This is a genomic window from Leeia speluncae (genome assembly GCF_020564625.1).
In the GTDB taxonomy this organism is placed as follows: Bacteria; Pseudomonadota; Gammaproteobacteria; order Burkholderiales; family Leeiaceae; genus Leeia; species Leeia speluncae.
Genome location: NZ_JAJBZT010000002.1, coordinates 115,343 through 576,715, shown reverse-complemented (window position 1 = coordinate 576,715; position 461,373 = coordinate 115,343). Strand labels below are relative to the sequence as shown.

General features: G+C 46.9%; 460 protein-coding genes, 3 tRNA genes, 1 other RNA gene, 3 pseudogenes and 2 riboswitches (2 of these 469 only partly in view). Of the genes and pseudogenes, 237 read left to right on the top strand and 230 right to left on the bottom strand.

What is annotated here, in order from left to right; translation table 11 throughout:
* The 3 genes in view from LIN78_RS05790 to LIN78_RS05780 are tightly spaced (at most 38 nt apart) and all read left to right on the top strand, a layout consistent with a single transcriptional unit that may run on beyond the window.
* On the top strand, positions 1 to 344 hold the 3' end of the coding sequence (locus tag LIN78_RS05790; protein WP_227179432.1) for an SDR family NAD(P)-dependent oxidoreductase. Its footprint begins 454 nt before the window's first position; the window shows 344 of its 798 coding nt (coding positions 455-798); the start codon falls outside the window, past its left edge; it ends in the stop codon at positions 342 to 344.
* Between the two features lie 38 nt (positions 345 to 382).
* Positions 383 to 1,213, top strand: coding sequence for a MoaF C-terminal domain-containing protein (locus tag LIN78_RS05785; protein WP_227179430.1), 831 nt, complete (start codon positions 383 to 385; stop codon positions 1,211 to 1,213).
* Positions 1,214 to 1,223: 10 nt separating this feature from the next.
* A complete protein-coding gene (locus LIN78_RS05780; protein WP_227179429.1) occupies positions 1,224 to 1,994 on the top strand; it encodes an SDR family oxidoreductase in 771 nt (256 codons plus the stop codon).
* 13 nt (positions 1,995 to 2,007) lie between these two features.
* Here the strand turns inward: LIN78_RS05780 and LIN78_RS05775 are convergent, their stop codons facing one another.
* Positions 2,008 to 2,673: a response regulator transcription factor gene (locus LIN78_RS05775; RefSeq protein WP_227179427.1), complete on the bottom strand. Its 666-nt coding sequence runs from the start codon at positions 2,671 to 2,673 to the stop codon at positions 2,008 to 2,010.
* A gap of 106 nt (positions 2,674 to 2,779) precedes the next feature.
* On the opposite strand from LIN78_RS05775, the gene dsdA reads away from it, so the two are divergent.
* The 5 genes from dsdA to LIN78_RS05750 all read left to right on the top strand — a co-directional run bounded on the left by dsdA (position 2,780) and on the right by LIN78_RS05750 (position 6,877).
* On the top strand, positions 2,780 to 4,114 hold the full coding sequence (gene dsdA, locus LIN78_RS05770) for a D-serine ammonia-lyase (RefSeq protein ID WP_227179425.1): 1,335 nt from the start codon (positions 2,780 to 2,782) through the stop codon (positions 4,112 to 4,114).
* A gap of 58 nt (positions 4,115 to 4,172) precedes the next feature.
* Positions 4,173 to 4,574 carry a MerR family transcriptional regulator gene (locus tag LIN78_RS05765; protein WP_227179423.1) on the top strand — a complete coding sequence of 134 codons (402 nt, stop codon included), beginning with the start codon at positions 4,173 to 4,175 and terminating at the stop codon, positions 4,572 to 4,574.
* A complete protein-coding gene (locus tag LIN78_RS05760) occupies positions 4,571 to 4,978 on the top strand; it encodes a carboxymuconolactone decarboxylase family protein (protein ID WP_227179421.1) in 408 nt (135 codons plus the stop codon). Before LIN78_RS05765 ends, LIN78_RS05760 begins: the two co-directional genes overlap by 4 nt.
* A 517-nt stretch (positions 4,979 to 5,495) precedes the next feature.
* Positions 5,496 to 5,897 (top strand): hypothetical protein, encoded by a 402-nt coding sequence (locus LIN78_RS05755; protein ID WP_227179420.1) that lies wholly within the window; start codon positions 5,496 to 5,498, stop codon positions 5,895 to 5,897.
* Positions 5,898 to 6,124: 227 nt separating this feature from the next.
* A complete protein-coding gene (locus LIN78_RS05750) occupies positions 6,125 to 6,877 on the top strand; it encodes an HNH endonuclease signature motif containing protein (protein WP_227179418.1) in 753 nt (250 codons plus the stop codon).
* Here the strand turns inward: LIN78_RS05750 and LIN78_RS05745 are convergent.
* The 5 genes from LIN78_RS05745 to LIN78_RS05725 all read right to left on the bottom strand — a co-directional run bounded on the left by LIN78_RS05745 (position 6,874) and on the right by LIN78_RS05725 (position 9,600).
* Complete coding sequence (locus tag LIN78_RS05745) at positions 6,874 to 7,686, bottom strand: helix-turn-helix transcriptional regulator (protein WP_227179416.1); 813 nt, start codon at positions 7,684 to 7,686, stop codon at positions 6,874 to 6,876. The genes LIN78_RS05750 and LIN78_RS05745 overlap by 4 nt on opposite strands.
* Position 7,687: 1 nt before the next feature.
* Positions 7,688 to 8,323 (bottom strand): YbhB/YbcL family Raf kinase inhibitor-like protein, encoded by a 636-nt coding sequence (locus LIN78_RS05740; RefSeq protein ID WP_227179414.1) that lies wholly within the window; start codon positions 8,321 to 8,323, stop codon positions 7,688 to 7,690.
* Positions 8,324 to 8,521: 198 nt separating this feature from the next.
* Positions 8,522 to 8,824: a DUF1330 domain-containing protein gene (locus LIN78_RS05735; protein ID WP_227179412.1), complete on the bottom strand. Its 303-nt coding sequence runs from the start codon at positions 8,822 to 8,824 to the stop codon at positions 8,522 to 8,524.
* Complete coding sequence (locus LIN78_RS05730; RefSeq protein ID WP_227179410.1) at positions 8,821 to 8,997, bottom strand: hypothetical protein; 177 nt, start codon at positions 8,995 to 8,997, stop codon at positions 8,821 to 8,823. Before LIN78_RS05730 ends, LIN78_RS05735 begins: the two co-directional genes overlap by 4 nt.
* Positions 8,998 to 9,045: 48 nt before the next feature.
* A complete protein-coding gene (locus LIN78_RS05725; RefSeq protein ID WP_227179408.1) occupies positions 9,046 to 9,600 on the bottom strand; it encodes a flavodoxin family protein in 555 nt (184 codons plus the stop codon).
* A gap of 120 nt (positions 9,601 to 9,720) precedes the next feature.
* Here LIN78_RS05725 and LIN78_RS05720 point away from each other — a divergent pair, with 120 nt between their 5' ends.
* The 3 genes from LIN78_RS05720 to LIN78_RS05710 all read left to right on the top strand — a co-directional run bounded on the left by LIN78_RS05720 (position 9,721) and on the right by LIN78_RS05710 (position 12,985).
* On the top strand, positions 9,721 to 10,677 hold the full coding sequence (locus tag LIN78_RS05720; protein ID WP_227179406.1) for a LysR family transcriptional regulator: 957 nt from the start codon (positions 9,721 to 9,723) through the stop codon (positions 10,675 to 10,677).
* A gap of 283 nt (positions 10,678 to 10,960) precedes the next feature.
* Entirely contained in the window at positions 10,961 to 11,665 is a 705-nt protein-coding gene (locus tag LIN78_RS05715) for a cyclic nucleotide-binding domain-containing protein (RefSeq protein ID WP_227179404.1), read from the top strand.
* 183 nt (positions 11,666 to 11,848) lie between these two features.
* The gene (locus LIN78_RS05710) at positions 11,849 to 12,985 is read left to right on the top strand and encodes a tetratricopeptide repeat protein (protein WP_227179402.1); all 1,137 of its coding nucleotides are present in this window, start codon (positions 11,849 to 11,851) and stop codon (positions 12,983 to 12,985) included.
* Between the two features lie 74 nt (positions 12,986 to 13,059).
* On the opposite strand, the gene LIN78_RS05705 is transcribed toward LIN78_RS05710, so the two are convergent.
* The gene (locus tag LIN78_RS05705; RefSeq protein WP_227179400.1) at positions 13,060 to 14,094 is read right to left on the bottom strand and encodes an ABC transporter substrate-binding protein; all 1,035 of its coding nucleotides are present in this window, start codon (positions 14,092 to 14,094) and stop codon (positions 13,060 to 13,062) included.
* A gap of 39 nt (positions 14,095 to 14,133) precedes the next feature.
* Here LIN78_RS05705 and LIN78_RS05700 point away from each other — a divergent pair, with 39 nt between their 5' ends.
* Positions 14,134 to 14,373, top strand: a complete 240-nt coding sequence (locus tag LIN78_RS05700) for a hypothetical protein (RefSeq protein WP_227179398.1) — start codon at positions 14,134 to 14,136, stop codon at positions 14,371 to 14,373.
* A 25-nt stretch (positions 14,374 to 14,398) separates the two neighbouring features.
* On the opposite strand, the gene hisD is transcribed toward LIN78_RS05700, so the two are convergent.
* A complete protein-coding gene (hisD, locus tag LIN78_RS05695) occupies positions 14,399 to 15,679 on the bottom strand; it encodes a histidinol dehydrogenase (RefSeq protein ID WP_227179396.1) in 1,281 nt (426 codons plus the stop codon).
* A gap of 240 nt (positions 15,680 to 15,919) precedes the next feature.
* Here hisD and LIN78_RS05690 point away from each other — a divergent pair, with 240 nt between their 5' ends.
* Complete coding sequence (locus tag LIN78_RS05690; protein WP_227179394.1) at positions 15,920 to 16,468, top strand: helix-turn-helix domain-containing protein; 549 nt, start codon at positions 15,920 to 15,922, stop codon at positions 16,466 to 16,468.
* On the opposite strand, the gene LIN78_RS05685 is transcribed toward LIN78_RS05690, so the two are convergent.
* Positions 16,465 to 17,361 (bottom strand): LysR family transcriptional regulator, encoded by an 897-nt coding sequence (locus tag LIN78_RS05685; protein ID WP_227179392.1) that lies wholly within the window; start codon positions 17,359 to 17,361, stop codon positions 16,465 to 16,467. The genes LIN78_RS05690 and LIN78_RS05685 overlap by 4 nt on opposite strands.
* 39 nt (positions 17,362 to 17,400) lie before the next feature.
* On the opposite strand from LIN78_RS05685, the gene LIN78_RS05680 reads away from it, so the two are divergent.
* The 5 genes from LIN78_RS05680 to LIN78_RS05660 all read left to right on the top strand — a co-directional run bounded on the left by LIN78_RS05680 (position 17,401) and on the right by LIN78_RS05660 (position 22,103).
* On the top strand, positions 17,401 to 18,477 hold the full coding sequence (locus LIN78_RS05680) for a zinc-binding alcohol dehydrogenase family protein (protein ID WP_308443950.1): 1,077 nt from the start codon (positions 17,401 to 17,403) through the stop codon (positions 18,475 to 18,477).
* Between the two features lie 10 nt (positions 18,478 to 18,487).
* On the top strand, positions 18,488 to 18,922 hold the full coding sequence (locus LIN78_RS05675; protein WP_227179390.1) for a GlcG/HbpS family heme-binding protein: 435 nt from the start codon (positions 18,488 to 18,490) through the stop codon (positions 18,920 to 18,922).
* Positions 18,923 to 19,175: 253 nt separating this feature from the next.
* Complete coding sequence (locus tag LIN78_RS05670; protein ID WP_227179388.1) at positions 19,176 to 19,934, top strand: transporter substrate-binding domain-containing protein; 759 nt, start codon at positions 19,176 to 19,178, stop codon at positions 19,932 to 19,934.
* Between the two features lie 189 nt (positions 19,935 to 20,123).
* Positions 20,124 to 20,888, top strand: a complete 765-nt coding sequence (locus LIN78_RS05665) for a transporter substrate-binding domain-containing protein (RefSeq protein WP_227179386.1) — start codon at positions 20,124 to 20,126, stop codon at positions 20,886 to 20,888.
* 123 nt (positions 20,889 to 21,011) lie between these two features.
* Positions 21,012 to 22,103: an NAD(P)H-dependent flavin oxidoreductase gene (locus tag LIN78_RS05660; RefSeq protein WP_227179384.1), complete on the top strand. Its 1,092-nt coding sequence runs from the start codon at positions 21,012 to 21,014 to the stop codon at positions 22,101 to 22,103.
* Here the strand turns inward: LIN78_RS05660 and LIN78_RS05655 are convergent.
* Complete coding sequence (locus tag LIN78_RS05655) at positions 22,100 to 22,477, bottom strand: carboxymuconolactone decarboxylase family protein (RefSeq protein WP_227179382.1); 378 nt, start codon at positions 22,475 to 22,477, stop codon at positions 22,100 to 22,102. The genes LIN78_RS05660 and LIN78_RS05655 overlap by 4 nt on opposite strands.
* A 187-nt stretch (positions 22,478 to 22,664) precedes the next feature.
* Here LIN78_RS05655 and LIN78_RS05650 point away from each other — a divergent pair, with 187 nt between their 5' ends.
* From LIN78_RS05650 to LIN78_RS05600, 11 genes are all read left to right on the top strand, one after another.
* Complete coding sequence (locus LIN78_RS05650; RefSeq protein ID WP_227179380.1) at positions 22,665 to 23,255, top strand: amino acid synthesis family protein; 591 nt, start codon at positions 22,665 to 22,667, stop codon at positions 23,253 to 23,255.
* Positions 23,248 to 24,066 carry an alpha/beta fold hydrolase gene (locus LIN78_RS05645; RefSeq protein ID WP_227179378.1) on the top strand — a complete coding sequence of 273 codons (819 nt, stop codon included), beginning with the start codon at positions 23,248 to 23,250 and terminating at the stop codon, positions 24,064 to 24,066. Before LIN78_RS05650 ends, LIN78_RS05645 begins: the two co-directional genes overlap by 8 nt.
* Before the next feature lie 50 nt (positions 24,067 to 24,116).
* Positions 24,117 to 25,052, top strand: a complete 936-nt coding sequence (locus LIN78_RS05640; RefSeq protein ID WP_227179377.1) for a flavin reductase family protein — start codon at positions 24,117 to 24,119, stop codon at positions 25,050 to 25,052.
* 62 nt (positions 25,053 to 25,114) lie between these two features.
* Entirely contained in the window at positions 25,115 to 26,152 is a 1,038-nt protein-coding gene (locus LIN78_RS05635) for an LLM class flavin-dependent oxidoreductase (RefSeq protein ID WP_227179375.1), read from the top strand.
* A gap of 26 nt (positions 26,153 to 26,178) precedes the next feature.
* Positions 26,179 to 27,648, top strand: coding sequence for an aldehyde dehydrogenase (locus LIN78_RS05630; RefSeq protein WP_227179373.1), 1,470 nt, complete (start codon positions 26,179 to 26,181; stop codon positions 27,646 to 27,648).
* A 10-nt stretch (positions 27,649 to 27,658) separates the two neighbouring features.
* Positions 27,659 to 27,973, top strand: coding sequence for an NIPSNAP family protein (locus tag LIN78_RS05625; RefSeq protein WP_227179371.1), 315 nt, complete (start codon positions 27,659 to 27,661; stop codon positions 27,971 to 27,973).
* Between the two features lie 74 nt (positions 27,974 to 28,047).
* On the top strand, positions 28,048 to 29,070 hold the full coding sequence (locus LIN78_RS05620) for an ABC transporter substrate-binding protein (RefSeq protein ID WP_227179369.1): 1,023 nt from the start codon (positions 28,048 to 28,050) through the stop codon (positions 29,068 to 29,070).
* Positions 29,071 to 29,168: 98 nt separating this feature from the next.
* Positions 29,169 to 30,047, top strand: coding sequence for an ABC transporter permease (locus tag LIN78_RS05615; RefSeq protein ID WP_227179366.1), 879 nt, complete (start codon positions 29,169 to 29,171; stop codon positions 30,045 to 30,047).
* 11 nt (positions 30,048 to 30,058) lie between these two features.
* Complete coding sequence (locus tag LIN78_RS05610; RefSeq protein ID WP_227179365.1) at positions 30,059 to 30,853, top strand: ABC transporter permease; 795 nt, start codon at positions 30,059 to 30,061, stop codon at positions 30,851 to 30,853.
* A gap of 2 nt (positions 30,854 to 30,855) precedes the next feature.
* Positions 30,856 to 31,947: an ABC transporter ATP-binding protein gene (locus tag LIN78_RS05605; RefSeq protein WP_227179363.1), complete on the top strand. Its 1,092-nt coding sequence runs from the start codon at positions 30,856 to 30,858 to the stop codon at positions 31,945 to 31,947.
* Between the two features lie 111 nt (positions 31,948 to 32,058).
* Entirely contained in the window at positions 32,059 to 32,727 is a 669-nt protein-coding gene (locus LIN78_RS05600) for a GntR family transcriptional regulator (protein WP_227179361.1), read from the top strand.
* Between the two features lie 75 nt (positions 32,728 to 32,802).
* Here LIN78_RS05600 and LIN78_RS05595 read toward each other — a convergent pair whose 3' ends face one another.
* The gene (locus LIN78_RS05595; protein ID WP_227179359.1) at positions 32,803 to 33,270 is read right to left on the bottom strand and encodes an OsmC family protein; all 468 of its coding nucleotides are present in this window, start codon (positions 33,268 to 33,270) and stop codon (positions 32,803 to 32,805) included.
* A 9-nt stretch (positions 33,271 to 33,279) separates the two neighbouring features.
* Positions 33,280 to 33,762 (bottom strand): DinB family protein, encoded by a 483-nt coding sequence (locus LIN78_RS05590; protein WP_227179357.1) that lies wholly within the window; start codon positions 33,760 to 33,762, stop codon positions 33,280 to 33,282.
* Between the two features lie 99 nt (positions 33,763 to 33,861).
* Here LIN78_RS05590 and LIN78_RS05585 point away from each other — a divergent pair, with 99 nt between their 5' ends.
* From LIN78_RS05585 to infA, 3 genes are all read left to right on the top strand, one after another.
* Positions 33,862 to 34,815 (top strand): LysR family transcriptional regulator, encoded by a 954-nt coding sequence (locus LIN78_RS05585; protein WP_227179355.1) that lies wholly within the window; start codon positions 33,862 to 33,864, stop codon positions 34,813 to 34,815.
* 221 nt (positions 34,816 to 35,036) lie between these two features.
* A complete protein-coding gene (locus LIN78_RS05580) occupies positions 35,037 to 35,240 on the top strand; it encodes a cold-shock protein (protein ID WP_227179353.1) in 204 nt (67 codons plus the stop codon).
* A 198-nt stretch (positions 35,241 to 35,438) separates the two neighbouring features.
* Positions 35,439 to 35,696, top strand: a complete 258-nt coding sequence (infA, locus tag LIN78_RS05575) for a translation initiation factor IF-1 (RefSeq protein WP_227179351.1) — start codon at positions 35,439 to 35,441, stop codon at positions 35,694 to 35,696.
* 46 nt (positions 35,697 to 35,742) lie between these two features.
* Here the strand turns inward: infA and LIN78_RS05570 are convergent, their stop codons facing one another.
* On the bottom strand, positions 35,743 to 36,660 hold the full coding sequence (locus LIN78_RS05570) for an AEC family transporter (RefSeq protein ID WP_227179349.1): 918 nt from the start codon (positions 36,658 to 36,660) through the stop codon (positions 35,743 to 35,745).
* 102 nt (positions 36,661 to 36,762) lie between these two features.
* On the opposite strand from LIN78_RS05570, the gene LIN78_RS05565 reads away from it, so the two are divergent.
* Complete coding sequence (locus LIN78_RS05565) at positions 36,763 to 37,647, top strand: LysR family transcriptional regulator (RefSeq protein WP_227179347.1); 885 nt, start codon at positions 36,763 to 36,765, stop codon at positions 37,645 to 37,647.
* A gap of 64 nt (positions 37,648 to 37,711) precedes the next feature.
* Here LIN78_RS05565 and LIN78_RS05560 read toward each other — a convergent pair whose 3' ends face one another.
* Positions 37,712 to 37,891, bottom strand: a complete 180-nt coding sequence (locus tag LIN78_RS05560; RefSeq protein WP_227179345.1) for a hypothetical protein — start codon at positions 37,889 to 37,891, stop codon at positions 37,712 to 37,714.
* 71 nt (positions 37,892 to 37,962) lie between these two features.
* Between LIN78_RS05560 and LIN78_RS18145 the strand changes: the two genes are divergently transcribed.
* The gene (locus LIN78_RS18145; protein WP_264474495.1) at positions 37,963 to 38,085 is read left to right on the top strand and encodes a hypothetical protein; all 123 of its coding nucleotides are present in this window, start codon (positions 37,963 to 37,965) and stop codon (positions 38,083 to 38,085) included.
* Between the two features lie 266 nt (positions 38,086 to 38,351).
* Here the strand turns inward: LIN78_RS18145 and LIN78_RS05555 are convergent, their stop codons facing one another.
* Positions 38,352 to 39,944, bottom strand: coding sequence for a DNA cytosine methyltransferase (locus LIN78_RS05555; RefSeq protein ID WP_227179343.1), 1,593 nt, complete (start codon positions 39,942 to 39,944; stop codon positions 38,352 to 38,354).
* A gap of 288 nt (positions 39,945 to 40,232) precedes the next feature.
* On the opposite strand from LIN78_RS05555, the gene LIN78_RS05550 reads away from it, so the two are divergent.
* Positions 40,233 to 41,669, top strand: a complete 1,437-nt coding sequence (locus LIN78_RS05550) for an MvaI/BcnI family restriction endonuclease (protein ID WP_227179341.1) — start codon at positions 40,233 to 40,235, stop codon at positions 41,667 to 41,669.
* Between the two features lie 483 nt (positions 41,670 to 42,152).
* On the opposite strand, the gene LIN78_RS05545 is transcribed toward LIN78_RS05550, so the two are convergent.
* The 3 genes from LIN78_RS05545 to LIN78_RS05535 all read right to left on the bottom strand — a co-directional run bounded on the left by LIN78_RS05545 (position 42,153) and on the right by LIN78_RS05535 (position 43,361).
* A tRNA-Met gene (locus tag LIN78_RS05545) sits at positions 42,153 to 42,229 on the bottom strand.
* Between the two features lie 62 nt (positions 42,230 to 42,291).
* Positions 42,292 to 42,762, bottom strand: a complete 471-nt coding sequence (locus tag LIN78_RS05540) for a GNAT family N-acetyltransferase (RefSeq protein WP_227179339.1) — start codon at positions 42,760 to 42,762, stop codon at positions 42,292 to 42,294.
* Positions 42,763 to 42,863: 101 nt separating this feature from the next.
* Positions 42,864 to 43,361, bottom strand: coding sequence for a TlpA disulfide reductase family protein (locus LIN78_RS05535; protein ID WP_227179337.1), 498 nt, complete (start codon positions 43,359 to 43,361; stop codon positions 42,864 to 42,866).
* 222 nt (positions 43,362 to 43,583) lie between these two features.
* Between LIN78_RS05535 and LIN78_RS05530 the strand changes: the two genes are divergently transcribed.
* From LIN78_RS05530 to xth, 5 genes are all read left to right on the top strand, one after another.
* Positions 43,584 to 45,662 carry a methyl-accepting chemotaxis protein gene (locus LIN78_RS05530; protein ID WP_227179335.1) on the top strand — a complete coding sequence of 693 codons (2,079 nt, stop codon included), beginning with the start codon at positions 43,584 to 43,586 and terminating at the stop codon, positions 45,660 to 45,662.
* 145 nt (positions 45,663 to 45,807) lie between these two features.
* Positions 45,808 to 47,655 carry a sensor histidine kinase gene (locus LIN78_RS05525; protein ID WP_227179334.1) on the top strand — a complete coding sequence of 616 codons (1,848 nt, stop codon included), beginning with the start codon at positions 45,808 to 45,810 and terminating at the stop codon, positions 47,653 to 47,655.
* Between the two features lie 6 nt (positions 47,656 to 47,661).
* On the top strand, positions 47,662 to 49,008 hold the full coding sequence (locus LIN78_RS05520; RefSeq protein ID WP_227179331.1) for a sigma-54-dependent transcriptional regulator: 1,347 nt from the start codon (positions 47,662 to 47,664) through the stop codon (positions 49,006 to 49,008).
* A gap of 221 nt (positions 49,009 to 49,229) precedes the next feature.
* Positions 49,230 to 50,480, top strand: a complete 1,251-nt coding sequence (locus LIN78_RS05515) for a dicarboxylate/amino acid:cation symporter (RefSeq protein ID WP_227179329.1) — start codon at positions 49,230 to 49,232, stop codon at positions 50,478 to 50,480.
* 158 nt (positions 50,481 to 50,638) lie between these two features.
* A complete protein-coding gene (xth, locus tag LIN78_RS05510) occupies positions 50,639 to 51,403 on the top strand; it encodes an exodeoxyribonuclease III (RefSeq protein ID WP_227179326.1) in 765 nt (254 codons plus the stop codon).
* 10 nt (positions 51,404 to 51,413) lie between these two features.
* On the opposite strand, the gene LIN78_RS05505 is transcribed toward xth, so the two are convergent.
* The 3 genes from LIN78_RS05505 to LIN78_RS05495 all read right to left on the bottom strand — a co-directional run bounded on the left by LIN78_RS05505 (position 51,414) and on the right by LIN78_RS05495 (position 54,505).
* Positions 51,414 to 52,100, bottom strand: coding sequence for a helix-turn-helix transcriptional regulator (locus tag LIN78_RS05505; RefSeq protein ID WP_227179324.1), 687 nt, complete (start codon positions 52,098 to 52,100; stop codon positions 51,414 to 51,416).
* Between the two features lie 65 nt (positions 52,101 to 52,165).
* Entirely contained in the window at positions 52,166 to 53,302 is a 1,137-nt protein-coding gene (locus LIN78_RS05500) for a PilT/PilU family type 4a pilus ATPase (protein WP_227179323.1), read from the bottom strand.
* A 162-nt stretch (positions 53,303 to 53,464) separates the two neighbouring features.
* Positions 53,465 to 54,505, bottom strand: a complete 1,041-nt coding sequence (locus LIN78_RS05495; RefSeq protein ID WP_227179321.1) for a type IV pilus twitching motility protein PilT — start codon at positions 54,503 to 54,505, stop codon at positions 53,465 to 53,467.
* Between the two features lie 76 nt (positions 54,506 to 54,581).
* On the opposite strand from LIN78_RS05495, the gene LIN78_RS05490 reads away from it, so the two are divergent.
* The 6 genes from LIN78_RS05490 (at position 54,582) to LIN78_RS05465 (ending at position 58,430) form a co-directional block, all read left to right on the top strand.
* A complete protein-coding gene (locus tag LIN78_RS05490) occupies positions 54,582 to 55,271 on the top strand; it encodes a YggS family pyridoxal phosphate-dependent enzyme (protein ID WP_227179319.1) in 690 nt (229 codons plus the stop codon).
* A gap of 14 nt (positions 55,272 to 55,285) precedes the next feature.
* Complete coding sequence (locus tag LIN78_RS05485) at positions 55,286 to 55,786, top strand: hypothetical protein (RefSeq protein ID WP_227179317.1); 501 nt, start codon at positions 55,286 to 55,288, stop codon at positions 55,784 to 55,786.
* 100 nt (positions 55,787 to 55,886) lie between these two features.
* Positions 55,887 to 56,702 carry a pyrroline-5-carboxylate reductase gene (gene proC / locus LIN78_RS05480; RefSeq protein WP_227179315.1) on the top strand — a complete coding sequence of 272 codons (816 nt, stop codon included), beginning with the start codon at positions 55,887 to 55,889 and terminating at the stop codon, positions 56,700 to 56,702.
* A gap of 13 nt (positions 56,703 to 56,715) precedes the next feature.
* Positions 56,716 to 57,507: a serine O-acetyltransferase gene (cysE, locus tag LIN78_RS05475; RefSeq protein ID WP_227179313.1), complete on the top strand. Its 792-nt coding sequence runs from the start codon at positions 56,716 to 56,718 to the stop codon at positions 57,505 to 57,507.
* A gap of 24 nt (positions 57,508 to 57,531) precedes the next feature.
* The gene (locus tag LIN78_RS18325) at positions 57,532 to 58,128 is read left to right on the top strand and encodes a YggT family protein (protein ID WP_227179311.1); all 597 of its coding nucleotides are present in this window, start codon (positions 57,532 to 57,534) and stop codon (positions 58,126 to 58,128) included.
* A complete protein-coding gene (locus LIN78_RS05465; RefSeq protein ID WP_227179309.1) occupies positions 58,128 to 58,430 on the top strand; it encodes a DUF167 domain-containing protein in 303 nt (100 codons plus the stop codon). The genes LIN78_RS18325 and LIN78_RS05465 overlap by 1 nt, the downstream gene beginning before the upstream one ends.
* Positions 58,431 to 58,439: 9 nt before the next feature.
* Here LIN78_RS05465 and LIN78_RS05460 read toward each other — a convergent pair whose 3' ends face one another.
* Positions 58,440 to 58,907: an FxsA family protein gene (locus LIN78_RS05460; protein WP_227179307.1), complete on the bottom strand. Its 468-nt coding sequence runs from the start codon at positions 58,905 to 58,907 to the stop codon at positions 58,440 to 58,442.
* Here LIN78_RS05460 and cutA point away from each other — a divergent pair.
* From cutA to yedA, 7 genes are all read left to right on the top strand, one after another.
* Entirely contained in the window at positions 58,906 to 59,238 is a 333-nt protein-coding gene (gene cutA, locus LIN78_RS05455; RefSeq protein ID WP_227179305.1) for a divalent-cation tolerance protein CutA, read from the top strand. The two genes, LIN78_RS05460 and cutA, sit on opposite strands and share 2 nt — an antisense overlap.
* A gap of 31 nt (positions 59,239 to 59,269) precedes the next feature.
* Complete coding sequence (gene dsbD, locus LIN78_RS05450; RefSeq protein ID WP_227179303.1) at positions 59,270 to 61,063, top strand: protein-disulfide reductase DsbD; 1,794 nt, start codon at positions 59,270 to 59,272, stop codon at positions 61,061 to 61,063.
* Positions 61,063 to 61,617 (top strand): TlpA disulfide reductase family protein, encoded by a 555-nt coding sequence (locus tag LIN78_RS05445; protein ID WP_227179302.1) that lies wholly within the window; start codon positions 61,063 to 61,065, stop codon positions 61,615 to 61,617. Before dsbD ends, LIN78_RS05445 begins: the two co-directional genes overlap by 1 nt.
* Positions 61,618 to 61,753: 136 nt before the next feature.
* Entirely contained in the window at positions 61,754 to 62,206 is a 453-nt protein-coding gene (aroQ, locus tag LIN78_RS05440; protein WP_227179300.1) for a type II 3-dehydroquinate dehydratase, read from the top strand.
* Positions 62,207 to 62,230: 24 nt separating this feature from the next.
* Entirely contained in the window at positions 62,231 to 62,686 is a 456-nt protein-coding gene (accB, locus tag LIN78_RS05435) for an acetyl-CoA carboxylase biotin carboxyl carrier protein (protein WP_227179298.1), read from the top strand.
* 71 nt (positions 62,687 to 62,757) lie between these two features.
* Positions 62,758 to 64,113, top strand: coding sequence for an acetyl-CoA carboxylase biotin carboxylase subunit (gene accC, locus LIN78_RS05430; RefSeq protein WP_227179297.1), 1,356 nt, complete (start codon positions 62,758 to 62,760; stop codon positions 64,111 to 64,113).
* A gap of 238 nt (positions 64,114 to 64,351) precedes the next feature.
* On the top strand, positions 64,352 to 65,266 hold the full coding sequence (gene yedA, locus LIN78_RS05425) for a drug/metabolite exporter YedA (protein WP_227179296.1): 915 nt from the start codon (positions 64,352 to 64,354) through the stop codon (positions 65,264 to 65,266).
* Here the strand turns inward: yedA and LIN78_RS05420 are convergent.
* Together LIN78_RS05420 and LIN78_RS05415 are read right to left on the bottom strand one after the other, a co-directional pair.
* A complete protein-coding gene (locus LIN78_RS05420; protein ID WP_227179295.1) occupies positions 65,254 to 65,913 on the bottom strand; it encodes a sensor histidine kinase in 660 nt (219 codons plus the stop codon). The two genes, yedA and LIN78_RS05420, sit on opposite strands and share 13 nt — an antisense overlap.
* Positions 65,901 to 67,559 (bottom strand): response regulator, encoded by a 1,659-nt coding sequence (locus tag LIN78_RS05415; RefSeq protein WP_227179294.1) that lies wholly within the window; start codon positions 67,557 to 67,559, stop codon positions 65,901 to 65,903. Before LIN78_RS05415 ends, LIN78_RS05420 begins: the two co-directional genes overlap by 13 nt.
* 196 nt (positions 67,560 to 67,755) lie before the next feature.
* Here LIN78_RS05415 and LIN78_RS05410 point away from each other — a divergent pair, with 196 nt between their 5' ends.
* The 5 genes from LIN78_RS05410 to LIN78_RS05390 all read left to right on the top strand — a co-directional run bounded on the left by LIN78_RS05410 (position 67,756) and on the right by LIN78_RS05390 (position 73,004).
* The gene (locus tag LIN78_RS05410) at positions 67,756 to 68,517 is read left to right on the top strand and encodes a TSUP family transporter (RefSeq protein ID WP_227179292.1); all 762 of its coding nucleotides are present in this window, start codon (positions 67,756 to 67,758) and stop codon (positions 68,515 to 68,517) included.
* A 208-nt stretch (positions 68,518 to 68,725) separates the two neighbouring features.
* A complete protein-coding gene (mnmG, locus tag LIN78_RS05405; protein WP_505744253.1) occupies positions 68,726 to 70,633 on the top strand; it encodes a tRNA uridine-5-carboxymethylaminomethyl(34) synthesis enzyme MnmG in 1,908 nt (635 codons plus the stop codon).
* 51 nt (positions 70,634 to 70,684) lie between these two features.
* Positions 70,685 to 71,323 carry a 16S rRNA (guanine(527)-N(7))-methyltransferase RsmG gene (rsmG, locus tag LIN78_RS05400; RefSeq protein WP_227179512.1) on the top strand — a complete coding sequence of 213 codons (639 nt, stop codon included), beginning with the start codon at positions 70,685 to 70,687 and terminating at the stop codon, positions 71,321 to 71,323.
* Positions 71,324 to 71,342: 19 nt separating this feature from the next.
* Positions 71,343 to 72,137, top strand: coding sequence for a ParA family protein (locus LIN78_RS05395; protein WP_227179288.1), 795 nt, complete (start codon positions 71,343 to 71,345; stop codon positions 72,135 to 72,137).
* Between the two features lie 24 nt (positions 72,138 to 72,161).
* The gene (locus LIN78_RS05390; protein ID WP_227179286.1) at positions 72,162 to 73,004 is read left to right on the top strand and encodes a ParB/RepB/Spo0J family partition protein; all 843 of its coding nucleotides are present in this window, start codon (positions 72,162 to 72,164) and stop codon (positions 73,002 to 73,004) included.
* Between the two features lie 99 nt (positions 73,005 to 73,103).
* Here the strand turns inward: LIN78_RS05390 and LIN78_RS18125 are convergent, their stop codons facing one another.
* The 8 genes from LIN78_RS18125 to LIN78_RS18095 all read right to left on the bottom strand — a co-directional run bounded on the left by LIN78_RS18125 (position 73,104) and on the right by LIN78_RS18095 (position 75,024).
* Entirely contained in the window at positions 73,104 to 73,229 is a 126-nt protein-coding gene (locus LIN78_RS18125) for a hypothetical protein (RefSeq protein WP_264474493.1), read from the bottom strand.
* Between the two features lie 53 nt (positions 73,230 to 73,282).
* Entirely contained in the window at positions 73,283 to 73,408 is a 126-nt protein-coding gene (locus tag LIN78_RS18120; RefSeq protein ID WP_264474491.1) for a hypothetical protein, read from the bottom strand.
* Between the two features lie 53 nt (positions 73,409 to 73,461).
* Positions 73,462 to 73,587 carry a hypothetical protein gene (locus tag LIN78_RS18115; RefSeq protein ID WP_264474491.1) on the bottom strand — a complete coding sequence of 42 codons (126 nt, stop codon included), beginning with the start codon at positions 73,585 to 73,587 and terminating at the stop codon, positions 73,462 to 73,464.
* 53 nt (positions 73,588 to 73,640) lie between these two features.
* Positions 73,641 to 73,766, bottom strand: coding sequence for a hypothetical protein (locus LIN78_RS18110; RefSeq protein WP_264474492.1), 126 nt, complete (start codon positions 73,764 to 73,766; stop codon positions 73,641 to 73,643).
* 197 nt (positions 73,767 to 73,963) lie between these two features.
* The gene (locus LIN78_RS05385; protein WP_308443951.1) at positions 73,964 to 74,191 is read right to left on the bottom strand and encodes a helix-turn-helix domain-containing protein; all 228 of its coding nucleotides are present in this window, start codon (positions 74,189 to 74,191) and stop codon (positions 73,964 to 73,966) included.
* Between the two features lie 349 nt (positions 74,192 to 74,540).
* A complete protein-coding gene (locus LIN78_RS18105; protein WP_264474491.1) occupies positions 74,541 to 74,666 on the bottom strand; it encodes a hypothetical protein in 126 nt (41 codons plus the stop codon).
* Between the two features lie 53 nt (positions 74,667 to 74,719).
* Positions 74,720 to 74,845, bottom strand: coding sequence for a hypothetical protein (locus LIN78_RS18100; protein ID WP_264474490.1), 126 nt, complete (start codon positions 74,843 to 74,845; stop codon positions 74,720 to 74,722).
* Positions 74,846 to 74,898: 53 nt separating this feature from the next.
* The gene (locus LIN78_RS18095) at positions 74,899 to 75,024 is read right to left on the bottom strand and encodes a hypothetical protein (RefSeq protein WP_264474490.1); all 126 of its coding nucleotides are present in this window, start codon (positions 75,022 to 75,024) and stop codon (positions 74,899 to 74,901) included.
* Between the two features lie 374 nt (positions 75,025 to 75,398).
* On the opposite strand from LIN78_RS18095, the gene leuA reads away from it, so the two are divergent.
* Positions 75,399 to 77,069: a 2-isopropylmalate synthase gene (gene leuA / locus LIN78_RS05380; protein WP_227179284.1), complete on the top strand. Its 1,671-nt coding sequence runs from the start codon at positions 75,399 to 75,401 to the stop codon at positions 77,067 to 77,069.
* Positions 77,070 to 77,199: 130 nt separating this feature from the next.
* Positions 77,200 to 78,999 (top strand): 2-isopropylmalate synthase, encoded by a 1,800-nt coding sequence (locus LIN78_RS05375; protein ID WP_227179282.1) that lies wholly within the window; start codon positions 77,200 to 77,202, stop codon positions 78,997 to 78,999.
* 310 nt (positions 79,000 to 79,309) lie between these two features.
* Here the strand turns inward: LIN78_RS05375 and LIN78_RS05370 are convergent, their stop codons facing one another.
* The 15 genes from LIN78_RS05370 to rpmH all read right to left on the bottom strand — a co-directional run bounded on the left by LIN78_RS05370 (position 79,310) and on the right by rpmH (position 91,742).
* Positions 79,310 to 79,891, bottom strand: coding sequence for an HD domain-containing protein (locus LIN78_RS05370; RefSeq protein WP_227179280.1), 582 nt, complete (start codon positions 79,889 to 79,891; stop codon positions 79,310 to 79,312).
* Between the two features lie 845 nt (positions 79,892 to 80,736).
* On the bottom strand, positions 80,737 to 81,132 hold the full coding sequence (locus LIN78_RS05365) for a hypothetical protein (RefSeq protein WP_227179278.1): 396 nt from the start codon (positions 81,130 to 81,132) through the stop codon (positions 80,737 to 80,739).
* A complete protein-coding gene (locus LIN78_RS05360) occupies positions 81,129 to 82,769 on the bottom strand; it encodes a DUF3631 domain-containing protein (protein ID WP_227179276.1) in 1,641 nt (546 codons plus the stop codon). The genes LIN78_RS05365 and LIN78_RS05360 overlap by 4 nt, the downstream gene beginning before the upstream one ends.
* Complete coding sequence (locus LIN78_RS05355) at positions 82,769 to 83,800, bottom strand: DUF7146 domain-containing protein (RefSeq protein ID WP_227179274.1); 1,032 nt, start codon at positions 83,798 to 83,800, stop codon at positions 82,769 to 82,771. Before LIN78_RS05355 ends, LIN78_RS05360 begins: the two co-directional genes overlap by 1 nt.
* Positions 83,793 to 84,170, bottom strand: a complete 378-nt coding sequence (locus LIN78_RS05350) for a hypothetical protein (RefSeq protein ID WP_227179272.1) — start codon at positions 84,168 to 84,170, stop codon at positions 83,793 to 83,795. Before LIN78_RS05350 ends, LIN78_RS05355 begins: the two co-directional genes overlap by 8 nt.
* Before the next feature lie 3 nt (positions 84,171 to 84,173).
* Entirely contained in the window at positions 84,174 to 84,422 is a 249-nt protein-coding gene (locus LIN78_RS05345) for a hypothetical protein (RefSeq protein ID WP_227179270.1), read from the bottom strand.
* Positions 84,423 to 85,073, bottom strand: a complete 651-nt coding sequence (locus LIN78_RS05340) for a helix-turn-helix domain-containing protein (RefSeq protein ID WP_227179268.1) — start codon at positions 85,071 to 85,073, stop codon at positions 84,423 to 84,425.
* Positions 85,074 to 85,083: 10 nt separating this feature from the next.
* Positions 85,084 to 85,305: a helix-turn-helix transcriptional regulator gene (locus LIN78_RS05335; RefSeq protein WP_227179266.1), complete on the bottom strand. Its 222-nt coding sequence runs from the start codon at positions 85,303 to 85,305 to the stop codon at positions 85,084 to 85,086.
* A 209-nt stretch (positions 85,306 to 85,514) separates the two neighbouring features.
* Positions 85,515 to 86,303 (bottom strand): hypothetical protein, encoded by a 789-nt coding sequence (locus LIN78_RS05330; RefSeq protein ID WP_227179263.1) that lies wholly within the window; start codon positions 86,301 to 86,303, stop codon positions 85,515 to 85,517.
* A 255-nt stretch (positions 86,304 to 86,558) separates the two neighbouring features.
* Positions 86,559 to 87,764 carry a tyrosine-type recombinase/integrase gene (locus tag LIN78_RS05325; RefSeq protein WP_227179261.1) on the bottom strand — a complete coding sequence of 402 codons (1,206 nt, stop codon included), beginning with the start codon at positions 87,762 to 87,764 and terminating at the stop codon, positions 86,559 to 86,561.
* A gap of 183 nt (positions 87,765 to 87,947) precedes the next feature.
* Positions 87,948 to 89,282: a tRNA uridine-5-carboxymethylaminomethyl(34) synthesis GTPase MnmE gene (gene mnmE, locus LIN78_RS05320; RefSeq protein ID WP_227179259.1), complete on the bottom strand. Its 1,335-nt coding sequence runs from the start codon at positions 89,280 to 89,282 to the stop codon at positions 87,948 to 87,950.
* A 97-nt stretch (positions 89,283 to 89,379) separates the two neighbouring features.
* Positions 89,380 to 91,020: a membrane protein insertase YidC gene (gene yidC, locus LIN78_RS05315; protein WP_227179257.1), complete on the bottom strand. Its 1,641-nt coding sequence runs from the start codon at positions 91,018 to 91,020 to the stop codon at positions 89,380 to 89,382.
* 26 nt (positions 91,021 to 91,046) lie between these two features.
* Positions 91,047 to 91,256: a membrane protein insertion efficiency factor YidD gene (yidD, locus tag LIN78_RS05310; protein ID WP_227179255.1), complete on the bottom strand. Its 210-nt coding sequence runs from the start codon at positions 91,254 to 91,256 to the stop codon at positions 91,047 to 91,049.
* On the bottom strand, positions 91,253 to 91,615 hold the full coding sequence (gene rnpA, locus LIN78_RS18380; RefSeq protein WP_227179253.1) for a ribonuclease P protein component: 363 nt from the start codon (positions 91,613 to 91,615) through the stop codon (positions 91,253 to 91,255). Before rnpA ends, yidD begins: the two co-directional genes overlap by 4 nt.
* Positions 91,608 to 91,742 (bottom strand): 50S ribosomal protein L34, encoded by a 135-nt coding sequence (gene rpmH, locus LIN78_RS05300; protein WP_227179251.1) that lies wholly within the window; start codon positions 91,740 to 91,742, stop codon positions 91,608 to 91,610. Before rpmH ends, rnpA begins: the two co-directional genes overlap by 8 nt.
* Before the next feature lie 294 nt (positions 91,743 to 92,036).
* On the opposite strand from rpmH, the gene dnaA reads away from it, so the two are divergent.
* From dnaA to LIN78_RS05280, 4 genes are all read left to right on the top strand, one after another.
* Complete coding sequence (dnaA, locus tag LIN78_RS05295) at positions 92,037 to 93,452, top strand: chromosomal replication initiator protein DnaA (RefSeq protein WP_227179249.1); 1,416 nt, start codon at positions 92,037 to 92,039, stop codon at positions 93,450 to 93,452.
* A gap of 434 nt (positions 93,453 to 93,886) precedes the next feature.
* The gene (dnaN, locus tag LIN78_RS05290) at positions 93,887 to 94,993 is read left to right on the top strand and encodes a DNA polymerase III subunit beta (RefSeq protein WP_227179248.1); all 1,107 of its coding nucleotides are present in this window, start codon (positions 93,887 to 93,889) and stop codon (positions 94,991 to 94,993) included.
* A gap of 169 nt (positions 94,994 to 95,162) precedes the next feature.
* The gene (gene gyrB, locus LIN78_RS05285) at positions 95,163 to 97,622 is read left to right on the top strand and encodes a DNA topoisomerase (ATP-hydrolyzing) subunit B (RefSeq protein WP_227179246.1); all 2,460 of its coding nucleotides are present in this window, start codon (positions 95,163 to 95,165) and stop codon (positions 97,620 to 97,622) included.
* Between the two features lie 228 nt (positions 97,623 to 97,850).
* On the top strand, positions 97,851 to 97,997 hold the full coding sequence (locus tag LIN78_RS05280) for a hypothetical protein (protein ID WP_227179244.1): 147 nt from the start codon (positions 97,851 to 97,853) through the stop codon (positions 97,995 to 97,997).
* A 115-nt stretch (positions 97,998 to 98,112) separates the two neighbouring features.
* On the opposite strand, the gene LIN78_RS05275 is transcribed toward LIN78_RS05280, so the two are convergent.
* A complete protein-coding gene (locus tag LIN78_RS05275) occupies positions 98,113 to 98,547 on the bottom strand; it encodes a hypothetical protein (protein ID WP_227179242.1) in 435 nt (144 codons plus the stop codon).
* Between the two features lie 343 nt (positions 98,548 to 98,890).
* Entirely contained in the window at positions 98,891 to 100,093 is a 1,203-nt protein-coding gene (locus tag LIN78_RS05270; protein WP_227179240.1) for an MFS transporter, read from the bottom strand.
* A 66-nt stretch (positions 100,094 to 100,159) separates the two neighbouring features.
* On the opposite strand from LIN78_RS05270, the gene LIN78_RS05265 reads away from it, so the two are divergent.
* Together LIN78_RS05265 and LIN78_RS05260 are read left to right on the top strand one after the other, a co-directional pair.
* On the top strand, positions 100,160 to 100,585 hold the full coding sequence (locus LIN78_RS05265) for a helix-turn-helix domain-containing protein (RefSeq protein WP_227179238.1): 426 nt from the start codon (positions 100,160 to 100,162) through the stop codon (positions 100,583 to 100,585).
* Between the two features lie 117 nt (positions 100,586 to 100,702).
* Positions 100,703 to 101,842, top strand: a complete 1,140-nt coding sequence (locus tag LIN78_RS05260; protein ID WP_227179236.1) for a Fic family protein — start codon at positions 100,703 to 100,705, stop codon at positions 101,840 to 101,842.
* A gap of 18 nt (positions 101,843 to 101,860) precedes the next feature.
* Here LIN78_RS05260 and LIN78_RS05255 read toward each other — a convergent pair whose 3' ends face one another.
* Positions 101,861 to 102,787 carry a LysR family transcriptional regulator gene (locus tag LIN78_RS05255; protein ID WP_227179234.1) on the bottom strand — a complete coding sequence of 309 codons (927 nt, stop codon included), beginning with the start codon at positions 102,785 to 102,787 and terminating at the stop codon, positions 101,861 to 101,863.
* A 60-nt stretch (positions 102,788 to 102,847) separates the two neighbouring features.
* On the opposite strand from LIN78_RS05255, the gene LIN78_RS05250 reads away from it, so the two are divergent.
* Complete coding sequence (locus tag LIN78_RS05250; RefSeq protein ID WP_227179231.1) at positions 102,848 to 103,528, top strand: LysE family transporter; 681 nt, start codon at positions 102,848 to 102,850, stop codon at positions 103,526 to 103,528.
* Positions 103,529 to 103,615: 87 nt separating this feature from the next.
* On the opposite strand, the gene LIN78_RS05245 is transcribed toward LIN78_RS05250, so the two are convergent.
* The gene (locus tag LIN78_RS05245) at positions 103,616 to 104,329 is read right to left on the bottom strand and encodes an NUDIX hydrolase (protein ID WP_227179210.1); all 714 of its coding nucleotides are present in this window, start codon (positions 104,327 to 104,329) and stop codon (positions 103,616 to 103,618) included.
* A gap of 114 nt (positions 104,330 to 104,443) precedes the next feature.
* Here LIN78_RS05245 and LIN78_RS05240 point away from each other — a divergent pair, with 114 nt between their 5' ends.
* Positions 104,444 to 105,256: a ribose-phosphate pyrophosphokinase-like domain-containing protein gene (locus tag LIN78_RS05240; protein WP_227179208.1), complete on the top strand. Its 813-nt coding sequence runs from the start codon at positions 104,444 to 104,446 to the stop codon at positions 105,254 to 105,256.
* A gap of 51 nt (positions 105,257 to 105,307) precedes the next feature.
* A complete protein-coding gene (locus tag LIN78_RS05235; protein WP_227179206.1) occupies positions 105,308 to 106,996 on the top strand; it encodes a nicotinate phosphoribosyltransferase in 1,689 nt (562 codons plus the stop codon).
* Positions 106,997 to 107,114: 118 nt separating this feature from the next.
* Here the strand turns inward: LIN78_RS05235 and LIN78_RS05230 are convergent, their stop codons facing one another.
* The 9 genes from LIN78_RS05230 to LIN78_RS05190 form a co-directional block, all read right to left on the bottom strand.
* On the bottom strand, positions 107,115 to 108,614 hold the full coding sequence (locus tag LIN78_RS05230; protein ID WP_227179204.1) for a methyl-accepting chemotaxis protein: 1,500 nt from the start codon (positions 108,612 to 108,614) through the stop codon (positions 107,115 to 107,117).
* A 74-nt stretch (positions 108,615 to 108,688) separates the two neighbouring features.
* Complete coding sequence (locus LIN78_RS05225) at positions 108,689 to 108,835, bottom strand: hypothetical protein (RefSeq protein ID WP_227179202.1); 147 nt, start codon at positions 108,833 to 108,835, stop codon at positions 108,689 to 108,691.
* Between the two features lie 188 nt (positions 108,836 to 109,023).
* On the bottom strand, positions 109,024 to 110,010 hold the full coding sequence (locus LIN78_RS05220) for a response regulator (protein ID WP_227179200.1): 987 nt from the start codon (positions 110,008 to 110,010) through the stop codon (positions 109,024 to 109,026).
* A gap of 25 nt (positions 110,011 to 110,035) precedes the next feature.
* Positions 110,036 to 113,314 (bottom strand): MHYT domain-containing protein, encoded by a 3,279-nt coding sequence (locus tag LIN78_RS05215; RefSeq protein ID WP_227179198.1) that lies wholly within the window; start codon positions 113,312 to 113,314, stop codon positions 110,036 to 110,038.
* A 235-nt stretch (positions 113,315 to 113,549) separates the two neighbouring features.
* Positions 113,550 to 114,701: an L-threonine dehydrogenase gene (gene yiaY, locus LIN78_RS05210; protein WP_227179196.1), complete on the bottom strand. Its 1,152-nt coding sequence runs from the start codon at positions 114,699 to 114,701 to the stop codon at positions 113,550 to 113,552.
* Positions 114,702 to 114,846: 145 nt separating this feature from the next.
* Positions 114,847 to 115,137, bottom strand: a complete 291-nt coding sequence (locus tag LIN78_RS05205; protein WP_227179193.1) for a hypothetical protein — start codon at positions 115,135 to 115,137, stop codon at positions 114,847 to 114,849.
* A 102-nt stretch (positions 115,138 to 115,239) separates the two neighbouring features.
* Positions 115,240 to 115,587, bottom strand: coding sequence for a cupin domain-containing protein (locus tag LIN78_RS05200; RefSeq protein WP_227179191.1), 348 nt, complete (start codon positions 115,585 to 115,587; stop codon positions 115,240 to 115,242).
* 98 nt (positions 115,588 to 115,685) lie between these two features.
* Complete coding sequence (locus tag LIN78_RS05195; protein ID WP_227179189.1) at positions 115,686 to 117,086, bottom strand: NAD(P)/FAD-dependent oxidoreductase; 1,401 nt, start codon at positions 117,084 to 117,086, stop codon at positions 115,686 to 115,688.
* 51 nt (positions 117,087 to 117,137) lie between these two features.
* Complete coding sequence (locus LIN78_RS05190) at positions 117,138 to 117,965, bottom strand: AraC family transcriptional regulator (protein ID WP_227179187.1); 828 nt, start codon at positions 117,963 to 117,965, stop codon at positions 117,138 to 117,140.
* A 112-nt stretch (positions 117,966 to 118,077) separates the two neighbouring features.
* Here LIN78_RS05190 and LIN78_RS05185 point away from each other — a divergent pair, with 112 nt between their 5' ends.
* The 6 genes from LIN78_RS05185 (at position 118,078) to LIN78_RS05160 (ending at position 122,222) form a co-directional block, all read left to right on the top strand.
* The gene (locus LIN78_RS05185) at positions 118,078 to 118,632 is read left to right on the top strand and encodes a GbsR/MarR family transcriptional regulator (RefSeq protein ID WP_227179185.1); all 555 of its coding nucleotides are present in this window, start codon (positions 118,078 to 118,080) and stop codon (positions 118,630 to 118,632) included.
* 41 nt (positions 118,633 to 118,673) lie between these two features.
* Positions 118,674 to 119,114, top strand: coding sequence for a thiol-disulfide oxidoreductase DCC family protein (locus LIN78_RS05180; protein WP_227179182.1), 441 nt, complete (start codon positions 118,674 to 118,676; stop codon positions 119,112 to 119,114).
* A 53-nt stretch (positions 119,115 to 119,167) separates the two neighbouring features.
* A complete protein-coding gene (locus LIN78_RS05175) occupies positions 119,168 to 120,433 on the top strand; it encodes an SDR family oxidoreductase (RefSeq protein ID WP_227179181.1) in 1,266 nt (421 codons plus the stop codon).
* 109 nt (positions 120,434 to 120,542) lie between these two features.
* Complete coding sequence (locus LIN78_RS05170; RefSeq protein ID WP_227179178.1) at positions 120,543 to 121,010, top strand: DUF2269 family protein; 468 nt, start codon at positions 120,543 to 120,545, stop codon at positions 121,008 to 121,010.
* Positions 121,011 to 121,172: 162 nt separating this feature from the next.
* A complete protein-coding gene (locus tag LIN78_RS05165) occupies positions 121,173 to 121,499 on the top strand; it encodes a DUF2834 domain-containing protein (RefSeq protein ID WP_227179176.1) in 327 nt (108 codons plus the stop codon).
* Between the two features lie 27 nt (positions 121,500 to 121,526).
* On the top strand, positions 121,527 to 122,222 hold the full coding sequence (locus tag LIN78_RS05160) for a hypothetical protein (RefSeq protein WP_227179174.1): 696 nt from the start codon (positions 121,527 to 121,529) through the stop codon (positions 122,220 to 122,222).
* Positions 122,223 to 122,371: 149 nt separating this feature from the next.
* Here LIN78_RS05160 and LIN78_RS05155 read toward each other — a convergent pair whose 3' ends face one another.
* The 5 genes from LIN78_RS05155 to LIN78_RS05135 all read right to left on the bottom strand — a co-directional run bounded on the left by LIN78_RS05155 (position 122,372) and on the right by LIN78_RS05135 (position 125,786).
* The gene (locus tag LIN78_RS05155) at positions 122,372 to 122,842 is read right to left on the bottom strand and encodes a DUF6911 family protein (RefSeq protein WP_227179171.1); all 471 of its coding nucleotides are present in this window, start codon (positions 122,840 to 122,842) and stop codon (positions 122,372 to 122,374) included.
* 136 nt (positions 122,843 to 122,978) lie between these two features.
* Positions 122,979 to 123,833 (bottom strand): hypothetical protein, encoded by an 855-nt coding sequence (locus LIN78_RS05150; RefSeq protein WP_227179169.1) that lies wholly within the window; start codon positions 123,831 to 123,833, stop codon positions 122,979 to 122,981.
* A gap of 245 nt (positions 123,834 to 124,078) precedes the next feature.
* Complete coding sequence (locus tag LIN78_RS05145) at positions 124,079 to 124,585, bottom strand: hypothetical protein (RefSeq protein ID WP_227179167.1); 507 nt, start codon at positions 124,583 to 124,585, stop codon at positions 124,079 to 124,081.
* 303 nt (positions 124,586 to 124,888) lie between these two features.
* Positions 124,889 to 125,254 carry a hypothetical protein gene (locus LIN78_RS05140; RefSeq protein ID WP_227179165.1) on the bottom strand — a complete coding sequence of 122 codons (366 nt, stop codon included), beginning with the start codon at positions 125,252 to 125,254 and terminating at the stop codon, positions 124,889 to 124,891.
* A 136-nt stretch (positions 125,255 to 125,390) separates the two neighbouring features.
* Positions 125,391 to 125,786, bottom strand: coding sequence for a hypothetical protein (locus tag LIN78_RS05135; RefSeq protein WP_227179162.1), 396 nt, complete (start codon positions 125,784 to 125,786; stop codon positions 125,391 to 125,393).
* A 145-nt stretch (positions 125,787 to 125,931) separates the two neighbouring features.
* Here LIN78_RS05135 and LIN78_RS05130 point away from each other — a divergent pair.
* Positions 125,932 to 126,474, top strand: a pseudogene (locus LIN78_RS05130) (RNA 2'-phosphotransferase).
* Here the strand turns inward: LIN78_RS05130 and LIN78_RS05125 are convergent.
* The 11 genes and pseudogenes from LIN78_RS05125 to LIN78_RS05075 all read right to left on the bottom strand — a co-directional run.
* On the bottom strand, positions 126,471 to 126,902 hold the full coding sequence (locus tag LIN78_RS05125) for a hypothetical protein (RefSeq protein WP_227179160.1): 432 nt from the start codon (positions 126,900 to 126,902) through the stop codon (positions 126,471 to 126,473). The pseudogene LIN78_RS05130 and the gene LIN78_RS05125 overlap by 4 nt on opposite strands.
* Before the next feature lie 136 nt (positions 126,903 to 127,038).
* Positions 127,039 to 127,467 carry a hypothetical protein gene (locus LIN78_RS05120; RefSeq protein WP_227179158.1) on the bottom strand — a complete coding sequence of 143 codons (429 nt, stop codon included), beginning with the start codon at positions 127,465 to 127,467 and terminating at the stop codon, positions 127,039 to 127,041.
* A gap of 58 nt (positions 127,468 to 127,525) precedes the next feature.
* Positions 127,526 to 127,918, bottom strand: a complete 393-nt coding sequence (locus LIN78_RS05115) for a hypothetical protein (protein ID WP_227179156.1) — start codon at positions 127,916 to 127,918, stop codon at positions 127,526 to 127,528.
* A gap of 17 nt (positions 127,919 to 127,935) precedes the next feature.
* Complete coding sequence (locus LIN78_RS05110; RefSeq protein WP_227179153.1) at positions 127,936 to 128,784, bottom strand: PoNe immunity protein domain-containing protein; 849 nt, start codon at positions 128,782 to 128,784, stop codon at positions 127,936 to 127,938.
* A 193-nt stretch (positions 128,785 to 128,977) separates the two neighbouring features.
* Positions 128,978 to 129,151, bottom strand: coding sequence for a hypothetical protein (locus LIN78_RS05105; protein WP_227179151.1), 174 nt, complete (start codon positions 129,149 to 129,151; stop codon positions 128,978 to 128,980).
* Between the two features lie 299 nt (positions 129,152 to 129,450).
* Positions 129,451 to 129,660, bottom strand: coding sequence for a DUF4926 domain-containing protein (locus LIN78_RS05100; RefSeq protein ID WP_227179149.1), 210 nt, complete (start codon positions 129,658 to 129,660; stop codon positions 129,451 to 129,453).
* Positions 129,661 to 129,996: 336 nt separating this feature from the next.
* Positions 129,997 to 130,365: a hypothetical protein gene (locus tag LIN78_RS05095; RefSeq protein WP_227179148.1), complete on the bottom strand. Its 369-nt coding sequence runs from the start codon at positions 130,363 to 130,365 to the stop codon at positions 129,997 to 129,999.
* 269 nt (positions 130,366 to 130,634) lie between these two features.
* Positions 130,635 to 130,874: a hypothetical protein gene (locus LIN78_RS05090; protein WP_227179147.1), complete on the bottom strand. Its 240-nt coding sequence runs from the start codon at positions 130,872 to 130,874 to the stop codon at positions 130,635 to 130,637.
* 121 nt (positions 130,875 to 130,995) lie between these two features.
* A complete protein-coding gene (locus LIN78_RS05085) occupies positions 130,996 to 131,196 on the bottom strand; it encodes an immunity 49 family protein (RefSeq protein ID WP_227179146.1) in 201 nt (66 codons plus the stop codon).
* 84 nt (positions 131,197 to 131,280) lie between these two features.
* Complete coding sequence (locus LIN78_RS05080; RefSeq protein ID WP_227179145.1) at positions 131,281 to 131,724, bottom strand: hypothetical protein; 444 nt, start codon at positions 131,722 to 131,724, stop codon at positions 131,281 to 131,283.
* Positions 131,725 to 131,802: 78 nt separating this feature from the next.
* Positions 131,803 to 132,318, bottom strand: a pseudogene (locus LIN78_RS05075) (IS3 family transposase); the annotation flags it as partial.
* A gap of 147 nt (positions 132,319 to 132,465) precedes the next feature.
* Here LIN78_RS05075 and LIN78_RS05070 point away from each other — a divergent pair.
* The gene (locus LIN78_RS05070) at positions 132,466 to 132,837 is read left to right on the top strand and encodes a hypothetical protein (RefSeq protein WP_227179144.1); all 372 of its coding nucleotides are present in this window, start codon (positions 132,466 to 132,468) and stop codon (positions 132,835 to 132,837) included.
* Positions 132,838 to 132,913: 76 nt separating this feature from the next.
* Positions 132,914 to 135,406: an SEL1-like repeat protein gene (locus tag LIN78_RS05065; RefSeq protein WP_227179141.1), complete on the top strand. Its 2,493-nt coding sequence runs from the start codon at positions 132,914 to 132,916 to the stop codon at positions 135,404 to 135,406.
* Positions 135,407 to 135,415: 9 nt separating this feature from the next.
* Here the strand turns inward: LIN78_RS05065 and LIN78_RS05060 are convergent, their stop codons facing one another.
* The 3 genes from LIN78_RS05060 to LIN78_RS05050 form a co-directional block, all read right to left on the bottom strand.
* Positions 135,416 to 136,540 (bottom strand): HD-GYP domain-containing protein, encoded by a 1,125-nt coding sequence (locus LIN78_RS05060; protein WP_227179138.1) that lies wholly within the window; start codon positions 136,538 to 136,540, stop codon positions 135,416 to 135,418.
* A 216-nt stretch (positions 136,541 to 136,756) separates the two neighbouring features.
* The gene (locus LIN78_RS05055; protein ID WP_227179136.1) at positions 136,757 to 137,749 is read right to left on the bottom strand and encodes a chorismate transformation FkbO/Hyg5 family protein; all 993 of its coding nucleotides are present in this window, start codon (positions 137,747 to 137,749) and stop codon (positions 136,757 to 136,759) included.
* Positions 137,750 to 137,816: 67 nt separating this feature from the next.
* A complete protein-coding gene (locus tag LIN78_RS05050; RefSeq protein ID WP_227179134.1) occupies positions 137,817 to 138,389 on the bottom strand; it encodes a phosphatase PAP2 family protein in 573 nt (190 codons plus the stop codon).
* A 308-nt stretch (positions 138,390 to 138,697) separates the two neighbouring features.
* On the opposite strand from LIN78_RS05050, the gene LIN78_RS05045 reads away from it, so the two are divergent.
* The 13 genes from LIN78_RS05045 to fabG are packed head-to-tail and all read left to right on the top strand — an operon-like array spanning position 138,698 to position 149,811.
* The gene (locus tag LIN78_RS05045) at positions 138,698 to 138,964 is read left to right on the top strand and encodes a phosphopantetheine-binding protein (RefSeq protein WP_227179132.1); all 267 of its coding nucleotides are present in this window, start codon (positions 138,698 to 138,700) and stop codon (positions 138,962 to 138,964) included.
* The gene (locus LIN78_RS05040) at positions 138,961 to 139,620 is read left to right on the top strand and encodes a COG4648 family protein (protein WP_227179130.1); all 660 of its coding nucleotides are present in this window, start codon (positions 138,961 to 138,963) and stop codon (positions 139,618 to 139,620) included. Before LIN78_RS05045 ends, LIN78_RS05040 begins: the two co-directional genes overlap by 4 nt.
* 55 nt (positions 139,621 to 139,675) lie before the next feature.
* Entirely contained in the window at positions 139,676 to 141,025 is a 1,350-nt protein-coding gene (locus LIN78_RS05035) for an AMP-binding protein (RefSeq protein ID WP_227179124.1), read from the top strand.
* Entirely contained in the window at positions 141,018 to 141,320 is a 303-nt protein-coding gene (locus LIN78_RS05030) for a 3-hydroxyacyl-ACP dehydratase FabZ family protein (RefSeq protein WP_227179122.1), read from the top strand. Before LIN78_RS05035 ends, LIN78_RS05030 begins: the two co-directional genes overlap by 8 nt.
* Complete coding sequence (locus tag LIN78_RS05025; RefSeq protein WP_227179119.1) at positions 141,320 to 142,240, top strand: lysophospholipid acyltransferase family protein; 921 nt, start codon at positions 141,320 to 141,322, stop codon at positions 142,238 to 142,240. Before LIN78_RS05030 ends, LIN78_RS05025 begins: the two co-directional genes overlap by 1 nt.
* The gene (locus LIN78_RS05020) at positions 142,224 to 142,823 is read left to right on the top strand and encodes a LolA-related protein (protein ID WP_227179117.1); all 600 of its coding nucleotides are present in this window, start codon (positions 142,224 to 142,226) and stop codon (positions 142,821 to 142,823) included. Before LIN78_RS05025 ends, LIN78_RS05020 begins: the two co-directional genes overlap by 17 nt.
* Positions 142,823 to 145,156 carry an MMPL family transporter gene (locus LIN78_RS05015; RefSeq protein ID WP_227179115.1) on the top strand — a complete coding sequence of 778 codons (2,334 nt, stop codon included), beginning with the start codon at positions 142,823 to 142,825 and terminating at the stop codon, positions 145,154 to 145,156. The genes LIN78_RS05020 and LIN78_RS05015 overlap by 1 nt, the downstream gene beginning before the upstream one ends.
* Positions 145,153 to 145,791 carry an alpha/beta fold hydrolase gene (locus tag LIN78_RS05010; RefSeq protein ID WP_227179112.1) on the top strand — a complete coding sequence of 213 codons (639 nt, stop codon included), beginning with the start codon at positions 145,153 to 145,155 and terminating at the stop codon, positions 145,789 to 145,791. The genes LIN78_RS05015 and LIN78_RS05010 overlap by 4 nt, the downstream gene beginning before the upstream one ends.
* The gene (locus tag LIN78_RS05005) at positions 145,788 to 146,612 is read left to right on the top strand and encodes a polysaccharide deacetylase family protein (RefSeq protein ID WP_227179110.1); all 825 of its coding nucleotides are present in this window, start codon (positions 145,788 to 145,790) and stop codon (positions 146,610 to 146,612) included. The genes LIN78_RS05010 and LIN78_RS05005 overlap by 4 nt, the downstream gene beginning before the upstream one ends.
* A 28-nt stretch (positions 146,613 to 146,640) precedes the next feature.
* Positions 146,641 to 147,831, top strand: coding sequence for a beta-ketoacyl-[acyl-carrier-protein] synthase family protein (locus tag LIN78_RS05000; protein WP_227179108.1), 1,191 nt, complete (start codon positions 146,641 to 146,643; stop codon positions 147,829 to 147,831).
* Positions 147,832 to 147,835: 4 nt separating this feature from the next.
* Positions 147,836 to 148,627 carry a beta-ketoacyl synthase chain length factor gene (locus tag LIN78_RS04995; protein WP_227179106.1) on the top strand — a complete coding sequence of 264 codons (792 nt, stop codon included), beginning with the start codon at positions 147,836 to 147,838 and terminating at the stop codon, positions 148,625 to 148,627.
* Entirely contained in the window at positions 148,624 to 149,079 is a 456-nt protein-coding gene (locus LIN78_RS04990) for a hotdog family protein (RefSeq protein ID WP_227179103.1), read from the top strand. Before LIN78_RS04995 ends, LIN78_RS04990 begins: the two co-directional genes overlap by 4 nt.
* 12 nt (positions 149,080 to 149,091) lie before the next feature.
* The gene (gene fabG, locus LIN78_RS04985; RefSeq protein WP_227179100.1) at positions 149,092 to 149,811 is read left to right on the top strand and encodes a 3-oxoacyl-ACP reductase FabG; all 720 of its coding nucleotides are present in this window, start codon (positions 149,092 to 149,094) and stop codon (positions 149,809 to 149,811) included.
* Positions 149,812 to 149,873: 62 nt separating this feature from the next.
* Here the strand turns inward: fabG and LIN78_RS04980 are convergent, their stop codons facing one another.
* Genes LIN78_RS04980 through LIN78_RS04970 form a run of 3 tightly spaced genes read right to left on the bottom strand, consistent with a single transcriptional unit; the run spans position 149,874 to position 151,881 of the window.
* Positions 149,874 to 150,359 (bottom strand): 3-hydroxyacyl-ACP dehydratase FabZ family protein, encoded by a 486-nt coding sequence (locus LIN78_RS04980; RefSeq protein ID WP_227179098.1) that lies wholly within the window; start codon positions 150,357 to 150,359, stop codon positions 149,874 to 149,876.
* Positions 150,356 to 151,600 carry a beta-ketoacyl-[acyl-carrier-protein] synthase family protein gene (locus LIN78_RS04975; RefSeq protein WP_227179096.1) on the bottom strand — a complete coding sequence of 415 codons (1,245 nt, stop codon included), beginning with the start codon at positions 151,598 to 151,600 and terminating at the stop codon, positions 150,356 to 150,358. The genes LIN78_RS04980 and LIN78_RS04975 overlap by 4 nt, the downstream gene beginning before the upstream one ends.
* A 20-nt stretch (positions 151,601 to 151,620) precedes the next feature.
* A complete protein-coding gene (locus LIN78_RS04970; RefSeq protein ID WP_227179094.1) occupies positions 151,621 to 151,881 on the bottom strand; it encodes an acyl carrier protein in 261 nt (86 codons plus the stop codon).
* A gap of 232 nt (positions 151,882 to 152,113) precedes the next feature.
* Here LIN78_RS04970 and LIN78_RS04965 point away from each other — a divergent pair, with 232 nt between their 5' ends.
* The 3 genes from LIN78_RS04965 to LIN78_RS04955 are packed head-to-tail and all read left to right on the top strand — an operon-like array spanning position 152,114 to position 154,782.
* On the top strand, positions 152,114 to 152,815 hold the full coding sequence (locus tag LIN78_RS04965; protein ID WP_227179091.1) for a lysophospholipid acyltransferase family protein: 702 nt from the start codon (positions 152,114 to 152,116) through the stop codon (positions 152,813 to 152,815).
* A 14-nt stretch (positions 152,816 to 152,829) separates the two neighbouring features.
* Positions 152,830 to 153,612 carry a glycosyltransferase family 2 protein gene (locus tag LIN78_RS04960; RefSeq protein WP_227179089.1) on the top strand — a complete coding sequence of 261 codons (783 nt, stop codon included), beginning with the start codon at positions 152,830 to 152,832 and terminating at the stop codon, positions 153,610 to 153,612.
* A 36-nt stretch (positions 153,613 to 153,648) separates the two neighbouring features.
* Entirely contained in the window at positions 153,649 to 154,782 is a 1,134-nt protein-coding gene (locus LIN78_RS04955; RefSeq protein ID WP_227179087.1) for a GNAT family N-acetyltransferase, read from the top strand.
* Here LIN78_RS04955 and rtcR read toward each other — a convergent pair.
* A complete protein-coding gene (gene rtcR, locus LIN78_RS04950) occupies positions 154,779 to 156,371 on the bottom strand; it encodes an RNA repair transcriptional activator RtcR (protein WP_227179085.1) in 1,593 nt (530 codons plus the stop codon). The two genes, LIN78_RS04955 and rtcR, sit on opposite strands and share 4 nt — an antisense overlap.
* A gap of 330 nt (positions 156,372 to 156,701) precedes the next feature.
* Here rtcR and LIN78_RS04945 point away from each other — a divergent pair.
* The 9 genes from LIN78_RS04945 (at position 156,702) to LIN78_RS04895 (ending at position 171,534) form a co-directional block, all read left to right on the top strand.
* A tRNA-Ile gene (locus LIN78_RS04945) sits at positions 156,702 to 156,766 on the top strand.
* A gap of 236 nt (positions 156,767 to 157,002) precedes the next feature.
* Entirely contained in the window at positions 157,003 to 158,148 is a 1,146-nt protein-coding gene (locus tag LIN78_RS04940; RefSeq protein ID WP_227179083.1) for a slipin family protein, read from the top strand.
* 44 nt (positions 158,149 to 158,192) lie between these two features.
* Positions 158,193 to 159,404 carry an RtcB family protein gene (locus tag LIN78_RS04935; RefSeq protein WP_227179081.1) on the top strand — a complete coding sequence of 404 codons (1,212 nt, stop codon included), beginning with the start codon at positions 158,193 to 158,195 and terminating at the stop codon, positions 159,402 to 159,404.
* A 77-nt stretch (positions 159,405 to 159,481) separates the two neighbouring features.
* Entirely contained in the window at positions 159,482 to 160,369 is an 888-nt protein-coding gene (locus tag LIN78_RS04930; RefSeq protein ID WP_227179078.1) for a glucosamine kinase nucleotide-binding domain-containing protein, read from the top strand.
* Positions 160,366 to 161,460 carry an N-acetylglucosamine-6-phosphate deacetylase gene (gene nagA / locus LIN78_RS04925; RefSeq protein ID WP_227179076.1) on the top strand — a complete coding sequence of 365 codons (1,095 nt, stop codon included), beginning with the start codon at positions 160,366 to 160,368 and terminating at the stop codon, positions 161,458 to 161,460. Before LIN78_RS04930 ends, nagA begins: the two co-directional genes overlap by 4 nt.
* A gap of 140 nt (positions 161,461 to 161,600) precedes the next feature.
* The gene (locus LIN78_RS04920) at positions 161,601 to 163,352 is read left to right on the top strand and encodes an NlpC/P60 family protein (RefSeq protein WP_227179074.1); all 1,752 of its coding nucleotides are present in this window, start codon (positions 161,601 to 161,603) and stop codon (positions 163,350 to 163,352) included.
* Between the two features lie 84 nt (positions 163,353 to 163,436).
* Entirely contained in the window at positions 163,437 to 165,110 is a 1,674-nt protein-coding gene (locus LIN78_RS04915; protein WP_227179071.1) for a type IV secretory system conjugative DNA transfer family protein, read from the top strand.
* 180 nt (positions 165,111 to 165,290) lie between these two features.
* Complete coding sequence (locus LIN78_RS04910; protein WP_284700244.1) at positions 165,291 to 170,597, top strand: PAS domain S-box protein; 5,307 nt, start codon at positions 165,291 to 165,293, stop codon at positions 170,595 to 170,597.
* Positions 170,578 to 171,534 (top strand): GGDEF domain-containing response regulator, encoded by a 957-nt coding sequence (locus LIN78_RS04895; protein WP_227179069.1) that lies wholly within the window; start codon positions 170,578 to 170,580, stop codon positions 171,532 to 171,534. Before LIN78_RS04910 ends, LIN78_RS04895 begins: the two co-directional genes overlap by 20 nt.
* A gap of 77 nt (positions 171,535 to 171,611) precedes the next feature.
* Here LIN78_RS04895 and LIN78_RS04890 read toward each other — a convergent pair whose 3' ends face one another.
* The 6 genes from LIN78_RS04890 to LIN78_RS04865 form a co-directional block, all read right to left on the bottom strand.
* Positions 171,612 to 172,199, bottom strand: coding sequence for a malonic semialdehyde reductase (locus LIN78_RS04890; RefSeq protein ID WP_227179067.1), 588 nt, complete (start codon positions 172,197 to 172,199; stop codon positions 171,612 to 171,614).
* Positions 172,200 to 172,334: 135 nt separating this feature from the next.
* Positions 172,335 to 173,294 carry a LysR family transcriptional regulator gene (locus LIN78_RS04885; RefSeq protein WP_227179065.1) on the bottom strand — a complete coding sequence of 320 codons (960 nt, stop codon included), beginning with the start codon at positions 173,292 to 173,294 and terminating at the stop codon, positions 172,335 to 172,337.
* A gap of 142 nt (positions 173,295 to 173,436) precedes the next feature.
* Positions 173,437 to 174,882 carry a M81 family metallopeptidase gene (locus LIN78_RS04880; RefSeq protein WP_227179063.1) on the bottom strand — a complete coding sequence of 482 codons (1,446 nt, stop codon included), beginning with the start codon at positions 174,880 to 174,882 and terminating at the stop codon, positions 173,437 to 173,439.
* Positions 174,883 to 174,963: 81 nt separating this feature from the next.
* The gene (locus LIN78_RS04875; protein WP_227179061.1) at positions 174,964 to 176,136 is read right to left on the bottom strand and encodes an iron-containing alcohol dehydrogenase; all 1,173 of its coding nucleotides are present in this window, start codon (positions 176,134 to 176,136) and stop codon (positions 174,964 to 174,966) included.
* 16 nt (positions 176,137 to 176,152) lie between these two features.
* A complete protein-coding gene (locus LIN78_RS04870) occupies positions 176,153 to 177,541 on the bottom strand; it encodes an aldehyde dehydrogenase family protein (protein ID WP_227179059.1) in 1,389 nt (462 codons plus the stop codon).
* A gap of 38 nt (positions 177,542 to 177,579) precedes the next feature.
* On the bottom strand, positions 177,580 to 178,962 hold the full coding sequence (locus LIN78_RS04865; RefSeq protein WP_227179057.1) for a glutamine synthetase family protein: 1,383 nt from the start codon (positions 178,960 to 178,962) through the stop codon (positions 177,580 to 177,582).
* Between the two features lie 290 nt (positions 178,963 to 179,252).
* Between LIN78_RS04865 and LIN78_RS04860 the strand changes: the two genes are divergently transcribed.
* The 4 genes from LIN78_RS04860 to LIN78_RS04845 all read left to right on the top strand — a co-directional run bounded on the left by LIN78_RS04860 (position 179,253) and on the right by LIN78_RS04845 (position 185,056).
* Complete coding sequence (locus LIN78_RS04860) at positions 179,253 to 180,659, top strand: NAD(P)/FAD-dependent oxidoreductase (protein ID WP_227179055.1); 1,407 nt, start codon at positions 179,253 to 179,255, stop codon at positions 180,657 to 180,659.
* Complete coding sequence (locus LIN78_RS04855; protein WP_227179053.1) at positions 180,656 to 181,882, top strand: NAD(P)/FAD-dependent oxidoreductase; 1,227 nt, start codon at positions 180,656 to 180,658, stop codon at positions 181,880 to 181,882. Before LIN78_RS04860 ends, LIN78_RS04855 begins: the two co-directional genes overlap by 4 nt.
* Positions 181,879 to 183,336 carry an FGGY family carbohydrate kinase gene (locus tag LIN78_RS04850; RefSeq protein WP_227179051.1) on the top strand — a complete coding sequence of 486 codons (1,458 nt, stop codon included), beginning with the start codon at positions 181,879 to 181,881 and terminating at the stop codon, positions 183,334 to 183,336. The genes LIN78_RS04855 and LIN78_RS04850 overlap by 4 nt, the downstream gene beginning before the upstream one ends.
* A 172-nt stretch (positions 183,337 to 183,508) precedes the next feature.
* A complete protein-coding gene (locus LIN78_RS04845; protein ID WP_227179049.1) occupies positions 183,509 to 185,056 on the top strand; it encodes an amino acid permease in 1,548 nt (515 codons plus the stop codon).
* Positions 185,057 to 185,135: 79 nt separating this feature from the next.
* Here the strand turns inward: LIN78_RS04845 and LIN78_RS04840 are convergent, their stop codons facing one another.
* Positions 185,136 to 186,017 carry an HD-GYP domain-containing protein gene (locus tag LIN78_RS04840; RefSeq protein WP_227179046.1) on the bottom strand — a complete coding sequence of 294 codons (882 nt, stop codon included), beginning with the start codon at positions 186,015 to 186,017 and terminating at the stop codon, positions 185,136 to 185,138.
* A 143-nt stretch (positions 186,018 to 186,160) separates the two neighbouring features.
* On the opposite strand from LIN78_RS04840, the gene LIN78_RS04835 reads away from it, so the two are divergent.
* Together LIN78_RS04835 and LIN78_RS04830 are read left to right on the top strand one after the other, a co-directional pair.
* Entirely contained in the window at positions 186,161 to 186,814 is a 654-nt protein-coding gene (locus LIN78_RS04835; protein WP_227179045.1) for a LysE family translocator, read from the top strand.
* Positions 186,815 to 186,890: 76 nt separating this feature from the next.
* Positions 186,891 to 187,403: a hypothetical protein gene (locus LIN78_RS04830; protein WP_227179043.1), complete on the top strand. Its 513-nt coding sequence runs from the start codon at positions 186,891 to 186,893 to the stop codon at positions 187,401 to 187,403.
* A 404-nt stretch (positions 187,404 to 187,807) separates the two neighbouring features.
* On the opposite strand, the gene LIN78_RS04825 is transcribed toward LIN78_RS04830, so the two are convergent.
* The 3 genes from LIN78_RS04825 to fba all read right to left on the bottom strand — a co-directional run bounded on the left by LIN78_RS04825 (position 187,808) and on the right by fba (position 190,446).
* Complete coding sequence (locus LIN78_RS04825) at positions 187,808 to 188,323, bottom strand: GNAT family N-acetyltransferase (protein WP_227179041.1); 516 nt, start codon at positions 188,321 to 188,323, stop codon at positions 187,808 to 187,810.
* Between the two features lie 112 nt (positions 188,324 to 188,435).
* The gene (locus LIN78_RS04820) at positions 188,436 to 189,242 is read right to left on the bottom strand and encodes an AraC family transcriptional regulator (protein ID WP_227179039.1); all 807 of its coding nucleotides are present in this window, start codon (positions 189,240 to 189,242) and stop codon (positions 188,436 to 188,438) included.
* Positions 189,243 to 189,381: 139 nt separating this feature from the next.
* Positions 189,382 to 190,446 carry a class II fructose-bisphosphate aldolase gene (gene fba / locus LIN78_RS04815; RefSeq protein WP_227179037.1) on the bottom strand — a complete coding sequence of 355 codons (1,065 nt, stop codon included), beginning with the start codon at positions 190,444 to 190,446 and terminating at the stop codon, positions 189,382 to 189,384.
* A gap of 362 nt (positions 190,447 to 190,808) precedes the next feature.
* On the opposite strand from fba, the gene ahpC reads away from it, so the two are divergent.
* Positions 190,809 to 191,372, top strand: coding sequence for an alkyl hydroperoxide reductase subunit C (ahpC, locus tag LIN78_RS04810; RefSeq protein WP_227179035.1), 564 nt, complete (start codon positions 190,809 to 190,811; stop codon positions 191,370 to 191,372).
* A gap of 110 nt (positions 191,373 to 191,482) precedes the next feature.
* Positions 191,483 to 193,042, top strand: a complete 1,560-nt coding sequence (ahpF, locus tag LIN78_RS04805) for an alkyl hydroperoxide reductase subunit F (RefSeq protein WP_227179033.1) — start codon at positions 191,483 to 191,485, stop codon at positions 193,040 to 193,042.
* 98 nt (positions 193,043 to 193,140) lie between these two features.
* Here the strand turns inward: ahpF and LIN78_RS04800 are convergent, their stop codons facing one another.
* Positions 193,141 to 193,479: a zinc ribbon domain-containing protein YjdM gene (locus tag LIN78_RS04800; RefSeq protein ID WP_227179031.1), complete on the bottom strand. Its 339-nt coding sequence runs from the start codon at positions 193,477 to 193,479 to the stop codon at positions 193,141 to 193,143.
* Positions 193,480 to 193,742: 263 nt separating this feature from the next.
* On the opposite strand from LIN78_RS04800, the gene LIN78_RS04795 reads away from it, so the two are divergent.
* Positions 193,743 to 194,762, top strand: coding sequence for a substrate-binding domain-containing protein (locus LIN78_RS04795; RefSeq protein WP_227179029.1), 1,020 nt, complete (start codon positions 193,743 to 193,745; stop codon positions 194,760 to 194,762).
* Between the two features lie 27 nt (positions 194,763 to 194,789).
* On the opposite strand, the gene LIN78_RS04790 is transcribed toward LIN78_RS04795, so the two are convergent.
* From LIN78_RS04790 to glnK, 9 genes are all read right to left on the bottom strand, one after another.
* Positions 194,790 to 195,983, bottom strand: a complete 1,194-nt coding sequence (locus LIN78_RS04790) for an MFS transporter (RefSeq protein ID WP_227179027.1) — start codon at positions 195,981 to 195,983, stop codon at positions 194,790 to 194,792.
* 96 nt (positions 195,984 to 196,079) lie between these two features.
* Positions 196,080 to 196,421: a hypothetical protein gene (locus tag LIN78_RS04785; RefSeq protein ID WP_227179025.1), complete on the bottom strand. Its 342-nt coding sequence runs from the start codon at positions 196,419 to 196,421 to the stop codon at positions 196,080 to 196,082.
* Between the two features lie 82 nt (positions 196,422 to 196,503).
* Positions 196,504 to 197,097, bottom strand: coding sequence for a cold shock and DUF1294 domain-containing protein (locus LIN78_RS04780; RefSeq protein ID WP_227179023.1), 594 nt, complete (start codon positions 197,095 to 197,097; stop codon positions 196,504 to 196,506).
* A 76-nt stretch (positions 197,098 to 197,173) separates the two neighbouring features.
* Positions 197,174 to 198,349: a phosphoglycerate kinase gene (locus LIN78_RS04775; RefSeq protein ID WP_227179020.1), complete on the bottom strand. Its 1,176-nt coding sequence runs from the start codon at positions 198,347 to 198,349 to the stop codon at positions 197,174 to 197,176.
* A 157-nt stretch (positions 198,350 to 198,506) separates the two neighbouring features.
* Positions 198,507 to 199,520, bottom strand: coding sequence for a type I glyceraldehyde-3-phosphate dehydrogenase (gene gap, locus LIN78_RS04770; protein ID WP_227179018.1), 1,014 nt, complete (start codon positions 199,518 to 199,520; stop codon positions 198,507 to 198,509).
* Positions 199,521 to 199,698: 178 nt separating this feature from the next.
* Positions 199,699 to 201,693, bottom strand: coding sequence for a transketolase (tkt, locus tag LIN78_RS04765; protein WP_227179016.1), 1,995 nt, complete (start codon positions 201,691 to 201,693; stop codon positions 199,699 to 199,701).
* Between the two features lie 301 nt (positions 201,694 to 201,994).
* Positions 201,995 to 202,276, bottom strand: a complete 282-nt coding sequence (locus tag LIN78_RS04760; RefSeq protein ID WP_227179013.1) for a hypothetical protein — start codon at positions 202,274 to 202,276, stop codon at positions 201,995 to 201,997.
* A gap of 91 nt (positions 202,277 to 202,367) precedes the next feature.
* Positions 202,368 to 203,777 (bottom strand): ammonium transporter, encoded by a 1,410-nt coding sequence (locus LIN78_RS04755; protein ID WP_284700243.1) that lies wholly within the window; start codon positions 203,775 to 203,777, stop codon positions 202,368 to 202,370.
* Between the two features lie 22 nt (positions 203,778 to 203,799).
* Entirely contained in the window at positions 203,800 to 204,138 is a 339-nt protein-coding gene (gene glnK, locus LIN78_RS04750; protein ID WP_227179011.1) for a P-II family nitrogen regulator, read from the bottom strand.
* 409 nt (positions 204,139 to 204,547) lie between these two features.
* Between glnK and LIN78_RS04745 the strand changes: the two genes are divergently transcribed.
* Genes LIN78_RS04745 through LIN78_RS04730 form a run of 4 tightly spaced genes read left to right on the top strand, consistent with a single transcriptional unit; the run spans position 204,548 to position 206,793 of the window.
* A complete protein-coding gene (locus LIN78_RS04745; RefSeq protein ID WP_227179009.1) occupies positions 204,548 to 204,829 on the top strand; it encodes an accessory factor UbiK family protein in 282 nt (93 codons plus the stop codon).
* Between the two features lie 6 nt (positions 204,830 to 204,835).
* Positions 204,836 to 206,071 carry a multifunctional CCA addition/repair protein gene (locus LIN78_RS04740; RefSeq protein ID WP_227179007.1) on the top strand — a complete coding sequence of 412 codons (1,236 nt, stop codon included), beginning with the start codon at positions 204,836 to 204,838 and terminating at the stop codon, positions 206,069 to 206,071.
* Positions 206,072 to 206,101: 30 nt separating this feature from the next.
* Positions 206,102 to 206,428: a YciI family protein gene (locus LIN78_RS04735; RefSeq protein WP_227179004.1), complete on the top strand. Its 327-nt coding sequence runs from the start codon at positions 206,102 to 206,104 to the stop codon at positions 206,426 to 206,428.
* A 17-nt stretch (positions 206,429 to 206,445) separates the two neighbouring features.
* Positions 206,446 to 206,793: a VHL beta domain-containing protein gene (locus tag LIN78_RS04730; RefSeq protein ID WP_227179002.1), complete on the top strand. Its 348-nt coding sequence runs from the start codon at positions 206,446 to 206,448 to the stop codon at positions 206,791 to 206,793.
* A gap of 26 nt (positions 206,794 to 206,819) precedes the next feature.
* Here the strand turns inward: LIN78_RS04730 and murB are convergent, their stop codons facing one another.
* Both murB and LIN78_RS04720 read right to left on the bottom strand, forming a co-directional pair.
* Positions 206,820 to 207,842 carry a UDP-N-acetylmuramate dehydrogenase gene (gene murB, locus LIN78_RS04725; RefSeq protein ID WP_227178999.1) on the bottom strand — a complete coding sequence of 341 codons (1,023 nt, stop codon included), beginning with the start codon at positions 207,840 to 207,842 and terminating at the stop codon, positions 206,820 to 206,822.
* Between the two features lie 82 nt (positions 207,843 to 207,924).
* Positions 207,925 to 209,319: an MATE family efflux transporter gene (locus LIN78_RS04720; RefSeq protein WP_227178996.1), complete on the bottom strand. Its 1,395-nt coding sequence runs from the start codon at positions 209,317 to 209,319 to the stop codon at positions 207,925 to 207,927.
* Between the two features lie 352 nt (positions 209,320 to 209,671).
* Between LIN78_RS04720 and LIN78_RS04715 the strand changes: the two genes are divergently transcribed.
* From LIN78_RS04715 to LIN78_RS04680, 8 genes are all read left to right on the top strand, one after another.
* A complete protein-coding gene (locus LIN78_RS04715) occupies positions 209,672 to 210,805 on the top strand; it encodes a branched-chain amino acid ABC transporter substrate-binding protein (protein ID WP_227178994.1) in 1,134 nt (377 codons plus the stop codon).
* Between the two features lie 390 nt (positions 210,806 to 211,195).
* Positions 211,196 to 212,326 (top strand): branched-chain amino acid ABC transporter substrate-binding protein, encoded by a 1,131-nt coding sequence (locus LIN78_RS04710; protein WP_227178991.1) that lies wholly within the window; start codon positions 211,196 to 211,198, stop codon positions 212,324 to 212,326.
* 145 nt (positions 212,327 to 212,471) lie between these two features.
* Positions 212,472 to 213,383 (top strand): LysR family transcriptional regulator, encoded by a 912-nt coding sequence (locus tag LIN78_RS04705; RefSeq protein ID WP_227178989.1) that lies wholly within the window; start codon positions 212,472 to 212,474, stop codon positions 213,381 to 213,383.
* A gap of 155 nt (positions 213,384 to 213,538) precedes the next feature.
* Entirely contained in the window at positions 213,539 to 214,711 is a 1,173-nt protein-coding gene (locus LIN78_RS04700; RefSeq protein ID WP_227178986.1) for an ABC transporter substrate-binding protein, read from the top strand.
* 99 nt (positions 214,712 to 214,810) lie between these two features.
* Positions 214,811 to 215,836, top strand: a complete 1,026-nt coding sequence (locus tag LIN78_RS04695) for an ABC transporter ATP-binding protein (RefSeq protein WP_227178984.1) — start codon at positions 214,811 to 214,813, stop codon at positions 215,834 to 215,836.
* A gap of 4 nt (positions 215,837 to 215,840) precedes the next feature.
* Positions 215,841 to 216,782 (top strand): ABC transporter permease, encoded by a 942-nt coding sequence (locus tag LIN78_RS04690; RefSeq protein WP_227178982.1) that lies wholly within the window; start codon positions 215,841 to 215,843, stop codon positions 216,780 to 216,782.
* Positions 216,772 to 217,599, top strand: coding sequence for an ABC transporter permease (locus tag LIN78_RS04685; protein ID WP_227178979.1), 828 nt, complete (start codon positions 216,772 to 216,774; stop codon positions 217,597 to 217,599). The genes LIN78_RS04690 and LIN78_RS04685 overlap by 11 nt, the downstream gene beginning before the upstream one ends.
* Before the next feature lie 47 nt (positions 217,600 to 217,646).
* The gene (locus tag LIN78_RS04680; RefSeq protein ID WP_227178978.1) at positions 217,647 to 219,086 is read left to right on the top strand and encodes a gamma-aminobutyraldehyde dehydrogenase; all 1,440 of its coding nucleotides are present in this window, start codon (positions 217,647 to 217,649) and stop codon (positions 219,084 to 219,086) included.
* 65 nt (positions 219,087 to 219,151) lie between these two features.
* Here the strand turns inward: LIN78_RS04680 and LIN78_RS04675 are convergent, their stop codons facing one another.
* The 5 genes from LIN78_RS04675 to LIN78_RS04655 form a co-directional block, all read right to left on the bottom strand.
* Complete coding sequence (locus LIN78_RS04675; protein ID WP_227178975.1) at positions 219,152 to 219,952, bottom strand: hypothetical protein; 801 nt, start codon at positions 219,950 to 219,952, stop codon at positions 219,152 to 219,154.
* 274 nt (positions 219,953 to 220,226) lie between these two features.
* Positions 220,227 to 221,783 carry a DHA2 family efflux MFS transporter permease subunit gene (locus tag LIN78_RS04670; RefSeq protein ID WP_227178973.1) on the bottom strand — a complete coding sequence of 519 codons (1,557 nt, stop codon included), beginning with the start codon at positions 221,781 to 221,783 and terminating at the stop codon, positions 220,227 to 220,229.
* 6 nt (positions 221,784 to 221,789) lie between these two features.
* Positions 221,790 to 222,968 carry an HlyD family secretion protein gene (locus LIN78_RS04665; RefSeq protein WP_227178971.1) on the bottom strand — a complete coding sequence of 393 codons (1,179 nt, stop codon included), beginning with the start codon at positions 222,966 to 222,968 and terminating at the stop codon, positions 221,790 to 221,792.
* Positions 222,965 to 224,407: an efflux transporter outer membrane subunit gene (locus tag LIN78_RS04660; protein ID WP_227178969.1), complete on the bottom strand. Its 1,443-nt coding sequence runs from the start codon at positions 224,405 to 224,407 to the stop codon at positions 222,965 to 222,967. Before LIN78_RS04660 ends, LIN78_RS04665 begins: the two co-directional genes overlap by 4 nt.
* A gap of 65 nt (positions 224,408 to 224,472) precedes the next feature.
* A complete protein-coding gene (locus LIN78_RS04655; RefSeq protein ID WP_227178967.1) occupies positions 224,473 to 224,940 on the bottom strand; it encodes a MarR family winged helix-turn-helix transcriptional regulator in 468 nt (155 codons plus the stop codon).
* Between the two features lie 218 nt (positions 224,941 to 225,158).
* Between LIN78_RS04655 and LIN78_RS18320 the strand changes: the two genes are divergently transcribed.
* Positions 225,159 to 227,876 carry a response regulator gene (locus LIN78_RS18320; RefSeq protein WP_227178965.1) on the top strand — a complete coding sequence of 906 codons (2,718 nt, stop codon included), beginning with the start codon at positions 225,159 to 225,161 and terminating at the stop codon, positions 227,874 to 227,876.
* Positions 227,877 to 227,950: 74 nt separating this feature from the next.
* On the opposite strand, the gene LIN78_RS04645 is transcribed toward LIN78_RS18320, so the two are convergent.
* Complete coding sequence (locus LIN78_RS04645) at positions 227,951 to 228,307, bottom strand: DUF2069 domain-containing protein (protein WP_227178963.1); 357 nt, start codon at positions 228,305 to 228,307, stop codon at positions 227,951 to 227,953.
* A complete protein-coding gene (wrbA, locus tag LIN78_RS04640; RefSeq protein WP_227178961.1) occupies positions 228,304 to 228,906 on the bottom strand; it encodes an NAD(P)H:quinone oxidoreductase in 603 nt (200 codons plus the stop codon). Before wrbA ends, LIN78_RS04645 begins: the two co-directional genes overlap by 4 nt.
* Before the next feature lie 66 nt (positions 228,907 to 228,972).
* On the opposite strand from wrbA, the gene LIN78_RS04635 reads away from it, so the two are divergent.
* Complete coding sequence (locus LIN78_RS04635; protein ID WP_227178959.1) at positions 228,973 to 230,310, top strand: YihY family inner membrane protein; 1,338 nt, start codon at positions 228,973 to 228,975, stop codon at positions 230,308 to 230,310.
* 100 nt (positions 230,311 to 230,410) lie between these two features.
* Here LIN78_RS04635 and LIN78_RS04630 read toward each other — a convergent pair whose 3' ends face one another.
* From LIN78_RS04630 to LIN78_RS04610, 5 genes are all read right to left on the bottom strand, one after another.
* Positions 230,411 to 232,084: a cyclic-di-GMP receptor FimW-related protein gene (locus LIN78_RS04630; protein WP_227178957.1), complete on the bottom strand. Its 1,674-nt coding sequence runs from the start codon at positions 232,082 to 232,084 to the stop codon at positions 230,411 to 230,413.
* A 326-nt stretch (positions 232,085 to 232,410) separates the two neighbouring features.
* Positions 232,411 to 234,483 carry a polyphosphate kinase 1 gene (gene ppk1, locus LIN78_RS04625; RefSeq protein WP_227178955.1) on the bottom strand — a complete coding sequence of 691 codons (2,073 nt, stop codon included), beginning with the start codon at positions 234,481 to 234,483 and terminating at the stop codon, positions 232,411 to 232,413.
* A gap of 71 nt (positions 234,484 to 234,554) precedes the next feature.
* A complete protein-coding gene (locus LIN78_RS04620; protein WP_227178953.1) occupies positions 234,555 to 234,827 on the bottom strand; it encodes an oxidative damage protection protein in 273 nt (90 codons plus the stop codon).
* Positions 234,828 to 234,917: 90 nt separating this feature from the next.
* A complete protein-coding gene (gene argA / locus LIN78_RS04615) occupies positions 234,918 to 236,249 on the bottom strand; it encodes an amino-acid N-acetyltransferase (RefSeq protein ID WP_227178951.1) in 1,332 nt (443 codons plus the stop codon).
* A gap of 143 nt (positions 236,250 to 236,392) precedes the next feature.
* A complete protein-coding gene (locus tag LIN78_RS04610; protein ID WP_227178949.1) occupies positions 236,393 to 237,118 on the bottom strand; it encodes a 16S rRNA (uracil(1498)-N(3))-methyltransferase in 726 nt (241 codons plus the stop codon).
* A gap of 283 nt (positions 237,119 to 237,401) precedes the next feature.
* Between LIN78_RS04610 and LIN78_RS04605 the strand changes: the two genes are divergently transcribed.
* Positions 237,402 to 238,202, top strand: coding sequence for an inositol monophosphatase family protein (locus tag LIN78_RS04605; protein WP_227178947.1), 801 nt, complete (start codon positions 237,402 to 237,404; stop codon positions 238,200 to 238,202).
* 76 nt (positions 238,203 to 238,278) lie between these two features.
* Here the strand turns inward: LIN78_RS04605 and LIN78_RS04600 are convergent, their stop codons facing one another.
* From LIN78_RS04600 to LIN78_RS04580, 5 genes are all read right to left on the bottom strand, one after another.
* The gene (locus LIN78_RS04600; protein ID WP_227178945.1) at positions 238,279 to 238,905 is read right to left on the bottom strand and encodes a thiol:disulfide interchange protein DsbA/DsbL; all 627 of its coding nucleotides are present in this window, start codon (positions 238,903 to 238,905) and stop codon (positions 238,279 to 238,281) included.
* A gap of 86 nt (positions 238,906 to 238,991) precedes the next feature.
* Complete coding sequence (locus LIN78_RS04595) at positions 238,992 to 239,732, bottom strand: SPOR domain-containing protein (protein WP_227178943.1); 741 nt, start codon at positions 239,730 to 239,732, stop codon at positions 238,992 to 238,994.
* A 130-nt stretch (positions 239,733 to 239,862) separates the two neighbouring features.
* Positions 239,863 to 241,230, bottom strand: a complete 1,368-nt coding sequence (gene bioA, locus LIN78_RS04590) for an adenosylmethionine--8-amino-7-oxononanoate transaminase (RefSeq protein ID WP_227179506.1) — start codon at positions 241,228 to 241,230, stop codon at positions 239,863 to 239,865.
* Positions 241,231 to 241,246: 16 nt separating this feature from the next.
* A complete protein-coding gene (locus LIN78_RS04585; RefSeq protein ID WP_227178941.1) occupies positions 241,247 to 241,600 on the bottom strand; it encodes a hypothetical protein in 354 nt (117 codons plus the stop codon).
* 39 nt (positions 241,601 to 241,639) lie between these two features.
* The gene (locus LIN78_RS04580) at positions 241,640 to 242,572 is read right to left on the bottom strand and encodes an RluA family pseudouridine synthase (protein ID WP_227178939.1); all 933 of its coding nucleotides are present in this window, start codon (positions 242,570 to 242,572) and stop codon (positions 241,640 to 241,642) included.
* Positions 242,573 to 242,770: 198 nt separating this feature from the next.
* Between LIN78_RS04580 and LIN78_RS04575 the strand changes: the two genes are divergently transcribed.
* Positions 242,771 to 243,061 carry a co-chaperone GroES gene (locus LIN78_RS04575; protein WP_227178937.1) on the top strand — a complete coding sequence of 97 codons (291 nt, stop codon included), beginning with the start codon at positions 242,771 to 242,773 and terminating at the stop codon, positions 243,059 to 243,061.
* 80 nt (positions 243,062 to 243,141) lie between these two features.
* Positions 243,142 to 244,779 (top strand): chaperonin GroEL, encoded by a 1,638-nt coding sequence (gene groL / locus LIN78_RS04570; protein WP_227178934.1) that lies wholly within the window; start codon positions 243,142 to 243,144, stop codon positions 244,777 to 244,779.
* Between the two features lie 157 nt (positions 244,780 to 244,936).
* Here groL and ribB read toward each other — a convergent pair whose 3' ends face one another.
* The 3 genes from ribB to LIN78_RS04555 form a co-directional block, all read right to left on the bottom strand.
* The gene (gene ribB / locus LIN78_RS04565; RefSeq protein ID WP_227178932.1) at positions 244,937 to 245,587 is read right to left on the bottom strand and encodes a 3,4-dihydroxy-2-butanone-4-phosphate synthase; all 651 of its coding nucleotides are present in this window, start codon (positions 245,585 to 245,587) and stop codon (positions 244,937 to 244,939) included.
* Between the two features lie 103 nt (positions 245,588 to 245,690).
* A riboswitch (FMN riboswitch) is annotated at positions 245,691 to 245,830 on the bottom strand.
* A gap of 111 nt (positions 245,831 to 245,941) precedes the next feature.
* Positions 245,942 to 246,628, bottom strand: coding sequence for a Bax inhibitor-1/YccA family protein (locus tag LIN78_RS04560; RefSeq protein ID WP_227178931.1), 687 nt, complete (start codon positions 246,626 to 246,628; stop codon positions 245,942 to 245,944).
* Between the two features lie 94 nt (positions 246,629 to 246,722).
* Complete coding sequence (locus tag LIN78_RS04555) at positions 246,723 to 248,147, bottom strand: sensor domain-containing diguanylate cyclase (RefSeq protein WP_227178930.1); 1,425 nt, start codon at positions 248,145 to 248,147, stop codon at positions 246,723 to 246,725.
* 166 nt (positions 248,148 to 248,313) lie between these two features.
* On the opposite strand from LIN78_RS04555, the gene LIN78_RS04550 reads away from it, so the two are divergent.
* Positions 248,314 to 248,404, top strand: a tRNA-Ser gene (locus LIN78_RS04550).
* Between the two features lie 241 nt (positions 248,405 to 248,645).
* Here LIN78_RS04550 and LIN78_RS04545 read toward each other — a convergent pair.
* The 13 genes from LIN78_RS04545 to LIN78_RS04485 form a co-directional block, all read right to left on the bottom strand.
* Complete coding sequence (locus tag LIN78_RS04545) at positions 248,646 to 249,221, bottom strand: hypothetical protein (protein ID WP_227178929.1); 576 nt, start codon at positions 249,219 to 249,221, stop codon at positions 248,646 to 248,648.
* A 32-nt stretch (positions 249,222 to 249,253) separates the two neighbouring features.
* Positions 249,254 to 249,850: a hypothetical protein gene (locus tag LIN78_RS04540; protein ID WP_227178928.1), complete on the bottom strand. Its 597-nt coding sequence runs from the start codon at positions 249,848 to 249,850 to the stop codon at positions 249,254 to 249,256.
* 392 nt (positions 249,851 to 250,242) lie between these two features.
* On the bottom strand, positions 250,243 to 250,827 hold the full coding sequence (locus LIN78_RS04535; protein ID WP_227178927.1) for a hypothetical protein: 585 nt from the start codon (positions 250,825 to 250,827) through the stop codon (positions 250,243 to 250,245).
* 191 nt (positions 250,828 to 251,018) lie between these two features.
* Positions 251,019 to 251,216 (bottom strand): DUF4189 domain-containing protein, encoded by a 198-nt coding sequence (locus LIN78_RS18375; protein ID WP_227178926.1) that lies wholly within the window; start codon positions 251,214 to 251,216, stop codon positions 251,019 to 251,021.
* Positions 251,217 to 251,237: 21 nt separating this feature from the next.
* Complete coding sequence (locus LIN78_RS04525) at positions 251,238 to 251,528, bottom strand: hypothetical protein (protein WP_227178924.1); 291 nt, start codon at positions 251,526 to 251,528, stop codon at positions 251,238 to 251,240.
* A 9-nt stretch (positions 251,529 to 251,537) separates the two neighbouring features.
* Positions 251,538 to 252,038: a DUF4189 domain-containing protein gene (locus tag LIN78_RS04520; RefSeq protein ID WP_227178922.1), complete on the bottom strand. Its 501-nt coding sequence runs from the start codon at positions 252,036 to 252,038 to the stop codon at positions 251,538 to 251,540.
* Positions 252,039 to 252,047: 9 nt separating this feature from the next.
* On the bottom strand, positions 252,048 to 252,542 hold the full coding sequence (locus LIN78_RS04515) for a DUF4189 domain-containing protein (RefSeq protein WP_227178920.1): 495 nt from the start codon (positions 252,540 to 252,542) through the stop codon (positions 252,048 to 252,050).
* A gap of 8 nt (positions 252,543 to 252,550) precedes the next feature.
* Entirely contained in the window at positions 252,551 to 253,456 is a 906-nt protein-coding gene (locus LIN78_RS04510) for a type IV secretion system protein (RefSeq protein ID WP_227178918.1), read from the bottom strand.
* A gap of 78 nt (positions 253,457 to 253,534) precedes the next feature.
* On the bottom strand, positions 253,535 to 254,044 hold the full coding sequence (locus tag LIN78_RS04505; protein WP_227178916.1) for a DUF4189 domain-containing protein: 510 nt from the start codon (positions 254,042 to 254,044) through the stop codon (positions 253,535 to 253,537).
* Between the two features lie 9 nt (positions 254,045 to 254,053).
* Entirely contained in the window at positions 254,054 to 254,560 is a 507-nt protein-coding gene (locus LIN78_RS04500) for a DUF4189 domain-containing protein (RefSeq protein ID WP_227178914.1), read from the bottom strand.
* 9 nt (positions 254,561 to 254,569) lie between these two features.
* Positions 254,570 to 255,064 carry a DUF4189 domain-containing protein gene (locus tag LIN78_RS04495; protein ID WP_227178912.1) on the bottom strand — a complete coding sequence of 165 codons (495 nt, stop codon included), beginning with the start codon at positions 255,062 to 255,064 and terminating at the stop codon, positions 254,570 to 254,572.
* Between the two features lie 9 nt (positions 255,065 to 255,073).
* Positions 255,074 to 255,574 (bottom strand): DUF4189 domain-containing protein, encoded by a 501-nt coding sequence (locus tag LIN78_RS04490; RefSeq protein WP_227178910.1) that lies wholly within the window; start codon positions 255,572 to 255,574, stop codon positions 255,074 to 255,076.
* Between the two features lie 9 nt (positions 255,575 to 255,583).
* A complete protein-coding gene (locus LIN78_RS04485) occupies positions 255,584 to 256,075 on the bottom strand; it encodes a DUF4189 domain-containing protein (RefSeq protein ID WP_227178908.1) in 492 nt (163 codons plus the stop codon).
* A 233-nt stretch (positions 256,076 to 256,308) separates the two neighbouring features.
* Between LIN78_RS04485 and LIN78_RS04480 the strand changes: the two genes are divergently transcribed.
* The gene (locus LIN78_RS04480; RefSeq protein WP_227178906.1) at positions 256,309 to 257,028 is read left to right on the top strand and encodes a TraX family protein; all 720 of its coding nucleotides are present in this window, start codon (positions 256,309 to 256,311) and stop codon (positions 257,026 to 257,028) included.
* Positions 257,029 to 257,040: 12 nt separating this feature from the next.
* Here LIN78_RS04480 and LIN78_RS04475 read toward each other — a convergent pair whose 3' ends face one another.
* Both LIN78_RS04475 and pyrE read right to left on the bottom strand, forming a co-directional pair.
* Positions 257,041 to 257,682 carry a DUF4124 domain-containing protein gene (locus tag LIN78_RS04475; protein ID WP_227178903.1) on the bottom strand — a complete coding sequence of 214 codons (642 nt, stop codon included), beginning with the start codon at positions 257,680 to 257,682 and terminating at the stop codon, positions 257,041 to 257,043.
* A gap of 7 nt (positions 257,683 to 257,689) precedes the next feature.
* On the bottom strand, positions 257,690 to 258,328 hold the full coding sequence (gene pyrE / locus LIN78_RS04470) for an orotate phosphoribosyltransferase (RefSeq protein WP_227178901.1): 639 nt from the start codon (positions 258,326 to 258,328) through the stop codon (positions 257,690 to 257,692).
* A 119-nt stretch (positions 258,329 to 258,447) separates the two neighbouring features.
* Here pyrE and LIN78_RS04465 point away from each other — a divergent pair, with 119 nt between their 5' ends.
* Genes LIN78_RS04465 through LIN78_RS04455 form a run of 3 tightly spaced genes read left to right on the top strand, consistent with a single transcriptional unit; the run spans position 258,448 to position 261,944 of the window.
* Complete coding sequence (locus LIN78_RS04465; protein ID WP_227178899.1) at positions 258,448 to 259,221, top strand: exodeoxyribonuclease III; 774 nt, start codon at positions 258,448 to 258,450, stop codon at positions 259,219 to 259,221.
* A gap of 28 nt (positions 259,222 to 259,249) precedes the next feature.
* Entirely contained in the window at positions 259,250 to 260,965 is a 1,716-nt protein-coding gene (locus LIN78_RS04460) for an AmpG family muropeptide MFS transporter (RefSeq protein ID WP_227178897.1), read from the top strand.
* A gap of 1 nt (position 260,966) precedes the next feature.
* Positions 260,967 to 261,944, top strand: coding sequence for an asparaginase (locus LIN78_RS04455; RefSeq protein WP_264474488.1), 978 nt, complete (start codon positions 260,967 to 260,969; stop codon positions 261,942 to 261,944).
* A gap of 62 nt (positions 261,945 to 262,006) precedes the next feature.
* Here the strand turns inward: LIN78_RS04455 and LIN78_RS04450 are convergent, their stop codons facing one another.
* Genes LIN78_RS04450 through LIN78_RS04430 form a run of 5 tightly spaced genes read right to left on the bottom strand, consistent with a single transcriptional unit; the run spans position 262,007 to position 265,227 of the window.
* Entirely contained in the window at positions 262,007 to 262,903 is an 897-nt protein-coding gene (locus LIN78_RS04450) for a metal ABC transporter substrate-binding protein (protein ID WP_227178893.1), read from the bottom strand.
* Between the two features lie 29 nt (positions 262,904 to 262,932).
* Positions 262,933 to 263,805 (bottom strand): metal ABC transporter permease, encoded by an 873-nt coding sequence (locus LIN78_RS04445; protein ID WP_227178891.1) that lies wholly within the window; start codon positions 263,803 to 263,805, stop codon positions 262,933 to 262,935.
* The gene (locus LIN78_RS04440) at positions 263,805 to 264,569 is read right to left on the bottom strand and encodes a metal ABC transporter ATP-binding protein (protein ID WP_227178889.1); all 765 of its coding nucleotides are present in this window, start codon (positions 264,567 to 264,569) and stop codon (positions 263,805 to 263,807) included. Before LIN78_RS04440 ends, LIN78_RS04445 begins: the two co-directional genes overlap by 1 nt.
* Positions 264,566 to 264,769 carry a hypothetical protein gene (locus LIN78_RS04435; protein ID WP_227178886.1) on the bottom strand — a complete coding sequence of 68 codons (204 nt, stop codon included), beginning with the start codon at positions 264,767 to 264,769 and terminating at the stop codon, positions 264,566 to 264,568. The genes LIN78_RS04440 and LIN78_RS04435 overlap by 4 nt, the downstream gene beginning before the upstream one ends.
* Positions 264,766 to 265,227: a Fur family transcriptional regulator gene (locus tag LIN78_RS04430; RefSeq protein ID WP_227178884.1), complete on the bottom strand. Its 462-nt coding sequence runs from the start codon at positions 265,225 to 265,227 to the stop codon at positions 264,766 to 264,768. Before LIN78_RS04430 ends, LIN78_RS04435 begins: the two co-directional genes overlap by 4 nt.
* Positions 265,228 to 265,415: 188 nt before the next feature.
* Here LIN78_RS04430 and LIN78_RS04425 point away from each other — a divergent pair.
* Positions 265,416 to 265,533 (top strand): annotated as a pseudogene (locus tag LIN78_RS04425) (NAD-dependent epimerase/dehydratase family protein); the annotation flags it as partial.
* Positions 265,534 to 265,812: 279 nt separating this feature from the next.
* On the opposite strand, the gene LIN78_RS04420 reads toward LIN78_RS04425, so the two are convergent.
* A complete protein-coding gene (locus tag LIN78_RS04420; protein ID WP_227178882.1) occupies positions 265,813 to 266,973 on the bottom strand; it encodes a glycosyltransferase family 4 protein in 1,161 nt (386 codons plus the stop codon).
* 87 nt (positions 266,974 to 267,060) lie between these two features.
* On the opposite strand from LIN78_RS04420, the gene LIN78_RS04415 reads away from it, so the two are divergent.
* The 9 genes from LIN78_RS04415 (at position 267,061) to LIN78_RS04375 (ending at position 276,154) form a co-directional block, all read left to right on the top strand.
* Positions 267,061 to 267,807, top strand: coding sequence for a glycosyltransferase family A protein (locus tag LIN78_RS04415; RefSeq protein ID WP_227178880.1), 747 nt, complete (start codon positions 267,061 to 267,063; stop codon positions 267,805 to 267,807).
* 1 nt (position 267,808) lies between these two features.
* Positions 267,809 to 268,612, top strand: a complete 804-nt coding sequence (locus LIN78_RS04410) for a class I SAM-dependent methyltransferase (RefSeq protein ID WP_227178878.1) — start codon at positions 267,809 to 267,811, stop codon at positions 268,610 to 268,612.
* Between the two features lie 21 nt (positions 268,613 to 268,633).
* Positions 268,634 to 270,109 carry an AAA family ATPase gene (locus LIN78_RS04405; RefSeq protein WP_227178876.1) on the top strand — a complete coding sequence of 492 codons (1,476 nt, stop codon included), beginning with the start codon at positions 268,634 to 268,636 and terminating at the stop codon, positions 270,107 to 270,109.
* 19 nt (positions 270,110 to 270,128) lie between these two features.
* Positions 270,129 to 271,181, top strand: coding sequence for a hypothetical protein (locus LIN78_RS04400; RefSeq protein ID WP_227178874.1), 1,053 nt, complete (start codon positions 270,129 to 270,131; stop codon positions 271,179 to 271,181).
* Positions 271,178 to 271,960, top strand: coding sequence for a 2OG-Fe(II) oxygenase (locus LIN78_RS04395; RefSeq protein WP_227178872.1), 783 nt, complete (start codon positions 271,178 to 271,180; stop codon positions 271,958 to 271,960). Before LIN78_RS04400 ends, LIN78_RS04395 begins: the two co-directional genes overlap by 4 nt.
* 20 nt (positions 271,961 to 271,980) lie before the next feature.
* Positions 271,981 to 272,853 (top strand): dTDP-4-dehydrorhamnose reductase family protein, encoded by an 873-nt coding sequence (locus LIN78_RS04390; RefSeq protein ID WP_227178870.1) that lies wholly within the window; start codon positions 271,981 to 271,983, stop codon positions 272,851 to 272,853.
* Positions 272,846 to 273,859: a polysaccharide biosynthesis protein gene (locus LIN78_RS04385; protein WP_227178868.1), complete on the top strand. Its 1,014-nt coding sequence runs from the start codon at positions 272,846 to 272,848 to the stop codon at positions 273,857 to 273,859. Before LIN78_RS04390 ends, LIN78_RS04385 begins: the two co-directional genes overlap by 8 nt.
* Positions 273,852 to 274,973 (top strand): non-hydrolyzing UDP-N-acetylglucosamine 2-epimerase, encoded by a 1,122-nt coding sequence (gene wecB, locus LIN78_RS04380; RefSeq protein WP_227178866.1) that lies wholly within the window; start codon positions 273,852 to 273,854, stop codon positions 274,971 to 274,973. The genes LIN78_RS04385 and wecB overlap by 8 nt, the downstream gene beginning before the upstream one ends.
* Positions 274,974 to 275,041: 68 nt before the next feature.
* A complete protein-coding gene (locus LIN78_RS04375) occupies positions 275,042 to 276,154 on the top strand; it encodes an MraY family glycosyltransferase (RefSeq protein ID WP_227178864.1) in 1,113 nt (370 codons plus the stop codon).
* A gap of 29 nt (positions 276,155 to 276,183) precedes the next feature.
* Here LIN78_RS04375 and LIN78_RS04370 read toward each other — a convergent pair whose 3' ends face one another.
* The 4 genes from LIN78_RS04370 to LIN78_RS04355 all read right to left on the bottom strand — a co-directional run bounded on the left by LIN78_RS04370 (position 276,184) and on the right by LIN78_RS04355 (position 282,815).
* Complete coding sequence (locus tag LIN78_RS04370; protein WP_227178862.1) at positions 276,184 to 276,606, bottom strand: DUF7793 family protein; 423 nt, start codon at positions 276,604 to 276,606, stop codon at positions 276,184 to 276,186.
* 107 nt (positions 276,607 to 276,713) lie between these two features.
* The gene (locus LIN78_RS04365) at positions 276,714 to 278,384 is read right to left on the bottom strand and encodes a response regulator (RefSeq protein WP_227178860.1); all 1,671 of its coding nucleotides are present in this window, start codon (positions 278,382 to 278,384) and stop codon (positions 276,714 to 276,716) included.
* A 163-nt stretch (positions 278,385 to 278,547) separates the two neighbouring features.
* Positions 278,548 to 281,631: an efflux RND transporter permease subunit gene (locus tag LIN78_RS04360; protein WP_227178859.1), complete on the bottom strand. Its 3,084-nt coding sequence runs from the start codon at positions 281,629 to 281,631 to the stop codon at positions 278,548 to 278,550.
* A complete protein-coding gene (locus tag LIN78_RS04355; RefSeq protein WP_227178857.1) occupies positions 281,628 to 282,815 on the bottom strand; it encodes an efflux RND transporter periplasmic adaptor subunit in 1,188 nt (395 codons plus the stop codon). The genes LIN78_RS04360 and LIN78_RS04355 overlap by 4 nt, the downstream gene beginning before the upstream one ends.
* 115 nt (positions 282,816 to 282,930) lie before the next feature.
* On the opposite strand from LIN78_RS04355, the gene LIN78_RS04350 reads away from it, so the two are divergent.
* The 3 genes from LIN78_RS04350 to LIN78_RS04340 all read left to right on the top strand — a co-directional run bounded on the left by LIN78_RS04350 (position 282,931) and on the right by LIN78_RS04340 (position 286,144).
* The gene (locus LIN78_RS04350; RefSeq protein ID WP_227178855.1) at positions 282,931 to 283,650 is read left to right on the top strand and encodes a substrate-binding periplasmic protein; all 720 of its coding nucleotides are present in this window, start codon (positions 282,931 to 282,933) and stop codon (positions 283,648 to 283,650) included.
* A gap of 45 nt (positions 283,651 to 283,695) precedes the next feature.
* On the top strand, positions 283,696 to 284,607 hold the full coding sequence (locus tag LIN78_RS04345) for a LysR family transcriptional regulator (RefSeq protein WP_227179504.1): 912 nt from the start codon (positions 283,696 to 283,698) through the stop codon (positions 284,605 to 284,607).
* Positions 284,608 to 284,668: 61 nt separating this feature from the next.
* Positions 284,669 to 286,144, top strand: a complete 1,476-nt coding sequence (locus LIN78_RS04340) for a protein adenylyltransferase SelO (protein ID WP_227178853.1) — start codon at positions 284,669 to 284,671, stop codon at positions 286,142 to 286,144.
* Positions 286,145 to 286,154: 10 nt separating this feature from the next.
* On the opposite strand, the gene LIN78_RS04335 is transcribed toward LIN78_RS04340, so the two are convergent.
* Positions 286,155 to 286,952 (bottom strand): sulfite exporter TauE/SafE family protein, encoded by a 798-nt coding sequence (locus LIN78_RS04335; RefSeq protein ID WP_227178851.1) that lies wholly within the window; start codon positions 286,950 to 286,952, stop codon positions 286,155 to 286,157.
* A 164-nt stretch (positions 286,953 to 287,116) separates the two neighbouring features.
* Between LIN78_RS04335 and LIN78_RS04330 the strand changes: the two genes are divergently transcribed.
* Entirely contained in the window at positions 287,117 to 287,572 is a 456-nt protein-coding gene (locus LIN78_RS04330) for an Lrp/AsnC family transcriptional regulator (RefSeq protein ID WP_227178849.1), read from the top strand.
* Between the two features lie 10 nt (positions 287,573 to 287,582).
* Here the strand turns inward: LIN78_RS04330 and LIN78_RS04325 are convergent, their stop codons facing one another.
* From LIN78_RS04325 to hemC, 3 genes are read right to left on the bottom strand one after another with little or no spacing between them, the layout of a single operon-like run.
* The gene (locus LIN78_RS04325; RefSeq protein ID WP_227178847.1) at positions 287,583 to 288,800 is read right to left on the bottom strand and encodes a heme biosynthesis HemY N-terminal domain-containing protein; all 1,218 of its coding nucleotides are present in this window, start codon (positions 288,798 to 288,800) and stop codon (positions 287,583 to 287,585) included.
* Positions 288,797 to 290,668, bottom strand: coding sequence for a uroporphyrinogen-III C-methyltransferase (locus LIN78_RS04320; protein WP_227178845.1), 1,872 nt, complete (start codon positions 290,666 to 290,668; stop codon positions 288,797 to 288,799). The genes LIN78_RS04325 and LIN78_RS04320 overlap by 4 nt, the downstream gene beginning before the upstream one ends.
* Positions 290,669 to 290,696: 28 nt before the next feature.
* Positions 290,697 to 291,638, bottom strand: coding sequence for a hydroxymethylbilane synthase (gene hemC / locus LIN78_RS04315; protein ID WP_227178843.1), 942 nt, complete (start codon positions 291,636 to 291,638; stop codon positions 290,697 to 290,699).
* Between the two features lie 622 nt (positions 291,639 to 292,260).
* On the opposite strand from hemC, the gene ppc reads away from it, so the two are divergent.
* From ppc to LIN78_RS04300, 3 genes are all read left to right on the top strand, one after another.
* On the top strand, positions 292,261 to 295,017 hold the full coding sequence (gene ppc / locus LIN78_RS04310; protein ID WP_227178841.1) for a phosphoenolpyruvate carboxylase: 2,757 nt from the start codon (positions 292,261 to 292,263) through the stop codon (positions 295,015 to 295,017).
* 243 nt (positions 295,018 to 295,260) lie between these two features.
* Positions 295,261 to 296,334 carry a 3-deoxy-7-phosphoheptulonate synthase gene (locus LIN78_RS04305; RefSeq protein WP_227178839.1) on the top strand — a complete coding sequence of 358 codons (1,074 nt, stop codon included), beginning with the start codon at positions 295,261 to 295,263 and terminating at the stop codon, positions 296,332 to 296,334.
* Positions 296,335 to 296,389: 55 nt separating this feature from the next.
* Positions 296,390 to 297,769, top strand: a complete 1,380-nt coding sequence (locus LIN78_RS04300; RefSeq protein WP_227178837.1) for an MFS transporter — start codon at positions 296,390 to 296,392, stop codon at positions 297,767 to 297,769.
* Here LIN78_RS04300 and miaA read toward each other — a convergent pair.
* A complete protein-coding gene (gene miaA, locus LIN78_RS04295) occupies positions 297,766 to 298,722 on the bottom strand; it encodes a tRNA (adenosine(37)-N6)-dimethylallyltransferase MiaA (RefSeq protein WP_227178835.1) in 957 nt (318 codons plus the stop codon). The two genes, LIN78_RS04300 and miaA, sit on opposite strands and share 4 nt — an antisense overlap.
* The gene (mutL, locus tag LIN78_RS04290) at positions 298,722 to 300,578 is read right to left on the bottom strand and encodes a DNA mismatch repair endonuclease MutL (RefSeq protein ID WP_227178833.1); all 1,857 of its coding nucleotides are present in this window, start codon (positions 300,576 to 300,578) and stop codon (positions 298,722 to 298,724) included. The genes miaA and mutL overlap by 1 nt, the downstream gene beginning before the upstream one ends.
* Before the next feature lie 402 nt (positions 300,579 to 300,980).
* On the opposite strand from mutL, the gene LIN78_RS04285 reads away from it, so the two are divergent.
* The 17 genes from LIN78_RS04285 to LIN78_RS04195 all read left to right on the top strand — a co-directional run bounded on the left by LIN78_RS04285 (position 300,981) and on the right by LIN78_RS04195 (position 320,946).
* Positions 300,981 to 302,222, top strand: coding sequence for a methyl-accepting chemotaxis protein (locus LIN78_RS04285; RefSeq protein WP_227178831.1), 1,242 nt, complete (start codon positions 300,981 to 300,983; stop codon positions 302,220 to 302,222).
* A 46-nt stretch (positions 302,223 to 302,268) separates the two neighbouring features.
* Complete coding sequence (locus LIN78_RS04280) at positions 302,269 to 302,634, top strand: response regulator (RefSeq protein WP_227178829.1); 366 nt, start codon at positions 302,269 to 302,271, stop codon at positions 302,632 to 302,634.
* Positions 302,635 to 302,725: 91 nt separating this feature from the next.
* Positions 302,726 to 304,987 (top strand): chemotaxis protein CheW, encoded by a 2,262-nt coding sequence (locus tag LIN78_RS04275; protein ID WP_227178827.1) that lies wholly within the window; start codon positions 302,726 to 302,728, stop codon positions 304,985 to 304,987.
* A 33-nt stretch (positions 304,988 to 305,020) separates the two neighbouring features.
* Positions 305,021 to 306,877 carry a methyl-accepting chemotaxis protein gene (locus tag LIN78_RS18260; RefSeq protein WP_284700242.1) on the top strand — a complete coding sequence of 619 codons (1,857 nt, stop codon included), beginning with the start codon at positions 305,021 to 305,023 and terminating at the stop codon, positions 306,875 to 306,877.
* 55 nt (positions 306,878 to 306,932) lie between these two features.
* Positions 306,933 to 307,418, top strand: coding sequence for a chemotaxis protein CheW (locus LIN78_RS04260; RefSeq protein ID WP_227178825.1), 486 nt, complete (start codon positions 306,933 to 306,935; stop codon positions 307,416 to 307,418).
* Positions 307,419 to 307,469: 51 nt separating this feature from the next.
* A complete protein-coding gene (locus tag LIN78_RS18255; protein ID WP_284700241.1) occupies positions 307,470 to 309,695 on the top strand; it encodes a methyl-accepting chemotaxis protein in 2,226 nt (741 codons plus the stop codon).
* A gap of 130 nt (positions 309,696 to 309,825) precedes the next feature.
* Positions 309,826 to 312,171: a methyl-accepting chemotaxis protein gene (locus tag LIN78_RS18315; RefSeq protein ID WP_308443947.1), complete on the top strand. Its 2,346-nt coding sequence runs from the start codon at positions 309,826 to 309,828 to the stop codon at positions 312,169 to 312,171.
* A 172-nt stretch (positions 312,172 to 312,343) separates the two neighbouring features.
* Positions 312,344 to 314,671, top strand: a complete 2,328-nt coding sequence (locus tag LIN78_RS18310) for a methyl-accepting chemotaxis protein (RefSeq protein WP_308443946.1) — start codon at positions 312,344 to 312,346, stop codon at positions 314,669 to 314,671.
* 70 nt (positions 314,672 to 314,741) lie between these two features.
* Positions 314,742 to 315,581: a CheR family methyltransferase gene (locus LIN78_RS04235; RefSeq protein WP_227178823.1), complete on the top strand. Its 840-nt coding sequence runs from the start codon at positions 314,742 to 314,744 to the stop codon at positions 315,579 to 315,581.
* Between the two features lie 3 nt (positions 315,582 to 315,584).
* On the top strand, positions 315,585 to 316,193 hold the full coding sequence (cheD, locus tag LIN78_RS04230) for a chemoreceptor glutamine deamidase CheD (RefSeq protein ID WP_227178821.1): 609 nt from the start codon (positions 315,585 to 315,587) through the stop codon (positions 316,191 to 316,193).
* Between the two features lie 63 nt (positions 316,194 to 316,256).
* Positions 316,257 to 317,330 (top strand): protein-glutamate methylesterase/protein-glutamine glutaminase, encoded by a 1,074-nt coding sequence (locus LIN78_RS04225; protein ID WP_227178819.1) that lies wholly within the window; start codon positions 316,257 to 316,259, stop codon positions 317,328 to 317,330.
* A 96-nt stretch (positions 317,331 to 317,426) separates the two neighbouring features.
* On the top strand, positions 317,427 to 317,732 hold the full coding sequence (locus LIN78_RS04220; RefSeq protein ID WP_227178817.1) for an STAS domain-containing protein: 306 nt from the start codon (positions 317,427 to 317,429) through the stop codon (positions 317,730 to 317,732).
* Between the two features lie 11 nt (positions 317,733 to 317,743).
* A complete protein-coding gene (locus LIN78_RS04215) occupies positions 317,744 to 319,468 on the top strand; it encodes a SpoIIE family protein phosphatase (RefSeq protein ID WP_227178815.1) in 1,725 nt (574 codons plus the stop codon).
* A 116-nt stretch (positions 319,469 to 319,584) separates the two neighbouring features.
* Complete coding sequence (locus tag LIN78_RS04210) at positions 319,585 to 319,782, top strand: hypothetical protein (protein WP_227178813.1); 198 nt, start codon at positions 319,585 to 319,587, stop codon at positions 319,780 to 319,782.
* Positions 319,782 to 320,093 (top strand): cell division protein ZapA, encoded by a 312-nt coding sequence (locus LIN78_RS04205; protein ID WP_227178811.1) that lies wholly within the window; start codon positions 319,782 to 319,784, stop codon positions 320,091 to 320,093. Before LIN78_RS04210 ends, LIN78_RS04205 begins: the two co-directional genes overlap by 1 nt.
* Positions 320,094 to 320,105: 12 nt before the next feature.
* Positions 320,106 to 320,279: non-coding RNA, 6S RNA (gene ssrS, locus LIN78_RS04200), on the top strand.
* Positions 320,280 to 320,358: 79 nt separating this feature from the next.
* Positions 320,359 to 320,946, top strand: a complete 588-nt coding sequence (locus LIN78_RS04195; RefSeq protein WP_227178810.1) for a 5-formyltetrahydrofolate cyclo-ligase — start codon at positions 320,359 to 320,361, stop codon at positions 320,944 to 320,946.
* Here the strand turns inward: LIN78_RS04195 and LIN78_RS04190 are convergent.
* Positions 320,943 to 322,439: a sensor domain-containing diguanylate cyclase gene (locus LIN78_RS04190; RefSeq protein ID WP_227178807.1), complete on the bottom strand. Its 1,497-nt coding sequence runs from the start codon at positions 322,437 to 322,439 to the stop codon at positions 320,943 to 320,945. The two genes, LIN78_RS04195 and LIN78_RS04190, sit on opposite strands and share 4 nt — an antisense overlap.
* A gap of 216 nt (positions 322,440 to 322,655) precedes the next feature.
* Here LIN78_RS04190 and LIN78_RS04185 point away from each other — a divergent pair, with 216 nt between their 5' ends.
* Positions 322,656 to 323,009, top strand: a complete 354-nt coding sequence (locus LIN78_RS04185; RefSeq protein WP_227178805.1) for an Hpt domain-containing protein — start codon at positions 322,656 to 322,658, stop codon at positions 323,007 to 323,009.
* 65 nt (positions 323,010 to 323,074) lie between these two features.
* On the opposite strand, the gene argH is transcribed toward LIN78_RS04185, so the two are convergent.
* The gene (gene argH / locus LIN78_RS04180) at positions 323,075 to 324,466 is read right to left on the bottom strand and encodes an argininosuccinate lyase (RefSeq protein WP_227178803.1); all 1,392 of its coding nucleotides are present in this window, start codon (positions 324,464 to 324,466) and stop codon (positions 323,075 to 323,077) included.
* Positions 324,467 to 324,596: 130 nt separating this feature from the next.
* Between argH and LIN78_RS04175 the strand changes: the two genes are divergently transcribed.
* From LIN78_RS04175 to LIN78_RS04145, 7 genes are all read left to right on the top strand, one after another.
* Complete coding sequence (locus LIN78_RS04175) at positions 324,597 to 325,601, top strand: sensor histidine kinase (RefSeq protein ID WP_227178801.1); 1,005 nt, start codon at positions 324,597 to 324,599, stop codon at positions 325,599 to 325,601.
* Positions 325,598 to 326,332, top strand: a complete 735-nt coding sequence (locus LIN78_RS04170) for a LytR/AlgR family response regulator transcription factor (RefSeq protein WP_227178799.1) — start codon at positions 325,598 to 325,600, stop codon at positions 326,330 to 326,332. The genes LIN78_RS04175 and LIN78_RS04170 overlap by 4 nt, the downstream gene beginning before the upstream one ends.
* Positions 326,333 to 326,515: 183 nt before the next feature.
* Positions 326,516 to 326,947 (top strand): response regulator, encoded by a 432-nt coding sequence (locus tag LIN78_RS04165; protein WP_284700240.1) that lies wholly within the window; start codon positions 326,516 to 326,518, stop codon positions 326,945 to 326,947.
* A gap of 29 nt (positions 326,948 to 326,976) precedes the next feature.
* The gene (locus tag LIN78_RS04160) at positions 326,977 to 327,342 is read left to right on the top strand and encodes a response regulator (RefSeq protein ID WP_264474487.1); all 366 of its coding nucleotides are present in this window, start codon (positions 326,977 to 326,979) and stop codon (positions 327,340 to 327,342) included.
* Positions 327,343 to 327,867: a chemotaxis protein CheW gene (locus tag LIN78_RS04155; RefSeq protein ID WP_227178797.1), complete on the top strand. Its 525-nt coding sequence runs from the start codon at positions 327,343 to 327,345 to the stop codon at positions 327,865 to 327,867. It abuts the gene before it with no gap.
* A 108-nt stretch (positions 327,868 to 327,975) separates the two neighbouring features.
* Positions 327,976 to 330,156: a methyl-accepting chemotaxis protein gene (locus LIN78_RS04150; RefSeq protein WP_227178795.1), complete on the top strand. Its 2,181-nt coding sequence runs from the start codon at positions 327,976 to 327,978 to the stop codon at positions 330,154 to 330,156.
* Positions 330,157 to 330,245: 89 nt separating this feature from the next.
* A complete protein-coding gene (locus LIN78_RS04145; protein WP_227178792.1) occupies positions 330,246 to 336,116 on the top strand; it encodes a hybrid sensor histidine kinase/response regulator in 5,871 nt (1,956 codons plus the stop codon).
* 41 nt (positions 336,117 to 336,157) lie between these two features.
* Here the strand turns inward: LIN78_RS04145 and LIN78_RS04140 are convergent, their stop codons facing one another.
* Positions 336,158 to 336,424 carry a YkgJ family cysteine cluster protein gene (locus tag LIN78_RS04140; RefSeq protein ID WP_227178790.1) on the bottom strand — a complete coding sequence of 89 codons (267 nt, stop codon included), beginning with the start codon at positions 336,422 to 336,424 and terminating at the stop codon, positions 336,158 to 336,160.
* A complete protein-coding gene (locus LIN78_RS04135; RefSeq protein WP_227178788.1) occupies positions 336,417 to 337,172 on the bottom strand; it encodes an energy transducer TonB in 756 nt (251 codons plus the stop codon). Before LIN78_RS04135 ends, LIN78_RS04140 begins: the two co-directional genes overlap by 8 nt.
* Before the next feature lie 126 nt (positions 337,173 to 337,298).
* On the opposite strand from LIN78_RS04135, the gene LIN78_RS04130 reads away from it, so the two are divergent.
* The 4 genes from LIN78_RS04130 to LIN78_RS04115 all read left to right on the top strand — a co-directional run bounded on the left by LIN78_RS04130 (position 337,299) and on the right by LIN78_RS04115 (position 340,818).
* Positions 337,299 to 338,600, top strand: a complete 1,302-nt coding sequence (locus LIN78_RS04130) for an ATP-binding protein (RefSeq protein ID WP_227178785.1) — start codon at positions 337,299 to 337,301, stop codon at positions 338,598 to 338,600.
* On the top strand, positions 338,593 to 339,132 hold the full coding sequence (locus tag LIN78_RS04125) for a response regulator transcription factor (RefSeq protein ID WP_227178783.1): 540 nt from the start codon (positions 338,593 to 338,595) through the stop codon (positions 339,130 to 339,132). Before LIN78_RS04130 ends, LIN78_RS04125 begins: the two co-directional genes overlap by 8 nt.
* 82 nt (positions 339,133 to 339,214) lie before the next feature.
* Positions 339,215 to 339,646, top strand: coding sequence for a carboxymuconolactone decarboxylase family protein (locus LIN78_RS04120; protein WP_227178780.1), 432 nt, complete (start codon positions 339,215 to 339,217; stop codon positions 339,644 to 339,646).
* A 32-nt stretch (positions 339,647 to 339,678) separates the two neighbouring features.
* Positions 339,679 to 340,818 (top strand): M14 family metallopeptidase, encoded by a 1,140-nt coding sequence (locus LIN78_RS04115; protein WP_227178778.1) that lies wholly within the window; start codon positions 339,679 to 339,681, stop codon positions 340,816 to 340,818.
* A gap of 70 nt (positions 340,819 to 340,888) precedes the next feature.
* On the opposite strand, the gene LIN78_RS04110 is transcribed toward LIN78_RS04115, so the two are convergent.
* The 9 genes from LIN78_RS04110 to LIN78_RS04070 all read right to left on the bottom strand — a co-directional run bounded on the left by LIN78_RS04110 (position 340,889) and on the right by LIN78_RS04070 (position 347,328).
* Positions 340,889 to 341,377 carry a DUF456 domain-containing protein gene (locus LIN78_RS04110; RefSeq protein WP_227178776.1) on the bottom strand — a complete coding sequence of 163 codons (489 nt, stop codon included), beginning with the start codon at positions 341,375 to 341,377 and terminating at the stop codon, positions 340,889 to 340,891.
* Between the two features lie 165 nt (positions 341,378 to 341,542).
* On the bottom strand, positions 341,543 to 342,337 hold the full coding sequence (locus LIN78_RS04105; protein ID WP_227178774.1) for a hypothetical protein: 795 nt from the start codon (positions 342,335 to 342,337) through the stop codon (positions 341,543 to 341,545).
* 79 nt (positions 342,338 to 342,416) lie between these two features.
* The gene (gene hemL, locus LIN78_RS04100) at positions 342,417 to 343,694 is read right to left on the bottom strand and encodes a glutamate-1-semialdehyde 2,1-aminomutase (RefSeq protein ID WP_227178772.1); all 1,278 of its coding nucleotides are present in this window, start codon (positions 343,692 to 343,694) and stop codon (positions 342,417 to 342,419) included.
* Between the two features lie 215 nt (positions 343,695 to 343,909).
* A complete protein-coding gene (locus LIN78_RS04095; protein ID WP_227178770.1) occupies positions 343,910 to 344,422 on the bottom strand; it encodes a metal-dependent hydrolase in 513 nt (170 codons plus the stop codon).
* A 100-nt stretch (positions 344,423 to 344,522) separates the two neighbouring features.
* Positions 344,523 to 345,335, bottom strand: a complete 813-nt coding sequence (locus LIN78_RS04090; RefSeq protein WP_227178769.1) for a hypothetical protein — start codon at positions 345,333 to 345,335, stop codon at positions 344,523 to 344,525.
* Positions 345,336 to 345,406: 71 nt separating this feature from the next.
* Positions 345,407 to 345,883 (bottom strand): CYTH domain-containing protein, encoded by a 477-nt coding sequence (locus LIN78_RS04085; protein ID WP_227178767.1) that lies wholly within the window; start codon positions 345,881 to 345,883, stop codon positions 345,407 to 345,409.
* A 28-nt stretch (positions 345,884 to 345,911) separates the two neighbouring features.
* Complete coding sequence (locus tag LIN78_RS04080; protein WP_227178765.1) at positions 345,912 to 346,328, bottom strand: CopD family protein; 417 nt, start codon at positions 346,326 to 346,328, stop codon at positions 345,912 to 345,914.
* A gap of 9 nt (positions 346,329 to 346,337) precedes the next feature.
* Positions 346,338 to 347,174 (bottom strand): M48 family metallopeptidase, encoded by an 837-nt coding sequence (locus LIN78_RS04075; protein ID WP_227178763.1) that lies wholly within the window; start codon positions 347,172 to 347,174, stop codon positions 346,338 to 346,340.
* Position 347,175: 1 nt separating this feature from the next.
* The gene (locus tag LIN78_RS04070; RefSeq protein WP_444543516.1) at positions 347,176 to 347,328 is read right to left on the bottom strand and encodes a rubredoxin; all 153 of its coding nucleotides are present in this window, start codon (positions 347,326 to 347,328) and stop codon (positions 347,176 to 347,178) included.
* Between the two features lie 111 nt (positions 347,329 to 347,439).
* On the opposite strand from LIN78_RS04070, the gene thiD reads away from it, so the two are divergent.
* On the top strand, positions 347,440 to 348,348 hold the full coding sequence (thiD, locus tag LIN78_RS04065; protein WP_227178759.1) for a bifunctional hydroxymethylpyrimidine kinase/phosphomethylpyrimidine kinase: 909 nt from the start codon (positions 347,440 to 347,442) through the stop codon (positions 348,346 to 348,348).
* 62 nt (positions 348,349 to 348,410) lie between these two features.
* The gene (locus LIN78_RS04060; protein WP_227178757.1) at positions 348,411 to 348,878 is read left to right on the top strand and encodes a hypothetical protein; all 468 of its coding nucleotides are present in this window, start codon (positions 348,411 to 348,413) and stop codon (positions 348,876 to 348,878) included.
* 5 nt (positions 348,879 to 348,883) lie between these two features.
* On the opposite strand, the gene LIN78_RS04055 is transcribed toward LIN78_RS04060, so the two are convergent.
* Positions 348,884 to 349,309 (bottom strand): tetratricopeptide repeat protein, encoded by a 426-nt coding sequence (locus tag LIN78_RS04055; protein ID WP_227178755.1) that lies wholly within the window; start codon positions 349,307 to 349,309, stop codon positions 348,884 to 348,886.
* A gap of 96 nt (positions 349,310 to 349,405) precedes the next feature.
* Here LIN78_RS04055 and LIN78_RS04050 point away from each other — a divergent pair, with 96 nt between their 5' ends.
* The 7 genes from LIN78_RS04050 to LIN78_RS04020 all read left to right on the top strand — a co-directional run bounded on the left by LIN78_RS04050 (position 349,406) and on the right by LIN78_RS04020 (position 357,821).
* A complete protein-coding gene (locus LIN78_RS04050; RefSeq protein WP_227178753.1) occupies positions 349,406 to 350,164 on the top strand; it encodes a prolipoprotein diacylglyceryl transferase in 759 nt (252 codons plus the stop codon).
* Positions 350,157 to 351,593, top strand: a complete 1,437-nt coding sequence (locus tag LIN78_RS04045; RefSeq protein ID WP_227178751.1) for a radical SAM protein — start codon at positions 350,157 to 350,159, stop codon at positions 351,591 to 351,593. The genes LIN78_RS04050 and LIN78_RS04045 overlap by 8 nt, the downstream gene beginning before the upstream one ends.
* Positions 351,565 to 352,929 (top strand): chromate efflux transporter, encoded by a 1,365-nt coding sequence (gene chrA, locus LIN78_RS04040; RefSeq protein ID WP_227178749.1) that lies wholly within the window; start codon positions 351,565 to 351,567, stop codon positions 352,927 to 352,929. Before LIN78_RS04045 ends, chrA begins: the two co-directional genes overlap by 29 nt.
* Positions 352,930 to 353,180: 251 nt before the next feature.
* Positions 353,181 to 354,698, top strand: coding sequence for an ABC transporter substrate-binding protein (locus LIN78_RS04035; RefSeq protein WP_227178747.1), 1,518 nt, complete (start codon positions 353,181 to 353,183; stop codon positions 354,696 to 354,698).
* Positions 354,686 to 355,645: an ABC transporter permease gene (locus tag LIN78_RS04030; RefSeq protein ID WP_227178745.1), complete on the top strand. Its 960-nt coding sequence runs from the start codon at positions 354,686 to 354,688 to the stop codon at positions 355,643 to 355,645. Before LIN78_RS04035 ends, LIN78_RS04030 begins: the two co-directional genes overlap by 13 nt.
* Positions 355,645 to 356,442: an ABC transporter permease gene (locus LIN78_RS04025; protein ID WP_227178743.1), complete on the top strand. Its 798-nt coding sequence runs from the start codon at positions 355,645 to 355,647 to the stop codon at positions 356,440 to 356,442. The genes LIN78_RS04030 and LIN78_RS04025 overlap by 1 nt, the downstream gene beginning before the upstream one ends.
* Positions 356,439 to 357,821: an ABC transporter ATP-binding protein gene (locus LIN78_RS04020; RefSeq protein ID WP_227178741.1), complete on the top strand. Its 1,383-nt coding sequence runs from the start codon at positions 356,439 to 356,441 to the stop codon at positions 357,819 to 357,821. The genes LIN78_RS04025 and LIN78_RS04020 overlap by 4 nt, the downstream gene beginning before the upstream one ends.
* A gap of 10 nt (positions 357,822 to 357,831) precedes the next feature.
* On the opposite strand, the gene LIN78_RS04015 is transcribed toward LIN78_RS04020, so the two are convergent.
* The 5 genes from LIN78_RS04015 to LIN78_RS03995 form a co-directional block, all read right to left on the bottom strand.
* Positions 357,832 to 358,722, bottom strand: a complete 891-nt coding sequence (locus LIN78_RS04015) for an aldose 1-epimerase (RefSeq protein WP_227178739.1) — start codon at positions 358,720 to 358,722, stop codon at positions 357,832 to 357,834.
* 5 nt (positions 358,723 to 358,727) lie between these two features.
* Positions 358,728 to 359,603 carry an SMP-30/gluconolactonase/LRE family protein gene (locus LIN78_RS04010; protein ID WP_227178737.1) on the bottom strand — a complete coding sequence of 292 codons (876 nt, stop codon included), beginning with the start codon at positions 359,601 to 359,603 and terminating at the stop codon, positions 358,728 to 358,730.
* Entirely contained in the window at positions 359,603 to 360,367 is a 765-nt protein-coding gene (locus tag LIN78_RS04005; RefSeq protein WP_227178735.1) for an SDR family NAD(P)-dependent oxidoreductase, read from the bottom strand. Before LIN78_RS04005 ends, LIN78_RS04010 begins: the two co-directional genes overlap by 1 nt.
* A gap of 74 nt (positions 360,368 to 360,441) precedes the next feature.
* Entirely contained in the window at positions 360,442 to 362,163 is a 1,722-nt protein-coding gene (locus LIN78_RS04000) for an IlvD/Edd family dehydratase (protein ID WP_227178733.1), read from the bottom strand.
* A gap of 130 nt (positions 362,164 to 362,293) precedes the next feature.
* Entirely contained in the window at positions 362,294 to 363,247 is a 954-nt protein-coding gene (locus tag LIN78_RS03995; RefSeq protein WP_227178731.1) for a LysR family transcriptional regulator, read from the bottom strand.
* Positions 363,248 to 363,365: 118 nt separating this feature from the next.
* On the opposite strand from LIN78_RS03995, the gene araD1 reads away from it, so the two are divergent.
* The 7 genes from araD1 to LIN78_RS03960 all read left to right on the top strand — a co-directional run bounded on the left by araD1 (position 363,366) and on the right by LIN78_RS03960 (position 371,595).
* Complete coding sequence (gene araD1, locus LIN78_RS03990; protein ID WP_227178729.1) at positions 363,366 to 364,367, top strand: AraD1 family protein; 1,002 nt, start codon at positions 363,366 to 363,368, stop codon at positions 364,365 to 364,367.
* Positions 364,364 to 365,806, top strand: a complete 1,443-nt coding sequence (locus LIN78_RS03985) for an aldehyde dehydrogenase family protein (protein WP_227178727.1) — start codon at positions 364,364 to 364,366, stop codon at positions 365,804 to 365,806. The genes araD1 and LIN78_RS03985 overlap by 4 nt, the downstream gene beginning before the upstream one ends.
* Positions 365,807 to 365,968: 162 nt before the next feature.
* Positions 365,969 to 367,027, top strand: a complete 1,059-nt coding sequence (gene chvE, locus LIN78_RS03980) for a multiple monosaccharide ABC transporter substrate-binding protein (RefSeq protein ID WP_227178725.1) — start codon at positions 365,969 to 365,971, stop codon at positions 367,025 to 367,027.
* 117 nt (positions 367,028 to 367,144) lie between these two features.
* The gene (mmsA, locus tag LIN78_RS03975; RefSeq protein ID WP_308443944.1) at positions 367,145 to 368,680 is read left to right on the top strand and encodes a multiple monosaccharide ABC transporter ATP-binding protein; all 1,536 of its coding nucleotides are present in this window, start codon (positions 367,145 to 367,147) and stop codon (positions 368,678 to 368,680) included.
* Positions 368,677 to 369,873: a multiple monosaccharide ABC transporter permease gene (gene mmsB / locus LIN78_RS03970; RefSeq protein ID WP_227178723.1), complete on the top strand. Its 1,197-nt coding sequence runs from the start codon at positions 368,677 to 368,679 to the stop codon at positions 369,871 to 369,873. The genes mmsA and mmsB overlap by 4 nt, the downstream gene beginning before the upstream one ends.
* A 94-nt stretch (positions 369,874 to 369,967) precedes the next feature.
* Positions 369,968 to 370,930, top strand: coding sequence for a 2-dehydro-3-deoxygalactonokinase (locus LIN78_RS03965; protein ID WP_227178721.1), 963 nt, complete (start codon positions 369,968 to 369,970; stop codon positions 370,928 to 370,930).
* A gap of 11 nt (positions 370,931 to 370,941) precedes the next feature.
* Positions 370,942 to 371,595, top strand: a complete 654-nt coding sequence (locus tag LIN78_RS03960) for a 2-dehydro-3-deoxy-6-phosphogalactonate aldolase (RefSeq protein ID WP_227178719.1) — start codon at positions 370,942 to 370,944, stop codon at positions 371,593 to 371,595.
* Positions 371,596 to 371,643: 48 nt separating this feature from the next.
* Here LIN78_RS03960 and LIN78_RS03955 read toward each other — a convergent pair whose 3' ends face one another.
* The 4 genes from LIN78_RS03955 to LIN78_RS03940 form a co-directional block, all read right to left on the bottom strand.
* Positions 371,644 to 372,747, bottom strand: coding sequence for an ABC transporter substrate-binding protein (locus tag LIN78_RS03955; RefSeq protein ID WP_227178716.1), 1,104 nt, complete (start codon positions 372,745 to 372,747; stop codon positions 371,644 to 371,646).
* A gap of 121 nt (positions 372,748 to 372,868) precedes the next feature.
* Positions 372,869 to 374,086, bottom strand: coding sequence for an MFS transporter (locus LIN78_RS03950; RefSeq protein ID WP_227178714.1), 1,218 nt, complete (start codon positions 374,084 to 374,086; stop codon positions 372,869 to 372,871).
* Positions 374,087 to 374,110: 24 nt separating this feature from the next.
* Complete coding sequence (locus LIN78_RS03945) at positions 374,111 to 374,905, bottom strand: ABC transporter ATP-binding protein (protein WP_227178712.1); 795 nt, start codon at positions 374,903 to 374,905, stop codon at positions 374,111 to 374,113.
* A complete protein-coding gene (locus tag LIN78_RS03940; RefSeq protein WP_227178710.1) occupies positions 374,898 to 375,950 on the bottom strand; it encodes a FecCD family ABC transporter permease in 1,053 nt (350 codons plus the stop codon). Before LIN78_RS03940 ends, LIN78_RS03945 begins: the two co-directional genes overlap by 8 nt.
* A gap of 300 nt (positions 375,951 to 376,250) precedes the next feature.
* Here LIN78_RS03940 and LIN78_RS03935 point away from each other — a divergent pair, with 300 nt between their 5' ends.
* The 3 genes from LIN78_RS03935 to LIN78_RS03925 are packed head-to-tail and all read left to right on the top strand — an operon-like array spanning position 376,251 to position 379,949.
* Positions 376,251 to 377,237 (top strand): extracellular solute-binding protein, encoded by a 987-nt coding sequence (locus LIN78_RS03935; protein WP_227178708.1) that lies wholly within the window; start codon positions 376,251 to 376,253, stop codon positions 377,235 to 377,237.
* Positions 377,238 to 377,292: 55 nt separating this feature from the next.
* A complete protein-coding gene (locus LIN78_RS03930) occupies positions 377,293 to 378,906 on the top strand; it encodes an ABC transporter permease (RefSeq protein WP_227178706.1) in 1,614 nt (537 codons plus the stop codon).
* Positions 378,903 to 379,949, top strand: a complete 1,047-nt coding sequence (locus LIN78_RS03925; protein WP_227178705.1) for an ABC transporter ATP-binding protein — start codon at positions 378,903 to 378,905, stop codon at positions 379,947 to 379,949. Before LIN78_RS03930 ends, LIN78_RS03925 begins: the two co-directional genes overlap by 4 nt.
* Here the strand turns inward: LIN78_RS03925 and LIN78_RS03920 are convergent.
* The 12 genes from LIN78_RS03920 to LIN78_RS03865 form a co-directional block, all read right to left on the bottom strand.
* Positions 379,946 to 380,338, bottom strand: a complete 393-nt coding sequence (locus LIN78_RS03920) for a VOC family protein (RefSeq protein WP_227178703.1) — start codon at positions 380,336 to 380,338, stop codon at positions 379,946 to 379,948. The genes LIN78_RS03925 and LIN78_RS03920 overlap by 4 nt on opposite strands.
* 47 nt (positions 380,339 to 380,385) lie before the next feature.
* Positions 380,386 to 380,649 (bottom strand): hypothetical protein, encoded by a 264-nt coding sequence (locus LIN78_RS03915; protein ID WP_227178701.1) that lies wholly within the window; start codon positions 380,647 to 380,649, stop codon positions 380,386 to 380,388.
* A 110-nt stretch (positions 380,650 to 380,759) separates the two neighbouring features.
* Positions 380,760 to 380,984, bottom strand: coding sequence for a hypothetical protein (locus LIN78_RS03910; protein ID WP_227178699.1), 225 nt, complete (start codon positions 380,982 to 380,984; stop codon positions 380,760 to 380,762).
* Positions 380,985 to 381,157: 173 nt separating this feature from the next.
* Positions 381,158 to 381,553 carry a DUF1987 domain-containing protein gene (locus LIN78_RS03905; RefSeq protein ID WP_227178697.1) on the bottom strand — a complete coding sequence of 132 codons (396 nt, stop codon included), beginning with the start codon at positions 381,551 to 381,553 and terminating at the stop codon, positions 381,158 to 381,160.
* Between the two features lie 58 nt (positions 381,554 to 381,611).
* Positions 381,612 to 382,166 (bottom strand): SiaB family protein kinase, encoded by a 555-nt coding sequence (locus tag LIN78_RS03900; protein ID WP_227178695.1) that lies wholly within the window; start codon positions 382,164 to 382,166, stop codon positions 381,612 to 381,614.
* Positions 382,167 to 382,185: 19 nt separating this feature from the next.
* Positions 382,186 to 383,454, bottom strand: coding sequence for a SpoIIE family protein phosphatase (locus LIN78_RS03895; protein ID WP_227178693.1), 1,269 nt, complete (start codon positions 383,452 to 383,454; stop codon positions 382,186 to 382,188).
* A 281-nt stretch (positions 383,455 to 383,735) separates the two neighbouring features.
* Positions 383,736 to 384,518: a hypothetical protein gene (locus LIN78_RS03890; protein WP_227178691.1), complete on the bottom strand. Its 783-nt coding sequence runs from the start codon at positions 384,516 to 384,518 to the stop codon at positions 383,736 to 383,738.
* 145 nt (positions 384,519 to 384,663) lie between these two features.
* On the bottom strand, positions 384,664 to 385,449 hold the full coding sequence (locus LIN78_RS03885; protein WP_227178689.1) for a hypothetical protein: 786 nt from the start codon (positions 385,447 to 385,449) through the stop codon (positions 384,664 to 384,666).
* 67 nt (positions 385,450 to 385,516) lie between these two features.
* Positions 385,517 to 386,161 carry a maleylacetoacetate isomerase gene (gene maiA, locus LIN78_RS03880; protein WP_227178687.1) on the bottom strand — a complete coding sequence of 215 codons (645 nt, stop codon included), beginning with the start codon at positions 386,159 to 386,161 and terminating at the stop codon, positions 385,517 to 385,519.
* A 100-nt stretch (positions 386,162 to 386,261) separates the two neighbouring features.
* The gene (locus tag LIN78_RS03875) at positions 386,262 to 386,813 is read right to left on the bottom strand and encodes a VOC family protein (RefSeq protein WP_227178685.1); all 552 of its coding nucleotides are present in this window, start codon (positions 386,811 to 386,813) and stop codon (positions 386,262 to 386,264) included.
* A 12-nt stretch (positions 386,814 to 386,825) separates the two neighbouring features.
* The gene (gene hppD / locus LIN78_RS03870) at positions 386,826 to 387,902 is read right to left on the bottom strand and encodes a 4-hydroxyphenylpyruvate dioxygenase (protein WP_227178683.1); all 1,077 of its coding nucleotides are present in this window, start codon (positions 387,900 to 387,902) and stop codon (positions 386,826 to 386,828) included.
* Between the two features lie 222 nt (positions 387,903 to 388,124).
* Positions 388,125 to 389,114 carry a fumarylacetoacetate hydrolase family protein gene (locus LIN78_RS03865; RefSeq protein WP_227178681.1) on the bottom strand — a complete coding sequence of 330 codons (990 nt, stop codon included), beginning with the start codon at positions 389,112 to 389,114 and terminating at the stop codon, positions 388,125 to 388,127.
* 241 nt (positions 389,115 to 389,355) lie between these two features.
* On the opposite strand from LIN78_RS03865, the gene LIN78_RS03860 reads away from it, so the two are divergent.
* Positions 389,356 to 389,643 carry a hypothetical protein gene (locus tag LIN78_RS03860; RefSeq protein ID WP_227178678.1) on the top strand — a complete coding sequence of 96 codons (288 nt, stop codon included), beginning with the start codon at positions 389,356 to 389,358 and terminating at the stop codon, positions 389,641 to 389,643.
* 99 nt (positions 389,644 to 389,742) lie between these two features.
* Positions 389,743 to 391,440: a response regulator gene (locus LIN78_RS03855; RefSeq protein ID WP_227178676.1), complete on the top strand. Its 1,698-nt coding sequence runs from the start codon at positions 389,743 to 389,745 to the stop codon at positions 391,438 to 391,440.
* Here the strand turns inward: LIN78_RS03855 and LIN78_RS03850 are convergent.
* Positions 391,437 to 393,398, bottom strand: coding sequence for an acetoacetate--CoA ligase (locus tag LIN78_RS03850; RefSeq protein ID WP_227178674.1), 1,962 nt, complete (start codon positions 393,396 to 393,398; stop codon positions 391,437 to 391,439). The genes LIN78_RS03855 and LIN78_RS03850 overlap by 4 nt on opposite strands.
* A 218-nt stretch (positions 393,399 to 393,616) precedes the next feature.
* A complete protein-coding gene (locus LIN78_RS03845; RefSeq protein ID WP_227178671.1) occupies positions 393,617 to 394,435 on the bottom strand; it encodes a hypothetical protein in 819 nt (272 codons plus the stop codon).
* Positions 394,436 to 394,711: 276 nt separating this feature from the next.
* Here LIN78_RS03845 and LIN78_RS03840 point away from each other — a divergent pair, with 276 nt between their 5' ends.
* Positions 394,712 to 396,319 carry a peptide ABC transporter substrate-binding protein gene (locus LIN78_RS03840; protein ID WP_227178669.1) on the top strand — a complete coding sequence of 536 codons (1,608 nt, stop codon included), beginning with the start codon at positions 394,712 to 394,714 and terminating at the stop codon, positions 396,317 to 396,319.
* Here LIN78_RS03840 and LIN78_RS03835 read toward each other — a convergent pair.
* The gene (locus tag LIN78_RS03835) at positions 396,306 to 396,467 is read right to left on the bottom strand and encodes a hypothetical protein (RefSeq protein WP_227178667.1); all 162 of its coding nucleotides are present in this window, start codon (positions 396,465 to 396,467) and stop codon (positions 396,306 to 396,308) included. The genes LIN78_RS03840 and LIN78_RS03835 overlap by 14 nt on opposite strands.
* An 18-nt stretch (positions 396,468 to 396,485) precedes the next feature.
* Between LIN78_RS03835 and oppB the strand changes: the two genes are divergently transcribed.
* From oppB to oppF, 4 genes are read left to right on the top strand one after another with little or no spacing between them, the layout of a single operon-like run.
* Positions 396,486 to 397,406, top strand: coding sequence for an oligopeptide ABC transporter permease OppB (gene oppB, locus LIN78_RS03830; RefSeq protein ID WP_227178665.1), 921 nt, complete (start codon positions 396,486 to 396,488; stop codon positions 397,404 to 397,406).
* 11 nt (positions 397,407 to 397,417) lie between these two features.
* Positions 397,418 to 398,326 (top strand): ABC transporter permease subunit, encoded by a 909-nt coding sequence (locus LIN78_RS03825; RefSeq protein WP_227178663.1) that lies wholly within the window; start codon positions 397,418 to 397,420, stop codon positions 398,324 to 398,326.
* An 11-nt stretch (positions 398,327 to 398,337) separates the two neighbouring features.
* Positions 398,338 to 399,351: an oligopeptide/dipeptide ABC transporter ATP-binding protein gene (locus tag LIN78_RS03820; protein WP_227178661.1), complete on the top strand. Its 1,014-nt coding sequence runs from the start codon at positions 398,338 to 398,340 to the stop codon at positions 399,349 to 399,351.
* Positions 399,344 to 400,336, top strand: a complete 993-nt coding sequence (gene oppF / locus LIN78_RS03815) for a murein tripeptide/oligopeptide ABC transporter ATP binding protein OppF (protein ID WP_227178659.1) — start codon at positions 399,344 to 399,346, stop codon at positions 400,334 to 400,336. Before LIN78_RS03820 ends, oppF begins: the two co-directional genes overlap by 8 nt.
* 113 nt (positions 400,337 to 400,449) lie before the next feature.
* On the opposite strand, the gene LIN78_RS03810 is transcribed toward oppF, so the two are convergent.
* Positions 400,450 to 400,923: an Lrp/AsnC family transcriptional regulator gene (locus LIN78_RS03810; protein ID WP_227178656.1), complete on the bottom strand. Its 474-nt coding sequence runs from the start codon at positions 400,921 to 400,923 to the stop codon at positions 400,450 to 400,452.
* A 186-nt stretch (positions 400,924 to 401,109) separates the two neighbouring features.
* Between LIN78_RS03810 and phhA the strand changes: the two genes are divergently transcribed.
* The 3 genes from phhA to LIN78_RS03795 are packed head-to-tail and all read left to right on the top strand — an operon-like array spanning position 401,110 to position 403,023.
* Entirely contained in the window at positions 401,110 to 402,006 is an 897-nt protein-coding gene (gene phhA, locus LIN78_RS03805; RefSeq protein WP_227178654.1) for a phenylalanine 4-monooxygenase, read from the top strand.
* An 11-nt stretch (positions 402,007 to 402,017) separates the two neighbouring features.
* Positions 402,018 to 402,323 (top strand): 4a-hydroxytetrahydrobiopterin dehydratase, encoded by a 306-nt coding sequence (locus LIN78_RS03800; RefSeq protein ID WP_227178652.1) that lies wholly within the window; start codon positions 402,018 to 402,020, stop codon positions 402,321 to 402,323.
* A 4-nt stretch (positions 402,324 to 402,327) separates the two neighbouring features.
* Positions 402,328 to 403,023 (top strand): SDR family NAD(P)-dependent oxidoreductase, encoded by a 696-nt coding sequence (locus LIN78_RS03795; RefSeq protein ID WP_227178649.1) that lies wholly within the window; start codon positions 402,328 to 402,330, stop codon positions 403,021 to 403,023.
* A 45-nt stretch (positions 403,024 to 403,068) separates the two neighbouring features.
* On the opposite strand, the gene LIN78_RS03790 is transcribed toward LIN78_RS03795, so the two are convergent.
* The 7 genes from LIN78_RS03790 to LIN78_RS03760 all read right to left on the bottom strand — a co-directional run bounded on the left by LIN78_RS03790 (position 403,069) and on the right by LIN78_RS03760 (position 408,807).
* Positions 403,069 to 403,944: a tyrosine recombinase XerC gene (locus tag LIN78_RS03790; protein ID WP_227178647.1), complete on the bottom strand. Its 876-nt coding sequence runs from the start codon at positions 403,942 to 403,944 to the stop codon at positions 403,069 to 403,071.
* Between the two features lie 6 nt (positions 403,945 to 403,950).
* Entirely contained in the window at positions 403,951 to 404,640 is a 690-nt protein-coding gene (locus LIN78_RS03785; RefSeq protein ID WP_227178645.1) for a DUF484 family protein, read from the bottom strand.
* 51 nt (positions 404,641 to 404,691) lie between these two features.
* The gene (gene dapF / locus LIN78_RS03780) at positions 404,692 to 405,543 is read right to left on the bottom strand and encodes a diaminopimelate epimerase (protein WP_227178643.1); all 852 of its coding nucleotides are present in this window, start codon (positions 405,541 to 405,543) and stop codon (positions 404,692 to 404,694) included.
* A 145-nt stretch (positions 405,544 to 405,688) separates the two neighbouring features.
* Positions 405,689 to 406,102, bottom strand: a complete 414-nt coding sequence (locus LIN78_RS03775) for a CoA-binding protein (protein WP_227178640.1) — start codon at positions 406,100 to 406,102, stop codon at positions 405,689 to 405,691.
* Positions 406,103 to 406,137: 35 nt separating this feature from the next.
* Complete coding sequence (locus LIN78_RS03770; protein ID WP_227178638.1) at positions 406,138 to 406,995, bottom strand: lysophospholipid acyltransferase family protein; 858 nt, start codon at positions 406,993 to 406,995, stop codon at positions 406,138 to 406,140.
* 7 nt (positions 406,996 to 407,002) lie between these two features.
* On the bottom strand, positions 407,003 to 407,965 hold the full coding sequence (locus LIN78_RS03765; RefSeq protein ID WP_227178636.1) for a lysophospholipid acyltransferase family protein: 963 nt from the start codon (positions 407,963 to 407,965) through the stop codon (positions 407,003 to 407,005).
* Positions 407,890 to 408,807 carry a lysophospholipid acyltransferase family protein gene (locus tag LIN78_RS03760; protein ID WP_227178634.1) on the bottom strand — a complete coding sequence of 306 codons (918 nt, stop codon included), beginning with the start codon at positions 408,805 to 408,807 and terminating at the stop codon, positions 407,890 to 407,892. The genes LIN78_RS03765 and LIN78_RS03760 overlap by 76 nt, the downstream gene beginning before the upstream one ends.
* Before the next feature lie 160 nt (positions 408,808 to 408,967).
* Here LIN78_RS03760 and metK point away from each other — a divergent pair, with 160 nt between their 5' ends.
* The 13 genes from metK (at position 408,968) to LIN78_RS03695 (ending at position 422,148) form a co-directional block, all read left to right on the top strand.
* The gene (gene metK / locus LIN78_RS03755; protein ID WP_227178632.1) at positions 408,968 to 410,137 is read left to right on the top strand and encodes a methionine adenosyltransferase; all 1,170 of its coding nucleotides are present in this window, start codon (positions 408,968 to 408,970) and stop codon (positions 410,135 to 410,137) included.
* A gap of 141 nt (positions 410,138 to 410,278) precedes the next feature.
* Positions 410,279 to 411,052: a substrate-binding periplasmic protein gene (locus tag LIN78_RS03750; protein WP_227178630.1), complete on the top strand. Its 774-nt coding sequence runs from the start codon at positions 410,279 to 410,281 to the stop codon at positions 411,050 to 411,052.
* A 67-nt stretch (positions 411,053 to 411,119) separates the two neighbouring features.
* On the top strand, positions 411,120 to 411,884 hold the full coding sequence (deoC, locus tag LIN78_RS03745) for a deoxyribose-phosphate aldolase (protein WP_227178628.1): 765 nt from the start codon (positions 411,120 to 411,122) through the stop codon (positions 411,882 to 411,884).
* A 3-nt stretch (positions 411,885 to 411,887) separates the two neighbouring features.
* Entirely contained in the window at positions 411,888 to 413,210 is a 1,323-nt protein-coding gene (deoA, locus tag LIN78_RS03740) for a thymidine phosphorylase (protein WP_227178626.1), read from the top strand.
* Between the two features lie 47 nt (positions 413,211 to 413,257).
* Positions 413,258 to 414,487 carry a phosphopentomutase gene (locus tag LIN78_RS03735; RefSeq protein WP_227178624.1) on the top strand — a complete coding sequence of 410 codons (1,230 nt, stop codon included), beginning with the start codon at positions 413,258 to 413,260 and terminating at the stop codon, positions 414,485 to 414,487.
* A 19-nt stretch (positions 414,488 to 414,506) separates the two neighbouring features.
* Positions 414,507 to 414,929, top strand: a complete 423-nt coding sequence (gene cdd / locus LIN78_RS03730; RefSeq protein WP_227178621.1) for a cytidine deaminase — start codon at positions 414,507 to 414,509, stop codon at positions 414,927 to 414,929.
* Positions 414,926 to 415,699, top strand: a complete 774-nt coding sequence (gene udp, locus LIN78_RS03725) for a uridine phosphorylase (RefSeq protein ID WP_227178619.1) — start codon at positions 414,926 to 414,928, stop codon at positions 415,697 to 415,699. The genes cdd and udp overlap by 4 nt, the downstream gene beginning before the upstream one ends.
* 101 nt (positions 415,700 to 415,800) lie before the next feature.
* A complete protein-coding gene (locus LIN78_RS03720) occupies positions 415,801 to 416,805 on the top strand; it encodes a BMP family lipoprotein (RefSeq protein WP_227178617.1) in 1,005 nt (334 codons plus the stop codon).
* 159 nt (positions 416,806 to 416,964) lie between these two features.
* Positions 416,965 to 418,491, top strand: a complete 1,527-nt coding sequence (locus LIN78_RS03715) for an ABC transporter ATP-binding protein (protein ID WP_227178615.1) — start codon at positions 416,965 to 416,967, stop codon at positions 418,489 to 418,491.
* Positions 418,488 to 419,588 carry an ABC transporter permease gene (locus tag LIN78_RS03710; protein ID WP_227178613.1) on the top strand — a complete coding sequence of 367 codons (1,101 nt, stop codon included), beginning with the start codon at positions 418,488 to 418,490 and terminating at the stop codon, positions 419,586 to 419,588. Before LIN78_RS03715 ends, LIN78_RS03710 begins: the two co-directional genes overlap by 4 nt.
* A gap of 2 nt (positions 419,589 to 419,590) precedes the next feature.
* Entirely contained in the window at positions 419,591 to 420,553 is a 963-nt protein-coding gene (locus tag LIN78_RS03705; RefSeq protein WP_227178611.1) for an ABC transporter permease, read from the top strand.
* 148 nt (positions 420,554 to 420,701) lie between these two features.
* Positions 420,702 to 421,298 carry a LysE family translocator gene (locus tag LIN78_RS03700; RefSeq protein ID WP_227178608.1) on the top strand — a complete coding sequence of 199 codons (597 nt, stop codon included), beginning with the start codon at positions 420,702 to 420,704 and terminating at the stop codon, positions 421,296 to 421,298.
* Positions 421,299 to 421,317: 19 nt separating this feature from the next.
* Positions 421,318 to 422,148, top strand: coding sequence for an AraC family transcriptional regulator (locus LIN78_RS03695; RefSeq protein WP_227178606.1), 831 nt, complete (start codon positions 421,318 to 421,320; stop codon positions 422,146 to 422,148).
* On the opposite strand, the gene LIN78_RS03690 is transcribed toward LIN78_RS03695, so the two are convergent.
* The 5 genes from LIN78_RS03690 to LIN78_RS03670 all read right to left on the bottom strand — a co-directional run bounded on the left by LIN78_RS03690 (position 422,149) and on the right by LIN78_RS03670 (position 426,149).
* Entirely contained in the window at positions 422,149 to 422,535 is a 387-nt protein-coding gene (locus tag LIN78_RS03690) for a VOC family protein (RefSeq protein WP_227178604.1), read from the bottom strand.
* Between the two features lie 65 nt (positions 422,536 to 422,600).
* A complete protein-coding gene (locus LIN78_RS03685; RefSeq protein ID WP_227178602.1) occupies positions 422,601 to 423,434 on the bottom strand; it encodes an SIR2 family NAD-dependent protein deacylase in 834 nt (277 codons plus the stop codon).
* A gap of 2 nt (positions 423,435 to 423,436) precedes the next feature.
* Positions 423,437 to 424,387 (bottom strand): hypothetical protein, encoded by a 951-nt coding sequence (locus LIN78_RS03680; RefSeq protein ID WP_227178600.1) that lies wholly within the window; start codon positions 424,385 to 424,387, stop codon positions 423,437 to 423,439.
* Between the two features lie 23 nt (positions 424,388 to 424,410).
* Complete coding sequence (locus LIN78_RS03675) at positions 424,411 to 425,082, bottom strand: hypothetical protein (RefSeq protein WP_227178598.1); 672 nt, start codon at positions 425,080 to 425,082, stop codon at positions 424,411 to 424,413.
* Between the two features lie 2 nt (positions 425,083 to 425,084).
* Entirely contained in the window at positions 425,085 to 426,149 is a 1,065-nt protein-coding gene (locus LIN78_RS03670) for a helix-turn-helix transcriptional regulator (RefSeq protein WP_227178597.1), read from the bottom strand.
* A gap of 121 nt (positions 426,150 to 426,270) precedes the next feature.
* Between LIN78_RS03670 and LIN78_RS03665 the strand changes: the two genes are divergently transcribed.
* Both LIN78_RS03665 and LIN78_RS03660 read left to right on the top strand, forming a co-directional pair.
* Positions 426,271 to 426,651, top strand: coding sequence for a hypothetical protein (locus LIN78_RS03665; RefSeq protein ID WP_227178595.1), 381 nt, complete (start codon positions 426,271 to 426,273; stop codon positions 426,649 to 426,651).
* A gap of 25 nt (positions 426,652 to 426,676) precedes the next feature.
* Positions 426,677 to 427,879: a phospholipase D family protein gene (locus LIN78_RS03660; RefSeq protein ID WP_227178593.1), complete on the top strand. Its 1,203-nt coding sequence runs from the start codon at positions 426,677 to 426,679 to the stop codon at positions 427,877 to 427,879.
* On the opposite strand, the gene LIN78_RS03655 is transcribed toward LIN78_RS03660, so the two are convergent.
* The 8 genes from LIN78_RS03655 to LIN78_RS03620 all read right to left on the bottom strand — a co-directional run bounded on the left by LIN78_RS03655 (position 427,839) and on the right by LIN78_RS03620 (position 434,531).
* On the bottom strand, positions 427,839 to 428,282 hold the full coding sequence (locus tag LIN78_RS03655; RefSeq protein ID WP_227178591.1) for a hypothetical protein: 444 nt from the start codon (positions 428,280 to 428,282) through the stop codon (positions 427,839 to 427,841). The genes LIN78_RS03660 and LIN78_RS03655 overlap by 41 nt on opposite strands.
* A gap of 28 nt (positions 428,283 to 428,310) precedes the next feature.
* Positions 428,311 to 428,736 carry a hypothetical protein gene (locus LIN78_RS03650; RefSeq protein ID WP_227178590.1) on the bottom strand — a complete coding sequence of 142 codons (426 nt, stop codon included), beginning with the start codon at positions 428,734 to 428,736 and terminating at the stop codon, positions 428,311 to 428,313.
* An 82-nt stretch (positions 428,737 to 428,818) separates the two neighbouring features.
* On the bottom strand, positions 428,819 to 429,430 hold the full coding sequence (locus tag LIN78_RS03645; RefSeq protein WP_227178589.1) for a TetR/AcrR family transcriptional regulator: 612 nt from the start codon (positions 429,428 to 429,430) through the stop codon (positions 428,819 to 428,821).
* Between the two features lie 76 nt (positions 429,431 to 429,506).
* On the bottom strand, positions 429,507 to 430,139 hold the full coding sequence (gene upp / locus LIN78_RS03640) for a uracil phosphoribosyltransferase (RefSeq protein ID WP_227178588.1): 633 nt from the start codon (positions 430,137 to 430,139) through the stop codon (positions 429,507 to 429,509).
* Positions 430,140 to 430,301: 162 nt separating this feature from the next.
* Positions 430,302 to 431,633 (bottom strand): TRAP transporter large permease, encoded by a 1,332-nt coding sequence (locus tag LIN78_RS03635; RefSeq protein ID WP_227178587.1) that lies wholly within the window; start codon positions 431,631 to 431,633, stop codon positions 430,302 to 430,304.
* Positions 431,630 to 432,163 carry a TRAP transporter small permease gene (locus LIN78_RS03630; RefSeq protein WP_227178586.1) on the bottom strand — a complete coding sequence of 178 codons (534 nt, stop codon included), beginning with the start codon at positions 432,161 to 432,163 and terminating at the stop codon, positions 431,630 to 431,632. The genes LIN78_RS03635 and LIN78_RS03630 overlap by 4 nt, the downstream gene beginning before the upstream one ends.
* 79 nt (positions 432,164 to 432,242) lie before the next feature.
* Positions 432,243 to 433,265, bottom strand: coding sequence for a TRAP transporter substrate-binding protein (locus LIN78_RS03625; RefSeq protein ID WP_227178584.1), 1,023 nt, complete (start codon positions 433,263 to 433,265; stop codon positions 432,243 to 432,245).
* A gap of 411 nt (positions 433,266 to 433,676) precedes the next feature.
* Positions 433,677 to 434,531 carry an SDR family oxidoreductase gene (locus LIN78_RS03620; protein ID WP_227178582.1) on the bottom strand — a complete coding sequence of 285 codons (855 nt, stop codon included), beginning with the start codon at positions 434,529 to 434,531 and terminating at the stop codon, positions 433,677 to 433,679.
* A gap of 108 nt (positions 434,532 to 434,639) precedes the next feature.
* On the opposite strand from LIN78_RS03620, the gene LIN78_RS03615 reads away from it, so the two are divergent.
* The gene (locus tag LIN78_RS03615; protein ID WP_227178580.1) at positions 434,640 to 435,539 is read left to right on the top strand and encodes a LysR family transcriptional regulator; all 900 of its coding nucleotides are present in this window, start codon (positions 434,640 to 434,642) and stop codon (positions 435,537 to 435,539) included.
* A gap of 2 nt (positions 435,540 to 435,541) precedes the next feature.
* Here the strand turns inward: LIN78_RS03615 and pdxR are convergent, their stop codons facing one another.
* Entirely contained in the window at positions 435,542 to 437,008 is a 1,467-nt protein-coding gene (pdxR, locus tag LIN78_RS03610) for a MocR-like pyridoxine biosynthesis transcription factor PdxR (RefSeq protein ID WP_227179494.1), read from the bottom strand.
* Between the two features lie 121 nt (positions 437,009 to 437,129).
* Between pdxR and LIN78_RS03605 the strand changes: the two genes are divergently transcribed.
* The 6 genes from LIN78_RS03605 to LIN78_RS03580 all read left to right on the top strand — a co-directional run bounded on the left by LIN78_RS03605 (position 437,130) and on the right by LIN78_RS03580 (position 441,922).
* Positions 437,130 to 437,585: a rhodanese-like domain-containing protein gene (locus tag LIN78_RS03605; protein WP_227178577.1), complete on the top strand. Its 456-nt coding sequence runs from the start codon at positions 437,130 to 437,132 to the stop codon at positions 437,583 to 437,585.
* 14 nt (positions 437,586 to 437,599) lie between these two features.
* A complete protein-coding gene (locus tag LIN78_RS03600) occupies positions 437,600 to 438,046 on the top strand; it encodes a GNAT family N-acetyltransferase (protein WP_227178575.1) in 447 nt (148 codons plus the stop codon).
* Between the two features lie 74 nt (positions 438,047 to 438,120).
* On the top strand, positions 438,121 to 438,561 hold the full coding sequence (locus LIN78_RS03595) for a hypothetical protein (protein ID WP_227178573.1): 441 nt from the start codon (positions 438,121 to 438,123) through the stop codon (positions 438,559 to 438,561).
* Between the two features lie 96 nt (positions 438,562 to 438,657).
* A riboswitch (S-adenosyl-L-homocysteine riboswitch) is annotated at positions 438,658 to 438,722 on the top strand.
* Positions 438,723 to 438,798: 76 nt separating this feature from the next.
* Positions 438,799 to 440,199: an adenosylhomocysteinase gene (ahcY, locus tag LIN78_RS03590; RefSeq protein WP_227178570.1), complete on the top strand. Its 1,401-nt coding sequence runs from the start codon at positions 438,799 to 438,801 to the stop codon at positions 440,197 to 440,199.
* Between the two features lie 84 nt (positions 440,200 to 440,283).
* Complete coding sequence (metF, locus tag LIN78_RS03585) at positions 440,284 to 441,117, top strand: methylenetetrahydrofolate reductase [NAD(P)H] (RefSeq protein WP_373307742.1); 834 nt, start codon at positions 440,284 to 440,286, stop codon at positions 441,115 to 441,117.
* 115 nt (positions 441,118 to 441,232) lie between these two features.
* Positions 441,233 to 441,922 carry a glutathione S-transferase N-terminal domain-containing protein gene (locus LIN78_RS03580; RefSeq protein ID WP_227178567.1) on the top strand — a complete coding sequence of 230 codons (690 nt, stop codon included), beginning with the start codon at positions 441,233 to 441,235 and terminating at the stop codon, positions 441,920 to 441,922.
* Positions 441,923 to 441,974: 52 nt separating this feature from the next.
* Here LIN78_RS03580 and LIN78_RS03575 read toward each other — a convergent pair whose 3' ends face one another.
* From LIN78_RS03575 to LIN78_RS03565, 3 genes are all read right to left on the bottom strand, one after another.
* Positions 441,975 to 443,960 carry a peptidase U32 family protein gene (locus LIN78_RS03575; RefSeq protein WP_227178564.1) on the bottom strand — a complete coding sequence of 662 codons (1,986 nt, stop codon included), beginning with the start codon at positions 443,958 to 443,960 and terminating at the stop codon, positions 441,975 to 441,977.
* Between the two features lie 135 nt (positions 443,961 to 444,095).
* The gene (locus LIN78_RS03570) at positions 444,096 to 444,713 is read right to left on the bottom strand and encodes a class I SAM-dependent methyltransferase (protein WP_227178561.1); all 618 of its coding nucleotides are present in this window, start codon (positions 444,711 to 444,713) and stop codon (positions 444,096 to 444,098) included.
* Positions 444,710 to 445,117, bottom strand: coding sequence for a hypothetical protein (locus LIN78_RS03565; RefSeq protein ID WP_227178558.1), 408 nt, complete (start codon positions 445,115 to 445,117; stop codon positions 444,710 to 444,712). The genes LIN78_RS03570 and LIN78_RS03565 overlap by 4 nt, the downstream gene beginning before the upstream one ends.
* A 106-nt stretch (positions 445,118 to 445,223) precedes the next feature.
* On the opposite strand from LIN78_RS03565, the gene LIN78_RS03560 reads away from it, so the two are divergent.
* Complete coding sequence (locus LIN78_RS03560; RefSeq protein WP_227178556.1) at positions 445,224 to 445,571, top strand: winged helix-turn-helix transcriptional regulator; 348 nt, start codon at positions 445,224 to 445,226, stop codon at positions 445,569 to 445,571.
* Positions 445,572 to 445,634: 63 nt separating this feature from the next.
* Here the strand turns inward: LIN78_RS03560 and lysA are convergent, their stop codons facing one another.
* Positions 445,635 to 446,873, bottom strand: coding sequence for a diaminopimelate decarboxylase (lysA, locus tag LIN78_RS03555; protein WP_227178553.1), 1,239 nt, complete (start codon positions 446,871 to 446,873; stop codon positions 445,635 to 445,637).
* 102 nt (positions 446,874 to 446,975) lie between these two features.
* Between lysA and LIN78_RS03550 the strand changes: the two genes are divergently transcribed.
* Both LIN78_RS03550 and LIN78_RS03545 read left to right on the top strand, forming a co-directional pair.
* The gene (locus tag LIN78_RS03550) at positions 446,976 to 447,887 is read left to right on the top strand and encodes a LysR family transcriptional regulator (protein ID WP_227178551.1); all 912 of its coding nucleotides are present in this window, start codon (positions 446,976 to 446,978) and stop codon (positions 447,885 to 447,887) included.
* 31 nt (positions 447,888 to 447,918) lie between these two features.
* A complete protein-coding gene (locus LIN78_RS03545) occupies positions 447,919 to 448,311 on the top strand; it encodes a VOC family protein (protein ID WP_227178548.1) in 393 nt (130 codons plus the stop codon).
* A 31-nt stretch (positions 448,312 to 448,342) separates the two neighbouring features.
* Here LIN78_RS03545 and LIN78_RS03540 read toward each other — a convergent pair whose 3' ends face one another.
* The 5 genes from LIN78_RS03540 to LIN78_RS03520 form a co-directional block, all read right to left on the bottom strand.
* Entirely contained in the window at positions 448,343 to 448,807 is a 465-nt protein-coding gene (locus LIN78_RS03540; RefSeq protein WP_227178546.1) for a RidA family protein, read from the bottom strand.
* Positions 448,808 to 448,837: 30 nt separating this feature from the next.
* A complete protein-coding gene (locus tag LIN78_RS03535) occupies positions 448,838 to 449,434 on the bottom strand; it encodes a BON domain-containing protein (RefSeq protein WP_227178543.1) in 597 nt (198 codons plus the stop codon).
* Complete coding sequence (locus LIN78_RS03530) at positions 449,434 to 450,024, bottom strand: SIS domain-containing protein (RefSeq protein ID WP_227178539.1); 591 nt, start codon at positions 450,022 to 450,024, stop codon at positions 449,434 to 449,436. Before LIN78_RS03530 ends, LIN78_RS03535 begins: the two co-directional genes overlap by 1 nt.
* Before the next feature lie 139 nt (positions 450,025 to 450,163).
* Entirely contained in the window at positions 450,164 to 450,520 is a 357-nt protein-coding gene (locus LIN78_RS03525; protein ID WP_227178537.1) for a YraN family protein, read from the bottom strand.
* Positions 450,517 to 451,593, bottom strand: coding sequence for a penicillin-binding protein activator (locus LIN78_RS03520; RefSeq protein WP_227178534.1), 1,077 nt, complete (start codon positions 451,591 to 451,593; stop codon positions 450,517 to 450,519). Before LIN78_RS03520 ends, LIN78_RS03525 begins: the two co-directional genes overlap by 4 nt.
* Here LIN78_RS03520 and rsmI point away from each other — a divergent pair.
* Both rsmI and LIN78_RS03510 read left to right on the top strand, forming a co-directional pair.
* Positions 451,582 to 452,472, top strand: a complete 891-nt coding sequence (gene rsmI, locus LIN78_RS03515) for a 16S rRNA (cytidine(1402)-2'-O)-methyltransferase (protein WP_227178531.1) — start codon at positions 451,582 to 451,584, stop codon at positions 452,470 to 452,472. The two genes, LIN78_RS03520 and rsmI, sit on opposite strands and share 12 nt — an antisense overlap.
* A gap of 68 nt (positions 452,473 to 452,540) precedes the next feature.
* Positions 452,541 to 454,031 (top strand): YifB family Mg chelatase-like AAA ATPase, encoded by a 1,491-nt coding sequence (locus tag LIN78_RS03510; RefSeq protein ID WP_227178529.1) that lies wholly within the window; start codon positions 452,541 to 452,543, stop codon positions 454,029 to 454,031.
* A gap of 75 nt (positions 454,032 to 454,106) precedes the next feature.
* On the opposite strand, the gene LIN78_RS03505 is transcribed toward LIN78_RS03510, so the two are convergent.
* The 3 genes from LIN78_RS03505 to LIN78_RS03495 all read right to left on the bottom strand — a co-directional run bounded on the left by LIN78_RS03505 (position 454,107) and on the right by LIN78_RS03495 (position 458,648).
* Entirely contained in the window at positions 454,107 to 455,570 is a 1,464-nt protein-coding gene (locus LIN78_RS03505) for a DegQ family serine endoprotease (RefSeq protein WP_227178526.1), read from the bottom strand.
* A gap of 105 nt (positions 455,571 to 455,675) precedes the next feature.
* Entirely contained in the window at positions 455,676 to 456,284 is a 609-nt protein-coding gene (locus LIN78_RS03500) for a response regulator transcription factor (protein WP_227178523.1), read from the bottom strand.
* A gap of 57 nt (positions 456,285 to 456,341) precedes the next feature.
* On the bottom strand, positions 456,342 to 458,648 hold the full coding sequence (locus tag LIN78_RS03495) for a PAS domain-containing sensor histidine kinase (RefSeq protein ID WP_227178520.1): 2,307 nt from the start codon (positions 458,646 to 458,648) through the stop codon (positions 456,342 to 456,344).
* A gap of 280 nt (positions 458,649 to 458,928) precedes the next feature.
* On the opposite strand from LIN78_RS03495, the gene LIN78_RS03490 reads away from it, so the two are divergent.
* Entirely contained in the window at positions 458,929 to 459,939 is a 1,011-nt protein-coding gene (locus tag LIN78_RS03490) for a TRAP transporter substrate-binding protein (RefSeq protein ID WP_227178518.1), read from the top strand.
* A 75-nt stretch (positions 459,940 to 460,014) separates the two neighbouring features.
* On the opposite strand, the gene LIN78_RS03485 is transcribed toward LIN78_RS03490, so the two are convergent.
* Both LIN78_RS03485 and LIN78_RS03480 read right to left on the bottom strand, forming a co-directional pair.
* Entirely contained in the window at positions 460,015 to 461,178 is a 1,164-nt protein-coding gene (locus tag LIN78_RS03485) for a hypothetical protein (protein ID WP_227178516.1), read from the bottom strand.
* Between the two features lie 25 nt (positions 461,179 to 461,203).
* Positions 461,204 to 461,373: the 3' end of an ATP-binding protein gene (locus LIN78_RS03480; RefSeq protein WP_227178513.1), read on the bottom strand. The gene runs 2,764 nt beyond the window's last position; the window shows 170 of its 2,934 coding nt (coding positions 2,765-2,934); its start codon lies beyond the right edge, outside the window; it ends in the stop codon at positions 461,204 to 461,206.

Here is a 461,373-nt window from a genome sequence, read left to right as displayed (position 1 = left end):
AGCACGCCGTGATAGGGCTAATGCGCTCTGTCGCCAAAGACTTTGGCCCGTATGGAGTAAGAGCCAACGCCATTTGCCCTGGCTGGGTAAAGACGCCAATGGCAGACGAAGAAATGCAACCCATCATGCAGCATTTTGGTTACTCGCTAGACGAAGCTTACCAATATGTCACCAAAGACACTCCGCTCAAACGGCCTGCCACCCCTGCAGAAATTGCAGCCATCAGCGGGTTCCTTAGCTCGCCAGCAGCGTCGATCATCACAGGCGCCACGATTGTGGCAGATGGCGGATCGACCATTGTCGATGTACCCACCATTGCCTTTGACCAACTCCCTAGCGTGTAACACCTAGTTACCAATTTACCCATTCACGGAGCACCAAGATGAGCACACAAGATCCTATTTTTATTCAAGTCGGCGATTTAGCAGATGGCTTTGCACCAGATAGCAATATCTTAATGAATACCGCCGCCCTGATTGGCCAGCAATTTACCCTGCATTTTGCAGATGGCACTAGCCAGCATATCCAAATTGAAAATACCCAGACGCTAAGCTGGCAAGCAAGCCAAACTACCGCACCCGTCAGCACACCTTACCGCGCCACCACGTTGCGGGATGGGATTTATTTTCTCGACTTTATTTCGCCTATTCAAGCAGCCAGCACCATCACGCTAGTCATCAACCAGCACCAGCAAAGTGCCGTGATGGTAGTAGGCCAACTGCCAACAGAAGCAGAAACTCGCATCGATATGTTTAGCCGTGTCGAAAAGAACCTCCCCCTCACCCCTGTGACCACCCAGATTTCGTTTGCGACCTTTAACCGCCCATTTACCAACGATGATCAATTACCGACTTTTACCCAAGAGTTAATTGGCCAGCGTGTGATGTATACCTACAGCAAAACCGAACGCTATGAGCACGTCTATCTGAATGATCACTTCTATGCATGGCAATGTTTAGATGGCGTGGAAAAAGGCTTGGCAGATGTCGATCGCTGCCATTACATCAAGGTTAGCGATTTACTCTATCTATTTGTCTGGCAAGAAAAGATCGTACCGACCCTTGGTGTGGTGATGGTAGATCTGCAGCGCCTTAAAACCGATGGAAAAATTGTTGGCTATCGCGGGAATGATTTTGGTGAGTTATCCAATTTCCCAGTGGGTGCCATTGCCCAACCCCTAAATAAAACCATTCACCCCGCCATTGCCAGCTAAGGAGCCGATCATGTCAGCCAATGCAAATAGGGTGGTGATTGTCACCGGCGGCGCACAAGGAATTGGCGAAGGTATCGTTCGCCGTTTTGCTAGTCATCGAGAGACCGTCATCATTGCAGACCGGCAAATGGCAACGGCCGAAGCACTTGCCCGCACCTTGTGTGATCAAGGGCATGAGGTGATTGCTATGCCGATTGATCTGGCCAGCCCCGCGGCGTGCAAGGCGTTGGTTACTAGCGTCATCAACGCTTATGGAAAATTAGATGTACTGATCCATAACGCAGGTTATTTTCCGCTTACCCCATTGGCTGACATTAGCGAGGCAATCCTTGCCCAAACATTGGCAGTGAATTTAGCCGCACCGTTTTGGCTAAGCCAAGCGGCCATCCCCTGCATGCAAGCACAAGGAAAAGGGCGGATTCTCATTACTTCTTCGGTCACTGGGCCAAGAGTGGCGTATCCGGGCTTAACCCACTACGCGGCTTCCAAAGCAGGGGTAAATGGGTTTATCCGCTCTGCCGCACTAGAGCTAGCCCACGCGGGCATTACCGTCAACGGCGTAGAACCGGGGATGATCCGCACCCCCGCGATGGAAAACTTGGGCGACACCGAACACAACGCCAAAATAGAAGCGCTCATTCCATTAGGTAGACTCGGAATGCCTGCCGATATTGCAGGGGCAATGTTCTTTCTCGCCTCTGATGAAGCCGCGTATATCACAGGCCAAACCATCGTAGTAGATGGTGGCGCGACCTTGCCAGAAAGCACAGCGGCGTTATAAATATGGGCAATGCCTAGTGCGCCACCAAACTCGGATACAACCGGTGCGCCAGTGCGGTACGGTTATTGACCCCCAGCTTGTCAAACAAATGCTGCAAATGGGTTTTCACGGTAGGGAGACTCATTTGCAGTGTATTAGCAACCACCTTGTTACTAGCCCCGCCCGCAATCAGTTTGGCAACGGCGAGTTCTCTTGGCGTGAGTAAATCTAGTACGTTCGTTGTGCCAGCGGGGATTAAAGGCTTTGTCACCACCGACAGCAGCGGCAATAAGCGGTGCAACAAGGCTAAGTCATCTGCTTGAAAGCACCCTTGCCCCATTTGGCGCAGTAAAGACACGCCAAAACAAGCCGTTGGCGTGGGTTGGATAAATACCTCCACCACATCGGCAATATCAAACGGCTGCAAAAAAGCCTGCCGATAATTCGCAACCGCTTGGGGTGGCTGGCAGCAACTCTCTTCCAAAGTCAGCACCGCATGCTGCACAGCATCCTCAGATGGCAACAGTGGATCTATCTGCTGAAATTGCGCCTCGTACACTTGATGCATATCTTGCCGCATATGGCGCAATACATAATCTGATGGCTGAAAATGCGCAGACACCCGATAAAATGCCGCGGCCTGATAAGGCAATAGGGGCTCTATTGCCGCCAGACAATCTTGTGCAATTTCTGCATACATTGCTCGCCCCATCAAATCATTAATATATTAACAATATAACCGAACTATTTTCCTGCGACAACGCCGCAAAAGCAGTACCATTTTATTTTTATCCCCACACACCACCATGACCCTCTTAAACGGTAAACCGCTAGCAGACTGGCAACAAAGTCATCCTCTACTTACCCCGCTAATCGCCTGCGAAGAAACCCATTGGTTTCGGTCAGATGTGGTGCCGAGTAAAGAAGCACTACCCGCGGTTGGTCTGACCTTAGCCGATGTCATCGACGCGAGTGATCGTCTTCAGCGTTTTGCCCCGTATTTGATGACCGTCTTCCCAGAGACCAGCACCAGCCAAGGCATCATCGAATCCCCCCTCTTACGCTTAGCCACGCTGCAGGCCACAATTGGCGCCCCAGATGGCCAGCTGTGGCTAAAGGCAGACCATGCACTACCCATAGCGGGCTCCATCAAAGCACGCGGCGGGATTTACGAAGTGCTCAAACACGCCGAGACACTGGCGATTCAGCACGGTTTATTGACGCTAAATGGGGATTACCGCGTATTGGCAGAGCCAACGGCCAAAGCGCTGTTCTCGCAATACGAAGTGGCGGTGGGCTCTACGGGGAATCTGGGATTATCCATTGGCATCATGAGTGCCAAACTAGGCTTTAAGACCACGGTGCATATGTCGGCAGATGCCCGGCAATGGAAGAAAGACAAACTACGCGCCAATGGCGTCACGGTAGTGGAATACGAATCCGACTACAGCTTGGCGGTGGCAGAAGGCCGCAAACAAGCGGCGGGCAACCCGCATTGCCATTTTGTAGATGACGAACACTCCAAAGACTTGTTCCTTGGCTATGCCGTCGCCGCGCTGCGGCTACAACGGCAGTTTGAGAACGAAGGCATCGTTGTCGATCAAAACCATCCGCTATTTGTTTACCTGCCCTGCGGCGTGGGTGGTGCACCGGGCGGTGTCGCGTTTGGCCTTAAGCTCATCTTTGGCGACCATGTGCATTGCCTATTTGCCGAACCCACCCATTCGCCGTGCATGCTGCTGGGTGTCTACACCGGTTTGCATGACGAGATTGCGGTACAAGATATCGGCATCGACAACCTCACCGCGGCCGATGGCCTCGCCGTTGGTCGCCCCTCCGGCTTTGTCGGCCGCGCCATGGAAAAGCTGATTGATGGCTACTACACCGTGAGCGATGAGCACCTATTTGATCTACTCGGCCAACTCTACCAATCGGAAAATCTATTAGTAGAACCCTCTGCCACCGCCGGGCTGCCGGGTATTCAGTTGGTGAACGCTGCCAGTGGCTACCACCAACAATATGGCTTTAGCCCAGCCCAACTCGCCAACGCTACTCATCTAGCGTGGTCAACCGGCGGTAGCATGGTGCCGAAAGAAGAGCAGGAAAAGTATCTAGCAAAAGCCGGCATCAAAGCAGCCTAAATATGCCCTCAACAACCCGCTTGACTTAGAGTGCACTCGAACTTCTAACATGACAGACATGACCAACATTTTTATCTCTATTGGTGAGTTATCTCGCTTAAGTGGCGTGTCTGCCTACACCTTACGTTTCTATGAAGCAGAGGGGGTTTTAAAGCCAGCGGAAAGAGGATCAAACGGGCATCGACGCTATCTCAAAGCAGATCTGCTCTGGCTAGAATTTGTCTTACGCCTAAAGCAAACCGGCATGCCGCTATCAGAGATAAAGCAATATGCCGTCCTCCGCGCAGCAGGAGACGACACCTTGCAACCACGGTTAACGATGCTAGAGCTCCATCGCGAACAGTTGGTCAGGAAAATCGCAGAGCTTTCTACCTGTGCCCAGGTCTTGGAACAGAAGATTCAAACCTATCAAGACTTGCTGGCTAAGCCAACGGCACGTAAAAGGAAGAGCAGCAAATGAAACCAGCACCAGCAGAAACCACACACAGCAGTAGATACGATCGCGGCCTCGCCAAACTAAAAGAAATTGATGGGCAAGCAGGGGAACGGGTGATTCAATCCCTCGCCGATATTGCACCAGACTTTGCAAAATACCTGATTGAATTTCCGTTTGGCGATATCTACTCCCGCCCGCAATTAGACCTAAAATCCAGAGAAATTGGCGTTGTCGCCGCCCTCACCGCACTAGGCAATGCCACGCCGCAATTAAAAGTGCATATTCATGGCGCGCTGAATGTGGGTTGCACGCAAGAAGAAGTCGTCGAAATCATCATGCAAATGGCGGTGTATGCAGGGTTTCCTGCCGCATTAAATGGCTTATTTGCGGCGAAGGAAGTGTTTAAGGAGAGGGAAGCAGGTCATTGATTTAATGTCAAGGGAATATTCAATCATCTTTCTTGCTTGCATTATTCGTAGCGCTCAGTATTGAGATGCGTCGCAACCTGATCTGTAAGATCAAAACGGGAACAGAAGTTGTTCATGATGGACAACATTTTGAAGCAGTACTTCATCTTGGCAATACATGCCGTGAAATCTATGCAGACAAAGGTTATCCAAGCAAGGGGCGGAATAGAGCAAACTTTGTATTTACAATGCAGGCATTTTTTACAAACAAAAGCGAAATAGTTGACTACTAGAGCGTAAGAATGATGCCTTCTGATGTCCAAAGTACGTCTAAATTGCGACGATAGGGTTCTAAAATTTAACTCTCAATAAGTTGCCTTGAGATTAGAACTCATAGATATATGGCATGATTTTAGGATTACTAAATTAGTAAAATACTTTCTTACCAAGAATCTAAAAAACTTTGAAAATTTAAAATAATTGTCTATTTTAAAATAATTGTCTATTATTATAATTTTAAGATTTTACTGGACAACTTATGAAAAAAATTCTATTTTTTATTTTAATGCTATCCTCATTTAAAATATTTGCTGAAGACAAATACATGGAGTTAGATTATTTGCTAAAGAGTGATAAATCACTTGCCTTTAAATTAAAAAAAGAAATTGATAGCGTAAGCAGCAAAGGAAACTTCTCAAAATTGCTAACCGGTCCATCGGCAGACACTAAAAAATTTACATTTAATAATTTAACCTTCTATAAATATAGCATTTGCCAAATTCATTTCTGTGGACCAAATAGATCAGCATTTTTTATTTCACCATCCACAAAAGAAATAGCAGGAATAGTTGTTCAAGATGAATCTGTACATGTCTTTGGAAATTTAAACCATGAAATGAAGCAAATACTTTCTGAAGATGAAATGGTCAATTTCAATTAGCATTGATTCTTCGTCTTAGTAGCAAAATTTTTCTAAAGTAAGTAGTTATTTGAGCAGTTGTTACTTACTTTGGAAACACTTTCTTTCATTCAAAAAACCTTCCCTAACCAATGCTAGATTTAAATAAAGCACATTATTCTAAAACGGATTGGATCATGAAATGATGGAACGAATTTTGCTGCTTAAGAAGCTATATATTTATATTTCATTTAAAAACAGGTGGCTACATGTTCAAAAACTATATCCGCATAAATTGGAGACATGCTACAGAGTATGTGCCGATAGACCTTAGTAAGTTTTCTGTAGATACTCAAGTAACTTCAACAATCGAAGAATGGTTTGGAGAGGAAGTATCGAATGGCGACTTACCAAGTTTTGTTCGATACAATACCGAGAGTAAAATTAAAAAACTCGAAGATAATACCATTGAAATACAAATTACTTATAAACAAAGTGCAAATGCTGAAATGGACTACGAGCATATGCAATGGGGAATTTCTACAATTATCATCCCTCTAGGGGCCCATGAAGGCGAGGCTTCTTGGAATGGCTTTGAATCATCAGATTACGATGGCACTGTAAATTGGACGTACTATGAACAAATTAATAATGACCGCCCACGTAGCTCCAAGAATGTCACAAATAGAAACCAGGGTCCTTTTCGAAAGGCATTAATTTGTCTTGATAAATGCTGTGCATTAACAGGGGAATCAACTTCCAGTGCTTTAGAGGCCGCCCATATTATCCCAGTTTCAGAAGGTGGCTATGAAAATATTGACAATGGAATTCTGTTAAGAGCCGATCTTCATCGATTGTATGATGATAATAAGTTCATTTTTCTCAGTAACGGAACAGTCAAAATAAACAGCAATTTATCTAGCACTTATCAAACACTGCTTCAATCAGCGACGTTACCCGTATCCGTCTTGAAACGTGTAAAAGACTCTTTAGCGTTTATAGAAGCGACTGACCTAATTTAAACAACCGCCCCAAACCGCTCCTGAAACCGTTCATTAAATCGCACGGTAGAGCGATAGCCGCACGCTTCAGCGATACGGGAGAGGTGCCAGTTGGTGGTTTGGAAGAGCATCATGGCGTGATGCATGCGTATATCCACTAGCAAATGTTCGAAGCGTGTATTTTCTTCAGCTAGTCTTCTGCGTAAAGTGGCAGGGCTCATCGCGAGGGCTTTGCCTGCGGATTGAGCGGTCCAGTGTTTGCTAGGTTCTTCGCTAATCATTGCACGTAGTTTTGCGGTGGTAGTCTCTGGGTTACCGTTGTGAAAGGTATTGCCTTTTTCTGCAAGTGCCATCAGTAAATCTTGTAGCCGCAGCCTTAAACGAGCTTCACTCATCTGGCTATCTTCAATCGCGCTAATTACATACTGCAAGGCGCTAGATAGATCGGCATCTAACGCTAATGTCGAAAATGGAGAGTCAGATTTCGATATCGATTGGGTTGTTTGGGTATTGGCGAAGCCTCTTGGCAATGTCTCTACCACCGAATGGGAAATGCTTAAAAAGATAGATCGAAAATTGCCAATGTCTGCACAAGTATGTGGCTGAATAAACAATAGCGCATCCGACGCTGGCATTGTTATGTGGTGATGAACAGTGCTTAGATCTAGCTGACCAGAGACAATGAGCTGAATGGTTGGCTCGGCAAACACAAAGCGGCTAGCGCGTTGTGTTTGCGAAACCAATGGCTGAGCAAGGCTACACAGCCCACGCCTTAACAGCGGGGCGGTGCTTGCCAACTGCCAATCTGTGTTTGCCACAGAGTGAATCATTTTATCCCGCGATCACACGTGGGTTTAGGCTATACAAGCCAGTAATCTTCGCTTGGCCAAGCACCGGCGCATTTGCCAACGCAGCCAGCACCGTTGCGCCGGTTAGTGTGCCCTCTACCGCAAGGGCAGAAACGCCTAGCGCGTACACGGTAAACACGTAGTGGTGCACAATCGAATCATTCCACGGTGGGCAAGGGCCATCGTAACCAAAGTAGTCGCCCTTCATTTGCTCGTCGCCTGCAAACCAACCGGTGTAATCGTTAATCCCGTGGCGTAAGCCATTGCCAACTGCGGGGCCTGCTTTGCCGCGTGGTGTGACCGTATTGGAATACTCGCCAGCGGCAATTTCTGTTGTCGTCGCAGGGATGTCTAATAGTAGCCAGTGGAAGAAATCCACGCGTGGTAAATCAGCCGGCACTTCACGGTCTGCTTGGTTAACGTCATCCCCACGGCTAGGTACGTCTGGGTCGTGACACACCACCACAAACGATTGTGTCCCTGCAGGGACATCTGACCATGCTAGGTGTGGGTTACGGTTATTCGATAAGGCAACATGGCTAACCGGATCCGGAATGCAAAAGGCAAATTCGCCCGGAATCCATTGGCCATCTTGAAAACTTTGGCTGGTGAGTTTCATTTCTGCTTATCCTATGGGGTAAGGGTGGATAAAGGCTGCACAAAGGTGCGACCCCATTAGTATAGGATGATCAGGGGGAGGAAGGATGACACAAGCAATCAAATTATTCGCCAAACCAATCAATTTGATTGCTTGTGTCAGTTTGAATGCGCGATTAGACCACGCACAGGGGAAGTATCCATCCCCCCTTCAGACGTCTTAAGCAACACCTTCCAGCAAACTAGCGTGGCACGTAGCTGCCGCGAAGCGGTGTTGGATAATTGCTTGATACTCTGGTGAGTGGTACCACGTTTTTGCTGCGGCTTTCGATGCAAAGCGCAGCAAATACACCTTGCCTACAAATGGCGTGCCTTCAACGCCTTCTCTCTCGCCATCTGCCACCACAATTTGGCCGTGGTACTGCAAAATGGTTGAAACCACTTTTTCTTGGTAAGGAACAAACGCGATGGGGTCATGCACATCGGTCACGTTAAACAAAAAATACGCTGGCTGGGTGCTCATGCTGATTTTCCTTTCGCTTTGCTTGGCTTCGCCAATGCACGTCCCGCGGGTTGGCGCTTTTTTAATTCACTGTTAATTAAGATGGCGGTTTCTTCTTCGCTAAATCCTAACGATAAAAACAGTTGCTTATCGAGCGGGTTACCTTTTGTTGTGGGGGTATTGCTTACTTGCATAGCCAAACCAATCTAATCTGTACAAACCAATTTCAATCACAATCTTATTTACACACCAGCTTTAAACTGGCGGGTGAGTTCTGCCACCCGTTTGCCTAGGTAGCTAGCCGTTTGACGATCACTCTCGATAGGGGTGACTTCTGGCGGTGCATCGTCTGATTGCGCCATTACCCCTAGCCAACCACCCACTCGGTTCATCTCTGTACTAGAGCGGCCAGGGAATAAATCTAGCCCTACCCAGACCATGCCGTGTTGGGCAGCAAATAAGGTCATGGTGATCAGCGTGCCCATTTTGTCGCCATGCATTGCACCAGAGTTGGTAATGCCGGCAGCCACTTTGTTTTTCCACGCTTGTTTCATCCAGACAGGGCCGGTGGAGTCTTCCATAAACTGTTTAAACTTGGCGCTGACTGATCCGTTATAGGTAGGCGAAGCGAAGATAATCGCATCACTCGCTGCCAAGGTTTCCCAAGGGATATTGCCATCGGCCACCGCGACTAAAGACACCTCTGCACCAGCTACTTCTTTGACACCGTCTGCAGCCGACTCAACTAATTTACGGGTATGGCCATATCCACTATCAAACACAATCGACACTAACATTGCGAAGTCCTTTTCCATGAGGGAGGTAATGGCGCTATTGTGACGAGCTAGATTCATGACTAGAAGTAGGTAGACAGTTATGTCACTATTAACTTTAAGTTATGAATATGGTTAGGTAAGATGGATACCACGCAACGAGTCAGGGCGATTTTGTCTTTTGTGCAAGCGGCAGATAAAGGCAGCTTTGCCAATGCCGCTCGCGCTTTAGGCATTAGTGCGGCAGCGGTAAGTAAAAATATTGCCGGGCTAGAAACGGCACTAGGCGTGCGGCTAATGAACCGCACCACCCGCACACTTAGCCTAACGGAAGAAGGGCGCGCCTTTTTGCAGCAAGCACGCATTGCACTAAATGCACTTGATGATGCAACCGATGCCGCCATTGCCCAACGTGCCAACCCGCAAGGGCGTGTGCGCTTATCTACTAGCATTGGCTTTGGGCGAGAATACCTAGCCCCGGCCTTGCCGGGCTTGCTGGCAACTTATCCTGGCTTATCCGTCGAAGTGGATTTTGATGATCGCTTAATCGACTTTGTGCAAGATCGCTTTGATATGGTGATTCGGGGTGGCTTAATTACCGAATCCTCCTTCATCTCTCGCCCTATCTGCCAATTACAGATGGTGATTGCAGCCGCCCCTAGCTATTTGGCCGCGCATGGCATCCCGAAAAATGCAGCCGAACTTAGCCAGCACACCTTGCTCACCCGCCGGTTCTTAGGCGGTAAAGTCGCCCCGTGGCAGTTTTATGGCGGGGACGGTAGCAAAATTGCCTTAAATACCGATCACGCATCGCTATTATTATCGTCCCCCGAAACCCTCACCGAGATGACGGTTGCAGGTGCTGGCATCGCGCAAATTGGCATCATGTCTGCCTTAAAATTTATCCGTACAGGGCAACTAAAAGTGCTGCTCTTAGATAGCCATTACCCGGGAGATTTTGAAATGACTTTGCAATACCCACACCGGGCGCACATCGCCCCACGGGTACGGGTAACGGTGGATTATCTATTAGCGGCCTTTGCCGCCAGAGAAGAGCTTCACACCACGGCGGCATCGCTGAGGGCATACGAGGCAAAATAGGCGGGAGGATTGTCTGTTTTCAGTAAAAATAATAGAACTTTTTAATTTCCTCTTTATTCTAATGATTACCCACAGGCAAACCCTTGATATGAAACGAATAAATATGCTGATTTAATCTCTTTACATTCCCGCAAACCCGCATGGATACTTGCTTTTAGCAATAACCATATTAAGCTAGTGGTTGTTATTTGGGTATTTTAGTTTAGTATTGAATAATTATCTTTAGAAGCATCCTGATTGATTATTTAATCATCAGCGAAGTAGCCCCACCTGGAGTAATACTTTGAAGTGCTCAGATTGCAAATGGCGCAAGTACTGTTTGCCTAGCGACCTTAGCGGACCTTCGCTTAGCGAGTTTGAGCACATCGTCCACCTAGGCAAAAAATTCGAGAAAGAGCAACGAATCTATAGCCAAGGATCGTCGTTTCGCTCCCTGTTTGCCATTCAATCTGGTAGCGTCAAAACCCAATACACCCTCACCTCTGGTTACACACAAGTCACCGCTTTTTATTACCCCGGTGAAGTCATTGGCCTAGATGCGATAGATACCGACAAATACCCCGGTACAGCCATCGCCTTAGAAGATTCGATCATCTGTGAAATCCCTTTTGCACACCTAGAGCAAATCGCCCAACAACAGCCGATTCTGAATCAATCTTTATTTAAGCTAATGGGCAGAGAGTTTGTACGAGATCAATCGCTACTCTTTTTATTAGGTAGCCGCGCCGCCGAAGAACGCGTACTGAGTTTTCTAAGTAGTATCGCTAAACGCCACACCATCATGAACCCGGAAAGCCAGCAACTGCAACTCAGCATGTCTCGTACCGATATTGCGAGCTTTTTAGGGATTTCGCTAGAAACTGTTAGCCGAGAACTGACCAAACTAAAGAAAAATGGCTGGCTGGAATTAAGCGGCAGAAATGTACTTATTCACCAACCTGCCAATTTCAAAGAGTACGTGTTCCAGTTGGCAGATAAGACTATTTAACCTTCCCTTGCTACACGCTTACCCGTTGCTGGAAAAGAGCAAGCACCAAGGGAATGGCCACCACGTAAATATCATTTCACCTTCCCCGTGAATGAAAAGATTATTTTCCCGTTCTTTTCTATAATCGAAACGCATAAAATTATGTCATAATCATGCATTAATTTTTCTACCTGCTAATCCATTATGCGCAAAATTGCCCAACGCCTTTTACTTGCCCCATTTTTCTGCTTGATGGCTGTCTCTTACGTTCACGCTCAGCCAGCAGCGCCGGCAGCAGAAACAGCACAATCAGCGACTTCTGCTGAAGAGCTCGCAACACTAAGACAGTTTATTAAGACAAACCAGTCAGATAAATCGCCTGAAATGCGCGCTAATGAGGCACAAGCCATGGTGTCATTGGCGGTTGGTTTAGAAAAAAATCAAAAGTTCGATGATGCAAATAAGGTCTATAAAGACCTCATCAGCAAATACGCCTCAGATACCTCAACAGAGGTAAAAATTCGCGTGGCAATGGGCATGCGCTATTTGGGCGATAACTTATCGGATCAAAAGAAGGTAAAAGAATCTAACGCCCTATACCGCCAATTGGCAGATAAATTTGCGAAAGAAACCGATCCAAGTATTCGCTTCGAAGTAGCAACCGGGCTTTTTGGACTAGCGTTGGCGTTAGAAGATGGGCAAATGAAGGTAGCAAACAATACCTACCGTGAACTAGTCCGCAACTTTGTGAACGATCAAACCCCAAGCATTCGGATTAAAGTCGCTACAGCGCTGCATTATTTGGTAGACAACTTGTATGCCGAAAAACAAGTGGATGAAACCATCCAATTGGTCAATCAACTACATACAAACTATGGCGCAGATACCGCACCAGAAATACGTAGTCTGCTTGCGTCTAGTTTAGTTACCCTTGGCGTCGCGTTAGAAGACAAAGAACAACTAAATGATGCGGTGAAAAACTACCAACAGCTAATCAGCCAATTTGGCAATGAACCTTCAGAAGACATTCGTAACTATGTATCAATGGGTCTACGCTATATGGCCGATGATTTGGATGATCTGAAACAGTCTGACGCAGCCATAAAAGCTTACCAGCAACTGATTGCGACTTATGGCAAAGACACAGACGATAAAGTTCGTCTTACCGTGGCCAAAGGGATGCATAGCTTAGGGGTTGTTTATGCCACGCAAGATAACAAAAACAAAGCGATTGAAACTTACCAACAGTTGATTAGCACCTACGGCAGCGACACTGAAGCGGAAGTACAGAATCAAGTGGAGCAAGCAAAATCAGCCATTGAGGCATTAAAGAGTAACTAAGAAATGTGTAGTCACAAAAAAACCGCTAGTTAGATAGCGGTTTTTTTGTGACTTTTGCATGCAGGCTTTTGATGTTACTTTGCAGCCCATGCATTAAAGCGTTGCTCTAAAGATTCACCATAATCTGCCCAGAAGACGGTATCCATACCAACTGAGTTTTTCAGGTTATTTGGTGCGGTTGGCAAGTTAGCTAAGTCTGCTTTTGGAATAAGTGGCAATGTTTTCTTGTTGGTTGGACCATAAGAAATTTGTCCAGAAAAGATTTTTTGATTTTCAGGTTTGCTAGCAAACGCAATGTATTTTAGAGACTCTTGTGGCGCAGGATGTCCTTTTGGAATCGCCCAGAAATCCATGTCGTAAATACTGCCATTCCAAACCATTTTCAGGTTCTTACCTTCTTTTTGCGCATTGGCAATTCGGCCGTTATAAGCCACGCTCATCACCACATCGCCAGCGGCTAAGTACTGCGCTGGTTGTGCGCCAGCTTCCCACCATTGAATATATGGTTTTAATTGATCTAGCTTTTTAAAGGCACGATCAACACCCTTTGGTGTTGCCAACATTTTGTAAACATCTTTCGGTGCAACGCCATCAGCCATCAATGCAAACTCAAGCGAGTATTTTGGCCCTTTACGCATACCGCGTTTACCAGGGAATTTCTTCACATCCCAAAAGTCTGCCCATGATTTAGGACCGACCTTTAGTTTATCCCCATCGTATGCAAACCCCGTTGTCCAGACGAAAGTAGCTACACCACATTGTTGAACTGCACCCGGGACAAAGTCTGCTTTATTACCAATCTTGGTGATATCAATTTTCTCAAATAGGCCTTCTTCACAACCACGAGTCAGTTCTGGTGATTCTACTTCTACCACATCCCAAGAGATTGTCTTGGTATCTACCATGGATTTAATTTTGGCCATTTCGCCATTGTATTCAGATCCAAGTACTTGTGTACCTGTGGCTGCTTTGTAAGGGCCATAATAGGCTTTTACTTGGGCGTCTTTTACCGCACCACCAAAGGAAACCACCGTTAGGTCTTTTGCGGTTGCCATTTGGCTCATCGCAAGCACCGTGCATGCAAGTAATAATTTTGTTTGTTGTTTCATTTGCAAGATCCTCTCTCTAAAAGGGTGATAACAAATCTGGTGACGACCGACGAATCATCTGAAGACTTGAAAGTTGTTTGCCTAGCGATTGAAAACAAGCGCTCTCTCAACACTGCTTTTCCACTAATTGGCGTCTCTAGCATGCGCAAAGTTGTTGATGAACTCAAGCTAGCAATCACTACATGGCAAGTATTCTTTACAATTAAAGAACCCACCTTCATTCAATCTGGTTTGTTGTTTGAAACCTTACTTCTAGAGCGAAGAGCCAAACCAGATTGAAGAAGATGGATAACGCGTAGAAAGATTAATAACGGCCTAGTCGTACTTCCGCTGCACGTTGGTGACCTTCCATTCCTTCTGTTTTACTTTGGCGAGCAGCTGGTGGCGCAACGGCCGCAACACCTCTTGCATCTAGCCACTGGTGTGTACAAACCTTCACATAAGAACCCACCCAGAGCCCGCCGGTATAACGTCCCGCCCCCATGGTCGGTAGTGTATGGTTGGTTCCGCAGCACTTGTCTGAGAACACCACCGAAGCCTCTTCTCCAATAAACAAAGAACCATAGTTATGCAGTTTCTTTGCTGTTGCTTGTGCGTCTTTGGTGTGCACTTGCAAATGTTCTGCTGCAATAAAATCAGAGTACGCAATCATGGATGCTTCATCTTCACACACTACAATTTCGCCATAATCACGCCAGGCTTGTGCGGCCACATTCGCGGTAGACAAGGTTTCTAACTGTAAGGCCACTTCTTTTAGCGTTGCTTCCGCCACTGCTTTGCTAGTAGTAATTAAGCCGACACGCGTACGAATATCGTGTTCTGCTTGGGCTAGCATATCGGTCGCTAAAATCGCTGGGTTGGCTGTTTCATCTGCCACAATAAAAATTTCACTTGGTCCAGCCAGCTGATCAATCCCCACTGGGCCAAACACTTGGCGTTTTGCTTCATTTACATAGGCATTACCCGGGCCAACGATCTTATCTACCGCAGGGACAGACTCAGTGCCAAATGCCATTGCCGCAATCGCTTGTGCACCGCCAATTTTGAAAATGCGATCTGCACCAGAAAGATGGCAACCCGCAATCATCGCTGGATGTGCAGTTGGCGGCAGGCAAGCAATCACTTCCTCACAGCCAGCTACTTTTGCAGGCACAATCGTCATTACTGGTGCAGATAAGATGGGGTAGCGTCCGCCAGGTACATACGCACCAATTTTCTTGATCGGCAAAACACGGTGGCCTAAATGTAAGCCTGGCAGGGTTTCTACTTCGAGTGGCAAAATGGTTGCCAATTGTGCTTGGGCAAAGGCGCGAACACGCTCAATGGCAAACTCTGTATCTTTGCGGGTTTGCGGATCTAGCGAAGCCAAAGATGCTTGAATTTCTTCTGGCGTTACTTCTAGAACATCTACATCACTTTTATCAAACTTTAGGCTGTATTCTTTTACCGCTGCATCACCATTCGCAGCGACATTGGCCAGCACCTCTTTCACAAGTGTTTCAATTTGTGCGTTATCGTCTGCGGCTGCTTTTTCTGGCGATTTCACAAATTGAATCGATTTTGGTTGAGTAAATTGGATGGCCATTGTTATTTTCCTTTCTAGATTGCAACTTGCTTGAATCAGTACGTGTTGTCTGGGTGGAGCTATCTTCTGATGAGATCCAATCACTGACAATGGCTCTAACCCATGGTGGAAACTATACTTTCCATTTTTATCTATTACTGGGTATGATGATCTTAGGCTGTATTTAGCCTAGCCGCGGGGATCACCTGCTAAAGCTTTACAGCAAGTGGAAAGTGCAATTCGAGAGGTAAAAGAAGCAAAATGGCCAAAATTGGAAATGAAATTAAAGTACTGAGAGAACGAAGAGGGCTTTCGATGCGCGAACTCGCCGCGAGAGCAGGTATTTCGCACACAGCCATTTCGATGATTGAGAAAAATGAAATCAGCCCATCGGTTGATACATTAGCCGCCATTTTGGATGTATTAGGCAGTACGTTAGTAAGCTTTTTTGCAGAATTAAAAGGGCTGTATTCCGTTTCGCCTTTTTACCGCGCAGATGACTTACCGGAAATTGGTGAACGGAAAAAAATCTCTTACAAGGCGGTAGGACAAAACCACCCCAATCGCTCTATTTTGTTATTACACGAAACCTATCAAGCCGGCGCAGATTCGGGCAAAGCCATTAGCCATGATGCGCAAGAGACTGGCATTGTCATTTCAGGGGCGGTAGAAGTCACCGTAGGAACAGAAACGAGCATCCTCTATCCGGGGGATGCCTACTACTTTGATAGTAGGCTGCCGCATACCTTCAAAAATGTCCATGAAGGCGAAAGCGTGATTGTTAGTGCGGTTTCTCCCCCTTCTTTTTAAGCAATCAATGCCTGACATTTCTCTTGTAGCCATGCCTTTAGTGCTTGCACTGCTGGCGTGGCTTGTAGTCGATGCGCGGCAACTAAGTGGAGTGATGTTGGCTCCCCCCATGTTGGCGGAAAGACTTCTACCAACCTTCCCGCCTGAATATCTGGTAATAGATCGAGCCTAGATTTGTAAACGAGGCCTTGGCCATTCACCGCCCAGCGGCGAACAATATCGGCATCATCACTAAAGCGGTTACCCCTGATATTCACCACACATTCTTCCTCTGGCAAAGTAAAGCGCCAACGTTGAAATGTCTGGTCTCCCCATACAAAGCCTAAGCAATTGTGATGAACAAGTTCTGTCGGGTGCGTTGGTGTACCGAACTTCGCAAGGTACGCAGGCGCAGCACAGAGCGAGCGCCTTAATCCATTCACTAGCGGCCATGCAATTAATGAAGAATCTGGCAATTGCCCATATCGAATTGCGGCATCTACCGGTTCGCCCACTAAATCTACCGCCCGGTCACTAATGCGCAGTTGAATGGCTAACTGTGGGTGCAAGGTTTGAAAATCATCAAGCCACGGCACCAGCAAGTTTCGGCCAATATCTGAGGGGGCAGATAGGCGTAGTGTGCCTTTTAGCGCCTCACTCTGTTCACTCAGCACTTGCGCCCCTTGTTGCAATTGGTCTACCACGCCACGTGCAAAGGGCAGATACCGTAAACCTTCTTCAGATAACCTTAGGTTACGGGTATTGCGCACAAACAATCGTGTACCTAGATGTTTCTCTAGCCGCATGATGGCCCCACTCACAAACGCGGGGGTGATATTTAGCTGCCGAGCAACCAGCGAAAAGCTCCCTTGATCTGCCGCTAATACAAATAATTCCAAATCATCTAAGCGCATGATTTTCGTCATTTTGATGAAAGTGTTTGCTAGTTTATCGTGTTTTTCCCATGTAAAGAAACAGGCAAGCTAGCGACATTCTTCACTTCATTTGGACACATCATCATGAAAGCATTTGGTTTTTATCAGGCCTTACCACTTAGCCATGCAGAGGCGCTTGTCGAGATTACCCTCCCTACGCCAGTAGCAACCGGTCACGATGTATTAGTCGATGTTCGCGCTATTTCTATTAACCCAGTCGATGTAAAAGTACGCGCCAATTCACAGCCTGCAGCAGGGGAATTTCGCATTCCTGGCTGGGATGCAGCCGGGGTGGTGTTGGCAGTGGGCGAGAAAGTAAGCCACTTTAAAGTGGGCGATCGTGTATGGTACGCGGGGGCAATGCGCCGCCACGGCAGCTATTGCGAGCAACAGCTAGTGGACGAGCGCTTAGTAGGAAAGATACCTGATAATCTAGACTTTGCCCATGCCGCCTCTTTACCGCTAACGGCGATTACCGCTTGGGAATTACTGTTTGATAGATTAGCCGTTCACGAGGCAGATCCATCGCATGCTGGCACCTTGCTGATTTTAGGTGCCGCAGGTGGGGTTGGCAGTATTCTGACCCAGCTAGCGAGTACGCTAACAGGGCTCACCGTCATCGGCACCGCCTCTCGGCCAGATTCGCAAGCTTGGGTAATGCACCACGGTGCCCATCATGTGATTAATCATGCCGAACCACTTCGTCCACAGCTAGAAGCACTGGGCATTGCGGAGGTCTCCTATGTAATTGGGCTGAATCAGAGTGAATCGTATTTATCGCAAATCGTGGATATTTTGCGCCCAGAGGGGAAGTTTGCGCTGATTGATGACCCCAAAGTGCTCGATATCGCGCCATTTAAGTTAAAGTCGATCTCTGTGCATTGGGAGCTAATGTTCACCCGGTCGATCTTCCAAACCGAGACTCAAATTAAGCAGCATCACTTGCTTAACCGCGTAGCAAAACTCGTAGAGGAAGAACGACTACATCCAACGGTCAGTACCAAACTAGAAGGCATCAATCTAGACACCTTACGTCATGCGCATGCGATGGTAGAGCGCGGCAATATGCTTGGCAAAGTGGTATTGGAAAAATAAGGAGAACCGTATGAATCCAATCACCTTACAAAATAAAGCAACGATTAGCCAAGCAACCGCACAACAACTCATTCAACTAGCGACTGAAAGTGCAAAGCAACAGGGCATTGCCGTCACCATTGCCATTACCGATATTGGCGGGCATCAAGTGGCATTGTACCGAGACGATAACGCGCACTTCCTAACGATAGAAGTAGCAATCAAAAAAGCCTGGACAGCTTCTGCCTACGGCTTACCCACCCATATTTGGAACGACATTGTGAATCAGCCCAAAACGGCGCAGTTAAACAATGTTTCGCAACTGATGCCGATTGGCGGTGGCTACCCTTTGCGGGTGAATGGACAATTGGTGGGCGGTATTGGTATTTCTGGCGGGCTTGCCCAACAGGATATTGATGCCTGTGGTGCCGCACTCACGGCGCTTGGGTTTGAGTTTACCGGCTAATTAAAAGAGGGCATTGCCCTCTCTTTGTACAGTTAATTATTTGTCATTAATTTTCTTGGCAAATAGGGTGGGGACATGACAAAATTACGTTTGTCGATTGTATCCAATTTGAATGGGTGAATCGGATGTATCGGCATTGGTTTTTTCCACAGGCGATGCGGTCAGTCACATAACGCATTTCATAGCGTTAGGCTAGACCACATAAAGAAGATGACTTCTCCGCATCGGTCTGTTTATTTAACAGGACCCCAATATGCGTAAGAAAGTACTGTCCGCACTGCTATGTGCGTTTGCCGCTTTGCCTGCCACTGCTGAAACCTTAAAAATTGCCATTCAAGGTGGTTTACCCCCGTTTGATTACACTGAAGCGGGAAAAGTAAAAGGGTTTAACGTCGATATTACCCATGCTTTATGTGCAGACATGAAAGTAACATGCGTGGTTGTAAAAACCCCTTGGGAGAATCTCATCCCAGATGTGGCTAGTGGCAAAGTCGATGCTGCTATCTCTAGCGTTGCGATCACCGAAGAACGTAAAAAGAAGGTGCTATTTTCGGATAAATACACGCAAAGCCCAGGTAGTTTTGTTGGGAAAAAGGGCAAGTATGTATCGACATTCATTACCGAACTCGACCTAAAAGGCAAGAAGGTGGGGTATCAGTCGAACACTATCTTTGAAAACCTAGTCAAAGGTCGCTTCCCAAACATCCCGCAAACGGGATATCACACCACTGCTGAAATGTATCGCGCACTCTCGTCCGGTGAAATTGATATTGCCCTAGATGACATGGTCTCTGCTTACTATGGTTTTTTACAGTCGCCAGAGGGTAAAGGTTACGAACTCGTTGGTTCAGCCATCCGCGATCGTAAATACATGGGGGTTGGCGAAGGCGTTGTTCTAAAACTTGGTAATCAAGCGTTGGCCAAGCGATTTAACCAATCGATCTCCCATATCCGAGAAACCGGCATTTACCAACAAATCATGAATAAATACTTCATGTTTAACGTTTACTAACAAATCTTTTCCCATTCACATTGCCCGTGTAACGCTACAACTTACATGGGCTTTTCCATACCGTTTGTCGCCCATATTTTCTGAGTAATTACTTCGTCAAAAATTTATGGTATACCATAATATACAGATATAAAGATCCGTTAACAGCCTTCGTGTTGGCGGTTAATTCATACTCAGGAGAGCATTTTCATGACAAAACAACGGCGGCTTCTCGGCATCGGACTATGCGGACTAATTAGCACGTTCACACAGGCTGAAACATTAAAAATCGCCATTCAAGGAGCACTTCCCCCTTTTGACTATATGGAGGGAGGCCAAGTCAAAGGGTTTAATGTAGAGATAACCCATGCACTCTGTGCTGACATGAAAGTGACCTGTGTCGTAGTCAAAACCCCATGGGAAGAATTGATTCCCTCTGTTTCTAGCGGAAAGGTGGATGCGGTTATTTCCAGCATGTCTATTACTGCCGAACGTCAAAAAATTGTCTCTTTTAGTGAGCGATATACGCGCAGCCCAGCCAGTTTTGTTGCAAAGAAAAAGAAGTATCTGACAACTTATATTACTGCGCTTGATCTAAAAGGAAAAACCGCTGGCGCACAAGCAGGGACAATTTATGAAAACCTGATGCGGGGACGTTATCCAGAAGTACCGTTAAAGACTTTCTCTACCACTGCCGACATGTACAAATCACTGCAGGCGGGAGAAATTGACATCGCATTAGATGATATGGTCTCTGCTTATTATGGCTATGTTCAAACACCTGCCGGCAAAGGGCTAGAACTCGTTGGCTCTCCCATTAGAGATAGCAAATACATGGGGATTGGCGAAGGGGTGGTGGTTAAACTTAACAATAAAGCCTTGGCCAATCGGTTTAGCACAGCGATTACAAATATCCGAAAATCTGGTGTTTACCAACAAATCATGAATAAATACTTCATGTTTAACGTGTATTAAACCAAAACAATTTCAATGCCTAAGCATGACTTAGGCATTGATCCCTTGCGTTTTCATTGTTCGCCCTCATCTCTTTCTACGCATACAAGCTGTTTTGCCCAACCTTAGCCAGAAGGATGAGAGATGCCGAATCAATCCACCATTGCCATTCCAACGTTCTTAGCTAAACTGGGCATCACACATCCTATCCTTCAAGCACCCATGGCAGGTGTTAGCACGCCAGCCATGGCGGCAGCGGTATCAAATGCGGGTGGTTTAGGGGCACTAGGGCTGGGCGCCATGAATGCGCAGGCGGCAAAAGAAGTAATAGCGGCGACTCGCGCACTAACCGACAAACCGTTTAACGTGAATGTGTTTTGCCATGCACCCGCAAAAATAGATGTTGCCGTTAGCCAAGCATGGCTAGCTTATCTAGCGCCCACATTCCAAGAGTTTGATGTCCCCGTCCCATCTACCTTAAGGGAAATCTATCAATCGTTTTTAGTCGATACCGCTATGTTTGAGATGCTATTGGCTGAAAAGCCAGCGGTGATCAGCTTTCATTTTGGATTGCCATCAAGCGAACAGATTGCAGCATTCAAAACCGCGGGTATTACCTTACTAGCAACGGCAACCTCTATCACAGAAGCAACAGCCATTACCGAAGCTGGGTTAGACGCCATTGTTGCGCAAGGCATTGAAGCGGGCGGACACCGAGGGATGTTTGATCCAAGCGCAGCAGATAGTGAACTTCCTACCTTAGATTTGGTACGCGAGCTTAAACAAGTAAGCCATTTACCGATTATTGCTGCGGGTGGATTAATGAATGGAGCAGACATTGCACAAGCATTCGCTGTGGGTGCCGACGCTGTGCAATTAGGCACCGCATTTGTCACCACGCCAGAGTCCGCGGCCGATGCCGCCTACCGAGCCGCTTTTTTTCAGCAGCCTGTTCTGCCAACTACATTAACCAAATCCATTTCCGGCCGACCAGCAAGAGGATTTTGCAACCAGCTAACGGCGTTGGGCGAACAGCCAAATGCACCGACGATTCCAGATTACCCGCTTACATATGATGCGGGTAAAGCCCTCCATGCGGCAGCAAAAGGAAAAGGCAACGTTGCTTACGCCGCGCAATGGGCAGGCATGAGCGCAGCTAAGGCGCGCAATCTATCTGCGGCGACCTTAATCAACACCTTAGTCGAAGAGCTGATTGCAGCCCAAGCGGGCAATTAAGCTTCTGGGTTTTGCGCAAACACTTCTCTGGCAATTCGCATGCTATCGACAGCGGCAGGGACGCCACAATAAATCGCAATTTGTAAAATTGCCTCGACAATCTCTTCTTTTGTTAGCCCATTATTTAACGCGCCTTGCACATGCAATTTGAATTCATGTGGGCGGTTTAAAGCAGCAATCATTCCTAAATTTAACAGGCTGCGATCTCGCTTGGCCAAGCCTTCACGCGCCCAAACGGTTCCCCAACAATATTCTGTCACTAAGGTTTGTAATTCCATCGCCAATGCATCTGCATTTTGGATAGATTGATTTACATACGCTTCGCCAAGTACAGATTTACGAATGGCCAACCCGGCATCAAATTTATCACTCATCGTATTTTTTCCTTACATATCAATCAGATAGAAACAAGCAAGCCACTAAAAAGTCCTCTACAAGGTTATTATAGTCGCTTTGGTATACCATAATACAAAAAGTTGTTGCAGTCTGTTTATATTATGGTATACCATGATTTCACTGAGCCGGTAATCAACCACATAACGGACTGTTGAGGATCGAAAAATGACTGTAGAAATTCGTAAGGTAGTAACCTACGTAGAGGACACCCTGATTGAGGGTGGCAAAGCAGCAGCAAAACCATTAACACTCATTGGCATTGCCGCAGTAGTAAAAAACCCTTGGCACGGAAAAGGCTTTGTAGAAGATCTTAAGCCAGAGATTCATGCATGCGCCCCTGTTCTAGGCGAGCTACTAACCAAAAAGATTCTGGAAATTACAGGTTCAGGTGAGGCAGTAGAAGGCTACGGTAAAGCAGCCATTGTCGGCACCTCTGGCGAAGTGGAACACGCTTCTGCCCTTATCCACACCCTTCGTTTTGGTAATCACTACCGTAAAGCGGTAGGTGCAAAAAGTTACCTAAGTTTTACCAATGTGCGTGGCGGCCCAAACTGCCCAGTGGTGATTCCACTAATGCACAAAGACGATGAAGGCATGCGCTCTCATTACCTCACTGTGCAATTCTCAATTAATGATGCCCCAGCGCATGATGAAATCGTGATTGCATTAGGCGCATCCATTGGTGGTCGTCCACATCATCGTATTGGCGATCGCTACCAAGATCTTAAAGACCTTGGCAGTAACGAGAATGCCTGAGGTGACCATGGGAACGACTCGTGACGCGCAACTCAGCAATGGCACATCCTATGTGTCAGCTGGCCAAGGCGAATGCATTATCTTTATTCATGGTGTTGGGATGGGTAAAGAAGTATGGCAACCGCAAATCGAGTTTTTCTCACGTCACTATCGTGTCGTTTGTTACGACATGTTAGGGCATGGCGGAAGTGAACTGCCACCAGATGAGGCCATTCTGGAAGATTACGCAGTGCAGTTAGCAAGGCTGATGGATGATCTAGGCATTAAAAAAGCCAATATTGTCGGGCATTCGATGGGGGCATTGGTGTCGCTAGAGTTTGCACTGACTTGGCCAGAGCGCGTCATACGCTTAGTACCGATGAATGCGGTCTATTGCCGAAGTGTAGCGCAAAGACAAGCGGTAGAAAATCGGGCAAAGGAATTAGCGGACCCAGGTTCGCCAGCTAGCCTCACGGCCACTATCGCACGCTGGTTTGGGGACCCCGTTCCAGCGCATCTAAAGCATGAAGAAGCTTTGGTTCGGCATTTTCTAACCACGGTGAATCCGGTTGGCTATGCCAGAACCTACCAATTATTTGCGACATCTGATCGGACGCATGAAGGCAAGTTTGAGAAATTGACCATGCCTACTCTTTTCTTGACCGGAGAGTTCGATCCAAATTCTTCGCCAGAAATGTCGCAAAACATGGCAAATGCCAGCCCAAACGGGGTTTGCCACGTAATAAAGAACGCAAAACACATGATGGGAATCACTTCACCATCAGAAACCAATACGGCACTGAACGATTTTTTAGAAAAAGCACTGAATTAACATTCGTTCGCGGTTAGTTTGCATCTGGAAGTGCCAAAGGAGAGAAGCACATGTCAGAAAAAACAATTGATCCAATGGAATTTCGTAAAGCACTCGGTTCATTTGTCACCGGTGTGACCGTGGTCTGTACTCGTCAACCAGACGGCACGCCACGCGGCTTTACCGCCAATTCATTTACATCTGTTTCGCTATCACCAGCACTTTTACTGGTATGCATTGGCAAAACAGCCTCTAGTTACCCTATTTTCTCTGAGGCAGATATTTTCTCTGTCAGCATTTTGGCGGAAAACCAGAAAAACGTTTCCAGCATTTTCGCCTCGAAAGCACCGGATAAGTTTGCCCAAGCTGCTTGGCACGAAGCAACCACCGGCGCACCCATTGTTTCTGATTCAGCCGCATGGTTTGACTGTAAAACTCACCAAGTAGTCGATGCGGGTGACCATATAATTTTAATTGGCGAAGTAGTCGATTTTGATCACCAGCCCGTCAATCCACTTGGTTACTGCAAAGGTGCCTACGTTTCATTTAGTTTGTCACAAGATGCATTAGCGTCAGCCAGCGCAAGAGTAGGGGCTATTCTTGAGCAACATCATTCAATTGTAATGATTAAAAATGACGATGGTAACTTGACCCTGCCTGCTGGCAACAAATTACAGCCAGAAACAGAAAAATCTAGCCTGTTAGGGTTACTGAAATCGCTCAACTTGACCTCTCAATTAGATTTTCTGTTTGCGGTATTTGATGACGCACGGGCAAATGGGGCTAGCAATATTTACTACCGTGGTCGCCTGATTTCTGACCTACCGTCAGATGGCAACTTAGTACTCATCCCATTCCAAGCAATTGATTGGTCTCTGATCAAGGATGAAGCAGTTGCCATGATGCTAAAACGCTATGTGAAAGAGCGAAGCGAAGATGCGTTTGGTGTTTATGTGGGTGATGCCAGCCAAGGCACTGTGCAACAACTAGCGCGCACCCCTATTTAATTCAATTTGGTCATACCCCCATTGCCTAGTTGGCAATTGCTTACCCATGAAGGATTAGAAAGATGAAATTTTCATTGTTCTTGCATATGGAGCGTTACGACAACGAGATCAGCGATACCCAGTTGTTTAACGAAATGACTGAGTTGGTACAAATGGCAGAAGCAGGCGGTTTCGAAACCGCATGGATTGGTGAACACCATGCAATGGGCTTTACCATTGCGCCGAACCCATTAGTGAATATTGCTTACCTAGCTAATAAAACCAGCACCATTCGCTTAGGTACAGGCACGTTAATTGCCCCATTCTGGCACCCAATTAAAGCGGCTGGCGAAGCTGGGTTGGTCGATGTCATGACAAACGGCCGTTTAGATCTTGGACTAGCCCGTGGCGCCTATGGCTTTGAATATGAACGTCTTTTCCCTGGCCTAGATGCGATGAGTGCGGGCGCAAGATTGCGCGAAATGATCCCTGCTCTGCAAGGTTTGTTTGCAGGTGACTATGCACACGATGGCGAATTCTGGCAGTTCCCGACCTCTACCGCGGTGCCACGTCCAATTCAGCAGCCATACCCACCAATTTGGGTAGCGGCGCGTGACCCTAACTCTCACCAATATGCGGTAAGCAATGGCTGTAATGTACAAGTGACTTCGCTCGCCAGTGGTGATGAAGAAGTAAAAAGCTTAATGGAGAAATTCCGTACCGCTTGCGAAATGAACCCTGATGTACCTCGTCCACAAATCATGATGTTGATGCATACCTTTGTGGGCGAAACAGAAGAAGAAATCCAAGAAGGGGCACTGAACGTCAGTAAGTTCTATTGCTACTTTGCGAAATGGTTCAAGAATGTGCAGCCAATTGAACAAGGTGTTATTCAGGCATTAACGGATGAAGAAATGGCTGAGTATCCACAATACGCGCCAGAATTAATGCGCAAAAACACGGTGATTGGCACGCCAGCTGAAGTCATTGCACGTCTGAAGTCTTATGAAGCAATGGGTTATGACCAGTACAGCTACTGGATTGATTGCCACATGACCTTTGAGCAGAAAAAGCAATCCCTACAACGCTTCATTGATCAGGTTGTGCCAGCATTTGCCTAATCGGCAAGCTAGCTAGGAGGTGTACTTTGCAAGTATTCCAGCAGTATATAAATGGCGTGTTTGAAGATGGTAGCAAAACTTTTGAAAGTTTTGATCCATCTACCAGCCAGTCTTGGGCACGGATGCCTGCGGCAACAGCAGCAGATGTTAATCGGGCAGTTGAAGCCGCGCATAACGCCTTTTTAGACCCGACTTGGGCCAATATGAGTGCCACCCAACGAGGCAAGTTGTTGGTTCGCCTCGCTGAATTAATCACAGCGAACACACCTTGGTTGGCTGAATTAGAAACCCGAGATACCGGCAAGATTATTCGGGAAACTAGTAGCCAGATTGGTTATGTTGCAGAGTACTACCGTTATTTTGGTGGCCTTGCAGACAAACTGCATGGTGCACACTTACCCATCGACAAACCCGATATGGACGTCACCCTTCGCCGTGAACCCATCGGCGTTGTCGCGGCGATTGTGCCTTGGAATTCTCAGCTGTTTCTATCGGCAGTGAAACTAGGCCCAGCAATAGCAGCGGGTTGTACGGTGGTCCTAAAAGCATCTGAAGAAGGCCCGGCCCCATTATTAGCCTTTGCTAAATTAGTGCATGAAGCCGGCTTTCCTGCAGGTGTAGTGAATGTGATAACCGGGTTTGGAGATGACTGCGGTAAAACGCTAACCAGCCATCCACTCGTATCACGGATTGCGTTTACCGGTGGCCCAGAAACGGCACAACACATTGTGCGTAATTCGGCGAACAACCTAGCAGCAACCTCCCTAGAGCTCGGTGGTAAGTCACCTGTTGTGGTGTTTGATGACGTAAATGTAGATAGCGTCGCCAACAGTATTGTCGCGGGTATTTTTGCGGCATCCGGCCAAAGCTGTGTGGCAGGTTCTCGGTTAATTGTTCAGCGCGCAATCAAGGATGAACTGCTTCGCAAGCTAGCTGAAAAAGCCACCCAAATCCAAATTGGCAACCCTCACGACATGCAAACAGAAATGGGGCCATTGGCAACCACTCGTCAATTGGCGCATATCCAGCAAGTGGTGGAAGAAAGCATTTCGCAAGGGGCAACGCTAGTGTGCGGTGGCAAACGCCATCCTACCTTAGTCGATGGTAACTATTACCTACCAACCATCTTAGATTGCCCACATAAAGACATCGCCAGTATTCGGAAAGAACTATTTGGCCCTGTACTGAGCGTCATCGCCTTTGATACCGAAGCAGAAGCCATTGCGCTAGCAAACGATAGTGCTTACGGCCTAGCGTCTGGTGTTTTTACCGCCAACCTTACCCGTGGCCACCGCATGACGCGGGCGATTCGGGCAGGGATTGTTTGGGTGAATACGTACCGTGCTGTTTCACCGATTGTCCCTTTCGGTGGTTATGGCATGAGTGGGCTTGGCAGAGAAGGTGGCAGTGAATCTATCTTAGATTACACCCGCACCAAATCGGTCTGGATTCGTACCTCTGACGATCCAATCCCTGATCCATTTGTAATGCGATAAGGAGTCATTCATGTTTTATGAAATGCGTACTTATCGCTTAAAAACCGGCACATTGCCGCAGTACCTACAGTTAGTAGGCGAAGAAGGTATTCGCCTACAAAAACAGTATTTGGGTAATTTGGTGGGCTATTTTTATTCTGAAATTGGTCCGTTAAACCAGATTGTTCATATTTGGGCGTATGAAAGTTTGGATGATCGTGAGCGTCGCAGAAATGCGTTAGCGGCAGACCCGGCATGGATTGCCTTTGCTCCGAAAATTCAGGCGCTCTTGGAGGAAATGGAATCCAAGATCATGAAACCCACTGCATTTTCACCTTTGTCATGAAGTAATTCCCTGGTTGTAAATTGGTAGTAATAAAACAGCGGCCAAAGTGCTGCTATCTAAAGAGGACAGACACCATGAAACAAAACCAAAAGGTAATGAACATCTCAGCCGCTATTCTTGTGGCATTTACTGGTCACATGGCAACGGCCGATAGTATGGTCTTCACCAGTTGGGGCGGTACCACACAGGACGCACAAAAGAAAGCTTGGGCAGAACCATTTGCAGCGGCTAGCGGCGTTAGCGTGCAAATGGATGGCCCGACCGATTACGGCAAATTCAAAGCCATGGTCGATAGCGGCAATGTCGCTTGGGACGTGGTAGATGTAGAGTATGACTTCGCGTTCAAAGCTGCAAAAGATGGCTTGCTAGAACCGTTAGATTTTAAAGTCATCAATAAAAACAGCATTGATAAGCGCTTCTTGACCTCTCACGCCGTGGGTAGCTTCTACTACTCTTTTGTATTGGGTTACAACAAAGCCAACTTCAAAGGCACACAACCGACTACTTGGGCAGATTTATTTGATCTGAAAAAATACCCCGGTAAACGTACTTTCTACAAATGGTCTGCGCCTGGCGTATTGGAAATTGCGTTGCTAGCAGATGGCGTACCAGCAAACAAACTTTACCCGCTTGATTTAGATCGTGCCTTTAAAAAGCTAGATACCATCAAGAGCCAAATCGTGTGGTGGTCGGGTGGTGCACAGTCTCAGCAATTGTTAGCTTCTGGCGAAGCGCCAATTGGTATGTTCTGGAATGGCCGTATCCACGCATTGCAAAAATCTGGCACTAGCGTAGGTGTATCTTGGGATAAAAACCTGACCGGTGCAGACATGCTGGTGGTACCAAAGGGAACCAAGAATAAAGCAGCTGCGATGAAATTCTTGGCTTATGCAACAGGCGCAGATGCACAAGCAAAATTCGCCACCGAAACCGCCTACGCACCCGTCAATCCAGCGGCAAAAGCCAAGTTGCCTGCTGACATGATGAAGCTAATGCCAGACCAGTACACCAAGTCTCAGATAAATATGAACATGAACTACTGGTCAGAAAACCGCGACATCATTGCAAAACGCTGGTACGCATGGCAGGCCCAGTAAGCCTCGTTTAGTTAGCTATCTCCATTTATATAAAAGAACGGCTAGCAGTGTGGACAACCACACTGCTAGAGAGAACGTCATCGAATTGAGGATCAACCATGTCTGCTGATTCATTGCTCGCATCAGCAACGGCGCCGGTACCGAAGCCGAAATCAACCCGCTGGAAAGGGTTTCATTATTTGATCCCTATCTTGCTATTACTCGGGTTGTTTTTTGTGATTCCGGTATTAGGCTTGTTGTTACGTAGCGTACTAGAGCCATCGCTTGGGCTTGAAAACTACAAAGAACTTTTTGGTTCACTGACCTATGCCAAGGTGTTTTACAACACTTTCTTAGTGGCAACCGTCGTTACCCTTGTAACCATCTTGTTTGGTTTTCCAGTTGCCTGGTTGATGAGCATGATGCCTGCTCGCTGGAGTGCCTTGGTATTTGGTATTTTGATCCTCTCGATGTGGACCAACTTACTCGCGAGAACATACGCTTGGATGGTGCTGTTGCAGCAGACAGGTTTTATTAACCGTATTTTGATGTCGATTGGCATCATTGATGAGCCATTGCAGTTGGTAAACAACTTGATCGGCGTAACGATTGGCATGACCTACATCATGCTACCGTTTCTGATTATGCCCTTACATTCCACCTTTAAAAGCATTGATCCATCTGTTCTACGGGCAGCCGCCGTCTGTGGGGCAAGTCGCTGGCAAGCTTTCTGGAAAATCTTGCTGCCATTGGCCTTGCCGGGGTTAGCGTCTGGTGGATTAATGGTCTTTGTGATGTCACTTGGTTACTTTGTCACGCCATCCCTCCTTGGCGGAACATCTAACATGATGCTGGCAGAGTTAATTGCTCAATTAGTTCAGTCGTTACTGAATTGGGGCTTAGCCGGTGCCGCAGCCATGGTACTACTCGTCATTACTCTCGGTTTGTATGCGGTCCAGTTGCATTATTTTGGCCGCGACAAGCATGGTCATAACTAAGGAGACACCGCATGTTATTAGATTATGACCGACTTGGATTATTGAAATGGCCACTGGTTGTTATCTGTGTGCTAGTTAGCCTATTTCTATTATTGCCCATTGTGTTCATTGCCGCACTCTCGTTTGGCGACTCACAATGGTTACAGTTTCCTCCGCCTGGATGGACCCTACGTTGGTACGATGAATTATTTCACGACAGCGGCTGGGTGGAGGCATTTTTAACCAGTACCAAAATTGCCCTGATTGTGACCGTTCTATCGGTTGTACTGGGGTTAATGGCGTCACTTGCCCTACATAAGGGTAAGTTTCCTGGTAAAAAATTGCTGCAAGCACTGTTTTTAACACCGATGGTCTTGCCCGTGGTGGTATTAGCCGTTGCGCTTTATGCCTTATTCCTCAAATTTAACCTAACCGGTTCAATGTTGGGATATGTGATTGGCCATTTAATCATCGCGCTACCATTCTCCATCATCACGATTTCTAACTCATTAGAAACGTTTGAGTTTGCGTTAGAAGATGCCGCGATGATTTGTGGTGCCACCCCCTTGCAGGTCAAACTCAAGGTCACCATTCCCGCTATCAAGTTAGGGATTTTTGCCGCCGCCATTTTCTCCTTCCTCATCTCTTGGGATGAAGTGGTGTTATCGATTTTCATGGCAACCCCTGGCATGCAAACCCTACCTGTTCGTATCTGGGGAGCAATGCGGCAAGATTTAAGCCCTGTGATTGCAGCGGCATCGACCTTGTTGATTGGATTTACGATCATTCTTATGTTGCTGGCAAAAATGGTCAGAAAAGGAAAGTAACCATGTCTAATACCTTTCTAAGTATTCGTGGCTTAAATAAGCAATACGGTAATGTAGTAGCGATTGACCATGTCTCGCTGGAAGTGAAAAAAGGCGAGTTCATGACTTTCCTTGGCCCATCTGGTTCTGGCAAAAGTACCACGCTCTATATTGTGGCGGGCTTCCAAGACCCCACCGAAGGGCAAGTTTTACTGGGTGGCGAATCACTACTAAAAGTACAACCCAACCGCCGTAATATTGGCATGGTTTTCCAGCGTTACACCTTATTCCCTCACCTAACCGTGGGTGAAAACGTGGCATTTCCGCTGCGGGTTCGTGGCAAATCAGAAGCAGAGATTGCCAATAAAGTAGATGAAATGCTGAAACTGGTGCACCTAAAAGGCTACCAAAACCGCATGCCTTCACAATTGTCTGGGGGGCAGCAACAACGTGTCGCCATTGCCCGTGCGCTGGCCTATGATCCACCACTGTTGCTAATGGATGAGCCACTATCCGCACTAGATAAAAAACTGCGTGAAGAACTGCAGTTCGAATTACGTCGTATTCACCAAGAAACCGGCGTCACTATTTTGTATGTGACACACGATCAGGAAGAAGCCCTTCGCTTATCCGACCGTATTGCCGTCTTTAATGAAGGACGAATTGAGCAATGTGGAACAGGCGAAGACCTTTACGAGCGTCCTGAAACCAAGTTTGTCGCGGGGTTTATTGGTAACTCGAATTTCCTACCGGTAAAAGTAAGCCAAGTAGCGGCTGGTTCAGCCGAAATTAGCTTCCCGGATGGTTCGAGAGGCAGTACGGCATCGACGGTAATGGATCTAAAAACTGGCGGGGAGGCTAGTTTAATGATTCGTCCAGATCGCTTAACACTCGCCAAAGAAGCGGGCGCTAGCGCAGACCAAGTTGCTTTACCGGTGACAATTAAAGACACAACATTCCTTGGTGACAGTTTATACTTTGCAGCAGTGACGCCATGGAACCAAGAAATTACCGTCCGTACACCGATGATCTCTGCAAACCCGCATGAGTTTTCCATTGGGGATCAGGTATTTGCAAAGTGGCATGCAGAAAAGAGTCAGATTTTTAGCGCTTGATTATGCAGCGGGTGTTTGCCTTGGCAGAGGATAACGACAAACACCCGTGCACGATCTACATAAGTGCATCAGCCAGCCATCCGCTAGGCTTTAGACGAATTGGGGAAAACATTGTCTTTAAAGATAGATCGGAATACAAAAACACTGCGAGAGCTGACACTGGAAAAAATGCGTGACGCCATTTTAGGTGCTTATTTTCATCCGGGTGATCGCTTAGTAGAACGTACCCTATGCGAAGAGCTAGGCGTTAGCCGAACGGTAGTGAGGGAAGTCTTACGCCATCTGGAAACAGAAGGCTTAGTCGAGTCATTACCGCAGCAAGGACCAATCGTCGCAAGAGTAGATAAAGCCAAAGCCAGCCAGATTTATGAATTGCGCGCTTTATTAGAAGGACACGCAGCGGCTGCGTTTGCCCAACAAGCGTCCGAAGAAGCGGTGCAAGCATTATCAGAAGCACTGGCGCATATCTATGAAGCGTTTGAACAGCATGACTTTAAACAGATTCTAAAACAGACGACCAGTTTTTATGAGGTACTGTTTTTAGGGGCGAATCAAACGGTTGCTTGGGAAATGGTGCAACAACTCAATGCACGGATTAACCGATTACGTGGCATGACCGTAGGTTCAAAAGACCGCTCCAAAGAGTCCATGCAAGAAATGCAGGCACTCTTTGATGCAGTCAAAGCAAGAGACGCGCAGAAAGCCACCGAAGCAGCGGTGTATCACGTTCGCAAAGCAGGTTCGATCGCGATATCCTTATTGGTAGATACGCCAGAATAGTGCTGATGCAATCAATCTTGGTGCTGAATATAAGATGCAGCATCAAGGTTGATTTCACGGACCACCACCTATTTTCTACCCCAGCACCGGTTCGCATCTCACTTCTGTTTTCACCGAGTTCGCAATAAAACACGCCGAATGCGCTTGGTGATGTAAGGCATGCAGTTCGTCTACAGTTGGTTGCTGATCGCCGCTAAACGTCGTGGTAGGGCGTAGGGTGACTTTGGTCATCGCGACTTTACCTTCTTCGTTTTTTCCCATTCTTCCTAGCGCAGCATCGTGGTAAGTATCGACACAAAACCCTGCCCGCGAAGCAAAGTCTAAAAACCACAGCATATGGCAACTAGAGAGCGATGCCACAAACGCCTCTTCTGGGTCGACTGCGTGTTCGTCAGACATCGGCAACGGCACCACATGGGGCGAAGAAGAGGCAGCGATTTCAATCCCCCCATCAAACTTCCACCAGTGACGACGCGAATATTTTTTCCCTAAAAAGTCCGCCTCACCACGCTCCCACCGCACATCCACTGTATATAAAGCCATGATTTCCCCTTACTGAGTTGTGTTATTTGGATGAAGAAACAAGGTCAGCACATCTTTGGGTGGTAATCGCCCAGCACCAGCCAATAGACGGCCAATCATCCCTCGGTGGTAAGCCCCGTGAATAATCAAATGCATCAGCATCCCCTGCCGCGTCATCTCCCCAGGCGTCCCATCGACAAACCGGAACGGCACACGCTCCATCAATACCTCCGGCGCAAGCGTTTCCACATAAACCAACAAACGAAGCACACTCTCTTCTAGCCGCTCCGCCATCACACTCATGCTAGGCGTGTCAGGCAAATTCAGCGCAGTATAGCCATGCGGAATTTGCAGTAAATTTCCCCAGAATATCTCTTCCACCACCCAAATATGCTGCAACAAACGTGCAGCTAACTTGCTATCTTCTACCGATAAATGGGGTTCATTTTCCTCTAACGTGCGAATTAGCGCTTTATTCGCCCATTGGTGATACTGAAATAGATTGACTAACACACACAGTCCCTTCTCCCACCCAAAACCCAAGTGTATTCAGAATCACAAAGAAGATAATTAGGCTAAAATGAAATCTATTCATGAATTAAAGTCATTAATATGGTCAGCACGCAAACCAATGAACTCCTCGCCGTCTTGCAATTACACGCCAGTGGTAGCTTTATCCGTGCGGCAGATCAGCTAGGCATTACTGCATCTGCTTTATCAAAGACGATCGATCGTCTAGAAAAACGGCTAGGCACCAAACTATTTGCCCGTAGCACCCGCAAAGTCGTTACCACCGCAGAAGGCGACCGCTTTCTCGCCCATGCCCAGCGGATTATTGATGACCTTGCCGGTGCTGAAGCCGATATGCGGCACGGGCAAAACATCCCCCGTGGCACATTGCGCATTACCGTTGGCACAGCCTTTGGCAACCAACAACTGCTCCCTGCGTTACCTGCCTTTATGGCGCAATATCCCGATGTGCAACTCGCTATTTCGATTACCGATCATCTAGTGGATATTGCCGCAGACGGGTTTGATCTTGGCCTACGTCTTGGCCCAATCGGGCATGCAGATCACTTAGTCGCCCGCCCGATTGCCACCCTACCCAGAAAAGTCTGCGCTTCACCCGCCTATTTAGCCCAATATGGCGAGCCAACCCACCCAACAGAGCTAACGCACCATCAATGCCTTACCGTTGCAGACATAGAAAGTGCAGACCAATGGCCGTTCTTCATTGAAGGGGAAACGCAACAGATAGATGTCAGCGCCAACATTAGCGTAGATAGTGCCGAATCTTTATTAAGCCTTGCGCTCGCTGGCGGCGGCATCATTCGCCAATCGGCCTTTTTATTACAATCTGCATTAAGCGATGGCAGATTGGTTGAAGTTTTAGCCCCTTTCCGGGTGGACGAAGCCATGCCACTCACCGCACTTTACCCACCTGGCCGGCAACATCAGGCCAAATTGATCGTCATGCTAGCGTTCTTAAAAGACCGGTTTAGCAGTGCTGCCCCCCCCCTAAAACAGGCTAGAAATGAAAAATATCTAAACTTCTTGCGCAATTAACTGTTGTTTTCGTGTGACACCCCGCACAAACACTGATTATTACTTGCTTTACCGGCTCGGTCTGCGTACAGTCAGTCCCCAGCGATGTTAAGTCTTGTTGTTGTGCGTTTGGCCTCACGATCCGCAGATGCGGCAGTTGTACCTATGTCTACCTCGGCTACTTGATCTCGTTACACTTGGGCATTGCCCTTATTTTTATATCAGTCTCGGAGCATCAAGCGATGGCAAACGGTACAGTAAAATGGTTCAACGAAACTAAAGGTTTCGGTTTCATCAAACAAGACGACGGTGGCGAAGACCTATTTGCACACTTCTCTGCTATTCAGAGCAAAGGTTTCAAAACCTTAGCTGAAGGCCAGAAAGTAACTTACGAAGTAGTTAAAGGCGCTAAAGGCCTTCAAGCTGCTAACATCAACGTACTATAATTCGTTGATCATCCTTCTTCTATCTCCTGTGTAGATGAAGGAATAAAAAAGGGAAGCCAATGCTTCCCTTTTTAGTACCAGCCTCTCATACACTGCCTACATGCAGTGCCTCAATATCGTTTCTATTCAACCAATCAATAGAACGTTGGAGATATCGCCACTAGCGATTATCCCCGCCTACCCCGAAAGGGAATCAACATGGCAAAAGAAGAACTACTGGAAATGCAAGGTGCTGTCACCGAAGTATTGCCAGACTCACGTTACCTAGTCACCCTAGAAAATGGCCACTCGCTCATTGCGTATGCTGCCGGAAAAATGCGTAAAAACCATATCCGCATTATTGCTGGTGATAAAGTCACCCTAGAACTTTCTCCATATGACCTAAACAAAGGTCGTATTATTTTCCGCTTTATCGAAGGCGCAAGAAGCGCAGCGCGCCCACCGGTTAGACGCTAAGCAAATCGTCGGGCAAATCAGGTTACCCATCTGCTTTGCCCCTGCCTCACCACAAAAGCCACATCACCATTGGCAAGGCAATTGCCGCCAGTAACGTCTGCACCGCAATAATCCCCGCCATTAATGGCGCATCGCCACCTAAGTTTCTCGCCAAAATGTAAGCAGAAGACGCCGTTGGCAGTGCCTGAAATAAAATCGCCGTTTGCAAAGACACTCCAGTTAGCCCCATGTACTTGCCTAGCCCAAGTGTCATCAGCGGCATCATCACAAACTTCACCAGCGAAGCAATACTCACCGGCATTACCCACTGTTTAGCCGCAGAAAAATCTAACGCGGCGCCCACACAGAGCAAGCCAAGCGGCAAAGAGGCCTGACCCAAGGTTTTAAATAATGGCGTCAACACCCACGGCAAACCAATATGGGTGACCTGCAACACAATGCCAATCACACAAGCAACTAATAGCGGGTTGGTAAATAATTGCTTACACACCCCGCGAACCGAAAAAGTTAACTGCTGGCTAAACCGAGAAAACACCAATACACACAAGATATTCACCGTTGGAACGGTGGCTGCATTCACCAAAGCAGATAGCGCCATGCCACTACTTCCAAATAACCCAACCGCAGCAGAGACCCCCACATAATTATTAAACCGAACCCCGCCTTGAAACACAGAGGTAAATGCCGCGCCATCCACCGGCATCCAAGGCCGTAAAACAACCAGCACCACGGCAGCCAATAGGGTGCTTAGTATCAATACAGAGGCCATGCTCGCAATGGGTAACGCAGATAAATTAGCCGTTGCCAAACCATGGATAAACAGCGCGGGTAGTAAAACGTAATACCCCAATTTTTCAGCTGGCGCCCAAAATGCATCGGCCAGCACCCCAAAATGCTTTAAGCACTTACCCAAGATAATCAGCAAGGCAATTGGCACAATCGCCAGCATGAGTTCACTTATCATTCCATTCCCCAAGGTACGCATCGGTAGCGCTACATTTGCACACCATACCGCTCATGTATTCTCATAGTAAAATGAGTAAATACTCATGTCAGGCAGGCAATAATGACCTTTACCCAACTGGCTATCTTTGCCAAAGTAGCCGCCCTAGGCAGCTTTACAACTGCCGCAGATCAGCTAGGTATTAGCCAATCGGCGGTATCGCACGCTATCCGGCAATTAGAAAAAGAATGGGACGTGAAATTATTTATCCGCACCCAGCAAAGTATTAGCCTATCTAGTACCGGTAAGCAATTATTGGTGCGGACGAATGAGCTACTTACCCTTGCAGAAGGGCTAACGCAAGAAGTAGCAGACTTACGCGGCGTAAAGAGCGGTACGCTTCGGATTGGATCAATGGGGATCTCCACCTCTATCCAAGTACTACCCAAAATCTTAGAGAAATTTAAAGCCCGCTACCCCGGTATTGAAGTGATCGTAGAAGAAGGCAAAGATCACGAAGTAGCAGAATGGATTCGCGACAGAAAAGTAGACATTGGCTTTGTGGTATTGCCAAACGAGCAATTTCATACCACCAAGTTAATAGAAGATGCCCTAATTGCCCTTATCCCCGCCCAGCACCCTTTAGCCAAACAAACCACCATTCAACTAGCAGACTTATGCAAAGATCCATTCATTTTAACCCTAGCGGGCAGCGGTAAATTTGTAGAGCAAATTTTTGAAGACGCCAAACTACGGCCAGATATAAAACACAAATACGCCCAAATTATTACCATCATCAAAATGGTCGAAATGGGGAGTGGGGTATCCATTGTGGCAGACTTAGCTGTGCCAGATGAAATCATGCAGCTATTTCCTGGTGTCATCAAAAAACCACTCTCGGTAAATTATTTCCGCACCATTGGCCTAGCGATTCCACACCCTAGCCACGCCAGCCCGGCCACCACCGCTTTTCTACAATTATCCAAACAGCTATTTGCCAAAAAATAGGCAGGTACGCAAACGCTAGACGAAAAAAAACGGGGTAAACACCCCGTTTTTTCTTATTTGCTAATTAAGCAATTAGCACACATGCATTGCCTTGGTAACACGTACTACCTACGCCCAAAATAGAGCGGAAGGTAACATTAAAACGTCGACCAATTTGTTGAATAGATAGCACTTCAAAAGACACTTTAGTGTTGTTTACTTCTTGGGTGATATGGTCACCCTGTTTTAGTTCTTTAACTTTCAATTTTTTTCCTTAGGCACCGAATCTGGGTGCCATTGCTACCACATGCCAACATAGGCTTGTGGGTACTACATATGTTTTTCATCACACCAGGCAATGCACTGTTCCGTTATGCATTCATCCACCCGGTAAATATCGCTAGCGTAGCGCCTGCAACCGGCCAACTACCCACTAGCATTTGGGTTAACTCTATCTGATCGCTAAACGCAAGGCAGCACACACTGCGCCCCTACGCATCGCGTAACAGATCAACTTCTAAACTTGTACTGAAATTCGGCTAAGAAACCACAGATGTTCAAGCAGGGTGTTACACACAACACCCAAAAAGATCGTCTAGAAAGACAAACCCCAAAAAGCTAACACAATAGGGGTTAATAATTGATTGAGTTCGCGCACTATAACACAAAGTTTCTGATGGTGGGAAGTATATTGCTCAATCAATTAAATTCGAACTTCCACTTGATCAGAGTCTCCGAAGCAAATTGTTAAGAACCTGCCCCAATGCCTTTGCAAGCAACGGAGGTACCGCATTCCCAACCTGCGTGTATTGTGGTACTTCATATTGACGCTGATCACCACCTGTTGTGACTTTTGATCTAAACTCAAATGCGTCCGGGAAAGATTGTATCCTAGCCATTTCACGTACCGTGAGGGTACGTAGTTCGTCGTGATGATAGTGGCAAGCATCATCTGGAATTGATAGTGCAGCAGGTGCAGGTTGATCTATAAGGAGAGCTTTTTGGGTTTGCTTTTTCGTAGGATGCTGTTTCAGAAATAAAACAAACTCATGTATGTTATCAAAGCGAACAAAATTACCTGCTTCATTTAAATAATCAAAATCTGCTAATAGACGCCAACTTCGTTCAGTAAGATGATTTGATGTTCCTTTCAAGATTTCCTGCACCTCTTTCTTTGCAATACCATCAACTTGCGACAAGACCTGATAGATTCTGAACCTGCGCCGAACCAAATCACTATTTCTTCGTAGCTCATGATTTTGTATCTCACCTAGGGTAGGGAGCGGTACATCTCTAAATTCTTGATCTAGACTCAAGGAAAATTCCCCTCTCTCCACGGGTCTATTACGAAGATCGTCAATAGCATTTTCCACAGATACAAAAGGATAATTACGTGCAACTAGCGGTATTAAAAATGAATTATGGAACAGTTCCAAATCCTCCGCTTTTGTAACATCTCTATAGCGCATCAGTTCGTCACCGACATCTACATCCTGTCCAGCCTGAATAAGTTCGAAGAACTTGAAAGGGTCTGAAAACAACTGATTCTCAGCATCGTTGAAAGTTGGGTTTAATTCTTGAAATACGTCATCGCGAACACCAATCATAATAAAGCGTGGGCGATTTTGAGGGACACCAGCAAGTTTTGCATTGGTATGCAGACAAAGTGGTATATAACCAATACCAGCAAATGCTTTCGCCAATTCGTACCACGCATAGTAACGATTTCCTAGATCATCTTTAAATGGACGTAAAATTCCTGAAACATTTTCAAGTAAAACGAGTCTGGGCCTAACCATGTTGGCAAACTTAGCAAACTCCCATGGTAATGTATTCTTCTCACAATTTTGACGACGAAGGCCTGCCATACTAAAACTCTGACATGGTGGCCCACCTGAAACTACATCAAGACCATTTTCACCAAATCCTGTTCTTAATAACTCCACTACTTGCGGTCTTGTTTCTAACCAATTGTTCAGCTCAACTATGCTACCAACGATTAAACTACCTCTTAAGTCTTCTGGATTTACATTGGTTACTTCTGAAATACCATCTCCAATTGATGGATAATTATTTGGATTTTCTCGTAATCTGGCCTCAAAGTTATCGAATCCATATCTGCTACTTAACCAACGTGTATTGGTGATTTGCTGTTCCTGAGCTAACAACGGTTCCTGTAAGTTTTCATTAAAAAAGTTAAAGGCATAAGTCTCTGCCGCCATTGGTGAAAGTTCATTTGCCAAAAGCAAATTTCCACCTTCTGACTTCAATCCAAGTGATAAGCCACCACAGCCAGCAAAAAGCTCAATGAAGTTCACTTATTTCTACCTATCTATCAAATCGTGATTGCTATTTTAGAGGCATACGCAGTTAAAGTCCAGGGCTTGCGCCACTTTATGTCATCGAAGTAATAGAAATATATCGTGGCCCACTTCTCTTTATTTATACCTTATGCTAACTTACATGCACTAAAGGCCTTTGAGAAGGCCTACAGCCCACGCTAGTAAAGGCTTCATGGCCATCTCTTGTACATACTCACCATTTCTGAAATGAGTGTTTGAATTTATTTGTGGGCAGTAAATTCAACACAAGTTTTAGGAAATGTCATGAGTGACCTCAAGAAAAGTGCTAGTAGCCTACGCAAAGAAGCCACAAAACTCAAAAAACGCACAGGGATTTCACAACACGAAGCCCTTGACGTTATCGCAAAAAAATATCAACAACCAAACTGGAAAGCTGTTTTAAAAGCAGAAGCAGAATCACTTGCTAAGACGCGGCCTGCAAAAAAACAATCTCGAAACTTCATGGATGACGATGATGTTGCTGCTACAGACAGCGATCATCAGCTAGAACGAAATGAAGACTTACCATCCGATTTAAAATTTAATATCGCAAAAAATCAAGCTTATTTTGTATCAAAAGGGCTTGAGTTCTCAATGTTTGAACCAACGATTACCGGTCTAAACAAATCTATACTTGATGCAACGATCCCTGTAAGAACCCATTTTGATGCAGCAGACTTTCATTGTTTTTCCCAACAAAAACAAGGGCCGGAGCACAAAGTAGTTAAACGAGCTTTCTTTGTTACACCTGAATCTACTACAGAAACTACAGTCCGTTTATATCGCCCCATTACCAAGCATGGTGACCCTCGTATGTGGTTCCCTAAGCTAGGTGGATTTGCGAATGCAACAGAGCAAATAGCAATTGTTATTCTTAATGATTCTTTATATCTGTTTAATTTTAGCCGTATCAATTTTGCTCAAATATCAAATGATGATCATATTGGCAGTTTCATCAATGAATACCAGAGATCTCAAAGTAGTATTGCAGAAGAATTATTAGCCAAGCTAAGAGATCTTTCAAAATCACCTATTCCATCAACAGTCGATGCCGATACTGCAATTGGCCGTGCGATCGAGACGGCACTAGGAATTGAGATTAATAGCAGTAAACAACCAGACTATAAAGGCATTGAAATAAAGTCAGGCAGAGCAAAAAGAAAAAATCGCTCGAATTTATTTGCCCAAGTTGCAGATTGGACTATCAGCCCCCTATCCAGCAGCGAAGCTATTTTAGATAAATATGGTTATCAACGTGGTGAAGATTTCAAGCTGTATTGCACAACCAGTGCACTTAAGCCAAATAGTCAAGGACTTCAATTTTTTTATAATGTTCACAATGATCTGCTAATCGAAAAACACAAAGATGGCGAAGCAGTAGCTATATGGCCCGGCAAGCTTTTGCGCGACCGACTTCTCGAAAAGCATGCTGAGACATTTTGGATTAGTGCAAAAAGTGTTTTCATAAATAGTGTTGAACACTTTCAGCTGACCTCAGTCATTCACACAAAAAAACCAATTCAAACGCAGCTTTTACCTCTAATTGAGTCTGGTGTAATCACAATGGATCACTTAATTAAAAGAAAGGTTACTTCAGCAGGTAAAACACAAGTCTCTGAAAAAGGTCCATTATTCAAAATCAATAAACGCGACTTAAACCTATTATTTCCTGCACCAATTACATACAAGCTAATTGATTAATTAAATAAATATTATTATCAAAAATATTATGTTTTTTTATCACTTCAGCGAAATAAAGATGATAATCACTGTGAAATTTCTAAATTTCATACAGCTTTCATTGTCGGCGTTTCAAATCAAGCTCAGGTAAATAAATATGCTAAAGTAGCCAAACAAGGAGATGTAGACGGGTCAAATGAAAAGAAAATAAAGATGGATTGCCTTAATATTTTAGGTTCTGACGTTACAAAACCTGATGATGCAATTAAAAATTGGAAATGCAACTAAACAGTTTAATTTTTAAATAATAGACAATCAGACAATTCACAATGTGCCATATAAATACGCATCATGTATATATAATAAGCAACTAACCTCGGGCATACCCGAGGTTTTTCATCAGATAACTAATTGCTAGAAATCGCAGTGAGTGCCCCTTTTTCAAAAGGGAAGCTAAAAAAGACAAAACCCCTGATTAACTTTCGCTAATCAGGGGTTGACATCTGGTTGCGGGGACAGGATTCGAACCTGTGACCTTCGGGTTATGAGCCCGACGAGCTGCCAGACTGCTCCACCCCGCGTCTGGAGAAATGAGATATTACAGAAGTCGTACACCTTTGGCAAGTGTTTTGTGAAAAAAACTTTAATAAGCTAATTTTCTTCTCATATGCAGGTGGGGGATGCCGTCTTCTAGATAGCCGTCTCCTTCTTGTTCAAAGCCAAAAGAGGCATAGAATTTTTGCAGGTAGGTTTGTGCGCCAATTTCTACATCTACGGTTGGCCATAGGGCGTAGAGTTCTTCCAATCCTCTGGCAAGTAGCCGCTTGGCTAGGCCATCTCCTCTGTAGTCTGCGCCCACCACCACGCGGCCAAGGCTAGCCGATGGGTAGGTGGTACCAGGGGCAAGTACGCGCAGGTAGGCGGCGACTTTGCCATCTACTGTTGCAAACAGGTGTCTGGTTTCTGGGTGGGCATCGTATTGATCTGGGTCTTGGTACACACAATTTTGTTCCACCACAAAAATTTGGCTACGTAAGACCATGATGTCTAGTAGCTGTTGGCTGCTAAGCTGGGCAATTGTCAGGCATTGCCAGTGTTCTTTTTCTATTGGCATGGTGTTTGTGTCCGTTTCATGTGAAACGCCCCTTACGGGGCGTTTGTGTTGTTCTGTTTACCTTTCTGCCTTGTTTGCACATTAGGCAGAAAACCGTTGGCTTAGCTTTGCAGTGCTTTTTCGATTTCTTGTCTTAGCTCGGTAAAGTTAGGCGATCCCACATACGTCTTGATCAGTTTGCCATCTTTTCCGATTAAAAAGGTAGTTGGTACAGCCACAATCTCGGTAAATTTCTCGCCAAACGCTTTTTGCAGGCTGCCGTCACTATCCATCGTGACACTAAAAGGTAATTTGCGGGTTGCCACAAAATTTCGCACGTATTCTGGCGGGTCGTAACTCATCGCGACGGCCACCATCTCGTAACCACGCGGATTAAATTGTTGGTAGGTTTTCGTCATTTCGGCCATTTCTTCTACACAACCGGTACAGCTAGTTGCCCAAAAATCTACCAATACTACTTTGCCTTGCAAGTTTTTGAAGGATTGGGTTTGGTTGGTGAGCGTGGTGTAGTTCACATCTGGCGCAGTAGGTTGGTTACTACAGCCTGCCATTAAGATAAGGGCGGCAGAGGCAAGCACTAGGCGCTTTAAAGATTTCATGACGTGCATTTCCAAAATTTCATTGCTAGATAGTTTAACCGATTCGGTTCACAAAAATTGACAAATAAAAGGGCAGCTAGTTCGTTTGTGGAACACTTTATTGCCTGAATTGGCAGTCAGTTGTTTGTTAAAAGGCGTAAACTGATCGCATAAGTATAAATACCGAGCAAGAGAGTATCACTTTTGCCGTCTATTCCCCTGTGAGCATATAAGGCGAGAAGCATGAGTATGAAAAATTGGAGTCTACGAAGCAAAGTATTAATTGCGGCAAGTGTGGCCATTGCGGCGGGCTTTGCCGGCACGTTAACCCTAATTGGCTCTTCCGTGTATGAGTCGGCCCGAGAATCTGGCCTGCAGCGCGCAAAAGATCAGGCAGATGCATATACCCACCAAGTAGAAGGGGTGTTACAGAGCGGCTTTTTAGTAGCAAAAGATTTAGTCAGTACGGCGCAAGGCTTGCAAGCTAACCAAATGGCCGACCGTAAAACCATGGATCACATCATTATCCAAAAACTAAATAATTTTACCGATGGCGTGGGGATGTGGATGCTATGGGAGCCAAATGCATTTGATGCCAAAGACGATGAGTTTCGTCTAGATTGGCCAATTCACGACCCGACCGGCCGTTACATGCCTTACATGACCAAAGGCGGGGCAGATGGTAAAGCCAAGCAAGATACAATGAATGATCCTGCCCACCAAAAGGCATTTGAATCCTTCCGTGATCACCCGCAAGATTTTGTACCGGCTTACGAGACAGAAGCCGGTTGGGGGGATTTTTACATCGTCCCGAAAAAACGCAATAAAGACACGATTACTGATCCCTATCCTTACGATGTACAAGGCAAACAGGTCATCGAATCTTCTTTCGCGGTGCCGATTCATGACAAAGATGGCAAGTTCCAAGGGGTGGGGGCGGTGGATATGTCTCTAGACACCTTGCAGTCGCTCGTTGGTAGTTATCATCCAATGGGGACTGGCTTTGTTAGCCTGATTTCTCAGGGTGGGATTATTGCGGTATCCAATAATCCGAAAGAACGCGGTCAGCAGGTGAAGAAAGCATCGTTGCCAGCGGGGACGCTAGAGGCCATTGCCGCTGGCAAGGGGTTAGATGTAGAAATGGATAATCAGCTACAAGTGTGGCGCGCAGTGAAGGTGGGGGATAGCGGGCAAAATTGGGCATTAGGGGTGCATATCCCGATGGATACCATTTTAGAAAATGCGCGCAAAACCCGTAATGCGGCAATCTTAGTTGGTAGTTTGGCGGGTATTGGCATTATTGTGATGTTGGCAATTTTACTTAGCCGATTAACCCAGCCACTTTCGGTGCTAGCCAAAGCCATGGAAGGCCTCACCGATGGACACGGGGACCTGACTCGCCGTTTAGAGATTAGCTCGAATGATGAAATTGGCCGTACCGCCAAGGCGTTTAACCGCTTAATGGATAGCCTGCGTCAGATGTTTATCGATGTGCGGGAGCAAAGTCATGCAGTGGGAGAGGCGGCGGTGCGCTTGCATCATTCTGCCCAACAAGTAAAACACGGTTCTGCCCAACAGGCAGAGGCGGCAACGTCAACGGCTGCCAGTGTCGAAGAAGTAACGGTCAGTATTCAGTACATTGCAGACACAACAAGAGACTTTGAAAACAGCGCAGCCGAAACCGGTAAAGCTACCTCTGCTGGCGAGCAACTGGTGCGTGAAGTAGCGGCGGAAATCGGGCAGATTAATCAAAGCATTAATATCATGGCCGATACCATGTCGAAACTTGGGGTGCAGTCTCAGCAAGTAGATACCATTGTGCAGGTGATTAAAGACATTGCCGAACAAACTAACTTGCTGGCCTTAAACGCTGCGATTGAGGCTGCCCGCGCAGGGGAGATGGGTAGAGGCTTCGCGGTTGTGGCAGACGAAGTACGCAAACTAGCCGCCAGAACCTCTCAGGCGACTATTGAGATTGGCACCATTGTGTCTGGCATTAGAGGCGAAATTCAGAATGCCAGCACCAGCATGCAAAGTACGCGTGAACAGGTAGACCAAGGGGTGGCGTTATCTGATAAAGCAGCAGCGGCCATTAGTACCGTCCATGGTGAAACCAGCAAACTCATTCATGGCGTATCGGATATTGCCAATGCGACCAAAGAACAGGCCGCCGCAAGTACTGATATTGCTCAGAATATCGAGCAAATTAGCAGCATGGTGCAGCAAAATAGTAATGCAGTTGATGAAGTGGCAGATTCCGTCGCACAACTCGAAGCACTATCTAGTTCACTACAATCTATTATCAGCCGCTTTAAGCTATAAGTAGTCGATGGCGCTTTATTAAGCGACGCATGCGGGGGCTGAAATCGCCCCCGTTGTGGTTTGGTGTAGCGGAAAATCTGAGTAGCTAATCGGCTATCGCCTATAATATGGCCACTTTGTCCTTGTTTAATGGCTTTCCTTGCTTATGCCTTCTTCCCCATCTGCTAGCGCATTTCCCCTTACCTTGGTGAGGGTGCGTTTATTGTTGCTACTTGTCGCAGTTGGGGTGGTATCTGCCTTTGCGTACTTACTGATCTCTCAACAAAAAGCAGATGACGCGCGGCACTATGCGAGTTTGCAATTACGCTTTTATCGGCAAAGTCTTAGCACCCTACTCTCTCGTTTAGATCAGTTTCCCCAATTATTGGCGCGTGATCCTAGTTTAAAACTAGCCCTGCAGACACCAACCCAAAGCGGCCTCATTCAATCGGCCAACCAATCGTTAAAAGGGTTTCGCCAGATTACCGGTTTATCCGATGCGTATTTACTCGATACCCGAGGGATGACCATTGCCGCGAGTAATGCAGGCGAAGCGGCTAGCTTTGTAGGCCGCCGGTTTGATTATCGTCCGTATTATCAAGAAGCATTGGCTGGCAAGTTATCGCGTTTTTATGGCATGGGCACCACTAGCCATATTCCGGGTTATTACTTGGCCTACCCAGTTAAAGACAATGGCCAAATTATTGGCGTGGCGGTGGTAAAAACCATCTTAGATAGCTTTGAGACGCAACTGCGAGAATCCGGGCAATCGTTATTTGTGGTCGATCGGAATGGGGTGATTTGCTTAACCTCGATCGATAGTTGGTCTTATGCGGCGCTGCATCCGCTGACCCAATCACAGCAGGCAGAGGCGAACCGCGCCAAACAATACCCAAGCGACCATCTACCCGCTTGGGCCAACCGCACCTTGGTGGAAACAGATTGGCAATCTGGCTCATTAGCGTTACAGCCCAAAGGGTTAAAAGAGGGCAACTATCAGCTGTTAGCCGAGCCTGTCGGCGTACTGGGCTGGAAAATGCTGTGGGTGAGTAATCTAAAAACCGCGTCAGATGCCGCAATCCAGCAAGCGGCACTCCTTGGGCTGGGGCTATTTTTAATTGGCTTTGCCATTATTTACCGGCTAGAACGTTTGCAGACCATGCGCTACCGTAAAAATGAAGCGGCACGATTAAACGAAGCCATTGCCACCCAAACTCATCAATTAGCAAGCACCAACCAAGAGTTACAAGAAAAAGTGGCCGATTTAGAAACCACTCGCAAACAGTGGCAAGATGCCCAAGAAAAATCGGTTCAGATGGCGAAGATGGCGCTCTTAGGCCAATTATCTAGCGGGCTGGCTCATGAAATTAATCAGCCATTGGCCGCGTTAATGGCTTTGGCAGACAATGCCAATACCTTTCTTGCGAGAAATCAGCCCGATATGGCGCAACAAAACCTAGAACTGATTTCAATTACCGCAGAAAGAATGAGCGATCTCACCAAGCAACTAAAGCTATTTGCAAGACAAGCCCCGCTTACCGCCCAACCCGTGTTGGTTGGCGAGAGCCTACGCCACGCGGTGAATATTCTGAATCCTCGCCTGCAGCAAGCATCCATTACTCTGACGTGGCCTGCCTTATTAGATGAAGAATGGGTAATGGCCGAAGTCACACCGCTATCGCAGGTATGGGTAAACCTGATGGTTAATGCGCTAGACGCCATGCAAGCAGAAGCCACACCAATGATCGAGATCACGGCCAGCAAAGTAGCAAACACACTACAAATCACGTTAAGAGATACGGGAAGTGGGCTAGATAGTCGCGTACAAGCCCGTTTATTCGAACCCTTCTTTACCACCAAGCCAAGTGGCGAAGGCTTAGGGCTAGGACTAGTGATTACGCAAGCGATTATTGCGGGTTTCAATGGCCAGTTTGCGCTATATAATCACCCAGAAAAAGGCACCATCGCGATGGTGGTCTTGCCTTTAGCCTCCCCCAGCGCAACAGAGATTTAAGACCATATGCCGACAGCCAGCAACGATTCTGCCCTCATTTATTTAATTGAAGACGATGCCATGCTGGCCACCGCCTGCCAGCAAGCCTTGATGCTAGCAGGGATTCGTACCCAACATTTTACCGATGCAGAAGCCGCATTCGCCGCATGCGAATCCGCCCCACTTCCACAAGCGGTGATTACAGATTTGCGCCTGCCAGGTAAAGATGGCATGTGGCTACTTCAGTCCCTGCAAAACGCTTACCCTGATCTACCCATCATCCTGATTACCGGCCATGGCGATGTCACCACCGCGGTAGAGGCCATGCGAAGCGGCGCATTCGACTTTATCGAAAAGCCCTTTCATTCTGCCTTACTGGTTGCCCAAGCCCAAAAAGCGATTGCCCAACAAGCATTACTGTCTGCGCATCGCCAATTACAAGCCAGAGTGGCAGAGCAAACCTCTCCCATTACGGGGGATTCTCCAGCCATTGCCCAAGTAAGAACGCTAATTAGCCAATTGGCCACCGCCCCGATTGATATTCTGATTTGGGGTGAAACCGGCACGGGGAAAGAATTAGTCGCACAAGAATTACACCGTCAAAGTGGTCGCAAAGGCGCATTTGTCTCGATTAACTGTGCGGCCATTCCCGATAGCATTTTTGAAAGTGAAATGTTTGGAAATGAAGCGGGCGCCTTTACCGGTGCGCAAAAACGCCGGATTGGTAAATTAGAACACGCACATCAAGGCACGCTATTTTTAGATGAAATCGAAAGCATGCCGCTGGCACAGCAAGCCAAACTGCTGCGCGTCTTGCAAATGCACGAGCTAGAACGGTTAGGCAGCAACCTAGCCGTGCAAATTGATTTACGCGTTGTTGCCGCCACCAAGACTGATCTCAAACTAGCGGCAGACCAAGGGCAATTCCGGGCGGATTTGTATTATCGGCTCAATGTCGCCACGATTCGCCTACCCGCCTTACGCGATCGTAAGAACGACATTTCTTTGCTCGCTACACAGTTTGTCAAAGAAGCAGCTAACCGTTTTGGTAAACCAGCACCTGCCATTAGTGGCCAGCAATATGAAACGTGGGAAGCACACGATTGGCCTGGCAATGTCAGAGAACTCAAACACGCGGCCGAGCGTTTTTGTTTAGGCTTGGCTAGTGCGCCGATGCAAACCCAGCAAGCAGATTATGCCGCATCGCAAAGCCTGCCCGAGCAAGTCGCACAATTCGAGAAAAGCCGAATTATCGATAGCCTGAAAGCAGCAAATGGGCAAGTAACGGAAGCGGCACAAGCCCTCCAAATCCCCCGGAAAACGTTTTACGACAAACTCGCAAAATATCAAATCGACCCAGACACCTTCAGATAACACCAACTTCATCTGTCACGATTTCCGCACACCAACATCACACAATTGGCGGAAATCGTGACAAAAACCACCTACAACCACCACCACCAACCTCGCTAAGTAATTGAAAAGTAAACAGTAGTTCACTTTTTATTAGGGTTGGCACGCCATTTGCAATCTATCCGGCTTCAAATCTTAAAAAACAGTCCGCCATTCCCCCAAGGCGGCCATGAGGAGCCCAAATGAAAAAGCCTTTCTATAAGGTCTTGTATCTACAAGTCCTGTTCGCCATCGTCTGTGGTATTTTGCTCGGACACTTCTATCCTGAAATCGGTGCCAAATTAAAACCATTGGGCGATGCCTTTATTCGCCTAGTGAAAATGGTGATTGCACCCGTGATCTTTGTGACCGTGGTGCATGGCATTGCCGGCATGGGCGACATGAAAAAAGTCGGCCGTATTGGTGGTAAAGCGATTCTGTACTTCGAAATCGTTTCTACTCTAGCGTTGGTAATCGGTTTACTGGTTTCTCATCTGATCACCCCAGGTGCAGGCTTTAATGCAGATCTGGCTCACCTAGATACCAAAGCAGTAGCCGAATACGCAGAAAAAGCGCAACACATGAGCACCATCGATTTTCTGATAAATATCATCCCGAAAACGATGGTAGGTGCGTTCTCTGAAGGCGAAATTCTACAAGTACTGTTACTCGCGATCCTGACAGGTACAGTGTTGTCTCACATGGGTAGCAAAGGAAAAGTGCTATTAGACTTTAACGAGCAACTCTCTAGCCTACTGTTTGGCATTGTGAACCTAGTGATGAAAGTCGCGCCAATTGGTGCATTCGGCGCCATGGCATTTACGATTGGTAAATACGGTGTTCACTCGCTGATCCCAATGGCAAAACTGATGGGCGCATTCTATCTAACATGTATTCTGTTTATCTTGATGGTACTCGGTAGCATCGCCAAAGCATGTGGCTTCTCTGTGGTTCGCCTCATTGTCTACATCAAAGAAGAATTGCTCATTGTATTAGGGACTAGCTCATCAGAAAGTGCCCTGCCAGGGTTGATGAACAAACTAGAAAAACTAGGTTGTGGTAAGTCTGTGGTAGGGTTGGTTGTCCCTACTGGTTATTCATTTAACCTAGATGGCACCAACATCTATATGACCATGGCGGCCCTCTTTATCGCCCAAGCCACCAATACCGAACTTACCTTAACGCAGCAATTAGTGATTCTTGGTGTAGCGATGCTGACATCTAAAGGCGCTAGCGGTGTGACGGGTGCCGGCTTTATTACCTTAGCCTCCACCTTAGCTGTCGTTCCGGCGATCCCAGTGGCTGGCATGGCGCTCATTTTAGGTATCGACCGCTTTATGAGTGAAGCACGTGCGCTAACCAACCTAATTGGCAACGCCGTCGCCACCGTCGTGGTTTCTCGTTGGGAAAACGAACTAGACACCGACACCATGAAGCGAGAACTCAGCAAATAACACAGCGACTATCGCTGTAGTCAGTCCCCCTTCCCCCCAGGTTGCCCGCCATACATGAGAGGTGTATGGCGGGCTTTTCTTTGGTGTAGATTCAGCGCAGCCAAAGTGGATGTGGCAAAATACGCCCACCGTGATCAAACGTGACTTTTGGAAATAGAATGAAAATCGCCACCTGGAATGTAAACTCATTAAACGTCCGTCTTCCGCATGTACTAGACTGGTTAGCCAGTGCAGCACCGGATGTATTGTGCTTACAAGAATTAAAATTGGAAGATAAAAAGTTCCCAAAAGAAGCCATTGAAGCAGCCGGTTACCAAGTGGCATTTATGGGGCAAAAAACCTATAACGGCGTCGCGATTATTTCCAAACACCCAATTGAAGACGTGGTGTATAACCTGCCGAATTTTGAAGATGAGCAAAAGCGTCTAATTGCCGCCACCATTAATGGCGTACGAATTGTGGGCGGCTATTTCCCAAATGGGCAAAGTTTAGATTCTGAAAAATACCCGTACAAACTCGCTTGGCTTACCGCCCTCACAGAATGGTTGGCTGGCGAAATGGAAAAACATCCTTCATTAGCGTTAATGGGCGACTTTAACATTGCCCCGTATGATATTGATGTGCACGATCCCAAAGCGTGGGAAGGCCAAAACCTAGTCAGCCCGCCAGAACGCGAAGCATTTTTTAAGCTCATTGGTTTAGGCCTAACGGATGCCTACCGCGTGAAATATCCAGATGCAGAAAAAATGTTTAGTTGGTGGGATTACCGTATGCAAGGTTTCCGTCGTAATTTAGGTATGCGTATTGATCATATTCTGCTCAGCGCACCGCTACTGGCTAGCTTAACAGCATGTGAAATCGATAAAGAACCCCGTAAATGGGAACGCCCAAGCGACCATGCGCCAGTGTGGGCAACGGTTTAATCATTACGGATTATACACCGGGAAGGCGAACACCTTCTCGGTGAAAAAAATCTTGTAAGGTTTGACCTTCAGACAACTGAAAAACCTCGGACTGAACAGCAAAAGACTGCATTCGGTCGAGTCTAAAATGTCGAAAATCATCCCTCTCTTCACACCAAGCGATCAGCGTCCAACGATCCCCCCAAAAGAATAAGCCCAGCGGCCAGACGATTCGTTCGCTCGCGGTGCCATCTTCCTTTTGGTAAGCAATAAATAGTTTCTGTGAAGCGGCAATTGCTTCCCGAATCGGTTGTAAGCGTTCAACCGGATACGGATGAATACTAGGCACATATACGGGATGCTCAGCGATCTGTTGTTTTAATTCAGTCGGTAGTACGGCATCTAACTTCGTTATCGCTGCCCGCGCCGATTGCCGAATCCCCGTATCTGCCCAAGCCGAGACCATCCTTGCGCCTAATAACAATGCTTTGATTTCATCCGGATTAAAAAGTAGCGGCGGAATATCACCCGTTTTCTTAAGGCGATAGCCAATCCCCGCCTCACCATCAATTGGCGAGCCAGACGCCTGTAAATCTTGAATATCGCGGTAAATCGTCCGCTCAGAGACTTCCAGCCACTCAGCCAATTGCACTGCGGTTGTACAACGCCTTGCGCGCAGTAGTAAAAGTATTTGCAGTAGCCTGTCTGCTCGCTTCATCTTATCCCCAGAAAACACAAAGCCTGCCAACCGGCAGGCTTTGATGATCAACTCACTTGGCTTACTTACACAATATCCAAATGATCCAAGCCAGAGAGCACATCGCGTGTTTTGGCTTCTTGGCCATGCAGTTTAATCCGTAGACGCAAATCGTTTACCGAATCCGCATTTCGTAGCGCATCTTCATAGGTAATCATACCGGCTTCGTAAAGATTAAACAGCGCTTGGTCAAATGTCTGCATCCCTAGTTCATTACTCTTCGCCATCAATTCTTTAATCTGATGCACTTCGCCCTTGAAGATCAAATCGGCAATCAGCGGAGAGTTCAGCATAATCTCCACCGCAGGGACGCGACCTTTTGCGCCTTTTACCGGTAACAATCGCTGGGAGACGAACGCTTTTAAGTTCAAAGACAAGTCCATCAGTAATTGATGACGACGCTCTTCTGGGAAGAAGTTAATAATACGATCGAGCGCTTGGTTGGCCGAGTTCGCATGTAATGTCGCCATGCAAAGGTGGCCAGTTTCCGCAAATGAGATGGCGTAATCCATGGTTTCCCGGTCACGAATCTCACCAATCAGAATCACATCAGGAGCCTGACGCAGCGTATTTTTCAGAGCGGCCCCCCAATCGGCCGTATCTACGCCTACTTCTCGTTGCGTCACAATACTATTGCGATGCTCATGCACAAATTCAATCGGATCTTCAATCGTAATAATGTGGCCGTATGAGTTTTCATTTCTAAAGCCAATCATTGCTGCTAAAGAGGTCGATTTACCAGAGCCAGTACCGCCACAGAACACGACCAAGCCACGTTTGGTTAGCGCCACATCTTTTAGCACTGGCGGCAAGGTGAGGGATTCAAAAGAAGGGATTTCGGTATTAATCACCCGAAAAACCAAACCGACACGCCCTTGTTGCACAAAGGCATTCACCCGGAAACGCCCAATCTGCGGCGGGCTAATCGCAAAGTTACATTCACTTGTCGATTCAAACTGTTCAGCTTGGCGGTCATTCATCACCGCACGCGCCAACTCTTTGGTGTGCTGCTGAGAGAGGGCTTGGTTGGAAACCGGTGTCAGTTTGCCGTCTAGCTTAATCGCAGGCGGAAAATCTGCCGTAATAAACAAGTCAGATGCATTCTTTGCCACCATCAGGCGCAATAAGTCATGCATAAATTTCGTTGCCTGATCGCGTTCCATGCTCACTCCTTGCCAACCCTCTGCCCAACTAGTAAATGGCAAATAGGGGAAATAATCTTTTCATTGAAAAGCAACTACTCACTAGCGCTTTCCTCAACAAGTAATACAGCGTTAGCACTGGATGCTATTTCGCCATATTACTCGTCCTATCGTCGAATAGGTTTAGTTAAACATATCTTTGTTCATTGCTCTGATTCGCGCTTCTGCAGAGGTAATTTGATTGCGACGAACCAAATCTTGCAAACACTGATCCAGCGTCTGCATACCTAAACCCTGACCGGTCTGAATGGCCGAATACATCTGCGCGACTTTGTTTTCACGAATCAAGTTACGAATCGCAGGCGTACCAATCATGATTTCATGCGCTGCAACGCGCCCCGTACCATCTTTGGTTTTTAGTAGCGTTTGCGAAATCACCGCCCGGATCGACTCAGACAACATCGAACGCACCATTTCTTTTTCCGCCGCAGGGAACACGTCCACAATACGGTCAATCGTTTTCGCGGCAGAGCTCGTGTGAAGGGTACCAAACACCAAGTGACCAGTTTCTGCGGCGGTTAGCGCTAAACGGATGGTCTCCAAGTCTCGCATCTCACCCACCAGAATCACATCCGGATCTTCACGAAGAGCCGATTTCAACGCATTACTAAACGAAAGGGTATGCGGACCCACTTCACGTTGGTTAATCAGACATTTTTTCGATTCATGCACAAATTCGATCGGGTCTTCTACCGTCAGAATATGGCCATAGTCATTTTCGTTAATGTAGTTAACCATCGCCGCCAAGGTAGTCGATTTACCCGAGCCCGTTGGCCCCGTTACTAAGACAATACCGCGCGGCTGGTTAGAGATATCTTGGAAAATTTTTGGACAGTTCAATTCTTCTAAGGTCAACACCTTAGACGGAATGGTACGAAATACCGCACCCGCGCCACGGTTTTGCACAAAGGCATTCACACGGAAGCGCGCTAAGTTTGGGATCTCGAAGGAGAAATCACACTCTAGGTTTTCTTCATAAATCTTGCGCTGACCATCGTTCATGATGTCATACACCATGTTATGCACATCTTTGTGGTCTAGCGGAGGAAGGTTGATTCGGCGTACATCACCATGTACACGAATCATCGGTGGCAAACCGGCCGACAAGTGCAAATCCGATGCCTTGTTTTTTACCGAAAACGCCAATAGTTCAGCGATTTCCATTTATAATCCCCTTTAAACGTTGGTTTATAGTGATAAACAAGGCATCATGCGCCTTACACCGCGATAAATATCCATTATGAATGCAATCCACGAAGCCTTGCAAGGCGTAAAAAAGCAGATTTCTCAGGTAGCTGATCAATGTGGCAGAAGTAGCCACGATATCTTGCTCTTGGCCGTCAGTAAAACCTTTCCAGTCGAAGCTGTAGAAGCCGCATTTGATGCTGGCCAGCGTGCGTTTGGAGAAAACTATGTACAAGAACTGGCGACCAAAAGTACGGCGTTAGCCCACCTACCGATAGAGTGGCACTTTATCGGCCCATTGCAAAGTAATAAAACCAAAATTGTGGCTGAACATGCACACTGGATGCATAGCGTAGATAGGTTAAAAATTGCCGAGCGATTATCCGATCAACGCCCAGCCCATCTCCCACCGCTCAACATTTGTTTGCAAGTAAATATTAGCGGTGAAGCATCAAAAAGTGGTATAACGCCATCTGAAGTCATGACATTGGCAAGTGAAATCACTAAATTACCCAATCTAATCCTGCGTGGATTAATGTGTATTCCTGCACCAGCAGCTACGCATGACGCGCAAAGAGCGCCCTTTGCCGCATTAAGGGAACTCTTGCAACAAATGCAGTCTGAAGGATTAGCGGTAGATACGTTGTCGATGGGCATGTCTTCCGATATGGCGGCCGCGATTGAAGAAGGGGCCACCATTGTTCGTGTTGGCACCGCCATTTTTGGTAGCCGCAATTATTCATAACCACATGTAATCAGATGAGTTATTCAAAACTATTTAAATTGACCGCCACGTTAGTCGCTGGGGCGATCATACTGACGGGATGTAATGCTATTAAGCAGAACAATGCCCCCGTCGAAAATACTCCCCCGTCACAGCCGGTAGATACGACAGCAACGCAAACGACGCAGACCAAACCAATCAATGGAGAGGTCTCGGCAGCGTTTAGTAAGGTTTCTGTTAAAACGATTTTTGATCGACTTGCAGCCGTTCGAGCAAAAAAGAACATGAAGCTGAAAACCAGAAATAAAACGCAACTGACGATGGCACTTGCGTTACCAAAACAATCTGGCAAACCAAAAGAAGAAGTACGTATCACCTATACGGCACAAACAAAAGGCAGCGATACCTTAATTGTGGCCAAAGCTTACCGTGTCACCAATCCAGATTCTTTTGATGAGAAGACGGAAGACCTCACCAAGCAACTCTCTGTAAAACTGCAAGAAGAACTAAGCGACGTTCAATCCCAATTAAGATAGAACTACAGGGTATAATCCGTTTATCAAGGGTTGAAATAAACCATTCAACCCTGATTTAGCGGATATCCCCCCTTTCTATCCAACTACAGGATGTAACGTCATGCGTATCACATTTATTGGTGGTGGCAATATGGCTGGTGCCATTATTGCTGGTTTGGCAACCTTAGGTCGTAGTGATCTAAGTATTCATGTTGTCGATCGCAACCCTGAAAAATGTGAACGCATGAAGGCCGAATACGGCATTACGTATAGTAATTTGCTGTGTGAAGCGGATGTCGCCTCTGATATCGTGGTATTGGCCATTAAGCCACAACAGCTAAAAGCGCTGGCCACCCAACTATCTCCATGGATTCAACAACAACTGATTGTGTCCGTTGCTGCGGGTATTCGTACCGATTCGCTAGCCACTTGGCTTGGCAATTACAATCGTATCGTCCGCGTCATGCCAAATACCCCATCTCAAGTCTTACAAGGCATGAGCGGCTTATTTGCGACAGATAGCGTGTCATCTGATGAAAAGAATGTCGTCGATACCTTATTTGCTGCCGTCGGTAAAACGGTATGGGTAAATAGCGAAGAGGGCATCGATAAGATCACCGCTATTTCTGGTAGCGGCCCTGCATACGTGTTCTATATGGTAGAAGCGCTGGCAAGTGCAGCGCGTGAGCTTGGCTTTGATGCAGACATGGCAGATGTACTAGCGGCGCAAACCTTTAAAGGCGCCATTGCCCTATTAGACGCCAGTGGTGAAGCGCCTGCCACACTCAGGGCAAACGTCACGTCCAAAAAAGGGACCACCGAGCAAGGCATTCTTAGCCTCACCGAAGATAATTTAGCGGCCATTGTAACCAAAGCAGCGCGACGTGCAGAGGCACGTGCCATTGAGCTTGGTAACGAATTAGCCGCAGCTGAATAGAAATCGAGCAATCATGACAAATAGCCCAGATGTTTTATGGCAAGCGATCCGTGACGAAGTCACCGCTTCTGCTGCTAGCGAACCGATGCTGGCTTCTTTTTTGCACATGACTGTGTTGCGTCACAAATCATTTGATGATGTGTTGGCGTTTCATTTGTCTAGCAAACTAGCCAGCCAAACCATGGATGCACGCGCATTAATGGAACTGATCAACGATGCATTACACGCGGATCCCCAAATTGCCATTTCGGCAAGAGCAGATATCCAAGCGGTCAGAGATCGTGATCCGGCTTGCAAAGCATATTCTACGCCGCTGCTATACTTCAAAGGCTATCAGGCCATTCAATGCTACCGAGTCGCAAATTGGTTATGGAGAGAAGGGCGCGAAGCACTCGCACTGCACCTACAAAACCGCATTTCAGAAGTGTTTGCTGTGGATATTCACCCCGCCGCCAATATTGGTAAAGGGATCTTGTTAGATCATGGCACTGGCTTTGTGGTGGGTGAAACCGTCGTGATTGACGATGATGTCTCCATTTTACAAGAAGTTACCCTAGGCGGTACCGGTAAAGAAACTGGCGACCGCCATCCCAAAATCCGTAGCGGGGTGCTCATCGGCGCAGGCGCAAAAATTTTAGGCAACATCGAAATTGGTGCGGGTGCAAAAGTGGGCGCGGGTAGTGTGGTTCTCGAACCCGTCCCTTCGCACGTCACGGTGGTCGGCGTACCCGCCCGTATTGTTGGTGTGTGTGAACAAACCCAGCCTGCGCAAGCGATGGATCATCGGATCTTGAAAGAAGACTAACCCGGCGACACAAGGAGTGCCACGGTGGCAAATGCAATTAACTTTATTTTAGATGCAATTGGTGGATTCTTTTTACTCACCCTACTGACTCGCTTTATCTTGCAGGTAGTGAGAGCGCCGTTTAGTAATCCATTGGCGCAGTTCACCATCAAGTTCACGAATTGGGCTGTGATTCCTGCTCGCAAAATCATTCCTGGCATCAAAGGCTATGATATTGCGACGCTTCTTCTGGTGTTTTTAGGTAGTTGGCTACTAAAAGCCTTGGAGTTATTCATTGCGCTGACTTTGCATGGTGGCTTGGGTTGGCTATCCCCACAAATCATCCCCGTCTCGTTTTTGGCGGGCTTAGTGTTTTCTTTACAGTTACTATTGTATTTGTGGATTGGCTCCACCTTTATGATTGCGATCTTGTCTTGGACACAGCCAGGGCACCCGCTATCTAGTGTGTTGTATGCGATTGTTCGTCCACTTTTGGCGCCGATTCAACGCATCATTCCACCGGTTAGCGGTTTTGATTTAGCGCCGCTAGTCTTAATTCTGATCTTGCAGGTCGTACTGTACTTTGTGATTCCCTCTTTAGAGGTATCACTTCATCAATTACTATTACCTGGCGTGTGGTAATGGCGGCTTGGTGCCAGCAAAAGGGCGATCAAACGATCGTGTTGACGCTCTATATACAACCCGGTGCCAAATCTTCAGAGATTAGTGGGGAGCACGGCGAAGCATTAAAAATCCGCTTAGCCGCCCCACCTGTAGAAGGGAAAGCGAATCAGGCATTGATTCGCTTTTTGTCTGAGAAACTAGCGATTCCTAAACAAGCCATTACGTTACTGAGTGGCGAGACAAACCGAAATAAACGCGTTCAAATCATCGGTCTATCTGTAGAAGCCATCGAAAACGTGCTGCTAACGCCACCCGATTAAGTATTCTGCTTAGCGTTGATGACGGCCATCTTGCGAATCACGCGGCAAATGAATCACCTCTTCATTTACTCTAGTAAACTCACCATCCATCACGTTTTGCTCTTCTGGCGCGTGATGAAAACCTTGCCCAGATGTATGCATTGCTGCCGCTTTAGGAAACCAAGACGCAGGCCAAGGCAACAGTAGCAATACAGCTAAAATATCTGTAAACACACCAGGAATCAGAAACAGGACACCGGCAATCGCTTGTCTCGCTGTGTAAAACAACGCGCCCATCGGTGATTGACCGCTTTTCGCAGACTGCAACATGCCAACCATCACCGTCAAACGTAGACTCTTTAGTAAGACGACCCCAATTGCGGTGGTGCATAATAAGTAAAGCCACGTCCACATGCCTATTTCATGCGCTAGCCAAAACAAACTGGCCAGTTCAAGCAAGGGAATCGACAGCATCAACAACAAGAGGAATCGCATCATGACAAACTCTAATCAAATCTATATGGTGTGGACCAACTGGCCGGAAGACTATGATCTTACCAGCCTCGCTCATACCCTGCTAAAAGAAAAACTGGTGGCCTGCATCAACTGCTTTGCCCCCGTCACTTCGTATTATGAGTGGGAAGGTAGACTAGAATCTGCAAAAGAAATTCCCGTTCTCATGAAAACATCGATGGATCGTTACCCCGCATTACAAGCAAAGATCATCGAACTTCACCCCTATGAACTTCCTGAAATATTAGCGGTCTCTACGAGTGATGGCTTGCCAGCCTATTGTCAGTGGGTAGAAAATAGCGTGGCTAATACGTAGTTAGCGCTCACGCTTAATTTGAATGTTCATCATGAATCGCTTGTTACGATCTTTTTTTGTCTTTGTACTGCTGTTAATCAGTACCGCTAGCTTTGCAGAATCACTGATTCGCGCAAGAGAAGCCTTTGTACCAACCGCCAGAACCGGTGCGCCAGGCAATATTATTGTTCGCTATGAAGTCACCAGCGGATATTACCTTTACAAAGATCGTTTCAAATTTTTGCTTGATGGCCAAGCGATTGCCAATGTCCAAGTACCCAATGGTGATCTAAAAAATGATCCAGTATTTGGCAATGTACTGGTCTTCCATAAGGGATTTGATATTCAACTCCCGATCCCAAAGCCAAATAAAATAGCTTCACTCAGCATTCAATCTCAAGGTTGCTCGGAAAAGTTTAAAGTCTGTTTTCCGCCCGAAACACATGTCTTTAAGTTAAAGCCAGATGGCACCATCGAAAACCCATCGCCCCCTAAGTCCAGCAATTCCTCTAGTTGGAAAAACCTATTTTCACAAACAAACGCCGCAGACTCCGCGGCGTTTTCTGCATTTTCTCAGCCCATTGCCTTCACCCTAGGCGGCTTCTTCCTTGCAGGCTTATTAATGGCCGGTACGATGTGCATGTACCCGCTCATCCCGATTATTTCAGCCTTAATTGCCGGCGACCCAAAAGCACAAGCAGGGCACCGGGCTAGAAGCTTTTTACTTAGCCTAAGTTATGTCCAAGGTTTAGCACTCAGCTATACCGTCGCAGGACTTATTGCCGCATCACTTGGTTTACAACTTACGCTATGGCTGCAAAACCCTTGGGTAATTGGTAGTTTTGCCGGGCTGATGGTGATTTTTGCCGTGGCGATGTTTGGGCTATTTGAAATTCAACTACCAAGCGGCTTCCAAACCCGGTTTACCAATCTTGCCAACAAACTACCCGGCGGGCACATGACCAGTGTCTTTGTCATGGGTTTACTTTCCGCGCTCATCATCGGCCCTTGTGCAACACCAGCATTAGCTGCTGCACTGTTGTTTATCGCTAAAACCGGCAATCTATGGACAGGTGGTTTGTCTCTTTACGTGATGGCATTAGGCGTTGGTTTCCCCCTCTTACTGATTGGCTTACTCGGTCAACATGCCATTCCCAAAGCGGGTCCATGGATGAAGCAAGTACGCCAAGTGTTTGGCGTACTACTACTATTTGTGTCCCTCTGGATGGCGCGCCCCTTGTTATCTACCGCTTGGTTAATGGGGCTGCTAGGCGCTTTACTCATCTTAAGTGCGGTGTTCTTATCTGCTTTAGATACATTACCGAGCAAAACCAGCATGGTTCGCAAAGTCTGGAAGGGCGTCGGCGTCATTTTGCTGATTGCAGGGGCGGCCTATTTGGTTGGTGCCTTTGCTGGCAGCAACAACTTTAGTAAACCATTGGCAGGCCTCGCGGGAACCACTGACTCAGTAAACTCGTCAGTGAATGACAAATTAAACTTCCAACCAGTTCGATCGGTAGCGGAATTAAAGGCCGCAATTACGAATGCAAAAGGGAAAACTGTCTTGCTCGATTTCTATGCAGATTGGTGTGTGAGCTGCATCGAGATGGAAAGAGAGGTTTTTTCACAGGTGAAAGTGAAACAAGGCTTAGCCAATACGGTTTTACTTCGAGCAGATGTCACCAACAATACCGAAGGAGATCGGGCGCTATTAGCGGCATTTGATCTCTTTGGCCCGCCGGGCATTATTCTGTTTAACAAGGCAGGAATGCCATCGACAACCCCGATCATTGGCTATATTGAGGCAGAAGGTTTGCTTAACGCCGTGGCAGAGGCTAATCGCTAATGGCATCGAGAAATAGGTCATTCATTGCGACCGCCATTCTCGCCATCCTGTTATTAGCAGGTGGAGCAGGCTATTTTCTACTTTCTTCTCATTCGCCTACAGCGAAAACACCGAAGGGCGTTCCTGCAGAAGTCTTGTGGCAGCAACAATTACCCGATCTTGATGGAAAATTAAGAAAACTCTCTGACTGGCGAGGCAACAAAGTGGTTGTTGTGAACTTCTGGGCCAGTTGGTGCCCACCTTGCCAGCAAGAATTACCGGGATTCGTCCACCTCCAGCAGCAGTTTGCCGATAAAGATGTGCAGTTTATTGGCATTGCGCTCGATAACGCCAACAATGTAAACCTCTTTATGCAGCATACCCCGATCAATTTCCCTGTATTACTCGCAGAAGCGCAAGGTGCATCGATGATGGCAAGCTTAGGCAATGAAGCCGGCGCACTGCCGTATACCTTGGTACTAAATTCCGCAGGGAATATTCAGCACTTACAGCTAGGAATGCTGTCAGAAGACAAATTGTTACCGATACTACAACAAATGGTAGGTGACCAATGATTCAGATAACATCAGTCTTTCCAGTCATTTTACGACCATGTATCAGAATTTTGCGTGAAAAACTGGACAATTTCGTGCATTTTGCGGCAAACTTGCGCCCATGCAAAATCTAAACCGTCCCGCAGAAGGTAGTGAAATGACTACCCCAACACCAAAAATCTTGGTGCTGCACGGCCCAAACCTGAATCTGCTTGGTACTCGGGAGCCCGAACATTACGGGAGTCTGACCCTCGCCGATATCAACGCTCGTCTGCAAGCAATTGCGGCTGAGCGGGGTGCCTCGCTCGATTATCTGCAAAGCAATGCTGAGCATGTGCTTATTGACAGAATTCATGCAGCGAGAACGGACGGTACGGATTACATCATTATCAATCCGGCTGCATTTACTCATACCAGCGTCGCACTTCGTGATGCGCTGTCTGCAGTCGAGATCCCTTTCATTGAAGTTCATCTGTCCAATGTTCATGCCAGAGAGCCTTTCCGTCATCATTCTTATTTTTCGGATAAGGCGGTTGGGGTAATTTGTGGTTTGGGCGCGGATGGCTACCTTTACGCGCTAGAACACGCCCTTGCCAAGCTGGCAGGCTAACTCTTCGCATTCAAGGAGACCTACATGGATTTGCGTAAGCTAAAGAAGCTAATTGATCTAGTTCAAGAATCTGGTATTGCCGAGCTAGAAGTCACCGAAGGTGAAGAAAAAGTTCGTATCACCAGCACCGTTGCACATGCACCAACCTATGCTGCACCAATGCAGCAAATTATCCCTGCAGCAGCACCAGTGGCTGCAGCAGCACCAGCAGCGGCTGAACCTGCAGCAGCACCAGGCTATGCAGATGCAAGCCTAGTAAAATCACCAATGGTAGGTACTTTCTACCGTGCAGGTGCACCAGGTGCAAAAGCATTTGTTGACGTTGGCCAGTCTGTTAGCGTTGGCGATCGCCTCTGTATTATCGAAGCGATGAAACTAATGAATGAAATCGAAGCTGACCGCGCCGGCGTGGTGAAAGCTGTCTTGATCGAAAATGGCCAGCCAGTTGAATACGGCGAGCCACTATTCGTCATCGAGTAATTCCTGAGAAAGACAAGGCAGGTTGATTAACACCTGCCTCATTCTGGTTTCTTCCTCACGGAGAATCTAACATGTTTGAAAAAATTCTGATTGCCAACCGTGGCGAAATCGCACTACGCATTCAACGTGCATGCCGTGAAATGGGCATTAAAACCGTTGTTGTTCACTCTGACGTGGACCGCGAAGCGAAATACGTGAAGTTGGCAGATGAGTCTGTTTGTATTGGTCCAGCACCAAGCAATCAAAGTTACTTAAATGTGCCAGCGATTATTTCTGCGGCAGAAGTGACAGACGCACAAGCGATTCACCCAGGCTACGGCTTCTTGTCTGAAAACGCAGACTTTGCTGAGCGCGTAGAAAAAAGTGGCTTTGTCTTTATCGGCCCACGCCCTGACACCATTCGCAAAATGGGTGACAAGGTGTCTGCTAAGCAAGCCATGATTGAAGCAGGTGTACCTTGTGTACCTGGTTCTGGTGGTGCACTACCGGATGATCCGAAAGAGATCATGAAAATAGCTAAGGAAATTGGCTATCCAGTCATCATTAAAGCGGCTGGCGGTGGTGGTGGTCGTGGGATGCGTGTCGTGCATTCTGAAGGTTCATTGATCAATTCTGTTCAAATGACCCGAACAGAAGCCGGTGCCGCATTCGGTAACCCAACTGTCTACATGGAAAAATTCCTAGAAAATCCACGTCACGTGGAAATTCAGGTATTGGCTGATGAGCATGGCAATGCGGTTTACTTAGGTGAACGTGATTGCTCGATGCAGCGTCGTCACCAAAAGGTGATTGAAGAAGCACCAGCACCAGGTATTACAGCGGCGCAACGCCAAAAAGTAGGCGAGGCATGTGCAGAAGCATGTCGTCGCATTGGCTATCGTGGCGCAGGTACATTTGAGTTCTTGTTTGAAAACGGCGAGTTCTACTTCATTGAAATGAACACCCGCGTTCAGGTAGAGCACCCTGTGACCGAAATGATTACCGGCATTGATATTGTTCAAGAACAGATTAAAATTGCTGCGGGTCAGAAGCTATCGTTTAGCCAGAAAGACGTTCACCTGACAGGTCATGCATTTGAATGCCGTATTAATGCGGAAGATCCATTCAATTTCATCCCATCGCCAGGTGTGGTCACTACTTATCATGCGCCTGGTGGTCCTGGTATTCGTGTAGATTCACATATTTACCAAGGTTATCGTGTTCCATCGAACTATGATTCGATGGTAGCGAAGCTGATTGCTTATGGAAAAACCCGTGAGCAAGCGATGGCAAAAATGCGTATTGCACTTTCTGAGATGATGGTTGGCGGTATTAAAACCAATATCCCACTACATCAGGAATTAATGCTTGATGCAGCATTTATAAAAGGTGGTACTAGTATTCACTACCTAGAGCATCGCTTAGAAGCACTGAAAAAAGGCGAATAAGCCGGTTGTCTGCATACAATAATGCCCGCCTTGTGCGGGCATTATTGTTTTCAAAGCCAAAACACTGTTTGGCCTTTTAAACAAAAGTGTTATTTCATTTTTTCCACTTAACCCCACTGCATTTATTACCGCAATCTGATTAGAATAAATCTCATTCCAACCTTCATAAATGCCCTTTTACTGGCCTTCATGAATAGGAAGACAGGCAACCGCCTAACGACTCTTTAGGATTTATATCATGTCAGCCACTGCGATCTCTCCTCCCGCTCGTCCAACGATGTTTAGTCCAACAGTGATCATCGCTTTGCTGTCCGTCTATATCGTATGGGGATCCACGTACCTTGGGATTGCATGGGCCATTGAGAGCATTCCGCCGTTGCTGATGGCCGGGACACGGTTTTTATTAGCAGGAACCGCGATGTTTCTATGGTGCTTGTCACGAGGCGAAACAATGCCTACCCGCCAGCAATGGCGTGCCGCAGCATTAATGGGCCTATTGATGATGGCTGGTGGCAATGGTTTAGTGACGATTGCCGAACAATGGATGCCAAGTGGCGTCGCCGCCATTATGATTGCTACGGTGCCTTTATTTGCGCTGATTTTTGGCCACCTAGTGAATCGGCAACCAGCCCACTGGCTAGAGTGGTCGGGGATTGTGACTGGCTTTGCAGGAATCGTCTTACTCAATAGTGAAAAAACACTACTCGCACAGCCCTTAGGTATCTTTTTGCTACTCTCTGCGGCGGCTTGCTGGGCATTAGGCACGGTTATTGGTAAACGCTTACCACTCGCCAACGGTATGATGGGCAGTGCTACCCAAATGCTAATGGGGGGCGCATTGATGCTAATCTTTGGCTTTACAAGGGGAGAGCGCTTACATGCAATACCAACTACGCATTCCATCTTAGCCATGCTTTATTTAGCCGTGTTTGGCTCGATTTTGGCGTATTCAGCCTACTCGTACTTAATGAGAAATGTAAGACCGGCATTGGCGACAAGCTATGCTTATGTGAATCCAATGGTGGCGGTGACTTTAGGAGTAGTACTTAATAATGAGCATGTTTCCCCCAAAATGGGGTTTGCTATGCTCATCATTTTAGGCGCAGTGGGCATGGTGATGCTTGCCCAACGCCTACATCATCAAGGCAAATAGCAGCGAAGCGCGGCGCCAGATAATCTGGTGCTGCGCTCAAATTTAACTTCCCCTTTTCTGCCGGTTTTCTGATCTTCATGGGCGGCTAATAGCTGGTTAGCCAGCATAATCCCTACGCCAGATGCACTTGGCCGATGAATAGGGACGCTATCGGAATCATATTCACCGTCATCTTCTATACTGATGCATAAACGGCTATCTTCAGAGTAGCAAACGACCTCAATACGGTGTTGTGCAAAATCTAGGGCATTTTGAATGCCCACCTTAATCGCTAATCGCACCATATCTGCATCAAAAATCCACACCGATGGTAACTCATCGTCTAACAGCACTTCCATTTCTAGCCCTTTCTGGGCCACACTGTCAGTCGACTCATCCAAGATCTCTTGCAGGAAGTCCGCTAAAGTCACCGTGTTGTAGTTCAACTGCAGCGACTCTTTATCCATATTGCGCTGATAAAGCGATAAAACGCTGAGCGAGCCATCCACAAGATGTTTCAACTTTTGTCGAAGTTGTTCGATGTCTGATTTAATGGGCTCTGCTCGCTCATCCGCAGCAATCGCATCAATTCGCAGCAACACTTCATGCATGAGGTTTTTATTGTCATGCACCACAGCAGCCAGTAGGGTAGGGATTAATTGCGCCATGATTTCCCCTGACGACTTAGAATTTGAATGAGTTTTTGTTTCACCACTTGCACTTGTTGGCGAATTTGATTGTCTTTTACCGAGCTGATATTTAGAACAATATTTTCTACCTGTGTCGCGTAGTCTTGGTCATAGCCATTTTTCTCAAGTGCTGCAATCAGGATCTTAGATAAGTTAATCGCCACCCGCGTATTGGCAGGCATTCGATTGTACGCATCGGTCATCAGCTTAATCGCCGTTTTAAAGTCACCACGGCTAGCCGCTTGCACACCATCATTATTGATTTTGGTCACCACTTCCACAGCACCTTGAGAGGCCTTGTTGAAGAAGTCGGACTTACCATTGCGCATGAACAAGTTTTCAATATTTTTGCGCAGTTTCTCGTCTGAATGCTGTTCTAGTACCGACTGCGCCAACTCCAACGTTTCAGGGTGATCAAGCAGCAAACAGGCTTTGATCACTTCCGGCGCCAGTTCACTACTAATCCCGACGCCATCTCGTTTCATCAACGCTAATGCTTGATCAAGCATTTTCCTGGCGTGCTCATGATTGCCTTTTTCTGCATAGATACGCGCCTCTACCACTGATGCGGTGATATTCATCTCGGTGCTATGCATCGAGCGCTTACCTTGCGATAGCACAGATAATGCATCATCGTGCTTACCGAGTTCACTTTTGACAGCCGCTAAGCCCAATACATGATCTGGCTTAATTAACTCAGAAATACCCGCCCGACTTACCGCCTTACCAAACATAATTTCAGCAGTTTGTAAGTCGCCATTCTCTTTGGCTAACTCGCCAATTTCTAACACACGGGCAATACTAAGCGATCTATCAACCGCTTTTTGCAAAGTGGCTTGCGCCCCTTCTGGGTCGCCACTTTCTCTTTGGACTTGTGCTAGCGTGTCATACGCCCTTAGAAAATGCGGATTATCCGCGACCAACTCTTTTAAAGCCTCTCCCGCCAGTTCTAGCTGACTGGTGGCTTGGAAAATCTGAGCCATGCCGTATTTAGCCCAAGGTACTGCCTTATGGCTAAGAATATCGTCGTAGAGCTTTTGTGCTTCTTCATGACGATCTTGCTGAAGCAACAACTCTGCTTTCAAGCGCAGAAAATCCACCACAAAACGCGGGGCTTTTTTTAGCCCAGTATCACAGGCCAAAATGGCATTATCTAAATCCCGCTTTTCTATGAGTTGATACACTTCACCTAATGCGGTTTTTCGTTCAATCGCCCGATTTAATCTGGAAAACAATACATCATGTGAGAAGGGTTTTAAGATGTAATCATCCGGACCATATTCCGCAGCGGCCACGACCTTTTCGTAGATCCGCTCCGCAGTGGTCATGATAAAGATAGTTTCAGCTGTAATTTGCTTAGAAATACGAAGCTCTTCCAGCAGCTCCTGACCATTCATTCCTTCGGGGTCGAGCATGTAATCACACAAGACAATATCGAATTGTTTGCCGGAGAATTTTTTCCTTGCTTCTGCCGCACGCTGGGCAATATCGATACGTGTGATGCCAATCGCATTCATCATCGATTTCATGCTTTCGCGCATCGCTTGGTTGTCTTCCACGATTAAAACCGAGAACCGTTCAAAGCTGATGATCGGTTTGCTGGGCTTTATGGATTGTAAAGACACTCGATTCTCCGCAGTCAGAAGTGCAAAGGATTAGCATAACACTAGATGCAGCCAACGTTTCAATGTCTTTTCCATCTTCCCCTATTATTTATAGGGTTATTTGTCTCATCGCTCAAGCATTCAACTATTTAATGGAATGAATTTATCCCTTTTTCTACATTCGGGTAGAATGCCCTTTTAAGGGGAGCCAATAAAAATGGATTGGATATGGGTTGTTGCGGGTATCGCCGCCTTTACTGCTGGACTAATGGATGCAGCAGTCGGAGGAGGGGGCCTCATTCAAATACCCGCTTTATTCGGCATTTTTCCTAAAGAAATTCCCGCTAGTCTACTTGGCACCAATAAAGTCTCTTCGGCATTTGGGGTCAGTATGGCCTCCTACCGATTTGCCAGAAAAGTGACCATGCCATGGGCCATCACCTTCACCACCATGGCAGCCTCTTTTACTTTTTCGATGATAGGTACCAGCTTTGCACAAGCGCTACCCGCAGAGTATATGCGCCCGATTGTCGTTACCTTGTTGCTCATTGTAGCGATTCAAACCCTGCTGCAACCCAAGTTAGGCACTAGTCATGAACCGAAGCAAACGGGCAAGAAAGCCCTGTGGCTTGCCGCAGGCATCGGTGCCTTGATTGGTGGTTATGATGGATTCTTTGGACCGGGGACAGGAACTTTCTTCATTTTTGCGTTTGTGCGCATTTTTGGGTTTGATTTTCTGCATGCCTCTGCAAACGCAAAACTGGCCAACCTGGCATCTAACATTGGTTCGATTATCTTATTTGGTCTGACGGGCCACGTGCTTTGGCTCATTGCGCTACCAATGGCGGTCTGCAATTTAATCGGTGCTTATGTTGGAAGCCACCTCGCCATTCGCTATGGCAGCAAGCTCATTCGTAAGCTATTTTTGGTCTTAGTCTTCTTGCTCATCGGTAAGATGATCTTTGATATGCTGAAATAAACACTCATTTTCTACTAAATGAACAAATTTGATGGCGCCTATGAAATAACTGCATAGACGCCATCTTCTTGATTTATATAGGCTATTTTTCGTTGCGTTTCACGTGAAACCAAACCGGTTTGGCTGAAAATCGTACAAGATCGCCTATTATCCGACATACAAATCACGTAAAATACGCTGTTCGATTGAAGATTTCCGGATGGTTCTGATGCTGTATCCAAAGCGCTTTGATGTGATTGTCGTCGGTGGTGGCCATGCAGGCACCGAGGCTGCGCTTGCGGCCGCCCGTATGGGTTGCCAAACTTTATTGTTAACACACAATATTGAAACCCTTGGTCAAATGTCTTGTAACCCATCTATTGGTGGGATCGGCAAAGGCCACTTGGTGAAAGAAGTGGATGCCTTGGGCGGTGCGATGGCACTAGCAACAGACGAAGGTGGCATTCAGTTCAGAACTCTCAACTCTTCAAAAGGCCCCGCTGTTCGCGCCACGCGTGCGCAAGCAGACCGCATTCTTTATAAAGCAGCGATCCGTCGCATGCTGGAAAACCAACCCAACTTAACCTTGTTCCAACAAGCGGTTGACGACATTACCTTGCACGGCGACAAAGTCACCGGCGTATTAACGCAAGTGGGTATTCGCTTTGAGGCAGACTCGGTGGTTTTAACGGCCGGTACGTTCTTAAATGGTTTGGTACACGTCGGCATGTCGAACTACACCGCCGGTCGGGCAGGGGACCCTGCGTCCATTACCTTGTCTCAGCGTTTACGTGGCATGCAACTGCCAGTTGGCCGCCTAAAAACAGGCACGCCACCACGTATTGATGGTAAAACCATCGATTTTTCCAGACTACAAGTACAACCAGGCGATGATCCTGCTCCAGTGTTTTCTTACATGGGTAGCCGTGACATGCATCCGCAACAATTGCCTTGCTGGATCACTCATACCAATGAAAAAACACATGACATCATTCGTGCCAACTTAGATCGTAGCCCGATGTATGCCGGCGTGATTGAAGGGATCGGCCCTCGTTATTGCCCGTCAATTGAAGACAAAATCACCCGCTTTGCCGATAAAGATAGCCATCAAGTCTTCCTAGAACCAGAAGGCCTAACCACGCATGAGATTTATCCAAACGGCGTATCGACCAGCTTGCCGTTTGATGTTCAGCTCGCAGTGATTCATAGTTTGCCAGGCCTTGAAGCCGCACACATTTTGCGTCCAGGCTATGCCATCGAATACGATTACTTTGATCCACGCGGGTTAAAAAATACGCTAGAAACAAAAGCGATTAACGGTCTTTTCTTTGCGGGTCAAATTAACGGCACCACCGGTTATGAAGAAGCTGCCGCACAAGGCTTGTTGGCAGGGATTAACGCGGCGCGCCAATCAAAAGAACAAGAAGGATGGTGTCCACGTCGTGACGAAGCCTACCTTGGCGTCTTGGTAGATGACCTGATTACCCGTGGCGTCACCGAACCGTACCGTATGTTTACCAGCCGCGCCGAGTACCGCTTGCAACTACGTGAAGATAACGCCGATTTACGTCTAACTGAAATTGGCCGAGAAATGGGCTTAGTAGATGACGCAAGGTGGGATGCATTTAGCCGTAAGCGGGATGCCGTGGCAGCTGACATCGAACGCCTAAAATCTACTTGGGTAAATCCCCGCATTCTTAGTACCGAAGCAGCCATGCCAGTATTAGGGATGGGGATTGAACGCGAGTACTCATTAGCAGATTTGCTACGTCGCCCGAACGTCACTTACGACCAACTACATACTTTGGAAGTAAGCGGCTGGGATCCACTGAGTGATAAAGCCATGACAGACCCTGCTATTCGTGAGCAGGTAGAAATTCAGATTAAATACCAAGGCTATATTGAGCGACAACAAGCCGATGTTGCCCGTGTGGGTGAATTGGAAGACGTCGCGCTATCAGTAGACATGGATTACAACGACGTACGCGGACTATCAAAAGAAGTTCAGCAAAAATTGAATCAACACAAACCCCAGACCTTGGGACAGGCATCTCGTATTTCCGGCATTACCCCGGCGGCAATTTCGATCCTGTTGGTTCATTTAAAAAAACAACAACAGGCAAATAAGGCTAACTAATTAGCCATTCCCCATCGACTACCAATTGGGTATTTACCCGGAAAATGCATGATGAATCTGGAAGAATTGAAAGAACAACTCGCACGCGGTATTGATGCACTAGGCTTATCTTTAGATAAAACGCGTCAACTCTTATTGCTTGAATACCTACAGCTATTAGTAAAGTGGAATAAAATCCATAATCTGACGGCGGTTCGTGACCCTGAACAAATGGTGACCCATCATTTGTTAGACGCACTAGCGGTTATTCCTCATCTAAGCAGTAGCAAACGTATTTTAGATGTAGGTAGCGGTGGTGGTATTCCTGGCCTTATTTTGGCGATTTCTCGCCCAGACTGGGAAATCCACTTAATCGATAGCAACCATAAAAAGACGGCCTTCTTGCAACAAGCGGCGATCGAATTACAACTGCCGAACGTCACCGTACACACCGGTCGTATCGAAGCATTGGATATTCCACCGTTTGATACTGTTATTTCTCGTGCATTCTCTGAGCTTGCTGACTTTGTGAAGCTAGCGCATAAAATGCTTGCGGCTGACGGTGCATTCCAAGCCATGAAGGGTGTTTATCCGTTTGAAGAAGTGGCGCAACTACCGGCAGGATTCAAAGTAGAATCGATCACCCCGTTAGTGGTGCCTGAACTCAATGCGGAACGTCACTTGGTGACCATCCGTAAAGTCGCTGCTTAATCAGCAAAAGGACGTCCAGATGGCGATAACGCTTGCGATTACCAACCAGAAAGGTGGGGTGGGAAAAACCACCACCGCCGTCAACTTGTCTGCCGGTTTGGCCGCAAAGGGCCTCCGCGTGTTGCTCGTCGATCTGGACCCGCAAGCCAATGCCACCATGGGATGCGGCATCGATAAATTGCATGTACCGCTAACCGTTTACCACCTGCTACTAGAAACCGCTGAGCTGACTGACATTCGGAAAAAGGCGGATGCAGGGTTTGATGTCATTCCTGCCAACCGCGATTTGGCCGGCGCAGAAGTGGAAATGGTTAGCCTACTAGCACGTGAACAACGGTTAAAAGGTGCGCTGGAAGACATCCAGGATCAATATGATTTGATCTTGTTAGATTGCCCGCCCGCACTGAATCTGCTCACGCTGAATGGATTAGTCGCAGCCGATGCCGTACTCATCCCGATGCAATGCGAATACTACGCGCTGGAAGGGTTGTCTGACCTAGTGAACACGATTCGCATGGTGAAAAAGCACCTGAATAATCGCATTGATATTTTGGGCTTACTTCGCACCATGGTCGATGCGCGTAGCACCCTTAGCCAGCAAGTATCAGAACAGTTGCAAAAGCATTTTGGTGACAAAGTGTTTGAAACCGTCATTCCTCGTAATGTAAGGCTCGCCGAAGCACCAAGTCATGGTATTCCGGGCGTGCTTTACGATAAATCTTCTCGTGGTGCGCAAGCTTACGCCGCCTTTACAGATGAACTCATTAGTCGTTGTCAGTTATCGCTTCCCGAAACTGCCGATTCTGCTGCCTAAATATCGTCGGAGATCTTTTTCAAGATGGCAAAACTCAAAGGTTTGGGACGCGGGTTAGATGCATTATTAGCTGATAGCCTAAGTACCAGTGATGACACGCTTTCTACCTTACCGGTTAGCTTTTTACAGCCAGGTAAGTACCAGCCTCGTAGCCATATGGATAGCGAAGCGCTATCCGAACTTGCTAGCTCGATTCAATCTCAAGGGTTGATTCAGCCGATCTTGGTACGAGCACTGCCACTACCAGACCGCTATGAAATTATTGCCGGTGAACGCCGCTGGAGAGCTTCTCAGCTAGCCGGGCTGACTGATGTGCCAGTGATTATCCGCAATGTGGCCGATGAAGCTGCATTAGCAATTGCCTTGATTGAAAACATTCAGCGCCAAGAACTCAATGCGCTGGAAGAAGCACAAGGTTTACAGCGTCTGATTGACGAATTTGGCATGACTCATGAAACGGCTGCCAATGCAGTTGGCCGTTCTCGTAGTGCAGTCAGTAACTTACTTCGCTTGTTGCAACTGCCGAAAGCGATCCAAACCTTTTTGAATGAAAAGAAAATGGAAATGGGTCATGCACGCGCCTTGCTTGCATTGCCAGCCAATCTACAACTTTCTGCCGCACAAAATGTAGTTGATAAATCACTAAATGTTCGCCAAACGGAAGCATTAGTGAAAGATTGGTTAAACCCAAAACCACCGACCAAGGCAAAACCGGTGAATCCAGACGTGGCAAAACTATCAGAAAATCTGTCTGATCGACTAGGCACAAAAGTGGAAATTAAAGGCAACACCAAAGGTAAAGGCAAGATTGTGATCGACTATGACAGTCTTGATCAGTTAGATGGATTATTAAAGCGTTTTCAGTGATGTAGCTTGAAGGGCGAATGAAATATTCGCTACTACCGATCGATATAAAAAACCCAAGGTTGACTATTTACCTTGGGTTTTTTATTGTGGCCCGCATGCTTATTTACCAAATGCTTGTTGTTTCTGAGCTAGGTAGTCTTCGTGGTTATGGTTGTCTGCTGCTGAAGCGGTCATTGCTGCGCCAAGAGCCAATACTGAAGCGACAATTGCGATAATTTTTTTCATGATCTTTGTCCTTTAATTCGTTTGTTCTTTATTTAACCAAGCGTATGCCTAGCTTATTTACCGAAAGCTTGCTGTTTCTGAGCTAGGTAGTCATCGTGGTTATGGTTGTCTGCTGCTGAAGCGGTCATTGCTGCGCCAAGAGCCAATACTGAAGCGACGATTGCGATTACTTTTTTCATGATCTTTGTTCTTTAATTCGTTTGTTCTTTATTCAACCAAGCGTTGGCTTGGCTTATTTACCGAAAGCTTGTTGTTTCTGAGCTAGGTAGTCATCGTGGTTATGGTTGTCTGCTGCTGAAGCGGTCATTGCTGCACCAAGAGCCAATACTGAAGCGACGATTGCGATTACTTTTTTCATGATCTTTGTCCTTTAATTCGTTTGTTCTTTATTCAACCAAGCGTTGGCTTGGTTTATTTACCGAAAGCTTGTTTTTTCTGAGCTAGGTAGTCATCGTGGTTATGGTTGTCTGCTGCTGAAGCGGTCATTGCTGCGCCAAGAGCCAATACTGAAGCGACGATTGCGATTACTTTTTTCATGATTCATTTCCTTTACATTCAGTGATCTGTCTTTTCGACAGAGAAGTTAGCTAGCTATTAATACGTTTGCTAACTAAGTGAATGCATTATTTCATCTTTATTTTCGATATAAAAGCGCAATAAATAGCATTATTAAATCGAATTTTTAGATGTGTTTAAAAAAAGGAAATACAAGGAAGGAGGGGAGGAGCGTTAAATTACAAGCTAGTTCGATCTGCACGCGGGCTTTGACCAAATCGCTGCCGATACGCTCGTGCAAAATAGGTAGACGACTCAAAGCCACAAGCCACACAAACCTCCATTACACCAAGGCCGGTTTGTTTAAGCAGTTGCCTAGCCCGTTCTAATCGTAGATTTAAATAAAACAAACTTGGTGTAGTTTTCAGCAATGCTTTAAATAATCGTTCTAATTGCCGCCTTGTGATGCTCTACTCCTCAAAGTAAATTGCATCCAGATGCTACAAATTTTCAATCACTAACAAAAGGATCGGAATGACTTCTATTGCAAAAGCGCTTTAGTTCAATTGCAGAAGTTAGGCACACTTTAAAGGAGAGAAGGGGAAGGTTCGGCAACTTGCAGCGACACAGTTACAACCTATAGCGACGTTTTTACTTTTTCGTATTTTAGATTGGCAATTTTAAAAATCACCATTCATTGCCACTCAAAAAGCAAAAGGCCGAGATCGTGATCGATTCTCAGCCTAATATCTGTGGATTACTCCACGTTGACCTATTTCAGGTCGAATGCCTCTTTAGCGAAGCAAAGTGCAACCATTACTTACCGAAAGCTTGTTGTTTCTGAGCTAGGTAGTCATCGTGGTTATGGTTGTCTGCTGCGGAAGCAGTCATTGCAGCACCAAGGGCCAATACTGAAGCGACGATTGCGATTACTTTTTTCATGATCTTTGTCCTTTAATTCGTTTGTTCTTTATTCAACTAAGCGTTGGCTTGGCTTATTTACCGAAAGCTTGTTGTTTCTGAGCTAGGTAGTCATCGTGGTTATGGTTGTCTGCTGCTGAAGCGGTCATTGCTGCGCCAAGAGCCAATACTGAAGCGACGATTGCGATAATTTTTTTCATGATCTTTGTCCTTTAATTCATTTGTTCTTTATTCAATCAAGCGTTGGCTTGGCTTATTTACCGAAAGCTTGTTGTTTCTGAGCTAGGTAGTCATCGTGGTTATGGTTGTCTGCTGCTGAAGCGGTCATTGCAGCACCAAGGGCCAATACTGAAGCGACGATTGCGATAATTTTTTTCATGATTCATTTCCTTTACATTCAGTGATCTGTCTTTTCGACAGAGAAGTTAGCCAGCTAGTAATCAGTTCGCTAACTAAGTGACTGCATTATTTCATCTTCAATTTCGATTAAAAAGCGGATAATTTAACTTATTTAAATCAATATTTTCGATATGTTTCCTTGTACGCTTCTTTCATTTTCTAAAAGATGCTAAGGCCCCGCATCCAAGATCTTTGCTACAGAAGCCGACAAATGTCCAATTTATTAGACATAATTATTATCTACACTTTAGAATTTGTACTTTACCTGCCTAGTTTTCTAATATAAATTCTACATTAAGTAGATATTCATTAATGCACCGTTTATATATTAGACATTTAGTCAGAAAGATTAGAATGAACGCAGATAAATACGCAAAATTCCAAGCCATGCCATTTACCGATAGAAACTGGCCAAATCAACAGATTTATCAAGCACCCATTTGGTGTAGTACAGACTTAAGAGATGGCAATCAGGCGCTAGCAAACCCCATGTCGGTTGCTACCAAGCATGCTTTTTTCAATTTATTAGTGAAAATTGGCTTCAAAGAGATTGAGGTTGCCTTTCCTAGCGCCTCAGAAATCGACTTTCAGTTTGTTCGTGAACTCATTGAAGAAGATCGCATACCTTCAGATGTCACCATCGGCGCCATCACGCAAGCAAGATCGCATTTAATTGAGAAAACTTTTGAGGCATTCAAAGGGGCAAAAAGGGTAATTATTCATCTATACAATCCGACCGCACCAAGATGGCGAGAGGTGGTTTATCAGAAAACCAAGGCCGAAATGATCGATATGGCGGTTTCAGCTACCGCCCAAATTAAAGCGTTAGCATTGGCAAACCCAGAGACAGAATGGGTGTTTCAATATTCGCCAGAAACATTTTCTGCGACGGAAATCGACTTCTCATTAGCAATTTGTGAAGCCGTCGTTGCTTGCTGGCAGCCCACGCCAGCACAGCCCATGATCTTAAATTTGCCAGCAACGGTAGAGTTAAGCACCCCAAACCATTACGCCGATCAAATCGAGTGGATGCATCGGCACCTTGCAAACCGCGATGCCATTTACCTTTCTGTTCACCCTCACAATGACAGAGGCACAGGGGTTGCCGCGGCAGAATTAGCTGTTACAGCTGGCGCAGAACGGATTGAAGGCTGCCTATTTGGCAATGGTGAACGTACAGGGAATGTAGATTTAGTCACACTGGCCATGAATCTTTATTCACAAGGGATAGACCCTAAACTAGATTTCTCTCAGATAGATGAAATCAAGACAGCGGTAGAAACCTTTACCAATTTACCGGTTCACCCACGTCACCCCTATGCTGGCGACTTGGTTTACACCGCCTTTTCAGGATCTCACCAAGATGCGATCAAAAAAGGATTTGCGGCACAAGCGCCAGATCAACCCTGGTCAGTTCCGTATCTACCGATCGATCCAAAAGACGTTGGCAGAAATTACGAAGCGGTCATTGTCGTTAATAGCCAATCTGGCAAAGGAGGAATTGCCTGGGTGCTAGAGCAGCAATTTCATTATCGCTTGCCTCGTGCGTTTCAAGCTGCATTTGCGCAGTTTGTACAACAAGAAAGCGACCGGACAGGCATTGCCCAAACGCCAGCACAAATTCATCAGCTATTTGAGCAATATTTTCGACCAACATCGCCTTTGTTGGCACTCAACCCAGACAGCGCTTATCAATTTAAAGCACATCAACTTGAAATATGCTTAATTCATCAATCCAACATCGTGGAATTGAGCAGCCAGGGGAGTGGGCCATTACATGCGCTACTAAACGCACTGAATCAATATTTCAGTAAAGACGCTGAGATTATTCAATATGAAGAACATGCGATTGAACGTGGCGCATCTGCCAATGCCGTTTGTTATGTCGAACTTAGTCACCCAGATGGTAAGCTGTCACAAGGAATTGGACAACATGAAGACATTGTTGCCGCCTCGTTTTATGCGCTTTTAAATGCCTTTGCCGCACTGATTGATGTTAAAAATGAGGAAAAATCTAAATATTAGACATTTTGGGAAATAAATAGGCGGCATATTTGCTATTTATCGATAAAAACCCTAAATTTTAGACAAATATCGTTTGACCATCTGTCCAAATCTCGATATGATTTGTCTAACAGTATTTGAAGGAACTTCCATGCAATTGGACATCGAACGTCTAATCCGTGACTTCGGCGGCCCTAGCGCCCTGGCAGAAGCGTTTATCCAAGCCTTCCCAGATGATCCAGTCACTCGTTCAGCCATCTACAAATGGCGTGAACGTGGCAGCATACCGCTTGCACATGTCAATAAGCTTGGCATGTTGGCAAACCGCATGGGAAAAGCATTTAACATTCATCACTATTTTATCGGTGAAACCACTAATAGCAGTGAAACTCAACAGAAAGTCCAGCATATGAGCAACCGTTTGTATATCTTCGATACCACTTTGCGTGATGGCGAACAAAGCCCTGGCGCTTCTATGACCAAAGAAGAGAAAATCCGCATTGCGCGTCAGCTGGAAAAACTAGGTGTTGATATCATTGAAGCGGGTTTTGCAGCGGCTAGCCCAGGCGATTTCGATGCCATCAAATCCATCGCTGAAGTAGTGAAGAATTCTACTGTCTGTTCATTGGCTCGCGCCAATGAAAAAGATGTACGCACCGCCGGCGAAGCAATTAAACCTGCTGCCCGTGGCCGTATCCATACCTTTATCGCAACTAGCCCGATTCATATGGAGAAAAAACTTCGTATGACACCAGATCAGGTGGTGGAAGCAGCGGTAAAAGCAGTCAAAATTGCACGCGAATACACAGATGACGTCGAGTTTTCTGCAGAAGATGCATTGCGTTCAGATATCGATTTCTTGGCGCGTGTATTTAGCGCAGTGATCGAAGCAGGCGCGACAACATTAAACGTACCAGATACCGTCGGTTACGCTGTACCACAACGCACCGAAGCCTTCTTCCGTGAATTGATCGCAAAAACCAAAGGTGGCGATAAAGTCATTTGGTCTGCACACTGCCATAACGATTTGGGCATGGCCGTTGCCAACTCTTTGGCCGCCGTAATGGGTGGTGCTCGCCAAGTAGAATGTACCATTAACGGCTTGGGTGAGCGTGCAGGTAATGCTAGCTTGGAAGAAATCGTGATGGCAGTACGCACTCGCCACGATATTTTCGGCGTAGAAACCCAAGTAGATGCGACACAAATTGTGCCAAGCTCTAAATTGGTTTCTACCATTACTGGATATCCAGTACAGCCAAACAAAGCCATTGTGGGCGCCAATGCATTTGCGCATGAGTCTGGCATTCACCAAGATGGCGTGTTGAAACACCGTGAAACCTACGAAATCATGTCGGCAGAATCAGTGGGTTGGACAGCGAACCGCCTAACATTGGGTAAATTGTCTGGTCGCAATGCATTCAAAACCAAATTGAATTCATTAGGCATCGTGTTGGAAAGCGAAGAAGCATTAAACGCTGCGTTTGCCCGCTTTAAAGAATTGGCCGACAAAAAACGTGAGATTTTCGATGAAGACTTGCAAGCCTTGATGTCTAACGAATCTCACCAGCAAGAAGTGGAAGCATTTAAATTAGTTTCATTGCGCGTACATAGTGAAACCGGTGAAATTCCACAAGCCTCTATCGTTATTAGTTCACCTGATGGTGAGAAGCACGCAGAAAGCAATGGCTCTGGCCCTGTGGATGCATCGTTCAAAGCAATTGAAGCGATTGTGCAATCCGGTAGCGAATTACAACTTTACTCGGTCAATGCCATCACTAGTGGTACAGATAGCCAAGGCGAAGTAACTGTCCGTCTGAATAAAGATGGCCGTGTCGTCAACGGGCAGGGCGCGGATACCGATATCGTTGTCGCCAGTGCAAAAGCCTACTTAGCCGCACTTTCACGCCTAAGCCATGCGGGCAAGTTGAACGCACAAACTGCTGAAATCTGATTTATTGCTAAGTAAACTTAGCTAAAAAGTCGCGAACCGTCTGCTGGCCAAAAGCCAGTTGCGGACCAGAAGCCACCGGTTACCCCCGGTGGCTTCAACTTTTTAAGCCTTCTCACCACATATACCGTTTAGACTTCTCCATTGGTTTTCTCATTCACCAATCGCTGTTTCACGTGAAACAGCAAAAACCACAGAAAAAAACGGCCTCTCAAAACACGCTAGAATTCATCTTTAATCGATGATCCATATCATTTCATTTACCAATAAAAAAATCGCCCTAAGGCGATTTTTAAGCGTTTTAGCCAGCTCACTAGACTGAACCCATTTGAACCTGTTGAATTAATTCATCGACAACCCTAGCCAACTCGTCAGAAACAGGGGATGGATAATATTGTCTTAACGCCGAAGCAATCGATTGCTGATACCATAGCGTAGCATCCATACCCGCATTAAACCGATCAAACACCGAAAAACCAATCTGATAAAAATCAGAAAGGAGTGATCGTGCATTATGCAATTTATCGCACGCGGTAACTAATAATGCAGAAGGTGATTTGTTGGGAAGGTTAGTCAAATACAATTCTTTTCGTTGCCGCCAACTAGCAGCACCTCTGTCCAATCCTTCAATAGAGTCTGAACATGCAGAGACAATCTCTAGTACCGCCGTACCAAATTGCGCTTCGATATCAGTAGCTAGCTCTTCCCCAACGTCTTCTAATACGTCATGCAACAAGCCCGCAATCGCTTCGTCTTCCGAGCCACCATGCTCTAGCACCAAACCCGCAACAGCAAGTAGATGAGACACATAGGGAATATTGCCACCTTTGCGGCACTGATCACCGTGTGCAGTTACCGCAAAAGAAACCGCCGCAGAAAAACGAGGAGTTAGCATCCTTACTTCCCAATACAAAACGTAGAAAATCCTCTGAGATAGCTAAATAGCTTGATCTACAGACATACAATACACAGCTTGGACATAAACTTGGACATATAAACGTAAAGTACCCCCTCGCGCGTGCGCGCGTACTGCTGTAAAAACGCTTCCTTTTTTATGGACTCCAAAAACTCATTCAGGGGCATCTTCCCCTATTGGGGGTTGAGCTTCTTTGGGGTTGGGCGATACAGCACCAGCAGCATTCAACCATGCAATGCAAGGGTTTGTCGCCTCTCGCGTGCGCGCATGCGCGTATTGCTTGGAGAATGCACTCCAAATAATGATGGATGGGTGTAATAGATAGGGGCGGTTCGCTGGTCAGGGACGACGCAATCCATCCTTACTTCAGATTATTAGCCTGACGAGGGTGCTATTTCCCTCAACCGGCCAGCGAACCATTGAACTTATAAAGCTGTTTAAAGCATAGCACACATGCATTTGTGTAACGCTCCGATATTATCTACTTTTTTATGGACTCCGAAAACCCTTAGCCCCTGTGCTGTGCATGGTGTTGAACACTAACATTTACTAACATCTACGCAGATTCGTTGGGTTGAGTAAATGTGATTACACAGCAATTTGAAAAATGCTCATAACTCAGCTATGTTTCAGAGGAGTCGAGACCTATAGCTTCGGAAGGGTGCTCCGCATTTGTGTGGCGTTCCACGTATGCAGCCACCCCCGGTTTTGAGGGGTCTCGATTCTGAACGCCAATCACTCCCCCCTTTTTTATGGACTCTAAAAACCCCAACAGACAATAAAAAACCCGCCTGATTTGGCGGGTCTGTGTGGTCGTTTGGCTTTTACTGGTTATAGAACGGTTGTCCCATGTCCTCCCATCTGATGGCCTGATCCCAAATAAACTCGATGGCGGCTTGTGGCTCTCTGGTAAACCAGTCTGTCAGCAATCGTAAATCATCCTCCGGCCATCCGTATGTAACCGACAATATCCGCAAACCACGGGCAAGGGCTTTTACTTGAGCATGTGGGTATCTTCCGACTAGCAATTGCTCGTTGGCGGCTGTGCTATCTCCAAGCAAGGATAGCAACTCTGCCTTGTGCTGGATGATGGCAGGGGTCAGCCTTGTTAGAGTTTCCTTTGCTTGACCGGATAAAGCACGGCATTTGATACGGTCGCCGTTTGGTTCCAGTATTAAGCCATGCAAGGTTGCATCTTCGATGATCTGTACGGCGTTCATAGATCCACCTCTATGCCATCTGTTCCGGTTGCTTGTAACGTCATTTGTGGGGCGTTTGCTGGTGCTGTGTTAGCGTAACTTTTCCCCATTTCGCTATTTTGTGATGTTCTATGTGTAACATCGTAACAACCCGTATGGATACTAGCTTCCAGCCGTTTTTCATGTGTAACATGGTTTTTTGATGTTACGTGTGCAAAATCGCTGCAACCCGCATGGTTACTGGGTTGTAACAATGTTACGTTTGGAAGTGTTACATCAGGCAAATAACGCTTAAATGCATCTTCAAAATCATCTTTTCGGTAGCCTCTCGCAGTAGAAAAACCTATCCGTAACACACTTGAGCCAATCCCAAATGACTTGAGCCTGTTCACCAATTGCTTGGGCGTCATCTCACGGCCACGGTTATAGGTGCGCCACATCTTTTCATCATCACTAACCAAAGCATCAATCAAATCTTTGCTGCTAATCTTGTCCGCATCCTTGTCTGCAAAAATATCTCGAATATCGGCTAGCAACTCTTGATCAACACTTGGGGCATCTTCCACCCCTGAAAGTTTGAGCGCCGCTTTCCTTGCCTTGTCTGACCATCCAGCACCAGCCGCATCAGCAATCGCTAGTAGTGGCTCCCAGTTGTCAGCAGTTCGATTGTTTAAACCATTGGGTATGCTTGGTAGGACATTGGTGATTTGTTCGGCGTTATCCTCTGTCCATCGTGCAATGCGGCTTTTCAGGTCTAGGAAAAACGCCTCCGCCTGTTTGCTGCGTCTGCGCTCAGTAGTTTCATGGGGTAGTTTCCGGCGCATGGCAAGGGGTATAGATCGGCTTTCTATCGTGCCTGCACGTTTTCCAATGCCTGCAATGGCCTTTGCACCCCATGTGCTGAATCGCCGTGGCTCTAGTTCATCACCTACCACGCGCAACACGTATGCACTGTCTCTGGTGTGTCCACTGTTAAGCAGGCCGCGCAAGTCCTCGTTGTTGTCTGCGCTAGCGTCTGCCTCGTCAATCAATAGGGTTGGCCGCCATTTCTCTACCGCACGATATAGCGCGGCGGGTGAGATATTGGAAACGGTCATTGCTCGTCTGGATAGCTTGCCTAGCATGGCCAGCATTTCAGACTTTCCGCAATTGCGCTCAGGGGCGGTGATGTTGGCAATTGGCGCAATGCTCACATGATCAATTAACCAAGTCATGCAAACCCATAGGCTAGCGGCAATCGCCGTTTCCTGATCGCAAATGATGTAGCGGCGGATTGTCTGGCAAACATCAGTTAGTAGCTCGTCACCATCAACAGGCAATAAGCAGGGCATAGGGTCGTCAAACTCTACCGCTTGCCCTTTGTCTGTACTGTTTGCCGCCTCATGCTCTTTACGCTTTGCCCTGACTAGCTTATCCAGAATGGTAGGGCGGATAGCAATTTTAGCTGCCGCCGCCTCTCTTACCCGCTCATACTGCAATTCGGATAATGAGGCCAGCCGCTCGATGGTTTGATCATCACTTTCCACGTCCAGGGCATTCACGGGTGGGGTAGCGGCTACATCCAGCATTGGCAAACTTGGCAGGGCTGGTGCTGCATCTGCTTGGGCTGGTGTATCATCACCAAACAGGCTTAGGGTTTTGTCGTCTACGTACTCCATTAAGCCGCCCTCCCTTGTAGTTGCTGCAAGTGGTCGTTCCAGTCCTGCCCCTGTTCGGTAGGGGTAAGGATGCGAACGGTTAGCCCTTTGGTCATTAAGCGCATAGCCAGCATATTGGCGGCATGTGCTCCCGCCTTGTCATGGTCGGCAAATATCACTACCTCTTTCACAACATACGGTAAAACAATGTTTTCCATCCCCCATGCACTGATACCCGCCCATACTGGCATTTGCGCCATCAGATAAGCCGCTAGCGCGGTTTCTATGCCCTCTGCTATACCCAAGGTGCTATTTGCATGAAAAAGCCGTATAGCGGCGTTTTGCAGGTCTGTCCCGTGGGTAATCTTCTTTGGCTTGGGTACGTCTGCTTTTCTGCCGTGTGGCGTTAGATAGGTGATATGCAAGCCCACTAGCTCACCCGCGGGGTTCTCGATACGGGCAATCATGGCAGGGTAATTGCCTAGCTTCTCCGGCTTACCATCTGCCCCCACTTGCCAGTAATCCAAGCTTGTATGAAAGCGTAGCGAATCAGGGTAAGCATCCAGCATCAGCCCACGGCTTTTGAGGTACAGGCCGACAGGTGAGCCGCTGGTTATCGGGTGGCCTTGCTGCCATATCCCTTGGGCTTTCTCTGCCGCCTTTTTAGCCTGCTGGTGGCGTTGTTCTGCTGTGGTGGTATCGTTAGCCGCCTTGCATGGGATAAACGCTTTACGGGGCGATTCTGACGGGCTAGGGGTAATCAAACGGAATGCACGGGCAACATATAGGAACGCCCCCTTAATATCGCAATCCAGTACCCTAGCCAGTAGCTGAAAGCCATCTCCGTTCTCTGGCTGGCATTGGCTACAAATCCATGTGCCTAACTTGCCCGAATCAATGAAGCGGAAACGGTCTTTACCCCCGCAAAACGGGCAGGGTGTATGCCTACCTGTCAGATAGGCTTGATGCAATCCCGCATCCGTTAATATTTGCTTCCAGTTGCCGCATGCGATGGCGCGGATCCGCTGAAAATCTATTTGGGGGTTACTCATGATTGCCCCCAATCTTGCCGCGATTACGCGCACATTCCATCGCATCTAGTTGAAATTGCGCGGCAAGTGATACATCCAATAGGGTTTTGCCTGCTTCCATGGTTTGGGCAATGCTGAAAAGCAAGCTAGAAACGCTTTGCTTATCCTGAAACGATCCGGTGTTGTGGTCATCAGCCACCAAGCAGGCCAAGCCCTCTATGGTGCTCATTTGGTTGGCAAATAGTCGTTCTGCCTCGTATACGGCATTAGAAAACCATTTGGTTTCCTCGTAGCTTAGGCTTGATTTGCTCTTGTCCCATAGCATGTTCATCACGTTGGCTAGGGTCATGCAAGGTAGATTGTCGATGGCTGTGATTGTGTTGCTAGACATGGCTTACGCCTCCTTGTGTTTGAGAGATTTTTCCGCTGCAATAAAGCGGGTGGGGGTGCTCTCACTGCACAAGACAGTCGGGGCGTTACCGCGTACCGACACCCCCATAGATGGCAGACCGCCTGCGACAATACGCAAGCCGCCCATAATCTGACGGGGTAGTGTGCCAAGCTGTAAAATCACGGCCTTGGCGTGCCGCTTGTGTTTGAGAGAGCCGCCATTATCAAGCAAGGCTTGCATAGGTTCAAGCATTTATGCAGCCTCCTTTGGCATTGGTTGGAGCCATTCAGGGCTATCAAGCGTATATAGGGCTACGTGATGTCTTACTTTTCCACGGAAAATAACGCTAGATTGCAGGTTTGTTCTGATTTGAAAACCCATATCCCGTAACTCACACACACGGGCGCATGCCTGAGGTATAGATTGGTTAGCCGTTAGCTCTAACGAGAGAATGCCCCCTTTAGCCTTACGAATTGCCTCTAGTACATCTGCTTGCTGACCTGTGACATTAGGCTTTTTCCTTGGTGATTGATCGCCATGATAGGCGTGCATGATCTGCTCTATCCGTGCATCGGTAATCGACCATGCCCATTCAAAGTGCTGAATGGTTTGTAGGGCATGGGGCAAGGTCGCCTCACATTCCAAGAGTACAGAAAGCATCTCTCCGCCTGGTTCCACCACTTCAAAGAACATCAGTTCATCACCTTGGCGGAAATAGCGGGTTAGCGTGCCATCTTTGTTGATATAGCTCTGACACAAGGCAAACCCATCCCCTTGCATTTGCTCGTCTGTAACAGGCCTAACCTTGCTGTGAAAAGGGGCTGAATGGATGGGATGATCGGTTTGCAGTAGCGCACCATCAGCAATGTAAAACGATAGATTGAGATAGGTTCTGTTTTGCATGATCTACCTCTTACGCTGCTTTACGGCTTTGTTCTACACGGGCAAGAATCCATGCCTCTACCTCGTGCTTTAGCCAGCCCACGGCATCAGCACCAAGATTGATTTGCTTGGGAAACGATGGGTCGTGCCGTGGTGACTTGGTGTTTAGCTTGTCGTAGATCGTGGCACGGGAAAGCCCTGTCATGGTTTCAACAGCAGGGCGGCGGATGATTTGGATTGGTGTGTTGCTCATAATTACCCCTTGATAAGAAAGCCTCGGTTCGTTGAGGCATGGGGCAATGATGGCGATTCTGTGAGGGTGGAATAAGACGGGAAGTTATCGAAAACTAACCCATAGAATTTCATGGAACCTAGGGGGAGGTAACAGGCTAATATTTCGCTAAGCAGTTACCTCTTATAGGATAAACCTAGCATCCATGCGGGTTGTAACTAGGGGGTAGGTTAGCTACTAGATGGTGCTCCGCCTTTGGTATCCCAGTTGGCTACCGTGCTACATTCTTCCATTGCCTTAGGGGTTGGCAGGCCGGTTTCATCGTCTGTAAGCTCAAATTCATTCGCATGCCTTTTTAGCCATGCATCTAACGTTTGCTTTGCTGATCGTTTGAGGGGATTGCCAGCCTCAATACTGGCAGTTACCGCAAGCCATGCTTGCACAGCGGCTGCCAGCTTTCTTGAGTATCTTGGATTATCTGGATCGAGATAGCCTGGCACACTATCTATCGCACTTTCATCTGGGAAGAAAAAGCCGGATTTCATCCCCTTTTCTTTTAGCCATTTTCGCAAGTTATCAATTTCGACAGTGGTTTTGCTCCAGTCGGGGCTTTTGCAAAACAAAATTCGCGGCGAAAATTGCATATTTTCATCGAGTACCCTTTCGTCCTCATTAATAGAAGGGTATTCGTCCCAGTCTGCTTGTCTAGCATTATGCCTAATAGTTGCTGCTAGTTTGCCTGCATTTATTGCATTTACAAGCGCGGTATAAGCTGTCTGAACCCATCCTACTCCATCACTATCCCTATACCCGTCACGCTCGAACCATATATCATCACTGACGTTAAAAATCACAATGTTCGGATCAAAGCCTGCAATTAATGAGGCGGCTTGCCTAACACTCAGCGGATCAACTAACCGCCAAAGTGGGTTAATAGCTTTCCAGCTTTCTGCTTCAAGTCTTTCGATTTTGGCAGTTTGTATTTCATCAACTTCGTCGTCTGTCAGGATTCTATTCATCTAACGCACCCTTTGCGTATCCCTGTATGTGGATACCGCGCCAGCGGGTCAGGGTAAACCCGTTTTCGATTGGCCTATCTAGGCGCGGCAAACTCAGTTATATCTGGTTCAAAACTAAAGTTTTCTGAAGTTCAATCTCAAATTTTATCAGGTTCAGCCATTGGCTAAAGTGAATCAAATCTCAACATTTTTCAACATGCATTGTTACGGCAAGGGCGAGATTAGGGCAAGGTTATGCGCGCTTGCTGGTGCTGCTTAGGCTTGCCGGAATGAGAGTACAGCCGCCCCATGTGTTCGTAATGAGTCGAGAAAATCAGCCCAATATTGCAACATTTCTATGCGTTGGCTTGCGTACTCAGCACGGTTATAAATGCCCCTTATACCTGGCAGTGTGTGATTTAAAGATTTCTCCACAACATCAGAAGAATAGCCTTGTTCGTTTAGCATAGTGGCTGCTGTTCTTCTCAGATCATGGACAGTAAAGGAAGGTATATCCACCCCGCGCATGGATACCTTTAGCGCATTGTTGATCGCATTGTGGGCAAATGGTTTGGTTAGACTGCCTCGCCCAGGCAATACAAGCTCACTATCATCTGCCAGCATTTTTAGTTCTTGAAACAGGCTGATTGTCTGCTTGGAAAGATAAACGATGTGTGGCTTACCTGTTTTGGATTGCTCAGCGGGAATATGCCACTCTGCTATGTCCAAGTGTACGTTCTCCCACCTAGCAAGAAGCAACTCAGACTTACGAACAAGGGTAAGTAAGCAGATATGCAAGGCCAGCTTGAATTGACGCCTGATATTGGAGTTATAAACCGCGTTCAAGAAGGCTTTTATCTCTTGACTAGTCAGTGCACGGTCTCTTGATACTTGCTTGTGTACATGCCGTGCAGGTAACGCGCTAATAGGATTGGCAGCCATAACGCCCTTGGCGATTGCTTTATCACATATCCGCTTTAGTAGGCCATGAACATTGGCAGCGGCGGCATCAAAACCTTGATCCTTTTTCCGCCAAATGACTTTTCTAGCATCCTCAGGTGTTAGCTCGCTGATTCGCTTATGTCCAAGAAACGGCAATAAGTCTTTGTCCAACACTCTGCGCGGTATCGTGCAATCTTTCCGCTCTTTCATCTGGAAGTTTACAAAGTAATATTCCGCAAACTCGGCAAAGGTTGTTTCTTTGCTGCTTCCTTCCTTTATGGCCTGCTTTTCTTTAGCTGGCGACTGCCCTTGGGCGACCATTGCGGCGGCTTCATCACGTTTGATACGGGCGTTTTTTAAGGACAGGGCAGGATATTTGCCAAGGGTTAGCTTTTCGTACTTCCCATTTAGCCGATAGCGGTAGCGCCAGACAATACCACCAGTAGGGAAAACCTCTACATACAAGCCACGGTCATCGGTGACGGTATAAACCTTCTCCTGTGGCTTTAGTGCCTTGATAGCTGTATCTGACAGCGCCATTTCTTGCCCCTATGTCCAAGTTAGTCACTTTTTCCATGTCCAAGTTTACTTGTACATAAACTTGGACATAAGAATCGTTGGCTCTAGCTAGTATCGTTTGGACATTATAAGAACGTCAGAACAAGTAAACAAGCGGCTTTAATGGGTGATATTAGATTTCGTTGGAACGGCTTAGAATTGGAGTTACTTTCCAATACAGAAGCGACTAAAAATTTCGCCTAACAAATCATCCGCAGTAAATTCCCCCGTAATGGAAGATAGCTGATGCTGGGCTAAGCGGAGTTCTTCTGCAATAAATTCGATTTGATGGCCCGCCGCCGCTGCAAGAGAAAGATGCTCTGCCGCCATTTGAATCGCAATTAGGTGGCGTTCACGTGCCATAAACACCCCTTCACCCGCCTGCCAACCAGCCTGATGCAACAATCGTTGACGCAATAAATCTACACCTTGGCCTTGTCTTGCAGATAACCAAACATGCCACTCACCATCGCGTACTTCTTCACTTAACCCATGTTCAGAAAGATCAATCTTGTTATGAACGGTTAATCGAGGAACGGCTGGCAATTTTGCCAGAATTTCTTCATCTTCTGCCGTTACACCGTTTCGTGCATCAACTAACAACAGGACTAAATCTGCTTTGTTTACCGCCGCCCAAGTACGCTCAATCCCAATTTTCTCCACCGTATCGACCGTATCTCGCAGGCCCGCTGTATCAATTAAATGCAGCGGAATCCCTTCTAGGTGAATTAACTCACGCAAAGTGTCTCGTGTTGTCCCGGCAATATCGGTCACAATCGCCACTTCATCACCCGCCAACTGGTTCATCAAACTCGATTTACCCACATTCGGCTGACCTACCAACACCACATTCATGCCATCACGCAGTAATCTACCTTGCCCAGCAGAACGTTGAAGTCGTGAAAGATGCTCACGCAACGCCGTTAATTTGCCTGCCGCATCTGCCGCTTCCAAGAAATCGATATCTTCTTCCGGAAAATCTAAGGTCGCTTCCACCAACATCCTAAGGTTAATCAAGCCTTCTACCAAGGTATTTACTTGGCTAGAAAACTCACCAGAAAGTGATCGCATTGCACTTTTCGCCGCTTCTTCAGAACTCGCTTCAATTAGATCCGCCACGCTTTCAGCTTGGGCTAAATCTAGTTTATCGTTCATAAAAGCACGTTTGGTAAATTCACCAGGTTCAGCTAATCTGGCCCCCAATTCTACGCAGCGTTTAAGTAATCTCTGCAAAACCGCAGGCCCGCCATGCCCTTGCAGTTCGATCACATCTTCACCGGTAAATGAATGAGGGGCAGGGAAATAAAGCACCAAACCACTGTCAATTAAGCTGGCATCCTCATCACGAAACCCTGCTAACGTCGCCATTCTTGGTTCTGGTTGCTTACCGGAAATTGCCTGAGCAAACGGTAATAAATCTTTACCGGAAATGCGTATAACCCCTACGCCACCGCGGCCAGGTGCGGTAGCAATTGCTGCGATCGTATCCGTTTGCAACATGCAAACTCCATCCTAATTGAACTAGTGAATAATGAATTTTACCGCCTAGAAACGACAACGGCCACTTTCGTGGCCGTTTTTCATCTAACGATGCAAATTACTTTTTACTACCCATCGTTTTGTAGATCACTTTTTGCTGAATGATCGACAAGATATTGTTCACCAACCAGTACAACACCAAACCGCTTGGAGAGAAGAAGAAGAACACGCTAAACATAAGCGGCATAATCTTCATCATTTTTGCCTGCATTGGATCTGCAGGTGGTGGGTTCAAGGTGGTTTGGTACCACATAGAAACCGCCATAATCAACGGCAAGATGTAGTATGGATCCGCATGAGACAAATCTTGAATCCAGAACATCCAAGGTGCATGACGTAATTCCACCGCACCCAACAAGCACCAGTACAAGCCCATAAACACAGGAATCTGAATCAACATTGGCAAACAACCGCCTAATGGATTGATCTTCTCTGTTTTATACAGTTCCATCATTGCTTGGTGTTGTTTCTGACGATCATCACCAAACTTCTCGCGAATGCTTTGTAGGCGAGGTGCGATATCACGCATTTTTGCCATTGAGCGGTAACTTGCAGCAGACGGGTAATAGAACACCGCTTTAATTAGCACGGTCAGCAGAATAATTGCCCAACCCCAGTTGCCAACCAATGCATGCAATTTCACCAATAACCAGAATAGTGGATCAGCAAAAATGCGGAAAATACCATAGTCTTTAGTCAGTGTTAGGCTAGGTGAAACCTTATCCATTGCCGCACTGTCTTCAGGGCCAGAGTACAATTGCACGGTGTAATCTTGTGTTTTACCTGCAGCAACTGCTGGTAAATTCACAATCGTACCCATCGAGTACAAACCGTTAGATTGCTTTTTCAGCTCGAAAGTACGGTCAGCATTTTTAGCACAATCGTCAGAAGCAGCATCTTTAGCAGCTGGTGGTAACCAAACACTAATGAAGTAGTGTTGAACCATACCTACCCAACCGGTGCTACAACGAGTAACAAAGTTTTCTTTGTTTTTGTCGATGTCGCTAAAGCTAACTTTTTGGTATTTCTTCTGTTCGGTATATACCGCTGCGCCATGGAAAGCAGAAGAAAACATCATGTTTGAAGCTGGGTCTGCACCATCACGCAAAATGCGATAGTAAGCATTTGGTGTAATTGGTTTACCAGAATCATTTTTGATCTGATAAGTCACATCAATTGCATAATTGCCACGATGGAAAGTCATTAACTTACTCACCGTAATACCATTTTCAGCTGGCGCATCTAGCTTCACAACCAGTTTATCTTGGCCTTCTGCCAATGCATAATTCGTTGCAGCTGCTGTGAAATGCGTTTTGTGATTTGGAAAACCTGCATTAGTAAATCCACTTTGTGCAACGTAAGTTGCCTCTTTAGTCGATTGCATTAATACAAATGGCTGTTTGCTACCATTGTCTGCCAAATGCTTGAACAACTCTAGGTGACGGATATCACCGCCAACGGTGTCAATTTCAGCTGAAATCAAATCGGTTTTAACCTTGATTCGGCTTCCATTTTCTAGTGTTGTTGCTTCTGGTTGCACCACTGGGGCGCTAGATGTAGCTGGCGCAGAGCTTGTTTTTTCTGCAGAAGCAGGCTGTTCAGCAAACAACGCTGGGTTTGTTTTCACCTGATACTCTTGCCACAAAAATAGCGTAGCAATCGAAATGGCGATAAACAGAATGAGACGTTTGAATTCCATGGTCTAACCTATTGGTTGGCGACAGATCAAGGGACAGGATCGTGACCACCCGCAGAAAACGGATGGCATCGAAGGATGCGTTTGAGCGTAAGCCAGCTGCCTTTGATCGCACCATGTTTGATCAGGGCGTGCTGGGCATACGAAGAGCAGGAAGGATAAAAACGACAAGTTGCTGGTCGCCATGAGCTGACCAGCAACTGATATGCACGAATCAAAAGCAGCAGCAAACGTGTCATACGCGTTTTAGCCTTCGCGACAGGTTCATTAATTCTTGCCTTGCTTGCAAACTATCAGATCTTTCGATCTGCTTTTTGACACGCAAGATAATATCAAAGCCTGCAAATTGTGGCCGGTTTAGTCGAAAAAACTCCCGGCACAAACGTTTTGCATAATTTCTTTTGTTCGCCGCTTTCGACACTTTTTTACTTACCACTACGCCTAGCCTTGGTTCACTTAACGTGGACGATTTGTAGAGTAACTGAAAAAAATGACCATGGTGTGACCGCCTTAAACCAAAAACGGATGAAAATTCATCCGTTTTGGTTAACCGGTAGCACCGCGGAAAGCGGTAATGCTGGCCTGTAGGCTTAAACACCCAGGCGAGCGCGGCCTTTAGCGCGACGAGCAGCGATCACTGCGCGGCCACCTTTGGTACGCATGCGAACCAAGAAACCGTGCGTACGCTTACGACGAACAACCGACGGTTGATAGGTACGTTTCATTGCGGTATTCCTTACGTTTCTTTACTAAGCAAATATTCGATTTTCCTCTGTAATGACTTGTTCTGTCAAGGTCTATTTTTGACTTAAACGGTGGATAACACTAGCTAAACGGGCTACAATGATAAGTTGCACATATAGTTTCTATACAATTGGCATGTGCCAATGGGTTAACGCCGGATAAAGCAAGGCTTGCAGCGGAATTCGGTCGGTATCATACACAAGTGTGATGATATGTTGCACAGCAAGTACACATTGAATAACTAATGATAACTACCTTGTCCATTTTTTGCATACATGTCTGAATCTGCTGTTTTCTGGTCTTCTTGTCTGGCGGTGTTCGAGTCAGAATTGACCCCCCAACAATTCAATACATGGATCAAGCCGCTTTCTATTGAAGACGCGGAGGACGGGTTTCGTCTATTGGTTCCTAACCGCTTTGTGCTCAATTGGGTAAAGGATAAATTCCTTGGCCGCATTGCTAGCCTAGCGCAAGAATATTTTGAAGCGCCTCGTGAAATTGAGCTCGTAGTTGCCGTTGCTAAAAAAACGGCAGCCAAACCAGAGGCGACTGAAAGCAATGGTAAAAAGCCCTCAGCACCTGCCATTGTGGGAAGTAATAAAGGTGGGCCGCCATTAGAACCGGCCACCGGAAGTAGTACACCAACCAAAGGAAGACCTTTAGTTGATGAATACTCCAGACTGAATCCGAACTTCACATTCGAAACGTTTGTGAATGGTAAAGCCAACCAACTAGCCCGTGCTGCGGCCATGCAGGTAGCAGATAACCCAGGCGTTGCGTATAACCCGCTGTTTGTTTACGGTGGTGTTGGTTTAGGCAAGACGCATTTAGCACAAGCAATTGGTAACTTTGTTCAACAACATAACAAACAAGCCAAGATTCGCTACATCCATGCCGAAAAATACGTGGGTGATGTGGTAAAAGCTTATCAACATAAAGCATTTGATGAGTTTAAGCGTTACTACCATTCGTTAGATGTGTTGTTAATCGATGATATTCAGTTCTTTTCTGGTAAAAACCGGACGCAAGAAGAATTTTTCTATGCCTTCAATGCATTAATTGAAGCGCATAAACAAGTCATTATTACCTGCGATACGTTCCCGCGTGAGATCGAGAACATGGAAGATCGCTTAATCTCCCGTTTTGGATGGGGATTAACGGTTGCCATCGAACCACCGGAATTAGAAATGCGGGTCGCTATTTTGCTGAAGAAGGCAGAAAGCGAACGTGTACTGTTGGATGAAAATACAGCTTTCTTTATCGCAAAGCATATTCGTTCTAACGTGCGTGAATTAGAAGGCGCACTCAAACGCGTATTAGCTTATTCCCGTTTCACTGGTCAGAAAGTGACCTTGGAACTAGCAAAAGAAGCATTAAAAGATTTGTTAGCGGTACAAAACCGCCAAATCAGTATTGATAACATCCAAAAGACCGTTGCTGACTTTTACAAGATTAAAGTCGCTGACATGCATTCGAGCAGACGAACACGTAATGTGGCACGTCCAAGGCAAGTGGCAATGGCATTGGCTAAAGAATTAACCCAATTGTCTCTACCCGATATTGGGGAAGCATTTGGCGGACGAGATCACACCACGGTGTTACATGCTTGCCGCAAGATTGCAGAACTAAGAGGCAGTGAACCAGAATTAGCACACGAATTTAACGTGTTGCTTCAAATTCTGAAGAATTAATACAGATCTTTATCAAACAAGTGGGTAAACCATTTGTTTGGTGAAGGTTTAGTGATGATGGATTATGTTCGTCACAATCGTTGTCACATGCATCATGTAGCTTAATTGAGTTATCCAATGGAAAACGCTATTAAGCGACAGCGGAACGGCCACGCTGCTAACCAGATGGCCATAGCAATTATATAAATACTTGATTTTTAAGTGAAAAAATTGCTAACAGGCTACGTGCATAATTTTTTGCATAGTTTGTGAATAACCCGGGATAAAAAATTGGCGAAAAAAAGAGCCACAAATTATCCACAGGTTTGAAACAAGATGCAGGCAATGTTTGAAGTATCAGCAAGTAGTTGAAATACAAGCGAAAAAGTGGGTTATCCACAGCAGGGCATTACCCTTATTAATCATTATCAAATCTTTTAAAAAGGTTATTTGATATGGCAATTATCGAGGCAAGCAAAGACGCTTTCATCAAACCGTTAGCAACCGTTACCGGTATTGTCGAAAAACGGCACACTATGCCGATTCTTTCTAACGTCTTGATTGAAAAGCAGGGCAACAACTTGCGTATGTTAGGAACGGATCTGGAAATTCAGATTCAGACAACTGACACACTAGAGAACCAAACAGACGATATGCGCTTTACAACCAGCGCAAAGAAGCTGTTAGACATTTTGAAAGCTTTACCTGATAGCCAGTCTGTTCGTTTAGAAACCGAAGCAAACAAACTGACCATCAGAAGTGGTAAAAGTCGTTTTAATCTGCACACCTTACCTGCAGAAGATTTGCCACAAGTTCAACTGAACAGCGAAGTACTGACTTGCATTGAAATTCCGCAAAGCCAATTAAAGGCATTGCTGCAAAAAGTACAATACGCCATGGCTAACCAAGATATTCGCTATTACCTGAATGGCCTGTATCTGGTAAGTGAAAACAAAAGCATGAAACTAGTGGCAACAGATGGTCATCGTCTTGCTTTTGTAGAAACTGAAACAAGTAATGAAGGCCCACGTGCTGAAGCCATCATTCCACGCAAAACCGTGTTGGAATTGGTAAAGCAATTGGCAGAAGTAGATGATCCTGTAAAGATTGAAATCTGCAGTAACCAGATTCGCTTTACGTTTGGCAAAATTGAATTGTTATCAAAAGTGATTGAAGGAAAATTCCCGGACTACAACCGAGTGATTCCTTTGCATAACAACAAGATTTTCAGAATTGAACGCTTGCAGTTGCTACAAGCATTACAACGTGTCGCGATTCTTTCGAATGAAAAATTCCGTGGCGTACGTGTCATGTTGGCTAACAACAGTCTGCGTATTCAGTCTGCCAACAACGAACAAGAAGAAGCCCAAGAAGAGTTGGATATCGAATATGGTTTCGATCCACTAGATATTGGCTTTAACATCAACTACCTGTTGGACGCGTTAAACCACAGTAGTTGTGAAGTAATGCAGATTGCGCTTTCTGACAGCAATGGTAGTGCACTGGTGACAGAACCAGAAAATCAGCAGTTCCGTTATGTTGTGATGCCAATGCGTATCTAGCAAAACCACAAACTAGTCACTAGTAAACCGTTTTTTGCTAGTGACTAGTAGCATAAGTAATTGATTAATAACAAGTTTTAATGGTTTTAATACCCTAAAAACCTGTTTAGCAGAATTAATTGAGCATTAACCATTGGTTTCACGTGAAACCGGAGTTGAATACATCCCCATGAGTGATCAAAAACCACAAAACGACAATAATGGCTACGATGAAGACAGCATTCAGCAGCTAGAAGGTCTAGAAGCGGTTCGTAAACGTCCTGGTATGTACATTGGTGATACTTCTGATGGTACTGGTCTACACCATATGGTTTTTGAGGTGGTAGATAATGCCATTGACGAAGCCTTGGCTGGCCATTGTGATGACATTAAGGTCATCATTCACCCAGATAACTCGATTTCGGTTTCAGATAACGGCCGTGGTATCCCTACTGGGATTAAGTTTGACGATAAACACGAACCTAAACGTTCTGCCGCTGAAATTGTGATGGTGGTATTGCACGCTGGTGGCAAATTTAACCAAAACAGCTACAAAGTTTCTGGTGGCCTTCATGGTGTGGGTGTTTCATGTGTTAACGCGCTATCCAAATGGTTAAAGCTAACGATCCGTCGTGATGGCAAAAAGCATCAGCTAGAATTCAGCCGCGGTAAGGTGATTGATCGCAATATTGAAGTGGTGAATGGTGTAGAAACCTCGCCATTGAAAGTGGTGGGCGAAACCAAAAACCGTGGTACAGAAGTACATTTCCGTGCAGACGAAGAGATTTTTGGCAAAGTAGAGTTCCATTACGAAGTGCTAGCAAAGCGCTTACGTGAACTTTCTTTCCTGAATAACGGTGTGAAAATCGAGTTGATTGATCAACGCGATGGTCGCAGTGAGAACTTTGCTCACTCTGGCGGGGTAAAAGGCTTTGTGGAATACATGAACCGCAGTAAATCGGTTCTTCATCCACGCATTTTCCATTCTAGTGGCGAAAAAGACGGCATTACCGTTGAAGTAGCGATGCAATGGAACGATAGCTATAGCGAAATGGTGCAGTGTTTTACCAACAATATTCCGCAACGGGATGGTGGTACACACTTAACTGGTTTGCGTACCGCGATGACACGTATTCTGAACAAGTACATTGAAGAAAACGAGATCGCTAAAAAAGCAAAAATTGAGACTTCTGGCGATGATATGCGTGAAGGCTTATGCTGCGTATTGTCGGTAAAAGTGCCTGAACCAAAATTCTCTAGCCAGACCAAAGACAAATTGGTGTCTAGTGAAGTACAGCCAGTGGTACAAGAAGTGGTTGCCGCTAAACTGGGTGAATTCTTGCTAGAAAACCCAATTGATGCAAAAACTATTACCAGCAAGATTGTAGAAGCTGCTAGAGCGCGCGATGCTGCACGTAAAGCACGTGAACTTACCCGCCGTAAAGGTGTGCTAGATGGTGTTGGCTTGCCGGGTAAATTGGCAGATTGCCAAGAAAAAGACCCTTCACTTTGCGAATTGTACCTAGTCGAGGGTGATTCTGCGGGTGGATCGGCCAAACAAGGCCGTGATCGTAAATTCCAAGCCATCTTGCCGCTTAAAGGTAAGATTCTGAACGTTGAAAAAGCGCGTTTTGATAAGCTAATTGCCTCGCAAGAAATTGCGACGCTGATTACAGCGCTTGGTTGTGGTATTGGTAAAGACGAATACAACCCAGAAAAACTACGTTACCACCGCATCATCATCATGACGGATGCGGACGTGGACGGTGCGCACATTCGTACCCTGTTACTGACCTTGTTCTATCGCCAAATGCCAGAATTGGTAGAGCGTGGTCACATCTACATTGCCCAGCCACCACTTTACAAAGTGAAGCAGGGTAAAGAAGAGCGTTATTTGAAGGATGAACAAGAGCGTAAACGCTTCTTGCTGTCTAACTGCTTACGCGATGCAAGCCTGATTGTGACCAAAGATGCGGATCCAATTGCAGGCGATGCACTAGAAAGCATTGCGAACGATTACTTGCTAGCAGAAGCAGTGATTGATCGTCAAAGCCGCATCATTGACAGCAGCGTATTGCATAGCTTGCTAAACCACGTTGAGCTAAGTTTGGCGAACGAAGCAAGTGCAGCAGCTTCTGCAGATGCACTAAATGCAATTGTGAACGACAAAGAAGTGAAGATTGAAGCAGATCTAGATGCTAGCGATAACAACTGGTATCTGAAGATTACTCGCCATGTTCATGGCAACTATAATATCACTTACTTGGGCCAAGACTTCATTGATAGTGGCGATTACCAACAGCTGAAGAAAACTAGCCTAGTATTGGCTGGTTTGCTAAAAGAAGATGCCGTTATTCGCCGGGGCGAAAATGAACGCAAAATCCGCAGTTTTGGTGATGCACTAGAGTGGCTACAAGCCGAAGCGAGCAAAGGCATGTACTTCCAGCGCTACAAAGGGCTAGGCGAGATGAACCCGGAACAGCTGTGGGAAACCACCATGGACGTAACGGTGCGCCGCTTGCTGAAAGTACAGATCGAAGACGCGATGGGTGCCGATGAGATCTTCACCAAGCTAATGGGCGACGATGTCGAGCCACGCCGTGCGTTTATCGAAAGCAATGCGCTGCGTGCGGGGAATATTGACGTTTAAGTTTGTAGTGATCCTCTGATGAGGTACATTTAAAAAATTTGCTTAGTCCTTGCTCTTGGCTTGTTGGCGATGGCGGTATTGGGCTTGGCACTGACAGGAGAAAGAGCAACAGCCGCGCTATTCGATTTCTGGAAATTTAGCGAGAACAAGGGTGGGCATGGGATCGACCTTGGTGCGAATTCCAGCTTTCGGTTCCTGACGCTCTGCGTCATGGCTACCGGAGCTTGTATGGCACTGGCACCACTTGCGAAGGAGTGGAATAACAAGCTGCTATACCGATTAGCGACGGTGGCTGGTACCGTTTATTTCATCAATGACTCACTAATGCTCTTATTGGTTTCGAGCGGTTTGGCGTACTTGATCTGTGGCCGCTAGCCCAAATATTTTTGGATATGTGGGTGGGAATCCGGTAAATACAATAGACTCATTCGGACTTGAGACTCAATATTCTAGAAAATTGAGAAATCTGTAGCTTGAATGTCTCATTTTTTTAGTAAGAATCCGCATAGCTGTCGCAAAAACATGCGAGCTCATCTTCATTTCTTATGTTGGCGTAGAAAATGCAGCCAACCCTGTTCGGGTCTTCTAGATTGCAACTAAGTCGGGTTTCTTTTTCGCCCCTAAATTTGACATCGAGATTCAGTACTGAATTGCCAGAAGCCTTAAAGCGAAGTTCCAGCTTCTTTCCAATATCGCTTCCTTGTTCCTTTTGTTTCTTGGGCTTCAAGAGAACGTTATTTGCGCCCATGGGTTTTCCGTTGAGGAGAGTCTGTGTGATTACCACATCGCCACTTGAGCGATTCATGATGTACAGACTGTGCCTGTTCGGAATGAGATAAATAATTCCAGCCAAAGTGGCAATCATGACAGTCAATACTGTCATGATGATCGTGATGATGCGCCCCATTTTTGTTAATGAAATCATCACATCTCCTCCTTCACAAAACTCATGTGCATGGCATGCTGCCCCATATTCACCACTTCATCCACCAGCAAGTCCTTTACGCCCAGAACTGGTTAACACCGGATCTAGGCTGGCAAGGTTGCAGAGCTACATGGCTAGCGAAGAGGGTGTTCTACCTAAGAGTGGTGCAATCTTTTTGATAGTGGAATTACCTTTGGTGAATTGCACGAAGGGCAGTTGGCAATAAAGATTAATCGCTATCAGCAACTCGTTTCTTGTCCAGTTTTTACTAGCCATATTGATTGATGCCTCATAGATGAGTGAATCAGTTTACCTTTTACGTTATGTGATTTGAACAAGCTAACTAGCCCTTCGTGTGTTTTATCACCCCCAACCCCACCAACATCCCGCAACACACTAAAAACGTCAAAACCATTCCCTGACTAATTGCCGCTGCGCTGGCGGTGGTGAGTACACTGCTGCCGCTTGCCACACTAAACAGTTTTCCCATCAGGCTGGTGCCAAGGATCAGGCCCACGTTACGCGAGAGCGTCAGATAGCCAGACACAGTCCCGCGCTGGTTGGCGGGGATGTCGGTAAGCACGTGGGTATTGTTGGCGGCTTGAAATAGCTGGTAGCCAGGGGTAAGAACGGCGATGGCGATCAGGTAGCCGCTAATGCCGAGCAGGGCGGGCAGGCTGGCGACTAGCAAGCTGCCGAGGATCAGCAAGCCATGTCCCCAACGGGCGACACGGGTACTGCCAAAGCGGTCGACCAGTTGGCCGGCAGGGATGCCGCTGATAATCGAGAGGATCGGGCCAATGGCCATGATCATGCCAATCTTTGCGGGTGGGTAGCCAAGGGCAATGGCATGGTAAAAAGGGCCGACGATCAGGGTGGTCATCATTACCATGGCGACGATTAGGTTGGCGAGTAGAGGGTGGCGGAGCGGGCGCAGGTTGGGTCGCTCGGTGGCGAAAGTAGTGGTTTGCACCGAGCTAGTGGGCAGATAGTAAATACCCAATACAAATGCGATGACGGCCAAGGGGATCTGGACCAGAAAAATACCGGGCCAGCCTTGCCAGACAATCATCCAGCCGCCGATAGAGGGCCCCAGCGCGGTGCCGAGGGCGGAGAGTGTGCCGAGTAGCCCCATGGCTTTGCCAACTTGATCCGGGGCGGCGTGTTGGCGCATGAGCGCCATGGATAGGGTGAGCAGGATGGTGGCGCCGATGCCTTGCAGGGTGCGGGCGGCGATCAGCCAGTAAATGTGGCTGGCCATACAGCACAAGGCACTGGCCAGCGCAAACAGTGCTAGTCCACTTAATTGCAGTGGTCGCAGGCCATAGCGATCCCCTAGTTTACCGACGAGGACGGTGGCGAGCGTCATGCTGGCAAGGTAGGCAATGATGACCAGTTGGACTTCGGTAAATCGGGCATGGAATGCCGCGATCAAGGTGGGTTGGGCGATATTGACAATGCTGGTGCCGAGCGAGGCCAACAGCATAGACAGCCCAAGCGCCAATCGAATCCCGCCGATGCGGGCGTGAGGGGATGGGGTGGACATGATTTTTCCTTGTTGGGAGTGGCAGACAGGATTAAGATAAAAGTTCAAGTCAACTTGAAGTCAAGCATGAAAATTCTGGATATTGGCGAGGTATCCCAACTGAGCGGGGTACCGGCATCGGCACTGCGGTATTACGAGGAAGTCGGGCTGATTGCGGCAGTGGGCCGCCATGGGCTGCGGCGGCAATATCACGAGGATGTGTTGTTGCGGTTAAAGCTGATCGGGTTGGGGAAAACCGCGGGGTTTTCGCTGGAAGAAATCGCGGGGATGTTTGGCAGTGATCAGGCGTTGGCGCTATCTCGCCCGTTTTTGCATCAGCGGGCGGATGAGCTGGATCGGCAAATCCAGCAGTTGATGGTGCTGCGCGATACGCTACGCCATGTTGCCGATTGTCCTGCCCCCTCGCATCTGGAATGCCCGACTTTTCGGCGCATTGTGAATCTGGCGGGCAAGCAGTCGGTCAGGCGGCGTAAACGGGCAGCTACCGATTAAGTGGGCCGCCGCGTTTCACGTGGAACGCCCGCGAGTGCATCGAATACATCGACTAATCGTTGCATTTTATGCATCGATTAGCTTGCGTCGTGGCAGACATATGCCTAGTATCTCTATATGGAAAAATATTTACCTATCTATATTTGGCAAACTGACGCGTGGCCCAATTGGCAGTTTGAGATGGCTGATTTGGCATTGCCGTTAGCAGATGCTGCTCGTGCACAAGGCATGCTATACGGACGGTTGGCGGACATTGGCTTTGCACTGCGTGAAGAAGCCAATTTATTAGCGATAACCGAGGATGTGATCAAGACCAGCGAGATTGAAGGGGAAACCCTGAATGCGCAGTCGGTGAGATCATCGGTGGCGAGGCATTTAGGGGTAGACATAGGCGCTTTATTGCCAGCGGATCGTGCGGTCGACGGTGTGGTAGAAATGGTGCTGGATGCCACGCTGAATGTGAATAAACCGCTGACAAGCGATCGTTTGTTTGGTTGGCATGCGGCATTATTCCCGACAGGCTATTCTGGCTTATCCAAAATATCAGTAGGGGCGTGGCGGGATGATCGTACCGGGCCCATGCAGGTGGTGTCTGGCGGGTATGGGCGACAGCGCGTGCATTATGAGGCACCACCCGCCACGCGACTAAGCCATGCAATGCAGCAGCTATTGGATTGGATGGCATCCGATAGCGGTTTACATCCATTTATTCGGGCAGGTATCGGGCATTTGTGGTTTGTGACGTTACATCCGTTTGATGATGGAAATGGGCGAATTGCCAGAGCGATTGGGGATTGGTTGTTGGCAAGCGGAGACGCCAACCCGCAACGCTTTTATAGTGTATCGGCACAAATTCAGCGAGAACGAAATGCTTATTATGAAGTGCTAGAGCGTACTCAAAAGGGATCGATGGAGATTACGCCATGGCTGACGTGGTTTCTGGGGATTCTCGCACGGGCGATGACCCAAGCGTTGCAAGTACTTGACTCCGTGTTATTCAAGTCACGCTTTTGGCAGCAATGGGCAAGTGTGCCAATGACCGAGCGGCAGAAAAAGGTGCTGAACCGCTGGCTAGATGGATTTGAGGGCAATATGACCAGCCGGAAATGGGCAGCGATTGGTCACTGTTCGAAAGATTCTGCGGTGCGGGATATAAATGAGTTGATCGAGCTTGGCGTGCTGGCTAAAACCGAAGAGGGTGGGCGCAGTAGTCGCTATGTGCTTTGCCTAGGGGCTGGCGAGAAGAGAACTGACTGAATTGTCTTTCGCTACACTTCATTTTCCTTCTATCCCGATCACGCCTGCCCGCCAAGCATCGGTTTGGTAGAGGATGGATTTGTCTTTTAGATACCGAATGGTGGTTTGAACAAGGTCTGATCGGTAGTTAGGGCTGGTGCAGGTGATAAAGAGCGGGCGGGATATGCGGAATGGTAGTGGGGCTTGCCGGACGCCGACAGGGGTAGGGAAGGTGGCTAGGTTAGACATAATGCTAAAGCCTAAACCTTGGCGGATGAGGGCGAGCAGTCCGCTGTCGCTATTCATTTGCCGTGAAACGGTGAGGGGAAATCCTGCCGCTTGGCAGGCATCACGGATGATCGGGGCGGCGGCATTTGCGGATTCGATATAAGGCTGTTGCTTTAGCAATGGCCAATCTTTTGGCAATTGATAGTGCCAACTACTAGGCAGCACCAGCCGAAAGTGATCTTGCAGATAAGGGATGCTGTGCCACTCGGTGGGGATGTGATAGCTGCTAATACCCAGATCTGCCTCGCCACTTTCTATGCGTTCGTTCACCGCAATGGAATCTTTGCAGCTATCGTCTACTTCTATTTGCAAACCGGGGTGATCTATTGCGAGAGCTTCTAATACGCTGGGAAGTAAGTGCGTGCTGACACTTCGAAAACAGGCAATTTTTACTAAACCAGTTTGGCCTACTTGGTTGGCCATACCGGATTCGATCCCTTGTACTAAACGTTGAATTTGCCTTGCTTGCTGTGAAACCTGTAAGCCTGCCGGTGTTGGCGTGCAGCCATTGCGATGGCGATTTAGTAAGCGAACCCCTAGATGGGTTTCTAGTTCTTGGATGGCATGGCTAATGCGGGATTGTGTACAACCGAGTTCGGTCGAGGCTGCACTAAACCCGCCGCAATCGATGACGGTAACGAGCATGTCTAATTGCTGCAGCTTGATTGTTGACGCCATTTTTTTATCCATCGAAATAGATAATAGATACTAGCAAAGTATTACTAATTTCGGTAATCCATGATCGATGCTTTTGCCAAACTGTTTATCAGGATAAAGCCAAAGACAGAAGGTAAAAAAATGGGTGGGATCATTTTGCATGTGGGGTTGATCTACTTACCGTTAGCAATTAGCCCGGGGCCAAACTTTTTGGCGGTGTCACGGATGGCCTTAACGGGATACCGTTTGCAGGCCATGCTTACTGCACTGGGTATTTCTACAGGGTCGATTATTTGGGCAACTTTAGCGGCGAATGGGCTTGGTTTGATTGTGACACCACAAACGATAGGGGTGATTAGTTTGCTGGGTGGTTTGTATCTTTGTTGGACGGGGGGGAAGATCCTCTGGCAATTGAGGCGTCAAAACCGGCTGCAATCGACAAATGAGGTTGTCCAAGGAGTACGGCCTAGGGTGGCGTATTTAACGGGCGTGGTGACGTGTTTAACCAATCCGCAAGCCTTGGTATTTTTTACGAGTGTGTTTGCTGGGGTGTTTGCGACAGATATGTCTGCCAATGTACGGTGGTGGTGCGTACTGACGGTCGCGCTAATTTCTTTACCGATTTATCAGTGCCAAGCGACCGTATTGTCGCATCCACAATTGCAAGTGCGGTATCTCAAAGTGAAAACTGGGGTGGATTTGGTTTGTGCGGGTTTATTTTTGTGGGCGGGATTAAGACTATTAGCCAAAATCGTTAGTTGATTGCCCCTATCTTTTTTCTTTTCATGGCGAGTGAACTACTCGCCATTTTTTATGCCTATTTCCATTTGTCATAGGAAACATTGCCAACTAAGACCAGCAAGCGCGTTTAAACAGTTTGAGATGATTGACTTTGAATAAGCGAGCGGGACGTTGGTTACCGCCTTTGAATTGATCGGTCGCGATCAAAATTTCTGCTTCATCGGCACTTTCGCCTGGAATGGCGTCGCCGACTTTGATGCCTAAGCGGGAACGAAATGTCCCACGAGAAACGCTTTCTCCAAAGATTTTTTCATAAGTTTGTTGGAGCTGGGTCAAGGTAAACAGTTCTGGCAGTAGCCAACAGGGCAGGGTGGAGTAGCTCGATTTATTTCTTACCCGTTCTACCGCATCTTGGATTTGAAGCTGATGATCAAATGCCATCGTTGGTAGGTTGTCTACGTCAAAGAATTGGAACACCTCTTTCTCTGCTTGTTTGAGCGCCGACATGGGGATTAATGCCACATGAGAAATAGACACAGACCAGCCCCGTGGATCCCGGGAAGTGTTGGCATAGGTTTTAAGTTGTTCTAAGTAGCGGGGTATTAGACCCGTTTTTTGATTAAGCACCCGAAAAGCAGCTTTTTCTGCGGATTCATCTTCATTGGTATGGATATATCCGCCCGGTAATGCGAGCTGATGTTCATAGGGTGATTGCTTGCGCTGATGCAAGGCCACTTGCAAACCGTTGTCCGATAGCGTGAGTAATACGACATCAATTGTCACAATCGGCGATTGGTAATTCTGGTTTGTTTGGGCTTCCATGATGGGCCTTTGAAGAAGAATAAGTAAATTTTAGCATTACTTAGTTGTAATATCCAACTAAGTGGCGTTATACTGAATTTAGTTAGTTGATATTTACGACTAAGTGAGGCGAATATGATCCAGGTTTCTGCAGTGTTAAATGATGAAAGCGTTGTGAATGTGCCGATGCAATCGATGGTTTTTCCGGGCGGCGAGGTGCACGTCAGTGTAGAGACGGTACGTTTTGCAAAAGAAATAGTAACGACTGCGTTGTTAACGGATTCACAGCAAGTGATGCAACTGCTGATGGTAAAAGATGCAATTAATCGCTTGTATCCATTGTTGCCTAAACGATTGGTGATGCCATACGTGCCTTATGCCAGACAGGATAGAGTGGCGAATCCAGGCGAGGCGTTGGGTGCAAAGGTGTTCTGCCAACTGGTGAATCAACTGGATTTTTCTGTGGTGGAAGTAGAAGACCCACACAGTGATGTGGTGACGGCGCTATTAGATAACGTGGTGGTTAAAGATCCGCTTCCTAGTCTAACGCGTTTACAGCAGCGCTTAGGTGCCGTGGCATTGGTTGCGCCGGATGCTGGCGCTAGCAAACGCGTTTTCAAACTAGCAAAAGGGCTAGGCGTACCGATGTTGCAAGCAGAAAAGGTAAGAGATACCCAAACCGGACAAATTACCGGCAGCCGCATGCAAGGTGAGTTACCAAACCTGCCTTTGTTGCTGGTAGACGATATTTGCGATGGTGGCAAAACGTTTACTGCATTAGCACATGAAATTCGACGTGACATGCAAGTGAAGGGGTATCAGCAGCCACTCTATTTATTTGTGACGCATGGCATTTTCAGTAAAGGGTTAGATGAGTTGTGCCATTACTTTGATGGTGTATTTGCAAGACATAGTTGGATAAGTGATCCACGTTGTCAGTTAGTGTAGTGGGCTAGTCGATCTTATCAAAAGAACAGAACAATGAAAGCGAGTCAGATCATGAGTACGCAAGAAAAAAACCGCCAGCAACCGTTTAATTTGGCCGACTTTTACAAGACTGGCCACCCAGCGATGTACCCAAAAGAGACCACAAGATTGGTGGCTAACTTTACACCACGTTCAGCGAAATACGCGCCGGTATTGAAATCGTTATTTGATAATAAAGTGGTGTGGTTTGGGTTGCAGGGGTTCATTAAAGAATATTTATTAGACTTGTTTAATCGCGAATTTTTTGCCCAGCCAAAAGCAAGTGCAGTACGTAAGTATCAACGTCGGATGGATACGGCATTGGGGGCTGGTGCGGTAGATGGTGGTCGCTTGGCGGCCTTGCACGATTTAGGCTATTTGCCATTAGAGATTCGTAGTTTGCCAGAAGGCGCTCGGGTAGATATTAAAGTGCCACCGATCATCTTTATGAATACCCACCCCGATTTTCCATGGGTAGCAACCTACTTTGAAACACTATTTAGTTGCGAGACATGGAAGCCATGTACCGTTGCGACCATGGCGTTTGAGTTCAGAAAATTATTAGATTACTTTGCCGCCATGACCGGTACGCCGGCTGCTTTTGTCGATTGGCAAGGACACGATTTTTCGATGCGGGGAATGAGTGGCGTGCATGATGCGATGCGCTGTGGTTCTGCTCACTTATTATCGTTCACCGGCACCGATACCATCCCTGCCTTGGATTACTTAGAAGATTATTATGGGGTGAATGCCGAAGATACGCTAATTGGTGGATCGATTCCTGCCTCTGAACACAGTGTTATGGCGTTGCGCATTTTGCTGACCTTGCAACGTTTGAAAAAAGCAGCACCAGCAGGGGCTGATGAGTTTGCGATTCGTCGGCAAGCAGAATATGAAGTGGTTAGAGAGTTCGTGACCAAAGACTACCCAAGCGGGATGGTCTCGATTGTGAGTGATACATTTGATTTCTGGAATGTGATTACGGTGATCGCCAAAGCGCTTAAACCAGAAATTTTGGCGAGAACGCCAGATGCGCTAGGAAACGCCAAAGTGGTGTTCCGGCCAGATTCCGGGGACCCTGTTCGCATAGTGGCTGGGTATAGGGATGCTGAACTGGTGTGCAATGCAGGCAAACCCGTATTAGACGAGAACGACCTTTATACCGTCGCGGAAACGGGGCTAAAGCTAACAGAAGCGGAGCGCAAAGGGGCGATTGATTGTTTGTGGGAGATATTTGGCGGCACTACAACAGAGAAGGGGTTTCGCCAATTAGATTCGCATGTCGGGTTAATTTACGGTGATTCCATCACGCTAAAACGCGCGAGCGAAATCATGACACGCTTGGCCGAAAAAGGCTTTGCCTCTGGTAACGTGGTATTTGGGGTGGGCAGTTTTGTTTATGGTATGCACTCTCGCGATACCTTTGGTTTTGCCTTGAAAGCGATTTATGCGGAAGTGGCGGATGAATGTGTCGATATTTATAAAGACCCTGCTACAGACGACGGCACCAAAAAATCGGCGCGCGGCATGATTCGTGTAGAAGAAGAAAATGGCAAGTTTGTGCTGTATGAACAGCAAACGATGGAAGAAGCCAAAGGGGGCGCATTAGTGCCGGTGTATCGCGATGGTCAGTTATTAGTAGAAACCACTCTAACTGAAATTCGCCAACGGCTGAAAGCTTCTTGGACGATTCCTGCTGCTGGTAGTTTGACGTTTGAATAGCCTGTAAGAGTAAAGAGAGGATCGTTTCACGTGAAACGCCCCATGTAGTTTGAGGCTACACGGGGCGTTTTTTCGGCTGCCATTTGGTCAATTAGTCAATTAGCAATTTGGCCAATCATTACACTTTAAAACGAGAAACCGCTTCGGACAAATGAGTCGAGACGCGTTCTAGTTCCATTCCGAGTGCGAGGTTGCTATTCACTGCCGCATTACTTTGGTTGGCCATTGAGGCGACGGTTTCTACCTGATGGGCAATTTGCTGGGTGACCTGATTTTGGTCTCTTAAGGTAGTAGAAATGCCGGCGATGATATTGCCTACTTCTTGTGCAGAGGTGGTAATGGCATCGATAGATTGCCCGGCTTGGGTAGCGAGTTCTACGCCTCTGTCTACCCGGTTGACCGCTTCATCAATGGAGCTAAGTGTCGCGGTTTTACTATCTAGAATTTCCTTCATCATGCCGCCGATGTCTTGGGTGGCTTGCCCGGTACGTTCGGCTAGTTTACGCACTTCATCTGCAACCACCGCGAAACCTCTGCCTTGTTCACCGGCCCGGGCGGCTTCGATGGCTGCATTGAGTGCAAGCAAATTGGTTTGATCGGCAATTTCTTTAATTAGCCCAACCACTTGTACCACGCGATCGGATTGTGCACCGAGGCGCTCGACGTTTTGCGCTGAGTTACGAATGGTTTCCGCAATGCTGCCCATTTCATTGACCGCTGCCTTGACCACATTTGCACCTTCTACGGCGGCTTGGCCAGAATGTTGTGCGCGTGTGCTGGCGTTAGCTGCTTCATCGGCCAGATGGCTGACGGTATCGGTGAGGGTATGAATGCTCATGTGCATATTGTTTGCGGCATGGGTTTGTTTTTCCATGTTTTGGCTAACAATTTGCGAATGACTGCTGAGTTCGGTCATGGTGTGGTTGACGGTAACCGATTGATGCTTAATGGCTGCAAACGTGGTACTAAGTTGCTTCTGCATATCCAGAATCGATTGCAACAGCGGATATTGTTCTGCAGACACATTACTACTGATGCGTAGGTTTCCTGCGGCCACTTCTTTGGCAATACTACCGACGAGCGCTGCTTCGATGGCTTCATTACGTTGGCGAACCGCCATGTAGACCAGCACGGCCGTTTCAAACACCACGAACAATGCATGTAGAAGCACAATATGGAAACTACTTCCTGCATTAAAAACAATGATCCCGGTGTTAGCGGCTTGCAGCTGATTAAAGGCCAAATGATGCACAGCAATCACTGCCGCTGCAGCGACGATGGGTTTCCAATCGCGGAAGTAGAGTAAGAAAGCCAATAGTACAAAGATGATGAAGTGCGCTTCACTCATCCCTTGGCTTTGCTGAATAAACTGCCCAGAGAAAATCATAAACGCCGCAGCAATCGCTAACCGAGAAGCGAGGCTACCCGGGTTTAGTTTGCTGATGAGGAGCGGAATAAGTAATGCAGGTAAGCCAATCCCAAAAGCAATGGCCCACGAATTGGTGACACCACCGACAATTAATCCACAGAGGAATAAAACCCCTAGGGTAATGTGCATGATGCGTTCGGCCTGTTGTCGGACGGGGGCTAATATGGCTTCTTCGTTTTGGTTGCTCATTACGTACTCACTCTACGGCGGTTAGTTAATTAAATAGCACGGTATATAAGAGAGGGAGATATACCGTACCAAGGTTACTCATTCGTGAATGCACGACAAATTGCCCCAAACACAGGGTTTTGTCGATGAAACCAATATAAGGCGACCATCGAATACATGAGCCAAATGGCCAACAATAGCCACGTCAGTTTGTTGGTTGATAGGGTTCTTTTTGATTTCATGGTCGTACATCCAGTTGCAACACGATTGGACTCGATAGACCGTATGGCGCAAAATATGAGGGGGTAGCTAGCGTTGAAGGTTAGCAACCATTACCGCTTGCAGGGCTATGTGATCCTATTTTCAGCATAGCAGCAGTTTTGCAGGTTGCTAACCAAGTCTTAACATTTCTTAGCAAACAATTGTTAAATTAGTCTGCCCATTTCGCTCGAATGGCGATGAGCTTTGGTTTTAGCTCAATAAAGAGGCTAACTAGTGCCGGGTCAAAGTGCTTACCGGCTTCTGTTTGAATGTGGCTTAGTGCTTCATCTACTGTCCAAGCACCTTTATAGGGGCGCACGCTGGTCAGTGCATCAAATACATCGGCAATGGCAACGATTCTGGCAGATAAGGGGATGTCTTCCCCTTTCAATTGATGCGGGTAGCCGTTGCCATCCCAACGTTCATGGTGATATTTAGCAATGGTGCTGGCGGTTTGTAGCAGTGAAGACGTGTCATCCCCTAAAATCGTGGCGCCAATATCCACGTGGGTTTGCATAATCTGCCATTCTGTAGGATCAAGCTTGCCTGGTTTTTGCAAAATGGCATCGGGGATCCCGATTTTGCCAATATCGTGCATTGGGGCGGCATCGAGTAATTCATCAGCGTATTGTTGGCTACAGCCTGCCGCAAGGGCTAATTCTTTGGCAAAGTAACTCATCCGGATGACGTGCATACCGGTTTCGTTATCTTTAAACTCGGCCGCTCGGCCTAGGCGCTGAATAATTTGTAAGCGCGTTTCTTTTAGGGTTTCGATGTGTACGAGCGATAGGTGGTTTTTGACCCGTGCTTGCACAATCGGTGGGCTGACGGGTTTGGTGATGTAGTCTACCGCGCCACTTTCAAAGCCTTGCGCTTCGTTGGCGGTATCGGTGAGCGCTGTCACAAAAATAATGGGAATATGGGCAGTACGTAGATTCGATTTGAGCGTTTTACATACTTCTAGCCCGGTCATTCCTGGCATCATGACGTCTAACAAAATGAGATCGGGTAAATCATTGGTGGCGATGGCAATGGCTTTTTCACCATCCCGCGCAAACTTTAGTTGATACTGATCTTGCAAGATGTGTCGCAACACTTGCAAGTTGGCGGGCTCATCATCGACCAGTAACAAGGTGGGTTGGACGGTTTCATTCATCGTATTACTTTCTGCAAATTGGGGGCTACTGGATTGCTTTTAGACAAGTAGCGAGCAGTTTGTCGATCTCTGCTTCTGCCTCGTCAAACTCAAAGCAATCTAAAAATTCGGTGACTGTGCGTAAGGCACTTTCTGGTAATTGGCTTTGCAATTGGCTGAGTGCGGCATCGTCAATGGTGGCTTTTTTGCAGGCCGCTTTCAACGCAAGTAGGCTTTCTTGACATGCTTTTACATCGATCTGCGGCGTAATGGCGCTGGTGTTTTCCATTTCTGGCGCGGGCACAATGTTTTGCACCATTTGTATGGCCTCTTCTAGTTGTAGCACACCATCTGCCACCTTGAGTTTGCCGTGCTCTATTTCGCCAGCGATATTGCCAACTACTTGTAAACCAAGATTGGTCGCGACGCCTTTAATTTTGTGCGCCAAGGCGGGTTGGTCTTCTGGTGCTGCCGACAATATTTTTTGTGAGTAACCGCTGTAATCGGCCAAAAACTTGTGAATCATTTTGATCAGCAATTGACGATCCCCCCAGCGTGCCGTGGCACTATCCCAATCAATCACTTGAATCGTGTTGCTTGCAGAAGGAGAAAGTACTGTGCTATCTGCCGATTTATCATTCGGGAGTAGAGACAACACTTTTGCCATTTCTTTTTGCAGTAATGGGAAATCGATAGGCTTGGTCGCAAAACCATTCATCCCCGCATTAATCGCATCTTGCCTATCTTTGGGTAACACACTCGCCGTCAGCGCAATAATCGGAATGCCTTCTCTTCCAATAGACGTTTCCCATTTTCGGATGTACTGGGTAGCGGTAAGGCCATCCATCTCTGGCATCTGAACATCCATTAAAATGATGTCGAAGTTGCCTTTTTGGTACTGGGCAATCGCTTCTTTCCCATTCCTTGCTTTGGTCACTTGGTGACCATCTTTGCTTAATAGCAGGCTTAGTAATTCTAGATTTTCCGGCACATCGTCTACAGCCAAAATACCTAAACAAGGCAGGTGGGTTTTTTCAACCTGATGCCAACTCGCACCTTGTTTTGCCACTGGTAGAGGCAAGCGGATGGTAAAGCAACTACCTTTGCCCATCTCACTGGTGACGTCAATGGTACCGTTCATTAGCGTAATCAGCTGATGGGCAATGGTTGTGCCTAAGCCCGTACCACCAAAGCGTCTGGCCATGGAGGCATCTGCTTGGGTAAATGGGCTAAAAATTCGTTCTAACCGTTCTTCTGGAATACCAATCCCGGTATCAGTAATGGCAAATTCAAAGTATTCTGGTTGGTGTTTTACCGATAAGGTCACACTGCCTTTTTCTGTGAATTTAATCGCATTTCCAAGCAAGTTGGTGATGATTTGCCGAATTCTGAGCGCATCACCATGAATCGAGGGGGGCGTTGCATCGTCATACTGAAGGTGCAAGGCGATTCCTTTGTTATTCGCTTGTAAGGCATAGGTGCTGATTAAATTGTTACACATGTCGTATAACGAGAAATCATCCGGGTCTAGTTCGACTGCGCCACGTTCTAGTTTGGCGGTGTCTAAAATATCATTGAGTAGGCCGAGTAAGGATTTTGCGGCGTGGCTAACGGTATTTAGCTGACTTCGCTGGGTGTTAGATAGTTCACTCTGTAGTAAGACATCAGTAAACCCAATAATGGCATTCATTGGGGTACGGATTTCATGGCTCATGTTGGCCAAGAACATGCCTTTTGCGGCGGATGCTTGTTCGGCCCGGTCTCTGGCATCAATCAGATCTCTTTCCATTTCTTTGCGAAGAGATAGATCAATTGCCAATTTCACCACTTTCCATGGCTTGCCGTCGCTATTCAAAATTGGGTTGTAAGCAGCCTGAATCCAGACCTCGCGCGCATCTTTTGCTAAGCGACAAAACTCACGGCTTTGGAAATGTCCATCGTTTAAGGCTTGCCAAAAATCGAGATACCCTTGGCTTTCTGCTTCGCCTGGGTGGCAAAGCATACGGTGATGCCGGTGACGAAGCTCTTCTAGGGTGTAACCCATCATGGTTAAGAAGTTTTCGTTGGCATCTAGTAAATAGCCATTCATATCAAACTCGGCCACTGCTAGGGCTTGCCGCATGGCGAACACAATCCCTTCGTGTTCAGCTGCGCGAAGTTTGCTCTCGGTAATATCAATCATGACGCCATCAATCCAAATGGGTTGGTGTTTTTCGTTATATACCCCACTTGCACTTTCCGAGATCCAGCGTTCACCGCCATTGGCGTGAATAATGCGATATTCCACTACGTAAGATCGATGAGCGGCTAAGGCGTCGTTGACGGTTTGGCGAACTCTTTGAATATCATCCGGGTGGATAATCGAGATGATGGATAGATCGCGTCTAATAAAACGGCGCTTATCGTGACCGGTGACTTGGGTAATGGCATCGCTGGCAAAGATCATGAACCAGTCGCCGACCGCTTCACAGCGATAAGCAACTCCCGGGATATTAGCAATTAGGGTACGGTACTGTTGTTCTCTATCACTTAATTCTTGCTTCATTAGGCGTGAGCGATAGAGCGCAATGCCTGAAAGTATCACAATCCCAACAATTAGGGCAGCGCACGCGATAATTAAAGCGAGTTCTAAGTGATGTTCGATGGTGTGATAATCGATATTACTGGGTTTTCCGATAAACCTTGCCCCATACATGCTGGCATAGTGCATGCCAGAAATGGCCAGTCCAAGGGTGATTCCACTTACCCAAATAGATTGTTTAGCAGAGATACGTCCCTTATTGACGAGATCAAACCGCACCCAGACGGCTAACACTGCCAGCGAAACGGCAATCACCAGCGATAAAAAAAACCAAGTAGGATCGTAGCGGAGAAGCGGGGCGGTTTGAATGGCAGACATCCCCACATAGTGCATGGTGCCAATACCGGCACCGATCAATACGCCCCCAATCACCAACTGCGTAAGGGTTGGGTTTTTCTTCGCGAGTAAATGCAGCGCAATGGTAGAAGCGAAAAAGGCGGGAAGCACAGACAATAGTGTTGTATCGAGTTGATAACTCACCTCTGCACAAAAATCCATCGATAATAAGCCGATGAAGTGCATCGCCCAAATGCCAACCCCCAGTGAACAAGAACCACCAAAAATGGCTATCTGCTGGGTCAGCAAAGAGGAACGGTTGTGCTGGCTAATCCCTACGGTATACATGCCCAAGACGGCACTGCAAATCGCCACTGCCACAGAGATCAATACAATCAATAGATTGTAGCTAATCGGCAGAACCAGAATACTTGGCGTCGGGGATGTAACAAAAAACTGATCTAACATGGCGTTTTCCTATCACCATGGGTGGGTCTAAATGGTTGGCAGAAAAAGAGACTATTTCAGACGCAACCAGGTGGGATGCAACAGGTGGGACGTTGAGGTAGCTGAACGGACCTACTTCATCATAGCAAACGTATGTTGTCAGTAGATGGAGATCAAAAGAAAAATGCCCCTCGATTGGGAGGGGCAAAGCGGGTGAATGGGCTTCACCCGGCGGGGAAGGTTATTTGCAAACTGCTTACATCGCGGTTTGGAAAATCGCCTCAATATCTGCTTGCGTTGCACGACGTGGATTGGTTAAACCGCAGGCGTCTTTTAGTGCGTTTGTGGCTAGTACAGGGATATCTTCCACTTTTACATTCAGCGCAGTTAAACCAGCAGGGATACCGACATCTGCCGCTAATTGGCGAATTGCTGCAATGGCAGCTTGTGCACCGGCTTCCGCCGTGAGCCCATCAACATTCACCCCCAATGCTTTGCCGACACGCGCTAAACGTGGGGCTGACGTTTCTGCATTAAATGCTTGTACATGCGGTAATAGCACGGCATTACATACACCGTGTGGTAGATCATAGAATCCACCCAATTGGTGAGCCATGGCATGTACGAAGCCAAGGGATGCATTGTTAAACGCCATCCCTGCCAAGAACTGTGCGTAAGCCATTTGCTCACGCGCTTCCATATCGTCGCCTTGTTTCACCGCACGACGTAGAAAACCACTAATCAGTTCGATGGCCTGTAGCGCACACGCATCTGTAATCGGGGTCGCGGCTGTCGACACATAAGCTTCTACGGCGTGGGTTAGCGCATCCATCCCGGTCGCTGCGGTTAAACCAGCAGGCATGCCTACCATAAGTGCTGGGTCATTTACAGACAAAATCGGGGTGGTGTTACGATCGACAATGGCCATTTTTACGTGGCGTACTTCATCCGTAATAATGCAGAAGCGGGTCATTTCACTCGCGGTACCGGCGGTGGTGTTAATCGCGACGAGTGGTAATTGTGGTTTGGTAGAACGATCTACCCCTTCGTAATCAGCAATGGCGCCGCCGTTGGTTGCGCACAGGGCAATGCCTTTGGCGCAATCATGAGGAGAGCCTCCACCCAAAGAAATCACGAAATCACATTGGTTGGCTTTTAGCACCGCCAAACCAGCTTCTACGTTACCCACGGTTGGGTTTGGTTTTGCACCATCAAAAATCACAGAATTCACGCCGGCTTTGTCTAGTAAGCCGCTAACGTGTGCTGCCACGCCAATTTTATTGAGTACCGCATCGGTAACGATCAGCGCGTGTTTGAAACCTAAAGATTGGATAGATTTAATTGCTTCTTCTAGACAGCCTGCGCCCATTAGGTTTACCGCAGGGATGAAGAATGTAGTTGCAGCCATTATTGTTCTCCTTATTTGTATGAGGGGCTTGTGACACAAATCCACTCTACGCCTAGTAATTCGATGTCATATCGATCTAGATCAAAGAATAATTACTTAGTGTGTTAAATAAAGTGAAGAAACGGGAATGGCTAAACGGGTTAGATCAGCGAAATAACCAATAGAGGAGGGGTAGACCTAGGGTGGCAACGCCAGTAAAGACTTGTAGGATTAAGTTTTGGGTGAAGCTACGAATAAAAACAAGCGCAGCAATAAACCCCAGCATCAAAAAAATGAAGGAAACTAAAAAGACTGATGGGCCTTCAATCACAATGATGGAGTGACAACGGCTAATGCAATGCTGTAGTTGTCCTGCCCACAAAAAGTACCAGCCACTCGCAGTCCAAAAGACGGACATTGCTAAAAACGCGACTCTGGCAAAAATAGAGGTTGGCATGTTTGGCAAACTATTTTCAAGAGTGCCGAGGGTAAAACGGATTGACTAACGGGTCAATCCCGTTAGCCAAATACTGACAATTTGTGGTGTTTATCAGGAAAATTACTTAAAGATAAGCACATAGCTTTTGCGAACAGGGGTGTGAATATCCCACACGCCTTTGCAATTGGCAGGGAACATGAGTGCGTCTCCGGCTTTAATTTCAATTGGTTCGCCGCCTTCAGGGGTAAAGGTGCAGCTACCTTCAATAAAGTGGCAAAACTCTTGCTGCATGATCTGACGCACCCAGCGGCCTGGCGTGCAAGACCAAACGCCAGTTTCTACGCCATCAGACCTTTCTACCGATTGGGTGGCTACTGTAGAAACAACCTCACCCAATGGTACTGCTACTTGCGCCGTTTCTGGTAAATCTAGAGTGGCTGTTGCTTTGAAATGGGTAATTTGGCTCATACATGTTTTCCTAAATTCAGTTTTTCAATTGGTTTTTCAATTAGTTTTTCAATGCACATCATCAAATAGTGGTTGCATCTAGTGCTGGCCAACTTGCCTTAACACATTAGGCTTTCCATTTTTCCGGCAATGGCCAAGGCCAATTTGCGTCGCCAAGCAGGTGCATGTGGGTTAGCGAGGGTTTGATCTTCATGCACAAAGCTACGAATAATGCTGTTGTAGCCCAGCCAGCGCAGGGGTTCTGGTTCCCAACGCGATAGTCGATACACGCTACCTTCTTTTCTCACCCACGGTTGGCGAGTTAAGTTGGTTTGTTTGCCTAAAATCAGATCGGCCAAGGTGCGGCCACCCAAGTTGGTCGCCGCCACGCCTTCACCACCATATCCACCAGACAAGGCCAGCTGGTGCTGTCTATCTAACAACATGTGCGGCATAAAGCGGCGGGCCATGCCTAAATTTCCGCCCCAACGGTGGGTGATATTGGCTTTTTTCAGTACAGGGAACATTTCGCCCATCAGGTATTGGCGAAGCTCAGTTTCTGCGGTGGTTAGATGAAAATCGGTGCGCAATTTTCCGCCAAACTGATACCCGCCGCGCGCACCAAAAATCATCCGGTCGTCTGCCGAGCGTTGGCCATAGGTTACTTGTCGGCTACTTTCCGAAAAAGCCTGCCCACGGTTTAAACCAATCTGATCCCACACGCTGGCAGAGAGTGGCTCGGTTGCAATCATTAAGCTTTGTACCGGTAATTGGTAACGATCAAACGGTGCAAGGGTAGCGGCATAGCCTTCAATGGCAGGCACAACCCAATCGGCGGTCACTTTGGCTTGCGGTGTGGTCACCACGCCCGGTTGCCAATCGGTGACGGGGGATTTTTCATAAATCGGTACCCCCAGTGCTTCCACGACACGGGCGAGTGCACGCACTAGCTTTGCAGGTTGGATGGTCGCCAAATTGGGGGAGAAAACCGCGCCATATGCTCGGTCGACGATTAATTGTTCGGCGAGTTCGGAAGGGTTTAGCCAGTAATAATCGGCTTCGGTATAACCGAGGGAATGCAGGTTGGCTAACCAACTGCGCATGCGTTTCTCTTGTTCTGGATAACGAGCCGCCGCATAAATCACACCGCCTTTACGGAAATCACAGGCGATGTTTTCCTTTTGAATCACACGGCCCACTTCATCGGGCAGACCTTGCAGAATATGGTGCATATCGGCGCGGGCATCTGCGCCTAGTTTGGCCAAAATGCGTTCTTCACCCAGTAAGCCGCCAATCACCCAGCCACCATTTCGTCCAGAAGCACCAAAGCCAGCGACTTCAGCTTCAACCATCACCACTTTTAAATCCGGAGATTGCTGCTTTAGGTAGTACGCTGTCCACAAGCCGGTGTAACCCGCGCCAATAATCACGACATCAGCCGTGATGTCGCTCGTGAGCGTTGCGCGTGGGGTTAGTGGCTCATCTAATTGGGTCATCCAAAAGCTGATCTGTGATTTCATCGGCGTATCCTGCGTGTTCATCATTGATCGGCATCTTAGAGTTAACGCGGCTTACTTGTCCTCCTTGCGTGTCCGCACGGAATACTGCTGCATCCATGCCGTTGGCGTCTGGCCGGTATGCTTACGAAAACAAGTATAAAAAACCGATAAAGAACGAAAGCCCGCATCAAATGCAAGGCGATCGATACTGGCGGTTGGTAGCGTGGCAAGTAAATCAAGCACATGGCGAAGCCTCGCTTGATTGACGTATTGGTAGAACGTTTGGCCGAAGACTTGGTTTAGCAAATAAGACAGCTGGTTTCGGGTATAACCCGTTGCATCTGCCAAGGTCTGCAACCGAAATTCCGGGTCGAGATAGGGTTGCTGCTTGCTAAGATAATCTTCCACCGTTTGCGCCATAAAGGCTAACAAGCGCGGGTTTAAACCAAGGCGAGCTAAGGGTTGGCGCGTTTGTTGGTCTGCCGTTTGTGGTGGATGGTTTTCGTGCACTAGGGTGGCGTATTCCCGCACTCGCCAGATCTTCTCCGCTTTTACGGTAATGGCTTCGCTACTTCTTAATGCAAATAACCCTTTATCTCCCGCCACACAAATGCGGTACTGAATAAACGCCGTATCGCCATCTACCCGAATACGATCATCGTGAACTAAAGACGTGCCAGGCACAGAAGGCATTAGCTGCAATGCGTACTCTCGCAAATCGGGCAAATGCAAGATGCGGTTCTGGTAATAATCTTCGTAAGTAACGTCTGGATGATACAGCGCCATCACCGCCTCAATGTCGCGCGCTTTCCACGCCAAGTGGTAACGCAGCACAGTCGTGCGGGTAGATTCGGTTTGCGCCAGATCCTCTGGCGGAAATAGGTAAGGGGAAATATCCATTTAAATAATATGCCGGAAAGCCGTTTATCCGGTCAACGAAATGAAAGTCTTGACAGAAAATAGATGTTAATTCTATTATTTCTGTAACGACAGAAATAACGGAAATACAATCATGAAACTCTCTCCCACCATGCAAAAATATGTTCTCCATTGGGGTGAGATGGGCACGCGCTGGGGGGTCAACCGCACGGTTGCTCAACTACATGCCTTGTTATATCTCAGTAATCAGCCTTTGCATGCTGAAGAGCTGCAAGAAACACTGGGTGTGGCTCGTTCCAATATTAGTAACAGCCTAAAAGAATTGCAAAGCTGGGGGCTAGTGAAAGTGGTGCATGTAATTGGGGATAGGAGAGACCACTTTGTCGCCTTGCAAGATGTATGGGAAATTTTCCGGGTCATTATGGAAGAGCGCAAAAAACGCGAAATTGACCCGACGCTAACCATCATGCGCGAATGCGTCATGGACGCAGAAAAAGATGAAGACCTTGGCGCTGAAACTCGGCAGAAAATGGAAAACGTCCTGCAATTCTTAGAAATGCTGACGAACGCCTATGAAGATTTTCGCCATATACCGCCGTCTCGCCTACAACGGCTGATCCAAATGGGCGGCAAGGTAGTGCGCTTTCTGGGCGGTGGCAAAGCCAGTAAAACATCCGTTACCGATTAAACCGATTTGATTGAATACCTAGCGAACAGGGAGTATCCGCCATGCGCACCCCACAACTGACGCTTTATTATGATTCGAACTGCCCACTGTGTGATCTGGAAATTCAACGTCTATCTAAATGGGACAAACAGCAATGTCTCGCCTATATTGACATTATGGCCCCAGATTTTAAGAACGATCTGCCGGGTGTAAGCTTTGCTGATTTAGATGCCGCCATTCATAGCCGCACTGCCGATGGAAAAGTATTGGTCGGGATAGATACCTTTATTCTGGCCTATACCTTGGTTGGCAAGCGCTGGTTGGTATCGCCTCTCACGGTGCAATGGCTACGCCCATTTTGGCTGGCGGCTTATCGCTGGTTTGCAAAAAATCGCAACCCACTGTCTAGATTACTAGGATATCGACAAGTGCCCGTTTGTGACGGCAACGTCTGCGAAAAGAAAACGATTTGGGGATGGTCTACTCGCGGTAATCCACACTAATAATCGCGATAGCACCTATCCACCACAGCTAAGCAGGAAAAAGGGAGAAGCACATGCATGTATTGATTTTGGGCGCATCCGGCATGATTGGCCGCGAGATCACTACACAATTGGCCAGAGAAGGCTGCGAGATTACCGGCGTGGGAAGACGCAAGCCAAATCAAACCGATGCAAGCCACTGGCAAACGATCGATTTTCACCAAATGGCAGACTCCGCCAATTGGCTACCGCTTTTAAAAGGGGTGGATGCGGTAGTGAACTGTGTCGGGATTATCCGGGAAAATGAACCCGGCGAATTTGATTTGCTTCACCGCGCCGTGCCTGTTGCCTTATTTTCTGCATGCGAGCAAGCCGGGGTGAAACGTGTGATTCAAGTCTCTGCCCAAGGCAGCCATGAAAAAGCAATTACCCCCTATTGGCGCACCAAAGGGCAAACCGAAGCCGACCTGAAATCCCGCCAACTTCACGCGACAATTTTGCGGCCCTCACTCGTCTACGGGCGGGAAGGGGCGAGTAGTGTGATTTTCCGCACCATGGCAACCTTGCCCATTGCCGCCATGCCGTTAGCAAACCGTTCATTAGTTCAGCCAATTCATGTAGAAGATTTGGCCCGAGTAGTCGTGCGTCTACTCGTCTATAAAGTGAATGCCCCAGAAACCCTTGCGACGGTCGGCCCACGGCAAATGACCATGGCCGAGTATTTGGCAGATTTACGCGCCGGCATGAAAGCATTACCCGCATGGATAATGGATTTACCCGATGGCATTGCCCAAATGATGGCAAAAGTTGGCGAAATGATTCCCGGTAATGCATTTACACCAGACGCACTCGCCATGCTGACGATCTGCCAAAAAGACCCCAAAATGGACACCCAATCGGTCAGCAAAGTATTGGGCTATTCGCCAAGAGACCCCAAACGGTTTGCCGAACCAACCGATAAGCCCGCTGCCATGATGGCATGGGCAGCACCAGCGCTAACTATCCTCATTGCGCTGTTGTGGATTTGGACGGGCATGACTTCTCTTTGGTTTTGGCCGCAATCAGAGAGTTTGGCGTGGTTAGCCGCATGCGGCATTTCGCAGCCCCTCCAACCATACGCCTTATTAGGTGCGGGGTTGTTAGATATAGGGATTGGGGTGGCCTTACTGGCCAAACCGAACAAAACGCTTTGGTTAGTGCAAATATTGCTAGTGCTGCTCTACACCCTATTACTTAGCATTTGTTTGCCGCAATTTTGGTTACACCCCTTTGGACCATTAAGTAAGAACCTACCTATCTTACTCATGATGTTCTTCCTATGGCGTAACGCCAAACCATAACACAACCCCGAGCTTTGGCTTTCCTCCTCCGCTAGCAAAACCTAGCGGCAGGGGAGAACATTGCCCATCCAAACACATCGCATCCCACCCCATCAAAAAGAAGAACACCATGGATTATCTAACCACCAAATGGCTGCATATTCTCTCTGCTACCTTTATGTTCGGTACTGGCTTTGGCACCGCGTTTTATCTCTTTTTTGCCGGGCGAAGCAAAAACGTGCAAGCCATCGCCGTGGTCGCCAAATGGGTGGTTAAAGCCGATACATGGTTCACCACGCCTAGCGTCATCATCCAACCACTTTCCGGCTTTTGGATGATTCATCTAGCGGGTTATCCGCTTACCTCTGGTTGGATAATCTGGAGTCTAGGCTTATATGCGATGGCCGGCATATGTTGGCTGCCTGTATTGTGGTTGCAACTAAAAATGCGTGATATGGCCATCGCCGCCGCCCATCAGCAAGCGATAACATTACCAGACCGTTACTGGCAGTTTGAAAGGTACTGGACCTTACTAGGCATCCCCGCTTTTGGTGGTTTAGTGGTGGTGTATTGGTTAATGGTAAATAAACCATTCTAAGGTTTGAAAATGCCCATGACATTATCTACAATCCATGCGAGATGGCGGACTTTAGCAAACCACTGACGAACTGTTCCACGTGAAACGCAAACGGTTGAGCAAATTGTTTTAATGATCGTGAAAACCGCTTTATGCTTCTTTCATTTATAAAGAATTCACTCAATGCGAATCAAACTCTACGCATTTCTCTGTGTCCTCGGCGCATTGCTACCCTTGTGCTCATTTGTTCCATGGGTGTTAGTGCATGGATTCGATTTTTTCTTATTGATACAAGCGGCATTTAATACGCCAATCTCTGCTTTTGCTTGGATAGATGTACTGGCTTCTGCTGCCACGCTAATCCTGTTTATTTTTTGGGAAAGCAAACGGATTGGTCTGCCTAGACCATGGATTGCCTTATGTGGATTGGCAATTGGCGTCTCTCTTGCCCTGCCACTCTTTTTGCTGCTAAGAGAAAAGCACCTTATTCAATTATCAAACAAAGGCTAAGCCTTCTTTTTGACCATTAGGATGTTCATGAAATTCAACTTCAAAAAATCACAGTTTCTTTTTCTTGCTGCTGGCCTCGTCGCACAAATGGCGTATGCCATTGGGCCAGGGACGTATGTTACAGAAAGGGGCTGGGGGCTACTCACTGTATCGAATAAACAAACCTTTGAAATTAGTGCAATAGGTGCAAATGGACACTCTTGCAATCTAGGTGGCAAAGTAAAGGGCAGTAAAGGCATCGTTGACGCAGAGACGCCTGATGAACGTTGCGAAGTGAGTTTTACCCCAAAAGGAAAAGGCTTTGCGGTGGATTCAACGGTAGATAGTTGCCGAGAATACTGCGGCATGCGCGCAGGCTTTGAAGGGGACTACTTTCCACAGCCAACCGAATGCGCGGGTGCTGCAACCAAGGCCGCCAAAAATGGCTTTATTCAACAATACAAAGCCAAGCAATACGCAGGTGCCTACCAGCAGCTAAGCAAGTATCAACAAAATTGCGGCAAATATATGGATTGGTTAGAAACAGATCAGGTAGCCAATGACTTAGCCATTACCGCCTACCACCAAGGCGATAAGGCGCTATGCTTGAAACACCTCAAAACGACGATGGGGTGGGGGATTGCCAACCTAGCGGCGCTAGAAGAAGAGCTACCGCCAACAGATTTTATTTCCTACAAAGGCATTGCCAAGGCCACATGGTATAACCGCAAGCTGTGTGAGTAGTAAAGGAAGTAGGGGCTGCAAAAACGGCCGAGTGCGATTGGGTTTGAAGGCTAATCAGGAAAGTAAGTCCTGATTAGCCACTGACCATGTTCACCAAAATCTGTGTCCATTCTCTATGTATTGACGTGTGGATTCATTACACAGGGTCACTACCTTGGCATTGGATTCCACTGTGTTCGAAAATGCGAGAACAGTTCCTCGGTGAGTTTGCCCTGTTCGAATAACGCACGAGGATACTGCTTGATCACCGCCAGATCAGTACATACCATTCGTGTATCGGTCTCATCATCACGGATGAGGGTTATTCCCGTGAATTCCCCTGCTTGTGGATTCCACCACTCTAAAAGTTCATTCTTTGGGTCTTCATCTCTAGTAATGGCAAGTATCCTGCATTTACCCACTTCAAAGTCTATACTGATCTTTTTAATGTAGGCGTCTTCTGGGCTCAACACCTCTAGCCAAGCAAAGCCGCCGTATTGGTAGGCTTCATTTATGGCGAGCTCAATGTCTTCCCAAAATGGCATTCTCCATCTCACGAAACTAGACGGTTTCCCCGATTCGTTATCTGAAGTAAGTTTTAAAAGATGAGCTTCTTCTTCGTTCATTTCATCAAATAGCATGTAAATATCCCAAAATCGGTCATGTAATTGCGCTAATTAAAGTGATGCATAGAGTGAGACGCTGGCAGCCAAGAGATTCATGGCGTTTAAACCTTCACCTACAGACAGGCCGCTATTTCTTGTTATACCGATCAACCTACAACAACTCGCTAAAGGGTAAGAAGTCAAATCGTGTGGGATTTCCCTCTAGCGTATGGGCACAATAGGCATCCATCGCAGGGCCGACCGCATCCGCAGGGATGTACCGGATATTGCCGGTATCTCCATCATGCAAGTGATAAACCACCTTGTCTGTGCGAGCATCGTTAAAGAAGAATTGATCCCCATCACGGCCATTTATCCCAAAGGGACGGGTATCTAGAAAGCATCTCAAACTGCACCATTTATAGGGTGTTTGCTGCGCTACCGATGTCATCGTATAAACATCGGGGATTTTTGCCTGAATACGGCGTATATCAGACTCATATATGGATTTTTCTGTGGTGAAGCTTCCCAAAATATATTCAACCGAGCAGCAGCTACTTTCAGGGTGACCAATGAGCTGACGGAAATCTGACCCAGGTCGAAGTTGAGTAATACTCCATCCAAAGCCGGCACGCAGCCAAGCATTAAATAAAACATCCGGAAAATTGAATGAATTATCGTTCAAGTTATTCTTGAATGTTAGTTTTGGCCATAGGCTAATGGTTTGGTTGTTTATTACAAAAAACAAACAACAGTCAAAATCATCTTTTTCGGCCCAAGGAGTTGGAATAGCCGAATACCATTGCACACCTAAATACAGCTTTGGTTTTTGTGCTTTAATTAGCGCATAGCTTTTTGGTTGCAAATCTTTTAAATAATTAAATGCTATTTCAAAGTTACTTCCTAAGAAATCGACGATAGAATGCAATCCTAGCTTTCCAAGCTCCCCCAGGGTTTGAGTATCAATTTGCTCTTTTTCATCATATATGAAATCCATATTTTCTTTTTTTATTTCACGAATATTCATTATTTCAACTTAGTTTAAGTATTGCCAATACTTGTGCAGACCAATATCTAGAAACAGGTGGTCAATAACAATTTCAATTAAATTCACTCAATTTTTTTGTTTTTGATGTGTCCAATCTAATGCCAATTCATCAGTAACCACTTTTGTTGCATACAACCAGACATACTGACCGCGAATCATTGTTGTCGATCTTGTTGGCTATCTCAGTCTCAGCCGACTGCAAATTTCCTATTCATTACAACCCCTTATCCCTTCGCACAACGTGCCCAAAAGGGCTCACCTTCTAACAAGTCATATTCCTCAACTGGCCGGGATTCTTCCACCATAAACCAAGCTGATTCTGTCCGCGTAATTTTCACTGGCTGGTAAATATTCCAAGATTTTAAAAAGAGTTTTGCAGACTCAACACAATGCGCAAAGTGCTGAAAGTAGGTTTGAAATACCTCTCCCAAATTCGATTGAGTTGGATCAAGCCAGGTTCTACGCCTGTCTCCGACCAAGTCCATGTTCCAGTTCACCTCGGAACTTGGACGCGCCAGAAATTTGCTTTTTACTTCCATCATCAAGACCATCGCTTCATCTAAGTCTTCAAAGCGGAGGTATCGACGATAGAGCCGATCCAACAAAAGTGCCCAGTTTTTTTCAGGGTCTTTTTTAGCTACAAAAAAGTCTACGCATTCAAAAAATAGTTTTACGTCTGAGATGCTTCCCAGCTCGCAAATTGAACCGCCCCCACAAAATCCAATGTTCATGATGCTCACCGCTTGAATGAAATTAAAGTTGGACTTATCGCACCGTTTGTCCAGCGTCTTTGGACAGCCTTATCCCTGTACCTCCTATCACCCATTTCGGCGCGAATCATGGTGAGTATCCTTGCTTGTTGATGCGCAATTCATCGATTAGTACAAAGGCATAATTGTAACGGGTTTAGCGTTGCGTAGGTGAATTTAGGAAGAGGTAGGCGACGCTGGGGATTGTTGACGTGAATTCGAGATCGATGAGGGGCTACTTGGCCGTTCAAATACTCAACCGAAGGAACGAGTGTGAGTTATCTGTTACTCTAATTGATATTGTTGAATCAATTGTTCTATATGTGTCGCAGCTTCTGGATGCAACCGGGCATACTTTCGCATGGCTTTTAAGACATAGCGTTTCACAGTGGCCTCATCGTACTCCCCATACTGAGTTTCAACACCGGTAATAAAGGTTTCGTACTCGGCCGAATACATCGTACGGCCAGCATCATCGGTAAAACGGCTGATGTGCCAAGCAGGATCACCACCGGCACCTCCAAAATTAAAAACACTATCTATATAATAGTCAATTTGGGCTCTATCTGTTGCAGGAAAAGCAAATACGATACAGTAGATTAAAGGATAATGTGATTCAGACTCGGCATCTTCAAAGGATAAATACGACATATTATTATTCCGAAGGAAAAGCTGTGGGCACGTATATCGTACCTTTGAAAGTACTAATGGGAACTTTAAATTTAATACCATTTACCTACTGTGGTAGGCGTTTCCCTTTCGCGGATACATCTGAGCCAACTATTCACTAAAAATAATTGTTATAGTCGTACATATACGTATCAAATTCATCTAGACTCCAAATGTGTCCATCTAATCTATCAACCATAATGACTCCACCCGTTTTCTCTTCATTTATAGAGAATGCGGAAAATTTCCAAACAATGGGATTGCTATTGTCGACGAGGTTTGAATCCAAATTAACGACTAAGCCATTCTCTTTGGCGTGCATTTTTGCAATATCAAAAGCATTTTCTTTTGATAAATAATGATCAGTTTTGTAATTAACAGGAACACTATAGACTGATACCCCCTGTTTTTTAAGTAGATTAATCATAGGAATTAACTTTACTCTATTAACAGAAATCCCTACGTAGCCATGATATTCAAGATCATTTCTATAAGAAAAACTATTATCTAACAAACTAAGAAATCTAAGACTATTCGATTTCGTGGGGGTTACCAAAAAAATGTCACAAAAGCTGTCCATCGACAATCTCACTTTACTTTGATAATAACGGCCTTGCCAGTTATTGAGTTACTAAAATTATTCACAGGAACAGAATAAGATGAACCAGTCTCTGGTTGAAACAAGTAAATTATTAAGTTTCATTCTTCGCCACAAGCCAGAAGCCTTTGGTATTACGCTAGATAAGGAAGGATGGGCATAAATTGAATCACTGATTGCAGCGACAGCCAATACAGATCAATCCCTTGACCATGAACTGATCAATAAAGTGGTGATCACAAGTGATAAGAAGCGGTTTGCAATTTCCGAAGACGGTTTAAGAATACGTGCTCTACAAGGCCACTCTACAGATCAGGTGGACATTGCTTATACGGAAAAGGTGCCCCCATCTGTGTTGTATCATGGTACTGCCACGCGTTTTCTGGATGCCATCCATCGTGATGGATTATTACCGGGCTCGCGCCAATATGTACATTTATCAAATGACAGAACAACTGCGCTTGCGGTTGGTCGGCGGCATGGGCAGCCTGTCGTGATAGAAGTAGACGCCCTAGCGATGTATCAGCAGGGCTTCAAGTTTTTTCAGGCGGATAACGGTGTTTGGTTAGTCGAGCACGTTCCTTTTCGCTTCATCAACATTTAGTCTGCTTCGTCTTCAATTTCTCTTAGATAAAGTAAATGCTGATCGGACTCTTTTTTTGCGTCAGCGAGCCAAGCTAAAAAATTGGGGTAACTCAGGTTGTCCCAAGGTGTATCTTTGGGGCTGCCATAATCATAGATTCGGACGATAGGATCGCCTGATAGGTCAGACCCGTCAAAGCAAGCTAAAACAACATATCCATCATTACAGAAGCCTGTTTCATCACAAATCATTGCGAATGGGATGAGCGGCGCATTTTTAAACTTTAACAGCATTGAACTATAATACATTAATGAGTTTGGCATATCTAACGCAAGTGGCGCCCAAGGGTCCAGTTTTGGCCATGCATCATTAAGTAACATGTGCTCGTAAGCCTCAGGAAAACGAAATTCAGTTGGAATAATTGGGGTGTTGAAAAAAAATGGTTTCATTTGTGTGCTTGTAATGATGTGGATATGAGCGCTTTTAGCATGAGTTTACTCTTCTGAACCCTGCATACTTTTTCGTCTGAATCTATAAAGTAAAACGCCTGCATGGTTTGTAAAGCAGAACACTGAAAGATAGTACTTAAACAAACTTGAGAATTTTTAGATCATGTTTGAAAGTTTGAGCCTCCTCTTTCGGTACTTCGGCCAGAAGCGCATCCAGCCCATGCTCTTCTATGCAATCAAAAATAATCTGCCTTTGTTGGATCACCCATTCCGCGTGCCACCCACCAGACAAAACCAAGAGAATGACTTGCCACATCAAGTTTTCAATTGGGCGCTCAAATCCATCTTCAAACTGATAAATCACGTAGCCCATGATTTGCTCATGAGGCCAGCCATTCATCACCGCATGGTCTCTACATCCATCAAAGTAATTCTCCAGAGCCCATGATTTTAGGGTCTCATAGGTTTTTCTCTCTTCATGCAACATAATCAAAGCATTTTCTTGGTTGGTAAGACTAACGGTAGATTTACCTAATATACCGAATGGCAAGATAAGTAAGTTCAATAATCACAGTCAGTGCTCGTTAGAAAACTTAAAATAAGCTGGTTTAGAGACTTATTTTTTATTTAAAATAATAGTAATTATTACCGCCATCATCCCATTCATCAGGAAAAGGAGATGTATTTATCTTGCCACCTTCTATTTTATAAAAAGAATCATTAGGCAATCCCGGAATATAGCAATCTATTTTTTTCAACAAAGCGGCGGTAATCAGTTGATTTGTCATCATCTCTTTTTCTAATTCATACCTGTATAGCTTTACTAATTGCTCAACATTTCCCGATACATCAACAACAACACAAAGACATTTTTTATCGGGTATAGAATTTTTGTATTTATAAAATTCATCTTCATTAAAAATGTCAATATCTAATATGTCACAAGATAATGCATTCGATAAAAAATATTGTATATCGGTATTAGATAGCTTATGAATAAGGAAAAAATCTATCATATAAGTACATTTGTTTATTATTTATTCCGTTTGTAAAAACTTACCAGCCACTTTTTTATACCGGATGGCGGGGAGGGTAGGGCGTTTGGTCGTAACAAATCCCCGGGATAATGCGCGTGCCCAAAGCAAAGGCTGTCATCTATCTGAAATACCTTCGCAACAACCGCGGCCTCTACACACCAACGGCCAAAGTAACTACCCATTTCCAATGGGTTTGTCTCTGGGTTGCCAAATTCATACCACCAGATTTCGTCTCGACCTTTTCGCTTTAGCTCCGCATACCAATGTGTGACAAAGTCGTGAAGCTGCGCGGCTTGCTGATCAGGCGCTGCTTGTAACGCCTTTAATAGTCGCGCATAAGGCTTCTTATGCAACATCTTTGTACCTATTGTTCTGCCGGATTCTCGCGTGGCAATTACGCGATCAAGCAACTCATCCTCTCCTTCATCTCCAACCAATGCGAGTAAACGCCGCCATTGATCATCGGGAATCTCCAGTATCAGTGCCAAACCAACCAAACAAAAACACCAGTTGTAATGTTCAAGATTAGCAAGCTCAAAAGTCCAGTCCCTGCACTTGTCCAGACCATGTTCACGACAGATTTTCTCTGCTTCTTGGTTGGACAATTCCCATGCATCCAACACACTGGGAAATGGATTGTAAAGCTCACTTACCACATCTCCTCTTGAATATTGAGTTAGCGTCAGGCGAGGAAACTGGTGGGCATAATTCCAAACATACTGTGGTCGATATGTTGGATTTCCTGATGGCAAAGGGATCAGCTCTTCAGCGCTATTAATCGCTGTCCAGCGTCTTTGGACAGCCTTTTCCCAGTACCTCCTATCACCCATTTCGGCGCGAATCATGGTGAGTATCCTTGCTTGTTGATGCGCAATTTATCGATTAGTACAAAGGCATAATTGTAACGGGTTTAGCGTTGCGTAGGTGAATTTAGGAAGGGATAGGTAACGCTGGAGATTGTTGACGTGAATTCGAGATCGATGAGGGGCTACTTGGCCGTTCAAATACTCAACCGAAGGAACGGGTGTGAGTTATCTGTTACTCTAATTGATATTGTTGAATCCATTGCGCTATCTGTGTCGCAGCTTCTGGATGAACACGTGCGTACTCCCGCATGGTTCTGAGAACATAGCGTTTCACCGTGGCTTCATCGTATTCTCCATATGGCGGTTCTACACCGGTAAGATAGGTTTCGTACTCTGCCGAATACATGGTACGGCCTGAGTCATCCGTAAAACGGCTGATGTGCCAAACCGGATCGCCACCAGCACCTCCAAAATTAAAGATACTATCTATATGATAGTCAATTTGTCCGCTATCTCTTGCGGGGAAAACAGGCAGGATTTACGCCGCAAGCACGCATCCGCGTGCGCGTCATGAATGGGGGCCTGGTCATCACGACCGAGTAAAAACCGCCGACAAACGAAGGGCCGCAAACGCGGCCCTTCTCTTAACAGCTACCCGCCGCAGGCGGGTGGGTGAGGTTTTCTTCTGAAGTAAGCATGTCAGCATCAACCAGAACGCTGCACAAGTTCTAAATCCTCCTCTTTCACTGTTAATACGGCTAGTGATTCGCCTTCGCTGTCAACAAACTCAACTTCATACTGGGGATGTTCTGATGCAAACACCATCAAAATGGCTCCGGTTGTCCCACTCGGTACGCCATCCCCGAGAGAGCGAGTTGATCTCACTACGTCATACTCAAAGAATTTTGTATTCATTTTTTGGTCGGAATAGCTGTTGTTAATCTGACTATGCCGTCATTATTTCGAATCCATCCAAATGTCACGTCAATAACTTTGCCATTTGCTCCGGTGACAGGAATGACTTGATTAAATTTAATGCCGTGTTCAGTAACTGCCGTTTGAATTGCTGAGGCTTCATTAAAGACTACTTGTTTTGCAAGCTGGTGGCATTGCCAGGATTAAATCCAAGAGCAGAATCAAACCATTTCGCTTCTGGACCACCAACTGGATGTTCTGCATTCAACAAATAGCGCGCCAATTTGTCATCGACACTTGCTCGGGTAGCAGCAAGCTCTACGCTATTTGCCCCAACTAATTATCGACTTGCATATCTCCTTTTGATAAATCTAATGCAATAGCAAGCATCAACTTACCCATTTTTCCTGTTAACAGTCTTTCATATTCCTTTAATGAGTATGTGGTTATGTTAAATGCCTCAAATTGCCCTGCTTCATCTTGCAAATCAAAACCAAAAATTCTTTCACCGTTCACTAGGACTCTAAAAATATCCTCGCCTTGCTCAGGAGTATGAGAAAGTGCATAAATAGTTTTAATATCTCCACAGATTTTTCTTGCATGCTTAAGTACGTGCTGCCCTTTTTCAGATTCCATTAGATATTTTTTGGAATCAATTAAATCAGCGCGACATTCCTTCTCGGTATCTGAATTTGTTAACTTCATTTAATTTTCCCTGGAGTTGTCGTAACGAGGTTGCCATACCTACCAGTCAGAATGGTAATTGTTGAAGTTGGCTGGAAATTGCTAAATTTATCAACACCTATGTTCCTACCCAAATCAATCTCTCGCACGTAGCGAGGACCATTAGCACTCTCAAGAACTCGGGTAACCGGCGCTTGATCGACCATTTTCTGCTGCTCGGCAACAGCCCACGGTTTCGATCCGTTTGCTCTACTGGGGTTACGAATTGATGTCGCCCAATCATCCACTTATTAAATATCTTCATTTTCAAGCGCTTTGGGTAGAAATTCTCGCGCTCTCTTTAAGATCTCTTCCCATTGATCCGTGGTAAGCACTACATTTCTTTCGTTGGTATAAACAGTCAATTCAAGCATACTCGAATCATTAACAGCTATTTCCATAAAAGGGTTGTTATCCCCCTGAATATAGACACATAAATATGGGTAAGTGCTATTTACGTCCCCAACTTTCTCAAAAACTAGTTCCTTCATTTTTTCAGCATTCCTCGAAATCCAATAAATTCGCCTGACGTAGTCCAACTCGCAGCTCTCCCGTCTGGTAAAGCATAGGTTACCCAACCATTCGGATATCTACCTCCCGAATCACTTGTTGCTACTCCGTTCTGTACAAGCGCACTGGTGTCCAAGGGGCGTAATCTCCTTGAAAGGGCTGGTAGATATCAAAAGACTGCATAAACGGCCACGGGTCTTCGTATTTCTCTAGCGGGGAAATCGGTAACCAGTCTTTGGGGACCCAAGGGGAGTCGACTTCTACTTGATAGCCATTTCGCCATGCGAGCTTGGCAAACAACATGGCATAAGAAACGATGAAATTATGTGTTAGTCCAGATTCTTGATCGTGCCTAGTCTTGCGGCCTTTTATGCATGCTTTTCACATCTACTGCTGCACCTTATTCGCGTTCTGCTGATGGTTGTCGAAGACCGTGCGAATAAATTTCCCCGTGCGCCTATCCACAGACGCTGTAACCAATGTTAACGGGCAAATCTGCGTTCTTTGACCTGCCATTCCCGTTAGTTGTGGCAAACAATAGAAGACATTTTTCTTGTCGTTAAAATCGATTATCCATTTCCCTCCAAAGTACTTACGGAACACTTGTCCGACGTATCGAGCCATGCCATCTACCGCTTTTGCTTCGCTCTGCTTTTTGATGTCATTGATCGTCGGATAATTCGCCAAGGCAAATTCCTCGATCAAGCTCAACGACTCTGGCGAAAAATCCAAACGTGCTGCCATATCCACGGGGATGAACTGGCGAAACCGTTCTATGGCATCGCTCATGTCCATCAACCAGACCTGAAATTGATCATCTTCCTTAGTCATCATTGCTTCCCAAATTTGAACTTGATGCCTGCATTGGTGAGGGCTGACCTGTCCTGACAATAGTAGACACACCATCTCTTAAGCGTGTTGCTGCTTTTTGCTGAATTCCAGTGCGTAAACAGAGGGCGCAACGAAACCCAGTCGTGAATGTCTTCGCTGTCGGTTGTAGAATATTTCAATGTATTCTTGGATAGATGCCTCTGCTTCTGCTCGCGTTTCATAACAATGCTGATAGATCAGTTCATTTTTCAAACTACCCCAGAAGCTTTCCATAGGCGCATTATCATAGCAATTACCTTTACGTGACATTGAGGTCCTCATGCCAAACTGCTTCACCAACTTTTGGTAGTGATGTGCACAATATTGACTTCCTCTATCCGAATGCAGAATTAGGCCTAACGGAGGTCGCTTCCACTTCACTGCTTTCCACCGTGCCTGACAGACCAAATCCTTTGTCATCCGCGAGCTCATGGCATAACCGACAATTTCACAAGTAAATATATCTTTGATGCCAGCAAGGTATAACCAACCTTCCTTGGTCGAGATATAGGTAATATCGCTCACCCACGCTTCATTAGGCCATGTTGGCGTAAATTGTTTTTTTTCAGGCTACCTCACCGCAAACTCTGCGAAAAGTAATAGTCTCTGCGGGTATTACGCAAACATAGCGCACACTATCATTTGCATGCAAATGGCATTGCGGATAAAATTCATGCTTTTTGCATACTAAGGATAATGATTATGCGTTTACGCCAGCCACTTCGCTCCCTATTGATGATTAGCTTATTGGCCGTCAGTGCGGTCAGCCATGCCTTTGAGCCGGGCAAATATCAAACTAAAGGCAATTGGGGGGAGCTGATCCTTAGCAATAAAGGGACATTTCAGCTAGAAACGGTCGGAGGCCAAAGTTCATGTAGTCTGGAGGGGAAAGTGGTGGGTAATAAGGGCTTCACCGGCGGGGCGAGCGCAGAAGAAAAGTGCGAGCTCAGTTTTGTGCCAAAAGGGAAAAGCATTGAAGTGGCCGCCGAAAATTCTGCTTGCCGTTCCTACTGCGGCGCGAGCGCCGAAATCGATGGGCTTTATTCGCCTGTTCCTCCTAAAAAGAAAAAATAACCGGGCTTCTGCCTTCCCTATTGGATGAGGGCAGCGAGGCGAGTCGCAATCGTTGATTGGAGTAGAAAGTCTACGCATGGGGAATCGAATTTATTTGTATGCCGAACGCCAAGGCGAGTACGAGATGCTGAGCGAGGCAAAGTATGAGGTTCCCCCTGTATGGTGTTTGTTGCTGGGGGATGTGATCGCTGATGAGGGGGGGTTAACCCTGCGGACTCGGCAAAAGGCTAGTTGGGCCGCGCTGAATGGTTTGTTAGGCGTGCTAGAAGCAGACGCTTCGTTTTCTAAAGATAATCATTTTTTGCAGGCATTGGATGCAGTTAGATCATATTTGGCCGCATATCCAACCAAATTAACGGTTGAGCTAGCTGAGCTATTTATGATGGAAGCGGATATATCGGAGGCAGATTTTTTAAGCCAAACGATTGATGAGCTACGGTCGTTTCGGTCGAGTTGTGATCCATTCATCGCCAATAAAGAGGTGGCGGGGTTAAACCAGCTATTTGGTGTAGAAACGGCGGCGGATTGGTTGTCTCAAACGGGCCTCACGTGGTGGGAGGACGCATATTTCTGGGAGAGCCGTTGGGAGAAACAGAGCTGGGCGGATTATCAGTCCGAGAAAGCGACTGCACCGGTTCCATTAGGCGATGGCCTGACTGCATTTTACGCGGATGGGCAATGGGGATTGAGGGATGAGGACGGGGCCGTTCTTGCATCCCCTTTTGCGGATGAACTCTTGCCCTTTGATGATGAGGTAGCCGTTACGGGGTATCGGCAAGGCTTACATTGGGGATTGCTGCACCGCTCTGGCCGCGTGGTTACCCCTGCTGAATTTGATGTTTATGAAGGGATACATGGTGGCATTGCCATTGTTCAGGTTGCAGGCCGGTTTGGTCTTCTTGAGCTAGATGGCCAGTGGTTGGCGACCCCACAATTTGATGATGCATATGGTTTTGATGAGGGATTGGCCCCTGTCTCTTTGAATGGTAAATGGGGGATGCTGGGGCGCGATGGCAAAGTGGTGATCCCGATTGAGTTGGACGATCTGCATAGTGCTAGTTTACTGAAAGATGAACAAGCTAGTGGGGTTCGATTGCTTGCCAAGCAAGGTGGCTGGGGATTGATGGATGAAGGTGGGCGCTGGGTGCTTCCGCCTGTGTATGACGCAATAGAATGGAAAACAGGCCATGCAGCCGGTTGGCAAACCAGTAAAGATAATCTGCTTGGCCGGCTTTCACCGCTAGGCGAGACGTGGTTGGCTGGCGAATGGCATGCAATCGAGGCGTTACCGCTGGATGATCAAGGTAAACAGCTGGCGTGGCTTGTTGAAAAAGCAGGTCTGAAAGGGGTTGTTGGCAACGATGGACATGTTTGGTTACCGTGTCAGTTCGATAAACTCAAACCACTAGAAGCCGTCGAAGCGACCGTTCGTCCCGGTTGTCATCGTTTTTGGGAAGTGGCCGAAAAAAGAAAATCATTTGTGTGGGACATGGAAGCCGGTCAGTCTGTGTTGTCGATGAATGGCTTAAAAAAAGTATTACCGCTAATTGGTGATTCGGCGGTGTATTTGCTGGGGGTCGATAAAGAGCAAGGTGAAATGCGCTTTTATTCGGCAACCGGTAAGTTGATGTTTCCGTATCAATTTCAATGGTTGCATGATGATGCGGCGAATCCCAAAGGGGGCTGGCATTGGAAAGGCGTGCTCTACCTGCATTGTTTAGTACCATGGGCAACAGGCGAGCCAGTAGAAGCCATGATCGGCAAGCCGCTTAGCCAATCTGCGACATTCATGGGGTCGGTGTGGTTGTTTGCCGATGGTCAGATGGTCTCTGACGTGGATTGGCAATTGCCCAAGGCCAATGCCGGGGAGGCAGAGGCGTGCTATCGGATGGCGGGGCATGTCGAAAACACGGATCTAGTCGCTGCTCGCGCATGGTTACAAAAAGCGGCAGCGCAAGGGCATGAGGCGGCTATCGCTGAATATGCCTATAGTTTGACAAACGAACTAGCCGGTCCTGTCGATTTAGTCCGCGCACGCCAATTGTATGAGTCTGTACTTCATCGTTTTCCGTGGGCGCAAAATAATTTTGCGAGCATGCTACAAAATGGAGAGGGCGGGCCAAAAGACGAAAAACGAGCGTTTGAATTATTTCGTTGGCCAGCGGAGAGAGGCATTGTGGTGGCGATGCGAAATCTGGGAGAAGCATTTTGCTATGGCTATGGGACCAGTATTCATCTTCCTTCTGCGATTAGTTGGCTAGAAAAGGCGGCCGAATGTGGCGATAGCATTGCTGCTAGGCAGGCTGCTGCTTTGTTAATCTCGAATCATCAAGCCACTGATACGCCGCTGCAAAAGCAAAAGCGTCAGGAAAGAGCGTATCGATGGGCGTATATGGCGGTTGGTGATGAGCAACTCGCCTCTTTGCTGGTGTTAGCGGATGTGCTGTTTGCAAGCGGGACCCCCGAAGATCGGGAAGAGGCGAAGCGATTGTTATTGGCTAGACAAGCCGAACAGCCAGACCCGGCGATACAAGCGGTGCTCGACGCCAATGGTTGGGGTCGCAATTAACGATTCAAACTAATCAGGGAAGTTGTGGCGGATGTGAGAGAACTCGGTAGGGCTATTTAGAATAGCATCTACACAAACTGGGTCTAGTTTGCCGGAGGCTGCTTCCTCTTTTAGCTCGGCCAAAATGGCGACTTCCGTCCATGGTTGCTTGTAGGGGCGGCGATGAGCGAGGGAATCATACACATCCGCGACGGCAATAATTTTGGCTTCGATGGGGATTTGATGGTCTGTTAAGCCCCTAGGATAGCCAGAACCATCACAGCGTTCATGGTGATATGCCACCACATTGCGCATCATACTTGTGGCGATGCCTTCTTCTAAGCCAAGCTCATCAATTAATTGGGCAATCAGTTTTTCGCCTAACTCGACATGCTGACGCATGATGACCCATTCATCGTCTAATAATCGCCCCGGTTTCAACAATATATCGTCGGGCATGCCGACTTTGCCAATATCGTGCAGTGGAGCAAAGAGATGTAGGTATTCGATAAACTCATCATCCAATTCGAAGTGATTGGCGATTTTTTTAGCAATTAGCCGTGCGTAATTGGCAATGCGTTGTAAGTGATTGCCGGTTTCTAAATCTCGAATCTTGGCGAGGCCACTCGCAACTTGTACCGTGCCAATTAGACTCCGCATGGCACGTAATTCCAGCAAATATAGTTCAGACGTGAGTTCGGCAAAAACATCTAAAAAAGAGGTCGTTTCTGCGGTAAATACATTTGCAGAGCGCGAATCAAAAAACATGAAGCCAGATAAATGCTCGCCTTGGAATAGGGGTTGGGTGTAGCTACTTTGGTAATGGTGCGCTTTTAGCCAGGTGGTATGTTCTTTTTCTGAATTAAATAAGCCATTGATGTCATTGACGACACGGCTTTTGCGCTCGTCCGCAAGGCTTTTTAGGCTGGGTACATCGCCTAGTTTTGCTTCGTATCCGACTAAGCGCTCGCCATCTGAATTACTGCTAATAAAGGTTTTTAGCAAATCGGTTTCAGGATCATATAGCGCCATGGCTAAACGATGCACAAATGGGTAGCGAATAGAAATGATGTCGTGCAGCTGGCTTAGGCGTTCGGTTAACGATGCCCGTTTCTTTTGAAGATTGGTAATAAATTGCTGCGGAAGCGTGTTCAAGCGTACCCCAATATAATATGAATATGTCAATTCAATGAATTAACCAGAAAAATTATAGTTGCTTGAAAGGAAATAAAAAGAAAAATTAAGTAAAAGACTGCGCAAAATGGGAAAAATAACTGGCTTAGTCGACTAATAGAAGCGTGATAATGAAGATTTGTCGGAAAGCAGCCCATTGATTGCGCTGCTTTCCCTGTATGGATGTGTTAACTCGGCTTAATTGATTTGGCTGCGATTAATGCCGTGCGCTTCAATTTCTACCAATAAATCCTGACGACAAATATCTGCTTGTACGTATTGTACGGCGGCATTACCAACCGTTTTTTCTACAATCTCTTTCACCAATGCAAAATGCTGTGGATGACGAATATAGACTTTGTAATACAGTTGGTTCATTGCAAAAGCAGGATGCCGAATGAGCGTATTTGCTTCATTCACCAGCGTGTGAATATTGGTAAACGTTTCTTGGGTTTGCCCGACAATATCGCCAATATGGACGGTGTGGTGATTCACAATACTCGCCGTACCAGAAATGAATAAAATATGTTTGCCATTTAGGGCTGCAAGGGCTGCTCGGGTGAAGGTAGGGCTTTTGGGACCGTATTCACTCGGGTAATTAAAGGCACTTACTTGGCGCGGGTTTTCAATGCGTTTTGTCGGGGTTTTGGCTGCCAAAAACGCAATACTCAGCGGGCCATTGTGCGAGCCTAATGCACAGGCTGCCGGGCTAAAAGAGACTTCCCGCTGTGTCTTATTAAATGCTTCATGACGGCCAATATTAAACCAGCGATAGCGCTCTACGCCATTTTCCTGCTGGTTGATGGCTGGCATGTAATTCCACACCCGCCAAATATGCGGAAAGCCGGTTTGGTCTAGTAACTCGAAAATCTGTAAATAGGCTTTTTCTGCCAATACTTGCAGGGGATGCGTGTCTGTTGCGTGGATGCTGTGTTCATCTAGTTCGACCACGCCAAATAGGAAATCTTCATTCCATTGGTAGCGAATATCACCAAATTGTGCTGCTTGGCAGGCTTTCTCTACTAACCAAAACTCGCCAGCTTCTTGCGCCGATTGACCTAATACAGGCATGTGTAAGGTCTGAAACGGGGTACTTTGTGTGGCGGATGGTGAGACGTCTTGAGTACTAGCCGCCCCTAATAGATGGCGGTTAGCAATGTCTTTGGCTGAATGTGTAAACAACAACGGCATGGGTGTATTCCGGTACGCTAGATGCAGATTTGCTTTTGGCTGGGCGGATTGTGCGCGATGCGCATCGTCATGTCAAACGCATGGCATGAGATTTTAGCCTGGTGAGGTAAGCTGTTGTTAAAGCGAGTAAAATCCCTGCTAGCACATCAATAAAAAAATGTTGGCGTATGGCCATGGTGGACCAAATAATCCCGATGCACCACGCCCAATTGATCACATTTACCCATTTAGCAGCGCGGATTCTAGCTAGGCGCCAGTGCATCCAAAGGCAAGAATAGAGCGCCATGGCGACGTGTAAAGAGGGGCAGGCATTACCGGCTGCATCTACTTTTTTTAGAAACTCGATACTTTCTATTCCGTGCCAATCGGCGGGGTTAGGGGTGATCATGGTGGGATAGAAATAGAAAATGGCGAGTCCAAGCACGCAAGGGGTTGCCACGCGCCAACCATAATCTGCTAACTCTGCGAACGTATGAATCAAAAAATTGGGTAAAGAGACGTACAGCCATAGGGAAAGATAGACAGGTAGACCATACATGCTAAACGGAACTATCTGATCCACAATGGTGGTGGGAATGCGGGTGATGTTGCCGCTCGGGTGGTGTAGCAAATATAAGTAGCCGACAAAGAATAATGTCATAAATGCAGTGTTGCCGACTGTCTTAAGCAAAAAATTAGAAAATGCTGTTTTTTTTAGATACGCTAGTGGCGAAATTGAGCCAAACGTGGGTAACAAAGACTTCTTCCAAAACGACCAATCTTAGCTGATTGGCATATATGTTAATAGCTGTTAAAATTGCAAGATTTTTCACCTCGATTTGATCGGGGAAATACCTGGCGAAAAACGGGGTAAAAGACTGAAAAATGATAATAACATGATCATTTTCAGAATGGCGATGTTGGCGACAAAAATAGGTCGGGCATCTCAAATTATAGGAATCAACTATCGTGTCTCATGATCAAGCATTAGAGCTAGAAATTGCCGGACAAATTGTGTCCGCACTCAATCTGGAAATGACACCAGAAGAAATCGATCCAGAAGCGCCTATTTATGGTGATGGCTTGGGAGTCGATTCTATCGATATTTTAGAAATTGCCTTGGTACTGTCTAAAAAATACGGCGTACAAATTAAAGCTGATAGCGCAGACAACACCAAAATTTTTGCGTCTCTGCGTGCGTTGACTGCATTTGTGGCGGAAAACCGTACTAAATGAACCCCATTTGGCGATGGCTAAAACTAGCCGGCATTGCTGGCTTAGTAATCGGCTATATGTCGCTTGCCTACTTGGCATCGGCGTCTGATCGGCCACCGCTCATCGCTTTTTTTGTGGGCGTTACGCCGTTTGCACTCGGCGTATTGGGATTTAGTTGGAAAACCAAACTGCGTTACCCTGTGCTGATGGCTTTTGGTGCCTTAGCAGTGTGGTTTTGGCAAGAAACCGATTGGTTTTTAAAGCATTCGGTTTGGTTGTATTTGGCGCAGTATTTATTTGCGATGTTCTCTTTGGCGTTGATGTTTGGTTCTACGCTAGGCAGCCCCGCCAACGCGCTATGTTCCAAAATAGCGGCACTGGCAAAATCGGAGCCCTTAACCGAGCGCTACTTACGCTATACGTGGAAAGTCACCTTGGTGTGGACGGTGTATTTTGTGGTGGCGGGATGTAGCTCTTTGCTACTTTTTCTGACTGTGCCGGCACCCAAGTGGGCAATCTTTGATGCCATTGCCGCACCGGTTTCGCTAGGGTTGATGTTTGCTGGCGAATATTGGATTCGCCTGCGAACCTTTCCAGATGAGTCGCATATTAGTATTCAGCGGACTGTCGAACTTTACCGCGAGTTTAGCCAATCTCATAAACGGGGTTCTTCTTAACCCGGTGTTTGGTGGGCGAGCGAAGCAACCTTAACCTTTTCTCATTGATATCACGATGACGCAATTACCGCTGGTTCCTCATCCGTTGGCCGATGTGCCATTTGCCTTGTTGGCAGATCGCACCATTAGTCGCCAACAGTTTCTCTCTCATGTGATGTCATTTTCTGATGCGTTGCCAAACCATGGGGTGTTGATGAACCTATGCGGGGATCGCTACTCCTTTTTGGTGTCGTTGTTTGCCGCAACGCGTAAAGGGTTGTTGTCTGTCTTGCCAAATTCGTTGGCGCCAGAGCATTTAAAAGCGATTGTTGAGCAATATCCCGATATTGTGGTGGTTCGTACCGATGAGAACCCGTTGCCTTCACAAGCTTCTGTGTCGGTAGATATAGATGCCTTGTCTTCGGATTGGGTGGGTGATTCACCGCTAATCCCATTTGATCAGACCATTGCTTGCTTGTTTACCTCTGGTTCTACAGGCGTGCCGACGGTCCACTTCAAACAGTTTGGTCGGTTAGTGTATAGCATGGAAGGCAGTGCAGAACGCTTATGGGCGGCAGCCGGTGGTGTGTGTTCGGTTGTCGGGACTGCGCCATTTCGCCATATGTATGGGTTTGAGTCCAGCGCGTTATTGTCGGTCTTTGGTGGCGGTGTGTTGGTGGATGAAATGCCGTTTTTCCCGGCGGATATTGCGGCGTGCTTAGCCAAGATGCCTGCGCCGCGATTACTGGTGACTACGCCATACCACTTACGCAATTTACTAGAGTCTGGCACCGCGTTACCGGAAGTGGCGTTAATTTTGTCTGCGACTGCACCACTTAGTCTGGAGTTGGCAGAAGCCGTGGAGGCGCGTTTTCAGGTACCGGTGTGGGAAATTTATGGCTCGACCGAAACCGGACAAATTGCAACGCGCCGGGCAACCGAAAATGCGTTGTGGACGTGTTTACCGCATATTCGTGTCTTACAGAATGATGAAGATACTTGGGCAGAGGGTCTGCTGATTGAACGCCCGCAAGTCATTAACGATGTGGTGGAGTTGGTGGGCGAAGATAAATTCCGCTTTATTGATCGTAAAGGTAATTTGGTGAGTGTGGCAGGAAAACGCAGCTCATTAAGTTTCCTCAATACCATTTTGCTGCGAGTAGATGGGGTAAAAGATGGCGTTTTCTTTGTGCCCCCCAAAAAAGAACACGATGAAATCGAGCGACTAGCGGCTTTTGTGGTACTTGCGCCCAATGCAAATAAAGCTGACGTCTTGATGGGGTTGCGCCAATATATCGACCCTGTGTTTTTACCAAGACCTTTTATTGTGGTGGATGATATTCCTAGAGATGTAAATGGCAAGGTGTTGGCAAAGTCGTTGCAAGCGATGATCACTACCCATTTTGCAGGAGCGCGTCATGAGTGAAGTCTTGTTTAGCGACATCGTGGTGCCGATGGATCACGCCGCGTTTCCGGGGCATTTCCCGGGGCAGCCTGTATTACCCGGTGTGGTGTTGCTGGATTTTGTCGTGCTTGCTGTAGAAAAGCAGATCGCGAGAGCGGTCGCAGGGGTATCGGTCGCTAAGTTTCACCGGCCAGTGTTACCGGGGGATCAATTAGCGATTGAGTTAACGCCAGACGCAAGTGGCGTTAAGTTTTTGATTCGCCATGCCGAAGGGAAAGTGGCAGATGGCAAATTGGCTTGGGCAGATGCCGCATAATGAGTGAGGTTGAAAACACGTCTCCAGAATGGATGCAGCAAAAAGAGCGTGGCTCTATGTTTTGGCTGCGCATCATGCTGGGGTTGTCTAATTTTTTAGGGCGTAATGGCTCGCGCCTCATTTTGCATTTGATCGCGGTGTATTTTTTTGTGTTTTCTGCGAAGGCAAGAAAACACTCGGCTACTTATTTGGCTAGGGCATTAAAGCGAAAACCACGGTTAAGTGATCGTTACCGGCACTTCTTGGTGTTTGCAACGACCATTCATGATCGTTTGTATCTCTTGCAAGATAAGTATTCGCTGTTCGATATTGGATTTTCTGGCGCGGAAGCAGTGAATTCGCAACTCGGCCAACAGGGAATGCTGCTATTTGGTGCGCACATGGGTAGTTTTGAGGTGCTCAGAGCGGTGGCTAGAAAACATCCGGACGTGCGGATGAATATGGCGATGTATAGCGAAAATGCGCAGCAGATTAATGCACTACTCAAGATGGTGAACCCCGAATGCTTGGGCGATATTATTGAATTAGGGTCGCTAGAGGCGATGCTAACCGTCCATCAGCGACTTAAAGAAAACCGCCTTGTCGGGATTTTGGCCGATAGAGCATCGGGGCCAGACGAATATGTGGCAGTCGAGTTTTTAGGTAAAACGGCTAGATTTCCAACGGGGCCATTTCGCATGGCGGTGATGCTGGGTTTTCCGCTTTATTTTATGGCCGGGCTGTACGCGGGGGGGAATCGGTACGAGGTTGTATTTGAGGAAATTACTTCCTTTGCGGAAGGCAAACCAAAAGACCGAGCAGCCGCAGTGGAAAAGTTGGTCAAACAGTATGCGGAAACCTTAGAAAGGTTCTGTGAGTCTTACCCGTATAACTGGTTTAATTATTATGATTTTTGGGAAGAGCATGCAACAAATGCGTAAATTGTCTGTAGTGACGCGTGCCTGTGTAGGCATTTCTCTATTGGTGGCCGCAGCGACGAGCATGGCTGCCGAATGGGGCGTGAATGATCTGATGCAGTCCCTCAGCCAGAAAAAAGCGGGCACGGCGACCTTTGTCGAGAAGAAATTTATTAGTACCTTGAACCAGCCATTAGAGTCGACAGGCCAATTGGCGTTTACCGCGCCAGACCGTTTGGAAAAACGTACCCTCAGCCCGGCCGCCGAAAGCATGATTCTGCAAGGCGATAAACTGATGGTTGAGCGGGCGGATGGCAAAAAACTGAACGTCTCATTGTCTGATCGCCCAGAGGTATCTGCTTTTGTAGAAAGTATCCGTGCGACGTTGGCGGGTGATAAGGCTGGTTTAGAAAAATATTACGCGATAGTCCTTAATGGTAAGCCAGAACAATGGCAAATTTCGCTTACCCCGACACAAAGCAAAATGCAGAAAGTGATTTCGCAGATTCGTATTCAGGGGACGAAAACCCAAATCAAGATGATTACCTTTTTGCAGGCAGATGGTGACCGTTCTGAAATGACGATTACGGAAACGAGCAGCAAATAATGGTGAAGCGTTCCACCCGTTATATTCTGCTGGCTTGGTTGTTGTTCATTGCGGCAGCGGTCGCGGTGGTTTTCCGTACGCACTTCGTGGCAGATCTATCGGCCTTTTTGCCGAAGTCTCCCAATGTGAAGCAGCAAATATTGGTGGAGCAATTAAAAGAAGGGGCGATTGCCCGCTTGGTGCTGATTGGGATTGAAGGGGGCGATGCCACGCAACGTGCAGATGCCTCTCGCCAGTTACAAGCAGAATTAAGCAAGCGCCCATTATTCTCGGTGGTGCAGAACGGTGATCCAGCCGCGATGCAGGCCGATCAGGCGTACTACTTTAAGAACCGATATTTACTCAGCCCTGCGGTAGAGAAAGACCATTTTTCTGAAGCAGGCATCAAAGCCTCTATTCAGCAATTACTGATTGCCATGTCTGGCGATAGCGGCTTGCTGATCAAAAAGCTATTGCCGAGTGATCCAACCGGCGAAACGTTACAAATCCTAGAACAATTTATGTCTTCTGGCGGCCCACGGACGGAAGACGATGTGTGGGTGTCTAAAGATGGCCAACGTGCGGTATTAATGGCGCAATTGGCTAGCTCGGGCCTGAATACCGATGAGCAAGCCTTGGCGCTAGACGACATCCGTGCGGCGTTTACGAAGGCTAGCCAACATACGCCACAACTGAAACTCGTGATGACGGGAACCGCGGTGTTCTCTGTGTATTCTCGAGACACCATTAAGTCTGAAGTAGAGCGATTGGCGACATTAGGCACTGTACTTGTGATTGTGCTGTTGTTGCTGGTGTACCGTTCTTTCCGATTATTACTGTTGGGTGTGTTACCCGTTGCTTCTGGCGCGTTGGCAGGCATTGCCGCAGTGAGTATTGGCTTTGGCTATGTGCATGGTTTGACGTTAGGCTTTGGTACTACCTTGATTGGTGAAGCGGTAGATTATTCGATTTACCTGTTTATCCAATCTGGACAAGAGAAAAAAGCCTACTTTTGGCGCACGATTCGCCTAGGCGTGTTGGCGTCTATCGCCGGGTTTGCTGTCTTAATGGTGTCTAGCTTCCCGGGCTTATCGCAACTAGGTGTGTACTCTATCGCCGGGTTGTTGGTAGCGGTATTGGTGACGCGCTTTGTGTTACCTGTCTTGATGCCTACCCAGTTAAAAATGCCTGCTTTAACCGGTACAGCAACGATACTTGACCATGTGTTTGAAGGTCTGCGACATATTCGCTGGGTTCCGATTGTCTTATTGGTGGTTTCATTTACGTATCTACTGATGAATCATCAGCGGCTATGGAGTAGACAGTTAAGTAGCCTAAGCACTATTTCTGCTGCGCAAAGCCAGTTAGATGCCAAATTGCGCGGGGATTTTGGCAATACCGATATGCGGTATATCGTGAGTTTCCATGCGCCTACTCAAGAAGCTGCGCTTCAAAAAGCAGAAACAGTGAGCGGGGTGCTCAACCAACTGGTAGCGGCAAATCAGATTCAAGGTTTTCAGTCGCCTTCTAATATCTTGCCAAGTGTGGCGACCCAACAAAAACGCTTAGCAGCGATCCCAGACCAAGCCACATTGGTGAAAAACTTAAACGCCGCCTTAGTTGGCATGCCGGTGAGTGCGGATAAGCTCACAGGGTTTGTTACTGCGGTCACTGCGGCGAAACAACAAGGCGTGATTACCAAGGCGGGTTTGGCCAAAACGGCTTCTGGCGTGTTGCTGGATTCGATGCTGATTCGTCGTGCGAATGACTATTTGGTGATGATGCCCTTGGTACCATTAGCAAATGGTTTGGTGACCAATACCTTCCAACAATCGTTAGACCGTGCAGGTTTAGCAGGCGTGAGTGTTCTAGATGTAGTGGAAGAAACTTCGGGTGTGTTTGGCCGTTACACCGAAGAAGCGATGACCTTATCGTTAGTCGGTAGTGCGGCAATTGTGGCCTTGTTTGTGTTTAGCAAAGGCTGGCGGACTGCTTGGCGAATTAGCTTCCCATTGCTTTGTGCCGTGGTCGTGGTGATGGCGATTTTTGCGTGGCTCCATATTCAAATGACGATTCTGCATTTGGTTGGTTTGCTGCTATTGGTGGCGATTGGATCGAATTACGTTTTATTCTTTGCCGAAGACGAAACCGATAGAGATTTGGCCTCTCGCCAAAAAATGGAAGTGTCCTTGGTGGTAGCCAACCTAGCCACCGTCTGTAGTTTTGGCTTGTTGGGTACTTCTTCTGTGCCGGTATTATCCTTTATGGGGTCTACCGTTGGGATTGGGACATTCTTGGCGTTGATCTTTGCTGCCATGTTAGTGCGCCAACGTTATGTGAAGGCGAGTGAATGACCAACCACCTTGCCGATCCACTGATTCGACTGATCCTGTTACCGCCTGCGATGGCAACGAGTCAGGATTATGTCGAAAAAGGGTTTCTGACGCTGGTGGCTTCTTTATCGTTGCCTATTGAGGTGTCGTGCATTGATATTGGCTATGAACAAGTAATGTCTGGCACGGCAGCAAACTATTTGCACGAACAGATTGCCCCAAAGGAGAACGAGCGAATCTGGCTGGGTGGCATATCGCTAGGGGCATTCAATGCGCTGCAATTTGCGGCGAGCTACCCAACTGTAGTGGAGCGATTGGTGTTATTTGCCCCCTATGCGGGGACGTCAGATGTGCTGAGTGCCATAACAGATAACCAAGGTATCCCTGCAGAATGGCAAACCGATACCACGCTCACAGATGAGCGCCGTTGGTGGGGATGGTTGGGCAATCCCTTATTGGCAAAGCCAACAATCGATTTATGGCTAAGTGAGAAAGACCGTTTTCTTGCTGGGCAACAGTTGCTTGAAAAGTATTTACCCAACACGAAGGCCCAATGGTTGCCGGGTAAACATGAGTGGCCTGTTTGGCAGCAAATGTGGCTAGCATGGGTAAACACCGTACTCACACCTCCATTCACACAAGCGAGTCATCCATGAAATGGCAGCCAAGTAAATTTATCGTGATGGTAGCTGGTCTGCATGTGCTAGCGATTACTTGGCTATTGCTTCAGCCAGAAAATTGGTTAGTGGTGCTTCTCTTTTTGCTGGTGCTGCATGTATTGGTGGGCTTGTTAGGCATGTTGCCAAGGTCTCAGGCACTAGGCGACAACCTGACTCAATTTGAGCCAGAGGAATTGCCCGGCCGAATTTGTCTAACCTTAGACGATGGGCCAGATCCTAGGCTAACGCCGCAGATTTTGCAGATTTTGGCAAAGTACCAAGTAAAAGTGACGTTCTTTTGTATTGGCCGGCGAGTAGAGCAGTATCCGGAAGTGGTGCGGCAAATTCAATCGGAAGGACATCAAGTAGAAAATCATGGCTACGCGCATCGGGTGAGTAATCCGTGCTCGGGGCTCGCAGGTTGGAAGGCTGAAATTCAGCAAGGCGCAGACGCAATTTTTCGTCAGACCGCGATTCGACCGACGCTTTATCGCCCAATGGCTGGTTTAAGAAACCCTTTTTTAGACCCGGTGCTACAACGTTTATCGGTGAAACAAGTTACTTGGTCGCGCCGTGCGTATGATACCCGTGAAAAAAATCCTACCGTGGTACTAGATAAATTAACCCGTGATTTGGTCTCTGGCGAAATCCTGCTTATGCACGATGGCCATGCAGCAAATGATGCGAATGGCTCGCCGGTGATCTTGAGCGTGTTACCATCCCTGATTGAATCGGTTCATGCGAAAGGGTTTACCTTTTGCACCTTAGCAGAGGCGTTTGAAATCGCCGCTAAGGCAGATGAACAACTGTCTTCCTAAATCCAAGTTTTAACTGAGTGCTGACACCATGAAACCTTTGTTGATGTCTTCTTATACCGCAACTTCTGCACTGGGGGTCGGTTTAGCTGAACAGATCGCCGCGTTAAAAGCCAAGCAAAGTGGCATTGTGAAGAAATCATGGGAAACCGTTTCTTTCGAGTTCTGCACAGGTGAAGTAGCGGGTGTTGATGAGGTGGTGCTACCAGACGCCGTGAAGCATTTTGATTGCCGCAATAATCAATTGGCTTACTTAGCCTTACAGCAAGATGGCTTTGAAACGGCGGTGCTTCACGCGATTACCAAATACGGCCCCAACCGTGTTGCGGTCTTACTCGGTACGAGTACTTCCGGAATTTTAAGCACCGAAGTAGCTTATCGTGAGCGAGATCCGGAAACAGGGGCGTTACCCGTTGGGCATCGTTATCGCCAAACACAAAATACCTACTCCTTGGCTGATTTTGTGCGTACCTATTTTGGCCTAACCGGGATTGCGAACGTTGTCTCTACCGCGTGCTCTTCTAGTGCAAAAGTATTTGCCGCCGCTGAACGACTCATTGAATGTGGATTAGCAGATGCCGCCATTGTGGGTGGCGTGGATAGTTTGTGTCTAACGACGATTTATGGTTTTTCATCGCTGCAATTGGTATCAGTCGCCCCGTGTAAACCCTATGACGTTGCCAGAAATGGCATTTCCATTGGGGAAGGCGCAGCGTTTGCCTTATTAGAGCAACCTGAGCGGGCGGACGTGAAACAGGGGATTTATCTAACTGGCTATGGGGAAACTAGCGACGCGCATCATATGTCGTCCCCGCACCCGGAAGGATTAGGCGCTCAGCAGGCAATGCGTGCGGCACTCAGCATGGCAGGCTTAACGCCTGCAGAGATTGGCTACATTAACCTACATGGTACGGCCACCCCAAGTAATGATGCTGCCGAAGGTAAAGCTGTGACGGCGTTGTTTGGCAAGAATACACCGTGTAGTTCGACCAAAGGCCATACCGGACACACTCTGGGTGCGGCCGGTGGCTTAGAGGCCATTTTTAGTGCGATTGCGCTTACCGAGGGTTTTCTACCGGCTGGCGTTGGCACAACGGAATTAGATCCAGACATTGCTTGCCATTATTTGCTCGATAATCAGGTAGCGAATATCCAGCATGTACTGACCAATTCATTTGGTTTTGGTGGTAGTAACTGTAGTTTGATTTTCTCTAAGGGATAAACCGATGCGCCAAGTGTTTTTAGAAAGTGTTAGCGTGATTGGCCCTGGTTTACCTAACTGGGAAACGGCGACTAGCGTGTTACGCGGGGAAACGCCTCTTGTGTTAGCCGATGTTGCCTTACCGCCTGCTGCCTTGCTGCCGCCAACAGAACGTCGTCGAACCGGCACGGCAACTCGCTTATCCATGGCGCTAGGCGTCGAAGCGGCAGAAAAAGCAGGTATCGCGCTAGCCGCGTTGCCATCGGTGTTTGTTTCTACTGGTGGCGATTGTGAAAATTGTCACCAAATTTTAGAAACCCTAGCGTCAGATGATCGCTCGATTTCACCGACCCGCTTTCATAATTCGGTGCACAATGCCGCCGCTGGCTATTGGTCGATTGGGGCTAAGAGCATGGAAACGTCGACAAGCTTGTGTGCGTATGATGCGACCTTCGGGGCGGGGCTATTAGAAGCATTGCCTTTGGTGGTGTCTTTAGACAAACCAGTCCTCTTAATTGCGTTTGATTCTGCCTATCCAGACCCATTAAATGCGATTCGTCCGATTCCTTATCCGTTTGGGGTGGGAATGGTATTTAGTCCGGTACAAACCGCCCAATCTTTAGCATCTGTGCGTTTTGCATTAACCGATGAGGCGAGCGCCCAGATGGAAGATGCGGCGTTAGAAGCGTTACGCCTAATGGTGCCGGCAGCGCGAGCTTTACCGATGTTAGCTTTATTAGCAAATCAGACTGCTGGGCGAGTAGTGGTGGATTATCTAGCGCCATCGCAATTAGCCATTGAGGTGACTTGCCTATGAGCCTCCCAACGCAGCTAAGCCATGAAGAGATTCAGCAACGGATTCCTCATAAAGGCACTATGTGTTTGCTGGATAAGGTGGAAGCGTGGAGTGCAGATGAGATTGTCTGTTCGGCAACCTCGCATTTAACGAGTGATCATCCGTTAACAGCGGAAGGCCGGTTGGGTGTATCGGCGATTATTGAATATGCAGCGCAAGCGATGGCCGTACATGGTGGATTGCTGGCGGCGGGAGCGTCTGCACCGGCGGCGGGGTATCTCACCAGTATTCGGCAAGTGAAATGGTATTGCGACCGACTAGATACGCTAGGCGTGTCGATGCAAATTCGTGCGACCCGCTTATCGGGCGATCAATCGATGGTGATGTATGAATTTACCGCCCATGCAAATGAAGTGTTATTGGCGGAAGGCCGCCTAAGTGCGGTCTTGGATATTCGCTCGTTAGCGATGTAAAAGGGTTTGGAATTGAAAAAAGCGTTAGTCACGGGTGGTAGTGGGGCAATTGGCGCGGCGGTTTGCCAAAAGTTAGCCAGTATGGGGTTTCACGTGGTGATTCATGCGAATCGCCAGCGAGACCGGGCGGATGCATTAGCCGCTGACATTACCGCCGCGGGTGGTGCAGCAGACGTTATCCAGTTTGATATTGCCAATGAAGCCGCTACACGCACCGCACTAGAGGCTTTGCTAGAAAATGGCCCGATTCAGGTTGTCGTGAATAATGCGGGTATTCATGACGATGCGGTGTTCCCCGGTTTATCTAGCGAGCAATGGCACAAGGTGATTAATGTCTCACTCAATGGCTTTTTCCATGTGACCCAACCCTTAATGATGCCGATGATTCGCACCCGTTGGGGTCGCATTATCAATATTTCTTCTGTGGCGGCGATTGCGGGGAACCGTGGTCAGACCAACTACGCGGCAGCTAAAGCGGGGCTACATGGTGCGACCAAATCGCTAGCAATGGAAGTGGCTAGCCGAGGCATTACGGTGAATGCCGTTGCACCGGGGATTATTGAATCGGACATGACGAAAGATGTGTTTGATAAAGACATGATCAAACAAATGGTGCCGGTACAGCGAGCCGGCCGCCCAGAAGAAGTGGCTAGTTTGGTCGGTTTTCTGGCTTCTGAAGAAGCCGCTTATATTACTGGTCAGGTGATTTCTGTGAATGGTGGGATGATTTAATCATCAACCTTCTGCTGCCCCATGCCCACGCAAATGTCGGCATTGGGGAGTGGTGTTTTGGTTTATGCGAGCGCAGGGGTTTCCGCATATGCTATCGAAATCTCTAGCTTTGCGACTTCTACGTCGCCCACTTTGACTGTTGCTGCTGCGAGTGTGATTCGTTCGGCAAACTGCCTACATTGAATATGAAAGACGACTTCCTCTTCTGGCCTGACAGGTGCTTTAAACCAGCAGTTTCGTGTACCGGCCAACATCCCTAATTGGTCTTTAGGTAGGCTTCGTACATAAGGGTCGCCCGCCAATAAACCTGCGCCAGCAAGCTGGGCGAGTGCTTCAATGAGCATGACACCCGGCACAATCGGAAGCGTTGGGAAGTGGCCTTCAATAATTGGATTCTGACGATCCCATCTGGCTTTTCCAACAAAGGTATGCGGCCCTTCAATGGTCAAACTATCATACGCCACAATACAACCACGATGAGGCAACAACTCGCGAATCGCTTCTGCATTCAGTGAGAATGGATACTGCAAGTCGTTGTTTTCACTCATGCGGAGTATTTCCGTGCAATCAGGGACGCATTACTTCCGCCAAACGCAAACGAGTTCGACATGACTGCCGATAATGCCCCGGTATTCCTTGCTGTGTTGGGAATAAAGTCGAGATCACAGGCTGCATCAGGCTCGGAGAGGTGAGCCGTTGGGGGCAAGATGCCTTGGTTCATCGCCATCACACTAATTAGAAACTCGACAATACCACTTGCTCCAATTAAGTGACCATGTAGCGCTTTGGTCGAACTAACCGGCAGATTGGCAGTGTGCGCGCCAAAGGTGGCTTTGATCGAATCCGTTTCGGTAATGTCGCCAGCTTGGGTCGCGGTGCCATGCGCATTCAAGTACTGAATGTCCGATGCGTGAAGACCTGCCTCAGCAAGTGCCATTTCCATCGCGACAATTTGTTCTTCGGAAGAAGGCGCGGTGAGGTGGGCCGCATCACTGCTATAGCCATAACCAGCGACCTCCGCAATCACGTTAGCACCTCTCGTGATTGCGCGATGCTCCGCTTCTAAGACGATCGCACCGGCACCTTCCCCCATCACAAACCCACAGCGATTGGCTGAAAAAGGTTTGCAACTGGTGGCAGGGTCTGTTGCGTCTGGCTTCGCCATCACACGTAGTGCGTTCCAAGCAAGCATGGCACCCGGGGTCAGCATGGCTTCTGCGCCCACCACAATCGCAGCATCTAGATAACCGTGTTTGATGGCTCGGAAGGCTTCACCAAGCGCAATTGCCGAAGAGGCACAGGCAACCGAGTAGGTATTGCTGGGCCCTTTAAGACCAAAGTGCATCGATAACGCTGCGGCTGGCGCATTGGCCATCATGCGGGGGACAGAGAGTGGATGTAGGACAGGCAAGGGTTTGCTGGCGCTCGCGGCGGCAATCAGTCTATCGTATACGCCATCCACCGTTTGCGCACCGCCAAAGCCAATCCCAACAAATACCCCAAACCGACGAGCATCTGCGGTTGGGGTTTCTATGTTGGCTTGTTGCATGGCTTCTAACGCGGCAACCAGGCCAAATTGGGCGGCGCGGTCTAGCCCTGCAAACGCGGGGGGAAGTAAAGACTGTGGGTTTTCGGATGGCGCTACCACTAAATTCGGTAGCCACTCATGCATTTTGCCATCCGGCTGTTTGATGCCGCTTTTTCCTGCAATGGCAGATGCAAAGGTGGAATTTGCATCATTACCAATGGGGGTGATGGCTCCGATGCCGGTGATCAGTACTTTCGCCACGTTGAGCCAGCCTTAACGAATTAAAGGGAAATCATTTCGCCATTATTATTGGCGCGAATTTGTTTCTCGATGTCGTCTAACATGCCTTGGTAAGACATCTTCAAATAACGCATTGGGTCATCTAATTGGAACCCACATTTGTCTTCAATTTCAAACAGCATTTCGACCATGTCTAATGAATCTAACGCTAAGTCTGCAATCTGCAAATCAGGCTTATCGAATAAGGCCGCATCTTTTTGTTTGATGTTGATCAGATAGTTTTTAACCAAAGAATTTAACATGTTCTGTGCTGAATTTAACATTTTGGAGAGGGGTGCATTATATAGTAAAATGGCATAACACGCTGCTACGCGGCGGGCTTCATCTTGTTGTTTTTGCTCAAATTAGTTTCTGATTAATAGCAGATCTGGGTTACACGGCAAAGACAACTTTACCCCCAACGAAAATTCTTACACCGTGCGCCGACTTTTACAAATTGTTCTCTTTTATCTGATGCTGTTCTGGCTTGGGAGCATGTTGTTAATAGGAAATGCACTTGTATTGCCTTTACTACCTTTCCCTAATTCGTTTCATGCCCGATTAGTACAGTTTGCGATTAGCCGCATTTGCCGGATATTTTTTGCTGGTTGTCGGTTCTTTGGTTTGTTGTATTGCGATTTGTCCGCGCTAGATGAAATCAATCGCCGGAAAGGGTTAGTGGTGGTGCCCAACCACCCTGCAATGATTGATGCGTTTTTAGTGTTGTCCAGAGTGAATCGGATGATCTGTATCATGAAAGGCAGATTAGAAACGAACCTTTTCTTAGGTGCAGGTGCCAAACTAGCGGGCTATGTGTCGAATCGCTATACCGAGCGGATGCTTAGAGAGGCGATTGCCAAGGTAAAAGCAGGTGATCATTTACTTCTGTTTCCAGAAGGGACGCGGACGACGGAAACCCCGGTGAATACCTTTCATGGTACGGCGGCGTTAATCGCCAAAAAAGCCAAAGTGAATTTATTGCCAGTGTTTATTTATACCAATTCACCTTACCTGACCAAGTCTTGGCCGATTTGGAAACCACCGCAATTTCCCGTGTGTTACCAAGTGAAACTTGGTGAGGAAATTGAAGCCAGTGGTGTGGTGGCAGAAACGACAAAGCGGCTACAAGATTTGTACCAAGACCAACAATTTATCGATTTGCGGTATACGCTAGATCGCCAACTTCGTTCTAAATAAAAAGAAAGCGCATTATGTCGTCTTTGCCATCTGCAACCCATTTGGTGCTGATCCCTAGTTACAACCCTGGTAAGAAAATTTTGGAGACGATTCGCGCCGCACGCGAGGTATGGTCGCCGGTATGGGTTGTCGTGGATGGTAGTACCGATGGCAGTACTGAATGGTTACGCGAGCTGGCCAAAAACGATGATGGCTTAACCATTTTAGAACTGCCCCAGAATGCCGGCAAAGGTTCTGCAGTATTGTTTGGATTAGATGAAGCAGCCAAACAAGGTTTTACTCATGCACTCTGTATGGATGCCGATGGCCAACATCCGGCGGATCTGATTCCTGCTTTTATGCAGGCATCGCAAACCCATCCAGAAGCCATGGTGCTAGGCAAACCTGTATTTGATGCGAGCGCGCCCGCTTTACGGGTAAATGGTCGGAAAGTGTCTAATTGGTGGGCCAATTTAGAAACCATGGGGATGGGTGTTGGGGATTCCTTATTTGGCTTCCGAATTTATCCAGTGGCAGCCCTGCGAGACATTATGCATCGCCAAAAGTGGATGCGCCGGTTTGATTTTGACCCAGAAGCGGTAGTGAGGCTCTGCTGGTATGGCGTACCGCCAATTAATTTCCCTGCGCCAGTCAAATATTTTGAAGCTTCTGAGGGCGGGGTATCGCACTTTAATTACTGGCGAGACAATAAATTATTAACGTGGATGCACTTCCGTTTAATGGTTGAGTTTATGATTCGCTTACCAGTACTTGCTGTGAAGCGAATGGGGTATCAGCGAATTCCTTTTTCTCGTTAATTTGCCGCTGGCTGTGATGTCTAAGAGGAGGGTGTGATGCAACTAGAAATGGTGTCTTCAATTGCTTCCGTATCTGAAGAGAAATGGAATGCACTGGCAGAAGATCAACCCTTTTTGCAGCACGCTTTTCTCCATGCTTTAGAGACCTCACAAAGTGTGGGGCAAGCTGCCGGTTGGCAAGTGGCGCATGTCACGCTGAGTGAGCAAGGTGCCTTAAAGGCAGCGATGCCGCTCTATCTTAAGAGCCATTCTTATGGCGAATATGTATTTGATTGGGCGTGGGCGAATGCCTGCCAGCAAGCCGGTATTCCTTATTACCCAAAACTACTCTCTGCGATTCCTTTTACGCCGGTGACCGGACACCGGATAATGGCTGAAGACCAATCACACCAATGCTTACTAATTGATGGCGTGATGCAATTTGCCGAAGAGAATGAGCTCTCTGGCTGGCATTTGCTGTTTGCTGATGATGCGCCCGAAGCGGATTTGCTCGAACGCGGGTGGTTGACCCGTAAAGGGGTGCAGTTTCATTGGGTGAATCGTGGGTACAGGGATTATGAAGACTTTCTTTCTACCCTACGAAGTGAAAAGCGGAAGAAGCTAAAACAGGAACGCAAAAAAGCGCAATTTGATGGGGTCGAGATTATCCGAAAAACGGGTGCGGCGATTACGCCCGAAGATTGGCAATTTTTCTATCGTTGCTATCAAGAAACCTACTTAGCCCATCGATCTACACCGTACTTAACACCTGAATTCTTCCTGTTATTGGGAGAGAAAATGGCAGATAATTGTTTGCTGGTGCTGGCGTACCATCAAGGGAAACCCGTTGCGGCGGCGCTGAATTTATATGATCGTACTCGCTTATATGGGCGCTATTGGGGATCGGTTGCTTGGTTGCCTTCTTTGCATTTTGAACTGTGTTATCACCAAGGCATTGAGTTTGCGATTGAGCGCGGCCTACAGGTCTTTGAAGGTGGCGCACAAGGGGAGCATAAACTCGCCAGAGGGTTTGAAGCAGTAGAAACTAGCAGCTGGCATTGGTTACGCCATGAGGGCTTATCTAATGCAGTTAGCCGATTCCTCAACCACGAGCGGCAAGGTATTGGGCACTATTTAGATGAGCTCGCTGAGCGAGCGCCATTTCATAGTGATGGCACCGTTTCTCCTTAAATGCTTGGGTGAATTCGTTCCCAGTCTAAGCCAAATTTGGCGAGGTATTTTTTTAGCCGATCAGCATCGTTGGCTTGCTTTTTTTGTGTACGAGAGACCGCAAATAATTGGCGCCCCGCGTCGGATAAACTGCCAGCCGACTCACATACACGTAATACGCCATTGAGTTGAATACGATCAAACTCATCTAATGCTTCCGCTGCGTCTTTCAAGTAGATGCTCGCTAAATCTGTCGTCGGGCGATGCCACTGCTTTTGCATCCGCGTGACTTCCGTTTCTACAATACGCTCTGTGATTCGTCCTTGTTCGGCGAGTGTCGCCATTCTGGTGATGGATGCTCCGAATTCTCGAAAATTACCTAGCCACTTGGCACTGGGGTGAGTAGCAAAGGCAAGGTAACGTTGTTTTGCCTCGGTATGAAAACGAACTTGCTCGCCCAACTCTTGGCTGACGCGGGCTAATTCAAAGGCAAGGTTTGGTGCAATGTCTTCTTTGCGTTGTGCTAAACCGGGGAGTTCGTATGACCAAAGGTTTATCCGTGCGAGTAAGTCTTCTCTAAAGCGGCCTGCTGCTACTTCACTGAGTAAATCGCGATTTGTCCCCGCGATCAGTTGAAAATCACTTGTCGTTTCATGGTCACTACCAAAGGGGTAAAAGCGCTTTTCTTCAATTGCTTTTAGCAACATCGCTTGTTCATCTAATCCTAGTTCGCCAATTTCATCTAAAAATAAAACGCCGCCATCTGCCGCTTTTAATAAACCCGGGCGGTTTTGCAGTGCACCGGTAAAAGAACCTTTAATGTGCCCAAATAGTGCAGGCATGGCGCTATCGCCACGCAAGGTCGCGCAGTTGACTGCTATTAACTTGCCAGACAGTCGCTGGCGTTGTTGTTTGAGTTGAAAAATTTGCTTGGCAAGAAATGACTTCCCTGCACCGGTCGGGCCAGTTAGCAAGATGGGGGCGCGAGATTTTCCAGCAATTTGTTCAATTTGCTCGATCATCTGGTTAAACACCGGGTTTTGTGTGGCGATTCCCGCTTTTAATTGCGCAAAGGTTTGTGCTTGTTCCTCTTTAAATCGATGCGCAATTTTGGCATAGCGGGTTAGATCGAGATCGATGATTTCATATTTCCCCATGGCGGCTGGTTGATCATCTTGCTTTGCAGGCGATGTTTGGATTAGCCGGCCGGGGATGTGACGACTTTCGGTGAGTAGATACCAGCAAATCTGAGCGACATGGGTGCCTGTAGTGATATGGACTAAATACTCTTCATTGACCGGGTCAAATGGATATTGACGTACAAAGTCATGTAATGAGGTATAGACCTCTTCAAAATCCCATGGATTTTTCAATGGATTAAAGTGTGCTCTTACTTCTGTATTAGGGGAAAGAAGGTGGAGGTCATCCCTTGTGCGTTCAACAAGCCTCTTACTATGCATATCATGCAATAACTCTAGTCGATCGATTGTCAGCGAGGGTTGGTGGCAAAGCGAAATGGTTGGCCGCCAACGATCCCAGCGTTTACTGCCCTTGCCAACAAAATCTAATGTACTACCAATAAATCCAATCACCACCAAACGTTTTTTCATGATTATCAATTTTTATAAATAACTATAAATAAATATATATAAATTCTATTGTCATGACAAGGAGGTCTTTTTGGTAAATATATTTTATTCAATAAAAACAATGAATTAAAAATATTTAATGCAAATTTTAAGGGGCTGGCACGCCTATCGCATAAAGAAGGTTGCCAAGAGAAACAATGGCTCACTAGCGGTGGCGGGTCTGTATCCCGCGCTGGCAGTTAGTTCCCTTTGTAAAAGGTCGTGAGCTTGCTGTGCCGTGAACCATTGCTTGGCAAAGTCGGGATACCTAGGTAGGTGAAATGTAGGTTCGATTCCTACTTATCCACACATGGAAAGCTCAACTGGTAGAGCAACGATCTTATCAATCGTTTGTCGCGGGTTCGATTCCCGCTCCACTATGAAATGAAGTAGTAACCGGCAGCACGTAAAGGGTTGGATTACTTTACCGTTCTCGCGCCGAGGGTTCGGATGGGTAATGAGCAAGTCTTTGTGCCGTCAATGCAGAAGCAAGCCGTGTGAGCAGTCATCACAAATAAATGGTTCTGTGTGGCTAAACAAAGATTCCCTCATCGCTCCTCCTGACGCTTCGCAACAGATCGATGCTGCCGGCTCGTAAAAAAGGATTGAAAAAATGAAATGGAAATTTACCAAAAAAATGTGGCATGTAAAAAAACATGAGCGGGGCATCTTGTTCAAAGACGGGGATTTTGATTCGATTTTATTACCTGGTGAACATACACGTTGGGATTTGAAAAATCGCTATACCGTGCAGATTGTGGATATCCATTCTGCTAAGTTTGTCCATCCATTAGCCGATTACTTACGTCGATATGAACCGCAGGTTGTGGAAACGCATTTTGACGCGCTGACGACAGATATCCAAGCTGTCGGCTTACGATACGAAGACGATGCATTGGTTGAAATCATTCCTCCTTCTGCCAAGCGCTTATATTGGAAAGGGTTAAAGTCTCAGCGTTTTGCCTACGTGGCGTTAACTGAGCTAAAAGTATCGGCTGATGTATTAACGATACTAACCAAGCCCTCTCTGCGTGCGCATGCGATTGAAGGGTTGGGCGGAATTTTGCAGGTGACTGTACCAGCCTATGCGCAAGGGGTGTTGCGGGTAAACGGAAAAGTGGTCGAGTTATTATCGGCTGGTTTGCATGGATTTTGGCAATTTAACCGCGATATTACCGTAGATATGGTTGATACCCGGATGCAGGCACTAGAAATCAATGGGCAAGAAATTTTAACCAAAGACAAAGTAAACCTACGGATCAATTTGACTGCCATCTGGCAACTGACGGATCTTCTGTTGGCCTATGAAAAAAATGCGAAGCCAGCCGATTACTTGTATCGTGAATTGCAGTTTATTTTGCGTGAATTAGTGGCGACACGAACCCTTGATCAGTTGTTAGAGGACAAACAAGCGCTAGATCAACTGATTGCAGCCCGGTTTAATACCTTACCGGGGGAAATGGGGATTGAGCTATCGCGCGTCGGTATCAAAGATATTATCTTGCCGGGAGAAATGAAGACCTTGATGGCACAAGTGGTGGAGGCGGAAAAAGCGGCAGAAGCCAATGTGATCCGTCGACGGGAAGAAGCGGCAAATACGCGAACCATGCTAAATACCGCCAAATTAATGGAAGAAAACCCCGTCACGATGCGGTTAAAAGAATTGGAAACCTTGGAGCGAATTGCCAATCGGATTGATAAATTTGCGGTGTATGGTGGTTTGGATCAGGTACTCAACGGTTTAGTAAAGATTGGTTAGTAAGCAAATACAGTTAATAACAAGAAGAAATGAAAGAATTAAAAATGACATATCAAGTATTACAGTCTGAAAAAGGGAAGGCCATCAAAATGTGGACGGATGGTGTACCGGTTGAACTCGATGCACAAAAGCAATTGATGGATACCGCAAAAATGCCATTTATTTTTAAACACATGGCGGTGATGCCAGATGTGCACTTGGGAAAAGGTTCTACGATTGGTAGCGTGATTCCAACCAAGGGAGCCATTATCCCCGCTGCAGTTGGTGTGGATATTGGTTGTGGAATGATGGCGGCGTGCACCACCTTAACCGCCAGTGATTTACCCGATCATTTGTATCAGATTCGGTCTGCCATAGAAACAGCCGTACCGCATGGAAGAACGCCGGGCGGGCGGGATAAAGGGGCGTGGTCTGATCCGGGATCAGAAGTCGATGCCATGTGGGCCGCTTTGCTACCTGGATTTAAAGCCATTACGCAAAAGTATCCGCATTTAGAAAAGACCAACCACTATAAGCATTTGGGTACCTTAGGAACGGGGAACCACTTTATTGAACTGTGCCTAGATGAGCAAAACCGGGTGTGGATTATGCTCCATAGCGGATCGAGAGGCGTGGGGAATGCCATCGGTAACCACTTTATCGAACTTGCCCAAGCGGATATGCGACAACATATCGCCAATTTACCCAATCGGGATTTGGCCTATTTTGAAGAAGGTAGCCAACACTACAACGACTATGTAGAAGCCGTAGGGTGGGCGCAAGATTATGCCCGGCGAAACCGGATGGTGATGATGCAAAACGTGATTGCCGCGTTAAAGCAGGTAATTAAAAAACCATTTGATGCGACAGTGGAAGCCGTGAATTGCCACCATAACTATGTGCAAAAAGAAACGCATTTTGGACAAGAGGTATTGGTGACAAGAAAAGGGGCTGTTTCTGCGCAAAAAGGGCAATTGGGAATTATACCGGGGTCGATGGGGGCGAAAAGCTTTATTGTGAGAGGGTTAGGAAACGAAGAAGCATTTTGTTCCTGTAGCCACGGCGCTGGTCGGGTAATGAGCCGTACGCAAGCGAAAAAGAAATTCACCGTCGAAGATCAAATTGCCGCCACGAAGCATGTGGAATGTCGGAAAGATGCAGATGTAATTGATGAAATTCCGATGGCGTATAAGGATATTGACGCGGTGATGCATGCCCAACGAGATTTAGTAGAAATTGTGCATACATTAAGGCAAGTGGTTTGTGTGAAAGGCTAGACGTATAGCGTGGGTATTGGGCGTTGGCGATGGATAGCGTATGCTGGCGCCCATCTCTGAAATAAAGACGAATTAGCATGTCGATAAATTATTTGGTAGCAGTAGATGGGGGTGGTTCATCTACGAGGCTTGCCCTCTATCAACTAGATGGCACCTTACTTGCGCGCGTAGTGGGTGGCCCCTCTGCTTTAGGGCAGGGGGTAGACCAAGCTTGGCATACGATCTTAACGCTGTTAACCGATGCAGCCGCAGAAGCAGGTATTGCCGAGGCAAAATGGTCCACGTTTGCCTTAGGATTAGGGTTATCTGGCGTACATCACCAACCATGGGCAAAAGCATTCTTGGCGCATCAGCCAGGGTTTGGTTTCATTACGCTAACGAATGATGTGCACAGTGCCTTACTAGGGGCGCATGATGGTGAGCCCGGTGTATTAATGATTGCTGGTACCGGTAGTGCTGGTGAAGTATGGGATCAGCAAGGCCAAGTGCGAGAAGTGGGTGGCTGGGGATTTCCAAGTGGCGATGAAGCAAGCGGTGCTTGGATTGGATTGCAAGCCGCGCAGTTACTACAGAAGGTGATGGATGGTCGACTTCCTCCTTCGCCGTTATCGAATGCCATCATGGCATTTTGTGGTGATCATCGTGCCGTGTTTCAAACTTGGTTAGCTAGTGCTGGTCAACACCAGTTTGGCCAACTAGCCCCCATTGTGGTTAGCCAAGCCCATCTGGACCCGCAGGCAGATGCAATTTTAAATGCAGCGGCAAAAGAGATAGAACGCCACTTAGTGGCGCTAGACCCTAGCGGTTCATTGCCCATTTGCTTAGCCGGCGGTCTGGCTGAAAGTTTGGTTACGCGTTTATCACCTAGTTATCAGGCAAAAATTGTTGCTGCAAAAGCAGATGCGGTCGTTGGGTCATATATCTATTTGCAGCAACAGCTAGCAAAAACGCAGGTTAAGCAATGAGTTTTCTACAGGGAAATATTCTTACGCCGGCTGGTTGGGTGGTTGGGCAAATCGAAATTGCTAGCCGAATACTATCGATAGACGCAACGCCAACGGATCCCACAACCAATGCCTTACCGTATATCCTGCCTGGCTTCATCGACCTGCATGTACATGGGGGTGGAGGCCGGGATGTGATGGAGGGCGGGGATGCGATTCAGACCATCACCACTACCCATGCACGTTATGGTACGACGTCCCTATTAGCGACGACGATGACGGCGCCTGCCAGTGATATTGAGCGAGCGTTAAGCGGTATTGCGGAACAAATGCCCGTATCTGGTGGTGGTGCAAAAGTATTAGGTGTGCACTTGGAAGGGCCATTTATTAGCCCTGCCAAACTTGGTGCGCAACCAGATTACGCGAGTAGTGCCACCCTTGCCGATGTGGCGAATTATGATGCAATTGCCGCGATTAAAGTACTGACCATGGCCCCAGAGTTGACTGGGCATTTAGCCTTAATCAGGCAGTTGGCAGATAAAGGGATTCGTGTTCAGTTAGGCCATAGCAATGCATCTTATGAAGAGGCGTTGGCTGCGCTTAATGAAGGAGCTTCGGGCTTTACTCATTTGTTTAATGCGATGACTGCGTTGCATCATCGTGCACCGGGCCAAGTAGGTGCAGCCTTAGCACATGCGCAATTTGCAGAAATTATCCCTGATTTAATTCATGTACACCCCGGCGCGATTTTATCTGCCTTAAGAGCGATTCCTCAGCTGTATGCCGTGACTGATGCAACGGCCGCCACCGGTATGCCAGATGGCGATTACCAATTAGGGCGTCAAACGGTGCATAAGTGCTTAGGTGCAGTGCGGTTAGCCGATGGCACGCTAGCAGGAAGTACGCTAACAATGGATCAAGCGCTGCGTAACTTGGTCAGTATTGGTTTGCCACTCGCGGAAGCCTCGAAACGACTGTCTAAAAACCCTGCAGAGTATTTGGGTATGGCGGATAGAGGGCAATTGGTGCTCGGGGCATTTTCTGATCTTGTCGTGATGAATAGATCGCTAGCAATCGAACAAGTTTGGATAGAGGGATTACGATTTCTCTAGTCAGATTGTGTAAACAGAACCACCGAGATAAACCCGCACTAGCGGGTTTTTTTACGTATAAAATCTTCATATGTATATTGCATATTTAAATGCTAATGGTATTATTCGCGTTTTATGACAATGTGATGAATGGTGAATAAATGAGTTATGAGTCTGCTCGGTATGCTGCACTTAAGCAGATGGAAGATGTGGTTGGATATGTTTATCTAGATACAAAAGGGTATCCAACGATTGGTGCTGGCATCAATTTATGTAATGGAAAAAACGGTGCCTTTAATGAAGAGAGATGGGCAAAGGTAGAAGAGGCGATTGGATATCCTTTACCAAAATTAAAAGCTGATTTGCAGCAAGTTGGGCATGTCCTACAACATACACCAGATGGTTCTCATCCAAAATTCAAAGATTTTGAAGCTTCTTCACGAGGTAAAGCAATCGGTGAAATAACCTCTTTAAAATTAGATAAGTCAGGTCATTCGTATGTGTTTGCTTCTCCGGAATGGCAAAAACAACTGACATTAACAGATGCTCAAAGTAAAGCGTTGGTTGATCAATTTGCACCTGAATATGAAGCAAAATTAAATAAAAACCTAGCCAAGGCAGGCGTAGAGGTTTCAGCACTTAGCGATGCTCAAAAAGCTGTCATGTTTTCTATGGTGTGGCATAACCCATCCGCTTCTGAAAAATTAGCGCATGCAGTAAAGCAGTACCAAACAAACCATTCAGAAAAAGAATTAAAACAAGCGTTCGATGCAATTGGTCATAAAGCAGGTAGTGGCTTCGATAAGCGATACCATGATAGTGCAGAGATTTTCTTAGGTCATAAACATCTATCTTCTGTAGAAGAGATAGCAGGACAGTCTAAACAACCAAGTCAGCTTGCTGACCCTGTTTTACATCATCAACGTTCCATTTTGGATTATGCAACCCGTAATTTCTCTAGCAAAACCCATGAATATGGCCGTGAGGATATGGCTGGGGAGTTAGTGAAAAATGGTCAGGGAAATAAATTTGATGGTACGCGTTATAACCAAGATCGGGATGGTGACGGGCGTAAAGGCGTTGATTGTTCTGCGCTTGTTTATTACGCGATGAAAGGGGCGGGATACAACATCGAAGAAAAATTTCCAACTCATAAAGATGGTTCGTTTGGATTTACGACACACGCCCTATTTGAAGGGAAGCACCTGACCTCTTATGCCGAAAAGCACTTCGACCGTGTGGGGAGTAAAGAGGATCTTCAACCCGGCGACTTGGTGATGTTTAAAACAGGAAAGACATCACAGCATATTGGTATTTATGCAGGAAAAGATGCGAATGGGCACCCACAGTTTTTTGGGTCGCAATCGTCTACTGGTCCTGCATTAGCACGCTTGGATGCAGATCCTTGGAACAAAGAATACCTTGGCGCTATTCGACCGAAAGATGAATTCCGTCAACCTGGGCTTAGAGAAATTGTAGAAATTAAACCGTCTCTAGACCCTCGTGCGGCTGCAGAAAAAACACCGAATGACCGTGCTTTTGCTGCGTCTCCATTCCTGCCAGAGCGTCAGTATAGTCTGCCTGATTATCTAAAAGGGTTATACGACCAAGTCGCAAAATATACGTCTGACTATCTGCATGGCATGACAGATGATCAGAAACGGAATGTGATGACTTGCATGGCGACGCAAGCCAACGAAATGAAGGCAAGTAAGCTAGATTATGTCCATCAGGCGAAAGATGGACAGTTGTATCACCAATGGGATGAATTCAAAGATGCAAGGGTTGATCCGCATCAGGTTAAAGAAATTCCCGCCGCATCTCAGGTGGCTACCTTGCAGCAAAGTGAGCAAGCAAGGACGCTTCAAGAGAGCCAACAAAAGCAACAGGGTCATCGCGTCATGGAGGTCTAACCCTTCGCTTCACGATGGCTACTAAAAAAGAGACGGCATGCTCGTATAGATGCCGTTTTGTTGTTTGAGTAGGAATGAATTGAGATGTTTGTGGAAAAGAAAAAAGTTATCTCGCTAGCGGCCGTACCGGTAGCGGTGCTTGTTGCGCTATACCTAAGTGGATATTTGTTTTTATTGATGACAAAGTTGCCGACAAGTATTTTGGGGCCAACGACGTTTTATCAGTATTTTGCTCGATACCATGAAGTACCTGCAGTTGCTTGGAAATTGAAGCTGTCTTTAGCGATTGGTGCTGGCGTACCGTTCATCTTGTTGGGCTTTTTACTTTATAAACTGCTCACTAACAGAGACTCGCTGTATGGCGATGCGCGCTTTGCGAGCGTGGCGGACTTGAGCAAAAAAGGGTTTTTTGAACAACAACCGACTAGCGTGGTAGTTGGCAAGGCAAATGGCCGGTTTTTGTATTTCTCTGGGCAACAGTTTCCGTTATTAGCGGCACCTACGCGTTCTGGTAAGGGGGTCGGGATTGTGATTCCTAACCTATTGTCTTATCAAGAGTCGATGGTGGTGTTAGATATTAAACAAGAAAACTTTGAACTAACCAGTGGGTTTCGCCAAAAGTATGGCCAAGAGGTTTACCTGTTTAACCCATTTGCAGAAGATCGTAAAACGCACCGTTGGAATCCACTGACCTATGTCTCTGATGATCCGGATTTTAGGGTGTCCGATCTAATGAGTATTGCGGCGATGCTTTACCCGGTTGGAGAAGATGGGAAAGATCGTTTTTGGATGAATCAAGCGCAAAATATGTTTTTAGCACTCGCGCTTTTTTTGTTCGAGCGACGCGAGCAAAAACGAAAAGACGGCGTGCCTGCCGAGTTACTTCCTGTATGTTCCATTGGTGCGCTATACCGCTTATCTAGTGGAGATGGAACGGATTTACGCGCCTACTTCACCAAGTTATCTGAAATGCCGTTTGTGAGTAGTCGCTGTAAAACAGCATTTGCAGGGATGTTATCGCAAGCAGAGGAAACCTTTTCGAGTATCTTGGGGACGTTTAAAGAACCATTATTGCCTTGGTTAAACCCGATTACCGATGCGGCAACCGCAGCAGATGATTTTTTGCTCACCGATGTTCGTAAGCGAAAAATGACGATTTATATTGGTATTCAGCCTAATAAATTGGCAGAAGCCAGATTAATTATTAATCTATTTTTCTCGCAATTGATTAACATTAATACCAAGGAATTACCGCAGAACAACCCAGAGTTGAAATACCAATGTTTACTATTAATGGATGAGTTTACCTCAATTGGGCGAGTAGACATTATTGCAAAAGCAGTGAGCTATATGGCGGGCTATAACATTCGATTGTTGCCAATTATTCAGTCTATTTCGCAATTAGATGGGACATATGGGCAAGAGCAAAGCCGGACGTTGATGACAAACCATGCCTTACAAATTTTGTACACGCCAAGAGAGCAAAAAGATGCCAATGAGTATTCGGAAATGCTGGGTTACCGCAGTGTACGCAAAGAAAGCGTCTCGCGCGGGCGTGATGTCAGCAAAACCGAGTCGGATGAAAAACGTGCGTTAATGTTGCCGCAAGAACTAAAAGCAATGAGCCAAGATAAAGAGATTTTCTTGTGCGAAGCGTTAAGTAGCCCGGTCATGTGCGAGAAGATTCGTTATTACCAAGAACCGGTGTTTAAAGAGCGTTTAATTCCTAAAGCAGATATTCCTCTGCTGACCTTGTAATTGGTACTGTTCATTTATCGAGGCAGATTGTGTCTGCCTCGTTTCACGTGAAACGCTTTATTTTGGCGTTACCTAAAATATCCTTCGTAAAAAGTCATTAATCCTTCGATCTGCCTTTGACTTGTACGGTACGAGATCTATTATTCATAGAGAACACGATGAAATATAAAGGTTTTGTACATGCTACCGGGCAAGGAAAAAAATCAGGCCAACCTTCCGTTGTACGTCTTATTGGCGGGTATTTTGGTCACTGCACTCGTTACTTTTTTGGCAGACTACCAAAATAAGCGACGCGTAAACAGCCAGCTAATGGCAGATGTGGATCACGTTGCCGATACCATTGAGTCCCGTATCCAAGCCTATGAGCATGGATTACGTGGGGCGAGGGGTAGCTATATTACAGCCGAAACCTTAGTGATGAGTCGTGAACAGTTCTACCATTACATGCAAACACGTGACATTGCAAAAGAGTTTCCGGGCATTCGGGGCTTTGGCATTATTAACCGGGTACGGCCTGAAGAGTTAAATGGCTTCTTAAAAGATGCTAAAACAGAAATTGATGCGAGTTTTAAAATTCACGGGTTTACCCAGCATGTGGGTGACCAATATGTGATTACCTTGGTGGAACCGCTGGCGAAAAATAAAGCAGCGGTGGGTTTAGATATTGCCTCTGAAGCGGGACGGTATGAGGCCGCTCACAAGGCAATGTTAACAGGAACTTCTCAGCTAACCGCGCCAATTACCCTTGTACAAGCTTCAAAAGTGAAGCAACAGTCTTTTCTATTCTTACTCCCGATTTACAAGGGAATAGTCGACCCTGGCAACCCAAAAGATAGGGAAAAACTACTCACCGCTTGGGCTTATGCGCCACTTAGTATGTCTGATTTATTGGGGGATTTACTCAGTAAGGGGCGGCTATCGAAAGCACATATTACGGTGTCGGATATATCGGATAAGCATCGTCCGATTCAATTCTTTGCTAAAGGGGAGGACGAGGAAGACAAACATCTTAGCAAAGACGCGGTGCAGTCCTATGAGAAAACTTTTTTTGGCCGCAAGTGGCAGTTCCAGATAGACCCGCATGCGGATTACATCGACACCATTTATCATTTCCCCTTAGGTATTCTCTTTTTCACCGGTGTGGTGGGTTCTGTCTTAATGGCGTGGGTGGTACTACTTTATGCAAGAAACCGCCAGCGGGACAAAGACTACGCCAAAGTACAAGCCAATTTAGCTGCCATTATTACGAATTCGGTTGATGCCATTATCGGGAAAGATTTAACCAGCCGTGTCACTAGTTGGAACCCTGCTGCTGAAAAACTGTTTGGGTATTCTGCTGCTGAAGTGATCGGACAATCGGTGGTTGGGCTGATTGTGCCGGAAGAATTATCTGGCGAAGAGCTGAAATGTATTCACCGAGTCGGCAGTGGTGAGCAGCTAAGCAGTTTTGAAACTAAACGTTTACACAAAAGTGGCCGCCCATTTGATGTCACGGTATCGATGTCGCCTATTCGCAATGAAGTAGGTGAAGTGGTGGGGGTCGCCTCGATGATTGCAGACATTACGGCGAAAAAAGTGGCGGAAGAGGAAATTCGCCGTTTAAATCAATCGCTCGCCGAAGAAGTGGCGAAGCAATCTGACGAACTCAATAAAACCACGAAGAGTTTACGCACCATCATGGATGTGATGCCATCGATGATTGGTTATTGGGATAACAATGAAATCAATGTGGTTGCCAATGCAGCGTACCACGAGTGGTATAGCATCCCGTTTGGGGATATGCCTGGTATGAGTGTTGAGCAAGTCTTAGGGGCTGACTTATACCGAATTAGCCGTTCTAAAGTGAAAGCCGTTTTGTTAGGAGAGGCGCAACGCTTTGAGCGCGTATCAAAAGGACCTGATGGCAGCGTTCATACCTTTATGGTGAATTACTTGCCAGATTTTCAAGAGAAGAAGGTAATTGGTTTTTATGTGATCTATCACGATGTAACGGATGTGGTAGAGAGCAAAGAACAATTGGCGTTGGCATTAGAAGAGAATGATCAGTTACTAAAAAATATTAATGAACAACTGTTGTATTCAGAAACAGATGCTGCCGGCAACATCATTGATGTAAACGAAAAGTTCTGCAAAGTGCATGGTTATACCAAAGAAGAGATCATTGGTAAAAATCATCGTATCTTGCAATCTGGGTTCCAATTACCCGATTTCTGGGAAAATTTCTGGATGCATTTGGTCGCCGGCAATACCTGGCATGGTGAAATTGCCAACCGGACGAAATCTGGCGAAATACGTTGGTTTGATAGCCTGATTACCCCGATCATGGGGGCAGATGCGATGCCAGAAAAGTATATCGCACTGCGCATTGATATTACGGAACGTAAACAAGTTGAGGAAGAAGTAGAGAAGGTTAACCTCGAACTGAAAAACTTACTCAATGCAGCATCTGAAGTGGCGATTATTGCCGTAGATAAGCAAGGCACGATTACGCTCTTTAACAAAGGCGCGGAAAAAATGTTGGGCTATACCGCGGAAGAGTTGGTGAGAAAAAGTACGCCAGCCAGATTCCATGTGATGGAAGAGGTGCATCATGCCGGTGAAATGCTCTCTGCTAAATATGGCATGCCAATCGCAGGCTTCCGTATTTTTGTGCATGAGCCGGAAATCTTTGAAGTACAAACCACCGAATGGACGTTTGTCCGTAAAGACGACAGCAAACTAACGGCTGCTCTCACGATTACGCCTGCTAGAAACGCGAGCGGTGAAATTATTGGCTATTTGGGCATTGCGCGGGATGTGACCAAAGAGAAAGAGCAACAGCGTGAGATTGTTCGTACCTCTGAGCAGCTAGGGCTTGCGGCAGAAACCGCCCACTTAGGCATTTGGACGTGGGTACCAGGTTCGGAAATGGTTCAAGTCAACGAAGAATGTCTTCGTATGTATAACTTGCCCATGGAAAATCTAGACACCGGCGTCGCATTTAGCCATTGGCGAACATTAGTACACCCGGATGATTTAGGGGATATTGAGCACCATCTTAAAGAGCTGATGGATGGCACCGGCGATTATGATGTGGAATTCCGGATTGTGATTCCAGAGTTGGGAACGCGATATATCAAGGCGGGTGCTTATGTAGAGCGAAATACCGCGGGATTACCCGTTTTAGTGATTGGTACTAACCAAGATATCACCGTACAAAAGCAGTTTGAAAACACCTTGGTAGAAGCCAAAACACAAGCCGAACAAGCCAGTGAAACCAAGAGCCGATTTATGGCGAACGTTAGCCATGAAATTCGTACACCAATGAATGCGGTACTAGGGATGCTACAACTATTGCAGCAAACCGACTTAACCCAACGCCAATTTGATTATTCTGAAAAAGCGCGACAAGCCGCTAGATCGTTATTAGAGCTATTAAACGATATTCTCGATTTTTCTAAGATTGAGGCAGAAAAACTGACGCTAGATGATTTGCCATTCCACTTAGATGAGATTCTAGACGATGTAGTACCGGTGATCTCCGGTAATTTGAATAATAAACCGGTTGAATTGTTGTTTGATATTGATCCAGACATCCCGAGTGGATTGATGGGCGATCCGCTACGCCTAAAACAAGTGATTCTGAACTTGATGGGGAACGCGATTAAATTTACGGCACACGGGTTTGTGTCTTTATCTATCCGCTGTTTATCAAAAGAGAACTATGCCGCCAAGATTCGCTTTGAGATTCAAGACTCGGGCATTGGGATTAGTAAAGAAAGCCAAGAAAAGATTTTTGAAGGCTTTACGCAGGCAGAGACCTCTACTACCCGCCGATTTGGTGGTACAGGGCTTGGCTTAGCAATTAGCCAGCATTTAATTCATTTAATGGGCGGCCACATTACGCTAGAGAGCGAGCTTGAAAAAGGCAGCTTATTCTGGTTTGAATTAGATATACCGTTTATGAGAGAAGACTCTACGGTATTGGATGTGCCGGGGCTAGACAAACTACCAGATCAGCCACGCGTGCTGATTGTGGATGATAACCCTGTGACTCGTATCATGATGGAGCGCTGTATTGGATTCCTCGGTTGGCCATTTGATAGTGCGACAGATGGCTTTAGTGCATTAGACAAATACAAAATTTCGGTGAATGAACGGACACCTTACGATGTGGTACTGATGGACTGGTACATGCCGGGAGAAGATGGATTAGAAACGGCTAATAAAATCCGGCAAGTGTCACTGAGTGCGGATCATCCGTTTATTTTAATGGTGACAGGTGTCGGCCATGACATGATGCACCTAGAGCAAGAGCAAGGCCCTGTGCCGTTTAATGGGCTAATGCCAAAACCCTTTACCCCTGTGCACTTAACCACCAAATTAGTGAAAGGGCTGACTGGCCATGCCGAGATATTTGAAGGGATGGTGGTGCATGATAAAGATGAAAAACCGCTGAAAGGGATTCATTTACTGGTGGTAGAAGATAATGCTCTAAACCGGATGATTGCGCATGAGCTACTGATCGCAGCTGGTGCATCGGTGGTATTGGCTGAAAATGGGCAAGAGGGTGTAGAGAAGGTATTGGCGGGGGATGAAAAATTTGATGCGGTGCTAATGGATCTGCAAATGCCGGTGATGGATGGATTTGAGGCAACTCGTCAATTACGTTTGCACCCAGAACTCCAAAAACTGCCAATCTTGGCAATGACCGCGAACGTATCTATTACCGACCGTGCAAATTGTTTAACGGCAGGGATGAATGGCCACATTAGTAAGCCAATTGAGATGCGGGTGGTGATCCGTACTATCTTGGATGAACTGAAACGCCATGTGCCAGATGAGTATCAAGTGGATGTTCAGCCAACCATCGTGCCAGAACAAGCGACGGGCTTAGTGGATGATAAATCTTTAATTTTGATGCGATTTAGCCAGAACGAGCAAATCTTCCACGCCTCTGTTTTAGCGTTTCCTGATGAAGCCAGTAAGTTATTAGATGAGCTGGAAAGCTACGTGGCGGAGAGCCGAATTAAAGAGGCGAGAATTTCGATCCACTCTTTGAAAGGAATGTCTTCTACCGTTGGCGCAAGAGAGCTATCTGAACGGGCGAAATCATTAGAAGCTGCGTTTAAATCGACCGATAACCCGACCACGATGAAAGACAATCTGAAAGCCGAATTACCAAGACTGCGTCGCTTACTGCAAGAGAGTGTGAATCTCTTGATGCAATATTTGCCTGAAGATCAGCACCGTAAAGAAGAGAATACAAATCGCCTTGTTTCTAAAGCGGAATGTATGAAAAAGCTAGAAGCGGTAGAGCAGCAATTGGCTTCTTTTAATTTACAAATTCTCGATGACATCGTATTGTTGACCGATACCTTACCGGTTATTGTGGATCATCTTACTGCACAGTTAGTCAGGTTAATTCAAAATCTGGATTTTGCTGCTGCCCAGCAAGTGCTGAAAGAAATACAAAAAGGAATTATCAGTGCTGACCTACCTGAATGAATTTTTAAAGACCCACGGCATTCGCCCGAAACTACTGATTGTGGATGATCAGGTAATGAACATTCAGGTGATTCGCGAGATTTTCAAAGCGGATTACGATGTGTTTTTTGCGATGAATGGTCAGCAAGGGATTGAACAAGTCAGAAACCTGATGCCCGATCTGATTTTATTGGACGTGGTGATGCCAGATATGGATGGCTACAGCGTCTGTACGTTGTTAAAGGATGATCCCGCTACGGCAAATATCCCTATTATTTTTATTACGGGTAAGCAAAGCCAAGATGACGAGTTAGAAGGTTTTCAACGCGGCGGTTCGGATTTTATTACCAAGCCAATTAACCCATTGTTGGTGCAAGCTCGGGTAGCCGCGCATTTGGCCGGTAAATTGCAAGCCGATCTGCTAAAAGCGCTGACCAGTATGGATGGGTTAACTGGCGTAGCAAATCGAAGCCGCTTTAATGAAGCTTATGAAGCGAATTGGACAAGCTGCATTCGTCAACAATTGCCTTTGAGTTTAGTGTTTGTCGATATTGATTTCTTTAAGCAACTCAATGATGCAGAAGGCCACAGCAAAGGCGATGAGTGCCTAAAGCAAGTGGCTCAGATCATGAAGCAAGTCTGCCGCCGTCCGATGGATTTGGCTGCGCGTTATGCCGCAGAAGAGTTTGCGCTGGTTTTACCGGGGACTTCGTTAGAAGGCGCAACGCTGATTGCAGAGGAAATCCAAAAGACCCTTGCGACTGCCGCCATCCCTCACCCTGATAGCAAAGTGTCAAAACAGGTGACCTTGAGTATTGGGGTGGCAACCGTGACACCGAATGAAAAAGCGCAAAAAGAAATCTTGATTCAGTCGGTCGATTTGCAGTTGTATCTTGCAAAAGAAATGGGCAAAAACCAGATTAGTGTGATTGATTTGGACGAGCACCAGGCAGGCTAATCTATGCGCTGTGTTTGAACAAAAAGCCCAAGGTAATTCACCTTGGGCTTTTTCATTTTTATGCAGCGAAAAACGAATTACAGAATTTCTGCTACTTCTTCAAAAGACAAACGTGGGCCGCGTGGGTAGTTACCGCTAGCGTCACCATAGCCTAGGTTCAGTAGGAAGTTCACTTTGTATTTGCCATCAGCAAAGAACGCTTCGTTGACTTTGGCTGGGTCAAAACCACTCATCGCGCCAGAGTCTAAGCCAAGCAGGCGAGCTGCAATAATCAGGTAAGCACCTTGCAAGCTGCTGTTACGGAAAGCGGTTGCATCTGCTAAAGCGGCATTCGCTTCAAACATTGGTTTGGCATCGTAAGCGGGGAATTGGGTTGGTAGGTGATCAAAAAAGCGGTTGTCTTGTGCAATGATCACGGTGACTGGGGCGGCTAGCGTTTTGTCTAAGTTACCTGGAGACAATGCGGGTGCCAATTTCTGTTTTGCTTCTGCGCTAGTTAGAAATACCAAGCGTGCTGGTTGGCTATTCATTGACGTTGGTGCCCATTTGAATAGGTCGTACAACTCACGTAGTGTGGCTTCGCTAACTGGCTGATCGGTAAATTTATTGAAGGTACGGGCTTCGGTAAACGCTTGTTTTAAAACTTCAGTAGAAACAGCTGACATGTTGTGTTGTCCTTGTGCGGCAATAGTGGGTGTAATGACACCCGGCAGAGTATCTAATTAACATGTTAAAGATATCGTATTTAGCAGAATTGCATATTCAAATTTTTTGATTAGACCGTTCGAAAGATTGAATCACTAATTGCCTAGTTGAATACCGCTAGCCAGCCATGGGGCGCTGTTTTGTAAAATCGGTAAATAGCGATTTTTTAGAATATTGACGGTATCGCTCGCGAGCTGCTCGGGCAGGCTACCCAACTCTTTGGCTTGGGCGACGAGGGTAAGTTCGCGGTAGAAGTTACCTTCTTTAATAGGCAAACATTCGACTTCACCACTTAATAAACCGGCTTGTAATAAGCAAAGCGGGGTGGTGATTGCCCAACCCACACCGGCTTTGACCATCGATAGAATCGCGAAAGAATTATCTAGCTGTAAGCGATGTGGTGGGTTGATTCCCCATGCTTGTAATTGCTGTTCGATGTTGCGCCCTATGACGGTACCTTGGCTATATCGAATAAAGTCTAGACTAGTGGATAACTGTTGCAAGGTGTGTGGTGGGGCGCTGTTGGTGCCTTTGGGTAGTACCAACACGAAGGGCTCTCGGATGAGTTGCCTTCTGTAAAGCTCTGGGTGGTTTGCAATGGCATCGTCTGAAATGATGATGTCCACTTTACGCGATAGCAGCGCATCGGCATGAGAATGCGATTGTCCGGTGGTGAGCGACCAATGGGCGGTGCGTTGCTTGACGACCTCTAGGAGTTCTCTGCCCACACTGGTGGCGAGAGAATCGACCAAGGCAATGCGTACGTGCTTTAACGGGGTTTGTTCTTTGCGGCGAAACTCTAGGCTAACTTGTCTGGCACGGTTTAATAATTGGGCGCTTTGTTCGTAAAACTGCCGTCCAAGTGGCGTGAGTAGCGGCGGACGGTGCGAACGATCCATTAGTTGAATACGCAGGTTTTGTTCTAGGTTGGCTAAGCCTTGTGAGACAGAGGATTGCGTTAAACCGAGTTTTTGTGCGGCGGCAGTCATGCCACCACATTCGACAATACTGATAAAAATTTCCAATAACTTCAGGTCAAAACCAATCTCTGACATGGGATTTCCAGCGTAAATAGGAAGGATAGGCCGGCTGAGCATAGCACCAGTTTGCCTATCCTTCGAGCGTACTTCATCAAATTGTGTATTGCAGAAGGTTGCCGTTGAAGCAAGCTTTGCTTTGTTTGTGTGAGTTGCCTATTTAGGCGGGTGGGCGTTTGGCGAATTGGTAAGTTAGTTCATGTAGATCTGCCGTATTAGGGCCACTTGCTGCCACCACGAGAATCTCGGATGCCATCTCGCCAAAGTCTGCCCGGAAGTGGACCGAACTTTTGAGCACCAATAAGGGTTGTGCAGCAGGTTCTACGCCTAGATGGCGGAACATGGCTTGGTCTGCCGCTTGTTGTTTGCGGCTAGAGACAATGACGGTTACGCCTTCGTATTGCAGTGCGACCATGGGGCCTAGATCCATCTTACACCCTTCATAAAATGGGCCGGTGCCGATGAATTGCCCATTGCCTAATTGGGTGATGGTCCAAGGGCGTTGGGTCGCTGGGTCGTTGCAGAGGGCGGTAGATAGTGTGTCGCCAACGGTGTGTTGATGAGCAAGCAGGGCGGTGTTTGGATCACACAATAAGCCCACGCAGCCGCTGACGGATTGGTTAAGTAGTTCGGCAATCAGGTCGGTGCTATTACTGTCAGCGCCGCCACCGGGGTTATCTTGTGTATCGGCCAAGATAAGTGGTTTGTTCGTCTCTGCGGGCCTAGTTTTGGCATAAGCTACCGCATCGGCTGCACCCCATAGTTTGCCAGCAAAGGCAGAGCGTGCTTGGCTGACGGCGGTCACCAATGCTTCGGCGATGGATGCGCCCATTTCTGCTGATTGGCTATAAACCAAAATGGAGGGTGCGCAATCGGGCACATCGGCCAATGGAAAGCCCGGTGCAAAACGCACTAATGGCACCGAATTAGATTCATATTGGTCGGCTTGTTCGATGAGCGATTTTACCGGGTCGGACAAGGTACATTGCCATGGCATCGGGATGAGGAAAGGCAATTGTCGGAACGTTTTGTGCCAACGTTCTCCATAAAGAAGGCGTGGCAATAAGGCCGCGGCGCGGTGACCTGCATCACTCATATCTACATGCGGGTAGGTTCGGTACACGATCAAGGCATCGGTGTATTCCACCATTGCAGGCGTAATGTTGGCGTGAAAATCTAAGGTGGCAATGATGGGACAATCTTTCCCGACTTGCTGGCGAATGCGGCGCAAGAGTTCGCCTTCGCCATCTTGTAGATGTTCGGTGGCCATTGCGCCATGCAAATCTAAAAAGAGGGCGTCTATTTGCCCTGCTTCTGAGAGGCTATGTTGCAACATCCACGTAATGGATTCGAAAGCATCTTCCGTTACCGGACCGCTAGGGTTGGCTGAAGCCCAGACCAATGGCACTAGCGTATGCGTGCTGTCTGCTAGCGCATCGACAAAGCCGGTGACGGGAATGTTGACGCCACGAATGGCCTCGAACATTTTTTCACCCCATTGTAGCCCCGGCCAAGCATCGGCCTCGGCAAAGGTCACAAACTTTGCGCGGCTATTTGCAAAGGTATTGGTCTCATGTAAAAAACCGGCGATACCGATTCTTGCCATTTAGCGTCTCCTGCTGGTGCAGTCGTGAATGCATTTCAATTCTGACAGAGGCGAGTGTCACCACTCACCTCTGTGCGTTTACTACAGTAGACCGACCACTGCACGGCGGAAAATGTCACTATATTGTTCCGCGGTAAAGTTGATCGGGTTGGTGCCGTGAGAAGGGTCTGCTACCGCCATTTCTCCCACTTTTACAGCTTCTTCATCGGTAATCCCGATAGAAGACAGCGCATGTGGAATGCCGACTTCTTCACGAAGCGCCAATACCCAATTCAGGAAGGCCTCGAACGATGGATTCGGCAGGTTGAGGTAACGAGCCAAAGCGGTAATGCGCTCTTCAATCACCGACTGGTTGGCTTTGAGTACATACGGCATCAAGATGGCATTTAGCATGCCATGGTGTGCGTCGTATAACGCGCCAAGTGGATGGGCAAGGGCGTGCATGGCGCCGAGACCACGCTGGAAGGCGGTGGCGCCCATGGTACTAGCGACTAACATCTGCATGCGGGCTTCTAGGTCTGCACCATTTTTCACTGCTTTGGGCAGGTAATCTTTGACCAAGCGGATGCCTTCTAATGCCACACCGGTCGCCATTGGGTGGTAAAACGGCGAACAGTAGGCTTCTAAGTTATGGCTTAATGCGTCCATCCCGGTTGCGGCGGTGAGTTTGGCAGGCAAACCAACGGTGACTTCTGGGTCTAGAATCACGACGGCTGGCACCATGCGTGCATGGAAAATCAGACGTTTGATATGTGCGACTTCATCGGTAATCACGGAGACTCGGCCAACTTCAGAGCCAGTGCCTGCGGTGGTAGGAACCGCGACGACTGGTGCCATCGCTTCTACGTTGACGCGCAGATAGTTATCGCCCACGTCTTCGTAATCCCATAGGTCGCCAGTTTGGCCAACCATTAACGCCACGGCTTTGGCCGCATCGAGACCTGAACCACCACCAAAGGCGATCACACCATCATGTTTACCGGCTTTAAATGCGGCGACGCCATCCATCACGTTTTGGCCAGTAGGGTTACCTTTGATTTGGCTAAACACCGCACAGGCTAACCCCGCCGCTTGGCAGCTAGCCACGGCATCGGTCACCACTGGCAGGTTAGCTAAGCCTGGGTCGGTAATCAGCAGCGGGTTGGTCATCCCTAATGATTTGCAATGATCTGGCAGTTCTTTAATGCGGCCAGCACCGGCTTTAATAGCGGTTGGGTAGTTCCAATTCGCTCGGTAGGCGTTCATATCGCTCATGTGGTTCTCCGCAGAATTACAGTTTTTTTAGATGGAAAGATTTTGGACGGGTCAGGTGCTCGTACCCTACAGATGACAATGTCGCGCCGCGACCGGTGTTTTTCACTCCAGTCCATGCTAGTGCCGGGTCTAGGTAATCGCAGCGGTTCATAAAGACCGTACCGGTTTCTAATTGGTCGCCAATGGCGAGTGCTGCGGTTTCATCTTTCGTGAAGATAGAGGCGGTGAGGCCGTATGGACTATCGTTCATTAGTTGAACCGCTTCGGCATCGTCTTTCACCGGCATAATGCCAACCACAGGGCCAAAGCATTCTTCATTCATAATTGCCATGCTGTGATTCACGTTGACCAAAATCTGCGGCGCAACAAACGCACTGCCTGGCTGATCAGCCGGGAAGTCTGCCGCATTAATCAGGGTTTTTGCCCCTTTGGTAATCGCGTCTGTCACGACTGCACGGATACTATCCGCTGCAGAAGTACGCACCACTGGTCCCAGCGTGGTTTCTGGGTCCATTGGGTCGCCCAATTTGTATTGGTTGGTTAGGCGAACGGCTTTTTCGATGAACTGATCGAATAACGAAGCATGTACGTAAATGCGCTGGATACCGCAGCAGCTTTGGCCAGAATTAAAGAACGCCCCATCAATTAGCGTATCAACCGCCTGATCAACATCCGCGTCGGCACGTACATAGCCAGGGTCATTACCCCCTAGTTCTAGCCCAACCGGGATAAACCGGCCTGCGGCGGCTTGTTCTACCGCTTCGCCCCCTTTAACCGAACCGGTAAAGCAGACGGCATTCACCATCGGCGATTGGATTAAGCCTTGTGTACCTTCATGATCAGTATGAATGAACTGGAACAACCCTTCTGGTAAACCAATATTGCTAAAGGCTTCGACCATGCGCTCTGCTGCTAATGGGGTTTGTGCCGAGTGTTTCAAAATCACCGCATTGCCTGCCATTAGCGCGGGGACAACCGCATTTACTGCTGTCAGCAGCGGATAGTTCCAAGGCGCAACGACGAGCACGACGCCGACTGGCTCACGGCGGATAAAGCGGTTGAAGCCTTCGATCGCGGCGGGGACAACATCATGCAAGGCTTCATTTGCGATAGAAATCATGTGGCGCGCACGCGCTTCAAAACCACCCACCTCACCAGGTGTATAGCGAATCGGGCGTCCCATTTGGCGCGTTAACTCTAAGGCGATCTGCTCTTTATTCGCCACAAAGTTGTCTACGCCCTTGCTTAAGATGGCTGCGCGATCGGCAATGCTCGCGGTTTTCCATGTTTTTTGGGCAGACACAGCAGCAGTCAGTGCCGCCTCAATCGCGGCGGGCGTGTGATAAACACGGCTGACCACCACGCTACCATCGACTGGGCTTCGGGTGAGTAGTTCTGATGACATAAGATCCTCGTCAGTAGTCGGTTAAATCAAATCGTTAACTAAATAATTTCAAAATAGCGTTTGAGTTCCCAATCCGTTACATGACGGCGGAACTCACGCTCTTCCCATTCGCGGGTGGCGGCAAAGTGTTCTACAAAGGCATCGCCAAATAAAATGCGCGCGGCTTCGCTGCCTTTAAATCGTTGTGCGGCTTCCCATAGGGTGTTTGGTAGCTTGAGATGCGCAGGGAAACTTTGGGTATACGCGTTGCCAACCACCATTTCATCGGGTTCTAATTCTTGCTCGATTCCCATTAGCCCTGAGCCTAATGCAGCGGCGAGTGCAACGTACGGGTTGGCATCAGCAGAGCCAATACGCACTTCCATGCGCTGTGATTTAGATGATCCCGGAATCAAACGTAGTGCGGTGGTACGGTTTTCTAGCCCCCAAGTTGCATCTAACGGTGCCCAGTAGCCCGGCACTAAGCGCGAGTAACTATTCACCGTTTGCGCGTACATCGACATAAATTCTGGCAAATACTTTTGTACACCCGCCATAAAGTGGCGCTGGGTTTTACTCATATTGTGCTTTTGGCTTGGGTCATAAAATGCCGATTGCCCTGTTGCTTTGTCTTTTAGCGATAAATGGATATGACCACTTTGGCCTGGGTAATCGTGTGACCATTTCGCCATAAAGGTCGCCATCAGGTTATTGCGTTGGGCCAGTACTTTGGTAAAGGTTTTAAACAAAAAGGCTTTGTCTGCCGCTGCTTCGGCGCTATCTACCCCGATCGCCGCTTCTAGTACGCCAGGACCTGTTTCGGTATGTAAGCCTTCAATGCCCATGTCCATTTGTTCGCATAGGCCAAGTAATTGGTGGTAAAAATCGTTTTCAACCGTGCTACGCAGTACCGAATAACCAAAATAACCGGGTGTCCAAGGCGTGAGGTTGTGATAATTTTTTTCTCGTACAGATTCTGGTGATTCTTTAAACATAAAGAATTCGTATTCCAGCGCTGCACTTGCGGCAAAGCCTAGGTTATCTGCACGTTTCAGGACGCGATGTAACAAGTTGCGTGGACAGATGGCAGCTGCATCTTCGATAAATTCACACAAGAAAAACAGCATGTCTTGCCCGTTTACTTTCTCAAACGGTAAATCGCGGCAAGTGGCGGGCAAAATTCGCACCCACGCATCTGGGTAGGCTGTGTGCCAGCCGGTGTATTGCACGTTATCGTATAGCTGGTCATTCAAATCCCAACCTAACACGACGTTACAAAAGCCAAAACCACTGGTGAGTGCCGAAATAAATTTGTCTTTCGACAAGTATTTACCGCGCATGATGCCATCAATATCAGACATGCCGACTTTCACGTGGCTAAGTCCTCTGGCTTCTACGAGTGCAATGGCGTCTTCTACGGTTTTTACATCACGAGCTTGCATGGGTGTTCTCTCTCTCCGATAACACTGCATTACGTTGCTAGGTGTATACCGCTATCGATTTTCCCGATAACAGGTATCCGAATTTCGTTCTGGTTAAATCAAACCGATGGTTACTACACTTGCTAAAAATCAGAATTCGCGAACTATCGTAACAACTCTCAAAACATCTGCAATCAATATCGTTATGACTAATGAATCAGCATTAGTACAACTGATGATTGTTGAGGGTTGTCATTTTTTTACGCAAACTGCATCAAAAATCGCTTGTACTATCAGGGAGATAGGCAGACATGCAAGCAGTAGATCAACCGGGCAATCATCCTATATATCGCTATGACGCTATCGTGATTGGTGGCGGCGTGGTGGGATGCGCCATGCTAAGGGCATTGGCGGGGGCGGGTATTTCTGCTGCGTTATTAGAAAAAGGCGCAGATATTTTATCTGGTGCCTCAAAAGCCAATAGTGCGATTTTGCATACTGGGTTTGATGCCCCAGCCAATAGCCTAGAGCTAGCCTGCATGCAGTCGGGTTACCAAGAATATCTGTCTATTCACCAAGCACTGAATCTGCCCGTTTTAAAAACCGGCGCGCTACTGGTGGCTTGGACGCCAGAAGAATTAGCCAAGCTACCTACCTTATTAGCCAAAGCGCATCAAAATGGGGTGCGTGATGTTGTAGAAATCGACCGGGACACCTTGCTGCGTGAGGAGCCCGCGCTTTCATCTGCTGCGCTGGGGGCGCTGAAAGTCCCCGGGGAATATCTGATCGACCCTTGGTCTTCTCCATTAGCCTATGTGCTTCAAGCCATTCATGCCGGTGCTAAGGTGCATCGTGATACCGAGGTAATCAGCGGTGTGCGCATCGCCGAAGGCTGGCAACTTCATACTAGCCAAGGGCTTTTTCAAACCAAACTGGTGATTAATTGCGCGGGCAATCAGGGGGATATTGTTGAAGCGATTTGCCGACCTAGCCCGTTTCACATCACCCCGCGTAAGGGGCAGTTTGTGGTGTTTGATAAAACCGCTGCCTCATTAGCCAAGCATATTCTTTTGCCGGTCCCGAATGATCGTACCAAGGGCATTGTGATTACCCGTACCGTCTTTGGTAATTTACTGGTTGGCCCAACGGCAGAAGACCAAACCAACCGTACCCATGCTGAACTAACCACTGACGCGCTTCAGCAGTTGGCTACGGCAGGCGAACGCATGCTACCTGCGTTGGCTGATGAACCGATTACCGCTACTTATGCTGGCTTGCGACCAGCTAGCCAGTTTAAGGATTACCAAATCGAAGCATTGCCTAGTGAGCAATGGATTTCTGTTGCGGGGATTCGCTCAACCGGGCTCTCTGCTGCATTAGGGATTGCTAAGCATGTGCTGGGCTTAGTTGAACAACACTTTTTCACTGTCAAACCAACCCACTTTCCCGTGTGGCCACAGATGCCCATGTTAAGTGACTATCACCCACGAGATTATCAAACCCCAGAGAGTGGGAAGATACTTTGCCATTGCGAGCTAGTCACCCAACGGGAAGTAGAAAATGCACTGAGTGGGGTATTCCCAGCTGGCGATTTAGGGGGGCTAAAACGCCGGACGCGTGCTTGTATGGGGCGTTGCCAGGGCTTCTACTGTCAAGCCAATCTGGTTGAGCTTGCTCAAAAAACAGGGTTGCCAATGGGACAGGAGGCGCACGTATGAGCCAGCGCCCCATCGTGATTGTTGGCGGAGGCCCAGCCGGATTAACGGCTGCATATACCTTATGGCAATACGGTGTCACCAATCTACTGGTACTGGAACGTGAGTCTTCCGCAGGTGGGTTGCCTCGTCACTGTGGGCATAGTGGTTTTGGCGTATTCGATTTTCATTGGCCGATGAAAGGCCCTGCGTATGCAAACGCGCTACGCCATCGCATCCCGGCTGAAATCCTGAAGTGCGATACAACGGTCCTCGCGTTAAAAGCAAATGGTGAATTGCTGATTCGTGATGCGAGTGGCGTGCAGACCTTGCATGCCGAGCGCGTCTTACTCACTACAGGCATTCGGGAAACCACTCGCGCAGCTAGTTTAGTTGGGGGCATGCGGCCATTTGGCGTCATGAATACCGGCGCGTTACAGCGTTGGGTGTACGAAAAGCAGCAATTGCCGATGCGTCACCCCATTGTAGTGGGTTCTGAATGGGTTAGCTTTTCTAGTTTACTGACGCTGAAACACATGGGTGTTAAACCGCAGATGCTGATTGAAGCAGGGGAAGAAGTGCTTGCGCCTGGTCCTGCCGCCTTAATTAGCGATACGGTGTTTGGCGTACCTGTGCATACCGACACACAATTGGTTGCGATTCATGGCCTAGATAAAGTAGATGGCGTTACTTTGCGGTCAAACCACACTACTTGGGAACAAGCCTGTGACGGCGTGATTCTGAGCGGAAAGTTTGTGCCAGAAACCGGCATTATTCGTAGCAGCCACCTAATGGTAGACCCACGAACCAAAGGCCCCGCGATTGATAGCGAATTGCGCTGTAGTGACCCAAGCTATTTTGCCGCGGGTAATGTGTTACGACCGGTCGAGCATAGTGGTGTTGCCGCTGCAGAAGGTAGAGCCGCGGCTTTCGCGATCTTACGAGACTTAAACAACGCACTGCCGCCAACAGAACTCAGTACCCAACTTCAGTTAGACCCCGCGCTCCCACTGCAATACCTCTACCCGCAACGGCTCCATTTTGCTAAACCAGATCACGCGGCATTATTAATGCGAGCAAGAGTCAGCCAACCGGTTAGCGATTTGCGTTTACGCTGGTTTGCAGATGGTGTGCCGCTCGGGAGAGAAATGATTTCCGCCAAACCCACCAGACGTGTGCAGCTAAGCTGGCCAAAAGGGGATTGGCAAGGTGCAACACAGCTCACCTTACGGGCGGAAGATCAATGAGAAAAATCCTCGCTATCGATCAAGGTACTACTTTAACCAAAGCCTATTTATTAGACGAAGCCGGTGGGTTTACCGAAGTAGGGCGGCTGCCGCACCAAACCATGCACCCACAAGCGGGCTGGGTAGAGCAAGACGCGGAAGCGCTATTACACAATATACAAACCTTAATTCGAATGGCCGGCAAGTTTGATGCGCTCGCGTTAGCGCACCAAGGCGAAACGGTGGTGGCTTCTGATGCAGAGACCGGTTTGCCCTTGTACCCAGCCATTGTTTGGCAAGATCAACGCACCCAAGCATGGCTAGAAGAAGAGCGGTTGAAAGGGTTAGAACAAGAAACCCTCTCCAGAGCCGGTTTGCCATTAGATGCCTACTTCTCTGCATCTAAACTACGTTGGTTGTTTCATGAAGTACCGGCGGTAAAAGCAGCTTATCAAGCAAACCGATTACGGCTATCGACCAGTGATGCTTTCTTTGTCAGCCGATTAACTGGGCATTACTCAACCGATACCAGTTCGGCCTCACGTACTAGTCTGGCCAACCTGCACACAGCCAATTGGGATGATCATCTCTGTGATCGCTTTGGTGTTCCAACTGCAACATTGCCGACGATTCGCCCAACGGTGGCGGATTTTGGTCGGCTTTCTATTGGCTCAGAATCGGATGGCGCACCACTTGTGGCAGTGGTGGTAGACCAGCAAGCCGCGTTGTTTGGGCATCAATGTCAGCAAGCGGGGGACATGAAAATCACCTTTGGCACAGGTGCTTTTGCCTTGGCATTGACGGGTGAAAAGCCTCATCTCCATGCGGGTGATGGGCTGCTGCCTACGCTTGCTTGGACATTACCGAGCAGGGCGGGTGGGGTCGTAAACACCACGTATGCGGTCGATGGTGGCATGTATACCGCAGGGGCGGCCATCGAGTGGTTAAAAGGCTTAGGTTTATTTTCAGACTACGCCGAGTTATCGACCTACCAAGGTCCAAGCGCGCTAGCGCGCGGCTTAGTGTTTGTGCCGGCATTGGCCGGGCTTGCCTGCCCATACTGGGATCGCCACGCAGCAGGGCAATGGATGGGCATGCGGCAAGACACCACGAAAGCAGATCTGTGCCGTGCGGTAGTAGAAGGGATTGCCTTACGTGCGGCAGAAATTGTCGATACCTTGTCGGCTATTCAGCCACATCTAGGGCAATTGTCGATCGATGGCGGTATTACCAAGAATCCGTACTTCTGCCAGTTTTTTACCGACTTACTTCAACGGCCTGTCACGGTCTTTTCGCATGCAGATATCACTAGTTTGGGGACTGCGCGCTTAGGCAGTCTTGCATTGGATTCAGCCGCATTTCAACCTGCTGAACTACTTCAGCAGGTCTATCAACCGGGGGCGCCTACATTGGCTGCTTTGCGTCCTCGATTTCATCAAGCCCTGAACATGTGTCGGGGATGGTTTTCATCGTGAGCCAATTGGCCCGTTCGAATGAGGAAAGGAGGACGGTTTTACTGCTTCATGCCCAATGGTAAGGCGCTACTAGGATAGCGGCTTTGCCGGGTAGAGATAACCAGTGCGTAGGTACTGGCGTCGTGTCTAGCTGTAAACGCAAGTTGTCATTTTAGATATAAAGAGGGTAGAGATGAGTGATATTCAGCAAACCGGAAAGCATCATGTACCAGATGATGATGAAAAACTCCTGCACAGCATGGGCTATGCCCAAGAGCTAGCAAGGCGAATGAGTGGATTCTCCAACTTCGCCATTTCGTTCTCGATTATTTGTATTTTAGCAGGTGGTATTACGGCATTCCCAGCGGGCTTGGGTGCTGGTGGTGGCGCGGCCATTGGGATTGGCTGGCCAATTGGTGCGATGTTTGCGCTAGTGGTGGCGGCAGCAATGTCTCAAATTGCTTCTAGTTACCCGACGGCAGGTGGTCTCTATCACTGGGGTTCTATTCTTGGTGGCAAAGGGTTTGGCTGGGCAACGGCTTGGTTTAACCTATTAGGGTTAATTTTTGTGATCGCGTCAGTTAACTTTGGCGTTTACGATCCTTTCTTCAAAACCCTGATTGCCCCACTCTTGGGCATTGATCCTGCCAAACTTACTTGGACACATCAAACCCTATTTATTGCAGGGGTAACGATTAGCCAAGCCTATCTAAACCACATGGGTATCAAACTCACTAGTAAGCTGACCGACATTTCAGGCTATCTGATCTTTATTGTTGCGATTGTGCTGACCGTTAGTTTGCTGATCTACTCACCAACCAAACTAGACTTCTCTCGCCTATATACCTTCACCAACTTTACCGGCGAAGAAGGCAGCTGGTGGCCAAAAACAGATCACCTAGGTATGGTGTTCTTGTCTGGTTTATTGCTAACTGTGTATACCATCACTGGTTTTGATGCTTCTGCCCATACTTCAGAAGAAACCCACAACGCGACAGAAAACGTGCCAAAAGGCATTATGCGCGCGGTGTTCTATTCGGCTGTGTTCGGTTTTATCATGATTTCTACTTTTGTATTGGTGATGCCAGACTTAAAAGAAGGGGTGAAGCAAGGCTTAGGCTTCTTCGAAGCGCTACTTAGCCCGTTGCCGTATGGCCTAAAGGTGGCACTAGGTATTGGTATCTTTGTTGTTAACTACCTATGTGCGCTAGCGGGTTTAACTTCTACTTCTCGCATGATGTACGCGTTTGCGCGTGATGGCGGTTTACCTTTCTCTCACCAATTGAAACAAGTGAACCATACACACCGCACACCAGGTTTGGCGATTTGGGTATGTGCAACACTATCGTTCATCGCGACTTTATACGGTGATGCTTTCATTGTGTTGTCTACCGCGTGTGCCGTGTTCTTGTACATTTCTTATGTAATGCCAGTTGCTGCAGGCATCTTTGCAGAAGGAAAAACATGGACACACAAAGGCCCATTTAACCTAGGAAAATGGTCTAAACCAATTGCTGTGCTAGCAACCATTGGTGGTTCTTTACTTGTGTACGTGGGTATCCAACCGCCAAACGAGAAAGTGCTTTACCTAACACTGGGTCTATCGGGCGTCATGTTGGTGTTCTGGTGGGTACTGGGTGAACGTAACCGCTTCCAAGGCCCTCCATTGGGTGATCGTATCAACAAGCGTCAAGATCGCATTCAAGACATTGAAGATACCTATGAAGATGCCGCTGTGTAAGTGCTTCGCATTTCGCCAATAGAAAGCAAAACACCCCGTCCAATGTGGCGGGGTGTTTGTTGATGAGGTGAGTAATCGATTAAGAGAACATGCGAGACAGCCAATTGCCCGTGCGTTGTTCGATAAACACGTAAGGTGATACTTCGGACAGTAGCTCTCCAATCAAATCAATATCTACTTCATGTTTTAACGCCGCTGCCCGTACTTGCTTACCGGTTGGTGTGAGAGATAACTCACTACCGGTGCGATTCACCGAATATTCTGAGGTACAAGAAGGGCAATACACCGCATCCCCCTGTTTAGATCGTCTACGCACAGGAATAATCGGCCCGCACATATTGCAAGATTGCAGCGGAATACCCGGTTCGCTATGGCCAACAATATGCGTGAGCGCGTCAGTTTCGGCTAGCTGAATAAACACCCGTCCCAAATCTGCATCAAACTGTGTGCCTAAATTCTCTCCAATAATCTGCATCGCGCGTGTAATCGGCATCCCTTGGCGATAAGGGCGCGAACTAGTCATCGCATCAAATGCATCTGTAATCCCCACAATTTTCGCGACAGTGGGAATCGCCTCTTTGCTTAAGCCTTGCGGGTAGCCTTTGCCATCTGGCGTTTCATGGTGCATAAACACCGCATCCATCGCCAAATTCGCAAGTGGGTGATTCGTTAATAAATCTGCCCCAATTTGTGGGTGGTTTTTAATCACCGCATACTCTTCGTCCGTCAGCTTATCTCTTTTATTTAAGATCGCATCGGGCACGCCTACTTTGCCTAGGTCATGCAAAAAACCACCCAGAGCAATTAAGGCAGACTCTTTATCCGATAAGCCAGCTGTCTTTGCCAACAAATGGCTAAACCGAGACACCCGCCACAAATGGCCGCCTGTGTAGGCATCTCTCGCCTCAACAACCATCGCTAACGAATATAAAGAAAGCAATAAATCCCGAGACTGTTTCATCCATCGGCTCCAAAGTTAGTGGCTATGATTTGGTCGATCATACGCCGAATATCTTACAAAAACAGTGACAGCCATCTGCAATTTCTTCCAAGCCAAGCCAAACAAAAACCATTAAGCTAGCCGCAAGTTTGAAGGAGTCATCCATGTTTAGCACTGCCAGCAATGGTTTTTTACTTTCGCTTTCTCTTTGCCTAGATATCGGCATCGTGAATATCGCTATCCTCACACTTGCCATGCAACGTGGCTACTGGTCTGGCGTCTGGCTAGGCTTTGGCTCTTGTATTGGCGATTTAACATACGCCATTTTGGCACTCGTTGGGATGAGTTCTCTGTTGCAATTTGAAGCAGTGCGCTGGGTGATGTGGATTCTCGGCACGATAGTCATGCTCTACTTAGCTGCCAAAATGCTCTGGCTAGCGATTAAGCCGGGTGAAACACTACCTCGCGGCGAAAAAGTAGATGCTACTGATCACCGCAAACAATTCTTCAAAGGGATTGCACTCGCACTGTCATCTCCTTCGGCGATTATTTGGTTTGCCGTTGTCGGTGGCGCTTTGATTGCCCGCTCCGGCCACCAAGACCTCACCCACCAAGCCATCTTCTTGGGCGGGTTTGTTTTGGCCGGCATGGTGTGGACAATGGGCTTAGCTGCGGTAGCACACAAAGGTGGCGAAATCATGGGCCCCAAACTACTACAGATCTTCCATGTACTTTCCGCTATCCTATTTGCGTGGTTTGCTTGGCAGGTGAGTACAGATGGCTATGTGCAGCTGATATTGAAGCAGGCAGTTAGGTGAGATGTAAGTGCTTGCTGCCATAAGCTTTTGTCATGTTATGATCGCTAGAGTGTTTGGATCAAGAAAGCTACCATAAATGAGTTTAAGTAAAGAGCAACTGTTGAAATTATACGGTATAAAACTTAAGCCAGTAGAAGCGGATTGCGATGTGCTTTCTAGAAGGCCACAATTAGTTTTCCGCCTTCAGTGGTGTTTAAGAAACTCTGCGTATTTTCATTTAGTTATTGCTATAGTTTCTTTTCTGCTTATCCTACTACCATCTATATCAAAAGATGCCTACAGTATGATAGGGCAGAGCGCTTTCCTATTAATGATCCACTCGGCTTTTCTTTTTAACAAGTCTCTTTATCTTTTGATCTTTATTTTTGTAGGGCTGATTGGAGTAATTGGGAGAGCATCAGAATTGCATCGTACTTATGAAAGTGGGTCTACGGCGATTGATTACAAACAGATGATGGAGATGGAGTTATATCCAAGAACAAAATTAGAAGAGCGTTGGTTTTATATTAGTTTATTTGTGTACATGAGCTTTCCAGCTATCTGGCCATTAATATTTTGTGTCATTTCTTTTCTGCTGCGAACAAAATGAATGTCGTTGGTCGTTTGAATAGCGTCACAGATAAGCCCGTGCCCCTCCTCTAGCGATTAATCAATTGTCCATATCCACCGTAATTTTCGGTATATCTCACGTACCGTTAAAAATGTAGAAGCTCCCGCAATGCAGCCAACAAAAAAGAAGAAAATCCGCGCCATATCATGCAAGCCCGGTGCATCAGATGCTTTGATGCAGTTTGGCCGTTGAGGTGGGCAGGTATTCATATCTTGAAAAGCCATTTTCATCATTGCTAAGCAAATCAATGCAGAGACAATCATTATGAAGAAGCTTTTCATAAAGCTAATGGTGTGATCAGGTGGTGGTGTAGGGGTTGGCCTCAGGTAATCAGGTCTATTTTTAACTGTACTGGCTCTATCTTGCTCATCAACAGGCTTATCTTAGATAAACCGGACATAGATAAAACTATCTATTAACTGCCCATCTTTGCTAATACTTTTTTGTAAACAGGCTTCCCGTGCGTATCCTGCTTTTTCTAAGAGATGCATAGAGGCTTCATTCCAAGCAAAAACGGTGGCTTGCAGTCGCACGAATGTTTGCTGAGTAATTAGGTAGTCCGTCAACGCGGTAAGCGCTTGGCTAGCAAATCCTTTACCCCAGAAATCTTCTCCTAACCAATAGCCAATTTCTACGGTTGCAGCAAAAACACCTTCGCCAGCCACGGCGCCGATACCGCCAATCACCTTCCCTTGATATTCAATCGCAAGATGTATGCTTTTGGTGTCAGCATTTGCAATCATGATCCAATTGTCGGCATCTTCACGGGTGTACGGATGAGGAAAAAGATGGCTAAGGTTTCTCCAAACGTTTTTGTTATTCGCCTGTGCGATTAAGCCGGGTTGATCTCCTTCTGCCCATTGACGAAGGGTGATATCGGTAAGAGAAATGGGGTGCATGCTGATGAACTGGTATTCATACTGGAAAAGCAAAGTATAAATGCTAAATGAATATCGACGGGTGGTTTTTTTTAGAGTGAATGGCTGACACGACTTCCGCTGGATTAGTTGATCATGTGCTATGTGCGACCACTGCATACTGCGCCGGTGTAATCCCCGTTACTTTCTTAAATAAATTAGTGAGATGGCTTTGGTCGAAGAAGCCAAGTGAAAGGGCCGTATCGAGGATAGATTCTCCTCTGCGAAGTTGCTGCTTTGCTGCATTAATGCGAAGTAACTGATGGAATTTGATTGGGCTAACGCCGGTGTGGCGGTTAAACGCGCGGGTCAGCTGATATTTGTCGATACCGCTGATCAGTGCAATTTCATCGAGGGTGAGCGTGCGGTGTTTTTGCTGTTGCATCCAGTCGATGACCCCTGCTAAATGATGTATCGGGGTTTCGTGGCTTTCTTTTAGATTGTCAGGTTGAAATAACTCAGAAAGGAGGCGGTGGGTGGCGAGTGCAGTATTGGCTTCATCTGCGTCTCGCAATGCGGTTTCTAGCATCAATATGCTCTGAAATAGCGTCTTACTATCGCTAACGGGTGTCCTTAGTAGCGGCAGACCATGTCGTGAGCCAATTGCGGCCTGGTTGATAAAGTCAGCAACTAAGGTTTTTGGTAGGTACACCGAGACAAACTGGGCGATTTCGCCGGTGTAGAGCGAAGCTTCCATTTCGTCTGGGTTATAACAGGTAACTTGCCCGGGTAAAACCTCTAATTGCGCTCCTTCTAACCAAACCGTTTCATAACCCATGCAACTTGCGCTAATCACATACTCATCATGGCTATGCTTAGGAAACGCATCCCCTTGCCGAGCAGTTAACCGCGCGACTTCTAGGCTTTCGTTGTGATACCAAGCGGCAGAGTGGATGGACATGGGTGAACAACAGAGGAAATATGGTTAGCGGAAGAATGCCGTGTCGCCTATTCATCGTCAATGGTGATGTCGCACAAACAAAAACAGCGATACCAAAGGCATCGCTGTTTCCGTGTTCACGACTGGGTACTACTTGTGTTTAGCGAACCACTTGGCTCAATTCGCCTTTGCTATAGCGGGTCGCCATTGCATCTAGTGAAATCGCTTTGATCTTGCTGGCTTGGCCTGCTGCACCAAATGCTTCGTAACGGGCAATACAAATGTCACGCATTGCAGTCACGGTTTCTTTCAGATATTTGCGAGGGTCAAATTCTGATGGATGGGCAGCCAAGAAGCGACGAATTGCGCCGGTAGACGCTAGACGCAAGTCGGTATCGATGTTTACTTTACGGACACCGTGTTTGATACCTTCAACGATTTCTTCAACTGGCACACCATAAGTTTCAGGGATTTCGCCACCGAACTCATTAATGATCTTTAGCCAATCTTGCGGCACGCTAGAGCTACCATGCATCACCAAGTGGGTGTTTGGAATACGTGCGTGGATTTCTTTAATGCGGTTAATCGCCAAGATGTCGCCGGTAGGTGGGCGAGAGAACTTGTACGCGCCGTGGCTGGTACCAATCGCAATCGCTAATGCATCTACACCGGTATCACGTACAAATTGTGCTGCTTCTTCTGGGTCGGTCAGTAGTTGGCTGTGGTCTAGAATGCCTTCTGCACCCACGCCATCTTCTTCACCGGCTTGTCCGGTTTCTAATGAACCCAAGCAACCAATTTCACCTTCTACCGAGACGCCACAAGCGTGTGCAAGTGCAACCACGTTACGAGTCACGCTGACGTTGTAGTCGTAGTCAGTTGGGGTTTTGCCGTCTTCAGCCAAAGAACCATCCATCATCACAGATGAAAAGCCCAATTGAATCGAGCGTTGGCAAATTGCTGGGCTAGTACCATGGTCTTGGTGCATTACCACTGGGATATGTGGGAATTCTTCGATGGCAGCCAGAATCAGGTGGCGCAGGAAGGGGGCACCTGCATATTTACGAGCACCTGCAGAAGCTTGAACAATCACTGGGCTGTCGGTTTTATCCGCCGCTTCCATGATGGCACGCATCTGTTCTAGGTTGTTGACGTTGAAGGCCGGCAGACCGTAGCTGAATTCAGCTGCATGATCAAGCAATTGGCGCATCGAAACTAAAGCCATGGCTTACTCCGAGGTAGGGTTCAATCTAGATTAGTAAGTCGCTGTTACAGCGAAAGGGGATAAATACCGCTGTAACGATTGAAACAATTGTAACATTTTCTCCGAGGATACTGCATGAAGGTATTGTTTTTATTACGTTTGATATCACACAGACTGTGGTTTTGTTGTTCCATGTATGTGATTGATAGTGCTGATAGGTACTAATCCTACCAATAGATTTTATCAATCTATCAATTTGTAACAATCAATTGGAAAAAGCTATTGATGAGGTGCATAGTTACGCCATCGACAACGATTTGAAGTAAGCCCAAACAGCAATCACTGCTTAGGGCTAGATGGATAACTTAACCAAGGAGCGCATCATGTCTATCATCAATAGCGAAATCAAACCTTTCAAAACGACCGCTTTCCACAACGGTAACTTTGTTGAAGTGACAAATGAAACCCTAAAAGGTAAATGGGCGGTGGTGTTCTTCTACCCAGCTGACTTCACCTTTGTTTGCCCAACCGAATTGGGTGACATGGCGGATCTTTACCCAGAATTCCAAAAGTTAGGTGTAGAAATTTACTCTGTTTCAACAGACACCCATTTCACCCACAAGGCATGGCACGACACATCTGACACCATTGGCAAGATCAAATACCCAATGCTAGGTGACCCAACCCAACAGATCTCTCGCAACTTTGGCGTGTTGATTGAAGAAGCAGGTTTGGCTGATCGCGGTACATTCGTGATTGATCCAGAAGGCCGTATTCAGATCGTTGAAATTAACGCGGGTGGGGTTGGTCGTGATGCATCTGAACTACTTCGTAAAGTGAAAGCAGCACAGTATGTAGCGGCTCACCCAGGTGAAGTTTGCCCAGCTAAATGGAAAGAAGGCGATGCAACACTTGCGCCATCACTAGACCTAGTCGGCAAGATCTAATCGATCCGCTCGCTAATTTGTAAGACAAGACACCCGATTTTCGGGTGTCTTGAAAAGCTGAACCAATCGTGGGCAACCGCCAGCTTTTCAAGACGCCCAAGGAGAACATCATGTTAGATAACGCCATCAAACAACAATTAACTGCCTACATGGCGAACTTAGTGTTTCACGTGGAACTGGTTGCCTCGCTAGACGATAGCGCAAAGTCGCAAGAAGTCCGCCAATTGCTAGATGATATCGCTAGTATTAGTAACAAAGTTTCCGTTCGTTTAGACGGCACAGATAACCGCAAGCCATCCTTCTCGGTAGCTCGCCAAGGTAACCCCGCCAGAATTACGTTTGCGGGTGTACCGATGGGACATGAGTTTACTTCTTTGGTATTGGCGCTATTACATAGCGGTGGTCATCCATCGAAGGCCAGCACAAGCCTCATTGAGCAGATTCAAGGCTTGGACGGTGATTATGCGTTCGAAACTTATGTTTCGCTGAGCTGCCAAAACTGCCCAGACGTTGTACAAGCACTTAACTTAATGGCGACGCTCAACCCTCGTATTCGTCACACGATGATTGACGGTGCGTTGTTCCAAGCAGAAGTAGAAGCCAAGCAAATTATGTCTGTGCCGACCGTTTACTTAAATGGTGCAAGTTTTGGCCAAGGACGTATGTCGGCAGAAGAAATTGTGGCCAAACTCGATACCGGTTTGGTGGCAAGAGAGTCCGCCAAGATTAATGAAAAAGCACCATTTGATGTACTAGTAGTAGGTGGCGGGCCAGCTGGCGCATCTGCAGCTATCTATGCCGCACGGAAAGGGATTCGTACCGGTGTTGTGGCTGAGCGTTTTGGTGGTCAGGTGCTCGATACAGTCGGGATTGAGAACTTCATTTCTGTGAAAGAAACAGAAGGACCAAAACTCGCCACCGCGCTTGAGCAGCATGTGACTTCATACAATGTCGATATTATGAACTTGCAACGTGCTGCAGGCATGTCTGAAAAAGATGGGCTGATTGAAGTCAGATTAGAAAGCGGTGCCACCTTGCGTAGTAAATCGGTTGTGGTGGCGACGGGTGCACGCTGGCGTGAACTGAATGTGCCGGGTGAGCAAGCATACCGTGGCAAAGGCGTTGCCTACTGCCCACATTGTGATGGCCCATTATTTAAAGGTAAGCGCGTAGCAGTAGTGGGGGGCGGTAACTCTGGTGTGGAAGCGGCAATTGACTTAGCTGGTATTGTAGAGCACGTTACCTTGCTAGAGTTTGGTGATAGCTTAAGAGCTGACGCGGTATTGCAAGACAAACTACGTAGCTTAAGCAACGCGACCATCATCACCCGTGCACAAACGACCGAGGTATTGGGTGATGGCCAGAAAATGACAGGCATGACGTATACCGACCGTACAAGTGGTGAGTCGCAGACATTAGATGTCGCAGGGGTGTTTGTACAAATTGGCTTGCTGCCAAATACCGATTGGCTAAAAGGTAGTGTAGAGCTAAATGGTAGAGGAGAAGTGGTGACCGGTTCGCATCAACAAACCTCGCTAAGTGGTGTATTTGCAGCGGGTGATGTGACCGATGTACCGTATAAGCAGATTATTGTGGCCATGGGCGAAGGTGCAAAAGCAGCGCTTGGCGCGTTTGATCACCTTATCCGCCAAACGCCAGTTGCTGCATAAGTCGATCTTACTAGTAGTAAATACTAAAAAGTGGGCGACTCATTTTCAGGGAGTCGCCCATTTTTCATGCGTCTGTGAACGGCAAACAGCGCTATAAATTAAGCTTTCTTCACAAATTCAGATTTCAACTGCATGGCACCGATGCCATCAATCTTACAGTCGATGTCGTGATCGCCATCTACTAAACGAATGCTTTTCACTTTGGTTCCTTGTTTAACCACCAAAGAAGACCCTTTTACTTTCAGATCTTTAATCACTGTCACCGCATCGCCATCTTTTAATTCATTGCCAAATGCGTCTTTAATTACTTTGGCGGCTTCTGTCGCGTCACCGGCATCTTTAGACCACTCGTGCGCGCACTCTGGGCACACCAGCATGTCGCCGTCTTCATAAGTGTATTCAGAATCACATTGTGGGCAAGGAGGTAGGGTGCTCATAATTACCTTATAAACTTTAGGGGTATTAAAAGGCGATTATAAGCGATTTGATCATTTTCGTCTTTGCGAGAAAGCAAAGCCGTTAGCTGACTAAGCAATATGAAAAGATCATTTTTTCTTGTGTGCGAGCATTTCCTTCTGTAGGATCGGTTTTCCCCACCTGATTCTTTCTGCGCCTCTCCTCATTCCGAGGATGTCTCGTCACGCGCTTTCCGTTTCCATAAAAAAATATACCCAGACAAAGCGGTACGGAGAACACTTCAATGAAAAAGCTATGTTGTCTTATCTTATGTTTGTTAATTGCACCGTGGGCCAGTGCAACAAGGTTGGTCATGATTAGCCATGCGCCCAACTCAGACAAATGGTGGAGTGTGATTAAGCAGTCTATCCAAGATGCAAGCCAAGATTTAGGGATTCAAATCGAATACTGGAACCCACCAGATGGGGACCTTAAGAAAATGGCCGCCTTACTAGAAAAGGCGAGACAAGAGCACGTAGATGGCGTGATGACGACCATTGCCGACTTCAATACCTTAGCGCCAGCGATTCAGGCATTGGGCAAAGACCATATCCCTGTCGTTACGTTTAACTCGGGACTCAACTCTCAAAGTAATGTACTAGGGGCGCTCATGCATATTGGGCAACCGGAGTACCAAGCTGCGTATGAGGCTGGAGAGCGGGCCCGAAAGGAGGGGGCGAAACGTGTGGTCTGCTTAAATAATTTTGCCAACAACAGTGTATCGAATGACCGTTGTCGGGGATTTGCCGAAGGAACGGGCAATGGCGCCGAAAATGCGATGTTGGTGATTGATGGCAATGAGAACGATAGCCGGACGAAAATCTTTAACTATCTATCTGCGCATCCAGAGATTGATTCTGTCATGGCGCTAGGGCCGATGTCGGCACACCCCTTGCTAGATGTAATGAAGAAACTACCTAATCGCCAGTTAAAAGTTTATACCTTTGATTTGAGTGATCGGATTGTGCAAGCGATTAAAACGGGAGACATCCGTTTTGCAATTGATCAGCAACCGTACCTACAAGGGTATATTTCTGCGATGGTTTTAAACTATTGGTTAACCATGCCGCACCCTGATAATAATGTGCTGGCGGATATCGATAAAATTAACAAGAAAGTAAAAAATAATCCAAAGCTACTAGAGCGGCTAAAAGAGTATGGACTTAGCCCGGTCTACAAAGCCAGAAATATCCAATCTGGCCCCGGATTCGTGACCAAAGAAAATGCTTCAAATGTCGAAAAATACGCGGGGAAATATCGTTAGTCCAGATGGCGTGTGTTGATTCATCCATCAGCGGGTGGGGTGGCTGGTTTTTCGCCACCACCACCTAGCCCATAAGGTGAATAATGCTAGTACACAGCAAATTGCACCTGCATAAAAGGTAGATGCAGCGCCTAGGGTGTCCCACAGTAAACCTGCTCCGGCACTCGCTAGTAATAAGCAAATCCCGCTAACTAGATTAAACAAGCCAAATGCCGTACCACGTAAATCGCTCGGTGCGGTATCGGCAACGAGAGCCGATAATAAACCTTGGGTCATGCCCATATGGACACCCCAAAGCATGACGCCAAGGCCAATCACCCACCATGTACCGCCACTCGCTAATAAGCCATCGGCGATGATTAACACCACTAGCCCAGCGGTAAGTAAAACCTCTGCAGGCAGTCGATCAGATAGTTTCCCAAACGGGTAAGCAGTGATGGCATAAATCACATTCATCCCAACCATCACCAAGGGGACATAGGCTTCGCGAATCCCGCTTTTCTGCGCGACTAGCACTAAGAAGGCTTCGCTAAATCTGGCCAGTGTAAATACACCACCTATTGCAACCACCCACCAAAATGGCGCACCAAGCTTTTTTAGTGACGAAAGACTTAATGGAGAAGGGGTGGCCGTGGTGAGATTATCGGGTTCGGTAACGCCATAGTGCAGTAGCAGCACGGCAAGTAGACCTGGAATCGCCGCTACCCAAAAAATGGTGCGGTAATCATTTTGCCAAGCAATCATTAGCCCAACGGCTAATAAAGGTCCAATCACTGCGCCAATAGTATCTAGTGATTGCCGTAATCCAAAGGCTGCGCCACGATGCGCTGCGGGGACAATATCAGAAATGAGCGCGTCTCTTGGTGCGCTGCGCACACCCTTGCCAACACGGTCGATTAAGCGTGCGGTGAGGATCGTACCAATACCACCTGCAATCGCAAATAAGGGTTTGGTAAAAGCGCCCAGGGCATAGCCTGCCAGCACAATACCTTTACGTTTTCCTAAGTAATCACTCAGCGAACCAGAGAATATCTTGACGAGTAGCGCTGTCGATTCTCCTAGCCCTTCTACTAAACCAACCATCCAGACACTTGCCCCTAACGTGCCCACCATAAACATGGGTAGCAGGCTGTGAATCATTTCGGAGGAAATATCCATCAGCATACTAACAAAACCGAGCATCCAAATGCTGGTAGGAAGTAGAGGTTTGGCGTGAGACAAGTTGATATTCCTATAAAGGGACTATCAACTTATCTTAGCGGTAAGCTGCGTAGCTTGGGTAGGGGAATGGCGGCTAATTGCGTTAGCGCAAATACCTTAGCACTTTTTCGCTGCTTTTAAGAGTTCGTTGCAAGAACCAGTGGTGGCTTTTTCCGTTAGCTTGCTGCCGGTATTACACATGGCATCAGATACCACTCGGCCAACAATGCCAACAGAGCCAGTCACGTAGCAGCTATAAATTTTGCCGCTTTTGGTTTTCGCCTGATAGGTGGTTTTAATTCCGCTATCTTGGCGGTTTAAGATGGTCAGCGAATCTTTAGAAACACCCAATGTCATTGCTGTGTTTTCTTTGATGGCGTCATCAGACACGGCAACAGAGGCGCACGCCGTTAAAAAGGCGACTGGAAGCGAAAGAAGAAGAAAGGTAGATAAGCGCATAATTATGAAAAATACATATTATTTCATTGGCATAATGCACTTGTCAAAACCTTCCTTCTTTTTGTGTGGCTTCTAGCGAATGCTACTTAGCCAAAAGAGGGATGCCACTAATGAAAAACACGTTCAATGCCACGGTAATCCAGAAGGTACGGCGGAAAGCATTTTTCTCTGACTTATGGCGCAAGAAATGTTGCGCCAGTGCGGCACCGGGCCAACCACAAAAGAGGGCTAGCAAATGCAGGCCGATTTCTGGCGTGCGTTTTAATTGATGGGTGGCGGCGTATTTATCCATCGCGTAACGGATAAAGGTAAAGCTACTTAAGATTAGTGTCATGACCAAAATGGAGACGGGCAACACGCTAAACCAAACAAGGGCAATCACTGCAATCATGAAGACCGCAGCCAAAATAAGCCCTAATCTAGTAGGGTTAGCCGCTGTACTCGTTTGTGCTGCTTCTTGTGTTAAGTTACTCGCATGAATGGCAATCGGACGTTTTTGACGATCTCTTCCAATTTGAAAAGAAACCCGATCCCCCACAGATGGCCGTTTTACATTTCCAGTAAACGCCTTTGCATGAATAAATATTGTTTGCTTGTTACCCTCTGGCAAGACAAAGCCAAAGCCTCTGTCATCGTTCCATTTGGTAATGTGTCCTTCTAGGCGGCGGGGTGCCATGGTGTTTCCTTCGGGTAAATCATAAAAAAATGCCGTGCATCACAAAATGCACGGCATTTGTATCAGAAGCGAGAGATTAAGCGCGCTGGCTTAAAATTTCAACTGCTGGTAGTACTTTACCTTCCAAGAATTCAAGGAAAGCGCCACCGCCAGTAGAGATGTAAGAAACATCGTCAGTAATGCCATATTTAGAAACGGCAGCTAAGGTATCACCACCACCGGCAATCGAGAATGCATTGCTAGCGGCAATTGCTTTTGCCAACGTATGTGTGCCGTTACCAAATTGGTCGAATTCAAACACACCGACTGGGCCATTCCATACCACGGTGCCTGCTTTCGCTACGATTTCAGCTAGTTCGTTTGCTGATTGTGGGCCAATGTCCAAAATCATGTCGTCAGCGGTGACTTCAGACAAAGACTTGGTGGTTGCAGTAGCGGTTGGGCTAAATTCACTGGCGACAACAACGTCTTTTGGCAGAGGTACATTACCACCACGCGCGCGTAGCTTTTCAATCACTTTCTTCGCGTCGCCAACTAAATCTGCTTCCGCTAGCGATTTACCAATCGCTTGGCCTTCTGCTAACAAGAAGGTATTGGCAATACCGCCGCCAACGATCAGTTGGTCTACTTTATCGGCTAGCGACTCAAGAATAGTCAGTTTGGTAGAGACTTTAGAACCAGCAACAATCGCCACCAATGGGCGGGCTGGTTGTGCCAATGCTTTACCAAGCGCATCTAGTTCGCCAGCCATCAATACGCCAGCACATGCGATCGGTGCAAATTTAGCCACCGCATGGGTCGATGCTTCTGCACGGTGAGCGGTACCAAATGCATCATTTACAAACACATCACATAGCGCAGCATACGCTTGGCCAAGTTCATCGGTATTCTTTTTCTCGCCTTTATTGCAGCGAACATTCTCTAGCATGGCGACTTCGCCTGCAGCCAAAGTCAAACCATTTGCTTGCCAATCCGCGACAAGGCGAACTGGCTTGCCTAGTAGTTCTGCCAAACGGGCAACCACAGGGGCTAAGGTATCTTCGGCTTTGATTTCGCCTTCCGTTGGACGGCCAAGGTGAGTCATCAAAATAACAGAAGCACCTTGAGACAATGCGTGCTCGATAGAAGGTAAAGAAGCACGGATACGGGTGTCATCACCAATCACGCCTTCTTTAACAGGCACGTTCATATCAACGCGAATCAGCACGCGTTTGCCGTTCAGCGATTGCTCGGTCAGTTTCTTGAATTGCATGTAAAACTCCTGTGAATGGACATGCCGCTGCTGCAGTGGAGAGAGGCATTCATAGCATTGAGCCATCAGCGCCAGCAAAAGGGCTGACGTGCGATGCTGTAAACAGGGGGGATAGCGATCGTGGCAGTGATTCCACTGCCACGTGACTTACTAGATATTATACAGAAGCTAATGCTTTGGCGGCATCTAGCATGCGGCAAGAATAGCCCCATTCGTTGTCATACCAAGCAGAAACTTTTAATAAGTTGCCATCGACTACCTTGGTCAGGGTGCCATCAAAGGTAGAAGAAGCTGGGGTGTGGTTAAAGTCGATCGACACTAGTGGTAGATCGGTGTAATCCAAAATCCCTTTTAGTGGACCGTTAGCGGCATCTGCCATCAACTGGTTCACTTCTTCTTTGGTGGTATCACGTGACAGAATCACAGACAGGTCAACCATTGACACGTTAATGGTTGGCACGCGTACTGCAAAACCATCTAGGCGACCATTTAGTTCTGGCAATACCAAACCAACTGCAGCAGCTGCGCCGGTTTTAGTTGGGATCATGCTCATGGTAGCAGAACGGGCACGGCGCAAGTCTTTGTGACGTACGTCAGTTAGCACTTGGTCATTGGTGTAAGCATGAATCGTCGTCATCACACCTTTTTGAATACCAATCCCTTCGTGAAGGATTTTTGCCACGGGTGCTAAGCAGTTAGTGGTACAAGAAGCATTCGATACCACGGTATGCTCTGGGCGAAGGATATGGTCGTTTACACCCATCACGATGGTCGCATCGACGTCTTTATCGCCAGGGGCAGAGATCAACACTTTTTTCGCGCCAGCTTCCAAGTGTGCTTTCGCTTTGGCTTTGCTGGTAAACGCGCCGGTACATTCCAACACAACGTCTACACCTAGTTCGCCCCATGGCAATTCTGCTGGGTTGCGGGTGCTGAAGAAACGAATGTTTTCGTCGTTAATGCGCATCCAGTTGCCATCGGCATCGGCTTTTACATCAAACGGGAAACGACCGTGTACGGTATCGAATTTGGTCAGGTGGGCGTTAGTAGCCAAATCGCCAGAGGCGTTAATAGCAACTAGCTTGAATTCGCTGCGGCGGTTGGTTTCGTATAGGGCGCGCAAGACATTGCGGCCAATGCGGCCATAGCCGTTGATGGCGATGCGAATCATGGGGGACGACTCCTTGTTACAAATGTTCACGAGTAGGGGCAAGCCAATCTTTTTTACACATCGGTGTAGCTAACAACTGGCTTAATCAATGCGGCATCTATTGGGGGAGATGCCGCATTGTAGGTACTGCCACGATTGGGGTTGTTCAAGTCCCAATCGCTTTGCTTATTGCAGGTGTTCAGGCTGCAGTAAGTACACCTTTGACGGTGTTCACAACATTTTCTACGGTAAAGCCAAATTGCTTGAATAGTTCACCTGCTGGTGCAGATTCACCAAATGTAGTCATGCCTACCACTGCGCCTTCTAGACCAACATACTTGTACCAGTAGTCTGCAATACCTGCTTCTACTGCCACGCGCGGTGTGCCTTTTGGTAGAACGCTGTTTTTGTAGTCAGCGTCTTGGCGATCAAACATGTAAGTTGATGGCATAGATACCACGCGAACATGAACGCCTTCAGCCGCCAGTGCTGCTTGTGCTTTCATCGCTAGCTCTACTTCAGAGCCGGTCGCAATTAGCACGGCTTTCAATTCGCCTGCTTCTTTGCTAATCACATAGCCACCTTTACGGATGTTAGCTAGTTGCTCTGCGTCCTTTTTCAGGTAAGCCAAGTTTTGACGGCTAAATACCAAGCTAGTAGGGGTGTTGGTATGTTCGACAGCCACTTGCCAAGCCACGAATGATTCTGCGGTATCAGCAGGACGCCATACGTCATGGTTAGGGATTAGACGTAGGGTAGCGGTTTGCTCAACTGGCTGGTGAGTTGGGCCATCTTCACCCAGACCAATCGAATCATGGGTAAATACAAAGATTGGATTGATCTTCATTAAAGATGCCATACGCAATGCGTTACGTGCATACTCAGAGAACATCAAGAAAGTACCGCCGAATGGACGATAGCCACCGTACAAGGTGATACCGTTCATCATGGCTGCCATACCGAATTCGCGTACACCGTAGTGTAGGTAGTTACCAGATTGGTCTACCTTCACGCTCTGGCAACCTTTCCAGTTAGTAAGGTTGGAGCCTGCCAAGTCAGCAGAGCCACCGAGTAGTTCTGGTAATTTCGCAGTCAGTGCCTGAATGGCATTTTGGCTAGCTTTACGAGTCGCGATGGTTTCTGCTTTTTCGTCGATTAGTTTTAGCTGTTCTGCTGCATAAGCAGAGAAGTCAGCAGGCAATTCACCTGCAACACGGCGTTTGAATTCTGCTGCTAATTCTGGGTGAGCTGCAGCGTAAGCGGCGAACAAGTTGTTCCATTCACCTTCTTGTGCAGCACCTTTTTCTTTGGCGCTCCACTCTGCGTAGATATCTGCAGGGATTTCAAATGGGGCATGTTCCCAACCAATCGCTGCGCGGGTTGCAGTGATTTCGTCTTTACCCAATGGTGCACCGTGGCTGTCGTGCGTACCTTGTTTGTTTGGAGAACCTTTACCAATCACCGTTTTGCAACAAATGATGGTTGGTTTGTCGCTAGCTTTTGCAGAAGCAATCGCTGCCAATACAGCGTCTGCATTATGACCATCAACTGCTGGGATGACGTTCCAGCCATAAGACTCGAAACGTTTTGGTGTGTCGTCTGTAAACCAGCCTTCTACATGGCCATCAATAGAGATGCCGTTATCGTCATAGAACACGACTAGTTTATTTAGGTTTAGCGTGCCAGCTAATGAACACACTTCGTGAGAGATACCCTCCATCAAACAACCATCACCTAAAAATACATAGGTGTGGTGATCAACAACAGGGAAACCATCACGGTTAAATTCAGCGGCTAGTAGTTTTTCCGCTAATGCCATACCCACGGCGTTCGCAATCCCTTGGCCTAGTGGGCCAGTCGTGGTTTCTACACCTGCGGTGTAACCATACTCTGGGTGACCTGGGGTTTTGCTATGAAGTTGGCGGAAGTTTTTCAGATCGTCAATCGATACATCATAACCAGACAAATGCAGTAATGAGTAGATCAGCATAGAGCCGTGACCATTACTCAATACAAAACGGTCACGATTTGGCCATTCTGGATTGGCTGGGTTGTGACGTAAATTATCGTGCCATAGAGCAACAGCGATATCAGCCATCCCCATTGGGGCACCTGGGTGACCGGAGTTAGCTTGCTGGACAGCATCCATAGAAAGGGCACGAATTGCATTGGCGAGGGAGCTACGATTTACCATGAAACACATTCCTTATAACGGCATCAGCCATGCCGCAGGGTGGGGGGCACAAAAAAAATTTCCCAATTATCGCGTATGGAGGGGGATTACGGCAAGCCGCACGATAGGTGAACCGATTGAATTTTCTATGTTTTTTCGGTACTGCGTTGTGAATTGTTACTACTTTTCTGGTACGAATGTCGTATTCCTACTGAGCGTGTAGGCAGACTACTGTATTAGATAGAAAAAAACCGACCCTGGAGTACAGGGTCGGTCTAAAACGCCGCGAGCGCGACGTGGAGAACACCGGTGATGCTGAAAATTAACGTAAAGAGCCTGTATATCTGGCTTCTGGGGCACTTCTTTTTTCTCTCGCCTCGTTAATGGCGGTTACGTTGTTTTCTGTTTTAGGGAAACAGATCGCTTCAATCTCCGCAGCTAGTTTTTGTAGGTCTTCGTCTTCTGCGCTAAGTGCTTCTTTTAAAACATACGCTAAATAATTTTTATCTTGGCTTAGATACTGAACATCGATGCTACGGGTTAAGACTCTTCTCATTAACACGTATAACTTGCTGTACATTCCAAATGCTTCATTCTCAGACATGGCACTACTTCCTTCCTTTTAACAACTTGGCTCGTTCAAGTGGGTAAAAGAAGTCGGGGGACGATGCTGCTGTCCCCCTCGATCTTAAGAATTACTCTACGTGTTCGCCATGTAGAACAATGTCTAGGCCTTCACGCTCTTCATCTGGTTCTACGCGTAGACCGATAACTAGATCGATCAACTTCAACAAGATGAAGGTAACAACTAAGGTGTATGCAGCTGTTGCTACAGTCGCTTCAAGCTGAATCCACACTTGTTCGCCTACTGATGGTAGTTTTGTACCGGTGATTTCGCTTGATGCAAACACACCTGTTAGGATCGCACCTAAGATACCGCCAACGCCGTGAACGCCGAATGCATCTAGAGAATCATCGTAACCAATCATGTGTTTCAAGCTAGTTGCGCCCCAGTAGCAAACCACACCAGCAATCAGACCTAGCGCCAATGCTGCACCTGGGCCAACGAAACCAGACGCTGGAGTAATTGCAACTAGACCGGCTACTGCACCAGAAGCGATACCTAGTACAGAAGGCTTACCTTTAGCTAGCCATTCAGCAAAGATCCAAGCTAGTGCGGCACCTGCAGCTGCCACTTGTGTAGCAACCATTGCCATTGCGGCACGGCCGTCAGCCGCTAGTTCGCTACCTGCGTTGAAACCGAACCAACCTACCCATAGCATTGAAGCGCCGATTAGGGTCAATACTAGGTTGTGTGGAGGCATTGCTTCTTTACCGAAGCCAACACGTTTGCCAAGTACTAGTGCAGCTACTAAGCCTGCAACACCTGCGTTGATGTGAACAACGGTACCACCAGCGAAGTCTAGTGCGCCTTTAGCGAACAACCAGCCGCCTGATTCCCATACCCAGTGACAAATTGGTGAGTAAACAACAATTGACCAAAGTACAGAGAACAGTAGCATTGCAGAGAACTTCATACGTTCAGCAAACGCGCCAGTAATCAATGCTGGAGTGATGATCGCGAAAGTCATCTGGAAAACCATGAACAGCATCTCTGGGATAGTGCCCCACAAGGTGTCTACTTTCACGCCAGATAGCATCACTTTGCTTAGTCCACCCACAAAGCCATTGCCTGGAGCGAAAGCTAGCGAGTAGCCAATCACAATCCACACAACCGTCACTGCGCAGCAGATGGCGAAGCTTTGCATTAAGGTTGCTAAAACGTTTTTCTTACGAACCATACCGCCGTAGAACAATGCTAGGCCAGGGATCGTCATGAATAAAACAAGTGCAGTCGCAACTAACATCCAAGCGGTGTTACCTGCATCTAACTTTGGTGCTGCTGGTGCTGCGGCTTCAGAAGCGGCTGCTTCTGGCGCTGCGGCAGATGCCGTTGCTTCTGGTGCGGCAACAGATGCTGTCGCTTCTGTGGTTGCTACTGCAGAGGCTGGCGCTTCTGCTGCAGAAGCGGTGTCTTCTGCGAAAACGGGCGCGGTAAACATTAACGCACCGCACAACATGAGTTTGCTTAACAGCTTATGCATTCTTAATCTCCCCTGCATTCTGTTAGATGGCATCTGAACCGGTTTCACCGGTACGGATACGAACGATTTGCTGTAAATCGAATACGAAAATCTTACCGTCGCCGATTTTTCCTGTTCTAGCAGCGGTTTCAATCGCTTCTACCACTTGGTCTAGTTGGCTATCGTCAACCGCTAGTTCAACTTTTACCTTCGGTAAAAAATCCACTACATACTCTGCACCACGGTACAGTTCGGTATGACCCTTCTGACGACCAAAACCTTTTACTTCAGTAACGGTCAGGCCCTGCACACCAATCGCAGACAATGCTTCACGCACTTCGTCTAGCTTGAATGGCTTGATAATCGCTGTTACAAACTTCATGGCGTTTCCTTATCAAGTGGTAATTTATTGATTGAACTTTTACCCAAGTGGTAAGCGTTCCCTCGTCTCTCTTCCTGCGGGTCTTTATTGGTAGTCAGCGGGGGGGCTTTTCTACCGGACGTACATTTACTAGCAGAAAGCGTGCCAGCTCTAAAACGACCCATTTCTAGGTATTTTTACCTGTGTTATTCCGTTATAGATGAAGATTGCACAAAAATGGTGCATCCATTTGGCGTGCACCAAAAAAACCATGCACAAAAATAGGGCGGGAATTTTTTGTTTAAACAGATGACTAAACAAATGAAGGTAAAACCCTGTTTTCATGAGGGATTTACGCCGTTTTTTATGTAGATCACGTACAATATGTGCATTCAAATGATCAGATTGATCCTTAAACAGGAGTGGAAAAATGCTAGGCGATAAAATTAAAGATGAAATTGGCGCTAAATTTTCTGAATTGCTGGCCAACAGCCCTGCAAAGGATCTAGAGAAAAATGCAAAAGCGATGTTAGCGGGCACTTTCTCAAAGTTAGATTTAGTCACCAGAGAAGAATTTGATGTGCAAGCCCAAGTATTGGCAAGAACCCGTGAGCAACTAGCCGCACTAGAAGCAAGACTCGCTGCGCTAGAAGCGCCAGCTACAGCGCAAGTTGAAGTGGCACCAAGCAATGAAGAAAACGGCGCGGCCTAAGTTCAGATGATGAACGATCCACTCTTACATGGTTTATCGGTTTATATCGTCGGCGGTGCCGTACGAGACCGCTTACTAGGGTTGCCGATTAAAGACCGTGATTATGTAGTGGTAGGTACGACAGCTGAAGAGATGCAAAAACGCGGGTTTAAATCCGTCGGAAAAGATTTCCCCGTATTTTTGCATCCAAAAACCAAAGCAGAATATGCGTTAGCAAGAACAGAGAGAAAAGCCGGGCGTGGTTACACCGGTTTTGAAGTCTATGCGTCTCCTGAAGTGTCTTTGGAAGAAGACCTTGCGCGTAGAGATCTTACGATTAATGCGATTGCCGAAGACGCAAACGGCCAATTAATCGATCCATTCAATGGTCAGGCAGATTTAGTTGCTAAGCAATTAAAGCATGTTAGCCCCGCCTTTATCGAAGACCCTGTCCGTATCCTTCGATTAGCCCGCTTTGCAGGTCGATTTAACTTTCACGTGGCGCCAGAAACCATGCGGTTGATGCAGCAAATGGTGTCAGAAGGTGAGGTCGACTATTTGGTTGCCGAACGCGTCTGGCAAGAATGGGCAAAAGGGTTAATGAGTGACTATCCTAGCAAAATGGTGGAGATACTCCGCGATTGCGGTGCATTGGCCAGATTGCTACCGGAGCTAGATGCGTTATTTGGGGTACCACAGACAGCAGTACATCATCCTGAAATTGATACGGGCAAACATACGATGATGTGTTTGCAAATGGCTGTCAGGTTAAAGGCAAGTTTGGCTGAACGCTGGGCGGTGCTCATGCATGATGTAGGCAAAGGGTTAACACCTCGTGCGGACTGGCCTCGGCATATTGGGCATGAACAGGCTGGCATCGCGCTAGTTACGCAAATTGCCGAGCGCTTGCGCGTGCCATCTGAATGCCGTGATTTAGCGGTGATGGCGTGTAGAGAGCACTTAAACATTCATCGGTTTGATGAACTCAAACATACAACACGCCTAGATTTGCTCTCCCAATGTGATGCCTTCAGAAAACCTGATCGGTTCAAGAGTTTGCTAAAAGTCTGTGAAGCCGATGCGAGAGGGCGCTTAGGTTTTGAAGAGCAGACTTATCCGCAAACAGAAAAATGGCTAAGCGTGTTGGCCGCCGCGCAATCGGTGAATAGTGGGCAAATTGCAAAAGCTTGCGCAACACCAGATAAAATCCCGGATGCTATTCGCATGGCAAGACTAGATGCCATCAAACAATTAGGCATATGATAGAGGAATTCATTTTGCTTGGAGTGGACGATGCTGTATTTGGTGATTTTGGATTATCAGTCACCTTTATCTGTGATTGACCAATATATTCCCGACCATCTGAAATATCTCGAAAAGCATTATCAAGCAGGCCACTTTTTACTATCTGGCCGGCAAGAACCTCGCACTGGTGGCGTGATCATGGCTCAGGCTAGTCATCAAGATGAGTTAATGGCTTGGCTTGCCGAAGATCCGTTTATCATTCATGAAGTCGCGAAGGCGAGAGTGATTGCGTGGGTGCCGGCAATGAAGGCAAGTAAAATTCCTTCGTTCATTGCGCCAAGCGCGAAGTCCATCTCAAACATCATTTCTGAATAACGCTAAGTGACCAGCGCATGAAAAATCTAACTGTAGTACTGACCTTCCTTTTTGGCTTGGTTTTGTCGGCAAATGCATTGGCAAAATGCCCGAATGAATCGCGTTTTCACTCCGTTGAAGGGAAAGTGCAAACCAGCATACGGTTTGTGAACGATTCTGAAGAGACAGTGAATGTGTATTGGTTAGACTATCAAGGCAAACGAGTGTTTTATCAGACGCTCGCGGCGGGGATGTCTTATGAGCAGCCCACTTATGTGTCGCACCCTTGGGTGGTGGAAGGGTATAGCTGCAAAGGTATCTTCTTTCCAGATGCGCAGGCTCGCCAAGTGGTGATTGAAGACACCAAGGGTGATGGGGTAAATTAAGTAGGCTAAATCTCGGCGCTAGGCGCTTACAAGATAATCGGTTCCGGCTCTAAGGTGACGCCAAACGTGTCTTGAACCGATTTAATAATCGCGTTGGATAACGCCAAAACCTCTTCACCAGTTGCACCACCTCGATTGACGAGCACCAAGGCCTGTTGCTCGTAAACGCCGGCATTCCCCAGCGATTTCCCTTTCCATCCGCACTGATCAATTAACCAGCCTGCTGCCAGTTTGGTCAGACCGTCCCCTGCAGGGTAGCGAACGACATTCGGAAAACGAGTGGCAATTTCATCGGCAATATCAGTAGCGATAACCGGGTTTTTAAAGAAGCTACCGGCATTGCCGATTTGAGTGGGGTCTGGCAGCTTGCGCTGGCGAATGGCAATGACCGCATCGGCAACATGGCGCGGCGTCGGTTCGGAAATGTGTTGATTGGCTAATTCTTTGGCAATTTCACCATACGCCGTTTTTAGCGATGGCTGTTTGTTTAGGCGAAAGGTGACTGACAAGATAATCGCTTTATCTTTCAGTGCTTGTTTAAAGATACTGTCGCGATACCCAAATTGGCAGTCGGCATTAGAGAGTGTAATGACCGTATCATCTGCCTTATGCCAAGCCGTTAGCGACTCAAAGCAGTCTTTTACCTCAACCCCATAGGCGCCGATATTTTGGATGGGGGAGGCACCAACCGTGCCAGGAATTAAGGATAGGTTTTCTAATCCATACCACTGGTTTGCGAGTGTCCACTGCACAAAATCATGCCAGTTTTCACCTGCTTCGGCTTTAATCCAAACGTGATCATCGTCTTCTTTGATGATCCGCTTGCCTTTTGCGGTCATCCGTAGCACTAGCCCTGCATAATCCTTGGTGGGTAAGAGGTTGCTACCTCCGCCCAACACTAACCAAGGTTGGCTTGAGAGGGTTGGATGGGCTTTTAATTCAGACAGCGTTTCCACCGCATCCACTTCAACCAACCACTTTGCTTCGCAAGGAATACCAAAGGTGTGGAAAGGGAGAAGAGAAACATTTTCCTGAATATGAAGCGCCATGTTTAAAACCTGTTATCTAACAAAATCAGCAAAGGGCAAAGTTAGCGGATTGTAGCCTTATTTAGCAAAGGATGCAGTGGCATCATGGATTCGCAGCATCTGCGATGGTGTTCTTACTTACTTTATTTAAGGCAATGAGCAAAATGGTGGCTGCAATGCCAAGCCCCAATACTAAGGATATCCATAACCCTTTCACACCCAGTGGTGCCCAGTCGCTAGAAAAATTCAACCAATCGGGGTGTAAGCCAATCCAGCAACCAAATGGTAAGGCGAAGCACCAAAAGGCAATGACCATGGCAATTAACGGCAAGCTACTGATTTTATAGCCGCGAAGTGCCGATGCCGCACAGACTTGGATCGCATCAAACACTTGGAAACTAGCTGCAAACACTAGTAAGGTAGACGCCACCATTTGCACGGTCTGATCCGGGCTATAAAGCGCAATGATCGACTTGCCCATGGTCAGCATCAATGTACAAGAGCACAAACCGCAGAAAATACCCATGAGTAAACCGACTTTACTACTGTAACGAGCAGCTTTCGGTTGCCCGGCGCCTAATTGCTGACCAATCCGGACACTCATGGCAAGGCCGACTCCCATCGGGAGCATAAAGGTTAATGCGCTCAGGTTGAGCATAATTTGGTGTCCGCCAATGCTAGCTGCACCTAACGGCGCCACCAACAAGGTCGTCCCAGAAAAAGCAGATACTTCCACTAAATACGCGCCGCCAGTTGGCAAACCTAGTTTGCACATTTGCCCAAAAATGGACCAATTGACATGCCAATGCGAGGCAAAAGGGCGGAACTGTGCATATTTCTTGGATTTCAGCGTATAGAGAGACATCACCAGCGCAGAAATAATCATGATGAGACCACTGGCCCAACCACAACCCGCACCACCCATAGCTGGTACACCAAAGTAACCGTAGATAAACACAAGGTTAAGCGGAATATTCAGTAGCAGTCCCAAAATGCCCAGCACCATGACCGGACGCGTTTGAGAGACAGAAGAAGAGTAAAAACCCAACGAACGAAACATCAGTCCAAAAGGCGTGCCAATGGCAATGCCCTTCATGAATAAATCGGTAATTGCTACTGTTTCAGGGGCCGCGCCCGTCCATGTCAGAATGGGGTGACCAAAGAAGAGAATCAGCGCGACTGGAATCCCTAAGCAAAAAGAAAGAAAAATGCCGTGATGAGAGAGGTTGGTTACCTCTTTATATTCTTTGGCACCAAAGGCGTGTGCCACCATCGGGCCAACCGCGCTCACGACACCAAGGGAGGAGAAAAATAAAATAACCCACACACCCGTACCAAGAGAGACGGCCGCTAAATCATTCGCGCTAACTTGTCCTGCCATGACGGTATCAATCACCCCCATTAGCATGCCAGCTACTTGGGCAATAATGATCGGCCATGCCAATTTACTGAGCGATTTGGCCTCGGAATAGAATTTGGTTTGCGCAATATTTTTCACAACAAAGTTATACCGTATAACACGCCGACCCGCAATATTCGTCAAAAATTTACAATATTTATCCGTTAAATTACGTAGGCTGGAAATGTAGAAATTGATTAAAATTTAGTCTAAAAGTGACTTATCTATTTGTTTTTGTTGAATAATTTGCAAAATTGCTGCGTTGCGCAAGGACAAATCAAGACAATACAAAACGCTTGAAAGTGTTGGGAAATCGGCGTAATAATTTTCCTGTTGGCTGCAAACACGCAAATGCAGTAGTTGCAAACAACCCCCATCAACATTTGAAAAACCAACCGGTAACTATACACCGCTTACAAAGTGGTGTCGTTCCCGAGTTTGAGGAGAGAGTATGTTCACCAAATCTAAACTAGTAATTGCTGTTGCTTCAGCTTGCGCATTCGCAGGCGTTGCTCACGCTGACGTAGTGGTTAAACTAGGTCAAGTGAGCCCAATGAGCGGTCAAATCGCTCACTTGGGTAAAGACAACGAAGCAGGTGCGATTCTAGCTATTGAAGACGCAAACGCTAAAAAAATTAAGATTGGTGGTCAAGTAGTCAAATTCGAATTGGTTTCTGAAGATGACGCTGCAGATCCAAAAACAGCTACTGTGGTTGCTCAGAAGCTAGTAGATGCTGGTGTGAAAGGTGTTGTAGGTCACTTGAACTCTGGTACTTCTATCCCTGCATCTAAAATCTACAACGACGCAGGCATCCCACAGATTTCTCCATCTGCTACCAACCCTAAATACACCTTGCAAGGTTTCAAAACTACCTTCCGCGTAGTAGCGAACGACGTTCAACAAGGTGGCGCGATGGGTAAATTCGCTATTCAAGAATTGAAAGCGAAAAACGTAGCGATTATCGATGACCGCACCGCTTACGGCCAAGGTTTGGCTGACGAAGTGGAAAAAGCAGTGAAAGCTGCTGGTGGTAAAGTGGTTGCTCGTGAATACGGTACCGACAAAACGACCGACTGGATGGCGATTCTGACTTCAGTTAAAGCGAAAAAACCAGACGTAGTATTGTACGGCGGTATGGACGCAACTGCTGGTCCATTATTGCAACAGATGAAACGTCTAGGTATCAACGCTGGTTTCGTGGTGGGTGATGGCGCATGTACACCTGCAATGATCCAACTAGCTGGCGACGGCATGAGCAAAAATGCTTATTGTACAGAAGCTGGTGTTCCTCGTTCTATGATGCCACAAGGCAAAAACTTCGAGAAACGCTTCAAAGCTAAATTCGGTAAAGAAATCCAGATCTACGCTCCGTACGAATACGATGCGATGACTGCAATCATTACCGCTATGCAACAAGCTAACTCTACCGATCCAAAAGCTTACTTGCCTAAACTAGCGGCAATCAAACTGAGCGGTGTAACTGGCCCAATCGCTTTCGATAAGAACGGCGACATCAAAGGTGGCGCAGTGACTGTTAAACAGTTCGACGGCAAAGAGTGGAAAGACGTTAAAGTTGTTCGCTAAGCTTTAATGCAACAATAGATATTTACCGTATCTATGCCCAAAAACCCCGCTATATGCGGGGTTTTTGCTTTTCTAGATTGATCTATTCGTATTGATGATCGTTATTGTATGGTCAATGTGCGTGTTGCTGTCATATCTGATGGAGAACAATCGGGTAGATTACGGATGTACTATTGACAGCTTGCGTTATTGCCCGACTATCGCCTATTGCCCCCCTTCTTTAAAATTTTGCCTGCTAACCAAAGTCCCCTGATTGTCAGTCTTTTGGCAACGTGTTGATCCACTTGGAGAGGATACTTGGATAGCCCATCTGGTTTGCATACCCGCAAGCGCAGAGGAAATCTGCTAAGTAGAGAACAAAGCAGATCATAATAATCAAAAGGATAGAGAATGTTGGCGAACAATAAATTTGCATTAGCAGTAATCGCTGCCGCCGTTGCTGGTGTAGCACACGCAGATGTAGTGGTGAAACTTGGTCAGGCTAGCCCATTGAGCGGCCAGATTGCGCACATCGGTAAAGATGACGAAGCTGGTGCATTGCTTGCGATTGAAGATGCAAACAAGAAAAAGATCAAAATTGGTGGTCAGGTTGTTAAGTTTGAACTCGTTTCAGAAGATGACGCTGCTGATCCACGTACCGCAACGGTGGTTGCTCAGAAGCTAGTCGACGCGGGTGTAAAAGGCGTGGTGGGTCACCAAGGCTCTGGTACTTCTATCCCTGCTTCTCGTATTTATAGCGATGCGGGTATTCCTCAGATTTCTCCATCTGCAACTAACCCTAAGTACACCATGCAAGGTTTCAAAACCACCTTCCGCGTGGTAGCGAACGATGTTCAACAAGGTACGGCAATGGGTAAGTTTGCAACACAAACCCTAAAAGCAAAAAACGTTGCGATTATTGATGACCGCACTGCTTATGGCCAGGGCTTGGCAGACGAAATTGAAAAAGCGGTAAAAGCAGCAGGCGGTAAAGTGGTTGCCCGCGAATACGGTACCGACAAAACGACCGACTGGATGGCGGTGTTGACCTCTGTGAAAGCGAAAAAGGCGGACGCAGTACTTTACGGCGGTATGGATGCAACTGCAGGCCCTATGCTTCAGCAAATGCGTCGTTTAGGTATGATGATGCCGTACATCACGGGTGATGGCGCTTGTGGCCCTACCATGATCAAACTATCTGGCAGCGGGATGACCAAAGATACTTACTGTACCGAAGCGGGTTTGCCACGTAGCCAAATGCCAAAAGGTAAGGATTTTGAAGCGCGCTTTAAAGCTCGTTTCAAAATGGACATCCAGAATTACTCTCCGTACGCTTATGATGCGATGACCGCGATCATTACTGCGATGCAAGAAGCAAATTCTACCGATGCGAAAGTGTTCTTGCCTAAACTAGCGGCAATCAAAATGAGTGGTGTAACTGGCCAGATTCAATTTGATCCAAAAGGCGACATTAAAGGTGGTGCAGTGACCGTTAAGCAGTTTGAAAACGGCAACTGGAAAGACTTGAAAGTAGTTCGCTAATCGCGGCAGTACTACAAGTAGCAATTGGCTGTTTTAAGCAAATAGCGAATTGAACATGAGAAAACCCCGATTCCTTATCAAAGGTTTACGGGGTTTTCTTTTACATAACCTTTACAGGTTTGATCAAATCCCCCTATAGTGAGTCATGGCGATCTCACTTAAAAATATCCGATACTTCATTGCGGTAGCAGAAGCAGAGTCGATTACTGGTGCTACGCAGTCTTTGAATATTTCCCAATCGGTGGTGACCGAAGCAATCAAAACCCTAGAAGACGATCTAGGTGCGACGCTCTTTCAGCGTCACGCCCGTGGCATGGTACTGACCCATGCGGGGCATCAGTTCCTCCGCCATGCGCATCAAATTATGGCGTCTGTCCGTAATGCTCAGCAGGCGCTATCCGCACGGCCTGATACCATGTCTGGCATCTTGAACGTGGGGGTGACGAGCCTGGTGACGGGCTATTATTTGCCTTATCTGTTAGATCGATATCGCCGCGTTTTTCCGCAAGTGGAAGTAAAAGTGATTGAAGATCAGCGAGATTATCTAGAGCATCTGTTGGTCAATGGTGAGTTAGACGTGGCGGTGCTGATGGTGTCTCAGCTAGAAAACCGGCAGGCGTTAGAGTCTGAAGCGTTGGTGACGTCGCCTTGGCGTTTGTGGCTTTCGGTGAATCATCCGCTAACTTCTGCAAAATCGATTTCTATCAGTGATTTGGCCGATGAGCGCTTTATTATGCTCAAACTCGATGAGTTAGAAAATACTAGCCATGCTTATTGGCGTGCTGCGGGCATTCGACCGCGTACCGGTACGCGCACGGCTTCAGTAGAAGCAGTGCGGAGTTTGGTGGCCACAGGGGCCGGGGTATCTGTTTTACCGGATATTCTTTACCGCCCGTGGACACTAGAAGGTGACCGTCTAGAAGTCCGTCCGATTGAAGAATCTTTACCGACTTTGGGTCTCGGCGTGGCTTGGCGCCGTGGTTCTGTGCTGTCTGAGGCGACTCAAAACTTCCTGATCGTGGCGCGTGAACATAGCCGTGCGCACGGCAGGACTTAACCCACACATCTAGCTATCGGTTTTTCCGATTACTTATATCTGAATTACGTTCTGGTACTCCGACGACAGCATCCCTACAATGATTTCATTCACACGGGATAGTGATATTGCATCCGTGACCGTATTTCTTCATGTCAAAGTCGGAGGGAGTTAGCATGAATCAGAACGGAGTAGCGCTAAGTAGCAAGAAGCGTATCGCCTTGGTAGTGTTGGCTGCGTTAGCAGGTTCTCAATTATCTGCTGCAGGGATAACAAAGGTAGGTGCCGGAGAAGGGCGCCTAGATATCATCGCTTGGGCTGGCTATATCGAGCGTGGCGAAACCGATAAGAATTATGACTGGGTCACAGGTTTCGAGAAAGCCTCTGGTTGTAAGGTAAATGTGAAAACCGCTGGTACATCAGATGAAATGGTCGCGTTGATGAACCAAGGTGGTTATGACTTGGTGACTGCTTCTGGCGATGCGAGCTTACGTTTAATCTTTGGTAAAAAAGTTCAAGAGATTAACCCTGCGCTGATTCCTTCTTGGAAGAATGTAGACCCTCGCTTGCAAAATGCGCCTTGGCATACTGTCGCAGGCAAGCATTATGGTGTGCCATACCAATGGGGTCCAAACGTGCTGATGTACAGCACCAAAGTCTTTAAAACCCCACCAAAATCATGGTCTGTGGTGTTCGAACCGCAAAATCTACCGGATGGCAAATCCAACAAAGGCCGTGTGCAGGCTTATGATGGCGCGATCTATATTGCCGATGCCGCACTGTACCTGATGAAGAAAAACCCAAAACTGGGCATCAAAGATCCGTATGAACTAAACGAAACACAGTACGCTGAAGTTTTAAAGCTACTGCGCCAACAAAAAACGCTGACACATCGCTACTGGCATGATGTCACCGTTCAGATGAATGATTTTAAAAACGAAGGTGTGGCGGCCTCTAGTTCTTGGCCGTATCAGGTCAATGCCTTAAAAGGCGAAAAACAAGCGATTGATTCGGTAATTCCATCTGAGGGCGTCACCGGTTGGGCTGATACCACCATGATGCATGCTGATGCAAAACATCCAAACTGTGCATACAAGTGGATGGATTACTCGCTAAACAACAAGCTGCAATCGGCACTTGCTGAGTGGTTTGGATCATTGCCAGCTGCACCTGCTGCGTGTAATGAAAAAGCACCTGGTGGATCGGCTTTCTGCAAAGACAATGGATTTGATCGCTTTAGCCAAATTCATTTCTGGAAAACGCCACAAATCAAATGCAGCACCCAAGGCAGTTGTGTTCCTTATAGCCGCTGGACACAAGACTATATCGCCATTATGGGTGGTCGCTAAGTTAAACCTGTTTCAGCAGGTACCCGGCAGCGTTCCGCTGTCGGGGCATTCCATCAAAACATGATTAGCGCTTGCTAATATAGAAGAAGGATTCGACGCATGACCGTTGCAGTCGAGTTTACCGGTGTGTCACGCCTATTTGGGCAGACAGCGGCGGTAGATAATGTATCGCTTACCGTCGAAGAGGGTGAGTTTTTCTCAATGCTGGGCCCAAGTGGCTCGGGCAAAACCACCTCTTTACGATTAATTGCGGGTTTCGAGCAGCCCACTTCGGGCAGTATTCGCATCTTTGGACAAGAAGCCGCTGGCGTGCCGCCGTTCGAGCGCGATGTAAACACCGTGTTCCAAGATTACGCGCTGTTCCCGCACATGAATATCCGCGATAACGTTGCCTATGGGCTTATGGTAAAAGGCATCGGAAAAACCGAACGCCTGAAAAAAGCCGAAGAAGCCTTGGCCATGGTGGCGCTGCCAGACTATGGCGATCGCAAACCGGGGCAATTGTCTGGTGGCCAACGTCAGCGGGTGGCTTTGGCGCGTGCGCTAGTCAACCAGCCTCGGGTGTTGTTACTAGATGAACCATTAGGCGCGCTAGATTTAAAGCTGCGCGAGCAAATGCAGGTGGAACTAAAAACCTTGCATCGCAAATTGGGCATCACCTTTATTTACGTGACGCATGATCAAGGCGAAGCGCTCTCGATGTCAGATCGGGTCGCTGTGTTTAACAAAGGCAAGATCGAACAAGTCGATGCGCCAAAAGTACTCTACACCCGCCCAAAAACCATGTTTGTGGCAGATTTTGTTGGTACGGCCAACGTGGTGAAAGGGGCATTGGCCCAAACGCTAACTAGTTCTAGCACGCCATTCTCTATTCGCCCAGAACATATTCGGATGGTGGCAGATACCACACTGGCTGACCATATCCATGCCAAAGGCGAGGTGATCGATGTGCAATATCACGGCGCAACTAGCCGGATTGAGGTCTCCGTTGGTGGGCAGCTATTTGCTGTCATGATGGCTAATCTGCAGTTTGGTGCAGATGATGAAGCGCATTTACCCGTGATTGGCTCCTCCGTGCAACTCGCTTGGCCGGTGTCTGCCATGGTGCCTTTAGCAGAAGGATGAGGTAATGATGTCTACTTCTCTACCCATTGCGAACAAGGGCATCCGCCACTGGTGTGCGAATTTTCTGTATCGCAAACCGACGTTCTTCTTGTTGCTGATGCTGGTCCCGCCGCTGATTTGGTTTGGCACGGTGTACTTAGGGTCTTTATTTGCTTTGCTTTGGCAAAGTCTCTACACCTTTGATGATTTCACCATGAGTGTGCTGCCAGAGTTCACGTTGGCAAATTATCGCAATCTGTTTGAGTTAGCCAATGCAGATATTGTGATTCGCACGTTTAGCATGGCCTTAGCCGTCACGATTGCATCCGTCATCTTGGCGTTTCCGATGGCGTATTACATGGCGAGATACGCAACTGGTGCTGAAAAAGGCTTCTTCTATGTCGCGGTGATGCTGCCAATGTGGGCGAGTTACATTGTAAAAGCCTATGGTTGGACTGTGATCTTAGCCAAAGGTGGCATTATTTATTGGTTGATCGATCGTCTTGGCTTGACCAGTGCATTAGAAGCCTTTCTCGCATTACCGTATGTGGGGGGCAATACCTTGTCTACCTCCCATGTGGGCCGCTTCTTTGTCTTTACCTACATTTGGCTACCGTTCATGATTTTGCCGATCCAGGCGGCGCTAGAGCGAGTCCCTGCGAATTTACTGCAAGCTTCTGCAGATTTGGGCGCAAAACCTAGCCAATCTTTCCGCCATGTGTTGCTACCGTTAGCGATTCCAGGCGTAGTGGCGGGCTCTATCTTCACCTTTTCACTCACTTTGGGTGATTACATCATCCCTCAGCTAGTCGGCCCATCTGGTCTCTTTATCGGCACCATGGTTTACACCATGCAAGGATCGATCGGAAATATTCCAATGGCAGCGGCGTTTACCGTGGTTCCGATTGTGTTAATTGGTATTTATTTGAGTTTGGCAAAAAGATGGGGGGCTTTCGATGCGCTCTAAGACCAAAGTAAGTAATGATCAGCGCGCACCGCGTTGGCTCAAAGCCTTGGCCTACGGTGGCTTGGTGTTCCTGCATTTTCCGATTTTGATGATCGCCATCTATGCCTTTAATACCGAAGAAAGCGCCTTTAGTTTTCCGATTAAAGGCTGGACGCTACGCTGGTTTGCCGAAGCTGCCGCGCGTGAAGACATCATGGACGCGGTGTGGTTATCGGTAAAAGTCGCTGCCTTTGCAACGGCGATTGCCATGGTGTTAGGCACAATGGCTGCGGCAGCCTTGTATCGTCGGGTGTTCTTTGGCAAAGATGCGATCACCATGATGCTGATCATCCCGATTTCCTTGCCCGGGATCATCACCGGTATCGCGCTACTGGCAGCCTTCAAAATGATGGGTTTAGAGCCTAGTTTCTGGACGATTGTGATCGGGCATGCCACGTTTTGTGTGGTGATGGTCTACAACAACGTGGTGGCGCGCTTCCGCCGCATGCCGCATAGCTTGGTCGAAGCTTCGATGGACTTAGGCGCCGATGGCTTTGTCACCTTCCGCCGGATTGTATTGCCACAAATTGCCACCGCGTTGTTGGCTGGCGGCATCTTGGCCTTTGCGCTCTCGTTTGATGAACTGATTGTCACCACTTTTACCGCAGGGCACGAAAAAACCTTGCCGATTTGGTTGCTGAACCAACTAACTCGCCCAAGAGATGCGCCGATTACCAACGTCGTTGCTTTAATGATTATGTTGATCACCATGATTCCGATCTTGCTGGCGTACCACCTGACCAAAGGAACGGAATCTGTTGCAGGTAGTAGCAAATAACTTAGCCGTTTTTCACCAACCGTTTTTACTCCTTAGGAGCGAGTCACATGAATGGTGTGCAATTTCCAACTGCCTTACTGATTAACGGCCAACTAGTTGCCGGTGAGGGTGATAAAGAAGACGTACTTAACCCTGCTACTGGCGAAGTCTTGTGCCAAGTGCCGGAGGCCTCACTAGAGCAAGTGCAGGCTGCTGTTGCCGCCGCCGAAGCCGCGTTTATCGGCTGGGCGCGTACCTCGCCAAAAGACCGCAGTAACTTGCTGCTAAAGCTGGCAGACGCTATCGAATCGCGTGGCGAAGAGTTTGCCCGTCTGGAATCTTTAAACTGTGGCAAGCCTTACCTAGCTGCGTTAAATGATGAAATCCCGGCAGTGGCAGATGTATTCCGCTTCTTTGCTGGTGCTGTGCGTAACCTGACTGGCCCAGTGGCTGGCGAATACCTAAGTGGCCATACCAGCATAATCCGCCGCGATCCACTGGGGGTGATTGCTTCTATCGCCCCATGGAACTACCCATTGATGATGGCGGCGTGGAAAATCGGCCCAGCCATCGCTACCGGTAACACCGTGGTGATCAAACCATCCGAGCAAACCCCACTCACGACATTGCGCTTGGGTCAGTTGATGGGCGAAATTTTCCCGCAAGGCGTGGTCAATGTGGTGACTGGCCGTGGCGAAACCGTAGGTTCTCCTCTCATTAGCCAGCCGCAAGTGCGCATGGTTTCTCTCACTGGTGATGTGTCTACCGGCCAAAAAATCTTGGAAACCGCGTCGAAGAGCCTAAAGCGTACCCATCTAGAACTAGGTGGCAAAGCCCCTGTGATTGTGTTTGACGATGCTGATCTATCCGAAGTAGTTGCTGGTATCCGTACCTTTGGCTATTACAATGCTGGCCAAGATTGCACCGCCGCCTGCCGTATGTACGTGCAATCTGGCATTTACGATAAATTAGTGGCCGATCTATCCAGCGCCGTGTCATCGATCAAATATGGTGAGCAAGAAGACGAAGGCGTGGAAATGGGCCCGCTGATTTCTGATCGCCAGCGTAATCGCGTTGCGAGCTTCGTGGAACGCGCCGCCCAGCAGCCACATATCGAGATCACCGCCGGTGGCAAAGTAGGCGACTCTCGTGGCTTCTTCTACCAGCCAACCGTGGTAGCGGGCGCTCTGCAAACCGACGAAATCGTCCGCCGCGAAGTATTCGGCCCCGTTGTTTCCATCACCCGTTTTGACGACACCGAACAAGTGATTGGCTGGGCAAATGATTCCGACTATGGCTTGGCTAGTTCTGTCTGGAGCAAAGACGTGAGCAAAGCCATGCAAGTCGCTGCCCACCTGCAGTACGGCTGCACTTGGGTCAATACCCACTTCATGCTCACCAGCGAAATGCCTCACGGCGGTATGAAAAAATCCGGCTACGGCAAAGATATGTCCATCTACGCGCTGGAAGACTACACCTGCGTAAGGCATGTGATGATCAAGCTGTAAGGCTTGTAGTGGTTAGAGAGTAAAGCCCCTTGATTTACTTAGAGGGGTTTTACTGTTGCAGACTCTTAGGATGATTTCAACCATTCTTTTGTAGGAATATCACCACCAAATAAAGAAGGATCTAAATTCATTTTAGATGCTTTGGGGTTAAATTTTTTGTGAATATTTCGGAATACATGCTCCCCAAAGCTTTGTATAGCCGAAAGGTGTCGACTTGTTGTATAAGCAAAGAGATCCGCAATTTCTAGCATTGGTTCTAGTTCTCTAGGTGGATTAACTTCACCTTTTACTCCAATGTGGCGATTAATATTATGAGGCTGTTTTTTTCCTTCAAACCATTCTATTTTGGTTTTGTCTTGGTCGCACCAAATTTTAAATCTTGTACCGTATCTTTGGATGAAATGAATCTCTGCAGCAGAATAGGCGAACTGTTGTGCTTGCTTAACTTTAAAATCAAATGAAAACTCTTTACCATTTTCTGTTGAAAATTTCCCAGCCATTTTTTCTGGCTTTGGATTGTTTAATACTTCACGCATATCAATGTAGCCATATGACCAGAGTAAACCAACTGGTAATAATGCTTCACTCAGATTTCTGAAGAACTCTAAAACCTGTTTGTCAGTAAGCTTTCCCCAAGATGTTTTTTCTCGCTGATGCTTGGAAAAAATTACTCGACAATGCAATTTCTCTTGAGAATCAATACCATATTTCATTTTATACTCTTGTAAAATTAAGAGCGTTTTCCGAATGGTTTGTTGTGAACCACCGATCATCGAATAAATTGCAAATCTGTCATTTGAGGCAGTTGATTCATCTCCAAAAACGTAGCAGGCCATATCTTCGGGAAATAGGTTCTTAATTGTCATTTCAAATCTCTCAGAAGACTTATTCTTACAATATAAGGGGATATGAAGTATTACAGATATCTACAAATTGATGTAAATGATGCGTGCTTAGTTCTATAGAATTTTTTGAAATATAGCTTAGATAAGTTAATGCATATTTAAATATTTCTTGAAAATTGAAATGTCTAATAGCTTAGCTGAGTATTTTTTATAGAGAAATGAAGAAGCACTCAAAATAAAAAAATGCCCCGGCCAAAGCCGGGGCATTTCATCTATTCAACTCATTTCAACGTACTTAGTGGCCACCACCACCGCCGCCGCCAAATCCTTTAATCGGTTTGGTTAGCCAGATCACACCGATCAATACTAAAAATAGAATTCCAAAGCTGTGGAACACATCAATGGTGGCCATCATTAGTGCTTGTTGGCTAATCATTTGGTCGATTTGTTTATACGCACCTTGTAGCGGCATGCCAACGCTTTGTAGGGTGTCTAAAAAGCGGTTGGTTTCCAAACTACCCGCTGTAATATGCTCGGTTAGCGTGGCATGGTGGAAAGTGGAGCGGTGGTCCCACAATGTCACGGCAATCGCGGTGGCAAAACTACCCGATAGCGTACGGAAGAAGTTAGATAAACCTGCCGCACTCGCCATTCTTTCTGGGGGTAGGCCAGACATCACAATCGTATTGATTGGAATGAAGAAGCAGGCAATCCCAATCCCTTGCAGTAAGCGTGGCAAGAACATGTGGTTAAAGTCTGTTTCTAGGTTAAAGCTAGCCACCCACAGCATGGTGGCAGAGAACACAATAAACGCGAACGTGGCCACTAATCTTAGGTTTAAGCGGGCAATGTTTTTACCAATAATGGGCGATAACACAAACGCGAGTAAACCAACCGGTGCCGTCGCCAGCCCCGCCCAAGTAGACGTATAGCCCATTACCGTTTGCAGGTAGAGAGGGAAGAGTACCGTCGAACCAAAGAAGCAGAACATCCCAAGTGAAAGCGCCAATACCCCGTAACGGAAGTTGTGACTCTTAAAGAGGGTTAGGTCTACCACTGGGTGTTTATCGGTTAATTCCCACACCACAAAGAAACACAGCGCAATCACGGCAATCACGGCGAGCGCCAGAATAAAGCTAGATTCAAACCAGTCGTTATCGCTACCGTTATCTAGCATTAGCTGTAGGCTACCTACACCAATAAACAATAGTGCCAAGCCAACTACATCAATTGGTTTTTTCGCGGTTGGTGTTTCGTGTTTCTTCAATAAGCCCCATGCCACAATGCCAGAGAATATCCCGACGGGCACGTTAATAAAGAAAATCCACGGCCATGCAAAGTTATCGGTTAACCATCCGCCGAGTAGCGGGCCAAAAATCGGCGCGACAATCACCGTCATCGACCAGAGCGCCAAGGCGACGCCTTTTTTCTCGGGCGGATAGTTCGATAACAGCAGGGTTTGCGAGAGCGGCACCATCGGGCCAGATACCAAACCTTGCATAAAGCGGAAAACCACCAACATCGGCAAGGAAGTCGCTAGACCACATAGCATCGAGGTAATGGTAAAGAGTAAGACCGAAATCACGAACATTTTGACTTGGCCGAATCGCTGTGCCAACCATCCGGTTAGGGGCACGGCCATCGCACTGGCTAAGCCATAAGAACTAATTACCCACGTACCTTGGGTACTACTGACGGCCAAATTACCGGCAATATGGGGAATCGCAACGTTCGTGATGGTGGTGTCAAGCACCTCCATAAAGGTGCCTAACGCCACCGCTAGCGTCATTAACGCCAGCGGTAAGCCATGCAACCGTTGTGGTGCTGGCTGGGCGGTTTGAGCGGCAGACATGCTGAATTAACCTTTCACGCCAGCATTAGTGGCAACAAGTTGATCTGCTTCTTTGCTCGCAGCTTGGTACTCGGCATCGTAGACTTGGGTTTGGTAAACCGCTTGGCCATTGCCAACCGGTGCCAGCACCTGTCCATTACGTTCGTGCGTATCTACTTTCACTAAGGTAGATAAACCAATGCGCAGCGGGTGGGCTTGAAGTTCTTTCGGGTCTAGCGCAATACGCACTGGTACACGTTGCACCACTTTAATCCAGTTACCGGTGGCGTTTTGTGCGGGTAGTAGCGAGAACGCTGCACCCGTTCCTGCAGAGAAACCCAAGATTTTGCCGTGGTAAGTCACGTCACTGCCGTAGATATCGGTGGTGATTTCTACTGGTTGATTAATACGCAAGTTGCGCAACTGCTTTTCTTTGAAGTTAGCGTCAATCCACAAGTTGTCTAACGGTACAATCGACATCAGGTTGGTCCCTGGTGCAATGCGTTGGCCAACTTGTACACTACGCTTAGACACTACGCCGTTAATTGGCGCTACTAAGCCATTACGCTTGTCTGCTAACCATGCCTGAATAAACGTTGCACGGGCACGCAACACGCTAGGGTGGGTGGCCAGTGTGGTGCCATCAATCGCGGCGTGGGCAACCACGGCTTGTTTTTTCACGATCTGCAATTGGCTTTCTAGTTGCTTCACGCTGTCTTGTGCGTGGGCAACTTCTTCACCGGTAATCGCTTGATCTTTTAATAGTGGCAAGCGACGGGCCAAATCATCTTTCGCCTTTTTCAGATCTGTTTCTGTACGGTCGATCTGCGCATCGGCTGCGGCTGCGTTGGCAGACTGCTGGCGAATTTGACGAACCGCTTCACCCAATTTGGCGCGGGCATCTTCTAGCGCCACTTTGCTGTCAGATGGGTCCATTTGTACTAACAACTGGCCTGCTTTGACGGGCTGGGTTTCATCAGCATGAATACTAACTACCGTACCTGCTACTTGTGGCGTCAGGGTAATCAAGTTACCGCCCACGTATGCATCATCGGTTTCTTCTTCTTTACTACCAACCAATGTATACCAAGTGGCGTAACCAATACCTGCAAGCACAAATAAGGTGGTTAGAAGGGTTAGGGCTTTTTTACGCTTGCCATTTTCTGCTGGTGCTGGGGTAGTAGCGTTTTGTTGTTGGTCAGTCATTTAACTTCTCCGGCAGTATTCGTGTTGGCTGATTGGTATCCACCACCCAGCGCTTTTATTAAGTTAATTTGTGCAGCAATTTGTTGTTGTTTTAGGTTCAGCAACGTCATGTTTTCTGTCATCACACCAAGTTCGGCCTGAATTACTTGGCGTTTATCTGCTAGCTGCTGCTTTAGCCTTGCTTCTACCAAGCTTTGCTGAGCTTGTGCAGCTTGCTTCGCACGTAATGAAGCCGCTTGTTGGCGTTCTACCCCTTGCAGGTTATTCACCGAGTCGCTTACTTCTTTTAGGGCGTTAATCACGCTCTCGTTGTATTGATTAATTAATACAGCGGTTTGTGCGCGGTTGCCTTCAAGGTTTGCTTTTAAGCGACCAGAGTCAAAGATTGGCAAGTGAATTGATGGGCCAATGCTGCTAATTTGGCTGGCAGAGTTAAACAGTTTGTCTAAATCAATCGTTGAAAAACCAACCAGTGCATTGATCGTAAAGCTAGGGTAGAACCGCGCTTTCGCCACTTCTTCTTGCGATAACGCGCTTTCCACTCTCCAACGGGCGGCATCAATTTCAGGGCGGCGAGCAATCAGCTCTACACCTAGTTGGTCTGGCACGCCGGTTTTTACGTCAGGCAGTGGTTTAGCAGTCAGTGCTGGCAAGCTATCTGAAGCCGTTAAGGCGCGTAATGCAATACGTGCTTGTTGCTTCAAGGTCGTTAGTAGTTCTGCTTGCTGTTGCAAGTTCGCACGGCGTTGATCTTGTTGGCGCAAGATATCCGTCGTTTCTAATCCTTGTTTCAATCTTGCTGCTTGCAAGCGGTTCAGTTGGTCTTGCTTTTCAATTTGCTGATTTACCAGCGCTAATTGTGCGCTAGCAGATTGGAAAGCAAAGTATTGCTGCGTAATGGCGGTGCTTAGCATCAATTCGGCACTCGCCGCTTCGGCGCGGCTTGCCGCTACTTGGCCAGCGGCAGCGCGGATGCTGGCACTTTGTTTGCCCCACCAGTCTAGCTCGTAGCTAAAGTCCAAGGTTGCGCGGCCTTGGTTAATGTAGTTTCCTGCATACGGTACGGGAATCAAACCAGTCGCGGTTTCTTTGTCCCGCGTTACGGATGCATTCGCAGATACGGTCGGCAGTTTTTCTGCTTGGTTAGCAGAAAGCGTTGCATTGGCTTGTCGGATACGTGACGCAGCGGTGGCAAGCGTCGGTGAGTTAGCGCGACCTTGTTCAATCAACTGATTCAGTTGATCATCACCATAGAGTTTCCACCAATCTGCTGCTGGCCAATTGGCTTGGCGATAAGAAAGTTCGCTAGTTAGCGTTAGTTTAGACGCATCTAGTTTTTGGACTGGATGCTCATTTTCCGGTATGGCTACGCAACCGGTTAGTACACTACTGACCAAAATAACAATCAGTGTGAAACGATTGAATGTTCTTCTATTCATCAATTGATAATCCATTTTTCAAATAAATGGCTAAAAACTTAGCAGTTAAACTGCCTCATTGCGGATTAATCGAGCATCGAGGCAAGTTGTTTTTTTAGCAATGCAATGAGGAGCTTCTTTTCTTCTTCAGTTAAAGCCGAGTGAACTGGCTCTAAATGTTTTCTAAGGTCTGGTGCCGTTTTACGAATCATCTCTGCGCCGGCTTCAGACATTTTTAAATCAATACGGCGGCGATCATCTTGGCTAGGAAAACGGGTGATAAATCCGCGAGCAACCAATTCATCGCAAATACGCGTCATATTGGTTCTGGATTCACCAGTAATCGTAGCTAGATCAGATGGGTTGAGTGGTTCACCTTCTGCTTTGAAAAACATCATTAATGTTTTCCAGCTAGTTGGGTTCAGATCCACTTCTTTTAGCGCCGGAGCCATCTGTTCTTGATACACGCGTGCCATCAGTTCGGTTAACCGTTGGGCGGTGACGTTTGTCACGTTTTCCAAAGGTAAACCTAGACGTTGAATGACTTTACTCACACCTTCTTCAATTTGATAGACGGTGTCAGAGCGACATATTAAAGACTGTAATTTACTGTTCATAATTTAATAGTACAGATTTCAATTATATTTTGCAATCACTAAATTTACATCTTTTTTAGAATGTGAAATTTCGCAACAAGTAGATCACTGGCTAGTCTAGAAGAGTTGCCTGTACTACAATCAATTCATCAGCGAACACTTTTACAAGGAACGCCGTGCAGCAACGATCAAAATTTTGGTTGATGATTGGCGTAGGGCTAATACTGCTCAATGGAGCGGTGTGGCTTGCTGCAGAACATTTTCAAGAAAAAGAATCCCTCCTTGCTCGTGAAAAACTGATCCATGATCAAAAGCAACAGCGCCTTTATCCCAAAGCGGCGGAAATAGAATCCAGCCTGCACGCGATTTACACCAATATCCGGACCATTTCTCTTCTACCAAGTGTGCGCGCATTAGAAGGGAGCAACCCGGTTAGCAATCGTCCAGAAACAGGGAAATCTCAGCTGTCTAATACAGACAAGCAAACTATCCAGCAACTCTTTAATAATTTAAGAGATGCAGCGCAGGTACATGAAATCTATGGCGTATTAAAAGGGATTGATGTGAAAAGCGGGCAAGAGCCTGTTTTTATGTTCGATCATCCGGACTTGGGCTATCACTCTTTGGCGACACCCGCTTCAGAAACAGAGGATAAAAATGCACCTAAGCCTTATGAACTAGCTGAATACGGTTATTTTCCTATTCAAATTCAGCAATTAGAAAAAATTGCCCCCGTTTTTCTATTTTCGAATGTGAATCAGATCCCTGCGATTTTTTCTCCATCCGTCAGAACGTGTGACAACACTCAGTATTACTCTAAGACGGAGTGCAGTGTAAAAGACACAGAAGGAATTCTGTACTCGGTACCTTTTTACTCTCAAAAAACCAACCGCTTAACCGGGGTGATTAGCGCGATATTTCGCACTAACATGCTAGAAGCCATGTTAGTGGGCACGCCAAGACTATTGGTGACGCCAAGAGATAAGACGTGGGCAAAAGAACAGCATGTGAATACGCCAGCGGTAAGTAACTTCTTACTAGAAAATAAACGCTATCAACTACATATTTTTGATCGTCGTAATCAATTAATCAGCAACTATATTAAGCAGCCCGAAAAATCGGTGGGTGAATGGCAAACCCTCCCGCTCAAAATCGAGGGAGATAGCGATTGGACGTTGTCTCTTCTCGTGCCTGAAACTACGCTAGCTAAAGTAGCTGATGATGCAGCTGAAGATGTGGTGAGAGATTGGTTAGTCATTTTCTTATTAGTTGAAATGAGTGCGGTCATTGCATGGCTAGGATACCGGGCGAAAACCCATGGCAATGAGATTAATCGCCGCTTAGAGCAAGATAGAAACGCAGCAGAAAATGCCAACCGAACAAAGAGTGCATTTTTAGCCAATATGAGCCATGAAATTCGCACGCCGATGAATGCGGTGATTGGCTTCTCTAACCTCCTGAAAACTACGCCGTTAAATGAGCAGCAAAGAGGGTATCTGGATGCTGTATTAACATCTGGCGATGCGTTGCTGGGGCTAATTAACGATATTCTCGATTATTCCAAAATTGAGGCAGGGCATCTTGAATTAGAAAGAATCAGTTTTAATCTTCGGCAAGTGCTAGAAGATTCGATTGAAATTATGTCAGAACGTGCCGCGCAAAAGCAGGTTGAATTAATCGGCATGTTCCCAACGGATCTTCCTGACAAAGTACTCGGGGACCCTGGGCGATTGCGTCAAGTCGTCATCAACCTACTAAGTAATGCCATTAAGTTCACCGAGTCTGGCCATGTTGCTTGCAAAGTAGACGTCGTCGAAAAAGCGAATCATCTTTATGTTTGTCGATTTGAGGTGAAAGACACTGGCATTGGCATGTCGCCAGAAGTAGTGGCGAAACTTTTCCAACCCTTCACCCAAGCGGATGCCTCTACGACGCGCCGCTTTGGTGGCACAGGGTTAGGGTTATCTATCAGCCAGCGCTTAATCAGTGCAATGGGCGGCAAAATTAGTGCGACCAGCCAGCAGGGAAGCGGTTCTGCATTTTCCTTTGAGCTTGCGTTTGAAGCGCAAGAAGATCATGCCGCACCAATGAAAGAAGTCTCTCTCATCGGCAAGCGAGTCGTGGTGGTGGATGACAACACCTTAAACCTCAAGCTGATGCAAGAAATCTTGCCGCGTTGGGGGATGGAGGTGATTTGCTTCCACTCTGGTGAAGCTGCTTTGCAAGATCTTCACCACTTAGCACCGGTAGATTTGGCCATCTTGGATATGGAAATGCCAAATATGGATGGAGTGATGCTACAAGAAGCATTACGCCACCAATTACCCTACACTATGCCAGTTATCTTACTCACCTCATCAGGGGTGAGTGGTCAGAAAAAACAAGCCGAGTTGTCTGGCTTTGCCGGATTCCTCAGTAAGCCATTCCGTCATCAGCAATTACTGAGTATGTTGCAAGCGGTACTAGAGATGGCCGAGACGCCTGAAGCGCAAATGGTGACCGAATATGATGTGCCCGTGCGGCCAGAGAGTACGCACCGAATCTTGGTGGCAGAAGATAACCCAATCAACCAAAAGCTCACGCGGATTATGGTGGAAAAGGCGGGCTATACGGTAGTGATTGCAGAAAATGGGCAAGAAGCGCTCGATTACGCGCTGAGTTCTTCGTTTGACTTAATCCTGATGGATTGCCAAATGCCGGTGATGGATGGCCTAGAAGCTACCCGGCATATTCGTGCGATGGGAGTTAATCTGCCAATTATTGCGCTCACAGCAAACGCATTTGATGAAGATCGTACCGCCTGCTTAGAAGCGGGGATGAACGATTTCCTCACTAAACCAATCAGCCAACAAACCTTAGTCGATATGTTAGATAAGTGGCATCGACAATCATAAGGATTGCTTGAAGCAAACGATGATCAAAGTAAAAAGGGGCAATTCGCCCCTTTTTTGCATCGTGTTCACCTAGTTTAAGCGGCTAATTGCTGCTTTCTTGCTTCTCTTACTTTGCGGATAAACATAATCGATGCGATATAGACCAAGACGCAAAGGAAAACCTCAATGCCTGCCAAAATTTGCGATAAGCCCTTGTCAGACCATGCACGCATCACGCCTTCAGTGAAATACATCAAGATAAACATCGTCATCCATTTGTGCGTATAAAGGCTACCTTTTAATAATCCACGTAATGGAAATAACAACGGCAATGCTTTTAAAACAAGTAATGATCCACCCGGCTTAATCGGTGCTAACCATAGCTCCCAGAGTAAACACAGAAGAATCAGGCCAAATAGGCCGGCATTAGTAAGGTAATAAGCGATTCTCATAAAGACTGACCAGATAGTTGTTTTGCGGTTTCTGCTACGCGTTTGCCTAATGCAAATGCCAGTTGTTGTTCGTGCTCGGATAATGCGGTTTGTTGTTGGCTACCGCTCACATGGCTAGCACCATACGGCGTACCGCCAGTTGCGGTAGAGGATAACGCCGGTTCGGAGAACGGCAAGCCAACGATTAACATCCCATGATGTAAAAGTGGCAACATCATACTCAGTAAGGTGCTTTCTTGACCACCATGTTGGCTGCTACTACTGGTGAATACGGCACCAGGTTTACCAATGAGCGCCCCATTCATCCATGCACCACTGGTGCTATCTAGAAAATACTTCATGGGTGCCGCCATATTACCAAAACGGGTGGGGCTGCCTAAAATCATTCCCGCGCATTCCGTTAAATCTTGCGTGGTGACATAAGGGGCGCCTTGATCGGGTACGGCGGGTTCTGTGGCTTCACAAACCGTAGAGACGCGTGGTACGGTACGGATACGCGCGCTCATGCCGGATACACTATCGACCCCTCGGGCGACTTGCTGTGCCAACGCTTTCACCGAGCCATGTACACTGTAATACAGAATCAGTATTTCCTGCATGGTTGCTTGCCTTATCCGATAAAATGAAGCGTATTATAGCGAACCTTTGAATCAGAACGAGCCATCATGTCCGAAAACCTAAAAGATAGACTTGTTAATCTGCTCGCCTTTACGCGATTTATCGGTCGCCGCATGGGGGAAAACCGCTGTTTGCAGGTCGCAGGTAGCTTAAGTTTTACCACGCTACTCGCCTTAGTGCCATTCATTACCATTGCATTAGCCGTGTTGGCACCGTTCGATGTGTTTAATAGCGTGGCCAACCAATTTAAATCGTTTCTGATTTCAAACTTGGTACCAGATACCGCCAGCCGTGTAATTACCGTCTACATGCGACAGTTTACCGATAATGCAGAAAGGCTGACGGCGGTTGGGATTATTGTGTTGGCAGTGACGGCCATTATGATGATTTCGACAGTAGATAAGGCGTTCTCTGCCATTTGGCAAATTCGTCACCAGCGTCCTATTTGGCAAAAATTAATGCTGTATTGGACGATTCTCACCATCTTGCCTGTGGTGATTGGTTTGGTGATGACCGGGGTGAATGATCTCTTTGCCCTAATGCCCGACTTTAAGCGCTCACTCAATTGGCTAGAAAGCCTTATTACTTGGGTATTAAGGACAATCCTCGCGATAGCCTCGTTTTCGCTACTATTTCATTTTGCGCCGAATCGCCAATTACCGTTTAAACACAGCCTCATTGGTGGTGCATTTACGGGCGTTGCCTTTGAATTAATGCGGTTGGGTTTCCACTTTTATGTGAAAAAAATGGCTAGCTACAAACTGGTGTATGGTGCGTTTGCTAGCTTACCTATTTTCCTTGCATGGCTATATCTCCTGTGGAGCCTCTTACTCGTTGGTGCAACAATCACGGCTAGCTTATCTTACTGGCGTGGCCAATCTTGGCGTCTACGGCAGAGTCCCGGGCGAGATTTATATGAGTCCCTACGCGTGCTAGATAAACTTCATGAAGCGCACCAACACGCTAAGGCATTAACCACCGAAACGCTACATCGGAATCTGTACTTAGGACTGGGAGATCTAATGGATCTCTTGGCAAAAATGGAGGCGCAAGGCTGGGTTCGACGCGTATCAAATAGCCGTGAGTGGATGCTCGGTCAAGATCTTGACCAACTCACCTTACTGGATTTATACCGTGCGCTAATCTGGGATACGCGAATGCTCGATCCAGTTTTACAACGGCATGATGCCTTGGCAGAGGCATTGCGTCTTCCTGTTGCTAGGCTAGAAGCAGAACTAGGTATGCCTGTCAGTGGCATTCTGCAAGATCCTCACTTCCTTAAACGTGCGGCACAAGCGGCAGCGGCAGTGGCTGCAGTAGAAGAAGCTAAAGCGGCCGAAGAAGAAGCCGCCGCTGAAGCAGAAACCAAAGAACAGCAAGGATAAGTAAAAACGGCAGTCAATTTACATTGACTGCTGTTTTTGTGTACCCACCATTGTGATTTAATGGCGTGCTAATTTGGAGCAGTTGCTCTCGATAGTCACATTACGCCACCTTATTGTCACTACTGCCTTCTTTGTTATCAAATAGTGGCATTTCTAATAAGGCTTCTACTTCCGCTGGCGTAATAAATTCAAACTGGTCCACACCTAGCCCTTGTGTCATCCTTCGGATAGAACGGGCAGTTAGGGTATGTGGGCCTCTTAAAATCTCAAACTCTCTGAGTGGTGCAAAGAACCCGGCTGGTGCCACAATACTGGCTGGCTGACGAAGCTCTTGTACGGCAGGGAGCAATAATCCGGTTTCAAAAATTGCCCCAGCCGAGTGAATCACCGGGCGAATCAAAATCGGTTCGGCATCTGGCGCTAATAGCTGCAAGCCAATTTCAATATGCGCATTTTGTTTTACCCAACGCACCGCAGCCACATTCCAACGATCTCCACTGTCAGACTTCAGAATTACAATGCGGCCAACCGCAATATGGTTAATTTCGTCCGACTCTAAACCCAGCGCATAGCCCCCTGCGCTGACGTTGATCACTTTCCACTGGCTAATGTGCTCTTCTTGCTGGTGCACAAATGGTAAGTTCATTTCTAAATGAGATGGGCTTTCTAAATTATCTAGAGTTGCTTCTTGGTTTTCCTCTGGATTCTCTTCCTTCGTTAAACGAAGGTTTTTGGATTTGGCGAGAATACGATGAACCGTGGATAGTTCCGACACCAACTCTACTTTTGCATTATTACGCATACGGTTAAATACACGTTGCGGCGCAATGCCCCAACTGCGAATTAACCTTCTCAATAAATCAATATGTTGCGTGGCTCGGTAATAAGTAGATGCAGAAGCGGCTACTTTTTCTAGTGGCGGTAGTTCACGATAAATCCGACGAACTACATCAAAGCAGTTTAACAACAACTGATGATAACCATTGAGATCAACCGGGCGGTGCCCCATAAATTGTGGTGGGTTATCTTCATCTAATTTAATCAGGAAATAGCCAGAAGGGTCGCTTAAATTGGAAACAGACTGAAGTGCCGCGTATCCCCCTAACTTTTGTAGCCAATTCTTCACCTGTAATATTTCGCCATTAAGCAGCGAGTACGGGTCGCACAAGCCTAATAAAAGACTTTCTTTATACAATGGAACAATTTGAAGTTCGTCTTCTTTCGGCGCTTCGTCTAATAATTTGTGCTGAAGGGCATAATAAAATAGCGTATGGCAATCTTGCCAAGTATGTTCAGGTACAGGGTGATAGTTCTGAAAGCTGGTTAACAGTAAGCGTTGGTTTAGGTCTAAACAAAGGGCAATTAACCTGGCCACTTGCTTATCGCTCATGCCAAAACGACGATTGACTTCTTCTGTCAACGATCGCTTAAAGGCAATTCCTAACTCAATGTATAAATCCTTGGCAAAATTCCACGCACTTTTTGCTTTTGGCTGTGTAGAAATAGTGTTGGACTCATACAGAATCTGCAATGCAGGTAGGTGAATCTCAAAGTTGTGTAGAAAACCTAAATTCAGCTGATGACGCAACTCACGCTCTACCTCCATCCGGTTGAGCGTATACAGCGCATCATACATATTGCGCGCAAAGTCGAGTGGCTGAGCATGTGGCTGGGCTAAAAACCAGTCTTGTAATTTTTCTTTGCTCGTAAAGTGGTCCGTTACGTGGGTAACTGGATCGGTTGCCGGTAAATATAGTTTTTCTAATGTGGTCATGTTCCGCTGCAATTTCCCTAGAATGCATCAATGAGCTGCATGCATTATTCATAGACCTACCTGCGTGGAATTTCAAGCTAATTCCATCATCTTTTATGCATTGCAACTAGCTTTAATCTAACACACAACACGAGTATGGAATATGACAAATTCGTGTGAGTCGCACTTTTCAAAATTTAGTGGCAATTTGTCTAGAAACGTCCATTAAACATTGGCGATCTGACTAGTGTTTATGGAGTAAGAAGTGTGCACCGTTCCGTTCATTTCGATTTGAAATTCAGACAAACGGTGCATTTAGATTTACAAAAGGTTACAGCGGAAAGGGATTAGTTAGTTGACTCGGCCAATTCAGACAGCAATATACGTTGTGCCAAGCGTTCGTGCCCTTTGCGAGCAGGTCGTTGACGGTAAAAACCATCTTTCTGCATTTCCCAGGTTTGGCGGTTGTCATTTAGATAAACCATCAGCCCTTCACGGATCACGCGACGTTTTAATTTTGCATCCAAAATAGGGAAGGCAACTTCAATTCGGCGGAACAAGTTACGGTGCATCCAGTCCGCAGACGACAGCATCAGCGTTTCTTGCTTGTCATTATGGAAGTAGAAAATGCGGGTATGTTCTAGAAAACGACCAACAATTGATCTGACACGGATATTGTCAGATAGGCCTTCTACGCCTGGGCGTAACGCACACACGCCACGAATAATGAGATCCACTTCCACACCCGCCTGAGAGGCTTGGTAAAGCGCTTCAATCACTTGTGGTTCTAACAGCGCATTCATTTTTGCAATGATGCGGCCTTTACGTCCTGCTTTAGCAATGCGAATTTCGTTCTCAATCGACTTGATCAATTGCGGTTGCAAACTAAATGGCGACTGCCAAAGCGCGCGTAATTTACCCGCTTTGCCTAAGCCGGTTAGCTGAGTAAATACATCAGCCACATCGGCACCAATTTCTTCGTTCGCCGTTAATAAGCCAAAGTCGGTATAAAATTTAGTGGTACGTGGATGGTAGTTACCGGTGCCTAAATGCACATAACGGCGTAAACCTTTGCTTTCGCGACGAACCACCATCAACATCTTGGCGTGGGTTTTATAGCCCACTACGCCGTATACCACATGCGCACCAGCATCTTCTAGGCGATCCGCCCAATTAATGTTCGCTTCTTCATCAAAACGCGCCATCAGTTCGACGACAACGGTCACTTCTTTACCGCGTTTTGCGGCTTCTATCAGTGCTTCCATCAGTACGGAATCTGTTCCGGTACGATACACCGTCATCTTGATCGCGACGACTTGCGGATCTGATGCTGCCTGCTGCAAAAAGCTAATCACGGGAGAGAAAGATTGGAACGGGTGATGCAGTAAAATATCCCCCTTCGCAATGGCTTCAAAGCTATCAGGACGCTTTTGCAAAATGGTCGGGTAACCCGCACGGAATGGCGCAAATTTTAAGTCTGGGCGGTCGACCAAGTCTGGCACTTGCATCATACGCACCAAGTTCACCGGCCCATCTACTCGGTAAATGTCTTTCTGAGAAAGCTTAAACTGTTCTAGTAAGAACTGTTCAATATGTTCTGGGCAGTTATCAGCAATTTCTAGACGAACCGCTTCACCGAATTGGCGATGAGACAATTCATCTTGCAATGCTTCACGTAAGTCGGTTAGGTCTTCTTCGTCAACAGCCAAGTCGGCATCGCGTGTCGCACGGAACTGGAAGCAACCTAGCACGCTCATGCCAGAGAAGAGTTCGTTTACATGCGCATGCAAAATAGAAGACAAGAAGACAAAACCATTTGGCACACCAGAAATTTCTGATGGCACAGGAATAATACGTGGTAGTGCGCGTGGTGCTTGCACAATGGCAATGCCAGAGTTACGGCCAAATGCGTCGCGGCCTTCTAATTCCACCGCAAAGTTCAAACTCTTGTTTAAAACGCGAGGAAACGGATGAGAAGGGTCCAACCCAATTGGGGTGAGTACAGGCATTACTTCACGGAAGAAATAATCTTTTACCCAAGCTTGTTGTGCTTCATTCCACGTTGGGCGGCGCAAAAACTGTACGCCTTCTGCAGACAGGGCTGGGAGCACTTCTTCACGCAATACTTTGTACTGATGCGCAATTAGGTTGTGAAGGCGCTCGCTCAGTACATCTAATAATTCGGTGGCACGATAACCATCTTGCCCCGCCACATCATTTGCTAAACGTGCACGTTGCTTTAGCCCTGCAACCCGTACTTCGAATAGTTCGTCTAAGTTACTGCTAACAATACACAGAAACTTCAGGCGCTCTAGTAGAGGGTTATCTACGTCTTCGGCTTGGGCTAATACGCGGCGGTTGAACTCAATAAGACCAAGTTCACGATTAAGCAGGTGTTCTGAGCGGGAATGAGAGGTCATGTTTGCTAAATTTTCCAGTCACCTCTATGACTAGGCTAGCAGTCAAACTAGCCTAGACGGTAAGCAGGTGGTTATGCGCTTGGTGGGACATATCCGGCAGGGGCTTCTGCGCCACTACCAAAAAAGTATGCTTCTAGTTGTGCGGTTAGGTATTGACGCGCACGGCTATCCGCCAAGTTCAGGCGGTTTTCGTTAATCAACATGGTCTGGTGGCGAACCCATGCCTGCCATGCTTCTTTAGAAACGTTTTCAAATACACGTTTACCTAGTGCGCCAGGAATTGGTGGGAAATCTAGCCCATCAGCTTCTTTTCCTAATTTGACGCAGAAAACGGTTCTTGCCATGTTGATATCCTTTGTTTCAATGTACCTGAAGTTTGTTACGGTTTTTTGACAAATGTCATAAAGCTAATATTTGCGTCATTTTTCGCTTTTTCAAGCGCGTGTTAACGTCTTAAAGAATACTTTTGACCGACGCTGGTAATTATACAGTTGCTGCTTTTTCGCCGGTAAATCAGAAATAGGCGATGGTGAAAATCCCCGCTCGCAAAACCAGTGTGCCGTGCGCGTGGTCAGTACAAACAGCTTTTCTAGCCCAAGTTCTTTCGCCCGTTTTTCTACCATATTGAGTAATAAATCCCCATAACCGCTAGCACGGTAGGTTTGGTCTACAACTAAACAAGCGAGTTCCCCCACGTTTTCCTCCGGGAAAGTATATAGGGCAACGCAGCCAACAATATGGCCATCATGCTCTAATACACCAAAGCGTTCAATCTCTTGTTCTAGTAGTTCTCGGCTACGCTTTACCAGTACGCCTTCTTCTTCCAACGGTTGAATTAGCTGCATAATACCGCCAACATCATCAATGGATGCATCACGCAGTTTTTCTAAGCGCTGGCGTGTAATCAGTGTGCCCACCCCTTCACGGGTGAAGAGTTCCATTAGCAAGGCGCCATCGACAAAACGGCCAAGCAAATGGACGCGATCAATGCCTTTTTCACACGCCTTGATCGCCGCTGGCAAATAGCAGCCAATATCATCGAATGCCGCGGTACGGGTACGCATGTATTTTTTTGCTTCTTGCGAAGTGACTTCTAAGCGAATTTCCCCGTTTTCATCCTTCAATCCGGGTTCATCCATAAAGAAAATCAGCTTGTCTGCTTTTAAGGCAATCGCGACAGAATGGGCTGCATCTTCTACTGTCAGGTTAAAGATTTCACCCGTTGGTGAGTAACCAATCGGGGAGATTAATACGATTTCGCCTTCTGATAAGCGGCGATTGATGGTCTCGGTTTGTACTTTACGTACTTCACCGCTATGCATCATATCAATGCCATCGCGCACACCCAATGGTTGGGCGATCAAGAAATTACCCCCTGCTACCTGAATAGAGGCGTTCGCCATTGGCGTTGCAGCTACCGCCATCGATAGTGTCGCTTCAATTTCAGCCCGCACTACGCCAATCGACTCTTGTACGCAGTTCATGGTGGCTGGATCGGTAATACGAATCCCTTGGTGGTACTGTACCGGTAATTCACGGCTCGCTAGTCGCTCGTTTACCTGCGGTCTAACCCCATGTACCAACACCAAACGGACGCCTAAACTCGCTAACAGGTTTAGATCATGCGTCATGGTCGCAAATTGGCCACCCGCAACAACGTCGCCGCCAAAAGCTACTACGAATGTTCGGCCTCGGAATGCACGAATATAGGGTGCAGCTTCTCTAAACCAAGGAACAAACGGAGCAGGGCTATCCGGCTTTGTCATATGCGTAGGCCTCCAATCGGGCGGTAGGGTCGTAGGGTGAAGACTCAAATAAAAATGAACAGAATATTGTATATCATCCCATCAAAACGATGGCATGCATTTCCAACGCCATCGATGCGAAAAAGGATGACCTCAATAACAAATTAAAAGTCACCCCATAAGGTTTGTAATGTCGCCAACGCGGCTAATGCGGCGGTTTCTGTGCGTAAGACTCTGGGGCCAAGTGTCAGGCTATGCCACTTTTTGGCAAGTGCTTGTTGGTGCTCATCGTCCGTTAGCCCGCCTTCTGGCCCAGCGAGCAGCCATGCACCGGCGTGTTTTTGATAGGATTGAATACGTGTCTCACCACCAGGCATTAAGACAAATCCCGGTGTATTTTCAGTCATCGCTACTTTGGCTAACCAATCTGTGAGCGAGAGCGCATCATGAACGGTAGGAATCGTGTTTCGGCCACATTGCTCACAAGCGGCAATCACCACTTGCCTCCAATGCTCATGCTTTTTCGCCCAGCGATCAGCGGGTAGCTTCACAATACTACGACGAGTCATGAGAGGCTGAATTTCACTTACCCCCAGCTCCACCGCTTTTTGCAGGGTAAAATCCATACGGTCGCCACTAGAAATACCTTGTGCTAAACCTAGCCAAATCGGCGATTCTCGGCTAACTAACGTTTGTTGATTGATGCGAACCACGCTCGATTTGTTACCAACAGAAATTACTTCGGCTTGGTATTCCTGCCCATCGCCATTAAAGAGCGTAATCGAATCGCCAGCATTGAGTCGAAGCACTTGTACGTGGCGGTGCACTGCATCGGGCAATTTGAATTCATCATCAATTTGAAGGGCTAAATCACAATAAAAACGCGGCATAATCAGTCGGCTAGAAAGAGATGGTCAAGATGGATAAGAGTATAAGCTACCGACGCCCCAAATTTGTGCAAAGCGCAATAATTTTAGCTTGTCCTTCGAAAAAAGGATGGAAATAAGATACTATTGCGAATACTGCAAAATTCAACTAGATCAAGCTAAGCAGGTAGTGCAAACAAGCACATCAAAAAAGGCCTATCGATTGCGCCAGTTGTCTAGTTGAGAAAAAAACAAATATCCCCCCTGATATCACCGGATCCATCAAGATTTTGAGGAAATATTAGGCATGATTGCCCCAGAGCGTTATTTACCCGCTGTATGTCAATTGGTGCGCGAAGTCGCCCACCGTGAAATCATGCCCCGATTCCTGAACACAGACTACGCCAAAAAAATAGATGGTAGTTTGTTGACCGAGGCAGATGTCGCCACCCAGAATGCCCTGATTGAAGGGCTGAGTCGTATCATTCCTTTTCCTGTTTTAGGCGAGGAAATGACCAAGGAAGAACAACAGCGCTTGTGGCAAGCAGGCGGTTCTGGGCTTTGGTGTATTGATCCAATTGATGGGACAACAAACTTCATCCATGGGTTGCCCTATTTTGCGACGTCTATTGCGCTTATGCAAAATGGCCGAACCGTATTAGGGGTGATATATAACCCTGTGACAAATGAGTTGTTTGCCGCAGTAAAAGGGAAGGGCGCTACCTTAAATGATAAGCCGCTCCCCCTAAAAACGCATATTCCAAGGATGTGCGATGCGATTGCAGGGGTTGAAATCAAATGGTTGGCAGGTAAATTGCCTGCTCGTCTCATGAGTATTTCGCCTTACGGTAGCCAGCGTAATATGGGCGCATCTACCCTAGATTGGTGCTATACCGCAGCAGGGCGTTTTGATCTGTACTTGCATGGCGGTCAGAAGCTGTGGGATTACGCCGCGGGTAGCCTCATTTTAGAAGAAGCGGGCGGCGCGATGTCGACACTGAATATGGAAAACTTCTGGGAAGACCAAGTTTGGACGCGTTCAGTGGTGGCGGCCTTACAGCCAACCTTGTTTGAACCATGGAAAAAATGGGTCTGGAACAACAAGTAATCTAGTTCGCGCTAGATGGACAACAAAAAAGGTCGCTGAATGCGACCTTTTTTGTTGAGCCCGGCATATGCTGAGATTATTTTTTCTCGCTACGTACTTTCTGGATCAATTGATTCAGGTTCTTGTAGAACTGTGCTTCGTTTCCGTTTGCATCCGCAACCGAAGTCATATACTTGCCACCTACCACAAAAGTTGGCACAGCATTAATTCCGTAGTCTTTGGTTTTTTGTGGTGCTAGCTTTGCATAGGTTTGAGCAGAGAAGCTGTTGTAGGTTTTCATGAATACATCTTTATTCACGCCAGCTTGCTTGCCAATCCAGTCAGTTAATACGTCTGTATCACGTAGTTCTACATTGTCCTTATGAATTGCATTAAAGATAGGCATGTTTAGCTTATCTTCTAGCTTCAAGGTTTGTACGGTGAAGTACAGTTGTGCATGTACTTGCATGCCAGTGTTCCACGCAGCATGAATGCGACGGAAATCGACATCAGCAGGTTGGGTTTTTGCCCATTTTTCGAGTGATGGCTCTAGGTGATAACAGTGCGGGCAGCCATACCAGAAGAACTCTACTACTTCAATTTTCTTCGGGTTGTTCACTGGCATTGGTTTTGGAAGTGCTTGCCAAGGTTCTGCGTTTGCAGCGCTAATGCCTAAAATCATGGCTGCGCCGACGATTAATTTTTTTAACCAGCTTTGTTTCATGTTCTTCTGCCCCGTTTGCTAATAGGTAATTGCAAGTTAAGACTATCTGCTTTTCTGACAAGTTCCAATCGTCTATCAATTCTTTTTTATTTAATATTGATCAACGATGGATTCATTCCATTTTGCTGTAGCAATGCTTTTACCTTATTTGCTTCATCAGCATTGTATGGCCCCGCCATGACACGATGCCAAATCCCTTTGCCTGGAATGTCTTTTTCACGAATAGATGCTTCTACCCCAATAATTGCTAGTTTGGCTTTTAGATTGTCTGCATCCGCTTCATTCTGGAATGAACCAATTTGTAGCACTGCACGAGAAGCAGCCGGTTTCTCTTCGGTCTTTTTTGCGGCCGCTGTAGCCGTTGCATCGGTGTTGCTCGCCGAATCTTGTCTTAGGTCCGTCTTATTTTGCGATGGCTTATTGCTGTTAGCAGTCGTTGTATTGCTTGGCGTGTTTGCTGCTGGTGGCGGTGTCTCTGTAGCGGTTGCATCAGGTACTGGCTGGCTAGGCGGCTCCGTGCCTGGTAACACGTCAAAAAAGTCATATTTACTTTTGGTGGATACTTCACTTGCAGGTGCTTCCCCTGTGGTGACGCCATTCGCAGATGGTTTTGGGAGGCTGGTCACCTGAGGTTCTGCAGGTTTTAAAGCGGGTGTTGGGCTATTCATCATCTTTTTATTCACAAAAAAGACAACCCCAACAGAAATGACCACGCCTAAAATTAGACCAATCACGATCCCGGTAAATAGTCCGCCGCCAGACTGGCTGCTATTGCTTGCGCTAGCGGCAGGTTTTACACGCGGAGTGTTTTTATGGTCACGACTCATGAGTTCTCCAATTGGCCAACCACCTGTTCAATTGGTGGTGAGTGCTGGCCACAATCAATTACAAAAACAGCTTTCCAGCTACAACAAAATGACTACTTACATCTCTGCGATAATGGCATGGCCCCTTTGACTATGCCATTTTAATATCAGGTTGCGATCTTACACCACATGCCTGCCCCATGACATCTTGTAATGCACGGAAAGTCGCATTCACAAGATGAGTGGCCTCATCGTCTGTTAGGTTAAATGCTGGCATCCAGTAGACGGTATTACCCATTGGGCGCAGCAGTAATTCATGTTTTAACGCAGCCGCAAACAATTGCTGCGCAAATCCCGTTGGTGCATCGTTGACTTCAAACGCCCAAATCATGCCGGCGCCTGTGGTGCCTGCTTGGCGGAAGTGTTGCACATAAGGCAATTTACGAATCGGCTCAGCTAGTGCATTAATCCGGCTCGCAATTAAACGGTTTTGCGCGAGTACATCGGTATGTTCAAACAGCTCTAAGGTGGCTAGTGCTGCACTACAGGCTAATGGGTTGCCGGTGTAAGAATGCGAGTGCAGAAAACCTTTTCGGATATCTTCATCATAAAACGCGCCATATAAGGTATCGGTGCACATGACGACAGACAATGGCAGTACACCGCCGGTAATCCCTTTCGATAAGCAAATTAAATCTGGCCAAATGCCAGCTTGTTCACTCGCAAAAAAACTACCAGTGCGTCCAAAGCCCACAGCAATTTCATCGCAAATCAAATGCACATCGTATTGATTACACAAGGCACGTGCACGCTTCAAATAGTAAGGGGAGTACATCGACATTCCCGCCGCCCCTTGAACCAACGGTTCTACAATCAGCGCCGCCGTTGTTTCGTGATGTTCTTTCAGCCAGTTTTCTAAATGTTCCGCTGCATCGGCCGCAATTTGTTCGCTGCTAAGTTGTGCGTTTGCGCGATTATCCGGTGCAGGGACTTCATGAGAGGTTTTCACGAGTGCTGCATAGGTGTCTTTGAAAATTTCTACATCGGTAACAGACAATGCACCAATGGTTTCTCCATGATAACTGTTGGCTAAGTGAATGAACTGCGTTTTGTTGGGTTTGCCGACATTACGCCAATAATGAAAGCTCATTTTTAGTGCCACTTCCACTGCGGATGCGCCATCAGAACCAAAAAAAGCATGGCCAAGTGCACCGCCCGTTTTCGCAGAGAGCTTTTCTGCTAATTCGACAGCCGGTGCATGCGTGAAGCCTGCGAGCATGACATGGTCTAGCGACTCTAACTGCGCATTAATACGCGCCTTGATATGCGGATGTCCGTGTCCAAATAGATTCACCCACCAGCTAGACACGCCATCTAGATAACGTTTGCCTTCAAAGTCATACAACCAAACGCCTTTAGCGCGATCAATTGGGACAAGTGGAAAGGTTTCATGGCGTTTCATTTGGGTACAAGGATGCCAAACGGCATTCAGGCTTCGTTTAATCCATTCGCTATTCATTTGCACGCTCGTACCCTTAAAATTTATTTTCTTTTTTGTCGATGGTCGAAAGAATATCCTCGGTTAATTTTATTCTCAAACCTTCAGGCATCTCAAAAGTATTTCTGTCCCAGCCTTCTAACGTTAGTACCGTATCTAAACACGCTTCCATTTCTGCGTGTGCCTTGCGGACTGATGCGGCTATTTCACTGTGAACCCGTACTTCGTTTTCTGTTTTTGAGGTATCAGATAGACAATTTTGTTGGTATTCATAAAGGCCGCGCAGGGAGGCAATCGAGACACAAACTTGAGCGGGGCAAGCACATTGGTAAAATAATGCCTCACTTCGAATTTTTTCTATTTGTTCATTCGAAAAGCGAATTGCTAGCATGATGTTATCCCTCCTTCAGTATTACTTGACTAAGTTGAATCATAAACCTTCCATGCCGTTGAGATGTCGTTTACTGACGAAATGCCTAGTCATATGGGTAATGGGGTCAATAAATTCAATAGATCTTGCGAGTAACTGTAGTGGCTTAGAAAAATCATCGCCTTTATCGGGCAACATAATTGGGTAGAACGGGTCGTGCAAAATAGGAATTCCCAAGCTAGCTAAGTGCACGCGTAATTGATGCTTTCTTCCTGTGTGTGGTTTTAGTTGGTAAAGTGCCCAATCGCCAAATCTTGCCAAAACAGACATTTCCGTTTCACTGTTTGGTTCTCCAGGCACTTCTTTCATCGTAACAAAGTGATCTCCATCCACCATTTTGCTTTGGTGTACGCGTGGAAAAGAGAGCCCATCTTTCCATGGCGCAATCGCTTCATACGTTTTCTGCACTTCTCTCGCTTCAAATAGGCGTTGGTACTTTCCTCTTAACTCTGGCGTTAAGCAAAACATCACCACCCCAGCTGTTTCTCTATCTAGACGATGAATCGGCGTAATGTCTTGGTTATTTAACGCTGCACGTAATCGGATCAGCAGTGTTTCTTTTAAGTAATTTCCGGCTGGAGACATCGGCAGAAAGTGCGGTTTATCGACGACAAGCAGATGCGCATCTTGAAATAAAATCTCCGCTTCAAAAGGAATGCGAGGCTCTGCTTCCACTTCACGGTAATACCAAATTCGCTTACCTGCCTTGTAAGGGGTAAGTAAATCAATTGGCAAGCCAACTTCATCGACAATTTCACCATTAGCTAATCGCTTGCTGAGAATAGATTCGCCAATGACCGCAAAGCGATCGAGCAAAAAAGCATAAATAGTGGGCCAGTTGCCTTCAGGAAGCCAAGCGTAGCTAGGCGCAATGCCATCTCTGACAGGAAGCGGGGAAGGTAAGTCGCACAGACGAACAGCAGGTTTTTTCATACATCAAATTGTAAATCAAAGCCGTTACGCTAGGGGAAATGCAAAAACACAAAAAAGTTTTCATTTTCCCTCTTGAAAAGGAATAAACCCGCCCATATCATTAGCACTCGCAGGGGTCGAGTGCTAAATAAAACCGATGCCCGTAGAATACTTACCGCATACGAGCGTGTTTTCTCGTTAATTATCAAGGAGTTAGTTATGAAGATTCGTCCGTTGCACGACCGTGTAATCGTAAAACGTCTAGAAGCAGAAGAAAAAACTTCATCTGGTATCGTACTACCAGGTAGCGCGACCGAAAAACCAGACATGGGCGAAGTGATCGCTGTTGGCGCTGGCAAAATCCAAGAAAACGGCGCTGTACGTGCGATGAGCCTAAGCGTTGGCGACAAAGTGATTTTCGGTAAATACAGTGGCCAGACCGTTAAAGTTGACGGCGAAGAGCTACTAGTGATGCGCGAAGAAGATGTAATGGGCGTGGTTGAAGGCTAATTGGTGGCGTTGCCCCAGTCTTCCCCGTTAATTGATCTTTCGGTTAATCGAATTAAATAATATATTGGAGTTAAGTAAACATGGCTGCTAAACAAGTCAAGTTTCACGATGATGCACGTTCTAAAATGGTTATTGGCGTTAACGTTTTAGCTGACGCTGTTAAAGTAACATTGGGACCTAAAGGCCGTAACGTTGTGTTGGATCGTGCTTTCGGCGCGCCTACCATCACTAAAGACGGTGTTTCTGTTGCTAAAGAAATCGAACTAAAAGACAAGTTCGAAAACATGGGCGCACAGCTAGTGAAAGAAGTTGCTTCTAAGACTTCTGACGTAGCGGGTGACGGTACTACTACTGCTACCGTATTGGCTCAAGCTATCTTGCAAGAAGGCATGAAATACGTTGCTGCAGGTTTCAACCCTACAGACCTAAAACGTGGTATCGACAAAGCAGTTGTTGCTTTGGTTGAAGAACTACGCAAAATCGCTAAACCAACTACAACTTCTAAAGAAATTGCACAAGTTGGTTCTATCTCTGCTAACTCTGACACTGACGTAGGCGAAATCATCGCTAACGCAATGGACAAAGTAGGTAAAGAAGGCGTGATCACCGTTGAAGATGGCAAATCTTTGAACAACGAACTAGAAGTTGTTGAAGGTATGCAGTTTGACCGTGGCTACTTGTCTCCATACTTCATCAACAACCCAGAAAAGCAAATCGCTGCTTTGGATAACCCATTTGTGTTGTTGTTCGACAAGAAAATCAGCAACATCCGTGATTTGCTACCAGTACTAGAGCAAGTTGCTAAAGCTGGCCGTCCACTATTGATCATCGCTGAAGACGTAGAAGGCGAAGCACTAGCAACGCTAGTTGTGAACACCATGCGCGGTATCTTGAAAGTAGTTGCTGTTAAGGCGCCTGGTTTCGGTGATCGTCGTAAAGCAATGCTAGAAGATATCGCTATCCTTACTGGCGGTACCGTGATTGCTGAAGAAGTTGGCCTAACCCTAGACAAAGCTGGTCTAGAGCACCTAGGTCAAGCAAAACGTATCGAAGTAGGTAAAGAACTAACTACGATCATCGATGGTATCGGCCAAGCTGACGCTATCCAAGCACGTGTTGGTCAGATCGATCGTCAAATCGAAGAATCTACTAGCGATTACGACCGTGAAAAACTACAAGAACGCAAAGCTAAATTGGCTGGCGGTGTTGCAGTGATCAAGGTTGGTGCTGCTACTGAAGTAGAAATGAAAGAGAAAAAAGCACGCGTTGAAGATGCATTGCACGCAACTCGCGCAGCAGTTGAAGAAGGTATTGTTGCTGGTGGTGGCGTTGCGCTACTACGTGCACGTGCTAACTTAGGTGCAGTTGCTACTAGCAACACAGACCAAGAGCAAGGCGTAAAGATCGTTCTAAAAGCGATCGAAGCTCCTCTACGTCAGATCGTTGCTAACGCAGGTGACGAGCCATCAGTTGTTATCGCTAAAGTATTGGCAGGCGAAGGTAACTTCGGTTACAACGCAGCAACTGGCGAATACGGCGACATGGTTGCTAGCGGTGTGCTAGATCCAGCTAAAGTAACTCGTTCTGCATTGCAGTACGCAGCTTCTGTTGCTGGTCTAATGTTGACTACTGACTGCATGATTGCTGAATTGCCAGAAGACAAGCCAGCAATGCCAGCAGGCATGGGCGGAATGGGCGGCATGGACGGCATGATGTAATCTGCCGTATCTACCCGATACGCTCGGTCAGCCATGTTGCTGACCAACACAAAAAACCCGCTAAGCAATTAGCGGGTTTTTTGTTGTCTATTGGTGTTGATTTACGTGTAACTAATACGAAAAGCAAAACAAATAGAACGGTCGCCATTCGCCCCTGTTAATGGGTTAGTGCAATGGCTTGAGTCGCATTTGTCTGCTGTTTCCACTCCACCAAGTCAGCAATCGATAACATCGGTAACTGGTTATCCTCGCTATAACGATGCAATTGTTCGCCACGCATCATCGTGCCATCTGGGTTCATTAATTCGCACAGCACGCCCGCCGGACTAAAACCTGCAAGCGTAGCAAGCTCAATAGACGCCTCTGTATGGCCTCTACGTGCCAATACGCCACCAGCGTTCGCAATCAGCGGAAAAACGTGTCCTGGCCTTGCTAAATCGCTTGCTTGCGCATTGGTTGCTACTGCCGTGCGAATCGTCTGCGTTCTATCAGCAGCAGACACGCCAGTCGTAATCCCTTCTTTGGCTTCAATAGTGACAGTAAATGCGGTGCCATATTGGCTTTCGTTGTTGCTCACCATGGGGGCTAGTTGTAAGGCGCGAGCTTTTTCTTCCGTTAGGCAAAGGCAAACAATACCGCTGCCATCACGAATCATCCTTGCCATTTCGGGGATGCTAATCGCATCTGCAGCCAAAATGAGATCGGCTTCATCTTCGCGATCATTATCGTCAGTCACAATCACAGGGCGACCCGCTTGCAACGCCAGAATAGCCGCAGAAATACGTTGGGAAAGTAGAGAAGAATGCATGTTGACGGTCCTCGTATAAAAAGAGAAACACGCCTAAAGGGGCTTGTAAAACAAGTAAACGCAGACGAGCATACGCCAAACGCGTAGGCGCACCCGTTTCCGTTCTCATCTTCTTTCATCCGGACTATAACCGTCGGCTCTGGAGTTGCACCAGATCTGCTGACCCTCTATCAGAGGCGCTCGCGGGCTTAGCAAGTATGCTTTACCGCCGGTGGGGAGTTTCGCCCCGCCCTGAAGACGCAAAAAAATCATTCATATATGAATGATTCATTACATTATACAGATTGCGAGGCAACAAAAAAGGCCGGAGACCGGCCTTGTTTTGTCAGGAGACGAAGTCTCTAGAACGTTTGCTTAGTCACGGCTGTTGCCAGTCAAAGACAAAATCAGGAATAGCAAGTTTTGGAACAAATTGTAGATATCCAAGTAAATCGCTAAAGCCGCAGAAATATAGTTTGTCTCTCCACCATTGACCACACGGCTTACATCGTAAAGCATGTATAAGCTAGAGATCACCACCATGGCTGCTGATAGTGTCAACGCCAACGCTGGTAGTTGTAGCCAAATGTTCGCAATACCTGCGACCAACGCCACAATCAAACCAATAAACAGAAACTTACCTAAAGAGCTGAAATCGCGTTTGCTAACTGTTGCAATGGTAGACATCGCCAAGAAGGTAACACCTGTACCACCCGCTGCTAGCGCAATACTCTGTGCGCCATTCGGGAAGCGTAAGGCCACTTGTAGTAGCTGAGACAACCACAAGCCCATAAAGAAGGTAAAACCAAGCAGTAAGACCACGCCCATGCTGTTGTTCTTGTTTTTCTCAATCAAGAACATGCTACCAAAGGCAACGCCCATAAATACCAATAACCCCATCATTGGTGACATATGGAACTGCAAAGAAATGCCTAGCATAGCGCCAATGGCTGTTGGGATCATCGAAAGACCCAACAACCCATAAGTATTACGAAGTACCTTGTTGCGACTGACAGAATCCAGCGTGCCAGCGCGACCAGCCGGGATACCATACGGTTGCATAATGTTTCTCCTCAAAAAACGAAACGTCAGTGTAATCACTGCTTAATGTCTAAGAGTAACCGGAAAGCCAATAAGTTTCCAATACTTCACAAGATTATTGCAAGAAATTGGTGGGCGAGGCCGGTTGAGTCAGAGGGGGGGAGGGTAAATAAAGTTTTGAGCAATTTCTACCTTGGTTCTTTGCCTCATAGAGCGCGGTATCGGCCCGAGATAAGAGTTGGTCTAGCGTACCGCACCCCGTACTAAATGCCGCCACGCCGATTGATAGTGTCGGCTTCGCTTGCAAATGAGGTTGCTGATCATAAAAGCGCGTCAAACCTGCTTGTAACTGCTGCGCAAAAGCTAATGCCGTCTCGCCATCGGTTTCTGGCAATAAATAGGCAAATTCTTCCCCGCCCATCCGCGCCAACACATCTTGTTCTCGTTGGCATTCGGTAAAGTATTTTCCTAGCGCAATCAGCGTGTCATCCCCCGCTTTGTGTCCAAACATATCATTAATGAGCTTAAAGAAATCCACATCAATGAACAGTAATGCGATCGGCTGTTTGGCTGCCGCATGTTGCTGCAAGATGGTTTCTGCATGTTCCTGAAAATATCGGCGGTTGCCGATATTAGTTAGCAAATCCGTTTTCGCTTGGCGTTCTAAAGATAATCGTGCGGCGTGGTATTCAATTGCTAAAGAAGTAATGCTAGCCGCTTGCTCAATCGAGGTGAGGTCTTCCAAGGTCGGATGGGTGATTTCTCGATGATAAATCGCAAAACTACCCAATACCTTACCGCTAGAAGAAAAAATGGGCTGAGACCAACAGGCGGCTAGGCCTGCTTGGCTAACTAATGCTTTAAAGGGGGCCCAATAAGGATGGGTCAGAATATCTTCAACAATCACCCGCTTGCCAGAGGCAACAGCGGTTCCGCAAGAGCCAACGCCAATGCCTGGCGATAAACCATGCACTGCTTGGTTGTAAAAGTCAGGCAGGCTAGGGGCAGATCCGCAAAGTAGATGCTCACCATCATCGCTTAGCAGTAGGATCGAGCAAAGCCGTCCGGATACCTCGGCTTCTAAGCCTTTCACAATGGCATCCAAAATTTCTTGTAACGGGGCTTGGCTAGCTGTTAGCGCAAGGGCTAACTGTCTGGTTTCATCTCTTTGTTTGATGCGCCAATGGTTGGTGATGTCTCTCCCTACACCAATGACGCCACAGAGTTGATTGGCATCATCATAAAAAGGGGACTTCACAATTTCATATAAACGCTGCCCCATGGTTTGATGAATTAACCAGTCTTCTGTAATCAGCGGGGCAAGGGTCGCCATTACCTGAATATCTCTGGTCTGAAAGAGTTCTGGGTTAGACAGCATGGGTAAGTCGGTATCTTTTTTACCTACTATCTCGGCAATAGATAGCCCAGCATATCTAGCAAACGCTTGGTTGCAACCCACATAGGTACTCTGCTGATCTTTAAAATAGATCAGATCAGCAATAGAGTCGATTACATGTTGCAAAGGAAGATGCTTGTCCACGCGGCATTTTTTCGCAAAGTTTATGCCCTCAGTCTAGGCGATTTCACTGGCTTAGCAAGAAAAATGGACAAATTTTATAAAAATCACAAAATAGGGCTAGCTTTTTCAAAAAAACGTGTGTATTATTCGGCCTTCGTTACCGCATGTCGGTAGCGATAATCTGAATGGAAGCGTGGCAGAGCTGGTTTAATGCACCGGTCTTGAAAACCGACGGGGATTAACGTCCCCCGTGAGTTCGAATCTCACCGCTTCCGCCAAATTCAAACAAAAAGCCCTGATTATTCAGGGCTTTTTGTTTTTCTACGTTCTCAATGTATATAAGTAATCATCTGAAATATTGCAAATACAGCCTTACTGGCACTTTTGTGTATAAGCAGCCCACCGCCGAATGATGTGAAATATATTCTGCAGCGGAGGCCGCTAAGCCAGATGCCTTTCTTTTTCACCAAACTCAATTCTTAAAACTAGGCGGCATCTCTCCTCGATGGCGCACGCAAATCAATTAGTCGTTTCATCTTTGCATGTAGGTTGAAGCCGAGAGTCTATCGGTCGAGTAAGTGCCATTTCAAAAAAATCACCATTTTCCGTGGTCTTATCTTTCATCGATGCAACGCCATCAAGCAAATGGGTCAGGTACACCGTCTTGCCACTCGGTAGCTTGATTTCTGTCCAGACTTTCGGTGTAACGGAGTGATCTGCATGAACGCAGCGATCCGCCATTATCCGGAATTTTGCACCCGGAAGATTCTTCTTGAGCAGCGGGGTAACCCTGTATTGCGCTATATCGTTGCTGGCAAAGAATAAGCGAGCAGGGGCTTGCCCAGAGGCGGGTATTTGTACCCGCATTTGAATGTCTTTGGTGTTAACATCAAAAGACCCAATCCAATTCTGTTTGTCCCCAGTGTGGCTTAACCACTGAATACCGGTCATTTTCTGGTAACTGGCAATTTCCCCTCCATTGGCAAACTGTTCCGCTATCGTCAATAGCGTCGGTTTATCTTTGGCTTCTGCATGGGCGATTAGGCAACTGCCTAGAAAAAGGGTGGTTAGCGTGTTGACTATAAGTTGTTTCATGGTGGGATGACTCATCGGTTATGGTGCGTTATTTAACGCAGCCATGTTTGTTCACTAAGAGAGGCGATTGGTTGGATGTACTGGTTTTCAATGTCCTCCAGACAGTCTTTGCCGAGGATCAACGGGCGAATCAAAGCAAACTTTCCTTTTACCTGAGGTAACTTTCGTGTGGCGGTAGACGCATTCAAGGTGCTTGTCTGATCTTTCACCACTCCCTTGTCAAAGTGGATGGCTCTTTCGATGAATTCATCCGCTAGAACACCTGTCATCACTTTTTGGGATAGTTGCCACTGACGTTGCCGATTCAACTTGAAAACGGCACTTTCATGCCCTCTTAAAAATTGAATGCCTAATTCGAGCTGCTTTGACGAAGCAACAATAAAGGGATGCTCATCATCATGAGGTTGTTCCCCTTTTGCATCCGAACCCAGCAATTGGCTATCCTCCGCCCATAGTGAATAGCCTTTTTGCTGCCCTTTTAGCAATAAAAACCAGCGATGAAAGTTTTCGGTATTTGGTACTTGCCGGTCACCATCAGCGACGAGGGTAGGCCAAGGGCTGGTGGATTCAATAATCAGTGCCACATCCTTGATGTGATCACCATTCAGGTCCGCCACCTTTTTTGCCACCACTTTCCAGCCAGCGGGTACGAATTGTTCTGGCTGTTTGGCAAAGGCAGGGATGGAGGGTAGTTCGGTTGTATTGGCGCAAAAACGCTTGTCTGCTGCCTGCGTAAAAAAGGGAAAAAGGGAAAAAGGGAAATGCCCGTGGCAACCCAGATGCAGATTGTTAATGGAGTAAATTTCATCAAGTGTGACCCGGAAGAGTGGTTTGGTGGCAACTGTGGATTCTCGGCAGATTCTTTAGATGGACAATACTGCATGGAGAGACCCTATGAGGCCTCTCCTGTGATTACATGCTTCGACTTGCGGTGCTGAATGTCCGAGGGCGTTAGTTGGGTTGGTAGGTTGTTCTGGTGAAATAGCGTTTGCTACCGGTTGAGCTTTCTGGCTCATTTCACTCATGATTTCACCCGCTTACATTCTTCGTTTTCAATTTCTTGCGCAGGTCGGGTACGGCTAAAATCTAAACTGTGCTCGCTAAAATCCCCATGTGCAGAAGCGAAGCTATAATCGAGGTCTTGCAAGAACAGTTTTTTGCCTGTAGGTAGTGTTAACTCTAGGAACACGGTGGGGCTCCCCCGCTCATACATATTTTCGCATTTATCCGCAATCACTCGATATTTGACGGAAGGAAGCTGCTGTTTTAGAAATGTAGCCAGAGGCACACCAGTATCGTCCAAGATGATTGAAAATTTGCTAGGGCGATTGGTTTCTTCTCCAATCCTGAGTCGGAGTTTTTGTTTGAAACCTGGCAGTTTCAACTTGGACTTCAGTACCAGACCTTTACCGTTTTCTAATTTCTCCGTTTTCTTATTTTCCGTGCTCAAGGCAGGTAGCTTCGTAAAAGCAGGCCAGTCAGCACTCTCGCTAAGCAGTGTCGCAAACTGCTCGACGGGAGTAGGTGCTTCAGCAGCAAAAACGCTATGAGAAGATAAACCAATCAACAGACTGGTAATTAGGCTAATGCGAAAAGATGTTTTCATTTTGCAATTTGTTATTTTATGGAAATTGCATTTTACTTGCCAATGTCATTTATGACAATGACAAATGCATGAAAGGGCTTGCGAAAACTACATACGGACCAAGCTGCGTCTGGAGGCAGTGCCAGACACCCTCCCCTGTGAAGGGGAGAGATGGAGAGGGGTATTCGGTCAGATCAGAGAATGTCCCTACCTCATTCGTAGTAAGAGCATTCAGCGGTAGCCCAGATTAGGCATTGAACCCCTGAGTTTAGTTGTTCGCATTTATTCATAGCGTTTGACTCAGCCTCTTCCGGGCTATCACCAATGCCGCCAACTACGTGGTTAGGACTACCAATAGGGGTTCTCGCTGCAGCTGTTGCTCCACAACCATTTTTGTAGGCGATGATCACCTTGCGGCCCGGTAAACCGCGCTACTGAACAGCAGCAGATTTAGCGGCAGCAGCGGAGGTGTAATTGTTAGAGCTATATGATGCTTGGCCAGTGACAACATCAGCGGCAATCGCGCCGAAGTAGTCGCGGGGCGTGTGTTGTGTCGGTGTTGAAGATCGCTGTGTACCGGGAAGCCAATATCCACCTGCATAGCCTTGGCACTGTCCAATAACTGCGCTGTAGTAACTCTTATCACCGCACATATCATCTGCCTGCGCCATCAGACCCATGGTCAAGAGCATCGCAGCAAGTAGAAAAGCGCTTTTCTTCATAAAATGAGGTTACTGATAATAAGAGCACGAACCACGTGACCAGATATGGCAATTGCTACCCGATTTGGTTTGTTCACATTTATCCATCGCATTGTCTTCGGCCTCTTCTGGTGAGTCGCCAATACCGCCGACTACATGATTGAGTGTTGAAGAAGCAGTTGCCCCACATCCGTTTTTGTAAGCAATGATCAGTTTGCAGGTGCTTAGAGCACAACCTTTTAAAGCAGCTTGTTTTGCAGCACTGGCAGATGTGTAATTGTTTGATTCGTGTGCCTGCTCGCCATTCACTACATCTGCTGCGATTGCGCCGTAGTAGTCGCGGGGTGTGTTTTGTTGGGTGTTTGATGATCCTCTGGAACCTGCACTCCAAATCCCCCCGTTATACCCTTGGCACGCATTGATTGCGCCAACAAAATAGCCATCATCCCCGCAAAGATTATCTGCCTGCGTCATCAAACTGATGGTACAGGCAATCGAGGAAAGTAATAGCGTACGTAAACAGCGTTTCATCGTATTAGGTTATTCGTAGTAGGAGCAGGAGGCCTTAGACCAGATATCACATGTACCGCCCGATTTGGTTTGCTCACACTTGTCTAACGCATTTTGTTCCGCCTCTTCTGGCGAATCTCCCAGACCACCAACAACATGATTGGTGGCCGATGTGGCGGTAGCTGCGCAGCCATTTTTATAAGCAATGATGACTTTACAACTGGATAGCCCACATCCTTTTAAAGCTGCATTTTTAGCTGCGGCAGCCGATTGATAGTTGGTTACCTTGTAACTGTTTTGACCATTGACCACATCTGCAGCAATAGCGCCGAAGTAGTCGCGGGGCGTGTGTTGCTGTACATCTTTTCGGGGGGGGAATACACCACCTGGATGAGGGGGGTATGACCCATCGGGATAAAAACAGACGCCTTGTTGAGGATCGTAATTACCTGATTCATAACAAAGGTTGTTAGCATTTCCTGCTACAGCAGGTGCTGCGAGCCAAAGTAGCATTATAACTGTCATTCTCATCTTCATACCTCTGTGGTTTTTACCTGTGCATTAGCCCGTAACCCTGAAATCCGTTGTTGAGTATCTGACGTATTTTGAAACGGCGCTATGATTGAACCAGAAATTTTGTCTCCTAAATTTCGGAGGCCAGACTGCTGTGCTTGGTTGTATGTGTTGGAACTTTCAGAGCTTGTTTTGGGGCTTGAACTATCTGTCATTCCGTGCGTGTCTTTGCCTCCACCATTTGCAGCAGATCGGTTTCCAAACAAGCTAAACGCATTCTGACTAGAGAACGTAGCCCCCAGCGAAGATCTAAAGAACGTCATGGTCATTGGTGGTACGGTGATGATCAATGTCGTCATCAATAAGCCGATCCCGCCTTGCATCATGGCGGTTTGGGTCATGGAAGTGTAGCCGCCGCTGCCTTTGCCAAAGACATTGATTGCGTAATTGGCGATGTCGGCGGCAATAATAGCTTCGGCATATCTTTCGGTAAGGTCTAATGCCCAGCCGGTCACTACAGCGAGGATGCCCATGGTGAACATGATGCCAATCAAGTATTGAATCCATCCCCAGAAAATCGACTTTGTGCTTTCAAACAGTAGAGAGAGGATACAGATCGGGCCAAAGACAATGGCGAGTGAGAGGGCAATCTGGTTGAGCAGGCTAAACGCGCCACCGACCATGGCCGGAGATGCGCCACCGATGCCACTCGCGAGTAGAGCGGTGGTCAGCGAGCTAGTAGAGGCCGAGCCGCTGGGGTTAGCTTCCAGAAACCCTTGCAAGCTGTTAATGCCAGACAAAATCATATCGGTGTTTTTAAGGTTGTTGTCGACCAAGTCATAGACATTGGTGTGGGTTCCGGTGACCAACGACGTTACATCATCACGCAGGTTATTAACGTGACCGAGGATATCGGCCGCATTCATGTGCAGTCCATCAAAGTTGCTGGAGGTGTATTTTATAGGTCAATGTCATTAATGACAAATGCAAGATTTTGGGTCGGGTTATTCGTAGTAGGAGCAGGAGGCTTTGACCCAAGTGAGACATTCAACGTCTGGGTTCAATTGCTCACATTTGTTCAAAGCATTTTCTTCCGCCTCTTCCGGGCTATCGCCAATGCCACCGACTACGTGGTTAGGGCTACCAATAGGGGTTCTTGCCGCTGCAGTCGACCCACAACCATTTTTGTAAGCGATGATGACCTTGCAGCCAGATAAACCGCATTGCTGAAGAGCAGTCTGTTTGGCTGCCGAAGCAGAGGGACTGTCTTTTGCGATTCCCCCTTGTTTACCAGTGACAACATCCGCAGCAATAGCGCCGAAGTAGTCGCGGGGCGTGTGTACTTGTGAGTCATTACCACCGGGGGTATAAATACCTCTACCTCCAGCACCACGGCAGAGCCTTAAGTCCGGGTCCCAATAGCCATCGCCGCAGAGTGCTGCAGATGCAATTGCTGGAAGCAATAAAGACAATGCGGATAGGCTACTAATTAGTGGAAAATGACGTAATCTCATGGTGTTGGATTATTGGTAGTAAGAACAAGTTTTGTAATGTCCCCAAATCTGGCATTGACCGCCATTTTTGGTTTGCTCGCATTTATCTAACGCATCTTGTTCGGCTTCTTCGGGAGAGTCGCCAATGCCACCCACCACATGGGTATCACTAGAATAGGCGGCCGTACCACAGCCGTTCTTGTAAGCAATAATGACTTTGCAACCCGGCAGCCCACACCCTTTTAAGGCTGCTTGTTTGGCTTCACTAGCAGAACGGTAGTTATTACTGTTAAACGAACGGTCTCCACCTTGTAGATCAACGGCTACCGCGCCGAAGTAGTCACGGGGCATATTTTGATTGCGGTTAATAATATTTCCACCAGGGTGGGGGGCACGGGAACCATCAGGATAGTGGCAAGTTCCACTGGAAGCGTCATAGTTTCCCCCCTGATAACACAGGCTACTATCTGCCTGTACCAATAAACTCATTGTTAAGGCAATCGAGGAAAGTAATAGCGTGCGCAAACAGCGTTTCATCGTGTTAGATTATTCGTAGTAGGAGCATTTGGCGCGGGACCATATTTGGCACTGTCCACCATTTTTGGTTTGCGCACACTTATCTAACGCATTTTGTTCAGCTTCTTCTGGTGTATCGCCAATGCCACCAACTACATTACGAAGTGAAGAGGTTGCGGTTGCACCACAGCCATTTTTGTAAGCAATAATGACTTTGCAGCCGGGTAAACCACATCCTTGCAAGGCGGCTTGTTTAGCTGCGGCTGCTGAAAGGTGATTGTTTGCCCGCGCACTCTCTTTACCCTCTACAACATCAGCGGCAATAGCGCCATAGTAGTCGCGAGGTGTGTGTTGTTGATTTCTATTTTCTTGACCTGGGTAATACACTCCTGCACCTGCTCCTCCTTGGCAAAGATTCAGTGCAGGATCCCAGTGACCATCACCACATAAGCTATCTGCCTGCGTCATCAAACTGATGGAGCAGGCAATGTAGGAAAGTAAAAGCGTGTGTAAACAGCGTTTCATCGTGTTAGATTATTCGTAGTAGGAGCATTTGGCGCGGGACCAGATTTGGCACTGACCACCATTTTTGGTTTGTTCGCATTTATCCAAAGCATTTTGTTCTGCTTCTTCTGGTGTATCGCCAATGCCACCAACTACATTGCGAAGTGACGAGGTCGCAGTTGCACCGCATCCGTTTTTGTAAGCAATAATGACTTTGCAGCCGGGTAAACCACATCCTTGCAGGGCGGCTTGTTTAGCGGCTGCTGCTGAAACATGGTTGTTTGCCCGCGCACTTTCTTTGCCCTCGACAACATCCGCAGCAATGGCTCCGAAGTAATCGCGGGGCGTGTGTTGTTGGGTATTTGATGAGCCTCTAGAGCCAGCACTCCAAACCCCTCCGTTATAGCCTTGGCACAAATTCAAAACGGTATTGAAGAAACCTTTATCCCCGCAAAGACTATCCGCCTGCGTCATCAAACTGATGCTGAAGGCAATGAAGAAAAGTAGCATGGTGCGGAAATGTGACTTCATGATGCTGTGTTATTCGTAGTAAGAGCATGAGTTTTTAGCCCATACGACACATTGAACACCGGGGTTTAATTGTTCACATTTATCCAATGCATCTTCTTCTGCTTCCTCTTGGCTATCGCCAATGCCACCAACTACGTGGTTAGGGCTACCAATGGGAGTTCTCGCCGCAGCCGTCGCACCACAGCCATTTTTATAGGCGATGACTACCTTGCAACCAGAGAGTCCACACTTTTGAACGGCAGCTGATTTGGCAGCTGCAGCGGAGGTGTAATTATTGGCGCTATAAGATGCTTGGCCAGTCATGACATCAACAGCAATAGCGCCGAAATAGTCTCGTGGAACATTTCTATTAGATGGTCGTGAGCTTGAGCCCGGAGGATAATACCCCCCATTGGGGCCGACACATGAAGATAGTTCGGGGTGATAATACCCCTCGCCACATAAATAGTCAGCACTCGATGAAAAAGAGATAAAAAATAATATTAAGCAAATTAGTCTCATTTCATACTTCCTGAACTTTTTTCGATGCATTGCCACGCTTGCCAGATGTGATAGCGTCTTTATTACTAGAGATAACTTTTAGTGCAGGCTGTTGTTATTAAAATTAGTAAAAATAACAATAGGTTACGATGTGTTTTTATCTTAAAAATATGTATATGTAATATATGTAAATTGCATAAGGTGGCGGATTTTATTACAATGGTTTACAAATTTCAATACATAAGCATAAACATATGACAAAAACATCAATGTCGCCATCGGGAATAACCCTGCTAAAGCTGATCGGCTGTGGATTGATGCTGGCTGACCATGTCAATAAATATTGGTGGCAGTGGCGATTTGAGTGGATTTTTAGTTTAGGTAGATTGGCGATGCCAATATTTGTGATGGTGATGGCGCATCATTTAGCAAGATGGTATGGCGATAAGCAGATTTGTCTTGCTAAAGGGAAAAGGCAAATTGGACAGTTGGTGCTATTTGGGACAATTAGCGCTATTCCCTATATTGGACTAGGTCGCACGGGGCCTTATCTAGAGGCTGATTATTTACCTTTAAATATACTGTTTTCTTTAGCGCTGGGCGTGGCTGTTATTGTCTGTTTTAGGAAAGGGACGCCGCAAAGTTGGCTGGTGGGGATTGCGCTCTTTGCAATCGGCGGGGCAGTAGTTGAGTATGGATGGTGGCTATTGTTGCTAATGTTTACTGCCGTGGCTTATTTTCGTCAGCCAGAGAAACTGACGTCGATTGCTTTGTTGATGGCGTTGATGGCCTTGCAAGTCGTGAACCAGAATCCTTGGGCGGTGGCTGCTATCGTTCCGGTCTTTTTGGTGTCTCATTATCAAGGTGCAATACCCAAATTGCCTAGGCTGAAATGGGCATTCTATTTATTTTACCCCGTGCATCTCGTGCTGATTTGGCTAGTAAAAATATATGGAGAGATTCCCTATTTTTGAGCCAAACAGTGGCTACTTGCTTGGCGTCGTCAAGGCTGTTTTTGCTGGATCTTGGGTTAGCTCTAAGAATCGCTTCTTATCTGCTTCTGCTTGCGCAATGATGCGTTGCTTATCTGCTAGCTTGCCGTCTAGTGCGCGTTTGGTTGCTAGTAGATCTACTTCGGTGTCTTTAATATCTTTGTTTAAATCTTCTGGCACGGGTTTGCCAGATTTTTGCAGCATGGCACTTTGTGTGTGATAGGCATTTAGGCGGGCTTCGGTGGATTTAAACCGAGAGCGTAAAGAGTTGATGTCACCTTGAATTTGTTGCAGGTTTCGGTCGCGCTTGCGATCAATTTCTGCGGTGGAGTCAAAGCTAGAAACAAGGGCTTTATCGCGCAAAAAGGCCTCTTCTTTTTGCCGGTCTTGTTCACGCTTTGCTTTGGCGTCTTGTTCTCTTTGTAATTTCTCTTCTGGGGTGAGCACGCCATCGGTTTTTTTGATGAGCGTGCCGCGCGGTGTCATGACCGTTGTCCCCGATTTGGTCGTACCGGGGTTTTTATCGCTGTATTGAACATGGCCGGCTTCATCTACCCAACGATAGAGTTCTGCATGGCTATACTGCGCCATGCAGATGGTCGATGTAATCCAAACACAGCGATAAATGGAACGCATAGTCGCGTTAGACTCCGTATTGTTGTCGGTAAGCCTCAATTTTATGCAAATGTTGTGCCAATTCTGCTTTGCCTGTCAAGAAACTAAACAGGTCGTTTAGCTTGGCAATGGAAATGACTGATAAACCATGTTGTTTTTCTACCTCTTGTACGGCAGATAATTCGCCTTGTCCTTTTTCCATGCGATCTAGCGCAATGGCTACGCCGGCAGGGGTGGCGCCCGCTTGGCGAATGAGGGTGACAGATTCACGAACGGAGGTGCCCGCGGATATGACATCGTCAACAATAATAATGTTGCCTTTTAGTGGCGCGCCGACGAGTGTACCGCCTTCGCCGTGGTCTTTTGCTTCTTTGCGATTGAACGCAAACGGCACATTGTGACCTTTTTCGGCAAGTGCAATGGCAATACTTGCCGCTAATGGGATGCCTTTATACGCTGGCCCGAATAGCATATCGAACTGAATGCCAGAGTCTAAAATGGCTGTGGCGTAAAATTGGCCGAGTTTTCTTAGGCTATCGCCATCATTGAATAATCCGGCATTGAAGAAATAAGGAGACAAACGGCCTGCCTTGGTGACAAATTCTCCGAAGCCTAATACGCCGCGTTCGACTGCAAATTCAATAAAATCCGTGCGAAAGTTACTCATCCGATTTACCATCTTAAGTTTTGAAAATTAACCCCATTTTAGGATGGCCAGTTTGTCTGGCGATGGGGTGAAAAAATATTGTGAAAGTATAAAAGTTTTAGGACAGGAAAGCGAATTAGATGCGTATTGTTTCTGCCAATTTGAACGGGATTCGTTCTGCAACGACCAAAGGTTTTTTGGATTGGATGCGCCAAGATGGTGCTGATGTGATTTGCTTGCAAGAGTTGAAAGCCCAAGCTGCTGACATGACGCCGGCTTTTCTGAACCCGGAAGGCTATTTTGGTTTTTTCCATTACGCAGAGAAAAAAGGCTATAGCGGGGTAGGAATATATACCCGACAACAGCCTGATAAGGTAGTGACTGGCTTGGGCATCCCTGAATTTGATGCAGAAGGCCGCTATTTGCAGGTGGATATTGGTAATTTAAGCGTGGTATCACTGTATTTGCCTTCTGGTTCTAGCTCGGAAGAGCGCCAGACGGTGAAGTTCGATTTTATGGAGCGGTTTTGGCCAACGCTGGCTAACTTGATGCAGAGTGGCCGTGAAGTGGTGATCTGTGGTGATTGGAATATCGCGCACAATGAAATCGACCTGAAAAACTGGAAAGGCAACCTGAAAAACTCGGGTTTCTTGCCAGAAGAACGTAGTTGGATGACCAAAGTACAGCAGGAACTGGGCTGGGTGGATATTTGGCGTACCTTGTACCCGGCGGTACCTGGTTATACCTGGTGGTCGAATCGCGGTCAGGCTTACGCAAAAGACGTGGGCTGGCGGATTGATTACCACCTGACGACTCCGGGTATTGGCGGCACGGCGAAAGCATCTAGTGTGTATAAAGATCAGAAGTTTTCTGACCATGCACCGCTGATCGTCGATTACGATTTCCAAGTATAAATAGCGCTCAATCACAGGGATGAGAGACATGGCTTCCTTGCCTAAACAATGGCAATCATTTCACCGCTACTTTGCGATCTTGCTGCTGGGGTTTGCCTCTGGTTTGCCGCTGGCGCTAACCGGCCAAGCCATGCAGGCTTGGTTGACGGTAGATTGTGTGGATATGGCGACCATTGGTTTTTTTAGTTTAGTCGGGTTGCCTTATACCTTTAAATTTCTGTGGGCGCCGCTCATGGATCGCTTTGAGCTGCCATTTTTGGGGCGCCGACGTGGTTGGCTGGTACTGACACAGTTAGGTTTGGCGTTGGTGCTGTATGGAATGTCGGGTAGCTCTCCGAAGGCAGATACAACGGGCTTTGCCTTATTGGCACTGCTGGTGGCGTTTTTATCAGCCTCGCAAGATGTGGTGATTGATGCGTATCGCACTGATGTGTTGAGTGACAAAGAGCGTGGCTTAGGTTCTTCTATTGGGGTATTCGGCTACCGTTTGGCGATGATCTTGTCTGGGGGGATTGCGCTGATTTGGGCTGATCCTGAACAAGGTTTTGGCTGGGGCTGGGGGCATGTATATGCGGTGATGGCTGGCATTATGTTGGCCGCGTCCGTGTGTTCATTATTGCTACTACCTTCTGTGCCTAAGCATCTGAAAGCACATAGCTCTGTTGCCAGTCGCGATTTGATCGGTTTTGTGGCGGTGGTGGTGGCAGTGGTGATTGGTTATCAGGTGACCAATAAAGCCGTAGCACCTTTAGTAGATAAGGCATTAACCCCGCTATTTGCTAGCCCAGAAGTGCCCGTGCCAGCGGTGACGGGATCGGTGTCTAGTCCTGTTGCGAAACCTGCGGCGCCAGCCACGGTTGCGTCTTGTGCACCAAAAGCAACGGCAGATAAAGCGGATGCCGCAAAAGTAGATGTTGCAAAACCCGCTGCGAAAAGACCGGATGATGGTAAGAAGAAGTGGGCAGATCTGCTAACGCTAATTTTAGGTGTGGTGATTACCTTGCCGCTGGCTTATTGGGCGGCTAAAACGGCGAAGTTCGAGACACTCAATGCTTCCTTATCGAGCTATTTTACCCAATCTGGTGCAATGGCTTTCTTGGGCTTTATTATCCTCTACAAATTAGGGGATGCATTTGCGGGGACGTTGACTACGCCATTCCTGATTAAGGGCATGGCATTTGCGCAGGCGGAAGTCGGCGTGGTGAATAAGGTGATAGGCATCTGGATGACAATCGGTGGCGCCTTGTTAGGTGGTGCCTTGATGATCCGGCTAGGGTTGTATCGCTCGCTAATGTTGTTTGGCGTATTGCAGTTATTATCGAATTTTGGGTTTTATCTGTTGGCGGTGTTGGGTAAAGGAGCGTGGGGGACGTTTACTTTACCGGCATTTGACTGGGTGCTTGTATCACTGAAAGAGGCGTCGTCCGTAGATAATCTCCTGCTAAGTGTGGTGGCGTTCGAGAACATCACTAGCGGGATGGGAACGGCTGCGTTTGTGGCCTTCCTGATGGCGTTGTGTAATCAGCGCTTTAGTGCAACTCAGTATGCGCTATTGTCGGCATTTTCTGCGATAGGACGTGTGTGGGTTGGCCCGATGTCGGGCGTATTGGCCGAGTCGATTGGCTGGCCAAGTTTCTTTGTCTTCTCTGCTGTGATGGCGATGCCGGGTCTGTGGATGTTGTGGCGCTTGCGCGATAGTATTCTGACGCTGGTAAAACCTGCAGATGCCCCCCTGGAGGATTAATATGAGTTTACCGAATATTGCATTGGTCGCGACTGGCGGCACGATTGCAGGCCAAGCCGCGAGTGCTGGCGAGGCAGTTAAATATCAACCTGGCGCACTGGACGTTGGCGTGTTGCTAGCGGCGGTGCCGGGTGTGGACGCATTAGCGAATTTGCAAGCCGAGCAGATTTTTGCGATCGATAGTGCGCATATTACCGTTGCACATTGGTTGCAACTGGCGAAGCGTGTTGAGGCGTTGTTAGCCGATGATACGGTGGATGGTGTGCTGGTGCTGCATGGAACGGACACGATGGAAGAAACGGCTTTCTTCCTGCAGTCTGTATTAAGTAGCGATAAGCCGGTAGTGCTAACCGGGGCTATGCGCCCAGCAACGGCGTTGTCAGCTGATGGCCCAATGAATATGCTGCATGCGGTGAGTGTGGCGGCAAACCCGGCTAGTCGTGGCAAAGGCGTGCTGGTGGTATTTGGCGATGCGATTTTGTCTGCACGCGGTTTGCAAAAACGCGATGCAGTACCAGCGGCATTTGATGCAGATCGCTACGGCCGTCTTGGCATGGTGGCTGGCGCGGACGTGTTCTATTACCAACAGCCAGCAAGGGCGCGCGGCGGCTTGATGCCCACGGGTGATGTGCTACCTGCTGTGAATTTACTTTATGCCTATGCAGATATGCCGGCGAGCCTTGTGTTAGCGGCCGCTGAAGGGGCGAAAGGCTTGGTGCTGGCTGGGTTGGGTAATGGTAATTTACGCCCGGATTGGCTAGCTGCAGTGTCCGAGCTGATTGCTCGTGGTGTGAAAGTAGTGCGAGCTAGCCGCGTACCAAATGGCACCGTTGTGCATAATCGTACCTATGAGGATGATGCGCTAGGGCTATTGAGCGGGGATAACCATACGCCGCCGCAAGCAAGGGTGCTATTGATGCTGGGGATTGCGGCAGGGCTGGATAATAAAGGTTTGCAAGGATTGTTCGATCAGCGTTGATCTGACCGTTACTCCCACTGCCCCTCCTGTCAGGGAGAGGGCGGTGGGAGTAAAAACTAAGATTAGTTCTTCTTCATGCCAGCGACTAAGGTCGTAATATTGTGACGGTACATCTCTAGGTAAGTGGCTGCTGGGCCGCCCTTTTTAGACAGCGCATCACTAAATAAGCTATCCCCAGTACTGACGCCTGCCTCAGCACTTAGCTGCTTTAATAGCTTAGGGTTACTGATATTTTCGACAAACACCGCTTTAATTTTCTCTTGGCGAATTTGCTTAATTAAATTGGCCACATCTTTTGGCGATGCTTCTGCTTCGGTGTTCATCCCTTGTGGCGCTAGGAATTCAATCGCAAAGCGTTTGGATAAATAACCAAAGGCATCATGTGACGTAATGACTTTACGCTTACTGGCCGGAATGCTGTTTACCTCTGTTACTACCCACTTTTGTAAGTCTTCTAATTTCGTTGTGTATTGTGCGGCTTGTTGCTGGTAATAGGCTTTGTTTGCAGGGTCTGCAGTTGCCAAACCATTGGCAATATTTTTGACGTAAACCACCACATTGGCCGGGTTTTGCCATGCATGAGGATCTGTCTCTTGCTTGCCATCCTCTTCCATGGTTTGGGTTTTAATACCGCTGCTCACCGTAATGCTTTTGGCTTTTCCGCCCGCTGCCGTTGTTAATCTTGGCATCCAACCTTCGAAACCCAAGCCATTCATGAATACCACTTTTGCTTTGCCAACTGCTTGTGCATCTTTAGGGCTAGGCTGAAAGACGTGTGCGTCTTGATCCGGGCCAACTAATGTCGTCACAGAGACTTTGTCTCCGCCAATTTGTTGAACTAGATCACCTAGTACAGAAAAACTAGCAACCACCGGTAGTTTTTCTGCCGCGTGGCTTAGAATGGAACTGAGACTGAGAATCAATACGCTTGATGCTTTTAGTAAGACTTGACGATTCATGAAGCAATCTTTCATTAACAAAAAATAGATTAACCCTCTAAATGGCGAAGGCGGAAGAGTCTCCATAGCATCCCGCCTCGGGTGCCAATGAGTAGTGATCCTATATAGGCAAGACCCGCCGTTAAAATAATAGAAGGGCCAGAAGGCAAGTTGCCATGGTAAGAAATCAATAAGCCGGTGTAGCCAGAAATAAGCGCAATGCTAATTGCTACAAGGCAAAGTTTAGGTAGGTTATCCGTCCATAAACGCGCGCTGGTTGCTGGCAACATCATTAAACCAACCGACATCAGCGTGCCAAGTGCTTGAAAGCCGGCAACTAGGTTCAGTACCACTAGAATCAGGAAGGCAAAGTGGGCAATGGCACCTTTGCCGCTGGTGGCACGCATAAATTCCGGGTCAAAACTTTCGATCACCAATGGACGATAAAATATAGTGAGCACCAACAAGGTAAAGGTGGCAATGCCAGCGACTAAATAGAGCGCCGCATCATCAACCGCTAGCACAGTGCCAAATAGAATATGCATCAAATCAACATTGCTACCCCATTTAGACACTAGCAGTACGCCGGTGGCTAAAGACAGCAAATAAAAGGCCGCAAAACTGGCGTCTTCTTTGAGTTCGGTCATCCGCGTGACTAAGCCCGCCAATAGCACAACCACCAAACCAGCAATAAACCCACCAATACTAAGAGCCACTAAAGAGAGCCCGTAAGCAATAAAGGCAATCGCCGCACCGGGTAAGATGGCATGGCTCATCGCGTCACCCATTAAGCTCATCCGGCGTAACACCAGCAATAGACCAATCGGTGCACAGCCTAATGCCAAAGCAAAACATCCAATTAAGGCATGCCGCATAAAGGCAAAATCAGCAAACGGTTGCCACAACAAATCATATAAAGACATTAATGCGCACCTTCTACTTGAGGCTGTTCATCCCGATGGCAAACCGCTGCATTCTCTATCCAGTTTTCTGCCATCGCATTGGCTTTTTGCAGATTTGCCTTGGTGAGCACCTCTGTCGTCGGACCCCAAGCAATACACTCTTTTGCCATTAATAATGATTCAGAAAAGTGGTTTTTAACCTGTTCGTAATCATGGAGCACACTAATAATGGTGCGCCCTTCGTAACGCCAATGATCAATCAGATGAAGTAAATCTTGTGTGGTGCGCGCATCAATCGCCGTAAATGGCTCGTCTAAGAGGATGAGCGGTGAGTTTTGTAGCAAAATCCTAGCAAACAAAACGCGCTGAAATTGACCAGAAGATAAGCTACCAATATGGCGCGGCCCAAAGCCTTCTAGCCCAACCTTGATTAGTGCGGCCTCTGCTTCGGCCCTTGCTGTTTTGCTCACGCCACCAAACCAACCACTTTTACGCCAATTGCCTAACAAGACCGCATCTAACACCGAAATGGGGAAGGTGCGATCGATATTGGCAGCTTGCGGTAAAAAAGCGATATCTTTCTTCGCAATGCCATGAAACTGAACCATCGAATCCGATGCAGGAATTAAACCGACAATCGCCTTCAGTAGCGTGCTTTTTCCGGCGCCATTTGGCCCAATAATGGCCGTTGCCTCACCTGCATGAAAAGTACCGGACACATGGTGAACAGCAGGGTGGCGATGATAACTAAGGGTGACATTGTGCAGACTAATCACTGGTTTCATGACACCCCCATCGCCCACCACACACCAAGCCACAGTAAAACAATGGCAGGTAGTACAATTAATACCCGTTGCCAAACGGGAGCAGAGAGAAGCGTCCACGCAGCAAAGCGAGATGGAACTGCCGCTGGTTTCGCATGGACATGATCATGCGAATGGCTATGACCATGCTGGTGATTACCATGATGATGCCCGCCATTCATTGCATATTCCCTTTGGCTGCATGGCAGGCAGTACACAACCCCTTGATTTCTAATTCCTGATGCCCAGGCACAAATCCATGTGTTTTGGCTGTTTCTGCCAGCGCAGATAACCACGGTGCATCTGCAATCTCAATCACGTTATGGCAGTGTTCGCACACCAGCAACAAACCATGATGGTGCGGTTGACTAAACTCTGGACAGGCCACAAAGGCATTCACAGAATCCAAGCGGTGAATCAACCCCACGCTCAGCAAAAAATCTAAAGCACGGTACACCGTCGGCGGCGCCGCATTTGGCCGCTGTCGTTGCAGTTCTGACAAAATGTCATACGCCTTCATCGAATGCCCATGGCTAAACAAAAGGCTTAGCACCTCGCGACGGATGTCCGTGAGTTTCTCGCCACGGTCTAAACACCAGCGGTTCGCAGCTTCGAGTTGATCAGAAAGTGTGTGTGCCATGAAGTTGGGAGTTAGTTGATATTGTTACAATATAACATACAATTTTTAATTGGGAAAATTTTAAGAAATCACCACAAAAGTTATGAGAGTAAGGTCAAAAAAAGAGCAAATCTGACAAAAGACATTGCGATGATATCGACATGCATGAAACAATCTCGCCTAACTGAAAAATGAGCATTTAACGCTTTATGGTAAAGAAAAAAATATTGGTAACCGGCGGTGCTGGATATATCGGCTCTCATACCTGTGTGGTCTTGCAAGAAGCGGGCTATGAAGTAGTGGTTTTTGATAACCTAAGCAATAGCAAACCAACATCATTAAAAAGAGTGGGAGAGAACACAGGGGTTGAACCGATGCTTGTGATTTGGGCAGTTGCGGAGACAATAAAGTATTACGAAAACAATGCAATCGGATATCAATGATTAGTAGGGGCTATAAAAGCGTAACGCTAAGCACTATTACACGGTCTACAGACTCAGGATGGAGTATCTATAAAAAAGGATAAACCAGTAAGATGATCTAAACACTGTATGATAGGATGAAGTATCTTAAATAAATAAAAAGTAAAAATATGATATATAATTCCTAAGTTTTTGAGAAGAAATGGATTAATTTTTCAGCGGCTGTTTTTGAACGAAATCTTTTGGAATAAAGGTTATGGCAATTCGTGCGTAATTCTTCGTATTTTGATGGGTTGTTAATCGGTAGGCTGAGAAAATTTAATATATCTTCGATATTTGTTTCAAGAGTAGGATCAATGACAATGCCAAGATTTTCTTGTAAAACTAAATTGGCTAAGTCTGAATTAAGTGTCGTAAAAACTATCACTGGCGTTTTGTACATCATATAAGTAATAAATTTTCCAGGAATATTGTGAGTTCGATGTCTATGATCTAATGCAACTATGCCAAATTTTGAGAAAGAAAGAAGAGATGGGATGTCATTAGGATTGACTTCATCTGAGAAGATAACATTATTATAGTTTTGATTTTTAAAGAAATTCTGAAGTTTTGATTTATAAGAGCCTTTACCAATGAATAGAAAGGTACATGCTACAGAATTTTTTTCTAAAATTTTATGAATGGTTGTGGCGACATACTCAAGACCTTGTGCAATTCCCATGTTGCCCGTATAAACAATCAAATTGGTATTTTTTGAGAGCTCTTTGAAATTATTGGAAAGAATAATTCTTGGTGTGAACCAGTTATCAAAAACTTCAATTTCCTTTTTTATTCGAATAAATTGTGGTAAAAATTGAAAGTTTCCTTGAGATTGAATGCCAATTTTATCAGCAATAAAAAACTGAAATAATGATAAAAATTTTAGCGTATAAAATATTAACTTACTATTAATAACACCAAGGTCAAATGCCCATTGAGGAAAGATGTCTCTCAAAATTAGGTAGGAAGATGTTTTGTACTTCCTCTTGAGAAAGAAAATTAGAGGGAAAAAGAAAATAGATGGTGAGTACCAGGCAATCCCATCGCAGTGATTTGGTAATATTTTCCTTGAAATCAGAGTTTTAATCATTTGATATGGCATTACGAACTCAAATAATGTCCTCTTAAAAAGATTGGTTGATTTAAAATTTGAAGTTTTTAATCTAATTATTGTAATGTTATCTTGTTTGAAAATATGTAAAGGGGCAGATAAATCTGGCGAAGGAACTAAAATAGTGGTTGACACATTTAAATCGGTCAAAGCAAATGCCAAATCTTCCATGTGTATCGCTGCAGAAGAGTTCATGGGCGAGTAAGCATCGGATACGAGTATAATATTCATAAAGTTAATTTAGAGTGTTTAATAAATTAAAAAATGTGATTGAGTCATTAAATGTATAGTTTAATCATGCCAGTCTATAATGGCAAAAAATATTTTGAAGAGGCCATCCAATCAGCAATTCTATCTTTAGAAAAGGATGATGAAATAATCGTTGTGGAAGATGGCTCTTCAGATGGTGGCGTTGCAGAAATTATAAATCGCCAATCATCAGTATGTAATATTTCATACTTTAAAAAGGATAATGGTGGTGTTGCATCCGCACTTAATCTTGGCATTCATAATGCAAAAAATGAAAATTTTGCATGGCTAAGCCATGATGATATGTATTTACCGAATCGCTTTAAAGTAGATAGAAGTCTAAGGGTGCATGCTAAAAATATCGTTACTGTATCAAATTTTTATTTGTATTTTAATGATAGTAAAAAATTAGTGACAATAAATAATTCTAGAAAAATTGGGGCAAGACAAAAAATTAAGTTATTAGGTTCTAGATTTTTAAATGGAAATTGCCTCACGGCGCCTATAGAACTATTATTATCGCTTGGTGCATTTTCGGAAAATCTTAGACATACACAAGATTATGACCTTTGGCTAAAAATAATTGAAAAAACAAATTTTACCTCTATCAATGATGCTACAGTTATTTCACGTCAGCATGCAGATCAGGATAGTGTAAAACTTTCTAGCGCTGCAAGAAAAGAATATATTGACATGGTTAAGTCAAATTTGACAGTAGCAGATATCATAAATCCTCTCAATTTTTTTGAAATACTGAAGATTTCAAAGGATATGTTATAGCATGAACAATAAAATTGAAGTCTTAAAAGACCTAGATGAATTAAAACAAAAGCTAAGGCACGACTATAAAAAATTCAAAAGAGTGCTAGATGTTGGCTGTGGAATACGACCTTTTTCTTGGGTGCCTAGTGAGTCAATAGTATGTGTCGAGCCTCATGATAAATACAGAGAAATTTTATCTGCTACATTTGCTAATGAAGGATTAATAACTATAAATTCTGGTTTCCCTGATTTTCTAAAAATAATTAATGTAGAAGAATATAACTTGATTTCATTAATTGATGTTATTGAGCATTTACCAAAAGAAGTGGGTATAAGTGGATTAAAAGAAATAATAGATGGGAAACCAAGTAATATCTTTGTTTTTACCCCAAATGGGTTTATGCCGCAGCATTCTACTGGAATTGATGCATGGGGTATCGAGTGTGGCATGCAGCAAGAGCATTTATCAGGGTGGTGTATCGAAGATTTTAAGCAATTAGGCTTTAACAAATTTCTGATTGTGAAGGATCTGCATGTCGAAAATGAGAAAAGATGGGATGGTTTGCTTGCTATTTATTCAATAGAAAATAATAAAAGCAATAAATCATCTGTATGGGATCCAATTGAATACCCTAATTCTCCTAATGAGACTGCAGATACTGTAATTATATTTGGTAGACACAATAGGTTTTCTGGTAGCGTAGTTGGGACTCATGTACGAAGAATTGGGAAAAAGGTATATATTCCGAGTTTATCTTTCTTGTCAAAAAAGATAAGTAATATCTATAAAAAAATAATTGTCAGTATTGTTCGGGGCTGCTAAATTAGACGAATAGGTGTGATCTTGTTAAGTTTTAAAGAGTATATAAAGCGAATTTATACTTGGGTGCCTTTTTTATTTTCAATATTAGATTTGTTTTTTTATGTAATGGTTCCATATATATTTATGGAAATGATTGAAAAAAATGGATTTCTGATTGATTTTTATAATAGGTTTAAATTTTTTCGTGAATTTAATCTGTTTGTATTTTTTTCAATTCTAATTTGTTCTATCCTTTTTGTACGAAGTTTTTTTATATTTTTCTTGAGTAGATTGATGTCGATATCTATTCAGAAGCACTATGCTGATATCAGTGAATTAATTGTGAATAAATTATTTTCAAGCAAATATGGAATATCTGATTTTGATAAGAATCATGTACGAAGATTGCTTAATTCTGAGATTAATAATTTGATTTTCGGGTGTGTTATACCGTTCTCATTTTGTCTAGCAGAGGTTTCGGTAGTTCTGGTTCTGTTTTTATATTCGATATATAAATTTGGTAATTTTATAATCTTATTTGGGCTGATAATTTCTGTATTTATATATATTGTTATGCTGGTTTCTAAAGAAAAGGTTAGGAATATTGGTGAATTGCGAAGTAGTTATGAACAAATAAGGCAAAATTTTGTTGAGATTATTATTGGGAATGTATACTCAATAAAATCAAATGGGGGTGGACCTTACTCTAAAGTGAAAATGTTCGAAATTACTACAAAGTTTTCATCGGCACTTTCAAGTCAATTAACCTATCCATTTATAACTAAGACAATAATTGAGGGCGTAATTGTCTTTTTTCTTATTTCGGTTTTTGCATTGGTGAGTGACTTTAAGTCTTTCGAGATAGCTGTGTTTGGCGGTGTTGCCTTGCGGGCTTTGCCTGCCATGTCAAGGATTTCTAGTTATTCTGATACGATACGAATTAGCAAAATAGCATTAAAAAATGTTGAGAACTTTATTACCGAACCGCTAGATGATGCATTTGGCTTGCGTAATAAACTGTTGGATAAATACTTAGATGGGCAAAATAAAACCGGTCTTCTAATATTAAAAGGACCATCTGGTATTGGTAAAACTTCATCGCTTAAATATTGGATTAGTAATGAAAATGCTAAAGTCTCCTATATGGATCAAAGTAACTTCAATGGGGCACTTCCTATTTCAGAATTGATCATGTTAATAGGTGGCGGCGAGCATGCAATTCCAGAAATAACGACTCATATGAATGATTTGGGTATCGACATTCGCGCAAGAAGTCTTTCGGAGTTGTCGGGCGGACAACTCAAATTTCTGCAGTTCCTATTAATTGCTTTGAAAACTGCTTCTATTTATGTATTTGATGAACCAACTGTTGGATTAGATAATGCTCTTAAACGAAGGGTGTTAGATATTATTAAGCAGAAGTCTATAAATAGTCGAGTTGTGGTGGTGTCACATGATAGTGAATTTATAGAAGAATGCTCTTCGAAATGCTCAGGTGTTCTTTATGAGGTCAGATAGGGTTTGTTGGGTTAGCCATGTGGGCAGTGATCCAGTTGAAGGAGGGGGGGTTGCTAGAGCCATTTCCCTTATTCAAAAATCAAGCATATTTAATGAAGCAAGCGTAGATTATTATTCGTTACTTAACACTAGTAAGTTACAACAACTCATTTTTTTATTAAAAAACTTAAAATATAGAAAATTTATTATACATTCTTTCTTTTCTCCTTTTTCGATATTCTTACTTGCGTTGCCATTGCCTTGTGAAGTTCTATTGATGCCGCATGGTGAATTAAGGGAGGGGGCTTTAAATGTTAATGGAGTTTTTAAAAATAAAATAATAAGAGTATTAACTTTTTTATTGAAAATATATTTTTTTAAAAAAATATTTGTGATTGCGAGTGGTCATGAAGAAATTTCATTTGTATCAAAAATTTGTAAAGTTGAGAAAGCGTCGGTATTGCCAGATGTAATACCTAATATCGGTGAGTTGGAAGTTGGATGTAATTTTGATTCATTATTAGGCGTTTCAATAATATTAAACGCTAGAATGGTGGAAAATAAAGGTATTTCAAAGTTTCTTTCAACTCTTGAGTTACATATTTTAAATGGCAAAATGAACTGTGATTTAATTCATGAAATTTTCATTTTTTATTTGGAAGAAAGTGAAGCTGAACTACAAAAAGTACTGAGCTTGGTTGCTCGGCTAAATGGTATTGCTGATCTGAAGGTCAATATGATTTCAGGGTATGGAAATCAGGAGATTAGAGATTACTTGCGAAATGTTCCTAATAAAATTGGATTTATTTCCTCTAGATTCGAGTCGTTTAGTTATGCATTGATTGAGTCGTTGTTTTATGAGTACAAGCCCATAGTTTGGTTTGAAAATTCATTAACTGATGAATTGATTGAATTGGGTATGTGCAGAAAAATGCAATATGGTGATTTTGATTTGTTTACTCAGTTTGTTCAACTTTCGGGACTAAGTGATATTAGTTCAGTTGAAAAATTTATAAGTAGTAAGAATTTGACGACTAATATGGCATATAGAGATTTTGTTTTTGAAACATTAAGATTGGAATCAAAAAAATGAAATTAGATCAACAGATGCTTTCTGAAATTGCAAATAAATCTTGCAGCAAAATATTGGGTGTAAAAGAAGGTGATGGTTACTATACTGCACCTTTTAAGCATATAGTTATTGACGATTTTTTGCCTGTTGAGTTGGCTAATGAGTGTATTAATCGGTTTCCAAAACTCAGTAATCCTTGTTGGCAGCATTCAAATGATGCAGATATTGAAGTTAAGTATAGGACAGATTGGAAATCAGAGTTTGATATTCCTGATACAATTGTTGACGTTGTTCGTATTATGAATAGCGCACCTTTTCTTCGCGCAATGTCTCAAGTAATGGGGATCCCTAAAATTATACCTGACCCGTATTTTACTGGCGGTGGTTTGAATGTAAGTATGCGCGGTGGATTGTTAGATGTCCATGTGGATGGAAATTATCATGATGCGACAGGACTAAACCGTCGTTTAAATGCATTACTATATTTAAACCCTGGATGGGAAGAGTCATGGGGTGGTGAGTTTGGTGTTTATGATGAAACAGGGACCAATTGTATTAAAAAGGTTGCTCCGTTGCATAACAGATTGGTGATATTTGATTCTCATGACAAGAGTTTTCATGGTTTGCCTGATCCAATTAATTTTCCAGAAGATATTCCGCGCAGATCAATATTACTTTACTACTACACGAAAGATGCAAGGCCAGGCAATCTGATTTCTGTTGAAGAACCCCATAGTGCGCTCTGGAAAAAAAGAGGTTTTATGGATAAGCGTGGTAACAAGACGCGTGATTTTACTTAAATCCTAATAAGAGTAAATAAATGAAAATTATTGTACTGGGCTCTTCAGGTATGCTTGGGAATGCAATGCTTGGTGTGCTAAGCCAACGAGGCGATTTTGATGTCATTGGTTCATATAGAACCTCTGCTAGTATTAGTAGGTTGCCAGATAAGCTTAAGTCAAAATGCAGAATTAATATTGATATAAATGACAGTGATCAATTATTGAAGATGTTTGATGAGCATAAACCAAATGTGATTATTAATTGCATCGGACTAATCAAACAAATCTCAGCAGTGAATGATCCATTGATTACCCTCCCGTTAAATAGTATTTTCCCTCATCGCTTAAATGCAATTTGCAAACTTTCGGGCACTCGATTAATACATATTAGTACTGACTGTGTATTTTCCGGAAAAAAAGGAATGTATCTTGAAAGTGATATTCCAGATGCTGAAGATTTATATGGAAGATCTAAGTTGTTAGGTGAGCTAAATTCTGAAAATTCAATAACATTGCGAACCTCTATTGTGGGAAGAGAGTTATCCGGTTCTCACTCATTGATAGATTGGTTTTTAAGCCAAAAGCATAAAATTTCTGGTTACTCAAATGCATATTTTTCTGGTTTGACAACCGTAGAGTTGTCACGTGTTATTAGAGATACAGTCTTGTGTAATGAAGATTTACATGGGTTATATCATGTATCTTCAAGTCGCATTTCCAAATATAATTTATTGAAAGAGGCTTCTTCTATCTTTAATCATAAAATTTTAATTGAAGAGTATCCTGATTTTTTTATCGATCGTTCACTTGATAACAGTAAATTCACATCAAAAACTAATTATGTGTGTCCTTCATGGACAGATATGCTACTTGATATGAAGAATTTTTATAGTGAAGAATATAATGTTTGATAATAAAACGTTACTTATTACTGGTGGAACTGGCTCATTTGGTCAAACTGTTCTTAAACGATTTTTGAAAACTAATGTTAAAGAAATAATTGTATTTAGCCGTGATGAAAAAAAACAAGAGGAAATCAGATTATCATTTAATAATGACCGGCTAAAATTTTATATCGGTGATGTAAGAGATTATTCAAGTATTTACTCTGCATGTTGTGGGGTTGATTATATCTTTCATGCAGCAGCATTAAAACAAGTTCCTTCATGTGAGTTTTATCCAATGGAGGCATTAAAAACGAATGTACTTGGTACTGAAAATGTGCTGCGTGCGGCAACTGCCCAGAATGTACAAAAAGTTATCGTACTGAGTACTGACAAAGCGGTTTACCCAATAAATGCAATGGGGCTTACAAAAGCCCTTGCTGAAAAAGTAATGATTGCGCAGGCCCGTTTGCAAGCGCCTACAAGTACTGTTTTCTGTGCAACGCGATATGGTAACGTGATGGCATCTCGAGGGTCTGTAATTCCTTTGTTTATTAAACAGTTAAAGGAAAATAAGCCTTTGACCATAACTGATCCGGAAATGACTCGCTTTTTAATGTCCCTTGAAGAGTCTGTTGATCTTGTTCTGTATGCTTTTGAACATGGTAGTCAAGGTGATATTTTTGTACAGAAAGCACCTGCTTCAACTGTTAACGATCTTGCTGTAGCTCTTTGCAATATATTTGAGAAGCCTTCACATAACATCAATATTATTGGAACGCGACATGGAGAAAAGTTATTTGAATCTTTAATTTCGCGTGAAGAAATGGTTACAGCTGAGGACATGGGAAATTACTATCGATTACCTGCGGATAACAGAAACTTAAATTATGAAAAATATTTTAGTTCTGGTGAATCAATGATATCCCAAACGGAAGATTATACTTCGCATAACACACATCGTTTACATGTAAAACAAATAGAATCAATGCTTCTTCAGCTTGATTATATCAAGGAAGAACTAAATGCTTAAAATTATGACTATTGTTGGTACTCGACCAGAGCTTATTAAGATGAGTCGTGTAATCGCTGAGTTTGACAAGCATGTTAATCATATCCTTGTTCATACTGGACAGAATTATGACTACGAATTGAATCAGGTTTTTTTTGAAGATTTGGAAATACGTAAGCCAAATTATTTTCTTGATGTTGCAACAGGAACTGTGTCGGGTACTATTGCTAGGATTATTGAGAAAGCTGATGAAATTTTACAGATTGAGCAGCCCGATGCATTATTGCTATACGGCGACACTAATTCTTGCCTTTCTGTTTTAGTTGCCAAACGTAGAAAAATCCCTGTTTTTCACATGGAGGCAGGCAATAGGTGCTTTGATCAAAATGTACCAGAAGAGTTAAACCGAAAGGTCATAGACCACTTGAGTGATATAAATCTCGTCTTGACTGAGCATGCTAGACGATATTTGATTTCGGAAGGAATACGTCCTGAAACTGTTTTTAAAACAGGCTCTCATATGCACGAGGTGCTGAATTATTATGAGCATAAAATAAGTAATTCATCAATATTGTCATTATTGCAACTTGTGAAGAATTCATATTTTATTGTAAGTATTCATCGTGAAGAAAATGTTGATTCCGAGAGCAATCTCCTTTTGCTGTTGAATACACTTAATAAATTAGCTAATCAATATGATGTCCCTGTAATTGTATCAACTCATCCTAGGACACAGAAGCGATTGGATAATTTAAAAAATTATGAATTAGATAAAAGGGTTCGTTTTTTAAAGCCTTTTGGTTTTTCTGATTACGTCTGTTTACAGAAAAATGCTCTTTGTGTATTGTCGGATAGTGGAACGATTACAGAAGAGTCATCTTTATTAAATTTTAGAGCAATTACAGTAAGAAATGTTCATGAACGTCCGGAGGGAATGGATGCTGGCATTCTTATCATGTCTGGCCTTGACCCTGAGAATGTTCTTCGTGCAGTTGATGTTACGATTAATATGGATTTAATTCGCAATAATCCATCGAATGTTGAGGATTACATCAATCCTGCAGCTTCACACCAGATACTAAAAATTGTTTTAAGTTATATACCGTATGTAAATAGATTGGTTTGGAATAAATAATATTTATATATGTTCCTTTATAACATAATTTGAATTAAACCTTATGTGTTAAGTTGACAAGGTGTTGAATGACGCATTTACTCGTTGGTTTTTTCATCTCACTGATTGTCACTCTGCTTGTTATCCGGTTCGATCACGTTCACGGGCATTTTTCTTCAGATCATGATTTGAATGGGGTACAGAAATTTCATGTTCATCCAGTGCCACGTATTGGTGGCATTTCCCTCTTTATAGCAATGCTAGCAATTTGGGTTGTGCAGTTGGTGAAGCAGGCGCCTTCTAGTAGAGAGTTTAGTTTGTTATTACTTAGTTCTTTACCAGCTTTTCTTGGTGGACTGATTGAGGATGTAACCAAAAAAGTTGGGGTGCTGCACCGGTTGGTGCTGACGATGTTAGCGGCTGTGGTCGGTTTCTTTCTGTTAGATGCAGGATTGCACCGGCTTGATATTCCGTATGTAGATTCGCTGCTGGTGTATGTGCCTTTTGCCTTGCTGATTACCGCTGTAGCTGCTGGTGGGGTTGCCAATGCGATTAATATTATTGATGGATACAATGGGCTTGCTGGTGTATATGCTGTAATTGTGTTCTTTGCACTTGGCTATGTGGCATTTATCTGTGGAGACTTGCTCATTTGGGGGGCTGCGCTGGCCATGGTGGGGGCTTTGCTCGGATTTCTGGTTTGGAATTACCCTCGGGGATTGATTTTCTTGGGTGATGGCGGCGCTTATTTTATCGGGTTTATGTTGGCGGAGTTGTCGATATTACTGGTCAATAGGCACCCGCAAGTTTCTGCGTGGTTTCCATTCTTGCTCCTAATTTACCCAGTCATCGAGACTGTATTCTCTATTTACCGTCGGAAATTTCTTAAAGGTGGTTCGCCTGGCATGCCAGATGCGGCACATTTACATCAACTCATCTACAAACGTCTTGTCCGTTGGGCGTTAAATAGTAATGAGGCGCATCATAAAACTCAGCGAAATGCGATGACTTCTCCCTACCTGTGGGTGCTGTCTTCGCTAGCGGTAATTCCTGCACTGCTGTTTTGGCAGCATACGTGGGTGTTGCAGTTATTCACGTTGTTGTTTGTGTTTAGCTACATTTGGCTCTACAGATCTCTTGTGCTGTTCCGTGCGCCAAAATGGATGATTATTCGTAAGATTCATCAATCGGATGAAGAGTAATTGGCGAGGCTAAAAGCGTAGGAAGATTGCTAGCTTTCGCCTTCTGATTGGCGAACATACCGAATCAACCAATCTGCCGCATCCTCTTCTGTTTCGCAGACAAAAGCTGGGTAGGGTGGGCGGTCGAAGGTGAGGTAGAGGTCTAGTAGCTGGCGGATGTACCAGCTTTTGGTGACAAAAGCGACGGCGGTGGTGATGTTGCAAATCTCGGGTGTGCTGGCAGCCTCTCTGCCGTCTTTGGTGGAAGATGGGCGACCGGTGGCCATGAACATGACGGGGAGTGGTTTGTCACTTAGGGCAATATGTTTTTGGCGGATTTTTTCGATCATTGCGCCATCAATATGCGGTGAGTCTCCGTAGTCTACGCGCAAAATGCCGTCTTCACCTAACCAAACGATAGGTTCTGTTGGTGTTTTAGTCTCTGAGGATGTAAACCATCCTAGTCGTTTCATAACGTTCTACTTGATTGGTATGTGAGTGGGGCTTATGAATACAGCATGGCTTAAAACGAACGATCACGCAAATAGATTCATGATGCGTGGCTTATTTGTTAATCCCGTTATGCTTCTTCTTGAATTCGGTTTTTGAATTTTAGGCTGCGATACAAGGCCATCAATTTTTGGCATTTGCCATTGGTTGGGTGCTGTGTACGGATATGTTCTAGGTAGTCTGCGGCTAACATCATGTAATGTTCGTGCCAGCCGTTATGGTTTACATAGGCCAATATTGCGTTAATGGTATTGAGCATAATCGATAGATTATTTGGTCGCTCAGATAGGACGGACAAGAAGTGCTGTACTGCGCCTTCTAGGTCTCCGCCTTTAGCCATGTTCACGGCAATGTTGTTTTTCTCTACAAAGTCACGATTGTTTTCTGCAATGAGTTGTTCGCCTTCTTCGATTTTACCCACGGCTTGAAACATATTCTGCAGATGTCTGGCAATATGCGGTTCATCACTTTGGTTTTTGATTACCTGCTCTGCTATTTGGCGTGCTGCATCAGGCTGGTTGAGTTGATAACAGCTGCCAGCTAATTCAACCTGAATATCTGCAGGAATCTGCCCACCTAATTGATCATATGCCTTAAGCGCATCCGCTAATAAGGCTTCGGCCTCAAACAGCTGTTTTTTCTCGATCAGTAATTTGCAATCCATGGTTTTTGCAAGGATGGCCGCTTCTGGTGTTTGAAAGGCTTTCTTTACCTGGAAGACTGTTTTCTCTGCGGCAGCAATATCCCCTTGGGCGATTTGAGCATGGCTAAGGTGGGCATAATCCATCGGATCATGGTGAAAGGTGTATTTCCCATAATCTACGCAACTCGTAAATGCTTTACTAACCTTTTCCCAATCGTGATTAGAGACCGCAACAGAACCAAAATGCCTTAGTCGATGAATAATAGACGGGGAGAGATTGACGGCTTTTTGTAGCGTATCTTGCGCACTGAGTGCATCGTCACGTGCTTCTTGGCAATGGGCTAACCAATCATAGGCTTCCATTGCGTAGCGGTTTTCAGTAATGAGCTCTTCAAAGACTTTTTGTGCTTCTTCATAGTTGCGCTGCTGAAAAAGCGCCTTACCATAGCCCATTTTTGCCCAACCAAATGGGCGGATATCGAGTAATTGTTGGTAGGTGCGTTTGGCTTCGACCGCATCACCAGTTAACAAACACAGTTTACCTTTCATCTTCATAAAGTCTAAAAGGTATGGGTCTTTGTCATCTATCCGGTGATTGCACTCGGCAAGAGCGAGTAGGTAGTCATGCTGCAAAATGGCGTGATCTACTACGCGGAAGGCTTGTTTCTTGGCGTAAGAACGTTCTAATCGTTTCAGTAGCGCTTCGCCGGTAAATGGCTTGAGTAGATAGTCGTCTGGGGCTAATTCGGCGGCAGATATCACATTTTGTGCGTGTGCTTCTGAGGTCACAATCATGAAGACGGCAGAAGGCTTTAGCAGGTTTCGGTTTTTTAATTCTTCGAGCAAAAACATGCCATCTAGTGGCTTGTCTAGCGTGATGTCAGACAGAATCACATCAAAGTCTGCGCGTTGAATTCTGGCAATAGCATCGGTTGCTCGAGAGGCAAACTCTACTTTGTTTGCGCCAATCGAGCTTAACGTCATCTCTAGGGCTTTGCGCATTTCGGCAACGCTATCGATGACCAGATACGTTGCGTGCGAAAAATCTGGTTCACCAGTCGAGATGGTTTTATTGAAAAAGGATGCAATATTTGCCATGGTGTTTACAGCATAATCCACGATGCATAATTTGTGTAGATGGAATTTGCTGCAATGAAGCAAATGATGGTTTTTTACCGATAAAAACACCCATTTATCGATTTATATCAAACAAGTACGCACCTAGTTTGACGGTGCGCCCTTGTTTGTCCTATCACTCACTTTATCGTGGATGCTCGCCATCCACCAAATGCCAATCTCGTTCTGTTTGTTTACTGAATTTATCTAGGAACAAGTAAATCACCGGCGTGATGTAGAGGGTAATTAATTGCGAGAAGATTAAGCCACCAACTACCGCTACACCGAGTGGCTGGCGTAGTTCGGCACCGGCTCCCCAGCCAAAGGCAAGTGGTAGGGCTCCCATCATTGCCGCTAGGGTTGTCATCATAATGGGGCGGAAACGCAAAACGCAGGCTTGGCGGATAGCATCAATTGCGGATAACCCATGCTCTCTACGTGACTCAATCGCAAAGTCGACCATCATAATCGCGTTCTTTTTCACGATACCAATCAGCATTAATAAGCCAATATCGGCAATGATGGTGAGCTCTAGTCCAAATATCTGGAGTGCAGCTAACGCACCAATCGCGGCCGATGGTAGGCCTGCCAAAATGGTGAGGGGGTGCAGGTAGCTTTCATATAACACACCAAGTAGCACGTAAATGACCGCAAGCGCAGAGAGAATCAATACCACTTGGTTGGTCTGGTTTTGCTGGAAGGCAGCAGCATCACCACCCCACGCCGTTAGGATGCTAGACGGCATTTGAATGCTGCGTTGTGCATTTTCTAGGGTGCTGGCGGCATCGCCAAGGGTAACACCGGGTGCTAAGTTAAAGCTGATGGTAATTGCTTGTAGCTGGCCTTGGTGGTTGACGCTGCTTGGCCCCGCTTGGCGGACAATGTGCACTACTCTATCAAGCGTGACGAGATCGCCATCTTTATTGCGTACCGGCAGTTGGCCAATGGCATTCTCATCTTGTGCCAGAGATTCTGGCATGCTGAGGACCACCGCGTAGTCTCCGCTGCTGGTATAGATACTGGCAGCTTGGCGCTGTCCATAGGCGCTGTAGAGTGCCGTGCGGATATCGGCAATGCTGACACCTAGCAAGTTGGCGCGGTCACGGTCGATATTCACCTGCGCAACTGTGCTGGAAAGGTTGGTGTCACTGGTGACATCTCTAAAATCGCCATTTAAGCGGAGTTCTTGTTGGAGTTTTTCTGCCCACTGGTTCAATTCCCCGCCAGAGACGCTTTGTAAGACGTATTGGTAACGGCTTTTTGTTGATTTACCACCTAAACGTAAGTTTTGTGTGGCGGTGAGAAAGACACTCGCGCCAGCGACTCTGCCGGTATCTTTGCGTAATCTTTCTAACACCTTCGTCATTGGCTCACGATCTGACTTCGACTTTAAGGTGATAAACATCCGCCCTGTGGTGCTAGAGACAGATGAGGTGACACTGGCAACCGCAGGGTCTTTTTCAATGATATTGGCGATGCGCAGTTGGAGTTTCGTTGCTGTATCAAAGCCGGTGCCATCGCCATAATCGATGTTGGCGGAGATTTGGCTTAAGTCTTCATCCGGGAAGAAGCCTTTGGGAATACTCATAAACATCCAAATGGTAATCCCAAAGCTGGCGAGGGCTAGCGAACCTACTATTTTGCGATGGCGCAAGGCAATTTCTAGTGTGCTGGCGTAAGCACCGGCAACCGCATTAAAACCCGATTCAAAGAGTTTAATAATTGGATTGTTAGTCGATTCGTGATGATCACCATCTTTTAGCAAGCGGCTAGCCATGAGAGGAATCAGCGTCAGAGATACGACTGCAGAAACTAAAATTGCCAGTGAAACGACGACGGCAAATTCATGCAGCATTAAGCCGACGGTGCCGGGCATAAAGAAAATTGGGATGAAAACGGCCACAAGGGATAAGGAAATACTAATAATGGTAAAGCCCATTTCACGGCTGCCTTTTAGCGCAGCTGGCAAGGCCTTCTCACCATTTTCCATATGTCGGACGATGTTTTCTAGCACGACAATCGCATCATCCACGACTAAACCAACCGCGAGCGTTAACCCGAGTAGCGAAATGTTGTCTAGGCTGTAACCCAGTACCTGCATTAGCCCTAAGGTACCAATGAGGGAAATTGGCAGCGTCACTGTAGGGATGAGTGTTGCGACTGCTTTACGTAAGAACAGGAACATCACCATCACCACCAGGGCAACGGTTAGCAATAGGGTAAATTGCACATCATGCATCGATTCACGAATGGATACCGAGCGATCATTGAGTAGCTGAATCTTGATGGATTGCGGCAGTTGGCTAGAAAGTTTAGGTAGGGTGGCGCGAATAGCATCTACCGTGGCAACGGTATTGGCATCTGGTTGACGCTGAACCGCCAATACAATCGCCCGCTCTTTACCTACCCAGCTCGCATTCTTTAGGTTCTCGATACTGTCTTCTACTTTCGCAATATCGGCTAAGCGTACCGGGTTGCCATCGCGGATGGCCACAATGAGTGGCGCGAAATCCACCGCTTTTCTAAGTTGGCCATTTGCCTGAATGGTGAGCGTTTGTCGTTTGCCATCGATTGTGCCGAGCGCGGAATTCGCATTGGCACTTTTTAGCGCGCTGGCGAGTTCATCCATGGTTAAATTGCGCGCAGCTAACTTTTGCGGGTCGACGGTGACGCGAACCGCGAATTTCTTCTGGCCGAATACTTGTACTTGCGCCACGCCATTTAAGGTTGAGAGACTCGGTGAAATGACGTTTTCTGCGTAGTCATCTAGTTCGGAAAGGCTAAGCGATGGCGAGGTAATGCCTAAAATCAGAATCGGAGCATCTGCTGGGTTAACTTTACGATAAGAAGGCAGGCTGGTCATCTCGTCTGGTAGAGACCGTTGTGCACGTAATAAAGCGGCTTGCACATCAACTGATGCTGCATCAATATCACGATCTGGCGAGAATTCCAGCGTGATCGAGGTGCTACCTAAGGTATTGGTCGAACTAATGCTATCAATACCGGGTAAGGTCGAAAATTGCTTTTCTAGTGGCAGGGCGACTGAAGTTGCCATTGTGTCTGGACTAGCGCCTGATAACGAAGCCGAGACGTTAATTACCGGCGTATTGTAAGACGGTAGAGCGGCGATCGGTAATTTGGTATAAGCCAGAATCCCAGCAAAAACAATCGAGATCGAAAGCAGAACCGTAGTAACGGGACGCTTAATACAGAAAGCTGAAATATTCATTCATTGCTCCCTGCTTTTACAGTCGAGCGACCAGAAGCTGCGCCTTCTTTTCTCTTTTTGGCTTCCTGAACGAACCCACCCGGGCGTACATTTTGCCCGCCATCTTTCACTACCATCGTGCCTGGGGTAACGCCGGATAACGCGGCAATGCCATCTCGAATTTCAATGACTTTCACAGGTAGTGCTTTCGCCTTTTTATCTGCACCGACCACATATAAGAAGGTGCTTTCTGGGCCAGTTTGCACGGCTTCTGCCGGCACAACAGGGGTATTGGCTTGGCTACTTAAATCTAACGAGACGGGTACTTGTGCGCCTGGCCAGAAACGTTGATCTGTATTATCAAACTCGGCTTTCGCTTTTAGGCTACCTGAGGTGCTATCTACCGTGGTATCTAAGAATACCAATTTACCGATGCTTGGTTTGGGGGCGGTACTTGCATTGACATGTAGCTCAGCAGATTGAGATTTCGCTTGCTGCCACGCTTGGTGCAAATCGTTCAACCGTGTTTCAGGTACGTTAAATGCGACTTGAATAGGGGAGAGCTGGGTAAGCGTGGTCATTGGGTTGGTGCTGCTTGGTTGAATCAAGCTGCCTGGATGCACGTTAATCTGCCCAATTCGGCCATCCGCTGGTGCCGTAATTCGGTAATAATCTAAGCTGACATGGCTACCTGCTAATGCGGCTTGGTCTGCTTTGACGGTTGCAGCGGCTTCATCTAGCGTGCTTCTGGCGGTATCTACTGCACTTTGGGAAACAAACTGTTGTTTGGCTAATTCAATTTGGCGGTTGAGGCTACGTCTGGCGTCAGCCAAGGTTGCTTGGTCTTTGGCTAATTGCGCGGCGAGTTTGTCGCGGTTTGTTGCTTCTTCGCTGTTATCTAGGGTAAATAGCAATTGCCCTTTTTTGACCATGCTCCCTTCTTGTACATGTACAACCTTTACCATGCCGGTAATTTGCGGGCGCACTTCTACTTGGGAAATAGGGGTAACGGTGCCAGATAAATTCAAGGTGCTGGTAAAGGGAACTGCCTTGACCACGGCAAAGGTGACGATGGCCGGTTTGTCTTTTCCTTTGCTGGCTGCATTGGTGCTGGTAGATTTGCTATGTTGGGCGTTGTAATACCAACCTCCGCCAATTGCCGCTAACAAAACGACGAAGATAGATAGTTTGGTTGCTTTACGCATTTGTTTTTTTCCCTGATTGCCCGCAAGTAAAGCAATACTTTACCGACAAATAGTGGCAAAGGTGTTTCCAGAGTGTAAAAATGTGCTTCAAGCGACAAAACAAGGAAGGCTGGTTATGCGTCTTCGGTGGATATATGGCATTTTATATTGGTGCTGCGCATTAGCTTGGGCGGCAGAACCTTTCTCGGTCGCCGTGATTGATGTAAAGCCTTGGGCGATGGAATCAAAACCCGGTGTGTATGGCGGTATTTATGTGGATGCGGCCCGCGTAATTGCCCAAGAAGCCGGCTACCCGCTTCGTTTCAAATTACTCCCCTATTTGCGCGTCCCTTTAGAAGTAGCCTCTGGCGGTTCTGCATTTACCATTGTTTCGGATAACGATGATCTCAATGCTTCCTCTATAAAGGTAGGACTTGTACAGCAGTTGCCGTTAGTAGCTATCCCCCGATCCAATGCTGGGGTGACGCAACTTTCTGATCTGCAACATAAGCGTATTGCTGTTTTACGGGGAACTACCTACCACACGCAACTCGCCGGTATTTTGTCGGCTGATTTCACCCCGGTTGAGCATTACGAGCAGGCGTTTCAAATGCTACTGATGAATCGGGTAGATGCCGTGCTAGGTGTCGATCAAGGGTTGAAGTACATGGTGCAATCGTCCCCATCTTTGAAAAGCCAACAGCGTAAATTTGGTGCGCCGATCGGCTTAACTTTGCTAGATGCTTATTTGTATGTCTCTCCCAGACTGCCTTTACATCAATTGCTGGAAATCAAACGTGCCTACCAGGCGGCAAAATCCAAGCATCTGTTTGACAGTGTGTTTAATAGCTACTGATAATGGGCGACTTTTTACATGATGTTGACTAGTGCTTAGGGGCGGATCATCGATACTCGTTGGTTAGAAGATTTTCTGAGTGTGGCAGACTGCGGGAATTTTACGCGGGCAGCGCAACTTCGCCACCTGACACAACCTGCATTATCCCGTCGTATTCGAGCGTTAGAAAGCTGGTTAGGGGTAGATTTGGTTGATCGCTCAACCTACCCAACACGCTTAACCCGTGCAGGAGAGCAATTTCGCTCGCAAGCCGCCTCTATGTTAGAACAATTAACCGAGGCAAGATCGCAAGCGAGGCATCATTTTGAGCAAGATGTCGGGCTAACGGTGGCTCTCCCTCATACGTTATCACTAAGTTTTTTCCCAAAATGGTTTACCCGTATTCGAGAGCTATTTCCTACCGTTTCTGCCCGGCTATTTGCGGCGAACGTGCACGATGCTGTGATGCACTTTGTAGAAAATAACAGCGACTTACTAATGTGTTATCACCATCCTTTGCAACCTGTGGCGTTAGATCCAGAGCGTTATAGTGGGCTAAAACTAGGCGTGGAATGGATTCGCCCTTACAGCCGTTGTGATAAGCAAAGGCAGCCGGTATTCGAGCTCCCCGGGCAAAAGGGAGAGGTGATTCCTTTTCTTGGTTATGCCCCCGGCGCCTACTTACGCCGGATGGTCGATATGTTGATTGATCAAACACCAGAACACTCTAATCTACAGCAAGTGTTCGAAACAGATATGTCCGAAGGGCTAAAAAACATGGCTTTAGAAGGCCATGGCATGGCGTTTCTACCGGAAAGCTCGGTCACGAGAGAAGTACGAAATGGCCAACTTGCGGTTGCCGGTGGGGAAGAATGGCAGGTCAGTATGGAGATTCATCTCTATCGGGAAACCCGCCGCCACCAAGAGGCGGTGGATGCGCTGTGGGACAAACTAGCTGAAAAATACCCAAGCGTCTAAATCTACTGGTCAGGCATCTAAAAGCCGACTAAAATAGTCGGGAATTTATTAGGTGTCTACCATGACTGCATTAAGCCAATTACCCGCGCTCAACCGTTTCTATCAATCGCTGCCCAACTGGTATACCGCGCTTGGCGCAGAAAAACTGCCTTCCCCTGTGCTGGTTCATGCCAATCTTGAACTTGCAGAAAAGTTTGGATTGAGCGAGGAGGATTGCGCATCGCCTGACTTTGTTCATCTGGTGGCGGGCAATCAATTCCCAGATTGGGTGCAGCCATTGGCAACGGTGTATTCCGGACATCAATTTGGCGTTTGCGTCCCTAGGCTAGGGGATGGGCGAGCCCTTTTGTTAGGCGAAGTCGAAAGCACCGCTGGCTTTAGTTATGAGTGGCAACTAAAAGGGGCGGGTAGAACGCCTTATTCTCGCCATGCCGATGGCCGTGCCGTTTTACGTTCAAGTATCCGAGAATACCTATGCAGCGAAGCCATGCATGGTTTGGGTATCCCAACGACGCGTGCGCTAGCAATGATTGCTAGCCCTGCCGCCGTGTATAGAGAAATCACCGAGTCAGCGGCCGTGGTTTTACGCGTTGCCCAGCGCTTTGTTCGTTTTGGCCATTTTGAATACGCTTTCTTGCAAAATGATCTAGATGGTGCAAAAGCGCTCGCTGACTTTCTCATTGAACATGATTTGCCCGAGTGCCAATACAAAGAAAACCCTTATCTTTCGATGCTAGAAACGGTGGTGCTCCGAACCGCGAGCCTCATTGCAGACTGGCAAGCGGTAGGCTTTTGCCACGGCGTGATGAATACCGACAATATGTCTATTCTGGGCTTAACGATTGATTACGGCCCCTTTGGCTTCTTAGATCAATTTGATCCAAACCACATTTGCAATCACTCAGATACCTATGGACGCTACGCTTACCAGCAGCAGCCCGCCGTGGCGTATTGGAATCTACGCGTACTTGGCAGTGTGTTATTGCCGCTCATTGGGGATAAAGACATCACGATTGAATGCCTAGATCGCTTCCCGAGTTTGTATCAACATGCCTATGAAACCCGTATGGGCGCGAAGTTGGGGTTGGATGCGTGGTTAGGTGAAGTGGATGGGCAATTGCTAACAGATGTACTCGCATTACTAGCAAAACACCGTGTCGACTATACCCGTTTTTGGCGTGCAGTTTGCCAAGTAAATGCCAGTGATACAAACGGCGACGCTGCTGTTTTAGATGAGTTTATCGATAGAGCAGCCGCTAGTGAATGGCTAAACCAGTATCGGCATCGTTTACAGCAGCAATCTTCAAGCGATGCCAATAGACAAGCGCAAATGAAGCGGGTGAATCCTAAGTTTGTGCTAAGAAACTATTTGGCAGAAGAGGTGATTAGACAAGCCCGCGATGAACAGAATTATCAGCAGATTGATGAGCTAATGCAGGTATTGGCTAACCCGTATGATGAACACCCCACATTCGAGCGATTTGCGAGTCATCCACCAACCTGGGCTAGCCATTTAGAGGTCAGTTGCTCTAGTTGAGCATCCCGAGTTAGGCGAATAGTAGCGGGGTATAGTACTTATGGAAGAAGAATGCGGTAATTACCCCGCCTAACACCAGCATAATGCGGCGCATTAAACGTGGATTCAGCGTTTGAGCTAACCTTGCGCCAGCAAAACCTCCAGCTAAAGAGCCAATAATCATAATTACGGCTTGTGGCCACAAAACTTGGCCAGATAGTACAAACGTCATCACGGCCGTGCCACTCACGGTAACGCCTAAAAGACATTTAATTGCATTAATCAATTGTGCATCTCGAATGCCAAAGCTGTTATACAACGCCATAATGACCATGCCGCCACCACTCGGGAAATAACCCGCATAGCTCGTCGCAATAAACTGTAAGAGTTTGCGTTTTGGGGTGTAAAGCGCTTGTGTATCTGTTGCACTAGCAGCGTTGTCTGCTAGTGCTGATGGCTTACGCGCCATCATGGGGCCAAACGCAAAGAATAAAAAGGCAATCAAAATAAACATCGGCGTTGCCAAAGCAAACATCGCTTTTGGTGTCATCATCACCAGCATCGCGCCTAGCGCCCCTCCGGCCACACTTAATAGCGCCAGTGTGATCAGACCGGTTTTGTACTTCATCAGCATCTTGCGGTAGCCCCATGCACTACTAAGTAACCCTGGCCAAGTTGCGACTGCATTGGTCGCGTTGGCCGAGACGCTAGGCACGTGAAACATGAGTAGCGTAGGGAAGCTAATCAGGCTACCTCCGCCTGCAACGGCATTAACAATGCCTGCAATAAGGGCTGCCAAAAAGAGTGCACAGATTTCTAAAGTTGTCATGGCGCAGATCAGGTAATAGTTGGAATAATGTATGCAATATTTTCCACTATTTTCTGCGCTATTTGATTGCAAGATTGCGAGGTTTGACTCCGTATTGGCAACTATATGGCTATTTTTTATTTAATGTTAAAATTTAATTTCTAAGTCATTAAAGCGGGCGCAATATGCAACTAGATGTGATTGATCGTCGAATTCTTCGTACCTTGCAAGCCGAAGGAAATTTGCCAAACAATGTGTTGGCAGAACGGGTGGGCTTAACCCCTGCGCCATGCCTGCGTCGGGTTCAGCGCTTAAGACAAGAAGGGATTATTGATCGCTACCTGGTGGCGCTAGATAACAAAGCGATTGGATATAGCGTATCTGCCTACGCAGAAATTACGTTAAACCATCATATCCCAGCACTGGCAGAGAAATTTATTGAAAAAGTAAAAACCAAGCCAGAAGTGCTCGCGTGCCATGTGGTGGCAGGGGACTTTGACTTTTTGCTTAGGCTAGTAGCAAAAGATATGCAAGATTATCAGCGCATTATCTGGGATTTGCATGCCATAGAAGGCATCCGTCAAATGCGCTCGATTATTGTGATGAACACGCTGAAGGACGAGATTAACCCGTCCCTCTAACTATTGTGAATTAAGACTCTTCTGCAAGTGCCTCTTCCACGGCACTTGCTGCCGCTTCAAAGTGCAATCTTGCTTCTTCATGTTCTTCTAGTTGGGTGAGTAGGCGTGCTAATTCAATGTGCGTAACTGCAGAATCTGCCACCGCTAAGCTAGCTTCCAAATAGCTCTTTGATTTACCCCACAGTTGCTGTTGCTTACATAGGCGGCCTAACGTCAGCAATAAGCTTGCGTCACCGGGGTGTTGCTGTAGCCATTTTTCCGCTTGTTGAATACGGCGCAGACACTCTTTATTTGGCATACCTTCTAGAGGTTGCGCATAAGCTAGTGCTAATTGTGCATCCCATTGTGTCTCTAGTGCCTTAGTCACTAGATCACCCGCTTGCTCATGGTCATCCCATTCATTGAGCTTTTTGCTAGCGACACTGACTAAACGAGGATCCGTGTGCAGGCTACTATCCAGTTTATTCCAGAACCGTTTGAATTGACTGGCGTCTCTAATTTCATCGGCTAATTGATTCGCTAAAGCGTGGCGACGCATGCGTTCTGCTTGTGGCTGATTAATCGCCTCGCTCTTTTCTAGTTGCTCAATGAGCGGAGGAATCTGCGCGTGATGGCCAAGCTTTTGGCGGGCTGTCAGCTCTAAGCGAAGGGCAGATGTTAGCTTCGGTGCAATTTTCTGAGCGTTGCCAATCGTCTCTAGTGCTTCTGCGTACTGGTGTGCTTTTACCTGTAATGTTGCAATGGTCATTAGCTTGGCTAATTGTGTGTCTTCCATTGCCAATTCGCTACGGGCTAAATACTCATCACGTTTACCGAAATTCTTGATGGTGTCAGATGCGGCGGCGGCGACCAAGGCACTAATAGCACGTGCTTTGTTTTTGGTTTCTAGCGTTAGCGCTTTTGAGGCAAGACGTTCTGCTCGGCTATGGCGTCCTTCAAAATAGGCAACCAATGCATCTTGCATGGCCGTATTGGCTTCAGCTTGCTTACGCTCTGCGTGAAATTTCTTTACTTTAGTTGGTAAGGCAACGGTGGTAACGATGGCACGAATCAAAAAGTAAACGAGTGAAAAGGCAATGATGATCAACACGACAAGTGCATTGAGCGGAATCTCAATATTAAAGTAGTGTGGAATGTGAATCATTGCCGTGCCAGTGTTTACTTTTGCTAGTAAGGCAAATGCTACAGCTAGTGCGAATAAAGTTAAGGTCCAGAAAAGCGCTCTCATTGGGCTTTATCTCCTGCAGCAGGAGTCGCCGGGATTTCTGCTTGTGCGGCTTTTAAGTTGCTGAGTGCTGTTAGGCTCTGGGCTAAATCAGGTAGGCTGACGTGAATATCCGTTGCATTCAATCTGTCGATCGTCTGAATCGAGCGTGTTACTTCGCCAGCTTGACGATCGAAATAGCTATACAAGATTGCACGAGCAGCGGTTAAGTCATTGCGGAAGCTATTTTGATCCCTTTGTAGTAAAGCAACTTTTGCTGCAAGCAGGTGTAACTTAATATTTTCACGTACAAAGTACATCTGTTCTGGCGGTAGCAAAGGAACATCTTGCTTGTCTAGACGACGGATTCGAATGACATCCTTCATTTCACCCCATACTTCATTACTCAAACGCTTGTACCAAGGGGCGTCACTAGCTAGCGGCTTCGCGGCCGCTGGTTTTGCTTTAGGCGTTACATCAATGATGAACGGTAAACTGTCTATATTCGTTAGCAGATTGTTTAACTTTAGCGTCATCCCTTCGCTGTCAATATCGGGCAGCGCTTTTAGTGCTTCAATATCTTTAGCAACTGCTTGGCGCAATGGGTTAAAACGTAAGCTATCAAAGCCTAATAAACGAGATTGCGCGCCTTCTAAGGCAACCAAGGCTGCACGTGGGTTGTCAGCAATTTGCAGTTGCTGGCTTGCTGCCATCAGCAATTGTTCAATTTCTGCTAAGACCAAGTTGTCTCTATGTTGAGAAAGATCTTGGTATAAATTGTTTAGGGCACTTTGTTGAGTTTGTGCTTCAGCCAATTTAGATTCAACGACCGCTAGACGCACACGCTCATCTTGGCGATCTTTTTCTAGTACGCTGATTTGTGCCCGACTTTGCTGTAAAAAGGCTTCCGATTGAGCTAGTTTTTTACCAACTTCTAATTGGGCGTTAGTGAGCTGCTTCCGATTATCCGCCCATTGCAATGCAATAATACCAAGCGCAACCAAGGCAACAATTAGCGTTGGATTGAGCTTTTCGATTAGCTTGTTGCCAAAGTTAGTTTGGCTAGCGGTATTTTGTGTCGGTTCTTGATTTTCGGACATGGCTGTTTCGTTTGGCTGTCGATCGTTTAGTGGAGACTTTAACACGTCTGCAAGCGCTAGTAATAGCGATCTGTCATCTTGAGCGGTTACCACGCGCGCCCCAAATGGCTTAATTGTCTGGGCAATTCGTGGGTGTGTGGTGCATATTAATATAGATTGTAGCTGTTTCGCGTAGTTTTCACCAACCGCCGCAAACAAATGCCGACCCGCTTCACTACTTGTGATCACGATCGCATCTGGTGATTTGGAGGATAATTGTACGGATAAACGATGCGTTAAATCGGTCGGTGGAGTACGCAGGTAGCAGCAAACATACTGGATACGTGCACCACGCGCAGTGAGCTGATCACCTAAATCAGGCCGACCATCTTGCCCGCGAAAAATGTAAATAAACTGTTTGTCTATCGTCTGTAGTTCGGGCATGGCAAGCACACCCTCCGTATCAGAACTGCTTAACGGGTAATACACATTCGGTATACCCGCTTCAATAAGGCGTTCGGCGGTGGATTTACCCACTGCAATGGCAAGTGTAGCAGCAGGCCAGTCTTTTCCTTTGGGTAAGCTGTCTAGCGCAAATTGAACTGCATTCGGACTAACAAAAATGACGGCATATGCAGACGCTAACTGAAGGCCGGCCTTTAATATCTCGCCTTTATCTTTTACTGGCGAAATCTCTAACAAGGGCAGTAAGATCGGTTCGCCACCAAGCTCACGAACAAGGTTCATCGACTCCGTCGCCTGATCAACTGGCCGAGTAATTAAGATTCGTTTGCCGGTTAGCGGTAGCGACATGCCTTAGTAGAATCCTTCGTTTAAATAATTAGGCTAGTTTTGCCATGATTTTATCTGCGCCTTGCTGAATCAACAGATTGGCAACATCAATACCTAGCTGATTTGCAGCGGTTTCATCTGCACCTTCAAGGGTAATGAATTTTTCGGCGCTCAACACTCGGCTACCATCTGGTTCAGCCACAAAACCACGCAATCGTAATGCGCTACCTTCAAGCTCTGCAAAGCCACCGAGCGGTACTTGGCAACTGCCACCGAGTGTTCGGCTCATGGCACGTTCTGCAATAACTCTTAAACTAGTTTCGGTGTGATTCAACTGCTGAAGTAGCGCAATCACTTCTGGCTGATCGGCTCGGCATTCAATCCCTACCGCGCCTTGGCCAACAGCAGGAAGACTTTGTTCCGTGGATAGTGTGCCGCGAATCCGTGCTTCTAGCCCTAAACGTTTTAACCCAGCGACCGCAAGAATAATGGCGGCATATTGGCCATCATCTAGCTTTTTAAGACGGGTTCCTAAGTTGCCTCGAAGTGGTTGGATAACTAGGTGCGGGTATTTCGCGCGTAATTGGCTTTCTCTGCGTAGGCTAGACGTGCCAACAATACTGCCTGCTGGTAGTTCGTCTAATGACGCGTATTGGTTAGAAACGAACGCATCACGCGGGTCTTCGCGTTCTAAAATTGTTGGTAGCGCAAACCCTTCGGGCAGATGCATCGGTACATCTTTCATCGAGTGAACCGCAATATCTGCACGACCTTCTTGCATCGCTACTTCTAGTTCTTTAACAAACAATCCCTTACCACCAATTTTAGAGAGAGACACATCTAAAATGCGGTCGCCTTGGGTGGTCATCCCCAATAAGGTGACTTCAAGCTCAGGGAAGGTGTTTTTAATAAGCTGTTGAACGTGTTCTGCTTGCCATAGCGCAAGTGGGCTTTCACGGGTAGCGATAACGAGTTTGGTAAGCGAGGCCATATGCATCCTTGTGTTGCAACTGCGTGGCGGATTGGGTCGATCTGACGCAAGAGATTGGCTTAAATTGTAGCATGTCACCTCGCCAAACCGTGTGTCTTTCCCATGGCTTTTTCTGATGTCGATCATAGAAAGCTTAAGAATTTAAACGGTTTTGTCTAAAGATCTAAGCACTTTGGGCGGTTTTGCGCAGTTCATTGCCTCTTGAAAAGTATTATTGATTTTTGTGTAGTAAAACTACCATTTTTTATTTTAATTAATGTAGTATGAGTCTTGAGTCAAGCGTTGTTTACCCGAATTGACAGATCACTTTGCCTATGGCGTGTGATTTATGGTTAGCTTTGGTACACTCGTTTCTTGCCCACATGAGACCGGCTGTAACGCCTACTCATGCACAAAAACAGATGCACATCATAAAAAAATATAACGTTGCGCGGAGAGAAGCTCACTTCTCCTGTGGCAACGACATAGGGATGCAGGTCTTCGCTCTCCTTAAGATCACCAACTTACAGCCGTATACAAATATGCGGGTTGGTTGATATGGGCATAGTTGTCAGCAAAGGATGGTGTTCACAAGACTTGGGTTCCCTCTTGCCGGGTATCAAACACAAATAGGGGAAAGTTCGTGGAAGAAGGTGCATTGCCTCTGCGTCGGGATAAAGACGCACCGTTACAAGAAGATATCTCTTTATTGGATCAACTTTTAAGAGACGTGTTGTCGTGTGTAGAAGGTGAAGAAACTGGGTCGGTCATTACCCGGATTCGTGATACCGCACATGCGCTGGCCGAAGCCAAACCAACAGAGCGTGCTGCATTAGAGGCTGAATTATCTCAGCTATCGCATGGCAATACGGTGGCTTTGGTTCGTGCATTCAGTTACTACTCGCACTTAGCCAACATTGCTGAAGATCTTCACCACAACCGCCGTCGTCGCATTCACCGCATTGAAGGTTCTCCACCTCAATTAGGTAGTTTGCCAAATGTGATGCAACGTTTGACTGAAAAAGGGGTAACCCCAGGTTCAGTGATTGAGTTGCTTCAAAATGGCTGGTTAAGCCCTGTACTGACGGCTCACCCCACCGAAGTGCAGCGTAAAAGTATTTTGGACTGTGAGCGCGAAATTGCGCGTTTACTCACAGTCAGAAGTAATCCTTGGTTAGTGCCAGAAGAAAAAGAAGCCAATACAGAGGCGTTACGCCGTTTGGTCTTAACACTATGGCAATCATCAGAGATTCGTAGCTTCAAGCTGACAGTGTTTGATGAAATTCGTAATGGCTTAGCATATTACGACTACACCTTCTTGCAGCAATTGCCAGCGCTTTACTTGCATGTAGAAGAAACATTATCCGAGATGCTCGGTGCGCCGGTAGAGTTACCTTCTTTCTTCCGTATGGGAAGCTGGATTGGTGGCGACCGTGATGGCAATCCATTTGTGAATGCGGAAGTCTTGCGCTACGCATTTAAAACGCAAGCGGAAGTGGCGTTTAAGCACTATTTCGAGCTACTAGCCCGCCTAGAGTCTCGCATGATGCTATCAACTAGAGAGGTGAATGTTTCGCCTTCGCTAGCTGAATTAGCCGCTAGCTCTGTGCAGCAGCCAGAGAGTAGAAAAGAAGAACCGTACCGCTTAGCGTTTATGGCGATCCGTCAAAAACTAGCCGCTAAAGCCATCGCTTTGGGCCTAGATGGCGTGGTGACCTTCTGTGAAGGCGCAGTGGCTTACGATACGCCAGAAGCGTTCTTGGCTGATTTGGCGATTGTGGCGGATTCGCTAGAATCACACCGCAGTGGTTGGTTAAACGATGGCACCTTGTCACGTTTACGCCGTGCGATTCAGGTGTTTGGTTTCCATTTGGCTACGATTGATGTACGTCAGCATTCTGCAGTGCACGAACGTATCGTGACCGAAATTCTGGCTTCCGCCGGTTTAGAGCATTACCCTGCGCTAGACGAAGCCGCCAGAATTCGTGTCTTGCTACGTGAACTAACTTCTCCACGTCCATTGCGCTCTCCGTACTTCCAATACAGCGAAGAAACCGCTAAAGAACTAGCGATTTTTGATGCGATCCGTGAAGTACGCCAGTCATTTGGCAAAGATGCCATCGTGCATGCGATCATCTCGAATGCTAACAGTGCATCTGACGTGCTAGAAGTAGCATTAATCCAAAAAGAATGCGGCATGATGCGCTTAAGCCCATCACCAAAAGCAGATTTGATGGTGGTGCCACTATTCGAGACGATTGATGACTTGCAGCGTAGTGCTGGCATCATGCAGTCACTATACGAGTTGCCATTCTATAAAGCATTGATTGAGGCAAAACGCGGTACGCAAGAAATCATGCTGGGTTACTCAGACAGTAACAAAGATGGTGGCTACCTGACTTCCAACTGGGAGCTGTACCAAGCGGAAGTTGCGCTGGTAAAAGTCTGCGATGCAGCGAACGTTAGACTGCGCTTATTCCATGGTCGTGGTGGTTCGGTTGGTCGTGGTGGTGGTCCTAGCTATGAAGCGATTTTGGCGCAACCAGCAGGAACGGTGCGCGGCCAGATTCGTATTACCGAGCAAGGCGAAGTCATTGCATCTAAATACGCAAACTCTGAAATTGGCTTCCGTAACTTAGAAACCTTAGTAGCCGCTACGCTAGAGGCTAGTTTGTTGCATCCACCAGTCGATCAGACCAACCCAGAATGGTTGGCGGCAATGCAGCAGCTATCTGATGCATCATTCCGTGCTTACCGTGGCCTAGTCTACGAGACTGCCGGGTTTGAAACGTACTTCTCACAAGGTACGCCAATTAGCGAGATCGCCTCGCTTAATATTGGTAGCCGTCCGGTCGCACGTGGTGGGTTTAAAGGGATTTCTTCTTTACGCGCGATTCCATGGGTATTTAGCTGGTCACAGTCCCGTCTGATGATTCCTGGCTGGTATGGCTTTGGTTCGGCGATTTCTCGCTTTGTGGAAGAGCGTGGCGAAGAAGGTTGGGAAATGCTTTCTCAGATGTATCAGGCATGGCCATTCTTCCGTACTGTGCTATCAAACATGGAGCAGGTATTGGCAAAAACCAACCTGACCATTGCAGCGCGTTACTCGGAATTGGTCGAGGATAAGAAATTGTCTGGTAGCGTGTTTGGTACGATTGTGTCCGAGCTACAACGCACAGTGGATGCTATTTTGCGCATTACCGAGCATGAAACATTATTGTCAGCTAACCCGACATTGGCGCGAAGCTTGAATACACGCCTACCTTACTTGGACGCCTTGTCTCACATTCAGGTTGATTTGCTCAAACGCTGGCGTAGTGGTGACGAAGATCCTGCAATTAAAACGGCGATCTTGCAAACCATTAACGGTGTAGCAGCGGGCTTGCGTAATAGTGGCTAGACATTGCGCTATTTAGCTGGTGCAAAAAACACAAAGGGTGCTTATTGGCACCCTTTGTGTTTTTTGCAATGCACTTATTCCGCAATGTTAGGTTTAATCATTGAACATGATGGTTATTAAAAACTAACCATATAAGTTTGGTTCTTACGTGGCGCAACGCAGCAAAATAGCGTTATGATGTGGTTTTGTCTGGCTCGTCAATCGCGCCGAACGTTTTGCAATGAAGACCAAGAGATCCTTATCATGACTCACGCCAATCTGGAAAATCTCAATGTCATCCAGTTGGATGATATGCCGTCCCCTGACGAAATTAAATCTCGTGCGCCACTATCTGATACTGCGGCTCAGACCGTTGAAGATGGTCGTAATGCACTAAAGAATATTCTAGACCGCACTGACCCAAGACTATTTGTGGTGCTCGGTCCATGTTCTATCCATGATCCAGAAGCAGGCCTAGATTACGCGCGCCGTCTAAAAGCGTTAGCGGCAGAAGTAAGCGATGTAATGCTCTTAGTGATGCGTGTGTATTTTGAGAAACCACGTACCACGACTGGTTGGAAAGGTTACATTAACGATCCACGTATGGATGATTCTTTCCATATCGAAGAAGGGATGGAAAAAGCCCGCCGCTTCTTATTGGCGGTGAATGAAATTGGCCTGCCAGCAGCGACCGAAGCCTTAGACCCTATTTCACCACAATATCTAGGTGATATAATTGCTTGGACAGCGATTGGCGCGCGTACATCAGAATCGCAAACTCACCGTGAAATGTCATCAGGCTTGTCTACGCCTGTGGGCTTTAAAAATGGTACAGATGGTTCGCTAGATGTAGCAATTAACGCGATCTTATCGGCAAGCCATCCGCACAGTTTCTTGGGAATCAATGGACATGGTCGTTCTGCCATTATCCGCACCCGTGGCAATGCCTATGGCCACGTTGTGTTGCGCGGTGGTGGTGGTCGTCCAAACTACGATTCTGTGAGTGTGGCAATTGCAGAGTCTGCTCTTAAAAAAGCAAACTTACCAAAGAATATTGTGGTGGACTGCTCTCACGGTAACTCATACAAAAAATATGATTTACAACCACTTGTGATGACCGACTGTATCAACCAAATTCGTGATGGCAACCAATCGATTGTTGGCTTGATGATTGAAAGCCATATCGAAGCAGGTAATCAGTCTATCCCAGAAGATTTGTCACAATTGAAGTACGGTTGCTCGGTGACTGATGCCTGTGTGGATTGGAAAACCACAGAAGATATGATTCGCGATGCCGCAGCGCAACTGCGTGGGCACTTGAATCCTCGTCAAGCCTAAGCGCCTACCAAAAGACTACCGTTAATCGGTAGTCTTTTTCTTTATAGATTGATCCATGTCTCGTGTTGTTATTCTGCCGTTAATCGTGGCCTGTGCTCTGTTTATGGAGCACATGGATGCTACGGTAATTGCGACCTCTTTACCCACGCTTGCCAAAGACCTTGGCGAAGACCCGATTGCGCTCAAACTCGCACTGACTGCCTATGTGGTGGGCCTGGGCGTGTTTATTCCTGTCTGCGGCTGGGTGGCAGATCGTTTTGGGCCAAGGAGTGTCTTTTGTAGTGCCATTGGTGTGTTCATGGCGGGGTCGTTGTTGTGCGCCGTGTCTTCTAGCTTGCCAGCGTTCGTTGCAGCTAGATTTCTGCAAGGCATTGGTGGTGCGATGATGGTGCCCGTTGGACGGATTATCATTTTCCGCGCAGTGGAAAAGTCCGAACTGATTCGGGCAGTAAGTTATCTCACTATTCCTGGCTTATTGGGGCCGGTTATGGGGCCGCCTGTAGGTGGCTTTATTACTACCTACTTTCATTGGCGTTGGATTTTTCTGGTGAATATCCCGATTAGTTTGGTCGGACTATATTTAGCAAAGCGTTTTATCGATAACAAAGTACCAGAAGAAGTGCCGCCTTTGGATGTAAAAGGGTTTGTGCTGACGGGGCTAGGTGGTTCGCTATTTATGCTGGGCACAGCCTTATTGGGTAGTGGTTTAGTGGCTTGGTGGTGGGCGGCTAGTTTGTTAGCTGCTGGATCAGCTATTTTGTTGATGTACTGGCGTTATGCAATTCAACACCCATCCCCCTTAATTGATTTCCGTTTTCTCCAAATCCCTACCTTTAGAGTCAGTGTATTGGGAGGTGCATTATTTCGAATTGCACTAGGTGCATTGCCATTTCTACTACCTTTGATGCTGCAGCTTGGGTTAGGGCTTAGTCCATTTGCTTCAGGGTTAATTACTTGTTGTTCGGCATTAACCGCCGTATTTATCAAAGGATTTGGGACGAGGATTATTAAGCGCTACGGTTTTCGGCGGATGTTATTACTCAATGCTGCGCTAACGGGTATCTGTGTGGCGGGTTATGGATTGTTCTCTCAAAGCACGCCGATTTGGTTGATTGTGATGGTGGTGGCAATTAGTGGCTTATTTCCTTCTTTGCAATTCACTAGCCTAAATACCTTGGTTTACGCGGATATTGACGACGCGCAAGCAGGACGCGCCACCAGTTTTGCCAGTGTGATGCAGCAGTTATCCTTAGGGATGGGGGTGACAGTCGCAGGCGCAACACTGCATTTATCGATGTACATGCATGGACATGCTTCTCTTCAGCAAGCCGATTTTTTACCCGCGTTTTTGGTGATCGGTTTCTCGAGTATTGCCTCGATGTGGATCACCAAAAATTTAGCAGATAATGCAGGGCATCAATTAACAAAAGACTAATTCGCTAGCCAATCCTGCACCATTTGGCCGATTATTTCTGGTAGCAGATCTTGCAGGCTATCTATTGTTTGCCAATTCTCCATGCCGCGCAGCCAAGTTAATTGTCTTTTGCCTAACTGGCGGGTGGCGGCAATCCCTTTTTCTCTAAAGGTGTCGAAGTCATCTAGACCATTTAAATAGTCTAGCGCTTGCCGGTAGCCTACGCAGCGCAAGCTCGGATGATTCGGTGTGAGTGTGGGGTACTTTTTCCGAAGTGCTTTTACTTCTTCTAGAAACCCTTGCTTGATCATTTCATCAAAGCGCAGGGCAATTCGCTCGTGTAAAACCGCGCGATCAGATGGCACAAGCGCAATATCTAGCGTTTGGTAGGGGAGTGGCGTACTGGTTTGTTTCGCAATGAGTGTCGACATGGGTTCGCCGCTCACAATGCAAATCTCTAGCGCTCGCTGAATGCGCTGGCTATCGCTCGGTTTTAATCGCGCAGCGGTGATCGGGTCGAGTTGGGCCAGTTTCTCATGCATGGCAGGCCAGCCACCCACAGTTGCTGCTTCTGCTTCTAATGCTTCCCGTACTTCAGGGTTCGCTTCCGGTAAGTCAGACAAGCCTTCCAACAAGGCTTTGTAATACAGCATCGTGCCGCCGACTAATAACGGAATATTGCCACGATCTGTAATGACCTTCATTAAGGCGAGAGCATCACTTCTAAACTGTGCAGCAGAATAGCTTTCTGTCGGGTCAATAATATCAATCAGAAAATGGGGTGCTTCACTTAATAGTGAGGCATCTGGTTTGGCTGTCCCGATATTCATGTCTCGGTAAACCAAGGCAGAATCCACGCTGATAATTTCGACTGGCAAGGTACGGCATAGATGCAAGGTGCTGGCTGTTTTGCCACTGGCCGTTGGGCCCGCAAGCAAAATTGCTTTGGGGAGGGCGTTAGTTGTCTGACTCATTATTGCCCCCTCATAAATAGTTTGTCTAAATCGTTCATCGATAACTGAAACCAAGTCGGGCGGCCGTGGTTACATTGGTCAGAGCGCTCCGTTGCTTCCATTTCCCGTAGCAACGCATTCATTTCAGGTAGCGTTAAATGCCGGTTCGCCCTTACTGCGCCATGGCATGCCATGGTGGCTAAAATCTCATTTCGTTTGGCCAGTAACACATTGCTCGACCCAACTTCAGATAAATCTTTCAGAATATCCCGAACGAGCGACACAGGGTCGGCTTTTTGTAAGGCAATGGGAACGGCTCGCAACGCCAGATGAGTGGGCGACACAGGTGCCAGTTCAAACCCTAATTCCCGAAGAGCCTCTTCTTGTTGCTGAGCGGTTGCCATTTCTACGCTCGTTGCGTGAAAGCTAGCAGGGATCAGTAGTGGTTGGCTGACGACTGTATGTGCATCGATGGCTTGTTTTAGTTTCTCATACAAAATCCGCTCGTGGGCTGCATGCATGTCTACCACGACTAACCCATATTGGTTTTGTGCCAAAACATAGACGCCATGAATCTGAGCAACCGCAAAACCAAGCGGAGGAGATTGGCTGTCTACCGTGTCAGGTAGCGGCTGTGGAGATGATGTTGTCTGGCTATTTGACACGAATGATGTGGCTGGTAAATCTACCGGGCGTAATTGCGAGAAATACGCTGGGGTATTTTCTCCCGCAGAAAGGGGCATCCGTGTTTGCTCGAACTTGCCCCACTGCGGTTGGCTAGTTTGCCAAGGTGGTGTGCCCGTATCTGCCCGTTCACCTACCTGCGAACTTGGTGTAAATGGGATCGATGTGCTCATGTTTGTATCGATGCTAGGTGTCTGGGCTCCTGCCACTGTGCCCGCTAGTACCTGTTGAATAGCACCTTTTAGCAGTCGATACACTGCGCCACTATCTCGGAACTTTACTTCGCTCTTTTGTGGGTGAACGTTCACATCGACCAAATCCGGCGGAAGAGTAAAAAACAGCGCGTAAACCGGGTGACGCTCATGATGAAGCACATCACGATATGCTTCACGTAGCGCATGGCTTACCAATTTGTCTTTTACAAATCGACCATTCACAAAGAAGTATTGCGCATCACGGCTGCTTCTCGATTGCGTCGGGCTACCAATCATGCCATAGAGGCTTAGTTGTCCGTTGGCGGCATCGACAGGTAATCCTTCTTCCATAAAGGATTCACCCAGAACCGCTGCAATTCTGGCTTGCCGGCTTTGTATAGGAAACTTCCAACAGACTTTTCCATTATGGCTAAAGGTAAAGCTAACCGTTGGCCACGCTAAGGCTAGGCGTTTGCAGGTGTCGTCACAATGGCCGAATTCAGTTGTCGCTGTTTTCAGAAACTTACGCCTTGCTGGCGTGTTGTAATACACGTCCCGTACTTCGATGACGGTGCCTTTTTGCAAGGCGGCTGGTGCTGGGGCAGAAATTTCACCTTCTTGCGTTTCTACTTGCCAAGCATAGTCGCTACCGGTTTCTCTGCTGGTCAACGTCAGTCTAGAAACCGCCGCAATACTCGCTAGCCCCTCGCCGCGAAATCCTAAAGAGCCCACTTGCTCTAAATCATTTAATGATCGGATCTTACTGGTGGCGTGCCTTGCGAGCGCTAGGCTTAGCTGCTCTTTTTGAATGCCACAACCATTATCACTGACCTTTATTAGGGTAATACCACCTTCTTGTAACTGAATGTGTACATCTGTTGCACCCGCATCTAGGCTATTTTCTACAATCTCTTTCAGTGCCGAAGCAGGGCGCTCAACCACTTCGCCTGCGGCAATTTGGTTAATCAGGTGATCGGGTAATAAAGCAATGGTTGGCATTGGCGGGGTCAGGGGTAAATTTCTAAAGCGAAAGTATAAATCAAACCCTACAAATTCGCGTATTTCATCTACAGTACATATTAGGGTTGTAATATTTGCCGCAAATTTGTCATTTGAAATAGGTGGGGTAGCAAATAGGGAGCTGCTGATTTAATAGGCAAATCAATCTTGGTTTCGTTCTAGAATTCTGATAAAACACAAAGAAAATAGAAAATCTAAGTATTTTTCCCCAAAACTAAGAATATTCTTACTACTTAACTGCAGAATGTTTGGCTATACTGCGATTTGCATGTCACATGCTAAATGCAAGAAAAAGAAGCATTGAAGGGAGTTGCTCTAATTTTTAACGTGTTAATTAGGGCAATGGCAACGTAAAAAGCAAATAAGAATCAAGGGGTGCCTGTGACGATAACTAAGACCAACCGTCTGACGATCCTATTTTTAGTGATCGCACTAGCGGCCGAATGGGGGCTATTTGCGCTAGACCAATGGTCATTGATTCAAGCTGCCATTCAGTCCGGTATCCTTTTTATTTTTGCAATTGCGGTCTTTTTACTTCAGCAATCAACTGCTACCGCATCTGGCGCTCAGAAAACTAAAACGTCAAAACAGATCGTTGATGAAAATAATGCTGAACCCATGGTGTTTCAGCGTTTTCGTCAGGCTGACGAAGAATTTATGCACCAATTCGATATTTCTGGTGCTGAGATTCAGCGTGTCCGCACCATGGTGCATGATGCGGCGGATGATCTAATCAACAGCTTTACCAATATCACCTCGCAAGCAAAATATCAGCAAGATTTAGCTCACCGTCTTACCACCGGGTCTGCCATGACTGACGAAGGGGAGAGTCTTACCTTTGAAGGCTTTGCAGAAGACACTTCTAAAACACTGACCTTATTTGTAGATAGTACGGTTCGTAACAGTACGATTGGTATGGCATTGGTTGAGAAAATGGATGACATCGCCAATCAGGTGATGAGCGTTCTTGGTTTCTTGGGTGATATTGAAGCCATCTCTAAACAAACCAACTTATTGGCTTTAAATGCGGCAATTGAGGCAGCACGCGCCGGCGAAGCAGGGCGTGGGTTTGCTGTCGTTGCAGACGAAGTACGTAACCTATCTTTACGAACCAACGAATTTAGTCAGAAAATTCGTGACAATATTGGTTTGGTGCACGGTTCAGTGATGGATGCAGAGAACCGAATTTCTGAACTGGCTGCCCAAGATATGAACTTTGCACTGCAGTCGAAATTGCGTGTAGAACGGACAATGGCCGCTATTAGCAGTCTTAATGCATCGATGGCTAGTACCTTAGATGAACTAGCCACGATTGCTCAGTCAGTCGAAGTAAGTACTAACCAAGCCGTATCCGCCTTACAGTTCCAAGATTTAGTTACCCAATCGCTAACGCATACCCATCGCCGAATGGAAAACATGCGCGCATTGTGTAGCGAAATGTCCGATCTCCAACGCGAGTTGGAATCTAATCCTGCGCTATTAAAAAACGCAGAGTTCCTGCAAGAGAAGCTACCTACGCTGATCGAAAATATTAATGCTCGTGTTGCAGAGTTGCATTCTGATGTCGAATTTAACCCAGTTACCCAAAAAACTATGGAAACTGGTGATATTGAACTATTCTGAAATAGCTGACTAAGCTTAGTGCTGAATATCCGGAGGAAGTAAAAAAATGCCTAAAACCGTTCTAACCGTAGATGATTCCGCTTCCATTCGACAAATGGTAGCGTTTACCCTGAAATCGGCAGGGTATACGGTGGTTGAAGCGCCAGATGGTAACGCAGGCTTGGCCACCGCGAAGTCAAGTAACATAGACTTAATCCTGACCGACCAAAATATGCCGGGTATGGATGGCCTCACCTTGATTAAGGCGCTACGTGCGCTGCCGCAATACCGTTCAACGCCAATTCTGATGCTAACGACAGAAGCTGGTGATGCAATGAAACAGCAAGGTCGTGCCGCTGGGGCAACTGGCTGGCTTGTAAAACCTTTCGATCCTCAAAAGCTACTAGAAGTCGTCAAAAAAGTCATCGGCTAATTCCTCGGAGTTTGCCTTCTTACGGATGGACGCTAGTTTGCATGGTTGCCATGCCTAATGTGTGCATGAAACCTAAGTCACGGAGAGGTTGATGAGTATTGATATGTCTCAGTTCCACCAAGTCTTCTTTGAAGAGGCGGCGGAACACTTAGCGGATATGGAGTCTCTCCTGCTGAAAATAGATATTCAGCAGCCAGAGGCAGAATCATTAAACGCAATTTTTCGCGCGGCCCATTCAATTAAGGGTGGTGCGGGTACTTTCGGGTTTAATAATTTAACCGAAGTGACCCATATTCTAGAAAATTTGCTAGATCGTATTCGCAAGCATGAGTTGGCGTTGACTAGCGAAATGGTCGATGTCTTTTTAGAAGCCGGCGATGTCCTAAAAGGCATGCTAGACGCTCACCAAAATGGAGGGGAGTCTGATGAAGCTGCTTCAGTGGAGATTTGCGATCGTTTACACGCACTCACCGGCGGACAAGTCTCTGCGCCGCCAAAAGTAAATTCGCCAAGTAAGGCGAACACTGCTGTAACGGATGTGATGTCAGAGCAATCATTTCAGTTGGCACTAAAACTACCTGAAGATTTACTCTCCAGCTTTGATTTAGATGATCTAGAGAAGCGATTAAAAGGCTTTGGAACGCTTAACGTATTGGCCGATTTGCCTAGAGATGATGCGGGCATGCATCGCTTATATACGTTTGATACCGCGTCGACGCAAGCGGACTTAATCGACATGTTCTCTTTCTTGTTGCCTGAATTTGCTTTCGAGGTAACGCCACTACATGTGCCCGATTTGACCGATGCAGATGATGGTAGTTTTGGTTTCTTTACCGATAAACCTGCACCTGACACGCTAGTGCTAGAAGAATCTGACGGCTTCGGATTGTTTGCACCACTCACGGCAGATGAACAATCTCCAGTGGCGGACATTCTTGAAGAAGGTGATGGCTTTGGCCTGTTTGCCCCATTACCTGAAGCACCAATTGTGGCAGAAGAATCCGACGGGTTTGGCTTGTTCACTCCGCTAAATGAAGGGGAGCAGGCAGTCTTGGCGGCAGAAAGTGCTGCCCCAGCTACACCTGAAGCAGTGGTTGCGACTGCTGCTGCTGTAGAAAAGCCAAAAGTCAATGTACCAGCGAAAGCAGCTGCCCCTGCAGCCTCTGCAGAAGCCAGTTCAATTCGCGTTGGGGTCGAAAAGGTAGACCAAATCATCAACTTAGTGGGTGAGCTGGTGATTACGCAAGCGATGTTGGCACAGATTGCTAGTCAGTTTGATCCTGTGCTTTACGAACAACTTCACAATGGTATTGCGCTACTAGAACGCAATACGCGGGAACTGCAAGAATCTGCGATGTCGATTCGTATGATGCCAATCTCCTTTGTGTTTAGCCGCTTCCCACGCGTGGTAAGAGACGTTGCAGGCAAACTAGGCAAGCAAGTAGAGCTAGTACTAGTGGGTGAAAATACCGAAATGGATAAAGGGCTGATCGAGAAATTGGCCGATCCTCTCACGCATTTGGTACGCAACAGCCTAGACCACGGCATCGAAAAAGCGGAAGACCGTATTGCTAAAGGTAAGCCAGCAAAAGGGACGCTTACCTTAAAAGCCTTCCATCAAGGTGGCAACATCATGATCCAGGTAATGGATGATGGTGGTGGTTTAAGTCGTGATCGTATCTTGGCGAAGGCCAAATCTAGCGGCATGAATGTCAGCGATACCATGCCAGACCAAGAAGTGTGGAGCTTAATCTTCGAAGCGGGCTTCTCTACTGCCGAAAAAGTCACTGATGTGTCCGGTCGTGGGGTTGGCATGGATGTGGTTCGCAGAAACATTCAGAGCATGGGTGGCAGAATCGATATTGAGTCGGTGAAAGACCAAGGGACGACCATGTCTATCCGCTTGCCACTCACCTTAGCGATTTTGGACGGCATGTCTATTTCGGTTGGACCAGAGGTGTATGTGATTCCGCTGGCCTTTATTGTGGAGTCACTCCAACCAAGAAATGAAGACATCAATACGCTAGCAGGTAAAGGGCGTGTGATTCATGTGCGTGGCGAATACTTGCCGCTAGTTGCGCTTCACGATGTATTCAATATCGAGCAACACGTTACAGAGTTTGATAAAGGTCTTGTCATCATCTTAGAAGCGGATGGCGGCAAAATTGCATTGTTTGTGGATGATTTGTTAGGTCAGCATCAAGTGGTGATCAAGAGCCTAGAAACCAACTATCGAAAAGTTTCAGGGGTGTCGGGAGCAACCATTATGGGGGATGGCCGCGTGGCATTGATTATTGATGTCGAAGCGCTTTTCCGTATGACACGTGGAAAACAAGCGATCGAATCACTTTAATCACGGCTATTAAGAATAACAAAGGAGCTAATGATGTCTTTATTCCAGAATCTATTTGGCCAAGCAGAAAAGCAGGCCATGCAAGACAAGCTTGGGGAAATGCAGGCGGTGTTAACAGCGCTTCATCGCGTACAAGCAGTCATTGAGTTTACCCCAGAGGGAAAAATTCTAACGGCTAACCAAAACTTTTTGTCAGTTCTGGGATACACCTTAGAAGAGATTCAAGGTAAGCATCACAGCATGTTTGTTGAGCCTTCGTATAGCAGTTCGATGGAATACCGCATGTTCTGGGAAAAACTAGGACGTGGCGAATTTGATGCTGCACAGTACAAGCGGATCGCTAAAGGCGGAAAAGAAATCTGGATTCAAGCTAGCTATAACCCAGTATTCGACAGCCACGGCAAACTAACTAAGGTAGTGAAGTTCGCTACGGATATCACCGCTGGCAAAATCCAAGAAGCTGATAATTCAGGGCAGTTAGCAGCCATTAATAAAGCCCAAGCAGTGATTAGTTTTGAATTAAACGGCACGATCGTCGACGCTAACGAAAACTTCCTAAGCACCTTAGGCTACACACTGTCTGAAGTGAAAGGCCGTCACCACAGTATGTTTGTAGAAGATAGCTACAAATCCTCTCCCGATTACCGCGCCTTCTGGGAAAAACTTGGACGTGGTGAATACGATGCAGGCCGTTACAAGCGTATTGGCAAAGGCGGCAAAGAAGTTTGGATTCAGGCGAGTTACAACCCAATTTTGGATCTAAATGGCCGCCCATACAAAGTAGTGAAGTTTGCGACTGATGTGACTGAGCAAGTACTTGGCGCACGTGCACTAGAGCTTGCCGTAGAGCGTTCCCTTGCTGTCGTAAATGCCGCCAAAGAGAATGACTTAACCCAGTCAATTGATATGAATGGTATCTCTGGCCCTGTATCTACCTTATGCAGCGGCATTAACGAACTACTTAGCAGTATTGGTGGCGTGTTAATTGAAGTGCAACAAGCCGCCATGGCGGTGGATGCTGCGTCTAGTGAGATTGCGAGTGGTAACCAAAACCTTAGCCAACGCACAGAAGAGCAAGCTGCCAACCTAGAAGAAACGGCTTCTAGTATGGAAGAACTAACCAGTACCGTGAAACAAAACGCAGAAAATGCAAAACAAGCCAACCAGTTGGCAAAAGGTGCATCTGATATTGCGGTACAAGGCGGTAAAGTGGTTGGACAAGTAGTGAATACCATGTCGGACATTAGTACAGCTTCTAAAAAGGTAGTGGATATTATTGGTGTGATCGATGGTATCGCTTTCCAAACCAACATCCTTGCGCTAAATGCTGCGGTGGAAGCGGCGCGAGCAGGAGAACAAGGTCGCGGCTTTGCGGTGGTGGCAAGTGAAGTACGTACGCTAGCGCAGCGCTCTGCGGCGGCCGCAAAAGAGATTAAAGAATTAATTGGTAACTCGGTTGAGAAAACCGAATCCGGCGCAAGGCTAGTTGATGAAGCTGGGCGAACCATTGATGAAGTGGTGATGGCGGTAAAACGCGTTACCGATCTCATGTCAGAAATCTCTGCCGCTAGCTTGGAACAAAGTACGGGTATCGAGCAAGTAAACCAGGCGGTTACTCAGCTAGATGATACGACTCAGCAAAACGCGGCTTTAGTAGAAGAAGCGGCAGCTGCAGCGGAAAGTCTACAAGATCAGTCACAATCTTTATTTAATATGGTAGCAGCGTTCCAGTTAAACGGTGGCGACACGGTAGTTAGCCGTGGCAAACCTGCGATGCTGTCTAAACCAGCTGCCAGAGTGATGGCAAAACCTGCAAGAGCCGCTTCACCTTCTGCTGCGAGTTTATCTAAACCGAAGCTAGACACAGGTGACGAGTGGGAAGAGTTCTAATTAATAGCAAATCCTAGACAACAACCATTGAATAGCGATTTTGAAGGACAAGCAAATGGATAATTCCGCTGTAGACCATCACATGAATGGTAGCAACGAATACTTGGTATTCACGCTCGGTAAAGAAGAATATGGAATTGATATTCTGAAAGTGCAGGAAATTCGCGGCTACGATACCGTGACCAGTATTGCGAACTCGCCAGAGTTTATTAAAGGGGTGATCAATCTCCGCGGTACGATCGTACCGATTGTGGACCTGCGGATTAAGTTTCATCTAGGAAACGTAACGTACAACCAATTTACGGTAGTGATTATTTTAAATATCGCAAACCGTGTGGTGGGTATTGTGGTGGATGGCGTGTCGGATGTGATTACGCTGGCATCTGAGCAAATTCGCCCTGCGCCAGAATTTGGTTCTACGCTAAACACAGAGTACATCCAAGGTCTTGGTACGGTTGAAGAACGAATGATTATTCTGACGGATATTGAAAAGCTAATGACTAGTGGTGAAATGATGCTGGTCGAAAGTGTTGCAGTGTAATTGCATAAAGATTCATAGAAGAAGTAAAAGCCATTTACCACAGGGGTTTGTATGTCGTTCTCGAATTTGAAAATTGGCACTCGGTTAGGATTTTCATTTGTAATTGTTTTGGCCATGTTGGCGGGGTTAGGTGTATTTTCATTGACGCAGCTTAGCTCGTTAAATGGCGATGCAAATGAAATTGGGAAAAACTGGTTGCCAAGTGTTGAAGCAAGTTCGACAGTAAATGGCGAGTTGTACCGCATGCGGCAACGTGAGTATCGTTTGGTTGTAGAGAAAAACTCTGCATCTGCACAAAAAGCATTGAAAGAGTCAAATACCGGCGTTGAAGTCGCTATGGCCAATTATGAAAAGCTGATTACAGAACCAGAAGAAAAAGCGACTTACGCAGAGGCAAAAAAAGTATACGCGACTCATTTGCAGAATCAGGGTTCATTAGTAGATGCATTAAGTGCAGGCCAGCAAGAGCAAGCAGAAGCGATTATTTCTGGTGAAATGCGTACAAACTTCACCAACTTGACCTTGCTGTTCAATAAGCTGGTCAAAATTAATCATGATGGGTCTGTAAAGTCTGTTGCTTCTGCTGATGAGGTATTTAATCAATCGACAAAGTTAGTGATTGCCGTGATTATCATTGCTTTGGCAATTGGCACTTTGCTCGCGATTTTGATTACCCGTTCTATCACCAAGCCATTGGCGAAGGCAGTTGAAGTTGCAAATGCGGTGTCGCATGGTCAACTCGATGTACAAGTACGTGCGAGTGGAAAAGATGAAACCGCCACGCTGCTAAGAAGCATGCAAAGCATGATTGCCACCTTGCAGCAGTTTGTTGCTGCGCAAGAGGAAATGAAATCACAGCATGATCAAGGTGCCATTAGCTTCCGTATAGATAGCCGCCGCTTCGAAGGCCGATTTGCCGCCATGGCAAACTTGGTAAATGAGCTAGTTGCAGCACACATCGCCGTCAAAATGCGGATTGTGGATGTGGTGACGGAATACGCAAAAGGTAATCTGTCTGTAGATATGGATCGCCTACCTGGTGAAAAGGCTAAAATCACGACCGCCATTGATGGTGTGAAGACCAGCCTCCAACAAGTCAATGCACAAATCAAAGAGCTAGTCACTGCAGCGAATAATGGTAACTTCACTGCGCGTGGCGATGCAGCCAAATATCAATATGAATTCCGTGAAATGGTAGAGGGGCTAAATAGCCTGATGTCTACTAGCGACAAAGGCTTGACTGAGGTTGGACGTGTATTAAAAGCGTTGGCTCAAGGTGATCTTACCCAACGTATCGATGGTGACTATCGTGGCACCTTCAAGCAGTTGAAGGACGATAGTAACGAAACGGCAGAAAAACTTTCTGAAATTGTGACTCAGATTCGTGAAGCGACAGATACGATTAATACTGCGGCAAAAGAAATTGCCGCAGGTAACCAGAATTTAAGCCAGCGTACAGAACAACAAGCAGCCAGCCTAGAAGAAACTGCTTCTAGCATGGAAGAACTCACTGGTACTGTGAAACAAAATGCAGACAATGCTCGTCAAGCAAATCAGCTTGCTCGTGGCGCTTCTGACATTGCAGTCAAAGGTGGGGAAGTGGTTGGTCAAGTGGTCAAAACAATGGATGACATCAACAATGCTTCGCGCAAAATTGTCGATATTATCAGTGTGATTGATGGTATTGCGTTCCAAACCAATATTTTGGCGTTAAACGCAGCGGTGGAAGCGGCACGTGCAGGCGAACAAGGGCGTGGGTTCGCCGTCGTGGCGAGTGAAGTACGTACCTTGGCACAACGTTCTGCAGCAGCGGCAAAAGAAATTAAAGGCCTGATCAATGATTCGGTAGAAAAAGCCGACTTAGGTGCCAAACTCGTGAATGAAGCAGGGGGCACGATGGACGAGGTGGTTACATCCGTTAAACGCGTGACCGACATTATGAGCGAAATTGCATCTGCTAGCGTAGAGCAAAGCACGGGTATCGAGCAGGTGAATACCACCATCACCCAAATGGATGATGTGACTCAGCAGAATGCTGCATTAGTAGAAGAAGCGGCTGCTGCAGCAGAAAGCCTGGAAGAGCAAGCACAATCATTAGCGATGGCAGTTGCCGCATTCCGCTTGTCACAATCCAATGGACGATTCATAGGTAATCAGACAAATACAACAAGAGCAATGCCTAATGCCGTGGTCAAACGACCATCGGCGCCGTCAGCGGCATCTAGCATCCCGAAATTATCTAAAGCTGAGCTAGAAGGTGATTGGGAAGAGTTTTAATCCGATCGGTTGATTTGGTCGTCTAACCGTCAGTAAATTTTGAATGTAGAAAGCTGCCGCACAACACAGCAGTTGTGCGGTGATTCTTGCCACGGAAATTGGATTTACTCCTTAGCTAGGAAGTGATGCTATGTCTAGTTCACAACAAAAAAGTCTGAAAACGCAGCTGGTGCAATTTGGCACTGGTATCTCTATTTTGCTAGCAGCGTTGCTAGTGGTCTGTCTTATTCTGCTATACAGGCTCGATCATCGCGTAAAAGTAGAGTTTCCCAATGCCAGAGAGTTTGGCGAGTTAACGTTAAAAGCTCGTTACCATGCCGTTCAAGTGCAGCAATTCTTGACTGACGTGAGTGCAACAGGGGATCGTGGCGGCTTTGAAGAGGCAAAATCAAACCGCGATGAACTACTCAAAAATATCGACGCAGCAAAAATATTAAGGCCAGATTTAGCCACTCAGCTAGATGAGATCAAAGATGCGGCAAACAGCACTTATTCTACTGGTGTTGAAATGGCAAATGGTTACCTGAGTGGTGGCCAAGCGGTTGGCAATGCAATCATGAAACGTCCATCAACCGGTTTTGATGAGCGTTCTGCTGCATTAACAGAAAAAATGGCCGCATTAGATAAATTTGCGGATGAGTATTTTGAAAAGATTAAGTCTGAATCTGCTACAGATTCTACCCAGATGGGTATCGGCTTACTGGGTGGATTACTCGCGGCCATTCTCATCTTTGTCGTTGCTGTATCGAAACTGTACAAACGCATTCATCGCCAATTGGGTGGCGAGCCAGAGCTACTAGCAAATGCAGCGCTAGAAATTGCACAAGGTAAATTGGGGCAGGAGCTACCGGTAGAAAAAGGCGACTCGACAAGCGTTATGGCGCAAATGCAGGTGATGCAGGTAGAGCTTCGCAAAACGGCTGTGATGGCGTTAGAAAATGCACGTATTCGTCAAGCGTTGAATTCAGTGAATACCAGTGTGATGATTGCAGATCAAGATCGAAACATTACTTTTATCAACAAAGCACAAGAAGCGATGTTGATTTCACTGAATGATCAACTTCGTAAAGAGTTGTCACAGTTTGATGCTTACAATGTCATTGGCAAAAACATCGATATTTTCCACAAAAATCCAAGTTACCAGCAACAAATGTTGGCGCGACTAACAAAAACGCATGTGGCGAATATTGTTGTCGGGGCACTACATTTCCGTCTGACCATGAACCCAATTAAAGATGCGAATGGCGCTTCGATTGGTACAGTAGTGGAATGGGCTAACCGTACATTAGAAGTGCAAACAGAAGAAGAAATTGAGAGTGTAATTACTGCAGCTGCAAGTGGTGATTTCTCTGTTCGCATGGAAACCAATACAAAACAAGGTTTCTTTAAAACCTTGGCAGAAACCACTAATCGCTTACTAGACAATACGGAAAAAGCGCTGAATGAACTGGCGGATGTCTTTAGTGCCTTGTCGCGTGGGGATCTTACCCAACGGATGGCGAGTGATTTCTCAGGCACATTGGGCCAACTGAAAGCCGATAGTAATAGTACGATTGATCGACTAACCGATATCGTTATCCAGATTAAAGAAGCGACAGATACCATCACAATTGCTTCAAAAGAAATTGCTGCAGGTAACCAAAACCTAAGCAGCAGAACTGAACAGCAAGCTGCCAGCCTAGAAGAAACCGCTTCTAGTATGGAAGAGCTAACCGGTACGGTAAAACAGAATGCGGACAATGCCCGCACGGCAAACCAGCTTGCTCGCGGCGCATCAGATATCGCAGTGAAAGGTGGTGATGTAGTTGGTCAAGTAGTGAAAACCATGGACGACATCAATAATGCCTCTCGCAAGATCGTTGATATTATTAGCGTGATTGATGGCATTGCCTTCCAAACCAATATTTTGGCCTTGAATGCCGCGGTAGAGGCTGCTCGTGCAGGTGAACAAGGCCGTGGTTTTGCGGTGGTGGCGAGTGAAGTACGTACATTGGCACAACGCTCTGCTGCTGCGGCCAAAGAAATTAAAGGCCTGATTAATGATTCGGTTGAGAAGACCGATCAAGGGGCTAGGTTGGTCGATGAGGCAGGTCACACGATGGGTGAAATTGTGACTGCGGTGAAGCGCGTGACCGACATCATGAGCGAAATCGCTTCTGCTAGCATTGAGCAAAGCGCGGGCATCGAGCAAGTAAACCAAACTGTTACTCAAATGGATGATGCAACCCAGCAAAATGCTGCTTTGGTAGAACAAGCAGCGGCTGCCGCAGAGAGCCTAGATGAGCAAACTCAGTCATTATCTATGTCAGTTGCCGCCTTTAAACTAGAGCGTGGTGGAGCGGTAACAACAAGAAGAGCACCAGCACCTTCGATGGCTACGAGTTCAAACACTGCGCCAGCTGTCGCGAAGCGAGCCCCAAGTACCGGTGTCTCCTTTCCGGCCAAAGATGAAGATGGTGAATGGGAGGAATTTTAATTAGCTGACTCATTTGTCAGTTAATTGAAAAAGACTGCAACATTTGTAACGTCAACCGTTTATCTATAGTAAAGAATCGCCTAAGCTAAGCACATAAGGGGTAGAAATACTCCTCAAAACTGTGAAATGCCTAGGTAGTTACGATAGTTAGTCTGTGGGTTGGAGAAGGCAAATGTTGAAGTCTAATAGTTGGTTAAATCGTTACTCTATTGCACAGCAATTATGGATCTTAATTGCAAGCTTTGTGTTTTCATTGCTATTGCTAGGTGGTGTCATGACTGCCACGCTAAAAGAGGTTCAAGTTGGCGGCCCAATTTTTAAGCAAGTAGCAGACGGTAAAGATTTAGTCGCAGATATTTTGCCTCCCCCTGCGTATTTAATCGAAGCGTGGCAAGTAACCTTGGAGTTAGCTGTCACTTCTTCTCCAAAAGATAAAGCAGTATTAGTGGCAAAAAGCCACCAGCTAAGAAAAGACTTTGATGCCAGAGAAGTTTATTGGCAAGAGGTGTTGTCAGACGGCAAGCTGAAAGAAGTGTTTCTGAAAGGTGCATACCCTGCCGGTCGTGCCTTTCTGAATCTAAGAGATCAGGCGTACCTGCCAGCAATAGAACGCAATGATGTTGCTTCTGCGCAAGCGTTATTACCAAAATTAAAAGCACTTTACTTGGCTCATCGCGCAAAGATTGATGAAGTCGTAGAAATGGCCAATGCGCGTGTGACAGGAGATGAAGCATCCGCGCATGATGTGATCAACAGTCGTTCAATTACCTTAGTCGGCGTGGGTTGTCTGCTATTGGTTGTCATTATGTGGTTAGGGCAAGCAATTGCAAAGCAAGTAAAAAGAAGTATCGGGGGCGATTTACGAGAGGCAGCTCGCGTCGTGGCGAATGTGGCAAATGGTGATTTAGAAAGCAAAATCCCGTTAGTGACGCAAGATACACAAAGCTTAATGTTTAATTTGCAGCGCATGCAGTCTTCATTACTCGCTGCGCAACGGCAAGCCAGAGAAAATGCGCGGATTCGACGTGCACTAGATGCAGTAAGCTCAAATGTGCGTATTACAGATGAACACGGAATTGTGTTGTATGCCAATCAAAAGTTACATACAACAATTAAACAATTAGAAGTAGGTATTCGGCAAAAACTGCCATCTTTCCAAGCCTCACAGTTTATTGGAATGGATATCACTAAACTGTACGATGACACAATGTCAGACGGGCGCTCGGCGCAATCGCTACGACAAGAGCGAACATCACTAATGAATATTGGTGGTAGGACGTTTGAAGTAAAAACTGCGCCTGTTTTTGACGAACAACAGCAATTGATTGGCACGATTGGCGAGTGGCATGACCAAACCGACTTGTTAAAGGTGCAAGAAGAAGTAAGATTAGTGATTGATGCGGCTAAGCAAGGCCATTTCAATCAACGTATTTCTGTGAATGGTAAAGATGGCTTTTTTCTGACGTTGTCAGAATCGATGAATACGCTCTTGGCGTCTACAGAGAGTGCGCTATCGGAATTAGGTGGCGTGCTTTCCGCGTTAGCCAATGGTGATTTAACCGTTAAGATGCACAGCCAATATGAAGGTATGTTGGCTCAATTGAAAGAGGACTGTAACCAAACGATCGATCAACTAGCAGAGATCGTTTCGCAAATTAGTTACTCCACCAACTCCATTCATTCTGCATCGCAAGAGATTGCCACAGGGAACTTTGACTTAGGCCGTCGGACGGAAAAACAAGCAGCAAGCATTGAAGAAACGGCTGCCAGCATGGAAGAGCTGACGGGCACTGTTAAAAAGAATGCTGAAAATGCACATCAAGCAAATGAATTAGCTTCTGGTGCATCTATTGTGGCAGGTCACGGTGGAGAAGCGGTTGAAAATGTCGTTTCAACAATGAACGAAATTAATCAATCAGCAAGAAAGATTGTAGACATTATCAGTGTGATTGATGGTATTGCATTTCAAACTAATATTTTGGCACTCAATGCAGCGGTAGAGGCTGCTAGAGCAGGTGAGCAGGGTAAAGGGTTTGCCGTCGTGGCAAGTGAGGTAAGGGGGCTGGCTCAGCGTTCCGCAACCGCAGCTAAAGAAATTAAAAAACTGATTAACGACTCGGTTTCTAAAACAGATAGCGGCACAAAACTAGTTAACCAAGCAGGGGAAACCATTAAAAAAGTCGTGGTCTCTGTTAAACGTGTGACGGATATTATGGGTGAAATCACGGAAGCCAGTGCGGAACAAAGCGCAGGCATTCAGCATGTCAACCAAACCGTTTCGCAAATGGATGCCGCCATTCAACAAAATGCCTCCTTGGTAGAGGAAGCAAGTACGGCAGCAAGTAGCCTGAAAGAACAAGCTGAGAATCTACAGCAGTTAGTCAGTCGATTTAAACTGACAGTGAATAATCAAGTGAATGTCAGAGGCAACGTCCCCAGGTTGGCCTCGTTGACAGTGAAAAAACCGGTAGGTGAGCAAGATTCATGGGCTAGCTACTAAGGTTAGGTGTGCTAGTTGCAAATTGCCGTCTACAATGAAAATAGAATATTAAAAGAGAGTAGGGCTTATTATGGTCGGTAACGATGATCTTCATCGCGAATTCCAGTTTACAGATCAAGACTTTGAACTAGTCAGAAAAGTGATCTACCAAAAAGCAGGTATTTCATTAGCGGATAGTAAAAAGCAAATGGTCTATAGTCGTTTGGCAAGACGACTACGTGCGAATCAAAAAACCAGTTTTCGTAGCTATTTGGAAATGCTACAAGCAAGTCCAGACTCTCCTGAGTGGGAAGAGTTTACGAATGCACTGACCACCAATTTGACCTCCTTTTTCAGAGAGTCTCACCATTTCGATATGCTGAAACAGCACTTGTCGAACGTTGGCAAAGATGGACATCAGATTAATATTTGGTGTAATGCATCTAGTACAGGCGAAGAACCTTACTCTTTAGCCATCACCTTGATGGAGCACTTCCAGTCCGCCACACCAAACGCTGCGATTCTAGCGAGTGATCTAGATACAAATGTGCTTGCTAAAGCGCGTGAAGGTGTTTACTCGTTAGATAAGGTCGAAAAATTATCGTCAGATCGGATGCGAAAGTTCTTCCTAAAAGGAACGGGAGCGCAAGAAGGTTATGCCCGTGTTCGCCCTGAATTGCAAAAGCTAATTACTTACCGACAACTCAATTTGCTCGATAACGCTTGGCCAATCCGTGGGCCTTTCGATGCGATATTTTGCCGGAACGTCATGATTTATTTCGACAAACCAACACAACGAAAAATGTTGGAAAAGTTTGCGCCGCTGCTAAGAAAAGATGGCTTACTCTTTGTCGGGCATTCAGAGCATCTGAGTCATGTTGCAGATATTTATGTACCATGCGGCAAAACGGTTTACAAGCTGAAGGGCTAATGGATGGCTGCGCCAAAAGAAGAGGTTATTACTCCTAACTTATATTTTGACAAACGCTTTGAAACAGAAGCTGCCAAAATTTTGCCTGGTGAATACTACGTCACGACCAGAGATATGCTGATTGTGACCGTGCTGGGGTCCTGCGTTTCTGCTTGTATTCGGGATCGGGTAACGGGGATTGGTGGAATGAATCACTTCATGTTGCCAGATTCAAATGCTGATGCTGATAGCCCTTTATCGATGTCAGCACGTTACGGCGCTTATGCAATGGAAATTCTCATTAACCAATTGCTTAAAAATGGTGCTAAACGAAATCAGTTAGAGGCAAAGGTGTTTGGTGGTGGTAATGTGTTGCGGGGATTTACAGTATCTAATGTAGGCCAGCGCAATTCAGAATTTGTGCATCACTTTTTGGATTTGGAAAACATTCCGATTGTTGCGCAAGATCTACTCGATATTTACCCACGGAAAGTATATTACTTCCCGAAAACTGGCAAAGTGCTAGTCAGAAAGTTGAAAACTGTACATAACAATACGATTGTGCAACGTGAACGCGATTACAGCATGCGCATTAATTACGGTAAGGTGGATGGACAGGTTGAACTGTTCTAATTCATTTCGCTGGTGCGGCACAGTGTTTCCGTTAGACAACAACTTTGCAATTCAGAGGATGTAATGAATAGACTGAAGGTGGTGGTGGTTGATGACTCCGCACTCATTCGTAGTTTGCTGACTGAAATTATTAATCAATCATCAGACATGACGGTAGTGGGCGTAGCTGCTGATCCCTATGCAGCGAGGGAAGTGATTCGGAACACCAATCCAGATGTGATTACGTTAGACATCGAAATGCCAAAAATGGACGGGTTAGATTTTCTCGAAAAACTCATGAGATTACGTCCAACACCGGTATTGATGATTTCTACGCTAACTGAGCGCAGTTCAGATGCAACGTTAAAAGCATTAGAACTTGGGGCAATTGATTACATCGCCAAACCAAAACTCGATATTGCAAGAGGGATGGAAGCATTTGCCGATGAAATTAGAGATAAATTGAGAACAGTTGCAAAAGCAACGGTAAAAGCACGCGTTATGGATGTTACACCAAAGCATACGGCAGACAGCATCCTGCCAAGTATCAAAGGAAAGATGCTATCGACAGAAAAACTGATTTTAGTTGGTTCATCAACCGGTGGTACAGAGGCATTACGAGAGTTCTTGGTGCCAATGCCGCCAGATAGCCCTGCGATCTTGGTTACTCAGCATATGCCGGAAATGTTTACCAAATCGTTCGCCCAACGCCTGAATGGTTTGTGTCGCATAGAGGTAAAAGAGGCAGAGCATGGTGAGCGTGTCATGCCGGGGCATGCGTATATTGCGCCAGGGCACTCCCACATGCTGCTTGCTAGAAGTGGTGCAAACTATGTGATTGAACTCAATCAAGGGCCGCCTGTTAATCGCCATCGACCAAGTGTGGATGTGTTGTTTAGATCTGGTGCTAACATTGCAGGCCCTAATGTGGTCGGTGTGATCCTGACTGGCATGGGAAAAGACGGCGCAGTCGGTATGCTGGAGATGAAACAAGCCGGGGCATATAACTTTGCTCAAGATGAAGCGAGTTGCGTTGTTTTTGGTATGCCTAAAGAAGCAATTGCACTAGGTGGGGCAGATGAGATCGTTCCTTTGTCGAAAATGACGGAGCGAGTACTGACCTATTTGTCAAAATATGGCAAACTCAATAGAGTTTAACTATTTACGGGAAAATTCGTCGATTTTTGCCATAATTAGTATGTGATTAACGCTAGCCTTTAACCCCAAAAGGCTTCATTCAGAAAGGGAATACCTATGCAGGCTAGTTGTTCGTTCAATGGCCCCGTTGCGGTCGTCTCACTGACTGGGCGCTTTGACTTCAACTCCCATCGTGTTTTCCGTGAAGCGATCGATAAAGGCTTAGCAGAACCAAACGTAAGACAGCTGACGATCGATTTCAAAAGTGTCGACTATATTGATAGCTCGGCATTAGGGATGTTGATGCTGCTTAAAGAAAAAGCAGATATGGCCCGAAAGCAAGTAACGCTATCGAATTGTTCTGGCGTCGCAAGGCAAGTGCTAGACATTGCTAATTTCAGCAAACTCTTCACCATGGAATAAAGGGAATCGGTTTGCAACTGTCTAATGTCCCCATGATGATTCTGGTTGTCGATGATGACCGGATGATCAGATTATTACTGCGTCGCTTTTTAGAGTCTTGCGAACATCAAGTCGTTGAGGCGGCAAGTGGCGAGGAGGCATTGACGTTATTTGCGGAAGCTAATCCTGATATTGTCCTGATGGACATGGTCATGCCAGGGATGGACGGGATTGAAACCGCCAAGCAAATCAAAAAAATGCGCGATGAGCGCTGGACCCCTATTCTGTTTTTAACGGCGCTGGATAATGAGGCTGATTTGGTCGCTGCCTTGTCTAATGGCGGCGATGACTACCTTACCAAGCCTGTAAACTTCCCCATTTTACGTGCCAAGCTAAGTGCTTTCGAACGTAGCGTCATGCTGAATAAGCGGGTGCATGAACAGTCTATCGAATTAGCCAGATATCAGGATCGATCTAGAGAAGAACTGCGCGTTGCTCAGCACTTGATGAGCCGCATTGTCAGTGGAGATAAATTAGCTGATCCATTCCTAAGTCACTGGAACTCCTCTGCAGAATTTTTATCTGGCGACTTGATGGCCGCGGCAAGAACGCCTGGTGATGTCTTATATGTCATGCTTGCCGATGGTGTTGGGCATGGACTAACCGCGTCTTTGAACGTACTACCTGTAACGCAACCCTTTTACACAATGACAGCAAAAGGGTTTTCAATTGTCGAGATTGCGCGGGAAATCAATGCCAAAGTTCGGCAATTAATGCCTAGGGACCGCTTCATCTCTGCTGTGCTCATTTCTGTCGATATGATCGCTAGCCGTATTGAAGTTTGGAATGGCGGTATTCCTAAAGTCTTTGTGCTCGATAGTTCTGGCGCGGTAAAGCATGAGTTCAACTCTAAACACCTGCCATTAGGCATTTTGCCAGAGTACATGTTTGATTCAAAAGTAGAAGCCTACCCAATTAATGAAGATTTACGCCTCATTGCATATTCTGATGGCCTGATTGAGGCGGGAGATGAAGGTGGCGAACTCTTTGGACATGAACGCTTAATTAAAGCGATTACCAACTGTGATGTTGGGCATGAAGTGGCCGCCATTCAAGAGGCGATTGTCGAGCATCTACAAGGGCATACGCATCACGATGATATCTCATTAATGGTGCTCAATTGTCAACGAGCACTTTTTGATGAAATGCGCTTAAAAGCAAAAGCAGAAGAAGACATTGTAGGGGATAAACTTACCCCAGGATGGCGCTTTATGCTGGATCTAGGGCCTGCAGAGCTCAAACGTGTCAATGCCATTCCACTGTTGATTCACGTGCTGGATCAAATGAACGTTTCTAGAAAACAGCGCTCAGAAGTGTTCCTTATTTTGACCGAGTTGTTTGCAAATGCATTAGATCACGGATTGTTGTTCCTTGATTCGGCAATGAAAGAAACGCTAGGCGGTGTGGACGATTATTTTGATGAACGAGCAAAACGTTTGCACGATTTGTTTGAGGGCCGTATCAAGTTAGAGGTGGCGGTCATCGTTGAAGATGGACAGAATGTTCTTCGCTTAGATGTAGAGGACTCTGGTGCTGGATTTGATACGACAGATGTGCCTGATTCTAGTGCATTGATTAAAGTAGCGCATTCTGGAAAAGGGATTGCGCTGGTGAGATCACTGTCTAAACAAGTGGTGTTTCATCCTCCGGGCAATCATGTGACCGTGGACTATGTTTTAAATGCAGTAAAGGTTTGATGGAGCTTGTAAAATTACGTTAGCACGAACGAGCGAGAAGCAGTAAAATAGCATAATCCGATATCCGGTTGGCTGATTGCTTGACCGGTTTTGATTTTTCCATTTATAGTGAAACAATGGAAGCTGAACTAAATCTACTTGAAGAGCGTATTGTGACGCTCACCTTATTGTGTCAAAAAATTCGTGAGGAGAATCACGACTTATTGACGCAGTTGCAAGCCGAACGTGAGCAAAACTCTCTTTTATCAGGGAAAATTGTTTCTGCGTCTGAACGCTTAGAGCAACTACTTTCCAGATTGCCAGAGGACGCATAATGGCTGGTGAAATAAAAGGTTTAGATGTAACCATTATGGGGCGAGAGTTCCGTGTGGCTTGTCCTGCAGAAGAAGAGCAGGGTTTACTAGAAGCGGTGGCTTATCTTGATTCTAAGATGCGCGAAATCAGAGATTCTGGTAAAATAGTCGGTATAGATCGTATTGCAGTGATGGCAGCACTAAACATCACGCATGAGTTTTTACACATGAAAGTGACTCCTGATGTTGATTTAGGAGATTTCAAGCGTCGTATTACTCGGATGCAAGGCTTGATCGACAAGACAATTGCAGAACAGAACTCTCTGTTCTAACCGTTTTTAAGGTTATCCCTGCAGTGTTCGTTAGGGTTCGATATCTTTGAACCAATATTTGTGACTCTGGCTGCCAGAGTTCGGAGTGGTGAGCTATTCCATAGTGAAAAGGCCTAAAGCTCCGGTTAGGCGGCCCCTTGAACCTTAGGTTCAAGACTAGAAACCGACGGCACTTGCGGGGATTCTATCCCCTAAAATTTCTTTATTCTGTTTTTTTTCTTTCCTTCTCTGCTACATTAGTGACTCATCCTGAAAAAGATTTTTTATGAGTCAAGATAAGCAAGCTATTCGTCGGTCAATACGACGTCTAAGAAAAACCATTACTCCACTCGTACGAAAACAAGCGGCAAAAGCTGCGCTCAAATTCTGCAGAAAATACATTCCTTTGCTAAAAGCAAAGCGAATTGCATTTTATTGGCCTATGGCAGACGAGTTCGATGTTTTGCCGATGCTTACTTTTTGGGAGGAACAAGGAAAGGCATGCTACCTACCTGTTGTCCCCAAAAATGGGCGGAGGCTATGGTTTGTGCGCAAAGATAGTCGCACAAGGTGGAAAAACAATCGTTTTGGTATCCCAGAACCTATTCACCCGGAACGTATCCGAGCCGAACAGTTAGATGTCGTTCTCGTTCCCTTGATGGGCATTGATCAATATGGTTTTCGCTTAGGGATGGGTGGTGGGTTTTACGATACATCGATTGCTTGCCGACGGTTAAGAAATATGACTAGGCCAAAATTAATTGGTGTTGCTTATGAGTTGCAGAAGGTGAATCACCTAGAAGCAGATCCTTGGGATATTAGGATGGATGCTTTGGTTAGTGAAAAAGAGTTTAGCGTTTTCCCCAAAAACTAATGGTTCGCAATCACCCGGTTTCTACCGAGCGATTTTGCTTCATACAAAGCCTTGTCGGCAGCGCTATATAATGCATCAAACCGCTCATAGTTGCCTTGTTGAAAGGTCGCTATTCCTATGCTAATTGTGAGACGGTCAGCAATTGGAGAGGCCGGGTGAGGTACTGCTTTTTCCCAAAGGGAATTGCGAAGAACTTCAGCCAGATTGATAGCTTGCGGTAATGGGGTTTCAGGTAGTAAGACGGCAAACTCTTCACCACCCACTCTGGCGCAAAGGTCACTCTTGCGTCCAAATACCTGCTCTAGTGCCTGAGCAAACGCTTTAATGGCTTCGTCACCAGCAGAGTGCCCAAGGCTATCATTTAACCGTTTGAAGTAGTCTAAATCGCATAGCATCAGGCATAGTGGCTGATTACTGCGGTTTGCGCGACTAAATTCAATTTGACGCATCTCATCAAAATAACGGCGATTGGCTAAACCGGTTAATGAGTCTGTCCTTGTGATCGCTTTTAGTTGCTTATTTGCAATCTCAAGGGTCTCTCGGGCGTTTTGGATCTCTTTGTAGCGTTGTTGATTAACGAGTGTGCCAACAATTAATGCGTTGGCAATAGAAAGTAGGGTGATTTCATCTTCTTCCCATTGTCGTTTATGGGTGAGTGAGTCATAAGTAATGTAGCCAATGACGCCACCATTATGCTGTAACGGCATCGCAATTAAACTTTTCACTCGATGATTGGCAAGCGTTGCTTTTTCAGGAAAGGCAGCTTCCGGCAATTCTTCAAGGCTTTCTATCACGATTGGGCCTTTACTTAACTGCTCAAACCACCATGGGTATTCGGCTGGTGTCACTTTTGACAATAGCAAATGGCTACTTGGGAAATCTTCTTCTAGCCACTCGTTTGAATAAACAAACTGCTTATTTTCTTGATCGTATTGAAATAAAGAAACTCTTTCAATACTCATAAATCTTGCTACTCGTCCTAATGTTTCTGTTAATTCAGCTTCTACTTGGTCGGCAGGGATCAGCAACAGTTCACTAAAATTTTTCGAGAGCAATTTTTGAAATTTGGTGAGGTAATCTAGCGATTTTTTGCGTTGAGCCATCTGCTGTCTCAAGCGTTCTCTTTCATCGCTAATCCCCGTTCTTAGCAGGGTATGCTGCATATGAGATTTTTGTAAGTGCTCTTCAACTTTTCTAGAAACTTGTCGATAGTGTCGAATCGCACCATAAATTGTCGCCGAATGCAAAGCTTCTAGATTAATCGCACTAGATAATTGTTTATTAATTTTGTTGAGTTGCTTTAGAAATAGCGCGTTAACGATGACAGAGAGAATAATTAAGATTGCAATCGAAATGAGTACCAGCATGGTGAGATGCTGTGTTTCGAGATTGCTATGGGTAAGCCCAAGGTAGGCGCAACCGATTAATGCCAGCAATAAAAGAATGCTGGGGTGAAATAGGTTTTTGAATAGCCGACTTTTCGGTAAGTCCATTAAATGTCTTGGTCGCGAAGTGTAAATTACAAAAATTTTAGTAAATGTTTGACTATTATTAAGTATCTTCGAAATAGTTAACTATGTGATTATAAATCATGTGCTATAAACAGTGGGTGGTATGTCCATTTAATTATGTAATTTGCATCAAGCTTTAACTGGAAACATGCTAGTCCGTCCCAGTGTTGTCTGTTTTATTTTGAGGTTATCACTACAATGAGCGTTAGTATTGAACAAATCGTCAGTTATGCTGAAACTTTAGGGATGCCTGAAGAATTGTTGCCCGATTTGGCAGTTGTAGTGGTCGAGCAACTCCCTGCGCAACTAATGTCGATCGCCGAGGCACTTGCTTCGGGTGATGTTACTCAGGTGATGAAGACATCTCATACCTATAAAGGTAGTGTAGCGACTTTTACGGATACTCGCATTTGGGAGGTGGCCAAGGCGATTGAATTTGGCGCCCGACAAAATGTGTCGATCCCCGAGTTAAAACAAGTATATGCAGAGTTACCGGCTTTGCATGACGAGTTTCTTAGACTGATGGAGGCGTTGGTTTCTAGGGGGTCGTAGGTAAAAAGTTAACGCAAAAAAAACGGACGCAAGGTCCGTTTTTTTTGTTTCATCGCATGGGCCGATTATTTTGCCAAAATACGTGTTTTTGCTCTTTCGATGGCCGCTTTTACTTGTACAGGTGCTGTGCCACCAATATGGTTGCGGCTAGCAAGTGAACCTTCTGGTGTCAGTACTTCAAATACGTCTGCAGCGACGAGGGATGAGAAGCTTTGGAGCGTTTCTAAAGATAAATCTGCAATGTCACAACTTTGTTGTTCTGCATGGCGAACGGCGAGTGCAACTGCCTCGTGCGCATCACGGAACGGAAGACCTTTTTTCACTAAGTAATCAGCTAAGTCAGTTGCTGTGGCAAAACCTTGCAATACGGCGTTGCGCATGGCTTCTGGTTTTACTTTTACGCCACGCATCATGTCTGCGTAAATGGTTAATGTCATTGATAACGTGTCCGCGGTATCAAATAGCGGCTCTTTATCTTCTTGGTTGTCTTTGTTGTAAGCTAGTGGCTGGCCTTTCATGAGGGTCAGTAAGCCCATTAGGTGGCCATTTACGCGACCGGTCTTACCACGAACTAGCTCAGGAACATCAGGGTTTTTCTTCTGAGGCATGATAGAGCTGCCGGTGCAGAAACGGTCAGCTAAATCGATAAAGCCATAACGTGGGCTCATCCACAAAATCAACTCTTCAGATAAACGTGACAAGTGCGTCATGATTAAGGAAGCTGCTGCGGTATATTCAATTGCAAAGTCACGGTCAGATACGGAGTCTAGCGAATTTTCTGTCACGGCTTCAAAACCAAGTTGCTCAGCAACATAATGGCGATCAATTGGGTAGCTTGTGCCAGCAAGTGCAGCAGAACCTAATGGCAGACGGTTTACCCGTTTGCGGCAATCAGCCAAGCGCTCTGCATCTCTTTGCAGCATTTCAAAGTAAGCCAGCAAGTGGTGGCCAAATGTCACAGGTTGCGCTACCTGTAAATGTGTAAAGCCAGGCATCACGGTATCAGTATGAGCGCTTGCAAGCTCTAGTAAACTGGTTTGTAGTTCAGCCACTTCTTTCAGATGTAAATCGATGGTATGGCGCAACCATAGGCGAATATCTGTTGCTACTTGGTCATTTCTTGAGCGGCCGGTGTGCAAACGCTTACCTGCATCACCTACTTTTTCAGTTAGGCGACGCTCAATATTCATGTGAACATCTTCAAGGTCTAACGACCATTCAAAATTATCTGCACGAATATCCGCCAAAATGTCAGCCATGCCTTGGCGAATAGCATCCAAATCTTCTGCTGACAAAATGCCAACTTTGTTTAGCATACTTGCGTGTGCTAGTGAGCCTTGGATATCAAACTCGGCTAGTCGTTTATCGAAATCCACCGATGCAGTGTAACGCTTTACTAACTCCGTAACGGGTTCGTTAAAACGACCGGACCAAAGCTTGTCGCCAGAAGATTGCATTGTCATTTTTCCTTGTTGAAAGAGATGTCCTCAGATAGTATCTATTGCAATGAAAAGAGTACTCTCTAAGCCGCGGGGTTGAATCAAGAAAGTTCGTTCAAACAGCGACATCAAATACAAAACTAATAATATGCACAGTATAAAGCAAAAACCTTCATCACCGAACTTACCTAACTTTACTCAGTTAGGTGTGTTGTTTCGTATTGGCATCACATTGGTGTTTTTTGGGGCATTGCATGAGCTGATTATTTCAAACAGTGTGACTGATTTTGTGACACGTTTTAGTGTGATGGTCTCTTCTTTTTCACCGATTGTGTTAACCATCCTGCTTGGTCTTTATTTCCTTTCAAAACCACTTTCAAACCGCCCTTATTGGTTTTCTTCGATGGTGGTCGTTTTGTGGTGTGAATTATGTGCTGTCACTTGGCTGTGGTTAAGTAATGCGCTTGTATTTGACTTGCAAAAAACCTGGCTGTTAACTCCTAGTATTGTCATTTTCTTACTGTATTATTTTAGAGTAAGAGAGTTGGCGCTTTCGCCTGCGATTACTGAAGCCCGCTTGCAGGCACTGCAAGCTAGAATTAGGCCGCATTTCTTATTTAATAGTTTAAATGCCGTGCTCGTGTTGATCCGAATTGATCCGCGTAAAGCGGAGCGGGTATTGGAAAATTTTGCTGAACTTTTCCGGGTGTTAATGGCTGATAATCGGCAATTAGTCCCGCTTGCAAAAGAATTAGAGCTTGCAAAGCAATATTTAGAAATTGAGCAAGTAAGGCTAGGAGATCGCTTGCAACTCGAATGGCATGTTAGCAAAATGCCGGGGGATGCTATGATTCCTCCCCTCGTGCTTCAACCGCTACTAGAAAATGCGGTATATCATGGCATTGAAAGAAGTGTGGGTGTGGGCAATATCGGGGTAAACATTTATTACAAAGGTAATGAAGTATTTATTCAAATTAGAAACTCTCATCGTGTCAGTGAAAGTGCACCTCATGAAGGAAATAAGATGGCGCTCGCTAATATTCGTGAGCGATTGATGTTGCACTTTGATATGGAGGCAGAAATTTCTGCGCAACCAGGACACGACTATTTTCAGGTCATGATTCGCATGCCGTACCAGAAGGAGGCCAAATGACAGGTGCTCTTAAGGTGTTAGTTGTTGATGATGAGCAATTTGCCAGAACACGTATTAAACAGTTACTTGAAGACTGTAATGACAAATTGGCGGTCAGCTGTATTGGTGAGGCAGGAACGGCAGAAGAGGCCCAGGCGTTGTTAACAAAGCAACGGATGGATGTTGTGCTGCTAGATATCAATATGCCGGGCATGGGGGGCGTTGAACTAGCAAAGTGGATTAAACAATTGCCGGAGTCGCCAAACATTATTTTTACTACGGCCCATGATGAGTTTGCCCTACAGGCATTTGACTTAGCTGCTACTGATTATATTTTGAAGCCAGTTAGGTTGGAGCGCTTATTGGAAGCCCTTGGAAGGGTTAAGCCTACGAAAAAGCCCTCGCCGGTGTTAGATCAAGATGCCTTTATCTCTGTAACTGAGCGTGGAAGAATTATTTTGGTGCCCATTGGCGATGTTTTGTATTTAAAAGCGGAACTCAAATACATCACGATTGTAACAAAAGAAAAAGAATATTTATTAGAAGGTGCTTTAACGCAACTCGAGCAGGATTATTCCGCCCATTTTGTCAGAATTCATCGGAACTGCTTGGTTCATACCGATCAACTATCTGGATTTGAGCGCTCAACCGTCGCAGATGAAGAGCCCCATTGGTTAGCGGTATTGAAATGTGGGGTTAAATTACCGGTTAGTCGGCGGCAATGGCAGCAATTGCGTGGTGTTATCAAATAAAGTATCAATAGATCGCTCAATACAATATTGACAGTTAGGGTAGTTCAGGGCAAATATGTATTTGTTTTGCATTACTTTGCCTTTTTTGTGCAATTTTCATAAAATGCCATTCGCTTAGTAGTTCGTTGTTTAAATTGGTTGCGCCATTTTTATAAATATCATACCTTCTTGAGATGAGGTAGGTTGGATAACATTCCAATAGAAGAGTGGGGAGGGCATGTGGCTGGTTCGCAAAACCTGAGCGGTATAAAAGTCATGGTAATTGATGACAGCAATACCATCCGCAGAAGTGCAGAGATCTTTTTGAAGCAAGCTGGCTGTGAAGTCATTCTGGCTGAAGATGGCTTTGATGCACTGTCAAAAATTACCGACCACTTACCAGATATCATTTTTGTAGATGTAATGATGCCACGTCTGGACGGTTATCAAACTTGCTCACTGATCAAAAAAAATCCACGTTATCAAGTTACGCCAGTTGTCATGCTGTCTTCCAAAGATGGCTTGTTTGACCGGGCAAGAGGCCGAATGGTTGGGTCTGATGAATACTTAACCAAGCCATTCACTAAAGATAGCTTATTAAATGTTGTGGCAGACCGTGTTAAACGGGCTGTTTGAAAAAGTCTTGCGTAAGGGTGTTTGAAATTATGCCGATCAAGAAAATTCTAGTTGTAGACGACTCGCCGACAGAACGGCACTTCCTTGGTGAGATTCTAACCCGTAATGGGTATCAGGTTGTGATGCTTGAAAGTGGTGAGCAAGCTGTGCAACAGGCAAAAGATATCATGCCAGATTTGATTTTGATGGATGTGGTGATGCCTGGATTAAATGGCTTTCAAGCGACGCGTCAAATTAGTCGTGACGAAGCGACAAAGCACATTCCTATTTTTATGTGCACCAGCAAGGGCCAAGAAACCGACAAAATTTGGGGGCTACGCCAAGGCGCGAGGGATTACTTGGTAAAACCAGTTGATCAAGCTGAGCTTCTGTCAAAAATTTCGGCGTTAAACTAAATGGCAAAACGCGTCAGTCTTCGTGAGTTCCAAGAACGGGTATCACAACGACTTCAATCAGCGACCAGTGGCCAAGTAAAACTTTCTAGCCTTGGGGTGAAAGTCGGTGGCCATCATTTTCTGATTGACCTTACTCAGGTGAGTGAGGTGATTAGTGTGCCGCCAGTTTTGCCAGTAACAATGACGCATGATTGGTATAAAGGCGTGACAAATATTCGCGGAACGTTGTACAGCGTTTCGGACTTGTCCCTCTTTTTGCTAGGGGAGCCAGCAATGATTCGCCCTGGAAACCGATTGCTTTTATTGCAGCACAAATTGTTAGATAACTCGGCCTTGTTGGTCGAACAAATCGTCGGTTTACGCCAGTTAGATTTGTTAAATCAAGACATCGCTTCGTTAACCGGATTGGTTGGCGAATGTGTTGGTCAAAGCTTTACAGACGAGACGGGTGCAATTTGGCATCAGTTAGATTTAGAAAAACTAGTCAAACAACCTAGTTTTCTTCAAGTGAATCGCGAGCAGTAAATTAGCATTGACCGCCTTAACCTATCTAATTTCTTTTTAGGTTAATAGATAATAAAAGCAATCTTGCCATTTAAGTTTAGGGCACGAGTAGCAGTGTAAGGGACCGATATGAAACTCAAGTTAGACAAATTATCGAAACTATTTCGGAGCGCAAATAAAGAGCCGAAAGACAATGGTAAAGTCCGTTTCGAGCCAATGAGCACAACGTCCATTATGGATAACTTGATTAAGACTAAATCGGGTGATGCGGGTAGTGGATTTGTTTCTCGTTTACCGGGCGGAGCACAGGGTAGTGCACTACTGCTCATGATTATCGGTCTGGCCGCATTTGTCGGAACTGCTGCATATGATGGTGTGCGAGCAACTCGATATGCGAACTATCTAACGACTTCTACAGAATTGCAGATGTTATCTCAGCGTCTTGCGATGTCGGCATCAGAATCTACCAAAGGTAACCCGATGGCCTTTGAGCAGTTAGATACTGCTTACAAAAGCTTTGAATGCCAACTTAAAAAACTAGCCGATGGTGGCGCCTGTTTGGCCGATCAAAGTGATGAAGTGCCTGCCTCCCCGGAATTTGCTCAGCAGACATTAACCGAAATTAAGGATATTTGGAGTCGCTCTTTTGCTCCTTCTAATCGTCCAAACGTGTCGACGATTATTAGTGAGAAAAAGGTATTGCGCCAGATGACCCAATCGGTGTCATACATCAACACCTCTGATACCGAACTTTTAGAGTTGTCTCAGCAATTGGTTGCCTTACTGCAGCAAAATGGTGCAGATAACCGTATCTTGAACTTGGCCAACCAGCAAGTGATGTTAACTCAGCGTATGTCAAAAAACGCGAACGCGATGTTGGCTGAGGCGACCATTAGCCCAGAAATTGTGTTTATGTTGGGTAAAGATACCAATACCTTCCGTGACACGATGGAAGGATTGATTGCAGGTAATGCCGATTTGCAAATTCCTGCAGCTACGAACACTGACGTCATTGAAAAATTAAATGATGTGAAACGTGTTTTCCAACCGTTTGAGTCATCAGTTTCTCTTTTCTCTAAAAACATGAAAAACCTAAGAGATGCTAAACAAGCCTCTCAGGGGGTGTTCATTGATTCTGAAGCGCTGCTGAAGAAACTAGGTGATTTGACTGAAGCGTATCGTGTAAATACATCTAATGTCATTTTGACCGTCATTAAGTTTGCGACTGTGGGTATTGCGCTACTTGGTCTGATTTTCTTTGGTATTTCATATAGCCGTGAAATTCAACGTCGTGCGCTTCAAACAGAAGCAGAAAACAAACGTAACCAAGAAGCGATTTTACGCTTGCTGAACGAAATGTCTGACTTGGCGGATGGCGATTTGACCGTACGTGCATCGGTGACCGAAGACTTGACCGGTGCGATCGCTGACTCTATGAACTATACGATTGATGAATTGCGAAGCCTGATTACTGGTATTAACCGCGCAACTGACCAGGTGGCCACCGCATCGCAAGATGCACGCTCAATTTCTGAGCGTCTACTCGAAGCGACAGAATCGCAAGCGGATGAAATTATGGATACGAACGTTTCTGTTCGTTACATGGCGGAATCTATTCAGAACGTGGCGGAAAACGCTGCCGAATCTGCACGCGTTGCGCAGATGTCTCTAGATGCTGCTGAAAAAGGGACTGAGGCAGTAGAAAACTCAATCAAAGGTATGAATGAGATCCGCGAGCAGATTCAAGAAACCTCAAAACGTATTAAGCGTCTGGGTGAAAGTTCGCAAGAGATTGGTGAAATCGTTGAATTGATTTCAGACATTACCGAGCAAACGAACGTATTGGCGTTGAATGCCGCGATTCAGGCTGCGTCTGCTGGTGAGGCGGGACGAGGGTTTACCGTGGTGGCGGAAGAGGTTCAGCGTCTAGCGGAACGTTCTGCGGAAGCGACCAAGCAGATTGCAGCCATTGTGAAGACGATTCAGACCGATACACAAGATGCGGTTGCAGCGATGGAGGTGTCTACTCAGGGTGTGGTAGAAGGTGCCCGACTATCTGATGCGGCAGGTCAAGCACTGCTAGAAATTGGACAGGTTTCGAAGAGCCTAGCTAACTTGATTGACTCGATCTCTAGTTCAACGAAAGAGCAAACACAGATGGCTGAACAAGTGGCAAGTAACATGCAGCATATCTTGACGGTGACGGATCAGACCACTGAAGGTACTAAGCAAACCGCTGAGTCTATTGGTCAGCTAACTACACTTGCTCGTGAACTGAAAGGTTCTGTTGCGGGCTTTAAACTCGCTTAATTGACAGATTAAGACCAAGTAACTCACCGATATTGCCCATCTTTAATTAGAAATATCGGTGAGCTCTCGACCCAAAGCCGGAAAATAATATGAGTACAATAGACTTTGACGTGGGTTCATTAATTTGGGTAAAAGCGGAAATTGATAGTGCAATTGGACTTGCTAGACAGCAAGTTGCACAGTTTTCTGCCAACCCTACCGATACCACGCAATTAAAGTTTGCCTCTACTCATTTGCACCAAGCAACCGGTGCGATCGAGATGGTTGGTTTGCCAGGTCTAACGGCTTTTGCGCAAGCCATCGAGGGATTAATCGCTTCTGTTTCTAATGGGGCAACGGCAAATCAAGTTGAGGCGCTTAATTTATTAGATAAAGCACTTGGGCAGATTACCGAGTATATTGCCGCATTGATTGATGGAGCACCTAATACCACATTAAATCTGTTTGCTACCTATCAAGCATTGTTTGAGATTCGTGGTAGCCATCAGTACTCCGAGAGCGATCTTTTTTTCCCCGATCTGCTTATTGAGCTGCCAGAGCGATTGAAATCTGCGCAGATGTTTGTTGGCGATGCTAAAGAGGCTAACCGACGTTTGCGTGTGGCTTACCAGCAGGGATTAATTTCATTTATTCGTTCTGGCACTTCGGATAGCCTGACGAAGATGATTCAACCGGTCGCGGAATTAGCTAAGTATCAAAACACAAGCGCCTTGCGAGCCTTCTGGTGGGTTGCGGCTAGCTTTATTGCGTCTTTATCTTTGAATGCACGCTTGCAAGGTGCTGGTAAAGGTTTGTTATCTCGACTTGATCAGCAAATGCGCCGATTGGTTGATGGAACACCTAAGGCGCCTGAGATTTTACTGCGACAAATGCTGTACTTTGTTGCGATTGCTGAAGTTACTAATTCAGAGATTGAAGAAGTCAGATCTGTTTACGGGTTATCGGACTTACTGCCCCAACAAACGGACTCTTATCAAGTACCATTGGTGTCGGCCTCTGAGGTTCGAGAGCTAAAATCTTTATTAGAGCAGATCAAAGATACTTGGACGAGAGTAACAACCCTACAATCTGACAAACTACCGCATTTTGTTGCTTTGCTAAAACAACTGTCGGGCCAGTTAAAGTCAGATGAGCTAGAAGTGTTAAGCCCATTATTTGATGGCTTGCAAATATTCGCAGACGGTTTGCCAGCAGGGAAAATGCCTTCGGAAACGGATGCAATGGGTGTGGCGACTGCATTATTGCTGGGTGAAACCGCATTAGAGCAATATCCGCATTGGGATGCTTCACTGCCCGAGCAAATCAAACATGTGCTAGCTAAACTTCATGGAGAACTTTCAACTAATAGCCTCTTAGATGAAATTTCTCAACGTGCGCAAGAAAAGCTGCTGTTATCTCAAGTGGCGCACGAAATTGCTGGCAGTTTGCAACAGATTGAACAACATCTAGATACGTACTTCCGCGATTTAAATCAAAAATCGACATTGCTGCCGGTTTCAAACTTAATGCACCAAGTTGATGGTGCATTCATGATGCTTGGTGCAGAAAAAGGTAGCCAGGTTGTCCGTCTGGCAGCGGAAAAAGTGAACCTGTGGCGTGCCGAAGCCTCGCCAGTGCAAGATGACATGGAACATGTGGCTGAAATGTTATCAGCCGTTGGGTTCTATGTAGAAGCCTTGCAAAATCAACGCGCTGACGCAGATAAGCTGTTAGAGAGTTTCCTCGGGGAAGCTGCGCCAGCACATATTGTCGATGCGCCGCTTGCACCTGTTGAACTCCCTGTTGAAAAGCAGGTTGTTCATCTAGAAACGGAGGAAGAAATTCCTGTCGTTCAGGAACAGACAGTATCAGTTGCTGCATCTGTTGGTGAGCTTGATGAGCCAAGTGATCTAGATCTGCTAGATATTTACCTTGAAGAAGCGGGTGAAATCTTAAGCGGCTTGTCAGAGCACGTGCTTGCTTGCCGTGCTAACCCGCATGACCAAGATAGCTTGACGACAATCCGACGTAGCTTCCATACCTTAAAAGGTAGTGGTCGTATGGTTGGCTTGACCCATTTAGGTGAAGCGGCCTGGGGCGTCGAGCAAGTCATGAATCGCTGGTTGCAAGAAGATCGACCAGCGTACCCAGAATTATTAAATCTAATTGCTTTTGCTCGTCAAAAATTTAGTGCATGGGTTTCCGCATTGGCAGATGATGGCAAAGCCGTTGTTGACTCAGATGAATTGAATGCACTGATTGATGCATTTAAAGCTTGGCAAGATGGACCATTACCGAATGTAGTCGTCAGTGAAGCTGCGCCAGCAGAAGATGCAGATAGCCCGTTAGATGCTGTCTTTAACGATTTACCATCTCTTGATTTGTCCTTTGAAGATGACTTGTTATTAGATGAAGAGATCACGGTTTCTGATACCCCCGCAGTAGAAGACTCTGCGCCCCCTGCGTTAACAGACGAACTACCTGTATTGGATATTGAGGCAGCAGATATCGAGGTCATTGAAGAAATTGCGGAGCCTCCATCAGAATACACGATTGGAGATGTCACCATTTCTGCTGTGCTATATGGCATTTTTGTTGCAGAAGCAAATAAACATCTAGCGACACTCAATAACGAATTAGAAGCGGTTGCCAATGGTGGCAACATTCAATCTGAATTTACCCACGCAGCACATACTTTGCGTGGTATTGGAAATACTACCGGGTTTGTTACCGTTGGCCACTTGGCAGATGCTTTAGAGCAATATCTATTAGCCAAACAAGTTAGCGCACATTCGCTAGATGATCAGGTTTTTGCATTGGTCTCTGAGACGATTGCTGTCTTACATGGCATGGTTGAGGCGATTGAACAATTCGAACCGCCTGTTGCCGCAGATGAATTGATCGCACGCCTAAAAGCAACGCCGCCAGTAACCGATGCGATTTCTCTGGAGCAGCAGTTAGAGGCAATGGATGTAGAGGAACCAATTGAAGAAATTTCTCATTCAGAGGAAGTTTCATTGGATCTAGGTGACATCGAGTTGATTGATGAAGTTCCAACACTTGAAGCACCTGTCACATTCCCTGACGAATCCAGCAGCGAAGAGGCATTCACCGCAAGTGAAGAAGCGTTGTCATTTGATCTTTCTGACGAAGAGACTGAAGAGGATGATGACGCTCTTGCATTGCCAGTAAATGATTTGTTACTGCAAGCAGCAGAGTTTACACCAGAGGTTTCTTCTGATTTTGTTTCAGATATTCAGGAAATTGCCGAGCCTGTTGAATCAACCGTTACTTTGCTGGATGAAGACAGTGATGAAGTCGACGGTACGACAGAAGCACTGGCGCTTTTAGAAGGTAATGAAGAAGTCCTTTCTATCGATGATGCTAATGAGTTGATGGCATTAGCAGACGAAATCGTTTTAGATGAAGAAGTTGCATCTGATGAGGTGGCAACTGACGATGTCGCGCTAGAAGAGTTGGATGCATTTAATGGCCTATCTGAACTAGCGCCTCTTGCATCGGAAGCGCCGGTTGAGTATGCATTTGAAGAGGACGATTTGGTCGACATGCCGATTGAGGATATGTTGCACCAAGCGATGGAAAATGTATTGGCGGTTCAGCAAGAGGAGTTGGTTGCAACTAGTGCACCGGCTGCGCCAGCAAGTACGATACAAGTGCAAATGCCTGCAAGCGCGGTGCTTGAACCAGAAGCACAAGATGAGATTGATGAGCAGTTATTACCGGTCTTCTTAGAAGAAGCGGATGAACTGTTGCCGCAGATTGAAGAGACGCTACGCGCTTGGCGAGATTCTCCTAACGACGATGCGCAGGTAAGACAGTTGCTCCGTGATCTGCACACCTTAAAAGGTAGTGCACGTATGGCAGGTGCAATGCGCCTTGGTGAGCTAACGCACTCGTTTGAAACGCGTGTACAGCAAGCGGCTCAGATTGCATTGCTAGATGATGCGCTCTTTGATGGTTTTGAGAATGAGCTAGATTTACTCAACCAGTATCGCGATGTGCTAGCGAATCCTGAACAAGTGGTTGCGGCTCCTGAGGTCGTAACCACCAATGCGGTGGGCGGTGAGGCTGCCCCTGTGGGTGGTGCGAAGCTTCAAAAGGAAAAACAAGAGTTGTCTAGCGCGGAAGCTGATGCACAAGCTACGCTTCGCGTAAGAGCTGACTTGATTGACCGCTTAGTTAACGAGGCGGGTGAGGTGAGTATTGCGCGCGCGCGCATTGATTCTGAAGTGCGCGGCTTGAAACAATCCTTGTTCGAATTAACCGATAACGTGAACCGTCTGCGTAGCCAATTACGTGAGTTGGAGATTCAAGCAGAAAGCCAGATGCAGTCTCGTCTATCGATTCTGAGTGAAGGTGATGAGGCGTTTGATCCGTTAGAGTTTGACCGATTTACGCGTCTGCAAGAGTTGACTCGCTTACTAGCCGAGTCTGTTAATGACGTGGCAACCGTTCAGCACAACTTATTGAAAAACGTGGCGGATAGTGAAGCCGCGTTGATCGCGCAATCTCGTCAGACACGTGACCTACAACAATCGCTCATGCGTATTCGTACCGTACCGTTATCGACGCTAACGGATCGTATGTATCGTATTGTTCGTCAAACGGCGAAAGATCTAGGTAAAAAGGTTAACTTGGAAATTCGTGGCGCACGGATGGAGATTGACCGTTCTGTGCTTGAAAAGATGACAAGTCCGTTTGAGCATCTTTTACGCAATGCGGTTGACCACGGGCTAGAAAAGCGCGAAGACCGTTTGGCGGCAGGGAAGCCGGACATTGGTGAAATTCTGATTGAAGCTCGCCAAGAAGGTAACGAGATGATTCTTACCCTATCAGATGATGGGGCCGGAATTGATGTTGCTAAAGTTAAAGCGAAAGCGATTGATCAAGGCTGGATTCAGGCGGATGACGTACGCCCTGACCATGAGTTACTAGAATTGATCTTCCGTGCAGGGCTGTCTACAGCCGATGCGCTGACCCAGGTTTCTGGTCGTGGTATTGGTATGGATGTGGTGAAGAGCGAGATCGAAAGTTTGGGTGGTCGCGTTAACGTGGCTTCCAACCGTGGACAGGGTACTGCTTTCACGATGCGTCTACCGCTCACTTTAGCGGTAACGCAAACCGTGTTAGTGAATGTCGGCGCGCACCAGTATGCTATTCCATCAGGCTTAGTTGAACAGGTACAAGAATTGAAGGTGGATGCGCTAAACCGTTGCTATGCTGAAAAAGGCATTGAATGGCAAGGTCAGATGTATCCGTTCTGGTATTTGCCACGCCTACTTGGTGATGAAGCAACTATGCCTGAGTTGGCTCGCTATAACACCGTTGTGTTGTTAAAGAGTGCCAACCGCCGTGTGGCAATCCATGTAGATAGTCTGACCCGTAACCAAGAGGTTGTGGTGAAGAATATTGGGCCGCAATTAGCGCGTGTGATAGGGGTTTCTGGCGCAACTGTGCTGGGTTCTGGTCAAATTGTGTTGATCATTAACCCTGTGGAATTGATGGTTCACGCAGATCGCTTGTCTAAAGTGGATGCAGTGGTAGAAACTTATGCGCCACAGCCAGTCATTCAGCAACAGCCGCATATTTTGGTGGTGGATGATTCACTCACTGTGCGTAAGATTACGAGCCGTTTCTTGGAGCGTCAGGGCTTTGCCGTGATGACAGCAAAAGATGGTGTGGATGCCTTACAGCAAATTGAAGATCATCAACCAGATGTAATGCTGGTGGATATCGAAATGCCAAGGATGGATGGCTTTGAATTGACACGAAATGTGCGTGGCAATGCATTAACCAAAGATATCCCAATTATTATCATCTCTTCGCGTACAGCGGAAAAACACCGTAAGGTGGCTGAAGATTTAGGGGTAAATCGATTCTTGGGTAAACCTTATCAGGAAGATGAGTTATTGGCTGAGATCCAGCACTACCTTAACTTAAAAGCGGAAGCGCTTGCTTAAGCGAGATGAAGAAACAAAAAGCTGGGGAAACCCAGCTTTTTTTATGGCTTTGTTAAGTCTTCTAGCTGGCTGAGCCAAATAAGTGCTTCTTCTCGATGATTACCACACATTTCTAACGATGGTTGCAACCCGCTACAACAGCCGGGTCGCTCTGGCTTTCCAAATATTTTGCACTGTAGTGCGTCGTCTAGCTGAATACAGGGAATCCCTGCTGGTTTGCCATTTGGCATGCCTGGGATAGGGCTTGAAATAGAGGGCGCAATACAGCAGGCTGCACATGCGGGACGGCATGCATGTGTACTAGTCATTTTCATCTTCTTTTCTAAGTTTAAATCGGTAGGGAATGAGTAATTCTTCTTCAACCGCTTGGCCATTTTCATTTAGTGCGGGGTTAAATTTCCACTTTTTAATGGCATTCTCGATGGTTTCATCCAACATTAAATTACCGCTGCTGAATGCAATCATGGATTGGGTGATGATGCCTTCTTTATTGACTCGAACTCGCACTTTCACCAGTCCCTCTTTATTTTGGCGTCTAGCTTCTTCTGGGTAGAGTGGCTCAACCCGTTGGCGCACGGAGGCATGCTGACTAAAGCTGATTTTCGCTGTCTGATTACTGTTAGGTTCTCCTGATGCTTTGGGCGTCCCTGTAGTCGCTATATTGGATGCCTCAGTTTTAGCCTTTGAAGTGTCTGCCGAGACGTTGTCCATTGCTTGATTAGCCACTTTCATATTAGCTACCGTTGGCAATGTAGATGGTTTTTCTATCGTGTTTGTGACGATTGCTTGTGCTACCGGATGCTTAGCATCTATAGACGACGTTGTCGTCGTGTTCTTTTTCTTATGAGGTGTGGCTGGTTTGGTTGGTTCTGTTGGTGGTTTCTCTTTCGATGTCGGTGCTAACGGAAGCGTTTCCGATTTTTGCAGTTGAACTTGTAACGGCGGAGGGTTGTAAATTGTTTTCGGTTGCTTCAACCAGATAAACAACAGGGCATGCAGCAACACTGCGATCGCTAAAGCAATACAGAGGCGATAGGAGGTTGCAGCAGAAGACATGAATGAAAAAGGGCTGTGATTAAGTTGAAATCATAGCGTATTGTTTTTCTATATGGGATTCTTTTTGACTAAGGATGTGACAATATGCCGCGATTTGGGTGATAGGAAGAGGGTAGAATATTAAGAATGAAAATCGCCGATGTTGTCTCTGCTTACCGCCAGTTATCAAATGGTATTGCTTCGATTAGCCTATCGAAACTGATTGCTATTCGCTGGGCAAATATCTTGTTATTGCTACTTGTTGCGCTCTGGGTGAAATGGGTTTGGCATTTTGATCTGCCTGCATTGCCTATTCTTGTGATTGGTTGTTTTCTGGTTCTGCATAACACCCTATGGCATGTGCAATTGATTCACTTAAAAAAAGATGTGCGATTAAGTGATGTAGATGTCTTTAAGCAACTGATTATCGACGTGACGGCATTTGCGCTGTTGATGTTTTTCTCCGATGGCGCCAGTAACCCGTTGGCTGCGTTAATGTTGTTGCCGGTTGTTTTTACTACGATGCTAAGAACGCAGTGGGTACCTTGGGTATTTGGCAGCTATACGCTCATTCTTTATGTGCTGCTGATGAATTTTCAGGTGCCCTTGATGCAGGCGGCAGATAATCCTGCTAGGGCATGGTTACTCCATCGACTGGGTATGGGAGTCACGTTTACATTTAGTTTGGCGATCTTAATCTATTTGCTAACGCGGATGAATCAGGCGCTACGCTTGGGTGATGCGGCATTAGCTCAAGCGCGTGAAAAAACGCTTCAACATGAGCGAGTGATCGCATTGGGTGCGCAAGCAGCGGGTGCCGCGCATGAATTAGGTACGCCACTCAATACCTTGCAGTTGTTAGTCGATGAAATGGACAGTTCCGGGTCTTTAGATCGAGAAGATATTTTGTTGATGAAGCAACAAATTGGGGTCTGTAAATCTATCTTGTCTTCATTGTCTGCTCGCGCTATTCCAGAAGCGGGGGCGCAACAGTCTCCCCCTATGTTGGTGACGGACGTACTGGATTTATTACTCAATCGATGGGATTTGTTAAGACCGAGCGTGCCGATTGAAAAGGTATTTCAACCTGCGCTGTTGGTGCGCTATCAACTAGCTTGGTCTGATTGGTTAACACAAGCAATGATGAATTTACTCAATAATGCAGCCGATGTATCTCCCGCAGCTGTTGCTTTGGATTGTGTCGTGAACGATGACTTCGTGCAGTTCTCTATCCTCGACCGGGGCCCTGGCATGCCCACAGATCAAATAGCCGTATGGGGAACAGATAAGTTGGCTAGTACAAAAGGTGGCATGGGGATTGGTTTATTACTTAGTAATACCGCTATTTCGCAACATGGTGGTGAGATTCGCCAACTGCCAAGAGAAGAGGGTGGCACTCAGTTGGTGGTGACCCTCCCGTTAATCAAAGGACTTGTTGACAATGCATGAAGATTTACCGCAACTGTTATTGGTTGACGATGATGAAGCATTTCGACGGGTGGCAGCGCGAGGCTTATCAAAGCGTGGGTTCGCTGTTACTGTCTGCACCTCTGCAGAAGAGGCAAAAGTCATTTTACCGACAATCCTCCCGGATTATGCATTGCTGGATTTGAAAATGTCGGGGGCAAGTGGTCTCTCATTAATTCCCGACGTACTGGCGGTTGCCCCCCTTTGCCGAATCGTGATGTTAACGGGTTATGCTAGTATCACGACTGCTGTAGAGGCTATTAAACTAGGGGCGACACATTACCTGCCAAAGCCTGCTGGCATGGATGAAATTATCGCTGCATTTGATCGCTTAGACGGTGATTTAGACGCAGCGGACGATGTGCAACCGATGTCTGTTGATCGATTGGAGTGGGAGCATATTCAACGTGTACTGGCCGAACATGATGGCAATATTTCTGCGACTGCACGGGCGTTGAATATGCATCGACGCACCTTGCAACGCAAACTAGGTAAACGCCCCGTCAAACAATAGCGCATACCTTATACAAAGAAGGACTTGGCATCATTTGATTTATCAGGGGTAGAATAAAGTTTTTACACGAAGGGAAATGGCCATGTCTTCTTTGTTGTCAGATCAATTGCCGGATGATGAATTGTTTCAGAATGGTTTGGCGAAACGTCGACAGGTCATGGGCGATGCCTTCGTAGAAAAAGCCTTTGCCAATGTGGATGATTTCACCGCGCCTTTGCAAGAGTTTGTCACTAGACAAGCATGGGGAACGGTATGGAATCGGGATGGGCTGGATCTGAAAACCCGAAGTCTCATGACGCTTTCGATGTTAACTGCCATGGGGCGCGCGCAAGAGTTACAAGGTCATGTTCGTGGCGCGCTAAATAATGGCGCGACAGTAGATGAAATTCGCGAAGTCTTTATTCATGCCGCCGTATATTGCGGAATGCCTTTGTGCATTGATGCTTTTCGTGCGGCACAGCCGATTATTCAAGATTATTTAGCTAAACAAGCGACAGAAGGTGAGCAAAAGTAATTTTGCTGATCAATCAAAATAGGACAATCCATATGAGAATCAGTGCATCATTTGATGCGGGTAGTATCCGAGTTGTGTCATTAGATGAAGAAAGTGGTGTGATTCATTTAGAAATTCCAAATGATCATCAGTCTGAATTCGCACAATGGTTTTACTTTCGTTTAGAAGGCGCCGCAGGAGAAACCTGCGAGCTGCATTTTGATAACGCAGCAAGCTGTGCATACCCGGAAGGTTGGGTGGATTACCGCGTGGTGGCGAGTTATGACCGTGAAAACTGGTTCCGCCTGCCAACTGAATACGACGGTAAGGTGATGTCACTTTCGGTGACGCCAGAGCACGATCTCATGTACTTTGCGTACTTTGAGCCTTACCCTTGGGAACGCCACCTGAATTTAATCTCAACGGCACAAATGCACCCGGATTGCCGCGTGCATCATTTGGGTGAAACATTGGATGGCCGTGATCTAGATGTCTTGCAGATTGGCGAAGATGCCGATCATAAACGTGTTGTGTGGCTAACTGCGCGCCAACATCCGGGTGAAACCATGGCGGAATGGTTTGTCGAAGGGGCGGTTCAGCGCCTGTTAGACCCAGCAGATACATTAGCGCGTGAGTTGTTGGAATGGGCCGTTTTCTACATCGTACCGAATATGAACCCTGACGGCAGTTGCCGCGGTCATTTAAGAACCAATGCGGCTGGTGTGAACTTGAACCGTGAATGGGCCAACCCAACCATGGAGCGTAGCCCAGAAGTGTACTTAGTACGCGAAGCGATGCGTGAAACAGGTGTAGATCTCTATTTAGATGCACATGGCGACGAGAGCATTCCGTTTAACTTTGTGGCTGGCAGCGAGGGAAATCCTGGCTACCATGCAGGGCGTGCCGAATTAGAAACGCTATTTAAGCAAGTGTGGTTAGCGACTAATCCAGATTTCCAAGTGAAGCATGGATATACGCCTGATCAGTTTGGTGAAGCGAACATGACACTATCAACGAACCATGTCGCGGATTATTTTGATTGCTTAGCTTACACCATCGAGATGCCATTTAAAGATAACTTTGACTGGCCTGATGAAGAAACCGGCTGGGATGGAGAGCGTAGTCGCCAGTTTGGTGCGTCGGTGCTTTTCCCTGTCGCGGCTGTACTGAGGCGGTTGGGAAAAAAAGCCTAAGAAACGTTGTATTGATGACTTATGCAAAGGCCACTTCAAAGAAGCGGCCTTTTGTTTTCTTATGGAGGGCTTACCACCACCAGCTAACTGCAAAAATGCCTAGCATCATGAATAAAATGGCGAGTTTAAGTGCGGTGCCAATAATGAATCCCAACCAGCTAGCGATACCAACTTTACCTGCTTGTCCGGCATCTCTTCGGTAAAGATATTCCCCTAAAAAGGCACCAATAAATGGGCCAATTAAGACGCCCACCAAGCCAGCAGAAAGGCCAATCAAGGTGCCTAGTGCGGAGCCGATTAGCGCAAATTTACTGGCGCCTACTTTTTTTGCGCCAAACAGACTCGCGAGTAAATCAATCACCAAGGCAAGTACGGTGAGCGCGCCAAGTAGCATGACAACCCAGGTAGGAACCCGCGTGTAATGATCTTGCCACGCTAATATCCATAAACCACCAAACACCAATGGTGGACCGGGCAGCGCTGGTAGTACCGTACCGGCGAAACCAATTAAGATGAGCAATGAGGCGAGTGCTGTAAATAACACCGGGTTATCGTCCAATCATTTCATGTACATCGTAAGTCATCACGGCTAAATAGGTGGTTAGTGCTAAGTAGTAAAAACCATACTTTAACCGCGTCTCGATAGGGGCGTAGTTAACAAAAGCAATTTGTATGATTTTATATGCTTTGCATTTATGTTGTTGTAATTATTTAAGTTTTTCGTTCATTTTGCTGCGATGCATTGCCAGTTAACTACAATTGTCCCCAGATCTTGATAATGCAATTGGCAGTTTACCGAAGGGTTAACTTCGATAGCGCCAGCAAACGAACCGGTAATAATCGGTTGCCCAGCCATGATGGTTCTACCTGTGCTAGTCAGGTGATTCACCAGCCAATAAAGCGGTAGCCAAGGTTGTTGGTTGGGGTGCTTGCCATCGAAGGTTCTGGTTTGATCGCCTTCTCTCAGTGTTAGCACAACAGTGCCGGGCAGATTATCTTTGTGAGCAAGAATGCTTTGGCCGAGAATTAAACCAAGATTAGATAAGCCATCTGCTAATTTGTGCAAAAAGGGTAGGCTGCTAGGATCGGTTACCCGGTAACCAATGATCTCGATGGCTAAGCGAATATCACCAATGGCTGCATGGATCTCTGCTTCTGAATAGGCAGTATCTTTTGGAGGTAAATCCTCTTTAAAAATAAAGGCGAATTCTGGTTCAATTCGCACTGTTCCCTCGAAACTAGTGGTGTTGACGGTGGTTGCCGAAGGCTGATTAACAAGGTTGACCACTTGATTGGCGGGGATGGGGGCGATAATGGTTTTATCGCCAGCCGGTACGCCGCATTTCCAGCCGCCAGTCGTCGTTTGTAAGGCCGCTAATACGGCTTGCTGAATCGCTTCTGCGGTTGGTGCATCAGGAATCTCAACCGCTAAGGATGCGCTAGTGATTCGCTCATGTTGGCTGCGAAGGGTGGCGAGTTGATGGGCAAAAGCGAGTTGTGCTTCGTTGAGCGTGATCATGATGGTTGGAGATCCTTTGCATATGTTACAAAGCCCGGGAGAACCGGGCTTTGTTAGTCAAACAGGCTGGTAAACGTGCTTACACTTTACTAAATGCACGTCCTGCTGCAGCGATAGTTTCGTCGATGATGGCATCATCGTGAACGATAGAGACAAAGCCTGCTTCGTATGCGCTCGGTGCTAGATAGACACCTTCATCTAGCATGGCGTGGAAGAATGCATTGAAACGGGCGATATCGCTCTTGGTGACTTCTGCAAAGTTTTGCGGAATAGTGGGGGTGAAATACACGCCAAACATACTACCCATGCTTTGAGCCGTGCAAGGAACCCCTGCTTTTACCGCTTCGGCTTGAAAGCCAGCCGCCAAGCGTGCTGCGCGTGCGGTTAGGGTATCGTAAAAACCTGGTTGGCGAATTTTGTTTAGGGTAACCAAGCCGGCGGTCACCGCTAATGGGTTACCTGATAATGTACCTGCTTGATACACGCCACCTAATGGAGCGATGTGTGCCATGATATCTTTGCGACCACCAAACGCGCCAACGGGCATGCCGCCGCCAATCACTTTGCCTAGTGTGGTTAAATCTGGGGTAATGCCGTAGCGGCCTTGTACACCGGTGAGGCCGACACGGAAGCCCGTCATCACTTCATCAAAAATCAGCACAGAACCCGCATTGGTACACAGTTCACGCAGGCGCTGATGATAGGCTTGTCCTGGGGCAATCAGGTTCATATTGCCGGCAAATGGTTCGATGATCACCGCCGCAATTTCGTTCCCTTTTTCGGCAAAGACGGTTTCAAGTGCTTCAATATCGTTAAATGGCAAAACCAGTGTGTGTTTCGCGATGTCTTCTGGAACGCCAGCAGAGCTGGTTTGACCAAAAGTCAGCAAGCCAGAACCAGCTTTTACCAACAATGAATCACTATGACCGTGGTAGCAGCCTTCAAATTTCACCAATAAGCTACGGCCGGTAAAACCACGTGCTAAACGAATCGCCGACATGGTCGCTTCAGTGCCGCTAGATACCAAACGGACTTGTTCGATGCTTGGGATCAATTCGCAGATCAGTTCGGCAAGTTCGATTTCGCCTTCGGTTGGTGCGCCAAAAGAAAAACCACGGGTAGCCGCTTTTTGCACGGCTTCGATCACGTCTTTATCGCCATGACCCAGAATCATTGGGCCCCAAGATTGGATGTAATCAATATATTGTTTGCCATCGGCATCCCACATGTACGGGCCATCTGCACGATCAATAAATCTAGGTGTACCACCTACTGATTTAAATGCACGAACGGGAGAGTTCACGCCGCCAGGAATAGTTAGTTGGGCGCGATCGAATAATTGCTGGTTACGGCTCATGAGGGGTTCCTGATTGGTTTACCGCCTGCGTCGTGGGCGCAGATCACATGGAATTAGTTAAGGTAGTAATGGCACTTACTTTGACCATCACATAATCAGGGGGAATTTTACTTGGTTTTGAGGTGCTTGTGGCTGATTTGGCGCAATGAAGATAAGGGGGAGGCTAATGACTTGTGCAGGATGCCAATGACAGTGAAATCAACTGTTTGGTATGGCTAGCTTTTCGGCTTGGCTCCACGCTTTGTTTTGTTTTGCCACAAAGAAATAGCTATATAGATAGCAGAGCCGAATAGGCCAGTATAGAGGCACACCTGATGAAGTGAATGAATAGAAATTAAACCCAGTAAAGGGTTGTTTAAGCTAAATGGAGCGAATGGTTCTACATCATCATGCATTATTCCATCTAGCAGGACATGGCTATATACGCCGGTTAATGCACTCGTAATTGTCACCGTCCAACTGATTGGCAAAAATATTGTTTGTCCGATTAGTCGAAGCCCATATTCTGAAGCGTATTTTCCGGTAAAGGCTGATACCACGCCGACTAAGGTGGCGCCAATCAAGGTGTGAGTAAAGCCATGTACGTGCCCATTGCCATGCAGCATCACGAGTAGTGGTTGCAGATCCATCACGATTTGTGTCCAACCAAATACCATGAGCGAAAAACTACCTTGAAGTAGCGCTTTGACGAATAGGCCGGGGCCCATATGAAATGGAGTGAATGGCATCTTCTATTCTGGTATGAAAATCTGCACGAGTAATTATATGTCAAATGAATTAATTATTCAATCGCAGTCCTGTATCGTATGGCAGACTAAGGGCGCCTTATTAGGCACTGGTATCTATATTTCCTGTGCTGATCGTCAAATTACTCAGCGTGTTGGCGGTACTAGATGTACTCATTTCTTTGGCGATGTTATTGACTTCTTTTAGCATTTTTTCTGTATCAGAAGACATTTGCTTAGCATTCGGAGATCGACGTAATAAATATTTGATGCTGTTATTTAAACTACTTAGTTGCTGAGCGGTCTCTTTAATTTGGGTGGCATCATCCTTTGTGCTGCTGCTAGTCGATGTATTGCTACTCAGTGCCGCTAGGATGGATTGGCCAAGTGCGCTCTTCGTTAAACTTTGGGTGTTATCTGTAGCGGCTTGCGTATTGCTAGTGCTGGTTGTTGCCGTACTAGTGCTGGTGTCTCCTAGTGTTTTTGCCGCTGATTTTAATTGGCTCGCCATTTGTTTGAGTTGTTGTTGAATTGTCTTGGCGGTTTGTGGATCAGCGAAGGTTAAAAGTTTTTTTAATGCATCAATACGTTGTTTGATTTGCGAGACTTGCTGCCTTGCTGCGTCTTTGTCCGAACTAGACAAACTACTCAGCGGGTTATTTGCAGACAAAGACTGACTAAATTGTTGAATCTGCGTGAGTGAGTTTTTCAGCAAACTAAAGCGAGAAAGCGATTGCTCTAAGGCGGATGTTTTCGTGGTTGAGGTATCTGCGGGCAGATTAGATAAGAACACCACTTCTTGTTGGGTGATTTGTAAACGGCTTGCATTACTCAGCGCTGTGTTCGATGAACTTTGCTGCTGAATATAGCTAAATAGTTGATTTAAGGTGTTACCAGAAGGTATTTTGGTGCTCATGTGCGTTCTCCAAACTGCTCTTTGGAAAACGCACTATGTTGTTGTCCATTTAATGAAGTGCGATAAATGGCTTAGCGTTCGTTTTCCGGCCAACTGTTATACGAGTTTTTAGACAGGTATGCATTGGTATATCGGCCATCTTCGGTCACTTCTTTAGCGATCCACTCCGGTTTTTCAAACGGGGTGTTTTCATCGGGTAGTTCGATCTCGGCTAAAACAAGCCCGCTGTTCTCGCCAAAAAATTCATCTACTTCCCAAATATAGCCACCAAACTCAATGCGGTAACGCTTTTTTTCTACCAGCATTGGGCACATGACCGATAGCATGGTGTTTGCGTCAGCCAATGGAATGGCGTATTCAAATTCATGTCGGCTGACGGAAGAAATTTGGCTTTTCAAAGTGAGCCAGGCTTGATCGCCAACGACGCGTACGCGCACGGTGCGTTCTGCTTCGACCGACAAATAGCCCTGTTTGTACCAAACACCTTCTGCGAGTGCTTTCCATGCGTCGCCATTCACTTTAAAGCGACGTTCAATTTCCATTCCCACAATGGGTTCCTTTCCAGCAACTGGCGAATTAGAAGGGTTTAACCACCACTAATAACACGATGATGACTAATGCGATGACGGGTACTTCGTTAAAGAAGCGGTACCAGTTATGGCTGCGGGTATTTTTACCATCGATGAACTGTCGCAAAATGCGCCCACACCAGTGATGATAGCCAATTAGCCCCAAAACCAAGAGGAGCTTGGCGTGTAGCCAGCCGCCTTGAATATGAAAGCCAAACCATAGCCATGCACCAAAAACGATAGTGAGCGTGGAGAGTGGCATCATGAAACGAAACAACTTCGTTGCCATTAATTGAAGATGTTTTTGGGTGTTGTCATCGGTCACCATCGCCATATTGACGAAGATTCTAGGCAAGTAGAACAGGCCAGCAAACCAGCTGGTGACGAAAATGATGTGGAGCGATTTTACGACGGCGTAACTCATATGAAATGCTTATCCTTTGCGGGTGCCGCGAGCTGCCTCGTAAATAGGCACTACTTTGGGCATGGCATTATTTAAGGTGTTCATCCGTGTTTGATCTGATGGGTGGGTCGACAAAATTTCTGCGGGTTTGCTGCCACCTGTACTACCCATTTTTTGCCAGAGAGATATCGCTGCGCGAGGATCGTAACCTGCACGGGCGGCTAACTCCACACCCATTAAATCCGCTTCTGTTTCATGATCACGGCTGTGCGGTAGGGTGTAAGCCACGGTAAACGCTTTTTCTAACAGATCTTGGCTGCCGGTATCTAGTTTGGCGGCCTTCCCCAAAATATTCAGTGCCATTGAGGAACCATAGGCTTGAGACAAACGCTCGCGCGAATGTTCCCGCAGTGCATGAGAAATTTCATGGCCCATCACTGCTGCAATTTCATCATCCGTTAGTTTTAAACGGGTAATGATGCCAGAGTAGAACATAATTTTTCCGCCCGACATGCAATAGGCGTTGAGCTCATCGCTTTGCATGACGTTGACTTCCCACTGCCATTTCAAAGCATCTTGGCGGAAGGTTGCGACTTGCGGAATGAGTCGATTGGCAATATTGCGCACGCGGGTGGTAAGCCGTTTGTCTGTATTGAGAGTGCGCGCATTGGTTGCTTCTTGAAGCGTTTGGCGGTAAGACGTCGCCGCCATTTGGTCGGTTTCTTGTGCAGAAACCATCATGTATTGCTTGCGGTTAATACCGATCGCGCCACTAGATGTGGTATTAACTTGCTTACATGCAGTAAGGCCGACCACTGCGGCGATACACACGACAAGTGCTTTTTTACCCCAAGTAATCGGCTTCATCTTAGATCTCCACCATTTCGAAATCATCTTTGCGCGCGCCACAATCTGGGCACGTCCAATTCATGGGTACATCTTCCCAGCGGGTTCCCGGGGCTATGTTGTCTTCAGGGCGTCCGGCCTCTTCATCATAGATAAAACCGCAAATCAGGCACATATAGGATTTCATTTTGTTCCTCTTACTGCTACATTCATGGTCATGGCAATCAAAAATAAGTTGAATGCCTACTTTTTACTATTCTACTCGAACGTTCGTTAAGCGCCCACCATGTCGGATACACCTCCAATTGTACTTTCTTTCGCCGCATCAGACCCTACCGGTGGTAATGGTATTCAGGCTGATACATTAACTATTGCTAGCCTAGGTGGTCATCCACTCTCGGTTGTGACGTGTATTACTGTCCAAGACACCGTAGGTGTTGAATCCGTTTATAAGCTAGAAGCCGAATGGATTGCTGATCAGGCCCGTACTTTGTTAGAAGATATGGCTGTTACGGCGTTTAAAATTGGCATGGTTGGTAGCGTGGAAGGGGTAGCGGCGATTGCTGAAATCGTGGCGGATTACCCTGATGTACCGTTAATTATCGATCCTTGTTTGGCGTCTCGTCGTGGAGACGAGTTGGCGGACGATGAAGTGGTGGATGCCATTAACGAAATGCTAATTCCACAGGCGACCTTAGTGGTAGTGAATTTGCTCGAGGCGCGCAGACTATTGCGGGATCGTCTAGACGAAGAAGAGTCTGACGACGAGGACGATGAAGACGCATTAGAAACCATGAGCATTGATGATTTGGCTGCTGGCTTATTGAGCATGGGCGCTGAGTACGTCTTGATTACGGGTACGATGGACCCAACCAACGAAGTGATTAACCGCCTTTACCAAGATCAAGAAGGTAAAGTGCTAGAAACCGCTTGGCAGCGCTTGCCGCATACCTACCATGGAGCAAGTGCCACCTTGTCTGCCGGTATTGCGACAGGGCTAGCGAATGGCATGATGATGCGTGAGGCAGTGTTAGATGCACAAGACTATACCTGGCAAGCGCTGAGTGAAGCATACCGCTTAGGGATGGGAAGCCATGTCCCTGATCGTCTATATTGGGCAATGCAAGATGATGAGGCGGAAGCGTCTTCTGAAGTGATGGATGACTCACGGGATGAGTCGAGTACATTGCAGTAAGTGACTCATCGGCGGTAGCACAACATTCTCCGCCAGCTATGAATATTGGGAATGGATAGTTTTTGTCTATAAAACTCATGCAGTTACCCGCTAAAGTCTATCGTGCGCATTCCTTCTTTACATGGGCTTGGGTGTGGTCAGGGTGGTACCTTTTTATTGACGCCACGTCTGATTTATTGATTAATCAATTAGTCATGGTGGGTATCTGTTTGTCGCTCGGCTTACTGGTCGGGGTGTTACTGCCAAAGCCGAGCCACATCAGCCGAAGCGTTATTCTATTTGCAGTGCTGATTTGGTCTTTCTTATTCGCTGTTCAACTGATTTGGCTATCTAATTTATTTGCGTGGCTACTCACACCGTTGGTGACATGGTGGGTAGTTTCTAGAGGACCGTATGCAGAACTGTCTAAACCAGTTGGCGTGTTTTGGTTTCGGACAACGTTAATTTCGCTAATTCACGGTGCAATGTTTATGCTTCTGATGTTGCTAGCAGGCTTTGTGGTGTGTGGTGCAATAAGTGCTTTCGGTTAACTCACTTAGTGAAAATTCATTGGTGCTGACATTGCGCAAATGGCAAAGATCACGAGTACCACTAACAACAAAATGCCTACGCCTGCGGCAAGCATGAGTAAAATAAATTTTAATACCACCTTCCAAGTCGCTACCGGCGCTTGATCTGCTTTTGTCGCATTGCGCTTCCATCCTGCCTTGACGGCGGCTTGCCGCCACTGTCTCGCCAAACGTAAATTTTTAGGAATACCTAAACCGATTCGGTAAGTTTCCGACAGAATAAACATGGCCTCTGCATGCCCCTGTTGGGCTGCCTTTTCACACCAGTTAAAAGCAGTCGTTAGGTTCTTCTCGACTTCATTGCCATTACCAAAAGCTTTTGCTAGCGCAAACTGTGCGTTGGCATCTCCTTCATTGGCGGCTTGTAATAAATTGTCGATCGGATTGTCCATTTGAAATGCTTTATTGTAGAGGCGAGTGTTTGATATTTATGAGCATATCATGTGCTTTGGTTGGGTTGATAGTTGTAAATACCGTATGATGGCAGTATGTTGACCATTGATTTGCCTCCTTCTCTCTCGCTACAACTGCATGTCTTTTGCCAATGGCTTGGCATTGCTGTTGGCTCTTATTGTTTTCATCGCCGTAAGCATCTCGCCGGTAATGAGTTGATTCGTCAGCATTCATGGTTGCTAGTCTTTGTTGCTTTAGCTGGCGCTTCATTTGGGCTTAAGTTTGTCTCGGTGATTGAAGAACCGCATGCTTATTGGCAGGGCACGTCTTGGATTCAATTAATTCGGCAAGGTGGAACCATTGTTGGGGCAATTTTAGGGGCTTACTTATTTATTGAAGCCTATAAAAAATGGTTTGGCATTCGGCGTTCGAGCGGCGATGTGTTGGTGTTTGGGTTGATGATTGGCATCGTTATTGGACGAGTAGGATGTTTTCTTGCTGGTAGGTACGATGCGACCTATGGCATGCCGACGAGTTTACCTTGGGCGGTAGACTTTGGGGATGGCATTGGCCGTCACCCGACACAGTTGTATGAAATTGCGTTTCTGATGTGCGTGTATATTCTTCTTAACAAGCTTGAGGTGAAAATCGTGTCACAAAATGGCATGCTATTTCGGCTTTTTGTGTTCCTATATATGGCTTGGCGATTATGTATTGATGGCCTAAAACCCATCCCCTTTGTATATAAAGTGGCTGGGGTGTCGATGAGCGGTATTCAATTGGTGTGCTGCTTGGCATTGGTTTGGTTCTTTTATCTCCTATACCTAGATTACAAGGCGCTATCGCGTGGATAGAAAAGTTCGTCCTTATCTCTTTTACGATACGACTCAGGCCTTATGTAGCCATTGTCTGCGCACGATTCAGGCGCATGTGATTTTTCGGGATGAAAAAGTCTTTTTGGATAAATGGTGCCCAGTGCATGGCGATGAGCGGGTGATGATTTCTGACGATGTGGACTATTACAAACTATGCAGAGAGGTCTACGTTAAGCAGCCAGAAATGCCGTTTTATTTTAATACCAAGATGCAGTTTGGGTGCCCGTATGATTGTGGGCTGTGCCCTGATCACATGCAGCATTCCTGTTTGTCGATCATCGATATTAATGAGGCCTGTAATTTGGAATGCCCGGTTTGCTATGCGGATTCTGGCCCAAAAAAGCAGATACACTATGATTTAGCGCGAATCTGCCGCATGTTAGATGTGGTGGTCAAAAATGAAAAAGAGCCGGATGTGCTACAAATCTCGGGTGGAGAGCCGACTATCCATCCGCAGTTTTTTGACATACTAGACGAAGTCAAAAAGCGCCCATTTCGCCATGTCATGATTAATACCAATGGTTTGCGGATAGCTAGTGACGATGTCTTTGTTGAGCGATTGGCGAACTATCAAAAAGGGTTAGAGATTTATTTGCAGTTTGATTCCTTGCAAGACGAGCGTTTGCAAGTCTTGCGGGGCGCATCCTTGTGGCGAATTCGCGAAGCGGCGATTGCGAAACTAAACCAATATGGGATTTCTACCACCTTGGTGATGACGGTCAAAAAAGGGTTGAATGATGATGAAATAGGCGAGGTGATTCGCTATGGGTTATCCCAACCATGCGTCAGAGGGGTGACGCTACAGCCGATTCAAAATGCGGGTAGGGTGGAAAATTACCAATTAACAGATCATAAGCTAACGATTTCTGAGATTCGCCGCAAAATTGCCGAGCAAAGTGGTGTATTTCAGCTGGCCGATGTCATTCCTGTGCCATGTAACCCTGATAATCTGGCGATGGCTTACGCATTAAAACTGGCAGGTGATGTGACACCACTGACGGGTTTGATTGATCCTGCTGTGTTAATCGATGCCTCAAAAAACACGATTGTTTTCGAGACTCAGCCAGACTTAAAAGCACAACTTTTTAAGACGTTTTCAACCAACTTAGATGCGACAGAACAAGCAAATTGTTTGTCTGAATTGATGTGTTGCTTACCTGCTGTTCAACATACCAATCTAAGTTATGAAAATGTGTTTCGTGTGCTGATTGTCAACTTTATGGATGCAGCGACGATGGACATTCGGGCGCTGAAGAAATCGTGCATTCATTTTGCGACAGAAGACAAAATGATCCCCTTTGAAGCATATAACCTGTTTTACCGAACGCCCGCGCAACGAGAAACATTAGCAACTATTCAACAAGAAGTGATGCGGTTTTATGAGCAACGAAGCGTCAAGCCAAACTAATCACACCGCTACACCGCCTGCGCAAATGGAGATCTCCTTTTGGCAGGCGTTTTGTTTTTGGCTTAAATTGGGCTTTATTAGCTTCGGTGGTCCGGCGGGGCAAATTGCCATCATGCATGATGAGTTGGTGACTCGTCGGCGTTGGATTTCTGAAGCCCGTTTCTTACATGCACTGAATTTTTGCATGGTATTGCCGGGGCCTGAAGCTCAGCAGTTAGCAACCTATCTTGGCTGGTTAATGCACCGCACATGGGGTGGGATTGTTGCTGGTGTGTTGTTTATCTTTCCTTCTCTATTGTTGTTGATTGGCTTATCCATTCTTTATGTGAGTTATGGACAGTTACCCGTGATTGCCTCTGTGCTATTGGCGATTAAACCGGCGGTGGTCGCCATTGTTTTGCTGGCAGTGTATCGCATTGCAAAGCGATCCTTAAAACACCCTGTAATGTGGGTGGTGGCGGCCTTGGCGTTATGTTTAATTGCTTTCTTGCATGTGCCTTTTCCGATGATTGTTGCGGGTGCCGCGTTAATTGGTTGGCTACTCATGAAGTGGCGGCCAGATTGGGTGATTGCAACCGGACATCACGCGAAAACACTTTCTCCTGACTTACCGTGTGTGATTGATCATCAAGTGCATCTGGCACATACGCAATTTGCTTGGCGGCGATTAGGATGGGTGATTACGGTTGGCTTGCTACTTTGGTTGGTTCCCTTGTTGCTCATCGCCGGGATGGGCGGTTGGCATCATCCGCTCACTTCAATGGGATGGTTTTTTACCAAGGCCGCGCTACTGACCTTTGGTGGCGCCTATGCCGTTTTACCCTATGTGTTCCAAGGGGCGGTGAATCAGTTTGCTTGGCTTTCATCTTCTCAGATGATGGATGGCTTGGCCTTGGGAGAAACCACGCCTGGGCCGCTGATTATGGTGGTGACGTTTGTTGGATTTTTGGGTGGTTTCCATACCCAATTCTTGGGTGAGCCTACCGCCATTTGGGCTGGCATTATCGCTGCCGTTGTGGTGACTTGGTTTACTTTCCTACCTTCGTTTATCTTTATTTTTGCAGGCGGGCCGTTGATTGAGGCTAGCAGGCAATCTTCTTTTTTTGCAGGTCCGTTGGCGGTGATTACGGCGGCAGTCGTGGGCGTGATGCTCAATCTAGCGATCTTCTTTGCTGAGCATGTGCTTTGGCCTGTAAACGGGTTCGCCACGTTGGATTGGTGGGCTATCTTTGTGTTTGCGGCTTCCATGGTTGCTTTGTTAAGCAACCGATGCTCAATTATCCAATTGGTGCTGGCTTGTTGTGTCGTTGGAGTAATTCGCGCATTTTTGTTCTGAACACAGAAGCAGTCGTCCAATCATCTGTTGCTACAAATTAGTTGGATCTACTCCTATTTTTCCGTAATAGCAGATCGGATTGAGGTGTATTAGTTCGCGCGTCAATTGCACTACATTACGTTCCTGTATGTGGGCGTAAAAAGGGACTCTACGCCGAACGGGCTCATGAGTTGATAATGGATATCATTTGCCTTTTTATTAAGTGTTATGTTATAACATATTAATTACTGGGTTTCTTAGGTTGATTAAATATGCGTGTTGCCATGTCGTTTGTTACTATTTTTGCCACTTTAGCTACGTTGCCGTTATCAGCAAAACCATTACAACTAGTTGGCCCTTGGGAGATTCATAGCCTCGATCCTGCTAGTAATGGTGTGATGTTTACGCGTCTGCAGGTGGCTGAGACGTTGGTAGATGCAGATACAAAAGGTCAGGTACGCCCTGGTCTGGCTAGTAAATGGAGCGTTTCCCCTGATGGACTTAGCTGGACGTTTCAGTTGCGTCCAAACGCTTTTTTTCATGATGGCACGGCTGTGGCGGCAGCGGCGGTGGCGGCGGCATTGGAGAAAGCTCGTAAAAAGCCAGGGGTAATCGAGCAGGCACCCATCCAGACTATCCGTGCGAGTGATGCCAACACCGTGGTGATTGAATTAAGTAAACCATTTACCCCATTAGCCGCCATGCTGGCCCATCCTTCGCTAATTATCTTGGCTCCTGCTGCTTATGGTGCGGATGGCGGCGTGACGGCTGTGATTGGATCTGGCCCATACAAAATACAGCAGTTGGCACAACCTCAGCGGGTGAGCGTTAGTTACTTCGTCAAATGGGGGGGTAAAGTACCTGTCATTAAAGAGGCAGAATATTTGTCGGTAGGGAGGGGGGAAAGTCGTGCCCTAATGGCGGAGTCTGGTCAAGCTGATCTGGTGTTTGGGCTAGATCCCGTGAGCTTGCAGCGACTGAAGAACAATCCCGCATTGCAAATCAGTTCTGTCACGTTACCCCGCAGTATTCAGCTAAAACTAAATGCCTCGCATCCTGCCATGCTAAGCCCGAAATTGCGCTTGGCACTGAGTCAGTCGCTGAATCGTGCGGCGATGGCGACGGCCTTGCTACGCGACCCAGAGATGGCAGCGACGCAGTTATTCCCGCCTAGTATGACTGCATGGCACCAAAAAGGTTTGCCTGCTCTTACCTACCAACCGGCGATGGCGATGGCGACGTTTAAAGCGTCAGGCTGGGTAAAAGGGAGCGATGGCTATCTGAGCCGGCAAGGGAAGCCCTTTAAGCTAACCTTGCGTACTTACCCCGATCGTCCAGAGTTGCCGACTTTAGCAACCGCGATTCAGGATCAACTGAAGCAAGTGGGGATTCAGGTGGAAGTCAAAGTTGGCAATTCGAGCGAGATTCCGGCTGCCCATAAAGAGGGCTCACTGGAATTAGCCTTGTATGCCCGCAATTATGCGATGGCGCCGGATCCGATTGTCACCTTGATGACGGATTTTGCCGGTGATGGTGGCGAATGGGGGGCGATGCGTTGGCATAGTGAGACTTTTGATAAGGCGTTGCAGCAATTAACCAGTGGCAAACTGGATGCAGTGGCTAACGCCAAGGCTCGCTTGCAAGTTTCTTCCATTATCCAGTCAGAATTACCGATGATTCCTGTCGCCTGGTATCGCCAAAGTGCGGTGGTGAATCATCGTTTGGCGGGTGTGGTGTTAGATCCGCTAGAACGTAACTATGGGCTGACGGGGATGTCATGGCGGAAGTAAGTCGTTTCTTGCTGGTGAGGTTGCTTCAGGCGCTATTGGTCGCTTTGTTGGTCGGGTGCCTTGCGTTTGCGATGTTATTGGCTCTGCCGGGTGACATTGCTTACCGAATTGCCGCCGGTCGTTATGGTTATGATCAAGTCAGCGTGGCCGCAGCTGAACATGTAAGGCTGCAGCTCGGGTTAGATGAGCCGCCATTGCTTAGGCTCATGGCTTGGTTGTCGCAATTATTCAGAGGGGATCTGGGTTATTCATTAGTGACCAATGAGCCGGTAATGCACGAGGTGGTTAGCCATTTGGCAAATAGCCTAGGGCTGGCTGTGTGTGGGCTATTGGCTGCATTTGTCATCGCCATGTTGTTTGGTGTACCTGCCGCCATGAGCCCCGGCGGGAGGGTGGATCGTTGCTTGCAAGCATGGGTTGCCATGACGAGAGCAATGCCTGCATTCTTCTTGGGCTTGTTACTGATGTTAGTGATCTCTGTGCAGTGGGGTTGGCTGCCGGTGGCAGGGAATGGTAGTTGGCAACACTTGTTATTACCCTCGCTTACGTTGGGCGTTTCGGTATCGGGGGCGCTCGCGCTGATCGTCAAGCAAACCCTGTTATCCGTCGTGCAATCGGACTATTACCAATTTGCCCTGACAAAAGGCTTGTCACCCCAGCGAGTATTTATACGACACGGGCTACGCAACAGTGGTGTTATTTTACTTTCCTATGCCGCGATGCAACTGCTCTTGCTGATTGAAGGGGTGGTGGTGGTTGAAAGTTTATTTGCTTGGCCAGGATTAGGGCATGCGCTAGTACATGCGATTTTCTGGCGCGATGTGCCGGTCGTGCAAGGCGTAGTGCTTGTGCTGGCGCTTGGATTTGTGGTGATGAATAGTATGGTCGATTGGCTGTGTTGCTATCTTGATCCTCGTACCCGGCATCGGCTAGGACGGGGGGCGTGATGCGAATCTTCGGTCGGTTTTCTTCCATCGGCCAACTCGTTGCCGGTGGCTTATTTCTACTGCTGATTTCCTTTGCTGTGGTAGCACCTGCTTTTTTGCCAGATCCAACAGCGCAGGATCTGATGCGCTACTTGTCTGCGCCTGATGTGGTGGATTGGCTAGGCCGAGATCATTACGGGCGAAGTGTGTTAGCTCGGTTGGCAGCGGCAACCCGGTTATCGTTGGGGCTATCCCTATTGGCCGTCCTGATCAGTGCCATCTTAGGGTGTTGCCTTGGTTTGCTCGCCGCTTATTACGGTAAATGGCTAGATGCGATATTGCGCAGCATTGCCGATGCGGTGCTTACTTTGCCGCCATTATTGCTGGTGTTGTTATTTGCCGCGATTGCGCAGGGTGGTATTAGCATGATGTTTATTGGGCTCGCGTTTTCTGGATGGGTTGAGTATTTCCGGATGAGCCGTTCGACGGCCGCTGTTGTTGTCGCCAGCCAGCATGTCGAGGCCTCACGACTACTTGGGTTTGGTTTGCCTTATCTGGTGCGTCGACACTTATGGCCGGCGATAGTACCGACTATCTTGCCGATGATGATGTTTGGCTTGGCGAGTAATGTGGTGGCGTTGGCAACCTTGGGGTTTGTCGGTGTTGGGGTTCAGCCGCCCACCCCGGAACTTGGTCAAATGTTAACCGAGGCATTGCCTCACTATGCGCAAGCGCCATGGATGATTATCGGCCCTATGGCAATTTTAGCCATCTTGTTGTTGAGTTGTTTGTTATGGAAAGGCAGGCACATCGAATGACCATTCAGGTACGTGGATTGTCGGTGAAAGGACCTGAAGGCAGCCTGTTAGCACCGTTAGACTTTGCTTTGCAGCCAGGTCATGCCTTAGTGTTGCTGGGGGAAAGTGGTTCGGGTAAGTCCTTGCTTGCCCAAACGCTGATGGGGACGCTTCCAAAGGCATTGGTTGCGGATGGCGAGATGCAGGTGGATGGGCAGATTTATCCACTCCATGACATGCAAAATCGTCGCCATTTATGGGGGCGTCAATTAGTCATGTTGCCACAAGAGCCCATGCTGGCGCTTGATCCGACCATGCGTGTATTGCCTCAGGTTGCAGAAGGCATGAGGCATTCATCTAAGGTACCGGCAGCATTGCAGCTACTAGATAATTTTGCTGTTGCCCATACCGCAAAATATTACCCGCATATGCTCTCGGGTGGTATGGCGCAACGGGTAGCATTTGCGGCTAGTCTCGCTGCTGGTGGCGCTTGTCTAATTGCCGATGAACCCACCAAAGGCCTGGATGCCGCTGCCCGTGATGAGGTGTTGTCCTGTTTTCGGCGACACTTAGCGGCAGGCGGCTACTTGTTGGTCATTACCCATGATTTGCAGGTTGCAAAGGCCTTGTCTGGTGAGTTAATGGTTTTTCATCAAGGGTCTCTCTGCGAACAGGGTGATACCACCGCTGTCATCGCAACACCAAAAGCAGCATTCACCCGCCAATTAATCGCTGCAGATCCTGAGAACTGGCCAGCAACCTCGCTTCCTGATAGGGGGGCTTTACAACTGGAAGCGAAGTCGGTGTCTCATCGTTATGGGGAGCGACGATTATTTGCACCACTAGACCTTCGGTTGCATCAGCGGGAACGATTGGCCATTTGCGCGCCGAGTGGTGTCGGTAAAACGACATTAGGGAATTTGTTGATTGGCATGGAGCGCCCCGCGGAAGGAGAGGTCATTCATTACTTGCGGACGGCTGTGGGGCAAGTTCAAAAGTTATATCAAGATCCTGCGTTAGCATTTCCGCCGCTGGTGACTTTAAAACTAGCGATGCGAGATGTGGCGAAGCGATTTGGGGTTGCGTGGCAGTCGGTCATTCAACAAATGGAGTCGCTCGGTTTATCGCCTCGGTTACTCGATCGTTTGCCTGGGGCGGTATCTGGAGGAGAGCTACAACGATTGTCGATTATCCGTGCGTTACTTACCCAACCGCAGATACTTTTTGCCGATGAACCTACCTCCAGACTTGATTTGCTGACGCAGCAGCAAACTATGCAACAATTGCTGCAGCAAATCACTGCCAAAGGCGCCAGTTTGTTATTGGTGACACACGATCAAGTCTTGGCTAGTCGCGTTACGCACAGGCAAATACACTTAAGGGACATGACGGCTGCTTGAAATTGAGTGGTCAGTTGATGGATGACAACGCCATTGAAACAGATAGTGTTTCTCCTGGCGATAACCAATGTCCACCGGTTTCGTTCTGTGAAAATTGTGTCAGATTCGGAAAGCCAGGTACTTGGGAGCAAGGCTCCAGGCAGAAATAGTCTTCGTTTTTCGGTGTGTAGATGGCCAAATGGGTGGCGCAATGGCTGGCTGTCAGCGTTAAATGCGTCGATGGTTGATCAATCAACACCTTTTGTTCCCATCCAAAGAACGTATGATCCAACACCACACTGTCGGGTGAGCAGCCTTCTGCCAATTGTTTCAGCAAGGCGGGGTCTTCCACAGGGGTAACGGCAAGGATTTCTGGTGTAACGGCCCAGTGTCCGTTCGCTTGCGTGGTGAGTCGTGTCTTTGTGTCGCGTGGAAAATAGGGGTGCAATCCGGCACCAAATGGCAGGGTGTGATCACTCAGGTTTTGTACAGATAAATGGATGTGCAACTGTTGATCTTGTAGGCTAATCCACTGCCTCGCAATAAAGGGATACGGCCATTCCCCTTTGCTCATCTCTAGCACGAGTCTTGCCGCAGAGGAGGTGGGAGATAACACCTCCCAAGGGCGCAACCAACCAATTCCATGCAAGGCATGCGCGTGACCTTCGATTGCCGGTAGCTGAATGAGGTCTCCCTCTTGGGTGGTGAAGCGTCCGTCTTTTGTTCTGCCGCAAAAAGGGACCATCGGGAAGCAAGCCATTTCTCCGATTTGATTAACTTCGATACTTGGTTCGGATGCCGGTCTTAACCAAGGAGTGATACCTGCGTCGGTTACCCAGTCGCAACGCGCAATACTGCCGCCAATTTCAGGGGCAAGTTGTACCCGTAAGGGGCCATCCGTTAGCGTTAATAAGTGTGTCACGGCTGTTACCCTCCAAACTTTCCTGCGGGTAGGCCCTTGCAGCCGGTGTTGAGAACCTCAAATAAGCCACCAGCGAGTGGTTCTTTGGTGAGTGTTGCTGCGCTTAATCCTTCTCGTGCAGAGGTGACCACTAAGCGGTCTAAATTGGGGCCAGCAAAGGTGACATTGGTGATTTGTGATGCGGGTAATTGAACGCGAGCAAGTAGGTCTCCCGTTGGTGCCAAACGGGATACGCAGCCGCCCCCCCAGTGTGCTACCCAGAGGCAATTTTCGCTGTCGATCGTCATTCCATCTGGATAGCCTTCTGCTTCTGTAAATACTTTCCAGATTTGGCGGTTAGAAAGATTGCCATCTGCATCTATCTGGTACCGATAAATCGTCTTTTTTAAGGTATCGGTATGGTAGAGCGTGCGTAGATCGACACTCAGCGCGGGGCCGTTACAGATATGGTAGTCGGTATCGAGGGTATATAGCGTACGGTCTGGATCTAGCCGGTAAAGCCTACCAATGGCGTTTTCTGGCTGTAGATTATGCATCGACCCCGCATAGATTTGCCCTAACTGGTTAGCTTTTGCATCGTTGAGCCGCATGTCTGGGTTGGCTGGATGCGGGTTGAGAAAGGGGTGGACGCTAAACGAAGGGGTGAGTGTGACCTCTGCAAAGCCGGTTTGCAGGCCGGCGATAAACCCCCCTTGTTGACGCTCGATTAGCCAACCGGTGAGGGTAGGCATCGACCAGCGCTGGTAGGCTAGCGTACCCAGATCTAGTTCAAACAGGGCGGGGGCTTTGATGTCGGTAAAATAAAGTCGTTGTAGGGAAGGAGACCACATCAGTCCTTCCCCTAGTGTGGCCTGGAGATCTAACAGCAGGCGGGCTTCCATTATGTCCACCCAGCATCGACAACAAACTCTTGCGCGGTGATCATTCGGCTATCTTCTGCTGCCAGAAATAACGCCATATTCGCAATATCTTCACCCACTAGCCGCCCATTTAGGCACTGGTTGTCATCCAGCATTTTTTCACCGGCAGCATCTACCCAAAGGCGCAATTGCTTTTCGGTCATTACCCAGCCTGGGGTAAGGGTATTCACGCGAATCCCTTGTTTGCCAAGGTCTTTGGCCAAGGCACGGGTTAGGCCAATCGCGGCGGATTTGCAGGTTTCGTATACCGGATAGCCAGCCCCTTTGATTTTCCAACTCACTGAGCTCAGGTTAACAATCACCCCGTTGCCTGACTTTGCCATATCGCTTGCAGCGCATTGGGCGGCAAAGAAACCGGCACGCAGGTTGATGGCTACCATATTGTCGAAATACTCGAGTGTCACATCCTCTAACTGATGGCGATCATCGTTGGCGGCGTTATTGATTAAGATATCGATACTGCCAAGCTGTTGGCGGGCGGTATCAAAAGCGGCACGGATCGCGTTGACGTCTGTCATGTCGCAGGGTAAGAAGAGAGGCGTAGGGCCTTTGCTACTCGCTGCGGTGATAACGCTTTCTGCGGATGCAGCATTTCTGCCGGTAAAGGCAACTAATGCGCCTTGTCTGGCAAAGGCCGTGACGATATCGGCACCAATGCCGGAACTACCACCCGTGATAAAGACTACCTTGCCAGCTAAGCTGGGGTAGGTTGCGAATTGTGTCATGCCGATTCTCTTTTGGATGGGGTAACAGCTCACGTCTGTTACCTCCGGTTTTATTACGTGATGTGACGACTGGATTAGTGTGATTCTCTTGGTACAGCGGCGCCGCTGCTACCGACCAAGAAGTCTAAATCCGCTCCCAAATGCGCTTGCTGAACGTGTTTAACGTAGAGGTGATACCAGCCACGGCTTGGTTTTTCTGGTGCAACCCAAGCCTCTTTGCGTTTGGCTAGCGCTTCATCACTCACATGCAGATGCAATTTGCGATTTGGTACATCTAGCTCAATCATGTCACCATTTTGGACCAACGCCAATGGGCCGCCGACAGCCGCTTCTGGTGAGGTATGTAGAACCACGGTGCCGTAGGCGGTGCCGCTCATGCGTGCATCCGAAATGCGAACCATGTCGGTAATGCCTTTTTGCAATACTTTTGGCGGTAACTGCATGTTGCCTACTTCTGCCATGCCCGGATAACCTTGTGGACCACAGTTTTTCAGCACCAGTACGCAGGTTTCGTCTACATCCAGATCCGGGTCATCAATTCTGGCGTGGTAATCATCAATATCTTCAAACACCACCGCGCGACCGGTGTGGGTCATCAGTGATGGTGTGGCTGCCGATGGTTTGATGACGGCTCCGTTGGGTGCCAGATTCCCTTTCACAACGGCGATACCAGAATCTTTCTTGAAAGGCGTGGCGGCAGGAGTGATGACTTCCTCGTTGTAGTTCGGGGCGTTAAGCGAGTTTTCGACAATGCTTTTGCCGTTGGCAGAAACAGTATTGGCATGCAGGACGCCCCGGATTTCTTTAATGACGGCAGGTAGGCCGCCTGCGTAGTAGAAGTCTTCCATCAGGAATTTGCCCGATGGTTGCAGGTTGACCAGGCAATCCATTTCACGGCCGAGTTGATCCCAGTCTTCGAGGGTTAAAGGCACGCCCATACGCCCAGCAATTGCGAGTAGGTGAATTACTGCATTGGTACTGCCACCAATCGCAGCATTGACTTTGATGGCGTTCTCGAAGGCTTCGCGGGTCAGGATTTTATCCATGGTGAGGTCTTCTTTCACCATTTCCACAATGCGGCGGCCGGTGAGTTGGGCAAGGCGATTGCGGCGAGAGTCCACCGCTGGGATCGCCGCATTTTCTGGCAGTGACATGCCAAGTGCTTCGACCATGCTCGCCATCGTAGAGGCGGTACCCATCGTCATGCAGCTACCTTTGGAGCGATGCATGCAAGATTCCGAGGCGACAAACTCTTCCATGCTCATTTGTCCGCCACGAACCATCTCGGACATCATCCATACACCGGTGCCCGAACCGACATCTTTACCTTGAAACTTGCCATTGAGCATCGGGCCGCCAGAAAGGCCAATCGTTGGTAAGTTACAACTCGCTGCGCCCATCAGTAGGGAAGGCGTGGTTTTATCGCAGCCCATCAGTAGCACTACGCCATCAATCGGATTGCCACGGATAGATTCTTCTACATCCATACTGGCCAGATTGCGAAATAGCATGGCCGTTGGTCGTAACTGGGTTTCACCCAATGACATTACCGGAAACTCTAGCGGAAAGCCGCCAGCCTCATATACACCGCGTTTCACAAACTCGGCTAATTCGCGGAAATGGCCGTTACACGGGGTGAGTTCTGACCAGGTATTACAGATGCCGATGACGGGGCGACCATCAAAGAGATCATCTGGATATCCTTGGTTCTTTACCCAGCTACGGTGCATAAATCCATCGCGGTCTTGTTTACCGAACCAGCCTTGGCTACGAAGTGTCTTCTTTTCTTTTGTCATGATGTGTTCCTGAGGCAATGCACATGGCCGTGCAAGATGGAACGCATCTTAGCAACATAGAATGATGCTTTTCTAATGAAAAAATAGCGATAAATGATATCGAAAAATATATCACATGTAGTTAGTGTGCTTAGAAATCGGTCTGGTAAAGCTCGTTTGATACTTCTTTGAGCGCGTGCATCATCAGCGTGGCACCGGGTGAGAGTTGCTGATCGCGCCGCGTAATAAAGCCAAACTCATCCATTTTGCAGGGAAAGTTAATCGGTAAGACTTTGATCATGCCGTAGCGCTCATAGTGTTTAGCAACACGGGTGGCAATGGCAGAGAGCATGTCGGTAGACTCCAGCAGGGTGGTGATGACGAGTTGCGAGACGGTTTCGACCACATTCATCGGTGGATCGATATTCTGTTGGCGGAACGCCATATCGATTCGGTGACGTAACACGCTACCCGTTGGGGTAAGTACCCACGCGCTAGAAAAAACATCCCGTAATCCTAAGCCTTGAATATTCAGTAGCGGGTGACCCGGGCGGCAAACAATACTAATGGGTTCTTCTGCTACCCGTTCGTACACCATATTGGCTTTATCGTGCTGCTGAAAAATGCGGCCAATCATAATATCGAGTTGGCCAGACATGAGTTTCGGTTGCAGCATGTCACTCGTATCGATGCTGACATGAATATCTAATAGGGGATATTTTTGTTTGATTCTGGCAATGGCTTGCGGGACGAGGGTCGTGCCAGGGTCCGTAATGGCGCCAATGCGTACTTGCCCCACCATGCCTGCTTTTAAGGCGTTAATTTCTTCGTGCGCTTGGTTGAGGCTAGATAACACCATGCGTGCGTGGCGAATCATGATTTCACCGTACCACGTGGGTTTCATGCCGCGCGGCAGCCGATCGAACAATGGCACTTCCAGCATATCTTCCAATTCTTTAAGTAATTTGGAGACGGCAGGTTGGGTCATTAACAAGACTTCGGCGGTGCGATGAATGTTTCTTTCTTCGTCTAAAGCAACCAGCAGCAATAGCTGGCGTGTCTTTAATCTTGCCCGAATAAACCAGTTGGAATAATTGCCCGCCATCTTGCCCTCCTGAAGACTGATAACCAAATCGATATCTATATTCTCATTTTTTTCATTAGAAATATATCTTTTCTGGCGATAGTATGCTGCAAACCATTCTCATTGACGGAAGTTTGCCATGTTGCTGATTCAGTTTACCGCTACCAACCAAAAGACGTGCGTTGGGGTGTTGTCAGAAGACGGTGTCTCTTATCAAAAGATTGAAGGCGCAACGTCTACCTATGAATTAGCTAAAACCGCGATTGCTGCAGGCATTGATTTGGCAAGTTGTGTGGCTACTTACACATTGGCCGCACCTGCTGTGTATGCGGACCTTGTCTCTCGTGGCGCGGTATTACCACCCTTAACCCATCCTGATCCTGCGCATTGCTATGTTACAGGCACAGGGTTGACCCACTTCGGTAGTGCAGCTACCCGTGATGCCATGCACCAGAAACTAAATGCAGCTGATGACCAGCTGACCGATAGCATGAAAATGTTCCGCCTAGGGGTGGAAGGTGGCAAGCATCAGGCAGGAAAAGCGGGCGTGCAGCCGGAATGGTTTTATAAAGGAGACGGCAGCATTGTGATGGCACCAGGGCAACCTTTGCCATCACCTGATTTTGCGCTGGATCATGGTGAAGAACCGGAGCTAGTAGGCTTGTATGTGATTGGGGAAAACGGTGTGCCGTATCGCTTGGGGTTTGCGGTGGGGAACGAGTTTTCTGACCATGTGACAGAGCGCCAAAATTATCTCTATTTAGCGCATTCTAAATTGCGTCCTTGTTCCATTGGCCCTGCATTGCGGGTAGGCGAGTTACCTGCCGCGTTAACGGGTGAAAGCCGGATTGAACGTAATGGGGAAACCCGCTGGTCGAAGCCGTTTTTAACCGGTGAAGCCAATATGTGCCATTCACTCGCGAATTTGGAGTATCACCAATTCAAGTACGCACAGTTCTTACGTGCAGGTGACGTGCACCTTCATTTCTTTGGCACGGCGACATTGAGTTTTGCCGATGGGATTTCAGTAGCTGAAGGGGATGAATTTGTTTTATCTCTCCCAGGATTTGGCCCTGAATTACGCAACCCAGTAAAAGTGGCCGAACCTGTCTATACGGTAGAAAGCGTGGTGGCATTATGAGCCTACCTGTTTATCGCAACTACATTAATGGCCGTTGGGTGAATGGTTCCACCATGGGGGTGAACGAAAACCCTTCGGATCTAGATAACCCAGTGGGCGAGTATGTGCGAGGAAGTGTTTCTGACACGACCGAAGCGATTGAGGCTGCTACTGCTGCCTTTAATGATTGGTCGGAAAGTAGTGTGCAGCGCCGTGCCGATATTTTGGATGCCGTTGGGCAAGAGCTACAAGCGCGTAAGGAAGAAATTGGGCTTTTATTAGCCAGAGAAGAAGGCAAAACCTTGCCAGAAGCGATTGGCGAGGTAACCCGTGCGGCGCAGATTTTCCGTTTTTTTGCTGCGGAAGCGGTGCGGATTGGCGGCGAACATTTAGCGTCAATTAGGGCTGGGGTAGAGGTCGATATCACCCGCGAGCCAGTGGGCGTGGTGGGGATTATTGCGCCTTGGAATTTCCCGATTGCGATCCCTGCCTGGAAGATTGCACCAGCCTTGGCGTATGGCAATACAGTGGTGTTCAAGCCTGCCGAATTAGTGCCTGGTTGTGCGTGGGTATTGGCCGATATGCTGCATCGGGCAGGGATTCCTGCCGGTGTCTTTAATATGGTGATGGGTAGCGGCAGATTAGTGGGCAATACCATTGTCCAGCATCCGCAAGTCAATGCGATTAGCTTTACCGGTTCGGTTGGGGTGGGTAAGCAAATTCTAGACGTTGCTGCGAAGCGCGGCGCCAAAGTTCAGTTGGAGATGGGCGGCAAGAACCCGCTCGTCGTGATGGCAGATGCGGATCTGGACGTCGCGGTGAATGCCGCAGTAAATGGGGCGTATTTTTCAACCGGCCAACGCTGTACTGCATCAAGCCGGCTCATCGTCGAAAAAGGAATTTATGACCGGTTTGTGCAAGCAATGCAAACACGGTTATCCAAGCTAACTATCGGTAATGCGATTCAACAAGGGGTAGATATTGGCCCGGTGGTGGATGCGAAGCAGTTAGAAACAGATCTTGGCTACATCCAATTAGCAAAGCAAGAAGGGGCGAGTTTGCTCTTTGGCGGCGAATTATTGTCGCAACCAACCAGAGGCCATTTCTTGCAGCCAACCCTCTTTGAAGCCAGCCCTCATCTACGGATTTCTCGCGAAGAAGTATTTGGCCCGGTTGCCGTTGTACAGGCGGCAGATTCGTTTGAGCATGCCTTGCAGTTAGCGAATGACACCGAGTTTGGTCTATGTGCGGGTATCTGTACCCAATCGCTTAAATACGCAACGCGTTTTAAACGTAAAGCGGCGGTCGGTATGGTGATGGTGAATTTGCCCACGGCGGGGGTGGATTACCACGTCCCGTTTGGCGGTAGAAAAGGTTCTAGTTATGGCCCTCGTGAACAGGGACGTTATGCGGCTGAATTCTATACCACGGTAAAAACGGCTTATACCGCTGCTGGTTAAGCGCACTGCGGTAAATAGATCGAAGTTTGTTGTTTAGAAGTTTGAATTTGTCGTACCCCCGCTCTGCTACCGGGCAACGTAGCAGATATCGGCCGACTAGTTTGGGGTGTAAGTCTTAAGCAGATTGGCCACACAAAAAATAGATGAAAAAGAGGAGATTTCATGAAAAAGCACGTTATTGCCCTAGTCGTAGGTGCTGCCTTTGCTGCCCCATTGTTTGCCAGTGCGGCGGACAAGGGATTGGTTGCAATTTCTATGCCGACGAAATCATCTGCACGCTGGATTGCAGACGGCAGCAATATGGTGAAATACCTACAAGAAAAAGGCTACAAAGCCGATTTGCAATACGCGGATGACGATATTCCTAACCAACTGGCCCAGATTGAAAACATGGTCACCAAAGGACCAAAAGTGCTGGTGATTGCAGCGATTGATGGCACCACGCTGTCTGATGTGCTTGGCAAAGCAGCGGCGAAAGGCGTGAAAGTGATTGCGTATGATCGCTTGATTAAAGGCTCGAAAAACGTCGATTACTACGCGACCTTTGATAACTTCCAAGTGGGGGTGATGCAAGGCGGCTATATCGAGAAAGCGCTTCATCTAAAAGAAGGCAAAGGCCCATTTAACGTTGAATTATTTGGTGGCTCACCAGATGATAATAATGCGTTCTTCTTCTATAACGGCGCGATGTCGGTACTAAAACCTTACATCGACAAAGGCAAGTTGGTTGTTCGTAGTAAACAATTAGGGATGGATAAAGTATCTACCCTACGTTGGGACGGTGCAGTGGCCCAAGCGCGGATGGATAACCTATTGAGTGCCAACTACACTAGCGCCAAAGTCGATGCGGTATTGTCTCCGTATGACGGTCTAAGCCGCGGCATTATTTCTTCGCTAAAAGGTGTGGGCTATGGTTCTGGTAATTTGCGGATGCCTGTGGTGACCGGCCAAGATGCCGAACTGCCTTCTGTGAAATCCATCCTTGCGAAAGAGCAAGCGCAAACCGTGTTTAAAGATACCCGAGAACTAGCTAAAGTCACTGTTGGCATGATCGACGCGATGATGGCGGGTAAAGCAGTCCCAGTCAACGATACTAAAACCTATAACAACGGGGTGAAAGTCGTTCCTTCTTACTTGCTCAAGCCAGTGAATGTAGATCTGAGCAACTGGAAAAAAGTGCTGGTGGATAGCGGCTATTATTCAGAAAGCCAAGTTCACTGATTGTGACGCTGCTTATTCCTTGGTGTTGCAGACCGAGGAATAAGCCTGCTGCTTTTACACAGCAAGCTGGTGCTGCCGGAACGCGGCACCAGAGTAATAACACGACAGGAAAATACGGTGGAAACAATTCTGGAAATGCGCCAGATCACCAAGGAATTTCCCGGTGTGATCGCGCTAAACCAAGTCAACTTGTCTGTTCGGGCAGGTGAAATACATGCCATTGTGGGCGAAAATGGGGCGGGCAAATCAACACTGATGAAAGTGTTGAGTGGTGTCTATCCGCATGATTCCTACAAAGGTGAAATTGTCTTTCAAGGCAAGCCACAAGCCTTCCGAGATATTCGGGATTCGGAAGAGCTAGGCATCATCATTATTCACCAAGAACTCGCCTTGGTGCCGCAGTTATCGATTGCAGAAAACATCTTTTTGGGGAATGAACCTGCTCGCCGTGGGGTAATTGATTGGGTGGCGGTTCACCAGCGCACGCGCGACTTACTCAAAAAAGTGGGGCTAAAGGAATCTCCTTCTACGCTAGTTACCGACATTGGTGTGGGCAAACAGCAGTTAGTGGAAATCGCCAAAGCGCTATCGAAGAACGTCAAATTACTGATTCTGGACGAGCCAACGGCCAGTTTGAATGAAACAGATAGTGATGCGCTGCTAGAACTCCTGCTCGGGCTTCAAAGAGAGGAAGGGATTAGCTCGATCATCATCTCTCACAAACTCAATGAAATTTCCAAAGTAGCCGACCGGATCACCGTGATTCGTGATGGCGCGACCATCGAAACCATGGATTGTAGCGATGGCCCGATCCCGGAAGAACGGGTCATTCAGAAGATGGTTGGTCGTGAAATGTCGGATCGCTATCCGCGCCGTACACCGCAGATCGGTGAAACGGTGTTCGAAGTGAAAAACTGGCAGGTCTATCACCCGATTCACCCTGAGCGTCGAATCATCAAAGGGATTGATTTGCATGTGCGTAAAGGCGAGATCGTTGGCATTGCGGGGTTGATGGGGGCTGGGCGAACCGAGTTGGCAATGAGTATTTTTGGCCAATCTTACGGTAAGCACATTAGCGGCGAAGTGAAACTTCACGGTGCGCCGGTGGATGTAAAAACGGTACGTAAAGCGATCCGCCAAGGGATTGCCTATGTGACAGAAGACCGTAAAGCACTTGGTCTGATCCTGCACGATGACATCAAACAGAATATCAGCCTCCCTAACCTTGGACGCGTATCCAAACGGTCTGTGATTGATGAAGGCAAAGAAGTACGCGTCGCCCGCGATTACCGGCAAAAGCTAAAAATCCGCTCGTCTGGCGTCGGACAGGCCACCATGAACCTGTCTGGTGGTAACCAGCAAAAGGTAGTCCTGAGCAAATGGCTATTTTCCGAGCCGGAAGTGCTGATCCTGGATGAGCCGACCCGTGGCGTGGATGTGGGGGCCAAATACGAGATTTACACCATCATTAGTCAGTTAGCCAACGAGGGTAAATGTGTACTGATGATTTCATCTGAAATGCCCGAGTTACTCGGTATGTGTGACCGCATTTATGTGATGAATGAAGGTAGCTTGGTGGGCGAGTTTGCCGCCGCAGAAGCTTCCCAGGAGAACATTATGGGCGCGATTGTTCGTGCCGGGAGTACAAAATGAGTAATGAAACCGCAGTAATGCCACCGGTGGCCGAAAAGAAAAAATATACCGGTTTTTTGCGTCGTAACATGCGCGAATACGCGATGTTCCTGTCGCTAATCGTGATCATGGTGTTTTTCCAGATCAAGACCGAAGGCACCTTGATGATGCCTTTGAACCTGACCAACCTTGTCTTGCAAAACAGTTACATTGTCATCATGGCACTGGCCATGCTGCTGGTGATTGTGGCGGGGCATATTGATTTGTCAGTGGGGTCGGTCGCCGGTTTTGTTGGCGCCTTAGCGGCGGTGCTGATGGTGGACCACAATATCCCTGTCATCTGGGCGACGATTGCCTGCTTGATTGCGGGGGCTATCATTGGGGCTGCGCAGGGCTACTTTGTGGCGTATACCAAAATCCCCTCTTTTATTGTGACGCTTGCCGGCATGCTGGTGTTTAAAGGATTAACGCTAGCATTGCTCGATGGTCAATCGATTGGCCCATTCCCAGAAGTCTTCCAAAAACTTAGCTCGGGCTTTATTCCTGAAGCGCTAGAGCAAGACGGTATTCATTGGAGCTCTTTGATCATTGGCACTGTGGTGGCAGCGGTATTATTTACCTTGGCTGTCCGTCAACGTATTGCGCAAACCCGTCAAGAGATGGAGGAAGAGCCAGCCACTTTCTTCTGGCTAAAACAGATTGTATTTGCCGGCATCTTTATCTACTTCAGCTACAAACTCGCTGCATACAAAGGGCTGCCTAACGTACTCATCATCATGAGCCTGTTGATCGTGATTTATCAGTTCGTTACCGCCAGAACCACCGTTGGCCGTCGCGTCTATGCTTTAGGCGGCAATGAAAAAGCAACTCGGTTATCTGGCATTAATACGAATCGGCTTACTTTCTACACCTTCGTCAATATGGGCGTATTGGCTGCGCTAGCTGGGCTAGTGTTTGCGGCACGTCTTAATTCGGCAACGCCAAAAGCGGGCCTAGGGATGGAACTCGATGTGATTGCCGCGTGCTTTATCGGTGGCGCGTCGGCATCTGGTGGCGTGGGTAAAGTAATGGGGGCGGTGATTGGCGCTTTCATTATGGGGGTGATGAACAATGGTATGTCCATTCTGGGGATCGGTATTGATTATCAGCAGGTAATTAAAGGGCTAGTGCTGCTCGCCGCAGTCTGGGTGGATGTGTACTACAAAAATAAATAAACCGAACACGTTTACTTGCTCCCCGCCACGTATGGCTTTCCATGACCTGCGTGGCATTTTTTTGCCAAGTGAAACCTACCAAAAAGGACAAACCATGCCGTGGTCTACACCGCCCGTATTGTTTGGATTAGATTGGGGCTCTACCCATATTCGCGCATTTGCATTTGCTAAAAGCGGGGAGGTGATTGCACAGCAAGACGCCGCCCTTGGTGTTAGCCATTACGCAGGGCTTGCTGGCGTCACTAAGGTGAAGGAATGGCTAGCTAGTTGGTTGCAAGCATCCCCAGCTATTCCGGTGATTGCGTGTGGCATGGTGGGGAGTGCTTCTGGCTGGAAGGTCGCCCCTTATGTGAGTACACCCGCGCCCACGTCTGCATTAGCTAACGGTTTGCTTCGCTGGCAAGAAGGTGGGCGAGAATGGGCGATTGTCCCTGGCGTTAGCCACTTTTCAGCCCAAGATGGGTTTACTGATGTCATGCGCGGAGAAGAAACGCAGTTGGTCGGGCTCATCGCTAGTCAACCCGCCTCTCACGCATTGGATCTTATTCTTACCCCGGGCACGCACAATAAATGGATTCGCCTAGACGGGGAGGAAATTGCTTATCTCGCTACCTATATGACCGGAGAAATGTTCGCACTACTCAAGCAACATAGTTTAGTGGGGGCCGTGTTAGTCGATAGCCCATGGGATGAAAGCGCATTTATCGACGGGGTAAACACAGCAACAAAACATCCCGACTGGTTGCATCAGTTATTTGGGGTAAGAGCCAGAGGGGTGAGCAAGCAAATGAGCGGAGACGCCTTAACGCACTGGCTATCCGGCTTATTAATTGGCTATGAAGTGCATGCCGCACTCAATGCGCATCGTCACAATACAATCAAAACGGTGGGGCTACTGGGAAGCCAATCGCTCTGCCAGCGTTACCAATGCGCACTTTCTGCCTTATCTATCCAATCGGTTTGCTTAGATGGCGATGCGTTTGCCGCACGCGGCTTATGGGAAATCGCCTTGTCTGCCCAACTTGTAAGCCACCAGCCACTCATCATGAATTCATAAGGTCATTAGCAATGAATGCAGAAAAGACGATCGCCGATCAGCAATTTGAAACACTGTTCCAACAAATGCCGTTAATCGCTATTTTGCGTGGCGTCACGCCAGATGATGTTGTGCCTATTGCCCAAGTGCTATACGAAGCAGGCTGGCGCATCGTAGAAGTGCCGCTGAACTCCCCTTCGCCATTTGCAAGTATTGCTCGCTTAGTTGAAGCATTTGGCGACCGTATGCTGATTGGCGCAGGGACGGTACTCACGGTTGAGGATGTCGACCAAGTCTATGCCGCAGGTGGGCAACTGATTGTATCGCCCAATCTAGACGTAGAGGTTGTGCGCTATACCAAATTAAAAGGCATGGTCTCTTTACCCGGCGTGCAAACGGCCAGCGAATGTTTCCAAGCATTAAAAGCGGGAGCGAATGGTCTTAAGTTATTCCCCGGTGAAGCTGTTTCCCCATCTGTGATCAAAGCCCTAAAAACAGTACTACCAAAAGAAACAAAACTGATCCCGGTTGGTGGCGTGACGGTAGAGAATATGGCGGGTTTTATGTCGGCTGGGGCGGATGGGTTTGGCGTGGGCGGTGCGTTGTATAAACCAAGCTATACACCAGTAGATGTTCAGATGACAGCAGAAAGTATGGGCAAGCAGTTAAAGGATATTTGCCGGTAGATCATCACCCTGTTGATTGAATCTGTGATGATCTACCGGAAATAACAATTACAAACTTACTTCAAACGTGCCCTTTGGCTGAATCGGAAGGTAGCGTTTGTAAAAGCCTAAATACGTGGCTTCTGGGTTGTAGTCTTTAAACACCGTTGGGTAAAAAGATTTCGCCAAGAATTGCAGCAGGGCGGCATCTAGAATACTACGTGTCGCGCCATGGTAAACACCAAACACGCGCTTATTCTTGACTGCCGGCAATTCGCTCCAGCCATTTCGTTGGGTAAAGCCTTTTAAGCGCTGGATCGATTCTTTTTGATCAATGCCAAAGCCAATCTGCATTGCGGTTGGGCTTTTTACGTTCTCATAACCTGCAATCAAGATGACTTCTGGTTTGCTTGCCAATAGTTGCTCAGGGTTAATTGGCCCCCAGTTTTCGACAAAAGGGGCGGCGACGTTTTCGCCGCCGGCTAAGGAAGCCATTGCCCCCCACATGTTTTTGCCGTAGGTGTAGCTGTATTCAGAGGGGCCTTTATCGCCCAGTTCAATATAGGCACGCGGTTTCGGGAGTTTGGCTTTGGCGATACGTTGTTGAATATCCGTTACAATTTTCTGATATTCACCGGCGATTTTTGCAGCACGGGCTTTTTCGCCGGTAATTTCGCCCAAAATGCGGGTGCTCGCCAAATGGCGCTCTAGGGTTTGCGCATTGTAGTCAATCACGACCACTGGGATTTTAGCGGCTTCTAGTCTGGCTAAATCCGGGCCGAGTGCTTTGTATTGCCAATCGGCCAATACAACTACGTCTGGGCGGCTGGCTAATACCTTTTCAATCGAGAAAGTTTGGTCTTGCACGTTGCCCACATCTGGTACTTTTTGAAGTTGTGGCTTGCTAGCTACATACTGTGCCCAAGTCGCAGGGCGGGAGCTAACAAACCAGCCGCGAGACATGCCTGCCAATTTATCAAACGATGCATTTCCGCCAACGGCAAAATAATCTTCAATATAAAAACCTAGCAAGACGCGTTTGGCGGGTAAATCTAGGGTGACACTACGGCCATTCACATCTTTAATGGTCGTGATGGCTGCGTGGCTAGTTAAGCTGCACAGGGTTAGAGACAAGGTGGCAAGGGCGGTTTTGATGAACTTCCAATGTGACATACAAACTCGATCTATTCTAAAAAGAAGGTAGGGTGCGGGCGCTAACGCGCTGCAAAAACAATGACGGTTATTATAAATGATAACCGTTATCATTCAATATAAATGTGCGTAAATTATTCGATTAAGCTGAGGTCGCGTGCGCTTTTGTATGATGGTAAAGCCCAAACCCCGCCAATATTCCCCAAGCCGATAGGAGTAACCAGACAAACATGGGCGGCGCTAGAAAATGGCTTCCCAATAAGGCACCCACCAGTAAATTACTGAATAAGGCAATGCAACCGCCAAAGCTAGAGTAAAAACCGTAGTAAGCACCCAACGCAGTTTGGCTAGCATACTTTGGTAGGAAGGCTGAAAAGAGCGGATAGCAGAGAATCGAGCCGACTGAAAACAACACAATCTGGCTGATGATGGCTGCAATGGGGAAGGAAGGGAAAAGAATAAACGGCAGGTAGCTAGCCCCCATCATTGCTAGCCCAATCCCCATTCCTACTGGCGTGCCTAAGCGCTTATTCACTAAGGCACTGGCCGGTAATTGCAGTAACACACCGATAAGCGCATTGATGGTGAATAACACGCTGAGCCAACTTTTATCTAAGTGATTCCCATGAATAAAAGCAGGAACCGCTAAGTAAAGTTGATGAAACAACAGCTGGTAGGCCGTCGCAAAGCTGCAAAAAATTAAGAAAGGGCGATTGCTTATTAGGGTTGACCATTGCGCACGAATACTCGGCTGGGCTTTTTTTTCAACCACACTATCGGCGGGTAGGATTTTCCACTGCGCCCAAGTCAGCAGAAAAAACACCACACCAGCAACTAGCCCTGTGAGCATAAAGCTAGTCGATAGTAAGGCGAGTCCAATCAATGGTCCAAGTAACATCCCTGCGGTACTGGCCAAATTATGTAAAGAAAAAGCGGCTTGCCTTTGACCGTTGTCTTTGCATTCTGCCGCTAGGTACGCCTGCGCACATGGGGTGAATAAGGCACCGGCAAACCCTGTTAAGCACGCAGCAAGGAGGAGTAACGGCAGGTTGTTTGCCCAGCCCAACAAAGAAAACCCCATGCTTCTAACCAGGCAACCCAGAATAATTGCCGGTCGGTAGCCAATACGGTCGCCTAGCATGCCACCTACTAAAAACAGCCCCTGCTGGCTAAATACACGCATCCCAATAATTAGCCCGCTTGCCCAGCCAGCAAGCCCGAGCGTGCCCCCTAAATGGTTGGCGAGAAACGGCATCAGCATATAAAAGCCGGTGTTAAATGCCAGACCATTTAAGATAAGCAATTTGGCCGCAGGGCTAAGCTGCTGCCAATCGCGCACTACAGTTGCTTTCAAGCGCATAAAGAAACGTGATACCTGCGGTATTTAGTGAGGCACTGATGCCAGCTGACCAGCATTGCTACGAATGGTGCGGATAAAGGGCGTGCCGTCACTACCGTGGTGAATATCTACTGGTACATTGTAGAGGGTATGAATCAATTCGCTATTGAGCACTTCAGAAGGTGTGCCAAATGCTTGGAGTGTTTGATTGGCTAAGACGATTAATTTATCTGCAAATTGTGCGGCCAGATTTAAATCATGCAAAACCACAATGCTAATCCAATTATTCGCCTTGGTTTGCTGGTGCAGGTGTTCCATCAGTTGCATTTGGTGCTGTAAATCGAGCGCACTGACTGGCTCATCTAACAGCATAATTTTTGGGGTGCGCAGTAACACTTGGGCAAAGAGCACTAGTTGTCGCTGACCGCCACTTAACGAATACACGGGGCGATCGGCAAGGTGAACAATGCCCAAGTCAGCTAAAGCAGATAAAGCAGCGGTTAGATCTTCATCATGAAGCCGCATTCCTAGGCTTGCAAGTCGGCCAAGCACCACCACTTCTAGTACGGTGAGGTCTAAATCTAACTGCGTATTTTGCGGCATATAGCCGAAGTGTTGTTGCCAATGTGTTAGGCGCTGGTCAGAAAGGCGTTTGCCTTGGAAGCGAATCTCGCCTTTATCGCTACTGAGTTCACCAAATAGAGATCGTAATAGGGTGGTTTTACCGGTGCCATTTGGCCCAATGATCACATTGAGTTCACCAGGAAATAGCGATAGCGAAAGGTCTTTGACAATGGCCTGTTTGCCAATCGATAACTGAAGTTGTTCAATTTCAAACACGTTTGCGACCTTTCCCTAGAATCAGCCAAATAAAGAATGGCACGCCAATAATTGCTGTCACGATCCCGATCGGGAAGAGTGCGCCGGGGATGATCGACTTCGAAATTACTGAGGAAATCGACAGCATGCACGACCCACAAAGTGCTGATAAAGGAATCAAAAAACGCTGATCTTCGCCAATTAGCATTCTGGCAATATGTGGTGCGACAAGGCCAATAAAGCCAATAATGCCGACAAAGCTAATTGCCGTTGCGGTCATGAGCGCCACTAGAATCAAGGTTTTAAGACGTAAACGCGTGACATTCACGCCCAGACTTTTTGCTCTTGCTTCACCTAGTCTTAAGCAGGTGAGTTTCCATGCATCGGTATAAGAAAAAATGGCGCATACAATCGTTACGATACTCGTGATCAGTAACGAGTCCCAGTTGGTACGCATTAAGCTACCAAATAGCCAAAACACAATTTGCTGATTTACTTCTGGGGAAGATAAAAACTGCAATAAGGAAAGCAGGGACTGAAATAAAAATAGCAAAGCAATGCCGGCCAAGATAATCGTCTGGCTACTGACATGCTTTAAGAGCGCTAATCCAAACAGTAAAAACGCCGCCAACATACAGCAAACAAAGGCACCAACGGGAATGGCAATGAGTGGTGATAACCCAAACCCGCCACTTACTAAGGCAAGCCCAGCCCCTAATCCCGCGGCAGCGGCGAGGCCAAGTGTAAATGGGCTGGCAAGTGGATTATCTAATAGCGTTTGCATTTGCACGCCACCTAACCCCAGTGCTGCACCAACGACCAGCGCCATGAGGGCGATTGGTAAACGCATGTCTAGCACAATCGCTTTATTCATGGGATCAGCGGCTTCTGGCGACCACAGCGTCTGTATGACTTCCTTTAATGGTAGCAACGAAGGTCCTGTTGCCACATCAAACAAAAAGCTAATACCAATTAGTACAACAACGAGAGCCAAAAAAATCCAGCGACGTTTTTCACGTAGCCGATGTTGGGTGAGCGCGGCTTTTAAAGCCAATGAATCAGACATAAAGACAGTTCGAAAAGGTGATTTTGAAGCGAAATTAGCTAAATAATAATTATACGCATTTACATTGAGGTGATTATCCTGATGAGCAAGGGGGGAAGTCAAGAAGAGGAACTCTTAGTTTGATAAAAGAAAATAATTTTCATTTCAAATTTGAACTTATACGAACAGAAGCAAGTCTAAGCGATGCTCATCTACTCTTTGTTAAGAAATGTAAATTCTGAATATGAGAATGGTTATTGCTTCTGTTTGTGTTTGTGAATCCTGTTGAATCTTTTGTAAATGAATAAATTGGAGATCTGAATGAAGAAAATTGCTTTCTTAGTTGCCGCCTTGCCACTGGCCGCTTCTGCCGCTGATTCATTGGTTGTTTATAGCGCACGTGCCGAGCAACTAACCAAGCCGATTTTTGAAGCCTATACCAAAGAAACAGGCGTCAATATTCGTTTTGTTGCCGATAAAGAAGGCCCGTTAATGGAAAGGCTAAAAGCAGAAGGTAGCAATTCAGAAGCCGATATTTTCATGACAGTAGACGCGGGTAACTTGTGGCAAGCCGATAATGCTGGATTATTCCAACCGTTTAAGTCCGCCACCATTACGCAAAATATTCCTGCCAACTTACGCGATCCAGAAAATGCATGGACAGGGTTATCGGTTCGTGCACGCACCATCTTTTTTAATAAAGACAAAGTGAAGCCAGAACAACTGTCTAGCTATGAAGACTTAGCTTCGGCGAAATGGAAAGGTAAGCTATGTTTACGTACCTCGAAAAAGGTATATAACCAATCTTTAGTGGCCACCTTAATTTCTGATATTGGCAAAGAGCAAACCGAAGCCGTCGTGAAAGGTTGGGTCAATAACCTAGCAGTTCCTGTCTTTGCAGACGATACCAAAATGTTGGAAGCGATTGCTGCAGGGCAATGTGAAGTCGGTATTGCCAATAGCTACTACTATGGCCGCTTGATGAAAGACAAGCCAACACTACCAATTGGCATTTTCTGGGCGAATCAATCTGGTAAAGGCGTGCATGTGAATGTGTCTGGCGCTGGCATTACTAAGTATTCCAAAAATGTCAAAGAAGCAACGCGTTTCTTGGAATGGCTAAGTTCTGAAAAAGCCCAACGCATGTTTGCCGATATAGATATGGAGTTTCCGGCCAACCCGAAAGTCGCGCCAAACGCTGCTGTTAGTGCTTGGGGCAAATTTAAACCAAACTTAATTAACGTAGCCATTGCTGGGCGTAAACAAGCCGAAGCCGTGATGTTAATGGATAGAATGGGCTACAAATAAGCCACTAATTGAGTGAAATGCGTTACTCCGCTTTCGTGTTTTAGGCGGAGTAACGATGAACAATATGCCGAATCAACGCCTTCGCTACGCCCTAACGAGTTTATTACTGCTGATCATCTTATTGCCGTTGATGATCATCCTCGGATCGCCTTCTCAGCTAAATGCAGAGATTTGGCAGCATCTTGCTGACTATTTGCTTTGGGATTTATTGCAAAATACCGTGGTGATGGTGGTGGGTGTTGCTGGGCTATCGTTGTTCATTGGCGTGCCATTAGCTTGGTGGGTGGCTCGGTATCAGTTTCCCGGGCGTCGCTTTTTTGCTTGGGCATTAATGTTGCCCTTGGCCATTCCCGCTTATGTACAAGCCATGGCGCTCATGGGTGTGTATGACTTTACTGGCCCCATCTACGCACTGTGCCAATTCCTAAAGTGGCCAACCGATTGGATTCCTCAAGTAAGGTCAATGAAAGGGCTAATTGTCTCCATGGCATTTGCCTTTTACCCTTATGTCTTTCTGCTAGCAAAAAATGCCTTTGAAAGTATGGGGCAGCAAGCGATCGAAATAGGTCAGTCGCTTGGAATCAGTCCTCAAAAAAGTGTTTGGCGGATTGCACTACCCCTAGCCAGACCATGGATCGCTGGGGGCGTCTTACTTGTGATGATGGAGTGTTTAGCAGACTTTGGTTCTGTCTCGGTTTTTAATATCGATACCTTCACTACCGCCATTTATAAATCTTGGTTTTCCTTTTTCTCCTTGGAAACGGCTCGGCAGCTTGCAAGCCTCTTAATCTTGCTAGTATTTCTCTTGTTGTTACTCGATTTATATGTGCACCAACGCAAAGCCTATCACCATACTAAATCGCGGCCGTCTATTCGGGTAAAACATGCACACAGCGGATTAGTGACACTGGCTTGTTCTATGGTGTTTGGATTCGCCTTTGTGGTGCCATTTACGCAATTACTTGTCTGGAGTGGGTCTGTCTGGGCGGAAGAGGTTTCGTTAGCACTCCTTGCGCTCGCTGCGAGATCAGCTGGATTGTCTTTCATGGCTGCAGTGTTAATTGCCTTATTTGCGTTGCTCTTTTCTGTGCTGATTCAGCCGTTAAAGCGGCAAGCGCTTTTTGCTAAATTGGCCTCTTTGGGTTATGCCATGCCGGGTTCAATTCTGGCAGTTGGTGTTTTTATTCCGATCGCTTGGTTTGATCAGCAAATGGTGAGCCTATTTCAGCTAGATTCACACGCCAGCGTATTAAAAGGCACATTAGTGGTGATGTTGTGGGCGTATTTGGTGCGTTTCTATGGCGTTGCTCATACTGCCATTGGTAATGGCATGCGGCGAATATCCCCCAACCATGATGCAGCAGCAAGAGGGCTTGGACTATCGACGATTTCACGTCTGTTTCGGGTCTATCTCCCCATGCTAAAAGGGAGTTTCTTTACCGCGATCTTGATGGTGTTTGTCGATGTGATGAAGGAAATGCCGATCACCCTGATGACGAGACCATTTGGGTGGGACACCTTATCTACCCGTATATTTGCGATGACCTCTGAAGGTATGTGGGAAATGGCCGCCCCATCTGCAGTGTTACTCATCGTCGTTGGGCTAATTCCCGTCATCCTGATTGCCAAACAAGCTAGTCCACATCACGCATCGGTGAAAGAAACATGAGTTATCTTGTAGTGAATGATTTATCTCACGCCTTTGAAACAAAAAGCGTATTGCAATCGCTTTCTTTTACCTTAGAAAAGGGAGAGATTGCCAGCTTACTTGGCTTTTCTGGTAGTGGAAAAACCACGGCGCTACGTTGTATCGCCGGTTTTGAAACACCTCAGTTGGGGGCAATTTCTTTAAACCAGCAACCCTTATTGGCAAAGGGCGTGTGTGTGCCTGCCCATGAACGCCATATCGGGATGGTGTTTCAAGATTACGCCTTATTTCCCCATTTGAACGTATTTGAAAATATTGGCTTTGGTCTTCCCAAAAAAGAGAGGAATCGAAGCACCAAAATACAAGAAATACTCGAATTAGTTGGGCTGCCAACCTTAGGCAAGCGCTACCCGCACGAATTATCTGGCGGACAACAACAGCGAGTCGCATTAGCAAGGGCATTGGTGATGCAACCGGCAATGCTCTTACTCGACGAGCCATTTTCTAGTCTCGATGTTTCATTGCGTAGCCGATTAGCAGAAGAAGTTAGGGCGATTATCAAGTCTTTAAACATGACCGCTATTTTAGTCACGCATGATCAGTCTGAGGCGTTTGCCTTTTCTGATCAGGTGGGGGTGCTTCATGAAGGGAAATTGCAGCAGTTCGCCTCACCTTATGAGGTCTATCACCAGCCGGCTAATCGCTTTACTGCCGATTTCATTGGAGAAAGTAGTTGGCTAAAAGGGGCGTTGCTAAGCGAGGATGTTCTTCAAACGGAAGCCGGCAAAGTGAAGCTGAGTTCCCCTTGCTCGCCAGTAGATGCAGCTACTTTTGATGTCTTGATTCGCCCTGATGATGTGGTTGAAGACGCTTCCTCCACACTACAAGCAATCATTGAGTCGGCTCAGTTTAGGGGCGCTGAATGGATGTACCAATTAAGGTTAGCTTCTGGTGCATCGCTCAAGGCATTACTACCAAGCTATCAGCGCTATGCGGTAGGGACGAAAATCGGTGTGCGGCTAATCGCGCCGAGTGTCGTGGCATTTCCCCATTCGACCAATTAATCAGGATCATGACAAACAAAGCATAGCTTGTTTCCTTCGGTATCTCTCACATAAGCACCATAATAGTTGGCATGGTAGTGTGGGCGTAAACCCGGTGCGCCTTCATCTTTTCCACCATTTGCTAGTGCCGTTTGATAGACCATATCAACGGTGGCTCTGTCTTTTGCGGTTAGCGCAAACATTTGTCCATTGCCCGGCTGATGTGCCTCACTATTAAACGGTATACCAATAATAAACAAAGGGCGTGGGTCCGGGGCGGATTGCCATCCAGCCCACGGTTTATCCGCTTCACAAAACCGTTCTGTCACCCCTAAAACCTGCATGATCGCCCGATAAAACGGGAGTGCCCGAGGAAAATTTGCGACACCAATATAGACATGGGAAAGCATCGGATGGCCTTTGTTCAAGTCGTCATGCGAATTACTTTAGCAGGTCTTTACTGAATTGGTGCCGATTTGTACTTTGCTAATACTGCTTCAATGGCGCCGATGCGGCTGAGATGAGGATGGTGACGTAAGGTTTCTGCGATCTCTATTTCTGCCTGCCAATCACTTCCCGCTTTTTTGATTAGCTTTCGGTAACGAGCGTCTTCATCGGGCTGATATTTTTGGTGGTTTTCCCAGCGCCGTTTCGAAATATTGAGTAATCGGCGCAGGCGACGAAAGGGAAGAGACAATATAAAACTGAGGGGTGTGGTCACGGGGGGGATGAAATCAATTTAATAGGCTAAATTTTAACATGTTAATAATCTGTGAGTAACATAAATGTGATGCATGTTGATGAAAAGCGAGTGGCTTTACAATTTCTTAACTACTGATTGCAAATAAAATAACCATTTGTAATCAGTTGAGGAATAGCAAGCCCCACATCAATACCGTATTGGTATAATTGCTCTTCCAATAAAAAACCATCTCTTGCTTGTAAGGTTGAGGCAATCGCTTGATCTTGTTGATCCAAAATATCCATCGAATAGCCCTGTCTTAATAACAAAACAATTCGCTGACTTTTCCCGTCTTCAAAGACTTTTACTTTCATTCCTCTGCCTTTAATAAATCAAACAATCCATGAGAATCTATAAATGAAATAGAGTTCCCAAATTGTATACATTCGACAGTTTTATCGAATGCAAAGCATGCTAAAAGTAACGGGAATGATAATCAAGTCGCATTGCAACAATTTACTATTGCAATGCGACTGAAAAATACTGGTTATGCTGCCGCTAAATCTTCTGCAATCGCATGGAAGTCGAGTGACAAGAAATCATCTTGCACGCCTTCGCCAAACTCAAGAATGGTGTCGTCTTCTGGATCATGAAACCAATTTAGCGTAATGCGGTTTCTAGAGGATGCAGAGTCATTTAACATGCCAAACAATGTGTACAACATTTTGGTGGCCGCACTATTGAAGTAAGTTAGGCGGAAATCAAAAATAATATGTTGATGATCGGTATAGCTTAGGTAATGATTTAATTGCGCCAAAATCGGCAGAAAGAAATCATTCGCATTCTCAGGATATGCTTCACCAGTCATCGATAAATGATGACGGCTAAATTGAAAATTCACTTCTGGGCTATGGCTTGTACGGGCTAAATAATAATCATGCATGTTAATTATCCTTTATTTACTGGGCGTTTCTTCCCAATTTGCTGACATTCTTTAATGGTTAAATGACTGCTTTTAAATAGAAGTAAGCTAGTTCTTCATGCGTCGGCACTTCTACTAGTCGATACTCAATTGGTTCAGAGGCGTCACGGGCAACGGTCAAAAAGCCAAGACCAGCCCCTTTACTTACCTTGTCTTCTTCGTGATGCATTTCATTTTTTAGTTGGGTGCGATACGCCGCTTTAATTTCGTCTAAGGTCATTGAACGAAGTGGCTCAACCTTTTCACGAATACGGTCTGCGTATTTACTTTCTACCAAGTTGCCACATACAACGTAGAACTTATCGCCATCTTTACCAACGGCGACCGAGCCGATTTTTTCGCCTTCTACGTCAGGATTGTTTGGCGAATAAAACAGCGCGTTTTGCACCATTTCGATAAAGCTAGAAAATAGTTTTCTAGCTTTTGTCTGCGTGCCTTCTTCTTGTGCCAATCGCTGTTTTAAGGTGTCGCTCATTGTGTTAATCACGTTTTGAGACAGTGCACCGTTGTAATAGAACAAAACCCCGTTGAATTCGGCGTTATTGCGAAAAGCACTAAATAGATCTAACTGCATAACCACACTCTCTGCGTAATCAGTTGTGACGGAATCCAAAGAAGCTCACGTCATCACGACGGCGCTGATTACCTTGGTATTCGTAGTAATTGCGAAGCACTGCTTCACATTGGTCTTCCATCGATTTCACGCGATGTTTCAATAGCAACTGCATTAAGCGCTTTTTACCAAATGCAATTTTCTTTAAACCACCAATTTGATCGATAATGCCGTCAGTGGTCAGATAGATCATGTCGCCTTTAGAAAGCGCAACGGTTTTATTGGTCCATGCGTAATCTAGTGGGGTATCGGTGTAGCCAACGCCTTTTTTGTCACCATCCACCACTACAAAGTCTGCTTCCCCAGAAGGCAAGCAGAACAACGGTGTTTTTGCCCCAGCAAATACCATTTTGTTATTGGCTTGATCTACCCAGATAAATGCGGCGTCCATGCCATCATCCGAACGCTCGTGTTGTTCTGGATGAATAGGCACTACGTTGTCTTCACTAATTTGACCAAGCGCAGTTTTTACCTTGCGGTTAATTAGGCCAAGCGCACCCGCTGGATCAGTACGGTTATTGTCTTGCAACAAGTGATCCATGAACGCAGCCATAATCAAGGTCATGAATGCACCCGGCACGCCGTGGCCGGTACAATCCATTAGCGCCATGAAAAAGCCATCATTGAATTTCTTGCAGAAGAAGTAATCGCCACCTACTTTGTCCCGTGGCTCCCAGTGCATGAAATAGTCTTTCAACATAGAAGCTAGATCATCACGTGAAGAACGCATAAAGGATTTCTGAATCACAGAAGCGTAGTTAATACTTTCCATCACCAAGCGGTTTTTCTCCGCTTGCAAGAAACTCACTACTTTGACTAGGTCTTCGCCGGTGCCAATCCCTAGGTATTGGTTTTCTGGGTTCACAATAATGAAACCGTCGTTCAATGTTTTGCCGCCACTTTCAATTACCTTGAAAGAAACGTCTTGAATACTCATGGTTTCTGGCACGACAAGCGGCTGCTTATCCATAAAGGCAATACAGCTTTTACGACCATATAAATCGCGGCGAAATGGTTTCGCCATTTCATCATTGAAAATGCCACGGTTAATAAGGCCAATCGCAAAGCCATTTTCTAATACAGGCAAGCCAATCACTTCAGGGTGTCTTGCTAGCACATCCAATACTTCAAAGCAGGTATGTTGTGGCGTTACTGTTGGACTATCGCGCATTAGGCTACGCGCAATGTACTCAGATTCAATTTCACTTAATCCGGCAGTAGATTCTTTTACAGCCTGCATGTTCAGCATGGTGTTTCCTTCGATGAAATAAGCAACCGACGACTCGGTCAGTAACAATGGCGCTTAGGATACGAAGAAAACGTGACGATAAGATGGCGGAAAAATTACGTAGAGATTACACCTGTGCGATTTGAAAATGCTTTACGAATCAATCTGTTATGCAAATGTAATTTTTTGAATAGCCAAAAAAGGGTTACATCATGTGAGTGGAGAGAAGAATGCAGACGATCCTTGATGAGAGAAGTACGCCCAGCCAATATACAAAAAGGAAGGGCGTTTTCACCAGGGGATTACTTCGGCATCCCTTTCTGCCGATCAAACGCTGTGGGTTTGAATTGGTTCAGAGCTATCCATTGCGAGCTTATCTGTTGGTTCAGCGTGCGCTTGGGTTTTGCATATTCACAGCGGTTGAGCAGGATTTTGCCGCTAGTGTAGTCGATGGTGCCGGAATAGCCATCCTGCTCGCAGGCTTTGTCTTTGCCATATTTTGCCTTGGCGGCAACTAGTTTATTGAGCATGGTTGTATCACCATTGCCATAGTAGGAAGGGGCAACTAAATAGGTAGAGGTCCAGGCGACGACTTTGATCGGCCGTTTCGCCGTGTTAGGCATCAGTATGAATTCATCTGCTGCACGTATGCTTTCTGTCCACATGTCCTGACGAACATGAAGTAGCCCCTTGGTCCATGATAGCTGGACACCAGTCATTTTTACAGAGTCGATGGCATAGAGTATCTTCGAACTCCTGCCAATTGGCTCCCATTTTGTCTTTAATTGCTGCCAAAATACTAAAATTCTTTCATGTGGGTCTTTGGCGGTTAGTTGGTGTCTCCCTTCTGGGACAAACCATTTTTTAGGTGTCAGAATCGCAGCGGCTAACTTGCTACCGTTGGCGAGTGTAGTGAGACTAAATGCTTCAACACCCATGTTTTTTGGGATGAGTGGCTGTAGCGTAGATGGCAGCTCGCCGATTTGATTGGGAGGTGTAAACGTTTCGCAAGCGACGACGGGAACAAGAGGTAAGGCTAGCAAAGTACCGATCAGCACTCGTTGGATAGCGGATAAAGAAAGCATGTTCGTACCAAGCACATGTAAAGCATCATTTTACATAATTATTATGCCATTGGTATTTTTTGTGTGTGGGAATAGCCCACTTTCTTACGTGGTGGCTGTCGCGCGAGGGTTAGTGGCACTTACTAACCCTCGCGAGCGAAAAAAGTTACTTCGGTAATCCTTTTTGCTGATCAAAAGGCACCGGTTTGAACTGCGTTAGTTCAATGACTTGCACGCTAGATTGGTTGGATACACTACGTTTTGGTTTTGCATATTCACAGCGATTAATATCTACTTTTCCTGTGGCATAGTTAATGGTGCCAGCATAACCATTTTTTTCGCACACTTTATCTTCACCATATTTTGCCTTAGCAGCATCTAGCTTATTGAACATGGCTTCATCCCCGTTGCCACAACAAGCTGGATCATCTAAAGCCGTAGAGGTCCATGCTGAAATGTTGATCTGTTTCTTCGCTGGATTAGGTTGCAGAATGAATTGGTCAGCGGTTAGGGCGCTATTGGCCGCCATATCTTGACGGACTCGCAATTGTCCTTTTGTCCAAGCTAATTGCAAATTGGTTTCGCCAGCCGTATCGATCGAATACAGCATCTGTGAATTTCGCCCAACTTGTTCCCATTGTGTTTCTAATTGTTGCCAAACTACTAAAACACGCTCAAGTGGGTCGTTGGCGGCTAACTCATCCATCCCACAAGGCACAAACCATTTTTTCGGGGTCAAAATAGCCGCGGCCATTTTGCTGCCGTTTGCGAGCGTGGTCAGGCTAACTTGTTCAACCCCCATGTTTTGAGGAACTTTTGATTTGAGCGAGGCAGGCAAACTGCCAATTTGATTTTTAGGCGTATCCGTTTGTTCGCAGGCCATTGCTGGTGCAAGGTGTAAGGCGAATAGGGCGCCAATAAATACTCGGCGAATAGAGTAGATAGAAAACATGTTTATACCAAATGCATGAAAAGTGCGCATTATACGCAAACAGATATGCATTTGGTATTTTTATTTGTTACTGATAATCAGGCTGCTTTTCGGGCGATGCCTCGATAAACGCACTGATTGCCAAACAATTCGATTCAATGCGCGTTAGCGTTGGGTAGGCGGATAAATCCACTTTGAAACGTCTTGCGTTGTATAACTGTGGGATCAGGCAGATATCTGCAAATGTTGGTTGGTCACCATGGCAAAAATCTCCGCTAGCTGGGTGGTTGGCTAGTTGTGATTCAAGCGCGTTCAAACCGTGCATTACCCAATGTTGATACCAAGTATTTTTTGCGTCTTCCGCTATGCCTAGCGTGCCTGTTAGGTACTGCAATACGCGCAGGTTATTAATTGGATGAATGTCACATGCAATGGTCAGCGCAATGCTTCTGACAAATGCGCGATCATGGCTATGGACAGGCAGTAGTGGTGGGTTAGGGTAGCGCTCTTCTAGGTATTCTAAAATAGCGAGTGATTGCGTAATCGCACCCTCTTCTGTCACCAGCGTCGGGACAGTTTGGTTCGGGTTTATCTTGCTGTATTCCGCTTGTTTTTGCTCCCCGCCATGATTGAGCAAATGAACAAAATGGGGCGTTGGTGAAACCCCTTTTAGCGCACAAGCAATGCGAACACGGTAAGCGGCAGATGAGCGAAAGTACGTATAGAGTTCCACAGTAGATCCTTTGTGACTAACCCTAACTAGTGCCCTCCCTTTGAGAAGGGTACTAGTAAATCCCATCATCTACGAAGAAGATTGGAGGGTAAGCTGTTAGTTAAGCGTCTTTAAACTCTTTTTCGTGCAAGAACGCAGCATGTTTCGGTGCGCGTTTGGTTTGCGACCATTCTTCCAGCATCGCCCACTTGACTGAATTCAATTGTTTTAATTGCTCAACTTCATGCTCATCCGGGCAAGCTAGTTCTAAGCGGTGGCCATTTGGATCGAAAAAATAGATCGAGTGGAAAATGCCATGATCGGTCACACCTAATACTTTTACGTCGTTGGCTTCTAAGTGTGCTTTATACGCCAGCAAGGTTTCACGGTCTTTCACTTTAAACGCGATATGCTGTACCCAATTTGGCGTATTAGGGTCTCTGCCCATTTCGGGCTTCGTTGGCAGTTCGAAAAAGGCGAGTACATTGCCGTTCCCTGCATCCATAAAGATATGCATGTAAGGGTCTGGTTCTTTTGTCGAAGGTACAAGGTCTTCTGCAATCGCCAACACAAAATCCATTTTTAGCATTTTCTGATACCAAAGTACGGTTTCCTTGGCATCTTTGCAGCGGTAAGCAACGTGATGGATACGGTCAATTTGCAAGGTGCTCATGATGCGATCTCCTTATGCTGCGCCTAACACGCCACGACGGACTTGGTCGCGTTCGATGGATTCAAACAAGGCTTTAAAGTTACCTTCACCAAAACCTTCATCGCCTTTGCGCTGGATAAACTCAAAAAACACTGGGCCGAGCAAGGTTTCAGAGAAAATTTGGAGTAATAATCGCTTACTTCCATTTTCTGTTGTGCCATCTAATAAAATGCCGCGCATCTGCAATTCAGCAGGGTTTTCGCCATGCCCAGGCAGACGTCCTTCTAGCATTTCATAGTAGGTAGCAGGGGGGGCGGTCATAAACGGGACGCCTGCTTTTTTCATACTGTCCCAACTAGCGAGTAGATCGTCTGTTAGCAAGGCAATATGCTGAATACCTTCACCATTAAATTGCATCAGGTATTCTTGAATTTGCCCTTTACCATTGCCGCCTTCTTCGTTTAGCGGGATACGAATCAGTCCATCTGGTGCCGTCATCGCGCGAGAGGTGAGTCCCGTGTATTCGCCTTTAATATCAAAGTAGCGAATCTCACGAAAATTAAAGATGCGCTCGTAGAAATCGCCCCAGAACTTCATCCGGCCGTTGTAAACATTGTGGGTGAGGTGGTCAATTACCCGGAAACCATGACCTTTCGGGTGGCGATCAACGCCTTCGATAAACTCGAAGTCGATATCGTAGATAGACTTACCATCTTCAAAACGGTCAATCAGATAAAGTGGCGCCCCGCCAATGCCCTTGATCGCCGGTAGTTTCAGCTCCATCGGGCCGGTCGGGATATCAATCGGCTGCGCACCTAGTTCAAGTGCTCTTTGATAAGCATGGTGGCTATCTTTGACGCGAAAAGCCATGCCACAAGCAGATGGACCATGTTCTGCAGAAAAGTAGCCTGCTACGCTACGTGGTTCACGGTTGACGATAAAGTTGATATCGCCTTGACGGTATAAATCTACGTCTTTTGATCGATGGTGTGCCACTTTGGTAAAGCCGAGTGTTTCCAGAATCGGCTCGATCACCCCAGGGGTAGGCGAGGCAAACTCAACAAATTCAAAGCCCATTAGGCTCATTGGGTTGTCAAATAAATCAGCCATGATGTGTTCCTCTTTTCTCTGCCTTTTGTAAAGGCGTTTTTTATGTTGATTGCGCAATAACGATTTACTTCGTTTTCTCATCTCACCGGGTAGGTGGTGCGCAAGGTATGCCTCGTTTACTAGCAGCCAAGTGCTGGCCAAAGATCAGCACTTGGCAACTCGGTGTGGTGTAAGGTCGGTGGTTCATGTTGCGCCTTGATTCAATAGAAATTGCAATGGGGGTCAAGGGCGGGGGATAACACGAACCACCTGTTCAATCGCACCAAAAAGGCTATGACCATCTTCATCAAACATTTCAATGCGAATGGTGTCACCGGCTTGCAAATAAGGGGTAACTGGTTTGCCCGTTTCAATGGTTTCTAGCATGCGTTTTTCGACAATACAGGCTGAACCGCTGCTTCTGTCTACATTTGAAATCGTGCCAGAGCCCACAATCGAGCCTGCCTCTAATTCTCGGGTTTTCGCTACGTGTGCAATCAGGTCGGCAAAGTTAAAGACCATGTCCGTGCCGCAATCGGGTTGCCCGAATAATTCGTTTCGCACATGTACAGATAGAGGTAAGGTCACGCGGCTATCTTGCCAGTGTGTCCCGAGTTCATCCGGTGTAATGGCAACAGGCGAGAATGCGGTTGCCGGTTTCGATTGAAAAAAGCCAAAACCCTTGGCTAACTCTGCGGGGATGAGGTTACGTAGTGTGACGTCGTTTACCAGCATGAGTAAACGAATATGGCTAGCCGCTTGTTCAGTGGTACTACCCATTGGCACGTCGCCAGTAATGACCGCCACTTCGCCTTCTAGATCCACACCCCATTCGGTATTGAATACATCAATCGACGCGGTTGGTGGTACAAAACTATCCGATCCACCTTGGTACATCAGTGGGTCGTGCCAGAACTCTGGTGGCATGTCGGCGCCACGGGCTTTACGAACGAGTTCGACATGATTGACATACGCAGAGCCATCCGCCCATTGGTAAGCTCTTGGTAGGGGGGAGTGGCAATCGGCAGGATGAAAAGCAAAGGCGTTGTCTACTTTGCCGCTATTTAATGCTTCATATAAATCAGCTAGTGGCGTGGCAACTTCATCCCAATGATCCATCGCGTATTGCATCGTGGCGGCAATATTATTGGCGAGCACTGCAGATTGTAGATCTTTCGAGACGACAACCAGCGTGCCGTCACGGCCGCCATTTTTTAGGGTGGCAAGTTTCATGGTGTTGTCCTCTTTTCTGTGTGTCGGCTAGGCTAGTTGCTAGCTCGGATTACTTCAGAAAATCATACAAGTAGCTGCTTGATATGTGCTTTTAAAATGTTTCTCATTTTCAATATAGTAAGAAATTATCTAAATAAAAATGGATAACTGGCGCAATAAAATAGCTTTGCTATCGAAGTATTTGTAAAGAGGGTAGGATGACGGATATATAACGTGATATGCTTTTGGAATTGACAACGGCATGGGTGGTGATGAAATGGATGGAACTTACTTACTGGCAATCATTTTTGCCGCATTGCTCCTCACCGTTTGTGTGCGCTGGGTGTTAAATCGCCGATCATCGAAACGTTTTTTTAATCACATTCAACTGCAAATTGAAAAAGCGGTGACTATCCAAGCCCGAGAGTTAGGTAAAACCACCAATCTCGGCTACTGGGAGCATATGGCTTCTTTAGAGCAGCACCAATTAGAAGACGATAAGATTGCTGAGTTGCAAAAGCAACTTCGTTCACGCCGTAAGCAAAAGTAATCAACCGCTTCGCTTAAACGTAAATCTGTTCGAATTGCTAGTAATTCTCATTTGAATGCGCTAGTCTAGTTTTAGAATCGATTGCTAAAGGTATTTGTGGTGGCTATTGCAAAACGCTCGCTATCGGAAGCGAAATACCTCATTGTTGAAAGTATGCCAGAGGCTAGGCAAACCCTAGTCAATGCCTTAACTACGCTTGGCATCACTAAGGTCGAGCATGTCGGACGTTCTGACGATGCACTGCAGCGCATCAGTAATGGTCAATACGATGTCGTGTTGTGTGAGCTTACTATCAATCATCGATATGATGGTTTGTATCTATTAGATGAACTTCGAACGAAGCAATTAATCAAGCCATCGATGGTGTTTATGATGGTGTCTGCAGAGGCGAGTAGTCGCCTTGTGGTTTCTGCCGCCGAATTATCCCCAGATGAATATCTATTAAAGCCTTTCTCTGCAGAAGCATTGCGCTTGCGGATTGAGCGTGCCTTTTACAAGAAGCAGCATTTTCGTCTCGTAGACGAAGCCATTGCGAAAAAAGACTATGCCAAAGCGCTCGCTTTATGTGATATCCGAATCAAAGATAGCGATCTTTTTTCCGGCGAGTTTCTCAAGTTAAAAGCGAGATTATATTTTCAAATGGGCGACGCCAAATTAGCGGGTGAAATTTACCGCATGATCTTGGCAAAAAAACCATTGCCTTGGGCGCAGATTGGTTTAGGTAAGGCACTTTTCTTGCAAGGCTTGCCAGAAAAGGCACAGCACGTGTTTGAAGAGGTGATTGCGAGTTATCCCTTTGCAATGGAAGCTTATGATGGCTTAGCCAATTGCATGATCGCAAGAAATGATACCTTAGGCGCACAAGCGCTTTTACAAAAAGCACTGAATTTGTCTCCTGCCATGATTGTTCGGCTACGACAGTTTGGCGCGGTGGCTAGAAGCAATGAAGACTGGGAGCGTGTTGCGTTTGCCTATGCATCCTCCATCGACCTAGGGCAGTTTACCTTTCATCATCATCCCTTAGATTATGCTCAGCTAAGTCATGCGCAACTTGCACAAGGTGACTACCACGCAGCAGAGCAGAGTATGTTAAAGCTTGCGAAAGTCTTTGATACGCCGGAATCAAAATTACTTTATAAGGTGGCGCAAGGCCGGATTACATTCGGGCGAGGCGAACTTAGAAAAGCAAACCAATGGATTGACGAGGCGATTTCGCAAGTAAAGCAATCTAAAGAACGCGTTAGTGAAACCGTGGTGATTGAATTGGCCGGTGCATGTTATGCGACAGATCGCCAAGAAGAGGCGGGGGCGCTAATTGAGGAGGTCTTACTTAACCACGCAGATCGCACAGAAGTAATGATGCATGTGGAGTTGATGTTTCGATCGATTGGGCATGAAGAGCATGGTAAAGCACTCATTGTGAAACATCGCTCTGCCATTGAGGAAATGAATCGCTTTGCTGCTTTCATGAAAGAAAAGGGTGATTTAGAAGGTGCCGTTTTGCACTTTTTGGCAGCGGTTGGCGACCGCCCGCATAATGTCACCATCTTGCTCAATGCAATTAATGCCTTACTTGCCTTTGTCGAAAACAATGGTTGGCATGAAAACTACTTGTCGATTGCCAAAGAGTATTTAGGGCGGATTGAAAAAATATCCCCATCAAATAGCCGCTATTTGCAATTTCTTGCGCAATATCGTCAGCTGTTAAATACCAAAGCCAATGAGACGGCCAGTGGATCGGCCGCCGTTTCGATGAAGCCGCTAAGTGCTAAACCAACTGTGCAAGAGCGTGTTTAGTTTTCTTGTAAAGCGGTTAGGTTTTCAAACAATGTTAACGCTTCTGGGTTCGCGAGTGAATCGGTGTTTTTAACCGCTAGCCCATGAATCACGTTGCGTACCGCTAGTTCAACAATCTTTCCGCTAATTGTTCTTGGTAAGTCACTCACTTCAATGAGTTTGGCGGGGACATGGCGTGGGCTCGCTCCAGACCGGATTTGCTGGCAGATCCGTTTGCGTAAGGTATCATCTAAATGCTGACCGGGTTGCATCCGCACAAATAAAATCACCCGTTCATCGCCATCCCATTGTTGGCCAACCGCCATCGATTCCATGACTTCTGGGAAGGTTTCAACTTGTCGGTAAATTTCGGCGGTACCAATTCGGACGCCGCCTGGGTTTAGCACCGTGTCTGACCGTCCGTAAATGATGAGGCCGTCTTCTTCGGTTAATTCTGCATAGTCACCATGACACCAAATATTGGGGAAGCGATCGAAGTAGGCGTGTTGATATTTACTGCCGTCTTGATCATTCCAAAAGCCGATGGGCATGGAAGGAAAAGGTTTGGTACATACTAACTCCCCTTTTTCTCCTTTGATCGGCTGGCCATCATCATTCCAGATTTCTACCGCCATGCCTAAGCCTCTGCACTGCAATGCAGATCGATAAACAGGCAAGATCGGGTTCCCCAATGCAAAGCAAGACAAGATGTCTGTGCCACCAGACATCGAGCTTAAACGCACATCGGATTTGATGTGGTGATACACAAAATCGTAACTCTCTGGTAGCAGAGGGGAGCCTGTTGAACAAATAGCCTTAAGTGCATGGAGCGGGTAATGCTCGCGAGGTTGATAACCAGACTTTTCTAGCGCAGATAGATATTTTGCACTGGTGCCAAAAGTAGTAAAGCCAACACGTTCTGCATACTGCCAAAGTACATCTGCAGATGGGTAAAAAGGTGAGCCATCATAAAGCGCTAATGTTGCGCCGGTAGCTAAACCGGTTACCAGCCAATTCCACATCATCCAACCGCAGGTGGTGAAGAAAAAGAGCGTGTCATTTGGCTTTAGATCGCCATGTAGCAGATGTTCTTTTAAGTGCTGAATCAGTGTGCCACCCACCGAGTGGACGATGCACTTTGGTACGCCCGTTGTACCGGAGGAATACATGATAAAAAGCGGATCATTAAATGCGCAGGGGGTAAATGCCAATGCGGGCGTTTCGCCTTGCAAAAGGTCGTTCCATTGCTGCGTTTGTTGAGTAGGCGCTGTTTCTACGCCAAGTGCAGCAGTACCCACGTAAGGAACGAGGATGAGATGCGATACGCTGGGTAATGCGTGACTGATCACGCTGACTTTGTCCAAGCAATCGATGGTTTTGCCATTGTAGTAATAGCCATCAACGGCAAATAGTACTTTAGGTGAGATTTGGCTAAATCGATCGAGCACCCCTTGTGTACCAAAGTCGGGAGAGCAAGAAGACCATACTGCGCCCAAGCTTGTCGTGGCTAACATCGCGATGATCGTTTCTGGAAGGTTCGGTAAAAACCCCGCGACACGATCCCCTTTAGTCACCCCGACTGCTCGCAGTTGATTCGCCACTTTGGCGACGGCGTCAAACAGTTCTGCATACGAGAGGCAACGCTGAACGCGATCTTCCCCTTGAAAATGCAGTGCAGTTTTATTTTCTTTACAGCGTAGCAAATGTTCCGCGTAATTTAATTGGCTACCCTCAAACCAGCTTGCACCAGGCATTTGTTGTGCATTGGAGAGGACCGTTTGATATGGGGTGCTTGCATTGATATTTGCGTATTGCCAGAAGGACTCCCAAAAGTCCGCCGTGTGACTGACGGACCAATCATAAAGCGCGGTATAGGTTGGTAGCGATAATTGCCGATGCTGATTCACCCATTCACGAAATTGGGTGAGGTTGCTATTTGCAATGGCCGTAGGCGATGGAGTCCAAAGTGGCGTATTCATATCTTCCTCTTTTTTGCCAAATTATTGTTTCGGCTTAATTTATTCTAGTCCTTTATCCAATCGATATGGCTAGACTGTAGAGAGAAATCATACGCGGATTGGTGGCGAATCCGATGGCAAAATGAATTGCTTTAGAAGTCTAAAGAGATGATTTTCTGCTAAATCTTCATGAATCACGCAATCGGATTGCGTGATTCATGAAGATTAAAATTGATGGACTAAGCAATCGGTGTCAGCGTGCTTGGGCAAACCAGTTTCTTTTTCTTTAGATGATACATTTCTAGATCTTCGCGGATAAAGAAAGGCGTTTCCCATGGGTTTTTCTCGATAAACCCTTGCCGCACATGCTCAAAGAGTGCGGTGCCTTTTGGAATCAGAGAGGCTTCGCTTTCTATAATGGTGTAATTCCATTCGATTGCACGTTCAAATGTAAACGAGGCGCGTTCATCCATCACAAAGTAACAATGGGTATCGCGCTTTAGCAATTTTGATTTAAATGTTTCAGGGAAGGTGATGAGGAAAATATCATCAGCTTCGCTAGACAAAAATGCCAAGACGGTCGTGTGAGGTTGCTGTTTAGCTACCGTAATCAGGACGCCGACTTTATTCATGTGATCTTTATCTGCAAAGACGGGTAAATCTCGCAAGCTTGTCCACGGTACTGGTATCTCAGTACGATCGTCATCCGGGTATTCATAGCCAACCGCCTGATAATTAATCACCGCTCTAAATCCATGTAGCAGCATTAATTCGCGTGGTTCGACAATCGCCCAGTCGCCTTCTGCCCAAAGCACTCTTCCTTTGTATGACCCACGATACACGCGAATATCTGAATCAAATTCGTCCACCCCAGAGCGATTATCTAGGTGAATCGTCGTGAGATCGCCCACTTGGAAATCATGGCCACGGGGGAAAAATAGCTTTAATCGATGATCTGATTCGGGGAAAACACAACAAATGTGAATAACCATGGCATCACATCGATAAGCGGCCATGACGCCGAGTACCTGCTTGCCTAAATAAGTAGTGATGTCCATTTGCGGCTTTCTTTATCGATTCAAAACAAGACTATTGTAAGCAGAGTCGCCCCCTTTCGGGTTCAGAATATTTGAAGAGTTTGATGGATTTTTCAGCAGTACGATTGACAAGATTAGACGGGGTTATTCAATAACCTTTTTTTATAGGATATGAAAAATACTTGATTGGTTGTTATAGAAAGCCTGTGTTTTAATCAGTCAGTTTTTAGCTGACCAAATGGTTGAATTGGTTGGTTAATCGAAATTTGTTCCGTTTGATATGGGGAGAGAGAACCTATGAAATTGACGCAAAAATTAATCTGTGCCGCATTAGTATCTGCATTTGCAGTTTCTGCTGGCGCAGCCGTGGTACCTGCTGGCGTGAAACTCGCCGCGAAACAAGAACTAACCCGTAATAATGGCTCCGAACCAGAATCGCTAGACCCTGCATTGGCAGAATCGGTTGGTGCAAACAATATTGCGCGCGATTTGTTTGAAGGGCTAACCGCCAATGATGCCGACGGTAGAATCGTACCGGGCGTTGCAGAAAGCTGGAAACAAACCGATCCAACGACATGGGTATTCAAGCTACGTAAAAATGCGATGTGGTCGAATGGTACACCCGTCACCGCAGACGACTTTGTCTACGGATGGCAGCGTTTCTTAGATCCAAAAACCGCCTCTCCATACGCTTCTACTTACGGCATTTTTATTCAAAATGGCTTAGCGATTACCGAAGGCAAGAAGGCGCCTTCTGAATTAGGCATTAAAGCATTAGACAAATACACATTAGAAATCAAAACGGAAGGCCCAGTAGGCTTTATGGCCGACCTAGTGTCTAACACACAGCTTGGCCCAGTGAATAAAGCTGCGATCGAGAAATTTGGTAAAGACTGGACAAAACCAGGTAACTTGGTGGGTAACGGTGCATTTGTTCTAAAAGACTGGCAAGTAAACAGCAAGATCATCTTGGAAAAGAGCCCGAAATACTGGGATGCCAAAACCGTTGTACTAAAGAAAGTGACTTATCTTCCGGTTGAAGATGGTAATACCGATGTAAAGCTATTCCAATCTGGTGAGAATGATTGGGTGTATCAGTTGCCTCCTGGTACTTATGACCAGTTGAAGTCGCAATACCCGAAAGATATTCGCAACGCGCCAATGCTTGGCTTGCGTTATTACTCTTACAACAATACTGATCCGCTATTTAAAGATATTCGCGTGCGTAAAGCGCTATCGATGGTGATCGACCGAGACATCTTGGCGGCGAAAGTCACGGCAGATGGCCAAGTACCTACCTACGGTGTGGTAGTGAAGGGAACTGCTGGTGCGGATGTGACTGCCTACGATTGGGCAAAATGGCCAATGGCAAAACGCGTAGAAGAAGCGCGTAAGCTGCTAGCGCAAGCGGGTGTAAAACCGGGAACTAAAGTCAAATTTGCGTATAACACCAGTGAATATCACAAAAAAATGGCGATCTTTGCTGCTTCTGAATGGAAGACCAAATTAGGTTTAGATACCGAAATGGAAAACATGGAATTCAAAGTATTGCTGAAAAAGCGTCACGATGGCGACTTCCAAATTGCACGTAATGGTTGGGTGGCGGATTACAACGATGTCACTACATTCTTAACCTTAGTGCAGTGTGATTCTGATCAGAACGACAACAAGAACTGCAATAAGAAGGGTGATGAACTCATCAAGCAAGCCTCTAGCCAACTAGATCCGGCTAAGCGCAAAGTGCTAATGACTCAAGCCGCCAAAATCATCATGGATGACTACCCAATGCTGCCGCTGTTGCAGTACACCGTACCGCGGTTGGTGAAATCGTACGTGGGTGGTTATAGCCAGAAGAACTCAATGGACAGATTCCGTAATAAGGACTTGTACATTATTCAGCATTAATTGCTGTTTGATCGCCATCTAGCTGTTTCCCCCGGCTAGTGGCGATCGCTTTCTTAGGTTTTCCTCGGCCAACCAGCGATGAAGCATTGTCGCCTTGGTTGGCTAAGGTCTGTTGCTGATTGGGTAATGGTGATTGCCATTGCCCCACATGAAGGAACGTCTAGTCATGTGGACCTATACACTTCGTCGATTTTTATCGACGCTCCCTACCTTATTGGCCGTGATCACGGTCTGTTATTTGCTACTACACCTGACGCCTGGTGGCCCATTTGATTCTGAAAGAAAGGTCTCTGCTGCCGTCTTGGCAAATTTGCAGGCCAAATATCATCTGGATATGCCGATCTGGAAGCAATATCTCTATTACCTCTGGAATTTGCTGCATGGCGATTTGGGCGCTTCGTTCCGATACGCGGACTGGTCAGTTAATGATCTCGTTGCACGAGCCTTACCAGTTTCCTTGGCTGTTGGTGGTATTTCGATGCTGATTTCTATCGTGATTGGCATTGCGCTTGGCATCATTGCTGCGCTTCGCCAAAACAGCATCGTCGATTACTTTGTGATGCTGTTAGGGAATATTGGCAGCGCCTTCCCATCATTTGTGATTGGTCCTGTGCTCATTATGCTGTTTGCGCTGTGGATGAAGTGGTTTCCTGCCGGTGGTTGGGATGAGTTTAATTATCGCTATATGGTGCTTCCGATTGCGTTACTCACCTTTATTAACGTCTCTACCATTGGTCGTATTATGCGAGGTAGCTTAATCGAGGTACTCAACACGAACTTCATCCGTACCGCCAGAGCAAAGGGTTTGCCGCTTAGAACCATCGTGTTTCGTCATGCATTGAGACCTGCCTTGTTACCGGTTGTGTCGGTCATTGGCCCATTAGCGATTGATTCGATTACCGCTGCTATTGTCACCGAATCGGTCTTTTCATTGCCAGGGCTTGGAAAGCTAATAGTGAATGGTGCATCTAACCGTGACTACACTCTCGTGTTAGGTCTGGTGGTCTTGGTGACCGTGCTTGCTGTCTTGTTAAACCTATTGGTTGATTTGGCGTATGCCTTACTCGACCCGAAAATTCGATATTAAGAGAGGGCGTCATGCAGTCTAAAAATAACGCACTCGAAGCCACATTAACCCACGCGGCAAACGAAGCGGTTGCTGGGCGTAGCCTATGGAAAGATGCGCGAATTCGCTTTTTCCGAAATAAAGCAGCGGTGCTTAGTTTAATCTTCTTGGTGCTGATTGCGCTTGCCTGTGCTTTTGGCCCCATGGTCTTACCGCATACTTATGAAGATACCGATTGGAACGCAATGTCTGTTGCGCCCACCCTTCAAGATTGGCATTTGTTTGGTACAGATGAACTAGGGCGCGATTTATTGGTGAGAACGCTCATCGGCGGTCGTATTTCTTTGGTCATCGGTTTACTCGCTACCTTGGCATCTGTCACCGTAGGGATTCTTTGGGGAGCAACTGCCGGATTTATGGGCGGCAAAGTAGATAGCTTAATGATGCGAATCGTTGATATGTTGTATGCGATTCCCTATTTGCTGATTGCCATCCTGATGGTGACTATCTTTGGCCGTGATTTCTACTTGGTGGTCTTAACCATCTCGGTCTTCTCTTGGATGAATATGGCAAGGGTGGTACGCGGCCAAACGCTATCCATTCGTTCAAAAGAATATATCGAAGCAGCCAGAGCCATTGGGGTGCCTACATGGCGAATTATCTTGCAGCATATTGTGCCTAACCTTTTAGGTATCGTCGTGATTTATACCACGGTGACCATTCCTGGCGTGATTTTGACGGAGTCTGTTCTCTCTTTCCTCGGTTTAGGCGTACAAGAGCCGATGACTAGCTGGGGGGTGCTGATTGAAGATGGCACCAGTGTCATGGAAGCCACGCCGTGGTTGATTTTGTTTCCAGGTGCTGCACTCTCTATTACCCTTTATTGCGCCAACTATATTGGTGACGGTCTGCGCGACGCGTTAGATCCAAAAGACCGCTAGGAGAGGATCAGATGAATACGCAGGAAAAATTACTGCAGGTCCGCGATCTTGGCGTGCAGTTTAAAACCAATGACGGTTTGGTTTATGCCGTGAATGGCTTGAATTTTGAGTTGGGTAGAGGCGAGACGCTAGGGATTGTCGGTGAGTCTGGCTCAGGCAAATCGCAAACCGTATTAGCCATGCTGGGGCTACTGGCCAAAAATGGCCAAGCCACTGGTGAGGTCCTCTACAAAAGTCAGAATCTACTTAACTTACCACTTAATCAATTAAATCAAATTCGTGGTAATCGGGTCTCGATGATTTTCCAAGATCCGATGACATCGCTGAACCCGTATCTAACGGTTGAGCGGCAAATGACCGAAGTACTGGAACTTCATAAGGGTCTGACACGTAAAGCCGCCAAAACGCGTGCGATAGAACTCCTAGAGGCCGTCAAAATCCCCGAAGCAGCTCGCCGAATCAATATGTATCCGCATGAGTTTTCTGGCGGTATGCGTCAGCGGGTGATGATTGCAATGGCTTTGCTTTGCGAGCCGGAAGTGTTAGTTGCAGACGAACCCACTACTGCATTAGATGTGACCGTTCAGGCGCAGATCCTTGCGCTGTTACGTGATCTACAGCGTGATTTTGGCACGGCTATTATCATGATTACCCATGATCTTGGCGTGGTTGCGGGGATTTGTGATCGGGTGATGGTGATGTACGGTGGTCGCGTGATGGAATATTCTGCATCAGAGCAACTCTTTTATCAGCCAACACACCCTTATACGATTGGCTTATTGGGGGCATTGCCGCGCTTAGATCTGGAGACTGATGCCTTAGTCAGCATCCCGGGAAATCCTCCCAATATGAATCACATGCCGGCGGGGTGTCCATTTTCACCTCGGTGTGAACATGCGGGCGCGAATTGCCATGATACCTTGCCACCGCTTATCGCATTGCCAGAAGATGCGACCCGTTGGCGTGCTTGCCACCATCCTGTGGCAGAAGTTCGCCGTGTTGTAGAAGGAGTGGCGCATGTCTAATGCTGAAATCATCCTGTCAGTCACCGATCTAAAAGTGCATTTTCATATCAAAGATCGTCAAGCTTGGCCGTGGACGCCTGCTCGTACCTTAAAGGCGGTCGATGGTGTATCGCTAACCCTTCGCGCCGGGGAAACGCTCGGCGTTGTTGGCGAGTCTGGGTGCGGAAAATCGACGTTAGCCAGGGGTATCCTCAATCTGATTCCGCGAACGGCTGGCGAAGTGGTATGGATGGGTAAAACGATGAACCCATCTGACCAAGCCGCATGGCAAGCGGCGAGGAAAGACATGCAAATGATCTTTCAAGATCCATTGGCCTCGCTTGATCCTCGGATGACCATTGGTCAGATTATTGCCGAGCCATTGCGTATTCATCATCCTTCCTTATCAAAAGAAGAGGTGATGGCTAAAGTGCGGCAAGTGATGAAGGAAGTGGGGCTCACAGAGCAGCAAATCAACCGCTATCCGCATGAGTTTTCTGGTGGGCAGTGCCAGCGTATTGGTATCGCAAGAGCGTTAATTTTAGAACCTAAGTTAATTATCTGTGATGAGCCCGTCTCTGCGCTAGACGTGTCCATTCAGGCACAAATCGTCAATTTGCTAAAAGACCTGCAACGTCGAAAAGGATTGGCACTGATCTTTATTGCGCATGATTTGGCGGTAGTAAAGCACATTAGTGATCGTATTTTGGTGATGTACCTTGGCCGTGCGATGGAGTTAGCAGAGAAAGCAGATTTGTATGCTTCACCTCAACACCCGTATACCAAGGCGCTGTTGTCCGCCATCCCGATTCCAGAACCAAAACTGGAGCGTGAAAAAGTGATTCAGTTGCTGCAAGGCGATCTACCCTCGCCAATGAACCCGCCTTCTGGCTGCGTATTTCGAACACGTTGCCCGATTGCAGAAAGCAAATGTGCTACGACTACGCCGCAGTTACATCAGCCGCAATCGAATCAACAGACAGAAGCTGCTTGTCTATTGGTCTAGTCAATCAAATCCCCCCACTATGGTAGCTCGATAGTGGGGTTTCCTTTTACTCCTTTAATTCAACCATTTATCGCATTGTCATTTCATTTGTCAGAGATGTTCTATACTGATAGCTAGGAAAAATGATGCGGACTAGGTAGCCCACTAAATTGCTTTACTTGTTCTAGTGCAATGCTAGACCGGACGCTTCTGACACAGTCCATCGCTAATAATTTGTGCATCACAAATCGTGAGAGTGAAGTTAGGTCTGCGGCAACCACGCGCAAAGCGTAGTCAGCATCACCAGTAATTGCATGTGCTTCTAGAATTTCAGGAATGGCTTCAATACCGATCAGAAAATCGCGAATGGCTTTTTCCCCATGTCGTTCTAGACACACATCGATAAACGCAAGCACGCCAAGCCCCATTGATTCGGGACGGAGTTCGGCACGATAGGCATGAATCACGCCAATTTCTTCTAGTTGCTGAATACGGCGGCCGATTTGTGATGAAGATAAGGGTATCGTTTGTGCCAATTTTTGATGCGTCACTCGCGCATCTTTTTGTAAGGCTTGAAGAATCAAATGGTCAAAGCGATCTAATAGCATTTAGCATCATCCAAAAGGTGTATGCATTAATATCGCACATTTATAACAATTGACGCATTTATTATGTAACAAATTTCATGTATGCCGCAATTTTGCGGCAAATAAGCAGGGGCGTTTTCGTAGACTGTAGTGGTTACCGGCACACAAAAAAATGAATGGCCGGGAGCTTAAACAGGAGACACGACCATGAATGATGTTGCTGAATTTAAAGTGCCGGATATCACCGCGCGAAAGAATTTTGGGCTGGTGCTGGCTGAAGATTACACCTTAGCCCAGCCACTTGATCGCTACACAGAAATAGACCATCAGGTATGGTCTACTTTGTATCATCGGCAAATGGAAATATTAAAAGACCGTGCCTGCGATGAATTTTTTGATGGCTTACAGCGTTTGCCAATAGAGCCAAATCGCGTGCCTGTTTTTGATGAGTTAAATCAGGTCTTGCAAGCGGCAACTGGCTGGAAAATTGTGGCGGTGCATGGGCTGATTCCTGATGAAGTGTTCTTTCATCATTTAGCCAATAGACGGTTTCCGGTGACTTGGTGGCTAAGAGAAGCGAATCAGATCGATTACCTGCAAGAACCCGATGTGTTTCATGACTTATTTGGCCATGTACCGCTACTTGCTAATCCTGTATTTGCAGATTACCTCGCTGCGTATGGTCAAGCTGGGCTTGCCGCCCAGTCTGAAAATGCACTTCATATGCTGGCACGTTTGTATTGGTACACCGTTGAGTTTGGCTTGATTCAGACTAGTGCCGGTTTACGCATTTATGGGGCCGGTATCGTCTCTAGCCGGACCGAATCGATTTATTCGCTAGAAAGCAACGCACCCAATCGCGTAGGGTTTGATATGCAACGTATCTTACAAACGCGTTATCGCATTGATACGTTCCAAAAAACCTACTTTGTGATTGATAGTTTTGAGCGCTTATTTACCGCGACGAGCGATTTTCAGTTGCTCAGCCAGTACTACGCGGCGATTCGACATTTACCTGCGATTGGTGCAGGCGAGATCACGCCGACAGATGTCATTATGCAAGTGGGTAGCCGTGAAGGCTGGTCAGAATCAGAAGATCTATAAGGAAATAACACATGTCTCGGCAACTATTAGATGCAGTCATGTTGCAAGAAGCAATGGTCGCACTGTCTTCCAACGGATGGAAACTCGTTCAAGAGGATAAAGCTATCTATAAAGCCTTTGTGTTTAAGGACTTTAGTGAGGCATTTGGTTTTATGTCTCGTGCTGCGCTCGATGCTCATCAATTGGACCATCACCCAGAATGGTTCAATGTATATAACAAGGTGAATGTAACGCTCAACACGCATGATGCTGGCGGTATTACGGCATTAGATATCGAATTAGCCAACCGAATGGATGCTATCCAACAGAAAGGATAAACGTATGCATACTACTAAATCGGTACTTTTACTAACCGGCGGATTTGGTGCATTAGGACAAATTGTGTTGGCGGTTGCGCTTGAGAAGGGTTATCGAGTCGCCATTATGGGGCAAGGCGAGTTAACAGATCGTCTGGCGGGCAATCCAGATTGTTTGCAGTTACAAGCCGACCTTTCTAATGAGCAACAAGTCACAGATGGAATTGCTGCGATTTTTGCTCACTGGCACCGAATAGATGCCTTAGTGAATGTGGCGGGCAGCTTTGCTTTCAGTGCGTTTGAAGAAAGTAAATTATCACTCTGGGAGAAAATGTTCCAAAGCAATGTGCTTTCTGCGGTGGTCACCGCGAGAGCTGTACTGCCTTATTTTCAAAAAGAAGGTAAAGGTTGTATCGTCTTTATTGGTGCGATGGCAGCCAAAAAAGGGATGGCTGGGATGAGCGCCTATACGGCGACAAAGTCTGCATTAGCTCGCTTGTCTGAAGCATTGGCCGAAGAGGTGAAATCAGCCAATATTCTGGTTCATACCGTGTTACCGACGGTAATTGATACCCCAGCAAATCGCGCTGCGATGCCAGATGCGGATACGCATACTTGGCAGTCGCCGGTAGATATTGCGGATGCAATTTTGGTCTTGTTAGAGCGCCATAATATGGAAAATACGGGTGCCTTATTGCCAATTGCAGGGCTAATTGCTTAATCGCTGGTTGACTGCTTAGTGTCAGGCTTGAGCGATGCTAGGCAGTTATTCTTCTTTGGCTCTTGGATGCGTGGCATCGTATACCGATGCCAAATGCTGGAAGTCTAAGTGCGTATAGACTTGCGTTGACACAATGCTGGCATGGCCTAGCATTTCTTGAACACCGCGCAAGTCTTGAGACGATTGTAGTAAGTGGCTTGCGCAGGCATGCCTTAGCAGGTGAGGGTACAGGTTTTGTGGGATGCCTGCTTTGAGTCCGTGATGCTTAATGCGTAATTGAACAGATCTGGTTGTGAGCTTATCGCCATGCTGGTTGGTGAAAATGGCAGTTCCACTATTCACTGGGCGAATTGGCAACCAAGCTTGAATGGCTGCTTTCGCCGATTCTCCAAATGGCACCAATCTCGACTTCTTCCCTTTACCCATCCGTACATGTAAGAGTTTCGTCTGTAAATCAATATCCGGTGTTTCTAAACCCACTAGTTCACTCACACGTAGGCCGCAAGAATAGAGTAGCTCAAACATCGCTCTATCCCGAATATCGATGGGTTCATCGCCCGTAATGCTATCGAGAAAGTAGTTTGCTAAATCGGGCGTAACGACTTCTGGTAGTTTCTTTTCCATGCGTGGCGCACGAATGCCTTCGCATGGGTTGGACGCCCATCCGTGAAACTGCATCATGTACGCATAGCACCGACGCCAAGCAGATAAGGTGCGCGCGATGCTGCGTGCAGATAAGCCAGATTCTGCTAACTCAGCAATTCGATTTCGAATATCTTTGGCGGTCAGTTCTGCAAAGGCAACGTCGGTTTTTTCTAATTGGGCGAGATCTAATTGATACGCAGACAGCGTATGTGGGCTAGCTTGGCGTTGCAATTTTAGCCAGTCTAGAAATTGACGGATAACTAGCCCATTTTCCACCGAGTCTTACTCTACCGATTCACTGGTGTGTTGCTGCGCTACTGAAATCGCTGCATCCCGTTGTAAAGCAGAAGTTAGCAATTCGCCAAGACGGTCTAGGTACAATGTCCCCATTTCTGGGAAGAAACGATGTGGGTCTTCACTGCCCATTGCCAAAATACCAATCGTTTCACCATGGCGTAGCGGAACCAGCGCATAAGACTTTAGCTCTTCTACACTGTCGCCAAACCAAGTTTTAATCTCAGGGTGAATTTCCGGGCCGCAGTAAGGGTGCTGCATGTCTAGTGCCAGCGCTTTTACGCTGTCATCGACGGCTTCCGCTGCCGGTAAGCCTTCTAGGCCTTTCACGCCTTGCCACACACGTAAGCTAGCCTGCGGCACGTTAAAGTTTTCGGTTAGGTGAAACAAGAAGGTGTTGACCACTGCTTCTGTTGAAGGAGTGCGTAACAATGAGACAACAATTCGATGTACTTTGTCGCTAATTGCGTCATTTTCTTCGCCAAATTGCAGAAGTTCACCTAGTTTGCTTTCTAGCAAACGGGTGCGCTCACGCAGCGTTAGCATATGTTTTTCAGCAAGTGAAATCGCGTGTCCACCATGAGGGTGTGGAACAAAAATATCCGCGAGGAAATCTGCATAATCCTCAAAAAAGGCAGGATTATCTTTTAGATATTGTGCAACGTCTGCTGCTTGCATCCGTGTTTCTCCAAGCAATGTTCAATTTTAATTGGGATTAACAATATTGGTCTATTTACTTGCTGCTGGTAGCATGCCTTCAAAAACCGTCACCGCAGGCCCTGTCATCATGACTGGCTGGTTGTCCCCGTTCCAAGCAATAGAAAGTTGTCCGCCACGCGCATTCACTAATACCGGGCTAGCTAATAATCCTTGACGAATACCGGCCACAACGGCGGCACAAGCACCTGTGCCACACGCGAGTGTTTCGCCCGCGCCACGTTCAAAAACACGTAAATTAATTTCTTGGCGGCTTACTACCTGCATAAAACCCGCGTTTACTTTTTCTGGAAAACGCTCGTGCTTTTCAATAAGCGGACCAAAGGATTCAACTGGTGCGGTTTCTACATCTGTTACGACAGTGACCGCATGTGGATTTCCCATCGATACGGTGCTAATGGTGACATTTTCACCTGTCGACAGCGCTAATTCATATAGCACTTCATTTGTGCTGGCAATAAAGGGGATTTCCTCAGGAAGAAAGCGTGGCGCGCCCATATTGACGGTTACCAGCCCATCGGCTCCTAGTTCTGGTTCAATTACCCCTTTGGCGGTTTCTACCAATAAACGAGATTTATTGGTTAAGCCTTTATCCACCACAAAACGGGCAAAACAGCGGGCGCCATTGCCACATTGCTCTACTTCGCTGCCATCACAGTTAAAAATGCGGTACTTGAAATCATGTTCTGGATGATCTGGTTTTTCGACTAGTAATAACTGGTCAAACCCCACCCCGAATCTACGGTCACCAATTTGGCGTAACCATTCAGGCGTAATTGTGATCTGTTGGTTAATGCCGTCTAGCACAACAAAATCGTTGCCTAAGCCCTGCATTTTGGTAAAGGATAAGGTGTTTGTTGCCATTTATCTTGCCAGTCTAAAATTAAAGAGGGATACCTAGCCAATAGATATCCCTTTAGATCGATTTCAAATCGAGTGTATACCCTTCATGTTGCTGGATAAAGACCTTGCAATGCGAAATAAAGGGTATTAATTGCTTCGCGGTGTATTAACGGCAAAGTCTTAAATAATCTTTATAAATACAGCGATCCATGATCACCCAAATACCAGCGGCTTTGGCTTTATTCGCCGCTTCTTCGTTAATAATGCCTTCTTGAATCCAAATGGCCGGCACTCGTCTTTCTATGCAGGCATCAATGATCGGCATTAACTCATTGGCATTGCGAAAAACATTCACTAAATCAATTTCGCCAGGCACCGATTGGATATCTGGATAGGCTTTTTCTCCCATGACATCAGTGACGGCGGGGCGAACGGGCACAATTTGGTAACCAAAAGTACGCATAATTTTAGATACACCAAAACTAGGCCTTGCCGGGTTTGGCGATAAGCCTACCACAGCAATTCGCCTGCTTTTCTTTAGTATTGCTTGTGTACTTTCATCACTTGGGTTTTCAAACATCGTGTTCTCCTCGTCTATGGCTATGTGTGCCATATTTATTTTTTGTAGGGATTCTTTTCCCCGTCTGGTCGCGTTTTATAACGCTTATGTAACCAGAAGTATTGTGCTGGATACTCGCGAATCACGGCTTCCAACCACTGATTCATTTTAAGTGTATCTGCTTCTAAATTGCCAGTTGGATAATTTTCCCATGCGGGCATGAATCGCACGGTATAACCATCTTTTTCCATGGTGGTAATCACAGGAACCACGACGGTTTTTGTTACTTGGGCAATACGTGGTAAGGCGGTGACCGTTGCGGCTGATTTTCCAAAAAAAGGCACAAATACAGCATCTCTACTGCCAAAGTCTTGATCTGGCGAATAATGGAGTTGGTAACCTTCTTTGAAGGCTTTAAGTAGTGCGCGAGCACCATCTTGTCTAGAGACTGGCTTGGCCGGCATAAAGCGTTCACGGCTCTTTTTTAGCATGTCGTCAAACGCCGGGTTCTTTTGTTTAACGTACATGGCGACCATCTTGTTTTCAACAACCAGCCGCATGCCACCCGCGTCTAAGCCTAAAAAGTGTGGCGCAAACCAAAGCGTTGGTTGGTCTTTGGGAAGGTTCTCTAAACCCGTCACCTTAACCAGATTTTTTAGTTGCTCGGCTGAGCCAAACCAGATGTAGGTATGGTCGAATAACGCTAGCACAAACAATCGAAAGTGTTGGCGAACTAGGTGATAGCGCTCGACTTTACTTTTCTCTGGAAAAGCTGTGTCGATATTGTATTGCGTAGCCCGTCTGCGATCGCCAGATAAAAAGAAGAGAAGATCCCCGAGTAAATAAGCGGGGATTTTTAATATAGGACGAGGAATAAAACGCATCCACGAAAGTAATACTAAAAAAAATCGCATGTAGTCATTAGCCTTTTGGCGGTATGTAGTGTTTGTCTTTTAGTTGTTTGTATAAGTTTTGTGTGCCTGGCTGCCGGCTACCAAATCGGCGGTGAACCCAATAATACTGGTCTGGCATTTCTTTGATGCGTTCTTCAATAAACTGGTTCATTCGGATGGCATCTGCGACTTCATCTCCACTCGGGAAATGCTCCCAAGCTTCAAAAAAACGCACCTCGTAGCCTTTATTCCATTCCCGTTGGCGTATCACCATGGGGATGACCGCGGCACCACTTGCCTTTGCTAGTCTAGAGGTAGCGGTAATGGTGGCCGCGGGGATACCAAAAAAAGGGACAAAGACAGAGTCTTTTGCGCCAAAGTCTAAATCGGGTAAATACACTAGGGGTTTGCACGTTTTTAATGCGCGTAAAATCGTCCGAATACCTTGTTGTTTACTGATTAAGTCTGGGTTTCCAAAACGCGAACGCGCTTTTCGCAGCACTTCATCAAGAACGGCGTCTTTATTGGCGCTGTACATGGCGAGTACATCGACTTTTTCTCCTACCGCCGCGCCACCATAATTCATGCCGATAAAATGAGGCGTTAGCAAAATAACGGGCTTGCCTTCGAATTTGCTTAAGTGATGAAAGTCGATGATTTCGACACTATCCGTAATGCGCGACTTCTTTTGCCAGCACAGTACACCTAATTCGACAAAGCTCCTTGCTAAGCGCTGGAAGTGACTTTTTGCTACTGACTTTCTTTGTTTTGCTGTCCAATCAGGAAAGCAAAGTAATAGATTACGATCGACGACTTTGCCCCGGCCTAGTGCATATAGTAGCCAGCCGAACCCGTAACCAATTAAGCTAACAATTGGTAAAGGAAGGAAGCTAATCAGCCACAACCCACAAACGACTAATTTGCTGGCAAATTGTCTTTGGTAGCGGGGGTGCTGCTGCTCTTCGGGGTTTTGAATCGGTTGTAGCTCCACAGGTATTGTTCCGGTTGTTGCCTAATTAGTTTTTCTACAATTTGGTTGAGTAAAGCCGCATCAATCGTTTTATCCCCCGTAAAGCCATTTTCAGGGGGGAGAAAGTGTACGTGATAGCCCCTGCCAAATGAAAGCCTTTCTGCAAAAAAAGGAATCACGACGGCGCCAGTGCTGACCGCCAATCTCGCGGCTAATGTCATTGTGTAGGCCGGCCTGCCAAAAAATGGCGCCCATTCGCCATCTCCATTGCCGGGGACTTGGTCGGGCAAGATCATTGTTGAACTACCCGATTTTAATGCCTTTAACAGTTTTCTGACACCGGAGCCGTCTGCGCTAACCGCATTGCTATCGTCACGGTCTCTTCCTTCTTGCATTAAGGGGGCTAGCCATTTGAGTTTCGGCGGACGAAACATGGCGAGTAAGGGGAGTTTCGATGCCAAAAAGTGACCACCTACTTCGTATGCGCCTAAGTGTGGCGTAATAAATAGAATGCTCTTCCCTTGTTCCCTGGCTGCTTCTACATGCGACCAACCTGTGGTTTTTTTGCATAGATAGGCGACTTCTGTTGGGGTTCGACTCCATGCACATAGTAATTCGAGTAGTGCCTTGCCAGATTCACCCACATTTTTAAATAAGATACGGCTATAATGTGAAGTTGACGATGTGAGATTGGCTGTTTTTAGGTTTTGCTTAATACGTTGCCGATATTTGCTGTCAATTAGGTAAACAAACCAGCCTAACAACCATCCCACCGCATGCACAATTGGCATGGGCAATCGACCTACTGTTTTTAATAGGCGAAGAGGGAGAGATAGCTTGTTAATAGATGGTTGTGTTTGCATTACCAAGATTTATTTTACTAGCAGAAATTTTGCTGGTAGTTATTTTACACGCGCCCAACCAATGCGCCTAACCTTCTCATGAAAATACTCATGAAGAGTTGATAGAAGGCAAGTTTGTATCGGTTGCGATGGTTTTGGCGCTTTATTTAGAGGAAAGATAATGAGTGAATATCTATTTACCTCGGAATCCGTTTCAGAAGGTCACCCAGATAAAGTGGCCGACCAGATTTCTGATGCGATTCTGGATGCGATTTTAACCGAAGATAAATATGCGCGTGTCGCCGCTGAAACGTTAGTGAACACTGGCCTGTGCGTGTTAGCGGGCGAAATTACCACGACTGCGAATGTGGATTACATTCAAATTGCACGTGATACGATTCGTAAAATTGGTTATGACAACTCTGAACTAGGCTTTGATGCAAAAGGTTGTGCGGTATTAGTTGCTTACGATAAGCAAAGCCCAGATATCGCCCAAGGCGTGAACGAAGGTCAAGGCGTAGACTTAGACCAAGGTGCGGGCGACCAAGGTTTAATGTTTGGTTATGCGTGTGATGAAACACCTAGCCTGATGCCATTCCCAATTTATTATTCCCACCGCTTGGTTCAACGCCAGAGTGAATTACGTAAAGATGGCCGTTTGCCATGGTTGCGTCCTGATGCAAAAAGCCAGGTAACTGTTCGTTATAACGAAGAGACTGGTTTGCCAATTGGTATTGATACCGTGGTGCTATCAACTCAGCATGATCCAGATATCTCTTACGAAACCCTTCGTGAAGCGGTGATTGAAGACATTATTCGTCCTGTTTTACCTGCGGATATGTTAACGCCAGAAACCAAATTCCTTATTAACCCAACCGGTCGTTTTGTGATCGGTGGTCCAATGGGCGATTGTGGGTTAACTGGTCGCAAAATTATTGTAGATACCTACGGTGGCGCAGCACCACACGGTGGCGGTGCTTTCTCTGGTAAAGACCCTTCAAAAGTGGACCGTTCGGCCGCTTATGCTGGGCGCTATGTGGCAAAGAACATTGTTGCTGCGGGCTTGGCGCGTGAGTGTCAAATTCAGGTGAGTTACGCGATTGGCGTGTCTCAACCGACGAGTGTGATGGTATTTACCAATGGAACAGGTAAGTTGCCAGACAGTGAAATTGCTGAGTTAGTGAAGCGCCACTTTGATTTACGTCCAAAAGGCATTGTACAAATGCTTGATTTGCTTCGTCCGATCTATACGAAGACGGCTGCTTATGGTCACTTTGGTCGTGAAGAACCTGAATTTAGCTGGGAAAAAACCGATAAAGCAGAAGCATTGCGTGCTGATGCCGGTTGCTAAGTAGCTTGTAACAATTGAAAGACCGGTTAGTACCGGTCTTTTTTTTGCTAAAAATTTGTGTTGCCGCAAGTGAGAAGAAATATCTGACGATTACACTGCTTGCCGTTACTTCGTAGTGAAGAGAAACATAAGGGAAACAAAATGAAGAGCATCTATAGACTAACCGGGCTGGTGGTCAGTCTGTTAACACTGGGGCATGTGCAGGCAGCAGGGGAGTTGCGTGTCATGATTGGTCATGGAGATGGTGAGCCAATTGTGGAGTATGCGAATCCGAAAACGCCCAATACGTTAACTGGTGGTGTCATTCATGATCTAGCCATGGCGCTCGGCGAGCGTCTTGGCATGCAAGTCAAGTTTGTAGAATTTTCAAGAAAACGAGTGGAGACCTCTTTACGAGATGGTAAGGCGCACTTGGCCTGTAATAGTAATCCAGATTGGTACGAACATAAGGAGTGGTTCGATTGGAGTCGTGCGGTGTTTGATCAGGTCGAAGCGTTTGTATCACTTAAAGATGCGGCTGTTCGCCCAGATAAAGAGTCGGATTTAAAAGGACTTAGACTGGGTACTATCCACGGCTATGGTTACCCGACGCTAGACAAGTATTTTCAAGACGCTACCAAACGCGTTGATGAAACGAATGTATCAGGCAACTTTAAGAAGCTAAAGCTAAAGATGATTGATGCCATGATTTCTTCCCGTGGCGAAATTGGTGCATTTTTGCGTAGCCAGCCAAAAGAAGAACAACAACTCTACTATGTTGGCAAAGACAATGTGACCGAGATGCCAACCTATTGCGCACTTTCAAAAAATGCGCCGGTAAAGCTTAAACAGCTCAACGATGCGCTTGGCGAATTAAAGAAAAGTGGCCAATTGGCGAAAATCGTAAAGCGTTACAATCTACAAGAAAGCAAGTAAGCTTACCATTTTTGAATGGATATAAAGTCCCGATCCGTTCGGGACTTTTTTATTGGGTGAAAGAAACATGTCATTGCAATCAAGAGCTCGCCAAGCATTAGGCTTAATGGATTTGACTTCACTAAATGAAAACGACTCTGATGAGAGTGTGAGTCAGTTGGGTGTGTCTGCCCATACGTCGCAAGGCTCTCCAGCTGCGTTATGCGTCTATCCCCAGTTTATTCAGGCGGCTCGCCAAGGGTTGAAATCTGTCGGGTTGTCACTGCCTATTGCAACGGTCACTAATTTCCCTGATGGTGAAGCACTGCCTGAATTAGCGGCGGCAGAGACGGCTGGTGCGGTGACGTTAGGTGCCGATGAGATCGATGTGGTGTTGCCATATAAAGCCCTGAAAAATGGTGACGAATTTGTGTGCCGACAGTTAGTCACCAAATGTAAGGCAGCTGCCGGTGGCAAATTACTCAAGGTCATCATCGAGTCGGGTGAATTAAAAACACCAGAATTAATTCGTCAGGCAAGTGATATTGCGATTGAGTGCGGTGCTGATTTTATTAAGACCTCTACGGGCAAAGTGTCTGTTAATGCAACCTTAGAAGCTGCTCGCATTATGTTAGAAGCGATCAAGGCGTCTGGAAAGCCGGTTGGCTTTAAAGCGGCGGGCGGTGTGCGGACAGCAGAAGACGCTGCTGCTTATCTAGATTTGGCCGATGAAATCATGGGCGAAGGCTGGGTGTCTGCAAAAACTTTCCGATTTGGTGCTTCTGGATTGCTTGGCGCCTTGTTGCAAACGTTAGGCGAAAATACAGCAAATAACCAAACCGCAGGATATTAAACGGTGACGTGGCAAATTTCTGAAATCCTGCGCGAAAAAAGAGAGGGTAAGACGCTAAGTGCTGATGCGATTGACACATTTGTGAAAGGGGTTGCGTCTAGCTTCGTTAGTGATAGCCAGATCGCCGCTTTTACGATGGCGACGTGTATTCGGGGGATGACTGCTGAAGAGTGTGTGTCACTCACCTTGGCGATGAGAGATTCTGGCGAGGTGCTGGATTGGTCCGGGTTGAATTTGACAGGTCCGGTCATCGATAAGCATTCTACGGGTGGGGTAGGCGATTTAACCTCGTTACTGATTGGGCCGATGGTCGCAGCGTGCGGTGGATTTGTGCCGATGATTTCTGGCCGGGGACTTGGTCATACAGGTGGTACGCTGGATAAATTAGAAGCAATTTCTGGTTATTGTGTGACGCCAGAGCGAGAACAATTTCAGCAAGTGGTGAAATCAGTTGGTGTGGCAATTGTGGGGCAAACCGCCGCATTGGCACCTGCGGATCGGCGTATTTATGCGGTGCGTGATGTGACGGCTACCGTTGAGTCAATTTCCTTGATTACCGCCTCGATCCTCTCTAAAAAATTAGCGGCAGGACTAGATGCCTTAGTGATGGATGTAAAGGTAGGGAATGGTGCCTTTACGCCTAAGTTTGAAGACGCGGTAGATTTAGCGCAGACGATTGTAAATACAGGCAATGGAGCTGGGGTAAAGACATCTGCCTTGATAACGGACATGAGTCAGCCGCTTGCTCCTGCAGCTGGCAACGCGTTGGAAATTGCTATTGCGCTAGATTATCTGACAGGGCGAGCAAGACCAGAACGATTGCACCGAGTGACAATCGCACTAGCTGCGCAATTACTGGTCGCCGGTGGGTTGGCTAGTTCGACGATGGACGCGGAACAACAACTCCTGAACGTGCTAGATAGTGGTGAAGCCTTTGTGCGGTTTGAGAGGATGTGTCATGCATTAGGCGCTACGGTCGAAGATCTTTCTGTAAATGATGTACTGCCAAAGGCGCCAGTGATTAAGCCTGTCTTGGCGACGGAAGCTGGCTGGGTAACACGGACGCAAGCTCGTCAACTCGGCATGGTCGTGGTTGGGTTGGGCGGTGGGCGACGTGTGCCGGCAGATGTGGTTGATCCTCGTGTTGGTTTGAGCCAGATGAAGCAGGTTGGTGAAAAGGTGATGGCTGGTGAGCCTTTAGCTTGGGTGCATGCAGCAAATGAGGTAGATGCACAACAGGCCGTTAACGCAGTTAGCGCTGCCTATACCGTCTCGGCGCAGTCTGATATAGAATATACAGAATTGATTGGCCCCGTCGTGGGGTAATTTTTTGTAGTTAACTGACCAAATGGTTAGTTGTGGATTGGACCGGTATGCGTACATTTATCTTAATCATGGATTCGTTGGGGGTCGGTGCGACGCCAGACGCTTCTCGTTTTGGAGATGAAGGTTCGAATACGCTCGGTCACATTGCAGAGGCGTGTGCTGCAGGCAAGGCAAATGATGGCCGGACAGGAGCATTAGCCATCCCTCATCTAGAGCGCCTTGGCTTAGGCTTGGCTTGCCAATTGGCAAGTGGACAACTTCCTGCGGGGTTTCAGGCCGCGCCAGCATTGATCGGCGCTTATGCAGCAGCGAGAGAAGAGTCTTCAGGCAAAGATACCCCATCCGGTCATTGGGAAATCGCTGGTGTCCCCGTTCGTTTTGATTGGGGTTATTTTCCAGAGAAAACCAATTCTTTTCCGCCCGCTATGTTAGAAAACATCGTCCGCCGCGCTGGGTTGCCGGGGTTTTTAGGTAATTGCCATGCCTCTGGTACAACGATTCTAGATGAATTGGGCGAAACCCATATGCAAACCGGTAAGCCGATTTTCTACACATCGGCAGATTCTGTTTTTCAGATCGCCTGTCACGAAGAAACCTTTGGTTTACAAAAACTGTACGATTTGTGTGAAATCGCGCGTGAAGAAGTGGATGCCTACAATATATGCCGAGTCATTGCCCGTCCATTTGTAGGAACAGGGACTGGCCAATTTACACGAACAGGCAACCGCCACGATCTAGCCGTGCCACCGCCAGCAGATACCTTGCTTAAAAAACTAGCAGACAAGGGTGGCGAAGTGGTGTCCATTGGCAAAATCGCTGACATCTATGCGCACGTTGGAATTACCCAAAAATATAAAGCGAGCGGCTTGCCTGCTTTATGGGATAGAACCCTTGCGATGGTAGCGGAAGCGCCAGACAATAGTATTGTCATGACGAATTTCGTCGATTTTGATGAAAAGTATGGGCACCGTCGTAATGTGGCTGGCTATGCGGCCGCGCTGGAATATTTTGATACGCGTCTACCCGAACTCTTCTCCGCGCTACAACCTGATGATGTGGTGTTGATCTCGGCCGACCATGGTTGCGACCCTACTTGGCCTGGTAGTGACCATACGCGCGAACACGTGCCCGTTTTAGTTTTCGGCCACAAAGTAGCGAAGAAAAACCTAGGGATTCGCCACTCTTTTGCGGACATGGGGCAAACCCTGGCAGAAGGTTTTGGTTTAAGCCCATTCGATGATGGCACGAGCTTCTGGTCGCAATTACACTCTAATTAAATAGATCACGGATTTATCAATGACACACGCTTTTGATGGCTTAATCGAAGAAGCAAAACTGGCTCGCGAAAAAGCTTATGTACCTTATTCTCGTTTTAAGGTGGGTGCGGCACTAGAAACGAAAGATGGAAAAGTTTTCCATGGTTGCAATGTAGAAAACGGCGCTTACCCAGTGTGTAATTGTGCGGAAAGAACGGCATTTTTTGCTGCGATTGCTGCGGGCTATCGTCCTGGGGACTTCTCTCGACTAGCGGTGGTGGCGGATACAGAAGGCCCGGTGTCTCCGTGCGGTGCGTGTAGACAAGTGATTGCAGAACTAGGAACAGAATCTTTATCGATTATGCTGGCAAACCTAAAGGGTGATGTTCAAGAAACGAATCCTGCGGCGCTATTACCGGGGGCTTTTTTCCTTAGTCAGCGTCAAGATGGAGAAAACCCATGAGCCAAACCGTTTTCCACTTAGGGTTAAGCAAAGCAGACCTTCAAGGGGCGACCTTAGCCATTTTACCGGGTGATCCTGCGCGAAGTCCGCGTATTGCTGAATTACTCGATAATGCAAAACCACTCGCCAATACGCGCGAATTTAATAGTTGGTTAGGTTTCTTAGATGGACAACCGGTCGTGGTGTGTTCTACCGGTATTGGCGGACCATCTACTTCTATTGCAGTAGAAGAATTAGCGCAATTAGGGGTGAGATCGTTCTTGCGCGTGGGGACCACCGGTGCTATTCAGCCTCATATTGCGGTGGGTGATATCCTTGTTACAACCGCATCGGTTCGATTAGATGGAGCGAGTTATCATTTTGCGCCAGCTGCCTACCCTGCTGCGGCAGATTTTTACAGCACGCGCGCCTTAGTGGATGTGGCCACTGAAATGAGACTGCCATTTCACGTGGGGATTACCGCTTCTTCCGATACCTTTTACCCAGGTCAAGAAAGATACGATACATTTACTGGTAAAGTAGCGAAAGACTGGGTTGGCCTGATGCAAGAGTGGCAAAGCCTTGGTGTGATGAATTATGAGATGGAATCCGCCACGCTACTAACGATGTGCGCAGCGATGGGATTAAAAGCTGGCATGGTAGCGGGCGTGATTGTGAATCGTACTCAGCAAGAACAACCAGACCATGAAGTCGCAAAAGCGACTGAGCAACGTAGTGTGCAAGTGGTGGTTGGTGCCGCAAGAAAATTATTGCAGGCAAAGAGTGAGTAAATCGCTTATTGATGCATCCGCATCAGTAAGTAAACCGTTCTGTTGTGAAATGTGTTTGTCCGATGAGTGAGTCATCCGATTTTATTGAGGAGAGTTTTTGCATGATCGCTAAGAAAACCACGATTGCCCTAGCCACTTTGTTTGCATTAGCTGCTGGTGCTGCATCTGCTAAAGATTTTTCACCTGCAGTGGTCTATGACCAAGCAGGTAAGTTTGACAAGAGCTTTAACGAAATGGCTTACAAAGGTGCTGAGCGTTTCAAAAAAGAAGCAAAAGTGAATTACCGCGAAGGTCAAATTGCTAACGAAGCACAAAAAGAGCAAGTACTACGCAACCTAGCCCGTAAAGACGCAGATATTGTGGTCGCGGTTGGCTTCTCTTTCACGCAAGCGGTGGAAACCGTTGCGAAAGAATTCCCAAAAGTGAAATTCACTTTGATTGATGCGGTGGCAAAGGGCGATAACGTCCAGAACATCGTGTTTAAAGAACAAGAAGGTTCTTTCTTGGTGGGTATTGCGGCGGCGGAAGTATCAAAGTCTAAGAAAGTTGGCTTTATCGGTGGCATGGACTTCCCGCTAATCCGTGCGTTTGGTTGTGGTTATGCACAAGGTGCTAAATACGCCAACAAATCGACCGAAGTATTCCAAAACATGACTGGTACAACACCACAGGCATTTAACGACCCTGCACGTGGTACCGAATTGGCCAAGTCTCAATTTGACCGTGGTGCAGACGTTGTGTTTGCCGCAGCGGGTGGTACTGGTATTGGCGTGTACCAAGCAGCAAAAGATGCGAAGAAACTAGCGATTGGCGTAGATAGCAACCAAAACTATGTACAACCAGGCACGATGCTAACTTCAATGGTAAAACGTGTGGATAACGCGGTTTACGGTGCATTCAAGTCAGCAAAAGACGGTAGCTGGAAATCAGGCGTAACCGTACTTGGCCTAAAAGAAGGTGGTGTGGATTGGGCGCTAGACAGCTATAACCGCAAGCTAATCAGTGCTGCGGTTGAGCAAAAAGTAAACGCAGCGAAAAAAGACATCATCGCCGGTAAGATTCAAGTGGTGGATTACCGTGTAAACAATACTTGCCCAGTGCAATAAGGCATGCGGTTGATGGGGTTCGCTCCATTAGTTGGGTAAGTCAGTAGTAAACACAGACGCGTTCTGTATCTAAACTGGGTACAGAACGCGTTTTGCTAGTGTCAGATGCTAGATGATCATGTCTATCCATCGAACGTTATTCTCCTAAAAGGAAGTAGCATGGCCGAAATTGCCATCGAACTTTTGAATATTGATAAGCGGTTTGGCGATGTACATGCCAACCGGGATGTCTCGCTCAGCATTTACCAAGGCAGTATTCACGGCATTATTGGTGAAAATGGCGCGGGTAAATCGACGTTGATGAGTATTTTGTATGGATACTATCAAGCGGATAAAGGCAGTATTCGCGTGCGTCAGAAAGAAGTGAACATCCGCAATAGTCATGATGCGATCCGACTAGGGATTGGCATGGTCCATCAGCATTTCATGCTAGTAGATAACTTTTCTGTCCTAGAAAATATTGTACTAGGGGCAGAAGGCGGTTTTGTGCTGAAAGGTGGCATGGCCGCCGCTCGTGATCACCTAAAACGCTTAAACCAAGATTACGGTTTAGAAGTAGACCCAGATGCCATTGTTGGCGAACTTGGCGTTGGACTACAACAGCGCGTAGAAATTCTCAAAGCGCTCTACCGTGGCGCAGAAGTATTAATTTTGGATGAGCCAACAGCGGTACTCACTCCGCAAGAGGCTGATCATTTATTCCGTATTTTGCGTGCCTTGCGTGATCAGGGTAAAACCGTGGTGATCATCACGCACAAATTAAGAGAAGTGATTGATGTGACCGACCACGTTACCGTGATGCGCGCGGGAGAAGTGGTTGGTAATGTACTCACCAAAGAGGTGGATACGGAACAATTGGCCGACCTAATGGTAGGCCGCAAAGTAAATTTAAAAGTAGAAAAGCGTCAGAGCGAACCCGGTGCGGTGGTGCTAGACGTTCAGCAAATCAATTTGCAAGATGCCCGTGGTGTGCAGCTTTTACAGAATATCTCCTTCCAGCTGCGAGCAGGTGAAATTGTCGGGATTGCAGGGGTGTCTGGTAATGGCCAAAGCGAATTATTAGAAGTGCTAGCAGGGACGATGGCGGCTAATAGTGGCCGAGTGATGTATCGTGGGGAAGATCTGTTAGCCATCTCCACCACAAGACCAAAAGCAGCGCTATTCCGTGAAAAGGGTATTGCCCATATTCCGGAAGATCGGTCCCGTGAAGGCTTGGTCAAAACCTTTCCCGTGTTTGAAAACTGCATGCTGGGGTATCACCGCCAACCCGATATTCAAAAAGGCTGGTGGCTAAATCGGCAGGCGTTGGTAGAAAAAGCCAAAGGGTTTATTAGCCGTTTTGATGTGCGCCCAACCAACCCATTATTACGGGTGGGACAATTGTCAGGTGGCAATCAGCAAAAAGTGGTGCTTGCGCGCGAAATTGATAGTAATCCAGATGTGTTGCTAATTGGGCAGCCAACGCGCGGCGTCGATATTGGCGCGATTGAATTTATTCACCAGCAACTTGTTGCGCTGCGCGATGCGGGTAAAGCGATTTTGTTGGTGTCTGTTGAGTTAGATGAAATTCTAGCATTGTCTGATCGCATCATTGTGATGGCGGGCGGGCAATTGACCGGTGAAGTGCCTGCGCACGAGGCAACCGCAACAGGCCTTGGCTGCTTGATGGGAGGGGTGCAATCTTGAAGTTTGGTCAACCATCTACGTTGCCGCGCTGGGCGCAATTAACGGTTCTGCCGCTACTTAACTTAATCGCTGCATTGGCGATTACCGCTTTAGTGGTTTGGGCGATTGGCGAAGACCCTTGGGAATGCATGAAGTTATTAGTCGGTGGTGCATTTGGCTATGGGGAAGGCATTGGTTATACCCTTTTCTATACCACTGGTTATATCTTTACCGGCCTGGCAGTGGCGGCAGCATTTCATGCGGGGCTATTTAATATTGGTGGCGAAGGGCAGGTGTACATTGCAGGGCTTGGGGTAACGCTCGCTTGCTATGCTTTTGATGGCATCTTACCTGCTCCTATCCTCATTCCGATTACCCTTATTGCATCCATGGCCTTTGGCGCTGCATGGGCTTACTTGCCTGGCTATTTACAGGCCAAACGCGGAAGCCATGTGGTGGTGACGACCATCATGTTTAACTACATTGCCGCTGCGCTAATGGGTTATCTATTTAACCGTGTGTTAATGGAAAAGGGCGGCACCAATACCGCAACAAGGGAATTTGCCCAAGCAGCTTGGATGCCGTCGTTTCAGCACATGGGCAGTTGGTTTGGCCTAGAGCTACCTAACACGCCGCTGAACGCGAGTTTGTTTATTGCGCTGATTTGTTGTGTGCTGTTCTGGAAAGTGGTTTGGCACAGCAAATGGGGGTTCGAACTGCGTACCACAGGCACAAACGAACACGCTGCAAAATATGCGGGTATTTCGGTATCGAAAGTCGTTATTGTTGCGATGTGTTTCTCTGGCGCGTTGGCAGGGCTTGCCGCCGTGAACGAGGTGCTGGGTTCTACTCACCGAATGAACATGACCTTTACTAACGGTATCGGTTTTGTTGGAATTGCCGTAGCGCTAATGGGTCGCAACCATCCGGTGGGTATTGTGCTTTCTGCATTGTTGTTTGGCGCGCTAACCCAAGGTGGTTTGGATCTCTCGCTAGATAAACCAAATATCACCCGTGAGATGATTATCTTTATTCAAGGCTTAATCATTCTCTTCTGCGGTGCACTGGAAAATCTGTTCGAGCCGTTTATTGCCCCACTTTTCAAAAGGAAATCTTAAGCATGGATCTCCTCTTTAGTATTCTTGAATCGACCATTCGTGCGGCAACGCCGCTAATGCTGGCCGCACTGGCGGGCTTGTTTTCCGAGCGTTCTGGCGTGGTGGATATTAGCCTAGAAGGCAAGATTCTCTTTGCCGCATTTGCTTCTGCCTCTGCTGCTTATGTGTCTGGCTCTCCGTGGGTTGGTATGCTCGCCGGCATGGGGGTGGCGGTCATGTTGGCGATGGTGCATGGCTTTGTCTCTGTGACCTACAACGGCAATCAACTGATTTCTGGGATGGCGATTAATATTATCGCCTCTGGTCTCACACCGGTACTTGGCTTGGCTTGGTTTCAGCAAGGGGGCAATACCCCGCAGTTGGAATCTGAAATGCGATTTAGAGAAATCCATTGGCCGGGCGAAGAAATGATGCAAAATGTCCCCGTACTTGGTCAGTTTTATAACCATATTCTCTCGGGGCATAGCATTATTGTGTATATGACCATCGTGATTATCCCTGTCGTGACCTGGTTCATTTACCGAAGCCGATTTGGCTTGCGAGTACGCGCGGTGGGCGAGAACCCACATGCGGCAGATACCGCAGGGGTTAGCGTCGCAAAAATCCGTTACACAGCGTTATTCTGGGGCGGTTTATTATGCGGCCTTGCTGGAACGTATTTGTCGGTTTACCAAACAGGTAGCTTTATTCGCGAAATGTCTGCCGGCAAAGGCTTTTTGGCATTAGCAGCCCTCATCTTTGGTAAGTGGAGACCGGTGCCGGCGGTGATTGGTTGTTTACTATTTGCCTTCTTTGATGCAATTCAGATTCGCCTCGAAGGCGTGGCATTGCCAATTGTGGGTGAAGTGCCATCACAATTTATTCAGGTAATCCCTTATGTGCTTACCGTGTTGCTCATGGCCGGTTTTGTTGGCCGAGCCACCGCACCAAAAGCGATTGGCGTGCCGTTTGTAAAATCGCGCTAAACACTTCGTATCAAAAATAGTGAAATAACCCGCCTTCTTTTTTACAGGATAGGCGGGTTTTTCTTTGTCTATATCGCGCAATTTTGTTCAATATTTTTAGCGACGCACTCACTAGACTACCGGCTAAATGATTGTAAGGAGTCTGTGCATGTGGAGTATTTGTTTGTCGATGTCCCTTTTTGCCCTGACTGGCGCTATCACACCTGGGCCGGTTAATTTAATGGCTATTCATGTCGGGGCGAGAGGGGGGGCGTGGCGTGCTATTCCCTACGTTGCTGGTGCTTCGGTGAGTTATGTCATGATTGTCTGGTTGGTGGGGGCGGGTATTCTGGAGTGGATGACAGGGCTTGATCAAGCGAGTATGCAATGGATGCAAGGGATTGGGCTCTTATACATGGTGTATCTAGCCTGGAAAATAGCGACCGCACCTGTTGCCCCCTTAGCTGATCAATCTCAGACCAAAGCGCCTTGGTGGGCAGGTGCCATGATGCAGATACTCAATCCTAAGGCTTGGCTATTTGCGATGTCGGGCATTTCTTTATTTGTACTCACTAGTAAAGAGAGTTGGCGGCTAGCTATTTTTTGCAGTCTATCTGGCCTCATCTGCTTTTTCTCGATCTTTGTGTGGGCATATGCCGGGCAATCTATCCGCCACTATATGGGTAGTCTTCGTTGGCAACGCGGATTTAATCGAATCATGGGATTTGCGTTGATCGCCTCAATTAGCTTGATTTACTTCCGTTAAATTTGTTAGTGTGGTGACGATGACTGCCAAGTTACTTACTCCTTCTGAACACAATTTCCGACAAAGTGCCGCGCTGCCCTTTGTCGATATTCGTGTGACCAGAGACTCCGCCGCCTGCTTTCAAAAGCACACCCACGATGAATTCTCTTTTGGGGTCATTGATTCAGGAAGGGCTGCCTATACATCGCAAGGGCAGCATTACGCAATCGGGCAGGGGATGACCGTGCTGATTAACCCCGGCTCGGTACATGCTTGCAACCCTGCAAAAGGAGAGTATTGGTCATACCGGATGTTGTTTGTCGATACGGGCTGGATTGGCGATTTGCAAAGCGAAACGCCCGGATTTGGCTCGCTAGATTACACGCCGTTTGCGTTTAATCTGCTCGGTGATGCAAAGACGAAATCCTCGTTTGATCAGTTGTATCAACAACTAAATATTGCCGACCCATTAGGGGCTGAAGAGGCGTTAATTTCCTTCTTGCTGAATCATGGATTCCCAAATGTGCATGCTCAGGCGCTTATCCGGGATGATAGGGCTGTTCGTATGGCAAGAGAGTTGATTCAGGATTGTCTCTGCGAGACATTCTCGCTAGAAGAGATTGCCAAGCAAGTTGGCATGAGTCGTTATCACCTTATCCGACGTTTCCAGCAAATCTATGGCCAAACACCGCATGCCTATCAACTGGATCAACGGATTCTGTCGGCACGTCAGCAATTGAAGCGGGGCGCGAAATTAAGTGAGTTAGCCAACCAGCTGGGCTTTGCCGATCAAAGCCATTTTCAACGGGTTTTCAAACAACGGCTTGCCGTGACCCCAAGGCAATATCAGCAAGCCTTCCTCAATCACTGATTATTCTGGTAAGTGGCACACTGCTTCGATATTGTGCCCATCCGGGTCTAGCACGAAGGCACCGTAGTAATCCGGATGATAGTGGGGCCGCAAACCCGGAGTACCATGATCTCGCCCACCAGCGGCAATGGCCGCCTTATAAAATGCATCCACCATAGCTCGGCTCTCGACCCGAAACGCGACATGAATCGGCGGGTGGTTAGGTGTCCCGCGGCTAATCCAGAAATCCGGCTTACCATTCTCCCCAAACCCCGCCACATCGGTATGGCCGGTGACACTGGCAGGGAATTCACAGATCAGCGAATAACCAATCGCCGCAAAAGCAGACTGATAAAACGTTTTGGATACATCGAACTGGCTGACGATAACGCCGGTATGGTCGATCATATGGATATCTCCTTAGCTGAGGAGGTCTATTTTTTGATACAGGTAGCGTGCATGTCAAATGAATTTTACGAGATGCTTTCTACCAACAGGTTTAATGCCATTTTCGCAGATAAGGGGAGGCTGATCCCTTGGTGTGATAAGGGAATGTCGGCTGCCGTTGGGTTGATTCGAATGATTGGGCAGCCCATACGTTCGGATAGACGACGAATACTGGGCAGGTCTTTGCCTGCACCAATTTCAATCACCACCGGATTGCTTACCTTTTTTCGCCAGCTGTTGAAGTTCCCTTGCTGAAGTGTGGTTCTGACATCTACAAAGTGCCAATCGTTAAACATCAGGATGTTTGGTCTAGCTAGTCCGCCACAATAGGGGCATGTTGGGAGTTGCCCAGATACCCAAAGACACTGCTTCTCGTTAATACGTGGGTGTAATGCCGAGGCCGACCAAAATCGTTGGCAACATGGCGTTAAGCATTGCAGATGATGGATAGACCCATGAATTTCCCAGATTCGTTGGCTGGCAAATCCGGCTTTCTGGAATTGCCCATCCACATTACTGGTTATCACAAATGCGCCTGCAGCTTTGTTGGCCGCCAATGTCTGTAATTGCTCAAATCCTTTGTGGGGAGTCGTCTCCCGATATAAGGCCAGCCGATGGCCGTAAAACCCCCATGCGTGCTCAGGGCGCTGCCTAAAACTAGCTGGGTTGGCGATGTCATGGAAGTTAAGCCCTGCTTGCTGTAACGCGGGGTAGGCTTGCCAGAATCCCACGTTTCCGCGGAAATCCGGCAATCCAGAATCGACCCCTATGCCTGCACCTGCGGTAATGATGAGGCTATCGGCATTCGATATATATTGGGCTGCAGCATCAATTGAATGTTTAAGATTGGATTTTTCCATCGTTAATCGTCGGATAGTTGACGCCGTAGATACGGTGGGATATCAAGTGTATCTAGCTTATCCTCGGATGCGCTGGGTTCGGACGCTGTTCGAAATGGTTCAGCACGCTTTCTCGCCTCCTCAGATAAACCAAACGATGCAATGGTGATTTGGCATTCCTCTGTCCAGTTCTCCCTCATCACGTCTGAGAAAAGGATTTCAGTTTCATCTCCTAATGAGTGGCGGATGATCTCCATCATGATAACTAGGTGTTTCATTTTGAATTCTGTACCATGATGTAATAGTGCAATCATGCCCGAAATAGGTTGATGGTTTGTGTTCTCTGCGTGTAACTCATTTAGTGCTTGTTGTGTGAGCTCACTTATTTGATGAAGTAATACATTCGGTGGCGAATATCGGATGTGGGCTAATCCACTTTTTTGCATGATCGTTCTGACATCTTCAAAATCAACCCCGACCAGATTTTGGTAATTATATAAATCACCAATCCCACGTAAGATATGCTCTATCTCACGTGTGATTTGTGGCGCTTTTTGTTGGCGATCTACATAAAAGAAGCAATCGACAGCACTTTCTAGTTGCTGCATCGCGAGTGTCTCAGACGTTGGATGCCCAATAAAAATGGCAACTTTCAAGAGTGTATCTGTAGCGAGTGCATCAACTGCTTGCTGTGCAATAAGGATATTTGTTTTAGTAGGTTGGCAAATTAAATAGGTGATATAGTTATTTTTTTCCTGAATCCTCGACTCACTGAAGAGGTCTGTTTGCTGACCGAGCGGAATCCATTTTAGCCATTCAATCGGTGTAATTGCCCCCGTTTTGATGAGGTCTTGTGCCAGGTTGCCGATGAGTAACGCTTGCGAGTTTACATAAAATTCTTCTGAACCATCACGAGAATAGAGTATGGATTGCGGCAGATAGTCTTCTTGATGGGTTTGATTGTCTGATTGCATGGTTGTCTCCGTTCTTTACCCAACTATTGATCTTCTTGAAAGCGTTCAGCCAGCGCCGCCGCCCGTAAATTTGCCATCCTGGTCACTGGTTTGATGCCTGGCTGGATTTGTTGGGTGGAGTAGCAACGCATCCAGAGTTTTTTGTTATCAATGCTGAGTTGATACCCTCCATGCGATCGTTTGCCGCTGCTACTCGGGTGAAGATGAGGTATGCCGGATGAAGCGATGGTGATGATTAAATGCGCCATCGTAGGAAAAAGTGGTTGATACCAGCTATGTACCCGTGGATAAAAACCGGGTTCGGATAAGGCTGCATGATAGCCGCCCCCTGCTTCGGCAACTTTCTCATCCGGCAACGCATGAAACGTCCCGACAAGGGTAAGTTCCGGCCAAAAGCGCTGTATCAAATCGGTGCTACGAGTGAGAAAGCGATTAGAAGGGGTGAGCCCATTTCCTGACATGCTTGCTCTCGCATCTACCGTTACTTGGCTGATGATTACCCGTGGATTGTCCATTTCAGGGTCGTACTGAATATGCCCCCACAGTAGTCCAAACATTTCCTGATGACGATCAAGCGGGTCCTCTCCCTCTGGCGGTGTATCAAATGCCGCTAAAATTGGTGTTAATAAAGCAGGGCAGGCCGATTCCGTTAGGTGGACATCGACACGTTGTTTGGCAAGACGACGAGCAGGCATGATCACCCTCCGGAAATTGTTGCTTGATAACGGTTGGCGGCGGCAGCAAACGTAGCGGCTAATTGTTCTCGCAGGGCGATGGGTTCGAGCACTTCTAACGAATTCGCGCAACTTTGCAGCCAATAGAGGCTTTGTTTAGAGAGGCGAATGGTGGCCGTTAGCACAGAAGATTTGATGCGCTGATCTTTGCTAAGCGGCGTCTCAAGTAAGATATCTTCCATTACCGAATCTAGAATTCTAATTTTTACTGGCACAAAGCCATGTAGATCACCTGCTTTGCCAAAACCATCATGTTTCTCCAGATATTGGGTTAGCGTTGGCAGTTGCTGATCATATAAATCATTTACTTCCACATTCGCCATTCTGACAACAGCAAAGGTAGGAGAGTCTCCCTGAATGTGGGATGGCCCGCTGACAATTTTTGCCGCTAGATACCAGCGTACGCCCTGTTGCCATAGGCCAATTGGCGCCACCGTATAGGTGCGAAACCCCTCGTCACCACCCTGGCGAGCACTACTGTAGCGGAAGGTTAGCGTGGCGGATTTTGCAATGGCCTCATGAATCGCCGGCAATACTTTCATGCTTTTATCGACAATGGTCTTGGTTTCAAATGGCATGTATTCCGGCAAAATGGCAAAGCGGTTTTGAATATCATTGCGTCGAGTAATTTGTGCATTCGCCCGTTTGACGAGTTGTTTCCAATCTTCATCCTCTGTCGCCGGACTAAATACTTTCAAATACTTATCGGCCATAAAAATCGCTAAGGATTGACCATTTGATAAATGACGATGGTTTTTCCAAGCATCGGCTAGCTTGTATTTATCCCCATCTTTTATATATTCAATGATGGGCCCGTTAATTCGCTGGTCCGTGGTATCTAGCGCCATTTGTTGCAACCAGCGTTGCAGGCTGCGTTTTGTTGGTGCGGCACCCATGCTTTTTTCAAGTGCTTGCGAGATGGCGGTGCGATCCAGTGGCTGTGTGGCATCCGCTAGGGTGCTGATAATGGTTTCTACGATGTAGAAATCCAGCGTTGGCCAATCTTTATGGGTTTCGGAGCGCTGCATTTGAGGTTCCTAACGGTGTGTTCGATTGGATGATTATAGGGTATGGGTGCGCCACCAAATGGCGCGATGCGGAATTAAACTACTGGTATTGATCAAATATTGGTGATGCCAGGAAATTGTAATGAAACAGTATTTACAAGATGCGATCCTCTATAAATACAAGTTGTGCTTTAGAGGCCAAGAAGCAATGAAAGAATTATTTCATCATGGCATTGAGTGCGGTGATGGCTGGTATCAATTAATTGATGATGCCTGTTTGCAAATAGAAGCTTATTTAGAGCAAATGTTTGATGCAAGACCAGATGTAAAAACACCCCGTATTACGCGAATATGGCAAGAAAATGATCGTTTAAAAATTAGAATAACGCCAAGAAATGCCTATTTAGATTTATTGGCCAAGCAGTATAGTGAGCAAAGCAAGTTTGTATGTGAAGGGTGTGGTAGTTATTTTAAGAATGAAGGTATACACTTAGGAAGGTGTATGACCAATAAATATATGTAGAGTTTTTGTCTAAAAGGGCAGTGTGATGAAATTAATTTCAGAAAATAGTACGCTAAGGAAAACTTTAGTTAACCTTATAAATAAGTCAGAAAGAATAGCATTTGCAGTTGCATGGGCCTCTAACGGCCACGAAGTATTTGATTGTTTGGTTAGGAATAAACATAAAATATTCTCATCTACAGTTGGACTACATTTTTATCAAACAAGCCCATTATTCATCAAGGAATTTGTTAGTTCTAATGATGTGAAATTTATAATGGAAACGAATGGTGTTTTTCATCCAAAAATTTACTTGTTTTATTACAAAAATGTTTGTGAGATATTGATAGGAAGTGCCAACTTTACTGTTGGTGCGATGGAAAGAAACTCAGAGGTGGTTGTTCATTTAAAAATTGATGATATTAAGTCTAGTGTGGATTTGAATGATATCGAGAAGGTTTTGGCTGATTATTTTGCTTTAGGTAAAGTGTTTGCTAAGAAAGATCTTGATGCATATGCAAATATCTATAAGTTGAAACAACCTGTTGTTGATCGTCTATCTAGTAAATATGGTGGGCGCGGTGGAAATATACTTGAATCTACCATTGTAACTATGGATTGGGATGATTACTTCAAAAAAGTTAAGAATGAAAAAATAAATGGAGGTCATAGTTTAGATAGTAGACTTTTAATATTGGATTTTGTAAAAGAAATATTTTCAAAAGAAGTTCCATTTGATGAGCTTGAGTTAGAAGAGAGGAAAGTAATTGCAGGTTTGCCAAATGAAAAATATGATTTTTGGGGCTGGTTTGGGAGCATGAAGGGGAATGGCCGTTTTCATAAGGCGGTTAATGAAAATGAAATTAATATTTCACATGCTTTAGACTGTATCCCGAGAGTTGGAGATATAGATAGGGGTCAGTATCTTTCATATATAAATGTTCTACAGAAAGGTTTTCCTGCTGGTGGGCTTGGTTTGTCAACGGCCAGCCGGTTATTAGCTATGAAAAGGCCGGATATATTTGTTTGTATTGATGAATCTAATAGCAGTAAAATAAGTGCTGACTTTGGTATCAAAAAGTCTCATTTAACCAAAAAAGAAGATTGGGTTGATGTATATTGGGATGAAGTAATCGAGCGGATTATAGATTCTAGATGGTGGAATGAGCCAGAGCCTAGTGATCCATTACAAAAAAGAGTATGGTCTTTTAGAGCGGCATTTCTTGATGCAATAACGTATAACGTTTAAACGTTTTTGCATCTTCTAACGCATGATGCCCTTCCTCCTGATCTTGTCTCTCCAATGGTTCAACTTTACGCCACTGCAGGATAAGGTCAGGGCCGTGACTCCCTAGCAACCCTTCTACCAAATACCGATCTTCTTCAGCGTCAAACACCACGACTACTGCCTCTCCAAACTGACGTAACCAAGAGCGCAAGCGTTCTCTTGCAGTGCGAATCGACAAGCGATGCTCAGGAAGATTTAACTGTGGCAATACTTTTTCACGCACAAAGGCGGAGCATTGGCCCACAGACCATCCTTCGGATAATTCTAGATAGCATTCGTCACCTTTTTCGCTGACCAGACCAATAGAAATTAGCCGTGGGTCGCTAAAGTTTGTGAACTCGGTGTCTAGAAAAATCCGAAGCATGATATTCCCTTGTGTGAAGTTCAACCGCTTATTTCTTGATCCAACGCCCTAGCACATTGCCACTCATGCCGCAGCCAGATTGGATGTCTCCATCATGGATGATGGCCTGTTTGCCATTAAAGGTAATGCTGAATGAGGCAGGGCTATTTTTATCTGTGCTTTCCCAGTCGGTGATTAACTGGCTGCCGTTGGACATTCTGGCAGCAGCGTTTTCAACCATTTCTAGTACGCAATCATTGCCAGAGGATTTTTCTACCGTCTCAATGGAGGCGGTAAATACTTGCTGCGACATGCACCCTAATTGGTTGGGGTGAATGATGCAGGCGGAAGTTGCTTTGATGACCATATCACCTGCATAACCTTTTGCGGTGTAGGTGAATTTTCCGGTTGGTAGTTCCGCAGCAGAGGCGCAGATGGTAGAAAGGATAGCGGTAATCGCTATGAGAAATTTCACGTCAGAGACTCCAGTTAAGTGGATAACCAGAGCATCTTACTTGGTGTGTACGCCACTAGATGGCGTACTCTGTTAAAGCAGCTTATTTAACACCTACCGCACGCAACACCAACCCCACCACGTCCTCTGTGATCTGATCGAACCAGTCTTTTTCCAGTGTTTCTTGGCCGGTCATGACGCGGATTTGGGTTTCGAAGTCGGCGTAGTGTTGGGTCATCGCCCAGATCATGAACATGATGGCGTCTGGGTTGCTTTTTGCAATCAGACCTTGTTCCATCCATTCGCGGATTCGGGCGGTGCGGCTATCAAACCAAGGCTTGACCTCATTTTTTAACACGTCTTGCAGGTGCGGCACGCCGGCGATCATTTCTTGTGCCCAGATTTTCGAGCCGAGTGGGCGGCTACGGGAAATGGCCATCTTGATACGTACGTAGCCCTCAATGGCAGTGGCAGGGTCGTTGGTTTCATCAAACTTCAGCGCGGCTTGATGCCATTCATCAAACACACTATGCAGCACTTGGCGGTACAGCGTTTCTTTGGTGCCGAAGTGGTAGTGTAGGGTGGCTTTGGGGATACCTGCTTGTTGCGCGATGAGTCCGGTGGTGGCGCCTTCGTAGCCTTTTTGGGCAAAGACTTCTTCTGCACTCAATAAAAGTGCCGTTACCGGATTTAGTTTTTGGGTATTCTCGCTCATCTGCGGCTCCAAGGGCTAGAGGCGGAATTTTAGCGGGTGATGGCGGCGCTGTCACCCGCTACGATGGGGCGTAGATTTACTGGTGCTTTGTCCCAAAAATCTTGTCACCCGCATCACCAAGACCAGGGATGATGTAGCCTTGTTCGTTTAGGTGAGAATCAACGGCGGCGGTGAAAATATCCACATCTGGGTGTGCTGTTTCTACGGTACGAATCCCTTCTGGTGCGGCAACTAATACGAGTGCGCGCACATTCTTACAGCCTGCGCGTTTTAGCATGTCAATTGTCGCGACCATCGAGCCACCCGTTGCAAGCATCGGGTCGATGATCAGCGCCATGCGCTCATCAAGATCGCCAACAAACTTTTCGAAGTAGGGTTCTGGTTGCAAGGTTTCTTCGTTGCGAGATAATCCGACCACACTAATTTTTGCACTAGGGATCATGTCTAGCACGCCATCTAACATGCCGATGCCAGCTCGCAAGATGGGTACTACGGTGACTTTTTTACCTTTAATTTGTTGGATATTGACAGGGCCGCACCAACCATCAATCGTCACGGTTTCTAATGCAAAATCTTTACTGGCTTCATAGGCGAGCAAGCGGCCAATCTCATTGGTGAGTTCCCGAAATTTTTTGGTGCTGATGTCGGCTTCACGTAGTAATCCAACTTTATGTTGTACCAGCGGGTGTGTCACAAGATGGGTGGCCATCAATGTCTCCTGAAAATCCTGTCCAAATGGTCAGCTTATTTTACCTGATGCCTAATCATAGGGGAATCCGTATGTGCTGTGTATGTCGTAAGTGTTGTGTATGAAACGTGGAAAAGCAAAACCGGTGCACAGGGCACCGGTTTTATGGGGGATTTCTTTGATTTAGTTACTGGTTAGGTGAACTAGCCAGAGCGATAAACTAGGGAAGAAGACTAGTACCACGATGCGTAAAAAGTCAGACGCCAAAAATGGCATTACACCTAGGGCGGTATCTTTCATTGGTACATCTTTGGCCAATTTGTTGATGACGTAAAGGTTCATCCCCACGGGTGGGTGGACAAGACCAATCTCTACCACCATCAGTGCCAAGATGCCAAACCAAACGGATTTGTCGGCCATCGACATGCCAAAAAAGTCTAAGCCCATAATCATTGGGTAAAAAATAGGTACCGTTAAGAGAATCATGGCAAGAGAATCCATGACGCACCCCAGTAAGATATACACGCCTAATACGGTAAATAAAACAAGGATGGGTGGCATGCCGCTTTCTTTCACCCAGTTGGCTAGCTCTGTCGGCATTTGGCTAATCGCAAGCGCTGAATTGAGTAAATCCGCCCCAAGTAAAACAAGAAAGATCATTCCGGTGGCAACTGCCGTGCCATAGATGGATTGAATAATGCCTTTTAGGCGCATTCCACCAGATATAACAGCAATGAGGCCACATGCTGCCGCACCAATGGATGCCGCTTCGGTCGGGTTTGCCCAGCCATCGTAAATACCAATCACGACAACCGCAAACACCGCCAAAACGGGCAAGATGCCTATTTGCGCTTTTAATCGTTCTCCCCAAGGAATCGGTGAAGCTGCAGGCCCATGTTCAGGATGACGGGTGACGATGATGCGAATAACGGCGAAGTAACCAAGCGTTGCCAAAATACCTGGAATAACAGCGGCAACAAACAATTTGCCGATGGATTCTTGCGTTAAGACGGCATAGATGACGAGTGGCACAGAGGGCGGAATTAGAATCCCTAGCGTGCCACTAGCGGCTAAGGTGGCGGTCGCTAGTTTTCCCGAGTAACCATTACGGCGTAGCTCAGGTAAGGCAACCTGCCCCATTGTGGCAGCGGTCGCTAAAGACGAGCCGCAAATAGCACCAAACGCTGCACATGCGCCGGTTCCTGCCATGGCTAGCCCACCTTTCCCGTGGCCAATCATGGCGCCGGCGGCTCTAAATAGTGCGCGAGATAATCCCCCATGCGTGGCGAATTGCCCCATTAACAAAAATAGCGGAATCACGGCAAGGTCATAGTTTGAAAAGCGCGCATAGGCTAGATTATTTAGGGTAAACAGCAGTGCACTAGTATCGCCTTGGTTAATGACCAAATAGATGCCTGCGCCAGCAATGGCCATGGCAATACCAATATGAATACGTAGCACCAGTAATATTAATAAGGCACCAAAAGCGGTGAGTCCAACGGTAATGCCACTCATTCTGCTGCTCCGGAATGGGTTGGAGAGGATAGTTTGCCTAGAAACTCGGCAATTCCTCTGTATAAGGCGCAAAAACTAGCCAGAATCAACGATGGTACGACTAGGCTCATTGGAAGCCACATCGGAATCGATAACAGTGGGCTTACTTCTGCCGCTTCTTTGACATCCATGCTGGCTAAGCCGGTTCGCCAAGCGATTAGCGCAAAAAAGATGGCTAATAAGATGTCTGCCATGGCATCCATTTTTCCACGGACTTTGCGAGATAAATGCTCGGTAAAAAAGTCGACGCGTAGATGCTCGCCGAGTAAGGTGCAGTAAGGAAGGAGGGCGGCGGCAGACATTGCCGTGCCGACTTGCATTAATTCCACATCTCCGGTGAGTGGCGCATTGGCAATTTTTCTGCCAATGATGGAATACAAAGAAATACCCACTAAGGAAATGAAGCCAATGCCGCCAAAGATGGCGAATAGCTTGGCTAATTGAAGCAGCCAGGTATTAGGAACCTGTGGTGTGTGTGTTTGTTCCGTCATTTGCAATCAACCTCTAAGCATGTCTAGCGAATGTGGCACAAGAGGGCTAGTGCCTTCTTGTGCTAGTCGTTAATCGGGCTTAAGGTTTTAGTGCGAATGCGTGAGCATCTGCCGCTAATTGCTTGCCATTCATGCCTTTTGCGGTGACGTCTTTAATCCATTCGTTTTCAAACGTCTGTGCGGTTTTACGCATGGCGTCGTAGTCTGTTGGTGCTAGGACAATAATTTTGCCCTTGCTTGCTGCCACTTGTTTTTTGGTATCGGTGATGGTGTCGCCAAACGCTTTACCAAAGTTGGCGACCAAAGGTGCGCCGCTATTTTTGTCGATAATGGCTTTTAAATTGGCCGGTAGGCTATTGTACTTTTGCTTATTCATGAGCAAAGAGAGTACGGTGGTAGAGAAAATCGGTTTGCCAGCGGCAGGTTCGGTATGAAACTCTGCTACTTCTGCCAGTTTCGTTGGCATGACGACTTCCCAAGATGCCATTGCACCATCCACAACGCCTTTAGAGATTGCTTCAGTGACTTGTGCTGGCGGCATGTTCACTGGTGTAGCGCCCATGGTTTGCAATAGTTTTGACACCATACGAGTAGATGCGCGCAGTTTTAGCCCCGCTAAACTCGCCATATTAGAGATGGGCTTACGTGCGGTGTGAGCGACCATGCCGCCATCTACGTGTAGGGCTAGTACTTTATAAGCATCAAATTCTTTTTGCGCATTCTTTTGGTAAAAAGCCCATGCGGCTTTACTGCCAGATACCGCATCTGTCACCACAAATGGAAGTTCCATTGCTTCAATGGTTGGGAAGCGACCTGCTGAATACCCCGGCGCTGTCCAAACAATATCCGCGACGCCATTTTTTACTTGGTCAACCAACTGAGCAGGCGTGCCACCAAGTTGCATGGCTGGGTAAATTTGGCACTTTAGTTGGCCTGCAGATTCTTTCTGAATGGTGTCACACCAAGGCTGAATCACCTTTACCTGTACGCCTGAAGTAGGTGGCAAGAAATGTGCGATTTTTAAAATAACAGGATCTGCATATGTGCTAATTGACACCAGTGTTGCTGCAGTAAGGGTAAATTTTTGGATAGATTTTTTCATTTGAAGCATCTCCTCGAATGATTTTAAGTGTCTACATGTTTTATTAAATTAACATGTTAATGATATGGTCTGATTATCAAGGTAGGTGCAGAGAAATGTCAAATCGGTTGACTACATAATTTGTACTTTTCAGTAGGTCGGCGAGCGTTTGGTTTTTGTTTAATAAAATCAATTGTTTGCGGTGTTATTTGTGTTGTCTTTGACAATGATTTTCGGCAAGCTGGTGAGAGGTAGGAAAGATTTTCAATCGATTTTTGATCAAAAATTGTAGTATTCATGTAGTAAAGCATCCCAGTATGGCGGCTCATCATTGCCAATCTGGGATGCTTTATCAAGTTTATAAATATTAAAATCAAAAAATTTTTATCTAGTATTTTTGATGATTAATAATTTATTAACAAATGTAAATGCTTAATTGCCTAATGCTGCTTTGACAGACTGCGCCAGTGGTGTAGTTGCTCTACCAATTAACGCGCTCAGTGTACGGCTATCATCAAACAACCCACCTTTTGCTGCGCCGCCGTCAGAGTTGGCAATCAGGTTGGCCAGTGGGGCTGGCAAACCGAATGATTCTAATGTTGATTGGTAGTCTGCGACCGGTAGGTTTTGGTAAGCCACGGTTTTACCTGCTTGCTTACCAATTTCTGCCGCTAGCTGGCTAAGGGTGTAGCTTTCGTCTCCGGCCAGTTCAAACACTTTGCCTGCTACATCCGCTTGTTGAATGACCACGCTAGCCGCTTCTGCGTAATCTTCACGGCTTGCTGAGGCAATCTTGCCATCTTCCGCTGCACCTAGTAATGCGCCGTGTTGCACGGCGACAGGTACACTCGCCATATAATTTTCTGTGTACCAGCCATTTCTAAGTAGTGCATATGGCACACCACTTTCTTTTAGCATTGCTTCTGTTGCAACGTGTTCTGCGGCAAGGCCAAGCGGTGAGCGATCTGCATGCAAGACGCTAGTGTAGGCAATTAGCTTCACGCCTGCTTTTTTAGCAGCATTGATCACATTGCTGTGCTGAGATGCACGTTTACCAATTTCGCTAGAAGAAATAAGTAACAATTTTTCTACGCCAGCCAACGCACTAACAAAGCTCGCTTCATCATCGTAGTCTGCTTGGCGAACAATCATTCCTTTTTCGGCGAGGTCTGCTACTTTTGCTGGGGTGCGAACAAGCGCAACGATATTGCTCGCCGCTTGTGTCTTTAATAGTTTCTCAATGACTAAACGTCCTAATTGGCCTGAAACACCGGTAACTGCGATCATCTGAATTCCTTTGCATTGACTAGTTGGTATGGGTAAATTTTGCTACTGTTGTACATGTAAAACTAGCCAGCCAGAGGCAAGGTAAGATTTCTTAAAAGGAAATGATGGGTGGATCAGCTAAAGAGCATGCGTTTATTTTGTGCGGTAGTTGAAAAGGGGAGTTTGGCCAAGGCATCTGAAGTATTGGAGATGTCTACCCCAATGGTGACCAAGTATCTAAACGCACTAGAACACCGTTTAGGAACACGCTTAATTCACCGTACTAGTCGGCAACGCCGCTTAACGCCCTCCGGCGAAGCCTATTACATGCAGTGTCGACAGGCTTTGGCGCTGATTGACGAAGTAGAGGCTGACTTGGTTGAAAGCGCCGAGTTGCCGAGAGGGAAACTCAAAATCAGCGCGCCGACTTGGTTAACACATCCATCTTTTGCCAAAATTGTGGCAGAGTACCGTCGCCGTTACCCGATGGTGACGCTAGATATTCGGCTAGATGAAAAATTGGTGGATTTAATCGGCGAAGGGTTTGATATTGCTTTACGGGCAACCCATAACCCTGCGCCGCATCTGATTGCGCGCCCGTTGTGCGTCGCTGGGTTTGTGGCCGTCGCAACGCCACAATACTTGGCACAACATGCCGTTATTACCCCAGAAGATCTAATGCAGGCCTCGGCGATTGTGCCTAGTGAGGTAGATCTATCCGGCGTCTGGGTGATGAGTCAAGCGGGTGTGCAACGATCACTCTCTTTAAAACCGCATTTACTGACTGATAGTGCCGCCATGGCGAAATGGTTGGCATTAGAAAATGCGGGCATTGCTTTCTTGCCAATTGCTATGGTGGCAGAAGAGCTCAGTAATGGGCAATTAGTAGCGGTATTAAACTCTTGGGAGATTCGTCCTATCACCCTATATGCGGTGTATGCCACCCGCAAGCAAATGTCGCCTCGATTACGGTTATTTATTGATTTACTCGCAGAACTAATGCCAGAACAAGCGGGCTTTTCGAGGTAACTTCAACGTACATTCGCCGTGTGGAAGATGCTCTTTAATTGCTGAGTGGCTTTGTTCAATGTCTCTAGGCTAAGTGCGCTATAGCCTAGTACCCAACCCTCTTTGCTTGTGGTCGGGTTTAGGTGCATGGGGCTTAAACCTGGTGTCAGCAGTCCTAGTTTCTTTGCTTGCAAGGTAAGCGGCTGTTCACTCCCTTTTTCAAGTGGAAGGGTGAGTTGCAACCCGCCATTAAAACCAATCGGCGGATAAGGCGGTTGGATTTCATCTAGCCAAGTAAGAAACTGGTTTCGTTTGCCTTTGTATAGCTGGCGCATGTGGCGGATGTGCGCCGAAAAATGGCCTGCATGAATAAACTCAGCCGTCACGGCCTGCGTAAATTGAGGGGTATGCCCATCATATACGGTTCTGGCAGTAGTAAACGGAACCACTAATTCTGGTGGCAATACCATGTACGCAATGCGAAGTGATGGAAAAAGCACTTTAGAAAATGTACCGATATAGATCACACGCTGACTATTGCTCAAGCCTTGTAGTGCCGGCAGCGGCCTCGCGTCGTACTGAAACTCGCTGTCGTAATCATCCTCGATTACCCATGCGTGTTCTTGTTTTGCCATTGCTAATAACGCCAGCCGACGTGGTAAAGACAGCGCAGCACCTGTTGGATATTGATGAGACGGCGTGGTGTAAATGAGTTTTGGTGGCTTTGCCGCTGGTGTGTCATCCCAATTTAGGCCTTGATCATCTACGGGGATTGGGCAAAGCGTGGCGCCCATGGCAGAAAAGGCGGTTTTTGCCCCGTTGTAACCTGGGTCTTCCACCCAGACTGTATCACCTTCGTCTATTAACAACGTTGAAATGAGCTGTAAGGCTTGTTGCGAACTACTTAAGATAATCAACTGGCTAGCATGACATTGCACGCCGCGAGATTGTGCCAAATAACTCGCTAATGCCTCCCTAAGCGGTGCGTAACCTTGTGGGTCACCATAGCTAAATAAGCGATGCTGGTGCTGACGAAAGACTTTTTGCGTTAGCTGCTGCCAGACTTTAGTAGGGAAGGCATTTAAATCTGGTGAGCCAGCCGCAAATGGCAGGGGTGTTAATGGGTCTTGGCAGCCTCCTCCTTGGATAATGCGTTGGCCGCGCGCAGAGAGTGAATGGGTCGCATTGCTGTTGGGGGGGCTGGCGGCGGTTCGTTGGGTAAACGGCTGATCTAACGCAACGTAAGTGCCATCGCCTGTTTTACGAATGACATAGCCTTCGGCTTCTAATTGGCTATAGGCGGCTTCTGCGGTGACGCGAGAAATACCAATATCTAATGCGAGCTGCCGCGTGGCAGGCAACTTCTCCCCTAAGACCAATTGTCCATTAAGGATGGCTTTTCTGAGCATGAGACACACCTGGTTTCTCAAGGAGGATGGCGTTTTTTGCGCCGTTTCAAATAAAGAGAGCCATGCGGGTGCAGATTTCATCTGTTTAATTGGTCTTGTCTTGATGGTTAAATTGGTATTAATTATATGGCCAATCATGACATAGAATCACCCCATCAACTCATTAAACAGATTTAAATACTTCACCAAATTGGAGAAAAACATGACGCAAGCAACTTCCAGTGTCCTCGCATTTCCTGCCGCAAGCCCTGCAGATACCCGCGATTTCATGCTGCAAAAACTCAGTTTTCATGCCGATGCCTGGGATGTATGGGAAGACCTGAAAAATGGCATTGTCGAGATTGTTGTGATTGACACCCGCTCTGAAGAAAAATACGCACAAGGCCATATACCCGGTGCAATCAACTTCCCGCATCGTTTGATGACGGCGGAAAGCACCGCTGAGCTTGATCGCAGCAAAACTTATGTTACCTATTGCGATGGAATTGGGTGTAACGGTTCGACAAAAGGTGCTTACAAACTGGCAAAAGAAGGATTGTTAGTCAAAGAAATGCTGGGCGGTCTCGATTTCTGGATTCGCGATGGCTTTCCACTAGCAACCGGTGCCGAGGTAGGTCAGCTAACCGGCGATGAACACGTGATTGCGTGTAGTTGCTAAGCAAGCTTCTTCATATGAAGATTCGATTAGCAACAATGGCAGATGCGAAAGGGTTGAGCCAATTGTGCCAACAACATGCGGCATACGAGCGCATCCCTTTCGAGGCTGCAGGCCATGCCGAGCGCTTGGGTTTATTGTTCGGTAATGCGCAGCTTACTTGGTGGGCATGGGTATTAGAAAGTGAAGGGGAGTTGCTTGGTTATGCAACGATGACGATTGATATCGCCACCCTCTCGGCCACCCCATTTGCCCATCTAGATTGCTTATTCTTGCAGTCACAGGTAAGAGGGCAAGGCTGGGGAAAGTCTTTTGTGGATATTGTCAGCCAACAAGCTGCATCACTTGGTTGTACCGAGTTGCAATGGCAAACGCCGGCATGGAATACATCGGCGATTCGCTTTTATGAAAAATTAGGTGCGAGTTGCCAGCCTAAAGCGAGATTTAGCTTGATGGTGACATGACATGGTGACCGGAGTGATTCACAGTTATGAATATGGTATATATTATGTCTTTTTGATTGAAGCTTAATTCACGCATGATGAAGCAAAGGCCGATCACTTCAGAAGATATTCGAGTGATCAAGAGAGCACGAAATGGCGCGGTGATCATTAGTCTTCTGATCGCCTTGTTCCCCTTACTCCTTTTATATTTCCAATTAAGCAGGGATGCTAGTGATCTTTTTTTATGGGGGTTACTGCTATTTTGTTGTATCCCTACTGCCCTTGGTTGCTACCGCGCTTTTCGGCTTCAAAAAGATTTGTCCTCCCCATTTGTTTATGTGGTGACGGGGATATTGCGCATCACTCACAACCCCTCGTCCAGGGTCAGCCCGGTGTCGTTTTCGATTAATGGTTTTCCAGTTGAAATCATGGCACTCGATCGGAAGGCGGGACAGCATGTTCGGCCTGAAGATGGTCATTTCTTAACGATAGAAGTCTTACCGCATAGTTGGCTCACCCTTCGGTATTGCAAATAACCGGTGTTGCGAGCAAGAATTTGCTCTTTGTTTATTCATGACATGCTTTTTGAGCAAGTCACTGAAATTTCATCCATTTTCGTCTATAATTGCAGTCATTCGAGGAGCGCTGCAAGGCTAACACTGCCCTAGGCTCGCATTTCAAACTGCGCTCACCTGTTAACCCGTGCCGGACATGGGGGTAGGGTGAGTGTGTCCTCTGCCTCTATCTCGGCCACCTGATCAGGAGTTCTGACTGTGGTCGCTACCTTTACCGATTTTAAAGTTGCTGATATGAACCTTGCCGACTGGGGTCGCAAGGAAATTCGCATTGCCGAAACCGAAATGCCAGGTCTAATGGCGATTCGCGAAGAATACGCGGCTGCGCAACCATTGCGTGGCGCACGCATTGCTGGCTCATTGCACATGACCATCCAAACCGCTGTGTTGATCGAAACCCTAGTTGCTTTGGGTGCGGATGTACGCTGGGCGTCTTGCAATATCTACTCAACACAAGATCACGCGGCTGCCGCGATCGCTGCGGGCAATATCCCTGTGTTCGCTTACAAAGGCGAATCACTAGAAGACTACTGGAACTACACCCACAAGATTTTCGAATGGTCTTGTGAACAAGCCAATATGATCTTGGATGATGGCGGCGATGCAACCTTGCTACTACATTTGGGTGCCCGTGCAGAGAAAGACGCGTCTGTATTGAATAACCCAGGTAGCGAAGAAGAAACCTTCTTGTTTGCGAGCATCAAAGCGAAATTGGCACACGACCCAACTTGGTACTCTACTCGTTTAGCGCTAATTAAAGGCGTAACCGAAGAAACCACCACTGGTGTGCATCGCTTGTACCAGATGTTTGAACGTGGCGAACTAAAATTCCCAGCGATCAACGTGAACGATTCTGTGACCAAGTCTAAATTCGACAATCTGTATGGCTGCCGCGAATCATTGGTGGACGGTATCAAGCGTGCGACCGACGTGATGGTTGCCGGTAAAGTAGCCGTTGTGGCAGGTTACGGTGACGTGGGTAAAGGTTCAGCACAAGCATTGCGCGCTTTGTCTGCTCAAGTATGGGTAACTGAAATCGACCCAATCTGCGCATTGCAAGCTGCAATGGAAGGTTACCGTGTGGTGACCATGGAAGAGGCCGTTGCATTTGCGGATATTTTCGTGACATGTACCGGTAACTACCACGTGATTACTCACGAACATATGAAGGCAATGAAAGACCAAGCCATCGTATGTAATATCGGTCACTTCGATAACGAAATTGATGTTGCTTCCCTAAAACAATACGAGTGGGAAAACATCAAGCCACAAGTCGATCATGTGATCTTCCCTGATGGCAAGCGCATCATCTTGTTGGCAGAAGGCCGCTTGGTGAACTTGGGTTGTGCAACTGGCCACCCAAGCTACGTGATGAGCTCTTCGTTTGCGAACCAGACCATCGCTCAGATCGAACTGTTTACCCGCACTGCTGAATATCCAGTTGGCGTGTACGTATTGCCAAAACACTTGGATGAAAAAGTGGCGCGTCTACAGTTGAGAAAACTGAATGCGAAACTAACCGTGTTGACCGATGCGCAAGCAAGCTATATCGGCGTGGACAAAGCTGGCCCATACAAGCCAAACCACTACCGTTACTAAGCGTATGTAATAAATCGCCCTCAACACGCTTGAGGGCGATGAGTAGCTGTCAGATGGCTACTTGTCAAAGCAAGGAACCGTATCGTGTCTCAAGATCGTGTTTATAGTTTCGAGTTTTTCCCGCCGAAAACAGAAGAAGGCATGGAAAAACTACACGCCACTCGACGTCAGTTGGCGCAGTACAATCCTCATTTCTTCTCTGTTACTTATGGTGCGGGTGGTTCTACGCAAGAAGGTACGCTACGCGCGGTAAGAGAGATCAAGCAAGCCGGCCACGATGTGGCGCCTCACTTATCTTGTATTGGTAGTACGCGCGAAGGTATCCGCCAGCTGATTAACCAATTCAAGAGTGATGGTATTCGCCATATTGTTGCCCTGCGTGGTGATTTGCCTTCTGGTATGGCGGTTGCTGGTGAGTTCCGTTTTGCCAACGAACTAGTGGCGTTTATTCGTGAAGAAACGGGTGATTGGTTCCACATCGAAGTGGCTGCCTACCCAGAGTATCACCCACAAGCCAAAAGCGCGCAGGACGATATTCGTAACTTCGTGAATAAAGCCAATGCCGGTGCTAATTCGGCAATCACCCAGTACTTTTACAACCCGGATGCGTATTTCGCCTTTGTGGATGCGGTACAAGCACAAGGGGTAAATATCCCTATCGTGCCGGGCATTATGCCAATCAGCAACTTTAGCCAATTGGCACGCTTCTCTGATGTGTGTGGTGCAGAGATTCCTCGCTGGTTGCGTTTGCGCTTGCAAGGTTACGCAGACGATGTGGCCTCTATTCGCTCGTTTGGTCTGGATGTGGTGACCGAGCTTTGCGACAAACTGCTACAAGGCGGCGCACCTGGTTTGCACTTTTATACATTAAACCAAGCAGGTTTAGTGTCGACGGTGTGGCAGCGTTTAGGGTTGTAAGCGGTTCAGTTTTAAATGTAAAGGCGAGAAGAATTCTCGCCTTTTTTATTGATATTTTGGAACGTGCCCTGATCTATGTAGTTACATTTCAATGTTATCTAGTCAGGACTAAACGATGATTGACCTGCATTACACCGCGACACCCAATGGCTTAAAAGTCCGTATTTTCTTAGAAGAAACCGGTTTGCCCTATCAGGTGATTCCAGTGGATATTGGTAAAGGCGATCAGTTCAAACCTGAATTCTTAGCCATTGCGCCAAATAACCGTATCCCCGCGATTGTAGATCAAGCCCCAGCCGATGGAGGCGAGGCGATTGCAATTTTCGAGTCGGGCGCGATTTTGCAGTATCTGGCAGAGAAAACGGGACAGTTCTTACCCGCTGATGTGCGCGGACGTACAGAAGTGATGAAGTGGCTATTTTGGCAAATGGCTGGATTAGGGCCAATGGCGGGGCAAAATGGTCATTTCCGTGTCTATGCGCCAGAAGTCGTGCCGTATGGTATCGACCGCTATACCCGTGAAACCACCCGATTATATGGCGTGCTAGACAAACAGTTAGTTGGACGTGAGTTTATTGCTGGTGAGTATTCGATCGCAGATATGGCTTGCTACCCATGGATTGTGCCGCACGAAATGCACGGACAAGTGTTAGCGGACTTCCCGAATCTACAACGCTGGTTCCATACCATCGCGGCGCGTCCAGCAGTGATTCGTGCCTATGAAGGGGTAAAGCCTGCCTACACGCGCGATAAGCCGATGACCGATGAAGAGCGAAATGTCTTATTCGGGCAGGGCAAGAAATAAGTCTTCCAAATAACAAAGGCGCTTTCCGGCGCCTTTGTTATTGGTAAAACCGTTAGCTTTGTGGACGTTCTTTAAAGAACGTTACTGGCGCGGTATATGGGATGTCTGATGGTGGGGCGGACTTCAAAATGTGTTTCTTCATTGTGCCCATCACGTGCATTTCGCACGGGCGACACTCAAATTTTAGCGTATAGGTTTCGTCGCCTGTTTTGAGTGTCATTGGATCGGCGCGCACTTGTCCCATCACCCCTTTTACGCCCTTTGCCTGTTTCGGGCATAGGTTGTAAGAAAAGCGCAGGCAATGCTTGGTAATCATTAACGAGACTTCACCTTCTTCCTCGTGCGCCTCATAAGCGGCCTCGATCACTTCTACACCATGTTTGCGATAGAACTGCCACGCGAGTTGGTTGTACACGTTGGCAAGGTAAGAAACATTTTTTTCTGGGTAGGCGACCGGCGGTTCGATCGCCGCTTTACGTGTTGGGCGTTGCCAGCTGTCGATTCGATTGGCTTCCAGTGCTGCGGTCACATCACGACGTAACCCATTGATGATCGAGTTTGGTACAAACCAAGCTTGGCTGAGTTGCAAGGCGATATTCACCGCGCTGAACATGGTATTGCCCAGTTTAGCTAGACTATCTTGCAAGCCGGTGGTCGCACGTGCCGCATCTTTGGCGGGTTCGAGTGGGTGCAACACATTGACTGCGGCAGTACAGCCATCGGCGTCAGTCGCGGTGAGTGATAATCCGCTTTTATCCGCAAGCTCTGATAGAGTTAGCCACACATCGACTTTCCGTTCGGCCGAAGGCTTGAGTAAGGCTTGCTCCCATGCATGGTCACGGTTACGGCTGAGCGACATACCGGGGCGCAACGAAGCTAGCAGACTATGGTCGTTCAACACTGCTCGCCAGATGTTCTGGCCATCGTCCGTCTGCCCCACTTTTTGTACTGTATTCACTTGCGCACCGACTGCATCGCGCTTTTTCATAAAGCTGATGCCATCGCCGTTACTCATGGATTCTGTCGTCGCGATTTCTAGCCAGTCTTTGCCTAGCTTGTGAACAGTACCGAGCTCAACGCCAACAAATTTTGGAGAATCAAATGCACCAATATCTTCTTTGCGGCCGGTGGCAAAGTAATCGGTACTGCCTCGGTGGAAGGTTTTATCCGGGTTAGGGTGGAACCAAATATCGCTTTTACCACTTGCTGCTGGCGCCCACTCGGTACGGCGAGTCAGGATTTCATCCAGTAGCTGGCGGTAATGCGCAGTAATGTTTTTAACGTAACTAATGTCTTTATAACGCCCCTCGATTTTAAGCGAGCGAACACCTGCGTCTAATAGTGCTTCTAAGTTGCTACTTTGATTATTGTCTTTCATCGACAGCAGATGCTTCTCGAACGCGACCACACCACCGTTCGCGTCTGTCAGCGTATAAGGCAGGCGACAGGCTTGCGAACAATCGCCACGGTTGGCACTGCGGCCAGTGTCGGCATGGCTGATATAGCACTGCCCAGAGAAGGCAACGCAGAGTGCGCCGTGAATGAAATATTCGATGGTGGCGCGGTCGCCTACGGTATCGCTAATTTCTCTAATTTGCGGGATTGTCAGTTCTCGCGCCAATACGACTTGCGAGAAGCCAGAATCTGCTAAAAAGCGCGCTTTTTCTGGGGAGCGAATATCACATTGGGTTGAGGCGTGTAGTTCGATCGGGGGGAGATCCATTTCGAGAATCCCCATGTCCTGGATGATTAGCGCATCCACACCTGCATCGTACAGCTCCCAGATCATCTTACGCGCAGCGTCTAATTCTGCATCGTGCAAGATGGTATTTAGCGTGGTAAAAATCCGCGCATGATAGCGATGGGCAAATTTCACCAGATCAGCAATATCCGACACGCTGTTACAGGCATTGTGACGCGCGCCAAACGAAGGGCCGCCAATATAGACCGCATCTGCTCCATGCAAAATGGCTTCTTTACCAATTTCAGCAGTTTTAGCAGGGGAGAGGAGTTCGATCTGGTGGGGCAAGAGGCTCATGAGACTTCGTTTCGCAGGTAATTCAAGGCTGGAATTATAACGAAATCAGAGGGTTATGGATATGCGCGTTTTGCTGAAAGCGTTGTTCGAGGACGTGATTAGTTGTCACGCCCCCAAACAAACTGAGCCTACTTTCTACCGCTTTTTAATTTGCCATGCGCCAACCATACCATCAAGTAACGGTAGGTAATCAAATTGGCATCCGGCAGGCAAGAGAGCAGGAACATCGACAGGAATCATTTTTCTTCTGCTAATTGCCCATAACATTAAAATCCAATTGCCGTTTTTCCATCCATTTTTCATTAGCCATCGCCAAGCATGTGGGATCGTCATTTCTGCTGTTGTTTCAATAATGACTAGTTTGCCAGCTTCCCTTGTCGCATTGTATAGCTGCCGCATCCCTGCGGGGCGATCAGACAAGACTGCTAACAGAGAGGCGGCAGATAACACACTTGGCTTCTCTAACACATCGCTTACGCATTGTAAGTCGATGTTTCGGTAGGCGATCTGTAGCCCATCTTGTTTGGCCATTTTCGCCGCTTCTGCCAACATGTCTGGCGATAAATCGATCCCCATGGTGGCATAGCCGCTGCGCGCAGCTTGCCGGGTAATCAGGCCAGGCCCGCAGCCAATATCCCACCAAATTTGCTGACCGCTTGCCACGCCAACCCACGCCACTGCTTCTGCGTGAAGATTGGCGTAGAACGGGGCGCTTTGTACCATCCTGAAGAAGCGGGCGGCTAGCTTGCTCATGCATTTGCCTGCGATAGCGAGGGGCTAGTCTTGGCTGATTTTGGCATCCAAAGTTGTAGCAGCCCAATAATCAGTGCGGCGTTAAACATCGGGAAGGCAGACAAATGCCAACTTACCGAGCCGTTGGCGGTATAAAAGACGCCAACAGCCAAGTCGACTACCTGAATCCATATCATCCCTTGTAGCAAGCTACGGTGTTGTGCCGGTTGTTTCGCCGCCACCAACATCAGCACCCCATAGACTAGAAAGCGTGCAGATAGCATCCCTAGCGGGTAAGCGATATCTGCCGCGACGGTGGAGTGCCCCATCCAGCCTAATAGCTGGTGCGGTGCAAGTAGATAAAGCGCGCCTAGTACGAGCTGAACTATGCCAACGATGGTGGCGATCCATTGAATCGGTTTCATGATGAATTTCCTCTGAAGCGTTGCAAAAAATAGTTGGCTGATCAGTTGCTAGGCATCATAAAACTAGTGCTATACTTTTGGAAGTAGTTACCAAAAAGGAAGTGCCATGGATTCGCTTAAAGTGTTGCCGTGTGATGATGGCTGCCCGGTGCGGCTGACGGCAGAGTTGGTTGGCCATAAGTGGACAACGCTGATTGTGCGAGAGTTAATTAGCGGGAAAAAACGCTATTCGGAACTACAGCGGGGGATTCCTGGCATTAGCCCACGGATTTTGGCAGAGCGACTCAAGCAGTTGGAGCAACATCAACTGCTGAAAAAGACAATTTTTCCGACGATTCCGCCAACCACCGAGTACGAACTCACGTCGCTGGGGCAGGAAATGAAGCAACTCATCTATGCGATGGCAGCATTTGGACAATCGGTACAAGCAGCAGGGATTGAAGTAGCCGCGTAGCCAGAAAATAAAATGCCCAACCGAATTGGCTGGGCATTTTGAAGCGTACTAGGAGAAAACCGCTTATACGTTTTCTAGTGCCAGCAGTTCGTCTACTGTCTGGCGGCGGCGAATCAAGCGGCTAGCGTCGCCATCAACTAATACTTCTGCAATCAGTGGGCGGGTATTGTAGTTGCTCGACATCGATGCGCCATACGCACCCGTATCGTGAAAAATCACTAAGTCACCGACTGCGGCTGCAGGTAGATCACGTGGGGTAACTACGCCACCATCTGCTTGGGTAAATACATCGCCTGATTCACATAACGGGCCCGCTACGACGGTTGGTTTTGCGGCAGATGCTTGTCCATTCGCAGGTACAACGGTAATGCCATGGTAGCTACCGTACATCGACGGACGCATTAGTTCGTTAAAACCCGCATCGACTAATACAAAGTGATTGCTACCGGCGTTCTTCGTCGCGCGCACTTCGGCGATCAGGTTGCCAGACTCTGCCACCAAGTAACGGCCAGGTTCAATTTCTAAGCCCAACGCATGGCCGACAACGGTCTCTGCTTCTTTGCGTGCTGCATCCCACAAACCAAAGTAGTGTTCGGTATCAATGGTTGCATCGCCATCACGGTAAGGAATAGACAATCCACCGCCAGCAGAAATGGCATGAAGATCATGTCCTGCTGCTTTGGCTTGGCGAACTAGATCAACCATCGCGCCACACACCGATTCTAAGTGGGTGTAATCCACACCCGAGCCAATGTGCATATGTAAGCCAACCAGCTTCAGGCCATGCTGGGCGATCGCCGCCAAGGCTTCCGGCAAATCGCTATGCCAGATGCCGTGCTTGCTGTGTTCGCCACCGGTGTTGGTTTTGTTGCTATGGCCGTGGCCAAAGCCAGGGTTAATACGCAACCACACGCGATGGCCTTTTGATGCTTCGCCTAGCTGGTGCAGCATATCAATTGAGCCTGCATTCACCGGAACTTGGTGCGCCACTACGGTTTCCAATGTGTCGCGGTCGATCAAGTCGGCGGTAAACACAATGCCAGATGGCTCGTCCACCGCATCATAACCAGCAGCTAGCGCACGCAAAATTTCTCCGCGTGATACTGCATCCACTTTGACACCTTCTTCGCGCATCAAGCGCAGAATATGCGTGTTCGAGCAGGCTTTTTGCGCGAAGCGGATGGTATCAAACTGTTTTAGCGCGTGGATGCGAGCGCGGATTACTGTCGCATCATAAACCCACAATGGCGTTTGATATTCAGCTGCTAGTTGAGAAAGGCGTTGGGTATCTGGTGTTTGCATGATGAGATCGACAGTCCAATTGAAATTACCGTCTATCATCTCGTAAACTATCTATTCAGTAAAATGCTAATATTTGGTAATGCTATTCATTTTTGATATGTAATGACCATCCAACACCGCCACATCGAAGTCTTTCGTGCCATCATGACCAGCGGCAGCTTAACTAACGCCGCCAGATTACTGCATACCTCACAGCCAACGCTTAGCCGTGAGTTAGCCAGACTTGAACAGTTGCTCGGCTATGCGCTGTTCACGCGGGAGAAGGGGCGCTTACAGCCGACTGCAAATGCCTATACCCTGTTTGAGGAGGTTCAGCGATCCTACATTGGGCTATCTCGCATCATCGATACGGCCACGCAATTGGCCAAACAACAAGGCGCAACGTTGTCTGTGGTGTGCCAACCCGCCTTTGCGCATGCCCTAATGCCAAGTGTGTGCAGTTATCTGCAAAAGCTAGTCCCTGATATTCAAGTGAGCATTACGCCACAGGAGTCCCCTTTACTTGAAGAGTGGTTGAGTATGCAGCGATTCGATATCGGGATGACGGAAGGGCAAGATGCACCACCGGGTACCTCTGTGACGGAAGTGCTCTGTGTAGATGAAGTTTGTGTACTACCTGCGAATCATCCATTGGCATCTAAAACAATCCTTTCCCCGCAAGATTTTGAAGGGAGTGCCTTTGTTAGCTTGGCGCCAGAAGACCCGTACCGCCAGCAGGTAGATCAGGTGTTTGAGGAAGCCGGCGTAACCCGTCAATTACAGTGGGAAACTGCGAGCGCAGTCTCTGTCTGTAGTTTAGTTTCTGCTGGATTAGGTGTGGCGATTGTTAACCCGCTAACCGCGTTAGCTCTACAAGGCGAGTCGATGATCGTTAGGCGTTTTTCAACATCTATTCCCTATCAAGTCAGTGTCGTATTACCTATTCATCGCCCAGAAACACCTATCTTGGAGAGTGTGCAAATAGCACTTCGGCAATTTGCCAATGACATACAGGGGAAGCTAGGGCTAATATAGGTAATCCACCCCAACAAAAGTGAACGAGCAGATGAAATTTGGCTATACCATTTTATATGTGGCAAATGTAGAGGCTTCTCTATCGTTTTGTGAGCGCGCCTTTGGATTGCAACGTCGGTTTCTGCATGAGTCTGGTACGTATGGGGAATTAGAAACAGGGCAAACGCTACTCGCGTTCGCTGCGCATGAATTAGGGTTTCATCACTTCCCAAATGGTTATGTGGCTGCCGATCGTTCATCACAACCCATCGGGATGGAAATTGCCTTGGTGACCGAGGATGTAGCTGCAGCGCACGCCAATGCGGTCGCCGAAGGGGCTACTTCATTAGCCCTGCCAGCAGAGATGCCATGGGGACAAACCGTTTCTTGGCTAAAATGCCCAGATGGTTTGGTTGTTGAGTTATGTACCGAAGTGAAGGCGTAATACTGATGGACGGGACATAGCCTTCTTCGCATTAAATCGCTGCGATAAGGTCCACCTCTACAGTCGCATTTTTAGGCAGTTGAATCACACCAACAGAGGTTCTCGTGTGTAGGCAACTTGCCCCAAAAATTAGTTCGAGTAAATCGGATGCGCCATTGGCGACTTCGCTTTGTAGCGTAAAGTCTGGTGCAGATTGAACAAATACATTGAGCTTCAGAATCTTCTCAACACGATCTAGCGTGCCAAGTTCTTGATAAAGCAAAATGACCGCTCGTAGGGCGCAAATCCTCGCCGCCAATTGTGCGCCATGCAAGTCTACTTCTCTACCTGCTGCGCCAATCACGGTAACGGTGGCCCCGACACGTGGAATTTGTCCACTAATATAAACTACGCCGGCATGCTGTAAAACGGGGGTGTAGTTTCCACCAATCAATAAGGGGGCATCAACATCAAGACCATGGGATGTAGCAACTTCTTTTAATAGATGATCCCGCATTTTGCCCCCATTAACGATTGGGTAGTTTGATTAATCTAGATATTCAAACAAGGTAATGACTTTGGCTACACTGCCTGTTGTGCTAGCAACAGAAGCAGCTGCATCGCCCTCTTTATGGCTCACTAAGCCCATTAAGTAGACAATTTTACGTTCAGTCACGACTTTAACATGGTTGGTAGAGACTTGTTTGCTGTCTACTAAACGCGCTTTTACTTTGGACGTAATGTAACCATCACTTGTGCGATCAGAGAAACTGCTCACTGGTGCAATGGTTAACTCATTATGCACACCGGCCACATTTGGCACAGCACGTACCATTTTTTCAATATCTACTTTGGTTGCCGCATCGGCAACTTCACCGGTCAGTAGGGCGTGGCGGTTAAAGCTAATAACATTTACATGTGCAACTTTGTCACCGTATTTGGCAGAGATACGAGACTCTGCTTTGCTCTCAATGGATTGATCTTCAATCTGAGTACCTGTTGTACGGCGATCATTTGCAGACATTGCACCTACGGCAACACCACCGGCAACGGCGGCAACACAACCAGATAATAATGGTGCAGCTAAGCTTGCTAGAAGCAAGATGGCAACGGATTTAGCTGGAAAACGGGTATTGAGTGACATTATTCAACTCCTAGTAATAGGCAATCTATGGCATCACACAATGCATGAATCGCAAGCATATGCATCTCTTGAATTCGTGCGATACCGGTTAGCGGTATATTCAGCAGCAGATCATCTTCGGTTAACTGCGCCGCCAAATCAGCATCTTCTCGGCCTGTTAGCGCAATGACGCGCATCCCCCTGTCGTGTGCTGTTTGAATGGCTGCTTGCAAGTTTTCAGGACTGCCATGGCTGGCAAATACCAACAAAATGTCTTGCGGGTGTGCAAGGGCTTCTACTTGCCTGGTTAAGCCAAATTGGAAACCTTGGTCGGCTGCGATGGCGGTGATCAAAATGGGTGTCGCACCCAAGGCAATCGCAGACAAAGCAGGCCGTTCATTTTCTAACCTACTCAGTAATAAGGCGGCGGTATATTGTGCCAACGCAGCAGAGCCACCATTGCCACAGGTAAGTACCTTACCGTCCTGCATTAAACTTTCGACCATTAATTCCGCTGCAATGGCGATTGGACTTGCTAAATGTTCAGCTAACCAATCTGTTGCTTCTTTGCTCTCGTGACATTGCAGTTGTATACGGGCAGTTAAATCCATAAAACCCTTAACGCTAATAAAAGGTGATCCGCTGACTGGGCCTTTCCTGTAAGAACATCATACTTTTGTAATAGTTCCAACGACATACCCAATCTGGATAACGCTGAGATAGTTGATTCAGTTTCTGTTCAGCATCGGTTTACGATGCCAATTGGAAGGCGTCCTTTATCCAAACAGGCTGCAATGCGCTTCCTTCATAGCCAATTACATCAAATCGACATACGGGCATTTTCTTTAATGTGGTCAGAAAATGTTGCGCCGTCAAAATAAGTTTTTGCTGTTTTGTATAAGCCACACTTGCAATCGCACCACCAAATTTAGCCGACTGTCGTTTCCGCACTTCAATAAACACCAAGGTTTGACCATCTTTCATGATGAGGTCAATTTCCCCGTATCGACAGCGGTAATTTTGATCGATCAGTGATAGTCCTTGCCGCTGAAGATAGTTCAACGCATCTAGTTCAGCGGCTTGTCCTTTGGATTGCGCAATGGTCATTGGACAGAACGGATCACTTGTCCATCTTTCACTTCGGCGGCGACTAGGTCTCTGACAAAGATGCCATCATTGCCTAGCGTAAGCTGCCCTGTCACGCCGTCGATGACCATCGCGGGTTGATTTGTCTTGGCTAATGATTCTGCTACGCGCAATGCATCAATACCTAGTGCGTATAATCGCTCGTCTTCAACGACAAGTGGTTTACTTGAACGAGGGTAGACCATCACTGCAGGGTGGTCTGGCGAAAGCAGCCAAGGCATATCAAAGAAATGTAAGCCTTCTACATCGACAGCATTGGTAATTTTGGTTTTGCTAGAAAAACCTTGAGAAGTGGTATACACCGGAATATTGCTTGGCATAAATGGTTTTAACAGCTTCGTTCTAGCTTCATCGGTGGCTAAAAAGATCACATCGCAATTACATTGGCTAGCTTCTTTGCGAAGCGCGTTATAATCGGGTTTATTGGCAGCAACAAGCAGTTGCGTACTTACCGATGCACCTAGACCTTGCCATGCGGTCGAAAAGGCTTGAGAGGTGCGTTGAGATAGCGGCGATTCTTGGGTGACTGTCATGGCGCGACGAAAGCCCGCTGTATATAAGCGATTAGCAATTTGCTTTGCTTCTGCTGCTGCAGACAAGTTTAAGCCAAACAAGTTGGGAAGCACGGTATTCTCAGGCGGCAAATTTAAAGCAAGCGTAGGTACCGGCACTGGTGCATTCGCGGCAAGTTGTTTGATGGTATTTAGCATTAATGGGCCAATGACGACCTTGGCGCCGGCATGAATTGCTTCTTGGTAGGCGCCTGCAAAATCGTGCGCTTCATCGGCAATTGGATAGAACATATAAGGCAGATCGCCCACACTCGGTTGGCTGGCGGCTGCCGCAACCCCATTCTTGATGGCTTCAGAGGCATCGCCCAAGGTTTTGGATTGCAAAGGCAGGATAACTGCAATGTGCGGTTTTTGTGAATTGACCGGCTCAGATGCGGGCTGTTCTTCTGCTCGACTAACTACAGGTAGGATAGTCATATAGACTATGGCAACAACATATAGGACAATAGCATGAATACGCATGGCGGCACCGATAAAAAAGCGTTGGGCACATTATATGTGGTCGCAACGCCGATTGGAAATCTTCAAGACATGACTGTGCGTGCAACTAGTGTATTAGGTCAAGTAGATATTGTAGCGGCTGAAGATACGCGGGTATCTGGTGGCTTGTTACGCCACCTTGGTGTTCGACCAAGATTGATTGCATCGCATGAGCACAATGAGCGTAGCAGCGCAGAAAAAATTGTGACAATGCTGCAAGAAGGGCAAGACGTTGCGGTGATTTCGGATGCCGGTACACCGGGTGTGTCTGATCCTGGTGCGGTGGTGGTTGCTGCGGTGTTGGCGGCTGGCTTAAAAGTAGTGCCTATTCCTGGCCCGTCTGCCGCGATCGCCGCCGTTTCTGCGAGCGGGTTTACAGAAACAACGTTCCGTTTTGTGGGCTTTTTACCGCCAAAACGGGGGGCGAGGGTGGAGGCGATTTTGCAACTTGCAGAAGATGAAAGTCTGCAAATTATTTATGAGGCACCGCACCGTATTCTCGATTGCTTAACCGATTTACGCGACACATTAGGTGTCGACCGTGAAATTGTTATTTGTAGAGAACTAACCAAAACGTTTGAAACCATTCGCCGTTTGCCATTGGGTGAGGCGGTAGAGTGGGTTTCTGGTGATAGTAATCAGCAGCGTGGCGAATTTGTATTGGTGCTTTCTGCTTGCCAAAAACCAGTAACGACCGAAGAAGGCTTGCCTGCAGATGCTGATCGGCTATTGCAAATATTGATTGCCGAGTTGCCTTTAAAACAAGCTGTTGGCCTTGCGGTGAAAATCACCGGGCTAGCTAAAAATGAATTGTATCAACATGCGCTGAATCTAAAAGCAGCGCTTGAAGACGAGGAATAGCCAGAAAGACCTATCCCTCGTTAATTTCTAAATAGGCTGATGGTTCAGCCGTTTGAAAGTGAGGGGTAATGTCTTTAGCTGTACTTTATAGTCGTGCCTTAAATGGATTGTCTGCACCGCTTGTTACGGTTGAGGTGCATCTGGCAAACGGATTGCCTTCATTTGCCTTGGTTGGGCTACCTGAAGCAGAAGTAAAAGAAAGTCGAGATCGCGTTAGGGCCGCGATTCAAACGGCTGGCTTTGAACTGCCACAGCGAAAGATCACGATTAATTTGGCGCCGGCCGATTTACCAAAAGCCTCTGGCAGATTTGATCTCGCGATGGCGATTGGTATCTTGGTGGCGAGTGGCCAATTAAAAGTCAAACAGCTCGAAAACTATGAGTTTGCAGGTGAACTAGCACTAACTGGTGCGCTTCGGCCCATTCGAGGGGCATTGGCGATGTCGCTGGCAACGAAAGAAGCAGGGCGACAACTGATTTTACCGATCGATAATGCGATCGAAGCCGCGCTCGTGCAAGATGCTAGCGTGTTGCCGGCGCGAGATTTACTAGCAGTTTGCGCACATTTGGCCGAACTCGAAAAACTACTTCCTCATCCGCATCATGCGGAAATGACCAATATTCAGTACCCGGATTTATCTGATATCAAAGGGCAAACACAGGCCAAGCGTGCTTTGGAGATTGCCGCCGCTGGGCAACACTCGCTACTTTTAATGGGCCCGCCTGGAACAGGTAAATCGATGTTGGCGCAACGTTTACCGGGTTTGCTTCCGCCGATGAATGACCATGAGGCACTAGAAGCCGCGATGGTGCAATCGTTAGGTTCTGGTGGCTGGAAAAGTGAAACTTGGAAACGACGCCCCTATCGTGGCCCACATCATACTGCTAGTGGGGTTGCCTTAGTTGGTGGTGGGAGTGATCCTCGCCCGGGTGAAATTAGCTTGGCGCATCATGGTGTTCTGTTCCTAGATGAACTCCCTGAGTTTGATCGTAAGGTACTAGAAGTATTACGGGAACCCTTAGAAGCTGGGCATATCACAATTTCAAGAGCGGCAAGACAGGCCGATTTTCCTGCTCGCTTCCAATTAATTGCGGCCATGAATCCTTGCCCTTGTGGATATCATGGCCATCCAACTGCTCGATGTCGTTGTTCGCCAGACCAAGTGCAGCGTTACAAGGGAAAACTGTCAGGCCCGTTTCTTGACCGTATTGATTTGATGATGGAAGTACCATCGGTGCCTCCTGAGCAACTTGCCGCCATGCCACAAGGAGAGACTTCCGAGTCGGTTCGTGAGCGTGTGATTCGTGCATTCGAAAAGCAACATCAGCGGCAAGGAAAACCAAATAGCCGCTTAATTGCGCCAGAAATCGAGAAGCATTGCCAGCCAGACGATGCCGGGCAGCAATTACTCACCAATGCAACCAGAAGCCTTAATCTCTCTGCGCGGGCTTACCACCGTATTCTCCGTGTCGCGCGAACCATTGCCGATTTGTCAGATGAACCGGCAATTAATGTGCTCCATGTTGGCGAGGCGATTCAATATCGGCGTGGTGTGTAGTTACGGAAGGATACTTGACGCACGCCTACCAAATACGGTTTTCAGTCATTGGTAGGCGTGGTTAGCTGGTAAGGGTTACCCTGCGTTCACCGGCACAAACAAGATGTCTTCATCTCGTTTGATTTGTAAGGCAACTTTCCCTTTGCGTTTTTCCAGTTCTGCTTTGAGTGCATCCACGGTTTTTACCTTTGTCCCGTTGACAGACAAAATGATGTCGCCAACAGAGATGCCCGCTTTTGCTGCAGGGCCTGCCGTTACACCACCCACAACAAGCCCTTCGCTGGTGCCCGCTGCTTTGGCTTCTCTTGGATCAATTGGCCGAAGCATTAGTCCAAGACGGTATTTGCTATCGCTGTTGTCATTTACTTTTGGCGCCGCAACTTCAGACTTTAATTCCGCTACTTTGGTTTCGAGTTTCTGAATTTTACCTTGATGCCAAACCTCTATCGTGGCATTGCTATCGGGTGTGGTATTGGCGACGATCGAAGGTAATGTCTCTGCCTCAATCACTTTTTGTCCATTAAACGACAAAATAATATCGCCCGATTGAATGCCTGCTTTATCGGCTGGGCTACCTTTTTCCACCGAACGAATCAAGGCGCCTTCTGGTTTTACTAGCCCGAAGGATTGTGCCAATTCTTGCGTGACGGGTTGAATAGTGACGCCAAGACGACCGCGAGTGACCTTACCTTTGGTTAATAGCTGTTCTTCTACTTTCATTGCGACATCAATTGGAATTGCAAACGAAAGACCTTGAGAACCGCCACTTTGACTATAGATTTGGGAGTTAATGCCAATGACTTCCCCACTTAAATTAAACAGCGGACCGCCAGAGTTGCCTGGGTTAATGGCGACATCTGTCTGCAAGAAGGGAACATAGCCTTCATCTGGCAAGGTGCGAGATTTTGCCGAGACAATCCCCGCTGTGACGGTGTTTTCTAACCCATATGGCGCGCCAATCGCAACCACCCATTGTCCTGGCTCCACGTTTTCTGTGCTACCTAGTTTTACCGTTGGGAGGTTGTTGGCTGCAATTTTTAGCACCGCCACATCCGATAATTTATCGACACCAAGTACTTTGGCCTTGAATTCGCGTCTATCCGTGAGTTTGACGATCACTTCATCTGCATCTGCGACCACGTGCGCATTGGTTAAGATGGTGCCGTCTGATTTAACAATGAACCCCGAGCCTAAACCATGAACGGGTGTTTTTTGGCTAGGACCGGGTTGGCGGAATCGCTTAAATAACTCGGCAAATGGGTCGTCATCGCCAAAGGGAGACTGCGCTTCGGCTTGCGCCATACTGGAAACACTAATATTGACGACTGCTGGACCTTGCGCACGAACGATGCTGCTAAAGTCGGGCAAGTTCATGTTGATGACAGAAGAGGGGGCTGCTTGCGTCATTACTGGTGCAGCGACCGCCTTTCCTGTGTGTGAATTTGCATGAAAGATATAACCTGATACGCCGCCTACAAGCAACAAGGCGGAAATGCCAAGCCATTTATTTCTTTGTCGATTCGACTGGACGCTTTTCATTTTTTCTCCACCATTTCAATTGAACAGAAGGAAATGATTGTTTTCACTGCTTCTGCAGCTTTTGTGGAGCGAAATAAAAAAAAGTTCCTTGTAAACAGTTGCTTACTAACTCTTGTTTAGGAGCGCGGTGAGCTCGACTGCTGACTTTACGCCCATTTTCTCTAAGACACGGGCGCGGTGAACTTCAACGGTTTTCATGCTGATATTGAGTTCATCTGCGATGATCTTATTTAATTTACCCGCAATAATTAGCTGCATGACTTCATGCTCTCTTTGCGTTAGCGAAGCAAGTTTATCTTTGACGTTTTGTTTTTCAGCCCATTCTTTACGTTGATTTACATCCAGCCACAGTGCATTTTCTACTTGATCGACTAATTGATTGTCGTTGAAGGGCTTTTCAATAAAATCGATAGCCCCTTTTTTTAGTGCTTGTACCGCCATGGGCACATCACCATGACCTGTGAGAAAGATCACCGGGGGGCAGTAATCCAATTGGCGAATGGTTTCAAACAGCGTTTGCCCACTCATGCCTGGCATCCGAACATCGAGTAATAGGCAGCCAAATTGTTCGTGTTGGTAGGTCTCTAGAAATTGCTCGCCGGAATCAAAGGTAATTACTTGATGCCCTCGGCTAGCAAATAGCCATGTTAAGGCATCACGAATCGCTTCATCGTCATCCACAATTCCAATTTGACGATTGGCTTGTTGTTCCATCTAGTTCTCCTCTTGTTTCTGGCCGTTTAGTCTTCAACCGAGAAATATAAACCAGTCTTAATTGCTGGCATTTTGTGATGTAGTAATAGGTATTGTGAAGGTAAAGCAGCATCCACCGCCTTCATTGTCTTCGACCCAAAGTTGTCCATGATGGTGTTCAATAATGCTTCTGCAAATATTTAAACCCATGCCAAGACCTTGCTGCTTGGTGGAATAGAATGGCATAAATAGTTGCTGTTTTTGCGTCTCGCTCAATCCACATCCATGGTCCTTGACTTGGCACTCAATGAATGTCCCTTTTTTTTGTGTTGAAATGGTGAGGACCTTTTTATCCGCACTGGTATTTGACATGGCTTCTACGGCATTTCGTGTCAAATTAAACAACACCTGTTCAATCATCACTTTATCTACCTGAATTTCAGGTAGATCCGACAGTTGCTTCTTCACTTTTACACCCGTATGCCTTAGGTCTGCACCTTGCAGCGTCAATACATTCTCAATCAGTTGATCAAACTGACAAGGGACTAGTTGGGGTGCTTTTCGTTGTACAAAGTCCCTAATACCCCGAATAATTTGCCCTGCGCGCTGGGCTTGTTGTGCCGTTTTTTCAATGGCTTGTTTGATTAGGCTTAAATTGGGTGTAGGTTGATCGAGTAGATTTTGGCAACCGGTACTGTAGCTTGAAATGGCTGCAAGTGGTTGGTTAAGTTCATGCGCCAGCGAAGAGGCCATTTCACCCATGCTAATCAGACGAGAGGAGTGCTGTAAGCGCTCTGTTTGTTCGCGCTCTCTGTCAGTTGCTTTTCTGGTATCCGTAATATCTGTTGAGATTTCAAGCCATACTTTGCGACCATCTACCCAAACGGTTTCGCGTCGCTGTAAGTGATAGCAGTGCATTTTTTGCTCATCCCAGCATTCTCCTTCGAGTCCATCTTCCGGTAAAGGATCGCGAGACAACATAGGAATGACGCAGACGGGTAAATCATTTTCGGTCAGTGCAAATCGGGTTCGAAAGTTCTGGTTGGTAAACAGTAACTCACCACTTTCTTTATCTGATACGCTGACGGCAGAATCTAAGCCATTCAGTACTGTCATAAAGCGCTCGTGCGAGGCTTTTAATGCTTCACGTTCACGCTTTAGTTCGGTAATGTCGTACAAAGACCCCATCCACCCAGTTTGCTTACCACTACCATCAATCAGCGGCGAGTAATAAACACGAACATCGAAGCGTTCACCACTTTTTCGCATAAAACGAAGGGTGTAGCCTGTTTTTGATGGTGTTTTATTAATTAACACATCGCGATACACCGCCCGGCAGGCTTCCGATTCCTCTGCTGGCCAGTAGGGCATCGGCGCACGGTGGCCAATTAGCTCCTTTGCCGATAAACCAACCATATTACAAAAGGCTTTATTCACATAAATGATATTGCCTTCCATATCCATCGCCCGCATACCACTCACCATCGAGTCTTCCATGGCGCGGCGCATGCCCATTTCTTGACGCAATGCTTGCTCGGTGGCTTTACGCTCTTTCATGTGTAAACGCAGTGCCCAAAGAGACCACAGCATAATAATGGCGAGAGCACCCACCACCACAATCATGATGTTTTGCCACTGCGAAGAGCTTGCTTGGTAACTAGTCGCTCGGAGACGGACGCCATCGTAGAATGGGTCTAGGTCTAATGCGTGAGTGAAGTCGCTATTTTGTAAATGCTGCTCGAATCGCGCCGCTAGGACTTTTCCACTAATGTCTTCAATGGTGATTTGATGTTTGCGAGCAATCCACCATGGGACATGGTGTTTTAATAATTGTCGCAACGACACTGTACCCAGTAAATAGCTGTTTAAGTGCCCACTCTTGTAGAACGGAATGGCAACGACCTCTAAGTAGTCTTTATTTTCGGCTAAAAGAGGTGGGCTATAGGCGGCATGAGCAGATAGCCTTGCCCGACGCATGGCTTCTTTGACTTCTGTGCTTTGGGTGCGAACACTCTGAATTGCCGTTGCTGATTGCGGGTAATATCGCTCTTTCAGAGCATCTTCAGGCAACCAAGTAACCGTAATTAATTCTGGATTTTCATTTTGTAAAAACTGAACCCTTGCTTGAAATGCAGAGGGCGGCAAATCTTCGCTGGATAACGTTCTGCCTAAATCCGTTAATTGATTTTGTAGGCCTTGTAACTGTAAACGAAGTGCTTGCTCTTGCCATAGCACGTCCTCAATCAAGCCCTCTTGGCGTGTCATGCTTTCATTGGTACGAAGCAAAACCACAAAACCAATAATGGATGCCAAAAAAAGCATAATGACCATATTGGGCATGGCCCACAGCCATCTGGTTCGGATGCGCCAAGTTTTCTGACTCATTGACTGTCTGCTTATTCATTTTAATCGGATGGATGACACTTCCGATTATCAAACAGATTTCGGAAAAAAGCTGTTTCCTTATATTGCGGTTTTCCCTAATAAAGTTTTCCCCAATAGATGTAAGCGGCAGAGTCGCGTAAAAAGCTAACAAAGCCTCAAAGACGGCTGCACCACTTGTACGGTATCACCCTTGGTTTGTTAGATTGAATGCATGCTTGGGGATGGATATAAAAATAAAATGGCAACTGTGAAACACAGTGACTCTAAAAGGAAGATGAAGATGAAAGCCTCTTGGAAATTAAAAGCATTACTCGCAGCCGGCGCTTTATTTGCTGGTTTAACCGCCTTGGCTGATCCGATTGTGATCAAATTTAGCCATGTAGTCGCTGTCGACACCCCTAAAGGACGTGCTGCTGAATTTTTCAAACAGCAAGTGGAAGCACGCAGTAAAGGCCGTATCAAGGTTGAAGTCTATCCAAACAGCCAATTGTTCAAAGATAAAGAAGAACTAGAAGCACTGCAATTGGGTTCTGTACAAATGCTTGCCCCAAGCTTGGCAAAATTTGGTCCGTTAGGCATTAAAGAATTTGAAGTCTTTGATTTGCCATTCTTGTTTGATAACTATGATGAAGTACATAAAGTTACCCAAGGCCCAGTTGGTCAAGGCTTACTGAAAAAACTAGAAACAAAAGGCATTACTGGCCTAGCGTTCTGGGATAACGGTATGAAGCAGATGAGCGCAAACAAGCCGCTAAAATCAGTTGCTGATTACAAGGGTCTAAAAATGCGTATCCAAGCATCTAAAGTATTGGATGCAGAAATGCGTGCATTGGGCGCGAACCCGCAGGTAATGGCGTTCTCTGAAGTATACCAAGCGTTACAAACCGGCGTGGTAGATGGTACAGAAAACCCAATGTCTAACTTCTACACCCAAAAAATGCATGAAGTGCAGAAAAACCTATCGTTAACCAACCATGGCTACCTAGGTTACGCACTAATCATGAATAAAAAATTCTATGATGGTCTGCCAGCTGATCTAAAAGGCGTTGTGGATGTGTCTGTTAAACAAGCGACAGAATACGGCAATAAAATTGCTAAAGAAGAGAATGACAAAGCATTGGCAGGGGTGAAAGCTTCTGGCAAAACAGCGATCTATGTGCCAACGCCAGCAGAACGCTTAGAGCTGAAAAAAGCATTGGTAAAAGTGCATGATCAAATGGATGACCGTGTTGGTTTGGATTTGGTAAAACAAATCTACAAAGAAACTGGTTTTGATCCAGCAAAACTATAAGTAGTTGCTAGTTTTAACAAACAAAAAGCCCGATTGATTCGGGCTTTTTGTTTGTCTGTGCATGCAAGATACCAATTACATGGCACTCATTTCTGTAATAGCAGGCGGGATAAAAGGACCTGGCATAAGTGGTAAACATGCGACTGCTGCTTTTTCATCATCGTAGTAACGAATCGTTTTGAAGAATAATTTGCAAGAATCAATAGCGTTGGTTTGCATCCAATTATCTTGGCAGCTGATTAGCGTACTACTTGGGTCTGCGGATGGCGTTTGCCCCATTTTTGCCTGCCAGCAAGCCGCCGTTAAATCCTGCATCATCACGGCAACTCCAGCCGTATTCGCTTGATTCATATCGCCACCATAATTCTTCGGATCCGACGCATACCAAATATAGCTAGGGTGATTACTACCTAGAATGGCAACCTGTGGCTGGTTGGCGCTAATAGATACTTTGGCTAGCTGCAGTACATCTAGGCTAGAAAGCTTGTACTGATCAACCACCCATTGTCTTGCTGGTGCGCCAAACGCCACCATCGGTTTACTGCTGACAGTATCATTTGCTGTCCAGTTGGTGAGCAACTGTTGAATATATGGCGTGAAATAAGGATAGATGCCTGTAAATTCACTGCCGGCATCCGATGGTGCGGCAATCGGTGCGATATCGACAATGGTTTGGTATCCATCGGCTTTGGTGGCCGCAACACCATTATCAACAAGTAACCCCGCCCATCGATTGGTGGTTGGATTATTTAGATAGTCTTGTTTTTGTAAAACAGACTCTGGTGGGAAGTGTAGTAGCTCGACCGTTGGGTGCTCAATCAAGGAGAGCCCAAGCGGTAATAGGAACGTCCAATCTGAACGCCATTTGTTATCCGTTTTGATTTGGCTAACGGCGGTTGCCGCCGTATTTCCCGCGTTTAGAAATTGATTCAGTGCGACGCCAAACGCATTGCCGTAATCATCTGTGATACCGGTAATCGTTGCTGAGTAAAGATTACCTTTTGCGGTGACGGTTACTTTTCCGGTGGTTTGACCATCTCGCTCAATATTTTGCTGTAGATAGTGGGCAATGGTGTCGGCAAGCGTCGGGGCGGGTGTAGGGCAACTGCTTTGACAATTTGGGTAGGTAAACAAGGTGGTGAGGTTATCTGCCGTGCCAAGTGGGATGGTCGTATCGGCAAAACTAACTAAAGCAGTAGATAATAGTAATGCAGGAACAACAGCTTTCGCTTTATTCATTGGGACGCCCTCGTGGTTGTATTCGCTATGTTTTTAGTGTCGATAACGAAGTAATGGCTTCAATCAATGCATCTGACAAAGCTTCTACGATGGAAGCTTCTACTTGGTTATTTTTTGCTGCAGACTCCAACTGCTCGGATAACGTGCAAATTTTCTCTGCACCTATCGATCTACCCACCGATTTGAGCGAGTGGG

Coding starts and splice junctions, on each gene's coding strand:
- LIN78_RS05785 (WP_227179430.1), top strand. CDS start 383: ATGAGCACACAAGATCCTATTTTTATTCAAGTCGGCGATTTAGCAGAT.
- LIN78_RS05780 (WP_227179429.1), top strand. CDS start 1,224: ATGTCAGCCAATGCAAATAGGGTGGTGATTGTCACCGGCGGCGCACAA.
- LIN78_RS05775 (WP_227179427.1), bottom strand. CDS start 2,673: ATGTATGCAGAAATTGCACAAGATTGTCTGGCGGCAATAGAGCCCCTA.
- dsdA (WP_227179425.1), top strand. CDS start 2,780: ATGACCCTCTTAAACGGTAAACCGCTAGCAGACTGGCAACAAAGTCAT.
- LIN78_RS05765 (WP_227179423.1), top strand. CDS start 4,173: ATGACCAACATTTTTATCTCTATTGGTGAGTTATCTCGCTTAAGTGGC.
- LIN78_RS05760 (WP_227179421.1), top strand. CDS start 4,571: ATGAAACCAGCACCAGCAGAAACCACACACAGCAGTAGATACGATCGC.
- LIN78_RS05755 (WP_227179420.1), top strand. CDS start 5,496: ATGAAAAAAATTCTATTTTTTATTTTAATGCTATCCTCATTTAAAATA.
- LIN78_RS05750 (WP_227179418.1), top strand. CDS start 6,125: ATGTTCAAAAACTATATCCGCATAAATTGGAGACATGCTACAGAGTAT.
- LIN78_RS05745 (WP_227179416.1), bottom strand. CDS start 7,686: ATGATTCACTCTGTGGCAAACACAGATTGGCAGTTGGCAAGCACCGCC.
- LIN78_RS05740 (WP_227179414.1), bottom strand. CDS start 8,323: ATGAAACTCACCAGCCAAAGTTTTCAAGATGGCCAATGGATTCCGGGC.
- LIN78_RS05735 (WP_227179412.1), bottom strand. CDS start 8,824: ATGAGCACCCAGCCAGCGTATTTTTTGTTTAACGTGACCGATGTGCAT.
- LIN78_RS05730 (WP_227179410.1), bottom strand. CDS start 8,997: ATGCAAGTAAGCAATACCCCCACAACAAAAGGTAACCCGCTCGATAAG.
- LIN78_RS05725 (WP_227179408.1), bottom strand. CDS start 9,600: ATGTTAGTGTCGATTGTGTTTGATAGTGGATATGGCCATACCCGTAAA.
- LIN78_RS05720 (WP_227179406.1), top strand. CDS start 9,721: ATGGATACCACGCAACGAGTCAGGGCGATTTTGTCTTTTGTGCAAGCG.
- LIN78_RS05710 (WP_227179402.1), top strand. CDS start 11,849: ATGCGCAAAATTGCCCAACGCCTTTTACTTGCCCCATTTTTCTGCTTG.
- LIN78_RS05705 (WP_227179400.1), bottom strand. CDS start 14,094: ATGAAACAACAAACAAAATTATTACTTGCATGCACGGTGCTTGCGATG.
- hisD (WP_227179396.1), bottom strand. CDS start 15,679: ATGGCCATCCAATTTACTCAACCAAAATCGATTCAATTTGTGAAATCG.
- LIN78_RS05690 (WP_227179394.1), top strand. CDS start 15,920: ATGGCCAAAATTGGAAATGAAATTAAAGTACTGAGAGAACGAAGAGGG.
- LIN78_RS05685 (WP_227179392.1), bottom strand. CDS start 17,361: ATGCGCTTAGATGATTTGGAATTATTTGTATTAGCGGCAGATCAAGGG.
- LIN78_RS05675 (WP_227179390.1), top strand. CDS start 18,488: ATGAATCCAATCACCTTACAAAATAAAGCAACGATTAGCCAAGCAACC.
- LIN78_RS05670 (WP_227179388.1), top strand. CDS start 19,176: ATGCGTAAGAAAGTACTGTCCGCACTGCTATGTGCGTTTGCCGCTTTG.
- LIN78_RS05665 (WP_227179386.1), top strand. CDS start 20,124: ATGACAAAACAACGGCGGCTTCTCGGCATCGGACTATGCGGACTAATT.
- LIN78_RS05660 (WP_227179384.1), top strand. CDS start 21,012: ATGCCGAATCAATCCACCATTGCCATTCCAACGTTCTTAGCTAAACTG.
- LIN78_RS05655 (WP_227179382.1), bottom strand. CDS start 22,477: ATGAGTGATAAATTTGATGCCGGGTTGGCCATTCGTAAATCTGTACTT.
- LIN78_RS05650 (WP_227179380.1), top strand. CDS start 22,665: ATGACTGTAGAAATTCGTAAGGTAGTAACCTACGTAGAGGACACCCTG.
- LIN78_RS05645 (WP_227179378.1), top strand. CDS start 23,248: ATGCCTGAGGTGACCATGGGAACGACTCGTGACGCGCAACTCAGCAAT.
- LIN78_RS05640 (WP_227179377.1), top strand. CDS start 24,117: ATGTCAGAAAAAACAATTGATCCAATGGAATTTCGTAAAGCACTCGGT.
- LIN78_RS05635 (WP_227179375.1), top strand. CDS start 25,115: ATGAAATTTTCATTGTTCTTGCATATGGAGCGTTACGACAACGAGATC.
- LIN78_RS05625 (WP_227179371.1), top strand. CDS start 27,659: ATGTTTTATGAAATGCGTACTTATCGCTTAAAAACCGGCACATTGCCG.
- LIN78_RS05620 (WP_227179369.1), top strand. CDS start 28,048: ATGAAACAAAACCAAAAGGTAATGAACATCTCAGCCGCTATTCTTGTG.
- LIN78_RS05615 (WP_227179366.1), top strand. CDS start 29,169: ATGTCTGCTGATTCATTGCTCGCATCAGCAACGGCGCCGGTACCGAAG.
- LIN78_RS05610 (WP_227179365.1), top strand. CDS start 30,059: ATGTTATTAGATTATGACCGACTTGGATTATTGAAATGGCCACTGGTT.
- LIN78_RS05605 (WP_227179363.1), top strand. CDS start 30,856: ATGTCTAATACCTTTCTAAGTATTCGTGGCTTAAATAAGCAATACGGT.
- LIN78_RS05595 (WP_227179359.1), bottom strand. CDS start 33,270: ATGGCTTTATATACAGTGGATGTGCGGTGGGAGCGTGGTGAGGCGGAC.
- LIN78_RS05585 (WP_227179355.1), top strand. CDS start 33,862: ATGGTCAGCACGCAAACCAATGAACTCCTCGCCGTCTTGCAATTACAC.
- LIN78_RS05580 (WP_227179353.1), top strand. CDS start 35,037: ATGGCAAACGGTACAGTAAAATGGTTCAACGAAACTAAAGGTTTCGGT.
- infA (WP_227179351.1), top strand. CDS start 35,439: ATGGCAAAAGAAGAACTACTGGAAATGCAAGGTGCTGTCACCGAAGTA.
- LIN78_RS05570 (WP_227179349.1), bottom strand. CDS start 36,660: ATGATAAGTGAACTCATGCTGGCGATTGTGCCAATTGCCTTGCTGATT.
- LIN78_RS05565 (WP_227179347.1), top strand. CDS start 36,763: ATGACCTTTACCCAACTGGCTATCTTTGCCAAAGTAGCCGCCCTAGGC.
- LIN78_RS18145 (WP_264474495.1), top strand. CDS start 37,963: ATGTTTTTCATCACACCAGGCAATGCACTGTTCCGTTATGCATTCATC.
- LIN78_RS05550 (WP_227179341.1), top strand. CDS start 40,233: ATGAGTGACCTCAAGAAAAGTGCTAGTAGCCTACGCAAAGAAGCCACA.
- LIN78_RS05540 (WP_227179339.1), bottom strand. CDS start 42,762: ATGCCAATAGAAAAAGAACACTGGCAATGCCTGACAATTGCCCAGCTT.
- LIN78_RS05535 (WP_227179337.1), bottom strand. CDS start 43,361: ATGAAATCTTTAAAGCGCCTAGTGCTTGCCTCTGCCGCCCTTATCTTA.
- LIN78_RS05530 (WP_227179335.1), top strand. CDS start 43,584: ATGAGTATGAAAAATTGGAGTCTACGAAGCAAAGTATTAATTGCGGCA.
- LIN78_RS05525 (WP_227179334.1), top strand. CDS start 45,808: ATGCCTTCTTCCCCATCTGCTAGCGCATTTCCCCTTACCTTGGTGAGG.
- LIN78_RS05520 (WP_227179331.1), top strand. CDS start 47,662: ATGCCGACAGCCAGCAACGATTCTGCCCTCATTTATTTAATTGAAGAC.
- LIN78_RS05515 (WP_227179329.1), top strand. CDS start 49,230: ATGAAAAAGCCTTTCTATAAGGTCTTGTATCTACAAGTCCTGTTCGCC.
- xth (WP_227179326.1), top strand. CDS start 50,639: ATGAAAATCGCCACCTGGAATGTAAACTCATTAAACGTCCGTCTTCCG.
- LIN78_RS05505 (WP_227179324.1), bottom strand. CDS start 52,100: ATGAAGCGAGCAGACAGGCTACTGCAAATACTTTTACTACTGCGCGCA.
- LIN78_RS05500 (WP_227179323.1), bottom strand. CDS start 53,302: ATGGAACGCGATCAGGCAACGAAATTTATGCATGACTTATTGCGCCTG.
- LIN78_RS05495 (WP_227179321.1), bottom strand. CDS start 54,505: ATGGAAATCGCTGAACTATTGGCGTTTTCGGTAAAAAACAAGGCATCG.
- LIN78_RS05490 (WP_227179319.1), top strand. CDS start 54,582: ATGAATGCAATCCACGAAGCCTTGCAAGGCGTAAAAAAGCAGATTTCT.
- LIN78_RS05485 (WP_227179317.1), top strand. CDS start 55,286: ATGAGTTATTCAAAACTATTTAAATTGACCGCCACGTTAGTCGCTGGG.
- proC (WP_227179315.1), top strand. CDS start 55,887: ATGCGTATCACATTTATTGGTGGTGGCAATATGGCTGGTGCCATTATT.
- cysE (WP_227179313.1), top strand. CDS start 56,716: ATGACAAATAGCCCAGATGTTTTATGGCAAGCGATCCGTGACGAAGTC.
- LIN78_RS05465 (WP_227179309.1), top strand. CDS start 58,128: ATGGCGGCTTGGTGCCAGCAAAAGGGCGATCAAACGATCGTGTTGACG.
- cutA (WP_227179305.1), top strand. CDS start 58,906: ATGACAAACTCTAATCAAATCTATATGGTGTGGACCAACTGGCCGGAA.
- LIN78_RS05460 (WP_227179307.1), bottom strand. CDS start 58,907: ATGATGCGATTCCTCTTGTTGTTGATGCTGTCGATTCCCTTGCTTGAA.
- dsbD (WP_227179303.1), top strand. CDS start 59,270: ATGAATCGCTTGTTACGATCTTTTTTTGTCTTTGTACTGCTGTTAATC.
- LIN78_RS05445 (WP_227179302.1), top strand. CDS start 61,063: ATGGCATCGAGAAATAGGTCATTCATTGCGACCGCCATTCTCGCCATC.
- aroQ (WP_227179300.1), top strand. CDS start 61,754: ATGACTACCCCAACACCAAAAATCTTGGTGCTGCACGGCCCAAACCTG.
- accB (WP_227179298.1), top strand. CDS start 62,231: ATGGATTTGCGTAAGCTAAAGAAGCTAATTGATCTAGTTCAAGAATCT.
- accC (WP_227179297.1), top strand. CDS start 62,758: ATGTTTGAAAAAATTCTGATTGCCAACCGTGGCGAAATCGCACTACGC.
- yedA (WP_227179296.1), top strand. CDS start 64,352: ATGTCAGCCACTGCGATCTCTCCTCCCGCTCGTCCAACGATGTTTAGT.
- LIN78_RS05420 (WP_227179295.1), bottom strand. CDS start 65,913: ATGGCGCAATTAATCCCTACCCTACTGGCTGCTGTGGTGCATGACAAT.
- LIN78_RS05410 (WP_227179292.1), top strand. CDS start 67,756: ATGGATTGGATATGGGTTGTTGCGGGTATCGCCGCCTTTACTGCTGGA.
- mnmG (WP_505744253.1), top strand. CDS start 68,726: ATGCTGTATCCAAAGCGCTTTGATGTGATTGTCGTCGGTGGTGGCCAT.
- rsmG (WP_227179512.1), top strand. CDS start 70,685: ATGAATCTGGAAGAATTGAAAGAACAACTCGCACGCGGTATTGATGCA.
- LIN78_RS05395 (WP_227179288.1), top strand. CDS start 71,343: ATGGCGATAACGCTTGCGATTACCAACCAGAAAGGTGGGGTGGGAAAA.
- LIN78_RS05390 (WP_227179286.1), top strand. CDS start 72,162: ATGGCAAAACTCAAAGGTTTGGGACGCGGGTTAGATGCATTATTAGCT.
- LIN78_RS18125 (WP_264474493.1), bottom strand. CDS start 73,229: ATGAAAAAAATTATCGCAATTGTCGCTTCAGTATTGGCTCTTGGCGCA.
- LIN78_RS18120 (WP_264474491.1), bottom strand. CDS start 73,408: ATGAAAAAAGTAATCGCAATCGTCGCTTCAGTATTGGCTCTTGGCGCA.
- LIN78_RS18115 (WP_264474491.1), bottom strand. CDS start 73,587: ATGAAAAAAGTAATCGCAATCGTCGCTTCAGTATTGGCTCTTGGTGCA.
- LIN78_RS18110 (WP_264474492.1), bottom strand. CDS start 73,766: ATGAAAAAAGTAATCGCAATCGTCGCTTCAGTATTGGCTCTTGGCGCA.
- LIN78_RS18105 (WP_264474491.1), bottom strand. CDS start 74,666: ATGAAAAAAGTAATCGCAATCGTCGCTTCAGTATTGGCCCTTGGTGCT.
- LIN78_RS18100 (WP_264474490.1), bottom strand. CDS start 74,845: ATGAAAAAAATTATCGCAATCGTCGCTTCAGTATTGGCTCTTGGCGCA.
- LIN78_RS18095 (WP_264474490.1), bottom strand. CDS start 75,024: ATGAAAAAAATTATCGCAATCGTCGCTTCAGTATTGGCCCTTGGTGCT.
- leuA (WP_227179284.1), top strand. CDS start 75,399: ATGAACGCAGATAAATACGCAAAATTCCAAGCCATGCCATTTACCGAT.
- LIN78_RS05375 (WP_227179282.1), top strand. CDS start 77,200: ATGCAATTGGACATCGAACGTCTAATCCGTGACTTCGGCGGCCCTAGC.
- LIN78_RS05370 (WP_227179280.1), bottom strand. CDS start 79,891: ATGCTAACTCCTCGTTTTTCTGCGGCGGTTTCTTTTGCGGTAACTGCA.
- LIN78_RS05365 (WP_227179278.1), bottom strand. CDS start 81,132: ATGAACGCCGTACAGATCATCGAAGATGCAACCTTGCATGGCTTAATA.
- LIN78_RS05360 (WP_227179276.1), bottom strand. CDS start 82,769: ATGGAGTACGTAGACGACAAAACCCTAAGCCTGTTTGGTGATGATACA.
- LIN78_RS05355 (WP_227179274.1), bottom strand. CDS start 83,800: ATGAGTAACCCCCAAATAGATTTTCAGCGGATCCGCGCCATCGCATGC.
- LIN78_RS05350 (WP_227179272.1), bottom strand. CDS start 84,170: ATGTCTAGCAACACAATCACAGCCATCGACAATCTACCTTGCATGACC.
- LIN78_RS05345 (WP_227179270.1), bottom strand. CDS start 84,422: ATGCTTGAACCTATGCAAGCCTTGCTTGATAATGGCGGCTCTCTCAAA.
- LIN78_RS05340 (WP_227179268.1), bottom strand. CDS start 85,073: ATGCAAAACAGAACCTATCTCAATCTATCGTTTTACATTGCTGATGGT.
- LIN78_RS05335 (WP_227179266.1), bottom strand. CDS start 85,305: ATGAGCAACACACCAATCCAAATCATCCGCCGCCCTGCTGTTGAAACC.
- LIN78_RS05330 (WP_227179263.1), bottom strand. CDS start 86,303: ATGAATAGAATCCTGACAGACGACGAAGTTGATGAAATACAAACTGCC.
- LIN78_RS05325 (WP_227179261.1), bottom strand. CDS start 87,764: ATGGCGCTGTCAGATACAGCTATCAAGGCACTAAAGCCACAGGAGAAG.
- mnmE (WP_227179259.1), bottom strand. CDS start 89,282: ATGTTGCAAACGGATACGATCGCAGCAATTGCTACCGCACCTGGCCGC.
- yidC (WP_227179257.1), bottom strand. CDS start 91,020: ATGGAATTCAAACGTCTCATTCTGTTTATCGCCATTTCGATTGCTACG.
- yidD (WP_227179255.1), bottom strand. CDS start 91,256: ATGACACGTTTGCTGCTGCTTTTGATTCGTGCATATCAGTTGCTGGTC.
- rpmH (WP_227179251.1), bottom strand. CDS start 91,742: ATGAAACGTACCTATCAACCGTCGGTTGTTCGTCGTAAGCGTACGCAC.
- dnaA (WP_227179249.1), top strand. CDS start 92,037: ATGTCTGAATCTGCTGTTTTCTGGTCTTCTTGTCTGGCGGTGTTCGAG.
- dnaN (WP_227179248.1), top strand. CDS start 93,887: ATGGCAATTATCGAGGCAAGCAAAGACGCTTTCATCAAACCGTTAGCA.
- gyrB (WP_227179246.1), top strand. CDS start 95,163: ATGAGTGATCAAAAACCACAAAACGACAATAATGGCTACGATGAAGAC.
- LIN78_RS05280 (WP_227179244.1), top strand. CDS start 97,851: ATGGCACTGGCACCACTTGCGAAGGAGTGGAATAACAAGCTGCTATAC.
- LIN78_RS05275 (WP_227179242.1), bottom strand. CDS start 98,547: ATGATTTCATTAACAAAAATGGGGCGCATCATCACGATCATCATGACA.
- LIN78_RS05270 (WP_227179240.1), bottom strand. CDS start 100,093: ATGTCCACCCCATCCCCTCACGCCCGCATCGGCGGGATTCGATTGGCG.
- LIN78_RS05265 (WP_227179238.1), top strand. CDS start 100,160: ATGAAAATTCTGGATATTGGCGAGGTATCCCAACTGAGCGGGGTACCG.
- LIN78_RS05260 (WP_227179236.1), top strand. CDS start 100,703: ATGGAAAAATATTTACCTATCTATATTTGGCAAACTGACGCGTGGCCC.
- LIN78_RS05255 (WP_227179234.1), bottom strand. CDS start 102,787: ATGGCGTCAACAATCAAGCTGCAGCAATTAGACATGCTCGTTACCGTC.
- LIN78_RS05250 (WP_227179231.1), top strand. CDS start 102,848: ATGATCGATGCTTTTGCCAAACTGTTTATCAGGATAAAGCCAAAGACA.
- LIN78_RS05245 (WP_227179210.1), bottom strand. CDS start 104,329: ATGGAAGCCCAAACAAACCAGAATTACCAATCGCCGATTGTGACAATT.
- LIN78_RS05240 (WP_227179208.1), top strand. CDS start 104,444: ATGATCCAGGTTTCTGCAGTGTTAAATGATGAAAGCGTTGTGAATGTG.
- LIN78_RS05235 (WP_227179206.1), top strand. CDS start 105,308: ATGAGTACGCAAGAAAAAAACCGCCAGCAACCGTTTAATTTGGCCGAC.
- LIN78_RS05230 (WP_227179204.1), bottom strand. CDS start 108,614: ATGAGCAACCAAAACGAAGAAGCCATATTAGCCCCCGTCCGACAACAG.
- LIN78_RS05225 (WP_227179202.1), bottom strand. CDS start 108,835: ATGAAATCAAAAAGAACCCTATCAACCAACAAACTGACGTGGCTATTG.
- LIN78_RS05220 (WP_227179200.1), bottom strand. CDS start 110,010: ATGAATGAAACCGTCCAACCCACCTTGTTACTGGTCGATGATGAGCCC.
- LIN78_RS05215 (WP_227179198.1), bottom strand. CDS start 113,314: ATGTTAGATCAGTTTTTTGTTACATCCCCGACGCCAAGTATTCTGGTT.
- yiaY (WP_227179196.1), bottom strand. CDS start 114,701: ATGGCTGCAACTACATTCTTCATCCCTGCGGTAAACCTAATGGGCGCA.
- LIN78_RS05205 (WP_227179193.1), bottom strand. CDS start 115,137: ATGCCAACCTCTATTTTTGCCAGAGTCGCGTTTTTAGCAATGTCCGTC.
- LIN78_RS05200 (WP_227179191.1), bottom strand. CDS start 115,587: ATGAGCCAAATTACCCATTTCAAAGCAACAGCCACTCTAGATTTACCA.
- LIN78_RS05195 (WP_227179189.1), bottom strand. CDS start 117,086: ATGAAATCACAGATCAGCTTTTGGATGACCCAATTAGATGAGCCACTA.
- LIN78_RS05190 (WP_227179187.1), bottom strand. CDS start 117,965: ATGGATATTTCCCCTTACCTATTTCCGCCAGAGGATCTGGCGCAAACC.
- LIN78_RS05185 (WP_227179185.1), top strand. CDS start 118,078: ATGAAACTCTCTCCCACCATGCAAAAATATGTTCTCCATTGGGGTGAG.
- LIN78_RS05180 (WP_227179182.1), top strand. CDS start 118,674: ATGCGCACCCCACAACTGACGCTTTATTATGATTCGAACTGCCCACTG.
- LIN78_RS05175 (WP_227179181.1), top strand. CDS start 119,168: ATGCATGTATTGATTTTGGGCGCATCCGGCATGATTGGCCGCGAGATC.
- LIN78_RS05170 (WP_227179178.1), top strand. CDS start 120,543: ATGGATTATCTAACCACCAAATGGCTGCATATTCTCTCTGCTACCTTT.
- LIN78_RS05165 (WP_227179176.1), top strand. CDS start 121,173: ATGCGAATCAAACTCTACGCATTTCTCTGTGTCCTCGGCGCATTGCTA.
- LIN78_RS05160 (WP_227179174.1), top strand. CDS start 121,527: ATGAAATTCAACTTCAAAAAATCACAGTTTCTTTTTCTTGCTGCTGGC.
- LIN78_RS05155 (WP_227179171.1), bottom strand. CDS start 122,842: ATGCTATTTGATGAAATGAACGAAGAAGAAGCTCATCTTTTAAAACTT.
- LIN78_RS05150 (WP_227179169.1), bottom strand. CDS start 123,833: ATGAATATTCGTGAAATAAAAAAAGAAAATATGGATTTCATATATGAT.
- LIN78_RS05145 (WP_227179167.1), bottom strand. CDS start 124,585: ATGAACATTGGATTTTGTGGGGGCGGTTCAATTTGCGAGCTGGGAAGC.
- LIN78_RS05140 (WP_227179165.1), bottom strand. CDS start 125,254: ATGTCGTATTTATCCTTTGAAGATGCCGAGTCTGAATCACATTATCCT.
- LIN78_RS05125 (WP_227179160.1), bottom strand. CDS start 126,902: ATGAAACCATTTTTTTTCAACACCCCAATTATTCCAACTGAATTTCGT.
- LIN78_RS05115 (WP_227179156.1), bottom strand. CDS start 127,918: ATGATAGATTTTTTCCTTATTCATAAGCTATCTAATACCGATATACAA.
- LIN78_RS05110 (WP_227179153.1), bottom strand. CDS start 128,784: ATGATTCGCGCCGAAATGGGTGATAGGAGGTACTGGGAAAAGGCTGTC.
- LIN78_RS05105 (WP_227179151.1), bottom strand. CDS start 129,151: ATGTATTCGGCAGAGTACGAAACCTATCTTACCGGTGTAGAACCGCCA.
- LIN78_RS05100 (WP_227179149.1), bottom strand. CDS start 129,660: ATGAATACAAAATTCTTTGAGTATGACGTAGTGAGATCAACTCGCTCT.
- LIN78_RS05095 (WP_227179148.1), bottom strand. CDS start 130,365: ATGAAGTTAACAAATTCAGATACCGAGAAGGAATGTCGCGCTGATTTA.
- LIN78_RS05090 (WP_227179147.1), bottom strand. CDS start 130,874: ATGAAGGAACTAGTTTTTGAGAAAGTTGGGGACGTAAATAGCACTTAC.
- LIN78_RS05085 (WP_227179146.1), bottom strand. CDS start 131,196: ATGTTGTTTGCCAAGCTCGCATGGCGAAATGGCTATCAAGTAGAAGTC.
- LIN78_RS05080 (WP_227179145.1), bottom strand. CDS start 131,724: ATGACTAAGGAAGATGATCAATTTCAGGTCTGGTTGATGGACATGAGC.
- LIN78_RS05070 (WP_227179144.1), top strand. CDS start 132,466: ATGCGTTTACGCCAGCCACTTCGCTCCCTATTGATGATTAGCTTATTG.
- LIN78_RS05065 (WP_227179141.1), top strand. CDS start 132,914: ATGGGGAATCGAATTTATTTGTATGCCGAACGCCAAGGCGAGTACGAG.
- LIN78_RS05055 (WP_227179136.1), bottom strand. CDS start 137,749: ATGCCGTTGTTGTTTACACATTCAGCCAAAGACATTGCTAACCGCCAT.
- LIN78_RS05050 (WP_227179134.1), bottom strand. CDS start 138,389: ATGACATTATTCTTTGTCGGCTACTTATATTTGCTACACCACCCGAGC.
- LIN78_RS05040 (WP_227179130.1), top strand. CDS start 138,961: ATGAACCCCATTTGGCGATGGCTAAAACTAGCCGGCATTGCTGGCTTA.
- LIN78_RS05035 (WP_227179124.1), top strand. CDS start 139,676: ATGACGCAATTACCGCTGGTTCCTCATCCGTTGGCCGATGTGCCATTT.
- LIN78_RS05030 (WP_227179122.1), top strand. CDS start 141,018: ATGAGTGAAGTCTTGTTTAGCGACATCGTGGTGCCGATGGATCACGCC.
- LIN78_RS05025 (WP_227179119.1), top strand. CDS start 141,320: ATGAGTGAGGTTGAAAACACGTCTCCAGAATGGATGCAGCAAAAAGAG.
- LIN78_RS05020 (WP_227179117.1), top strand. CDS start 142,224: ATGCAACAAATGCGTAAATTGTCTGTAGTGACGCGTGCCTGTGTAGGC.
- LIN78_RS05015 (WP_227179115.1), top strand. CDS start 142,823: ATGGTGAAGCGTTCCACCCGTTATATTCTGCTGGCTTGGTTGTTGTTC.
- LIN78_RS05010 (WP_227179112.1), top strand. CDS start 145,153: ATGACCAACCACCTTGCCGATCCACTGATTCGACTGATCCTGTTACCG.
- LIN78_RS05005 (WP_227179110.1), top strand. CDS start 145,788: ATGAAATGGCAGCCAAGTAAATTTATCGTGATGGTAGCTGGTCTGCAT.
- LIN78_RS05000 (WP_227179108.1), top strand. CDS start 146,641: ATGAAACCTTTGTTGATGTCTTCTTATACCGCAACTTCTGCACTGGGG.
- LIN78_RS04995 (WP_227179106.1), top strand. CDS start 147,836: ATGCGCCAAGTGTTTTTAGAAAGTGTTAGCGTGATTGGCCCTGGTTTA.
- LIN78_RS04990 (WP_227179103.1), top strand. CDS start 148,624: ATGAGCCTCCCAACGCAGCTAAGCCATGAAGAGATTCAGCAACGGATT.
- LIN78_RS04980 (WP_227179098.1), bottom strand. CDS start 150,359: ATGAGTGAAAACAACGACTTGCAGTATCCATTCTCACTGAATGCAGAA.
- LIN78_RS04970 (WP_227179094.1), bottom strand. CDS start 151,881: ATGTTAAATTCTTTGGTTAAAAACTATCTGATCAACATCAAACAAAAA.
- LIN78_RS04965 (WP_227179091.1), top strand. CDS start 152,114: ATGTTGTTAATAGGAAATGCACTTGTATTGCCTTTACTACCTTTCCCT.
- LIN78_RS04960 (WP_227179089.1), top strand. CDS start 152,830: ATGTCGTCTTTGCCATCTGCAACCCATTTGGTGCTGATCCCTAGTTAC.
- LIN78_RS04955 (WP_227179087.1), top strand. CDS start 153,649: ATGCAACTAGAAATGGTGTCTTCAATTGCTTCCGTATCTGAAGAGAAA.
- rtcR (WP_227179085.1), bottom strand. CDS start 156,371: ATGAAAAAACGTTTGGTGGTGATTGGATTTATTGGTAGTACATTAGAT.
- LIN78_RS04940 (WP_227179083.1), top strand. CDS start 157,003: ATGAAATGGAAATTTACCAAAAAAATGTGGCATGTAAAAAAACATGAG.
- LIN78_RS04935 (WP_227179081.1), top strand. CDS start 158,193: ATGACATATCAAGTATTACAGTCTGAAAAAGGGAAGGCCATCAAAATG.
- LIN78_RS04930 (WP_227179078.1), top strand. CDS start 159,482: ATGTCGATAAATTATTTGGTAGCAGTAGATGGGGGTGGTTCATCTACG.
- nagA (WP_227179076.1), top strand. CDS start 160,366: ATGAGTTTTCTACAGGGAAATATTCTTACGCCGGCTGGTTGGGTGGTT.
- LIN78_RS04920 (WP_227179074.1), top strand. CDS start 161,601: ATGAGTTATGAGTCTGCTCGGTATGCTGCACTTAAGCAGATGGAAGAT.
- LIN78_RS04915 (WP_227179071.1), top strand. CDS start 163,437: ATGTTTGTGGAAAAGAAAAAAGTTATCTCGCTAGCGGCCGTACCGGTA.
- LIN78_RS04910 (WP_284700244.1), top strand. CDS start 165,291: ATGCTACCGGGCAAGGAAAAAAATCAGGCCAACCTTCCGTTGTACGTC.
- LIN78_RS04890 (WP_227179067.1), bottom strand. CDS start 172,199: ATGTCAGCTGTTTCTACTGAAGTTTTAAAACAAGCGTTTACCGAAGCC.
- LIN78_RS04885 (WP_227179065.1), bottom strand. CDS start 173,294: ATGTCAGAGATTGGTTTTGACCTGAAGTTATTGGAAATTTTTATCAGT.
- LIN78_RS04880 (WP_227179063.1), bottom strand. CDS start 174,882: ATGGCAAGAATCGGTATCGCCGGTTTTTTACATGAGACCAATACCTTT.
- LIN78_RS04875 (WP_227179061.1), bottom strand. CDS start 176,136: ATGAGCGATATGAACGCCTACCGAGCGAATTGGAACTACCCAACCGCT.
- LIN78_RS04870 (WP_227179059.1), bottom strand. CDS start 177,541: ATGTCATCAGAACTACTCACCCGAAGCCCAGTCGATGGTAGCGTGGTG.
- LIN78_RS04865 (WP_227179057.1), bottom strand. CDS start 178,962: ATGCAAGCTCGTGATGTAAAAACCGTAGAAGACGCCATTGCACTCGTA.
- LIN78_RS04860 (WP_227179055.1), top strand. CDS start 179,253: ATGCAAGCAGTAGATCAACCGGGCAATCATCCTATATATCGCTATGAC.
- LIN78_RS04855 (WP_227179053.1), top strand. CDS start 180,656: ATGAGCCAGCGCCCCATCGTGATTGTTGGCGGAGGCCCAGCCGGATTA.
- LIN78_RS04850 (WP_227179051.1), top strand. CDS start 181,879: ATGAGAAAAATCCTCGCTATCGATCAAGGTACTACTTTAACCAAAGCC.
- LIN78_RS04845 (WP_227179049.1), top strand. CDS start 183,509: ATGAGTGATATTCAGCAAACCGGAAAGCATCATGTACCAGATGATGAT.
- LIN78_RS04840 (WP_227179046.1), bottom strand. CDS start 186,017: ATGAAACAGTCTCGGGATTTATTGCTTTCTTTATATTCGTTAGCGATG.
- LIN78_RS04835 (WP_227179045.1), top strand. CDS start 186,161: ATGTTTAGCACTGCCAGCAATGGTTTTTTACTTTCGCTTTCTCTTTGC.
- LIN78_RS04830 (WP_227179043.1), top strand. CDS start 186,891: ATGAGTTTAAGTAAAGAGCAACTGTTGAAATTATACGGTATAAAACTT.
- LIN78_RS04825 (WP_227179041.1), bottom strand. CDS start 188,323: ATGCACCCCATTTCTCTTACCGATATCACCCTTCGTCAATGGGCAGAA.
- LIN78_RS04820 (WP_227179039.1), bottom strand. CDS start 189,242: ATGTCCATCCACTCTGCCGCTTGGTATCACAACGAAAGCCTAGAAGTC.
- fba (WP_227179037.1), bottom strand. CDS start 190,446: ATGGCTTTAGTTTCGATGCGCCAATTGCTTGATCATGCAGCTGAATTC.
- ahpC (WP_227179035.1), top strand. CDS start 190,809: ATGTCTATCATCAATAGCGAAATCAAACCTTTCAAAACGACCGCTTTC.
- ahpF (WP_227179033.1), top strand. CDS start 191,483: ATGTTAGATAACGCCATCAAACAACAATTAACTGCCTACATGGCGAAC.
- LIN78_RS04800 (WP_227179031.1), bottom strand. CDS start 193,479: ATGAGCACCCTACCTCCTTGCCCACAATGTGATTCTGAATACACTTAT.
- LIN78_RS04795 (WP_227179029.1), top strand. CDS start 193,743: ATGAAAAAGCTATGTTGTCTTATCTTATGTTTGTTAATTGCACCGTGG.
- LIN78_RS04785 (WP_227179025.1), bottom strand. CDS start 196,421: ATGCGCTTATCTACCTTTCTTCTTCTTTCGCTTCCAGTCGCCTTTTTA.
- LIN78_RS04780 (WP_227179023.1), bottom strand. CDS start 197,097: ATGGCACCCCGCCGCCTAGAAGGACACATTACCAAATGGAACGATGAC.
- LIN78_RS04775 (WP_227179020.1), bottom strand. CDS start 198,349: ATGCAATTCAAGAAACTGACCGAGCAATCGCTGAACGGCAAACGCGTG.
- gap (WP_227179018.1), bottom strand. CDS start 199,520: ATGATTCGCATCGCCATCAACGGCTATGGCCGCATTGGCCGCAATGTC.
- tkt (WP_227179016.1), bottom strand. CDS start 201,693: ATGGTAAATCGTAGCTCCCTCGCCAATGCAATTCGTGCCCTTTCTATG.
- LIN78_RS04760 (WP_227179013.1), bottom strand. CDS start 202,276: ATGTCTGAGAATGAAGCATTTGGAATGTACAGCAAGTTATACGTGTTA.
- LIN78_RS04755 (WP_284700243.1), bottom strand. CDS start 203,777: ATGCATAAGCTGTTAAGCAAACTCATGTTGTGCGGTGCGTTAATGTTT.
- glnK (WP_227179011.1), bottom strand. CDS start 204,138: ATGAAGTTTGTAACAGCGATTATCAAGCCATTCAAGCTAGACGAAGTG.
- LIN78_RS04745 (WP_227179009.1), top strand. CDS start 204,548: ATGCTAGGCGATAAAATTAAAGATGAAATTGGCGCTAAATTTTCTGAA.
- LIN78_RS04740 (WP_227179007.1), top strand. CDS start 204,836: ATGATGAACGATCCACTCTTACATGGTTTATCGGTTTATATCGTCGGC.
- LIN78_RS04735 (WP_227179004.1), top strand. CDS start 206,102: ATGCTGTATTTGGTGATTTTGGATTATCAGTCACCTTTATCTGTGATT.
- LIN78_RS04730 (WP_227179002.1), top strand. CDS start 206,446: ATGAAAAATCTAACTGTAGTACTGACCTTCCTTTTTGGCTTGGTTTTG.
- murB (WP_227178999.1), bottom strand. CDS start 207,842: ATGGCGCTTCATATTCAGGAAAATGTTTCTCTTCTCCCTTTCCACACC.
- LIN78_RS04715 (WP_227178994.1), top strand. CDS start 209,672: ATGTTCACCAAATCTAAACTAGTAATTGCTGTTGCTTCAGCTTGCGCA.
- LIN78_RS04710 (WP_227178991.1), top strand. CDS start 211,196: ATGTTGGCGAACAATAAATTTGCATTAGCAGTAATCGCTGCCGCCGTT.
- LIN78_RS04705 (WP_227178989.1), top strand. CDS start 212,472: ATGGCGATCTCACTTAAAAATATCCGATACTTCATTGCGGTAGCAGAA.
- LIN78_RS04700 (WP_227178986.1), top strand. CDS start 213,539: ATGAATCAGAACGGAGTAGCGCTAAGTAGCAAGAAGCGTATCGCCTTG.
- LIN78_RS04695 (WP_227178984.1), top strand. CDS start 214,811: ATGACCGTTGCAGTCGAGTTTACCGGTGTGTCACGCCTATTTGGGCAG.
- LIN78_RS04690 (WP_227178982.1), top strand. CDS start 215,841: ATGATGTCTACTTCTCTACCCATTGCGAACAAGGGCATCCGCCACTGG.
- LIN78_RS04685 (WP_227178979.1), top strand. CDS start 216,772: ATGCGCTCTAAGACCAAAGTAAGTAATGATCAGCGCGCACCGCGTTGG.
- LIN78_RS04680 (WP_227178978.1), top strand. CDS start 217,647: ATGAATGGTGTGCAATTTCCAACTGCCTTACTGATTAACGGCCAACTA.
- LIN78_RS04675 (WP_227178975.1), bottom strand. CDS start 219,952: ATGACAATTAAGAACCTATTTCCCGAAGATATGGCCTGCTACGTTTTT.
- LIN78_RS04670 (WP_227178973.1), bottom strand. CDS start 221,783: ATGTCTGCCGCTCAAACCGCCCAGCCAGCACCACAACGGTTGCATGGC.
- LIN78_RS04665 (WP_227178971.1), bottom strand. CDS start 222,968: ATGACTGACCAACAACAAAACGCTACTACCCCAGCACCAGCAGAAAAT.
- LIN78_RS04660 (WP_227178969.1), bottom strand. CDS start 224,407: ATGAATAGAAGAACATTCAATCGTTTCACACTGATTGTTATTTTGGTC.
- LIN78_RS04645 (WP_227178963.1), bottom strand. CDS start 228,307: ATGAGAATCGCTTATTACCTTACTAATGCCGGCCTATTTGGCCTGATT.
- wrbA (WP_227178961.1), bottom strand. CDS start 228,906: ATGCAGGAAATACTGATTCTGTATTACAGTGTACATGGCTCGGTGAAA.
- LIN78_RS04635 (WP_227178959.1), top strand. CDS start 228,973: ATGTCCGAAAACCTAAAAGATAGACTTGTTAATCTGCTCGCCTTTACG.
- LIN78_RS04630 (WP_227178957.1), bottom strand. CDS start 232,084: ATGACCACATTAGAAAAACTATATTTACCGGCAACCGATCCAGTTACC.
- ppk1 (WP_227178955.1), bottom strand. CDS start 234,483: ATGACCTCTCATTCCCGCTCAGAACACCTGCTTAATCGTGAACTTGGT.
- LIN78_RS04620 (WP_227178953.1), bottom strand. CDS start 234,827: ATGGCAAGAACCGTTTTCTGCGTCAAATTAGGAAAAGAAGCTGATGGG.
- argA (WP_227178951.1), bottom strand. CDS start 236,249: ATGACAAAGCCGGATAGCCCTGCTCCGTTTGTTCCTTGGTTTAGAGAA.
- LIN78_RS04610 (WP_227178949.1), bottom strand. CDS start 237,118: ATGCCGCGTTTTTATTGTGATTTAGCCCTTCAAATTGATGATGAATTC.
- LIN78_RS04605 (WP_227178947.1), top strand. CDS start 237,402: ATGATTGCCCCAGAGCGTTATTTACCCGCTGTATGTCAATTGGTGCGC.
- LIN78_RS04600 (WP_227178945.1), bottom strand. CDS start 238,905: ATGAAACAAAGCTGGTTAAAAAAATTAATCGTCGGCGCAGCCATGATT.
- LIN78_RS04595 (WP_227178943.1), bottom strand. CDS start 239,732: ATGAGTCGTGACCATAAAAACACTCCGCGTGTAAAACCTGCCGCTAGC.
- bioA (WP_227179506.1), bottom strand. CDS start 241,230: ATGAATAGCGAATGGATTAAACGAAGCCTGAATGCCGTTTGGCATCCT.
- LIN78_RS04585 (WP_227178941.1), bottom strand. CDS start 241,600: ATGCTAGCAATTCGCTTTTCGAATGAACAAATAGAAAAAATTCGAAGT.
- LIN78_RS04580 (WP_227178939.1), bottom strand. CDS start 242,572: ATGAAAAAACCTGCTGTTCGTCTGTGCGACTTACCTTCCCCGCTTCCT.
- LIN78_RS04575 (WP_227178937.1), top strand. CDS start 242,771: ATGAAGATTCGTCCGTTGCACGACCGTGTAATCGTAAAACGTCTAGAA.
- groL (WP_227178934.1), top strand. CDS start 243,142: ATGGCTGCTAAACAAGTCAAGTTTCACGATGATGCACGTTCTAAAATG.
- ribB (WP_227178932.1), bottom strand. CDS start 245,587: ATGCATTCTTCTCTACTTTCCCAACGTATTTCTGCGGCTATTCTGGCG.
- LIN78_RS04560 (WP_227178931.1), bottom strand. CDS start 246,628: ATGCAACCGTATGGTATCCCGGCTGGTCGCGCTGGCACGCTGGATTCT.
- LIN78_RS04545 (WP_227178929.1), bottom strand. CDS start 249,221: ATGAAACAACTTATAGTCAACACGCTAACCACCCTTTTTCTAGGCAGT.
- LIN78_RS04535 (WP_227178927.1), bottom strand. CDS start 250,827: ATGAAAACATCTTTTCGCATTAGCCTAATTACCAGTCTGTTGATTGGT.
- LIN78_RS04525 (WP_227178924.1), bottom strand. CDS start 251,528: ATGAAGAAAAGCGCTTTTCTACTTGCTGCGATGCTCTTGACCATGGGT.
- LIN78_RS04520 (WP_227178922.1), bottom strand. CDS start 252,038: ATGAAACGCTGTTTACGTACGCTATTACTTTCCTCGATTGCCTGTACC.
- LIN78_RS04515 (WP_227178920.1), bottom strand. CDS start 252,542: ATGACAGTTATAATGCTACTTTGGCTCGCAGCACCTGCTGTAGCAGGA.
- LIN78_RS04510 (WP_227178918.1), bottom strand. CDS start 253,456: ATGAATGCGGCCGATATCCTCGGTCACGTTAATAACCTGCGTGATGAT.
- LIN78_RS04505 (WP_227178916.1), bottom strand. CDS start 254,044: ATGAGATTACGTCATTTTCCACTAATTAGTAGCCTATCCGCATTGTCT.
- LIN78_RS04500 (WP_227178914.1), bottom strand. CDS start 254,560: ATGAAACGCTGTTTGCGCACGCTATTACTTTCCTCGATTGCCTTAACA.
- LIN78_RS04495 (WP_227178912.1), bottom strand. CDS start 255,064: ATGAAACGCTGTTTACACACGCTTTTACTTTCCTACATTGCCTGCTCC.
- LIN78_RS04490 (WP_227178910.1), bottom strand. CDS start 255,574: ATGAAGTCACATTTCCGCACCATGCTACTTTTCTTCATTGCCTTCAGC.
- LIN78_RS04485 (WP_227178908.1), bottom strand. CDS start 256,075: ATGAGACTAATTTGCTTAATATTATTTTTTATCTCTTTTTCATCGAGT.
- LIN78_RS04480 (WP_227178906.1), top strand. CDS start 256,309: ATGACAAAAACATCAATGTCGCCATCGGGAATAACCCTGCTAAAGCTG.
- LIN78_RS04475 (WP_227178903.1), bottom strand. CDS start 257,682: ATGCGTTCCATTTATCGCTGTGTTTGGATTACATCGACCATCTGCATG.
- pyrE (WP_227178901.1), bottom strand. CDS start 258,328: ATGAGTAACTTTCGCACGGATTTTATTGAATTTGCAGTCGAACGCGGC.
- LIN78_RS04465 (WP_227178899.1), top strand. CDS start 258,448: ATGCGTATTGTTTCTGCCAATTTGAACGGGATTCGTTCTGCAACGACC.
- LIN78_RS04460 (WP_227178897.1), top strand. CDS start 259,250: ATGGCTTCCTTGCCTAAACAATGGCAATCATTTCACCGCTACTTTGCG.
- LIN78_RS04455 (WP_264474488.1), top strand. CDS start 260,967: ATGAGTTTACCGAATATTGCATTGGTCGCGACTGGCGGCACGATTGCA.
- LIN78_RS04450 (WP_227178893.1), bottom strand. CDS start 262,903: ATGAATCGTCAAGTCTTACTAAAAGCATCAAGCGTATTGATTCTCAGT.
- LIN78_RS04445 (WP_227178891.1), bottom strand. CDS start 263,805: ATGTCTTTATATGATTTGTTGTGGCAACCGTTTGCTGATTTTGCCTTT.
- LIN78_RS04440 (WP_227178889.1), bottom strand. CDS start 264,569: ATGAAACCAGTGATTAGTCTGCACAATGTCACCCTTAGTTATCATCGC.
- LIN78_RS04435 (WP_227178886.1), bottom strand. CDS start 264,769: ATGAATGGCGGGCATCATCATGGTAATCACCAGCATGGTCATAGCCAT.
- LIN78_RS04430 (WP_227178884.1), bottom strand. CDS start 265,227: ATGGCACACACACTTTCTGATCAACTCGAAGCTGCGAACCGCTGGTGT.
- LIN78_RS04420 (WP_227178882.1), bottom strand. CDS start 266,973: ATGAACTCTTCTGCAGCGATACACATGGAAGATTTGGCATTTGCTTTG.
- LIN78_RS04415 (WP_227178880.1), top strand. CDS start 267,061: ATGTATAGTTTAATCATGCCAGTCTATAATGGCAAAAAATATTTTGAA.
- LIN78_RS04410 (WP_227178878.1), top strand. CDS start 267,809: ATGAACAATAAAATTGAAGTCTTAAAAGACCTAGATGAATTAAAACAA.
- LIN78_RS04395 (WP_227178872.1), top strand. CDS start 271,178: ATGAAATTAGATCAACAGATGCTTTCTGAAATTGCAAATAAATCTTGC.
- LIN78_RS04390 (WP_227178870.1), top strand. CDS start 271,981: ATGAAAATTATTGTACTGGGCTCTTCAGGTATGCTTGGGAATGCAATG.
- LIN78_RS04385 (WP_227178868.1), top strand. CDS start 272,846: ATGTTTGATAATAAAACGTTACTTATTACTGGTGGAACTGGCTCATTT.
- wecB (WP_227178866.1), top strand. CDS start 273,852: ATGCTTAAAATTATGACTATTGTTGGTACTCGACCAGAGCTTATTAAG.
- LIN78_RS04375 (WP_227178864.1), top strand. CDS start 275,042: ATGACGCATTTACTCGTTGGTTTTTTCATCTCACTGATTGTCACTCTG.
- LIN78_RS04370 (WP_227178862.1), bottom strand. CDS start 276,606: ATGAAACGACTAGGATGGTTTACATCCTCAGAGACTAAAACACCAACA.
- LIN78_RS04365 (WP_227178860.1), bottom strand. CDS start 278,384: ATGGCAAATATTGCATCCTTTTTCAATAAAACCATCTCGACTGGTGAA.
- LIN78_RS04360 (WP_227178859.1), bottom strand. CDS start 281,631: ATGAATATTTCAGCTTTCTGTATTAAGCGTCCCGTTACTACGGTTCTG.
- LIN78_RS04355 (WP_227178857.1), bottom strand. CDS start 282,815: ATGCGTAAAGCAACCAAACTATCTATCTTCGTCGTTTTGTTAGCGGCA.
- LIN78_RS04350 (WP_227178855.1), top strand. CDS start 282,931: ATGCGTCTTCGGTGGATATATGGCATTTTATATTGGTGCTGCGCATTA.
- LIN78_RS04340 (WP_227178853.1), top strand. CDS start 284,669: ATGACTGCATTAAGCCAATTACCCGCGCTCAACCGTTTCTATCAATCG.
- LIN78_RS04335 (WP_227178851.1), bottom strand. CDS start 286,952: ATGACAACTTTAGAAATCTGTGCACTCTTTTTGGCAGCCCTTATTGCA.
- LIN78_RS04330 (WP_227178849.1), top strand. CDS start 287,117: ATGCAACTAGATGTGATTGATCGTCGAATTCTTCGTACCTTGCAAGCC.
- LIN78_RS04325 (WP_227178847.1), bottom strand. CDS start 288,800: ATGAGAGCGCTTTTCTGGACCTTAACTTTATTCGCACTAGCTGTAGCA.
- LIN78_RS04320 (WP_227178845.1), bottom strand. CDS start 290,668: ATGTCGCTACCGCTAACCGGCAAACGAATCTTAATTACTCGGCCAGTT.
- hemC (WP_227178843.1), bottom strand. CDS start 291,638: ATGGCCTCGCTTACCAAACTCGTTATCGCTACCCGTGAAAGCCCACTT.
- LIN78_RS04305 (WP_227178839.1), top strand. CDS start 295,261: ATGACTCACGCCAATCTGGAAAATCTCAATGTCATCCAGTTGGATGAT.
- LIN78_RS04300 (WP_227178837.1), top strand. CDS start 296,390: ATGTCTCGTGTTGTTATTCTGCCGTTAATCGTGGCCTGTGCTCTGTTT.
- miaA (WP_227178835.1), bottom strand. CDS start 298,722: ATGAGTCAGACAACTAACGCCCTCCCCAAAGCAATTTTGCTTGCGGGC.
- mutL (WP_227178833.1), bottom strand. CDS start 300,578: ATGCCAACCATTGCTTTATTACCCGATCACCTGATTAACCAAATTGCC.
- LIN78_RS04280 (WP_227178829.1), top strand. CDS start 302,269: ATGCCTAAAACCGTTCTAACCGTAGATGATTCCGCTTCCATTCGACAA.
- LIN78_RS04275 (WP_227178827.1), top strand. CDS start 302,726: ATGAGTATTGATATGTCTCAGTTCCACCAAGTCTTCTTTGAAGAGGCG.
- LIN78_RS18260 (WP_284700242.1), top strand. CDS start 305,021: ATGTCTTTATTCCAGAATCTATTTGGCCAAGCAGAAAAGCAGGCCATG.
- LIN78_RS04260 (WP_227178825.1), top strand. CDS start 306,933: ATGGATAATTCCGCTGTAGACCATCACATGAATGGTAGCAACGAATAC.
- LIN78_RS18255 (WP_284700241.1), top strand. CDS start 307,470: ATGTCGTTCTCGAATTTGAAAATTGGCACTCGGTTAGGATTTTCATTT.
- LIN78_RS18315 (WP_308443947.1), top strand. CDS start 309,826: ATGTCTAGTTCACAACAAAAAAGTCTGAAAACGCAGCTGGTGCAATTT.
- LIN78_RS18310 (WP_308443946.1), top strand. CDS start 312,344: ATGTTGAAGTCTAATAGTTGGTTAAATCGTTACTCTATTGCACAGCAA.
- LIN78_RS04235 (WP_227178823.1), top strand. CDS start 314,742: ATGGTCGGTAACGATGATCTTCATCGCGAATTCCAGTTTACAGATCAA.
- cheD (WP_227178821.1), top strand. CDS start 315,585: ATGGCTGCGCCAAAAGAAGAGGTTATTACTCCTAACTTATATTTTGAC.
- LIN78_RS04225 (WP_227178819.1), top strand. CDS start 316,257: ATGAATAGACTGAAGGTGGTGGTGGTTGATGACTCCGCACTCATTCGT.
- LIN78_RS04220 (WP_227178817.1), top strand. CDS start 317,427: ATGCAGGCTAGTTGTTCGTTCAATGGCCCCGTTGCGGTCGTCTCACTG.
- LIN78_RS04210 (WP_227178813.1), top strand. CDS start 319,585: ATGGAAGCTGAACTAAATCTACTTGAAGAGCGTATTGTGACGCTCACC.
- LIN78_RS04205 (WP_227178811.1), top strand. CDS start 319,782: ATGGCTGGTGAAATAAAAGGTTTAGATGTAACCATTATGGGGCGAGAG.
- LIN78_RS04195 (WP_227178810.1), top strand. CDS start 320,359: ATGAGTCAAGATAAGCAAGCTATTCGTCGGTCAATACGACGTCTAAGA.
- LIN78_RS04190 (WP_227178807.1), bottom strand. CDS start 322,439: ATGGACTTACCGAAAAGTCGGCTATTCAAAAACCTATTTCACCCCAGC.
- LIN78_RS04185 (WP_227178805.1), top strand. CDS start 322,656: ATGAGCGTTAGTATTGAACAAATCGTCAGTTATGCTGAAACTTTAGGG.
- argH (WP_227178803.1), bottom strand. CDS start 324,466: ATGCAATCTTCTGGCGACAAGCTTTGGTCCGGTCGTTTTAACGAACCC.
- LIN78_RS04175 (WP_227178801.1), top strand. CDS start 324,597: ATGCACAGTATAAAGCAAAAACCTTCATCACCGAACTTACCTAACTTT.
- LIN78_RS04170 (WP_227178799.1), top strand. CDS start 325,598: ATGACAGGTGCTCTTAAGGTGTTAGTTGTTGATGATGAGCAATTTGCC.
- LIN78_RS04160 (WP_264474487.1), top strand. CDS start 326,977: ATGCCGATCAAGAAAATTCTAGTTGTAGACGACTCGCCGACAGAACGG.
- LIN78_RS04155 (WP_227178797.1), top strand. CDS start 327,343: ATGGCAAAACGCGTCAGTCTTCGTGAGTTCCAAGAACGGGTATCACAA.
- LIN78_RS04150 (WP_227178795.1), top strand. CDS start 327,976: ATGAAACTCAAGTTAGACAAATTATCGAAACTATTTCGGAGCGCAAAT.
- LIN78_RS04145 (WP_227178792.1), top strand. CDS start 330,246: ATGAGTACAATAGACTTTGACGTGGGTTCATTAATTTGGGTAAAAGCG.
- LIN78_RS04140 (WP_227178790.1), bottom strand. CDS start 336,424: ATGACTAGTACACATGCATGCCGTCCCGCATGTGCAGCCTGCTGTATT.
- LIN78_RS04135 (WP_227178788.1), bottom strand. CDS start 337,172: ATGTCTTCTGCTGCAACCTCCTATCGCCTCTGTATTGCTTTAGCGATC.
- LIN78_RS04130 (WP_227178785.1), top strand. CDS start 337,299: ATGAAAATCGCCGATGTTGTCTCTGCTTACCGCCAGTTATCAAATGGT.
- LIN78_RS04125 (WP_227178783.1), top strand. CDS start 338,593: ATGCATGAAGATTTACCGCAACTGTTATTGGTTGACGATGATGAAGCA.
- LIN78_RS04120 (WP_227178780.1), top strand. CDS start 339,215: ATGTCTTCTTTGTTGTCAGATCAATTGCCGGATGATGAATTGTTTCAG.
- LIN78_RS04115 (WP_227178778.1), top strand. CDS start 339,679: ATGAGAATCAGTGCATCATTTGATGCGGGTAGTATCCGAGTTGTGTCA.
- LIN78_RS04105 (WP_227178774.1), bottom strand. CDS start 342,337: ATGATCACGCTCAACGAAGCACAACTCGCTTTTGCCCATCAACTCGCC.
- hemL (WP_227178772.1), bottom strand. CDS start 343,694: ATGAGCCGTAACCAGCAATTATTCGATCGCGCCCAACTAACTATTCCT.
- LIN78_RS04095 (WP_227178770.1), bottom strand. CDS start 344,422: ATGCCATTCACTCCATTTCATATGGGCCCCGGCCTATTCGTCAAAGCG.
- LIN78_RS04090 (WP_227178769.1), bottom strand. CDS start 345,335: ATGAGCACCAAAATACCTTCTGGTAACACCTTAAATCAACTATTTAGC.
- LIN78_RS04080 (WP_227178765.1), bottom strand. CDS start 346,328: ATGAGTTACGCCGTCGTAAAATCGCTCCACATCATTTTCGTCACCAGC.
- LIN78_RS04075 (WP_227178763.1), bottom strand. CDS start 347,174: ATGAAGCCGATTACTTGGGGTAAAAAAGCACTTGTCGTGTGTATCGCC.
- LIN78_RS04070 (WP_444543516.1), bottom strand. CDS start 347,328: ATGTGCCTGATTTGCGGTTTTATCTATGATGAAGAGGCCGGACGCCCT.
- thiD (WP_227178759.1), top strand. CDS start 347,440: ATGTCGGATACACCTCCAATTGTACTTTCTTTCGCCGCATCAGACCCT.
- LIN78_RS04055 (WP_227178755.1), bottom strand. CDS start 349,309: ATGGACAATCCGATCGACAATTTATTACAAGCCGCCAATGAAGGAGAT.
- LIN78_RS04050 (WP_227178753.1), top strand. CDS start 349,406: ATGTTGACCATTGATTTGCCTCCTTCTCTCTCGCTACAACTGCATGTC.
- chrA (WP_227178749.1), top strand. CDS start 351,565: ATGAGCAACGAAGCGTCAAGCCAAACTAATCACACCGCTACACCGCCT.
- LIN78_RS04035 (WP_227178747.1), top strand. CDS start 353,181: ATGCGTGTTGCCATGTCGTTTGTTACTATTTTTGCCACTTTAGCTACG.
- LIN78_RS04030 (WP_227178745.1), top strand. CDS start 354,686: ATGGCGGAAGTAAGTCGTTTCTTGCTGGTGAGGTTGCTTCAGGCGCTA.
- LIN78_RS04025 (WP_227178743.1), top strand. CDS start 355,645: ATGCGAATCTTCGGTCGGTTTTCTTCCATCGGCCAACTCGTTGCCGGT.
- LIN78_RS04020 (WP_227178741.1), top strand. CDS start 356,439: ATGACCATTCAGGTACGTGGATTGTCGGTGAAAGGACCTGAAGGCAGC.
- LIN78_RS04010 (WP_227178737.1), bottom strand. CDS start 359,603: ATGGAAGCCCGCCTGCTGTTAGATCTCCAGGCCACACTAGGGGAAGGA.
- LIN78_RS04005 (WP_227178735.1), bottom strand. CDS start 360,367: ATGACACAATTCGCAACCTACCCCAGCTTAGCTGGCAAGGTAGTCTTT.
- LIN78_RS04000 (WP_227178733.1), bottom strand. CDS start 362,163: ATGACAAAAGAAAAGAAGACACTTCGTAGCCAAGGCTGGTTCGGTAAA.
- LIN78_RS03995 (WP_227178731.1), bottom strand. CDS start 363,247: ATGGCGGGCAATTATTCCAACTGGTTTATTCGGGCAAGATTAAAGACA.
- araD1 (WP_227178729.1), top strand. CDS start 363,366: ATGTTGCTGATTCAGTTTACCGCTACCAACCAAAAGACGTGCGTTGGG.
- LIN78_RS03985 (WP_227178727.1), top strand. CDS start 364,364: ATGAGCCTACCTGTTTATCGCAACTACATTAATGGCCGTTGGGTGAAT.
- chvE (WP_227178725.1), top strand. CDS start 365,969: ATGAAAAAGCACGTTATTGCCCTAGTCGTAGGTGCTGCCTTTGCTGCC.
- mmsB (WP_227178723.1), top strand. CDS start 368,677: ATGAGTAATGAAACCGCAGTAATGCCACCGGTGGCCGAAAAGAAAAAA.
- LIN78_RS03965 (WP_227178721.1), top strand. CDS start 369,968: ATGCCGTGGTCTACACCGCCCGTATTGTTTGGATTAGATTGGGGCTCT.
- LIN78_RS03960 (WP_227178719.1), top strand. CDS start 370,942: ATGAATGCAGAAAAGACGATCGCCGATCAGCAATTTGAAACACTGTTC.
- LIN78_RS03955 (WP_227178716.1), bottom strand. CDS start 372,747: ATGTCACATTGGAAGTTCATCAAAACCGCCCTTGCCACCTTGTCTCTA.
- LIN78_RS03950 (WP_227178714.1), bottom strand. CDS start 374,086: ATGCGCTTGAAAGCAACTGTAGTGCGCGATTGGCAGCAGCTTAGCCCT.
- LIN78_RS03940 (WP_227178710.1), bottom strand. CDS start 375,950: ATGTCTGATTCATTGGCTTTAAAAGCCGCGCTCACCCAACATCGGCTA.
- LIN78_RS03935 (WP_227178708.1), top strand. CDS start 376,251: ATGAAGAAAATTGCTTTCTTAGTTGCCGCCTTGCCACTGGCCGCTTCT.
- LIN78_RS03930 (WP_227178706.1), top strand. CDS start 377,293: ATGAACAATATGCCGAATCAACGCCTTCGCTACGCCCTAACGAGTTTA.
- LIN78_RS03925 (WP_227178705.1), top strand. CDS start 378,903: ATGAGTTATCTTGTAGTGAATGATTTATCTCACGCCTTTGAAACAAAA.
- LIN78_RS03920 (WP_227178703.1), bottom strand. CDS start 380,338: ATGCTTTCCCATGTCTATATTGGTGTCGCAAATTTTCCTCGGGCACTC.
- LIN78_RS03910 (WP_227178699.1), bottom strand. CDS start 380,984: ATGAAAGTAAAAGTCTTTGAAGACGGGAAAAGTCAGCGAATTGTTTTG.
- LIN78_RS03905 (WP_227178697.1), bottom strand. CDS start 381,553: ATGCATGATTATTATTTAGCCCGTACAAGCCATAGCCCAGAAGTGAAT.
- LIN78_RS03900 (WP_227178695.1), bottom strand. CDS start 382,166: ATGCAGTTAGATCTATTTAGTGCTTTTCGCAATAACGCCGAATTCAAC.
- LIN78_RS03895 (WP_227178693.1), bottom strand. CDS start 383,454: ATGCTGAACATGCAGGCTGTAAAAGAATCTACTGCCGGATTAAGTGAA.
- LIN78_RS03890 (WP_227178691.1), bottom strand. CDS start 384,518: ATGCTTTCTTTATCCGCTATCCAACGAGTGCTGATCGGTACTTTGCTA.
- LIN78_RS03885 (WP_227178689.1), bottom strand. CDS start 385,449: ATGTTTTCTATCTACTCTATTCGCCGAGTATTTATTGGCGCCCTATTC.
- LIN78_RS03875 (WP_227178685.1), bottom strand. CDS start 386,813: ATGAGCACCTTGCAAATTGACCGTATCCATCACGTTGCTTACCGCTGC.
- hppD (WP_227178683.1), bottom strand. CDS start 387,902: ATGGCTGATTTATTTGACAACCCAATGAGCCTAATGGGCTTTGAATTT.
- LIN78_RS03865 (WP_227178681.1), bottom strand. CDS start 389,114: ATGAAACTTGCCACCCTAAAAAATGGCGGCCGTGACGGCACGCTGGTT.
- LIN78_RS03860 (WP_227178678.1), top strand. CDS start 389,356: ATGGGTGGTGATGAAATGGATGGAACTTACTTACTGGCAATCATTTTT.
- LIN78_RS03850 (WP_227178674.1), bottom strand. CDS start 393,398: ATGAATACGCCACTTTGGACTCCATCGCCTACGGCCATTGCAAATAGC.
- LIN78_RS03845 (WP_227178671.1), bottom strand. CDS start 394,435: ATGGACATCACTACTTATTTAGGCAAGCAGGTACTCGGCGTCATGGCC.
- LIN78_RS03840 (WP_227178669.1), top strand. CDS start 394,712: ATGAAATTGACGCAAAAATTAATCTGTGCCGCATTAGTATCTGCATTT.
- oppB (WP_227178665.1), top strand. CDS start 396,486: ATGTGGACCTATACACTTCGTCGATTTTTATCGACGCTCCCTACCTTA.
- LIN78_RS03825 (WP_227178663.1), top strand. CDS start 397,418: ATGCAGTCTAAAAATAACGCACTCGAAGCCACATTAACCCACGCGGCA.
- LIN78_RS03820 (WP_227178661.1), top strand. CDS start 398,338: ATGAATACGCAGGAAAAATTACTGCAGGTCCGCGATCTTGGCGTGCAG.
- oppF (WP_227178659.1), top strand. CDS start 399,344: ATGTCTAATGCTGAAATCATCCTGTCAGTCACCGATCTAAAAGTGCAT.
- LIN78_RS03810 (WP_227178656.1), bottom strand. CDS start 400,923: ATGCTATTAGATCGCTTTGACCATTTGATTCTTCAAGCCTTACAAAAA.
- phhA (WP_227178654.1), top strand. CDS start 401,110: ATGAATGATGTTGCTGAATTTAAAGTGCCGGATATCACCGCGCGAAAG.
- LIN78_RS03800 (WP_227178652.1), top strand. CDS start 402,018: ATGTCTCGGCAACTATTAGATGCAGTCATGTTGCAAGAAGCAATGGTC.
- LIN78_RS03795 (WP_227178649.1), top strand. CDS start 402,328: ATGCATACTACTAAATCGGTACTTTTACTAACCGGCGGATTTGGTGCA.
- LIN78_RS03785 (WP_227178645.1), bottom strand. CDS start 404,640: ATGCAAGCAGCAGACGTTGCACAATATCTAAAAGATAATCCTGCCTTT.
- dapF (WP_227178643.1), bottom strand. CDS start 405,543: ATGGCAACAAACACCTTATCCTTTACCAAAATGCAGGGCTTAGGCAAC.
- LIN78_RS03775 (WP_227178640.1), bottom strand. CDS start 406,102: ATGTTTGAAAACCCAAGTGATGAAAGTACACAAGCAATACTAAAGAAA.
- LIN78_RS03770 (WP_227178638.1), bottom strand. CDS start 406,995: ATGCGATTTTTTTTAGTATTACTTTCGTGGATGCGTTTTATTCCTCGT.
- LIN78_RS03760 (WP_227178634.1), bottom strand. CDS start 408,807: ATGCAAACACAACCATCTATTAACAAGCTATCTCTCCCTCTTCGCCTA.
- metK (WP_227178632.1), top strand. CDS start 408,968: ATGAGTGAATATCTATTTACCTCGGAATCCGTTTCAGAAGGTCACCCA.
- LIN78_RS03750 (WP_227178630.1), top strand. CDS start 410,279: ATGAAGAGCATCTATAGACTAACCGGGCTGGTGGTCAGTCTGTTAACA.
- deoC (WP_227178628.1), top strand. CDS start 411,120: ATGTCATTGCAATCAAGAGCTCGCCAAGCATTAGGCTTAATGGATTTG.
- LIN78_RS03735 (WP_227178624.1), top strand. CDS start 413,258: ATGCGTACATTTATCTTAATCATGGATTCGTTGGGGGTCGGTGCGACG.
- cdd (WP_227178621.1), top strand. CDS start 414,507: ATGACACACGCTTTTGATGGCTTAATCGAAGAAGCAAAACTGGCTCGC.
- udp (WP_227178619.1), top strand. CDS start 414,926: ATGAGCCAAACCGTTTTCCACTTAGGGTTAAGCAAAGCAGACCTTCAA.
- LIN78_RS03720 (WP_227178617.1), top strand. CDS start 415,801: ATGATCGCTAAGAAAACCACGATTGCCCTAGCCACTTTGTTTGCATTA.
- LIN78_RS03715 (WP_227178615.1), top strand. CDS start 416,965: ATGGCCGAAATTGCCATCGAACTTTTGAATATTGATAAGCGGTTTGGC.
- LIN78_RS03705 (WP_227178611.1), top strand. CDS start 419,591: ATGGATCTCCTCTTTAGTATTCTTGAATCGACCATTCGTGCGGCAACG.
- LIN78_RS03700 (WP_227178608.1), top strand. CDS start 420,702: ATGTGGAGTATTTGTTTGTCGATGTCCCTTTTTGCCCTGACTGGCGCT.
- LIN78_RS03695 (WP_227178606.1), top strand. CDS start 421,318: ATGACTGCCAAGTTACTTACTCCTTCTGAACACAATTTCCGACAAAGT.
- LIN78_RS03690 (WP_227178604.1), bottom strand. CDS start 422,535: ATGATCGACCATACCGGCGTTATCGTCAGCCAGTTCGATGTATCCAAA.
- LIN78_RS03685 (WP_227178602.1), bottom strand. CDS start 423,434: ATGGAAAAATCCAATCTTAAACATTCAATTGATGCTGCAGCCCAATAT.
- LIN78_RS03680 (WP_227178600.1), bottom strand. CDS start 424,387: ATGCAATCAGACAATCAAACCCATCAAGAAGACTATCTGCCGCAATCC.
- LIN78_RS03675 (WP_227178598.1), bottom strand. CDS start 425,082: ATGCCTGCTCGTCGTCTTGCCAAACAACGTGTCGATGTCCACCTAACG.
- LIN78_RS03670 (WP_227178597.1), bottom strand. CDS start 426,149: ATGCAGCGCTCCGAAACCCATAAAGATTGGCCAACGCTGGATTTCTAC.
- LIN78_RS03665 (WP_227178595.1), top strand. CDS start 426,271: ATGAAACAGTATTTACAAGATGCGATCCTCTATAAATACAAGTTGTGC.
- LIN78_RS03660 (WP_227178593.1), top strand. CDS start 426,677: ATGAAATTAATTTCAGAAAATAGTACGCTAAGGAAAACTTTAGTTAAC.
- LIN78_RS03655 (WP_227178591.1), bottom strand. CDS start 428,282: ATGCTTCGGATTTTTCTAGACACCGAGTTCACAAACTTTAGCGACCCA.
- LIN78_RS03645 (WP_227178589.1), bottom strand. CDS start 429,430: ATGAGCGAGAATACCCAAAAACTAAATCCGGTAACGGCACTTTTATTG.
- upp (WP_227178588.1), bottom strand. CDS start 430,139: ATGGCCACCCATCTTGTGACACACCCGCTGGTACAACATAAAGTTGGA.
- LIN78_RS03635 (WP_227178587.1), bottom strand. CDS start 431,633: ATGAGTGGCATTACCGTTGGACTCACCGCTTTTGGTGCCTTATTAATA.
- LIN78_RS03630 (WP_227178586.1), bottom strand. CDS start 432,163: ATGACGGAACAAACACACACACCACAGGTTCCTAATACCTGGCTGCTT.
- LIN78_RS03625 (WP_227178584.1), bottom strand. CDS start 433,265: ATGAAAAAATCTATCCAAAAATTTACCCTTACTGCAGCAACACTGGTG.
- LIN78_RS03620 (WP_227178582.1), bottom strand. CDS start 434,531: ATGATCGCAGTTACCGGTGTTTCAGGCCAATTAGGACGTTTAGTCATT.
- pdxR (WP_227179494.1), bottom strand. CDS start 437,008: ATGAAATCTGCACCCGCATGGCTCTCTTTATTTGAAACGGCGCAAAAA.
- LIN78_RS03605 (WP_227178577.1), top strand. CDS start 437,130: ATGACGCAAGCAACTTCCAGTGTCCTCGCATTTCCTGCCGCAAGCCCT.
- LIN78_RS03600 (WP_227178575.1), top strand. CDS start 437,600: ATGAAGATTCGATTAGCAACAATGGCAGATGCGAAAGGGTTGAGCCAA.
- LIN78_RS03595 (WP_227178573.1), top strand. CDS start 438,121: ATGATGAAGCAAAGGCCGATCACTTCAGAAGATATTCGAGTGATCAAG.
- LIN78_RS03580 (WP_227178567.1), top strand. CDS start 441,233: ATGATTGACCTGCATTACACCGCGACACCCAATGGCTTAAAAGTCCGT.
- LIN78_RS03575 (WP_227178564.1), bottom strand. CDS start 443,960: ATGAGCCTCTTGCCCCACCAGATCGAACTCCTCTCCCCTGCTAAAACT.
- LIN78_RS03570 (WP_227178561.1), bottom strand. CDS start 444,713: ATGAGCAAGCTAGCCGCCCGCTTCTTCAGGATGGTACAAAGCGCCCCG.
- LIN78_RS03565 (WP_227178558.1), bottom strand. CDS start 445,117: ATGAAACCGATTCAATGGATCGCCACCATCGTTGGCATAGTTCAGCTC.
- LIN78_RS03560 (WP_227178556.1), top strand. CDS start 445,224: ATGGATTCGCTTAAAGTGTTGCCGTGTGATGATGGCTGCCCGGTGCGG.
- lysA (WP_227178553.1), bottom strand. CDS start 446,873: ATGCAAACACCAGATACCCAACGCCTTTCTCAACTAGCAGCTGAATAT.
- LIN78_RS03550 (WP_227178551.1), top strand. CDS start 446,976: ATGACCATCCAACACCGCCACATCGAAGTCTTTCGTGCCATCATGACC.
- LIN78_RS03545 (WP_227178548.1), top strand. CDS start 447,919: ATGAAATTTGGCTATACCATTTTATATGTGGCAAATGTAGAGGCTTCT.
- LIN78_RS03540 (WP_227178546.1), bottom strand. CDS start 448,807: ATGCGGGATCATCTATTAAAAGAAGTTGCTACATCCCATGGTCTTGAT.
- LIN78_RS03535 (WP_227178543.1), bottom strand. CDS start 449,434: ATGTCACTCAATACCCGTTTTCCAGCTAAATCCGTTGCCATCTTGCTT.
- LIN78_RS03530 (WP_227178539.1), bottom strand. CDS start 450,024: ATGGATTTAACTGCCCGTATACAACTGCAATGTCACGAGAGCAAAGAA.
- LIN78_RS03525 (WP_227178537.1), bottom strand. CDS start 450,520: ATGACCATTGCGCAATCCAAAGGACAAGCCGCTGAACTAGATGCGTTG.
- rsmI (WP_227178531.1), top strand. CDS start 451,582: ATGAATACGCATGGCGGCACCGATAAAAAAGCGTTGGGCACATTATAT.
- LIN78_RS03520 (WP_227178534.1), bottom strand. CDS start 451,593: ATGCGTATTCATGCTATTGTCCTATATGTTGTTGCCATAGTCTATATG.
- LIN78_RS03510 (WP_227178529.1), top strand. CDS start 452,541: ATGTCTTTAGCTGTACTTTATAGTCGTGCCTTAAATGGATTGTCTGCA.
- LIN78_RS03505 (WP_227178526.1), bottom strand. CDS start 455,570: ATGAAAAGCGTCCAGTCGAATCGACAAAGAAATAAATGGCTTGGCATT.
- LIN78_RS03500 (WP_227178523.1), bottom strand. CDS start 456,284: ATGGAACAACAAGCCAATCGTCAAATTGGAATTGTGGATGACGATGAA.
- LIN78_RS03495 (WP_227178520.1), bottom strand. CDS start 458,648: ATGAGTCAGAAAACTTGGCGCATCCGAACCAGATGGCTGTGGGCCATG.
- LIN78_RS03490 (WP_227178518.1), top strand. CDS start 458,929: ATGAAAGCCTCTTGGAAATTAAAAGCATTACTCGCAGCCGGCGCTTTA.
- LIN78_RS03485 (WP_227178516.1), bottom strand. CDS start 461,178: ATGAATAAAGCGAAAGCTGTTGTTCCTGCATTACTATTATCTACTGCT.